Raw genomic sequence first — 457,437 nt, forward strand, 5'->3', positions numbered from 1 at the left:
ACTACGACTCGCTGCGCTGGGTCGGCGATTCGCTCGTGCTCAGACTGCGGGTCGCCCCGACCGATGCAGAGCTCGAGGAACTGAACGACCGCTTCGCCGGGATGCTGTCGAGCGGGCGAATCGAGCGGACTGCTCCGCGGTCACCCGAGGTCGCCGACGATGATCTGCTGCATCTTCCGCGTCTCGCCCTGCACCTCGACCAGCGTCAGGTCGGCAGTCTGTTCCGCCTCATCGGCGCGATCAACTCGTTGGAGTCCGCTCCCGCGCTGTGATTCCGCGCGCGAATGCGGCGAGATCGATCGAATGCCCGAGGATCCGCTCCGCCGCGCGGTGGCCTGAGTAGAAGGCCGCCCCCACGGTCGCCGGCTCGTCGCCCCAGGTCGCCTCGCCGGCGAAGTGCAGCACTCCGTCGACGGGCCCCGCGAGGTCGTCATGGTCGTGGTGAGACGACCCGAGTGCGAGATGCGAGTACGAACCGTTCGAGAACGCGTCGTGCCCCCAGCGGGTGACCCAGTGCGCGGTGGGCTCGCCGACGGCTTCAGGGTAGAGGGCGCGAAGAGCACCCACGGCATCCGCGACGATTTCGTCATCGGAGAGCTCCTGCATTCTGCGACCGAACGGACCTGCAGCGAATGTCAGCAATGTGGGAAGCCCGCTCACGGCTGACACGTCGTACCAGGAGTGCCAGTGCTCACCGGCCTCGCCGAGCGCCCGCAGGACATAGCTGTCCTCGTTCCAGAAACGTTCCGGGAACTGGATGAAGACCTTGTTGAACACCCCCATGCCCAGCCGCTCGATAGGCTCCGCGACCGTGTCGGGCAGAGGAGGAGCGAAGTCGATCGACCCCGACTTGAGCACTCCGAGCGGCACGGTGACCACAGCGCTCCGTGCGGAGAACTCCCCGTTCTCGGTCGACACCGTGACTCCGGCATCCGTGCGGGCGATGCGGGTGACCACGTGGCCCAGGCGGATGTCGAGTTCGGCGGCGATGCGCCGCGGGAGCTCGTCGTAACCCCGAGGGAAGATGACCTCGTCACCGTCGATGGCGTCCTCGTCGAGCCCGTGCGCGTCGAGGTCTCCGATCCATGCTCCGCACTGCTCTTCGACGCGGTGGCGGAAGAACTCCCGGATCTCGTCGATGCGCTCAGGATCGAAGCCGGTGCGGTCGAGCGCGCGTTCGGTGACATCGAGGTAGGTGTCACCGGGGGAGGACCGTTCGATCTCGTCGACCAGCAGACGATCCGCCTCCTCGACATCGGAGACCCACTGGGATGTGAGCGCAGCATCCATCGGCCTGCCGTCGCCGTCGAAGTTCTCGATCGGCCGCCCTCCGGCCTGGAAGCTGCCGACGGTGTATTCGAGCGTCGGGATTCCGAGCGCCTGCACGAGGTCCCACAGTGCGGAGCGCTCAATGCCGTGGACCCACGACGCGCCGAGATCGACGGGAAAGCCTGCGGTGCGATCGGTGTGCATGCGGCCGCCGACGCGATCCCTCGCCTCGAGGACGATGACGTCGGCTCCGGCGTCCGCGAGCATGCGGGCCGCCGTCACCCCGGACATCCCCGCCCCGATCACGATGGTGTCGTACGTCGTCACTGAGTCCTCCTGCACGCTCGGCACCGCATCGGTGCGGCCGTCGTCGTGGCGACGGCGGTGGGCACAGGGTATCGTGGTACGGATGTCGCGCGTGCACACCCGCGTGACGAGAGCTGAATAGGGAGTCGTCATGGATATCGAACTGAGTCTGCTGCGTGGGATCGAGAAGGAGAAGGCGATCCCCTTCGATGAGCTGGTCTCGATCATCGAACAGGCCATCCTGACCGCCTACTCCAAGCATGTCTCCGCAGACGGAGCGACTCCCGAGGGTGTCCGCGTCGATCTCGATCGTCGGACCGGGCACGTCGCCGTGCTGCAGGTCGTCAAGGACGAAGAGGGCGCGATCATCGGGGAAGAGGATGCCACGCCGGATGACTTCGGCCGGATCGCCGCTTTCGCCGCGAAGCAGGTCATCAGCCAGCGTCTGCGCGACATCGCGGACGACGTGGTGCTCGGTGATTTCAAGGACAAAGAAGGCGACATCGTCGCCGGCGTGATCCAGCAGGGACCGAATCCTCGCATGATCCACGTCGATCTCGGAGCGGTCGAGGCCATCCTTCCTCCTGAGGAGCAGGTGCCGGGCGAGGAGTACACCCACGGCTCGCGCCTCCGCGTGTACGTGACCAGCGTCGCGAAGGGCCTCAAAGGGCCGCAGATCACCGTGTCGCGCACGCACCCCGGTCTCGTCCGCAAGCTGTTCGCGCTCGAGGTGCCCGAGATCGCCGCAGGGCTCGTCGAGATCGTCTCGCTGGCCCGCGAGGCGGGTCACCGCACGAAGATCGCCGTCCGTGCGAACGACCCGGCGATCAACGCCAAGGGTGCGTGCATCGGTGAGATGGGGCGCCGTGTGCGCGCCGTCACCGAGGAGCTCTCCGGCGAGAAGATCGACATCGTCGATCACGATCCGGAGCTCGCCGCCTTCGTCGCGAACGCCCTCTCGCCCGCCAAGGTGACCAGCGCGTTCATCCTCGATGCGAACACCAGAGCGGTGCGAGCGCTGGTGCCCGACTATCAGCTGTCTCTCGCGATCGGCAAGGAGGGGCAGAACGCTCGTCTGGCTGCGAAACTCACCGGCGCGAAGATCGACATCCAGCCCGACAGCGTCCTCGACTGATCGCTCGTCACGTCCGACTCGCGCCCGTCGCGCGAGTCGGACGGGAACACAGGTGTAAGATGGAACCCGTTCGAACGTGCGTCGGCTGTCGCACGCGCGCTCCCCGCACCGCTCTTCTCAGAGTGGTGGCTCAGAACGACACCCTCATCATCGATGAGCGAAGCGTTCTGCCGGGGCGAGGCGCGTGGGTGCATCCGACACCGGAATGCATGGATGCCGCTCTGCGGCGCCGCGCTTTCGGCCGAGCACTTCGCGCATCCGGCAATCTGGATACGCGAATCATCGAACAATACCCACCAAGAAACAAAGGCTGAACGGCTATGGAAACAAAGTGAACGGCTCGAAATGAGACCCGTCCGCGACTAGTGGTCTGCCCTGTCTGGGTGGACCGACCCCAGACAGGAGAATTGTGGCTGGTAAACCACGCGTACACGAGATCGCCGCCGAACTCGGCGTCGACAGCAAGATCGCACTTGCAAAGCTCAAGGAACTCGGAGAGTTCGTCAAGAGCCCCTCTTCGACCATCGAACCTCCGGTGGCGCGCAAGCTTCGCGCTGCCATCGAGTCGGATGCCTCGCTGAAGGCATCCGCTGACGCGGCTCCCGCCGCGGCCAAGCCCGGTGCGGCAAAGCCCGGTGCTGCAAAGCCCGGCGCCGCGAAGACCGATGCGGCGACGCCCGGTGCTGCGAAGCCCGGTGCCGCGAAGACCGGTGGACCGACTCCCGGGCCCAAGCCCGGACCCAAGCCGGCCCCCGCGCCGGAAGAGCCCGTCGCCGCTCCGGCTCCCGAGGCTCCCGCCCCGGCCGCAGAGGCTCCGGCCGAGACCACTGCTTCGGCAGAGGCCGCGCCCGGATCCGCTGCACCGAAGTCGAACGACGGCGGCGCACCGAAGCCCGGCGCACCGCGTCCGGGCAACAACCCGTTCTCGTCGGCGCAGGGCATGGGCCAGCGTCCGGCAGGTCCGCGTCCCGGCAACAACCCGTTCGCCTCGGCGCAGGGCATGGGCCAGCGGCCGAGTCCGACTCCCGGCAACATCCCGCGTCCGCAGGCTCCGCGTCCCGGTGCCCCGCGTCCGGGTGCACCTCGTCCCGGTTCCCCCCGTCCCGGCGCTCCGCGCGGCGGTCAGGGCGGTCGTCCCGGTGGTGCACCGTTCCAGCAGCGTCCGGGCGGCCCCGGTCGTCCCGGCGGTGCCGGTGGACCCGGTGCCGGTCCCGGTGCTCGTCCCGGTGGTGGCTTCGCAGGTCGCCCGGGTGGCGGCGGCGGTCGCGGTCGTGGTCCTGGTGGAGGTACCGCAGGTGCCTTCGGCAAGGGCGGCGGCAAGAGCAAGCAGCGCAAGTCGCGGCGGGCGAAGCGGCAGGAGTTCGAGATGCGGAGCGCCCCGGTCGTCGGTGGCGTCAACGTCACCCGCGGTAACGGGGAGATCATCCGCATGCGCCGTGGTGCGTCGATCGCGGACTTCGCCGACAAGATCGAGACGCTGACCGGCTACACGGTGCAGCCCGGAACCCTCGTGACGATCCTCTTCAACCTCGGCGAGATGGCCACGGCCACCGAGTCGCTGGACGAGGCGACGTTCGAGGTGCTGGGTGAAGAGCTCGGCTACAAGATCCAGATGGTCTCGCCCGAGGACGAGGACAAGGAGCTCCTTGAGGGCTTCGGTCTCAACCTCGAGCAGGAGCTCGAGGAGGAGAGCGAGGACGACCTCGAGATCCGTCCTCCGGTGGTCACCGTCATGGGTCACGTCGACCACGGTAAGACCCGTCTGCTCGACGCGATCCGCCAGACCAACGTCATCGATGGTGAAGCCGGTGGCATCACGCAGCACATCGGTGCGTACCAGGTGTGGACGGAGCACGATGGCATCGAGCGTGCCATCACCTTCATCGACACCCCGGGTCACGAGGCGTTCACCGCCATGCGTGCTCGTGGAGCGCAGGTCACCGACCTCGCCATCCTGGTGGTCGCGGCCGACGACGGCATCATGCCGCAGACGGTCGAGGCGCTGAACCACGCCCAGGCGGCGAACGTGCCGATCGTGGTCGCGGTGAACAAGGTCGATAAGCCCGACGCCAACCCGGCCAAGGTTCGTCAGCAGCTCACCGAGTACGGTCTGGTCGCAGAGGAGTATGGCGGAGACGTCCTGTTCGTCGACGTCTCGGCTCGGGCGAACACCGGCATCCAGGAGCTCCTGGACGCCGTGCTGCTCACGGCCGACGCGGGGCTCGACCTCACGGCCAACCCGAACAAGGCCGCTCGCGGTGTCGCCATCGAGGCGAAGCTCGACAAGGGCCGCGGATCCATCGCCACGGTGCTCATCCAGTCCGGAACGCTTCGGATCGGTGACGCGATCGTCGCAGGAACGGCTTACGGTCGTGTGCGTGCGATGGCCGACGAGAACGGCGAGCAGGTCCTCGAGGCCTACCCGTCGCGTCCGGTGCAGGTGCAGGGTCTCAACTCGGTGCCGCGTGCAGGCGATGTCTTCATCGTCACCGAAGAAGACCGCATGGCCCGCCAGATCGCTGAGAAGCGTGAAGCAGTCGAGCGCAACGCCCAGCTGGCCAAGGCCCGCAAGCGCATCTCGCTCGAGGACTTCACCCGTGCTCTCGAGGAGGGCAAGGTCGAGTCGCTCAACCTCATCATCAAGGGTGACGTCTCCGGTGCCGTCGAGGCACTCGAGGAGTCGCTGCTCAAGATCGAGGTCGATGATTCGGTGCAGCTCCGCATCATCCACCGCGGCGTCGGTGCGATCACGGAGTCCGACGTCAACCTCGCGACGATCGACAACGCGATCATCGTGGGCTTCAACGTCCGCCCCGACACGAAGGCGCGCGAGCGCGCTCAGCGTGAAGGCGTGGACATCCGGTTCTACTCGGTGATCTACAACGCGATCGACGAGGTCGAGAGCTCGCTCAAGGGCATGCTCAAGCCGGAGTACGAAGAGGTCCAGTCGGGTGTCGCCGAGATCCGCGAGGTGTTCCGCTCCTCGAAGTTCGGCAACATCGCCGGTGTCATCGTGCGATCGGGAACGATCACGCGAAACGCCAAGGCTCGCGTCATCCGCGACGGTGTGGTCGTCGCGGACGGCCTCGCCATCGAGTCGCTGCGTCGCTTCAAGGACGACGTCACCGAGGTGCGTACGGACTACGAGGCCGGTATCGGCCTCGGCAAGTTCAATGACATCCAGATCGGTGACGAGATCGAGACGACAGAACTGATCGAGAAGCCTCGCGGCTGATCGAGTTCGATATCTTCGGGCGAGGGTGCGTCATGCATCCTCGCCCGAAGGGTACGTAGAGGGAGAGAACAATGGCTGGTGAACGACAGGCCCGTCTGGCTGATCGCATTCGAGTGATCCTTGCGGAGCGCCTCGAGAAGGGGCTTCGAGACCCGCGCCTCGGCTTCGTCACGATCACGGATGTCCGTGTCACGGGTGACCTGCAGCACGCCTCCGTCTTCTACACGGTGCTCGGCACCGAAGAGGAGCGTCTCTCCAGCGGTGAGGCGCTGACCTCCGCCACCGGAATGCTGCGCAGTGAGGTCGGGAAGCAGCTCAGCACTCGCCTCGTGCCGACGCTCGAGTTCATCCCCGACGCGCTGCCGGAGAACGCCGATCACATCTCGGCTCTCCTCCGCGAAGCGCAGCAGCGCGACGCCGATGTGGCGAAGCTCGCATCCTCCGCATCGCACGCGGGCGAGGCAGACCCGTACCTCCGCCAGGAAGACGACGACACGAAGTCCTGAATATCGGTGCCCTCGTCTGGGCGTCGCGGTGTCTTGCTAACCTCGGCTCCACGGGTGATCGCCCGTGGGGACTGGGGGGTTCGGCATCTTTCTTTCGCGCGCGCACGGGGCGACCTCGATCGCTCCGGCGGTCGTCGAGAAGATTCTCGACGACCTTCTCGAGCATGATCTGAGCTGCGCGCCGCATGTCGCGGCGCGACTCGCGGTCGAGCTGTCTGGAGACCCGCAGACGATCCTGGCGGTCGCTGCTCGTCTCGACGCTGATCAGCGCCGCGGGCTCAGGGCGCTTCCTTCGCCATTGCCGATGGTTCCATCGGTCGAAGCCCTATTCGCTCAGTTGGAGCTCGACGACCGAGATCGTGCGGTCCTCGTCGCCGTGTCGCTGAGGCTCGACGACAGGCTCGATCCCCTGGTCGATTTCGCGGGTCGATCCGCCGCAGAACTCGCCGGCGGTCCACTTGGTTCACTGCTCGACATCCATGCGGGTCGGGTTCGGCTCGCCGATCCCCGGCTGGCGATCTGGTTGCGCGCGACGACAACGTCTTCGATGGCTGCCGCGGTGCACTCGAGGCTGCACCGGCTCTTCGACGCCCGCGGCGAGAGGGTCGATGCCGACTGGCACGGTGCTCGTGCGGCGGTACACGGCGAACCGGTGACCGCCGGCGAGCTCACCCGAATCGCCAGAGAGCACTCGGAGGCCGGGCTGAGCGAGCGCGCCTTCCATCTCGCGGCGGAAGCCGCCGCGCACTCAAGCGGAATAGAGCGGGATGAGGCGACGCTCGTCGCCGGTGTCGCGGCGATCGCCGCAGGCTATGCGGTCGAGGCGGCGTGCCGACTGGGGAGTCTCTTTCCCGATGGTGACGAGCTCTATCGTCTGCAGGGTCTCGGTGGGCTGCTCGTCGCCGAGGCGCATCTCCGCGGTTCAGTGCCTGAGGTCGACACGAGCGTCGTCCAGCCGCGCATCGATGATGACGCCCACTGGTACTCGTGGGCGCGGGCTTCGGCCTTCGCTGCGATGCTGTGCGCCGAGCGGGGCGACCGCCGCGGGATGCGCTCGTGGCTCGAGGCGCTCAGAAGAGCGAGCGGGCGCGTCGACGCCGACAGCGAACTTCGAGACCCGGTGGTCGCGCTCGCCTGGCTCGTGATCGGCGACGGTGAGACGGACGACGTGCGCGGCACCGGTCCGCTCTCCGGGAGCATGCTCCTGGCACTGCGAGCGGCCGTCGAGGGAGACGTCGACAGGGCTCTCCGGCTCCTCGCTGCCGGGGACTCTGCGATCGGAGTCGAGGTCGATCCGTTCGTGGCGGGATTCGAGCTCAGCCCCCTTGTCGCGGCCTATCGGGGGATCGTCGAAGTGCTGCTGCTGATGTGGCGCGGAGACATCGGCGCGGCGCGCGACCGGATGCTTAGCGCCGCGCTCGAGCTGCCCGTCGCTGTGCCGTTCGCCGGACTCGGCGTCGTGATCGCCCGTCGCCTCGACCTGGCGGTTCTCGGTCACCTCGGGCCGTTCGCAAAGGCGCTGACTGCCGCGCTTCCCGCACCCTCTCGCATCGATCAGCTCGTGGATCGGGGCATCGAAGCATTCCTGGCGGGCAACTCGGCCGAGGCGGCGTCGTGCATGCGGCTCTGGAGAGACCGCGGCGCTCCGCAGCCGACGCTGTCTGTTCCCGGGCTCGAGGAGGCGATCGTCGTCACGCATGGCGCGTCGTGGCGTCCGCACCGGATCGAGCCACCCGAGATCGCGCTCGCTCAGCGGTTGCGTGTGCAGATCACCAGCTGCTCGGACGACGAATGGCGTGTCGAGCGTCCGCTCGTCGTCGCCGCTGCGCGGACGCTGACCTCGCCGTTCTCGCGCGGGAGAGTCGAGGCGATGATCGGTACCAGATCGCTGATCAAGGGCGACATCGCCATCGGAAGAGAGCATCTGTCGATGGCTCGTAACCTCCTCGAGGTCTCCGGTGCGACAGCGTGGGCGAGGGCGATTGCGGCGCGTCTCGATCGGGTGGAGGTCGCCGACGGCGCCGCCGTCGCCGGCGACCCGCTCTCATCGTGCCGCCGAGTCTGGGAATCGATGCTCACCGCTCGAGAGCTGGAGGTCGCGATGCTGGCTGTCGGCGGAGCCTCGAATCGCGACATCGCCGACTCGCTCCACGTGTCGGTGCGCACCGTGGAAGTCCATCTGGGCCGGGTCTTCGCGAAGCTCGAGGTCAGGACCCGCGTCGAGCTGACCGTGCTCGCGCATCGTATCGGCCAGTTCGTCTGACCGTCGCGGTCAGCGGGGGAGCGACAACATCTCGCCATCGGCCTCGGCGAGGCCGTCGACGATGAGAGAGTCGATCGCACGGTCGCGCTGAAGAGGATCAGGCCACTCGGCGAGCACGGAGTCGATCAGGACCGGCACAGGTGCAGCGGCACGCAGGATCCGCAGCACGGCGCCTCTCGCCTGGCGGTCGGAGCCCTCGAACGCCGCCTGGCGCCTTCTGGTGTCGCCGGTGTCCGGCCGCCCTGCGGCCACCCAGGCGCACACGTCGACCAGAGGGCAGATGTCGCAGCGCGGCGACCGGGCCGTGCACACGGTCGCGCCCAGCTCCATCGCTGCCGCGTTGAACACGGCGGATTCGACGACATCCGCGGGGAGCAACGAATCCATGAGCTCCAGATCGCGGCGAGAGGGCGGGCCCGGCTGGGCCTGGCCGAGGATCGCGCGTGCCATCACACGACGTGTGTTCGTGTCGACGACGGGGTGTCGGTCGCCGTAGGCGAAGACAGCCACGGCTCTCGCGGTGTAGTCACCGATCCCCGAGAGCTTCAGCAGGGCGTCCACATCATTGGGAACGATGCCCCCGTGACGCTCCGTGATCTCGACGGCGGCGCGATGCAGCCACAGTGCGCGGCGGGGATAGCCGAGGTTGGCCCATTGCTGCAGCACCTCGGAGGTCGAGGCGGCAGCCATCGCCGGGGGCGTGGGCCACCTGTCGAGCCACGCCTCGAGGTGCGGTATCACGCGGTTCACGGGGGTCTGCTGCAGCATGAACTCGCTGACCAGTGTGCCCCAGGCGCCGAAGTCCTCGTGGAAGCGCGGGCGCCTCCACGGCAGGTCGCGTGCTGCGTCCCGATACCAGTGCACAAGCGGCAGAGACACCTCAGCGGTGGCAGGCGATGTCGAAGGCACCTCGACAGCCTAGGCGAACCGGGATCCTGTTCGGGGGTCGAGGCCCGGCCCCCGCGCACGCCAGGGGACGTGCGTGGGAGAGTTCGGACGCATCGTAGGCTTGAGAGATGGTCTCGCCCGGCATCCTCCTCGTCGACAAACCAGCTGGACTGACCAGCCACGACGTCGTCGCACGCACCAGGCGCGCGCTCGGCACACGCAAGGTCGGGCACGCGGGAACCCTCGACCCGATGGCCACCGGTCTGCTCGTGATCGGCGTCGAAGGTGCGACTCGACTGCTCACCTATATCGTCGGAGCCGACAAGACCTACGAGGCCACGATCCGGCTCGGCCAGACGACGGACACGGATGACGCGGACGGCGAGATCCTCACGCATGCTTCTGCCGAGTCGTGGGATCCCGTGACCCCCGAGAGGGTGTCAGCCGAGATCGGAGCGCTCACCGGTGCGATCTCTCAGGTGCCGAGTTCGGTTTCTGCCATCAAGGTCGACGGACGCCGCGCGTACGACCGCGTGCGCGCAGGGGAAGAGGTCGTGCTGGCCGCACGCGATGTCACCGTCTCGCGGTTCGACGTCGTCGCCGAGCGGTCCGGTGCAGGGTTCCTGGATCTCGACGTCGTCGTCGACTGCTCTTCCGGCACCTACATCCGCTCGCTCGCTCGTGACCTTGGCGCCGGGCTCGGGGTGGGCGGTCATCTCACGGCGCTGCGGCGCTCGCGCGTCGGCGACTTCGATGTCGCGGATGCGGTGACGGTCGACGATGTCGTCGAGGAGGCGCTGCTGACCCCGGCCGCCGCGGCCGCGAGGGTCCTCGATCCGCTGTCGGTGTCGACCGAGGAGGCGAGAGACCTGCGTCACGGCAAGAGGCTCACGGGACAGGCCGATCGACTGACAGGCGCTCAGGCGGCCGCGATCGACCCGAACGGCATCTTCGTCGGCGTCGTCGAAAGGCGCGGCGCTGACCTCAAGAGCGCCATGAACATGCCGGAGGCTGCCGGATGATCCTCTGGCTGACCATCGCCCAGGTGGCGGTCGCGACCATGGTGGGCGTGTTCTGCGTCTCGCTCGGTCTTGCCGGCCGGCGCCCGAGCGATTACACCGTCGGAGCGCTCGCCCTCGTCGAGCTGCTCCTCGTCGTCCAGGTGGTGGTCGCGATCGTGGCGCCCCTGGCAGGAAACCCTCCGACGGGCGACCTGCTGGAGTACTGGGTCTATCTCGTCTCAGCGGTACTGCTGCCGGTGGGTGCCGTGCTGTGGGCGCTGATGGAGAGGAGCCGCTGGAGCACGGTGATCCTCGGTGTGGCCGCTCTCGCCGTCGCGATCATGGTGTGGCGCATGCACGTCATCTGGACCATCCAGGTGGCCTGAGCCGGTCGGGAGCGCATCCGAGTCTTCTCGCCCGGATCTAGAATGGAGGACGCTATGAGCACCTCCGTTCCCACCTCCCGCATGAGCGGCATCGGCCGTGTCCTCGTGATCGTCTATGCCGTGATGGCGCTGGCGGCGACCGGTCGAAGCTTCGTACAGATCTTCCGACAGTTCGACGAGGCGCCTCTCGCCTACTCCCTGTCAGCACTCGCGGCGGTCGTGTACATCCTGGCCACTCTGGCACTGGTTCTCGCGAGTCGACGCGGCTGGTACGCGGTGGCCTGGGTGGCGATCGTCTTCGAGCTCGCCGGAGTCCTGGCGGTCGGTGCGCTGAGCATCTTCTTCCCTGAGCTGTTCCCGCACGACACCGTCTGGTCGATGTTCGGGCGGGGGTACCTGTTCATCCCGCTCGTGCTGCCGGTCTTCGGCATCTGGTGGCTGCGCACCCACGGGCCGATCCGCGAAGCTCAGCCTGCTCTCCATGCCGAGGCCAACGCATGATCGTCTTTCGTGACCCGAGCGATGTGCCGGACGGCTTCGGCCCGTCAGCCGTGGCGATCGGCAAATTCGACGGCGTCCACGCCGGTCACCGAGCGGTGATCCGTCGCCTGAAGGAGATCGCGGCGCAGTCGGGAGTCCGCGCGGTCGCCGTCACGTTCGACCGCAACCCGCTCGCTGTGCTTCGGCCGGATCGCTGCCCCGAGAACGTGGTCACGGTCGAGCGCAAGCTGGAGCTGCTGGGCGAACTCGAGCTCGACGCCACCCTGCTTCTGACCTTCGACGAAGAACTCGCGGCGCGCAGCGCCGAGGACTTCGTGGCCAGCATCCTGACCGGTGCTCTGCATGTGTCCACCGTGCTCGTGGGCCGTGACTTCCGGTTCGGTCGGGGCGGAGCAGGAGACCCCGAGCTGCTCAGAGAACTCGGGCCGAGGTATGGATTCACGGTCGAGGTCGTTGACGACGTGTTCCTCGACGGGTCCGGCCGTCGTGTCTCTTCGACCTGGATCCGTGAACTGCTGATGGCCGGCGACGTCACCGCTGCCGCTCGCGTGCTCGATCGCAACGTCGACGTGCGCGGCGAGGTCGTTCACGGGCTCAAGCGTGGACGGGAACTCGGTTTCCCCACTGCGAATCTCTCGGCATCCGTCGACTCGTTCGTCCCTGCCGACGGTGTGTACGCCGGATGGCTCGTCGACCATGAGACGGGACTCAGGCATCGGGCAGCCATCTCGGTGGGCACCAACCCCACTTTCGACGACGTGCTCGAGCGCCAGGTCGAGGCGCACGTGATCGGCGAGACGGATCTCGACCTGTACGGTCACGATGTGACCGTCGAGTTCGTCGAGCGTCTGCGTGGCATGGTCGCATTCGAGGGGATCGAGAAGCTCAAGGCGCAGATGGCCACCGACGTGACGGATGCCGCGAGCGTGCTGTCGCGCCGCTCCAGCTGAACTCCGCTCGAACTCTGCGTGTCCTGATCTGCGTCGCTCAGGTCGCATGGCATAGAATGAGTCTCGGTGGTCCTTGAACCTCGCGCGTCATTCGCTCGTAGACGATCACCGGAAATACTGTTCGTACGGTCCTGGCTCACGCCACACGCGGACACCGAGAACGGCCGACGCATCCCACGGATGCTCCGGCCTTCACGCTCAGGAGGAGCATGCCGACCACGGCAACCGCCGCAACACGGCGCAAGAAGACGTCTCGTCGCGATGACGAGGCACCCCTCATCCCGATCCTCGCCCGCAAGGTGCGTGAGATCGAGGCGAAGTCGCAGCGAGGGAAGCTCGGGCCCACCAACCGGGTCAAGTTCCAGGTCATCGCGTTCCTGGTGCGCGAAGAGCGCGCGAGAGTCAAGGCCGATCCGGAGATCGCCGACGCCGCCCGTGCCGAGCTGCTCAAGCGGCTCGACGGCGTGGCCACGATCCTGGCGAAGACCGCGGCACGCGACACCTCGCTGATCCAGCTTCTCGAGGCCGATCAGGCGACCTCGCCGGTCGCGAAGCGCATGCGACGCGACTGGCTGCTCGAGTCCGGAGCCGAACTGGCACCCGAAGAGCTCATCATCGCCGACGTGGCGCCCGTCCAGACGCCGGTGGTGTCGGCCGGGATCGCAGAGCGCCAGGTGACGCCGCCGTCTGTCGAGGCGCGCCAGCTGGCGAACCCGTTCCTCGCTCCGGATCTCACCCCGCGCGCGACCACGACCCCGCGTCGACGCCTGGACGGATGGGAGCTCATGGGCCCCCTGTACAAGGCGTTCGAGACGGGAGCCGGGGGAGGAGCCGCGAGCATGGACCTGCCGCCGGCCCCTGAGTACGACCACCTCTCGCCCAAGGGGCTCGAGGTCATGGTGCACCAGTCGCGCTTCCTCGAAGCGGTGCGCGAAGGTCACCGGAGCTTCCTGCTCGCCGACGAACCGGGCTTGGGCAAGACCGCGCAGTCCGTGCTGGCCGCGTCCGTCGCCGGCGCCTATCCGCTGCTCGTCGTCGTGCCCAACGTCGTCAAGATGAACTGGGCGCGCGAGGTCGAGCGGTGGACTCCGCAGCGCAGGGCGACGGTGATCCAGGGAGATGGCGCCGACATCGACGCCTTCGCCGATGTGTTCATCGTGAACTACGAGATCCTCGACCGCCACATGTCGTGGCTCGCGTCGATCGGTCTTCGGGGCATGGTCGTCGACGAGGCGCACTTCATCAAGAACCTCAGCTCTCAGCGTTCGCAGAACGTGCTGTCGCTCGCGAACCGCGTGCGCGAGCGCACCCCCGGCGGCAAGCCCCTGATGCTCGCGCTCACGGGCACACCGCTGATCAACGACGTCGAGGACTTCGACGCGATCTGGCGCTTCCTCGGCTGGACCACGGGCGAGAAGCCGGGGCCGGAGCTGATGGAGAAGCTCGACGCGACCGGGTTCACGCCCGCCGACAAGGCGTTCTACCCGGAGGCTCGCGAGGCGGTGATCTCGATGGGGATCGTCCGGCGCAAGAAGAAGGACGTGGCAGCAGATCTGCCGGACAAGCTCATCGCCGACCTGCCCGTGCAGCTGGATGATGAGTTCGGCCGCGGAATCCGTCAGGCCGAGCGGGAGCTGGGCGAGCGGCTCGCTGCCCGATACCGGCGGATCATCGAGGCGCGGGGCGACCGCGGACTCGCACCGGGCGAGATCGATCAGGACATCGTGCGTCTGGTCGCTCAGAACGAGCTCGAGGAATCGAAGGCCGCGGGCACCGGCGGAGACAACGTCTTCACCATGGTGCGCCGAATCGGACAGGCTAAGGCGCACCTGGCGGCCGACTACGCCGCTCAGCTCCAGCGATCGGTGGGCAAGGTCGTGTTCTTCGCGAAGCACATCGACGTGATGGATCAGGCAGAGGCGCACTTCGCCGCTGCCGGCATCCGGTCGGTCTCGATCCGCGGCGACCAGACCTCGACCGTCCGCCAGCAGGCGATCGACGACTTCAACGGCGACCCCGCTGTGGGTATCGCGGTGTGCTCGTTGACCGCGGCCGGCGTCGGTCTGAACCTCCAGGCGGCCTCGAACGTGGTCCTGGCGGAGCTGTCGTGGACAGCCGCCGAGCAGACGCAGGCGATCGACCGCGTGCACCGCATCGGTCAGGATGAGCCGGTGACGGCCTGGCGGATCATCGCGGCACACACGATCGATGCGAAGATCGCAGAACTCATCGACCAGAAGCAGGGTCTCGCAGCGCGAGCGCTCGACGGCGAAGCCCTCGATGAGGCGGCTGCCGAGCCGGTGCAGCTCGGTGCCCTCATGCACCTGCTTCGGGAGGCGCTCGGGGCCGCGTGACACGCGCGTACTGCTAGGGAGATCGGCGTTAAGAACCTCGGTTCTTGACGCCGATCTCTCGTGTTGGCTGGGCTCCTCGCTCATATCCCGGGAATCGTCTCGATTCACCGGCAAGATCCCCGGTTTTCATCGTCCCGAATGGCGCCCGGTCGGGTCGGAGCGCTAGTGTCGATCGCAGGCACCGTCGCCTGTTCCCCTTCCCCTGAACCGTCTGAGGCAAGCATGAAGATCGGCATTCTGACGAGCGGCGGCGACTGCCCCGGACTCAACGCGGTCATCCGCGGCATCGTGCTCAAGGGCACCACCACTTACGACCTCGAGTTCGTCGGCATCCGCGACGGATGGCGAGGCGTGGTCGACGGCGACTTCTTCCCCCTCACCCGTCACGAGGTGAAGGGCCTGTCGAAGGTCGGCGGGACGATCCTGGGCACCAGTCGCACCAACCCCTACGAGGGTGAGCGCGGTGGCGCCGAGAACATCGCCAAGACCCTGTACGGGCACAAGATCGACGGCATCATCGCGATCGGCGGCGAGGGCACCCTCGCAGCAGCTGACCGCCTCGCCAAAGACGGCATCAACGTCATCGGTGTGCCGAAGACGATCGACAACGACCTTCGCGCGACGGACTACTCCTTCGGCTTCGACACGGCCGTCAACATCGCGACGGACGCGATGGACCGCCTGCGCACCACAGGAGACTCTCACCAGCGCTGCATGGTGGCCGAGGTGATGGGCCGTCACGTCGGCTGGATCGCGCTGCATGCGGGCATGGCAGCGGGCGCGCACGCCATCTGCATCCCCGAGGTTCCGATGTCGATCGACGACATCACAGCGCTCGTCTCCAGCGCGCATGACCGAGGTCGTGCGCCGCTCGTCGTCGTCTCCGAGGGGTTCAAGCTGCTCGGGATGGATGAGGCCTACAGCGACAAGGGCCTCGACGCCTTCAACCGACCTCGTCTCGGCGGCATCGGCGATCAGCTCGCTCCCGCGATCGAGCGGATCACGGGCATCGAGACCCGCGCGACGATCCTCGGGCACATCCAGCGCGGTGGATCCCCGTCCGCGTTCGACCGCGTGCTCGCCACCCGTCTCGGACTTCACGCGGCTGACGCGATCGTCGAGAAGGCATGGGGCCAGATGGTCGCGATGCAGGGCACCGACATCGTCCGTGTGCCGTTCGCAGAGGCGCTGGGAGAGCTGAACACGGTTCCCCGCAGTCGCTACGACGAGGCCGCGGCGCTCTTCGGCTGAGACCGGAACGGGCGGACGCCGTCGGCCTCCGCCCGTTCTCGGAACGCCTGAGCGCACCGGGCCGGCCTGGTCACTCGGAGGCGAGACCCACCGTGTCGAAGATCCAGGCGAGCTCGAAAGCGCGCTCCTTCCACGAGTTGTAGCGACCGCTGACACCGCCGTGACCGGCGACCATCTCGCACTTGAGCAGAGCGTCGGTCGCACCGGCGACACGCAGGGCGGCGATCCACTTCGCGGGCTCGACATAGAGGACTCTCGTGTCGTTGAGCGAGGTCACCGCGAGGATCCGCGGATAGTCCACCCCGTCACGGACGTTCTCGTACGGCGAGTACGACTTCATGTACTCGTAGACGTCGGCACCGTGCAGCGGGTCACCCCACTCGTCCCACTCGATCACCGTCAGGGGGAGCGAGGGATCGAGGATCGTCGTGAGTGCGTCGACGAAGGGCACTGCCGCCAGCACCCCTGCGAAGAGCTCGGGAGCGAGGTTCGTCACGGCTCCCATGAGCAGTCCACCGGCGCTTCCCCCCTCGGCGACGAGGCGATCAGGAGACGTGACGCCCTGCTCGATGAGGTGCTCCGCACACGCGACGAAGTCGGTGAAGGTGTTGCGCTTGTTCAGCAGCTTGCCGTCCTCGTACCATTGCCGGCCCATCTCACCGCCGCCGCGGACGTGCGCGACGGCGAAGACGATCCCTCGGTCGAGCTCTGAGAGCCGCGCGACCGAGAAGCCGGGATCGATCGAGTGCTCGTACGACCCGTAGCCGTAGAGGTGCACCGGTCGCACCTCGGAGCCCGGTTCGCCGAACGAGCGCTTCCAGACGAGCGAGATCGGCACTCGGGTGCCGTCGGATGCCGTGGCCCACTCGCGCTTCTGGCCGTAGTCGAGGGGGTCGTACCCGCCGAGCACCGTGACCTGCTTGCGCAGGTGGAGCTCGCGGGTCGCCAGGTCGAGCTCGTAGACGGTGCCCGGGGTCACGAAGGAGGTGTAGCCGAGTCGGAGGAAGGGCGAGTGCCACTCCGGGTTGCCGCTGACGCCCGCCGAGTACAGGGGCTCGTCGAAGACGATGTCGTCCACCGCGTCCGTCCCATAGTCGAGCAGCCCGACACGCTCGAGCCCCTCGCGGCGGTACTCCACCGTCGCGAAATCGCGGAACGCATCCATCCCGAGCAACCGGCGTCCCGGCTCATGTGCGAGCACCACACGACGATCTCCCTGCGGATCGGATGCCGATACCGACACGAGCTCGAAGTCCAGAGCGTCGTCGTTGTGCAGGATGTACAGGCGGTCCTCGCCGTCGACCACGGCGTGCTCGAGCGAGTACTCGACGCCCTCGCGACGAGGCCAGACGACCCGAGGCGCGACGGTCAGGTCGCCCGCGAGATCGACGAGGTACTCCTCGCTGGTGATGCTCGATCCGACGGCGATCACGAGGTACTTGCGGCTGCGGGTGATGCCGGCGCCGAGCCAGTACTTCTCGTCGGGTTCGTGGAAGAGCTTCACGTCGTCCGTGACCGGGGTGCCCAGGCGATGCAGCCAGAGCGTGTCAGGCCGCCATGCGTCATCACGTGTGGTGTAGAGGATCCCGGTGCCGTCGGGCGTGAAGAACGCGCCACCGGTGTCGGGGATCTCATCGGGCAGGGTCTCGCCGGTGACGAGATCGCGCACGTGCACCGTGTAGAGCTCATCGCCCTCGAAATCCGTTGCCCACAGGAGCTTCGTCGCATCGTCAGAGGTGTCGAACGCGCCGAGCGAGAAGAACTCGTGCCCCTCGGCCTCGATGTTGCCGTCGAGCAGCACGGTCTCGCCCGGCACCGCCACGCCCGGCTCCAGCACCGGGGGGGTCCAGTCGTGCTCGGCTGCGGCGGTCCGGCAGTGGATGCCGTACTGCGCGCCCTCCTCAGTGCGGCTGTAGTACCACCAGTTCCCGCGCCGCGTGGGCACGGAGAGGTCGGTCTCCTGCACGCGGCCCTTGATCTCCTGGAACAGCGTCTCGCGCAGATTCGCCAGGTGGGAGAGCACGTCCTCGGTGTGGGCGTTCTCGGCCTCGAGGTGTGCGATCACCTCACGGGAGTCTTTCTCACGGAGCCACTCATAGGGATCATCGAATGTGTCGCCGTGGTGCGTGCGGAGGGTCGAGCGGCGGTCTGCGATCGGGGCTTCAGTCACGAGTTCCACGCTAGCCCAGGTCGAGTTGACCGGTACCCGGGAGGGTGGGAGGATCTACCGGGGCCGGTTAACGGAAGTGAAACCCACGGTGAACTCTTCGTTCATCACGTCGATCCCGTCGACACCTCTCCTTTCTTCCTCAACGACCGAAAGCGAACGGTGGAAACCGCAGCCCTCATCGTCGTGCTCGTCATCGCACTGGCACTCTTCTTCGACTTCACCAACGGGTTTCACGACACGGCCAACGCGATGGCCACCCCCATCGCGACAGGCGCGCTGAAGCCCAAGACAGCCGTCCTTCTCGCAGCGGTGCTGAACCTCGTCGGTGCGTTCCTCTCGACCGAGGTCTCCAAGACCGTGTCGCACGGCATCATCCGAGAGGACACCATCCAGGGCGATGTGTTCCTCCCGATGATCTTCGCGGGTCTCATCGGCGCGATCACCTGGAACATGCTGACCTGGCTGCTGGGTCTGCCCTCGAGCTCGTCCCACGCGCTCTTCGGCGGCCTCATCGGTGCCACGCTGGTCGGGGTCGGGGTCGGCGGCATCGACTTCGGCATGGTGCTGTCGAAGATCATCCTCCCGGCGCTCATCGCCCCGCTGACGGCCGGCATCATCGCGTTCGCCGCGACGAAGCTCGCGTACTCGATCACCCGGCGCTACGACGGCAAGCCCGACGGACGAGACGGCTTCCGCTGGGGCCAGATCTTCACGTCGTCGCTGGTGGCGCTCGCGCACGGCACGAACGACGCGCAGAAGACGATGGGCGTGATCACCCTCGCGCTCATCACGGTCGGCTGGCAGAACAGCGAGCAGGCGGACCCGTACCTCTGGGTCATCATCGCCTGCGCGGTCACGATCGCCCTCGGCACGTATCTCGGCGGATGGCGGATCATCCGCACGCTGGGCAAGGGCCTGACCGAGGTCAAGCCCGCGCAGGGCTTCTCGGCGGAGAGTTCGACGGCTGCGACGATCCTCGCCTCCAGCGCTTTCGGATTCGCGCTCTCGACCACACAGGTCGCATCGGGATCCGTCATCGGCTCGGGCCTCGGTCGCCGCGGCTCGACGGTTCGCTGGCGGACCGCCGGTCGAATCGCCATCGGCTGGCTCCTGACGCTTCCGGCGGCGGGCGCTGTCGGTGCTCTCGCAGCCCTGCTGATCACGTGGCTCGGGCTCTGGGGCATCGCGATCGACACGGTACTCGCGCTCGCCGTGATCATCGGCCTGTTCCTCCGTTCCCGCAAGGATGCCGTCACTCATGCGAACGCGATGAGTGACGTGGCCGAGTCGGGGCTCGCGATCGAGCACCCCGACACGACGCCGCCGACGCGCCGGCAGCAGCGGATCATCGAGGCCAAGGCCGAGGCGAAGGCCCGCGCAGAGGCGCGTGAGAAGGCCAAGGCCAAGGCCAGGGCCGACTCGAAGGCGAAGGCTGCGGCGAAGGCGGCGAAGAAGGCACCGGACACCGGCGTCGCGACGAAGGTCGACAACCCGGAGAAGGCGAACAGCGAGGAGTCGAAGTGAGTGTCGCCATCGAATGGGATGCATTCCTCCAGGTGTTCGTCGCGGCGCTGCTCGGCGCCTGCGCCGTCGTGACCTTCTACGCGTTCGGGCTTCGGCTGCTGGTCCGCAGCGGACATGCGCCGGTCGTGAGTCCGGCGGAGTTCACCGACGCCATCACCGTGGTCTCTGAGAAGGAGCTCAAGCGGGCGGCGAAGCAGGCCGCCAAGGCGGCGAAGAAGAGTCCACTCACCGAGGGGCAGCGACGCATCGCGCTGTACGGCGCCTACGGGTGCTTCGCGCTGTGCGCGGTGGCCGTGGTGGCTGGCATCCTGATCATCGTCGTCGGGCACTGACCGCCGCGTCCGGCGCCCTCGGACTCAGCGCAGGAGGCCGGCTACGAGGTCGTCGACGATCTCGTCGGTGGACGTGTCGGGGTCGATCGGAGATGTCAGCCGATCGAGCAGAAGCCCGTCGATCGCGTAGTGGAACAGCGCGATCTCGCGTCGGCTGCCCGGAAGACCCGCTGCCGTGTTGAACGCGACATCCGCATCGAACCCGGCTCGCTGCCATGCACCCAGCAGTGCGGCGACCTCGGGCCGTCGGCTGCTCTCGAGCCTCAGCTCGAACAGCGCCAGCGTGACATCGCGGTCGTCCGTCAGACGACGCACGATGTCTCTGACGTAGTCGGCGAAGAGGGTCCTGCTCGGCTGCGCCGCTGAGCGGCGGGCAAGGTCATCGTCGCTGGGGGCGAGACGCTCGCCGATGCGCTCGACGAGACCCTCGATGAGCGCATCTCGGCTGCGGAAGTAGTTCGACGTGGTGCCCACCGGCACGCCGGCCACGAGGTCGACGGCGCGGTGTGTGAGTCCGCGCGAACCGTCCGTCGCCAGGACGATCAGCCCTGCATCCGCGATGTTCCGTCGCCTCGTCTCGTTCTTCGCCATCCGAGCACCCTATCGCGACTACTACAGCTGCCGTGGAGCCGTCATGGTCCGATGTCGCCGTGCGGCCTAGGCTGAGTTCATGCCAGCGCCTTCCGGCAGCGAGTTCGTCTTCGGTCGCCACGAGCCAGCGAGCCACGTCATCATCCACGTGAGCGACCCGCACTTCCTGGCGGACGGCGTGCGGCTCGGAGGACGCTACGACGTCGAGGAGAACTTCGCCCGTACTCTCGAGGCGATCAGTGCCGTGCATCCGCACCCGGCGGCGATCGTGATCACCGGCGATCTGGCGGATCTGGGGGAGCCGGATGCGTACAGGCGACTCCGTCTCGCAGTGGAGCCCGTCGCCGAGGAGCTGGGGACGGTCGTCGTATGGGTCGCGGGCAACCACGATGAGCGCCCGGCCCTCCGAGAGGGGCTGCTTGACCTGCCCCCGACCGAGGAGCCGGTGACGGGAGTGTGGGACCTCGACGGTCTCAGGCTGGTCGCGCTCGACACGAGCGTGCCGGGGTGGCACCACGGTGACCTGGATGCGGGTCAGCTCTCGTGGTTGGCAGAGGTCCTGAGCGAGCCGGCGCCGCACGGCACTCTGCTCGCGATGCACCACCCTCCGCTGCCGAGCCACCTGCCGCTCTTCGACATCCTCGAGCTGCGGCACCAGGATGAGCTGGCGGCGGTCATCCACGACACCGACGTGCGCGGCATCCTCGCGGGTCACCTGCACTACTCGTCGCACGGCACCTTCGCGGGCGTGCCCGTCAGTGTCTCTTCGGCGACCTGCTACACGATGAACGTCGCGCGCCCCGCCGCCGATGTGAACGGGATGGATGCCGCGCAGGCCTTCCAGATCGTGCATGTGCGTCCTGACACGATCACGCACACCGTGGTGCCCGTGACGGACGCACCGACCGGTGACCACTTCTCCATGGCATGGCTCGAGAAGATGGCGCGGCTCACCCCCGACGAGCGCCTCGAGGCGTTCTCGCGCAAACGCTGAACCGCCGTCGTATCCCTGGCGGCGCATGCACGCAGGCGTAGACTGGGAGCATCCCCCGCACCACACACTCGCCACTACCCACAAGGATGTGACATGGCTTCTGCCGCGCCTGCCCCCACCCGCACCGAGACCGACTCTCTCGGGAGCATGGAGATTCCCGCCGACGCGTACTGGGGGATCCACACTGCCCGCGCCGACGCGAACTTCCCGATCACGAAGCGTCCGATCTCGGTCTATCCCGACCTCGTCGTCGCGCTCGCGATGGTCAAGCAGGCCAGCGCCAGGGCGAACCGCGAGATCGGGGTCCTCGACCCCGAACGAGCCGATCTGATCGACCGAGCCGCTCAGCGTGTCATCGACGGGGAGTTCCACGACCAGTTCACCGTCGGGGTGATCCAGGGCGGCGCAGGCACCTCGACGAACATGAACGCCAACGAGGTCATCACCAACATCGCCCTCGAGCTCGCCGGGCGCGAGAAGGGCGACTACGCGTTCCTCTCGCCGATCGATCACACGAACCGCAGCCAGTCGACCAACGACGTCTACCCGACCGCCGTCAAGATCGGTCTGTCGCTGACGCTCCGGTCACTGCTCGAAGAGCTCGATCTGCTGCGTATCTCGTTCCTGCACAAGTCGCATGAGTTCCACGACGTGCTCAAGGTCGGACGCACGCAGCTGCAGGACGCCGTGCCGATGACTCTGGGCCAGGAGTTCCACGGCTTCGCCTCGACCCTCGGCTACGACCACACGCGCCTCACCGAGAACGCGTCGCTCATGTTCGAGATCAATATGGGCGCGACGGCCATCGGCACCGGCATCACGACCCACGTCGACTACGCGCCCGCGGTGCTGAAGCACCTGCGCGAGATCACCGAGCTCGATCTCGTCACGTCCGCCGACCTCGTCGAGGCGACCAGCGACACCGGCTCCTTCATGTCGTTCTCGTCGACGCTGAAGCGCAATGCGATGAAGCTGTCGAAGATCTGCAACGACCTGCGACTGCTGTCGTCGGGGCCGCAGGCAGGCTTCGGCGAGATCAACCTGCCTGCCATGCAGGCGGGTTCCAGCATCATGCCGGGCAAGGTGAACCCGGTGATCCCGGAGGTCGTCAACCAGGTGGCGTTCGCGGTCGCCGGTGCGGACATGACGGTGACGATGGCAGCCGAGGCGGGGCAACTGCAGCTCAACGCCTTCGAGCCCGTGATCGCTCACTCGATCTTCCAGTCGATCACCTGGATGCGCCAGGCGATGTGGACGCTGCGCGTCAACTGCGTCGATGGCATCACGGCGAACCGCGATCGTCTCGGAGCAATGGTCGGCGCCTCGGTCGGCGTCATCACGGCCCTCACGCCGTTCATCGGATACGCGGCCGCGGCCGCTCTGGCCAAGACCGCCCTCCTGACCAACCGGAATGTGGCCGACCTGGTCGTCGAGGCCGGATTGATGTCGCGTGAAGAGGTCATCAAGCAGCTGTCGCCCGCGCGTCTGTCCGGACTCGAGGCGATCACCGCTGCGATTCCGGTGATCTCGGCCGAGGATCTCATCGAGATCTGACCATGCAGAAGGGGCCCCGGCGCACGACGCCGGGGCCCCTTCTCGTATCCGCGTGCGCGGAATCCGGCTCAGTCGAGCACGCGACAGTGGGTGGTGAGCTCGCCGATCCCGTCGATGCCGACGGTCACGGTCGAACGATCGCGGAGGAAGATCTGCGGGTCTCGTGAGTATCCGGCTCCTCCGGGGCTGCCGGTGGAGATCAGCGTGCCGGGCAGCAGCGTCAGCGACTGCGAGAGGTGTGCGATGAGCTTCGCGACCGATCGGACCATCTGGTCGGTACTGGCATCCTGCACGGTCTGGCCGTCCACGACGGCCCAGATGTGCAGATCCTGAGGGTCGGCGACCTCGTCGGCCGTGACAGCGTACGGACCGGTCGGGGTGAACCCGTCGAAGGACTTGCACCGTGACCACTGCGCCTCGGAGAACTGCACGTTCCGAGCGGTGATGTCGTTGACGACCGTGTAGCCCCAGACGTGCGACAGGGCGTCGGCCTCTGCGACGTCTTTCGCAGGCGTGCCGATCAGCACGCCGAGCTCTGCCTCGTAGTCCACGGCCTCGCTCAGCGCTCGCGGCCACGACGTCGTCTGCTCGTGGCCCGTGAGCGAGTTGGGCCACAGGGTGAAGACGGTCGGAGCCGCGTCGGTCTTCAGACCGAGCTCGCTCGAGTGCGCGGCGTAGTTCAGGCCGACTGCGAGCACGGCGGGAGGAGCGATGACCGCTGACACGAACGCCCAGTCCTCGAGCGGATGCCGGGTGGCGGTGCTGCTCTCGACGGCGGCGCGAAGCGCGGTGAGCATCTGCTCGCCGCCCTCGATCAGCTGCTGAAGCGTCGCAGGGGGGTCGGGAAGGAGATCGGAGACGAGGATGGCATCGGCACCCTCCACCACTGCGAGATGCGCAGCAGGGGAGTCGGCACGACGCAGATGAGCGAACCGCATGCTCCTACGCTATCCGCTGCCCGGCTCGATTGCCTGGAGGAAGTCGCCAGACCCGGGGGAAGTTGCTTGTTCGCCATATGCTTTGGCTATGAGTTCCGGAGGACCGTCCCAGCCATCGCCGTATACGCCGCCGCCCGCGCAGCAGCCGCCGATGCATCCACAGCAGTACTCCGCTCAGCAGTATGCGCAGTCGAGCTATGCTCCGGCGCAGTTCTCCCAGCGCCCGGAATACGCGTCGTTGCTGGCCCAACCGACTCCGTATTCCCCGCCGGCCCCGGCCGCGCCTTCGCCTGCCCCTGGTCTTCCTGCTCTGCCCGCGGCACGACGAGGCGGCCGCGTCGCCCTGTTCTCGCTGTTCGGCTTCCTCGGTCTGCTGCTGCTCGGCCTCATCGCCTACTTCGGATTGTTCCTCGGCCCGCTCGCGTCGATCATCGGTCTCGTGCTCGCGCTCGTCCCGCTCACGATCGTCTTCTTGGTCGTACGGATGATCGATCGCTGGGAGCCCGAGCCCAAGACGCTCGTGTTCTTCGCGATCGCCTGGGGCGCCATCGCCGCCGTGGGGCTCACGCTTCTCGTCGACCTGGGGCTTACCGCCGTCGTGGGACTCAGGGGCGAGGTCGCCGGTGCTGTCATTCAGGCTCCCATCGTCGAGGAGTTCTGGAAGGGTTTCGGAGTCTTCCTGATCTTCCTCATCGCGCGTCGTTCTTTCGACGGACCGGTTGACGGAGTCGTCTACGGCGCGCTGGTCGGAGCCGGCTTCGCGTTCACTGAGAACATCCAGTACTTCGCGATCAGCCTCATCGAGGGCGGGGGCGAGCAGCTGACGGTGACCTTCATCCTGCGAGCGATCATGTCGCCGTTCGCGCACGCCATGTTCACGTCGCTCACCGGGCTCGCGATCGGTCTGGCCGCTCGACGGCATGCCTCCACGGGCGCGGTGCTCGGCTTCGGTCTTCTCGGCATGCTGGGCGCGATGGTGCTGCACGGTCTGTGGAACGGATCGTCCTTCGCGAACTTCTTCCTCCTCTACTTCGTCCTCCAGGTGCCGCTGTTCGTCGGATTCATCTTCGGCATCATCGCCCTGCGGCGGGAGGAGTCGCGCCTGACGAAGGCACGTCTCGGTGACTACGCCGCCGCCGGGTGGTTCACCCCCGAAGAGGTCACGATGCTGGCGACCCCGGCAGGGCGCAAGACCGGCCTCGCCTGGGCCTCGCAGCTGCGCGGCGATCGACGTCCGCTGATGCGCGAGTTCATCAAGGACGCCACGACGCTGGCATCCGTCCGGCAGAGGGCGATCACGGGTCGAGACCCGATGGCTCCGGCAGACGAGCAGGCCCTGCTCGCACGCACACGTGCCACGCGGGCCGCCCTGCTGGCGTACTGAGAGGAGCTCCGCCATGGCCGTCTTCATCCTCGTCCACGGAGCGGGAGACACGGCATGGTCATGGCATCGGCTCGCCGCCGTCCTGCGGAAGCGCGGCCACGAGGTCATCGCGCCCGACCTGCCGGGCGATGACGAGTCGCTCACTCTCGTCGACTACGCGGATGCGGTCGTGGATGCGGTCGGCGGACGACGAGGTGGGATCGTCGTCGGTCACTCGTTCGGCGGATTCACCGCGCCGATCGTCGCAGAGAAACTGACAGCCGACACCCTCGTGATGCTCGCGGCTATGATCCCCATGCCGGGGGAGTCGCCGAATGAGTGGTGGTCGAACACCGGATTCGCCGCCGCGGTGGAGGCGCAGGCTGCTCGCGACGGCGGTCTCACGGGAAACGACGATCCGTTCGTCGGCTTCTATCATGACGTGCCACGAGGGCTGGCCGAAGAGGCGATGAGCCGCGAGAGAGCGCATCCGTCCGCAGCCTCGATGGCTGCGCCCTGGCCGCTCACCGCCTGGCCGAGCGTGCCGACGAGGTTCGTCGTCTGCACGGAGGACAGGTTCTTCCCGTCAGCGCTCCTGCGAGAGCTCGCTCTCGGGCGCCTCGGTGTCGTCGCGGACGAGATCCGGGCCAGCCACTGCGTCGCGCTCAGCCGACCGGACGAGCTCGCGTCGATGCTCGTCGAGTACGCGGCCGAGGTGCATCGATCCTGACGCTGAGGATTCGCGATGAGCGCCCGTACCAAGACTCAGCGCCCGGTGCTGCGGCGATGCCTGCATGTCTACCGGGCGCTGAGTTGATCTGTAAACAGGGTGCACCCGGCGCGCGCGGGTGTCAAGGGTTTCGAGAGCGCAGGTGGGTGCTCGTCACCGTTTCGCCCTCAGCGGAGCGATCACGTTGACCGGTGGCCCACGGCTCGGGTTTGATGGAGAGCATGACTGATCGCACAAAGCCTGAGTTCGACGCCCCCACCGGCCCCGCTCCCGCGGAGCTCGTGATCCGCGACATCATCGAAGGAGACGGCGCCGAGGCCAAGCCGGGCGACACCGTGACCGTGCACTACGCCGGTGTCGAGTTCGAGTCGGGCGAGGAGTTCGACTCGTCCTGGGGTCGCGGCGAGACCATCCAGTTCCCGCTTCGCGGCCTGATCCAGGGGTGGCAGGACGGCATCCCGGGGATGAAGGAGGGCGGACGCCGTGAGCTCGTCATCCCGCCGCACCTCGCATACGGCCCTGTCGGCGGAGGTCACTTCCTCTCGGGCAAGACCCTCATCTTCATCATCGATCTCGTCGCCGTCGGCTGACCCGATCAACGCCGGAAGGCGCCGAGCCCTTCGTGGGCCCGGCGCCTTCTTCGTCGTGACGACGAGATTGCTCGTTCGGGGAATACATGCATGTGCATGTAAGTTGTAACGCGTGACGCCGTGAACACGGCCCCTCATCCGTTGCCGCGCAAAGCGGCTGATGTCTCCCGAGGAGAAACCATGACCAGCATCGACATTCCCGGCTACCGTCCCGGCACCTGGGTGCTCGACCCGTCGCACAGCGAGGTCACCTTCAGCGTGCGCCACATGATGATCTCGAAGGTGCGCGGCACCTTCGGCGTCAAGAGCGCGACCCTGATCGCCCCCGAGAACCCCCTCGAGGCCCGCGTCGAGGCGAGCGTCGACGTCACGTCGATCGACACGAAGGACGAGGGGCGCGACACGCACCTCCGCTCCGGCGACTTCTTCGACACCGAGAACTTCCCGACGATGGAGTTCGTGTCGACCGGTGCGCGCACCGAGGGCGGCGAGCTCTTCGTCGACGGTGACCTCACGATCCGCGGCATCACCAAGCCCGTCAGCTTCGAGCTCGACTTCGGTGGCTTCGGCTCCGACCCGTGGGGCAACTACAAGGCCGGCGCGTCGGCCAAGACGGTCATCAACCGCGAGGACTTCGGTCTGACGTGGAACGCAGCCCTCGAGACCGGCGGCGTGCTGGTCGGCAAGGACGTCACGATCAGCCTCGACCTGCAGGGCGCTCTGCAGCAGGACTGATCGTCCGATCTAGAGAACCCCGGGCCCGTCGGGCCCGGGGTTCTCTGCGTCACTCGATCGGGTCCATGCCTGGTAGACTCTTCAGGTTGCCGTTTGATCGGCCGCGGATAAAGAGAGCTCACGCATCAGGCGTCGGGCACCGCGCAACAAGCAGAGAGGGGATCGAATCTATGGCACTGGAAGCAGACGTCAAGAAGGCGATCATCGAAGAGTACGCGACGCACCCCGGTGACACCGGATCCCCCGAGGTGCAGGCCGCGATGCTGACGCAGCGCATCAAGGACCTCACCGAGCACCTGAAGGAGCACAAGCACGACCACCACTCGCGTCGTGGCCTGTTCCTGCTCGTGGGTCAGCGCCGTCGTCTGCTCGGCTACCTCCAGAGCGTCGACATCGAGCGTTACCGCTCGCTGATCGCACGCCTGGGCCTCCGCCGATAAGGCGAAGCGAGCCAGCGTACAATCGCGCAGAACATTCTTGAGAAGGCCGCCCCAGGTGTGGGGCGGCCTTCGTCATGTCCGGGGGTTGATCTTGTGCGCGCTTTCCAATAGGAAAGTAGTGAGCTTTCCTCATGGAAAGTGATCGGAGGTCAGACGATGGAGCAGAAGCCGGTGGCGGGGCAAGAAGCGCTCGCCCCGCCGAGCGCGGACATCGCCCAGAGCTATCTCGACGAGGCGGAAGCCGTGGTCCACCGCCGCGGGCATGTCGTCAACCGGCGGGCACTGGCGTGGCTGCAGGTCGCGAACGGCGTGATCACGGCCGTGTACCTCGTCGCGATGGCTGCGGCCCTCCGCGGCGACCGCGGCGTGGGGGGCGAGTCAGGTCATCGTCTTCAGCTTCCTCATGTGGGGTCAGCTGGCGAGCGGCATGGCGCAGCGCAGTGGGATGCAGTGGCGCGTGACGCGATCACGCTGGCTACTGCTGGTCTCCGGAGCCGTGCTGACGGTCGCAGCCCTCGTCGTGTTCGGCTTCGTCGTCTGGGACCCGGAGTTCCCGGCCTTCGGGATCTGGATCCCTGCCGCGCTCGTGCTCATTGGGTACGGCGGCTATGGGGTGGTGCAGCTCGCTCGGACGACCGGCGATGCACGCCCTCCGCGTGTGAATCCCGCCCCGCTTCCGCGCGGTGCGCGATGGGGAACGATCGGCATCGGCGTCGCCGTCGGTATGCTCGCGATGCTCGGGTCCTCCTCGGACGGGATGCTCACGAGTGCCCTGCTCCTGCTCGTCGTGCTGATGCTGTTCGTCTGGATCGTGGCCGCGCGCACGGAGATGGGCCTGCCCGCCGTCGGCGCCTCGTGGCGGTGGCCTCACCTCGTCGTGTTCGCCGCGTCGGCCTGCGCGCTCTCTCTGGTGGTGCTGGTCGACCGCCTTCCGGTGCTCACCGGCGTGCTCAGTGGATTGGGCATCATCGCGCTGTTCGTCGCCGTCTCGTCCGTCCCCGGGCGTGGTCTGCGTGACTGACAGGTCGGCGGCGCCGCATCCGCGCACTCGGCTCGACGACAACTTCGCATCGCCGATCCGCTTCTCACTCCTGGCATCACTCGGTGACGGCGTCGAGCTGGACTTCGCCACACTGCGCGAGATCCTCCAATGCGGTGACTCGCCGTTGAGCAAGGCCATCACGCACCTGCAGGCGGCGGGGTACGTCGTCGCTCGCAAGGGCAGTCTCGGCAGCCGTCCTCGCACCTGGGTCTACTCGACTGCGCACGGTCGTGCTGCCTTCGCCGGCCACCTTCAGGCGCTTCGCGAGATCGTCGCGCTCGGGGGTGGCCCGGCGTTGTGACCGGTGTCAGGCCTTCGTGACGACCAGGTCGGGGTGGTGGATCGCTGCGACGTCGGGGTGCGCACGCAGTCGGGACTTCATGGCGTTCTCCCCGTACGTGGCGTGGATCGGGTTGCTCGGGTCCTCGGTGATGCCGGTCGCCTCCGCAGCCAGATCGGCCGGAAGCTCGAGCAGCGGCAGCTGCTGGTCGAGCGCCGGGTTGAAGAAGAACGGGATCGAGATGCGTTCCTCCGGCGCCTTGGGCGAGATCACCCGGTGGTTGGTCGCCTTGAGATAGCCACCGGTCGCGTATTCCAGCAGTTCCCCGATGTTGACGACGAACGCGCCGGGAACGGGTGGAGCCGACACCCACTCGCCGTTGCGCTCCACCTGCAGCCCGCCCTTGCCCGGCTCGACCCAGAGCAGCGTGAGCACCCCGGAGTCCTTGTGGGCGCCGACGCCCTGCTGGGGCTCCGGCTCGTGGGTGCCCGGGTAACGGACGATCTTTATGAGCGTCGACGGGTCGCGGAAGGGCTCGTCGAAATACGACTCCTCCGCCCCGAGCGTCACGGCCCACGCGCGCAGCAGCTTGTGCGCGACCTCGGTCAGAGTGTCGTGCCATTCGGTGACGACCGCCTTGAGCTCGGGCTGGGCCGCCGGCCACAGGTTCGGGCCGGTGAGGCGGTTGAAGGCGGGTCCGCCCTCGATGGGTTCGCGCTCGGGGCCGATGTCGATCTGCTCGCGCCAGTCGATCTTGCCCTGCGTCCGCTCGCCGCCGACACGGGTGTATCCGCGGAAGTGGGGGCTGTTGACGTTCTCGATCGCGAGCTTCTCCTCTTCGGGCAGTGCGAAGAAATCGAGGGCGGCCCGGTGCAGGCGAGCTTCGAGCTCGGGGGAGACCCCCGTGCCCGTCAGATAGAAGAAACCCACATCGTGCGTCGCTGCACGCAGTTCGTCACGGAATCGGGCCGCGGCCTCCGGGCCGGCATCGAGCTGCGACAGGTCGAGGATGGGGAGCGAGAGATCAGCCATGCATCGAGCGTAAATCGGCCGAGAGGCGCGCGGTCGAGTGTTGCGTCGCATTACTCCCGCCGGCTCGCGCATGAGGTGACCCCGATCTGGTGCTAGTGTCTCCTGAGGTAAGGGACGCCTTGCCTAAGTACCCTCCAGAGAGTCTCCATTCGTGCTCGCAACGTTCCTGATCGGTCTTCGCGAAGGCCTCGAAGCCGCCCTCGTGGTCGGCATCCTCGTCGCCTACCTCCGTCGTCTCGGGCGCAGCGACGCCCTGCCGAGACTCTGGGCCGGCGTGGGGCTGGCGATCGCTCTTGCCCTCGGTATCGGTGCGGTGCTCACGTTCGGTGCTTACTCGCTGACGTTCGAGGCGCAGGAGCTCATCGGCGGGCTGCTATCGCTGCTCGCAGTCGGCATGGTCACCTGGATGATCTTCTGGATGCAGAAGGCCGGGCGCACCATGAAGGCGACGCTCGAAGGAGGGCTCGATCGTGCTCTGACGCACGGCGGCCTCTGGGCGCTGATCGCGATCGGCTTCGTCTCGGTGGCCAGGGAGGGGATCGAGACGACCCTCCTCCTGTGGTCGATGGTCCAGTCCTTCGGAGACGCCCCCTCGGCGCTGCTCGGGGCGCTGCTCGGGCTCCTCACAGCCGTCGTGATCGGATGGCTGCTCGCCCGCGGCGCCGTCAGGCTCGATCTGCGCCGGTTCTTCACCTGGACGAGCGGCTTCCTCGTGATCGTCGCCGCCGGGGTCCTCGCCTACGCGATCATGGACCTGCAGGAAGCAGGCGCCCTGCCCGGACCCTTCACTTCCGCGGCTCCCATCGACGCGCTCACCGGCGCCGTCGCGCTCGGTTGGGCGGCGTTCCCGTTCGGGTGGGCCTTCGACGTGACCGACGTCATCGCCCCGGACGGAGCATGGGCCACCATCCTCCAGGCGACCGTCGGCTTCATGCCGCGGATGACGTGGCTGCAGGTCACGGCATGGGCCGCCTATCTCGTCGTCGTCGGATTCTTCTTCGTCCGCGGGCTGCGCTCCCGCCGACCGAGCACGCCTCGCTCGACGTCCGCAGACCGCGACGTCTCGACCCCCACTCTCACTCAGCAAGGAGCAGCATGACCACCTCTCGCCGAATCCTCGGTGCTGTCGCGGCCGCCGGCGCGGCCGCACTCGTCCTCAGTGGCTGCGTCGCCAAGAGCGATGTCGCAGCAGGCGCCGCGTTCGACGTCTCATCGACCGACTCCGAATGCGCGGTCTCCGCGACGACTGCCGAGAGCGGCACGCTCACGTTCGATGTGACGAACGACAGCGGACAGACCTCGGAGTTCTACCTGCTCGCCGATGACGGACTGCGCATCGTGGGCGAGGTCGAGAACATCGCGCCGTCCGCCTCCCGCACACTCACCGTCGTGGCACAGCCGGGAAAGTACTTCACCCTGTGCAAGCCCGGGATGATCGGCGAGGGCGTCGGCAAGTCGGAGTTCACGGTGACCGGTGATCGAGTGGAGGTCGAAGGAGAGGACTCGGAGCAGAAGCAGCAGGCGGTCGACCTGTACGCGGCATTCGTGAAGGACCAGGTCGGACAGCTGGTCCCCTCCGTCGAAGAGTTCGTCGCCGCCTACGAGACGGGGGACGACGAGGCCGCTCGCACGCTCTTCCCGCAGACCCGGGCTTTCTACGAGCGCATCGAGCCTGTTGCGGAGGCACTCGGCACTCTCGACCCCCGGATCGACTACCGCGAGGTCGACGCTGTGGCAGAAGGACTCGACTGGACCGGCTTCCATCGCATCGAGAAGGACCTGTGGGTGCCGGCGGAGAATGCGCTCAACGCCGACGGCGAGACGCCCGCCTGGCAGGATTGGGCTCCCTCGACGACCGAGGAGCGTGCCGGCTACGGCGACCAGCTGCTCGCAGACGTGCAGGAGCTCTACGACTACGTGCACTCCGACGACTTCACCACGGCTCTGGACGACCAGGGGATCGGCGGAATCTCGAACGGTGCGATCGCGCTGCTCGACGAGGTCGCGACCGGCAAGATCTCCGGCGAAGAGGACTGGTGGTCCGGCACCGACCTCTACGACTTCGCGGCCAACGTCGAGGGCTCCAAGATGGCGTTCTCCCTCGTGCAGGACTTCGCCACCGCGCAGGGCGACGACGGCGCAGCGCTCGTGACCGAGATCGAGGACGGGTACGCGGCTCTCGAAGAGTCGCTGGCAGCCCACGGCTCTCTCGACGAGGGCTTCGTCGGTTACGCGGAGCTGACCGACGCCGACAAGCGTGAGTTCACCGATCTCATCAACGCGCTCGCCGAGCCGCTGTCGCAGCTCACCGGCACAGTCCTCGACTGATTCGAAACGGACGATCTCGCAGGTGAACGAACACTCGAAGGATGCTGCGGCTGCCGACTCCATGCCGGAGTCGGCGGCCGCAGCATCCCCTTCCACAGGCCTCAGTCGGCGCGGTCTCCTAGGCCTCGCGATCGGCGGGGGAGTCGCCTCTCTCGCGGTGGGGGTGGGTGGCGGACTGGCCGGTGGCGTGGCCCTCGGCCGCGCCAGGGCCGACGCGGACTCGCAGGTCGCCTACGAGTTCTTCGGCGCGCATCAGGCGGGAATCACCACTCCGGTGCAAGAGCATCTGCACTTCGCGTCTTTCGACATGATGCCGCGGACCGATCGTGACGACCTGATCACGCTGCTGCAGGACTGGACCTATGCGGCGTCGCGGATGACCAAGGGGCTCGAGGTGAGCGCGACGGGTGCCGTCGGAGGAGACGCCGAAGTGCCGCCGGATGACACCGGTGAAGCTCTCGGCCTCCCGGCCGCCGGTCTCACGATGACTTTCGGCTTCGGACCGAGTCTGTTCGAGTACGAGGACGGCGACCGCTACGGAATCGCCGCACGCCGTCCGCAGAGGCTCGAGCGACTGCCTGCCTTCCTGGGTGACGACCTCGACCCGCAGTCTTCGCACGGCGATCTCTGCATCCAGGCCTGTGCCGATGATCCGCAGGTGGCGGTGCACGCGATCCGCAACCTCAGTCGCATCGCCTTCGGACGCGCCCGGCTGCGCTGGTCGCAGCTCGGATTCGGCAAGACCTCCCGCACCACCTCCGCCCAGGCGACCCCGCGCAACCTGTTCGGATTCAAGGACGGCACGGCGAACATCCTCGCCGATGACGCCGCCGCCCTCGACGCGAACGTCTGGGTCGGGGCATCGGATCAGCCCGAATGGATGGCGGGAGGCTCGTATCTCGTAGCGCGGAAGATCGCGATGCTGATCGAGACCTGGGATCGTGTGCGACTCTCGGAGCAGAACACGATCGTGGGGCGCGACAAGGGCGAGGGGGCACCGCTGTCCGGCGGCGATGAGTTCACCGCACCGGACTTCGGCTCCTCGGCGATAGACCAGAGCGCACATGTGCGGCTCGCGCATCCGGACCAGAACGACGGCATCCGGATCCTCCGCCGCGGGTTCAACTACGTCAACGGCAACAATGATCTCGGCCGTCTCGACGCCGGACTCTTCTTCCTGTCTTACCAGCGCGATCCCGCGCAGTTCGTCTCGCTGCAGCGTCGGCTGTCGACCGACCGGATGAACGAGTACATCAGGCACGTCGGCTCGGGCATCTGGGCGGTCCCTGCCGGCGCGAAGCCAGGATCGTACGTCGGCGCCCAGCTCTTCGCCTGACCGCCGCGGAACGGGGTCAGGCGCTCAGCGTCTCCGCCACGAAAGCCGACATGGCGTCTGCACCGAAGTGGTCATCGGCGGTGATCGTCACGACCGCGTCGCCGCGGAAGATGAGCAGCTGCCCGTACGCGCCGTGCAGGCGCCAGGACGAACCGGGGCCGTCCCATCCCGCCAGCGCGTAGCGCTCGTATCCGGGGTTCTGGCCCGCCGTCACCCAGTCGGAGTGCATCGCGTCGATGACTTCGGGGGAGACGAGACGGCGCCCCTCCCATTCACCGCGATCGCGGATCAGGCGGCCGAGGCGTGCCATCTCCTCGGTGCGCAGTGCGATGCCGCTGCCGCCGACGATGCGGCCCTGCGGGCAGCGCTCCCACTCGACGTCTTCGATCCCGAGAGGCGCGAGCAGCCGCGGACGCAGGTAGTCGACGATGTCGCCGACCCGTGTCGCGAGCACGGCCATGGCCGTGTAGGTGCTGGCGTTCGAGTACTGGAAGACGAGTCCGCGCGACGGGCGCGACAGGAACTCGCGCGCGAGGTCGGGCCAGTCGGTCATCATCGTCTCCGACCACGGGAGATCGATGCCGCTCGACATCGACAGGAGGCGTCGGAGCGTAATCCGATCGACGCCGTCCCCGAGCGCGAGATCCGGGACGTACTCGGCCAGGGGCGCATCGAACGACACCAGGCCCTCGTCCACGGCGATTCCGGCCGCGAGGACGCACACGCCCTTCGCCACCGAGTGGATCTCCTCGCGGACGTCAGCGGTCCACCGGTGCTCAGCGACGTCGTCGCCCACCAGCACATGAAGCCCGTGGGCTCCGAACCCCGACGCGTCCGCGTGGTCCACCAGGAGGTCGCGGATCGTCTCGGCTGCGGTCACTCCTTCAGGCTAGCCGCTGCGTCCTGGCGCGGCCGACGCGACCCCGTCGGGTCGCTGCGGTGGCCCTCGCGCCGAGCGAGCTCTGGGTCTCGGAAGAGCCATCGCGGGCGGGGCTCGACCAGGGGACGGAAGAGCCAGCGCACGGGCTTCGTCGCGAGAGCGAGGGCCAGCACCACCGACAGCAGGGTCACGAGCGGCAGCCACAGCCACGTCGGGTCGAGATCGCGCAGTACGCCGGATTCGCGGAACGGGTAGAGCACGAACGAGTGCAGGAGGAACACGTACATCGTGTACTGACCGAACCTCGTCCACCAGTACGTGCCCCGGGGGATCAGGGCGAAGAACGCGGCGCTCAGGATCACCGCCAGCAGCATCAGCGCGATGCGCACCCCACCTGCCCACCACTGCTCGCCGCCGAGGTCCGCATACGCATCCTCGTAGAACAGCCAGTGGCGCAGGTCGACCTCCTTCCAGAGATCAATCCAGTGCCAGGCGGCGAAGCCGGCCGCGCCGAGCACGGCGACGCTGGCGACGCGGATCCACCACGGGCGGACGTCGAGCAGGCGGAAACGTGCGACGACATCGCGCTCGCGCAGCCACCATCCGAGAGCGAAGAAGGGCAGCAGGCCGAGCGTGCGCGACAGTGAGAACGTGCTGTCGACGTTGGGCAGGTAACCCACCCCGACCGAGATGATCACCGTCCACAGCAGGGGCCATCGGAGCAGTGCGAGATACGGGAGCACGAGGCGGAAGATGCCGAGTGCGAGCAGGAACCACAGCGTCCACGACGGCTTGGTGAAGTTCGGGTCGGCCTGCCCTTCGACCAGCCACTTGGTGAGGGTCCACAGGAACTCGAAGATGACGTAGGGGAGGAGGATGTCGGTGATCACGCGCGCCATCTGGACTCGCGTCGGTGACCCCGATTTCGAGAAGTATCCGGAGATGATGGCGAAGGCCGGCATGTGGAAGGCGTAGAGGGCCAGGTACGACGCGAGCGCGATGTCCGAGTCGTAGGTGAGGCGCTGGATCGCGTGCCCGAGGACCACCAGGACGATGCAGGCGTAGCGGGCGTTGTCCCAGAACGGGACGCGTTTGCGGGGCTTCGGGACCGAGCCGGTGGCGGGGTTCGTCGTGGCGGCTCCGTCGCTGTGCATCCTCTGAGGCTACTCGGGGAATAAAGTTGCTCGCATCGCGTTGACTCAGATACATTCAGATGAATAGAACCGGATGCACGGCACCCGATTCGGAGAAGACGGAGCAATCATGAGCGAGCAGGCAGGCGTCCCGGTGCAGTTCGGCATCATGTCGGTCAGCGACATCACCCGCGACCCGACCACCGGTGAGACGCCGAGCGAGCAGGAGCGGATTAAGGCGACGCTGGCGATCGCCAAGCACAGCGAAGAGGTCGGTCTCGACGTCTTCGCGATCGGCGAGCACCACAACCCTCCCTTCTGGTCGTCGAGTCCCACGACGTTCCTCGCCGCACTTGCGGCGCAGACGGAGCGTCTGATCGTCTCGACGTCGACCACTCTCATCACGACCAACGACCCCGTGCGCATCGCCGAGGAGTACTCGATGCTGCAGCACGTCTCCGACGGCCGCATGGACCTCATGCTCGGCCGCGGCAACACCGGGCCGGTCTACCCCTGGTTCGGTCAGGACATCAGGCAGGGTCTCCCGCTCGCGATCGAGAACTACGCCCTGCTGCACAAGCTGTGGCGTGAGGACGTCGTGAACTGGGAGGGCAAGTTCCGCACCCCGCTTCAGGGCTTCACCTCGACCCCGAGACCCCTTGACGGCGTCGCACCGTTCGTCTGGCACGGATCGATCCGCACACCGGAGATCGCGGAGCAGGCGGCCTACTACGGTGATGGCTTCTTCGCGAACAACATCTTCTGGCCCAAGGAGCACTACCAGCGGCTGATCGAGCTGTACCGTCAGCGGTACGCGCACTACGGTCACGGCACGCCCGAGCAGGCGATCGTCGGCCTCGGCGGGCAGGTCTTCATGGCGGCGAAGTCGCAGGACGCGGTGAACCAGTTCCGCCCGTACTTCGACAACGCCCCGGTGTACGGTCACGGACCGAGCATGGAGGACTTCACCGAGATGACTCCGCTGACGGTGGGGTCGCCTCAGCAGGTCATCGACCGCTACGCCGCGATGCGCGAGCACTACGGCGACTACCAGCGCCAGCTGTTCCTGATCGATCACGCGGGTCTGCCGCTGAAGACCGTGCTCGAGCAGCTCGACATCCTCGGATCCGAGGTCGTGCCGGTGCTCCGCAAGGAGATGGCGAAGGACCGCCCGGCCGGAGTGCCGGACGCTCCGACGCACGCGGCACGGGTGAAGGCGGAGTTCGGCGACGGTCCGACGCGTCAGGCCCGGCCGGGCGCAAACCGCGGCGACAACCTGACGGGCGACTCGCCCTACCAGGACTCTCCCGCTCCCGCGGGGGCAGCGTTCGGTCTCAGCCGGAAGGGAGCCTGAGATGACCACTCGTCGAATCGCCGTCGTGTCGGCGGGGCTCTCGAATCCGTCGTCCACCCGGATGCTCGCTGATCGTCTCGCGGCCGAGACCGTGAAGGCCCTGGCCGGTCGTGACATCGAGGCGAGCGTCGACGTGATCGAGCTGCGCGACTATGCGCACGACATCACGAACAACCTGCTCACCGGATTCGCGCCGCCCGCCCTCGAGACCGCGATCAACACCGTGGTCTCGGCGGACGCGCTCATCGCCGTCACGCCGATCTTCTCGACGAGCTACAACGGGCTCTTCAAGTCGTTCGTCGACGTGCTCGACCCGGACGCGCTCACGGGGAAGCCCGTGCTGATCGGAGCGAACGCCGGCACGGCTCGGCACTCCCTGGCGATCGACTACGCGATCCGACCGCTCTTCGCCTACCTGCATGCCGACGCGGTCTCGACCGGCGTCTTCGCCGCATCCAGCGATTGGGGCGGTGGGGGTGACGACGTCGCTCCTCTCGCGAAGCGCGTCGAGAAGGGCGCGCGCGAGCTGGCCGAGGCGATCGCGAAGCGTGAGGTGGCTGCGGCCGCCGACCCTTACGACCCCGCGACGTATCTCGGAGAGGGCCGCTCGTTCGGTCATATGCTCGGCGGTCTCGCCGGGGAGTAGATTCTGCGGCCCGGGAGACTGGCGCACGGTGGGCCATGAGGCCATCGACAATGTCCGTGGGGCATCGTACGGTGACGTCATGGCCCACCTGTCTGTGCTGGACGCTGCGCGACGCGCGCTGCGCGGAACCCTCCTTTTGCCGGGAGACGAGTCGTTCGACGACGCTTGTCGACCGTGGAACCTCGCGATCGAGCAGCATCCGGTCGGAGTCGCCGCTCCAGCCGACCTGGGCGATCTGCGCACGCTCGTCCACGCAGCGCGTGATGCGGGGGTCACGATCGCGGTGCAACCCACCGGACACGGTGCGTCCGGCGACCTCACCGGTGCCGTGATCCTGCGGATGGCGGCGTTCGACGAACTCGAGATCGACCTCGAAGCCGGAACAGCGCGAGTCGGCAGCGGTGTCCGCTGGGGTGCTGTCGTCGATGCGCTCGACGGCACCGGCTGGGTCGCGCCGGCCGGAACGAGCCCGGTCGTCAGCGTCGCGGGCTACACCCTCGGCGGCGGCCATTCGTGGTTCAGCCGCACCGCCGGGCTGGGGTCGGACAACCTCCGCGCTGTGTGGATGCTGCGCAGCGACGGCGAGCATGAGCGCGTCGACGACGACAGCGACCCCGATCTCATGTGGGCACTGCGGGGCGCCGGTGGGGTCATGGGCATCGTCACAGCCCTCGAGATCGACCTGGTGGCTGCACCCGCTGTGTGGGGTGCAGAGCTCGCGTTCGGTGCGGGGAATGCCGCGGCCGTGATGCGCGCGGTCCGAGACCTCGCCGTCGATGCGCCCTCCTCGCTGAACGTGTTCATGAACTCGATGCGGATGCCCGATGTCCCGCAGCTTCCGGAAGAGATCCGCGGTCGCAGCTTCTTCACGGTGCAGGCGCTGTCGACGAACGGCCCGGCCGAGCGGCTGGTGAGTGGATTGGGTCGGGTAGGCACCGTGCAGCGCGAGGTCACGGGTCCCACATCGCCCCGGCTCATCGCGGAGTCGAGCGGCGAGCCCACTGATCCGACGCCCGGACGCGGCGTATCGGCCGCGCTCTCATCGCTCGACGACGACACGATCGATGAGCTGATGCGGTTCCGAGCGCAGCCGGAGCAGTGGCCGATCATGGGGATCGACATCCGGATGCTCGGCGGGGCACTGGACGAGCCTAGACGGGCGGGTTTCGCATCTCTGCAGGGAGTCGACTGGCTGCTCCATGCGCTGGTTCCGGTGTTCCCGGGAGTCCCCGGCGAACCGGGAGACGCGAGCATGGCGGGGTTCGGAGAGGTTCTGGCGCGGGCGACGGCACCACACACCGTACCGACCTTCCTCGGGCCGGGGCAGACCCTCGAGCGCTGCGGCCGGACGGCAGCGGTCGACCGGCTTCGTCGTGCTCGCACGATCGCCGACCCTGAGGCTCTGCTCCACGAGGGGCGCCTCCCGCGCTGACCCGGAACGAACGGTGGGCCGCAGGCAGCAGCGCCGGGTCGGGAGCCTGGAACGGCATCCGACAGTGCAGGGTCAGACGGATCCGTCGGGGCGCCGGTTCCACTCGTACTCGGTCTCGGGGCGTCCGCGAGCGCCGTATCGCGCGCTGCGCAGGACGATTCCCGACGCAGCCAGATGTTCGAGGTATCGACGCACGGACACCCGCGACATCCCCAGTCTCTGGGCTGCCTCGCTCGCCGAGAGAGCCCCGGCTGTGCGGAGCTCGGCGGTGACCTTCTGCAGAGTCGCCCCCGAGAGCCCCTTCGGAACAGGGACGGCTCTCGTCGAGCGCCCGAGCAGCGCATCGATCTCTGCCTGGGTCGCTTCGCCGTCGGTGGATCTCGCCTTCTCTCGGTGTTCTCGGTACGCAGTGAGACGCTCGTCGAAGACCGCGAAGGAGAACGGCTTGACGAGATACTGATACACGCCGAGAGCGACCATCTGCCGCACGCTCTCGGCATCGCGGACACCGGTGATCGCGATCACATCGACCGACGCCGCACGGGCGCGGAGTGCGCGCAGCACGTCGATGCCCGACCCATCGGGCATGGTGATGTCGAGAAGGATGAGATCGAAGGGCTTGTCGCGCGGCTGCTCGAGCACGGCGCTCACCGCGGCGCGCGCTCGGGTGCATTCGCCCGCGACGATGAAGCCGTCGATTCTCTCGAGGTACGAGCGGTGGAGCTCCAGCGTCAGAGTGTCGTCATCGACGATCAGCGTGCGGATCACGGGGCTCGCCTCCTTCTCGTCGGTGGCAGGACGACACGGAACGTCGTCGGGTCGGCCTCGAGGTCGACCGTCCCGCCGACCCCGAGAACGACGGATTGCACGAGTGCGAGTCCGACCCCGCGCCCGTGCGAGCCGGCAGGCTTGGTCGAGAACCCGTGTGCGAAGATCCGCGTTCGGAGTTCGGGAGCGATTCCGGGCCCGCTGTCCGAGACGGCGAGCACGATGCCGCCGTCGGTCGAGGGCTCGAGCGTGACCTGGACCCATCGTTCGGCGCCGGCGGATGCGGCGTCCATGGCGTTGTCGATCAGGTTGCCGAGCACGGCCACGCTGTCGACCGGAGACAGCGGCGATTCGGGAGTGTCGGGATCGATCTGCAACCTCCAGTCGATGCCTCGTTCCTTCGCCTGCGAAGCCTTGCCGAGCAGAAGTGCGCCCACCGTCGGGTCGCCGGCCTGTCGTGCGGTGACCTGATCGACGAGCGATTGGCTCTGTCGCGAGGTCTCGGTCAGGATCCCGATCGCCTCCTCCGCGCGGCCCAGCTCGAGCAGTGCGACGGCCGTGTGCATGCGGTTGCCGTGCTCGTGCGTCTGCGCCCGCAGAGCATCGCCGAGCGTTCGCAGCGATTCGTAGGAAGACACGGCATCGCGCACCTGCCCCGGCGGAAGGTCGCCCGCGATGCGTCGCGTGAACCGGCGAGCGGCCCAGGCTCCGAGAGTGCCGAGAGCCACCAAGCCGACGGTGATCCCGAGCGACAGCGGGAGCCGGCGGATCAGGGTGTCGGAGATCGATTCCGTCGTCACCCCGGCTGACACCCAACCGACCAGATCGCCGTCGTCTGAGTCGACCGGAACGATCGTTCGCACTGAAGCACCGAGAGTGCCGGTGAAGACCTCGGTGAAGGTCCGAGCTGTGTCGGGGATCGTGCCGAGGTACTTCTCGCCGATCTGCTCGATGTCGGGGTGGGTCACCCTGATGCCGTCCGGCGTCATGATCGTCACGAAGTCGAGATCCGCGGCGGCGATCACATCGAGTGCATACGGCTCGAGGATCCGTGTGGCCGCGTCGACGTCGCCGGCGTCCAACGCCTCGGTCACCAGCGGTGACGCGGCCAGTGTCACGGCAGTCGCCGCGGTGACCCGCTCAGCCTCCGCGTGCGTGGCGCGCTGCGCATCGGAGACCAGGAAGACAGCCACCAGACCGCCGACGACGAGCGTCGCGATCAGGAGCACGACGAACACGCGTGAGGCGACGCTGCGTGCGGGTCTCATCGCGTCCTTCCGATCGTCGGTGATCGCGGAGCCGGCATATCGGTGGAGACCAATACGACCACAAATGGCGTCGCCGTGCGAAGTCCGCGACCGTGAGCTTACCGAAGGCGAGGGCGCCCGAGGGCATGAGACGAAGACGTTCATGATCAAGGAGGAAAACATGGCCATCACGACAGGGTTCTCGCTTCCCGGATTCCACTGGCGACGCGGCAAGCAGGCGTGGGACAGGCACACGTGGCTGTATGTCTCGGTGATCATCGCCGTCGTGCTCGGAGCGGCGGTCGGTCTCATCTGGCCCGAGGTCGGTCAGAGCCTCGAGCCGATCGGCATGGGCTTCGTGTCACTCATCAAGATGATGATCGCCCCGATCATCTTCTGCACGATCGTGGTGGGCGTCGGCTCGATCGCGAAGGCCGCGACCGTCGGCAAGATCGGCGGACTCGCGCTGCTCTACTTCATGGTGATGTCGACGTTCGCGCTGGCGATCGGTCTCGTGGTGGGCAACATCATCCACCCGGGTGCCGGGCTCGACATGGCCAACGCGAACTACGACACCACCGACACCGAAGCCAAGACCACGACCGAGTTCATCCTCGGGATCATCCCGACGACCTTCTTCTCCGCCTTCACCGGTGAGAGCGTGCTGCAGGTGCTCTTCATCGCGCTGCTGGTCGGCTTCGCGCTCCAGGGGCTGGGAGACAAGGGCGCCCCGATCATGGAGGCGGTCAAGAACCTCCAGAAGCTGGTGTTCCGCATCCTCGGCATGATCCTGTGGCTCGCGCCTCTCGGAGCCTTCGGAGCGATCGCGGCGGTGGTCGGAAAGACGGGCATCGCCGCCATCTGGAGCCTGGGCGTGCTCATGATCGCGTTCTACATCACCTGCATCCTGTTCATCGTGGTCGTGCTGGGGGCTCTGCTCTTCGCGGTGACGCGGGTGAACATCTTCAGCCTGGTCAAGTACCTCGCCCGCGAGTACCTGCTGATCGTCGGCACCTCGTCGTCGGAGTCCGCTCTTCCGCGCCTCATCGCCAAGATGGAGCACATCGGCGTCTCGAAGCCGGTCGTCGGGATCACGGTGCCCACCGGATACTCGTTCAACCTCGACGGCACGGCCATCTACCTGACCATGGCCTCGCTCTTCATCGCGACCGGCATGGGCCAGCCGATGACGATCGGCGAGCAGATCGGGCTGCTGGTGTTCATGATCATCGCGAGCAAGGGAGCCGCCGGTGTCACCGGCGCCGGACTCGCCACGCTCGCCGGTGGTCTGCAGGCGTACCGCCCAGACCTGGTCGACGGCGTCGGTGTGATCGTGGGCATCGACCGGTTCATGTCAGAGGGGCGCGCGCTGACCAACTTCACCGGCAACGCGGTCGCGACTCTGCTCATCGGCACCTGGACGCGTGAGATCGATCGCGAGCGTGTGCAGCAGGTGCTGAGCGGAGCCCTGCCGTTCGAAGAGTCGACGCTCGACGGCGTGGATGACCACGGGATGGCAGACGAGAGCAAGGCGGTCGACATCCAGGGTCTCAAGGAGTCGGCGCTCGACGAGATGGCCGCGAAAGAGGAGCGAGCGCGGGCTCGCGCAGTGCAGCACTGAGCAGCAGGCGGAAAAGAGGGATGCGGGAGCCGACGATCGTCGGCTCCCGCATCCGTGTGGTCAACCGCTCTTGCGTCGGAACTCGCGCCGCGTCTGCGGGGCGGGCGCGCCGTGGACGGCGGAGTCGCCATCCAGGTGGGCCTCGCCCTGCCGGTGGTGCGCGTTCTTCTTCTCGAGCGCTTCCTTGAACTTGCGCTTCATCTCCTCGCTGGAGGAGGCGCCTTCTTCGGTGCTCATGTTCGCCAGCCTAGGGCACGCCCCTGACCGCCGGGTGGATCACTTCCGGGCACGACGGGACACGAGGTCGATCACCGCGCCGAGCCCGACCGCCACGGCGACCGACACCAGCACAGCCACGACGGGCCCACCCGGCACGAGTGCGGCCACGACGGCGCCGACGGACGCCTGGTACCCGGCCCACCCGAGAGCCGCCACGGAGACCAGCAGCAGGTACCGGCCGGGGTGGATGCGCGAGGCGCCCGCGACGAGATTGATCGCCAGACGCGCGAACGGCACGAAACGTGCGGTGAAGAGCACCGTGGCGGTCCCACCATCCAGACGGCGCCGCGCCCAGTCGAGGGCCTGGCGCACACGCGGCGCACGCATCCATCGCCAGCGATCGGTGCCGACGGTGCGACCGATGAGATAGCAGGCGGTGTCTCCTGCCGCAGCCGCAGCTGCCGCGCACACGATCACCGCCCAGAGCGGGGGAGCACCGGTGGTCGACGCGATGGCACCGAGTGCGGTCACCGCGACCTCTCCCGGCACGACGACGAAGAACGCATCGCCGAACACGAGAACGCTCATGATAACGAGGGCCCATGGGCCGCTGAGCAGGTCGATCGGCACACCTCCACAGTGCTCGGCGCGGGTGAACGGGAACCAACGTCCGGATAGCCGGTGACCAGCGCTCCAGCATCCGGTGAACTTCTGGTGCCCAGGGCCGTTTCCCGCGTACCGCGTGTGCCGGTGGCAGCATCCTGGGGTTGTGAGAGTCGCGATCGTGACAGAGTCCTTCCTTCCGCACATGAACGGTGTCACCGGATCCGTACTGCAGATCCTCGGCCACCTCGAACGCGCAGGCCACGAAGCGCACGTGATCGCACCGGATGCGCTCGGCATGCCGGCACAGGTCCATGGCGCAGCCGTCGAACCCATGCCCAGCCTCGCGCTCCCCGGCTACCGCAACGTACGGGTGGGAACCTCGCCTGCGCGACAGGTCGCGGCATCGCTGCGTCGCTTCGCTCCGGATGTCGTGCATCTGGCCTCGCCCTTCGCCCTCGGCTGGCGAGGCGCGCTCGCCGCAGAGCAACTCGGCGTTGCCTCGGTCGCCGCGTACCAGACGGATGTCGCGGCATACACGCAGAGGTACCGCATCCCTGCGGCGACGGGCATCGCACAGTCGCACATCGCGCGGCTCCATCGGCGGGCGACCCTGACACTCGCACCGTCGGCTGATTCGGCGCAGCAGCTCGCCGCGCTCGGTGTCGATCGAGTGCGTCGGTGGGGGAGAGGCGTGGATGCCGACAGGTTCCAGTCGGCCCGACGCAGCGCGACGCTGCGCGCGGAGTGGGGCACCGAGGTCGTGATGATCGGCTATGTGGGTCGACTCGCCCCGGAGAAGCAGGTCGAGGACCTGGCTGTGCTGCAGACGATCCCCGGGACGCGTCTCGTGATCGTGGGCGACGGACCGACCAGGCCCAGGCTCGAAGCCCTGATGCCCGGCGCTCTCTTTCTCGGGCACCTCGAGGGCGACGCTCTCGCGGAAGCGATGGCATCGTTCGACGTGTTCGTGCACCCGGGGGAGAGCGAGACCTTCGGCCAGACTCTGCAGGAGGCGCACGCGAGCGGGGTGCCCGTCATCGCCACCGGACGCGGAGGGCCCCTCGGCCTCGTGCGCATGGGGATCGACGGGTGGCTCTATCGGCCCGGCGATCTAGACGATCTGCGCATGCGCGTCGCCGACCTCACCGGGGACGCGCGCAAACGCCGGGCGTTCGGTGCAGCAGGGCGCGAGGCAGTGCAGGGTCGCAGCTGGGCGACCACCTGCGATCAGCTCCTGGGACATTTCGACGAGGCACAAGAGCTCCGGGCTGTGGATGCCGGACTGCGCGCTCGCCGCCTCACCCGCCCAGAGCCCAGCGTTCCCGTCGCCGCGCGTCGCTGGCAACGATACGTGGCACTCGGAGACTCGCTCACCGAGGGGCTGTGCGACCCGGCCCCCGATGGCGCGCTGCGCGGATGGGCTGACCGACTCGCGCTCCTGCTCGCCGCCCGAGGAGGGCTGCACTATGCGAACCTCGCCATCAGGTCGAAGCGCGTACGCGACGTGTGCACCACGCAGCTTCCGCGAGCACTCGAGCTCCAACCGGATCTCGTGTCGATCCTCATCGGCGCCAACGACCTCGTCAAGCCCAACGTCGACATACCGGCGCTCGCCGCAGAGCTCGAGGGTGCCATCACTCGGCTCCGGAGCATCGGAGCGGATGTCCTCCTCGTCACACCGTTCCTTCCCCGTCGGCGCGCGGCCTCGATGTACACGAAGCGGTTCGCGGCGTTCGCCACGGCGCTCACAGGCATCGCGGCGCGCACGGGTGCGATCCTGATCGACACGGACCTGCATCCGTCGCTCCCCGACCGCCCGAACTGGGGTGAGGACCTCGTGCACCTGAGCAGTCGAGGCCACAGGTTCCTCGCGTACCGGGCGGGTGAGGTGCTCGCGGTGCCGCACGCCGACGCACTCGGAGCACTCGATGCGGCTCTGCACGAGAACGAGCCGATCGGGGCGGGGCTGTGGTGGCGGCGGCACGCACTGCCGTGGGTATGGCGACGACTGCACGGACGCACGGCGGGTGACGGGCGCGTCGCGAAGCATGACGACTACGTCTATCTCGGGCGATCGAGCGCCCCGCGCAACGTCAAGGTCGGCTGACTGCCGGGGCTGTCGCGGCGTGGCACGACAGCCGGAGCGCGGACATTGAATGGCCCGCTGATAGGCTGGACGTGGTCGGCGTGTGTCGACCGGACAATTTCATATCGACTCATGGAGCGATCGGCGGAGAGCTGGTCCCCTGTGGTGGGTTCCTCGGCGCGACGTCGGGTGGCTTTCTACTGGTGGCCAGCGCAGGTGAGATTCGCGGGAATGCCCGCGCGCCCATATCCGTCAGGATCCGCTCCTTCATGAATGCGCTCGCGCGTCACACGGACTCGCGAGTCTAAACAAAGAAGGAGAGACCTCTTGGAAGGTCCTGAAATCACCGCCACCGAGGCCGTTCTCGACAACGGCCGCTTCGGCACCCGCACCATCCGCTTCGAGACCGGCCGCCTCGCGCAGCAGGCTCAGGGCGCAGTCGCCGCGTACCTCGACGGCGAGACCATGCTCCTCTCGGCCACCAGCGCGGGCAAGCACCCCCGCGAGGGCTTCGACTTCTTCCCGCTGACGGTCGATGTCGAAGAGCGCTCGTACGCTGCAGGCAAGATCCCCGGCTCGTTCTTCCGTCGTGAGGGTCGTCCCTCCACCGAGGCGATCCTCGTCTGCCGTCTGATCGACCGTCCGCTGCGTCCGTCGTTCGTCGACGGTCTGCGCAACGAGGTCCAGGTCGTCATCACCGTGATGTCGATCGCTCCGGGCGAGTTCTACGACGCTCTCGCCATCAACGCCGCCTCCGCGTCGACGCAGATCTCGGGTCTTCCGTTCTCGGGTCCCGTCGCCGGTGTGCGCCTCGCGTTCATCCCCGGCCACGGCGAGCACGCCGACCAGTGGGTCGCGTTCCCGAACGCCGAGCAGGTCTCCGAGGCCGTGTTCGATCTGATCGTCGCCGGCCGTGTCGTCACCAAGGCCGATGGCACTGAAGACGTCGCGATCATGATGGTCGAGGCTGAGGCCACCGAGGGCAGCTGGAACCTGATCAAGGCCGGCGCCACCAAGCCCGACGAGACCATCGTCGCGCAGGGCCTCGAGGCATCGAAGCCGTTCATCGCTCAGCTCGTCAAGGCTCAGGCCGAGCTGGCATCGACCTCGTCGAAGGAGCCGGGCGTCTACCCGGTCTTCCCGGCATACAGCCAGGAGGTCTACGACTTCGTCGCCGGCCGCTCCTACGACGACCTCGTCGGCGTCTACCAGATCGCCGACAAGGTCGAGCGTCAGACGTCCGACGATGCGATCAAGGATCGCGTCAGGGCCGAGCTCATCGAGGCGACCGAGGCGGGCAACCTTCCGGCAGCCGCACCGCTCGAGTTCTCCGCGGCGTACAAGTCCGTCACGAAGAAGATCGTTCGCGGTCGCATCCTCACCGAGGGCGCACGCATCGACGGTCGTGGTCTGGCGGACATCCGTCCGCTCGACGCAGAGGTGCAGGTCATCCCGCGCGTGCACGGATCGGCGATCTTCCAGCGCGGCGAGACCCAGATCCTGGGTGTCACCACGCTGAACATGCTCAAGATGGAGCAGCAGATCGACTCGCTGTCGCCCGTCACGAGCAAGCGCTACATGCACCACTACAACTTCCCGCCGTACTCGACCGGTGAGACCGGCCGTGTCGGTTCGCCGAAGCGTCGCGAGATCGGGCACGGCTTCCTCGCCGAGCGCGCGCTCGTGCCGGTTCTGCCGAGCCGCGAGGAGTTCCCCTACGCGATCCGTCAGGTCTCCGAGGCGCTGAGCTCCAACGGCTCCACGTCGATGGGGTCCGTCTGCGCGTCGACCCTGTCGCTGCTGAACGCAGGTGTGCCGCTGCGTGCACCCGTCGCCGGCATCGCCATGGGTCTCGTCTCCGATGAGGTCGACGGTGAGACCCGCTACGCGGCGCTGACCGACATCCTCGGTGCGGAAGACGCTCTGGGCGACATGGACTTCAAGGTCGCGGGTACCGGTGAGTTCATCACCGCCATCCAGCTCGACACGAAGCTCGACGGCATCCCGACGTCGGTTCTCGCCGGTGCGCTGACGCAGGCCCGCGATGCTCGTCTGACGATCCTCAACGTCCTGAACGCCGCGATCGACGCGCCCGACGAGATGGCGCCGACCGCGCCTCGCGTCATCAGCGTGCAGATCCCGGTCGACAAGATCGGCGAGCTGATCGGCCCGAAGGGCAAGACGATCAACGCGATCCAGGACGAGACCGGTGCGCAGATCTCCATCGAGGAGGATGGCACCGTCTACATCGGCGCGACCGACGGCCCCTCGGCCGAAGCCGCCCGTGCCCAGGTCAACGCGATCGCCAACCCGACCAACCCGGAGATCGGCGAGCAGTTCCTCGGAACCGTCGTCAAGATCGCGACGTTCGGTGCGTTCGTCTCGCTGCTTCCTGGAAAGGACGGCCTGCTGCACGTCACCGAGGTGCGCAAGCTCGCCGGTGGTAAGCGTGTCGAGAACGTCGACGATGTGCTGTCGGTCGGTCAGAAGATCCTCGTGAAGATCACGAAGATCGACGACCGCGGCAAGCTCTCGCTCGAGCCCGTGCTCGATGACGCTCCTGCAGCGGACGCAGCATCTGGTGAAGAGGCCGCAGCCGAGTAATCGACTGCTCTTTCGACGGAGCCCGGGTCATCCTTCGCGGATGGCCCGGGCTTCGTCGTATCCGATGTGACCAAACCGTTATGCGAAGTTCTTGCGCCGTTCCCCGGATTGGTCAGCGAGTTCGCGGATCTCGCTTACTCTCGAAGTACGCACCGGGGGGTGCATTCGAGGCAGTGACGGAGGTCGGTACGCACCGGCCGACGGGGGTGAGGATATGCGGTTGTTCAGCGTAGGCGCAGGAGCGTCGGACGAGCGAGGGCAGCAGAGCACGGCAGAGCACCCGTCCGCGCCCATTCCCATCGTCGGTCCGGGAATAGGAGAGAGCATCCGCGTGCCTCTCGGCGAGACCGGGCTCGATACCTTTCCCTTGATGCTCGGTGCGGCCGAGTTCGGCTGGAACGTCGATCTCGAGACGAGCCACGGCATCCTCGATCGATACGTCGAGTTCGGCGGCAACGCGATCCACACTGCCGACGGCTTCTCCGGTGGCCGCAGTGAGCACATCATCGGCCAGTGGCTGCAGTCCAGAGGACGGCGTGATGGCGTCCTGTTGAGTGTGCGGATCGGAGCCCACGCCGACAACCCGGGTCTCGGCTCCGTCAATCTCGTGCGCGCGGTCGAGGGCTCGCTCACGCGTCTGGGCGTCGATCGCATCGACGTGCTGTATCTCGACGCGACGCTCGACCGGACGACGAACCTCGAAGACACGCTCGCGACCGTCGAGTGGATGATCGACGCGGGCAAGATCGGCGCCCTCGGAGCGTTCGGATTCGCACCGGAGCGGCTTGTCGAGGCACGCATCCTCGCGTCCGCCGGGTACCCGCGCGTCGAGGTGATCGATTCTCCGTACAACCTCATCCGTCGTCAGCCCTTCGAGGGAGATCTGCGTCTCGTCGCCGGCGCACAGAGTCTCGCCGTCACGCCGTCGCACGCTCTCGAGCACGGTTTCCTGTCGGGCAGACACCGCAGCAAGGCACTGACCTCGCACGGCGTGCGCGGAGAGCAGCTGCGCGGTCACCTGAACCGTCGTGGCACGAAGGTCCTGCGCGCTCTCGACCAGGTGGCGACCGAACTCGAGGTTCCGGTGGCGGCCGTGTCCATCGCCTGGCTTCTCGCGCAGCGCACCGTCGCGGCTCCGATCGTCAACACCTTCGCGACCGACCACGTCGACGAGCTGATGCAGGGCGCCGGCGTCACGCTTTCGCGCGCACAGGTCGCCGAACTCACGCGCGCCGGCAACTGAGCGTCGTAACGCCTGTGTCACAGACCTGGCATAGGGTGGAGTGAATCCCGGCGGACGCTGTCGATGAAGCGAGCGAGTTTGTGACGCATTACATATATCTGGTCAGACACGGTGAACATCAGGACGCCGAACACGGTCTCGCCGACGGCCCCCTGTCGCCGCGCGGCCAGCGTCAGGCCGAACTCATCGCTGACCGGCTCTCAGGACTCCCGCTCGACGCCGTCTGGCACTCGCCCCTCCTGCGTGCGAACGAGACGGCTCGGGCGATCGCGCAACGACTTCCGTCGGTCGACCCTGAGCCGACCGCGCTGCTCTTCGACTGCGTTCCCACGGGTATGACCGACGAGACCCCCGCGGCCTACGAGCCGTTCTTCGGGTCGGTCACCGAGGCCGAGCTCGACGCCGGCCGTGCCCAGATGTTCGACGCGGTCAACGAGTTCCTGGTGCGCAAGCCGGGTGACGTGCACGAGGTGCTCATCACCCACAACTTCGTGATCTCATGGTTCGTGCGAGAGGTCCTCGGCGCCCCGGAGTGGCGGTGGATGACTCTGAATCAGGCGCACTGCGGGCTGACCGTGATCGCGCAGAAGCAGGGGCGTCCGTGGACGCTGCTCACTCACAACGACACCGGGCATCTTCCGGTCGAGCTGCGCACGGGCATCCCCGACGCCATGCCGGTCTGATTCCCGATACCCCGGCCCGCCGCGGCGGTCAGGGCGCCGCCGAGAAATAGACTGAACGCATGACCACGCAGGTAGCACTCGTCGGCGGAACCGGGAAGCTCGGATCGATCATCGGTGCGGTGATCGATGGGCTCGAGGGCTTCGAGGTGAGTCGCGTGCTCACCTCTCGAAGCGACCTCGCGGAGCTCGACGGGGCGGATCTCGTGATCGACGCCACCACCCCTCAGGTGAGCGTCGACGTCGTCCGCGCGGCGGTGGAGCGTCGGATCAACGTCCTGGTGGCGACTTCCGGATGGTCCACGGAACGCATCGCTCTGGTGCGTCCACTCGTGGAGAACGCCGGAACCGGGGCCGTCTTCATCCCGAACTTCTCGCTGGGATCGGTACTCGGCTCGGCACTCGCTGCCGCGGCCGCGCCGTTCTTCGGATCGGTCGAGATCGTGGAGGCGCATCACGAGGCGAAGGTCGACTCTCCGAGTGGCACCGCGGTGCGCACCGCCGAACTCATCGCAGCGGCTCGAGCCGAGCAGGGGCCCGTCAGCGCTCCGCACGCCGACCAGCGCGCGCGGGGGCAGCAGGTGGGCAGCGTGCCGATCCATTCGCTCCGGCGCCCTGGCGTCATCGCGAAGCAGGAGGTCATCCTCTCGGGCCCGGGCGAATCCCTGACGTTCACTCACGACACGGTCGAGCCTGCGCTCGCATACGCTCCGGGCATCCGGTTGGCAGTCCCGTTCGCGGCGCAGGCGAACGGGGTCTTCGTGGGGCTGGAGAGCATGATCGACATCGGCATCCGCTCGTGATGTCGCGAATCGGCGTGGGCCTCATGGCTGCGGCGCTGCTGCTCTATCTGGCGGTCGCCGTCTGGCTGGCCGTGATGTTCTTCGCCGTCGGGACACCGGTGTCGATCGGCATGGGGGTCGCGTTGATCGTGCTCGCTCCGATCGGCGCCTGGGCGCTCATCCGCGAGATGCAGTTCGGGTTCGCCGCCGATCGGCTGGGTCGTGCGCTCGATGCCGAAGGTGGCATGCCCGAGGCGGAGTCCGAGCTCACCCCCAGTGGACGTATCGCGCGAGCGGACGCCGACCCGCTGATCGCGAGGTACGCGGGGGAAGCGGACGCCGCGCCGACGGACTGGCGTGCGCGGTACCGCCTCGGTGTGGTTCAGGATGCGGCGGGGCGCCGCAAGGACGCCCGCGCCAGCATCCGCCAGGCGATTCGCATCGCCCGCGGCTGATCGGACTCAGGCGAGGGTGGCCTCGAGCGTGATCTCGATGCCGGCGAGAGCCTGCGAGACCGGGCAGCCGGTCTTCGCCTCAGCAGCGATCCTCTGGAAGTCCTCGGGGGAGAGCCCGGGAACGACGGCGTTGACGTTCAGGTGGCTTCCGCTGATCCCGACTCCGGGCTTGAAAGTGACCGACGCGCTGGTGTTGACGCGCTCCGGCGGGGTGCCGTTCTCCGAGAGTGCGTGAGACAGCGCCATGCTGAAGCACGAGGCGTGAGCCGCAGCGATCAGCTCCTCGGGGGTCGTGGTCGTGTCGCTGCCCTCGCTGCGCGCCTTCCAGTTGATCGGGAAGGTTCCGAGCTTCGACGAGGAGAACGCGACCGTGCCCGAGCCCTCTGCCAGGGATCCGGTCCAGGTGGTGGTGGCTTCGCTGGTGACGGGCATTATTCCTCCGGTTCTCGCGTCGCGGGATGTGCGCTCGCGTGTGGAGCCAGCCTATCGACCGGTTGTGGCCGACGGAACCGCGCTCAGGCCGCGGATGGCCTCCGACCGAGGATGCCCGCACGCTGCAGCAGCAGGTAGATCTGGCAGCCGAGGCAGAACGAGAACGCGGCATTCAGGAAGGCCGCGATGAACGCAGCCGCGGTCGCGATGGGCAGCGCCCACGGCACGCCGGCGAGGTGCAGGGCGAGTCCGATCGTGACGACGAAGAGGCCCACACCCTGCGCGAAGCGAGGAGGGCGAGGGTCCTCCAGCTCGATGGGGGGTGCGAGTCGGGGCCGCACGAATCGGCGGAACACGACGCCCGAGGGTGCCGTCGCGGGGGAGAGCACGCTCCACAGGAATAGCAGAGCGATCACCACCGTGAGGAGGAAGCCTGGATCGAGCGCCCGCTGGCCCGGCGACGCGGCGACGATGGCCCATGTGTCGGAGCCGAAGCTCGCAGCTGCGAGCGGCTGATAGGCGAACCAGCCGAACGACCTCGCGGTCGAGATCCCGATGAGTCCGAGGAAGGTCGCCGCGAGCAGCAGCACGGTCGTGATCGTCGCCGCGAAGCGCGGACCGCGGGGGTCGATACCTGCGGGAGTGGTCATCTCTGCTCCAGTCGTTGCGTGCTCAGACGGCGGCGAGGGCTTCGGTGAGTGCGTGCCGGTGCGGCACGCCGTGGAATCGCGCTCGGACGGCGCCGGAGCCATCCACCACGAATGTCGTCGGGGTCTGCAGGACCCTGTATCGCGCCGAGAGCTCAGGGTTGTGCGTGAGGTCGACCTCGAGATGATGCAGGCCGTCGGAGTGTGCGACGTAGCTCGACAGCATCCTGCGGACCTGGGGGCAGCGCGCGCACATCTCGGTGCTGAACTGCACGAGCGTGGCGTGCGAGCCGAGCTGCGCCGCACCCGCATCGGCAGGATCGAACAGGAGGTGCCCACCTCCTCGACGCCGTCCGTCGAGAATCCGCAGCACGATCCCGACGGCGGCGGCGATCACGAGCAGCGCTCCGATCACGACGAGTGCGATTCCGGGCGACATGGATAGAGAATACGGGTGACTCGACTACCTCGAGGCCGATGTGTCGCATCGTGACGATCCGACTCTTCCGTCCTCGGGGCGGGTAGTCTGGCACACATGAGCGCAGCCGTCCCGACGCCGTATGAAGACCTTCTCCGAGACGTGCTGGAGTCGGGCACCCGCAAGTCGGATCGCACGGGCACCGGGACCACCAGCGTGTTCGGCAGACAGATCCGTTTCGATCTCTCCAAGGGCTTCCCGCTGATCACGACGAAGCGCGTGCACTTCAAGTCGATCGCGTACGAGCTCCTGTGGTTCCTCAGGGGCGACTCGAACGTGAAGTGGCTGCAGGACCACGGCGTCACGATCTGGGACGAGTGGGCCGACGCCTCCGGCGATCTGGGCCCCGTCTACGGAGTCCAGTGGCGCAGCTGGCCGACGCCCGACGGTGAGAGCATCGATCAGCTCGCGCAGGTGATCGAGCAGATCCGCCAGAATCCCGATTCCCGTCGACTCATCGTGTCAGCCTGGAACCCGGCGGACATCCCCGACATGGCCCTGGCGCCGTGCCACGCGCTCTTCCAGTTCTACGTCGCAGACGGCAAGCTCTCCTGCCAGCTCTACCAGCGCAGCGCCGATCTCTTCCTCGGGGTCCCGTTCAACATCGCGTCCTACGCCCTGCTCACACTGATGGTCGCGCAGCAGGTCGGACTCGAGCCCGGCGACTTCGTCTGGACGGGCGGCGACTGCCACATCTACGACAACCACCTCGAGCAGGTGAGAGAACAGCTGACTCGCGCCCCCTACCCGTACCCGACCCTGCGATTCGCTCGGAAGCCCGAGTCGATCCTCGACTACGGCTACGACGACTTCATCGTCGAGGACTACCAGCATCACGCTCCGATCCGGGCGGCGGTCGCGGTATGACCTGGGTCGGGCTGATCTGGGCTGAGGCCCATGGTGGCGTCATCGGAGCAGAGGGCGGCATGCCCTGGAACGTTCCCGAGGATCTCGCCCATTTCAAAGAAGTCACGCTGGGCGCCCCTGTGATCATGGGACGCAAGACCTGGGACTCGCTTCCTGAGCGTTTCCGTCCGCTCCCCGGGCGCGAGAACATCGTCATCACCCGCCAGCAGGACTGGTCCGCAGACGGGGCACGTCGCGCGGCGGCGGTGACGGATGCCGTGCGCGGCCACGACAAGGTCTGGATCATCGGGGGAGCTGAGATCTTCCGCCTCGTGATCGCCGACGCCGACCGTCTCGAGGTCACGGAGCTCGACATCGATGTCACCGGTGACGCCTACGCGCCGTCCAAAGCCGGGTGGCGCCTCGTCGACGAGGGGGAGTGGCAGACGTCGCGCTCCGGCATCCGCTACCGCTTCCTCGGATACGAGCGCTGATGCCCACCGCTCTGATCACGGGTGCGAGCGCCGGGCTCGGCGCCGAGTTCGCGCGCCAGCTCGCCCGACGCCGAGCCGACCTGATCCTCGTCGCGCGCTCTGAGGGCGACCTCGAGGCCGTGGCCGCCGAGTTGCGCAGCGAGCACGGCATCGCCGTCGAGGTGCTCCCCGCCGACCTGTCGGTCGACAGCGACGTCCAGCGCGTGGCCGACCGTCTCCGCGACACCTCCGATCCGGTGGATCTGCTCGTCAACAACGCCGGGTTCGGGCTGCCGCTCCAGTTCGCCGACAACGACATCGACGACGAGGTGCGCCACCTGCGTGTTCACGTCGAGGCGTCGATGCGCCTCATGCACGCTGCGCTGCAGTCGATGCGAGGCCGCGGCGGCCGCATCGTCAACGTCGCATCCGTCGCCGGGTTCATCTCGCGCTCGACGTATTCCGCGTGCAAGAGCTGGCTGATCGGCTTCAGTCGCTGGGCGAATGCGGAGTACTCCCGCGACCGCGTCACTGTCACCGCGGTGTGCCCCGGGTTCACGCACACTTCGTTCCACGAGCGGATGGGGCTGCGACCGGGGCACGAGGGTGTTCCCGAATTCATGTGGCTCGATGCGCGCGCAGTCGTTCGAGAAGGGCTTCGCGACGCGGCGCGCGGCAAGTCCGTCTCGATCCCGTCTCTGCGTTACAAGGCGATCGTCGCCGTCGCCGGCCTGCTGCCGAGTGGGCTGACCTCCGGCGTCGCACGGCGCGGCCGCGTCTGACGTCATCGGCCGCGGTGACTCCCGGCCCAGTGTGAGCCGGCGGACGTGTGCGCGTCAGCCGAACCTGCCGAGACGGATGCCGGCGTACGTGATGGCGGCGACGGTCTCGCCATCGGTGATCCGCCCGTCCGCGATCATCGAGAGCACCTCTGCGAGCGGCACCCACGAGACGGCGGCTATGCCCTCCTCAGCTTGTGCGTGCGCCGGGTCGTCGGCACGCGCCAGCCCCCGAGCGAGGAACACATGCTCCGGAGCGTCGGCGATGCCGTTCAACGCGTTCATGGTTCCGAGGTGCACCCACTCATCGGCCACGAAGCCGGTCTCCTCCAGCAGTTCGCGTCGAGCGGCCACGATCGCGTCTTCGCCGTCGCTGCCCCCGGCAGGGACCTCGATCGATCGACCGGTCGTGTAGCGCTCCAGCGTCACCAGACAGACGCGTTCCTCTTCGTCGATCGCGACCACGAAGACGGCCGCGTGGCGCATGGTCACGACGCCGTAGATCCCGTCTCCGCCGGGCCCGGTGATCCGGTCCTCCCTGACCTCGATCCAGGGATTCGAATACACCGTGGACGATTCATGCGTGACCCATGTCATGCAGACGAGCCTAGGCGCCTCCCTATGATCGACTGCATGGGCTGGCTCTTCGGCAGGAAGGGAGCGCGGTGACGTCATCCTCCATGCCCCGTCTGGGTGACGGGCATGCGAACCGATACGCTGGGGGCATGACGCACTCGGGCAACCCTTTCGGACAGGTTCTCGTCGCGCTCGTCACTCCGATGACGGCCGACGGTGAAGTCGATTGGCCCGCTGTCGAGAAGCACATCGATGACGTCATCACCGCCGGTGCTGACGGAATCGTCGTGACGGGAACGACCGGCGAGACCTCGACCCTGACGGACCCCGAGAAGCTCAAGCTCGTCGAGGTCGGGAAGTCCGTCTCCGCCGGCCGCGCGAAGATCATCACGGGCGGCGGATCCAACGAGACCGCGCACGCGATCGAGCTGTACAAGGCCAGCGAGAAGGCAGGCGCCGACGGCATCATGATCGTCACGCCCTATTACAACAAGCCGACGCAGGCCGGCATCCTGACCCACTTCCGGCTCGTGGCAGATGCCACCGACCTCCCGGTGATCCTCTACGACATCCCGGGACGCACGGGTGTGCCGATCAAGTACGAGACCATCCTCCGACTGGCCAAGCACCCGAACATCCTCGCCGTGAAGGACGCCAAGGGCGACTTCTCCGAGGTGAGCCGCGTCTTGAACCAGACCGACCTCATGTATTTCTCGGGTGACGACGCCAACGTGCTGCCGCACCTCGCGATCGGCGCGACCGGCTTGATCGGCGTGACCGCGAATGTCGCGTCGGCGCCGTACAGGACCATCATCGACGCCGTCAACCGCGGCGATCTCGCCACCGCGACCGCTGAGCACAAGCGGCTCGAGCCGCTGGTGCGCGCCGTCATGACGCACGTGCCCGGCACTGTCGCGGCGAAGTACATCCTGCACGGGCTCGGTCGCATCTCGAGCCCACGCGTACGTCTGCCGCTCGTCGGACCCGAAGAGTGGGAGGCCGCTCTCATCGAGGACGAGCTCGATCTCGTGAGGGACGTCCACGGCGCAGACTTCTCCAACTTCCGCCCCGACCGCAACGCGGCCGCGGGCGGTGCCCTGCCGAAGGTGCACGGCACAACCCGCTGACACCGGACGCGGTGAGCCGCGTCACAACGAACGAACGGGCGCGTCGAGCGTCCGACTGAGGAGACAGCATGTCCATCCCGCTCGCAGACCCCGCAGCACTCGAAGAAGGAACGCTCCGGGTCACCCCGCTCGGCGGCCTCGGCGAGATCGGTCGCAACATGACCATCTTCGAGTTCGACGGGAAGATCCTGATCGTCGACTGCGGCGTGCTCTTCCCCGAGGAGCACCAGCCGGGAGTCGACCTGATCCTGCCCGACTTCGAGCCGATCAAGGGCCGCCTCGACGACATCGTCGGCGTCGTCCTCACCCACGGGCACGAAGACCACATCGGTGCGGTCCCGTATCTCCTGCGTCTGAAGAGCGACATCCCCGTGATCGGTTCCGGCCTCACCCTCGCGCTCGTCGAGGCGAAGCTCAAGGAACACCGCATCAAGGCCTACACGCTCACCGTGAAGGAGGGACAGCGCGAGAAGGTCGGTCCCTTCGACCTCGAGTTCGTCGCGGTGAACCACTCGATCCCCGACGCCCTCGCGGTCGCGATCCGCACTCCCGCCGGCCTTGTGCTGGCGACCGGCGACTTCAAGATGGATCAGCTGCCGCTCGACGGACGCATCACGGATCTTCGTGCCTTCGCTCGTCTGGGCGAGGAGGGCGTAGACCTGTTCCTCGTCGACTCGACCAACGCCGACGTGCCGGGATTCACGCCCACCGAGCGCTCCATCGGGCCGGTGCTCGATCAGGTCATCGGCAAGGCTCCGAGGCGGGTCATCGTCGCGAGCTTCTCCAGCCATGTGCACCGCGTGCAGCAGGTCCTCGACGCCGCAGCGGCGCACGGGCGCCGGGTGGCCCTGCTCGGGCGCAGCATGTTGCGCAACATGACGATCGCCGAAGACCTGGGCTACCTGAAGGTGCCGAGCGGACTGCTGATCGACTACAAGAAGGCGCGAGACCTTCCCGACGACAAGATCGTCTACATGTCGACCGGTTCACAGGGCGAGCCCATGGCCGTCCTGAGTCGGATGGCGAACCTCGACCACGCGATCGAGCCCGGTGAGGGCGACACGGTGATCCTGGCCTCCAGCCTGATCCCCGGAAACGAGAACGCCGTCTACCGCGTGATCGACGGACTCACCAAGCTCGGCGCGAACGTCGTGCACAAGGCGAACGCCAAGGTGCACGTCTCGGGGCACGCCGCGGCCGGCGAGCTGATCTACTGCTACAACATCCTCAAGCCCAAGAACGTGCTTCCCGTGCATGGCGAGTACCGTCACCTGATCGCCAACGCCAAGCTGGCCCAGGACACGGGTATCGACGCCGAGCGCACCATCATCGCGTCGAACGGCACCGTCATCGATCTGAAGAACGGCGACGCACGCGTGGTCGGTCAGCTCGATCTCGGATTCGTGTACGTCGACGGCTCGACTGTCGGCGCGATCACCGATGCAGATCTCAAGGACCGTCGGATTCTGGCTGAAGAGGGTTTCGTCTCCGTGATCGTCGTGGTGGACGCCGCGACGGGTCGCATCATCTCAGGACCCGAGATCCACGCTCGCGGTATCGCTGAAGACGATTCCGTCTTCGACGACGTGACACCGAAGATCATCGCCGCGCTCAAGGAGGCGTCCGGCAACGGCGTGCGCGACACGCATGCGCTCTCGCAGGTGATCCGCCGCACGATCGGGCGCTGGGTCAACCAGAAGCTCCGTCGTCGTCCGATGATCGTTCCGCTCGTCATCGAAGCGTGATCGACGCCGCGCCGCTCGTGGGTTCACAGTCGACCGACACTCGGCTGTAACGCGAGCGGCGTACGCTCTCCTCATGCCGGACGACTTCTCGATCCGACCCGCCACACAGGCGGACGGGAGCTTCCTCGGCGACATGGTCGTCGAGGCCGCGAACTGGCGCTCGGGCGGAGCACGACCACGGCACGAGATCCTCACCGCCGTCGAGCATCGACGCTACGTCTCCGGATGGATGCGACCGGCGGATGCGGGCTTTCTCGCCGTCGATACGGACGGCCACCCGATCGGCGCAGCGTGGTATCGCCTGCTCGCGCCCGACGATGCGGGCTTCGGATTCGTCGGAACCGCGGTTCCAGAGCTCATTATCGGCGTGCAGCCGATCTGGCGTGCCCACGGTGTCGGACGGACCCTGCTCCGACGTCTCGTCGCCCACGCTCGCGAGCAAGGACACCCTCGGATCAGCCTCAGCGTCGAACGCGACAACTTCGCGCGCACGCTGTACCGATCAGAGGGCTTCGTGGTGACCGACGAAGGAACCGTGCGCGACACGATGGTGCATCGCGCGTCCTGATCCCTCGCTGCGCCGTGGTGGAAGACAGCGGAATGCCGCGTCATTACGGGCCTATGTCGGCCCCTGGACGTAACGTGAGAGCATGGCCAGGAGTACCACGAAGTCAGCGCGCGCGTCCGAGAGCGCCACGGCCCGCCCGAAGAGGCAGGCTGCTCCGAAGGCTCAGGCAGCGCCCAAGAAGTACATCGATGAGGTAGACAAGCCCCCGGTGGCGGTGCGGGCCTGGAACGGGCTCGCCCACGGTGTCGGCGGACTCTTCCGAGCATTCGGTCCCGAGACACTCGAGAAAGACGATCGGCGCGACGGCTTCCCGTTCCTGCTCGTGCTGTTGGCGATCGCCGGTGCGGTCAACGAATGGTTCTTCATCGGCAACGAGGTCGCGGCCAACATCAGCGCTTACTCCGCGGGAATGCTCGTAGGACGCGTTTCATTCATCCTTCCCCTGTTGCTTCTCGTTCTCGCAGGGTGGTTGTTCAGACATCCCGCATCCGTGCATGACAACGGACGGATCGGCTTCGGGTTCGGCCTGCTGTTGATCACGTTGTCCGGCTTCTGCCACGTCGCGGGCGGGCAGCCGCAGCCGCAGCCGCAGATCACAGCGCTGAGCGATGCCGGTGGTGTTTTTGGGTGGTTGATAGGAGAGCCGCTCTCGCTCCTCACGCAAGTCGGCGCGTACATCGTGCTGTCGATTCTCGCCGCACTCAGCGTCCTGATCCTGACCAAGACCCCGCCGAACCGCATCGGCCAGCGACTCGGAGATCTCTACGCGTGGATGTTCGACGCCGAGCGCCCGGAGAAGCCTGCGAAGGACGCGGCGCCGATCGACGAGGCAGACAAGGTCGACGACCCGGATGTCCTGCCGTGGTGGCGGCGCAACAAGACCGGCCGCGAGGAGGACCCCGACGAGGGCACTCTCGGATCCGACGACATCACCGCGCTGCTCACGACCTCGGAGCCGACTCCTGCATACGACCAGGCCGTGGTCGTGGAGAACGCCTCGGATGCCGCGACTGAGGTGCTGTCCGACGTGCGCTCGGTGACCGAGTCCTTGGCCGGGCAGCAGACCACCGCACTTCTCGATGACGAGTCCGACACGGGCGAGATGCCCGAGCTGCCGGGACTCGATGGCTTCGGAACCCCAGGGCCGGGGGCGCGGGGGCCTCAGGCGCCCGTGACTCCCTACGTGCTCCCCTCGCCGGGGCTTCTGGTCGAAGGCCCACCGCCGGTCATGCGTTCCGAAGCGACCGACAAGGTGATCGAGCAGATCACGAGTGTGCTGACGCAGTTCAAGGTCGATGCGAAGGTCACCGGATTCTCGCGCGGTCCGACGGTCACCCAGTACGAGGTGGAGGTCGGCCACGGTGTCAAGGTCGAGAAGATCCTCCAGCTGAGCAACAACTTCGCCTACGCGGTCGCATCCAACGACGTGCGGATCCTGTCGCCGATCCCGGGCAAGAGCGCGATCGGCATCGAGATCCCCAACGCCGACAAGGAGATGGTCGCTCTGGGCGACGTGCTCAGGTCTCCGGCAGCGCACAAGAGCACGCATCCGATGACCATCGGCGTCGGCAAGGACGTCGGTGGGAACATCGTCATCGCCAACCTCGCGAAGATGCCCCACCTGCTGGTCGCCGGTTCCACGGGATCGGGTAAGTCCAGCTTCGTCAACTCGATGATCACGAGCCTGCTCATGCGCGCTCGGCCGACGGACGTGCGAATGGTCCTGATCGACCCGAAGCGGGTGGAGCTGACGAGCTACGCGGGAGTTCCGCACCTGATCACCCCCATCATCACGAACCCCAAGAAGGCCGCCGAGGCGCTGCAGTGGGTCGTGAAGGAGATGGACATGCGGTACGACGACCTCGCGTCGTTCGGATTCCGCCACATCGACGACTTCAACAGGGCCGTCCGCGCTGGCGAAGTCGAGCTCCCGGTCGGCAGCGAGCGTGTTCTCAAACCGTACCCGTACCTCCTCGTGGTCGTCGATGAGCTCGCCGACCTGATGATGGTCGCCCCGCGAGATGTCGAGGACTCGATCGTCCGCATCACCCAACTCGCACGAGCTTCCGGAATCCACCTGGTGCTCGCCACCCAGCGCCCCAGCGTCGACGTCGTGACCGGTCTGATCAAGGCCAACGTGCCGTCGCGCCTCGCATTCGCCGTGACGAGCGTCACCGACAGCCGCGTGATCCTCGACAGCCCCGGCGCCGACAAGCTGATCGGCCAGGGTGACGCGCTGTTCTCGCCGATGGGATCGTCCAAGCCGTTCCGTCTGCAGGGTGCCTGGGTCGATGAGAAGGAGATCGACGCGGTCGTCAAGCACGTCACGCGTCAGGCTCGTCCCGACTATCGCGCCGATGTGCAGGAAGCACTGGAGCCGACGAAGAAGAAGGAGGTCGACGAGGACATCGGGGATGATCTCGAGCTCCTCCTCGCGGCGGCCGAACTCATCGTCTCGTCGCAGTTCGGCTCCACGTCGATGCTGCAGCGCAAGCTGCGCGTCGGCTTCGCCAAGGCGGGGCGCCTGATGGACCTCCTCGAGTCGCGCGAGATCGTCGGCCCCTCCGAAGGATCCAAGGCGCGTGACGTGCTGGCGACCGCCGAGCAGCTGCCCCAGGTCATGGCGAAGCTGCGAGGCGACGATGCGCCGCCGAAGCCGGCCGCTCCCACCCCGGCTGCGACCGCGGCCGGGGCACCGCACGACCCGGTAGAAGCCCAGTTCCAGGGCCTGCCCGTGGTCGAGGCTGATGACGACGGCGACGAAGACGCGTGGGGACTGACAGGACGAGACTGATGGCTATTCCACGGCAGCTTCCCAACGCGATCACAATCGCGCGCATCCCGCTCGCGGTGATCTTCTTCGTCCTGCTCCTGATGGGGGGAACGTACGGGCTCGATGACATCGTCATCCGATGGGTTGCGGCGATCCTCTTCGTCGTGGGCATATCCACCGACTGGGTCGACGGCTACCTCGCACGTCGCCACGACATCGTCACGGACTTCGGCAAGCTGTGGGACCCGATCGCCGACAAGCTGCTCACGGGGGCGGGCTTCATCGGCCTGGCCGTGCTCGGTGAGCTCAACTGGTGGGTCGTGATCGTGATCCTGATCCGCGAGTGGGGTATCACGATCCACCGCCTCATGGTCGCGAAGGAGCACGTCGTGGCAGCCGCGTGGATGGGCAAGGTCAAGACTGCGGTTCAGGCCGTGGCTCTTTCCTGGGCGCTGCTCCCGCTGCACGTGGTGATCGGACCCCAGCTGTGGGTGGTCGGGACCGCGATCCTGATGATCCTGGCGCTTATCCTCACGGTGGCGAGCGGGATCGACTACATCGTGGCGCAGGTGCGAGGGTCGCGGCAGCGGTCGTGACTTCCGCGTCGGAGGTGCTCGCCGCGCTGATCGAGCGTGGCTGGACTCTCGGCATCGCCGAGTCGCTGACAGGCGGTGCTCTCGCTGCTGAGTTCGTCTCGGTGCCAGGCGCATCGGCGTCGCTGCGGGGAGCGATCGTCGCCTACGCCACCCCGATCAAGCACACGCTGCTGGGGGTCGACGACGGGCTGCTCGATGCGCACGGGCCGGTGCACCCCGAGGTGGCGCTGCAGATGGCGGCCGGCGCGCGTCGCTCACTGCAGGTCTCCGGAATCCCCGCTGACGTCGGCGTCTCGACCACCGGGATCGCAGGACCGGACTCTCCCGATGGTCAGCCGGTCGGCACGGTGCACATCGCCGTCGTGACCCCGGATCACTCCGTGAGTGAGGCCTTCAGATTCGACGGCGATCGCGCACAGGTCCGCGCCCAGACGGTCGATGCGGCCGTTGCGATGCTCCTGCGGGTCCTCCGGGAATAGCCGGTGCGTGCGTTCCGTTATGTCCAATGTGCTCACACCGAAAGCACAGCGTGCGAAGGTAGATTTTGTGAAGGTCGGTAGGACTAGACTGGCGGTCTCCTCGAGGGAGACCTCGAGAAGGCGATCTGGGAGGAGGTTCCGATGATTCTTGTACGACAGGAAATCGGCGATGTGCTGAGGGACTTCCGCCTGCAGAAGGGGCGTACGCTCCGGCAGGTTGCAAGCAAGGCATCTGTGGCACTCGGCTATCTCAGCGAGGTCGAGCGGGGCCAGAAGGAGGCATCGAGCGAGATTCTCGCGTCGGTTGCTGATGCTCTGGATGTTCCCATCTCGATCATTATGCGAGAGGTGGGCGACCGCATCTCCGTTCTCGAGGGCATCCAGGTCTTCCCGGACGTCGTGCCGGATGACCTCGTGGCTTCCGTCGAGCCAGAGCTTTCGCTCCACTGAGCTTCGTATCCTCTTCATCCTCTGATGCGTCGCAGTGAGTTCCTCCGCGCAGTCGACGCGGAATTCGGTGGTCGAGGGTCGTCTCTCATCAGCGACCTCATTCTGACCCAGCTCGCCGGCCGTACTGCCGACCAGGCGTTGGATGCCGGTGTCCCGCCGCGTGACATCTGGCTGGCGCTGTGCGCCGAGACCGATGTGCCTCAGGAGCGACGGCACGGCGCTGGGCGACTCGAGCCGCGCAGGCGATGATTCCCTGACGCGTTCGACGCGCGTTCGACTAACGACACGCCGTGACGGCGTTTCGTCGAATATGTGTTCGAAACGGGCGTAGTCTTCTGCACAAGTGGTTCGGAGACGGTGTTCTCCCTGTTTCGCGGAGCTGACGACGCAATGTCCGAGGTGCCTCGTACGGTGAACAGCAAGCCGAAGAGCCATACGCCTTGTCGGAGAGTTCCGCCCAGCCGGGAGGACCGCGACAGCCTACAGGCGGCACCACGCGAGCATAAGGAGCACGTCATGCCATCACCCGCTGACCGCGAGAAGTCCCTCGAGACAGCACTCGCCCAGATCGACCGTCAGTTCGGAAAGGGCTCGGTCATGAGACTGGGCAGTGACGAGCGCGCGCCCGTCGCCGTCATCCCGACCGGCTCCATCGCTCTCGACGTCGCTCTCGGCGTCGGAGGCCTCCCGCGTGGACGAATCGTCGAGATCTACGGTCCCGAGTCCTCGGGTAAGACGACACTCACGCTGCACGCGATCGCGAACGCGCAGCGCGCCGGCGGAATCGCCGCCTTCATCGATGCCGAGCACGCGCTCGATCCCGACTACGCCGCGAAGCTCGGTGTCGACATCGACGCTCTTCTCGTCTCGCAGCCCGACACAGGTGAGCAGGCGCTCGAGATCGCTGACATGCTCGTCCGCTCCGGCGCGATCGATCTGATCGTCATCGACTCCGTCGCGGCTCTCGTGCCTCGGGCCGAGATCGAGGGTGAGATGGGCGACTCTCACGTGGGTCTGCAGGCTCGACTGATGTCGCAGGCACTGCGAAAGCTCACCGGTGGACTCAACCAGACGAACACCACGATGATCTTCATCAACCAGCTGCGCGAGAAGATCGGCGTCTTCTTCGGATCGCCCGAGACCACCGCGGGTGGAAAGGCGCTGAAGTTCTACGCGTCGGTCCGCATGGACATCCGCCGCATCGAGACGTTGAAGGACGGCACCGATGCAGTCGGAAACCGCACCAGGGTCAAGGTCGTGAAGAACAAGATGGCACCGCCGTTCAAGCAGGCGGAGTTCGACATCCTTTATGGCGTCGGCATCTCGCGTGAGGGAAGCCTGATCGACTTCGGTGTTGAGCACGGCATCGTGAAGAAGTCCGGATCGTGGTACACCTACGACGGCGACCAGCTGGGCCAGGGCAAGGAGAACGCGCGAACGTTCCTGCTCAAGAACCCCGATGTCGCACTCGCCATCGAGACGCAGATCAAGCAGAAGCTCGGCATCGGCGGCGCCACTGAGGCGCCCGCAGACGAGCTCGCCGAGCGCCGTCCGGCATGAGAATGATGGTCCGCGGTTGCGGAGCGACCGGAGTGAACCATGAGTGATGGCGGGGGCGGGCCTGAGCAGCTCGCCCCCATCATCCCTCTCTTCGGCCGTGACGACACACGTGAGAAGTCGGCCGACCGGGAAGCTCCGGAGGCCAGCGGTGCCACGACTCGTTCCGCAGCCGACATCGGGGGGTGGAAGTCGACAGAGGGCGACTCGGCCCGCGATTCGAATCCGGTCGCATCCCTCGACTCTCGTGGGCCCAGTGAACGGCATCCAGCACGCGGTGCAGCGGCTCGGTCCGCACCGCGATTGCGCGCATTGCAGTCGCAGGATGTCGGGTCAGGCGATGGCGTCGGCATCGACCCCTCTCGGTTGCGTGCCGACGCAGAGGAGCTCCTCGTCCGCAAGCTGCGGACTCGATCGCTCTCTCTGTCAGAGGCACGCATGGTGCTCAGGGGCTACGAGCAGAACGCCGAGCGGCTCGATGCGGGTGCGATCGACGACGTGATCGATGATTTCTGTCGACGGGGCTACCTCGACGACACACTTCTCGCCGGCCAGCTGGTGACGTCGGGAATCGAGCGCAAGGGGCAGGGTCGGGTCGCACTGTCGAGGGCGCTCTCGCAACGCGGCATTCCTCGCGACGTGATCGATGCAGCGCTCGACGACGTTCCCGACGATGACGCCGAGCGCGCACTCGAGTACGCGCGCTCGAAAGCACGAGCGATGTCTCGCCTCGACGGCGACACAGCGCTGCGACGTCTGGTCGGTCAGCTGTCTCGCCGTGGCTACAACGGCTCGATCGCGATGACGGCCGCGAAGTCGGCTCTCGCTGAGGCTTCTTTCGGCTCGTCGTCATCCGGGGTTCGATTCGTCGACTCGGACTGACGCTGAGGCGAGGGCGTCGAGCTCTCGCCTCAGCGGCAGTGTCGGAGAACCGCTCGTAGAATGGGGGGATCATGACTATCCCTCGCAGTGAGCCGACGATCATCGAGTCGTCGTCAGCAGCAATCGATCTTGACGGACGCCAGCGCTCCTACGAGGTCCGCACCTTCGGCTGCCAGATGAACGTCCACGATTCCGAACGCCTCTCGGGCTCTCTCGAGAGCGCAGGATATGTCCGCGCGACCGACGGCGCCGAAGCCGACGTGGTGATCATCAACACGTGCGCGGTGCGCGACAACGCGGCAGGAAAGCTCTACGGAACCCTCGGCCAGCTCGCTTCGGTGAAGCGTCGCAAAGACGGGATGCAGATCGCCGTCGGGGGCTGTCTGGCTCAGATGGACAAGCAGGCCGTGCTCGCCAAGGCACCCTGGGTAGACGTCGTCTTCGGCACGCACAACATGGGATCGCTTCCCGGCCTGCTCGAGCGGGCGCGACACAATGGCGATGCCGAGCTCGAGATCCTCGAGTCGCTCGAGGTGTTCCCGTCGACGCTTCCGACCAAACGCGATTCGGCGCACAGCGGTTGGGTCTCCATCTCCGTCGGATGCAACAACACCTGCACCTTCTGCATCGTTCCGAGCCTTCGTGGCAAGGAGAAGGACCGGCGCCCCGGCGACATCCTGAACGAGATCCGTCTGCTCGTCGAGGACGGCGCGATCGAGGTCACCCTGCTCGGACAGAACGTCAACTCCTACGGCGTGGAGTTCGGCGATCGGCAGGCGTTCGGCAAGCTGCTCCGCGCCGCGGGTGAGATCGACGGCCTCGAGCGGATCCGCTTCACGAGTCCTCACCCCGCCGCCTTCACCGACGACGTGATCGACGCGATGGCGGAGACCGCCAACGTGATGCCGCAGCTTCACATGCCGCTCCAGTCGGGCAGCGACCGGATCCTCAAGGCCATGCGCCGTTCCTACCGCAGCGAGAAGTTCCTCGGGATCCTCGATCGCGTCCGTGATCGTATTCCGCACGCCGCGATCACCACCGACATCATCGTCGGATTCCCGGGGGAGACGGAGGAGGACTTCGAAGACACGATGCGGGTGGTCGAGCAGGCACGGTTCTCGAGTGCGTTCACGTTCCAGTACTCGATCCGCGAGGGCACGCCGGCCGCGACCATGGAAGACCAGATCCCCAAGGCAGTGGTACAGGAGCGATACAACCGGCTCATGGCGCTTCAGGAGCGCATCTCCCTCGAGGAGAACCAGAAGCAGGTCGGGCGCGAGGTCGAGGTGCTCGTCTCGACAGGCGAAGGCAAGAAGGATGCCGAGACTCACAGGCTGACCGGACGAGCTGAGGACAACCGACTCGTGCACTTCGAGGTCACGTCCGGATCCGCTGTCCCACGCCCCGGCGATGTCGTCTCGGTGACGATCACCCATGCGGCGCCGTTCCACCTCCTCGCGGACGACCCGACGGGCTCCCCGCTGCGGATCCGACGCACACGCGGTGGCGATGCGTGGGACCGCGGGCAGGCTGAGTCGTGTGCCGTGCCAGCGCCGATCTCCGCCGACGGCACCCGTGTCGTATCTCTGGGCCTCCCGACGCTCCGCGTCGGCAGGTGACCGCTGCTCGAGGCATGACCGATCCGGCGTGGAGCGCCACAGACAGGATTCCGCGGCTCTGGGCGATCGTGGGTGCGACAGGCACGGGCAAGAGCGATCTCGCCCTCGATCTCGCTGAAGCGCTGCAGAGCCGAGGCAACGCCGCCGAGATCGTGAACGCCGATGCCATGCAGCTCTACCGCGGAATGGACATCGGCACGGCGAAACTCGCCCCGGCCGACCGTCGAGGGATTCCGCACCATCTGTTCGACGTGCGGGAGGTGCAGGAGGAGGCCGCTGTCGCCTGGTACCAGCCGCTGGCGCGCTCCGTGATCGCTGACATCCAGCAGCGCGGTGCCGACGCCATCCTCGTGGGCGGGTCGGGTCTGTACGTCTCCAGCGTGGTGTTCGACTTCGCCTTCCCGCCCCGCGACCCGGTGATCCGCGAGCGGCTCGAACGCGAGTTCGAAAGCGAGGGCATTGCGGGGCTGCTCGACCGGCTGCGGGCACTCGACCCCGCCACGGCGTCGCGTGTCGATCCCAAGAACGACAGGCGTGTGATCCGCGCGCTCGAAGTGCTCGAACAGGGCAGCGCGACGCACGGCGCTGCCCTGCCTGAACAGCCTGCGCTCTGGCAGGCCGACACTCGTCTGATCGGTCTGCATGTCGAACGCGGAGCGCTGGTCGAGCGGCTGGACGCCCGCGTCGTACGCATGTGGGAAGCGGGCCTGGTCGATGAGGTGCGGGACCTCCGGCGACAGGGACTCGAAGATGGCGCGACGGGGCAGCGCGCCATCGGCTACACCCAGGCTCTCGCGCAGATCGACGGCCGCCTCACCCAGGCCGAGGCGATCGCCGAGACGCAGGCGCTCACTCGGCGCTATGCCCGTCGTCAGGTGTCGTGGTTCAAACGGTATCCCGGACTCACGTGGTACGAACCACCCGTGGACGCTGCTTCGCTCGTCGACCCGTGAGGCCAGTCGCCCGCCGACGTCGGTGGCTGATGTCTGAGCCTGATGAGATGGTTGTTCCATGGCCACCCACTTCTACACAGCGAGCAGCATCGACGGCTTCATCGCGACTGACCAGCACTCGCTCGACTGGCTCCTCACACAGGACATCGACGAAGACGGCCCCATGTCCTACGCGTCGTTCGAGAAGACGATCGGCGCACTGGCGATGGGATCATCGACCTACGAATGGGTCATGCGCCACGAAGAAGGGCGCTGGGGTTACGAGCAGCCCACCTGGGTCTTCTCCCACCGATCGCTCGAGCTTCCGGCCGGCGCTGACATTCGCACTGCCGAGGGCGATGTGACCGCCGTGCACTCCGAGATGGTCGCCGCGGCCGACGGGAAGGATCTATGGGTCGTCGGCGGTGGTGACCTGGCCGGGCAGTTCGCCGATGCCGGTCTCCTCGACGAGGTGTGGGTGCAGTACGCGCCCGTGACACTCGGCTCCGGGGCACCGCTCCTGCCGAGGGCACTGGATCTCGAGCTTTTCGAGGTCGCTCGCAACCGCAACTTCATGTGCGGCCGCTACCGCGTGCAGCGTGGCTGAGTCGTCGGCTCCCGTGCGCTCGGGGGAGAACTGGGCGGTCCGGGCCTTCGATCCGTCAGACACTGACTCTGTGGTCGCGCTCTGGACCGAGGCGGGTCTCACACGGCCATGGAACGACCCCAGGCTCGACATCGAGCGCAAGCTCACGGTGCAGCCCGAGCTGTTCCTGGTCGTCGAGGAGCACCAAGCTCGGTCGACCCCGGCTCGGATCATCGGCACGGTGATGGCCGGTTACGACGGACACCGGGGCTGGCTCTATTACCTGGCCACCGCACGCTCGCACCGTCATCAGGGGATCGCCCGCTCTCTCGTGCGTGAGGCTGAGCGACTTCTTCTCGACATGGGCTGCCCGAAGGTGCAGCTCATGGTCAGAGAGGGCAACGAGGGGGCGTTGGGCTTCTACGACGACCTCGGGTACGAGCGATTCTCCGTGTCTAACACGGGCAGGCGTCTGATCGTCGACGCATAGCCGCGATCTCTACACTGGGTGGATGGTCGCATTCACCAAAGGACACGGCACAGGCAACGACTTCGTCATCATCGCCGACCCCGACGGCGCTCTCGAGCTGAGCGCTGAGCAGGTCGCCGTCCTCTGCGATCGGCATCGAGGTATCGGTGCCGACGGCATCCTTCGCGTCGTTCGCTCTGCGGCGATCGCAGACGGGCAGGCGGCACTCGAGGAGGAACCGGCCGCCGAGTGGTTCATGGACTATCGCAATGCGGATGGCTCCATCGCTGAGATGTGCGGCAACGGCATCCGGGTCTTCGCGCATTATCTCGTGCGCTCCGGCCTCGCCACGATCGAGCCCGGTTCCACGCTCCCGATCGGGACGCGTGCGGGCGTGCGCGACGTGACACGCAGCGAGACGGGTTACCAGGTGGACCTCGGTCTGTGGAAGCTCTCCGGCGATGACCCACTCGTCGCCGCAGACGGGCTACCCGTCACGAGACCCGGCCTGGGCATCGACGTGGGAAATCCGCATGTCGTGGTCGCTCTCGCCTCCGAGGCGGAGCTGTCGTCGCTCGAGCTGCACCGCGCGCCGGTTCTCGACCCCGCGCCGCCCGCGGGTGCGAACATCGAGTTCGTCGTCCCGGGGGAGCCGCTCGTGAAGGACGGAATCGGACACGTCTCGATGCGCGTCTCAGAGCGCGGCGTGGGGGAGACCCTCAGCTGCGGCACGGGTGTGGCGGCGACGGCTCTGGCTGTGCGCTACTGGGCCGGCGAGAAGGCACCCCACAACTGGCGCGTAGAGGTGCCGGGCGGCACGCTCGGCGTGCGCATGTTCCCCGCGGAGGACGGCGAGCACGTAGCCCTCTCCGGGCCTGCCCAGCTCGTCTTCAGCGGCGAGGTCGACCTGATCTGATGCGGGCGAGCGACCCGATCGACCTGGTCGTCTTCGACTGCGACGGGGTCCTCGTCGACAGCGAGAAACTGTCGATCGAGGTGGATCGCAGGGTTCTCGCGGATCTCGGGTGGTCTCTATCCCACGACGAGATTCTGCACCGGTTCGTCGGACGCTCTTCCGCGCATTTCCGCGCCGAGATCGAAGCTCATCTCGGACGGCTGCTTCCCGACGACTGGGAGGCTTCGTACCAGCCGTGGTACCTCGACGCATTCGCAGCTGAGCTGACGGCGGTGGCCGGGATCGAGACCGCGTTGGACGAGATCTCGACAATGACGTGCGTCGCCTCGAGCGGCTCTCATGCGAAGATCCGGAGGACGCTCGGGCAGACCGGACTCCTTCCGCGATTCGAAGGACGGATCTTCAGCGCCGACGACGTCGCGAACGGCAAGCCTGCTCCTGATCTCTTCCTGCGCGCAGCCGAGCGGCTCGGCGTCAGCCCCGAGCGCTGCGTGGTGGTCGAGGACAGTCGATTCGGAGTCCAGGCCGCCCGCGCCGCGGGCATGCGGGTTCTCGGCTACGCCGGCGGACTCACACCAGCCGACTGGCTGGAACGCGAAGGCGCCATCGTGTTCACGGACATGCGTGAACTCCCCGAGCTGGTGGGTCAGCGACGGATGCCGGTGTGACGGCTCAGACGAGCGTGATCGGCTCGGTGGGCGGGGTGCCGTGCTTGCGCACCTTCAGGACGCGGTAGCCCTTCGACGTCGCGGTCCGATGGACGCTGAAACCCGGGTGGAACGTCGCGGCGATCCACCGCTGCAGCGAATCCGCACCGAGGTTGCGCTGCACGACGAGCCAAGCGTCGCTGCGCTCGTCGAGCCGGGGGATCCACTTCTCGAGCAGTCCGTGAAGTTCGTTCTTGCCGACTCTGATCGGCGGATTCGAACGGATCGAGCGGAATGTGACATCGGCGGGAACATCCTCGGGCAGGGATGCGTTGACATTCTTCAGACCATGAGCTGCAGCGTTTCGCCGCACGAGGTCGAGGGATCGCTCATTCACGTCGACCGCCCACACGGTCGCATGAGGTGCGGCCATCGCCATCGACAGCGTGATGGGTCCCCACCCGCTTCCGAGGTCGAGAAGATGGCCTCCCGGCGGAACCGGAGGCATGTTTGCGAGAAGGACGGCTGTACCGGCATCCAGCCGATCCGGGCTGAAGACGCCGCCAGCAGTAGTGACGTCCAGCTCTCGGCCTGCGAGCGTCACACGGATCGATCGCAGGTTCTCGGGGCTTGCCGGGGCCGCGGTGAAGTAATGGTCGGACCCCATACCGTGAGCGTAGCGGACAGCGCGGGCTAAGGTTAAGGCTCGCAACAAAACCCAGAGATTAGGGACGGATGACGGAGACCACCACACACTCCACAGGTGACGAAGCAGTCGATCGCGTACTCGCGAATGCGGAGAAGCGGACGGAGGCACGTGTCTTCGGCGCCGCGCAGGCCCTGCAGGACCACTCCACGGCCCTGCACGGCTCTTCGGACGGCGACCAGTGGGACCTCGAGGATCGTCATGCGCTGCGGCGCGTGGGCGGTCTCTCCACCGAGCTCGAAGACGTCACAGAGGTCGAGTACCGCCAGCTTCGCCTCGAGAACGTGGTGCTGGTGGGCGTGTACCCGCAGGGTGCCCAGGACGATGCGGAGAATTCTCTCCGAGAGCTGGCGGCCCTTGCGGAAACCGCAGGCGCGGTCGTGCTCGACGGCGTTCTGCAGCGACGGCCGCATCCGGATGCCGCGACCTATATCGGCCGAGGCAAGGCTCAGGAGCTGAAGGGCATCGTCGCAGCCACCGGTGCCGACACCGTGATCGCCGACACCGAACTCGCGCCGAGCCAGCGACGTGCCCTCGAGGACGTCGTCAAGGTCAAGGTCATCGATCGCACCACCGTGATCCTCGACATCTTCAGTCAGCACGCCAAGAGCCGCGAGGGCAAGGCCCAGGTCGAACTGGCGCAGCTCGAGTACCTGCTGCCGCGTCTGCGCGGCTGGGGTGACTCGATGAGCCGCCAGGCGGGTGGCCAGGTCGGTGCCGGCGGTGCCGGTATGGGCTCGCGCGGACCCGGTGAGACGAAGATCGAGCTCGACCGTCGTCGCATCCGCACCAAGATGGCGCTTTTGCGGCGGCAGATCCGCGATTTCGGACCTGCGCGAGAGGCGAAGCGGGCCGAGCGCAAGCGCAACACGATCCCGTCCGTCGCGATCGCCGGCTACACCAACGCCGGCAAGTCCAGCCTTCTCAACGCTCTGACGAGTGCCGGAGTGCTGGTGGAGAACGCTCTGTTCGCGACGCTGGATGCGACGGTGCGCCGGTCGGAGACCTCAGACGGCCGCGTCTACACGCTGACAGACACCGTCGGTTTCGTTCGCAATCTTCCGCACCAGCTCGTTGAGGCGTTCCGTTCGACGCTCGAAGAGGTCGGTGAGGCAGACGTCGTGCTGCACGTGGTCGACGGATCGCACCCCGATCCCGCCGGTCAGCTGCAGACCGTGCGCGATGTGATGGGCGATGTCGGAGTCCGCGACATGCCGGAGATCGTCGTCTTCAACAAGGCGGACCTGATCGCCGACGATGAGCGTCTCGTGCTGCAGGGCCTCGAGCCCAGAGCGCATTTCGTCTCGTCGCGTTCGGGTGAGGGCATCGAGGAGCTTCGGGTAGCCATCGAAGAGGCGCTTCCGAAGCCCGCTGTCGAGGTTCACGCGGTGGTTCCTTATGATCGCGGTGATCTTGTCGCGGCGATCCACGAGACGGGGATGCTGCTGTCGGTGGATCACAGCGAGCAGGGGACTGTCGTGCACGCGCGGGTGTCGGAGCGGCTCGCCGCCGATCTCGCCCCTTTCGCCGTGCGCGGCTGACGGCCCGGGCTCAGCGAGCGAGGAAGCGCGCCTCGACGGTGGCGGAGATGACGATCTCGTCAGGTTCGTACTCCATCGATGCGCCGCCTGTGTCGGACTCCTGCAGCATGGCCCCGCGCACCTTCGCCATGCCGGAGAACGGCTGAACAGGTGTCGGTGCGATCAGCCCGACATCGGCGATCTCCACCGGCACGACGGTGCCGAGTCCGAGCGCTGTCGCGTACGCCTGCGCGCGCGTGACGGCCACTCCGACCGCTGCAGCCGCGACCTCGCGTTCGATCCGCGAGCTCGTCTCGGTCGTGAGATGCCAGTTGACCCACCCGACCTCGACTCCGTCCCACGGCGATACGTCCGACACCCAGAGCGAGAGCTCGGATGCCTCGGCGAAGGTCGCAGTCAGATCGATGCTTGCGTAGTACACGGGCGCGAGACGCTTGCCTTCGTTGTTCCAGGGGCGCTCGGCGCGCACGGAGAGGCGCTTGCTCGACCAATCGACGACGATGCCCGTGTCGCGCCTCGTCGTGATGCTCGCGCGCACGGGCTCGGTGAGACGCATGACGCGGTCGACCACCGAGGCACGCTCCGCACCCTCGGCACGTATGCTGACGCGGATGGTGGCGCGCTCGGGCGCGATCCGCGCCTCGTGTTCGCCCCGGACGGTGACGGTGACTTCGCTCATGTCGTGACTCTACGCCAGCGCGCTGACGAGGCGAGGAATGGCGTAGCCGCTGCGAACGTTGTAGTCTATGAGGCTCGGGGACTCCGGTTCCCGAAGTGAGAAATCAACAGTGTGACAGCGGCTCCTTCGAGAGAAGGACCACGGGGCTGATCGGTTTCGACAGCGCCTGTGAATCCACGAGAAGCGGGCCGAGGATGCAGAGTTATCTCGTAAACGCTCTCTGCAAAAAAATAGTTGCCGAAACCAAGCGCAACGACTTCGCCCTCGCTGCATAAGCGAGCCCGATAGTCCGTCAGGCCGTATGTGATTCCGATACGGATCCTGGCGTCATTTAGGAATCTTGCTGCGTGATGGCGTCTGGACGTCACGTGGGACTCTTCCCAGGCTGGGCTCGTCGACTTAGGTGTCTGTGACAAAGGTCGGAGCCGAGCAGAACGTCTTCACAGACTGCGCCCGGAGAAGGCGTGGAGACTCAGCGTTGGACGGGGGTTCGATTCCCCCCAGCTCCACCACGTCGCTGTCACAAGCAAGAAGGCCCGCCTCCCTGGTGAAAACTGGGGAGGCGGGCCTTTTTTGCGTTGTGGATAACTCGTCAGGCGGCGAGCCCCGGCCTGGAGCAGGTCGATCCGCGTTCGATGTTCAGCATGCTCTCGGGCGAACGTTCGATGCGCGGAGGTGGCCGTTCTCCGGCCGACGGGACGAGACTGGCTCTGAGCTCCGACGTCGTGGTGGGTTGGAAACGGTGCCCCGACCGGTCCTGGGGGACACCCATCGGGACACCTAACCGGCTTCGCTGGGGACTCCACCGGCTCCTGGCCATGTTTGTTGGCCACGGCAACCGTACGCTCAATGCACTGCTGTATCTAGTGGTCACGCGTGCGGATCCACGAGGCATCTGACATGGGGTGTCGGCTCGTGGCTATCGGGCGTACGATCGCGAACGAGAGCGTGTACCGGCCACGGTCTGGGGGCCGCGTCGGCGACGCTCCGGTCGAGGGGCTCTTCCTCATCGGGATCGCGATGATCCGAGCGAGAGTCCCTCCGCTGTATGGTCGCTCGGTCCGCGCCATCCGACGATCTGGGATGCCGAGGCCGTCGAACTCGGGCGGCATCTCTACCGAGGTCGTCGAGAAACCGGTGGCCACTGGGGAGACGGGCCTTTTTGTACCGGTAGCAGCGGTCGAACCATTCTTTCGCGGCAGCGTAGTTCGGGAAGTCGGTGCAGTTCGTTGTGTCGCGCAGTGGTTCCCCGGCGGCTGGGGCGGTCAGGGGACGGGGATGCCCGCGGCCGGCACGCGGAAGCTGTCGCCTTCGTGAAACCACACGCTGGACCATTTGGCGAGGACTGCATCTCGCTCGGCCGCGTCGGCGGTGTAGAAGTGGTGAGCGGCAGAGTTCGACCAGAACCGAGCCACGGGAACGGTGTCGGCCTGCGTGGAGTTCACCGGATACACGTAATAGGCGACCCCTTCGTCCTTCCAGATGTTCGGCCACTTGGCGATCACTGCGGCACGCTCGCTCGGGTCAGCGGTGTAGAAGTGCCCTGAGTACGTGCTGCTCCAGAATCTGTAGAGCGGGACGGTGCCTGCGACCTGGGTCTTGAACGCGGTGTATCGCTGGCCCTCATAGGTCCATACACCGGGCCAGCGGGCGATGATCTGATCGCGCTCCGCCAGATCAGTGGTGAAGAAGTGTCCCTGGTAGACGGGACTCCAGAACCGGTGCACGGCAACGGGCTCCGGCAGCGGCGGCGCGGAGGGGCGCCCCACAGTCGGAGCCGCGGGGAGCCAGGTGTCCCGAGGGCCGCAGCCTTCGAGGACCGTCTGGATGGCGATCTTCTCGGCGGGGTCGACGGACAGGTTCCAGCGCCATTTCACCGCGACCCACTCGGAGACGTAGGTGCACCGAATGGAACGGTAGGAGGGCAACCAGGACGCAGGATCTTTGTCGGCCTTCGCCGTGTTGACGGCCGCGGTGACCATGGTCAGTGCGCGGTCGTCATCGACGTCGTTGGAGTATCCCTGTCGCTGTTCATCTGTCCACGCCCACGCTCCGGACACCCATGCCTCTTTGAGGGCGACGAGGTGATCCATCTCCACTGCGGCGGGGTCGAGATGCGTGACATTGTCGTAGTAGGACAACCATTGACCCGCCGTGACGGTGCACACGCCGGTGACGGTCGCGGGGATGTCCGTCTCCTCGAGGAGAACCTCCTGACGGGTGCGGCAGCCGTCTCCGTCGAGATCTGCGCCTTCGAAGAACTGGTCGCGGTTGTACTTGACGGTGGAAGGAGCCTCGACACGCAATTGATCCAGAAGCGTGGCCACGGGTATCCATTCCGCCGACGTCGGGGGCGCTGCCAGCGCCACCGAAGGTGTGAGCGATCCTGCGACGATGGCGACGGTGACGAGAGCGACCCCGAGAACCCGATTGCGCATGCCACTCCCTGTGAATTCGGCTCCGCCGGTGGAGTCCCGCGCTCAGAATACACACAGAATATCGGCTGGCGGGTGAGTCCGCTCTGCGGCGCGTGCTTCTGAGGGCCGGCTCTCTGACTCTGAGCCCGCCGTCAGTCGCCGGTGAGTCGGTCGCGGGTGTCTTGCGCGGCGCGGAGGTCGTCTTCAGACTCTCGCACGCGCTGTGCAAGCGCTTCCTGTTCGGCCTCCGCCTTCTCGGCGTCGGCTCGTGCACGTTTCGCATCGCCCCGCGCCTTCGTCAGGTCTGCCTCGAGCTCCTGCTCGCGACGTGTGAGTTCGTCGACACGAAGCGAGGCATCGCGGAGCGTCCGATCTGCTGTGGCCGCTTCGCGCGCCACTCGGTCGTGCGCTTTCTCCGCTTCCCTGACAGCCCGCTCCGCATCCCGCCGCTCTCTGCGCGCTGTGACCTCGTCGAGAGGCTTGGCGGCGACCGCGGGGGCGTCGGGTGCGCCCCCGCCGACGATGCTGTCGGCGATGTCTGCGAACGTGCCGGCGGGTTCCAATTCCCGCACCAGCCGCGCGGAGGCGACGGCGGCGGCAGCAGTCGGATCGAAGAAGGCGGCGCTGATGGTCTGTTGAACCGCCTCTCTCGTCGACGCCGTGATGCGCTGTCCGCGTGCTTCGGCGAGTTCGACGGCATCCGCGGCAAGCCTGTTGGTGAGGGCGCGCCGGTCGCGCCCTAGCTGTGCGAGAGCCCGAGCATCCAGATCTGCCTGTGCTTCGCGCAGCTCTTCGGCGAGCTCCAGTGCCTCTGCGAGTCGGGAGGCGCGCTCGTGCGCGAAGACGTTCACCACCCAGGCGGCGACCGATGGCTTCTTCAGGCTGCGGATCCGAGCGGCGAGAGTCGGGTCGACGGTGTCGGCGGCGCAGGAGTCTCGTGCGGTCACGAAATCCGTCGGTGGCCCGGTGTAGAGCTGCACTGCGATGTCAGCGAGCTCGGAGTCCATGCGAGTGACGATACACCGCGCAAGATCTGCTCCCCGGGCCGCGCCGGGTGAGCATCGATCGCCGCCCCTCATCAGTATTCTGGTTGGCATGGCAACGCTGTTCTATGGCGCGTCCGACGTTGCGATCCACATCGAGGATCGAGCACTCGCGCATCTGAAGATCGTCATCGCGACCAAGCTCCGCCGACAGGAGAGCTTCACTCTGTCGTGGCGTCACCCCGAGGGAGAGCTCGGAGGGCGGTCCACCATCTGGATCCACCCGTCGATCCCGCTGCGCTTCACCTTCGACGAACCGGAGCAGCCTCAGCTGAACACGCGCTGGCTAGAAGATCTCATGCAGTCGGTGAACTCCACCGGCGGCATTCTCCTGGTGGACGAGGTGATCGACGCGCCCGTGCAGTGAGCACCCCGGACGCGGCCGGGTGAACCGCCGTCACCCGGCCCATTCGATCAGGACCAGACCCTGGCGCGTGTCGGCGAACTTCACCCATCCGTCGCCGAACAGATAGGTCATGCCGTATCCGTCTTCGTCGGTGCCCATGGCGAACTGCGGGTTCTCGGTGATGTAGATGCCGTCCGGGCCGTCTTCTCGGGTCCAGCCCTCTCCCAGCAGCGAGGACTGCGCCGCCGTGGCATCCTCCGCGCTGATCGTCGACCATCCGTAGAGCTGGCCATGGTCGGAGGCGATGCTGTAGTCGGCCCAGAAGCAGAGGAGGCCATCGGCCAACGTCACGCCGCCCACCACGAACTCCTTCTCCTCGAAGGACCACCCCTGATCGGTGAGCACCTTCACCGTGCCGGCCGACACGATCGTGTCGCAGGCGGGCTCTGCTGCGGGCGTGGGGGTCGGAGTGGTCGCGGGCTCGGCAGTGGCTGCGGGGGAGGGCTTCGGCGCGTCCGGTGTCGGAGACGCGGATACCTCCGGCGTCCCTGCGCAGGAGGTGAGCGCGACAGCGAGCAGCAGAGCGCCCAGTGCGGCGGAGGTGAAGCGGTTCATCGCGCGAGCCTTCATCAGTGGGTCAGTCGTGCAGGAGATCGAGGAAGGCCCCGTGGAGGACGCCGTTGGTGGCGAGTGTCGACAGATCCGAGATCGTCTCGGCGCCGTCGAACCCGGTCATGCGGCCGCCTGCCTCGCGAACGATCGGAACAGCAGCGGCGACGTCGTACTCCTTGACTCCGAACTCTGCGACCATGTCGATGCGCCCCTCGGCGAGGAGCATGTAGGCGTAGATGTCGCCGTACGCACGATCGCGCCACACGCGGTCGGCGAGCTTCAGAAGCTGGTCGGTGTGCCCGGACTCGGCCCACTGGCTGATGCTCTGGAAGCTGACGCTGGCGTCGTCGAGAGACGACACGGAGGATGCCCGGATGCGGCGCGGCTCGGCATCCGTCGCGGTCCAGGCTCCCGAGCCGGCAGCGGCCCACCAGCGGCGTCCGACGGCGGGCATGCTGACGACACCGACCTGCGGGACTCCGTCGACCGCGAGTGCGATCATGGTGCCCCAGAGCGGCACCCCGCGGAGGAAGTTGGCGGTGCCGTCGATCGGGTCGATGATCCACTGCCGGTGGGTGCTGCCCTCAGCGCCGAACTCTTCACCGAAGATGCCGTCATCGGGCCGCTCCGTCGCCAGAAGCGAGCGGATCGCCCGTTCGGTCGCGAGGTCGGCGTCTGTGACGTGCGAGCTGTCGGCCTTGGTCGATATCTCGAGGTCGGGGCTGTCGAATCGAGGGAGAGACTGCGCGTCGGCGGCATCGGCGAGTCGGAGAGCGAGTGCGAGGTCGCGAGAGAAGTCGTCGACGCGGGGGGAGGCGGTCACGACTCCAGGATAACCGCCCGGACAAGGGAGTCTGAGAGGGGTTGACTTGAGGCGACACGCGCGGCGAACGTGGAGGACCCGGCTCGATTTCGCCCGGCGGCGATCCGCTGGTAATGTAATTCCTCGGCCGGGGATTTCCCGGGCCACGCACCTCTAGCTCAATCGGCAGAGCAACTGACTCTTAATCAGTGGGTTCTCGGTTCAAGTCCGAGGGGGTGCACGGATCAGCCCTGATGACTCTCGCCAGTCATCGGGGCTTTTCTGCACCCACGGAGATGCCGAGGATCGGGCTCCCGGTGCGCTAGCGTGATGCAAACGCTAGGGAGATGGCCATGAGGAGACTGGTGAAGGTCTGCGCCGTCGTGGCGGTCGCGGCATTTCTCAGTCTGGGACTGACCGGCTGTTCTGCGGCGGAGAGGACGATCGACTACTCGACCTCGTCCGTCACCCTCGCGCCCGGAGAAGCCCTCGTGGTCGACTTCGGCGAGATCAATCCGACGGTCGGCGACGCGTGGGTGATCACGCGAGAGCCCGACCCGGCCGTGCTCGGTCCCGGTGATGAACGATCGCGCTACCTCGGCCAGGACGGCGAGACCGGCGCTCCGAGCGAGGTCTCCTATCGTTTCCCACCTGTCGGCGACGGGACCACGGTGATCCAGTTCGAGTACCAGTTCCGCGGGGCGGTGCCCGAAGACGCGGACGATCAGCAGACGGCCGAGATCACGGTGACCGTGAAATAGCGTTCGCTCAGTCGACCGCTATGACCTCTCCATCGGTGAGGTGCTGAAGAGTCTCGAAGGTGAGCGGCATCACCGTGTGCGGGTGCCCGGCTGCGGCCCAGATCTCACCATGCTCGCGAAGATCCTCGTCGATGTAGGTGCGCAGCCGCGTCGGATGCCCGACGGGGGCGACTCCGCCGATCGCCTGACCCGTGGCATCGCGAACGACGGATGCCGGTGCCATCGCGATCGCGGCTGAGCCGGTGCTGCGTGCCAGCACGTCGAGATCGACCCGGTGTCCACCGCTCGTCATCACGAGAACCGGAGCCCCGTCGGCGACGAACACGAGGCTGTTCGCGATCGCGGAGACATCGCAGCCGATCGCGGCGGCTGCTTCGGGGGCGGTCCGCGCCGAATCGGGCAGCATGCGGATCTCTGTTGTGACGCCGGCCTCGATGAGGTGCTGCTGCACGAGCCTGCTGCGCTCGGGGAGATCGTTCATGACCTCACGGTAGCGAACGCGGCAGGCTCGAGTCTCACGCGGCGTCGCCCAGCAGGATCGCCTCGGCGTCTTCGACGGTGGCGTCATCAGGCTCGTCGTCGATGTGCGCCAGGATCTTCCGCCCGAGGAAGATCGTCAGGGCAGCGACCAGTACTGCTGCGGCTGCGACGAGGTAGGGGACCGTCGCATCGAACGCGTGCCACAGGGCTGCCGCCAGGGGCGGGGCGATGGCCCCACCGAGGAATCGCACCGAGGAGTACGCCGACGACGCCACGGAGCGGGGGAGATCCGTCGCCTCCATGACGGCCTCCGTGAGCACGGTGTTCATCACGCCGAGCAGCAGTCCACCGATGACGATGCAGACCACGAGTGCGGTGGCCGACTCGACCAGGACCCCGGCGACGATCAGATCGACGGCGAGAAGCGGGAGAACCGTGAGAATGACTCGGGTGCGTGACATCCGGCGCATGAGCAGCGGCGCGACCCAGACGCTCGTGACCGCGAGCGCGATGCCCCAGCCGAAGAAGGTGAAGCCGATGCCCATCGCTCCGAAGCCCAGAGGGAACGGCGAGAAGGCGAGCAGGATGAAGAACCCGATGTTGTAGAAGAACGCCGCCGTGGCGAGCACCGCGAGGGCGGGGTTGCCGAGCGCCTTGAAAGGCGCGGAGAACGGCACAGGCGTGCGCTTCTCGCCCGGGCCGCGCAGCAGCACGAGGACCGCGAGGAACGCGATCGCCATCAGCACCACGACGCCGAAGAACGGTGCGCGCCAGCTCTGTTCGCCCAAGAGCCCGCCCAGGAGCGGCCCGATCGCGATGCCGAGACCGAGGGCCGCCTCGTACAGGATGATGGCCGCGGAGCTGCCGCCGGCGGCGGATCCGACGATGGTCGCCAGTGCGGTGGAGATGAACAGGGCGTTGCCGAGACCCCACCCTGCGCGGAAGCCGATGACCGCGTCGACGCTGCCGCTGAGCGCGCAGAAGAGGGCGAACAAGACGATCAGCGCCAGCCCGATCAGCAGTGTCATCTTCGCGCCGATGCGGCTCGAGATCCAGCTGGTGACGAGCATGGCCAGTCCGGTGACCGCGAGGTAGCTCGTGAACAGCAGTTCGGTCTGGAACGGGCTCGCCTGGAGCGACTCGGCGATCGCAGGGAGGATCGGATCGACCAGTCCGATGCCCATGAAGGCGACGACGCAGGCGAAGGCGACGGCCCAGACCTGGGCCGGTTGCTTCCACACTGAGGTGGCGGGGGTGTTCACTCTGTGGCTCCTGTCGAGTCGGTGGTGGTATGCGCTGCGAGGATCTGAGCGGCGCGCGTCAGGATGTCCCACTCGTCGGCATCGAGGTCGGCGAAGCGCGGTGCGAGAGTGTCGCGGAACTCTTCTCGCCACGCCTGCAGCGCACGTGAGCCTGCCCCTGTGATGGCGACGGCGATCGCGCGGGAGTCCCCAGCATCGGGGGAGCGGAGCACGAGTCCTTCGCGCTCGAGATTCCCGATCAGCCGCGTCATCCCGGGTTGGGTCGTGCGTGCCGCGGAAGCGAGCGCTCCGACCCTCTTCGGCCCCGATTGCTCGAGCAGGCTCAGCACTCGCCACTGGGCGGCAGGTGCGTCGTTGCCGGCATCCTGCGCGGCGATGCGGCCGAGCGCGTACCCCGAGAGCACGAGTGAGGGAATGACATCCTGGCGATTCATACCAGCAAGTATATACCGGATGGTATGTAACGACGTCGAGTCAACGCCGTGCGCCGGCGATCCGCGCAGAGAGCTGATGTGCGTGGGCCAGGAGCGTCCTGCCGAGGTCGCCGATCCGATCGGGTCCGAAGCGGAACCCGACGCCCGTCAGGCTCAGTGCCCACTCCGGCCGTCCGGCCCGATCGAAGACCGCTGCGCCGAGCCCCCAGCTGCCCTCGACGATGAGCCCCGGGTTCACCGCGTAGCCCCGCTCCTTGGTCTCCGCGAGGCGTGTGCGCAAGGGGCGGGCGCCGTGCGATCGGCCCCACGCGGTCTCCAGGTCAGGATGCCGTTCGAGGTAGGCGTCCACATCGTGGTCAGGCAGGAAGGCCAGGATGGCGAGGCCGGCACTTGCCACGCCGAGCGGGAACCGGACACCCTCGCTCAGCACGAACGACCGGATCGGGAACGACCCTTCCTCGCGGAGCAGGCACACCGTCTCGTCGGCCCTGCGCACGGAGAGGAAGGCGCTCTCCTCCGTCTTCACCGCCAGCGAGCGCACGATGTCCCGCGCGAGCGCGGTCACGTCGTAGCGAGCGGCGGCGACCGATCCCATGAGGAAGAGCTCCGGTCCCGGCATCCAGCGAGCACTGAACTCGTCTCGGTCGACCAGCCCTTCCGCACGCAGCGCGGACAGGAGCCGATGTGCGGTGGAACGAGAGAGTTCCGCGGAGCGGGCGAGATCCTGCAGTGACGCGCCGTCATGCCCGCTGGAGGTGACCAATCGGAGCAGTTTCGCGGCGCGAGCGATCGCCTGTGCTCCCGGAACGACAGCAGTGGATTCCATAATGTGGACGCTAAGCCCAGTTACGTCCACATCGCAAGAGCCGCCTTCCTTCCGAGGCCGCAGGAGCGGATGCTGAACAGGTACGTCATTCGAAGGAGCATGCGTGATCGACAAGCAATGGGCGAATCCCGCGGAGGCGGTTGCAGACATCCCAGACGGTGCCTCCCTCGCCGTCGGCGGGTTCGGACTGTCCGGCAACCCGATCGCGCTGATCGAGGCGCTGCTCGCGCAGGGCACGGCCGGACTCAGCATCGTGAGCAACAACTGCGGAGTCGACGACTGGGGGCTCGGCATCCTGCTCGCAGCGAGACGGATCCGCAAGATGACGTCCTCGTATGTCGGCGAGAACAAGGAGTTCGAGCGGCAGTTCCTCTCGGGCGAGCTCGAACTGGAGCTGACGCCGCAGGGAACGCTGGCCGAGAAGCTCCGCGCGGGAGGGTCGGGTATCGCTGCGTTCTTCACGCAGACGGGTGTCGGCACGCAGGTCGCGGAGGGCGGACTTCCGCGGCGCTACAACCCCGATGGCAGCGTCGCGGTGGGTTCCGACCCCAAGGACGTGCGCACATTCGAGACGTCGGCAGGGCCACGCGAATATGTGCTCGAGGAGGCGATCACCACCGACTTCGCCCTGGTGCACGCGCTGGCGGGCGACAGGCACGGGAACCTGATCTTCAACAAGGCTGCACGCAACTTCAATCCGCTCGCGGCGATGGCCGGACGGGTGTGCATCGCGCAGGTCGAACAGCTCGTCGAACCGGGCGAACTCGACCCGGACCGCGTCCATCTGCCGGGTGTGTTCGTGCACCGCGTGGTCGAGGTCGGCACCGAGATCCCGAAGCGCATCGAGCGCCGCACCGTCTCCGCGGAAGGAATCTGACATGGCGCTGACACGCGATGAGATGGCAGCACGCGCCGCCGCAGAGCTGCGGGACGGGTCTTACGTCAATCTCGGAATCGGGCTGCCGACGCTCGTGCCGAACCACGTGCCGGACGACGTCACCGTCGTGCTGCAGTCCGAGAACGGCATCCTGGGGGTCGGGCCGTATCCGCACGAGGACGCGGTCGACCCTGATCTGATCAACGCGGGCAAGGAGACGGTCACGGTTCTCGCCGGTGCTGCGTACTTCGACTCGGCGACGAGTTTCGGCATGATCCGAGGCGGAAAGATCGACGCCGCGATCCTCGGCGCCATGCAGGTGTCCGCGACCGGAGACCTCGCGAACTGGATGATCCCCGGAAAGATGGTGAAGGGCCCCGGTGGCGCGATGGATCTCGTGCACGGGGCTGCGCGTGTCATCGTCCTGATGGAGCACGTCGCGAAAGACGGATCGGCGAAAATCGTGAACGGCTGCTCGCTTCCCCTCACCGGGCGCGGCGTGGTCGACAGGATCATCACCGATCTGGCGGTCATCGACGTCACACCCGATGGCCTCGTCCTCGTCGAGCTCGCACCGGGCGTCACCGTGGAACAGGTCGAGGCGTCGACCGAACCGCCGCTCACCGTTTCGGCGCAGCTGCTCGACCGATGAACCCAGAGAACGGAGGGGCTGAGATGATCGCCCAGGACCACCCGAACGACCAGGATGTCGTCATCATCGCCGCCGCGCGCACGCCGCAGGGACGGCTCAAAGGCCAGCTGGCGAGCTTCACCGCTTCGCAGCTCGGTGCGTTCGCGATCAGGGGCGCGCTCGAACAGGGATCCGTCGATCCGTCTGAGGTGGATGCCGTGATCGTCGGCCAGGTCCTGGCGGCCGGGTCCGGCCAGAACGCCGCTCGACAGGCGGCGATCGGCGCGGGCATCGGCTGGGACGTTCCCGCACACTCCGTGAACAAGGTCTGCCTGTCGGGTCTCACCGCGATCATCGACGCGTCTCGGATGATCCGGACCGGGGACGCGGAGATCGTCGTCGCTGCCGGGATGGAGTCCATGACCAGGGCACCGCACCTGCTCATGGGTTCGCGCGACGGATGGACGTACGGCAGCGTCGAGGTGCTCGACCATATGGCGTACGACGGTCTCACGGACGCCTACGACAGAGAGAGCATGGGCGCGTCGACAGAGCGGCACAACGCCCGCTACGAATTGACCAGGCAAGCGCAGGACCAGGTGGCAGCCCTGTCGCACCAGCGCGCCTCGGCGGCTCAGGCGGCCGCCGTGTTCGATGACGAGATCGTGCCGGTGGCGGTTCCGCAGCGGCGGGGGGAGCCGGTGCTCGTCACCGCGGACGAGGGAATCAGACCTGACACCACCGTCGAATCGCTCGCGGGTCTTCGGGCCGCGTTCGCGGAAGGCGGCTCGATCACGGCGGGCAACTCGTCTCAGATCTCCGACGGGGCTTCAGCGGTGATCGTGACCACCCGTGGCATGGCGGAGGCCAAGGGATGGCCGGTGCTCGTCACGATCGGAGCGAGCGGCCAGACAGCGGGCCCGGACAATTCCCTGCAGGCCCAGCCTGCCCGCGCCATCGAGCAGGCCTGTCAGAAGCAGGGGATCGCACCGGCGGATCTCGACCTCGTCGAGATCAACGAGGCGTTCGGGGCCGTGGTCGCTCGATCGCAGGTCGAACTCGGTCTCAGCAGCGACATCGTCAACATCCACGGCGGTGGTATCGCGATAGGCCATCCGATCGGAGCATCCGGCACACGACTCGTCGTGCACGTCGCCCACGAACTCTCGCGCCGCGGTTCGGGTACCGCTGCCGTCGGGCTCTGCGGCGGCGGCGGTCAGGGTGAGGCGTTGATCCTCACACGCTGAGAAGTCAGAAGTCAGCGCTTGAGGGGCTTGATGCCCTTCGACTCCTTCTTGGCTTCCTTCTCGTGTTCTCTCTGCTGCTTCGCGTAGACGGGGGAGTCCGGCGAGACGGGGCGTCCCTGCTTCGCGCGCCGAGTGTCGATCACCGCGCCGATCGCGAGGGCCAGGCTGATGCCCCAGCTCACCCACGCGAGCGCGGATCGCCACGTGAGCCGCGTGTCGCGGGAGCCGCGGAGCAGGGTGGTTCCCGTCATGATCGCGCCAAGGAGTCCGGTTCCCGAGAGGTAGTTCATGCCCTCACGCTACCTTCCGACGGCCACGCGGCGCTCAGCCTTGACAATCGGGTGCGGATTCTGTCACGGGAAGGTGCGACGAGCGGCCGGCATCCAGGCGCGGTTCTGACGGGCGCGGTACACTGGGCGAGTCGCGGCTCGCCCGCGGCCGCAATCCGTGTATCTACCGGCCGCCGGCTTTCCGGCGGACAGCGGCGGCACCCGACCCCGCGTCTGCGGACGCGCGAGAGCCCATGACACACGCAACACCAACCCCTCAGAACCACGCCCCGACGTCGACGCCGGACTCACCAGGGCTGCTCCGCATCGCGGGCCTGCCGTACTTCATCATCGCGTTCATCGCCCGACTGCCGTTCGCGATGATGGTCGTCGGGGTCCTGACCGTCGTCGTGTCGGCGCGCGGCTCGCTCTCGCTCGGCGGACTCACCTCCGCAGCGGTCGGCCTGGGCACGGCGTGCTTCGGGCCCCTGCTGGGCGCCGCCGCAGATCGCTTCGGGCAGCGCATGGTGCTGCTGATCCTGGCGATCGCCAACGGGGCGATGCTGGTGCTCTTCACGGTCGTCGTCTACGCGGGTGGAGCCGACGCCCTCGTGCTGATCGCCGCCTTCGGCATCGGCGCGACGGCGCCGCAGGTCGCCCCCATGTCTCGCTCCAGGCTCGTCACGATGATCGCGGACCGGATGCCGGAGGCACTCCGCACCCGCACCGTCTCGGGCACCATGGCGTATGAGTCCGCTGCCGATGAGACCGTGTTCGTGTTCGGACCCTTCATCGTCGGCATCCTCGCGTCGGTCATCGCCCCCTGGGCCCCGCTGATCGGTGCGGCTGTGCTCACAGTCGTGTTCGTCGGCGCATTCGCCCTGCATCCGAGCGCGCGCATCGTGTCCGTGCACCGAGATGAAAACGGCAGAGCCCCGTCGGCGGTGTCGGAGCTCTTCAGCCCGCGTCTGCTGATCGTCGTCGTCGGCATCCTCGGAGTGGGGATGTTCTTCGGCACGATGCTCACAGCGCTCACCTCCTTCATGGCCGATCGAGGCGCCCCCGAGCAGGCCGGACTCCTCTACGGCGTCATGGGCGTCGGTTCGGCGATCCTCGCCCTCGGCGTCGCCTGGCTTCCGGTGCGGTTCTCGCTGCGCGCGCGTTGGCTGGTGTTCTCCGGCATCCTTCTCGGAGGCAGCCTGCTGTTGCTCCTCGTCGACTCGCCCGCGATGATGATGGTCGCCCTGGCCATCATGGGCATCGGAATCGGACCCACGTTGGTGACCCAGTACAGCTTCGGTGCCGCGCGCAGCCCGCTCGGACGCTCGGCCACGGTGATGACGATGCTCGGTTCGGGGATAGTCGTCGGTCAGTCCCTCGGCGCGGCGGTGGCAGGAGAGCTCGCCGAGAACGTGGGAACGGGCAGCGCCCTCGTCCTGCCGATCATCGCCGCGGCGATAGCGTTCACTGCAGGGCTTGTCAACTGGAGGCTGAGCGTCGCTCGACCTCGCGTAGCCTGAGGAACACCCCCACTGCATCGTCAGGAGCACTCACCCATGTCAGTCGCAGATTTCGTCGTCGTCGCCAACCGACTTCCCGTCGACCGGGTCGTGGGTCCTGACGGAGACGAGGAGTGGCGGACGTCTCCCGGCGGTCTGGTCGCAGCTCTCGAGCCGATGATGCGCAGCGCCCGCGGGGCCTGGGTCGGATGGCCGGGACAGCCCGACCTCGAGTTGGACCGATTCGAGATCAACGGCATCGACCTGATCCCCGTGCCGCTCAGCGCCGAAGAGGTCGCCGACTACTACGAGGGCTTCGCCAACGACACGATCTGGCCGCTGTACCACGACGTCATCGCGCCGCCGCAGTACCACCGCGAGTGGTGGGAGGCATACGTCAAGGTCAACCGCCGGTTCGCAGAGGCTGCTGCCGACGTCGTCGCCCCCGACGGCACGGTCTGGGTGCACGACTATCAGCTGCAGTTGGTGCCGCAGATGATCCGGGAGCTGAGACCGGACGTCACGATCGGCTATTTCCACCACATCCCGTTCCCGGCGCACGGCCTCTACGCCCAGCTGCCCTGGCGGGATCAGGTCCTCAAGGGGCTCCTCGGTGCCGATGTCATCGGATTCCAGCGTGCGCAGGACGCCACGTACTTCCTGACCGCGGTCCGCCGTCGCCTGCGCTACGAGGTCAAGGGCTCGGCAGTGGCGATCCCGACGGACGACGGAAGCACCCGCACTGCGGTCGCCCGGGCGTTCCCGATCTCCATCGACACGGCTCCGTATCTCGAGCTCGCGGCCCGCCCAGAGGTGCGGGCGCGTGCCGCTGAGATCAGGGAGAGTCTCGGCAACCCGAAGAAGATCCTGCTGGGCGTCGACCGGCTCGACTACACGAAGGGCATCCGCCACCGCATCAAGGCGTACGGCGAGCTCCTCGAAGACGGTCGGCTGAGCGTCGACGACGTCACGTTCGTGCAGGTCGCGAGTCCGAGCCGTGAGCGCGTCGATGCCTACGTGCACCTGCGAGACGAGATCGAGCTGGCCGTCGGGCGCATCAACGGCGATCACGACACCATGGGCCACACTGCGATCCGCTATCTGCACCAGGGGTATCCGCGAGAAGAGATGGTCGCGCTGTACCTCGCTGCCGACGTCATGCTCGTGACGGCCCTGCGCGACGGCATGAACCTCGTGGCGAAGGAGTACGTGGCGACTCGAGCTGACAACCGCGGCGTGCTCGTGCTGAGCGAGTTCACGGGTGCGGCCGATGAGCTGCGACAGGCGGTGCGGGTCAACCCGCACGACATCGCCGGGTTGAAGGACGCGATCATGACGGCGGTCGCCATGACGCCGGCCGAGCAGGGCAAGAGGATGCGGTCGCTGCGGCGCCGAGTGCTCGAGAACGACGTGAACGCCTGGTCGTCGTCGTTCCTCCGCGCGCTCGCAGACGTCCGCCGACGCTGATCCGCCGGGTCATACTGGGAGGACACCGCCTCGATTGGAGACTCTGTGACCCGTAACTGGACCCCCGGAGAAGCAGACCCGGCGCTGAGCGCCATCGCCGCCACGCCCAGACTGGTCGTCGCACTGGACTTCGACGGCACGGCGTCTCCGCTCGTCCCCGACCCGATGGCAGCCCGGGCGCTGCCTGAGGTCGCGACGCAGGTCGCTCGGCTCGCTGCCCTCCCTGACACGGTGGTCGCCTACGTCTCGGGCCGCAGCATGCACGACCTGAGGGTCATCACCGAGCACACGGACGATTCGCTGATCGCTCTGGCCGGTTCGCACGGTGCCCAGTACTGGTACCCGGGTGTCGGCGATGCCGCATCCGGCGGCGCCGAGTCCGCCGAGGGCTCCCGCGAGGAGCTGTGGGAGGCCGCGCGACCGATCATCGATCGCTACGAGGGTGCCGAGCTCGAACCGAAGACCTTCGGCATGGGGGTGCACACGCGCACCGCCACGCCCGAGGTCGAGAAGGCGGTCTTCTCCGAGATCGATGCCCTGGCGGCCGAGCGCTTCCCGCACTGGCGGCGGCGCGCCGGTCATCGCGTGCTGGAGTTCTCATCCCGGAACGAGGGGAAGGACGCCGCGATGGCCGCCCTTCGCGAGCATTTCGATGCGACGGCGATCCTCTTCGCCGGCGACGACGTCACGGACGAGGACGCGATGAGGGTGCTCGCCGGCGATGATCTGGGCGTGCGCGTGGGCCCGGGGGAGAGCGCCGCCGAGCTCCGTGTGGAGAACCCACAAGAGATCGCCCTGCTTCTGGAGGCGCTCGCGGACGAGCGCACCTCCCGGCGGGAATAGACTTCCGTCATGTCCTCGCATGATCCCTCCAGCAGCGCGCCCATCGACATCAAGCCCCGCAGCCGCGTCGTCACCGACGGCATCGAGGCGACGACCTCCCGAGGTATGCTCCGTGCCGTCGGCATGGGCGACGCCGACTGGGACAAGCCCCAGATCGGCATCGCGTCCAGCTGGAACGAGATCACGCCCTGCAACCTGAGCCTCGATCGTCTCGCGCAGGGCGCGAAAGAGGGCGTGCACTCGGGCGGCGGCTACCCGCTGCAGTTCGGCACGATCTCGGTGTCCGACGGAATCTCGATGGGCCACGAGGGCATGCACTTCTCGCTGGTGTCTCGCGAGGTCATCGCGGACTCGGTCGAGACCGTGATGATGGCCGAGCGTCTCGACGGGTCGGTGCTGCTCGCCGGCTGCGACAAGTCGATCCCCGGCATGCTCATGGCCAGCGCCCGACTCGACCTCTCTAGTGTCTTCCTCTACGCCGGCTCGATCGCACCCGGGTGGGTCAAGCTGTCGGACGGCACCGAGAAGGACGTCACCATCATCGACTCGTTCGAGGCCGTCGGCGCGTGCCGTGCGGGCCTCATGAGCGAAGAGGACCTCAAGCGCATCGAATGCGCGATCGCCCCCGGTGAAGGCGCCTGTGGAGGCATGTACACGGCGAACACCATGGCCTCGGTCGCCGAGGCGCTCGGCCTGAGCCTCCCCGGCTCGGCCGCCCCGCCCGCTGCCGACCGTCGCCGCGACTACTTCGCGCACCGCTCGGGCGAGGCCGTCGTGAACCTGCTCCGTCAGGGCATCACGACCCGCGACATCCTCACCAAGGAGGCGTTCGAGAACGCGATCGCCCTCGCGATGGCCCTCGGCGGCTCGACGAACGTCGTGCTGCACCTGCTCGCCATCGCACGCGAGGCCGAGATCGATCTGAGCCTGCACGACTTCAACCGCATCGGCGACAAGGTGCCGCACGTGGCCGACATGAAGCCGTTCGGCAAGTACGTCATGAACGACGTCGACCGTCACGGCGGCATCCCGGTGATCATGAAGGCGATGCTCGACGAGGGCCTGCTGCACGGCGACGCGCTCACCGTGACGGGCAAGACGCTCGCCGAGAACCTGGCTGACCTCGACCCCCAGCCGATCGACGGCGAGGTCATCCATACGTTCGACAACCCGATCCACGCGACCGGCGGCCTGACGATCCTGCACGGGTCGCTCGCCCCCGAGGGCGCGGTCGTGAAGACCGCAGGCTTCGACGCGGCCGTCTTCGAAGGGCCCGCTCGGGTGTTCGAGCGCGAGCGTGCGGCGATGGATGCCGTGGCGAACGGCGAGATCGAGGCCGGCACGGTCATCGTGATCCGTTACGAGGGTCCCAAGGGCGGACCGGGTATGCGCGAGATGCTCGCGATCACTGCGGCCATCAAGGGCGCGGGGCTCGGAAAAGATGTACTACTCTTGACTGACGGACGATTCTCAGGCGGCACAACCGGCCTGTGCATCGGCCACATAGCACCCGAAGCGGTGGACGCAGGTCCTATCGCCTTCGTGCGCGATGGTGATCTGATACGGGTCGATATCGCAGCTCGCTCTCTCGACCTACTCGTCGACGAGGCGGAGCTCGCCTCCCGCCGCTCTGGCTGGGAGCCGCTACCCCCGCGCTATACCCGTGGCGTTCTTGCCAAGTACTCGCGTCTCGTGCGGTCCGCCGCCGAGGGCGCGACGACCGGCTGATCCGCGTCGGCCCGGCTTCCCGCCTCCGACGTCGCCTACAGACCATCAGAAGGAGTGTCATGACTGCTGACACCGTCTCGGCTGTGCCGAGGCCGCCCGCGCCCAAATCCGCCGCACCGGAGATCTCCGGAGCAGAGGCCGTCGTCCGCACGCTCGAGCTCCTCGGCGTCAAGGACGTCTTCGGCCTTCCCGGCGGCGCGATCCTCCCCGTCTACGACCCGCTCATGGATGCGGCCGAGCTTCGGCACATCCTGGTGCGCCACGAGCAGGGAGCGGGCCACGCCGCCGAGGGCTATGCATCGTCGTCGGGCAAGGTCGGCGTCTGCATCGCGACCTCCGGCCCCGGTGCGACCAACCTCGTGACCGCGATCGCCGACGCCTACATGGACTCGGTGCCGCTGCTCGCGATCACCGGGCAGGTGTTCTCGACGCTGATGGGCACCGACGCATTCCAGGAGGCCGACATCGTCGGCATCACGATGCCGGTGACGAAGCACTCCTTCCTCGTGAAGGACGCATCCGAGATCCCCGGCGCCATCGCGGCGGCGTACGAGATCGCATCGACGGGCCGCCCCGGTCCGGTGCTCGTCGACATCACCAAGGACGCACAGCAGGCCATGGCGCCGTTCGTCTGGCCGCCCAAGTACGACCTGCCGGGATACCGCCCCGTGACGAAGGCCCACGGCAAGCAGATCCAGGCGGCCGCTGCGCTCCTGGCCGAGGCCAAGAAGCCGGTGCTCTACGTGGGCGGCGGAGTGATCCGCGGCCGCGCGTCGGCCGAGCTGCTCGCCCTGGCCGAGACGACCAACGCACCGGTCGTGACGACGCTGATGGCGCGCGGCGCGTTCCCCGACTCGCACCAGCAGCACCTGGGCATGCCCGGCATGCACGGCACCGTCCCGGCGGTGCTGGCGCTGCAAGAGGCCGACCTCATCGTGTCGCTCGGCGCGAGGTTCGACGACCGCGTGACCGGCAAGGCCGCGTTGTTCGCGCCGAACGCCAAGGTCGTGCACGTCGACATCGACCCCGCGGAGATCTCGAAGATCCGCACGGCTGACGTGCCGATCGTGGGTGACGTCCGCGACGTGCTGGTCGATCTCGAGTCCGCGTTCCGCACGGCCGTCAGCACGACGACTCCCGACACCGAGGAGTGGTGGTCGTACCTCGACGGCCTGCGTACCGAGTTCCCTCTCGGATACGCGCCGACGACCGACGGTCTGCTCGCGCCGCAGTACGTGATCCAGCGGATCGGCGAGCTGACCGGCCCTGAGGGCATCTACGCCGCAGGCGTGGGACAGCACCAGATGTGGGCTGCGCAGTTCATCAAGTACGAGCGGCCCAACGCGTGGCTGAACTCCGGGGGAGCGGGAACGATGGGCTACTCCGTCCCCGCCGCCATGGGCGCCAAGGTCGCCGAGCCCGACCGCGTCGTGTGGGCGATCGACGGCGACGGATGCTTCCAGATGACGAATCAGGAGCTCGCGACCTGCACGATCAACAACATCCCGATCAAGGTCGCGATCATCAACAACTCCTCGCTGGGCATGGTGCGCCAGTGGCAGACGCTGTTCTACGACGGCCGTCACTCGAACACCGATCTGAACACGGGACACGGTACTGTGCGCATCCCCGACTTCGTGAAGCTCGCCGAGGCCTACGGCTGCCTCGCGATCCGCGTCGAGAAGGAAGAGGAGGTGGATGCGGCGATCAAGCTCGCTCTCGAGACCAACGACCGCCCCGTCGTCATCGACTTCGTCGTCAGCGCCGACTCCATGGTCTGGCCGATGGTTCCCCAGGGCGTGAGCAACAGCTACGTCCAGTACGCCCGCGAGCACGCGCCCGCATTCGACGAGGAGGACTGACCATGTCGACTCACGTGCTGAGCCTCCTTGTGGAGAACACCCCCGGTCTGCTGACCCGTGTCGCAGGTCTGTTCGCGCGCCGCGGCTTCAACATCGACTCGCTCGCTGTGGGCGTGACCGAGGTGCCCGGCATCTCGCGCATCACCGTCGTCGTCGACCTCGAGGACCTGCCTCTCGAACAGGTGACCAAGCAGCTCAACAAGCTGATCAACGTCATCAAGATCGTGGAACTCGACTTCCCGACCTCGGTGCAGCGCGAGCACATGCTCGTCAAGGTGCGCACCGACAACGCGAACAGGTCGAATGTCATCGAGGTCGCCAACCTGTTCCGCGCCTCGGTCGTGGACTACGCGTCCGACGCGCTGGTGATCGAGGTCACCGGCGATCGGGGCAAGGTCGACGCCATGCTCCGCGCTCTCGAGCCGTTCGGCATCAAGGAGATCGCGCAGTCGGGTCTCCTCGCCATCGGCCGTGGCGGCAAGAGCATCACCGAGCGCGTCCTGCGCGGCTGATCAGACTTCACACACGTACACGAACACCAATCAAGGAGAAAACCAGTGAGCACCGAGATCTTCTACGACGCAGACGCTGATCTGTCGATCATCCAGGGCAAGAAGGTCGCCATCGTCGGCTACGGCTCGCAGGGTCACGCGCACGCGCAGAACCTTCGCGACTCGGGTGTCGAGGTCGCGATCGCGCTCAAGGAGGGCTCGAAGTCGGCGCCGAAGGCGGAGGAGGCCGGATTCGCGGTCAAGACCGTCGCCGAGGCGACTCAGTGGGCCGACCTCATCATGATCCTTGCGCCGGACCAGCACCAGCGCACGATCTACAGCGAGTCGATCGCCCCGAACCTCACCGAGGGCAAGACGCTCGCCTTCGCGCACGGCTTCAACATCCGCTTCGGCTACATCGACGCTCCTGAGGGCGTCGACGTGATCCTCGTCGCCCCGAAGGCGCCGGGTCACACCGTCCGTCGCGAGTTCGTCGCCGGCCGCGGCATTCCCGACATCATCGCCGTCGAGCGCGATGCATCGGGTAACGCCTGGGCGACCGCGCTGTCGTACGCGAAGGCCATCGGAGGCACGCGTGCCGGCGTCATCAAGACGACCTTCACCGAGGAGACCGAGACCGACCTGTTCGGCGAGCAGGCCGTGCTGTGCGGTGGCGTCAGCCACCTCGTGCAGGCAGGCTTCGAGACGCTCACCGAGGCGGGCTACCAGCCGCAGATCGCCTACTTCGAGGTGCTGCACGAGCTGAAGCTCATCGTCGACCTCATGTGGGAGGGCGGCATCGCCAAGCAGCGCTGGTCGGTCTCCGACACTGCCGAGTACGGCGACTACGTGTCGGGCCCCCGCGTCGTGACCCCCGAGGTCAAGGAGTCGATGAAGGCGATCCTCGCCGACATCCAGAGCGGCGCGTTCGCGAAGCGCTTCATCGACGACCAGGACAACGGCGGCGAGGAGTTCCTCGCGCTGCGGGCCAAGGAGGAGACGCACCCCATCGAGGCCACCGGCAAGGAGCTGCGCTCGCTCTTCGCATGGAAGCAGCAGGACGAAGACTACGTCGACGGCAGCGCCGCGCGCTGACGCTGATCTGACGTACGAACGAAGGGCCCGGTGCGATCCGCACCGGGCCCTTCGTCGTGCCGAGGGAGATCACTCCGCGGCGGGAGCATCCTCCACCACAGCGGGAGCGTCGTCACCGTTCGCCCACACCGGTGCGGGCAGCACGGTGTCGACCTGGCCGCCCTGGATCTCACGCAGTGCCGCCTCGATGTCGTCCGCGTTGAGCGGCACGGCGAGCCCGCAGGCGCGGAGCTCGGAGGCGAACTTGAGGGTGAGTCGGCTCTTGCCCGCTTCGACGGCTTCTGCCGTGGTGCCGGTGCGCTTCTCACTGCCCGTCTGGATGTCGGAGACCTCTTCGCACACGTGATAGACCGCACCGCCGTCGACCCAGACTACTTCGTCCTTGCCGAGCAGTTGGATCACCGCTGACTGGTCGGCGGTGTACTTCTCGACGGACGGCGGGTTGAAGTCCACCCCGATCACCGTGGCGAGCAGCGCGAGGACCACGCCGACGATCCCGGCGGTGGTCTTCTGGCCCTTGCTCATGTCCTTGTTGAGGAAGATGAGGATCACCAGGGGAAGGAACGCGACGATCGCGATGATCGCGCCGAGCTGGTTCTGCACGAAGAAACGCACCGTCTCGGACCTGCGCGCAGGGTCGAGACGGTTCGCCTTCTTCCACAGGATCGAGCCGGTGATGGCGAGGGCGGCGATCACGACGAGCAGCACGAGAAGCGTGACGAACGCCCACTGCGGGAACACCACCGTGACGCCCCGGTCTTCGAGCAGGCCGGTGTCCGGATCGCGGACCAGAGCGCCGTCCTCGCCGACGTACTCGCGCTGACGCAAGAGCCAGAAGATCGAGATCGCCTCGCCGATGATCGCGAGGGCCCACAGCACGGCCGCGATCCAGCGGAAGGTGGTCGCCTTCGACTTCGCAGCCGCGGTCGGTTTCCAGCCCGCGGCCGGCTCGTCGACCGGGCCGCTCGCCGCGGTCTGATCGACGTTCTTGTTCTGCTCTGCCACGGTGATCCCTCCCGGCGCGGGCCCCTGCGGCCCAGATGCCCCCGAGCATAGTGGACGTCGTGTCCTACGCTGGGGGCATGACTTCCGATTCCGACGACGCCCTGAGCTGGGACGGTGACGACGGTGTCCCGCCGAAGGCGCCCGCACCGAAGGGCTCAGACAGAGCGGTGTCCGCGCCCCGTGGCGAGGCCCCGGATGATGCGGCTCTGCCGGACGGATGGAATGCCGTCGGCCGGGGCAGCGAAGCAGTGGGGCGCGTCGACACCGACGGCACGGTAGCGATGCCCGCTGAGCAGGAGGCGTCACATCTGAGCACAGCGATGCTCCTGACGCTCGGGGTCGTCGGCGGCGTGTACCTGCTGTACAGCATCGGCTGGGTGGTCGGCGGACTGCGCCTCAAGCCGCTCGCCAATCTGATCGTCGACGATGCCATGTACGTGCCGTGGTTCGTGTTCGCAGTGGCGGCGCCCGCCCTGTGGTTCCTCACGGTGTGGGTGCTCACTCGGGCCAAGGCTGCTTGGATCCGTATCGGGCTGCTCCTGCTCGGAGTGGTGCTGCTCGTGCCGTGGCCCTTCGTCACGGTGGGGGTGATCGGATCATGACCGAGCAGCAGGCGGTCTCTCCCGCGCCCTCCGGTTCTCCTCGCTGGTTGAGCGCAGTCGTGCTCGGGCTCGCGGGGCTCTTCTATGCCTACGCGATCTGGAACGCCGTCGCGCACCTCATCTCGATGGCGCAGAACGGGCTCACCGGAATCGGCTGGGTGACGCTGCTCTTCGGCGTGGTCTTCCCCGCGATCGTGTTCGTCTTCGCGTACGCGATAGGTCGACGACGTCGTGCCGGCGAGCTGGTGCTGGTTCTGCTGGCCGGCCTTGGCGTCGTAGCGGTGTTCTGGCTGAGTCTGATCGGCTACAGCATCCTCAACATGTCGGATCTCGTGACGGCCGTGGCCTGATCCACGGCGTCACACGGCACGGAGCAGTAGGAGCGCTCGGGTACAGTTGAGGTGATCGCGCCCCCATGGTGTGCGGCGCATCGGCCCCCTGTCGCGCTGCCCCGAAGGATCCCTGTGCCGAAGCCCGTCGTGCTCATCGCCGAAGTTCTCTCTCCCGCCACGATCGAGGCCCTCGGCCCCGACTTCGACGTCCGCAACGTCGACGGCACCGATCGTGAGGCGCTCTTCGCCTCGCTCGCGGAGGCCGACGCGGTGCTGATCCGCTCGGCGACGCACATCGACGAAGAGGCTCTGACGCACGCGCCGAAGCTGAAGGTCGTCGCCCGCGCGGGCGTCGGACTCGACAACGTCGACATCAAGGCGGCCACCGCGGCCGGCGTCATGGTCGTCAACGCTCCGACGTCGAACATCATCTCGGCCGCCGAGCTCACGGTCGGACACATCCTCAGCCTCGCCCGTCGCATTCCCGCGGCCCACGCCTCGCTCGCCGCCGGCCAGTGGAAGCGCAGCTCGTTCACGGGTGCGGAACTCTTCGAGAAGACCGTCGGCATCGTGGGCCTCGGCCGCATCGGCGCTCTGGTCGCCGCCCGCCTCGCCGCGTTCGACATGCGCGTCGTCGCGTACGACCCCTACGTCACCTCGGCTCGTGCGCAGCAGCTCGGCGTGCAGCTCCTCTCGCTCGATGAGCTCGTCGCAGAGGCCGACTTCCTGACGATCCACATGCCCAAGACGCCCGAGACGACCGGCATGATCGGTGCCGAGCAGTTCAAGGCCATGAAGCCGACCGCCTTCGTCGTGAACGTCGCCCGCGGTGGCCTCCTCGACGAGGAAGCTCTTCACGCCGCACTGGTCGCCGGCGAGATCGCCGGCGCAGGACTCGATGTCTTCACCTCCGAGCCGCCCGCCGAGGGCGGAACCGCTCGTCCGCTGCTCGACCTCCCCAACGTCGTCGTGACCCCGCACCTGGGTGCCAGCACCGAGGAGGCGCAGGAGAAGGCCGGTGTCTCGGTCGCGCGCTCGGTGCGCCTCGCGCTCGGCGGTGACCTCGTTCCCGACGCGGTCAACGTCGCCGGGGGAGTCATCGACCCGTACGTGCGCCCCGGAATCTCGCTCGTCGAGAAGCTCGGCCAGATCTTCGCCGCCCTCGCCACGTCGCCTCTCACGAGCCTCGACGTCGAGGTGCACGGTGAGCTGAACGACTATGACGTCAGCGTGCTGAAGCTCGCGGCGCTCAAGGGCGTCTTCACGAACATCGTCAGCGAGACCGTCTCGTACGTCAACGCACCGCTGCTCGCCGACCAGCGCGGCATCGCGGTCCGCCTTCTCAAGGACGACGTGAGCGACGAGTACCGCAACGTGATCACTCTGAGCGGTGCACTCTCCGATGGCTCGCAGCTCTCGGTGTCCGGCACCCTCACCGGTCCGAAGCAGACAGAGAAGCTGGTCGCCATCAACGACCACGCGATCGAGCTGCCGATCGAGAAGCACCACGTCGTGATGCTCTACACCGACCGCCCCGGCATCGTCGCGGTCTACGGTCAGAAGTTCGGCGAGGCAGGAATCAACATCGCCGGCATGCAGATCTCGCGGCTCGGCGCGGGCGACCAGGCGCTGAGCGTGCTGACGCTGGACTCGCCGGTGTCCGACGAGCTGCTCGACGACGTGCGCGGATCCATCGACGCCGACCTTTTCCGTCAGATCGAGATCACCGAGATCTGATCGGCGGAAAACGGAGCATCCGAGAGCGGGTGGGACAGCCGAGCGGCTGCCCCACCCGCTCTCTTCGTACCGCCCGTTCTAGGGCGCGGTGGCGCGCAGCACGAGGGCGATCAGGTCCGAGAGCTCGTCGCTTCGGGGCACGAGTCGTTCCGGACCGTGCACATCGAGTGAGTTGTTGAAGTACAGGCCGTCGCTGAGCAGCATGATGAGGTTGAGGCTCGCGGCATCCCGCACATGGGGACGGATCGTGTCCTCCCACCGGTCTCTGTTGCGGCGCAGCGCCTCCGCGGCGGGGGCGGAGCCGCCCTGCGCGAGTCGAGTCGCGGCGATCAGGGCGCGGTCCAGTGCGTCATCCTCCATCACCGAGGTGCGCACGTAGTAGGCGATGGGGCCGTCCGCAGCCGAGGTCATCCGCTCGAGGTCGGTCGTCGTGAGCGTGTCGAGACGTTCGAGCAGGCCGGCTGCGAGGTCGTCCTTCGATCCGAAGTGGTAGAGCAGTCCGCCCTTCGACACACCTGCTGCTTTGGCGGTCGCATCGAGAGTGGCCGCACGTTCGCCCTCTTCGATGACGATCGACTCGAAGGCGTCGAGGACGCGTTCTCGGGCCAGCGGAGGTCGGGGCATCGGGGATCCTCTGTTCGTCTCGCATCACAGTATCGCGGGAGTGTGACGACTCTGTTACTATACCATCTGGACGGTTTAGTAACGGGCCGTCAGATGACTCTGAGAGGTGTTCCATGGTTCGGACTGCGTCGATTCCGACGACGGAGACGAATGCTCCCCGCGTCGGGCCCCGTGGCTGGGCGGCGCTCGTCGTGCTCATGCTGCCGGTCTTGCTGGTGTCGGTCGACAACACGGTGCTGAGCTTCGCGCTCCCGGAGATATCCATCGCGCTCGCTCCCACCGGGGCCGAGCAGCTGTGGATCATCGACGTCTACCCGCTCGTTCTCGCCGGTCTGCTCGTCACGATGGGAACGCTCGGCGATCGCTTCGGACGTCGCCGGATGCTGCTGATCGGCGCGACCGGCTTCGCCGTGGTGTCGGCTCTCGCAGCCTTCGCTCCGACAGCCGGTCTGTTGATCGCGGCCCGCGCGCTGCTCGGATTCTTCGGCGCCATGCTGATGCCCTCGACGCTGTCGCTGCTGCGCTCGATCTTCCAGAACCGTGACCAGCGACGACTCGCGATCGCTGTCTGGGCATCGGCATTCTCGGCAGGGGCGGCTCTCGGGCCGATCGTCGGCGGGTTCCTGCTGGAGCATTTCGCCTGGGGCTCGGTCTTCCTGATCGCCGTCCCCGTGCTCATCCCGTTGCTCATCGCCGCACCCCTGCTCGTCCCCGAGAGCCGTGACCCGAACCCGGGGCGCATCGACATCGTGAGCATCGTGCTGTCGATGGCTGCGATGATCCCCGTGGTCTACGCGATCAAGTCGCTGGCCGTGGATGGTCCGAGTCTCACGGCGGGTGCCTGGGCTCTTCTCGGCATCGCGATGGGATATCTGTTCGTGCGTCGTCAGCTGAGCGCCGAGGTTCCCATGCTCGACATGGCGCTCTTCCGGCGAGGGTCCTTCTCCGGGGCGATCCTGGTGAACCTTCTCAGCGTGGTCGCACTCGTGGGCTTCCTCTACTTCGTGTCGCAGCACCTCCAGCTGGTTCTCGGGCTATCCCCGATGACCGCGGGGGCGGCGCTCGTTCCCGGCATGATCGCCATGATCGTGGCCGGACTCTCGGTGGTGCCCATCTCACGTCGCGTACGTCCGCACGTGCTGGTGCCGGCCGGCCTCATCTTCTCGGTGGTCGGCTACTTGCTCGTGGCATTCACGACTGTCGACCACGGTGTCGCACCGCTCATCATCGCCTTCGTGGTGCTGGGCATCGGCATCGGGGCCGCAGAGACGATCTCGAACGAGCTCATCCTCTCGAGCGCTCCGGCCGAGAAGGCCGGTGCCGCGAGCGCCGTGTCGGAGACGGCGTACGAACTCGGGGCGGTGCTCGGCACAGCCGTGCTCGGCGGTCTCATCACCGCTTTCTACCGCGGCGCGCTCGTGGTCCCCGCCGGGATCCCCGCCGAGGCGGCTCACGCGGCGACGGAGACGCTCGCCGGGGCGTACACGGCGGCTCAGGACCTTCCCGGGCAGCTCGGAGATGCGCTGTGGGACGCAGCATCCGCGGCGTTCGGTTCTGGCGTCATGGTGACCTCGCTGATCGGAGCGGGGCTGGTCGTCCTCGCCGGAGCTATCGCGGCCGTCACACTGCGCAAGGCGCCCACGCACTGACCAGTACGCTGGGAGAACCGGCCCGCTCGGCATCCGCCCGAGTGCGGGTCGGTTCATCCCGATGCAAGGAGTGTCATGTCGCGTGTCGTGAAGCTGGCCGTCATCCCCGGTGACGGAATCGGCCCAGAGGTCGTCGCCGAGGCCGAGAAGGTCCTCGACGCTGTCACCGCGTCCAGCGATGTGACGTTCGATAAGACCCGCTTCTCTCTCGGCGCAGCCCGCTTCCTCGAGACGGGTGACACGCTGACCGATGACGACCTGCAGTCGATCGCCGGTCACGATGCGATCCTGCTCGGCGCCGTCGGCGGCACTCCCGGCGACCCCCGACTCAAGGACGCGAACATCGAGCGCGGTCTTCTGCTGAAGCTGCGGTTCACGCTGGACCACTACGTCAACCTGCGTCCGTCGAAGCTGTTCGCGGGTGCTGCGGGACCACTCGCCGACCCGGGCGCGATCGACTTCGTCGTCGTCCGTGAGGGCACCGAGGGCCCGTACGTCGGCAATGGCGGCGCCATCCGCAAGGGCACGCCGCACGAGGTCGCCAATGAGACCTCGGTGAACACGGCTTTCGGCGTCGAGCGCGTGGTCAGGTACGCGTTCGACCTCGCCGAGCGGCGCAGCAAGAAGGTCACGCTCGTCCACAAGACCAACGTGCTCGTGCACGCCGGCGCCATCTGGCAGCGCATCGTGAACGAGGTCTCCGTCGAGCATCCCGACGTCGCGGTCGACTACCTGCACGTCGATGCGGCGACGATCTTCCTCGTGACCGACCCCTCGCGCTTCGATGTGATCGTCACCGACAACCTGTTCGGCGACATCCTCACCGACCTCGCCGGCGCGGTCACCGGAGGCATCGGTCTGGCAGCCTCGGGCAACATCAACCCCGATGGGGTGTTCCCGTCGATGTTCGAGCCGGTGCACGGATCCGCTCCCGACATCTCCGGTCAGCAGAAGGCCGACCCCACTGCGGCCATTCTGTCTGTGTCGCTGCTGCTCGACCACCTCGGGCTCGCCGACGAGGCCGCTCGCGTGAGTGCCGCCGTCGAGTCCGACATCGCCACCCGCACGGGTGCGCGCACCACGGCGGAGATCGGCTCCGCAATCACTGCTCTGCTCTGAACGACAGGCGTAGGCTGAGACGGCGCGAGGATGCGCGCCGCACGAGGAATGGATGACGAGATGACGACCATCGATGCCGAGACCACCGTGGCTCCACTGGAGTTCGCTGTGACCAAGAACCTGGCCGCTGCGACGCCCGGTCGTGTCGCCGAGGTCCACGAGAACCCCGGCTTCGGCGTGGTCTTCACGGACCATATGGTCGACATCTGCTGGTCGGTCAAGGGCGGGTGGCATCGACCCCGCGTGCAGCCGTACGGCCCGATCCCGCTCGACCCCGCTGCCTCCGTGCTGCACTACGCGCAGGAGATCTTCGAGGGCATCAAGGCCTACCGTCACGCCGACGGGTCGATCCACACCTTCCGCCCCGACCGCAATGCCGCACGGCTTCAGGCCAGCGCACGTCGACTCGCGCTGCCAGAGCTGCCCACCGAGTACTTCATCCAGTCGCTGCGCGAGATCATCGCGGTCGACGGACGCTGGGTGCCGTCCGGCGCCGACCAGAGCCTCTACCTGCGCCCGTTCATGTTCGCCAAAGAGGCCTTCCTGGGCGTCCGCGCCGCTCAGAAGGTCGCGTACTACGTGATCGCGAGCCCCGCGGGGGCCTACTTCAGCGGCGGGGTGAAGCCCGTGCGCATCTGGCTCTCCGAGGACTACGCACGCGCCGGAAAGGGCGGCACGGGCAAGGCCAAGACGGGCGGCAACTACGCGTCGAGCCTGCTCGCCCAGAGCGAGGCATCGTCGAAGGGCTGCGACCAGGTCGTGTTCCTCAATGAGCAGCGCAATGTCGAGGAGCTCGGCGGCATGAACGTCGTCTTCGTCTTCAAGGACGGCCGGGTCGTGACGCCCGAGTCCGACAGCATCCTCGAGGGCATCACCCGTGACTCGCTGCTGCAGCTCGCCGAGGACCGCGGCTACACGGTCGAGAAGCGGCCGATCTCGATCGACGAGTGGCGCGAGGGCGTGGCATCCGGCGACATCGTCGAGGTCTTCGCGTGCGGCACGGCAGCAGTCGTGACGCCGATCGGCGCACTCGTCGGTGAAGGCTTCGATGAGCCGCAGCCGCTCGGCGAGCTCGCGCTGTCGCTCCGCGAGGAACTCACCGACATCCAGTACGGCCGTCGTGATGACAAGCACGGCTGGCTCCTGCGTCTCGACGCCTGATCGTCCGAAGAACTCCCCGAGACCCCGCTGTGCGACCTGCACAGCGGGGTCTCGTCGTCGTGCACTCTGGCTAGGCTGGTGGCATGAAGATCGCCCGATTCAGCCATGACGACGCCATCCTCTTCGGGATCGTCGACGACACCGACCTCGTCGTCCTCGCGGGCGATCCGCTCTTCGCCGGATACGAGCTCACCGGAGACCGAGTGCCGATCGCCGACGCCGTGATTCTCGCGCCGGTGATTCCTCGATCCAAGATCGTGTGCGTCGGCAAGAACTACCACGACCACGCCGCCGAGATGGGGGGAGTGGCACCGGAAGAGCCGCTGCTGTTCTTCAAGCCCAACACCGCCGTCATCGGCCCCGGCGACGCGATCGTGCGTCCCTCGATCTCCGAGCAGACCGAGTACGAGGGCGAGCTGGCAGTCGTGATCGGCCGGGTCGCGAAGAACGTGAAGGCTGCGGATGCTCTCGACCACGTGCTCGGCTACACGATCGCGAATGATGTCACCGCGCGTGACCTCCAGCGCAAGGACGGCCAGTGGGCTCGCGCGAAGGGCTTCGACACGTTCTGCCCTCTCGGCCCGACCATCAGCACGGAGTTCGACCCGTCGGTGGCGACGATCGAGACCCGCGTCAACGGCGAGGTCCGTCAGAAGGCGCCGCTCACCGACATGATCCACTCCGTCGAGGCGATCATCGAGCACGCATCCGCGGCATTCACACTGCTGCCGGGTGACGTCATCCTGACGGGCACGCCGGCTGGCGTGGGGGAGTTCGTCGCCGGCGACACCGTCGAGGTCGAGATCACCGGTCTGGGTATTCTGCGCAACACCGTGCGCGACGCCGTGCGCGCATCATGACCGTCGTCGCCCTCACGGCGGCACAGCAGGCGGCGGTGCAGCGGAGAACCGTGCTGGTTCTCTCGTCTGGACAGGTGCTCGGCGGAATCGCGTTCGGAGCGACAGTGTCGCTCGGTGCGCTGCTCGCCGCCGACATCTCCGGCAGCGACGCGTTGTCGGGACTCGCGACCGCATCGGTCACGCTCGGCGCCGCGCTGTGCGCGATCCCGCTGGCTCGCCTCGCCGCCAGGGTGGGGCGCCGCCGTGCACTGACACTCGGCAATCTGTTCGCGCTCGTGGGGATCGCGGTCGTGATCCTCGCGGCGTCGCTGCGGGTGTTCCCGCTGCTGCTGGTCGGCATCCTGATGATCGGAGCCGGCAACGCGGGTAATCTGCAGTCGCGATTCGCCGCCACTGATCTCGCCGCGCCGCAGCACAGAGGGCGCGACCTCTCGATCGTCGTGTGGGCGACCACCATCGGCGGAGTCGCGGGCCCTCTGCTGCTCGGACCGGGTGAGATCGTCGGCGCGGCGATCGGCATGCCGCCGCAGACCGGTTCCTACGTCTTCTCATTCGTCGCCCAATGCGCGGCTCTCATCCTCTACCTCGTGGCGCTGAGGCCCGACCCTCTGCTGGCCGCGCAGCAGCTTGCCTCAGCGGCTGCTGCGGGGGCCACAGGCAAGGTGATCGCAGACAGACCGGTGGTGGCTCGCTATGCGATGTTCGCGGTCGCCGGTTCGCACGTCGTGATGGCATCTGTCATGGCGATGACTCCGGTGCATCTCGCGCACATGGCGCACGGTGCGCACGGGATGGCGCCCACTCCGGCCGACGTCTCGGCTCTCGTCGGCATCACGATCGCCCTGCACGTCGGGGGCATGTACGCGCTGTCGCCGCTCTTCGGCGTTCTCGCTGACCGATGGGGTCGGCTGCGTGTTGTCCTGCTGGGGCAGGTGCTCCTCGGGGCCGCGCTGGCGTTCGCCGTGTTCGCGAACGATCGGGAGTGGGGCGTGATCGTGGCTCTGATCCTGTTGGGGCTCGGATGGAGCGCGGCGACGGTTGCGGGGGCCGCGCTGCTGACCGAGTCGAGTGCTCCCGAGATCCGCACGCGCAGGCAGGGACGCAGCGACTCGCTGATGAGCCTCTCGGCGGCTGCGGGCGCGGTGCTCGCCGGCGTGGTGCTCTCGAACTTCGACTATGCCGGACTGGGCGTAGCCGCGTCGGTCATCGTCGTCGTCATCGTCGCGCTCTCGCCTCTCGGACGCCCGAAGCGATGAAGGACTGGGCGGGCACGGGACGCGCGTACGCCGACTCGTATGCCTCGCTGTGCGTCGGGACCGCAGGCGCACTGCTCGGGATGCTCGGAGCCCCTGCGGGCCGCTCGCTGCTCGATGTCGGTTCCGGAACCGGTCTCCTCGCGGCGTCATTCGTCGATGCCGGTTGGGACGCGACCGGGTGCGAGCCCGAGCCGACGATGCGGGAAGTCGCACTGCAGGAGCACCCGGAGATCCGGGTGCGCGACGGGGCGCTGCCGTCGTTGCCGTTCGCGGACGCGGAGTTCGATGCGGTCGTGGCGAACTTCGTGCTGAATCACGTCGCCGACCCCCGGGCGTCGGCCGGCGAGCTCCTTCGCGTCTCTGCCGATCTGGTGGCGGCCACTATCTGGACGAGCTCGCCGAGCTGGCTCTGGCGAGAGGTGTGCGATCGAGCGGCTCTCATCCCGTCGGAAGGCGAGCGGCTTCCGCCGGAGAAGGACTTCGAGCGGACCGTCGACGGCTTTGCGAGAATGCTCGGCGATGCGGGCTGGACGAGCCCGCAGGTGTCGGAGATCACCTGGACGTGGTCGGCGGACGCGCCAGCGCTGTGGGCGTCCGCTGAAGGAGGCGTCGGGGGAGCCGGGCAGTTCTATCGTGCTCTCGACGACGCTGGTCGGCGTTCGTTCCGCGCGGCCTTCATATCCGTGTGCGACGAGCGATCGATCGCCGGGCGCCTGCCGCTCGTGCATTCTGCGGCGGTTGCCGTGGCGTCGCACCGCTGAGTCCCCTCCCTCACCCGAGTGCCCCGCGGTTCCTCGGCGCCGCGACCGCCTGTGTCGGCGCGGCACCGAGGAGCAGCTGCATCGCGGCGATCAGGTGTACCAGGTCGGCTCAGGCACCTCGTTGCGCAGCACGTAGTCGCCGACCTCACGTTTCTTGTACGCGATCGGGTCGTGCAGGCTGTGCGTGCGCAGGTTGCGCCAGAAGATGTCGAGGCCGACCGAGTTGGCCGAGGCTCGGGCACCCGTGAGCTCGTAGATCTTCGTGGCGACCTCCAGGCCGTCGTCGACGATGCGCAGCTTCCCCGCCGCGATGCGCACGGCGATCTCGCCACGTCGGCGTGCAGTGAGGTCTTCGCGAGGGGCGTGCAGCACCGCGCTGATCTCGGAGCCCACGGCATCCAGCAGTGCTTCATCCGCCCACAGCTTCGAGGCCAGTTCGCCATAGCCCTCGAGCAGGTACCACTCGTCCGTCGCGTGCTGCTTGTCGTCGCCGCCGTACGGCCACGGGCGGGTGGTCGATCGGGTGTAGGCGGATGCCGTCTCGAGTGCACCCTGTGCGATGCCGAGGTAGAAGTTGGCGAACACGAGCTGGATGGTCGGCACGTTCAGGGTGTTGTACGTCAGTGGCTGGAACACCCGGTCGACGAAGCCGGCTGCCGCTGTCCAGGGCACGCGCACGTCACGGATCTCCACGGACCCCGATTCGGTCAGTCGCTGGCCCAGGTTGTCCCAGTCGTTCCCGAAGACGATTCCCTCCTGAGCCGTGGGGACGATCGCGAAGATGTGCGTCTCGGTGCCTTCGAGTACGCCTTCGAGGACGGTCAGATCCGAGATCTGACCACCGGTGGAGAAGGACTTGCGGCCGGAGAACACCAGGTCGTCGCCGTCTTCGCGGACCACCAGATCGGAGTCGCGGGGGTTGACCGCGCCGCCGAAGACGAAGTCGTTCGCGGTGTACAGCTCCTCGACCGCGTCGATCTGCTCTTCGGTTCCGACGAGACGAGCCGCCCACGCCCAGAGGTAGTGGTAGCCGAGGACCTGTCCGATCGATCCGTCGCCGCGGGCCACCGCCCTGATCACGCGGTACGCGGTGTCCCAGCTCTCGCCGGCGCCGCCGTGGGCGCGAGGGCCGAGCAGGGTGACGAGACCCGAGTCCTTGAGCAGCTGCACCTCAGCTCGAGGCGTCGCGTTCGCGCGGTCCCTCTCGACGGCATCCACCGCGAGGATGTCGGCCACCTCCTCGGCGCGGTCGATCCATTCGCGGCTCGTCTGAGGTCTCGGCGCGCCGAGCCAGCGATCGCTGAGGCCTGTCGTCACTGCATCCGTGATTGTCACGTTGTCACCCTTCCGGTTGGTCGATGCGGCAACGATAGGAGCGCGATCGGTCTGAATGCGGGTTGTTACCCAGGGTGAGTGACTGTTACCCACGGTGACCCCTCTCCACCGGCCTGTTGTCGCGGGCGGATCGGGGAGGTCGACATGCGACCCGGCAACTAGAATCGAGGGGATATGGCTACCCCGCACCCCCTCACCACGACCGCCAGCGGAGCCGACGTACGCGTCCGCTTCTGCCCCTCGCCGACCGGACTGCCGCATGTCGGCATGGTCCGCACCGCACTCTTCAACTGGGCGTTCGCCCGCCACAACGGCGGGAAGATGGTGTTCCGCATCGAGGACACCGACGCCGCCCGAGACAGCGAGGAGAGCTTCCGCCAGCTCGTCGACGCGCTGACCTGGCTCAAGATCGACTGGGATGAGGGGGTCGAGGTCGGTGGTCCCCACGCTCCCTACCGTCAGTCCGAGCGCCACGACATCTACCACGGCGTGATCGACAAGCTCCTCGCATCGGGCGCACTGTACGAGAGCTTCTCGACTGCGGAAGAGATCGATGCTCGTAACGAGGCGGCCGGGCGGGCGAAGCAGCTCGGATACGACAACCACGATCGTCACCTCACGACCGAGCAGAAGGACGCCTTCCGTGCCGAAGGGCGCCAGCCCGCGCTCCGTCTGCGGGTGCCGGACGAGGACCTCACCTACGTCGACCTGATCCGCGGCGAGGTGACCTTCCCCGCAGGTTCGTTCCCCGACTTCGTGGTGGTGCGTCCGAACGGCATCCCGCTGTACACCTTCGTGAACCCGGTCGACGACGCGCTGATGGGCATCACGCACGTCCTGCGCGGAGAAGACCTGATGCCCTCGACGGCTCGCCAGCTCGCGCTCTACGCGGCACTGATCGATGCAGAGGTCACCACGTTCGTGCCCCGCTTCGCCCACATGCCCCTGGTGCTCGGCGAGACCGGCAACAAGAAGCTCTCCAAGCGCGACCCGCAGGCCGATCTGTTCCTGCATCGGGATCGCGGCTTCATCCACGAGGGGCTGCTGAACTACCTCGCGCTCCTCGGCTGGTCGATCGGCCACGACCGCGACGTGTTCACGCTCGACGAGTTCATCGAGGCATTCGACATCGTCGACGTGAATCCGAACCCGGCACGCTTCGATCAGAAGAAGGCCGAGTCGATCAACGGCGACCACATCCGCAAGCTCGGCGAGAAGGACTTCGCCGAGAGGACGATCCCGTACCTCGCTGCTGCGGGCCTCTTCGATGAGCCGACGCATGAGCAGCTCGTGCTCGCCTTCCGCGTCGCGCCGCTCGTGCAGGAGCGGGTGCAGCTGCTCGGCGATGTACCGGGCATGGTCGGGTTCCTCTTCACCGATGACGTCTCGTACGACGCCGATGCGCTCAAGGGGCTTCCCGCGAACGCCGCCGAGGTCCTCGACGCCTGCGTCGTCGCACTCGAGCCGGTGACCGAGTTCACGCCCGAGAAGATCCAGGATGCTCTCGCTGAGGCGCTGGTCGAGAATCTCGAGCTCAAGCCCCGTGTCGCCTACGGCCCTCCGCGCGTCGCGATCACCGGCCGTCGTATCTCGCCGCCGCTGTTCGAGTCCATGGAGCTCCTGGGCAAGGACGAGTCGCTGCGGCGGCTGCGGTCACTGTCGGCGTTCCTCGCCAACTGACGAGGGAGGCGGGTGGGGAGCAGCGCTTCGGCGCTCTCCTGCCCGTCGCCGTGGTCGCGCAGAGCAATGATCAGCGGGCGACGCGCCCGGACGGACCGAGGCGTTTTGGCATTCGGGCCGTGGCTCGGGTAGGCTTGACTCTCGGTGCGAGGCTCCGGTTTCGCCCTTGGGGTATGGTGTAATTGGCAACACGGCGGTTTCTGGTTCCGTTGTTCTTGGTTCGAGTCCAGGTACCCCAGCAAGACGAAAACCCCCGCTCAGGCGGGGGTTTCGTCGTTTCCGGTAGTGCGTCTACTCGCACTCGCCGATGAACTCGAGGTAGCACACCGCCTCGTGGGTGACTGCTGGCTCATAGTCTTCGTTCGATACCTGGCGGGTATCGATCTCGGGCGTCTGATGCAGACTTCCAGAGCTGCCGAGCGTTGCGACGTAATAGCCGTCACCGTCCAGCGCCTTCATCTCGTCTATCGCGGTGCTGTACTCCGCACACAGGAGGGTCGCGGCCTCGGTGAGTTCGACATCGACGCAGGCAGCCGTATAGGTCGCGACCATCAGGTTCGTGCAATCGGTCCAGTCCTGATTCACCGAGCACGGGTTCACGTCGTCCATCGTGACGTCGACGCGACCGGTCTCGTACTCTTCGCTGCGGAAGGTCTCCGGCTGTTCCGGCACATCGGTCTTCGTCCAGTGGCGTGCTGTGGCGAAGGCGAAGATCACGACGATCACCGCGATCAGCAGCAGCGCCCCGAGGACCGACAGGGCCACCCACAGCCCGACGCGCTTCTTGGTGCCGGGTCGGCCCTCCGGCGCGGATGCATAGCCCGGGTAGACGGGAGGACCGGCAGGGGCTCCGTCCTGCGCGGAGACGCCGGGAGCCGCTGCATATGCGGGCGGCGGCCCATCGTATGCGGGCGGCGGGGGAGTCGTCGGCTGCGTCGAAAGCCAGTACGCGTACCAGCTCTGTGCGGATGCTGGATCGTCGGCCACCTGCTGCGCTTCGAGGTCGGTGAGCTGCACTCCCAGCGCCGCCCGCAGATCTGCACTGATCAGGGACGTGCGGAACTCCTCGAATGACATGGCCATAGTCAAGAGGATGACAGACGTCGGTGTGTCCGACAATCCGATCCCTGAGCAGCAGTCGTACCCACTCGGCGCCGCCCGAAGGACCCGGCGTCGCCTAGCAGGTCGCCCGTGTCTCGCGCCATGCCCTTCAGTCCGCGCTTCTCGTCGGTCATCGTGATCGAGAAGCACCACCCATGCCACACGCGGCGTGACTGAGAGGACGAGAATGGCGCTCACGAGAGTCGTGCCCGGCGAGACGCCCGGAATCCGACGCGTACGATCCGGGTCCGGATTCAGATATGTCGACGCCGGCAACACCCCGGTCGCCGAGGCCGACCGGGAGCGCATCCGCGACCTCGCCATACCCCCGGCGTGGAAGGACGTGTGGATCGCCGCCGATCCGCTCGCGCACATCCAGGCAGTCGGAACCGACGATGCCGGACGACGCCAGTACCTCTACCACCCGCTCTGGCGCACGGGGAGGGATCAGCGCAAGTTCGCTCGAGCGCTCAAGCTCGCCGCCGCGCTGCCTGCGGCCAGGGCGAAGGTCACGCGCGCCATCGGGCAACCGGGTCTGACGCGAGAGCGAGCACTCGCGGTCTCCTTCCGCCTGCTCGATGACGCCGCTCTGCGCATCGGCTCCGAGCGCTACCTCGTGAAGCACGGCAGTCGGGGGCTCAGCACACTCCGTCGACGGGACGTGCGCATCGACGGCAGCGACGTGGCACTGAGCTTCCCCGCGAAGAGCAAGCAGCTCGCCGCGATCGAGATCACCGACGCCGCCCTCGCCGAGGCACTGTCGGAGTTCGCCGTCGGGTCGCCCAAGGCACCGCTGCTCGCGTACCGCAAAGGCCGCCGCCGGGTGCGCCTCACGTCGGGCGAGGTCAACGACTATCTTCGGCAGGTCGCCGGGGCATCGTTCACGGCGAAGGACTTCCGCACGCTGCACGGCACGATCCTCGCGGCGGACGCGCTCGCGCGGATCGGTCGACTCGAGACGAAGAACGAGCGGCGGCGTGCCGAGCGCCTCGCCGTGCAGGCCACGGCGTCAGCGCTCGGCAACACCCTCGCGGTGGCCAGAGGGAGCTACATCGACCCGCGTGTGTTCCGGCTCTACGCGCGCGGTCGCACTCTCGATCTCACGGTGTCGCCCGAGACGGCGATCCGCAAGCTCCTCGGGCGCTGAGAGCGATTCAGCTCTCTCGGGGATAGGTGTAGAAGCCCTCGCCCGTCGCCACGCCCAGCTTGCCCTTGTCGATGTACTGCTCTTTGAGCAGCTCGGCGAACCGCTGCTGCTTCTCGCCCCCAATGCGGGAGATGTTGTATGCAGTGGTGAGCCCGACGATGTCGTAGATCTCGAAAGGCCCGGCCGGGGCGCCGGTGCCGATCCGCCACGTTGCATCGATCGCCTCGGGTTCGGCGATCCCGTCGACGAGCAGCTCTGCTCCGGCCTGCAGGAAGGGCACGAGCAGCGAGTTCAGCAGGTACCCGGCCTTCTCCTTCTTGATCTGGATCGGGACCATGCCGATCTTCGTCGCGAACTCGACGACCTCGTCATAAACGGCGGGGTCGGTGGCGGGCGTTCCCATGACCTCCGCCGTGTTGTGCGACCAGATCTCGTTCGCGAAGTGCAGAGCGAGGAAGCGGTCGGGGCGTCCCGTCGACTCAGCGAGTGCGCTGGGAAGCAGGGTCGAGGAGTTCGTCGCGAAGATCGTCGACGCGGGTGCGGCGGCGGCGAGGGTGCGGTAGATGCCCTGCTTGAGCTCGAGGTTCTCCGGCACGGCCTCGATGATGAGGTCGGCAGAAGCTGCGGCCTCCGCGAGGTCGGACGTGAGGCGGATGCGGCCGATCGCGGCCTGTGTACCCCCGTCTGCGGCGTTCTCGACGCCGTCGGCGACGTAGCGCGCGGAAAGATTCTCGAATCGCTCGGCCGCGCGGTCGAGCGCAGGCTGATCGATGTCGTACGCGACGACGTCGAAACCGTGGAAGGCGGTCTGGAACGCGATCTGCGATCCGAGCACGCCGGTGCCGAGAACAGTGATGTTCTTCATTTCTCTTCTTCCTCTGATGGCCTCGTGGGCCGTGGTCAAGCCGGGTCGTCGCCTCTGTCGAAGCGCTGGAGGTCATGCGCGAAGCGCTCCACCTCGGCGTCCGTCCAGTGCGCGAGATGCGCGTCGATCACGCCCTGCAGCGACCGCATCGTGTTGCGGAAGGCCTCTTCGCCCTCGGCGGTCAGCTCGAGGGGACGGCCGCGCCCGGCGGCTGACGGCGTCTCCTGCACGAGGCCGAGAGACACGAGCGCCGAGAGCTGGCGCGACACGGTCGACCGGTTGAGGCGGAACATGTGGGCGATGTCCGTCGAACGGATCCCCGGCTCATCGGCGATCGCCATGACGATGGACTGATCAGTGATCGACAGCCTCGGCTCTTCCGCACGGGCGTCGACGAGGCCGCGGCGCGTGACGGCGACGAGGGATCGCAGGACGACGGCGCTGTCGCTGCGACGTCCGCGCGAATCCTCTTGCTGTTGCATAGTGCAACTCTACGCTCGTTGTGTTGTGTGACGCAACACAACGCGAGGACTTCTCCGAGGATCTCAGATGGAAGGATGGAGACATGGACACAGCCAATCTCTCGCGAGAGGAGACCGCGGCGCGATCCGCCGTCGTCTCCGTGCGCAGCATCCGCGTCGAACTCGACCTCACGGGTGCGCCCGAGCGGGCGCGCAGCGGGTTCCCCACGATCACGACACTGGAGTTCACCTCGACCGCGTCGTCGACCTGGCTGGACTTCGTCGGCGAGAGCGTCGAGAGAGTGGTCGTGAACGGGGTCGAGCGCGAGGTGGTCTACGACGGTGCGCGCATCGAACTGCACGACCTCGTCGACACCAACGTGGTGCGTGTCGAGGCGGTCGGAAGCTACAGTCGGTCGGGCGAGGGGCTGCACCGGTTCCACGACCCCGCCGACGACCGGACCTATCTCTACACGCAGTACGAACCGGCCGACTCTCGACGCGTGATGGCCTGTTTCGAGCAGCCGGACATCAAGGCGCCGTACACCTTCGTGGTGGATGCCCCTGCGGGCTGGGAGGTGCTCTCGAACCAGGTCGCGGCGACCGTCGATGCCGGAGTCGGGGTGCAGCGCGTGGAGTTCGCACCGACGCTCCCGATCTCGAGCTACATCACCTCCGTCGCGGCTGGGCCGTACGCCCGAGTCGAGGGGGACTGGGAGCGCGGTGATCAGCGCATCGCTCTCGGACTGTTCGTGCGGCAGTCGCTCTCGCAGTACCTGGAATCCGAGGAGATCCTCGAGATCACACGCCAGGGTCTCGACTTCTTCACCGATGCCTTCGCGTACCCCTATCCCTGGGGCAAGTACGACCAGATCTTCGTGCCCGAGTACAACCTCGGCGCGATGGAGAACCCGGGGCTCGTGACGTTCACCGAGTCGTACCTCTCAAGGGGTGCGGCCACCGACGCCCAGCGCGCTGCCCGCGCGAACACGATCCTGCATGAGATGGCGCACATGTGGTTCGGCGATCTCGTGACGATGAAGTGGTGGGACGACCTGTGGCTCAAGGAGTCCTTCGCCGACTACATGGGTTCGCACGCCTCAGCGGTGGCGACGCGCTTCCATGACGCGTGGGTCAAGTTCGCCGCCAACCGCAAGGCGTGGGCCTACCAGCAGGACCAGCTGCCGACGACGCACCCGATCGTCGCCGACATCACCGACCTCGAGGCGGCGAAGCTGAACTTCGACGGCATCACCTATGCCAAGGGTGCCGCGGTGCTGAAGCAGCTCGTGGCGTTCGTCGGCGATGACGCGTTCTTCGAAGGTGCCCGCAGATACTTCGCCGCGAATGCCTTCGGTAACACGACCCTCGACGACTTCCTCGTGCAGCTGAGTGCGGTCTCCGGCCGCGACATGACCGAGTGGTCGCAGGCCTGGCTGCAGACGACAGGGGTCTCGACGCTGCGCCTCGAGCGGGAGACCGACGGCAGCGCCGCACTCGTGCAGAGCGATCCTCGCCCGCATCGCCTGCGCATCGGTCTCTACCACCGCGTCGACGGGCGGGTGATCCGCCGCGACCAGCTCGCGCTCGACATCCACGAGGAGCGCACACCCGTCGACATTCCGGTCGCAGATCTCGTGCTTCTCAACGACGACGACCTCACCTATGCCAAGGTGCGACTCGACGACGCATCGCTGACGACGGTGCAGGAATCACTGTCCTCGATCGATGATCCCCTCGCGAGGGCCGTCGTCTGGTCGTCGCTCTGGAACGCCACGCGCGACGGAGAGCTGACGGTGGCGCGATACACCTCGATCGTGCGCGCGCATGCCCCGCACGAGTCGAACATCGGTCTTCTCGCCGGCATCCTCGCGAACACCCTCTTCGCGATCCGGAACTATGCGAGCGACCACGAGCGACAGGGTGAGCAGCGGGCGTGGGTGGAGACGGCGTGGGCTGCGCTGCAGGCATCCGATGTCGGCAGCGATGCGCAGCTCTCCTGGGCTCGCGCTCTCGCGTCGGCATCGGCTTTCGACGACGTGCGCGCAGCCGAGGTCGACGCGCTCCTGCACGGCGATGCCCCGGAAGGTCTCACGATCGACCCCGATCTGCGGTGGCAGCTGCTCACGTCTCTCGTCACGACGGGTCACGCGGGCGCCGATGACGTCGCGGCCCAGCTGGAGTCCGACGACACCGGTAGCGGTCGCACGGCTGCTCGCAGGGCACTCGCCTCGCAACCCGATCCCACGGTGAGAGCCGCAGCCTGGGACGCAGCCTGGAACGATGAAACGCTCAGCAATGACCATCTGGATGCCGTGATCGCGGGCTTCCGCGCAGGCGGGCGCCGTGATCTCATCGCGGGGTTCGACGCCGAGTACTTCGAGAGGATCGTCGACGCCTGGGGCGCACGGAGCATCGAGCTGGCTCAGCGCCTGGTCGTGGGACTGTTCCCCGCGTCGCCGACGCTCGACCTCGTGGATGCCTGGCTTGCCGACAACAGCGCAGCGCCCGCGGCGCTGCGCCGGATCGTCGTCGAGCAGCGTGATCACCTGGCCCGAGCGCTGCGCGTTCGGGCTGCGCAGAGCTAGCTAGCCCGCGTCGAGCTCGTCGGCGGTGCTCGCCCCCACGGCGAAGTACTCGGGTCGGTCGTCGCTCTGGGTCAGGAGAATCAGGGCGATGTACGCCGCCCACGCTCGCGCGCGGACCCAGGTGGCATCGTCGTACCGAGATCCGGTCGCACTGCGGAACGCCTCGCGACCTGAGGCGTCGAAGAGCATCCACGACGAGGCGAGATCGTAGGCGGGGTCACCGACCGTGACGTCGCCGAAGTCGATGAGTGCAGCGAGCGTGCCATCCTCCACCAGCATGTTGCCCGGGTGGAGATCGCCGTGGATCCAGACCTGCTCCGAGCCGACCGGTGCGGCGAGACCTGCGACCCAGGCGTCCCGCAGCGCCGTGCGGTGCCTGAACGCGTCGAGCCGTGGCCGTATCGCGTCGTCTCGAGTGCTCAGGGCGCGTCCTCGCACCGGGTTGCGCGGAGCATCCGCGGGGGCTGGGGTGTGCAGCGCCCTCAGGGCGTCGGCGAGTCGTGGTGCCCACGCCGCGTTGTCCGATCGGGAGGAGGCGAGCGCCGCCGTTCCGGAGATCCAGGGGACGACTGACCAGGGCCGCGGAAACAGCTCGGTCGATTCGCCGGAGATCAGCGGCACCGGGGTGCGGATGCCGATGGCCGCCAGTGCCGGACCGATCGCGCGGAGCGCGCGCTGCTCATTCGTGATGAGAGGCACGGCGAGCTCGCGTCGCGGCAGTCGCACGACCAGCTCCGATCCGAGCCTCCACATCGAGTTGTCCCAGCCGTCGGCGAACAGCCTGAGCGGCAGACCGGCGAGATCAGGGCTGGTTCGCCGGAGAAGGTCTCGCACGCCGCTCTCGTCGAGCGAGTACTCGGCGGAGGGGGAGTCCGCCACGGTCAGATGTCGAGCAAGTCGCCCGGTTCGAGGACCGAGAACTCTCCGCCGCCCTGCTCGGTCGCCCACTGCAGTCGCTGGCGGTGCATCGTCTTGCCTGCGACCGAGAGGGTCATGTCGTGAGTGCCGAAAGCCCGACGAGGGCGCACGGCGAGGACGTAGTCCATGGCCTCGCCGATCTTCAGCCAGGGTGCCCCGAGCGGAGCGGCGAGCGTGCCGACCTCGACCCCCTCTGGAACCGCGTAGGAGTCGCCGGGGTAGTAGAAGGCGTCGTTGACCAGTACGCCCACGTTCTCGACCGTGGGCAGCGACGAGTGGATCACCTCGTGCGTGCCACCGAAGAAGCGGAGCGTGAAGGCGCCGACCTCGACGGTCTCTCCCGGAGCGACCTCTGAGATGTCGTAGCCCTCAGCCGCACGGGCGACGCCGGCAGGAGCGTAGATCGGAGTGCCGGGGGCGGCGCGGAGGATCCGATCCAGGTGCTCGGGCGTCCAGTGGTCGGGGTGCTCGTGGGTGATCACGACGGCGACGAGACCTGAGAGATCGTTCAGGGGCGCGGTGAAGGAGCCGGGATCGATCAGGAGGATGTCATCGCCCTGCTGGATGCGAAGAGCGGCATGTTCGAATTTCGTGATGCGCATGAGGTGAGTCAACTCCTTCGCAGCCTCTCTGGCAAACCGCCGAGCCAGCGCGCCACGCCCGGGAATCGACGAGGGCTCGCCTCGATTTGGCGGCGCGAGAATCGTCATGGCATACTTGTTGAGTTGTCGCGGCACGGAAACGTTCCGCCAGACGGCCCCATCGTATAGCGGCCTAGTACGCTGCCCTCTCACGGCGGTAACGCGGGTTCGAATCCCGCTGGGGTCACAACAAGCGAAAGCCCTCGGTTCTCCGAGGGCTTTCGTCGTTTCCGATTGGTTCCTCTGTCCGGCTGGCCGTGCTCAGCGGCGAGCCGGACAGAGGTCAGCCCACGTTGGAGCTTGAGTTCGAGCTCGTGGTCGAGGCCGCGGCGCGACGGGAGCGGCGCGACCGACGGACGAACCACACGATCAGCACCACCACGCCGCCCAGAGCGAGCCACGGCAGGATGAACCCGACGGCGATCACCAGGGCGTTCATCGAGGCCACGAGGCCGTTCCAGCCGGCGAGGAGCCCGTCGGAGAACCCGGCAGGGTCGGCGGTGGTCGCGGCGGTGGTGCGAGTCAGCTGAACCGTGAGACTCGACATCGCGACCTGGTCCTCGAGCGATGCGAGCTGCTGCTCGTACGCCTCGAGCTGTCCCTGGCGTTCCGTGAGCGCGACCTCCGCCTCGATGAGCTCCGCGACGGTGCCCGTCTGAGACATCAGCTCGCTGAGTCGCTCGACAGATGCCCTGGTCGCGTCGATGCGAGCGCGCAGGTCGATGGCGGTCGAGGTCACATCCTGCTGCGAGATCGACGACGAGACCACATCTCCCGATTCGGCCAGTTCATCGATGACCGCGGGGAGGTCGGTCGAAGGCACTCGGATGCTGATCCAGCCGTAGCCCGGGTCCGCCGGTGCAGGCGCGGGGGCGGAGGTGTCGTCGACGGCGGCGCTTCTGCCGATCTCGGTGCTTTCGACGTAGCCGCCGCGCGACTCGGCGAGTGCACCGATCGTGTCGGCGGCGTCAGCGATGTCTTTCACCTCCACCGTCGCAGTGGCGGTCGCGATGATCTCGCGATCAGCCACTGCGGAATCACCGGCCATCGGCGCAGACTCGGCCGTATCCGTCGCAGTCGACGGTGCGCCCTGCTCGGCAGCGCCCGAGCGGGACTCCTCCGTGACGAGCATGTCTCCGCCCTCGGCCGTGCTCGTCGCCGAACCGCCGACCGCGGTGAGGATCGGGGGAGTGATGAGGACACCGATGACGAATGCGGCTGCGATCCCCGTGCCGGTCAGCCACCCACGCCGACGGCGTCGATCGCGTGCCGCGGCCGGCGCCTTACGTGGTCGTTCGGCGGCGATGTCGTCGAACACGGCTGTCTCGATGCGGGCCACTGCCGCATCGGTGAGCTCGGGCAGCTGCTCGGTGCTGGGCTTGTCGTTCATGCGTCGCTCGCTTCCTTCACGGCACCGCGTAGTCGGGTGCGGACTCGGGAGAGACGGTTCCGGACGATCGCATGGCTCACGCCGAGCTCCTCGGCAGCGGCCTGGTAGGCATAGCCTTCGGCGGCGCAGAGGCGGAAGATCGCGCGGTCGAGGTCGCTCAGTGTGCCGACCTCTGCGGCGATCCGCTCCGCGAGGTCTGCGGTGATCACCTGCTCCTCGACGCTGATCGTCGAGGGCAGAGCCTCATCCACCGCATCCGTCGTGTGGGCCTGGTCGCGCCTGCGCTGACGAAGGCGATTCGAGGCCTGGAAGCGGCAGATCGTCGCGAGCCACGGGAGGATCGAGTCTCCCTGCAGCTCGAACCCCGGCAGTTTCCGCCATGCCGTGACGAAGGTCTCCTGCGTCACGTCCTCGGCATCGGCGGGCGAGCCGAGCATGCCGTGCGCGATCCAGTAGACCGGGCGGACATATGAGCGGTACAGCTCACGGAAGGCGCTCTCGTCGCCTGCCGCGGCCTGCGCCGCCACTCTCTGATCACTCGTCTGCACTGGCATCCCGATTCCGTTCGGTGTCTCTCACCTGGGAAGTGTCGAAGGATGCCCCATCGTCTCAGATCAGTGTGCGGGCTGCGCGTGCGCCTTCGCGAGCGTCTGCTGAGACATGCGGTCGATCCAGGCGAGTGCGACTGCCGAGACGATGAACACCATGTGGATGACGACCTGCCAGAGCACGCCGATGGGGGTGTACTTCTCGCCGTCCGTGCTGATCCCGCTCTCGCTCATGCCACCGACCTCGATGAAGGTCTTGAGCAGGTGGATCGATGAGATTCCGATGATCGCCATCGCCAGCTTGACCTTGAGGACGTTGGCGTTCACGTGCGAGAGCCACTCGGGCTGGTCGGGGTGGCCGTCGACGTTGATGCGCGAGACGAACGTCTCATAGCCGCCGATGATCACCATGATGAGCAGGTTGGCGATCATCACGACATCGATCAGACCGAGCACGGCGAGCATGATCACCGCTTCGTCGAGGTGCGTGATGTCGTGGATGACGCCCTCGATGAGATGCCACAGCTCGACCATGAAGACGATCACGTAGACGAGCTGCGCGACGATCAGTCCGAGATACAGCGGGGCCTGCAGCCAGCGGCTGACGAAGATGAGGGATCCGATCGCCCGAGCCCAGGAATTCTGAGACCGAGGGGCGAGGGGAGGGATGCCGTTCGTGGCGGTGTCTGGGCGCGAGGTCGAGGTCACGTCGACTATTCCACCACGGCCCCGCCGCTCCGCTAACATTGCTGACGCGAGAGGGAGTATCCCGCAAGCGCACCCACCGTCATCACGAGCACCGTCATCGCTGCTCCGGTCGTGCGGCGCACTCTGTGCGTGGGAGAGACTTTCGGCGTTCTCCCTACCCTCCGAAAGGTGCTGTACGCCCTTGGAAATCCCCGTCTGGTTCGAGATCACCTCGATGATCGTCCTCACGATCATCCTGATCGGCGATCTGCTTCTGATCCGTCTCCGTCCCCACATCCCCTCGACCAAGGAGTCGACGCTGTGGGTCGTGTTCTACGTCGCCCTCGCGCTGCTCTTCGCGGTGTTCCTCGGGAGCGTGTCCGGTTGGCGCAACGCGGGCGACTTCATCACCGGCTGGGCACTCGAATACAGCCTGTCCATCGACAACCTGTTCGTCTTCGTGCTGATCATGGCTCAGTTCGCCGTGCCGCGACGCCTGCAGCAGCAGGTGCTGATGGTCGGCATCATCATCGCGCTCGTCCTGCGCGGCGCTTTCATCCTCGTCGGCGTGGCGATCGTCGAGAACTTCTCGCCGATCTTCTATGTCTTCGGAGCCTTCCTGATCTACACCGCGATCAAGCAGGCGATGCCTGAGGGCGAGCACGAAGACGATGTGAAGAAGGAGAACTTCATCGTGCGCCTGCTGCGGCGCCGGATCGACATCAGTGAGACGTACGACGGATCGAAGCTGCGCACGACCGTCGACGGCAAGCGCATGTGGACCCCGATGGTGATCGTCTTCATCACGATCGGTGTGACCGACCTGATCTTCGCGATCGACTCGATTCCCGCGATCTTCGAGATCACCACCAACGGGTTCCTCGTCTTCGCCGCGAACATCTTCGCGCTCATGGGGCTGCGTCAGCTCTACTTCCTGCTCGGCGACCTGCTCGACCGCCTGCGCTACCTGCATTACGGCATCGCCGTGATCCTCGGCTTCATCGGCATCAAACTGATCCTGCACGCACTGCACGAGAACGAGCTGCCCTTCATCAACGGCGGCGAGCACGTCGAGTGGGTGCCCGACATCGACAACATGGTGTCGCTGGGAGTCATCGTCGTGTCGATGACCGTCGCGACGGTCGCCAGCCTCATCGCGTCCTCACGCGAGAAGTCGGCGGCGAAGAAGGCGCTGAACGTCGAGTGATCGCAGCCCGCTCACTCGGCTGACCAGAGGAGCTCCGCTTCGAGGGTGAGATCGATGACCTGACCCAGCAGGGCGCCGAGTGAGTTGGACTGCAGCAGGGCGTACTGGTCGTACTCGCCCAGGGGCGCGATCGCGGCGAGCTGCCAGGCCGCGGCGAGCGGGTCGTCTGACAGCTCGGTGTCGGCATCCCACGGCGAGTCCACTCGCGCGAGGACCCGACGCACGATGGCCTCGGCTTCGGTGCGCAGGGGGGTGAGAGTGTCGTGCCACGTCAGCTGAGGCAGCTGCGTGACCTCTGCGCGGGGATAGGGCGCATCGTCGAGCCACTGATCGACCGTGAAGCGGGCCGTGCCGACTGCGAGCGTGTGCAGCACATCGGCGTCCGCCGCTACGCTCACCAGTCGGGCCATCGTGCCGAACCTGCTGCGCCGATCGCCGCCTCCCACCTCGTGACCGCGCTCGATGAGCACGACGCCGAACTGCGGGTCGTCGTCGTCGAGCAGATGCCCGATCATCGTGAGGTACCTCGGCTCGAAGACGCGGAGCGGAAGCGGGGTGTAGGGAAAGAGAACCGACCCGAGCGGGAACATCGGTATTTCAGCCATGACCACAGTCAACACCGCGCGACGTACAGTGAACAGATGCGCAGACCTCAGCCCATCGCCCCGTCGCCCGGACAGGAATCCGTGTGGGACTATCCGCGCCCACCGATGGTCGAGCAGGTGCCCGAGCGCATCACGATCCGTCTCGGCGGCGATGTCGTCGCCGATACGTGGGATGCCGTGCGGGTGCTCGAGACCAGTCACCCTCCGGTGTACTACCTGCCGATCGCCGACTTCATCGATGGCGCGCTCTCGAACGCCTCCGGCTCATCGTTCTGCGAGTTCAAGGGCTCAGCGCGCTATCTCGACGTGCGTGGCGGAGGCCTGGTGGCCGCGGGCGCGGCATGGAACTACCCGGATCCGTCGCCCGGTTTCGAGGTGCTGAGCACCCGGGTGGCCGTGTACGCGGGGCCGATGGACGAGTGCACCGTCGGCGATGAGGTCGTCGTGCCACAGCCTGGCGGGTTCTACGGCGGCTGGGTGACGTCGTCCGTCGTCGGCCCGTTCAAGGGCGTGCCGGGCTCCATGGGCTGGTGACACCGGCTTCACCCCACCCCGTCAGAACGCGCGCAGGTTGGCCTGCAGACCGCCGTCGACATACTCGCGTCGCAGGATGCCACGGCGCCGCAGCACAGGCACGAGCTCGTCGAGCGTGCGGTGCAGCGTCACGGGGTGGAAGTCGCCCCACAGCAGCACACCGTCGTTGCCCCATTCGCCGAGTTCCTCGATCAGGTCGGCGAACTCCTCGGCTGTCCCGACGAAGCCCGAGCGGTCGGCGATGCGTCCGGCGCGGGCGAGGGCGGTGAGATGGGCGCGCAGCGGAGCGTCCTTGCCGCGGTCGCCGATCAGACGCTGGATGCTGCCGCGCGAGACGTGCTCGCCGAAGATCGACACGTCGAGCGGTCGGTCGAGATCGAGCGACGTGAGGTCGGTCTCGAGATCACTGGACTGTTTGCGAGCGATCTGCACGAGGGCTGAGTCGTCGGGGTGCGCGGATGCAGCGACGATGCGGTCTGCTTCCTCCGCGGACGACGTGATCACGGGCTGGATCGCGAACAGGATCTTGATGTCGGCGGCCGAACGCCCGGAGGCGATCGCCGCGTCGTGGATCTTCGCGCGGTAGGCGCGCACGGATGCCTCGTCGAGCGGAGCGAGGGCGAGTTGGACGTCGGAGTTGGCGCCGGCGAATCCGAGGCCGCGCCCCGAGCCGCCGGGGGAGACGATCGCCGGCTCCCCATCGGTGAACGGCACGGCGTTCAGGGGGCCGTCGAACGCGAAGTGCTCGCCGCGGTGACGCACGGTGCTCAGCTTCGAGCCGTCCGCGAACACGTCGGTGTCCCGATCGCCGACCAATGCTCCGTCGCCCCAGCTGCGCCAGAGCGACCGGATGCCGGAGAGCCATTCCTCGGCCCGGTCGTAGGCGGCATCGTGTCCGAGCTGCGCCGCCGCGGAGAAGTGACGCGCGCTGCCCGTGTCGGTCACCACGTTGAGTCCGAGACGGTGGCCGCTGAGGTGCTGGAGGGTCGAGAACTGCCGCGCGGCCGTGTAGGGAAGGTACGCCGCCGGGTTCACGGTGGGCACGACTCCGAGGTGGCGTGTCGCCTGGAACAGATACGGAGCGAGAAGCAGCGGGTCGTGCTTGGGGCCTCCGAAAGCGTGGCGTACACGGAGGTCGATCGTGTCCGGGGAGCCGAGAGACGGCGCGTCCTCGATGATGACGAGGTCGAAGCCGGCCTGCTCGAGGGTCCGGGCCGCCTCCTGATAGATCTCGGGACGCGTCCAGTCGTAGTCCCAGTCCAGAGACGGATAGCCCCACCCCTGGGGGCCGAAACCGCGAGCGAGGAACCAGCCGAAGTGCTGGGGCCTGGTCATGCGACGGCCTCTCGCGCCGGCTCGAGCACCCGGTCGAGATCGGCGATGAGGTCGGACACGTCTTCGATGCCGACCGACAGTCGAAGTGTTCCCGGTTGGACGCCGAGGATGTCGCGCTCTTCCGGTGTCCTGTGCGAGTGGCTGGTGGTCGCGGGATGCAGCACCAGTGAGCGCACGTCGCCGATGTGGGTCATGTGCGTGAAGACCTCGACGCTCTCGACGAAGTCCCGCGCGGCGTCGATGCCTCCGCGGAGGGTGAACGTGAAGATCGAACCGTATCCGCCGTGCAGATACCGCTGCGCGAGGGCGTGATCGGGGTGGGTCTCGAGGCCCACGTGATCGACGCTCTCGACTGCATCGTGCGCCGCCAGCCAACGGGCCACCTCGAGCGCGTTGCGCGACTGTCGTTCGACCCGGAGGCCGAGGGTCTCGGCGCCCTGTCCGATCAGGAACGCGTTGAGAGGAGACGGCGAGGCGCCGAAACGGGGAGCCACCGATTCGCGGGCATAGGCGATCCGAGCGTTGCCGCCGTGTCGGGCGAAGACACTCGGGAAGCCCCCGCGCCCTGGGAGCACCAGATGAGGAGCATTGTGACCGGCCTTCTCGGCATCGAAGCGACCGTCATCGAGGATCACACCTCCGAGCACCGACCCGTGACCTGCGAGGAACTTCGATGCGGAGTGCACGACCATGGCGGCGCCGTGCTCGATCGGACGCAGCAGGAAGGGGGTCGCGAGTGTGTTGTCGACGATGAGGGGGATCGCGAACTCGTCCGCGACCGCGCTCACTGCGGCGATGTCGAGGATGTCGTTGCGCGCGTTCGCGATCGACTCCGCGAACAGTGCGCGCGTCGTGGGGCGGATCGCATCGCGCCACGCGTCCGGGTCTGCGATCTCGTCGATGAACGTCGTCTCGATGCCGAGGCGCGCGAGGTTGTCGAGCAGGAGTCCCCGGGTGCCCTCGTAGATGTGCGTCGATGACACGATGTGGTCTCCGGCGCCGGCTACGGTCAGCAAAGCCGTGACGACCGCGGCCTGACCGCTCGCGACGAGCACGGCCTCCGCGGCCGATTCGAGAGAGGCGAGCTGCCGTTCGACGGCGCTTACCGTCGGGTTGCCCGTCCGGGTGTAGCCGAAACCGGCGCCGGTGCCGAAGTGGTCGGCCGCGTGGTCGAAGTCGTCGAACTCGAAGCCCGCCGTCAGATAGATCGGTGTCGCCCTCGACGACGCAGCGCCCTGATTCCGGGCGGCGTGGACCGCTCTGGTGGCGAAGCCGGTCGTGTCGTCGGTCATGCGGATGCCTCTCGAAGGTGCGGGTGACAGTAGCGTGTCATGCGGCGACTCCGGTCGCTGAAGCGGTGGTAATCTGACGTCATGCGGATCGTGCTCCTCCTTAGCGGCCGCGACGAGACCTCGTTCTGAGCCCCTCCTCGTCGCGGAGTCCATCGTGGGCCGAACCGCCAGCTTCAGGAGAGACGCAATGAACATCCCCGCAGCAGACACTGCTCCCGCTCGTCCCAGGACCCTCGCCGAGAAGGTCTGGGACGACCACCTCGTCGTCAAGGGCGAGAACGGCGAGCCGGACCTCATCTACATCGACCTGCACCTGGTGCACGAGGTCACGAGCCCCCAGGCGTTCGACGGACTGCGAACGGAGGGTCGTCCGCTGCGCCGACTCGACCTGACGATCGCCACCGAAGACCACAACACGCCCACGTGGGACATCGACAAGCCCATCGCCGACCTCACGAGCCGCACCCAGATCGAGACGCTGCGCCGCAACGCTGCCGAGTTCGGCGTGCGTCTGCACTCTCTGGGTGATGCCGAGCAGGGCATCGTGCACGTCGTGGGTCCGCAGCTGGGACTCACGATGCCGGGCATCACGGTGGTCTGCGGCGACTCCCACACATCGACCCACGGTGCTTTCGGCGCCATGGCGTTCGGCATCGGCACGAGCGAGGTCGAGCACGTCATGGCGACGCAGACGCTCCCGCTCAAGCCCTTCAAGACGATGGCCATCACGGTCGAGGGGACACTGCGTCCCGGAGTCACCGCGAAGGACATCATCCTCGCCGTGATCGCGAAGATCACGACGGGTGGCGGTCAGGGGTACGTCCTGGAGTTCCGTGGCAGTGCGATCCGCGCGCTGTCCATGGAAGGCCGCATGACCATCTGCAACATGTCGATCGAGGCCGGCGCCCGCGCGGGCATGGTCGCTCCCGACGAGACGACCTTCGAGTACCTGAAGGGTCGTCCGCACGCGCCCAAGGGCCAGGATTGGGACGACGCCGTCGCCTATTGGCGCACGCTCCCGACCGACGAGGGCGCGACGTTCGACGCCGAGGTCTTCATCGACGCCGACGAACTCGAGCCCTTCGTGACGTGGGGCACCAACCCAGGTCAGGGCAGCTCGCTTTCGGCAGCAGTTCCCGACCCCGCTCAGATCGCCGACGCCAATGAGCGCGCCGCAGCGGAGCGCGCGCTCGAGTACATGGATCTGGTCCCCGGTACGCCGCTCAAGGACGTGCCGGTCGACGCGGTCTTCATGGGGTCGTGCACGAACAGCCGCATCGAGGACCTCCGCGCGTTCGCGTCGATCATCGAAGGCAAGAAGAAGGCCGACGGCGTCCGCGTCATGGTCGTGCCAGGATCGGCCCGCGTGCGGCTCGAGGCCGAGGCTGAAGGCCTCGACAAGATCATCAAGGACTTCGGCGCAGAGTGGCGTTTCGCCGGCTGCTCGATGTGCCTCGGAATGAACCCCGATCAGCTCGCTCCGGGCGAGCGGTGCGCATCGACGTCGAATCGCAACTTCGAGGGTCGGCAGGGCAAGGGCGGTCGCACGCACCTGGTGTCGCCGCTCGTCGCCGCGGCGACCGCGATCCGCGGCACGCTGTCGAGTCCCAGCGACCTGAACGAGATGGCGGAGGTCTGACCATGGAGAAGTTCATCACCCACACGGGAATCGCGGCTCCGTTGAAGCGCTCGAACGTCGACACCGACCAGATCATCCCGGCCGTGTTCCTCAAGCGCGTCACCAAGACCGGCTTCGAGGACGCGCTGTTCCACGGGTGGCGCCAGGACCCGGAGTTCGTGCTCAACCAGCCCGCTTTCCAGGGAGCGTCGGTGCTCGTCGCCGGACCGGATTTCGGCACCGGATCGAGCCGAGAGCACGCCGTGTGGGCACTGCGCGACTTCGGGTTCGCCGTCGTCCTGAGCCCGCGCTTCGCCGACATCTTCCGAGGCAACTCGGGCAAGCAGGGGCTCGTCGCCGCGACCATCTCCGAAGAGGATCTCGAGCGGATCTGGGCCGAGATCGACCGGAATCCCGGGGCATCCATCACCGTGGACCTCGAGGCGCGGGTGGCGTCGATCGGTGAGATCCAGGCTGACCTCGGGATCGACGATTACACTAGATGGCGGCTCCTCGAAGGGCTCGATGACATCGGGCTCACGCTGCGCAACGAAGACAAGATCGCGCAGTTCGAGGCCCGTCGCGAGTCGTGGCGGCCCCGGACCCTTCCCGTTCAGTGAACGGCGGGGCGGGGGAGCCGAGGGCGACCCCGCCCCGAATTCCGTTGAACGAAGTGAGGCTCCGAATGACGACACCTGTGCGCGACGCTCTTCCGGACGGAGTCCCCCCACTCACCGGAGACGTCCTCGCCATTCGTGGAGGGCGCCCGCTGCGCGGCCGCGTCGACGTCAAGGGCGCGAAGAACCTCGCGACCAAGGCGATGGTCGCCTCGCTCCTCGGAGAGACCGTCAGCGTGCTGCGCGACGTCCCCGCCATCAGCGATGTCGCCGTCGTGCGCTCGCTGCTCGAGGTGCACGGCGTCCGCGTGTCCGACGGCGATGAGCCGGGTGCTCTCGTCTTCGACCCGAGCGATGTCGAATCGGCGCACTTCGAAGAGATCGACGCCCACGCCGGCGCCTCCCGCATCCCGATCCTGTTCTGCGGACCCCTCCTGCACCGTCTCGGTCAGGCCTTCATCCCCGACCTCGGCGGATGCCGCATCGGCGACCGCCCGATCGACTTCCATCTGGACGCGCTCCGCAAGTTCGGCGCGATCGTCGAGAAGCTGCCGAGCGGTATCCGTCTCTCCACCGGCGGCACGCGTCTGCACGGGGCCAACATCCACCTCCCGTACCCGAGCGTCGGGGCCACCGAGCAGGTCCTCCTGACCGCCGTTCGCGCCGAGGGTACGACCGAGCTGCGCAACGCAGCCATCGAGCCCGAGATCATGGATCTGATCGCCGTGCTGCAGAAGATGGGCGCGATCATCTCGTACGAGCCGAACCGCGTCATCCTCATCGAGGGCGTCGAGACTCTGCGCGGCTACGACCACCGGTCGATCTTCGACCGCAACGAGGCGGCCTCCTGGGCATCCGCGGCGCTGGCCACCGACGGCGAGATCTTCGTCGGCGGAGCCAAGCAGCAGGAGATGCTCACCTTCCTCAACATCTTCCGCAAGGCGGGCGGCTGGTTCGACATCAAGGAAGACGGCATCCTCTTCCGCCGCGACGGCGAGCTCAAGCCCGTCGTCGTCGAGACCGACGTGCACCCCGGCTTCATGACCGACTGGCAGCAGCCGCTCGTGGTCGCGCTGACGCAGGCCAACGGCCGCTCGGTCGTGCACGAGACGGTCTATGAGAATCGTCTGGGCTTCACCGACGCGCTCGTCAAGATGGGGGCCGACATCGTCGTGCACCCCCGCGGACTGCAGGACGGGCCCCGCCGTGTTCCGCGCCGCGATCTCGAGCAGGCCGCGGTCATCACCGGCCCGACCCCGCTGCATGCCGCGGATATCGTCGTTCCCGACCTGCGCGGCGGGTACAGCCACGTCATCGCGGCTCTGACCGCCGAGGGCGAGTCGAGGGTGTCCGGGGTGGACATCCTCAGCCGTGGCTACGAGAAGTTCCTCGCCAAGCTCGACGCCGTGGGCGCCGACTTCGACGTCATCCGGTGACCCGGATGGGTTCCCGGTCACGCGAGACGACGCGGCCCAGTGTGTTCTGGCCGCTCGCGGCGATCGCCGTGCCGTTGATCTCCCTGCTGGCGAAGATGCGCATCACCGGCGCCGAGAAGCTCCCTCGTGAGGGGGCCTACGTCCTGGCTCCCAACCACTACTCGGAGTTCGATCCGCTCATCGTGGCACTCGCGGTGTGGCGGATCGGGCGCGCGCCCCGATTCATGGCCAAGGAGAGCCTGTTCAAGGTTCCCGTGCTCGGATGGATTCTGCGTCGCACGGGAATGATCCCGGTGGCTCGTTCGTCATCGGCATCGGCCGCGAAGCAGACGCTGAAGCAGTCGGCCGAACTGGTCGAGCACGGGCGCGGGGTGATCGTGTACCCCGAGGGCACTCTGACGCGCGATCCCGACATGTGGCCGATGCGCGGCAAGTCAGGCGCCGTGCGGCTGGCTCTGACCGACGGCCTCCCGTTGATCCCGATGGCCCAGTGGGGCACCCAGGAGATCATGGGGCGATACCAGAAGGGGCTGAGCCTGTGGCCGCTGCGCAAGCGCGTGGACGTGATCATCGGCGACCCGGTCGACGTGTCGGACCTGCGTGGCCGTGCGGGCGAGACCGCGGCACTGAATGAGGCCACAGAACGGCTGATGAACGCGATCACCGCGTTGCTCGAAGAGCTGCGCGGCGAGAAGGCGCCGGCTGAACGCTGGAACCCTGCCTCGCACGGACAGAAGGAGACGGGTCGCCTTGACTCCTAAGCGCAACACGCCAGCGGGCCCCCGAGTCGCCGTCATCGGCGCAGGCAGCTGGGGCACGACGTTCGGGAAGATCCTCGCCGACGGCGGTGCGCAGGTCACGATGTGGGCTCGTCGCGCCGAACTCGCGCACGAGATCGACGAGGCCAAGCGCAACTCGCGCTATCTGCCCGGCATCAACCTGCCGCGCACCATGGCGGCGACGCATGAGTTGGCGATCGCGCTGCGTGACGTCGACCAGGTGTACCTCTCGGTGCCGAGCCAGTCGCTGCGCGAGAACCTCAAGGCGCTGCGACCGTTGCTGTCCGACAACGACGCGAAGATCGTCAGCCTGATGAAGGGCGTCGAACGCACGACGGGGCTGAGGATGAGCCAGGTCATCGAGCAGGAGCTGCGGTGCGATCCCGACCGCATCGCCGTGGCTTCGGGGCCGAACCTCGCGCTCGAGATCGCCCGGGAGCAGCCGACGGCCGCCGTGATCTCCTCGCGCAGCCAGGAGACGGCCGAGGAGGTCGCTCGTGCGGCTCGTAACTCGTACTTCCGGACCTTCGTCAACACCGATGTGATCGGCACGGAGTTCGGGGGAGTGCTGAAGAACCTGATCGCGGTGGCGATCGGCATCGTCGACGGCGTCGGGTACGGCGAGAACACCAAGGCGTCGATCATCACGCGCGGACTCGTCGAGATGACCGACTTCGCGGTCGCGAACGGCGCGCACCCCGAGACGCTCCAGGGGCTCGCGGGTCTGGGAGACCTCATCGCGACGTGCCAGTCTCCGCTGAGCCGCAACAACACGGCCGGGCGCCTGCTCGGCCAGGGATACAGCTTCCAGGACGTCGTCAAGCAGATGCAGCAGACTGCCGAGGGCCTCGCGTCCGTCGCGCCGGTGCTGCAGCTCGCGCGCGAGTCCGAGGTGCACATGCCCATCGTCGAGCAGGTGAAGATGGTGCTCGACGGCAAGATGAACCCGCGCGACATCGCACCCCACCTGACGACGGACGACGACACCCCGCAGGGTGAGAGGACCAACCATGGACAAGCAGACGGTGGTGGTGCTCTTCGGAGGGCGCTCCAGCGAGCATTCGATCAGTTCCGCAACGGCGGGCGGAGTGCTGGGCGCGATTGATCGCGATCGCTATGCGGTGATCCCCGTCGGGATCACCCGCGAGGGGGCTTTCGTCCTCGAAGACGACGACCCGTCGAAGTTCCCGCTGGATGCAGCGCATCTGCCCGAGGTCGCCGACAACGGCACCAGGGTGCTGTGGCCCGAACCCGGCGGGGACCGGACGTTGCGCGTCGTGCGCCCGGATGGGACCAGCGAATCGCTCGGTCATGTCGACGTCGTGCTGCCGCTGCTGCATGGGCTGCATGGCGAGGATGGAGCCATCCAGGGTTTCTTCGAGGTCATCGACATGCCCTACGCGGGCTGCGGAATCCTTGATTCCGCGGTCTCGTTGGACAAGCACTTCACGAAGTTGGCACTCACGTCCGCGGGCATCGCGGTATCGCCGGGGATTACGGTGCGGAGGAACGAGTGGCAGGCCGATCCGGCGATCGTCCGCGATCGGATCGCCGAGCTGGGCGATGTGGTCTTCGTCAAGCCGGCGAGTGCCGGATCGAGCGTCGGCGTGTCGCGCGTCGACCACGGGGACGGCCTCGATGCCGCCATGGAGATCGCGTTCGCCGAAGACGGCAAGGTACTCGTCGAGACGCAGGTCGTCGGGCGTGAGATCGAGGTGGGCGTTCTGGCCGGGCGCCCCGGCGAGCGGGCACGCGCCTCACTGCCGGGCGAGGTCGTGCTCACCTCACGCAGCTTCTACGACTTCGAGGGCAAGTATCTCGGCGGTGACGGTGTAGAGATCGTGTGCCCCGCGGACGTCGACGATGTGTTGATCGAGCGGCTGCGCGAGACCGCAGTCCGAGTCTTCGAGGCGGTGGACGCCAAGGGCCTCGCCCGCGTCGACTTCTTCGTGACGCCCTCCGGAGAGCTCGTCGTCAACGAGCTCAACACGATGCCCGGATTCACGCCGATCTCGATGTTCCCGAAGTGCTGGGTGGCATCCGGACTCAGCTACGGCGACCTGATCTCCGAGCTGATCGAAGCGGGCCTGCGCCGCTGATCGGGAGGCGTCCGGTCAACCTTCGGCGGATCCCGCGTCAGGGGAATCCTCGGTGGGCACCCGGTCCGTGCACCGAGCCGTCGCCGGTTCGAGGCCGGACTGGATGCTCGTCGAGAGACTCTCGACAACCGTGCGGAAGTCGATCTCCTCGCCGCGGCGGATCATCACCTCGACGGCGGGATCGCGACCGTAGGTCACCAGACGCTGGCGCTCCTCCTCCTGGTCGAGCACGAGCCAGTCGACGCTTCCGATCGTGGTGCAGACTTCGGTCGACGGTGCCGGCGGCTCGACGCCGCAGCGCAGCACGACCGTCGGGTCACCCCAGGCACCGGTGGCTTGGGCATCGGTCCACACGCGGTCCAGATCGCCTACGGCGTCGGGGAGCAGGACGGAGACCTCCGCGCATGCCGGATTGTTCGCGTCGTCGGCCGGCTCCAGATGGATCGTGGTCGAGCATCCGGAAAGCGCCGCGACAAGGGCCAGAGACCCCGCGGTGACGGCGAGACGACGAGAACGGGGCATGCATCCAGGCTACCTTTGACTGCATGTCCTCCCGACCTCGCGACGATGATCCGACCCTCGCCGATCTTTCGGAGGGGGAGATCCTGCGGGCCATCCTGGCGAGGACTTCGCGGGCCAGTCACGCGATCATCGGACCCGGTGACGACGCGGCCGTGATCGCGACTCCGTCCGGATCCGTGGTCGCCACGACCGACACACTGGTGCACGGTCCTGACTTCCGGCTCGCGTGGTCGTCGGGGTATGACCTCGGGTGGAAGGCCGCGGCGGTGAACCTCGCCGACGTCGCCGCCATGGGTGCGCGCCCGACCGCGCTGCTCGTCGCGCTGGCGGTTCCACGCGATCTGCGGCTCTCCTTCGTCGAACAGCTCGCAGACGGATTGCGCGAGGCGTGCACGGCTCTCGCGCCCGGCTGCGCAGTCGTCGGTGGCGATCTCACCGTCTCCGACGTCCTCACCGTGGCTGTCACGGCCCTCGGCGATCTCGAGAGTCGGCCGCCCGTGACGCGCTCGGGTGCGCGGGTCGGCGATGTGGTCGCGGTGGCGGGGGAGCTCGGCCACGCCGCCCACGGACTCGCCGTGCTCTTCGGCAGGTTCCGCGATGGCGACACACCGATCGCTGTCGATCCGTCCGTGCTCGGACGGGGTGAGAGCGCGGCGCTGGCGGCGCAGCTGCGTCCGTCGCCGCCGATCGGCCTCGGACCGTTCGCCGCCACGGCCGGAGCCACCGCGATGATGGACATCTCGGACGGTCTCGCGCTCGATGCACGACGGATGGCGGCGGCCTCGGCCGTCACGATCGCCCTCGACAGCGCAGCCCTCGGAGACTCTCCGCAGCGTGCTCTCGCCGGCGGCGAGGATCACGCGCTGCTCGCCACCTTCCCTCCGGGGATGCTGCCGTCGGGCTTCCGCATCATCGGGGCTGTGATCCCGCAGGGCGACCACGGTCTACTGGTCGACGACGCCCCCGCCGACGTGAGCGGCTGGGACCCCTATCGAGACTGGGATTCGACCTCGGGCTGAGGCGTCTCGGACGCGAGAGCGGGCTCGGCCCACCAGAGAGCGGTGTCTCCGTACGCCTTCTCGCGGATCAGCTGCAGGCCGGCTGCCCGGAGATCGGGAGGTGTAGAGCGCCGCGCACGCTCGATGATCACGAGGGCATCGGGGGCGAGACTCGGTGCGAGTGCGATGAGGTCGGCGGTCATCGCGTCGTCGTCGAGGTCGTACGGCGGGTCTGAGAAGACGAGGTCGTACGGGCCGGAGGCGCGCTGCAGGAACGACCGGACCGTGCTCTGGTGCACCTTTGCGCCGGACGCGCCGGCCTTCGCGACGGCGGCGGCATTGCGGCGGACGACAGCCGCAGCATCTCGCCCGTGCTCGACGAGATCGGCGCTGGCCGCGCCGCGACTGAGCGTCTCCAATCCCAGCGCACCCGAGCCGGCGTAGAGATCGAGCACCCGGGCTCCGACGATCGCGTCGGCGGACTCCAGTGCTCCGAAGAGCGACTCCCGTACACGGTCGCTGGTGGGGCGCGTTCCTGCGTGGGGCACGTCGAGCCGCGCGCCGCGTGCCTTTCCGGCGATGATCCTCGTCACCCGTTCACGATACGACAGCTGCGGCGCACGTCGTGTCCGTGCGGCCTCCTAGACTCGGATCATGTCGCTCACGCTGGATTCGTCGCTGGAGGAGGCGCTGGGCACGACGCCGGCGAAGTCTCTCGATCGGGCGTTCAGCATGAAGACGGTCGGCGATCTCGTGTCGCACTATCCCCGGCGCTACGCCGACCCCGGCGAGCTGACGCCCATCCGCGAGCTTCCGCTCGGCGAGACCGTGACGATCGTCGCCGAGGTGCTGTCGTCGAGTGCCAGGGCGATGCGCAATCGACGGGGCGCGATGGTCGATGTCGTGATCGGCGACGGCATCGGCAAGATGTCGCTCACGTTCTTCGCGAAGAACCTCGGTGCGGCCAAGTGGCGGTCCGAGGACCTCGCAGTCGGTCGTCGCGGCGTCTTCTCGGGCAAGGTCGGCGAGTTCAACGGGATGACGCAGTTCGCGCATCCGGAGTACGAGCTCTTCGACGACGAGGATTCAGCCAGGCGGCGCGCGGACGCACGCGCAGCCGTGCTGATCCCGATCTACCCCGCGACGTCGACGCTGCAGACCTGGCAGATCGCGAAGTTCATCACCGGAGTGCTCGACGGTCTCGGTGACGTGCCCGAGCCTCTCGCTGCGGACGTCCGCAAGCGCGAGGAGCTGCTGACCGCGAGAGAGGCGCTCGAGCAGATCCATCGGCCGAATACCCGCAACGACATCGATCCTGCAGTCCGCACGCTGCGGATGCATGAGGCGCTCACCCTGCAGACCGCGCTCCTGCAGCAGCGCGACGCGGTGCGATCGCTCGCGGCCACGGCGCGAGCGGCGAAGCCCGGGGGGCTGCTCGAGCGGTTCGATGCCTCGCTGCCCTACGATCTCACGCCCGATCAGCAGACCGTCGGCGAGCAGGTCGCGAAAGACCTGGTCGGCTCCTGGCCGATGAACCGGCTCGTGCAGGGCGAGGTCGGCTCCGGCAAGACGCTCGTCGCCCTGCGTGCGATGCTCCAGGTCGCCGAGTCCGGTGGCCAGGCCGCGCTCATCGCACCGACCGAGGTCTTGGCGGGCCAGCATCTGCGGTCGATATCGAAGATGCTCGGACCCGAGCTTGCACCGCTCGTGATGCCCACGCTGCTCACCGGGCAGATGCCGGCCGCAGCGCGACGCAAGGCTGCGCTGCGCGTGGCCTCCGGACAAGCGCTGATCGTGGTCGGCACCCACGCGCTGCTCGGCGAGAAGACGACGTTCGCAGATCTCGGGCTCGTCGTGGTCGACGAGCAGCACCGATTCGGAGTCGAGCAGCGTGAGGCGCTCCGCGCCAAGGGGTCCAGTCCGCACGCGCTCGTCCTCACCGCCACACCCATCCCTCGCACCGTCGCGATGACGGTCTTCGGGGACCTCGACACCTCGGTGATCCGCACGATGCCGAAGGGGCGCGCGGGAATCGAGTCGTTCGTCGCCCCGCTCGCCGAGCATCCCGGGTGGTTCAACCGCGTGTGGGAGCGCGCTGCCGAGGAGATCGCCCAAGGGCGCCAGGTCTTCGCGGTGTGCGCCGCGATCGACACCACGAAGAAGACGGCCGAGGCGGGGGAGCCCGCTCTGCTCCAACCCGAGGGTGCCTCCGGTCCGCGCTGGGGCGTGGTGCAGCTCAACGAGGCGCTGGCGACGCACCCCAAGCTCGGTGGTCTCCGTCGAGCGGTGCTGCACGGACGCATGCCCTCGGACGAGAAGGACGCGGTCATGCAGGCCTTCGCCCGGGGCGAGATCGACCTGCTGCTCGCGACGACCGTCATCGAGGTCGGTGTCGACGTGCCCAACGCCTCGACCATGATCGTCCTCGACGCCGACCGCTTCGGCGTCTCCCAGCTGCATCAACTCAGGGGTCGCGTGGGCCGAGGCGGCGTGCCAGGGCTGTGTCTGCTCGTGACCGAGGCGGAAGCCGGTTCTGTGGCGCGCGAGCGGGTCGACGCGGTCGCAGCGACCCTCGACGGTTTCGCCCTCGCCGAGGTCGACCTCGAGCTGCGCGGCGAAGGCGACGTGCTCGGCGCCGCACAGGCAGGCGTACGGTCGTCGTTGAAGCTGCTGCGCGTGGTCAAGGACTCCGGTCTGATCGTCCGGGCGCGCGAACTCGCCGAGGCGATCCTCGCAGCCGACCCCGGTCTCGATGCGAACCCAGGGCTCAGATCCGCCATCGAACGACGGGTGAGCGACGACGACCGCGCGGCCCTGGCCAAGAACTGACCCGAGCACGCGTGCCCTAGGCTGGGGGCATGAGCAGCCGGATCGCCGTCGTCCCGGGTTCCTTCGACCCGCCGACCCTGGGCCACCTCGACGTCATCCGTCGGGCCGCCAAGCTGTACGACGAGCTGCATGTGCTCGTCGTTCACAACCCCGGCAAGGAGGCGATGCTGCCGATCGCGGCGCGGCTGTCGCTCATCGAGCAGTCCATCGCCGACGAGGGCATGGAAGGCAACGTCGTCGTCGGATCGTGGAGCATGGGTCTTCTGGTCGACTATGCACGTGATGTGGGCGCCGGCGTGCTGGTCAAGGGGATCCGCTCGCAGATCGACGTCGCCTACGAATCGCCGATGGCGATCGTCAACCGGCACCTCGCCGACATCGAGACGGTCTTCCTGCTGCCCGACCCGGCGCATGCTCTCGTGTCCAGCTCTCTCGTGCGACAGGTGGCGGGGCTCGGCGGCGATGTGTCGCCTTTCGTCCCTCGCGCGGTCGCCGATTTCCTCGACACCGGGTCTCGCGGGATCTGAAGCCGCGCCCCTGAGCGCCGCGCTCAGCCCGAAGCCAGCCTCCCGCCGCGTGTAGCCGGTACCATTGCTGGGTGCGTTCCCGAATGAGTGGTCCTTTCGTCCTCCCCGTCCGCGACATCGTCCGCAAGCCGGGAGAGATGCGCGAACATGAGTTCTCCGTGACCCTGAAGGACGCCTGGGGAGAGGGGATCGTGTCGTATGAGGCCGGTTCCGAACTCGACCTGGATGTGCGTCTGGAGTCGGTCCACGAGGGCATTCTGGTCTCGGGAATCGTCGATGGGGAGTACGCCGGAGTGTGCGGTCGCTGCCTCATCGACATCGCTCGGCCCGTCGAAGTCGAGTTCCAGGAGCTTTTCGCGTATCCTGGTGAGGAAGAAACTGACTTCGAGGTTCAAGACGACCACGTGGATCTTGAAACTCTAGTCAGGGATGCGGCCGTATTGGCGCTTCCATTTCAGCCGGTGTGTCAGCCGGATTGCCCCGGGCTCGACCCGAAGACGGGCGAGAGGCTGACAGCGAGCACCGACAAGGAGCAGGCGGCTCCCATCGATCCTCGGTGGAGCGCGCTCCAGAACATCACAGACCAAGACGGCACGGAAGAATCTCGTGCCGCCGAGAAAGAAGAGAGCTAGTCATGGCTGGTAACCCCCCGAAGCGCAAGGTATCCCGTTCGAACACCCGCTCGCGCCGCGCGCAGTGGAAGGCGGCGCCCATCGCTCTCGTCAAGACCGTCGAGAACGGCAAGACGGTCTACAGCCGTCCGCACCAGGCGAAGGTCGTCACCGACTCGCAGGGCACCGAGCTCTTCCTCGAGTACAAGGGTCGCAAGGTCGCCGACGTCTGAGTCGCGACTTCACTACTGTGACTGAAGTCCCTGGGGGGACGAGACCTCTCCCAGAGAAGCTCCGCGTCGATATCGACGCGGAGCTTCTGGAGTTGGCGCTCACCCATCGTTCGTATGCGTACGAGCATGGCGGCATCCCTCACAACGAACGTCTCGAGTTCCTCGGCGACTCCGTTCTCGGTCAGGCCGTCACGGTGATGCTCTTCACGACCCACCCTGGGCTCGATGAGGGCGAACTCGCCAAGCGGCGTGCGAGCGTCGTCTCGACGGTCGCACTCGCAGAGGTGGCCAGAGGCATCGATCTGGGCAGCCACCTGCTGCTGGGTCGAGGTGAAGAGCAGACCGGCGGACGCGATAAGGATTCGATCCTCGCCGACACGATGGAAGCCGTCATCGGCGCGACCTATCTGTCAGCGGGGCCCGACGCGGCCACCGACCTCGTGCTCCGTCTGACCGAGCCTCTCCTCGCCGACCCCGAGCGCTACGGCGCTGCCATGGACCCGAAGACCAGTCTTCAGGAGCTGGCGGCGCGCGTCGGTGCCACGCCGCCCCAGTATTCGGTGGAGGCCAGCGGCCCAGACCACGATCGCCGCTTCCTCGCGACCGTGAGCGTCGGCGATGTGGCGATGACCGGCAAGGGCAGCAGCAAGAAGACTGCAGAGATGGCGGCCGCGCTCAGCGCATGGCGCTTCCTCAACGAGCGTGCCTGAGCTTCCCGAAGTCGAGGTGGTGCGAGCAGGTCTCGCTCCGGCTGCGGTCGGTTCCGTCATCACGGGGGTGAGCGTGTTCGATGAGCGCGCTCTGACACGTCATGCCGCGGGTTCCTCCGACTTCGTCTCGCGTCTGGAAGGACGCACGTTCACCGCCGCCGAGCGACGAGGCAAGTTCCTCTGGCTTCCGCTCGACGCCGAGGATTCCGCATTGATCGCGCACCTCGGGATGAGCGGGCAGATGCTGCTCCGAACCCCGGATGCCGAGGCGGAGCGCCACGAGCGCATTCGCATCGGCATCGAGCATCCGCAGCACGGGGAGCTCGCGATCGTGTTCGCCGATCAGAGGACGTTCGGGTCGCTGGCCGTCGACCGTCTGGTGCCGGACGGGCCGACGATGATTCCCACCCAGGTCGTGCACATCGCGCGCGACCCACTCGACCCTCTCTTCGACGATGGCGTCCTCGCTCGCGCGCTCGTCAGACGGGGCAGCGCGATCAAGCGGGTGCTGCTCGACCAGCAGGTGATCAGTGGTGTGGGCAACATCTACGCCGATGAGGCGCTGTGGGCGGCGCGCATCCACCCCGAGACTCTCGCGAGTTCGCTGTCGACAACCGCGATCGGCCGCCTCCTCGCCGAGATCCGGGTGGTGCTCGCCAAGGCGCTGGCCGAGGGCGGCACGAGTTTCGATGCTCAGTACGTCAACGTGAACGGACAGGCCGGGTACTTCGCCCATTCCCTCAACGCGTACGGTCGAGGCGGTCAGCCGTGCCCTCGGTGCGGCACTCTGATCCGTCGACAGGCATTCATGAACCGATCGAGCCATTTCTGCCCCCGCTGCCAGCGTCGACGGTGAGGCTCAGGCGATCTCGAATGATCGCGCGAGCAGTGGCCGGGTCGCACGCGTGCTCACCCATACGATGCCGATTCCTGCCGCAAGCACGGCGCCGATCGTCAGCAACGACTCGGGGGCGGTGATCAGCGCGATCCCGAGCAGGGGGAACACGAGCACTGCTGCGCAGATGGCCGATCCGATCGCGGTGACGAGCAGCGGTGACATGATCGCGCGGCGACGCGCGTCGTCGACGGTGTCGAAGGGCATCCCGAGACGGTGCAGACTCTGGTGCAGTTCGCGCTGATCGAGCACGGAGGCGGCCTGATTCACCCCGACGGACGCTGCGACCATCAGGAAGGAGGCGACCAGCGTGATGACCAGACCGGTGCGCATGTCCACGGCGAGTGCCGCATCAGCAGTCGTCGCGTCGCCGCTGTTCATCACGTTCATCAGTGAGACGCCGGTCCCGGCGAACACGGCCATGAAGCTCGCCATCGCGATGCCGCTCACCTGACGCCATGCGGCCTTGGGTGAGTCCAACACCAGGCGGGCAGCGAGCAGCCGGTCGGCTCGCTCAGCCTTGCGCAGCTGACGCGATGCGGCGACCTTGAGGATCCACGGCCCGATCACGTTGAGCACGGCGAGCGCCACGGCGAACAGAGCAGCCAGCACGGTGATCGTCACCGCGAGCCCCGCGACGGACGGGAAGATCTTGACGAGGACGAAGACCAGAGCCAGCACCGAGATGCCGATGATCGCACGGAACCAGTGCACAGTCGAAGCGGTGGTCCGCAGGCGCACCCCGAGCGGTGAGACGATCACGCGTCGGAGACCCAGCACGGCGCTTCCGGCCGCCACGAGAAGGACTCCTGCCACGACCACGAGGATGCTGAGCGGAGAAAGCACGACGGCGTCGGCGCCGAGAGCCGTGCCACGGAAGGGGATGAGTCCGACGAGGGGAGCGGTCGCCAGATGGACGACGACGCCGGCGACGGCACCTGCGGCCGCGACGAGCACGGATTCGATCACGGTGGCGACGCTGACACCCATCGGAGTCACGCCGAGAAGGCGCAGGGTAGAGAGCCGCTCGTCGCGGCGGCGGGCAGAGAGTCGCGCAGACGCCCCGCCGAGGTTCATCAGGGGCACGACGAGGAGGACGAGAGCGATCGCCGCCAATGCCTGATAGATCGGGGCGTACTCGTCGGTCCAGGTCCAGAACGACTGCGCTCCACCCACGACGGTCAGCACGAGAGCGGCGACGACGCCGAAGGCGACCACGGGAAGCGCCAGGACGGCGTTCTCTCCCTTCGCCGGACGAAGGAGGAGGGCCAGAACGCGGGCGTTCATGCGGACACCGCCGACGATACGATCCGCCCGTCGCGAACCGCGACGATGCGCGAGCATCGAGCGGCGACGTCGGCGTCGTGCGTGACGACGAGGAGGGTGCGCCCCTGCCCGGTCGTCGACCAGAGCAGAGCGTTCATCACGTCCTGCGAGGTGTGCGAGTCGAGCGCCCCGGTCGGCTCGTCGGCGAACACGAGATCCGCACCGGTCGCCTGGGCCCGCGCGATCGCGACGCGTTGCGCCTGCCCGCCCGAGAGCTCCCCGATGCGGCGGTCCTCCATACCGGCGAGTCCCAGTGCGGCGAGCCAGGATGCCGCGTGGGCCGTGGCATCCGCTCTCTTCACACCGTTGATCATCGATGCGAGCGCCACGTTCTCGACGGCGGTGAGCTCAGGGATGAGGAGGCCCTGCTGGAAGACGAAGCCGAACTTCTCCCTGCGCAGCCGGGAACGCGCTGACTCGCCGAGCCCGGCGACCTCCACGGGGTGCCCGGTCGACGGCTGGAACGTCACCGTGCCGGAGTCCGGCGGGACGATGCCGGCGAGCACATGGAGGAGAGTCGTCTTGCCGGATCCGGAGGCACCCATGATCGCCACGGACTCGCCGCGGTGAATCGAGAGATCCACCCCGGCGAGTGCGCGAGTGCTGCCGTAGGCCTTGGTCAGGGAGCGTGCCTCGAGGACGGAGTCGTTCATGCTTCCAGCCTCGCGACCAGACCGGGAGTGCTGCATCGCCCAGGCGGATGATCCGCTCGCGCCCGCGTACACCGCTCGGATGATCTCGGTCAGATCCGCTTCTGCCACGCTCCGGCGTAGGAGACCGGCACGAACCCGATCGCCTCGTTGATGCTCAGCATCGGGCGGTTCTCCTCGGCGTTGAACGTGGAGACCGTCGGGGAGAGCGGCACGAGCTCTCGCCAGTGCAGGAGGTTCGCGCACTTGACGACGGTGCCCAGCCGATGCCCTCGATGCTCGCGCGACACCAGCGTGCCGAGCTGATGCGTGACCCCCGTCCGGTCCGCTCCGACGAGCAGCTCGTTGTATGCCACGATGTCCCCGCTCGGCACGTGCTGCACCGCGACGATCGACAGGGCCTGGCCGGCTCCGGTGAGCCGCCGTTCTCGGCGCACCACTCGCTCCGCGTCCCACTCCTCGGCGACGAAGTCCATCTCGCCGCTCGGCGCATCGGTCGACAGGCGAGCGAGGATCGCTGCATAGCCGTCCCGGAACTCGGGCGGCGTCGGAGCCATCCAATGGAGCACCCGATAGTCGTCTCCCGCGGCCGCCTGCGCAGATTCCAGAGCGGCGCGGAGCGCGGCGGGGTCCGACCGCAGATCGAACTCGCTGTTGCGTTCGACCTGTTCGAAGTCGTACCCGCGGGCTTCGAGCGCGTCTGACAGCGGGATCGCCGGGATTCGACCCCACCCCGTCCGCGGGGAGATCATCCGTTCGGACTCGATCGGCCGGTGCAGCGTCCAGATCTGCACCAGAGACCGACCATGGGCGCGAGCCTCCGACTCGGCGAGCGTCAGGAGGGCATCCTCGACACCGATTCCCCAGTGCTTCTCGGGCACGAGGAGGTCTGCCTCCGCCGCCGTCGCATCCGCCTCCTGGGCATACGCGACCGTGATCATGCCCACGATCTCGTCGCCGTTCCTGGCCACGAATCCGGTCTGCAGGGTGTCGGTGGAGTCCTGCCACGACGCGAGCAACTGAGCGGCGTCGGGTGCGATGTCGGGCAGACCCACCATCTCATCGCAGATCTGCCGGTTGAGCTGACCGTAGGCGCGGAAGTCCGCACCGTCCGCGGCGTCGAGCGCGTCAGGGACCATCAGTGGCTCGATGGTCAGTGTGGTGGTCGTCATGACAGTTCCTTCTTCCAGGCTCCTTCATACGCGATGGCCGTGAAGCCCATCGCCTCATTGATCGAGAGCATCGGCCGGTTCTCCTCGGCGTTGTAGGTGATCACGTCGCGGGATTCGGGCGCGACGCCCGTCCACGACAGGAGGGCGTCGCATTTCACGAGCTGTCCCAATCGGTGCCCGCGATGCTCTTTCAGCACGAGGGTGTCGTGCTGATGGGTGGTCGCGCGCAGATCCGGTCCGATGCGGAGCTCGGTGAACGCAGCCAGCTCGCCGGTTGCGACGTGCTGCGCGACCGTGACCTGGATGATCTGGCCCATCTCCGCCACGCGTCTCTCGGACTCGATCAGGCGCTCTGCATCCCAGACCTCCTCGTCCGTCTCGAGATCGGCAGACGGGGCATCGGTCGACATGCGCGACTTCAGCCAGGCGTAGCCCTCGACATGCTCGGCGGGCGTCGGCAGCATCCACCGGATCACGCGATAGTCCTGAGACGACGCGCGTGCGTCGTCGCGAAGCTCCTCGGCGCGACGAACCGTCTCGGCATTCACTTCGAGTCGACTCACCCGGTAGACCTGCTCGAGGCTGAACCCGTGGCGGATGAGGAATCGCGCGACGTGATCGTCTGGCACGCTGCCGAAGCCGGTCCGCGCCTCGAGCCGGGGACCCTCACTCGCCGGCTGCTCCGTCCAGTTCTGGATCACCGTGCGGTCGTGCAGTCTCGCGAAGGCTTCGACGTGTGGCAGGATCGCGGTACCGATTCCTCGACCCCAGACCCGTGGGTGGAGCTCGATCGCGGCGATGGCCACACGCGAGCCCTCCTCGTGCGGGATGTCGATGACCGTGCGTCCGACCATCTCTCCGTCGACGCGCACGGTCCACACCGCGGTCGTGCGCTCTTTGCGGGAGCGCAGGATCGGAAGCAGCGCCTCCGGCGTGAGGTCCTGTTCGGTGCGGCCGGTGAGTTCGCGATAGACGGCGTTGCGGACGCGGGCGAGCTCGCGGAACTCGGCCGCGTCGGCTGCATCCGCCCGTGCCGGCAGCACGAGCGGATGCAGCGACGCATCTGCGGTGAGCGGAATGCTCATGGTGATCTCCAGGTCAGCGCAGCTGACGCTGCAGGTCGTACGTGAGCAGGGCATACGTCTCGCCGTCGGTGCGGTTCCGCCGATCGAGATGCAGCGCGTCCGCCTCGAGGGCGGTGACGCGGCGCGCCGGGCGAGGGCGTTGAGCCCGCTGGAGCAGCCACAGGCCGATCCGGAGCGAGAGACGATCTGCCAGCGCCAGGCGCCGTAGCTCATCGGGTGCGGGGATGTGAAGGACCTGCTGGTCCTCGGTATCCGGAGGGTGGGGGATGCTGCGATACAGCGTGGTGTTCACGGTGATTCCTTCGAGATGGGTGGTGGTGTCCAGCGAGTGGGAGCGCGCGATCGCAGGGCGCCGTGAAGACGGCCGGCGGTGCGCGACGGGAGTCGAGAGCCCGGCACGCCGAAAGGCGATCGCCGAGGTCGGCGGAGATCCGTGATCCGTGGTGGATCAGAGGGTGGGGCGCGGAGACACGCGAGCGAGAAACCCCGTCATCGATCGGAGACCGATGGGTGATTCGGAGCAGAGTTCTCGGGCTGCGGTTCTACGAGAGCGCGCTTCTACGGACGCCGGCGGTTACCGAGTGCGCAAGGCGCGGCGCAAATGGCGCGGCGAGGCCAGTGGCCTGAGCAGTGAGCTGAGTGATCATCGGTAACCTCCTTTCGTGTGGCGATCCGGAGGTTACGGTAGCGAAACCCGGGCGTGTCCGTCAAGCATCTCCGGCGTGGTCCGGCGTGTCGCGCCTGATTCCGGTTCAGTTCGCCACCGCGCGGGATGCCCGTTCTGAGCCGTCATTCCGGTAGCGTATGGGCGTGATTCACCCCCGAAGCGCGGTACGCGCATGCATCTGAAGAGCCTGACCCTCAAGGGGTTCAAGTCCTTCGCGCAGCCGACCAGCTTCGTCTTCGAACCGGGCGTCACCTGCATCGTGGGTCCCAACGGATCGGGAAAGTCCAATGTGGTCGACGCCCTCGCCTGGGTCATGGGCGAGCAGGGAGCGAAGACTCTGCGTGGCGGCAAGATGGAGGACGTCATCTTCGCCGGCACCTCGACGAGAGGGCCGCTCGGTCGCGCCGAGGTTCAGCTCACGATCGACAACAGCGACGGCGCTCTGCCGATCGAGTTCACCGAGGTCACGATCAGCCGGACGCTGTTCCGCAACGGTGCCAGCGAGTACGCGATCAACGGCGAGAACTGCCGTCTGCTCGACCTTCAGGAGCTCCTCAGCGACTCCGGTCTCGGACGCGAGATGCACGTCATCGTGGGTCAAGGGCGACTGGACACGGTGCTTCAGGCATCGCCGGAGGATCGTCGAGGCTTCATCGAAGAGGCTGCCGGCATCCTCAAGCATCGGCGTCGCAAGGAGAAGACGCTCCGCAAGCTCGATGCGATGGAGACCAACCTCACGCGCCTGAGCGATCTCGCGGGCGAGATCCGACGCCAGCTGAAGCCGCTGGGCAGGCAGGCCGAGATCGCGCGTGAGGCTCAGACGATCGCCGCAGTCGTGCGTGATGCCAAGGCCCGGATCTTCGCGGACGACGTGGTGGCGCTGCGCACCGCGCTGGCCGATCACACACGCACCGAGCACGAGCGGCACACCGAACGGCTCGTGCTGTCGGATCAGGCAGAGGCGGTGCGGGGGAGCATCGCGCGCCTCGAGCAGGATCAGAACTCGGTCGCGGTCGATCGGGCGAGAAGCGTGGCATTCGGGCTCGAGCAGGTGCAGGAGCGGATGCGCGGGTTGTACACCCTCGCCAATCAGCGACTCGCGCTGCTCGGCTCGGAGGAGGACGATGCGGCGGTGACGACCGTCACGGTCACGCAGAGCACGATCGACGAGGCGAAGGACGAGATCACCGAGATCGCCGCAGGCCTCGGCGATGCCCAGGACGCGGCGACCGTGGCGAGCCGCGAGGTGGTGCACGCCCGGGCGGAGCTCGACACCCTCGACGTGGACATCGCCGAGCAGAGCGCGCTCGTGTCGGAGTACGACATGCGGCTCAGCTCACTGCGAGGAACGGCCGATGCGGCTGCGTCGGCTCTCGCCGCGGTGCGCGGTGCGGTGCTGCGACAGGAGAACGCGCTCGAGGCGGCGAATGCGCGCCGACGCGATGCAGCTGACGCCCTCGAGTCGATCGACGACACGGAGGCGCCGGAGGGCACGGCGGCGGAGCATTCCGCTGCATACGAGAGTGCGCAGCGTGCCGCCACAGCGGCCGAGGCCGAGCGGGAGGCGCTCCGCGAGCGTCTGCACGCGGCAGAGCGCGAAGTCGACGCGCTCACGGCCAAGGCGACAGCACTCGGAAGCGCGCTCGCGATCTCAGGAGGCGCCGCCGAGATCGTGAAGACGGGCGGCCCGGGCGTGCGCGGCCTCGTGGGCGACTCCGTGCAGGTCCGGAACGGGTTCGAGGCCGCGATCGCTGCCGTGCTGGGTCCGCTGGCCGAAGGCGTTCTCGTCGAGGGGACATCCGATGCATTCGAGCTGGCTCGTGACGCGTCGGACCAGCGCAGGGGAGTGGTGGACTTCGTCGTCTCAGACGCCGCTCATCCGTCGATCGAACTGCCCGCTCTGGAAGGGGTGACGCCGGCCGTCGACACGGTCACGGCTCCGGATGGCGTGCTCGGGATCCTGTCTCACGTCGTGATCGCCGACAGCCTCGACGCGGCGCGTAGTGCGAGAGCCGCGCTCGACGTCGCAGGCGACACGACCACGACGATCGTCACGACGGCCGGTGACGTGGTCACGGCGCAGACGCTTCGGACAGGATCCGGTGGCGAGCGATCCCGTCTCGAACTCGCCGCCGAACGTGACGCAGCGAACGAGCGCCTGGCGGAGGTGCAGGTCATCGTCGATTCGCTGCGTGAGGCTCGCGAAGACGCGAACGAGGCCGTGGAGACTTCCCGTCGCCAGGCGAAGGACGCGCTTCGAGCCTTGCGGGAGCACGATGCCGCTCTGGCCACCCATGCGGAACAGGTGAACCGCATCACCGTCACCCACGAGTCGGCGGTCGCCGAGTGCGAACGGCTCGAGGCGGGACTCGCACAGGCGCAGAGCGCCGTGCACGACGCGGAGGCGAAGGCCGAAGCGGCGAAGGCCGAACTGGACGCGGCGATCGCCGCCCCTCGGCCCGTGCTCGATGCCTCGGCGCGAGACGGTCTGCTCGAAGCACTCGAGATGGCCCGCGAGGGTGAAGTCCGAGCACGGCTGGAGATCGAGACCCTTCGTGAGCGTGTGCGTGCTGCGCAGGCACGCGTCGCCGGGCTCGAACGGCAACGCGAACAGGAGCGAGATGCCGCGGCCGAGGCTGCGCGCCGAGCGGTCATCCGCCGCGCGCAGCGCGACGCCGCATCCGGAGTGGTGCAGGAGCTTCCCCGAATCCTGGACTCGATCGATCGATCGGTCACCGAGGCGCGCGTCGCACTGGCCGAGGCCGAGGCCACACGATCGGCGCAGAACCAGGAGCTCACCGCACTTCGCGTGCAGGAGACATCCCTGCGGGAGAGGCTCGTCGGGCTCACTGAGAGCGTGCACGGCCTCGAGCTGCAGATCCACGAGAAGAAGCTGCACCTCAACAGTCTGCTCGAGCGCGTCGCCTCGGAGCTGGCGCTCGACGAAGATATTCTCATTGCGGAATATGGGCCGGACCAGCTCGTTCCCCGTGACCCCGGAGCCGCGCCCGCTGAAGACGACGGGCTCGACGACACGGCCATTCCGTTCGATCGGCGGATCCAGCAGCGCCGACTCGCCGAGGCCGAACGCAAGCTCGCTCAGCTCGGTCGAGTCAATCCGCTCGCGCTCGAGGAGTTCGCCGCGCTCGAGCAGCGTCACGCGTTCCTCACCGAGCAGCTCGCCGATCTGACGCAGACGCGTCAGGACCTGCTGACGATCATCGCCGACCTCGACGAGCGGATGCAGACGATTTTCGCGAGCGCATTCGAAGACACGAGGGTCGCGTTCGGTGAGGTCTTTCCGCTGCTGTTCCCCGGGGGGTCCGGAAGCATCTCACTCACGGATCCGGAGAACATGCTCACGACGGGCATCGAGGTCTCGGTACGTCCGGTGGGGAAGAAGATCGAGAGGTTGTCTCTGCTGTCCGGGGGTGAACGCTCCCTCGCCGCAGTCGCTCTGCTGGTCGCGATCTTCAAAGCCCGACCTAGCCCGTTCTACATCCTCGACGAGGTCGAGGCGGCACTCGACGACGCCAACCTCGGCCGCCTGCTCACCGTGTTCGAGCAGCTGCGCGAGAGCTCGCAGCTGCTCATCATCACCCATCAGAAGCGCACGATGGAGATCGCCGATGCGCTCTACGGGGTCTCGATGCGTCAGGACGGCGTGTCGGCTGTCGTCGGACAGCGCGTGGGCGATCGCGCGGCGGCCGGCTGACGGCGCTACCCGTAGGCTGGAGTCATGGCGGAGAAGTCGTGGTCCCTCACTCGCGCGCTGCGCGGGATGTTCGTCAAGCCCACTATCGATGAGACGACATGGGAGGACCTCGAGACGGCCCTCATAACGGCAGACTTCGGCCCCGACATCAGCGAGCGGGTCGTCGACGAGCTCCGCGAGAAGGTCGAGCGGTATCGCACGACCGATCCGCAGGATCTCCAGCGGATGCTGCGAGAGACGCTCGAGGAGCACTTCGCGAAGTTCGACACGACCCTGAAGCTCACCGAACGACCGGCGGTCGTGCTGGTCGTGGGCGTCAACGGTGTCGGCAAGACCACGACGATCGGCAAGTTCACCAAGTTCCTTCGCGGGTTCCAGCGCAGTGTGGTCGTCGGAGCAGCCGACACGTTCCGTGCGGCCGCCGTCGATCAGCTCGCCACCTGGGCGCAGCGTGGCGGAGCGGCGATCGTCCGCCCTCAGCAAGAGGGTCAGGATCCGGCATCCGTCGCCTACCAGACCGTCGAGTTCGCCCAGCGCGAGGGCATCGAGATCGCGATCATCGACACGGCCGGCCGACTGCATACCAAGGGCGGGCTGATGGACGAGCTCTCGAAGATCCGCAGGGTGATCGAGAAGCAGGCTCCCATCAGCGAGGTCCTTCTCGTCCTCGACGCCACCACGGGTCAGAACGGCGTGATGCAGGCGGAGGCGTTTCTCGAGCACGCAGGTGTCACCGGGCTCGTCCTGACCAAGCTCGACGGCTCGGCGAAGGGCGGCTTCGTCCTCGCTGTGCAGGAGCGCACAGGCATCCCCGTCAAGCTACTCGGCCAGGGCGAGGGTATCGACGATCTGACCGGTTTCACCCCCCATGTCTTCGTCAAGTCGCTCGTCGGCTGATCACAGGACTACCGCCGCGAGCACGAGGCTGGTTTCATAGCGTTATGGCGATCGAACACGACTACTTCGGCCTCCTGTCCTCCGGACCGGACGGATCGATCTTCTGGTCCGAGACAGTGGAGCTCGGTGACCAGAGCGTCACGGTCGATCTCACCGCGCCCGATCAGGACGATGTCTCAGCGGACGCGCTCGACATCGCGGCCTCGCTCATAGCGGGGCTCGAGAATGTCGACGATGTCGCCCGACGGGGCATGCTCGCTGAGGTCGATGATCGCACCAGCGAGGTCACCGAGTACATCCTGCAGCAGCAGGAGGCCTACGGCGATGAGCTCGAAGACGTCCTCGTCGACGTCAGCGGTGACGCCGCGGTCGACATCATCCGCTCGCTGCGCCTCATGAGCATGACGATCCTCGCCGACGAGCACGGCGGATCCGAGCCGTTCGCCGTGCTGGAGTATGCTCTCGACGCCACCACCACCGATGACGTGCTGCTCGTGAACCTCGGTTCGGACGGCAGCGTGCAGTCGGTGATGAGCGCCGACTGACGCTCATCACCTCGGTATTCGCTCAGACGGCCTGAGCGAACCCGAGATCCGCGCTCTCCGCGATGTGGGACAGGTGCGGGGGGATCTCGCGCCCTTTCGACACCATCGACTGCGCCCACAGTCGGCCCGCGCGGTATGACGAGCGCACGAGAGGTCCGGCGAGGACACCGAGGAATCCGATCCGCTCCGCCTCCTCCTTGAACTCGACGAACTCCGCAGGCTTGACCCATCGGGCGACGGGCAGATGGCGAGGGGACGGGCGCAGGTACTGCGTGATGGTGATGATGTCGCAGCCGGCGTCGTGCAGGTCGTTCAGCGCCTGTACGACCTCTTCCGGCTCCTCGCCCATGCCCAGGATCAGGTTGGACTTGGTGATGAGCCCGGCATCTCGCGCCTGGGCGATCACATCGAGCGAGCGCTCGTAGCGGAACGCCGGGCGGATGCGCTTGAAGATGCGCGGCACGGTCTCGACGTTGTGCGCGAAGACCTCGGGGCGGGCGTCGAAGATCTGACCGAGGAAGGCGGGATCGGCGTTGTGCTCGTTGGCGAGCAGCTCGACGCCGGTGTTCGGGTTGAGCTCATGGATCTTCCGCACGGTCTCGGCGTTCAGCCAGGCTCCGGTGTCGGGCAGATCGTCTCGTGCGACGCTGGTGACAGTCGCATAGCGGAGGTTCATGCGCACGACGCTCTCGGCGACGCGACGAGGCTCGTCGGTGTCGTAGGCGTCGGGCTTGCCCGTGTCGATCTGGCAGAAGTCGCACCGTCGAGTGCACTGCGATCCGCCGATGAGGAAGGTCGCCTCACGATCTTCCCAGCACTCGAAGATGTTGGGGCAGCCGGCTTCCTGACAGACGGTGTGGAGATCCTCGCTCTTGACCAGCGAGTGGAGCGCCGTGTACTCGGGGCCCATCTTCGCCTTCGTCTTGATCCACTCCGGCTTGCGTTCGATGGGAGTCTCGGCGTTGCGGATCTCGAGGCGGAGGAGCTTGCGTCCTTCGGGTGCGGCGGTCATGCTAGTGCTCCTGTGTGCTCGGCGGTCGAATATTCGGCGAGGAAGGCGGCGACCACCGAGTCGACGATGTCGACGGGGGAGACCTCGGCTCCGATCACCTCGCTCACGGTGGTGACACCGGCGTCGGTGATCCCGCACGGGATGATTCCGCGGAATCCTGCGAGGCTGTTGTCGCAGTTGATCGCGAAGCCGTGCATCGTCACGCCCTGCTGCACCCGCACGCCGATCGCCGCGACCTTGTCTTCGGACAGTGGGCGGCGAACCCACACCCCGCTGCGCCCCTCCACCTGGTATCCGTCGACGCCGAGTGGCCGGAGCACGTCGATCAGGATGCGCTCGAGCCGGCGCACGTGCGCGACGACATCCATCGGCTCGGGCAGTCGGACGATCGGGTAGCCCACCAGCTGCCCTGGCCCGTGCCAGGTGATCTTCCCACCGCGGTCGACATCGATCACCGGTGTGCCGTCCGTCGGGCGTTCCTGCGGTTCGGTCCGCTTGCCCGCGGTGTACACGGCTTCGTGCTCGAGGAGGATGAGCGAGTCAGGGCGGGTGCCATCGACCACGTCAGCGTGGATGCGACGCTGCAGTTCCCAACCCTGTGTGTAGGGAACGTAGTCCGGCGCGAGTCCGGGGGTGATGATGTCGAGCATGCGAGGTCGCTCTCACTCAATTGATGGATTGCGTCTAAGAATACTCCTCCCAGGCCTGGGGCGCGCGCGACAGCGACGCGCGGTAGCGTGTTGACATGAGCAGCACGAGTCGGGCGGGGCGGCCGAAGGCATCTTCGCGCGAGACTCTCGCCGAAGCCGCCTGTGAGCTCTTCCTCGAGCAGGGGTACGACGCCACCTCGGTCGCCGACATCACGCAGCGCGCCGGGGTGAGCCGCTCCAGCTTCTTCAACTACTTCTCATCGAAGAGCGACGTGCTCTGGTCGGGTCTCGACGAGCGCATCGGCCGTGCCATCGAGGACCTGGTCACCGTGCCGGAAGATCGCGACGGCACACACGTGAGGCGCATCCTCTCGGATCTCGTCGAGGACTTCGCGCCTGACAGCCTCGCGCTCGCGATGACGAACTCGTCGGCCATGGGCCTCGACGACGAACTCGAGCAGGATGCAGCGCTGCGCCAGGCCCGCCTCGCGGCGGCGCTGGCCGATCTCGCGCACCGCTCGGGTGTCGCCGCGCTCACCGCGGACATCGTCGCGGCGACCTGGGCCGCCGCCGTACTCGCTGCTGTGCGAGCGTGGGCGGAGGGTGGTGCCGGACGAGGATCCGTGGGTGACCGATTCGCCGACGCGGTGCAGGCGATCGGCCGAATGCCGTGGGTCTCGACGCACGAGTGAGCGGTGCCGGTCGAAGTGAGCCCACGGCGGGCCCCTGCTCCTGCGGGCTCTCCCTGATCACTCTCGCGGTCGGTGGTGCCGCGGACGCGGAGAACATCTCGGGATTCGCGTAAACTCGTTGTCACCATGGCTACCTTTGGCACGCTCTCCGATCGGCTCACCGAGACCTTCCGCAACCTTCGCACGAAGGGAAAGCTCACCGCGGCCGACGTCGACGGCACGGTGCGCGAGATCCGTCGCGCGCTGCTCGATGCCGACGTCGCGCTGGCGGTCGTCAAGGAGTTCACCGCGAAGGTCCGCGAGCGAGCCCTGGGCGATGAGGTCAGCAAGGCGCTGAACCCCGCGCAGCAGGTCGTGCAGATCGTCAACGAGGAGCTCGTGCAGATCCTCGGCGGCGAGCAGCGTCGTCTGCAGTTCGCCAAGACGGCGCCGACTGTCATCATGCTCGCCGGCCTCCAGGGCTCGGGTAAGACCACCTTCGCCGGCAAGCTCGCGAAGCAGCTCGAGAGCGAGGGGCACACGCCCCTTCTCGTCGCGGCCGACCTGCAGCGTCCGAACGCCGTCAACCAGCTCCAGGTCGTGGCCGAGCAGGCCGGTGCGACGGTCTACGCGCCTGAGCCCGGAAACGGCGTGGGCGACCCCGTCAAGGTGTCGCGCGACGGCGTCGAGCATGCACGCCGCCACCAGCATGATGTCGTCATCATCGACACCGCGGGACGTCTCGGTGTCGACGCGGAGCTCATGAAGCAGGCGTCGGACATCCGCAAGGCGACCGACCCCGACGAGGTCCTGTTCGTCATCGACGCCATGATCGGTCAGGACGCGGTCAATACGGCGCGCGCCTTCCAGGAGGGCGTGGACTTCACGGGTGTCGTCCTCTCGAAGCTCGACGGTGACGCCCGCGGTGGCGCCGCTCTCTCTGTCGCCTCCGTCACCGGACGCCCCATCATCTTCGCGTCGACCGGCGAGCGACTCGAAGACCTCGAGCCCTTCCACCCCGATCGCATGGCCAGTCGCATCCTCGACCTCGGCGACATCCTCACTCTCATCGAGCAGGCCCAGCAGGCCTTCGATGAGGAGGAGGCCGTCAAGATGGCCGAGAAGCTGGCGACCGAGCAGTTCACCCTCGAAGACTTCCTCGACCAGCTTCAGCAGATGAAGAAGATGGGCTCGATGAAGAAGATGCTGGGGATGCTTCCCGGCATGGGGCAGATGAAGCAGCAGCTCGAGGATTTCGACGAGCGCGAAATCGACCGCACAGAGGCGATCATCCGGTCCATGACACCGGGTGAGCGACGCAACCCGAAGGTGCTCAACGGTTCACGCCGTCTGCGTATCGCGCGTGGTTCGGGAATGACCGTCACGGACGTCAATCAGCTCGTCCAGCGCTTCGACCAGGCCGCCAAGATGATGAAGACCGTCGCGCGCGGTGGCACGCCGAACATCCCCGGAATGGGCTCCATGCCCGGAATGGGCAAGCCGGGTGCGTCTTCGAAGCGCGGCAAGAAGGGCAAGTCCTCGGGTGGATCCCGCTCGGGCAACCCTGCGAAGCGTGCGGCGGAGAACGCGGGACTCGCGCCCGCGGCGAACCCGACCGGATCGGGATTCGGTCTCGGCGGTGCCAAAGCGCCGAGCGAGGCCGACCTCGCCGAGATCCAGAAGCTCTTCGGCAAGAGCTGACGGCTCTTCACCGCTCAGCTGCGACGAGTGACCGGTCGGGTCGCTCGATGCGGTGGCGCGGTCGCGCGAGCGCAGCGGTCTGCCCGCCGACGAGCGCGACGAGCACGAGCGCGAGTCCGATCGCCTGCACGGCGCTGAATCGCTCCTCCGCGACGACGACGCCGAGGATCGTCGCGACGACGGGGGAGAGCAGGGCGAGCAGACCGGGCGCGATGACAGGCAGGCGCTGGATGCCGCTGAACCAGAGCGTGTACGCCAGCAGGCCCCCGACTGTGCCGAGCCAGATGTAGCCGAGTGCCGCGCCGCCGTCCGATGCGGGCGGGAATCCCTCGAAGACGAGAGTGAGCGGCAGGAGGAAGAGTCCGCCGGCGGTGAGCTGCCAGCCTGCATACGCGACCGGACCGACGCCGGAGGGGCGACCCCACCGCTTGGTGAGGATCATGCCGAGCGCTGTCGCGGTCACACCGCCGAGGGCGGCGATGATCCCGATCGTGTCGAGCTCTGCCGCGGGGCCGAGGACCACGAGTGCCACGCCGCCGGCACCGATCGCAGCTGCCGCAGCAGTCGCAGGGCGGATGAGATCTCTCAGCACGAGTGCGCCCATCCCGAGGATGATCAGGGGCTGCACGCCCGCAACCGCTGCGGCGACCCCGCCGGGCAGCCTCTCCGCGGCGAGGAAGAGCAGGGGGAAGAACGCCCCGATGTTCAGGATGCCGAGAGCCAGCGACTTCAGCCACCAGCCGCCGGAAGGCGGCGTGCGCCCGATGGCCAGGGCGATGAGGCCCGCGGGCAAAGACCGCAGCAGGCCAGCGAGGAGAGGGTGTCCTGCGGGCAGCAGCTCCGTCGTCACGAGGTAGGTCGTGCCCCAGGAGATCGGCGCCAGAGCCGTGAGGAGAAGAAGAATGACTCGGTTCATGTCTTCAGGCTGCTCCGCACGCAGGAATGAGTCCAACACATGGTTGTCACCGCATCCATGAACGGCGATCATGAAGGTATGGACCTGCAGCAGCTGAGATATGTCGTCGAGGTCGCGGCCTCGTCGAGTTTCACCCGTGCGGCCGAGCGCTGCTTCGTGACTCAGTCCGCGCTCAGCCATCAGATCGCGGCGCTGGAGCGCGAACTCGGGCAGCGCCTGTTCGTGCGTTCGAGTCGCAGCGTCAGGACGACGGAGGCGGGGGAGGCATTCCTCGCTCATGCGAAGACCGCGTTGGCCGCAGCGGATCACGCGCGCGAGGCCGCAGCAGCGGCTGCGGGCCGGGTCGTCGGCACACTTTGTCTCGGTGTGATCCCGACCGTCACCGCGGTCTCCGTTCCGCACGCGATCTCCCGATTCCGGCAGGCACACCCGGAGGCTCGGGTACAGCTCACGATGGGCAACAGCGACGCTCTGGCCGCCGCAGTGCGGCGCGGCGAGCTCGATGTCGCGATGCTGGGCCTGCGCGCGGATGTCGTCCCCAGCGGCGTCGCCTCCCGAGAGCTCGCGCGTGAGACCCTGGTCGCGGTCGTACCCTCGACTCATCGACTCGCAGGGCGTGCGGAACTCGCGCTGGAAGACCTCGCCGGAGAAGTGTTCGCGGACTTCCCCGCGGGCACGTCGGGGCGTGCGCAGAGCGATGCGGTGTTCGCGGTCTCCGGTATCCCGCGCGACGTGGCGTTCGAAGCGGACTCGGCGGAGCTCATTCTCGGGCTCGTGTCGGCCGGGCTCGCGGTCACTCTGTTGGCGCCGGGTATCGTCGCCGCGTCCTCGTCCGACACGGTCGCAGTGAAGATCGTCGGCGGACCGGTGCGCGTCGAGTACGTCGCCTGGGACCCGCGGGGGCCGAGGGCTGTCGCCTCCGCCTTCCTGGGCGTCATCGGATCGTTGACCGCTTGGCCTGACGACGAAGCGGGCCCGGAGGAATCCTCCGGGCCCGCCTTCTCAGAATCCTGAGATCACTTCACGTCTTCGTCGACCCAGTCCATCGACTTGCTGACGGCCTTGCGCCACAGACGCAGCTGACGGTCACGCTCGCCGTCTTCCATCGACGGCTCCCAGCGACGGTCTTCCTGCCAGTTGGCGGAAAGGTCGTCGAGACCGTTCCAGAAGCCGACTGCCAGACCCGCGGCGTACGCGGCACCCAGCGCGGTGGTCTCGGCGACGACCGGACGAACGACGGGCACACCGAGCACGTCGGCCTGGAACTGCATGAGCGCATCGTTCGCGACCATGCCTCCGTCGACCTTGAGCTCGGTGAGGTCGACACCGGCATCCGCGTTGACCGCGTCGAGAACGTCGCGGGTCTGGAACGCCACGGCCTCGAGCGCTGCGCGAGCGATGTGGTTCTTGTTCGCGTAGCGGGTGAGTCCGACGATCGCACCGCGGGCATCCGGACGCCAGTACGGCGCGAACAGGCCCGAGAACGCCGGAACGATGTACACGCCGCCGTTGTCGTCGACCTGCTTGGCGAGCTCTTCGACCTCGGGAGCGGAGCTGATGATCCCGAGCTGGTCTCGCAGCCACTGGATCAGCGAACCGGTGACGGCGATCGAGCCCTCGAGAGCGTAGTGGGTCGGTCCGTCGCCGAGCTTGTACCCGACGGTGGTCAGAAGCCCGTTCTTCGAGTGGACGATCTCCTCGCCCGTGTTGAAGATGAGGAAGCAGCCGGTGCCATAGGTGTTCTTGCTCTCACCCTGGTTGAAGGCGGCCTGGCCGAACGTCGCAGCCTGCTGATCGCCCAGGATGCCGGCGATCGGCGTCTCGCGCAGCAGGGAGGAGTCCTCCGCCGCACCGTAGACCTCGGAGGAGGAGCGGATCTCGGGCATCATCGAGCGCGGAACGCCGAACGCCTCGAGGATGTCGTCGCGCCACTCGAGCGTCTCGAGATCCATGAACATCGTGCGCGAGGCGTTGGTGACATCGGTCACGTGCACGCCGCCGTCCACACCACCGGTGAGGTTCCAGAGCACCCAGCTGTCGGTCGTGCCGAAGATGAGGTCGCCTGCCTCGGCCTTCTCGCGTGCACCCTCCACGTTCTCGAGGATCCAGGCGATCTTGGTGCCGGAGAAGTAGGTGGCGAGGGGGAGGCCCACGACGGGCTTGAAACGCTCGACGCCTCCGTCGGCCGCGAGGCGGTCGACGATCTCCTGCGTGCGGGTGTCCTGCCAGACGATGGCGTTGTAAGCGGCCTTGCCGGTCGTCTTGTCCCAGACCACCGCCGTCTCGCGCTGGTTGGTGATTCCGACCGCGGCGATGTCGTGGCGTGTCAGGTCGGCACGGCTCAGTGCGAGACCGATGACCTCCTGCACGTTGCGCCAGATCTCGGCGGGGTCATGCTCGACCCAGCCCGCCTTCGGGAGGATCTGCTCGTGCTCCTTCTGACCGGTCGCGACGATGCTGCCCTTCTTGTCGAAGATGATCGCGCGGCTGGAGGTGGTGCCCTGATCGATGGCGATGATGTAGTCGGCCATTGTGTTCTCCTTTGAAGTCAGGTTCGGGTTCAGGCGAGGTTGAGCAGAACGGGCGCGGCGACGGCGGCGAGGACACCACCGAGCAGCGGACCGACGACCGGGACCCACGAGTAGGACCAGTCGCTCGAACCCTTGCCCTTGATCGGGAGGATCGCGTGGGCGATACGGGGTCCGAGGTCACGTGCAGGGTTGATCGCGTAGCCGGTGGGGCCACCGAGGGAAGCGCCGATACCGACGACGACGAGTGCGACGGGCAGGGCGCTGAGCGGTCCGAGGCCTCCGGGCGTTCCGATGTCGGCGACGCCGTAGTCAGCGAATGCGAAGATCGCGAACACCAGGACGAAGGTGCCGATGACCTCGGTGACGAGGTTCCAGCCGTAGGAGCGGATCGCGGGGCCCGTCGAGAAGACGCCGAGCTTGTTGGCGGGGTCGGGCTCCTCGTCGAAGTGCTGCTTGTAGGCGAGCCAGGTGAGGATCGCACCGACGATCGCACCGAGCAGCTCCGCGCCGGTCGCCACTGCGAACTGCGTGAAGTCGATCTTGCCTCCGACCAGGAGACCGATTCCGACAGCCGGGTTGAGGATGGCGCCCGAGTAGGCGGAGACGAGGACACCCACGAAGACCGCGAGACCCCATCCCCAGTTGACCATCAGGAAGCCGCCGCCGAAGCCCTTGTTCTTGGCAAGAGCGACGTTGGCGACGACACCACATCCGAGGAGGATCAGCATTGCGGTGCCGACGAACTCCGAGAGGAAGTAGAGACCGAGATTGACTTCAGTCATGTCTTCATTGACCTTTCTTGAGTACCAGAGCCCCATAGCACTGGCACTTGTTGGGAGTTAAGCCGCGTGGAGGGCGGCGTTCGGATCTCTCGTCAGCCGCGTGCGCGGGACGAGATCTGGAGTCCATGTCGATCGTTCAGCATCGTACGCGTCTGATCGAGCTCGGCATCGTGGCGTGCACGATCCCAGTGGAGCAGAGGAGCCAGGGCTGCGGCAAGCTCTTCGAGCACATCCGCGTCGGCGTGGCCGGTGAATGCGATGCTGGTGCGTCGCATGACGACATCCTGCAGCCGCGCGACCATCTCGTTCTCGACCATCCAGGCGAGCTCCCGGGTCGAGAGGTCATCGCCGGCGAGGGGAGCGTCGTCACCCTGCTCGATGAACTCCCAGACCTGTGCTGCACGCGTTCCGTAGCGGGCGAGGAGGCGCTCTGCGCGGTCGCCGGCACCCGGGAGGTTCTCCTGGATCCAGATCCGACGAGCCTTCTCGGTGCGTGGGAAGTCGCGGCCTCCGCCGATGGCACGACCGGCGGTCGACACCGTCCGGGTGCGGCCGATCAGATTCAGCACGACATCGGAGAGGGACTCACCGAGCGCGCGGAACGTCGTCCACTTGCCGCCGACGAGGCTCACCAGGGGCGCAGCGCCCTTGTCGTCCACCTCGATGCGGTAGTCGCGGGAAACGAACCCGGGGGCCGTGTCCTCGTGGCGAGGAAGCGGACGGATGCCCGAGAAGTTGAAGACGATCTGCTCGCGCGTCACGTCGATCGTCGGGAACACGTGGTGGATCAGATCGAAGAAGTAGTCGATCTCCTCCTCTGTGCACACCGCGGCCTCGCGGGGATCCGCGTCAATGTCGGTCGTGCCGACGAGCACGCGACCCTTGAGGGGGTAGATCAGCACGATGCGTCCGTCGGAGTGCTCGAAGAAGATCTCGCGTCCACGCGTCGCCTCGAGAAGCTCGGGGTGATCGAGAACGATGTGCGAACCCTTGGTGCCGCCCATGAAGCGGGTGTCGTTGCCGAGCGCGTCGTTGGTGAGGTCGGTCCAGGGCCCCGACGCATTCACGACCACGTCTGCGGTGACCGAGAACTCGGTGCCGCTCTCGCGATCGCGGAGGACGATCTTCTTGCCGTCGCGGGCGATGGCCTCGACGTAGTTCAGTGCGACGGCGCCCGGGTGAGCCGCGCGTCCGTCCTGCAGCACGTCGAGCGCGAGACGCTCCGGGTCGTGCATGGAGGCGTCGTAGTAGGTGGCCGTGTACTTGATGTTCGGGTCGAGCGAGGGCAGCTCCGCGAGCGATCGCTTGCGACCGAGGAAGCGGTGACGCGGGACCATGCCGCCGTCGCGCGAGAACGTGTCGTAGATCGTGAGTCCGACCTTGATGAGGAACGCTCCGCGCTCCTGGGGCTTGCCGCTCTTGTGCGTGAGAAAGCGCAGGGGCGCGGACAGGATGCCCGAGAAGGTCGAGTAGATCGGGATCGTGGTCTCGAGCGGCTTCACATAGTGCGGCGCGATCTTGAGCAGACCGTTGCGCTCCTCGACGGATTCGCGGACGAGTCGGAACTCGCCGTTCTCGAGGTAGCGGATGCCGCCGTGGATCATGTGGCTCGAGGCCGCTGAGGCGCCGGAAGCGAAGTCTCCTCGTTCGACCAGCAGGACATCGACGCCCTGAAGCGCGAGGTCACGGAAAGCGGAGATCCCGTTGATACCGGCTCCGATGACAAGGACGCTGGTGCGTCCGGACTCGCGGACGGCGCGGACTTCGGCGCGTTCCGGTGATGAGTGTGTCGACTCGATCATCTTCGACCCTTCTCTGTACGTGCCCCCAGCTTCGACCCACGTGGCCACTGCGCGCAAGCCCGCTGCACATATGTGCAAAGATCGAGGCGAGGAGGTCCTCATGACCCAGTCTGACGCGGGATCCCGCGACTCGAAGCTGATCGCCGCGCTCACCGCAGCGCAGCTCTACTACATGCAGGACAAGACGATGGAGGTGATCGCGCAGGAGCTGAAGACCTCGCGATCATCCGTGTCACGTCTGCTCAGCTTCGCTCGCGAGAGCGGACTCGTCGACATCCGCATCAATTCTCCTCTGGAGAGACTGGGGATGCTCGAGCAGCGCATCAGAGACAGACACCGCCTCGTCGCGCATGTCGTCCCCATCCCCGAGATCGTCAGCGAGGTCGAACGGCTCGAGCGCGTGGCCCTGACGGCGGGACGACTGCTGTCGCAGTTCGTCGACTCCAACATGATCGTCGGGGTCGCGTGGGGATCGACGATCAGTGCGGTGAGCCGAGGTCTCACGCAGAAGGAGACGCACAACACGACCTTCGTCCAGTTGAATGGCGCGGGCAACACGCAGACGAGTGGCGTCGAGTATTCGAGTGACATCCTGCAGCGCTTCGGCAGCGCGTTCGGGGCGCAGGTGCAGCAGTTCCCGGTGCCGGCGTTCTTCGACGACCCCTCGACGCGCGAGGCCATGTGGCGTGAGCGGAGCACGCGGCGAGTGCTCGACCTGCAGTCGAAGATGGACATCGCGGTGTTCAGTCTCGGCTCTCCGGCCGCCGAGGTGCCCAGCCGCGTGTACGTCGGTGGGTATCTCGGCCGCGACGACTACCGGAGCCTGCGCGAAGATCACGCCATCGGCGACGTGGCGACGGTCTTCTTCCGCGCAGACGGCTCGTGGAGGGACATCCGCGTGAACGCGCGCGCGACCGGCCCCGGCCTCGACCGACTGCGACGGGTGCCGCGGCGCGTCTGCGTCGTCTCGGGAGTGCCGAAGCTCGCGAGCCTTCGCGCCGCGATCGCCGCCGAGCTGATCACCGACGTGGTTCTCGATGAGGGGCTGGCGCGGCGCCTCGTGGAGGACTAACCCCTACGGCTCGTCGGTCGATGATTCGGGGCCCGAACGGAACTCCCGGATCAGGTGCTGCACGACCGCACCGAGGTCGCCGCCCGTCGCGTTCGCGATCGTCAGCTGCCGCTCGTAGCTCGCGCCGTTCGTGAGTATCGTCTCGATGCTGCCGAACTCCCGCCCGCATCCGAGTTCGACCGCGACGGGTGCGAGGTCTTCGAGCACCTCGGACAGGTGTTCCCGCACGGGCCTCTGCGTTCCCGCCGAGTCCACGATCACGCGGGCGTCGAGGCCGTAGCGTGCTGCGCGCCACTTGTTCTCACGGTGGTACCAGGCCGGCATCTGCGCGAGAGTTCGACCCTCATCGATCTGCCGCGAGAGATGCTCCACCAGGACCTGCACGAGGGCGGCCACCGCTGCCAGTTCCGGCAGGGTCGAGAGGCCGTCGCAGGCGCGCACTTCGATGGTTCCCCATCGAGGAGCCGGCCGGATGTCCCAGCGCACCTCGGTGGCATCGGCCATCACGCCGGTGCGCACCATGTCGTCGAGGTAGGCCTCATACTCGGACCAGTCGTTCAGGGGCCAGGGGAGTCCGGCGGTGGGCAGCTGCTGAAAGACGAGGGCACGGTTGGACGCGTACCCGGTGCGCTCACCGGCCCAGAACGGACTCGACGCGGCAAGCGCCTGCAGATGCGGGAGATAGGCCGCGAGGGAATTGATGATGGGGATGACCTTGCGCTGGTTCTCGACGCCGATGTGCACGTGGATTCCCCAGATCATCATGTTGCGCCCCCACCATTGGGTGCGTTCGATCAGGGTGTGGTAGCGGGTCTTGTCGGTCACTTCCTGCTGATACCACTGCGCGAAGGGGTGACTGCCTGCGGAGAGAAGTTCGATGCCGGCCGGATCCGTCGCCGTGCGCACGGCCGAGATCGCATTGGCGATGTCGTCGACCGCGTGGCCCACCGAGTCACCGATGCCACTGGTGACCTCGATCGTGTTGGTGAGCAGTTCACCTGTGACCGTATGACGTTCGTCGGCGCTCTCGTGCTCGAGAGCCGACAGCAGCTCGGGGGCGCGGCCTACGAGATCACCGCTCACCGGATCGGCGAGCATGATCTCCCATTCGAGGCCTACGGTGGACCGGGCCGATGAGGCGAAATCGAGCTTCACGAGCACAGTCTGACATGCGGTGTCGTCGACATGGCAACCGCCGTGTCGCCCCGTTTCGCTCCTTGGCCGCGGATCTGGCAGAATAGAAGGTCGGACGACGTGCTCGACCCTCTATCCAGCACTCGTCCTCCCTATTTGAGCTTCCGCCGGGTGTGCACCCCACTCTCCAGGCGATCGGTTCGTTACCTTCCACACAATTCAGGAGAATCGTGGCTGTCAAGATTCGTCTCAAGCGCCTGGGCAAGATCCGTGCGCCGTACTACCGCATCGTCGTCGCCGACTCGAAGACCAAGCGCGATGGTCGCGTGATCGAGGAGATCGGCAAGTACCACCCCACCGAGGAGCCCTCGTTCATCGAGATCGACTCCGACCGTGCGCAGTACTGGCTCTCCGTCGGCGCACAGCCGACCGAGCAGGTCGCAGCGCTGCTGAAGATCACGGGCGACTGGGGCAAGTTCAAGGGCGACAAGGACGCGAAGTCCACGCTCAAGGTCAAGGAGCCCAAGGTTCCGTTCGAGATCGACGCGTCCAAGAAGTCCGTCGTGAAGCCCAAGGTCGAGAAGAAGACCGAGGCTCCCGCCAAGGCCGACGCGGAGGCCGCTGAGGCTCCCGCCGCCGACGCCGAGTAATTCGTCGTGCTCGCCGCCGCGCTCGAACACATCGTCAAGGGGATCGTCGATCACCCCGAGGATGTCCGAATCAACGCTTCCACCTCGCCGCGAGGCGATCTCCTCGAGGTGCGCGTGCACCCCGACGACCGTGGACGCGTGATCGGGCGCGGCGGCCGCACCGCGAAAGCACTGCGTACGCTCATCTCCGCTCTTGCAGACGGGCGTCGTGTCCGTGTCGATGTCGCGGATGACTGACGTGGTGTCGACAGACCGCAACCAGGGCAAGAATCAGCTGCGTGTCGGGCGCCTCGTCAAGGCCCACGGCCTCAAGGGCGCTCTCAAGCTGGAGCTCTACACCGACAACCCCGAGCGGCGTTTCACTCCGGGGGCCGAGTTCACGTTGCAGGTGCCTGAGGCATCTCCGTGGCATGGCAAGACGGTCGTCGTCCGCGAATACCGGGTGATGAACGGCAACCCCGTCGTGTTCTTCAAGGACGTCGACGATCGCGAGGGTGCAGAGACCCTCGTCCGGGCGATCCTCTGGATCGATCAGGACAACGACGAGGTCGAGGACAACGCGTGGTTCGACCACCAGCTCACAGGGCTCGACGTGGTCCGCGACGGAGTCGTGGTGGGCAAGGTCGCTCGGGTCGAGCATTTCCCGGCGCAGGATCTGCTCATCGTCAGGTCGGGCGAGCAGGACATCATGGTTCCGTTCGTCGAGGCGATCGTTCCGACGGTCGACCTCAGCGCCGGACGCGTCATCGTGACGCCGCCCACCGGGCTCTTCGAAGAGCTTCCCGACGCTTCCGAGGCGACGGAGGCGGGGGAGTCCTCGGACTCCGACGCCACCAGCTGAGCGCGGGTACGGTCTGCCCGTGCGCATCGACGTCCTCTCGATCTTCCCGTCGTACTTCGACGGCCTGACGCTCTCCCTGCTCGGCAAGGCGCAGAGCGCAGGCATCCTCGACCTGCGCGTCCGAGACCTCCGGGACTGGACCTCTGACCGTCACCGCACCGTGGACGACACCCCGTACGGGGGCGGAGCGGGGATGGTCATGAAGCCGGAGCCCTGGGGCCTCGCGCTCGACGATCTCGCGTCGTCGGATCTCTCCGGCGAGGGGCGGCCGCCGACGATCATCTTCCCCTCTCCCGCTGGCGAGGTCTTCACTCAGGCCACGGCTCGTGACCTCAGCACCCGCGATCACCTCATCTTCGGATGCGGTCGGTACGAGGGCATCGACGAGCGGGTCTTCGAATATGCGGCGTCGCTCGGAGAGGTACGACTCATCAGCCTCGGCGACTACGTCCTCAATGGCGGAGAAGTCGCGACCATGGCGATGATCGAGGCCATCGGTCGACTGATCCCGGGCGTCGTGGGCAATCCGGAGAGCCTGGTCGAGGAATCGCACGAAGACGGGCTTCTGGAGTACCCGTCCTACACGAAGCCGTCGGTGTGGCGAGAGCGGCCGGTGCCCGAGGTGCTGTTGAGCGGCAATCATGCCGTGATCGCCTCCTGGCGCCGCGATCAGCAGATCGAGCGGACGCGTCGCCGTCGCCCGGATCTGCTGCCGGACGACGAGAACTAGAGCATCCGCTCCGTTCCTCCGTCGATCTCGAACACGACGTCCTGCGGGTGCCTCAGCGACAACGCGGAGATGGCGTCCAATCCTCGGAGGTCTGCTCGCAGCAGTCGGCCGAGCATCTCGTGACTGACGAGCAGAGGAACACCCGTCGAAGCCCATCCGCACGATGACAGCGCCCGGCGGGCCCGTTCTCTCGCCTGGGCGTAGCTCTCACCTCCGGGAAAAGCCCAGCCGTAGCGGTTCGCCGCCCTGTCCTCACGCGCCCCGGGGTATCGCTGATCGATCTCATCCCAGGTCATGCCCGCCATCTCTCCGTGATCGAGCTCGGCGAGTTCCGCGATCTCGACGAGTTCTGCGCCGATCCGATCGGCGATGATCACCGCGGTCTGTCGTGCGCGGCCCAGCGGGCTGGAGCAGACGGTCGTGATGCCGCGACCGACGACCCGCTCGCCAATGCTCTGCGCCTGTCTGATGCCGTCCTCGGTCAGGGGCGAGTCGAGCTGTCCCTGCAGCCGGTGCTCCAGATTCCATCGGGTCTGCCCGTGCCGCACCAGGAACAGATGATCTGGCACGTGGCGGTCCTCCGGAATCATGCACTCAGGATGGCACAGCCTCGACGTTGCAGGACGGGCGATATCGCGGTCGCCTGATAGCGTCGCAGCATGGTCGACGAGGTGCTGGCGAAATCGTTCACTCTCACCGGTGCGGACTACGACCGCTACCGTCCGGGCTTTCCGCCGGCTGCAGCCGACATGGTGATGCCTCCCACCGTGCGCACGGCGCTCGACCTCGCTGCAGGCACGGGGAAGTTCACGGAACTGCTCGTGGGACGAGCACAGCGCGTCATCGCGGTCGAGCCCTCGGAGTCGATGCTCGAGATCCTGCGGTCGAAGCTCCCGGAGGTCGAGGCGTATCTCGGCAGCGCGGAGCGCATACCGGTGGAGTCCGGGGTCGCTGACATCGTGACGGTCGCGCAGGCTTTCCACTGGTTCGACGAGGACGCCGCGTGCGCGGAGATCTCGCGAGTGCTCAGACCGGGCGGAACGCTCGGCCTCGTCTGGAACCGGTTCGATCCGATGTGCGGGTGGGATAGAGCGGCTCACCGGATCGCGCACCCTGGGCTCGCGAGCGCGAGCGCGGACGCGGACGCGGACGCAGCCGTCGCCACGAGCACTGCGGCGGACGAGCTCCCCGGCTTCGACTTCGTGCGTCGCGAGCAGATCCACTCGACGGAGCGGATTCGACGCGCCGCGTACCTCGGTCGCTGGTCGACGGTCAGCACGTTCCTCGTCGCCGACGAGTTCGCACGCACCGAGATGTTCGACGCCATCGAGGCGGTGCTGGATTCGGATCCCGAAACACGCGACCGTGAAGAGTACGACCTGCCGATCGTTACGGATGTGTTCGTCTACCGCCGCACATGAGGGCCATGAGCGGGGCAGCCGGAGTCAGCGGACGCCGAGGAACGACCTGTCGGTGAGGATGACGGGGCCGTCCGCCGTCACCGCGACGGTGTGCTCTGAATGAGCGCCCCTGGATCCGTCGACGCTCCGAAGAGTCCAGCCATCCGGGTCGGTCACGAGTTCGTCTGTCGTCTCGAGTAGCCACGGCTCGAGGGCGAACACCAGGCCCTCGCGCAGCGGGAATCCGCGCCCGGCCCGACCGTCGTTGGGAACGTGCGGGTCGCCGTGCATGATGCGCCCCACACCGTGTCCGCCGAAATCGGTGTTGATCGAGTACCCCTCGCCGTGCGACACCGCGGCGATGGCGGCAGAGATGTCGCCGATTCGCTTGCCGACGACCGCTGCGTCGATCGCCGCCTCGAGTGCGCGCTCGGTCGTGTCGATGAGGCGAAGGTCTTCCTCGCGCGGGGTGCCCACGACGAACGAGAGGGCCGAGTCCGCCACCCAGCCGTCGACGGACACTGCGAAGTCCAGGGAGACCAGGTCGCCGTCACGGAGCGTGTAGTCATGGGGGAGCCCGTGGAGCACCGCGTCGTTGATCGACGTGCAGATCACTTTGCCGAACGGGCTGGCGCCGAAGGACGGGTGGTAGTCGATATAGCACGACTCCGCTCCGGCCTTGCGGATCATGTCGTGCGCTCGGCGATCGATCGACAGCAGATTCGTGCCGACCTTCGTCTCGTCGCGCAAGGTTGCCAGGGTCTCAGCCACGAAGCGACCGGCGGCGCGCATCTCGTCGATCTCGGCAGGGGTGCGCAGTTCGATCATCGGGTGTCCTCTCGTCCACTCCATTCTCCCCGATCTCCCGGATGCGGGCGTCCGCGCCGAGGCCGCGCGCTCACAGCGAACACCGGGACGACGCCGAGCACATCGTCGTACGATTTGAGACATGTGGTTGCGTCAGGCGTTCTTCCGGTGGCTGATTCCGGCCGCTTTCCTGCTGCCGCTCTGGCTGCTCGTGGGTTGGGGCGTCTTCCAGGGCGGGTGGGCGATTCTGTGGGTGCTGTTCATCGCCGTGCCCTCGGTCTTCATCGGTCAGCTGCTTCTCACGCTCCTGACTCGCTCCCGTCCGTCGGTGCGCGTCGAGCGGGCGGTCTCCTGGTGGGACGTCGCCGGTTTCACGCTCTGGCACGGGTTGACCATCGCGGTCGGATGCTTCATCGACGGCGCCTTCGGCTGGATGCTCGCGGCAGCGGTGGTGGTCGGCATCGGCCTGTTCTGGCTGCAGCTCTGGCAGCTGTGGAACGAGGCGAAGGGGAGCGGAGCTCGAATCCGCGAGACCATCGCGTGGTCCTCCGTGCCCGGCGTCGATGAGCCGGCGCCCGAGACCCGCGCGCACGAAGTCATCGTCGTCCGCGAGAAGGACTCTCGGGACTGACGACGCGGCGCACGGCGTTTTGGCCGTGTGAGGCATCCATGGCAGAATGAATGTTTGTGCCGTGACCGGTTCTGCCTCAGGGGAGCCCACGGACGCTTCGGCTCCGTTCAGCACACACCTCTTCTTGTTCCTACTTACATCATGCAACCGACCTGAGGCGAGTGCAGAGAGAGACGATCATGCAGATCCTCGACGCCGTCGACGCAGCATCGCTGCGTTCAGACGTTCCCGTCTTCAACCCCGGTGACACGGTCAACGTGCACGTGAACATCACCGAGGGCACCCGCTCGCGTATCCAGGTCTTCAAGGGCGTCGTCATCGGCCGCCAGGGCGATGGCGTTCGCGAGACCTTCACCGTTCGCAAGATCAGCTTCCAGGTGGGTGTCGAGCGTACGTTCCCGGTGCACTCCCCGGTGATCGACCACATCGAGGTCGTCACCCGCGGTGACGTGCGTCGCGCGAAGCTCTACTACCTCCGCCAGCTGCGGGGCAAGAAGGCGAAGATCAAGGAGAAGCGCGACAACTGACGCGCAGGTTCTCCACAGCACCCCGGGACACGATGTCCCGGGGTGCTGTGTTCTCCCCGGGGTGTGCAACCCTTGATGATGCCGTCTCCGTGCGGTGCGAGACTGTGAAGGAACCCTCATGACGACTGACTCCGCCGCCGCGTCCACTCCACCGACGAAGCGGCGTCGTGGGTTCCTCGTCTTCCTGCGAGACGTCCTCGTCATCGTCGTGATCGCGGCGCTTGTCTCCTTCGTCGTCAAGACCTTCGTCGTCCGCTCCTTCTACATTCCGTCGGCCTCGATGGAACGCACCCTGATGGTCAAAGACCGCATCCTCGTCGATGAGTTGACGCCCCGGTGGAACGACTACGAACGCGGCGATGTCGTCGTCTTCAAGGATCCGGGCGGGTGGCTCGACGGAGTGCCGCAGACTCCGGCGCAGCCGCCGCTCATCGAAGCGTTCGACTGGATGCTCAACGTCATCGGGATCTCGGCCACGGACTCTCAGGATCACCTCGTCAAACGGGTGATCGGATTGCCGGGCGACCACGTCGTCTGCTGCAACGCGCTCGGTCAGATCACGGTCAACGGCGCGCCCATCGACGAGCTCGGCTACCTGAACCTGCCGGACGGCGACACCGCTGCATCGAACGAACCCTTCGACGTGGTCGTGCCGGAGGGGTCCCTCTGGCTGCTGGGAGACAACCGGGACCGTTCGAGGGACTCGCGGGCGCACCAGGATCTTCCGAGTGGCGGATTCGTGCCGATCGAGAACGTCGTCGGCAAGGCGTTCTTCACCACATGGCCCTTCGACCGTATGGGCACGATCGACGGCCACCACGACAGCTTCAACGGCGTCCCGGATCCGGAATGACCGTCGTCGCTCCGAAGCTCACTCTGGAGCGCAGGCTGCTGACCGAGTGCGATCTGATCATCTCCCTCGATGAGGTCGGGCGCGGTGCGCTTGCCGGTCCGGTGGCGGTCGGAGCTGCCGTGATGGATGCGGCAGGCGCGCGCCGCCGCGTTCCCGAAGGGCTTCGGGATTCGAAGCTGGTCACCGAGAGACGTCGACCTGACGTCGCCGCGAGGGCCGCGGCATGGGTGCAGGCATCGGGAGTCGGCTGGGCGAGTGCGGCCGAGGTCGACGCGGTGGGCATCATGCGGGCGCTCGGGCTCGCGGCGTCGCGCGCCGTGCAGAGCGTGGTGGACTCGGGAGTGGACCTCGACGGAGCACTCGTGCTGCTCGACGGCAATCACGACTACGTCTCGCCCGTGCATCCGGTTCCTCTGCGCGTTCGGCCCGTCGTCAAGGGTGACCGTGACTGCGCGTCGGTTTCAGCGGCATCGGTGATCGCGAAGGTCGCCCGTGACACGTACATGGCCGAGCTCCACGAAGGTCACCCCGCGTATCAATGGGACAGGAACAAGGGATATGCGAGTCTCGAGCATCGCGATGCGATCAGGAGCGTGGGGCTCTCCCCGCACCACCGATCATCCTGGGCGATCGCGGATGTCCCGACGCTGTTCTGATATGTGGTCCGGAGGAGTTCCGGAATCCAGAACCGCCGAAGTCGAGAAGTTCAACGGGGCATCAGTGTAAAACACTGCCCGGAGTGTCGTCACATGCTAGAAAGGCCCTGTCTCGACGCAGTGATGCGTTGACGAAAGTGGGGGACGACATGAGAAGAAGAGGTCTGATCGGGACGATCGCTGCGCTAGCTTTGCTCGTCGGAGCTAGCGGCCTGCCATCAGCAAACGCCGATAATGGCGCCTCGGCTGCGTCCTCATTGCCCCAGGGCGCGGCAACGACCTCCGCACGGCCCGCTGGCGACGTGCTCCTTCCGCCCGACGACCTCGGTCAACGCCCCATGACTGAGGAGGAGATCATGGCGATGGATGAGGAGTCGTCACCCACCGGCCTGCCTGCCTGGTGGGTCGCCTTCGGCATGGCCGTCGACAAGGTGCGGGCCGAGTATCCCAAAGACTTCGGTGCCGCAGTTGTGAATCCAGATCAGCGCTCCGGCACCGTGTGGTTCGTCGGTGCCGTTCCCGAGGGCGTCAGCGAACGGTTCGAAAGCATCGGCGGTGTCGCGCTCCGGGGCGACTACGGTGTGCAAGAAGCCGTCTATCAACAGTTCGCGTCGGACCTCCATTTGGAGTTGATGGAACAACTCGGCGACCTATCGACGTTCAGCACGTACGCGGATGATGGGCGCCGTGTCATCGTCGTGGAGTACGGTCGCACCGCAAAGGGCGCTCCCGTGGCGGAGAGTACGGTACGCCAGATGGAGCAGATCACCGCTCTTCTCCCTGCCCCTGCCGGGTTCGTCATCGAGTTCGTACCCGTGGACGCGGCGCTCCTCCTGGCTCCCGAACTCTTCCATGGCGCACGCGAGCTCGCGAACGTTTGCACGGGTGCGTTCCCTGTAAGGCGTAAGGGAGGGAACGAGCTTGGCATCCTTACCGCTGCGCACTGTCCCGGAACCGGATCGTACGACGGCGCAGCCAACGCCTTCTACTCTCCCTACCCCTACTCGATCTCCACAGAAGCCGGATCTGGTGGAGGCGATTTCCGCTGGAACCACAGCAAGTACGGCTTGAGCGGTCGTACCTTCGTCGATCCTGACGAACCTCTTCGAGTTTTCAACAGCCGTTCCGGGGTCCAAAGCGGCGATTCCGTGTGCATGTACGGAAAGACGACGGGCCAGAAGAGGTGCGGGACCGTTGTTGCCTGTGGGGTGAACCAAACGACCACTGTGCCCGATACGGGTCAGCGGTACGACATTGGTGGACTATGCCGAGTGGGGACTTGGTTCACGGCTCCCGGAGACTCGGGAGGACCATGGTTCTTCGGGAATACGGCCTTGGGGATCCATTACGGACGCGCATGGGAAAACGGCCCTTCAGCCTTCAGCCTCGTAAACAATGCTCTGAACAACACGCGAGTCAACCTGGTGGTCGATTCCGCTGGGAACACGATCCCGTGACCGGACGGAGAGGTGACCGTGCGTAAAGAAGCCCGCTTTCGCAAGACGTGGGCAGCCGGGTCCCTTCTCCTCGTGCTCGGGCTGACCGCATGCACGGAGGTCACTCCCAGCCCGACCGAAACCGATCCTCCAGCGGCAACTCCCGCACAGTCGCCCGTGGCGTCGACTGCGACCGCGGACGTGCCTCTGGGCACGTGGAAAGCGCAGGACGAGAGCCACGTGTACTTGACGCTCGAGGAGGACGGCACATCGACAGGGTACGACGGATGCAACACCGTCGGGGACACGTGGATGGCAGAGCAGGACGGTGTGATGATCGTTCTCAGCAACGTGACCGAGGTGCTGTGTCCCGACAATGACACCTGGCTCCTCGATGCTCGAGCGGTCACGCGTGACGGGGACGAACTCATCGTTCTCGACGAATCGGGTACGACGATCGGACGCCTCCGCGGCGAGGAGTAGAGCCGCCGCGATCCCTTTAGGTGCGTGCGGTCCTGAGGTGCGCGCGCGCGGGCCGCGCCAGGGCCTCGTAGGATGGACACATCATGGATGAGGAAGCCTTCGACGACTATGACCGCGAGCTCGAGCTCGCGCTGTTCCGCGAGTATCGCGACGTCGTCGCACAGTTCCAGTACGTGGTCGAGACTGAACGGCGGTTCTACCTCGCCAATGAGGTGAATGTCGTACGCCGCGACACCGAGCACGACTTCTACTTCGAGATCTCGATGAGTGACGTCTGGGTGTGGGACATCTACCGTGCCGACCGCTTCGTGAAGGCCGTGCGGGTGCTGACGTTCAAGGACGTCAACGTCGAAGAACTGCAGCGCCGAGAGTTCGAACTGCCCCAGGAGCTGTCGCTCGACGGGGAGTGACCTCTTCTGCACGATTCGCGTTCCTGACCAGCTGTCCAGAGGTCCCGGAGGTTCGACTCTTCCGGTGCGCTGATCGGCGAGGCCGATCGACAGGCTGTCCTCATGGCAGCGAAAGACGAGCTCGGTAGATCCGGTGAAGAACAGGCGGTTCGGTACCTGACCGGTATCGGATATGAGGTGCTCGACCGCAACTGGCGTTGTGCGCAGGGTGAGATCGACATCGTCGCCTCCCGCGGCCGCCATCTGGCGGTCGTAGAGGTCAAGACGAGACGGACGATCGCTCACGGGCACCCCTTCGAAGCGGTGGACGCACGCAAGATCCGCCGGCTTTGGCAGCTGGCGCACGCGTGGGCCGCCGATCATCCCGACCTGTCCCATGGGCTCATGATCCGGATCGAGGCGATCGGGATCATCGGTGCGGATCCCGAGCACAGCACGCTCGAACACCTCGTGGACGTGTCGTGAAGACGGCCCGCACCTGGGCGGTCGCGCTCACCGGGGTCGATGGACACATGGTCGAGGTCGAAGCGGACATCTCGAATCAGACGCCCGACTTCAAGATCATCGGGCTGCCCGACAAGTCTCTCGGCGAAGCTGTCCAGCGGGTGCACAACGCGTGCAAGAACACCGCGCTCGATCTTCCGCGTCGTCGACTGACGGTGAACCTCTCACCCGCGAGCCTCCCCAAGCAGGGAGCGGGCTTCGACCTCAGCATCGCCGTCGCTGCGCTGGCAGCCGGGGGAGCGCTGTCCAGTCGGTCCATCGCGCGCGTGGTGCATCTCGGTGAGCTCGGGCTCGATGGTCGACTCCGGCCCGTTCCCGGAGTGCTGCCGTCGGTGTTCGCTGCCGCGCGCGCGGGGTTCGACACCGTGATCGTCCCCTGGGGGAATGAGGCGGAGGCGAGGCTCGTGCCAGGAATCGAGGTGCGTCCCGCGGCGAGCCTCTCGCAGGTGGCGGTGTGGCACGGCGCAGAGGTCGACGTGCTCGATGCAGATCCGGTCGCGGCCGCAGCGGTAGCTCGCGAGCGTCCCGAGGAGTTGGACCTCGCCGACGTCGTGGGGCAGGAGGACGCCGTGCGCGCACTGATCGTCGCCGCGGCGGGGGGACATCACATGCTGCTCAGCGGCCCGCCGGGGGCGGGAAAGACGATGCTCGCACGAAGGCTGCCTGGCATCCTTCCGAGTCTCACCGAAGACGAAGCGCTCGAGGTGGCGTCGATCCGTTCGCTGACGGGGGAGTCGGTGCAGGCTCTCGACGTGATGCCGCCGCTGGAGTCGCCGCACCACAGCGCATCCGTCGCCGCGCTCGTCGGAGGTGGAACGAGGTCCGTTCGCCCCGGGGCGATCTCTCGGGCGCATAGGGGCGTGCTCTTCCTCGACGAAGCGGCAGAGTTCTCGAGAGTGGCGCTCGACGCGCTGCGACAACCGCTCGAGTCGGGTGCGATCGAAGTGAGCCGATCGGGGATCACGGCTCGGTTTCCCGCGAAGTTCCAGCTCATCGTGGCGCTCAATCCCTGCCCGTGTGGCAACTACGGGGTGCGTGGCGCGGAGTGCGTGTGTCCGTCGTTGGCTATCCGGAGGTACTCGACGAGGCTCTCGGGTCCGCTGCGTGACCGTATAGATGTCGAGCTGCACGTCTCCCGGGTGTCCGCCTCTCAGGCGATGATCGGAGACCGCACCGGGGTGACGAGCGAAAGCGCTCGCGCGCGGGTCATCGAGGCGCGGGAGCGAGCTGTCGCTCGATGGCGGGGAACCCCATGGCTTCGCAACAGCGAAGTGCCCGGTGCTCGGCTGAGACAGCTCGATCTGCGGATCCCCGCTGATGCTCGGGCGCCGCTGGACCGGGCTCTCGAGCGGGGAACGCTCACACTGCGCGGCTACGACAGGGTGCTACGGCTGGCATGGACCATGGCCGATCTCGCCGGAGCCGACAGGCCGGGACGCGACGAAGTGGGCCAGGCGCTGTTTCTCAAGAGGGGATACGCATCATGATCGATTCGCTCACAGATGACGCCGGGGTCCGGGAGTCGCTCGAACAGGTCAGGTCCTCCGGAGACGCGGGGGAGGCGCTCGCGCGGGTGTCGTGGTCGGTCCTCACCGAGCCGGGCGATGGCGTGGCCGGGGCGCTGATCGGAGAGCTCGGTGCTTCGGACGCGCTCCGGTTCGCATTGGGCACCGGGAATGCGGCGGTCTCAGAAGTCAGCAGCCGGGCACTCGCCGACGGGCGGGCTCGGTGGAAGACCCGAGCCGACGCGCGCAGCGTGGTCGATGCGCTGCGCGGCGCCAGGGACGTGGGAGCCCGACTTCTGCTTCCGGGGGATGCGCACTGGCCGACTTCCCTCGACGACCTCGGGGTGCACGCGCCGACCGTGCTCTGGGTGCGCGGAGACCCGGAGCTACTGAGCGCGGCACCTCGAGTCGCGATCGTCGGCGCCCGGGCGGCAAGCGGATACGGCGAGATGCTCGCGGGCGACTTCGCGGGCGAGCTGGCCGCGGGCGGCGCAGTCGTCGTGTCCGGGGGAGCGTATGGCATCGACGGCGCAGGTCACCGCGCCGCACTCGGAGTCGGCGGAAAGACGATCGCCTTTCTCGCGGGCGGGGTCGATCGAGCGTACCCCCAGGGCCATCAGCAGCTTCTTCGGCGAATCGTCGAGACCGGCGCCGTGGTGAGCGAGGTCCCCTGCGGCACCGCGCCGACGAAGTGGCGATTCCTGTCGCGCAACAGACTCATCGCCGCGGTGAGCGACGCGACGGTGGTCGTGGAGGCAGGATGGCGAAGCGGATCGTTGAACACTGCCGGTCACGCAGCTGCACTGGGTCGACCGCTCGGCGCGGTGCCCGGGCCGGTGACATCCGCATCGTCGGCCGGCTGTCATCGGCTCCTGCGCGAGTACGACGCGCGGTGCGTCACAACGACTGCCGAGATACGCGAGCTCTGGGGTGACGGGCCGCCAGGTACGTCACCCGGTTCAGGGGCGGATCCCGACCGGTCTCGTCTACTCGATGCCATGAGCAGTCGCGATGCGCGAGCCGCTGTCGAGCTGTCTCGACGGTCGGGACTCGCACCTGAGCGAGTCACTGCGTTGCTCGGGCTGCTAGAGCTCAAGGGTGCGGTCCGACGAGTCGATGGGGGATGGCAGAGGGCGCGGGTTGGCGAGCGGCGCGGCTGACGTCTCGGCGATCGGGGTTCCTGCACACTTGATCCATGGAGTTCGCGGCGGCCGCACATGCCTTCACCGACCACCTTGCTCGGGTGCGTCGGCTCTCTCCCGCCACCGTTCGCGCCTACCGATCAGACTTCCGGGATCTCGCGGAGACAGTCGGTGAACTCGAGGTCGACCAGGTCACCCTGGAGACTCTCCGGGACTGGCTCTGGCGGGCGACTCAGCGCGGCGACGCGCGGTCGACGCTCGCGCGGAGAGCGGCGGCGGCACGTTCTTTCTTCAGCTGGGCGCATGAGCAGCAACTCGTCGATCACGATCCGAGCCTGCGCCTGGTCGCTCCCAAGCGGGGGCGCACCCTCCCCACCATCGCCTCTCAGGATGCGATGACGGCCCTGCTCGATGCGCAACGCCGAGCCGCCAGCGCCGGCGATCCGATAGCGCTCCGAGACCACGCGATTCTCGAACTGCTGTACGGTGCCGGCATCCGGGTCTCCGAGCTGTGCGGCCTCGATGTCGACGACCTCGACCTCGATCGAGGTACTGCGCGGGTGATGGGAAAGGGGGCGAAGGAGAGAGTGGTGCCTTTTGGGGTTCCTGCTCGCGAGGCCGCCGGCTCGTACCTGTCTCGCGGGCGACCCTCTCTCGCCGCCCGCACAGCGCTGTCGTCTCCCGCTCTGTTCCTCGGCAGTCGTGGTGCGCGGATCGGACCGCGCACGGTGTACTCACTTGTCGCCGAGGTGCTCGCGCCCTTCGTCGGCGAAGAGACTGTCGGCCCGCACGCGCTCAGGCACACGGCAGCGACTCATCTCCTGGACGGCGGAGCAGACCTGCGCGCGGTCCAGGAGATCCTGGGTCATGCCAGCCTCGGCACGACCCAGATCTACACTCACGTCTCCGCTGAGCGTCTCACTGCGACGTACCGTCTCGCACATCCCCGCGCGTGAGGCGCTGACGGAACGCGCGTCACGGCGCGTCGCAGCAGGGGAGCAGCACCGCTCGAGGCACTGGTCCGAAGAGCAGCATCGGGTTGATGTACGCACCATCCAGCCGAACTCCCAGATGCAGTGCGCCGAGCATCGCGTGACCGCCAGCCGCGACCGTGCCGATCTCGTCGCCGGCCGAGACGAGGTCGCCGGGGGCGAGTGTGGAGGACACCGGCTCGAACGTCGACACATAGCCGTCGGGATGCGCGATCGTGATCAGGGGCCTGTCGACGACGGTCCCTCGGAACGCGATCGCCCCATCGGCCGGTGCTCGGACGATCACCCCCTGCGCGCTCGCGAGGTCGATGCCTCGATGGCCGGCGCCGAACGCGTGTGCCGGAGCGCGATACGGTGACGCGATCGCGCGGGGCGCGTCGATCGGCCATCTCCAGACTGGGTGCGCCCGGCCGTCTGACGATGACGCTCCCGCGCTCGTCGGGATGGGCGGTGCGAGAGCGATGACGATCAGTAGGAGGAGGACGATCGTCGCGCGTGGGCGGGTGCTCATGAGGCAATGTTCCTTCGCATGTGCGAATGGCTGCGCGTTGCACTGACGCCTGCGCGGGGCGTGTGCAGAATGCACGAATCGGGCGCGATGTGCAGGGTGAGTGAGGCCCGCGCATCCTGTATGCTGGGGGAGCACCTCGATCTCGGGGTGACTACGCGTGCCCATAGCGACTTCAGTCGTGGCATCCACTCCCACAGGTCCTGTTTCCACTCAGGCGGGAGTGCGCCGGGCGCCAGGAAGTTCGATCATCCGATCGACTTGGCAACCTCAACGGCGCAGATCCGCGCCAGAACAAGGAGACGACCATGGCTGTGGTCACCATCCGCCAGCTGCTCGACAGCGGCGTGCACTTCGGACACCAGACTCGTCGGTGGAACCCGAAGGTCAAGCGCTTCATTCTCACCGAGCGCAGCGGCATCCACATCATCGACCTGCAGCAGTCGCTCGGGTACATCGACAAGGCCTACGACTTCGTCAAGGAGACCGTCGCGCACGGCGGCACGATCCTCTTCGTCGGTACCAAGAAGCAGGCGCAGGAGATCCTCGCCGAGCAGGCGACCCGCGTGGGCCAGCCCTACGTCAACCAGCGCTGGCTCGGTGGACTCCTCACGAACTTCCAGACGATCGCGAAGCGTCTCGCCCGCATGAAGGAGCTCGAGGAACTCGACTACGAGAACCCGTCCGCTTCGGGCTTCACGAAGAAGGAACTCCTTCTCAAGAAGCGCGAGCTCGACAAGCTGCACAAGTCGCTCGGTGGTATCCGCAACCTCACGAAGACGCCGTCCGCCCTCTGGGTCGTCGACGCCAAGCGTGAGCACCTCGCCATCGACGAGGCGAAGAAGCTCGGCATCCCGGTGATCGGCATCCTCGACACCAACGCCGACCCCGACGACTTCCAGTACCCGATCCCCGGCAACGACGACGCGATCCGCTCGGTCTCGCTGCTCACCCGCATCATCGCGGACGCCGCGGCAGAGGGCCTTCAGCAGAAGCACAACCCTGAGACGGGCGACGCTGAGCCGCTCGCCGACTGGGAGAAGGAGCTTCTCGAGACCCCCGCTGACGCCGCTTCCGAGGCCCCGGCCGAGGATGCAGCCGTCGAGGCTCCGTCCGAGGATGCAGCCGTTGAGGCTCCGGCCGCTGCTGAGGCTCCGGCTGAGGCAGACGAGGCTCCCGCAGCAGAGGCCACCGAGGCCCCCGCTGAGGCAGACGCCAAGTAATTCCGCGACCACCACACACATCACGAAGCAAGGAGCCACCACACATGGCCAACTTCACCATCGCCGATCTCAAGGCGCTCCGTGAGCAGCTCGGCACGGGAATGGTCGACACCAAGAAGGCGCTCGAGGAGGCTGACGGCAACGTCGAGAAGGCCACCGAGATCCTGCGTCTCAAGGGTGCCAAGGGCAACGCGAAGCGGGCTGACCGCTCGACCAGCGAGGGCCTCGTCGTCGCTCGCGAGCAGGACGGCGCAGTGACGCTGATCGAGCTCGCCTGCGAGACGGACTTCGTCGCAAAGAACGAGCGGTTCATCGCGCTGGCCGACAAGGTCGCCGACGCTGTCGCAGCCGTCAAAGCCGATTCGGTCGAGGCTGCTCTCGCCGCCCAGGCGGGCGACAAGAGCGTCGAACAGGTCATCTCGGAAGAGGCCGCGATCATCGGCGAGAAGGTCGAACTGCGCCGCGTGCGCACGATCTCCGGCGACAAGGTCGAGGTCTACCTGCACCGCACGAGCAAGGATCTGCCTCCGCAGATCGGTGTCGTCGTCGCCTACACGGGTGATGACGCCGAGACCGCTCGCAGCATCGCGCAGCACATCTCGTTCGCCAACCCGTCGTACCTCTCCCGCGAGGACGTGCCGTCCGACGCCGTGGAGAAGGAGCGCCAGATCGTGACCGAGATCTCTCGCAACGAGGGCAAGCCGGAGGCGGCGCTGCCCAAGATCGTCGAGGGCCGCGTCTCCGCGTTCATCAAGCAGGTCGCCCTGCTCGAGCAGGACTACGCGAAGGACAGCAAGCTGTCCGTCGCCCAGGTGGCGAAGGACGCCGGTATCACCGTGACGGACTTCGCGCGCTTCAAGGTCGGCGCGTAACACCGTCGAAGGGGTTCGGATCAACGCGATCCGAACCCCTTCTTCATGCCCAGAAGGCACTATCTTGAATCGGGACGAGAGGATCACCCCCATGACTGAACGCACAGGACGCCGTCGCGTCCTTCTGAAGCTCTCCGGTGAGGCGTTCGGCGCCGGCCAGCTCGGCGTCAACCCTGACATCGTCAGTCAGATCGCGCGCGACATCGCCGCCGCGGTCGACCGGGTCGAGGTCGCCATCGTCGTCGGCGGTGGCAACTTCTTCCGCGGAGCGGAGCTCAGCCAGCGCGGAATGGACCGTGGGCGAGCCGACTACATGGGAATGCTCGGCACGGTGATGAACGCTCTTGCTCTACAGGACTTCCTCGAGCAGGCGGGTGCGCCCACGCGTGTGCAGTCGGCCATCTCGATGACTCAGGTCGCGGAGCCGTACATCCCGCTCCGCGCCGAGCGGCACATGGAGAAGGGTCGTGTCGTCATCTTCGGCGCAGGCGCCGGCCTGCCGTACTTCTCCACAGACACTGTGGCCGCGCAGCGCGCCCTCGAGATCGGCGCGCAGGAAGTCCTCGTCGCCAAGAACGGCGTCGACGCGATCTACACCGCCGACCCCAACAAGCACGCCGATGCGGAGCGCATCGAGCGCGTCACGTATCGCGACGCCCTCCAGCGCGGACTCAAGGTGGTCGATTCCACGGCATTCAGTCTCTGCATGGACAACAACATGGATATGCGCGTGTTCGGTATGGAACCTGCCGGCAACGTCACGCGTGCGCTCCTGGGAGAGCCGATCGGCACTCTCGTCACCGCCTGAGCGCCTGACGGTGCTCACGGGCCGCGCCCGATAGAATTTCAGAACACCCCGACGATAGGAGTCACCGTGATCGCGGATGTCCTCGCTGAAACCACCTCCCGTATGGCACGAGCGGTCGAGGCCGCCAAGGAGGACTTCTCCACGGTGCGCACCGGTCGCGCCAACCCGCAGCTGTTCCAGAAGGTGCTCGTCGACTACTACGGCACGCCCACTCCGCTCGCTCAGCTCGCCTCGCTGGCGAACCAGGAGGCGCGTACGCTCATCATCACGCCCTACGACAAGACGGCGCTGAAGGGCATCGAGCAGGCGATTCGTGACATGCCGAACCTCGGCGCCAATCCCACGAACGACGGCAACCTCGTTCGCGTGACCATGCCGGAGCTCACGGCTGAACGTCGCAAGGAGTACGTCAAGCTCGTCAAGACCAAGGCCGAAGACGCCAAGGTGCACGTGCGCGGGATCCGTCGCAAGGCGAAGGACGAACTCGACGGCCTCAAGAACGAGCTCGGCGAAGACGAGATCGCTCGTGGCGAGAAGGAACTCGACGCCCTCACGCGCCAGCACGTCGACCTCATCGACGACGCACTCAAGCGCAAAGAGGCTGAGCTCCTCGAGGTATAGGCGGCATGTCCGACGAACCCACGGATGACGGCGCCGACAAGCCGCAGACGCGCCGCGAGGCGCGCGACTCGTCGACCTCGACCGGCGACGTCCCGCAGATCGACGGTGGCTTCGCGGCGTTCGACGCGACGAGCATCCCGCCCCGTCCTCCTCTGCCTGTCGACGACCGTACGATGACGGAGTCGCCTCTCGACACGGCTGAGCACAACGCGATCAGAGAGCAGTGGCGGGCGAAGCGTGACGAGTTCGGCACGCATGTCACGCATGCTCGCGGTCAGCTCGACCAGGCGAACGAGCGCATCAAGGAGCGCACCGGGCGCGATCTGATCCTCGCGACTCTGATCGGGCTCGCGTTCGGCGCCGTGCTGCTCGCTTCGCTGTTGTTCATCAAGGTCCTCTTCGTGCCGTTCGCGCTGGCTGCCGCATTGCTCGGCGTCTACGAGCTCTCGCTGGCGTTGCGCGCATCGGGTCGTCGGATAGACGTGATCCCGCAGTTCATCGCGGCGACACTGCTCGTGCTGTCCGCGTTCTTCCTCGACCTGTGGTTCGTCTGGGTCATGCTGTTCTTCGCCGTCGCTTTCGTGATCGTCTGGCGACTGGTCGCCCAGATGATCGCCAAGGACGGCAGGACCTACGGTGATGTGCTCACAGACGCCGTCATCGGCGGGTTCGTCCAGATCTACGTGCCGTTCCTCGCGGCGGTCGCACTGATCCTGCTCAAGCAGGAGGGCGGCCAATGGTGGGTGTTGAGCTTCATCGCGATCGCCGTCGTGGCCGATACCGGCGCGTACGCCGCCGGGCTGGCATTCGGGCGGCACCCCATGGCGCCGAAGATCAGTCCCAAGAAGACCTGGGAGGGATTCGGCGGAGCCGTGGTTGGGTCGATCACGGCCGGCGTGCTCCTCGCGATCTTCCTGCTCGAGCTGCCGTGGTGGACCGGCGTCATCTTCGGCGTCGCGATCCTCCTGTCCGCGACCCTGGGCGATCTCGGCGAGTCCATGCTCAAGCGTGATCTCGGGATCAAGGACATGAGCTCCTGGCTCCCGGGGCACGGTGGGCTCCTCGATCGACTCGACAGCATCCTGCCGTCGACGGTGCCCGCGCTGTGCCTGTATTTCCTCTTCTCCTCCTGGGTGGTGCTGTGATGGTCTCCGACGACGTACAGACAGCGGATGCTGCGGTGCAGCCTCCGCCCGCATTCTCGTTGACCACAGGACGGGTGCGCGGCTATCACCGAGCGGCCGTTGACACCTTCCTCGCGGCCGCCAGAGCCGCCTTCGAAGGAGACTCTGACGACCTCACCGCAGCCGACGTCCGTGTGGCGTCCTTCCCGCTCGTCAAGAACGGCTATGTCGTGGCTGAGGTCGATGCGGCGCTCGGACGAGTCGAGGATGCGATGGCGGCTCGCGCGCGCGACCGAGTCGTCCGTTCCCAGGGCGCGGGGGCGTGGGTCGAGCAGGCCCGTGATGAGGCCCAGGTGATCCTCGATCACCTCGCGCGTCCGAAGCGACAGCGTTTCGCACGCACGGGTGTCCTCACGTTCGGCTACCGGATCGATGAGGTCGATCATGTGGGCACCCGCATCGCGCGCTATCTGCGTGACGGCGAGCCCCTGACGGCTGAGCAGCTGCGCTCCGCGGCGTTCCGCATGCAGCGCGGGGGGTATCGAGAAGAACAGGTCGACGCGCTGCTCGATGCGACGGTCGACGTGATCCTGGCTGTTCGCTGAGCGTTCCGATGGCCGACTCGCGCCTCACCGGGTAGACTGCCACTCATCGTGAACTCCCGAAACGACATGACTCCTCATCGAAACGACGTCACGCCTGTGCCCGCATCGGCGACTCGTCCGGCGCGCAATGGCAGTCGCCGACGGGGCGTCGTGGGATTCTTCAGCGGCCTCGCGGTCGTCGGCTTCGCTGCGGCCATGGTGGCGCCGACCGGTGTCGCACTCGCCCAGCAGCCTGAAGCAGTCGGCCCGGAGTCGGCATACTCGGCGGCGCTCAGCGAGACGCAGAACCTCACTGTCACGGCGGAAGGTGCCGCGATCGCACCTGTTCAGCGTGGCACTTTCTCGGTCTATGTGACCCCCAAGCCGACGCCGACACCGACACCGACTACTGCCACTTCCGGCTCCTCAGGATCGTCGAACCCCGGCCCGAGTGGTCCTCTGTTCTACACCGGCGGGGGAGCCCCTGCCGAGTGGATGGCGGCAGCAGGCATCCCGGAGTCCGATTGGGGCTACGTCGACTACATCGTCTCTCGCGAGAGCGGGTGGAACCCGAACGCGACGAACAAGTCCTCTGGCGCGTGCGGTCTCGTCCAGGCATTGCCCTGCAGCAAGGTTCCCGGCAACGGCTACGATCCGGTCGACAACCTGCGCTGGGCGTCGGGATACGCCACGGGCCGGTACGGCAGCTGGGCCGGCGCTCACGCCTTCTGGACGAACAACCACTGGTGGTGAGCCGGCGTCATGGCCCGCTCTCGCAGACGCCGTCCGGCGCGCCCTGACACCGACGACTCGCTGGATCGCCTCTTGGCGTCTTGGAAGCGCACGGAGGTGCGTCGGGGCTCGGAGTGGACCGTGCAGCCGGTGTCTGCGGCGCAGGCTCTGAAGGAGTACATCTGCCCTGGATGCGGGCGCAGCGTCGTACCGGGAACCGCGCACCTCGTGGTCTGGCGCGCAGATGGGGTTCTCGGCGATGCTGCGGATCTCGCCGCCCGAAGGCACTGGCACACACACTGTTGGAGGATTGCATGAGCATGGAGATCCGCGGCCCGATCGAGCTGCCGGCGCGGCGTGAGGACATCGTCCTGGAGACCGCTGACGAGTTGACGCTCGTCGGTGAGCTGTCCATGCCGGAGTCTTCCGCACCGGTGGCCACGCTGGTCACGCTGCACCCGCTTCCGACGGCGGGCGGGTTCATGGACTCGCACATCATCCGCAAGGCCGCCGCACGGCTGCCTGCACTGGCGGACCTCGCAGTGCTGCGGTTCAACACCAGAGGCACCACGTCGTCGCGCGGTACCAGCGATGGGGCGTTCGACGGAGGAGCCGCAGAGCAGTTCGACGTCGCAGCGGCGATGGAGTTCGTGCGCGAGCGAGGTCTTCCGCGCCCGTGGCTCCTCGGCTGGTCGTTCGGCACCGAGCTCGCCCTCAAGTACGGGCGGGAGCACGACATCGAGGGCATCATCCTCCTTTCTCCTCCGCTCCACCGTGCGACCGATGCCGAGGTCGCGGCGTGGGCGGACTCCGACGTCGAAGTGGTCGTGCTCGTCCCCGAGCTCGACGACTACCTTCGCCCCGCCGAAGCACGCGAGCGCTTCGCTGCGATCCCTCATGCGAAGCTGATCGCCGTCGAGGGTGGCAAGCACCTCTGGGTGGGGGAGAGTCAGACGCGTCGCGTCCTCACCGAGATCGTCGCTGCGGTGAATCCGTCCGCTCTGCCTCTGCCGACCGAATGGCCCGCTGTCTAGAGCTCGTTCATCCGGGGGATCAGCACCTGTCGGTAGAGGATCAGGATGCTGGCGGCCACGGGGATCGCGATCAGCGCACCGAGCAGGCCCAGAAGACTGCCTCCTGCCAGCGCGGCGACGACGACGACCGCGCCTGGCACCGACACGGCACGACTCATGATCCTCGGGGAGATGATGTAAGCCTCGATCTGCATGTAGATGAGGTAGTAGATGGCTGCGGCGATCGCTGTCGCCGGCGAGCCGAGTCCGGGGATCAGGCACACGAGGACGATGATCGTCGACCCCGTGAGAGTGCCGACGAGTGGAATCAGCGAGAAGAAGAAGGCGACGACGGCGAGGACGGCGGGGAACGGTGCGTCGATGATCGTGAGGAAGATCATGCTCAGGACGCCGTTGATGACGCCCTGGGTGACCTGCCCCATGACGTAGTAGCCGACCGAGTCGGTGATCTGCTCGGCGAGGTCGATGAAGCGCTCGCGCTTCGACGCAGGGGCCAGCTGGTAGACCGCACGCTTGAGGGACGGCGTGGATGCGGTGAGGTAGATCGTGAGGATCAGGATGATGAACGCGCCGAACAGCCCGCTCACGACCGCACCGCCCGCCGCGAGTACGCTCTGACCGATCGACCCGCCGATCTGGGCGAGGTTCGTCTCGAGCCAGTTGGTGACGTAGGCGAAGACGTCATCGACCCTGAGGTTGGGGAATGTGTCGACCATCCACTGGCGCAGGTCGGCGAGGAAAGTGCCTCGCTGGACGATGGCAGTGATCTCGGCGATGAGTTGCGAGATCTGGTCGACGAGCACCGGGATGACGATCAGGATGATGCCCGCGAACACGCCGAGAACCGCGAGGATCGTGATGAGTACGGCGAGCCAGCGGGGGAGTCGCCTGCGTTCGAGGAACGAGACGAGCGGGTCGAGGCCCAGGCTGAGGAAGAGCGCCGTTCCTACGTAGAGCAGAACCGTCGAGAGGCTCTCCACGCTGCCGATCAGCAGGATGCCCAACCCCACGCCGAGCGTCGCGACGAGAGCGGTACGGAACGGGTTGTGGATCTTCATCGCTGCTCCTCGGAATGCCGGACTCTGCAAGCGTATCCACCGCACCGCGACTGTCCGCGACGACGTGCCGCACGCGACTGTGGCGTGGCCCTCGTGGGCAACACACAGCTGATTTCGCTAGTCTGAAATGTCGAGTGTTGCGACTCGGGCGTGGGTCCGGGCCGTGTGAGGAGACTATTCGTGCGTTTCGTATGGGCCGTCGTGGCCTTTGTGCTGGCTGCGGGACTGATCGCTGCGGGCATCGCGCAGCGAACCATCTTCATGGGTCCGTCGACCCAGGAGGTCTCGGTCGCCGTAGAAGAACCTGCCCCTTACGTGCTGTTGGACGGCGACGTCCTGCGCGAGCACCCTGGGTCTCAGACCCTGCTCGTGCGGGGTGAAGGTGACATCTTCGCGGCATACGGTCGGACGGCCGATATGCAAGCGTGGCTGGCCGACGCCTCGTACAACCACGTGACCGCCGGAAGCGACGGCGAGCTCGAGACGGAGCTGATTCCTGCCGGAGCCATCACCGACGGCGACGGCGCCACGGCGACCCCGGCACCTGCGGAGAGCCCTGCCCCGGCGGAGACTCCGGTTCCGTCCGAGACTCCGGCCGAGGACGGTGCGGCCGCAGAGGCAGGCCGCAATCCGGCCGGTTCCGATCTCTGGCTGGATTCGTTCACCGAGACCGACGCCCTCATCGTCGACAAGATGCAGCTCCCCGAAGGGGTCAGCCTGATCATCGCGTACGACGGCACCGCGGACGCTCCCGACGACATCACGATCTCATGGCCTCTCGACACGTCGACCCCGCTCGCGGGCCCGCTCATGGCGGCAGGCGCAGCGATGCTCCTCGTCGGGCTGGTTCTCTACGTCCTCGCCATCCGGCACCAGCGCCGCGGGCGCGGGCCCCGGCGAAAGGGTCCCGGCCCCCTCCCGGCGACCGAGCCGATCGATGTGGCTCAGCTGCCGCCATCCGAGCGCGCAGCGATCGAGAGCTCGGCCGCCGACGCACCTGATGACTCGGACTCGTCCGGTGCGCCCGCGAACGCTGCCGAAGCGGGCCAGGAAGCCTCGGATGACGCGGCCGGTGCGGACGCACCGGAACGCGATCGGAAGACGGAGAGGCGTGCGACGTCCACGGACCGCCGACGCCTGCTCGCATTGCCTGCGCTGGCTGTGACCGCGCTGCTCGCCACCGGTTGCTCGCCCGATTCCTGGCCGCAGTTCGGCGAGGGGACGCCGTCGCCGTCGCCCAGCGCGACAGTGATCGCCCCGGACAACCAGAAGCCCCCCGCGGTCACCGAGTCGCAGGCGAGGCGAATTCTGCAGGAGGTGTCGACGACGCTTGCAGACGCAGACGCGGCGATGGACATCGCTCTGGCCGGGACTCGTCTCGATGGTCCCGCGCTGACCGCTCGCACGACCGAGTACGCGCTTCGGACCGCTGTCCCGGAGACCCCGCTGCCTGCCGCGATCCCGACAGATGATGTCGAGGTCGTGCTCCCCGAAGCCACCGACCGCTGGCCGCGGACGGTGCTGCTGCTCTCGAAGAGTGCCGGCGACGACACCGTTCCGCCGGTGATCCTCACCATGACTCAGCAGGATCCGTGGTCGAACTACAAGGTGACGACCATGGCCGAGATGTCGGCCGATGCCGTCTTCCCCGAGGTGGCCGCGCCGTGGCTGGGCACCTCGCTCGTGCCGGACGATTCCGCGTTCCTCAGCCTCCCGCCGAGTGAACTCGCTGAGACGTTCGCAGACATCGTCGACACGGGAGAGACCAGCGCTTCGTACGGCCTCTTCGACGAGATCTCACAGAATCTCGCCCAGTCGATTCGCGACAGTCGCCAGGCTGTCGTGCAGAACCTCGCGGACAACGGTGCCGCCGAGACCTCCCAGACCGCGTTCGACATCATTCCCGCGGATTCCGCCCCGGTATCGATGGCCACGCTCGACAGCGGGGCGATCGTGGCTGTCTCGCTCGTCGACACGGAGTCGGTGACGCCGACGTCGGCGGACGCCGTGATCCGCTTCGGCGACAACGCGCAGGCCAAAGCCCTGACGGGTGTGACCGAATCTGCCAAGGGCGTGACGACCAAGTACGAATTCCAGTTGTTCTTCTCCGTTCCCGCACAGGGCTCGACGGAGCAGATACGACTCCTGGCTGTCCGACAGGACCTTCTCTCCGTCGAGGTGATCAAGTGACCGATATCTCTCCCGCCGCGCTCCGAGGAGCCGTCGACCTCTCTTCTCTGCGAAACCGCCCGACAGCACCGGCTGCGGCAGCACAGGGCCCCGCTGGCGCAGCCGGGGCCGTTGACATCGTGGTCGATGCGACGGACGAGTCGTTCGGCCAGATCCTCGAGCTCTCGCGCACAGTGCCGGTGGTCGTCGATCTCTGGGCGGAGTGGTGCGGCCCGTGCAAGCAGCTGAGCCCGATCATCGAGAAGGTGGCGCGCGAACTCGGCGGAAAGGTGCTCCTCGCCAAGGTCGATGTCGACGCGAACCCGCAGCTTGCTCAGGGCTTCCGCGCGCAGTCGATCCCGATGGTCGTCGCGCTCATCGCCGGTCAGCCGGTCCCGATGTTCACGGGGGCGGTTCCTGAGCAGCAGGTCAGGGACGTCTTCGCGCAGCTGCTCCAGCTCGCGGCCCAGAACGGTGTGACGGGCACGTTGAACATCGGCGAGGCGCCCGAGGGCCAGGAAGCCCCGGAGGAACCGCCGATGCCGCCGCTGCACGCCGAGGCCTTCGCTGCCATCGAGACGGGGGACTACGCCGCCGCGATCGTGGCGTACGAGAAGGCTCTCGCAGAGAATCCTCGCGACGAGGACGCTATCGCCGGTCTCGGGCAGGTTCGACTTCTCGACCGCGTCCAGAAGCTCGACCTGCAGGACGCACGGGCTGCCGCTGCGGCTGCGCCCCGGGATGTCCAGGCGCAGTTCGATGTCGCCGATCTCGACCTCGCCGGCGGCCACGTCGATGACGCGTTCGGAAGGCTGCTCGACCTGTTCGCGCAGCTGCCGTCGGACGAGCGGACGCCGGTTCGTGAGCGTATGATCGAGCTGTTCGGCCTGATCGGTGCCGCGGATCCTCGCGTCATCGCCGCCCGCAACAGGCTCTCCTCGCTGCTCTTCTGACCCGGTGCCACGGCTGACCAGCCCTGAGGGGCGGTCAGCCGTAGCCGGTCAGTCGCGACTGATCAGCCGTGGCTGATCGTGGGCACGTGAGGCTCACCCTCGTGACGCAACCAGATGGTGGACAGCGCGGGGATCGTGACGGAAGCCACCGCGGGCCCGCCCTCCTCTGAGTGAGCGACGACCATGCCGAGGTTGCCCGATCCGCGACCGCCGTACTCCGCGGCATCCGTGTTGAGGATCTCCTGCCATACGCCTGCGACAGGCAGAGCCAGGCGGTGGCCGCTGCGCTCGACGCCGGCGAAGTTGCTGATGACGACGATACGGCCGCCATGTGCATCACGGCGCTCGAACGCGATCACATTCGGGTCCCAGCTGGGAGCACCGAGACGCGCGAACGACGAGCCGTCGTTGTCTCGCTCCCAGAGCGGCGCCTGGGCGCGATAAGTACGATTGAGCTGCCCGACGAAACTCTGCAGCTGCGCATGCGACGGCTGCTCCAGCAGCCACCAGTCGAGCTCTCGGGATTCGGACCACTCCGCCAACTGCCCGAACTCCTGGCCCATGAAGAGCAGCTTCTTGCCAGGGTGACCCCACATGTAGGCGAGGTACGCGCGAACGTTCGCGAGCTTGTGCCAGTGGTCGCCGGGCATCTTCGCGAGCAGGCTGCCCTTGCCGTGCACGACCTCGTCGTGGCTGATCGGGAGCAGATAGTTCTCTCCGAACGCGTACACGAAGGAGAACGTCATCTCACCTTCGTGGTGCGAGCGGTACATCGGGTCGCGTTCGATGTACTGGAGGGAGTCGTTCATCCAGCCCATGTTCCACTTGAACCCGAACCCGAGTCCGGCGTGGTCGGTCGGTGCAGTGACGCCGGGGAAGCTCGTCGACTCCTCCGCGATCATCAGCACGCCGGGGTGCAGGCGATAGGCGGTCGCGTTGACCTCCTGCAGGAACCGGATGGCCTCGAGGTTCTCTCTGCCCCCGTGGATGTTCGGCTCCCACTCGCCTTCGTTGCGCGAATAGTCGAGGTACAGCATCGAGGCCACCGCGTCGACCCGAAGCCCGTCGACATGGAACTCGCTCAGCCAGAAGAGGGCGTTGGCGACCAGGAAGCCGCGCACCTCGGGGCGGCCGTAGTCGAAGATGAGGGTTCCCCAGTCCTGGTGCTCACCGCGCCGAGGGTCGGGGTGTTCGTACAACGGCTGTCCGTCGAACTTCGCGAGGGCGAAGGCGTCCTTGGGGAAGTGCCCGGGCACCCAGTCCATGATCACGCCGATCCCCGCTTGATGAAGGCGATCGATCAGGTAGCGCAGATCATCGGGGCTGCCGAACCGACTCGTCGCCGCGTAGTATCCGCTGACCTGATAGCCCCAGGAGCCACCGAAGGGGTGCTCTGCGAGCGGCATGAACTCGACGTGCGTGAAACCGGCTTCGGTGACATGGGCGATGAGCGGCTCTGCCGCCTCGCGGTAGCTCAGGCCTCCGCGCCAGGAGCCGAGGTGCACCTCGTAGACGGAAAGCGGCTGGGCGACCGCGTGGGTCGCTGCACGGCGGGTCATCCACGCACCGTCCGACCAGGCGTAGGTCGACTGCGTGATGACCGATGCTGTCTCGGGCGGGACCTGCGCGGCCTGAGCCATCGGGTCGGCCTTGAAGATCCACGAGCCTTCACGAGTGCGGATCTCGTACTTGTAGGTCGTCCCGATCGCGAGGTCAGGGATGAACAGCTCCCAGATGCCGCTCACGCCCATCGAGCGCATCGCGTGAGACTCGCCGTTCCACCCGTTGTGGTCGCCGACGACACGAACGGCGGTGGCGTTGGGAGCCCAGACCGCGAACGCGACGCCGCTCTCGCCGTCAGCGACGCGAGCGTGCGCGCCCAGCACCTGCCACAGGCGTTCATGGCGCCCCTCTGCGATTAGGTGCAAATCGACGTCGCCGAGGGTGGGCAGGTGGCGGTAGGGGTCGCCGCTGATCGTCTCGTCGTCGTCGCCGTAGGCGGTGGCGATCCGATACGGCACCGGCGGTCCGTCGTGCTGTGCCTCCCAGATGCCGTGCGCGACGTGCTCGAGGGCGAGTCGGCTCCCGTCTTCGAAGACGGCCTCGACCGATGAGGCGAGCGGACGGCGGGCACGGATCACCGTGACGGTGCGGTCGCTCGCGTCCGTGAACGGATGCGAGCCGAGCACGGCGTGCGGGTCGTGGTGCTCACCGGACGCCACTGCGGCCCAGCCCGGCGACGTTGCCGCATCTTCGACGTAGCTCATGATCGTCTCCTCACCTTCAGTATGTGCACCGGCTCGGCGAAGGCGTCGAGGCGCACGTAGTTGTGGTCGGCCCAGGTCCAGACGGCGCCGGTCAGCAGATCCTCCACCTCGAACTGCTCGCCCTGAGGCACGCCCCAGATCGTCGTGTCGAGATGGACGGTGGTCTCGCGGACGGAGTGCGGATCGACGTTGGCGATCACGAGGATCGTGTCGGACTCGCCGGTGCCGGTGAAGGCTGCATCGAGATGCTTGCTGTAGACGAGCACGGAGTCGTCATCGCTCCAGTGCACGGAGAGGTTGCGGAGTTGACGGAGAGCCGGGTGCGCGGTGCGGATCTCGTTCAGCCGGCGCAGCAGAGGGGCCAGCGAGTCGCCTGCAGCCTCTGCACCCTCCCAGTCACGGAATTTGAACTCGTACTTCTCGTTGTCGATGTTCTCCTCGGAACCGGGGCGCGCGACATTCTCGAAGAGTTCGTAGCCCGCGTACACGCCGTACACGGGAGCAGCGGTGGCCGCGATGCATGCGCGGATCCGGTATGCCGCGCGTCCGCCGAACTGCAGATACTCGGTGAGGATGTCATGCGTGTTCACGAAGAGGTTAGGGCGCATGTAGTCGCTGGTCTCGTGTGAGACGCTCGTCAGGAACTCCTCGAGTTCCGCCTTGGTGTTGCGCCAGGTGAAGTAGCTGTAGCTCTGCTGGAAACCGACGGCCGCCAGCGCGCGCATCACGGCAGGGCGCGTGAAGGCCTCCGCGAGGAAGATCACGTCGGGATCCTGAGCATTCACGGTGGCGATGAGCCATTCCCAGAACTGCAGCGGCTTCGTGTGCGGGTTGTCGACCCGGAAGATCTTCACGCCCTCGCGCACCCAGTGCTGCACGATGCGCAGCATCTCCTGGTAGATGCCGGCGGGGTCGTTGTCGAAGTTCAGGGGGTAGATGTCCTGGTACTTCTTCGGGGGGTTCTCCGCGTAGGCGATGGTGCCGTCGGGAAGGGTCGTGAACCACTCCGGGTGCTCATCGACCCAGGGGTGATCCGGAGACGCCTGCAGAGCGAGATCAAGAGCGACCTCCAGCCCCTGGCTCTTCGCGGCTCGCACGAAGGCGCGGAAGTCGGCTGGTTTGCCGAGCTCGGGGTGAATCGCGTCGTGACCGCCGTCGGCGGAGCCGATGGCATACGGCGAACCCGGGTCGCCTGGTTCGGTCGTCAGCGTGTTGTTCCGGCCCTTGCGGTTCGTCGTTCCGATCGGATGGATGGGCACCAGATAGATCACGTCGAATCCCATGGTGGCGACAGCAGGAAGGCGCTTGGCGGCCGTCCTGAACGTGCCGCTCTTGATCGTGCCGTCCTTGAGGCGCTTCGCGCCCTCGGATCGCGGGAAGAACTCGTACCAGGCCCCGACGCCTGCCGCAGTCCGCTCGACGAGCAGCGTGCGCGCCGCCGAGGTCGATCGCAGTGTCATGAGCGGCCGGTCACGGAAGAAGCCGGTGAGCTCTGCATCGGTCGCGGCAGCGGTGGTGAGCGCCGCATCGCCGCCGGCGAGCGCCGCGGCGATGTCGGTGAGACGTCTGCGCTGAGCTGCAGGGCGGTCCTTCTCGGCCGCTGCGCGCGTGAGCAGCTCGGCTCCGAGCGCCGCCATCACCGGCACGTCCACGCCGGCAGCGACCTTCACCTCGGCGGCGTGAGCCCAGGTCGCGAAGTCGTCGGAGAACGCCTCGAAGCGAAAGGTCCAGAGACCCTGCAGGTCGATCGCGACCTCGGCACCCCAGCGATCGCTTCCATCCAGGAACGGGGTCAGGCGGTGCAGGGTCTCGTCGCCCTCAGGTGAGGTCAACCGGAGCTGCACGCCGATCAGGTCGTGCCCCTCGCGGAAGGCGACCACGCTGAACGGAACCACCTCGCCGGCGAAGGCCTTGGGTGCGAAACCGCCCGGCACGGCCGGGGTACCACCGACCAGCGGAATGCGGGTCGCGACGAGCCCGTCGCCGTCCGAGACGGCACCCAACGGGCGCGACGGGATCTGTGCGGGGCTTCGGAGAGCCTTCGGACTGGTGCTGCTCATACGTGCGGCCACCCCCCGAATGTACCGCTCCCGAAGGCGAGCGGGTAGCTCGCAGAACGCACCGGCGCGCCGCCCGTCATTCCACGCGGAAGAGTCGCATGGAGGTGCCGGGGATGGGCAGGATGTCGCCCGGGGCGAACACCTCACCGCCGTCATCCGGGCGGTCGTCGGCACTCGACCACAGCGAGACGAAGCGCGTCGCCTCCTCGAGTTCTTCGGGGAGGCGCACGTCGATCGGCGACTCCGTGCCGTGCACGATGAGGAGGATCCGGTTGGCTTCCTCGCGATCGGGAGTCGAAGCAGCGACGTACTGGAGCGTCCGGTTCCCCGGGTCGGTCCACTGCTCGCTCTCCATCGTCTCGCCGTTCTGGTCGAACCAGTCCATGACGGAGGCGTTGGGGATGTGCTCGCCGAGTCGGGCATACCGGCTCGGACGCAGGGCAGGGTTCTCCGAACGGAGCTGGATGAGTCGAGCGACGTGCGCGCGGAGATCCTCCTGCCACGGCTCTTCATCCCATCCGAGCCAGGTCATCGACGAGTCCTGGGCGTAGGCGTTGTTGTTGCCGCGCTGGGTGCGTCCGACCTCATCGCCGGCGGTGAGCATCGGGATCCCCGCGGACAGTAGGAGGGTGCCGAGCAGATTGCGCATCGCCTTCCGACGGGCGGCGAGAATGGCCGGGTCGTCGGTCGGCCCCTCGATGCCGTGATTGAACGCGCGGTTCATGTCGGCGCCGTCGCGGTTCTGCTCGCCGTTGGCCTCGTTGTGCTTGACGTCGTACGACACGAGATCGTGCAGCGTGAATCCGTCGTGTGCCGTGACGAAGTTGATGCTCGCGAGCGGGCCCCGTTCGTCGGCGAAGGTGTTGGAGGAGCCTGCGAGACGCGTGGCGAAACCGCCGATGCCGACGGGAGCGGAGGCGCGGCGCGCGTAGTCGATGTCACTCAGCCAGAAGTTGCGCACGCGGTCGCGGTAGCGGTCGTTCCACTCCAGCCAGCCCTTGGGGAAGTTCCCCGTCTGCCAGCCACCCATGCCGACGTCCCACGGCTCCGCGATGAGTTTGGTCTCCTTGAGGATCGGATCGTTCGCGATCGCCGTGAGCAGCGGGTGATCCGGGGTGTAGGTGTGTGCGGCGTCGCGGGCGATGGCGGCGGCGAGGTCGAACCGGAATCCGTCGATCTGCATCTCCTGCGCCCAGTAGCGCAGCGAGTCGAGGACGAGTCGGGCGCCGGCGTCGGTCGAGGTGTCGAGCGTGTTGCCGCACCCCGTCGTGTCGATGTAGGCGCCGGACGCGTCCTGTCGGTAGTAGCTCGCGTTGTCGATCCCACGCAGACTCGAGCGAGGGCCTCCGAGTCCTTCCTCCGAGGTGTGGTTGTAGACGACGTCGAGGATGACCTCGAGTCCTGCCTCGTGGAGCAGGCGCACCATGCCCTTGAACTCGGCGAGAACGGCCTCAGGGCCGCCCTTGCGTGCGTCTTCCGACGCGTAGGCGTTGTGCGGCGTGAAGAAGTTGAGGGTGTTGTAGCCCCAGTAGTTCGTGAGGCCGCGCTCGAGCAACCGGGGCTCCGGCACGAACGCCTGAACGGGAAGCAGCTCGATCGAGGTGATGCCGAGAGAGTGGAAGTACTCGATCATGGCCGGGTGCGCGAGTCCGGCGTACGTGCCGTGCAGAGCGGGCGGCACATCGGGGTGGCGTTTGGTCAGCCCCTTCAGATGGCCTTCGTAGATCACTGTCCGGTCGAGCGGGATTCGCGGCTTGACGGAGTCGCCCCAGTCGAACCCGTCGACGATCACGACGGAGCGCCACTCCTCATAGCCGTCGCCCTGGGCGAGACCACGGGCATAGGGATCGAGCAGGAGGGTCTCGGGGTTGAACGTGTTCCCAGGGCCGTGCGGTCCGCCGACACGGATGGCGTATCGGGTGCCGGGTTGGAGCAGCTCTGTGGTCACTTCCCAGATACCCCCGGGAAGGCGTGCGAGGTCGACCTGATCGACCACCCAGTCGAGGTCGGTGGCATCGAAGACGACGAGCTCGATGGAGGACGCGTTCTGCGACCAGACGCGGAGGGTTCCGACGCCGTCGTGAAGGCGAACGCCGAGGTTGTCGAGTGCAGTACCGCCGGGCACGGTGATGTCTCGGATCGCGGGCATGAATACACCATAGGGGGCTGCGCTCGGGTGCCAGGACACCGCGCACTCAGTTCCATGTGCACCCCGGGCGATGAATATGGGGGAGAGTTGAAGGATGCAGCACTATCTCGATCACGCCGCGACGACCCCGCTGCGCCCCGAGGCGCGCGAGGCGTGGCTGGAGGCGAGCACGATGGTCGGCAATGCGTCGTCGACCCACGGCGCGGGGCAGGATGCTCGACGACTGCTCGAGGAAGCGCGTGAACGCTCTGCTGCTGTGCTCGACTGCGATCCCATCGAGGTCGTCTTCACCTCCGGCGGCACCGAGTCGATCAATCTCGCGTTGCAGGGTCTGTGGCAGGCACGCCAACCGGGGACGGACGCCATCGTGATGCCGGATGCCGAGCATCACGCCACCATGGACACCGTCGAGGCGCTGATCGGTGCGGGAGCGGTTCTGCGCGCTGTACCGGTATATCGCACGGCGGAGATCGATGCGGCAGAGTTCGCCGATCAGCTTCCGGGTGCGGCCCTGGCGACTGCGTTGGTCGCCAACAACGAGGCGGGAACGATCAATGACGCAGCGGAGCTGGCCTCGTCTGCCGCGGCGAGTCTCGTTCCCCTTCACTTCGATGCGGTGTCGGCGCTCGGCCACCTTCCGCTCTCCTTCCGAGCGCTGAGAGGCGATGCCCCGGATGCGGCCGGTCTGGTGGCGATGAGTGTCGCAGGACACAAGATCGGGGCGCCTGTCGGTGTCGGTGCATTGGTCGTCGCTCGCACCGCGCGGCTCTCCGCGCTTCTTCGCGGAGGCGCGCAGCAGCGAGGGCTCCGTGCCGGGACGCAGGACGTCGCGGGAGCAGCGGCGTTCGCCACAGCGCTCGAGCTCGCCGAGTCGGAGCGGGAGTCGGAATCGACTCGTCTGGCGGCTCTGCGCGACCGGCTGGTCGACGGGATTCTGAAACGAGTGCCGCAGGCAGAACTGCTGGGCGATGTCCCGCGGCGGCTTCCGGGCAACGCGCAGCTCCTGTTCCCCGGCGCGGTGGGGGAGAGCCTCTTGTTCCTGCTCGACATGGCGGGGATCGCTGCGTCGACCGGATCGGCGTGCCAGGCGGGAGTCGCAGAGCCGTCGCACGTGGTGATGGCCATGGGACGCAGCGAGCAGGATGCGCGCAGCGTCCTCCGGTTCTCGCTGGGACGCACGTCGACGGATGCTGACGTCGACGCGGTCCTCGCATCGATCGCCGACGCCTATGCGCGGGCTTCCGGCTCCGGTTCAGCCGCGCGCTCGTAGACTGGCACCATGAGGATTCTTGCGGCGATGAGTGGCGGAGTGGACTCTGCAGTCGCGGCCGCGCGTGCCGTGGAGGCGGGGCACGACGTCGTCGGTGTGCATCTCGCGCTGTCCCGCGCAGGCGGCACCCTGCGCACCGGAAGCAGAGGCTGCTGCACCATCGAGGATGCTCTCGACGCGCGCCGCGCAGCAGATCTCCTCGGCATCCCCTTCTACGTCTGGGATTTCTCCGAGCGGTTCCGCGAAGACGTGATCGCCGACTTCGTCTCGGAGTACCAGGCCGGCCGCACTCCCAACCCCTGCATGCGCTGCAACGAGAAGATCAAGTTCGCAGCCCTCCTCGAACGCGCGATCGAACTCGGCTTCGACGCGGTGTGCACGGGGCACTACGCCACCCTTGTTCCCACCGAGGCAGGCCTCGAGCTGCATCGTGCGGCCGACAATGCGAAGGATCAGTCGTACGTGCTCGGTGTGCTGACGGCCGAGCAGCTGGCGCACACCTACTTCCCCCTCGGCACGACACCCTCGAAGGCTGTCGTCCGGGCAGAGGCCGCGGAGCGCGGGTTGACGGTCGCGCATAAGCCCGACAGCCACGACATCTGCTTCATCCCCGACGGCGACACGCGCGGTTGGCTGGCCGAGAAGGTCGGCACAGCGACGGGTGAGATCGTCGACCGGGCGGGCGAGGTGGTGGGCTCGCACGAGGGTGCGCATGCGTTCACGGTGGGCCAGCGTCGTGGGCTCAAGCTCGGTGTTCCGGCGGCGGACGGCAAGCCGCGATTCGTCCTCGAAGTGCGTCCGGTGTCGAACACGGTGGTGGTCGGACCGAAGGAGGCGCTCGCGATCCGCGAGATCGCCGGTGAGCGGTTCAGCTGGGCGGGAGCAGCTCCCGTGGACTCCGAGTTCGACTGCGAGGTGCAGATCCGGGCTCATGCCGAACCCGAGTCCGCTCGGGCCTTCGTCTCCTCCGACGGCGTGCGCGTCGTGCCCGACGAGCCTCTGAACGGCGTCGCGCCGGGGCAGACGGCGGTCCTGTACGTCGGCACTCGCGTGCTCGGTCAGTTCACGATCGACCGCACGGTGTCTGCGGTACCGGTCGACGCGTAGCGCCTCCCTCGGGATGTCGGTGACCGCTCGTAGACTTGCGGGGTGCCGGAGAACATCTCGTTGGAAGACGCCCGTGTCGAAGCGGACGAGCTGACCACTCGCATCCTCGAAGCGAAGGACGCGTACTACGGGCGCGACACGTCGCTGGTCGATGACGCGACGTATGACGGCTGGATGCGCAGGCTCGAAGAGCTGGAACGCCTGCACCCCGAGCTCCAGGGGCAGGACTCGCCCACGCAGATGGTGGGCGCCGCCGAAGCGACGGGTCTCGCGACGATCGAGCACGCCGAGCGGATGCTGAGCCTCGACAATGTGTTCTCGATCGACGAGTTGAGGGAATGGGCTGCGAAGACGAGGGCCTCGGCAGGGCGTGACGTCGACTGGTTAACGGAGCTGAAGATCGACGGACTCGCGATCAATCTCCGCTACGAGAACGGCCGCCTGACGTCCGCCGCGACGCGAGGCGATGGGCGCGTCGGCGAGATCGTCACCGAGAACGCTCTGCGGCTGCCCGAGATACCGCTCGAGCTCTCGGGCACGGGGCATCCGGAGATCGTCGAGGTGCGCGGGGAGGTCTTCATCCCGGTCGCGGCATTCGAGCGCCTGAACGCGGCTCAAGCCGAGTTCCGCGAGCGTGCCTATGCCGATGCCCACGCGCGCTGGGAGGCGCGTTCCGGCGCGAAGAAGCCCTTCGACGAAGAGAAGGCCCGCACAGCGGCAGCGCGACGCTTCCCGTCGTTCGCCAACCCTCGCAACGCGGCGAGCGGCGGTCTGCGTCAGCAGATCGAGAAGAAGAACGGACTCGAGCTCGAGGCGGGCATGCTGCGCATCGAGTCGCTTGCCCTCTACGTGCACGGCATCGGCGCCTGGCCCGATCCGCCGGTCGCGGCGCAGAGCCAGGTGTACGAGCAGATCGCGAAATGGGGGCTTCCCACGAGCCCGCACACCAAGGTCTGCAGAAGCATCGACGAGGTCGTGGCGTTCGTCGAGCATTTCGGTGAGCACCGACACGACATCGAGCACGAGCTCGACGGCATCGTGATCAAGGTCGACGAGCTCTCGCTGCACGATGAGCTCGGCGCCACGAGCCGGGCTCCGCGGTGGGCGATCGCGTACAAGTACCCTCCGGAGGAGGTGCAGACGAAGCTCCTTGACATCGTCGTGTCGGTCGGTCGCACGGGCCGCGCCACTCCGTTCGCGGTGATGGCGCCCGCACAGGTCGCCGGATCAGTGGTGAGGCAGGCGACGCTCCACAACAAGGACGTCGTCAAGGCGAAGGGAGTCCTGATCGGCGACACCGTCGTGCTCCGCAAGGCAGGAGACGTGATCCCCGAGGTGCTGGGGCCGGTGGTCGAGAAACGCGACGGCACGGAGCGCGAGTTCGTGATGCCGGCCGAGTGCCCGGAGTGCGGGACGCCGCTGCGGTCCATGAAAGAGGGCGACATCGATCTGCGCTGCCCCAATGCGAGGTCCTGTCCAGCACAGGTGCGCGGTCGCGTCGAGCACATCGGATCGCGAGGTGCGCTCGACATCGAAGCCCTCGGAGAAGTCACCGCTGCCGCGCTCACCCAGCCGACATCGCCTGCTGTTCCGCCCCTCGAGACAGAGGCCGGTCTGTTCGCGCTGACACTCGACGAGATCGTACCGATCGAGCTGTTCGTGCGCGACGCGGAGACGGGGCTGCCGAAGGAGGATGAAGACGGTCTGGTCAAGACGAGGGCTCCATTCCGACGTAACCCGACCGCTGCTGAGAAGAAGTCCGGACTCGAAGGTCCACAGCCGTCGTCGCAGGCAGTGACTCTGCTCGCAGAGCTCGAGAAGGCGAAGACGAAGGATCTCTGGCGCCTTCTCGTCTCGCTCAACATCCGCCACGTCGGGCCGGTTGCGGCGAGAGCGCTGGCGCAGTGGTTCGGTTCGCTCGACGCGATTCGCGCGGCATCCCGCGATGAGCTCGCGGCAGTCGAAGGCGTCGGTGGCATCATCGCGGACTCCCTGCTCGCATGGTTCGATGTCGACTGGCACCAGGAGATCGTGCGACGGTGGACCGAAGCCGGCGTTCAGTGGTCCACGCCAGGGCACCCGGGCCCGGGCGCGGCAGTGGTCGAGGGCGGCGTGCTGGACGGGATCACCGTCGTCGCCACGGGCTCGCTCGACGGCTACACGCGTGACGGCGCGCAGGAGGCCATCATCAAAGCCGGTGGCAAGGCGGCATCGAGTGTCTCGAAGAAGACCGACTTCGTCGCCGCGGGGCCGGGCGCGGGGTCGAAGCTCGGCAAGGCCGAGGAACTGGGCATTCGGATCCTCGACGCCGCCCAGTTCCACGTGCTCGTGACCGAAGGACCGGACGCGCTGGGATGAAGCGCTACGGGCCCCTGATCGTGGTGCCGGGTGCTCTCGCGGTCGGCGACCCGGGCAGACATCATCTGCGTCTCACGCCAGACGCGCTTCTCTTCCGTGAGGGCGCGGAGAACCGCGGGATCGTGGCATGGGACCAGGTCGAGAAGATCCTGCTCGACGTGCCGACGACCCGCTTCCGCCTGCCCGGGCTCGTGGGCACTGTGCTGCTCGGAGCCCTGACCTTCATCGCCCTGTCTGATCTGGGCGTGGACCCGGATGATGGTGCCGTTGATGTGCAGATCGACGGGGAATCGACGACCGTGCCATTGAGTCGTCACCATGTCGGCGGGTACTGGGCTCCGACAGTAGACGGCGCCCACATGCTGCTGCAGCACCTCATCGACCACCCGGAGCAGCGATCGCTGCTCGCTCGACCGGAGTCGCTGCTCGATGTGGCCGCGCGCCTCGCACGCAGCGGGGCGTCAGGAACCTCAGGCTCCTGACGCGACTATGCGTCGGCGATGCGCTGGAGCAGCTTCGGCGATCCGGCGAACCCGAGCCTCTGATAGACCGGAACAGCGCGCTCGCTCGAGTGCACGGTGACCCGCGAGGCGCCGACGCTGAGAGCGTGGGCCGCCGCTGCGTCGACGAGCGCGGAGCCTACGCCGCCGCCACGATGCTCGGGCATCACGAAGACGCTCTGGATGTCTGCCGAGAGGCGGTTGCTCGCACCAGGGCTCGGCACGCGCGGGAGCAGCGCGACCCACGCGGCGCCGACTGGCGCGTCCTCCGTTCGGGCCACGAACGCGAAGTGCGTGTCCCTATGGGCTTCCCACCATGACGCCAGCGCTTCCGCGAACGAGTCGAACTCCGCCGTGTCGGCCTTGTCAGTGGTTCGGTCGATCCACTTCAAGCGCGCCAGGCCCCGGACGTCCGCGGGGCCGGCGCGCTCGATGTGCATGTGGCCGATCAGTCCTTGTGGCGCGGCTTGCGGAACGGCTTCTCGCCGCGGTCATCGGTGCGTGCCGGACGGTCATTGCGGTCGTATCGCGGACGCTCGTCGCGGCTGCCCGAGGAATCACGGGGTCCGTCGTTGCGTCGGGAGGCCGGGCCGCGGTCGGGCTTGATCTCGATCAGTCGACCCGAGATGCGGGTGTCCCTGAGCTTGTCGAGCACCGAGGAGTCGAGATTCGCGGGCAGTTCGACCACCGTGAAGTCCGGCCGGATGTTGATGGCGCCGAAGTCGTCGCGGCCGAGGCCGCCCTCGTTGGCGAGCGCGCCGACGATCTGACGCGGCTCGACGCGGTGACGCCGACCGACCTCGATGCGGTAAGGCTTGTAGTCGCCCCGTCCCCGGCGCTCGCGAGGCTCGCGGGTCTCCCGCTGGTCACGGGTGTTGCGTTCGCGCGGCGGACGGTTGTCGAACTCGACGGCCTTCGTCAGCGGGTCATCCGACGGGTCGAGCAGCAGCGGAGTGTCACCCTGTGCGACGACCGCGAGCGCCGCGGCCACATCGGCCTCCGGCACGTCGTGGTTGCGGACATAGTGGGCGATGATGTCGCGGAACTTCTCGATCCGCGGGCCATCGCCGAGCGCGGTCGTGATCGCGTCGTCGAATCGGGCGAGACGCGTGGTGTTGACGTCGTCCATGCTGGGCAGCTGCATCTGCGTCGGCTGCTGGCGGGTCGCCTTCTCGATCGACTTGAGCAGGTAACGCTCGCGCGGGGTGATGAAGCTGATCGCGTCGCCCTTGCGCCCGGCGCGGCCGGTGCGCCCGATGCGGTGCACGTACGACTCGGTGTCGGTGGGGATGTCGAAGTTGATGACGTGGCTGATGCGCTCGACATCGAGACCACGGGCGGCGACGTCCGTCGCGACGAGGATGTCGAGCTTGCCGTCCTTGAGCTGGTTGACGCTGCGCTCACGCTGCACCTGCGCGACGTCGCCGTTGATCGCGGCGGCCGAGTATCCGCGGGCGCGCAGCTTCTCGGCGAGGGTCTCGGTCTCGTTCTTGGTGCGGACGAACACGATCATGCCGTCGAAGTTCTCGACCTCGAGGATGCGGGTCAGCGCGTCGACCTTCTGGGCGTACGACACCACCAGATAACGCTGCGTGATGTTGGTGCCGGTCGCGGTCTTCGACTTGATGCTGATCTCTTCGGGATCGCGCAGGTACTTCTGTGCGAGGCGGCGGATCTGCGGGGGCATCGTGGCGGAGAACAGGGCGACCTGCTTCTCGACGGGCGTCTGCGCGAGGATCTGCTCGACGTCTTCAGCGAAGCCCATCTTCAGCATCTCATCGGCCTCGTCCAGCACCAGGTACTGCAGCTGGGAGAGGTCGAGAGTGCCCTTGGCGAGGTGGTCCATGATGCGGCCGGGCGTTCCGACGATCACGTGCACGCCGCGGCGCAGAGCAGAGAGCTGCACGCCGTAGGCCTGGCCGCCGTAGACCGGCAGCATGTGCACACCCTTCATCTTCGATGCGTACGACTCGAAGGCCTCGCAGACCTGCAGTGCGAGTTCGCGCGTCGGTGCGAGCACCAGCGCCTGAGGCGTCTTCTGCGAGACGTCGAGGCGCTCCAGCACGGGAAGCGCGAAGGCCGCGGTCTTCCCCGTTCCGGTCTGCGCCATGCCGACGACATCGCGGCCCGACAGGAGAGTCGGGATCGTCGCGGCCTGGATCGGGGAAGGGGTCTCGTAGCCGAGGTCGCGGATCGCCTTGAGGACGGGTCCGGTGATACCGAGTTCCTCGAATCCAGGGGTCTCGGGGGCGTCGGTGGGTACAGCGTCTTCAGGAGTCACTGACCAAGGGTAGCGCGTCCCCGGTTTCCACGCCTGTGAGGGCGCCCTCAGGACCCGGAGGTCAGCGCCAGGAGCTTCTCCTTCACCTGCCGCCGAAGGACTTTTCCGATCAGGGACTTCGGCAGTTCGTCCACGACGAAGACACGGCGGGGCACCTTGTAGGGGGTGAGGATGCTGCGCGCGTGCTCGCGGATCGCCTCCACGTCCACGTCCGCTCCCGCGTCGACGACGATCGCGGCGACGACCTCCTCGCCGGAGTGGTCGCTCGGCAGGCCCACCACCGCGGCATCCGAGACCTGAGGGTGCTGTCGCAGCGCGTTCTCCACCTCGGTCGGCGCGACGTTGAAGCCGCCGGTGATGATGAGCTCCTTGATGCGGTCGACGATTCTGATGAACCCCGCGTCGTCCACCGTCACGATGTCTCCGGTGCGGAACCAGTCATCGACGAAGACGGCCTCGGTCTCTTCCGGTTTGCCGTAGTACCCCGAGAACACCTGCGGACCGCGCACCAGGAGCTCGCCCGCCGCACCGGGTGCGACATCGACGGTCGGGTTCTCGGGATCGACCACGCGGCACTCGGTGCCGGGCAACGGAAGCCCGACGGTGCCGGGTACGCGGTTGTCCGCGACCGGATTCGCCATCAGGACGGGGGAGCACTCGCTGAGCCCGTAGCCTTCGACGAGGAAGCCATGAGTCGCAGCCTCGAACGGGACCACCAGCTCGTGCGGCAGCGCCATCGCACCGGAGATCGCGACCTCGATGCCGTCGAGCGACACGCCCTTGGCATTCGCCGCAGTGAGCAGCCGATCCGCGATCGGGGGCACGAGCGGAAGGAATGTCGCGGGGTGCTTCTTCATCACATCGAGCACGAGGTCCGGATCGAACTTCGGGAACAGCACGAGTCGTGCACCCATCGACATCGCGAAGGTCAGACACAGAGTGAGGCCGTAGGCGTGGAACATCGGCAGCACTGCATACACGACGCAGCCTTTGCCGCGCTGGATCGACGGCACCCAGGCCTGCGACTGGGCGGCGTTCGCGAGGAGGTTCCCGTGGGTGAGCGCCGCGCCCTTGGGGGTGCCCGTGGTGCCCGACGTGTACTGGATGATCGCCAGATCGCCGGTGGCCGGCTTCGGGTGCGTCGCCGGAATGGGTGACGACCGCACGAGTGAGTCCCAGGTCGCGGTGCCACGGACGCGCTCGGTGAGCGCTGCGCGTGACTCACGTGCTTTGGCCACCGGCAGTCGCAGCGCCACACGGGTCAGAAGGGGCATCGCCCGGGTGACGTCCACGGAGACGAGATTCGTCACCGCGAGATCAGCAGGGAAATCCTGCACCGTCGCGACGACCTTGTTCCAGACGATCGCGTGCTTCGCACCGTGGTCCTCGAACTGCTTCCGCAGCTCGCGCGGCGTGTAGAGCGGGTTGTGTTCGACCACCACCGCGCCCAGACGGAGCACGGCGTAGAACGCGACTATGTGCTGCGGACAGTTCGGCAGGACGATCGCCACCGGATCCCCGGCGCGCACTCCCAGGTCGCGCAGACCCTCGGCGGCGCGGTCGATCGCATCCTGCAGCTGTGCGTAGGTCGTCTCGCGGCCGAAGAACTGCAGCGCGGGGGCGTCCGGATAGTCACGAGCCGATGCTGCGACGATGTCGACCAGCGATCCCGAGACGGGGGCGAGGTCGTCGGGGACGCCGTCCGCGTAGCTGGCGATCCATGGGCGGGGAGGCTGGTACGAGCTCACCTGCCCAGCATAGGACCGGCCCCGCTCGACTGCGGGGAGACGACGGGCACGGCAACTAGACTTGGGGCGTGTCTGAAATCACCCCTGATCTTGTGCGCCATCTCGGCGTGCTCGCGCGCATCCAGCTCAACGACGACGAGGTGACCCGACTGACGGGCCAGCTCGATGCCATCGTCGACAACATCGCGAAGGTGTCGGAGGTCGCAAGCCCCGACGTCGCCGCGACGAGTCATCCGATCCCGCTGAGCAACGTCTACCGCCCCGATGTGGTGGGCGAGACGCTCACGCACGAACAGGTGCTCCAGAACGCGCCGGACCAGGCCGACGGCCGGTTCCGCGTCACCGCGATCCTGGGAGAAGAACAGTGAGCGACATCATCCGGATGACCGCAGCCGAGCTTGCGGACAAGCTCGCCAGTCGTGAGATCTCCAGCGTCGAGGCGACGCGCGCGCACCTCGACCGCATCGCCGCCGTCGACGGCGATGTCCACGCGTTCCTGCACGTGAACGAGGGCGCGCTCGATGCCGCAGCGGCCGTCGACGCCCGGCGGGCGGCGGGTGAGCAGCTCGGCCCCATCGCCGGTGTGCCGCTCGCGATCAAGGACGTGCTGGTCACCACCGACCAGCCGACCACGAGCGGTTCGCGGATCCTCGAGGGCTACCGCTCGCCGTACGATGCGACCGTCGTCGCTCGTTCGCGTGCCGCGGGACTCATCCCGCTCGGCAAGACCAACATGGATGAGTTCGCCATGGGGTCGTCCACCGAGCACTCCGCTTACGGACCCACCCGCAACCCCTGGGACCTCGAGCGCATCCCCGGAGGCTCCGGCGGTGGATCGGCTGCGGCTGTCGCCGCTTTCGAGGCTCCGCTGGCGCTCGGTTCCGACACCGGTGGATCCATCCGTCAGCCCGCGCACGTGACCGGCACGGTCGGCGTCAAGCCCACCTACGGCGGCGTCAGCCGCTACGGCGCGATCGCGCTCGCCTCCAGCCTCGACCAGGTCGGACCCGTGACGCGCACGGTGCTCGACGCAGGTCTGCTGCATGACGCGATCGGCGGTCACGACCCGAAGGACTCCACCTCCCTGCGCGACGAGTGGCCTTCGTTCGCGGATGCCGCTCGTGAGGGCGCACGCGGAGATGTGCTCAAGGGGCTCAAAGTCGGCGTGATCCGCGAGCTGCCCGACAGCGGCTTCCAGCCCGGCGTCGCTGACTCGTTCCGCAGCGCGCTCGCGCTGATGGAGGCTCAGGGTGCCGAGATCGTCGAGATCGGTGCACCCCACTTCGAGTACGGCGTGGCCGCGTATTACCTGATCCTCCCCGCCGAGGCGTCCAGCAACCTCGCGAAGTTCGACTCCGTGCGCTTCGGCCTGCGAGTCACCCCCGACGGCAACCCGACGGTCGAGGACGTCATGTCCGCGACGCGCGATGCCGGCTTCGGCGACGAGGTGAAGCGACGCATCATCCTCGGCACCTATGCCCTGTCGGCCGGATACTACGACGCCTACTACGGCAGCGCCCAGAAGGTCCGCACGCTCATCCAGCAGGACTTCGCGAACGCCTTCGCCGATGTCGACATCATCGCGACGCCATCGGCTCCGACGACCGCGTTCAAGATCGGCGAGAAGATCGACGATCCGCTGCAGATGTACCTCAACGACATCACGACGATCCCGGTGAACCTCGCCGGCGTCCCGGGGATCTCGATTCCCAGCGGCCTCGCGGCAGAGGACGGCCTGCCCGTCGGCATCCAGTTCATCGCGCCGGCGCGGGAGGACGCGCGACTCTACAAGGTAGGCGCAGCAGTCGAGACGCTTCTCGTCGATTCGTGGGGAGCACCGCTCCTCACGCGTGCACCCCAGCTCGTGGGAGGGACCCGCTGATGGCCACCGCCAAGCTCATGGACTTCGATAAGGCGCTGGAGCTGTTCGAGCCCGTTCTCGGGTTCGAGGTGCACGTCGAGCTGAACACCAACACGAAGATGTTCTCCGACGCGCCGAACCCGGCGAACGAGGCCTACCACGCGGCTGAGCCGAACACGCTGATCGCGCCGGTCGACCTCGGTCTGCCCGGTTCGCTGCCTGTCGTGAACGAGACCGCGATCCGCTCGTCGATCAGCCTCGGTCTCGCACTGGGCTGCTCGATCGCACCGTCGAGCCGCTTCGCGCGGAAGAACTACTTCTACCCGGACCTCGGCAAGAACTACCAGATCTCGCAGTACGACGAGCCGATCGCGTTCGAGGGCGAGGTCGAGGTCGAGCTCGAAGACGGAACCATCGTGCAGATCCCGATCGAGCGCGCGCACATGGAAGAGGACGCCGGCAAGCTCACCCACATGGGAGGCGCCACCGGACGCATCCAGGGCGCCGAGTACTCGCTCGTCGACTACAACCGCGCAGGCGTCCCGCTCGTCGAGATCGTCACGAAGGTCATCTTCGGCACCGAGCACCGCGCACCCGAGGTGGCCAAAGCCTACGTCGCGACCATTCGTGACATCGTCCGAAGCCTCGGGATCTCGGAGGCCCGCCTGGAGCGCGGCAACCTCCGCTGCGACGCCAACATCTCGCTGCGCCCCCGCGGCCAGGAGAAGCTCGGCACGCGCACCGAGACGAAGAACGTCAACTCGATGCGCTCGGTCGAGCGCGCCGTGCGCTACGAGATCCAGCGTCAGGCGCAGATCCTCGCCGACGGCGGCACTATCACGCAGGAGACCCGGCACTGGCACGAGGACACCGGCACGACCTCGCCCGGTCGTCCCAAGTCGGATGCCGATGACTACCGGTACTTCCCCGAGCCCGATCTGCTTCCCGTGGAGCCTGCTGCAGAGCTGATCGAAGAGCTCCGAGCGCAGCTGCCCGAACAGCCTGTGGCCCGTCGGCGCCGGCTGATGGCCGAGTGGGGTTTCACCGATCTGGAGTTCCAGGACGTGCGCAACGGCGGTCTGCTGGAGGTCGTCGAGGCGACGATCGCAGCCGGGGCGACCCCTGCCACTGCACGCAAGTGGTGGACGGGCGAGATCAGCCGACTCGCGAACACGCAGGAGAAGGACGCCACGGAGCTGATCTCCCCTGAGAACGTCGCGGCGCTGCAGAAGCTCGTCGACGCGGGGACTCTCACCGACAAGCTGGCTCGCCAGGTGCTCGAGGGAGTCATCGCCGGCGAGGGAACGCCGCAGGAGGTCGTCGACAGCCGCGGACTCGCTGTCGTCTCGGACGACGGCGCGCTGATCGCAGCCATCGACGAGGCCCTGGCAGCCCAGCCCGACGTGCTCGCCAAGATCAAGGACGGCAAGGTCCAAGCGGCTGGCGCCGTGATCGGCGCCGTGATGAAGGCGATGAAGGGCCAGGCGGACGCGGCCCGAGTCCGCGAACTCGTCCTCGAGCGCGCTGCGCAGTAACCGGATCCCCCGGACCTCATGTCTGTGGTCCGGGGGAGAATGGTCTCATGGGACACGGTGACGGCAGAGGGCGCATCGTGTCGTCTGCCGATGCCGACGACACCGGAACGAGCATCCTCCACGTCGACATGGACGCGTTCTATGCGGCGGTAGAGGTGCTCGACGATCCGAGTCTGAGCGGCCTTCCGCTGATCATCGGGTCTCCCGATGGCCGATCGGTCGTGTCCAGCGCCTCCTACGAAGCGCGCCGCTACGGCGTGCGTGCGGCGATGCCTGTGTCACAGGCGCTGCGCCTCTGCCCGTCAGCACGCATCGTTCCTCCGCACTTCCATCGATATCAGGCGGTCTCGCGTCAGGTGATGGCGATCTTCGAGTCGTTCACCCCAATGGTCGAGCCACTGTCGGTCGACGAGGCTTTTCTCGACGTGCGAGGTGTCCGGAGGCTCTGGGGCAGCCCTGCGCGCATCGCGCACCTCGTTCGAGAGCGCGTCAAAGACGAAGTGGGCATCACCTGCAGCGTCGGAGTCGCTGCGACGAAGCATGTGGCGAAGATGGCCTCGACGATCTCGAAGCCCGATGGGATGCTCGTCATCGCGGCAGCCGATACTCAGGACTTCTTGGATCCGCGGCCGGTGCGCGCCATGTGGGGCGTGGGGCCGAAGGCGGCCGAGGCGTTGGAGGGCCGAGGAATCCGCACGGTGCGCGATATCCGCACCTCGTCTCAGGCGATGCTCGACCGCGCAGTCGGCCCGGCGCTGAGCGCGCGTCTGGCGGAACTCGCTCGCGGGGAGGACCCCCGCACAGTCGAGACCGAGCGTGTGGAGAAGAGCGTCGGGCACGAGGAGACGTTCGAGACAGACATCTCCGACAGAACCTTCCTGAGAGCAGAGCTCCTGCGCCTCGCCGACCGAGTCGCAGCACGCCTGCGGAGAGCCGAATGGGAGACGTCGACGGTCGCGATCAAGATCAGGTTCGATGACTTCCGCACCCTCAGCCGCTCACAGACGCTCTCGGAACCCACCGCGGTCGGCCAGCGAATCGGCGAGGCCGCCCAGGCGCTCTTCGACCAGATCGAGCGAAGGGACCCCGTGCGTCTGGTCGGGGTGCGCGCTGAGAAGCTGCGGCCGGCCGGAGGCGGTGGCTTCGGCCTCTGGGATGACGACGAGGACTGGCGGCGGGTCGAGGGCGCGGTCGACGACGCCGTCGCACGATTCGGCACGGCCACGATCAGCCGCGCGAGACACATCGGTCGCAGCGACGGGCGTGGTGCCGCGCAGCATCCGCGGGCGCACGGGCTGGATTGACCCTTCTCGCGATCGATTCCTGGGCTAGCGTGGAGACATGCCCAACATTGCACTGGAACTCGGAAAGCAGGCCGCCTCGTTCGGCGTGAAGAGCGCGTACGGCGAGCCGCAGGATGTCGACGGCGTGAGCATCACTCCGGTGGCGTTCACTTACTCAGGCTTCGGCGGAGGAAGCGGTGACGGCGCCGAGGGCGGTGGCGGAGGCGGCGTGTCGGTGCCGGTCGGCGTCTACGTGCGCCGCGAGGAGGGACTCCGGTTCGAGCCCAACATCGTGACGCTGCTCGTCGTGGCTGTGCCGTTCGTCTGGGTGACCGGGCGCGCGTTCTCTCGCATCATCCGTGCCCTCAAGAAGTGACGACCCGGTCGCTGCCGCCCTCGAGCGCGCCGCGACTCTGATCGTCGACGACATCCACATGCTCGCGGCGGCGAACCCGGTCGTCCTGATCGACGGTCGCAGCGGGGCGGGGAAGACGACTCTCGCACGCATGCTCGTCGAGCGCTGGCCGATCGCGGGTCGGGTGCAGCTCGTCGCACTGGACTCGATCTATCCGGGATGGGACGGGCTCAGAGAGGGATCCGAGCGTGCACTGGACGGCATCCTCCGCCCGCACGGCCGAGGATATCTCGGCGAGTGGCGACGATGGGACTGGGAGAACGGCACCGAGGCTGAGACTCACGCGGTGGACCCTGCGCTCGGAGTGTTGATCGAGGGGAGTGGGATCCTCACGCCTGCGACCGCTGCGATCGCGGATGTCCGAGTCTGGGTCGAGTCCGCGGAGTCCGGTCGCAAGGCGCGAGCGCTGGCGCGCGATGGAGAGACGTACCGTCCTCACTGGGAACGCTGGGCGCAGCAGGAGGCCGATCACATCGTGCGCGATGATCCTCGTGCTCTCGCGACCAGGGTCATCGAGGTTCCGTAGCTCTAGAGGAGTTCGTCGGCGGCTTCGATGGTGAGCTCGAGTCGGTACCCGAGCCAGTCGTAGACTCCGAACCTCGGGTCGTCGGGATCGTGGTCATCATCGCTCTCGATGCCGAGGCGGTCGGCGATCACGAGCCGAAGCGCGGTGAGCGTGCGCATCCACGCGTCGATGTCCGACGCGGGTATGTCGAGGTCGTGCTCCGTGAAGGCGTCGCTCTGCGTCATCTCGCCGAGGTCACCGCGCATGCCTGCGAGTGCGCTGCGGACGATGTCCGCGTCCAGAGCGCGTCGATCGAGAAGGTCATCTCCTGTCGCATCGCGGAAGGCGCGCGAGGAGTCCTCGTCGTCGGGGTAGGGATCGGGAAGCAGCCGGGCGATCGCGGGATCGTCGATCTCGCGGTTCGCGCCGACGAGTTCGCGGAAGTCGTCGACCAGCTGCGCGAGCTGCGCGCCCTCGACCCGAGCCATGCGGATCCGTACCACCGGTTCGCTCATCTCGCGGCCTTTCGGACAGTCGCCCACAGGCCGTAGTCGTGCATCGCCTGGGCGTGCACCTCCATCGTCTCGCGCGGCCCCGTCGCCACGATGGCCTGGCCGTCGTGGTGGACCTGGCGCATGAGCACCGTCGCGCGCTCCAGCGAGTAACCGAAGTAGGTTCGGAACACTCGCACGACGTAGCTCATGAGGTTGACAGGGTCGTTCCACACGACGACCTCCCACGGTTCGAGCGGAGCTGCCGCGAGATCCACGAGCTCTTCGATATCGGGCGTCGCGAGGGGGCTCATGCCCACCCCAGCGTGTGGAGCTGCTCGTCGTCGATGCCGTAGAAGTGCGCGATCTCGTGCACCAGGGTCGTGTGTATCTCGTCGCGCAGCTCGTCGTCGGTCTCGCATGCAGCCAAGTGAGGCTCGCGGTAGACGACGATCCGGTCGGGGAGTTCGCCGGAGCCGTATTGCGTGCGTTCGGTCAGCGCCAGCCCGTCGTAGAGCCCGAGCAGGTCGAGGCTTCCGTCCTCAGGGCGGTCCTCGACGACGAACACCACATTCTCCAGCCCGTCGACCATCTCGTCGGGCAGCCGATCGAGCTCGTCGATCACTAGTTCTTCGAAGTTTGCGGCATCCATTTCCATCAGGTCCAGCCTATTGCCGGGTGGGGGAGCGTTGCCTCAATGCAGGAAGACGAGGAGACCAGCGACGGCGATGAAGAGGATCCCGAAGACGCTGTTGAGGGTCCGCTGCCCGCTTGCCGATCGTGTGAGCCGGCGGAACGGACGCGCGGCGGTCGCGAAGAATCCCCACATCACCACGATGTCGACGATGAGGACCGTGCCGATGAGAGTGAGGTACTGCGGGAGCTGCGGTTCATCCAGACGGATGAACTGCGGGATGAAGGCGAGAAAGAAGACGATCGCCTTCGGGTTGAGGAGGTTCACCCAGAACCCCCGCCTGATCATCGACCAGTGCCCCTCGTAGAGGTCGATGGTCGGCCCGTCGTCATCGGCGGGGAGCATCGGTCTCGTGAGGATGAGACGTATCCCGAGGAAGACCAGGTACGCCGCGCCGGCGTACCGGATCACGTTGAACAGCACCTCGGACTGCGACACGACGAGCCCCAGTCCCGCCGCGACGATGACGACGTGCACGATGAGAGCGAGCTGCTGTCCGAGGATTCCCCAGATCGAACGACGCCAGCCCTGGCTCAGGGCGTTCGACATCGTGTTGATGGCGCCGGCCCCCGGCGTGAAGCTGATCACCACGCAGGCGGTCAGAAGCGAGAACCACACTGCGAGCGACACTCCGCAATCCTACGGGTGGCTCACCCTGCCTCGATCACCGGCGTCAGGTCGAGTGCGCGAAGCGGACGGGAATTGAAGAAGGTCCGAGTCTTTCGACTCGGACCTTCTCTGTGTGGGGTGAGTAACGGGACTCGAACCCGCGACATCCGGCACCACAAGCCAGCGCTCTACCAGCTGAGCTATACCCACCATGTGCCGATCGTGATCGGCAACCAGACGAGTCTATTACATGTTCGGAGTGAACTCTGACACGGTGCGTGCGGCGATGTCGCGAGCATCATCACTCGAGGGTCCGGGCTCGTCGACGAAGACCGCCTCGCGGTAGTACCGCAGCTCGCGGATGGACTCGAGAATGTCGGCGAGGGCGCGGTGTCCGCCGTCTTTCGCGGGTGCCTGGAAGAAGACACGGGGGTACCACCGCCGCGACAGCTCTTTGATGCTCGAGACGTCGACGTTGCGATAGTGGAGCCACTGGTCGACCTGACTCATGTACTTGGCCAGGAACATCCGGTCTGTGCCGATGGTGTTGCCAGCGAGCGGAGCCTTGCGTTCGACGGGAGCGAACTGCTTGATGTACGCGAGGGTCTGCGCCTCGGCCTCCGCCAGAGATACACCGTGAGGGATCTCGGTGATCAGCCCTGACGTCTCGTGCATCTTGGTCACGAAGTCATTCATGTTCTCGAGGGCTGCGTCGCTCGGGCGGATCACGATCTGGAAGCCCGGGTCGACCGGACGGAGTTCGAAGTCGGTGACGACGACGGCGATCTCGACGAGTTCGTCGACGGCCAGATCGAGGCCGGTCATCTCGCAATCGATCCAGACGAGGCGGTCGTTTTCTGAGGCAGATACCATCTCGCCATCCTATCGACGGCTCTGACATCCGAGTTGGGCGCGGTACGGTAGATCTGTGCGCCTCCGTAGCTCAGGGGATAGAGCAGGAGCCTTCTAATCTCTTGGTCGCAGGTTCGAATCCTGCCGGGGGCACCATCACCTGAACCGGGCGGCGCGCTCATCCGTTGCGCAGTGCGGCGACCGCGTCATCTGCGCTCCAGAAGTCGCCGACGAGTCGGAACGATGCCGTCGCGAGGTGCAGGCGCTCCGCCCGGTAGCGAACCCCGAGCGGATCCGGGATGAGGCGCAGATGGCCGAGGACCCTCGCTCTCGCGTCTTGAACCCGCCACAGGTGGGCAGATGCGCGCACGAGGTGCTCCTTCTTGGTCGACAGCTGCGGTGTCGCGTAGGGGACCTCGGGTACGGACGTGATCAGGGTTGCAGACATCGAATCTCCTTTCATGGTTCGAACATATGACCGACCACCGACATTGCGCGCCAGGGGGAGGATGCCCGCGAACGCAGTTCTCCTGCACATCCGGGCGCAGATCCGGGTTGCTCAGGATGTCCGTGTTCCCGGCATCGTCGAGGAGTCGGCATGGCGCACTCTGAGGTGATCCGGACGCACGCTCCGGGCACAGAGGAGAGAACATGCATGACACAGTGACCATCGTCGGCAACGTCGCCACCGATCCGACTCAGGGGCGAACGACCAGTGGAATCCCCGTCACGAACTTCCGACTCGCGAGCACGCATCGACGATTCGACGGTGCGACGCAGACGTGGGTCGACGTGACGACGAACTGGTACTCGGTGGCGGCCTTCCGTCAGTTGGCGGAACACGCGAAGGTCTCGCTGCGGTCGGGTGACAGCGTGATCGTGACGGGCAGGATGAAGATCCGCGCCTGGGAGAACAACGGCAAGCAGGGCACGAGCGTCGACATCGACGCCGATGCGATCGGCCACGACCTCCGGTGGGGGACGACGGCGTATCGACGGAGTGCACGATCGGCCGTCGATGCCTCGCCCAGAAGCGCTGCTGCATCGGATCCGCACGACGACAGCGGGCAGCCTTCGCTCTCGGGTGACGACGTGGCGGACATCGACACGTCGTGGGCAGCGCGGGACGGCGGGCTCGCCGGTGCCGAAGACGACTTCGCGGATTCGTCTGCCGCAGGGACGCGGTCTCTCTGAGTCCCGCGACCGAACGACGCGGGCGCACATGGCACTCGGGAGCGCTCGGGCGCGTGCGGGGGAGGAGGCCCTTAGACTCAGTTCGTGCTTCGACGACCGGACTCCTCCGCATCGCGTGCGGCGATCGCGACCGGTGTCGCCACGACGCTGGTGCTGCTGTTGACCTCGTGCGGGCCGACCACTCCGCCCACGCCGGAGCCCACCGACGCCGGTGTGAGCCCCAGCCCGTCGGCGTCTCCGTCGGTTCCCGTGTACGTCGCAGACGGCAGTGCAGACGACAACCTGCCGCTCTTCGCGGCCGTGACCGGTAGCGTCTGGGCGTCCGACCAGCGGGCCTCAGGCCGCGCATACATCGACGCGTTGACGGTCGCCGGGTTCGACCGCGCAGCCATGCAGGTGACCCAGGACGTCACGACTGTAGGGAACCCTGTTGAGAGCCTGATGTTCGCCGTGCGCTGGGGAGACACCGAGTGCCTCATCGGTCAGGTGGGTCCGTCGACGGGCGAACCCGTCACGGTCGTGATGCCACAGCTGGCCGAGGGCCGTTGTCTCGTCGGGGCGACGCGAGCGATCGACTGGTGACACGCCGCGTCCCGGCCGCGGGTCGCGACTCCCTCACCCGTGTCTCAGAGGTCGCACCGGCGTTCGGTAGCGCCTGCCGCGATCGCCGGTAGGCTGGAGTGTCGATCTTCGACGCCAACAGAAGGAGCGGTTTTCGGTGGCTGAGTACATCTACTCGATGGTTCGTGCGCGCAAGGCGGTGGGCGACAAGCTCATCCTCGATGACGTCACGATGGCGTTCCTCCCCGGTGCCAAGATCGGCATGGTGGGTCCGAACGGCGCCGGTAAGTCGACGATCCTCAAGATCATGGCCGGGATGGACACGCCGTCGAACGGTGAGGCGAAGCTGTCTCCCGGTTTCTCGGTCGGAATCCTGATGCAGGAGCCCGAGCTCGACGAGACCAAGACGGTGATCGAGAACATCCAGGACGGCATTGCCATCAAGGCCAAGGTCGACCGGTTCAACGAGATCTCCATGCTGATGGCAGATCCCGATGCCGACTTCGACTCGCTTCTCGCCGAGATGGGCACCCTGCAGGAGGAGATCGACGCCGCAGACGGCTGGGACCTCGACTCGCAGCTCGAACAGGCCATGGATGCCCTGCGCACGCCGCCAGGCGACGCGGCGATCGCCCCGCTCTCCGGCGGTGAGAAGCGCCGCGTCGCGCTCGCGAAGCTTCTCCTGCAGAAGCCCGATCTGCTGCTGCTCGACGAGCCGACCAACCACCTCGACGCGGAGAGCGTGCTCTGGCTGGAGCAGCACCTTCAGGCCTACAAGGGTGCCGTCATCGCCATCACTCACGACCGGTACTTCCTCGACCACGTCGCCGAGTGGATCGCCGAGGTCGACCGTGGCCGCCTGATCGGCTACGAGGGCAACTACTCGACCTACCTGGAGAAGAAGGGCGAACGCCTCGAGATCCAGGGCAAGAAGGACGCGAAGCTCGCCAAGCGCCTCAAGGAGGAGCTGGAGTGGGTCAGGTCCAGCGCGAAGGGCCGTCAGACCAAGTCGAAGGCTCGACTCGCGCGGTACGAGGAGATGGCGACGGAGGCCGAGCGGACCAGGAAGCTGGACTTCGAGGAGATCTCGATTCCCGCCGGACCGCGCCTCGGAAGCATCGTGATCGATGCGAAGAAGCTTCAGAAGGGCTTCGACGGCCGGGTGCTCATCGATGGGCTCAGCTTCAACCTGCCGCCGAACGGGATCGTCGGGGTTATCGGACCCAACGGTGTCGGTAAGACGACCCTGTTCAAGACGATCGTGGGTCTGGAGCCTCTCGACGGCGGTGACCTCAAGATCGGCGAAACGGTCAAGATCAGCTACGTCGACCAGTCACGCTCGAACATCGACCCCGACAAGACGCTGTGGGAGGTCGTCTCCGACGGACTCGACGTCATCACCGTGGGCAAGACCGAGATCCCCTCGCGTGCGTACGTCTCTAAGTTCGGGTTCAAGGGTCCGGACCAGCAGAAGAAGGCAGGTGTGCTCTCCGGTGGTGAGCGCAACCGTCTGAACCTGGCCCTCACGCTCAAGGAGGGTGGCAACCTGCTTCTCCTCGACGAGCCCACCAACGACCTGGACGTCGAGACGCTCGGTTCGCTCGAGAACGCGCTTCTCGAGTTCCCCGGCTGCGCCGTGGTCATCACCCACGACCGGTGGTTCCTCGACCGCATCGCGACCCACATCCTCGCCTACGAGGGCACAGACGAGAAGCCCGCTCAGTGGTACTGGTTCGAGGGCAACTTCGAGGCTTACGAGGAGAACAAGATCCAGCGTCTCGGAGCCGACGCGGCCAAGCCGCACCGGTCGACGCACCGCAAGCTCACGCGCGACTGATCGCTCGATGTCCGACCTGACGCCGGGGCCCCGGCTGCACATCCCGATCCACCTCCGCTGGGGCGATCTGGACGCATTCAATCACGTCAACAACACCTCGATGCTGAAGCTTCTCGAGGAGGCGCGCGTGCGCGCGTTCTGGCGTGCGGGCCCCGGTGAGCAGGCGCCCTCGACGGCCGTGCTCGACTCAGGCATCGACGAGGGCACGCTGACGCTCATCGCCCGGCAGGAGATCGAGTACCTCGCTCCCGTGCCGTATCAGCGGCGACCGCTCGAAGTGCAGATGTGGTTCGGCAAGCTCGGCGGCTCCAGTGTCGAGGTCTGCTACGAGGTGCACAACGACCCCGCGGCCGAGCCTCGCACGATCTATGCGCGGTCGACCGCGATCATCGTGCTCGTGGACGCCAAGACGGGCCGGCCCACCCGTCTCACGCCCGAGATGCGCGACGCGTGGGAGCCGTACGTCGGCCCCTCCATCGAGTACGCCCACCGCTGACCTGCGGGCGTACGTCACGCCGGGGTCGGCACCCGGACCATGATCTCCTGTGCCACGGAGGCGACCAGGTCGCCCGCCTGCGTGTAGATGCGTCCCTGCGCGAGACCGCGGCCGCCGCGAGCGTTGGGCGATTCCTGCAGGTAGAGCAGCCACTCGTCGACGCGTGCAGGTCGGTGCCACCACATCGCATGGTCGAGACTCGCCACCTTCAACCCGGGAAGCCCCCAGTACACGCCATGGGCGCGCAGGATGGACTCCTGGATCGTCATATCGCTCAGATACGCGAGAGCCGCCCGGTGAATGCGCTGGTCGTCGGGAAGGGGCGCCTTCATGCGCATCCAGACGCCCTGTTGAGGCACGCGGGAATCGTCGCTCGGCAGGAACATCGGTGAGTCGATGTGGCGCACGTCAGCAGCTCGATCGCTGAGCATCCGAACCACGCCGGACGGCAGCCCGTCGACGCGCTGCTCGTCAGGCAGCAGAGAGTCCGGACCGGGAATTCCTTCGGGCATGGGAGCTGCGTGCTCGATGCCCGGATCGTCGTCCTGGAAGGAGGCGATCATGGAGAAGATCGGCACACCGTTCTGATACGCCTGCGAACGACGAGTGGAGAAAGACCGACCGTCGTGGATGCGGTCGACGGCGATCGTGATGCCCTGGCTCGCGTCTCCGGGCCGCAGAAAGTACCCGTGCATGGAATGCACTGCGCGATCCTCCGGGAGCGTCCGTTCCGCGGCGAGGAGGCTCTGCGCCAGCACCTGGCCACCGTAGATCCGCCCTGAGGGCATCGGGTGAGAAGAGCCGATGAAGATGTCCTCGGTGGTGCGGGCCTGAGTCGAATCGAGGTCCAGCACGTCGAGGAGCTGGTCGACGGTGCGAATCGCGTGGGCGTCGGCGGTCATGACTTCCTTTCCGCGACTGCGGATGCCGCTGGCGTTGCTAGTTTAGAGGGTGTGCCCCACCAGCTTCTTCTTGCAGACGCCGAGACCGCGAAGGACGTTCTGACCTTCCTCGGGCGAGCCACCCGCATCTCCGATGAAGGGGTCCGGCTGCAGGCCGCGCGAGGTGTTCTCGCGCTCACAGGAGCCGCTCTAGCGCCCCACGGTCTGTTCGATCAGACTCCGACAGTGCTGGCGATGCGCGTCGTGCAGGCAGACCCTGAGCTCGAATGCGATGTCGTCGTGTCGTCCCTCACGGCGACCGACGACGAGCGCGCGCTGACCCTGCCTGAGACGGGACTCTCACCCGCGTGGGCCGGCGTCGCCCCGCCCCGCGGCCAATGGCAGCCGACTTCGACCCTGGCAGCGTCCGTCATCGCTCGGCGCGCGCAGTGGGGGATCAGCGCCGTCGCGCGTGGCGCGACGCCCGGATCGGGGGAGGAAGCCGTCAGGGCCCTCCGCGCAGCCATCTGGGGTGAGCCCGACGACGATCTCGGTGGCCTGCCGCGCGGAGTCGCGTTCGCGGCCGACGCCTTCGGCTTCATCTCCGGCGAGGAGGACGTTCCGGTGATGCAGTCGGGCCGGTGGACTCGACTCGCTTTCCGGCGGGGTCACGTGCTCGCTCGCGGACCCGTAGCCACGGGGCTCACCGCGGTCAGAGGCACGGGCTCCACGCAGTAGCGGGAGCGCGAGCTCACCGAGCCGCGGCGCGCCCGGCCTGACGCCCCGAGAACAGGCACCCGCCGAGGAACGTGCCTTCGAGCGCCCGGTAGCCGTGCACGCCACCGCCTCCGAAGCCGCTCGCTTCACCTGCGGCATACAGACCCGGAATCGGCTCACCGTCGGCTCCGAGCGCGCGGCCGTCGAGGTCGGTGTTGATGCCGCCGAGAGATTTCCTCGTGAGCACGTGCAGCTTGACCGCGACAAGCGGACCCGCTGCGGGGTCCTGCAGCCGGTGCGGAGATGCGGTGCGGATCAGTTTGTCGCCGCGGTATCCGCGCATCGAACGCAGCATGCCGATCTGGGCGTCCTTCGTGAACTCGTTCTCCATCTCGAGGTCACGCGCCACGACCTCCCGTCGCACGTGATCGATGTCGAGGGATTCCCCGCCGGGGTGCCGCTGCATCTGCTCGAGCAGCGATTCGAGGTCGTTCTCGACGATGAAGTCGTCGCCCTCGTCGAGGAACGCCTGCACTGGCCCCGTCGGTCCCTTGGCGAGTCGGGACTTCACGAGGAGCCCGACATCCTTGCCGGTGAGATCGGGGTTCTGTTCGCTTCCGGAGAGGGCGAACTCCTTCTCGACGATCTTGCGAGAGGTGACGAACCACGAGTGGTCGTGGCCGGTGCTGCGGAGGTGGGCGAGTGTGCCCAACGTGTCGAAGCCCGGGAAGAGCGGCACGGGCAGTCTCTTGCCTGTCGCGTCCAGCCAGAGCGATGACGGGCCCGGGAGGATGCGGATGCCGTGCGACGGCCACACCGGATCCCAGTTCGTGATGCCCTCGACGTAGTGCCACATGCGGTCGCCGTTGATGAGACGCGCACCGGCCGACTCCGAGACGGCGTGCATCGATCCGTCCACGTATGCGGGCACCCCGGTCAGCATGTGCTCGGGAGGAACGCCGAGGCTGGCGGGCCATGCGGCGCGTACGAGGTCGTGATTTCCCCCGATGCCGCCAGACGAGACGATCGTGGCGCCGGCGTTGATCTCGAAGTCACCGATCGCGTGTCGCGACGACTCGACCCCGCGAGCGGCAGGACTCGACTCCAAGATCGCCCCGCGTGCGCCGGTGACCGCTCCGTCGGCGGTGATGAGCTCTGTCACGCGGTGGCGGGGGAGGATCGTGATCCGACCCTCGCGCTCGCCCTGCTCGACCGCGGCGGCGAACGGTGCGACGACGCCGGGTCCGGTGCCCCACGTGATGTGGAATCGAGGGACCGAGTTGCCGGGACCGAGTGCCCCGTAGCCTCCTCGTTCGGCCCAGCCCACCACCGGGAAGAAACCCACTCCGCGTTCGCGCAACCACGAACGCTTCTCTCCGGCGGCGAACTGCAGATAGGCCTCTGCCCATCGGCGCGGCCAGTGGTCCTCAGGGCGGTCGAACGAAGCGGTCCCGAACCAGTCCTGCGTGGCGAGGGCGAGCGAATCGCGAATGCCCATCCGCCTCTGCTCAGGGGAGTCGATGAGGAACAGGCCACCGAACGACCACCACGCCTGCCCGCCGAGGTTCGTGCGCGGTTCCTGGTCGACCAGGATCACACGGCGACCGGCCTCCAGTGCCTCACCCGCTGCGACGAGACCGGCGAGCCCCCATCCGATGACCAGTACGTCTGCAGACAGGGGCTTGTTCGTCATGTGCTCTCCGTTGATTCCTGACGTGATCGCGTCTCGAGCGTGGGGCGCCCGGCTGAGGGTGTGCCGATGCCGGACGGCTCGAATGTGTTCACCATGGCATACGCGGCGCGTTCGAGGTAGTCCCACAGCGTCGATTCGTGGAGTGGCGACAACTGCGCCTCGTCCAGGGCGGTTCGCATGTGTCGCAGCCACCGGTCACGAGCGTCGGGGTCGACGTGGAACGGCATATGACGCATACGCAGGCGTGGGTGCCCGCGCGTCTCTCCGTAGGTCGTGGGGCCGCCCCAGTACTGCTCGAGGAACATCAGCAGTCGCTCCTCGGCGGGGCCGAGATCCTCCTCGGGGTACATCGGCTTCAGGACCGGGTCGAGTGCGACCTCGCGGTAGAAGACCGACACGATCTTCGCGAAGGTGTCGCGACCGCCGACCTCGTCGTAGAACGTCACTTCTGGGAGCTCCCGTCATCGTTGGTCTTCTTGCGCCGCCAGATTCCACGATCCGGAATGACCGGAACGCCGGTGACGGCGTTCGGACGGGTCTTGGGGGGATTCGCGCCCCGCACCCGGCGCGCCCCGTCGAGGCCGGTGGGTACCACGGTCGTCATGCTCGGGAGCATGACATCGTTCTCGAGCATGGCCGATCGCAGGCGCTTGCGGAGCTCCTGGGCGACGTCGTCCTTGGCGTTGGCGCGAGCCTTGATGACGAGACGAACGACCAGGGCGTCGCCGTCGATCGACTCGAGACCCCACAGCTCGGGCTTCTCGATGATGCGGGTACGCCACTTCGGGTCTTTCGAAAGCGCGAGGGCGGTGTCGAGCATCGTCTTCTCGACCTTCTCGAGGTCGGAGTCGACCGGCACCCCAAGATCGATGATCGCCCGGGCCCAGCCCTGCGACATGTTTCCGATGCGAAGCACCTCGCCGTTGCGGACGTACCAGAGGGTGCCGTTCACGTCGCGCACCTGCGTGATGCGCACACTCACGTACTCCACCACACCCGAGGCGAGACCCAGATCCACGACGTCGCCGATTCCGATCTGATCCTCCGCCACGATGAACATGCCGTTGAGCACGTCCTTGACGATGTTCTGGGCTCCGAAACCGAGACCGGCGCCGACCGCCGCGGTGAGGAGTGTCAGAGACCCGAGCAGCGTCGGAGCCAGGTGGTTGACCACCAATACGATGGCGATCACCACCAGCATCACGTTGACGATGTTCTGCAGGATCGTCCCGAGGGTTCGCGTGCGCTGAACGAGGCGCATGTCGGCGAGAGGGGATCGCTCGAGCGCCTGCGTGTCGTCGACCGACGCCTTGTTCTTGGCGCTGTCGACGATGCGGTGCACGATCCTGCGGATGACCACGCGAAGGACGAGAGCGATCACGATGCAGCCGGCGATGATCGCGGCGACGCCGAGCGCCTGCAGGCCCACATCGCGGAGCACCGTGACGGCGTCCGTCCACCAGCCGGGGAGAGTGGTCTCCGCGGGGTCAGGGTTCGTTTCGAATGGCTGAATCATCCCCTCCAGAGTAGCGATCAGGCCTCTGCGCGGGCTGGATGCACCGCGCAGAGGCCTGATGGAAGAAACGGGCTCAGTCCTCCGCGTCGCGGGACTGCGCAGCGAGCGAGCGCTCGACGTCGGCGAGGTTCTCCAGCACGAGTCGGCGCAGCGCCGGCGCCGCGTCCTGGTTGGCGGACAGCCAGGCACGCGTCGCGTCGCGCAGTTCGACATCCGCGATGGCGGTGGGGAACAGGCCGACGATCAGATACTGGGCGATCTGGTAGCTGCGTGACTCCCAGATCGGCACCAGCATGTCGAAGTACGCGGGCACGAACTCGCGAAGCGCCTCGGCACCCGCCGGGTGCACGAAGCCGAGCGCGGCAGATCGCACGATCGTGTTCGGAGCGTCGTCACGCTCGATCAGCGATGCCCAGGCCGCCTTCTTCGAGGCGGAGTCGGGCAGTGCAGCGCGTGCCTGCGCGGCGAACTCGCCGCCCTTCGACGTGTTGTCCGATGAGAGCGCTGCGTCGATGGATGCAGCATCCGTCGCACCGATCGTGGCGAGTCCGACGAGCAGCTGCCAGCTGAGGTCCGCGTCGATCTCGAGACCCGGAAGCGTCTCCTCGCCGGAGCGCAGACGCCCGACGATACCTGCATGCTCGGGCGTCACGAGCGCGTTCGCGAAGGCCGTGACGAACTGCAGCTGGCTGTCGCTGCCTGACTCGGCTGCCTCGGCGAGCGCCCACAGTCCGTCTGCGACCTTCTGGCGGGCGGCGAGGCGAGCTTCCGGCGCGACGTAGAGCGTGGCGGCGCTGCGCAGCTGCGCGAGCGTGGTGCGGACCGTAGTCGACTCCGTCTCGCGGCCGATATTGCCCAACACCAGGTCTATGTAGTCGGAGGCCGCAGTCTCGGCGTCGCGGGTCTGATCCCATGCCGCGCCCCAGACGAGGGAGCGCGCGAGGGGGTCGCTGATGTCCGCGAGGTGGGCGATCGCGGTGGCGAGGGAGCGCTCGTCGAGTCGGATCTTCGCGTAGGCGAGGTCGTTGTCGTTGAGGAGCACGAGGTCGGGGCGCTTGAGGCCGTGCAGCTCGGGGACCTCCGTGCGGTCGCCGTCGACGTCGACCTCGGCGTAGTGCGAGCGTACGAGTGCCCCGTCCTGGAGGTTGTAGAAGCCGATGCCGAGCCGGTGGGGACGGATGGTCGGGTAGTCGGCCGGAGCGGTCTGCGTCACGGCGAATCGCGTGATCGTGCCGTCGGAGTCGTCGGCGATCACCGGCTCCAGCGTGTTCACGCCAGCGGTCTCGAGCCACTTCTTCGACCAGGTGCTCAGATCGCGCCCGCTGGTGGCCTCGAGCTCGACCAGGAGGTCGCTGAGCTCGGTGTTGCCCCAGGAGTGCTTCTGGAAGTACTGCGAGACACCGGCGAAGAACGCCTCGATGCCGACCCACGCGGCGAGCTGCTTGAGGACCGAGCCGCCCTTCGCGTAGGTGATGCCGTCGAAGTTCACCTGCACGTCTTCGAGGTCGTTGATCTCGGCGACGATGGGGTGGGTCGAAGGCAGCTGATCCTGGCGGTAGGCCCAGGTCTTCTCCATCGCGTTGAAGGTCGTCCACGCCTCGGTCCACTCGGTGGCCTCGGCGGTCGCGATCGTCGACGCCCACTCGGCGAACGACTCGTTCAACCACAGGTCGTTCCACCACTTCATGGTCACGAGATCGCCGAACCACATGTGCGCGAGCTCGTGCAGGATCGTGACGACGCGGCGCTCCTTGACGGCGTCGGTGACCTTGCTGCGGAACACGTAGGTCTCGGTGAAGGTGACCGCTCCCGCGTTCTCCATGGCACCGGCGTTGAACTCGGGGACGAAGAGCTGATCGTACTTCGCGAAGGGGTAGGGCACGCCGAACTTCGACTCGAAGTAGGCGAAGCCCTCGCGTGTCTTGTCGAAGATGTAGTCGGCGTCGAGGTGCTGCCACAGGCTCTTGCGGCCGTACACGCCGAGGGGGATCACGCGGCCGGAGGCGCTGGTGAGCTCGGAGAACGTCGCCTCGTAAGGGCCTGCGACCAGTGCAGTGATGTACGAGGAGATGCGAGGCGTGGGCTCGAAGCCCCAGGTCGCGACCGTGTCGTCGTCGTGGACGATGGGCTCGGGCGTGGGGGAGTTCGAGACGACCTTCCAGGATGCTGGCGCCGTCACCGTGAACTGGAAGGTGGCCTTCAGATCGGGCTGCTCGAACACGGCGAACACGCGACGCGAGTCGGGAACCTCGAACTGCGAATAGAGGTAGACCTCGCCGTCGACAGGATCGACGAAGCGGTGCAGTCCCTCGCCGGTGTTGGTGTACTCGCAGTCGGCATCGACGACGAGGACGTTCTCGGCCTGCAGGCCCGCCAGCGCGATGCGCGAGTCGGCGAAGACCTCATCGGGGTCGAGCTGCTCTCCGTTCAACGAGATCTCGCGCACGTCACGCGCGATCAGGTCGATGAAGGTGAGGCTCTCCGGCGTCGCGGTGAAGCGGACGACGCTGCGGGAGCCGAAGACCTCCGCACCCTTCGTCAGGTCGAGCGAGACTTCGTACGACTGGGTGTCGATGATGTCGCGGCGCTCCTGCGCTTCGATGCGGGTGAGGTTCTCTCCAGGCACAGCTGTACTCCCAGGGGTGAGGGGATGCTGCCGCAACCCAGCGCAGTTGGCGCCCACGGCAACCATGACAGCCTACGCCAGCACGGCGGCCTGACTCACGTTCAGGAGATGAAAGAATGGACGGGTGACCGCGATCGAGCCGAACACCGTCCTCTTTGCTTCCGATGCTGCTGCCTCCGGCGCGCCGTATATGACCACCCCGGTGGCCTATGACGGCATCCTGCTCGCCGGGTTCGGTGGCCCTGAAGGACAGGAGGACGTCATCCCGTTCCTCCGCAATGTCACGAGGGGCCGCGGCATCCCGGATGAGCGTCTCGAAGAGGTCGCGCACCACTACCGCCACTTCGGCGGTGTGAGCCCGATCAACGGACAGAACCGCATCCTCAAGGAGGCGCTCGAGGCCGAGCTCGCCCGCCGCGGCATCGATCTTCCGGTGTACTGGGGCAACCGCAACTGGAGCCCGTACCTCGAAGAGGTCGTCACCGAAGCCGCAGCCGACGGCAAGACGACGCTTCTCGCGTTCGCCACGAGCGCCTACAGCTCCTTCTCGAGCTGCCGGCAGTACCGCGAGGACTTCGCGCGAGTGCTGGAGGAGACGAAACTCGGCGAGACGGTGACGATCGACAAGATCCGTCCGTTCTATGACCACCCCGGGTTCGTCGAGTCGTTCGAGACCGGCGTTCGCGAGGCCGTGGAGACCTTCCTCGATCAGGGCATCGCCCCCGCCGAGATCCAGATCCTGTTCTCGACGCACAGCATCCCGACCGCGGATGCCGAGCGCTCGGGCGCGCGCGACATCGACTGGGGCGAGGGTGGTGCGTATGCGGCGCAGCATCTCGCCGTCGCCGCATGGGTGATGGATCGCGTCCGCGAGAGCATCCCCGCAGCGGCCGACGTCTCGTGGGAGCTGGTCTACCAGTCTCGTTCGGGCCCCGCCTCGCAGCCGTGGCTCGAGCCGGATGTGTGCGACGTCATCGGCGAGCTCCCCGAGCGCGGTCGGAAGGCCGTGGCCGTGGTGCCCGTCGGTTTCATGAGCGATCACATGGAGGTGCTCTGGGACCTCGACACCGAGGCCGCGGAAGCCGCAGAGGAGGCGGGGCTCGCCTTCACGCGCACTCCGACGCCCGGGGTCGCTCCGTCGTTCGTCAGCGGCATCGTCGACCTGATCATCGAGCGCCTGGAGGGTCGTCCCAACGAGGATCGCCCCCACGTGACGTCTCTGCCCGGTGCGTTCGACGTGTGCCGCCCCGGCTGCTGCGAGAACGTCCGGGCGGGATTCAAGCCGGCTGCTTCCGGCGTGGCCCCGTGAGCATCCGCTGACCCTCGTCGCTTCTAGGATGGATGCCATGCGCATCCATATCGCCACCGATCACGCCGGTCTCGACTTCTCGACGCAGCTGCAGGATCATCTGCGCGCCGCAGGTCACGAGGTCGTCGACCACGGACCGGTCGAGTACGACGCGCTCGACGACTACCCCGCGTTCTGCATCCGCGCCGCGCAGGCTGTCGTGGCCGATCAGGCGGCCGGGATCGAGACGCTGGGCGTGGTGTTCGGCGGCTCGGGCAACGGCGAGCAGATCGCCGCGAACAAGGTCGAGGGCGTCCGCGCCGCACTGGTGTGGAACACGTCGACCGCCGAGCTCGCCCGCGAGCACAACGATGCCAACGTGATCTCGATCGGTGCACGTCAGCACTCTTTCGACGAGGTCACCTCATTCATCGACACCTTCATCGCGACCCCGTTCTCGCACGACGAGCGTCACGTCCGCCGCATCGGTCAGATCGCGGACTTCGAGCGTGACGGCTCGCTGCTTCCGGATCCGCGGGCCTGACATGCCCGAGGGTCACTCCGTCCATCGCATCGCTCGCCAGTTCGACCGGAACTTCGTCGGCAAGACGATGTTCGCCTCGAGCCCACAGGGGCGATTCGCCGAGGGGGCGGCTGTTCTGAACGGACGCGAGGCGATCAGCGTGCAGGCGGTGGGGAAGCAGATGTTCCTCGAGGCCGAGGGCGATGTCTGGCTGCGAGTGCATCTCGGACTCTACGGCGCATGGGACTTCGCCGGTGACATCCTCGTCGACCCCACCATCGCATCGGCGAACGGCCGCATGGGGCAGACCAACCAGCGCGGCACGGTGGTCGACGAGGAGATCCTCGACGATGCGGGAGAGAACTCGCTCGCCTCCATCGGCGCGCCCCGACGCACCCGCGTGCATGTCCGCATGTCCGAGCAGACGAAGGGCCTCGCTGACGAGGGGTTCGAATGGCCGCCGCCGGTCGTCGGCCAGGTCCGGCTGCGTCTGATGACCGACATCACCGCCGCAGATCTGCGTGGTCCCACTGCCTGCGTTCTGCAGACTCCCGAGGAGATGCTCGCCAGCGTGGCGAAGCTCGGCCCCGATCCGCTCGTGGGGGATCCCGTGCAGAACGAGGAGCGCTTCGTCGAGGCGGTCCGCAAGAAGCAGACGGTGATCGCGCTCCTGCTCATGGATCAGGCTGTGGTGAGCGGCATCGGCAACGTGTACCGGGCCGAGATGCTGTTCCGGCAGCGATTGAACCCGCATACGCCCGGCCGCGAGGTTCCGGAAGACATCGTGCGAGCCCTGTGGCACGACTGGGTGCGTCTCCTCGCCATCGGTGTCGAGACCGGTCAGATGATGACGATGGACGACCTTTCGCCCGATGCGTACCGAGCCGCGATGGCGAGCCGCGACGACCGGCATTGGGTCTACCACCGCGCCGGTCTGCCGTGCCGCATCTGCGGCACCGAGATCGCTCTCGAAGAGATCGGCGCGCGCAAGCTGTACTGGTGCCCGCGCTGCCAGGCGTGACCCGTCGGCCATAGGCTGAGGGGATGCGTCAGAACCCCAGTTTCACGCTCGCTGATGTGGCCGAGATCCGTCGGATCGTCGAGGCCGATCCCTGGGCGACGATCGTGAGCCACGGTCCCGACGGCCTGGTCTCATCGCACTACGTCGTTCTCCTCGATGACGACCGCGACGACCTCACGGTCGTGGGCCATGTCGGGCGGCCCGACGATCTGATCCACGGCTTGGGGGAGAGGGAACTGCTCGTCGTCTTCCAAGGACCGCACGGCTACATCTCTCCCGGGTGGTACGGCGATGTGCAGTCGGTTCCGACCTGGAACTACACGGCCGTGCATCTGGCAGGGATTCCCGAGATCCTCAGCGACGAAGAGAACCTCGCCGTGCTCGACCGGCTGGTCGATCGCTTCGAAGGGCGGATGCCGGAGCCGCGGCGGATGTGGGAACGACCGAACGACCCCGCGTTCGTGACGCGGCTGGCCGGAGGGACGGTGGGCTTCAGGCTCACCCCGACCAGGGTCGTCGCCAAGCGCAAACTCAGTCAGAACAAGCCTGTGGAGACCGTGGAGACCGTCATCGCCGAACTCGAGGGCGATGGCCCGTACGCACAGCCCGCCCTCGCTGCCGAGATGCGTCGTGCTCAGCAGGCTCGCACGGGAGCGGTCCGGTGATCGGTGTCGGTGCACGGATAGGCACTGTCACGGGCGTTCGCGTGGCGGGCCCGGGGCGCGAGTTCCTCGTCGACGATGAGCCGGTCGACATCTTCATCGAAGACGGACGTATCGTCGACATCGCCCCCGTGGGCGCGCTGGCGTCGCGGGGAGAGGTGCTCGACGGGGGAGGCGCCTGGGCGGTACCCGGCCTCTGGGACAACCACGTGCACACGGTGCAGTGGGCCCTCGCGACGGAGCGCGTCACGCTCGGGAGCGCTGCGTCGGCGGCCGAGGCCGCAGCGATCATGGCTGCGGCGGCGCCCCTCCCAGACGGACGCAAGGTGGGCAGCGGCTTCCGCGACGCGATGTGGCCGGATCGCCCCACGCTCGCTCTGCTCGACAGCGTCACCGGAGAGGTGCCCACCTACCTCATCAATGCCGATGTGCACAGCACGTGGCTGAACTCGGCGGCGCTGCGGCTCGAGGGATTCGACGGCGACGACGGGATGCTGCGCGAGGAGGAGGCGTTCGAGATCTCCCGCCGCCTCAACGCGGTGGACCCTGATCGCGGCGACATCGCGGTACGCGCGGCCGGGGAGCGCGCCGCCTCTCGCGGGGTGACCGGCCTCGTGGACTTCGACATGGCCTGGAACGCAGACGCCTGGCCGCGGCGAGTGGCTGCGGGGTTCGCCGCGCACCGAGTCGAGTTCGCGATCTATCCCTTCGACCTCGAGCGCGCGATCCGTGCCGGTCTGCGGACAGGGGAGCCCCATGACCATCCCGGGGCTCCGGACGCGGGCCGCGGGCTGATCCACGTAGGTCCTCTGAAGATCATCAGCGACGGTTCGCTCGGTACGAGGACGGCCGCGTGCTCCCACTCCTATCCGGGCGACCCGGAGAACTTCGGCGTGCTCACCGTGCCCCCGGCGGACCTCACCGAGCTGTTGACCGTCGCCACCGGCTCGGGGTTGGCAGTCGCCGTCCACGCCATCGGCGACCGCGCGGTCACGGGAGCGCTCGACGCCTTCACCGTATCGGGGGCAGTGGGAACGATCGAGCATGCCCAGCTGGTGCGGCATGCGGATCTCGCCCGCTTCGCCCGGCTCGGCGTCGTCGCGAGCGTCCAGCCGCAGCACGCTCTGGATGACCGTGATCTGGTGGGGCACCACTGGGCGCGTCAGACCTCCATCGGCTACCCGCTCGGGGCGCTGCGCGACGCCGGAGTCGAGCTGCGCTTCGGCTCGGATGCGCCCGTTGCTCCGCTGGATCCGTGGCAGGGCATCTCCGCAGCAGTCACTCGCACGGACGACGAGCGGGAGCCGTGGCATCCGGAGGAACGGCTCACGCGGGAGCAGGCGCTGCAGGCGAGCGTGCGCACGTCGTTGCGACCGGGCGAGCCCGCCGATATCGCACTCTGCGGACTCGATCCGCTGGTCGCCTCGGGTAGCGATCTGCGGGGAATGCCCATCGTGGCCACGCTCCTGTCCGGGCGTCTCACACACGGCGCCTGACGACGGCATGCACGACGAAGGGCACCGGAGAATCCCGGTGCCCTTCGTCGTGAGTGGTGTCGTGGTTACGCAGCGATGTGCGACACGAGGAACCAGCGGTCCTTCTCGAGTCCGCGCATGATCTCGATCGCGACGTCCTGGCTCGTGAGGTCGACCTCGTCGAGTCCGTCGATCGCAGCCTTCACGTCGATGAGGATCGCGTCGATGTCGGAGATGACAGCGCGCACGAGCTCGTCGGACTGGGTGAAGCCGGCGGGAACCGAGGTCGCGCTGCCCTTTGCAGCCACGGCGCTGATGCGTGCGTCGATCGGGAGACCGAGGGCGACGATCCGCTCGGCGGCCGTGTCTGCGAAGTCACCGGCGTGCGCGACGATCGTGTCGAGGAGCTCGTGGACGCCGACGAAGTTGGCGCCGCGCACGTGCCAGTGCGCCTGCTTGCCATCGATCGTCAGTGCCTGGAGACCGAGCACGACGGGGGAGAGGAACTGAGCCGCTGCAGCTGCCACAGTCGGGTCGCTGGCGGTGGTGGAAACGGTCTGTACCTTGCTCATCTTGACTCCTCCGGAGTTGTCTCTTCGTGCCTGCTGATGACAACGCTACTCGTCTGAAAACATTCCGCAAGCAAGCGAAGGCTCGGCTTAGTGCCCCGGAATCATGCGGAAATCCGGCCTTGAGAGGATAGTCTCACCTCATGAGCATCGCAGTCGGAGCCTCTGTCCTCGCGCTCCCGGGAAAGACCCCGTCGGTGGCTGAAGGCGCCTTCATCGCCGAGGGTGCTCGCATCGTCGGTGATGTCTCACTGGCCGAGGGGGCGAGCGTCTGGTACAACGCCGTACTCCGGGGCGATTCGGAGTCCATCGTCATCGGTCCAGGCAGCAACGTGCAGGACAACGTCTCGGTCCACGTCGATGCGGCTCATCCCGTCATCGTGGGCGCGAAGGTGTCGATCGGCCACAACGCTGTCGTGCACGGATGCACGATCGGGGACGGCTCGCTCATCGGCATGGGGGCTGTCGTCCTCAGTGGCGCCGTCATCGGCGCCGGCTGCCTGATCGCCGGCGGAGCAGTGGTGCTCGGGGGAACCGAGGTGCCCGATGGCTCGCTGGTGGCCGGGGTCCCGGCGAAGGTACGCCGATCGCTCAGCGACGACGAGCGTGCGGATCTGATCGCGAACGCCGAGATCTATCTGAGGCACCTCGAGACGCACGCCGCCGCGACACCGATCTGACCGGTTTGGCCCGATAGGCTTGTCATCACGGGGCGGTGGCCAAGCTGGTTAAGGCAGTGGGCTCATAACCCAACGATCGTCGGTTCAAGTCCGACCCGCCCTACTCGATACTCTTCACGATCAGCGTGATTCCACGGGCTCAGGGAGGGTTCACACATTCGAGCGTTCTCCATCCGGTAGCAATCTGACCGTCATATGGCCAGCAGCTGCGGGCGGGACGTCCTCGTAGAAGGAAGTGCTGAGCGGGGCCCGCCTCACCGCGCATGTGGAGAGCGTGACCATTACTCTTCCCCTTGGCGCTCCGTCGAGGTCTCGTGGCGCTGTGAGCTCTCCTCTGTCGGGGCCCGCCGAGTTCATCGAGATTGAATGACGCAGTTCACGCGCGGGATGCACGGTATTGGGGCTTGCTCGGTGTGCCTGCGCGAGCTCAGTGCTGACTTGTCCGACCCGGCAGGTGAACTCCCCCGCTGCTCGAGGGTGGTCATGAACGAGCACATCGCGGTCTGCGAGCGGTCCGACGTCACTGATGAGGAGACAGGTCGGCTGGAAAACCCCGGCACGCTACCCTCACCCCGCACCACCACGTCATGGCGACTTGGTGAGCCGGGCGGGCGGCTGAGCTCTCCAGCGAACGTGCGATGTACATGAGCGAGTTCGGCGCTGGCCTGGGAGCGCCAGAAGGTCCCGCTATGTTCTTTGCTCAAGGTGGAGCCCGCTAGTCGTCCGTTCTTGATGCAGTTGCCGTCCAAGTACGCAACGGCTGGCTTTGATCACGAATGCGCTCCGCGAGTGCATGGAACCGATCTGAGCCTGCAGATTCAAGGTGCTTCGATAAGCGCGGGAACATCTTCGCCAGGCACCAAGTCGTCAACGCCGACGCCTTGAGCAACTCCCGACTCGTAGGGGAAGACGAGCACGGGTTCTTCGCTCGAGGTCGAGCGCTGGTTAGGCTCATCACCGGCGCGAAACTCGAACGCAAATCCCCCCGGATGGGTGACAGTGTAGACGGTCGTTCCCTCAGGTGCGCCACTCTTCAGCGACATTCCCACGAGCCCGTCTGGGGAAGTGATGTCGTTGACGTAGACCACCACCGGGGTTCCTACACCTACGTTTGTTTCGTATTCGAAGGCCTCGAGGTTGCCCGGTAGCGCGACGTAGATCGTATCGCTTCTCGGGTCCGTCAATTCGCCGGCAACTGTTCGACTGACATCGATTTTCATGAGAACGGGCGAGTAGGTGGGAGTGCCTTCTGGTGCGTTTGTGTCGAGTTCCCCCTGCGTGAATCCGGCTACTGTACCGATGACTCCCGCTTCCGAGAACTCAGTCATCTCGTCAACCTCCGCGACAGGTTCAACGTCAAAACCAGATACGTTCCAGTTCCCAATCAGGTCGTAAGCGGTCGGCACTGAAGCCGACGTCTCCACAGCTTGGGGTGAGGGCGATGTGCAACCTGCCAAAAGTATGCCGCAGAGTGCAACTCCGGACGCAGCGAAAGTACTCTTGATCATTGTTTTCGACATTGGGTCTCCCTGAAGAATTGTTCTAAATCGACTTAGCCGAAAACGGCGGTGTACACCCGGTTGATCGATGCGATCTCATCGGAGGAATATGTTGATCTGGTCGATGAACCACAGGAGGCGGCGATAGCCCCTGGTGCGCTATAGTGGCGCAGGCCCACGAAGTGGCCAATTTCATGGCAAAGGGTCTTGCGAAATTGGCTCCCGGTTCCGATGAGACTTGAGTGGATGATCATCGAGCCTTGATCGCAGGTTCCGCTTCCCCAATAGTGCATCGGCTTGGTGCATACTGCTGCTCCTCGGATTGTCGTTCCGCGGAGGTTGTATTCCGGAGAACCGTCAAGATATCCGCCGATATCCGTTTGCGTACCGCAAGTGGGTGCGTAGGTATCGACCAAGACGGTCACATCGTCCAGGTATGCCATCGCGGCGCCAAATTGGTTGCCTACGTAGGCAGGCCACCCATATGGCGTACACTAATCGAAGCTCTTGTCATCCCCGGCGCAGATCGCGTCGAGACCACTTTGGAAGTGGTAGCACTGCCCTCCAACCGACGCGGCCGTTGCAGGCACCGCAGTTATGTGGCCCCCAAAGGCTATCGCGAATATCGTCAGAAGAGCCGATGTGATTACCCTCAGTTTTCGAACGCGGCGGTTCGAGGCAATGTCTTTCCTTCGCTAGAGGGAGGCGTAACGCGACATGATTGTCGGGCCGACGATAGCCCGTTTCGGGACGAACGACCAGAGCGTGACGATATATAGCACGGCCTCATTCTCGCGATCGCTCTCCTGACCGGGGTCGGACCGCATAACACTTCTGCGCCAGCTTGCCCGAGTGTTCTGCTAGGCACGATGAAGCCGATGACGGAAGCCCGCGCTGGGAACCCTGCCTGTCTCAAGATCTGAGTCGCCCTGAGTTTCGTTCCTATTGGGCGTTGTGGGAAACGGGTGTTCTCAAGGCTATGTCGAGGCCAGCGCAGTAGTTTGCCTCGAACTCGGCGGGGGTGCGCATGTCGAGCTCATAACCCAACGATCGCGGGTTCAAGTCCCGCCCGCCCTACTCCCGTTCGTCGATTCGCCGAACTCAGATCTCGAATGCGGTCGGTTCAGAGATGCTGTCGCGAGTATGACCCCCGCCGTGATGCCGCCGATTCCGCCGAAGACCATGTCGCCGATCGTGTCCTGATACGTGACGAAGATCTCGTCGCTGAGGTAGGCCCAGCCCAGCCACTCGACCATCTCCCAGATCGCGCTGAGCGCGAGGGCCAAGAGCGGTGCGAGGACGAGGGGCGTTCGCGGCTTGGCATTGCGATCACGAGTCATCACGACGACGTCAGCCCTGGTGAGGATCAGCGCGGTGACGATGGCCAGAACACCCGTGCACACCAGGTGCAGGAGCAGATCCCATCCGGGGACCGTCCGATACAGGTCGAACACGTTGCTCCACGCGGCCACGAGCACGGTCGAGCACACCACCAGGTCGAACGACCCGCGCAGGCCCAGGACTCGTGGCAGCATCAGGGCCGGAAGAGCGAGCGCGGCGATGCCCGCATCCGTCGGGGTGAGCCAGATCAGCGCGAAGCCGACCCCGATGATCCCCAGAGCTCGCAGAATGTCGGCGGACCACTCGGTGAGGGTGCGGGGAGGTCGCAGAAAGTCTTCTTTCACGGTGTCTTCCCTTCCAGACTTACGAGCGCCTGCACTGCCAGGTGGTCCGAGGGTCTGATCCCGCCGAAGACGTGTGCGTTGATGGCGGCGGCGCGCACCTTCACGCCCCGGCTGACGAGCATCCAATCGACGCGCCGCCCTGTGAGCCGCGGTCGTCGATACCCGTTGAGCGTGCTCCACAGCGGAGTCAGTCGATCCTCTGCGGCGATCCAGGAATCGGTGAGCTGCGCGTGCGAGAGAAGCAGGCGTACGGCGCCTGAGCGGGGACCCGCGTTGAGATCGCCCATCACGATGGCCGGAAGCCCTCGCTTGCGGATCACGGCGGCGATCACCCCTGCCGATCGCCGCCGAGAACGCGACGACAGGTGGTCGAGATGGGCGTTGATGACGAGGAACCGGACGCCCGTCGCCCTGTCGGAGAACTCCGCCGTCACGAGGATGCGGGGGATGAGGTTGCCCCAGGACCGACTGCCCGGTTCGTCGGGACGCGCTGAGAGGGCCCGCTGCTCCCACCCATCCAGCTCCAGGCGTTCGGCGTCAAAGACGAGCGGAGTGCTCTCGCCCGCGTACGCGTGACCTCTTCCTCTGCCGACGAACCGATACGTGGGACCGAGCGCTTCGGCGACGACGCGCGTCGCACGGGGCAGCACCTCCTGCAGCCCGAGGATCGTCGGACGCTCCGAGTCGAGCATCTCGGCGACTGCCGGGGCGCGCACACTCCAGCGATCGCGCTTCGGACGCAAGGGCCCCTCCATGGCGCGGCGGATGTTGAAGGACATCACGTGCACGTCCGGCGTGACCGCCGGGCCGATCAACGGAGGGACGGTCATCGAGTCCTCCGCGATGCGGGGCCGCGCCGACGACGCCGGACCGCGAGGCGTGCCCACCGGACAGGGGGAAAGTCGCGCGGCCAGTGCACGAGCACGCTGCGGAAACCTCTGTGCACTCGTCGGCCGAACTGCCCTGCGGTGAGTGGTCTCATCGACATCCCCATCGACTCGCCGGGGAGCCGCGCGATGCGATGGTTCTCACCGAGGTGGAAGGCGAGGTCGAGGTCGTCATGGATGTGAGGATCGCCGCGATGGACGTCCGCACGCACCGCATGCCATGCCTCCCGGCGGAACGCGAGATTGGAGCCGAAGAGCGGTCGGTGACCGAGCGTGACACTCAAGAGGCTCGTGTAGGCCCCGAGATAGAGTCGAGCGAGCGGGAGGCGGAGCGCCGCTGGCCCGTCGGTGAACCGCGCGTGTCCGGTCACGGCCCCCGTGCGCTCGTCCTCTCCGAAGGTGGTGACGACGGCGGAGATCCAGTCGGGATCCGGTTCGCAGTCCGCGTCGAGTCTGAGGATCAGATCACCGCCCGCGGCGTCGTATCCGGTGGACGCTGCAGCGGAGATGCCCGGCTCGATGCAGGTGAGCACGCGCGCGCCCGATGCTCGCGCCACGGATGCCGACGCGTCGGAGGAGTCGTTGTCGACCACGATGATCTCGTCGGCTGGCGACTCCTGTGCGTGGAGGGCCCGCAGGCAGCGTGCCAGCAGCACGGCGTCATCCTTGACAGGGATGACCACGGAGGTCGTGGGGGAGCGGACGGATGGCTTCCGCGACTGGACGCTCCCGGCCCTCTCGGACTCGTGCTCTTCGGTGCGCTCTGTCATCGGAGCGATCATCTCATCGATCGATGAGGCCGGCGAAGGACTTGACACAGGTGGAGCACACCGTGAGCACCGCGCCCGGCTCAGCGACCGTCTGCAACCGGGACGTCGGGAGAAGGCTCGATCAGTTCGTCGACGAGCGTGATCCCGCCGCTCGAGTTGGCGGAGTGCGCGAGATCCTCGATCCATCGACGACTGAGCTCCGGTGCCTCGCTCTCGTCGAAGACGAACCGCAGGGGGATCGACGGATGCAGCCAGACCGTCGAGCGGCCTTCGGGATCACCCTCCGGGTGCTTCCACGTCAGTGTGAAGCTCTCGTTGCGACGCAGCTTCGTCGCAACGACGACCTTGAGGTGCGCGAGCGCGCGATCGTCGATATGGATCGGCTCCGAGGCGCCGTAATAGAGAGAACCCATATCTCGGAATATATTCGTCCGAGGGCGAGCCTTCGCACCGGCGGCCCGCGGCACGCGCTGGGCACGAACAATCTGTTCGCAAAGTGTCATCGGCGGTGCTTCGCGGCTGTCACCGAAGGAAGCACGCCGAAGCTGTCGCGATACGCGGCAGCGAACCGGGAAGGGTGAGAGAAACCCCATCGACGGGCCACCGCGGTGACCGTCGAGTAAGTGCCGGACTGCAGGTCGCGATGCGCGCCGTCCAGTCGCGCCCGTCGCAGCGACTCTGCCGGTGTCGTGTCGAGCGCCCGTCGGAAGGCGTACTGCAGTCCCCGTGTCGAGATGTGGACGGCTGCGGCGACGTCATCGACGGTGATCGGCCGGTGTGAGTTATCGGCGATGTAATCGAGGGCCCGGCGCACGGTGGCCGGAGCCGCTGTCGTCTGCGCCGGGAGATGGCGCTCGAGACGGCTCGTGGTCGCGAAGGCTGCGAGCGTCGTCGCCGCCGCATGTCGAGCCAACTCGCTGTCCAGGAGTTCGTGATCGTCCGTGCTGTCGTCGAAGGCTGCAGCGCTCGACTCGAGATAGGCGAACATGCGATCCCATGCTGCGGCCGCATGTGCGGAGCGAGGCGAGAGGTCCGCGACGCGGATGGCGAGGTCGTCGTCACCGCTGATCTGCCGGGCGAGGCGCGAGAGGGTGTCGCGCTCGAATACGAGTGCCGTGACTCGGGCACCCGCGTCCCACCGCGCATGCACTCGTGGCCCGTCGGAGATCCAGGGGCGGCTCGCATCGAGATGGCCGCGGTCGGAGAAGACCCGTGCATCCGGACCGTCCACTCGGCAGACCAGAATCTGGTCATGCGGTTCCGCTGTCGAGCGGACCTCGGCCGCCAGGTCGTAGCGGACCAGGCTCACACCCCCGAGATCCGCAGAGTGCCAATCGAAGAGGAACCGCTCGGGGTCGACGTCGTGCAGGACTGCGGACGGGACGAACTGCTTCCAGGTGCTCTCGACCCGGGAGACATCACTGGTTCGGAACCGCATCGCGAGGCACCTCCCCGAGAGTGCGGTGGGCGCGCACCGGCCAGGTGCCGTCGAGGCGCTCCTCCGGCTCGAGGCGACCGATCCGGATGAAGTACTCCGTGAGGCTCGCCGCCTGCGAACGGGCCCACCCGATCTGCCGCGTATGCAGCTCCTCGAGGGTCTCGGGAAGCACGAACTGACGCGCCAGCGCCTGCGCGACCCGGCCTGCGGCCACCGCATCGGCGGCGGCCTCGTGCGCATCCTCGAGTCTCACGGCGTAGAGAGCAGCGACCACTTCGAGCGTGCGCTTGCCCGGCCGGTACCGGTCGTACGCCTTGTCGATCACGAGAGGGTCGATGATCGGCGAGGGATTCTCGAGCGGCGTTATTCCGTGGCGATGCGCCTCATGCGCCAGGAGGGAGAAGTCGTACGCCGCGTTGTACGCGACGATCGGAACCCCTTGCGAGAGCAGCGATCGCAGGGCAGCGGTCACCTCTTCGACCACTTCGGCGCCCGGACGGCCGTGCCGCCGGGCATGCTCGGTGGTGACTCCATGCACGGCCGTGGCGCCCTCGGGGATCGGCACGCCAGGATCCGACAACCAGTCCCTGGCTGCGATCTCGCGCCCATCTGCATCGAGGAGCCCCACATGCGCGGTGACGACCCGGTCCTTCTCCACATCGACACCCGTGGTCTCGAGGTCGAACACGCCGACGCGAGTGATCCAGTGCGGGAGCGAGGGGGCCGGGGGCATGGTTTCACCGTAGATCCGGGCTCCGACATCCGCGCGGAGGCGCACGGAGAGCATGCATGCGTCGACTCTAGACTTGGTCCATGACCGTCCCCTCTCCCTACGCAGACCGCCTCAGCCGACTGCCCGTCGCGCGTCACGAGGTCGAGGTCCGCGGCGGAACGACCGTGTTCTGGGAGTACGGACCTGTCGACGCCGACGTGACGGTGGTCGCCGTGCACGGGTTCCGGGGCGAGCACCATGGTCTCGAGCCCGTCCTCGCCTTCCTTCCCGAGGTCCGGGTGATCTCTCCCGATCTCCCCGGTTTCGGCGAGACGGCCCCCGTCGCGGGCCGCACGTACGATCTCGACGAGTACGTCGCCTGGCTGAAGGAGTTCGCGGCGACGGCGGCTCCCGGAGCGGTGATCCTCGGACACTCCTTCGGATCGATCGTCGCCTCGGCCGCGGTCGCAGCGGGTCTCGAGACGCCGCGGCTGATCCTGATCAATCCGATCGGGGCGCCCGCACTCGAGGGCCCCAAGGGCATCATGACGCGCCTCGCTGTCCTGTACTACTCGCTCGGGGCGCGCCTGCCCGAGCGAGCGGGCACCGCGCTCCTGCGCAACCGTCTGATCGTCAGGGTCATGAGCATCACGATGGCCAAGACGTCGGACCCGCAGCTGCGACGGTTCATCCACGATCAGCACGACACCTACTTCTCGCGTTTCGCGGACCGCGACGTCCTCCGGGATGCGTTCGTGACGAGCGTGTCGCATGACGTGAGCGAGTTCGCCTCGTCGATCTCGACGCCCACGCTGCTCATCGCCGCCCAGCGGGACGACATCACCCCCATCGAGGTCGAGCGACAGCTCGCGACCCGCTTCGACGACGCCACGCTGGTCGAGATCGCCGAAGTCGGCCACCTGATCCACTACGAGACGCCGGCCGAGGCGGCCGGCGCCGTTCGTCGATTCCTCAGGATTCCCGTCGCGCGAGGCCGATGAGGCCGGCGACACGGAACGGGATCACCTCGCCCATCGCGAGAGAGGTCTCGGTGCGTTCGACACCTTCGATCGACAGGATGCGCGCGTCAGTGTCGAAGAGGTGCCTGGCGTCCCTGCACGCGACGCGCGCGAGCAGGTCGATCGACCCGCTGAGTCCGTGCGCCTGCACGACCTCGGGGATCCGGGCCAGCTCGTTGATGATGCGTGGGAGCTCTGTCTGACGCACCCCGATGCTCACGAACGCCTGAAGCGGGAACCCGAGCACATCGGTGGAGAACGATCGTTCGTACGACTGGAAGATCCCGGTCTGCTCGAGCCTCGCCATGCGTGCCTGAATGGTGTTGCGGGACAGCCCGAGATTCTCCGCGAGCGCGACGATCGTGACCCGGGGGTCATCGGCGAGGGCGGCGAGAAGTTCCAGATCAATGCGGTCAAGTCCGGCCATAGTGCCAAACGATAGCAGGGTGGGGGACGCCCAGATTTGGCAACATGCTCAAGCCGATCGCGGTTGCTTGAGCGAGGTGATGAGCGGACGTACGCTGAAGTCAACCGGCGATGAGGCCGGGGCCGAGCGTAGAACCCGTGACGACGGCCATGAATGAGGAGGACGATGATGTCACCGCAGATCACCCCGATCGCCGATACGGCACAGGATCTCGAACTCGCCGAGCGCGTCCTCTCACCGGAGGGCGAGCGGATCTCGAACCCGCTGCTCGATTCCTACGTCGCTGACGTCGACGCAGCACAGCTGCGGGCGCTGCATCGCGACATGGTCATCCTCCGTCGCATCGACGCGGAGGGCGTCGCTCTCCAGCGTCAGGGACAGCTCGGACTCTGGGCGCCGTGCCAGGGTCAGGAGGCGACCCAGATCGGCACAGCCAGGGCGCTCGCTTCGCAGGACTATGTCTTCCCGAGCTATCGGGAGACGGGGGTCATCTATGCGCGCGGCGCGAAGCCCGGCGACTTCGTCCGCATGTGGCGCGGCGAGGAGGGCGCGGGTCACGACTCCGCAGCGCTCCGGGTGGCTCCGCTGCAGATCATCATCGGAGCGCAGACGCTCCATGCCGTCGGCTACGCGCTCGGCATCCGTCATGAAGGCGCGGACGAAGTCGCGGTCACCTACTTCGGCGATGGCGCCACGAGCCAGGGCGACGTCAACGAGGCGATGATCTTCGCCTCCTCGTATCAGGCCCCGGTCGTCTTCGTCTGCCAGAACAACCACTGGGCGATCTCGGAGCCCGTGTCGGTGCAGTCGAAGTATCCGATCGCCGGGCGGGCGCCCGGCTTCGGCATCCCGAGCCTGCGGGTCGATGGCAACGACGTTCTCGCGTGCACGGCTGCGATGCGCTGGGCACTCGCGCACGCCCGAGCGGGAAAGGGCCCCGCCTACCTCGAAGCGGTCACGTACCGGATGGGCCCGCACACGACAGCCGACGATCCGACTCGCTACCGCAGGGACGACGAGCTCGAGGCATGGCGCCGTCGCGACCCCATCGCGCGCCTGGAAGCGCATCTGCTTTCGATCGGCGAGCTGAGTGACGAGCAGATCGCCGAGACTCAGAAGGCCGCCGACGTCGCGGCACGGGAGATGCGCGCCGAGTGCCTGAGCATGGTGACCCGCCCGCCGCTCGCCGTCTTCGACGGCGTGTATGCCGAGCCGCATGCCGGGCTCGACCGCCAGCGCGAAGAGTACGCCGCGTACCTCGCCTCCTTCGACGGGGAGGTGTGATGATGACGCAGATCACTCTCGGGAAGGCGCTCGGCGCCGGCCTCCGCCAGGCGATGCGCGACGACGACAAGGTCGTGCTGCTGGGCGAGGACATCGGCAGGCTGGGCGGCGTCTTCCGCATCACGGACGGACTCCTCGACGAGTTCGGTGCGAAGCGCGTGATCGACACGCCTCTCGCAGAGTCCGGCATCGTCGGAATGGCTGTCGGGTTGGCGTTCCGTGGCTACCGGCCCGTCGTCGAGATCCAGTTCGACGGGTTCGTGTACCCCGCGTTCGATCAGATCGTCGCCCAGGTCGCCAAGCTGCACTACCGCACGCAGGGTCGGGTACGGATGCCGATCACGATCCGCATTCCGTGGGCCGGCGGAATCGGCGCGGCCGAGCACCACTCGGAATCGCCCGAGGCGTACTTCGTGCACACGGCGGGACTCCGCGTGATCGCCGTGTCGAATCCCGAGGACGCGTACCGGAGTCTGCGTCAGGCCATCGCGTCGGACGACCCGGTGATCTTCTTCGAGCCGAAGCGGCTCTACCACCAGAAGGGCGAGGTCGACCTCGACGCCCCGCTGGCGGATGCTGCGCCCATGGGACTCGCACGTGTCGTACGAGCAGGCGACGACGCGACGCTCATCACCTACGGGGCGATGGTCACGACCGCGTTGCAGGCGGCCGAGGCCGCGGAGGACGAAGGCACCTCGCTGGAGGTCATCGACCTGCGCTCGCTGTCGCCCGTCGACTACGACACGGTCGCGACGTCGGTCCGCAAGACCGGACGGGTCGTCGTCGCCCACGAGGCGTCACGCGAGGCGGGCATGGCCGCCGAGGTGATCGCGAGCGTCACGGAGCGATGCTTCGAATACCTCGAGTCCGCTCCGCTGCGGGTGACCGGGCACGACGTTCCCTATCCGCCGGCGAAGCTCGAGAAGTACCACCTCCCCGACCTCGACCGCCTGCTGGATGCCGTCGATCGCGTCCTCGACCGTCCGAACAGCCTGACGGGAGCAGACGCATGAACGCGGAGTTCCGGCTGCCGGACCTCGGGGAGGGACTGACAGAGGCAGAGGTCGTCCAGTGGCTCGTCGCACCCGGCGACACGGTCACGCTGAACCAGACTCTGGCGGAGGTCGAAACCGCCAAGGCGATCGTCGAGCTGCCTTCTCCCTACGAAGGCGTGGTCGCCGCCCTGCACGCCGAGGCGGGTCAGACGATCGCGGTCGGGGCGCCCCTGATCGAGTTCGACGTGGAGGGGGCCGATGGGTCGCCCGCGGCGGACTCGGCCGGAGTCGATGGGCAGGAGAAGGCGCAGCCCAACCTCGTGGGATACGGGGCCGCCCCCGCGGCATCCGGGCGGCCCGCGCGGCGTGCCAGACGTGCGGCCGGAGCCAGAGCTTCGACCGACACGGCTGTGCTCGAGGCGGCACCGCATGACGCCTCGCCGACGGCGAGCGTCGAGATCGTCGTCGAACGGCCCCGGTCCACGCCGCCGGTGCGCGCGTACGCCAAGCGTCTCGGCGTCGATCTCACCCTGGTGGCCGCGTCGGTCGGAGATCGAGTGATCACGCGCGTCGACATCGACGACTACGTCGCTCGCACCGGCGTCACCGTCGAGCAGGCCGACTCCGAACCGCGACGCGCTGCGGTTCCGGACGACGCGACGGGGCTCCGGGAGTACTCGCGGGAGACCCGCATCCCCATCCGCGGGGTACGCAAGCACACCGCCGCGGCGATGGTCGAGAGTGCGTTCACAGCGCCGCACGTGACGGTCTTCCACACGGTCGATGTGACGGCGACCATGGACCTTCTCGAGTCGCTGCGCGGCGACCGGTCGCTGTCCGAACACCGGATCGGTCCGCTCGCCGTCGTGGCGAAGGCGGTGTGTCTCGCACTGACCCGCGCCCCCGGCCTGAACGCGCGGTGGGACGATTCCGCCGGGGAGATCGTGCAGTTCGGGTACGTCGATCTCGGAATCGCTGCAGCGACCGAACGGGGACTCATCGTGCCCCACATCCGCGACGCCGAGTCTCTGAGCCTCGTTCAGCTCGCGGATGCCCTGAAGTCTCTCGCCGCCACGGCACGTGAAGGCAGGACGTCTCCGGTGGAGCTGTCGGGTGGCACGTTCTCGATCTCGAACATCGGGGTGTTCGGGGTCGATGCGGGCACACCCATCCTCCCGCCTGGGCAATCGGGGATACTCGCGGTCGGTGCCGTCCGTCGTCGTCCGTGGGAGCACCGCGGCGAGATCGCCCTTCGCCACGTGATGACGCTCAGCCTCTCGTTCGACCATCGGATCGTCGACGGGGCGGAGGGCGCGAAATTCCTCAGGGACGTGGCCGACGTGCTGGAGGAACCAGGGCGGGCGATGCTCCTCAGGTAATCGCCCGGAGCGCCGATTCCGCCATCGCGGCGAGCACTGCCGCGGTGGCGGAGTGGTGTCTGGCTGCCGCCCGCGTGCTGTGCGGTGTCGAGTTGATCAACCCGAAGCACGCCTGCACCCGCAGGCGGAGCTCGTCGGCATCGGCGTCGACGAGTGGACTCAGCGTGTCGATCCAGAGCTCGATGTACGCGCGCTGCAGTCGTCGGACCGCGGCGTGATCCGGAGCTGCCAGGTGCACCACGTCTCGATCATGCACTCGGATCACGTCGGCGTTGCCGAGGGCGAATTCGACATGGAATTCGACGAGTGCGCGGATGCGCTCTTCGGGAGTGGACCCGTCGGACGCGACCCGGGTGCCGCCCGTGACGAGATCGTCGCTCACCTTTATCAGCACGGCACCGAGCAGCGCCTGCTTTCCTGCGAAGTGACGATAGACGGCCGGGCCCGATACGCCCACGGCGGCGCCGATGTCCTCGAGGCTCACTCCGTTGTACCCGCTCTCGGCGAAGAGCCGCGCCGCCTCTCTGAGGATCGCGTCCGACCGCTCTGCCTTCGCGCGATCTCGCGCAGTCGGGGGGCTTGTCATCTCAGTTAATCCTCGCTAACCTGATGTGATCGGTTAGTGAACACTAACCGAGAAAGCATCCAGTGCGCCAGAGCGATGACGCCGGCGCCGTGTGGTCGAGGAGGACGTCACGATGCCCGCAACCCAGCAGGCCCTCGCCGCCGAGCTGCACGAACGGCTCGCGGTCGCCTCCAGAGGCGGGCCCGAGGCGTCTCGCGAGAGGCACATCGCTCGGGGCAAGCTGCTTCCACGAGACCGTGTGACCAGGCTCCTCGACGAGGGCAGTCCCTTCGTCGAGATCGCGCCTCTGGCAGCAGACGGACTGTACGGGGGAGAAGCACCGGCCGCCGGAGTCATCGCCGGGATCGGTCTCGTGCACGGACGCCACGTGATGGTCGTCTGCAACGACGCCACCGTGAAGGGCGGAACGTACTACCCGCTCACGGTCAAGAAGCACCTGCGCGCGCAGGAGATCGCGCTCGAGAACCGACTGCCCTGCCTCTATCTGGTCGACTCGGGCGGCGCCTTCCTCCCCAGGCAGGACGAGGTGTTCCCCGATCGGGAGCACTTCGGCCGCATCTTCTTCAATCAGGCCAGGATGTCGGCCGAGGGCATCCCGCAGCTCGCTGCCGTGCTGGGCTCGTGCACGGCTGGCGGGGCCTACGTCCCTGCCATGAGCGATGAGACCGTGATCGTCCGTGACCAGGGCACGATCTTCCTCGGCGGCCCGCCGCTCGTCAAGGCGGCGATCGGCGAGGTCGTCTCAGCGGAAGAGCTCGGCGGCGGTGAACTGCACGCCCGACGCAGCGGCGTGGTCGACCACCTCGCCGAAGACGACGAGCACGCGCTGGAGATTCTGCGTGACATCGTCGCCACGCTGCCGGCGCCTCTCCACCCGGTGTGGGAGGTGCACGACACCCGTGAGCCCGCGGAGTCGGGATCGATCTACGACGTCGTCCCCGTCGACGTCAACGCCGCGTACGACGTGCACGACGTCATCACTCGGCTGGTCGACGACGACACCTTCCGCGAGTTCAAGGCGGAGTACGGCACGACCCTCGTCACCGGGTTCGCGCGGCTGCACGGGCATCCCGTCGGGATCGTCGCGAACAACGGCGTGCTGTTCAGCGAATCCGCGCTGAAGGGTGCGCATTTCATCGAGCTCTGCGATCAGCGAGGCATCCCCCTGGTCTTCCTGCAGAACATCTCGGGCTTCATGGTCGGGTCGGACGCAGAGGCAGGGGGCATAGCGAAGGACGGGGCCAAGATGGTCACCGCCGTCGCGAGCACACGTGTGCCCAAGCTCACGGTGATCATCGGCGGATCCTTCGGCGCCGGCAACTACTCGATGTGCGGGCGCGCATACTCGCCGAGATTCCTGTGGACCTGGCCGGCCAGTCGCATCTCGGTGATGGGCGGCGCTCAGGCAGCCTCCGTTCTCGGGACGGTCAAGGACGACCAGCTCTCGGCACGTGGACAGAGCTGGAGCTCCGAGGAGCGGGCGGCTTTCGAGCAGCCCATCCGTGAGCAATACGAGACCCAGGGCGAGCCGTACTACGCCACAGCCCGCCTGTGGGACGACGGAATCATCGATCCAGCCCAGACCCGCGACCTTCTGGGGCTCGCCCTCGACGTGGTCGCGCGAAGCCCCCTGCCCGATCCGCGCTTCGGCCTCTTCCGGATGTGACCGCCATGACGAACACCTCAGCCTCCCGTGACTTCGACACGGTGCTCGTCGCCAATCGCGGCGAGATCGCGCGGCGCATCATCCGCACGCTGCGCACTCTCGGCATCCGCAGCATCGCCGTCCACAGCGATGCGGATGCCGACGCACCCCATGTGCGCGAGGCCGACGAGGCTGTGCGGATCGGCCCGGCCGCGGTCGCCGAGTCGTACCTCGACATCGACGCCGTCATCGCGGCCGCGCGTGCGACGGGAGCGCAGGCCATCCACCCGGGCTACGGCTTCCTCTCGGAGAGCGTGGGGCTGGCGGAGGCCTGCGCAGAGAACGGCGTCGTGTTCATCGGACCTTCGATCGAGGCACTCCAGATCATGGGCGACAAGGCCAAGGCGCGCGATCATGTCGTCCGCTCCGGAGTCCCCGTGGTTCCCGGGTTCGATGCGAGAGGTCTGTCGGACGCGGAGATCGCCGAAGAGGCTGCCGCCGTCGGCTACCCGCTGCTCGTCAAACCGAGCGCGGGGGGCGGCGGCAAGGGGATGGAGGTCGTCGAGGCGCCGGCCGGCCTGAGCGCCGCATTGGCCTCCGCGCGGCGGGTCGCCCGTTCGGCGTTCGGTGACGACTCGCTGATCATGGAACGGCTCATCCGCCGCCCACGCCATATCGAGGTTCAGGTCTTCGGTGACACGCATGGCACGGTGATCGCCCTCGGCGAGCGCGAGTGCACACTCCAGCGCCGACACCAGAAGGTGATCGAAGAGGCTCCGTCCGCCGGCATCCCCGAGGCGACGAGGGACCGTCTTCTCGAGGCTGCGACGCAGGCCGCGGCGAGCGTCTCCTACGTGGGTGCCGGCACCGTCGAGTTCCTCATCGATGCGGATGCCCCGGATCAGGTCTTCTTCATAGAGATGAACACCCGTCTGCAGGTCGAGCACCCCGTCACGGAGGAGGTGACCGGGCTCGACCTCGTCGCTCTCCAGATCAGCATCGCTGCGGGAGGACGCCTCGACCCTGCACCCACGGTTCGCGGGCACGCGATCGAGGCGCGGGTATACGCGGAGTCGCCTGAGCGCGGGTTCCTTCCCTCGACCGGGCGCATTCTGCTCTTCGACCCGCCGCGGGGGGTGAGAGTCGACGCGGCGGTCGAGACCGGCAGCGAGGTGACGGGGTTCTACGACCCGATGATCGCCAAGGTGATCGCTTTCGCGGAGGACCGGAGTTCCGCCCTCCGCCTCCTCGACGAAGCTCTGAGCAGAACCGTCGTGCTGGGTGTCGACACGAACATCGCGTTCCTCCGGCTGCTCTGCCGCGATGAGCGTGTCATGGCCGGCGACCTCGACACCGGACTCATCGAGACGCTTCTGCCCCTCGAAGACGAGCCGCCGACGACGACGATGCTGGTGGCCGCGAGCCGCGCGGTCCTGCACGCCGAGGACACGGTCGGCGAGGCTAGGAGGGCTCGACGGGCGGGCCAGGTGTGGCAGGCACTCACCGAGCGCGACCGCCACGAGGTCTCGTTCCTGACCGACCGGGGCGAGGTGATCGTCGCTCCTGCAGCCGACGGACCTGCAGCTCGTGCGGCAGTCGCGACGGACGTCGACGGCGGCGTCTGGGTGAGCGAGGACGGACGCACGATGCGCCTGCGGCCCCTGGATCGTCGCGCCCGCATGCTGCACCGCCTGCAGGCGCGGGAGCGGCGCGAGACCGAGAGCGGTCCGGATGCTCGGGCCCCGATGCCGGGAAGCGTCGTGGCGGTGCACGTCCGAGACGGCGACCAGGTGACTGCCGGCACTCCTCTCGTCTCGATTGAGGCGATGAAGATGGAGCATCCGGTGCTGGCGCCCCACGACGGGACGGTGCGCCTGACGGTGGCCGTCGGCGATCAGGTACGACGCGATCAGCGGGTCGCACACATGACGACGGAGGAGAACTGAGCATGTTCGAACTGACCGATGAGGAGCGCGAGCTCGCCGCGATGGTGCGTGACTTCGCCGAGGCGGTCGTCGCACCGCAGTCCTACGAGGCGGATCGCACCCACACTCTCTCGATGGACGTCGTGGCGCAGATGGGTGATCTCGGGCTGTTCGGCCTTCCGTTCCCTGAGGAGTACGGCGGCCAGGGGGGCGACTACATGGCCCTCGGCATCGCGATCGAGGCCCTCGGGCGCGTCGACCAATCCATCGCGATCACGCTCGAGGCCGGAGTCAGCCTCGGGGCGATGCCCGTGTTCCGCTTCGGCAGCGAGGAGCAGAAGCGCGAGTATCTGCCCGATCTTCTCGCCGGTCGCGCTCTTGCGGGCTTCGGTCTCACCGAGCCCGAGGCAGGCAGCGATGCCGGAGCGACCCGCACGACCGCTCGTCTCGATGGGGATGAATGGGTCATCGACGGCTCGAAGCAGTTCATCACCAACTCGGGCACACCGATCACGCGCTTCGTCACCGTGACCGCCGTCACCGGCAACGAAGGGGGGCGCAAGCAGATCTCGACCATCATCGTCCCCAACGGCACCCCTGGCTTCACCGTCGAGGCCCCATACGACAAGGTCGGATGGAACGCATCCGACACGCATCCGCTCAGCTTCGCCGGTGCACGCGTACCCGTGGGCAACCTGCTGGGGGAGCAGGGGAGCGGCTTCCGCAACTTCCTCAGCATCCTCGATGAGGGACGCATCGCGATCGCCGCTCTCTCCACAGGTGCCGCGGAAGGATGTCTCGAAGCCGCCGTCGACTATGCGAAGAGCCGCACGATCTTCGGCAGTGCCCTCAGCACGCGACAGAACGCCCAGTTCACCCTCGCGCGCATGCGCGCCCGAGTGCATACGGCGCGACTCGCCTGGCACCATGCAGCGCGACTGCGCGACGCGGGACGACCGTTCGCCGAGCAGGCCGCGATCGCGAAGCTCGTGGCTGGAGAAGCCGCCATGGACAACGCCAGGGACGCGACGCAGATCTTCGGCGGCAACGGGTTCATGAACGAGTTCCCGGTCGCCCGTCACTACCGCGACTCGAAGATCCTCGAGATCGGTGAAGGCACCACCGAGGTGCAGCTGCTCGTGATCGCGCGGGCGCTGGGACTCGCCGGGTAGCGTGGCAGGCATGACCGTGAACGACATCGTCCAGCGGGGGCTCTACTTCGAGGAGTTCGTCACGGACGCGCGCTACCTGCATCGCCCTGGACGCACGGCGACCGAGGCCGACAACGTCCTCTTCACGACGCTCACCATGAACACCCAGGCGCTCCACCTCGATGCGGCCTTCGCCGACGCGCAGCGACCGTTCGGTGCGCGTCTGATCAACTCGATGTGGACGCTCTCGACGATGGTCGGCGCTTCTGTCGCGCAGCTGACCCAGGGCACCCTGGTGGCCCAGCTCGGGCTCGGTGAGATCGCGTTCCCGCACCCGCTGTTCGCCGGTGACACGCTGTACACCGAGAGCGTGATCGTCGAGAAGAGGCTGTCGACCTCGCGTCCTGGGCAGGGGATCGTGACCATCGCCCACACCGGACGCAATCAGGACGACACGGTCGTCGCGACCGCGACCCGAACCGTCCTCGTGCACTGCCTGCCGGAGGAGGGGCGATGACGTTCGACCTCGGTCCCGCGCTGCTGTTCTGCCCCGCCGACCGACCTGAGCGATTCCACGGAGCTCTCGAGAAGGCTGACGCGGTCATCCTCGACCTCGAGGACGCCGTGCTCCCCGAGGCGAAGGCCAGCGCCCGACAGAATCTCATCGATGCCGAGCTCGACCCCGATCGAGTGATCGTCCGGGTCAACGCACCGGGCTCCGACGCATTCACCGCCGATCTCGCGACCCTCGCCCAGACCGACTTCCGCACCGTCATGGTGGCGAAGACAGAGAGCGCGGAGAGCCTTGCCGCGTTCGACGAGAGGTTCTCACTGATCGCTCTGTGTGAGACGGCGAAGGGCGTCCACGCCGCAGATCGTATCGCCGCGCACTCTCAGGTCGTCGCGATGATGTGGGGCGCTGAGGATCTGGTGGCATCCCTCGGCGGCACATCGAGTCGCACGGCGAACGGCGGCTATCGCGATGTCGCGCGCTACGCGCGGTCGCGGGTGCTCCTGGAAGCGGGGGCACAGGGCAAGGGAGCCATCGACGCGGTGCACGTCGACATCGAGGATGTCGCCGGTCTCGAGTCCGAAGCGGTCGACGCTGCCGCATCGGGGTTCATCGCGACCGCGTGCATCCACCCGAGTCAGGTGGCGGCGATCCGCGCGGCGTACGCGCCTGATGAGGCCAGCGTCGAATGGGCTCACGGGGTGCTCGCGGCGGCCGAGAGCGAACGAGGAGTCTTCCGCTTCAGAGGACGCATGATCGACGAGCCCGTGCTGAGGCACGCCCGGTCGGTGCTCAACCGCGCTCGCTGATCAGAGCAGCTGAGCGGGCGCGCCGGTCAGACGAGCATTCCCTGGTCGATCAGGCGCAGCGAGCCGGGGGACGCCTCGAAACGATGGACGGAGCCGTTCGCAAGAACCTCGCCGACCCGAGGCAGCGTGCCACCGGAGACGTGGTCGATCAGCGATCGGATCACGCCGCCGTGCGTCACGACGATGACGGACTCCGCAAGCGGCGCCGAACGGCGGCGTGCATCGCGGGCGATCGCGTCGAGTGCCGCGAGCGCCCGGTCAGCGACTCCGTCCAGGGTCTCGGCCCCGGGGACCGGTGACTGCCAGTCGCCGTACTTCTCGATGTACTCGGAGACGAGCATCCCCTCACCCTCGCCGAACTCGCGCTCGCGCATATCGGGCACCAGCACGGGTGAGCCGAGTCCCAGGCTCTCGGAGATGATCTCGGCCGTCTCCCGCGCACGCTTCAGCGGGCTGGCGTAGATCGAGTGGTGCGTGACGCCCTCGAGGAGGTCTGCGGCGGTCCGTGCATCCGCGCGGCCCTTGTCGTTCAGAGGGATGTCGGTGGACCCCTGGATCCGGCGAGCCAGGTTCCAGTCGGTCTGGCCATGGCGGATGAGCGTGAGCAGAGTCATTCGAGGAGCTCCTGGATCGCGGGGAGCACATCGCTGGTGCCTGCGGCGATGGTGACATCGGCCCAGACATCCGCGCGCGTGGGCTCGCGGTTGATGATGATGAGGGGGATGCTGCGCCGTCGTGCGCGTTCGACGAGGCGCACCCCGGAGTTGACGACGAGGGAAGAGCCGGCGACGATCAGCGCGTCGCTGGCACGGAGCAGGGACTCGGCCGCCTTGAACCGGTCTTGAGGGATGTACTCGCCGAAGAACACGACGTCAGGCTTCAGCATCCCTCCGCACACCGTGCAGACGGGGACGATGAAGCCGTCGGTGGTCTCTGGGAGAACATCGCCGTCGGGGTTCAACGCCACGTTCTCGGGGACCGTGATCCATGGGTTGCGCTCTTCGATCTGCACGGCGATGTCTCGACGGTCGAATACCTGGCCGCACTTCAGGCAGAGCACCCTGCGCATCGTGCCATGGACTTCGATCACATGAGAGCTGCCTGCACGCAGATGCAGGCCGTCGACGTTCTGGGTGATGACACCGCTGACGTGGCCGGATGACTCCATCGCGGCGAGCGACAGGTGCCCCGGGTTCGGCTGGGCTCGGGCGAACGCGCGCCACCCCAGATGCCCCCCGACCCAGTAGCGTCGTCGCGCCGCGTCGTCGGCGAGGTACTTCTGGATGGTCATCGGATCGGTGCGGTTGCGGGATCCCTCGCCACGGTAGGCGGGGATTCCCGAGTCCGTGGAGATGCCGGCGCCGGTGAGCAATGCGATCTTGCGACCGCGCAGGAGTTCGGCGGTGCGAGCGATGGTGGCCGACAGTTCGACCGGACTCGATGCGCTCACAGGACCTCCCCGAGCGAGTCTACGACGTGCAGCGTGGCCGATGCTCCGCCGCCGACCGTGGAGGCGGCCTCGCGGGCGATGGCAGACTGGGGCTCGTGGAACTGCTGCGCGTGACCGATCCGGACGATCGACGACTCGATGACTACCGAGGACTCACCGACACCGCGCTCCGGACCGTGAAGGAACCGGCCGGCGGGCTGTACATCGCCGAATCGACCAAGGTGATCGCGCGGGCGGTCGCCGCGGGCCATCGTCCGCGTTCCGTGCTGGTGCAGGAGCGTCGGGTGGACGACATCAGGGCGATCGTCGGCGATCTCGACGTGCCGGTGTACGTCGTCCCTGACGAGGTGGCTGAATCGGTGACTGGCTTCGCCGTCCACCGGGGCACGATCGCATCGATGCATCGCCCGGAGCTGCCGACCGTGCGCGAGGTCATCGATGCCGCGAACCTTGTGCTGATCCTCGAGAACGTCGGCGATCACACCAACGTCGGTGCCGCGTTCCGTGCGGCCGCGGGCCTCGGAGCCGACGCCGTGCTGGTGTCGCCCGGGGGAGCGGACCCGCTGTATCGACGCAGCGTGCGCGTCAGCATGGGGACCGTGTTCCAGGTGCCGTGGACTCGCATCACGGATTGGGACTCGGCCGTGGCGGACCTCCATGCGGCGCGGTTCGACATCGCAGCTCTCGCTCTGAGCGATGACGCCGTGACGCTCGACGCGTACGTCGCGAATCGCCCCGAGCGTGTCGCCATCGTCATGGGGTCGGAGGGCGACGGACTCTCCCGTACAGCCCTCGACAAGGCCGACACGGTGGTGACGATCCCCATGTCCGGGGGTGTGGATTCCTTGAACGTGGCATCTGCCGCTGCGGTGACGCTGTGGGCACTCACGTCGCCCTGACCCGCTGACGACAGTCAGTCGGCCTTCGGGAAGACGATCGGGGATGGCTCGGGGCGCTTGGCCACGATGTGATCGCCCGACGACTGGTGGCGCAGGCGCCGCAGGACCCAGGGCACGAGGTGCTCCCGAGCCCAGCCGAGGTCCTCGGTGCGGGCCTCGCGCCAGGTGCGCAGCGGGATCGTCTCGGGCTGCATGGCCTCGAGATCGTTAGGCACGTTGAGCGCGCGCAGCGCCATGCGGGCGACCTCGTGGTGGCCCAGCGAGTTGTAGTGCAGGCGGTCGTCGTCGAAGAACCGCATGTCCTGCACGACTTTGAGTGCCCACTGGTCGGCGACGATGCAGTCGTGTCGCTCGGCGATCGCGCGCACGTTCTCGTTGTAGATGGCGACCTTGCCCCGGAAGGCCCGGAAGACCGGGGTGAAGGCCGTGTCGATTCCGGTGAAGAGCAGGACGGCGGCGCCCGTCGACGACAGACGTGCTACAGCGTCCTCGAGTTGGGCGGCGATCGCGTCGGGGTCGGTGCCCGGTCGGATCACGTCGTTGCCGCCGGCGCAGATAGAGACGAGGTCGGGATGCAGCGCCACGGCGGGCTCGATCTGATCGCGCACGATCTGGGCGATCAGCTTGCCGCGCACCGCGAGGTTCGCGTAGGCGAAGTCATCGACCTGGCGCGAGAGCACCTCGGCGACACGGTCGGCCCAGCCACGGTGGCTGCCGGGGCGGGAGGGATCGGGGTCGCCGATGCCCTCCGTGAACGAATCGCCGATCGCCACGAAACGTCGCCAAGGGTGCGGGGTCTCGTTGTCGAGCTCCGGGGTTCGGATCGAATCCTGGTCTGTCATCCAGCTCTCCTTCGCGAACGAGCGCGGCCGTGTGTGGCGGCCACGCAGTGACCGAGCCTACCCGGGTGCGAGGGGCCGGGCGAGACGCGCGCGGCAGAGCGCGCGAGCGTGCCGAGTGTCGGCGGCAGCGATTATCGTTGTCTCGATGCTCTCTCCGTCCTTTCCTCAGCGTGCCCCTTGGGGAACCGCAAACAAGCTGCGCGCCTGGCAGCAGGAGGCGCTCGAACAGTACTTCCAGGCCGATCAGCGCGACTTCCTCGTGGCGGCGACACCGGGTGCAGGAAAGACGACGTTCGCCCTCACCCTCGCTGTCGAGCTGATGCGCATGGGCGAGGTCAACCGGATCATCGTGGTCGCCCCGACCGAGCACCTCAAGACGCAATGGGCTGATGCCGCGGCTCGCGTGCACATCCGTCTCGATCCGCGATTCCGCAACAGTCACTGGGCGCCGGCGCGGCACTATCACGGTGCCGTGGTCACCTACGCGCAGGTGGCGGCGAAGTCCTCGGTGCATCGCCATCTGACCGAAGACGCCAAGACGCTCGTCGTCCTCGACGAGGTGCATCACGGTGGCGACGCGCTCAGCTGGGGCGACGCGATCCGCGATGCGTACGGACCGGCGAAGCGCCGACTGCTGCTCTCGGGCACCCCGTTCCGCAGCGACACCGCCCCGATCCCGTTCGTCGAGTACCACCCTGACGAGTCCGGTGCCCGCATCTCCCGCACCGACTACAACTACGGCTACGGGCGCGCACTGGCCGACGGCGTCGTCCGTCCCGTGCTCTTCCACATGTACGCGGGCAAGATGCGCTGGCGCACGAGCAGCGGAGACGAGCTCGAGACGCATCTCGGCCAGGACAACACGAAAGACGTCACGTCGCAGGCCTGGCGCACGGCGCTCGACCCCGAGGGCGAGTGGATGCCTGCGGTGCTCTCCGCCGCGGATCGTCGTCTGACCGAGATCAGGCACCACGTGCCCGATGCCGGGGGACTCGTGCTCGCGACAGACCAGACGGTCGCGCGCGCGTACGCCAAGATCCTGCACAGCATCACCGGTCAGCAGCCCACGATCGTCCTGTCCGATGACGCGACCGCCTCCGAGCGCATCGAGAAGTTCAGCAACAGCGAGGATCGCTGGATGGTGGCGGTGCGCATGGTGTCGGAGGGTGTCGATGTGCCGAGGCTCGCGGTCGGGGTCTACGCGACCTCCTCATCGACGCCGCTCTTCTTCGCCCAGGCGATCGGCCGCTTCGTGCGGGCGCGCCGCAGGGGAGAGGCGGCGAGTGTCTTCCTTCCTCAGGTTCCGGTGCTCATGGGGCTCGCGAACGAGATGGACAAACAGCGCGACCATGCGCTCGATCGTCAGTCGAAAGACGACGACGGGCTCGAGGACTCACTGCTCGAGTCGGCAAACCGCGAAGACGATGCGTCGGATGCTCTCACGCAGGAGTTCAGCTATCAAGCGCTCTCGTCGGTGGCGCACTTCGACCGGGTCGTGTTCGAAGGCCAGGAGTTCGGTCAGCTCGCCGAGCCGGGCACGCCCGAGGAGGAGGAATTCATCGGCTTCCCCGGTCTTCTCGAGCCCGAGCACGTGCACGAGCTGCTGATGCAGCGGCAGGCACGTCAGACGCGTCTGCGTGAGACGCGGGAGGCCGAGGCAGGGCCGACCGAGACGACCACGCTCCCGGCGCCGCTGCATCGCACGCTTCGCGAGCAGCGCCAGCTGTTGAACAGCCTCGTGGGCCTGTATGCCCGCCAGAAGGGCGAGCCGCACGGGGCGGTGCACGCGGAGCTGCGCAGGATCTGCGGTGGTCCGGCTGTCGCGCAGGCGACGGTCACACAGTTGCAATCGCGCATCGACGTGCTCCGCAAGCGCGTCCGCTCCTGAATCCGGCCCTCGGTTCGGACGCCCGAAAAGCTGGCAATCATGCTCCCGGTGCCGTCGCGACGGGAGCTCGAAGCTAGCGTTGAACGGTTGCCCCGATCTCGGGGACCGTCGATCAGGAGACTCTCATGACAGCCCCCGCTGCCGCCGACCCGACCGCCGCAGACCGTCGCCGCTGGGCACGCTATCTCGTCGAGGAACGCGCCGAAGGACACGTGTACCAGAAGCTCGCGAGCCGCCGCACGGGCGAGGAGCGCGAGATCCTGCTCAGCCTCGCCGATGCCGAGCGTCGCCACGAGCAGCACTGGCTCGACCTGCTGGGCGCTGAGCCCGCGCGGCTGCCGCGAGCGGGCATCCGTTCACGCCTGCTCGGCTGGATGGCCGGGCGTTTCGGATCCATCTTCGTCCTCGCGCTCGCGCAGAGCGCCGAAGCCAGATCTCCGTACGACTCCGAGCAGTACGCGACACCTGCGATGCGTGCCGACGAGAAGGTGCACTACGAGGTGGTCCGAGGGCTCGCTGCGCGCGGCCGACGCCGCCTGTCCGGTTCGTTCCGTGCGGCCGTCTTCGGCGCGAACGACGGCCTGGTGAGCAACCTCGCGCTCGTGCTCGGCATCGGTGCCACGGGCGTCAGCTCCGCGTTCGTGCTGTTCAGCGGGATCGCGGGTCTGCTCGCCGGTGCTCTGTCGATGGGCGCGGGGGAGTTCGTCTCGGTGCGCTCCCAGCGCGAGCTTCTGGCGTCCACGGAAGCGAACGAGGATGCCGCCGCATCCGCTGCGGACCTCGACATCGACGAGAACGAACTCGCACTGGTCTACAGGACGCGCGGAATCGGCCAACAGGAGGCGCTCGAGCGCGCACGACGGATAGTGGACGCCGCGCGTGCCGGAGTCGAGCGCACGACGACGGGGCCGATCCACATCCACACCGGAGACGACCACGAGATCGTCGGCAGCGACTGGACGGCGGCCATCTCGAGCTTCCTGCTCTTCGCGTCCGGCGCGATCATTCCCGTGCTCCCGTGGATCTTCGGACTGGAGGGGACCACTGCGGTGGTCGTCGCGCTCGTGCTGGTGGGTGTCGCTCTGCTGTCGACCGGAGCGATGGTCGGGATCCTGTCGGGCGGACCACCTCTGCGTCGCGCGCTGCGGCAGCTGGCGATCGGCTTCGGCGCCGCGGCTGTCACGTACGTGCTCGGGCTGGTGTTCGGCGTCGGAGCGCTCTGACGCCGGCGCCTGCCCGACGACACGGAGAGTTTGGGGTACGAAGAAGGCCTCGGATATCGAGTGGATATCCGAGGCCTGTCTGTGCGCGGAGGGGGACTTGAACCCCCACGCCCTTACGGGCACTACGACCTCAACGTAGCGCGTCTACCATTCCGCCACCCGCGCAGGTGTTGGATGTTCGTTGCCGAACGAAGATTTACATTAGCACGAGCTTCGAGCCTCTCAGAAACCGGCGGCGACGCCCGGGCGCGCCACGGCGCTTCGATAGCCTGGACCTCATGACTGACGTGGCTCTCCCCGAGGTGGTTCGCATCGCGAGCGACCTGATCCGATTCGACACCTCGAACTTCGGCGGAGGCAACGCGAAGGGCGAGCGCGAAGCCGCCGAGTACGTCGGCGCGTATCTGCAGGAGCTGGGCCTGGACGTCGAGTACTACGAGCCGATCCCGCGGCGCACGAATGTGATGGCGCGCGTGCCCGGTCGCGATCGGAGCAAGCCGGCCCTCGTCGTGCACGGACACCTCGACGTGGTCCCGGCCATGGCCGAGGACTGGAGCGTCGACCCGTTCGCAGGCATCGTGAAAGACGGCCTGCTCTGGGGGCGCGGAGCGGTCGACATGAAGAACATGAACGCGATGATCCTCACCGCTGTCGCAGACCTCCTGCGTGCGGGGGAGCAGCCGGAACGGGATCTGGTGCTCGCCTTCTTCGCCGACGAGGAGAACGGCGGCGTCGAGGGCTCGGCTCTCGTCGTGCAGAACCACCCGGAGTGGTTCGCGGGAGCGACCGAGGCCATCAGCGAGGTGGGCGGCTATTCGATCACGGTCGACGATCGCCGCGCCTACCTGCTGCAGGTGGGGGAGAAGGCGCTCATCTGGATCCGTCTCGTCGCGAGGGGGCGTGCCGGCCACGGAAGCCGTCTGCACGATGACAACGCCGTCACAAAGCTCTCCGAGGCCGTCGCGGCCCTCGGACGCACCCGGTGGCCCCTTCGGCTCACACCCACCACCGAGGCGCTGCTGCAGGGGCTCAGCGACCTCACCGGCCGCTCCGTCGACGACCCGGACGCCCTCGCGGCCGCCGCCGGCCCCGCTGAGGCGTTCCTCCGTTCGTCGTTCCGGACGACGACGAACCCGACGGCTCTCACCGCGGGGTACAAGCACAACGTGATCCCCGAACGTGCCGAAGCGCTGATCGACGTGCGCGTGATCCCGGGAACCGAGGACGAGGTGCTCGCCGAACTCCAGCAGATCGTCGGCGACGACGTCGAGATCCAGACGGTCGTGCGAGACATCGGTATGGAGACGCCGTTCGAGGGCGAACTCGTCGAGGCGATGGTGGCCAGCCTCGGCCGTCACGATCCCGGCGTCCCGGTCATCCCATACCTGCTGGGTGCGGGGACCGACAACAAGGCACTGGCCTATCTCGGCATCACCGGGTACGGGTTCGCGCCCTTGCGCCTTCCTGCCGACCTCGACTTCACAGGGATGTTCCACGGAGTCGATGAGCGAGTGCCCGTAGAATCGCTTGTCTTCGGTCAGCAGGTGCTGGCCGATCTGCTGCGCACGTATTGAGCGCTCTGCTCCACGTCAGCGCACCACGACTCAGAAAGCTCCTCCATGCACTTGTTCGAAGCGCTCATCCTCGGCATCGTCCAGGGATTGACCGAGTTCCTCCCGATCTCCTCCAGCGCGCATCTGCGCATCCTCGGCACCTTCCTGCCGTCCGGTGAGGACCCTGGCGCCGCGTTCACCGCGATCACCCAGATCGGCACGGAGGCGGCGGTCGTGGTGTTCTTCTGGCGCGACATCGTCCGTATCATCGCGCAGTGGTTCCGATCGCTGACGGGCAGGGTGCCGCGCACCGATCCGGATGCCCGGATGGGGTGGATGATCATCATCGGCAGCATCCCGATCGTGCTGCTCGGACTGCTCTTCCAGGATCAGATCGAGACGGTCTTCCGGTCGCTGTGGATCGTGGCGATCATGCTGATCGTGTTCGGCATCCTGCTCGGCATCGCCGACCACGTGGGCGCGAAGCGACGCAAGCTCGACCAGCTGACCTATCCGCACGGCATCGCCTACGGCTTCGCGCAGGCGCTCGCGCTGATCCCCGGTGTGTCGCGCTCAGGCGGCACCATCACGATGGGGCTGTTCCTCGGCTACGAGCGCGCGGCCGCCGCGCGCTACGCGTTCCTGCTGGCGATTCCCGCCGTGTTCGGCAGTGGCTTCTATCAGCTCTTCAAGAGCTGGGACGAGCCGTCGTTCTTCTCGTTCGGCGACACGCTGGCGGCGACCGGCATCGCCTTCGTCGTGGCGCTCGCGGTCATCGCGTTCTTCATGAACTACATCTCGAAGCGCAGTTTCCTGCCGTTCGTGATCTACCGCATCCTGCTGGGCACGGTGCTGCTGGTCCTGCTCGGGACCGGCGTCATCGCGGCATAGCAGCGCGACGCCCGGAGACCTCCGAGCTCAGCGCTTGTGGTCTCCGGGGCCGTCGCCGCGGCGCTTCAGGTAGCGCTCGAAGGCCTGGGCGATCGCATCGCCGGATGCATCGGGGGAGTCCCACGTGTCGCGGGTCTGCTCGAGCTGACGGATGTACTCCGTCATGTCCTCGTCATCGGCGGCTGCCGCGTCGATCGACGCCTCCCATGCAGCGGCCTCCGTGCGCAGGTGATCGCGCGAGATGTCGACTCCGGTCAGCTCCTCGAGCCGGTCGAGCAGTGCGAGGGTGACCTTCGGCGAAGGCGTGGCCGAGGCCACGTAGTGCGGCACGCTCGCCCACAGGCTCGCGGTCGGGATGCCGGCGCTCTCGGCGAAGTGCTCGATGACGCTGAGAATGCCGACGGGCCCCTCGTAGAGCGACCGCTCGAGGCCATGGGCCTCGCGGACCTGCTCGTTCTGGCTCGACGCGAAGATCGAGATCGGTCGCGTGTGGGGCACATCCGAGAGCATCGCGCCGAGGGTCACGAACCCCGTGATGTCGTCGCGGAGGGCGACGTCGATGAACTCCGCGGCGAAAGACTGCCAGGTGCGAGCGGGCTCGACTCCCGTCAGCACCCAGAACTCGGGACCTGGCCCTGGGTCGCGCGGACGCCACAGCCCGGCCTCCGGCCAGGTGAGCTGGCGGCGGCCATCGGCATCCATCTTCGTGGCCGGGCGGGTGTACTGATAGTCGAAGTACAGCTCCGGGTCGATGGAGTGCACGAGGTCGTAGTCGTTCGCGGAACGCAGCGCGGCGATCGCGCCGCTCGCGGCCTCACCCGCGTCGTTCCAGCCATCGAAGGCGACGATGACGATGCGTGAACCGAGGACATCCATCGTGGGCTCCCTTCGCCAGTTCCGGATCGGTATTCCTCCAGGCTAGTCCGACCGCGCGGGGACCGGGCGGAGCCACGGGTAACATGGTTCGGTGAGCAGACAGCCCCGCGCGATCCTCTGGGACATGGACGGAACCCTCGTCGACACCGAGCCGTATTGGATGGCGGCCGAGACGGCGCTGGTCGAATCCTTCGGGGGCACGTGGACCCATGCGGACGCCCTCCAGCTCGTCGGCAACGGCCTCATCGACAGCGCGATCATCCTGCAGAACGCCGGTGTCGACATGGACGCACAGGCGATCATCTCGCTCCTCACCGACGGAGTGCAGGACGCGCTGCGCACCCAGGGAGTGCCTTTCCGCCCCGGTGCACGCGAGCTGCTGCAGGATCTGAAGTCGGCGGGCATCCCGACCGGCCTCGTCACGATGTCGCTGCGTCGCATGGCCCTGAGCGTCGTCGAGCTGATCGAGTTCGAGGCCTTCGACATCGTCGTCGCCGGCGACGATGTGACCCATCCCAAGCCCCACCCTGAGCCGTACCTGCACGCAGCGTCGCTGCTCGAGATCGACATCGCCGACGCCGTGGTCATCGAGGACTCGCCGACAGGACTTCGCGCGGGCATCGCAGCCGGCGCCGTCGCTCTCGGTGTGCCGCACATCGTCTCCCTCGACGATGTCGGGGCACACGAGCTCTGGCCCAGCCTCGAGGGCCGCACGGCCGCCGATCTGATCGAACTCTTCGATCGCAAGACCTCCATGACGGGAGCCACCCGATGACCGACACCACCTCACAGCGGCCGAGCGGGCCGTTCCGCGAGGGCGATCGAGTGCAGCTGACCGGGCCCAAGGGACGGCTGCACACCGTGACCCTCCGTGAGGACGGCGAGCTGCACACCCATCAGGGAGTGCTCCGACACCGCGACCTCATCGGTCTGCCGGACGGTTCGGTGGCGGCCAACAGCTCCGGTCACGAGTACCTCGCGCTGCGGCCCCTGCTCCGCGACTTCGCGATGTCGATGCCGCGCGGCGCGGCGATCGTCTACCCGAAGGATGCGGCGCAGATCGTGATGCAGGCCGACATCTTCCCCGGCGCGGTCGTCGTCGAGGCGGGCGTCGGATCCGGTGCCCTCTCGCTCTCGCTGCTCCGCGCCATCGGTCCGGTCGGCCGCCTGGTGTCGTTCGAACGTCGTGAGGACTTCGCCCAGGTCGCACGTGGAAACGTCGAGACCTTCTTCGGCGAGACGCCCGACACCTGGAACGTGGTCGTCGGGGACCTCGCTGAGGCGCTTCCGGTCGAGTTCCCGGCAGGCACGGTCGATCGCGTCGTGCTCGACATGCTCGCGCCGTGGGAGTGCATGGACGTCGTCGCCGACGCACTCACCCCCGGGGGCGTCGTGCTCTGCTACGTAGCGACGGCCACCCAGCTCTCGCGGGTCGCCGAGTACATCCGCGGCACCGGGCTGTTCACCGACCCGGAGGCGTCCGAGACGATGGTGCGTGGGTGGCACGTCGAAGGACTCGCCGTCAGGCCGGATCACCGCATGGTCGCGCACACCGGCTTCCTTCTCACGGCGCGCCGCCTGGCTCCGGGGGCTGTGGCTCCCCAGGTCAAGCGAAGGGCGTCGAAAAGCAGCTACGGCGACGCGGATGTCGACGCGTGGACGCCCGGGGCGGTCGGCGACCGGGAGATCAACGACAAGAACCTCCGCAAGAGAGCCAGGGAGGCGGCGAAGGCCGCCGAAGGGGCGCGTCTCGCATCCGGTTCGCGCGAATCGGAGCCACCGACGGAATAGACTGGAGCGCGTGCGTAAAACGTCCGCCGTTCTGGCCACCCTCAGCCTCGCCGTCCTCACTCTGACCGGATGCGCGTCGGCGCCGTCGTTCGCCGGTGACGTCTGCGATCGTGCGGCCGCTTCGACCGCATCCGTTGCTGATTCGGTCACGGTCGAGGGCGACCTCGGCGCGGCTCCCGACGTCACTGTGTATGCCCCGGTCAAGGGCGACAAGACGTCCTTCACCGACGTGGTCACCGGAGAGGGGAACACCCTCACCTCGACTTCTCAGGGCATGGTGCTCGACATCGCCTTCTACGGCGGGGAGAGCGGCGACAAGCTCTACGAGTCCGAGTTCAATGGCGATCCGAGCCGGGTGCACAGCATCTCGTACTGGGCCGAGCGGTCCGCCGGCCTCGAAACGGTGCTCGAGTGCGCCACCGGCGGTAGCCGGATCGTCGCCGTGCTGACCCCTGAGGACTTCGGTGAGGCCAATGTCGAGGCCTTCGGACTCGCGAAGGACGAGAACGTCGTGGCGATCGTCGATCTGCAGGATGTCTATCTCGCACATGCGGAAGGCGCATCGCAGTTCAACGACGCCCGTGGCCTGCCGAGCGTGGTTCGCGCTCCCGACGGCACCCCGGGTGTGATCGTCCCCGACAGCGACGCTCCGTCGGAGGCGGTGACCGAGACGCTCATCAAGGGCGACGGCGCGAAGGTCGAGAAGGATTCGACGATCGTGACCAACATCATGGCCGTGGGCTGGGATGACAAGACCGTCACCTCAAGCAGCTGGGGTGCGGAGCCCAACATCGGTCCGGCAGCGCAAGAGCTCGTCGGCGCGACGGTCGGCTCGCAGCTCCTCGTCGTCGTGCCCGAGGCCGACGGAAACCCGGCGACCGCCATCGTGGTCGACGTCCTGGGCATCGTTCCCGTCCCGGAGCAGTGATGGCGGCCCGTATTCCCGCGGAAGAGCGTCTGACGAACCTCGTCGTGGCGCTCATGGCCACGGAGATCGGGCTCACCAAGCAGCAGATCCTCGACAACGTGTCGGGCTATCGTCAGCGGGCCGATGCAGGCGTGCGCTCCGATGCGCTCGAGAAGATGTTCGAGCGTGACAAGGACGAGCTCCGCACGCTCGGCGTGCCCGTCGAGACGATCGGCGACCAGGCCGATCCCAACGATCTCCGCGAAGCTCGCTATCGCATTCCCCAGGCGGAATACGATCTGCCCAACGACATCGAGTTCACCCCCGCCGAGCTCGCCGTGTTGCAACTGGCGGGCAGCGTGTGGAGTGCCGAGTCCGCGTCGGGCGACGCCAAGGCCGGTGTGCGCAAGATCCGGGCTCTCGGGATCGACGGCGACGAGCCGATCATCGGCTTCGCACCACGGATAACTGCTCGCGATGCAGCGTTCCCGCAGCTGCAGGACGCGATCGAGAAGAGCCGCGTCGTCGTCTTCGACTACCTGAAGCCCGGAGAGGATGCGCCGCGCCGCCGGAGCATCCGCCCGCTCGCCCTCGTCGACTACGAGGCGAGATGGCATGTCTTCGGTGTCGATGTGGACATCGAGGAGGACCGGATGTTCCTGCTCAGCAGAATCGTGGGCGACGTGAAGATCACTGCGAAGGCCTTCGCCCCCGCCCTCAGGGAGGGAGCGGGGGAGCGTGCTCTGAGCGGTCTCGAGCGTGTCGCCTCGCAGAACTCCGCACTGCTCGAGGTCACCCCGGGTACCGAGGCGTCACTGCGTCTGGGCCGACGCGCGACGCCGGCGGCGACGCAGGGGATTCTCGTTCCGTTCGTCGACCTGCACATCTTCGCCGACGAACTCGCCTCGTATGGCCCCGAGGTGCGCGTGGTCGAGCCTGTCGCGCTCCGCTCCGCCGTCGTCGATCGTCTGACCGCCGTCGTCGCGACCAACTCGGATGCAGGGGAGTCGTGATGAGCGCCCAGGTGAAGCCTCTTCTCGCCGCCGACCGTGTGCGCGTCTACCTGACGCTCGTGCCTTATCTGCTCGAGCACGGACAGGTGTCTCTTGCTGAGGCGGCGGCGGAGTTCGGGGTGACTCCCGCAGAGATGCGCCAGATGGTCGAGAAGCTCACCGTCATCGGGCTGCCCGGCGATTCCGGCTTCTGGCAGCAACCGCAGGAGATGTTCGACATCAACTGGGACCTCCTCGACGAAGAGGACGTCATCGAGATCACCAACGATGTCGCCCTGCGACGCGTCCCGCGCTTCACGGCCCGTGAGGCGGCCGCGTTGCTCGCCGGTCTGCAGATGGTGGCCGCCGTGCCGGCGGTCTCCGACTCGGGACTCGTCAGCGGTCTCATCTCGAAGCTCTCGCGCGGCGCGGCAGACGCTCCGGCAGAGGTCGTCGTCGCGCCGAGCGCCGTCGACGAGGTGCGCCGGGTCGTGTCGCAGGGGGTCCAGCACGGTGTCGCCGTATCGTTCACGTACCAGGCACCCGATGCCATGCCCACCACGCGCACCGTGGATCCGGTGCAGGTGCTGATCACCAACGCGCAGTGGTATCTGCAGGGGTGGTGCCACATGCGACAGGCCATGCGGACGTTCCATCTCGATCGGGTGAGCGACGCGCGTCTGACCGACATTCCGATCACCCATGCGGGCGACCACGTCCCGGAGGCGTTCACCGCCGTCGAGCACGAGGGCGAAGTGCGAGTGCGTGTGCCCGAACGGATGGCGCCTCTGCTCGGGGACTTCCTCACCGCAGACAACGCCGAGGTCAGCGACGGGATCGTCACCGTGCGGCTGCATCTGGCCGACCCCCGAGGAGTCAAGCGACTGGCAGCGAAGTTCGGCGGAGCCCTCGAGGTGGTGGACCCGGGCGTCGCCCGGACCGCCGCACGCGAGTGGGCGGCGGCAGGACTCGCGCTGTATCGCCGACCAGACGGCGACATCGCCGGTTAGACTGCTACTAAACGACGAAGGAGAATCATGGGCGCTTTCGGTTGGCCACATCTGCTGATCATCCTCGCCGTCATCCTGCTGCTCTTCGGTGCGGCGAAGCTGCCCGCGTTGGCGAAGAGCCTCGGACAGTCCGCCCGTGTGTTCAAGGGCGAGATGAAGGCGATGAAGAACGAGGACGCGACTGACGCCGCGGATCCGGCATCCCCGACCCCCGCGCCCTCGGTCGCGGACACCACGGTGACGGCTCGCGACACGGATCCGGGTCAGCCACCTCGATCCGCATAGTTCGTTGTCCGCTCTCGATTCCGCTGACCAGGTGACACCCGGTCGCGACAGGCGGATGTCTCTCGGCGCGCATCTGATCGAGCTTCGTCGGCGCCTGTTCATCGCCGCCGGCGCGCTCGTGGTCGGCATGATCATCGCGTTCATCATCACGGGACCCGTCATCGACCTCCTGTCGATTCCGATCGCCGCCATCGCCGAAGAAGAGGGCCGCGAGTACGTCGGACTCAACTTCACGACCGTGACCAGCGGATTCGATCTGCGCATGCGCATCGCCTTCGCGATCGGGCTGCTCATCTCCGCGCCGGTGTGGCTCTGGCAGGTCTGGGCGTTCGTGATGCCGGGGCTCACGAAGAAGGAGACCCAGTACACCTGGGGGTTCCTGGGGGCAGCCATCCCGCTGTTCTTCGGGGGATGCACCGTCGCATTCTTCGTGCTGCCGCACGTCATCGAGATCATGGCCTCGTTCGTCCCGACCGGCATGGCACAGTTCTTCGACTACGCCACGTACTACGACTTCGTCTTCAAGTTCCTGCTGGTGCTCGGCATCGCCTTCGTGCTCCCCGTCTTCCTCGTCGCACTCAACCTCGCGGGGATCGTCTCGGGCAAGGAGATCCTCAAGGGATGGCGCGTTGCCATTCTCGTGTGCACGATCTTCGCCGCCGTCACCACGCCTCCCGCCGATGTCTTCTCGATGCTGCTGCTGATGGGATCGATGATCGTTCTCTATTTCGCGGCGACCTTGATCTCGATGCTGTTCGATCGGCGCAAGCGCAAGGCCGATGCGGCCGCGGGCATCGAACCCCTGAGCGCATGAGCTCCCCGGCCGAACGATACGCCGCCGCTCGCGAAGCCGCGGGCCATCCGGCGACGGTCGCCTTCGCCGCGAGCCAGAAGTTCGCCCTCGACCCGTTCCAGATCGAGGGGTGCCACGCCCTCGAAGACGGGAACAGCGTGCTGGTCGCTGCCCCGACCGGAGCCGGCAAGACGATCGTCGGAGAGTTCGCGATCCACCTCGCGATGCAGACGCCACGTGACAAGGCCTTCTACACGACACCGATGAAGGCTCTCTCGAATCAGAAGTTCCGCGAGCTGGTCGACGTCTACGGCGCGGACGACGTGGGGCTGCTCACCGGTGACACGAACATCAACGGCAATGCCCGGATAGTCGTCATGACGACCGAGGTGCTGCGCAACATGATCTACGCCGACTCCGCGGCTCTGCGCGATCTCCGCTACGTGGTGATGGACGAGGTGCACTATCTCGCCGACCGCTTCCGCGGTGCCGTGTGGGAAGAGGTCATCATCCACCTGCCGCAGCAGGTGCGTCTGGTCTCGTTGAGCGCCACGGTGTCGAACGCCGAGGAATTCGGCGACTGGCTCGACACGGTGCGTGGCGACACCGAGGTGATCGTCTCGGAGATCCGCCCGGTGCCGCTCGAGCAGCACGTGCTCGTGCGCGACGATCTGCTCCCGCTCTTCGACGACCGCGCGGGGATCGCCACGGCGCTGGTGAACCAGGAGCTGATGCGAATCCGCTCCTCCACCGGTTCCAACTACGACAACAACCGCGAGGCGCAGTCGTACCGCAGCAACCGTCACGCGGGACGACAGGCGCAGCGCCCGCCTCGTGGAGGACGCCGTGCCGTGCGCTCGGCGAACGTGCACAGGATCGAGCGCATGGATCGCCCCGACGTGGTGCGGCTGCTCGAACAGGCGAATCTGCTGCCGGCGATCTTCTTCATCTTCAGCAGGGTCGGCTGTGACGCCGCGGTGCAACAGGTACGCAGGTCGGGTGTCCGCCTGACCTCGACCGAGGAACGCGCCGAGATCCGCGCGATCGTCGAAGACAGAACCCGGACCCTGCAGGACGAGGATCTCGGTGTTCTCGGGTACTGGGAGTGGCTGGAGAACCTCGAACGCGGCGTGGCCGCCCATCACGCCGGTCTCCTGCCCGCTTTCAAGGAGGTCGTCGAGGAGCTCTACAAGCGCAAGCTCGTGAAAGTCGTGTTCGCGACCGAGACCTTGGCGCTCGGCATCAACATGCCGGCGCGCACGGTCGTGCTCGAGAAGATGGAGAAGTTCAACGGTGAGGCCCGCGTGGCGATCACCTCGGGGGAGTACACCCAGCTCACCGGACGAGCAGGACGACGCGGGATCGACGTCGAGGGCCACGCGGTGGTGCAGTGGACCGAGGGGATGGATCCGCAGGCTGTCGCCGCGCTCGCGTCTCGACGCACGTATCCGCTCAACTCCAGCTTCCGGCCCACGTACAACATGGCCGTCAACCTGATCGACCTGTTCGGCAAACAGCGGGCTCGCGAGGTGCTCGAGTCGTCATTCGCTCAGTTCCAGGCCGATCGCGCGGTGGTCGGCCTCGCCCGGCAGGTGCGCGAGGCCGAGGAGTCTCTCGAGGGCTACAAGGCAGCGATGGTCTGCGACCACGGGGACTTCCTCGACTACGCCTCGATCCGCCGAGAGCTCAGCGACCTCGAGAAGAAGAACCGCCAGGACTCGAACGCGGCCCGGGCATCGCGAGACAAGCGCATGAAGCAGATCCAGAGCCTGCGCACCCGCATGCAGCGCCACGGCTGCCATCGCTGTCCCGATCGTGAGGCCCATGCCCGCTGGGCGGAGCGGTACTGGAAGCTCAAGAGGCAGAACGACCGCATCCGTCGTCAGATCGAGACGAGGACCGGCACGGTGGCTCGCGTGTTCGACCGGGTCGTCGAGGTGCTCGAGACGCTCGACTACATCCGCCGAGACGACCAGGACGAGACCACCCTCACCGAGGCCGGCCGCACGATGCGGCGGATCTACGGTGAGCGCGACCTGCTGGTCGCCGAGTCGCTGCGCCAGGGCCTCTGGAACGGCCTGGATGCGCCGTCGCTCGCCGCGATGGCCTGCTGCCTCGTCTACGAACCGCGCCGCGACGAGGCGAATTCGGGCGAACGCGATCTGCCGAGGGGCGCCTTCCGTGCGGCATACGAGAAGACCACCACGCTGTGGGCCGAGCTCGATGATCTGGAGAAGGACCACCATCTCCCGGGGTCCGAACCGTTGGCTGCCGGTCTCGCCGGAGCGATGCACTCCTGGGCACGCGGTGGGATGCTCGATCGGGTGCTGATCGACGCAGACATGGCCGCGGGCGACTTCGTGCGCTGGGCGAAGCAGACGATCGACCTGCTCGACCAGCTCTCGATCGTCGCGGAAGACGGCGCGCTCGCTCGAAACGCCCGCGTCGCTCTCGACGGCGTGCGCCGCGGCATCGTCGCCTACTCCTCGATGTGAGAACAGGACCCATGCCGGATACCCCAGCGCGACTGCGCCCTCTGCTGCCGCTGTCGCTCGCTCTGCCCGCCGCGGCACTGGCGGCGATCCTCATGGATCTGTCGTATCCGGACACCGCGGTGTGGGCGCTCGCGTTCCCGGCCACTGCCCTGTTGCTGGTCGCACTCATCGGACGCCGGGCCGGAGGCGCCCTGGCGGTGGGTCTGGTCTACGGAGTGATCTTCTTCGGGTTGCTCGTGTCATTCACGTCGCGTTACCTGGGGCCGCTGCCCTGGGCCGCACTGAGCGTCCTGGAAGGGGTTCTCACGGCCGCGGCCCTGATCCTGATCACGCTCGCGTATCGCTGGATCCCCAGGGCCTTCCCGAGTGTCTGGGCGCGCCTCCTGCTTCTTCCGGCCGTCGTGGCCGCGCTCTGGGTCGGGCGGGAGCTGTTCGTCGGCTCCTGGCCCTACGGAGGCTTCCCGTGGGCGCGTCTGGGCATGAGCCAGGCCGAGAGCCTGCTGGCGCACGTCGCGTCGTGGATCGGCGTGAGCGGACTCAGTTTCCTGATGGTGTTCTTCGTCGCCCTCGTCATCCAGGTGGTGCGCGAGCGCGTCTGGCGTCGCCCGGCGGCGCTGATCGCACCGGTCGTCGTGGCAGTCGCGCTGCTGCTCACACCGTTGTTCCCCACGACCGCCAGCGGATCCCTGCGCATCGCTGCTGTGCAGGGGAACGGTCCGAGCGGCTACTTCGACGAGCGCCAGCCGTACTCGCTCATCGACGCGCAGACGGATGCGACCGAGCCGCTCTACGGCGAGGATGTCGACCTCCTGGTGTGGCCAGAGGGATCGCTCGACTTCGACCCTTTCCAGTCCGACTCTCTCGAGAGACGGATGAGCGCGATCGCCTCACGCATCGGCGCGCCCTTGCTCGCCAACGCCGCCACGGAACGTGACGGCCTCTTCTACAACACCTCGCTGCTGTGGACGGAGGACGGCGCGACCGGACAGATCCACGACAAGCGCCATCCGGTGCCGTTCGGCGAGTACGTGCCGGATCGACCGTTCTTCAACGCGCTCGCTCCCGATCTGATCGGTCTCATCCAACGCGAATACACCCCGGGAACGAACCCGCCGATCGTCGAGGTCGACGGGGTCAGGGTCGGTCTGGCGATCTGCTTCGACGTGATCTATGACGACGTGATCAACGAGGGGATCGACGAGGGCGCCGAGGTGCTCGTCTTCCAGACCAACAATGCCGACTTCCGCGGAACCGATGAGAACCTGCAGCAGCTGGCCTTCGCGCGGATGCGCGCGATCGAGACCGGTCGCAGCGTGGTCAACATCTCGACGGTCGGAACGAGCCAGATCATTCGCCCGGACGGGTCGACCGTCTCGAGTCTGGATGCGGGAAAGGCCGGAGCGCTGCTCGAGGACGTCGAGCTGCGTTCCGGCCTGACCGCGGGAATGATCCTCGGCCCCTGGATTCAGCAGATTCTGCTGTGGGGCGGTGTGGGCGCGCTGGCCTTCGGGTGGTTGCGCGCCCGTCGGCGCTAGGCGCCGATCTTCTCGCGGGTCGGGTCTTCGCCTGCACCGCGGCGGGCGCGGATGAAGGCGAGTCGCTCTTCGAGAAGCTCTTCGAGCTCTGCACGGGTACGACGCTCAAGGAGCATGTCCCAGTGCGTGCGTGCCGCCTTCTCGTCGGTGGCGTCGAGCGTGACGGCCTGGCCGTCGACGTTCAGGCGGGCGTCCGCTCCGCAGGCACGGCATTCCCAGGTCTGAGGCGGCTCTGCGTCCGCCGAGAACATCAGGTTCGTGACATGGCCGCAGGTGTCACAGATGTAGGTGGTTTCACGGCGCTCCATGAAAACGACGCCCTCTTCGCTCTGTAGGCTCTGGGCGCCGAGTCGGATGCCGCGTAGGCTGCGATCTGCCATTGTGTGGTCCTCTCGTCGCTGTCAGGTATAACGCTCCAGCCTGTGCGCTTCATCCACGCAGGCGGATTCTCGGCGCGATTCACAGCGGAATCCCAGCGCCACAGCGTAAAGGCGGCGTGGCGCGATCAGCGGCCGATCGTGGCCAGCGCGAGGTCCGCACGGTCGGTGACGATCCCGTCGACACCGGCGTCGACCAGCCGTCGCATCGACTCGGCGTCGTTCACGGTCCACACGTGGACCTCGACGCCGCGTCGGTGCGCAGCGCGGAGAAGAGACGGCGTGACCACCGTGAGCACGCCGTGTCGCTCGGGGATCTGCAGCGCATCGATGTCGCGCAGGGTACGAGCGGGGGAGAGGCGAAGAGAGGAGAGGGCGCGGAGTGCAGCAATGGTGCGGCTGCCGCCGGAGGTCGCCGGGCGAAGCTCAGCGCCGGCCCGAAGGGCGGATGCGATGGTGGCTCGTCGGTTCGCGTCGGAGAAACTCGTGATCAGCACACGGTGCGTGTGGTCGACGAGGGTCGGGCCGAGGGGCTCGGCGGCCTCGGCGGTCTTCACATCGATGTTGAAGCGAGTCGAGGGGAATGCCGACAGTGCGTCAGCGACGGTGAGGAGCCCGCCGTGATCGGCGAAGATGAGCGCGAGTTCGCGAGTGCGGACGGTGCGTATCGGGCGCGGATCGCCGACGATTCGGTCGAGCGTCGAATCATGGAAGAGCACGACATCGCCGTCGGCCGTCACCTGACAGTCCGTCTCGATGTACTCGGCGCCGGCCGCGTGGGCCGCTGCGAAGGCTGCTGCCGAGTTCTCCCAGACACCGGAATCCCCGCCCGCCGTGGTGATCAGACCGCGGTGAGCGAGGACTCGGGGGTGTCGCGCCTTCTCGAAGTAGGGGTGCGTCACGCGCCCGGATAGTTCGTCGGAGGCTGCCCGGGCTTCGGAGTGAACGCGCTGCCGATTCCCTTGAGCGCCTCGGTCAGTTCGCTCGGGATGATCCAGAGCTTGTTCGACTGGCCCTCGCTGATCTTGGGGAGCATCTGCAGGTACTGGTACGCGAGCAGCTTGTCGTCCGGTGCGCCCTGGTGGATGGCGGTGAAGACGTTCTGGATCGCCTCGGCCTCACCCTGAGCGCGCAGGACTGCGGCCTGCTTGTCACCCTCTGCGCGGAGGATCTCAGCCTGCCGTGCGCCCTCGGCTTCGAGGATGGCCGACTGCTTGGTTCCCTCGGCTGTGAGGATGGCGGCGCGGCGGTCACGCTCGGCGCGCATCTGCTTCTCCATCGAATCCTGGATCGATATGGGAGGGTCGATCGCCTTGAGCTCCACACGGCCGACGCGGATGCCCCACTTGCCTGTCGCCTCGTCGAGCACGACGCGGAGCTGTCCGTTGATGTTGTCGCGGCTGGTCAGAGCCTCTTCGAGATTGAGGCCACCGACGACGTTTCGGAGGGTCGTCGTCGTGAGCTGCTCGACGGCGCCGAGGTAGTTCGCGATCTCGTACGTCGCCGCGCGGGCGTCGGTCACCTGGAAGTAGACCACGGTGTCGATCGAGACCACGAGGTTGTCCTCGGTGATCACAGGCTGCGGCGGGAACGAGACGACCTGCTCGCGCATGTCGATGAGGGGCCGCAGACGGTCGATGAAGGGCACCAGGATGTTGAGTCCGGGCATCAACGTCTTGTGATAGCGGCCCAGTCGCTCGACCACGCCGGCTGTGGCCTGGGGGATGATGCGGATGGATCGGGCCAGCGTGACCACCACGAAGATGATGATCGCGATGACGAGGATCCACCCGATCGCTGCGGGAATGAACGATGCATCGTCCATGAGGTTCTCCTAGTCGTTGACGGGACGGACGGTCGCGGTCGCGCCGTTGATCGCGATCACTGCGATCGGTGAGCCTTGGGGAATCGGCACGGCCCCCGCGGTGCGGGCAGTCCAGGTGTCGCCGTTGCTCAACTTCACCTGCCCGGAGATCTGAGTGACGTCCTGCAGGGCGGTGCCTCTGAGGTCGATGAGTGCGTCCACATTGGACTTCGTCGGGTCTTCGCCGCGATGCAGCCGTCTGATCAGCGGCGGGCGTAGGAACAGGATGAAGAGGCCGGCGGCTGCAGCCGCGATGAGCACCTGGACCCACACCGGGATGCCGACGAAATCGGTGACGAGTCCGACGACGCTGCCGAAGCTGAGCATCAGGAAGGTGAAGTCGAGAGTGAGCATCTCGATCACGAGGAAGATGGCGATCAGGATCAGCCACCCGATCCATGCCCATTGGTCGATGAACTGTACGAATGTCGCGAAGTTGTCCATGCGGCCTCCTTTGCGGTCAACCTATCACGCACCACGAGCCGTGGCCCGGCTCGACGGAGCCGGCTTGATAGTCTGAAAGAGCCGTGTCATCACGGCGATTCGCGCATCAGAGGAGTCACCGTGACCGACGTTCTTCCCGCAGGTTCTCTCGACGGCAAGGTCGCCCTTGTCACCGGCTCGTCTCGGGGGATCGGGGCCGACACCGTGCGCTACCTCGCTGAGGCAGGCGCCGACGTGGTCATCAACTTCCGCAACAAGGCCCCGCGCGCCGAGAAGCTCGCTGCACAGCTGCGCGAGCTCGGACGCCGCGTGCTCGTCGTGGGCGCTGACCTCACCGACCCCGCGTCCGTCGGCGAGATGTTCGATTCGGTGAAGGCCGAGTTCGGGCGCCTCGATGTGCTGGTTCTCAACGCATCGGGCGGCATGGAATCGGGCATGGCCGAGGACTACGCCCTGACCCTCAACCGTGACGCGCAGATCAACGTCCTCGATGCGGCCGTCGCCCTGCTCGGCGATGGCGCACGCGTCGTCTTCGTCACGAGCCACCAGGCTCATTTCATCCGCACCACGCCCACGATGCCGGAGTACGAGCCGGTCGCGCTGTCGAAGCGCGCGGGAGAGGATGCGCTCCGCGAGCGCATCCCCGGCCTCGCAGAGAAGGGCATCGGATTCACCGTCGTCTCCGGCGACATGATCGAGGGCACGATCACCGCGACGCTGCTCGAGCGCGCCAATCCCGGCGCGATCGCCGAGCGCCGTGAGTCCGCGGGCAAGCTCTACAACGTCTCCGAGTTCGCAGCAGAGGTCGCACGCGCGGCGGTCGACGAGGTTCCCGCCGACAACACCCGACTGGTCGGCGACGTCAGCGCCTTCGCGGCGGAGTGAATCTCTGAGAGCAACAGGAAGAGCCCCGTCCTGCCGGACGGGGCTCTTTGCTTCGTGTGCGGCGAGTCAGATCGCGGAGTCGGCCTTCGCCGAAGCCACGAACTCCTTCGCGTCCTTGCCGAGGGTGATCGCGCGGACGATCTGCACGATTCCGAGAACGACGAGCGAGATACCGAGCACCAGCCAGAGCACCGCCGCTGCGTACAGCGGGGAGAAGAGCACGACGATACCGGCGATGATGCTGAGCAGCGCGTAGAGGAGCGTCCAGACCCGCGAGCCGTCCTGTCCGAGGAGCGACAACGCCACCACTCCGTCGACGATCCAGCTGATGCCGATGAAGATGACGACGACGAGCGCGAGAGTAGCCGCGGCGACTCCCAGGTTCGCGAACGCGATCACGCCGGCGACGATGTAGACGAGACCCAGCACGATGTGGCCGACTCGGGCCCATCCGCCCTTGACCTTCGAGAAGATGCCGAGGCCGATGTAGACGAGACCTGCGATCACGAGGTAGGTGGCGAAGATGCCTGTGACGATCACGGCGGACTTGACAGGCCAGACGAGCAGGACGATACCGGCGATGAGGGCGATGGCGCCCGAGACGGCGAGAACGACGCGAATGGACTTGAACAGTGATTTCGCTTCGGTTGCGAGTGAATCAGACATGGTTGGGGACCCTTTCTGAGAAAACCCTGTGAGGGATGGTCACAGAGTAGCGCTGTCTGGGCCGAGATTGGGGGAGGACGATATCGATATGTCGCGGTCGTTCACACTCTGTTACAGGAGGTCATGGGAAAATCGTGAGGTGACCCCGGACGATGACGCGCGGCTCCGCGAGCTCGTCGTGATGCGTGGGGTGCGGGATCGCATCGATCGCGACTACGCGACACCTCTGGATGTGGAGGCTCTGGCCCGCGGCGCCCACATGTCCGCGGGGCATCTCAGCAGACGGTTCAAAGAGACCTACGGAGAGTCGCCGTACTCGTATCTGATGACGCGGCGGATCGAGCGGGCCATGGCGCTGCTGCGCCGCGGCGACCTCAGCGTCACCGAGGTGTGCTTCGAAGTGGGCTGCTCATCGCTGGGCACCTTCAGCACCCGCTTCACCGAGCTGGTCGGTGTCCCACCTCGCGTGTATCGTGAGCGCGCAGCGGATATCGACGGCATCCCCAACTTTCAGGTGAAGCACGTGATCAGACCGATCAGGAATCAAGAAGCGCCGCGCACGGGCGCGCACCTAACGTGAACCCCATGAACATCAGCATCCACTACGCATTCCTCCCGCACACCGACGCCGAGGCGGCTCTCGGCTTCTATCGTGACGCCCTCGGTTTCGAGGTGCGCAACGACGTCGGCTACGACGGCCTCCGATGGCTCACGGTCGGTCCGCAAGGACAACCCGAGACGTCGATCGTGCTGCACCCGCCTGCCACCGACCCTGGGATCACAGATGCCGAGCGTCAGACGATCCTCGAGCTCATCGCCAAAGGCAGCTATGGCGCGGTGACGCTCGCCAGCGACGATCTCGACGCCCTGTTCGAGCGGCTCGTCGACAGCGGCGCCGACGTGGTCCAAGAGCCCATGGACCAGCCGTACGGGGTGCGCGACTGCGCGTTCCGCGACCCCGCGGGCAATCTGCTCCGAATCAACCAGGCCGGCTGACCCGGTCCCTACTCGAGGAATCTCATGACGACGCACCCCGCTGACGGCCACGACATCATCCGCGTGCAGGGTGCGCGCGAGAACAACCTGAAAGAAGTGAGCGTCGACATCCCCAAGCGTCGTCTCACGGTGTTCACCGGCGTCTCGGGGTCGGGCAAGAGCTCGCTGGTCTTCGACACGATCGCCGCCGAGTCCCGGCGAATGATCGACGAGACCTACAGCGCGTTCGTGCAGGGGTTCATGCCCTCGGTGCCGCGCCCCGACGTCGACGTGCTCGAGGGGCTGACGACCTCGATCATCGTCGACCAGGAGCGACTCGGGGCCAACCCGCGTTCGACGGTCGGCACGGTCACCGATGCGAACGCGATGCTGCGGATCCTCTTCAGCAAGCTGGGTCAGCCCTACATCGGTGGTCCGACGGCCTTCTCCTTCAACATCCCGACCCAGAAGGCGAGCGGTGTGATGACCGGGCCGGGCGGCGAGAAGAAGATCGTCAAGGATGCCATCTATCTGGGAGGCATGTGCCCGCGGTGCGAGGGCAGGGGAGCGGTGTCCGATCTCGACCTCTCCCAGATCGTCGACGAGTCGAAGTCCCTCGACGAGGGGGCGATCATGGTCCCGGGGTACACCGCGGACGGCTGGATGGTGAAGGGCTTCTCCGCGTCGGGTTTCTATCCGGCAGACAAGCCGGTCGCCGAGTTCACCGAGAAGCAGCGCCAGCTCTTCCTCTACGGTGAGGTCACCAAGGTCAAGATCTCGGGCATCAACATGACCTACGAGGGGCTCATCCCCAAGATCACCAAGTCGATGCTCTCGAAGGACCTCGACGCCCTGCAGCCGCACATCCGCGCCTTCGTCGAGCGGGTGGCGACATTCGCGACGTGCCCCGAGTGCGACGGCACGCGTCTCACCGAGGGGGCGCGGTCATCGAAGATCGACGGGATCAGCATCGCCGATGCCTGCCGGATGCAGGTGACCGATCTCGCCGAGTGGGTGCGCGGTCTGGAGCTTCCGGGCGCAGCTCCGCTGCTCGAGGCCCTGCGTGCCAACCTCGACGCGTTCGTCACCCTCGGCCTGGGATACCTGAGCCTCGAGCGGCCCTCCGGAACGCTCTCCGGTGGGGAGGCGCAACGCATCAAGATGCTGCGCCATCTGGGGTCGTCTCTCACCGACGTCACCTATGTGTTCGACGAGCCGACCATCGGCCTCCACCCGCACGACATCCAGCGGATGAACACGCTGCTGCTTCGCCTGCGCGACAAGGGCAACACGGTGCTGGTCGTCGAGCACAAGCCCGAGACCATCGTGATCGGCGATCATGTGGTCGACCTCGGCCCCGGCGCGGGGAGCGCAGGAGGAGAGATCTGCTTCGAGGGGACCGTTGAAGGGCTGAAGGCCAGCGGCACGCGCACGGGCGATCATCTCGACGACAGAGCGGTGCTCAAAGAATCGGTGCGCAGCAGCACCGGTGCGATCGAGATCCGCGGCGCCACCGCCAACAACCTGCAGAACGTCGACGTCGACATCCCCACCGGAATTCTGACTGTCGTCACCGGCGTCGCCGGTTCGGGCAAGAGCTCGCTGATCCACGGATCGGTGTCGAAGCTCGAGGGCATCGTCGCGATCGACCAGGGGGCGATCAAGGGATCACGACGGAGCAACCCCGCCACCTATACCGGCATGCTCGAACCGATTCGCAAGGCGTTCGCCAAAGCCAACGGGGTCAAGCCCGCGTTGTTCAGCGCGAACTCCGAAGGAGCGTGCCCGACCTGCAAGGGCGCCGGCGTCATCATCACCGAGCTCGGGTTCATGGACACGATCGAGACGCCCTGCGAGGACTGCGGCGGCAAGCGGTTCCAGGCTGCCGTCCTCGAGTACAAGCTCGCGGGCAAGGACATCACCGAGGTGCTTGATCTGCCCGTCGCCGAGGCGAGGGTCTTCTTCTCCGAGGGTGAGGCGAAGCTTCCCGCTGCTGCCACCATCCTCGGGCGCCTCGAAGACGTGGGTCTGGGGTATCTCTCCCTCGGGCAGCCGCTGTCGACGTTGTCGGGCGGCGAGCGTCAGCGCATCAAGCTGGCGATCCAGATGGGGGAGAAGGGCGACACGTACGTCCTCGACGAACCGACCACGGGGCTCCACCTCGCCGATGTCCAGAACATCCTCGGTCTTCTGGATCGACTCGTCGAATCCGGCAAGACGGTCATCGTGATCGAGCACCACCAGGCGGTGATGGCCCATGCCGACTGGATCATCGACATCGGACCAGGCGCAGGACACGACGGGGGTCGAGTGGTTTTCGAGGGAAGTCCCGCGGATCTCGTCGCGGCCAAGCCGACTGTCACGGGCGAGCACTTGGCAGCCTACGTCGGCGCGTAGGGGAGGGGCCGCTCAGTCCTTGCGCGCGACGATCGTGAAGGTGCAGGGGATGAGATTACGTTCCGCCTCAGGCCAGGCATAGCCACGCGGCACCTCGACCATCCGCGGGCTGAACTGCCAGGGGAGTGTTCGTCCCTCATCGAAGTGAAGGAGGCGGAGGCCGGCTCTCAACAACGATCCGAGGACCTCCGAGAGGGGGTGCGGCCACTCGTACGTGCGCGGGTGCGCGACCTTGCCGTCTCCGGCGTAAGTCGACTCGTCGTCCCACCGCTGTGCGCGACCGTCTCCGAAGTACGGGTAGCGCGTCGTGAGGTCTGGCGCATCCTCGTCGAGAGCGAGTAACGCGGGATGACCATCGCGGATGAAGAACGTGCCACCCGAGCGCAGCAGAGCGACGATCTGAGTCGCCCAGCGGTCGAGATCCTCGAGCCAGCAGATCGTCCCGATGCTCGTGTAGACGACGTCGAAGTCGCCCGACACCGCGTTGCTCGCATCGAGGACGTCGGTGTGGACCCACGTGGCCGAGACCCCCGCGCGGTTCGCGAGCGCCTCTGCAGCCCGCAACGCCGGCTCCGAGAAATCCACGCCCGTCACGATCGCCCCGGCACGTGCCAACGAGATCGTGTCAGTGCCGATGTGGCACTGCAGATGGCAGAGGTCCAGCCCTGACAGAGTTCCACCACGCACGAAACGGCTGAGCACCGGCAGATCGTCGCTCACGACGTCGCTGAGGTGGTTTGGCTCGTCGAACGCGTCCAATCCGTATGCTGCCTCGTGCAAAGGGACTCGGTCGTTCCAGTTCTGCAGATTCGCGCTGCGTGCGGCTTCCCAGTCGATCTCGACGTTGCTTCCTTTCACGTGTTGAGCCTAGCGACTGCCTCGATCGTCCCGATTGCGCGACTGGCACACGCCCGTATGAACGCGTACTGAGTTCACGCCGACTCGTTCGACTCAGGCAGGAGCGCACGGGTCGGCAGCGCAAAGACCTCGGACGTAATTGTGCGATCGGTGGGAGCACCGGGGGTGGCTCTGATGGCTTGGAGCGTCCTGTCTAGACGCGACTGAGCGGTCGCCCACCTCGTGATCGATGTTTCAGAGCACAGCCGTGCTCACGCTTTCAGGGCGAATCTAAGCGTCACCGCGGGCGTGGTCGCGGGACCCAGACCAGGTCTCCTGGCGAGCAATGGAGCACGGTGCACAGCGAAACGAAGACAGCTCGGTCGATGCTATCCGGCGGGGCCTCGATCAGACGAGCCATCTGATTCGGGGTGACTCGTACTCGTTGGCCGTCCACTTCCAGTTCTGCCGCGTTGATGCTGCGGGCGAGCCCGGCTGCATCCTCGATATCATTCATGTCCATAAGTAGCTGGACATTCCAGCCCCAGCCGCCGCGCTGCGGCTCTGCGACGTTCAATGCCTTCTGTCTCCATATTGCTGGCGCGAAGCCCCGCGACGCAGTCGCGACCCTGGCCACGACTCGCATCGACTCACCACACCTTGTCTGCCGAACTCATTGCACCACGTCATACTCTGTGCCAGCCTCGTCAGCCTGAACTCTTCGCAGCTAGAGAAACGTGTTCGTGCGCTTCGTTTGCGTGCTCGGCATTGTCGTACATTCTCCCGTGGCTCGCATGATAGGTCGCGGAAGGATGCGATTTGAAGGAAAGTAGCTCCATTCTGGTGTGAAGCGTACGTTGGTCCGCGACGAGCACGTGTGGGCTGGTTCGTTCGAGCTTTACAAACCGGAACCCCGAGTGACGATTCTGCAATTGCTCGAGTCTGTAGACGGCATCCTCGTCACTGCTGATCCCGTCGAGATCGTAGTAAGCGATGGTTACGCGTGCACCTCGGCGAAGGTTGGCTTCCAAGAGCGCTACAGCTGCCTGATCAACTACTCCCGCGCTTATCCGCCCGGTGAGAATAGACACTCGTCGGTCCGTCCCCGTGAGTGATGCCCGTACCAAGGCTTGTTGATCCGTCGGTTCAAGCTGCTCGTATCTTGATGAGCTCGATGCGCCGACGATCGCCTCAACTTCACCTTGCGTCGGCACCTCGTTGTGGAGCACCCTCAGACGACTCAAGCGATCGGTCGCCAGCTTCTCGAACACCCGGGCGTGGATGGGGCTTTCTTCACCGTCGACGACCCACGCCACCTCCGGAACGGACTGAAAATCGTCCGCAAAGAGTAGCATTTTCGCCGGCAGATATCGGTGTTTGACAACGCTGGCTCGCAGAATAGCCAGTAGTTGCAAGTGTCGATGTCCGCGCTTCTCAACCTGGACTAGGTGTTCAAGATCCTGGAGGCGCAAATGTGACGTCTCGACATGTTCGTACCGGGACGCGGGGAGAATATGCATTGCTCGCTCCCGCGCCTGCGATTTTGTGATTAGATCTCGTTCGCGGTACTCGGTCACTCGCCACAACGTTCGGTCGAAACTCGCGGGCAACTCGAGGTCGATCGGAGAGATCGCGCGTAGGGTTAGCGTCGTCTGCTTGCCTTGAGCGGTCAGCCCCACCTTCCCCGTCGCGGAATGGTAACCGAGGTTGCCGACCGTGAGCTGATTGACCATGGCGCTGTCGAGTTGGGTCTTTGCGAGTCCCAGAAGAGCGGCGACCTCTTCGACGGAGCTCAGCCCTGCGTTAATTCCGCGAAGAAGGAACTCTTCGAGTAGCGGAAGATCCTTATCCTCCTGAGCTGCGACCAGAACGCGAAGAACGGTTACAGGCAGAGCGACGTCCTCGATCGCAATGAGCGTGCGACCCGGTCGTGCCTCCTGGAATCTCAGCACTAGGTCGCGATCGGTGAGGTACGTCATGCGGTCCTCAACTCACAAGTTTCGGGGTGCTCCCGGATGTATGAGAGCACCTTCTTCAGGCCGCCAGGTTTCGCGTCGCAGAACTCAGCGTCTCCCACGATCGTGAGGCCGAAGCGTGCGCGTGACAGTGCGACGTTGATTCGACGCCAGTAGGGTTCGCTTAGGAATCCGAGTTTGCCGGACTTATTGCTCCTCGTCACACTGAAGATCGCGAGGTCGCATTCGCGTCCCTGGACTGCGTCGACAGACTCGACTTCGACTCGAAGGTCTTTCAGTTCTGCCCCCGCCCGATCTAGCCTTCGTTTGAGTTCCTCGGTCTGGCTCCGATAGGGAGCGATGACAATGACGTGATAAGCACCGCGATCTGATCTAGGGATCAAACCACTGTCGATTGCACGCTGTAGAGACGTCAGACGCTCCGTAACAGCGTCCGCCTCGCAATTGTTCACGTAGCTTCCCGCTGAACGGGCGTCTCGTGTCTCGCGTCGATTGTTCAGTCGGGAAGTGTCGAGCCAGAGCACAGGTTTGCTCAGAAGGTCGTATCCGGCCGGCCCCTGCACATCCGCTGAGCGCAACCACCCATCGTAGAAGCAAGTTGAGATCATGTCCCCGATGGCCGGAACCATACGGTATTGCTCGGTCAGTCGAAACTGGTTGCTCGACGGGAGGTGTGATGAGAGGCGTTCGAAGAGAGTCTCGCGCACCTGTGAGGGCAGTAGGTCGGCTTCTCGCAGGATGCTCGGCTCACGCAAGAGATCTTCATCTAGGGGTGGAAGCTGATTGACGTCTCCGACCAGCACGATGCGGGAGGCGCGCACCATGGGAACCAACACCTCGGTGCTCGTTGACTTTGAGGCTTCATCTATGATGCAGAGATCGAAGTTCAGAGTTCTTGCTGACGGGTGTCCAATGAACCCGAGACAGGTCCCTGCGACGACAGAACTGTCTTCGAGAAGGATGGTCGCCATACGTCGATCGGCCGAGACCCTTTGAATCCACTCTGCTTGAAGTTTGAGGAGGTCAAGCAATCGTTTGGAGTCCTCCGACTGCTCCAGGATCATTTCGAGGGCAGCATCAATGTCGCCAACCGTTACAGCTTGCCCGAGTTCGATCGAGTCTCCAAGGGCGGACCGAGCATTCAGAAGCGAACTGTCTTCACGAGCAACTGCGTCGTCGTGTTGGCGCCTGAGCTCGTCGAGGCTGGGGGTCAGTTCCAGTCGGCTTGCAGTGGTGTCGTCCGCAAGCTGCGCGGCGCGCAGTTGCGACGCGGCTTTGTTCCGTGCCTGATGAGCGACTCGCCACGCTTGCAAATGCATAGCCGCACTCAGCTGTCCCGGATCCATGCCACCCGCGGACGACAGGGCAGCGAAAGCACCCTCTGCATTTCGGCGGACGTTCGCTGACCAGGCTTGTAACTGCAGATCGAGCCGTAGGCTCGACGAGGTCTCTGCGACGCGGTCGTCGTCCTCTCGAGCCATTCGGACAATCGATGCAACGCCGAGCTTTTGGATTCGCTCCAGGGCGTTGTCAATCGCGACGTGGGTTTGGCTCACGAGAAGAATTCGGGCTGAGGAGTTCCGGGCAAGCTCCTGAGCAACCAGTTCCGCGATCATGCGCGTCTTACCGGTACCAGGGGGACCCGTCACTAGCACACAGTCCTCGGTTCCTAGGCCAGCTCTCACGGAGGTTTGCTTGTCAACGTCGAGGGTGGTCGCCCAATCGATTTCACCGATCTCACGAGGAGGCCGCGCCTTCGATGGCTGTGCGAGGATGTCCGCCAGCGACGGCAGCACGGCTTCGCCACTCTCGAGACGCTGCAATGCATCCCTCTGTCGATCTATCGCAATCTGCGCGGGGCCAAGGTACGGCGTGAGCTTGCCGGATTGCGCAATGCTTCCCGAGTCATGCCAATTCCAACGGATGGACAGGGTGTTGGAACCTTGTTCCACGGCGGCTCCGCGTCCGCAGATTCGTCCGACCTCGTCCGTGTACTGCCACTCTGTCCCTCGGACGTCTAGGTCCAGCGGTTCGCTGAGCCCAAAAGCAGTCTCGGTATGCCCCCGTGCTTCGGAGCGTTCGAAGCGAATCGTGGGCATAACCCCAAGGCCGAGCACTTCGCGGGCAGTGAGCGTTCGCTGCCACACGGCTAACAGTTCACGTACCATGGCATCGCCACCGCTAGCTCGCCGCTCCGCTTCGGCTTCTCGATGCTCGCGGAGCCGCGCTAGCAGAGTGTTCTGGGTTTGTCGTGCCTCAAGGACGCTGAGTGGGGAGGCCAGCGACCAGTCAACAAAAGTGTCGGCGACCAGCGCAGCTTCGCGTTCGCGTTCGAGCGCCTCGTACTCTGTCTTCCGAGCAGATACCACTACGAGCTCTTGGGTGCTGACATCGAGTCGGACTAGGAGCCTGAGCGCCTCACCAAGAACGAGGAAGGAATTGAAGTCGTACCCGCCTTGCTGCGGGTCCCAGTAGGAACTGGCGTGGGTACGTCCTCTGAGGTCGTGTTCAATAATCGTCCGGGCGGCGGTGGAACTGCCGTCTGCGGTTACTGAAGCGATCGCCGATTTGGTCAGCTTTAGGGACACACGCAGCCTTTGCGTTTCGCCGACCTCGTCCGCCAAGACAAGGTCGAGCTGGCGCAGAAACTCCTTCCCACTCACTGGACGGTCGTTGGGCGAAAGTGCGATTGACCTTCGAATTAGGTCGTCCAGCGGAGGGGGGAGTTCCAGAGAGTCGAGCACCGGTTGAAGCTCATGAAACTCCGTCGCACGTGCGTCTTGATTGCAAAGGCCCTGAACAGCCAGCACGCCTAGCGAGAACACGTCGCGGACAAAGGGGAGCTCGGATTCACGTTCGGGCGGTGCATACAGGTGGCTCCGAAGCGATCCGACCGTCGCCGTTGTGTCGTCCCGTGTTCGATGCTGCTTCGCAATGCCGAAGTCTGCAAGCAGAGCAACGCCCTCGTCGTTCCAGAGAATGTTCCCCGGTTTGACGTCCCGGTGGGTGATCTGGTTGCTGTGAAGAAATGCGATCGCCCCAGCGACTGGACGCAAGACTCTGTCGCAGAAGTCGCGCCAGTCCCACGGCTGCGCGTCCGCGAGAAGATCGCTCAGCGTCTTGTCCACCCAATCAAAGACGAGATACGGCGTCGATGTTTCTTCTTCCACGCCGTGATCAACCAGAGTGATGATGTTGGGGTGCGCCGCCTGGTTCGCCTTGCGTAGAAGACCGACCTCCCGCTCCACCAGTTTTCGAAGCACGCCATCGGCTCCACCCGACACGAACTTAACCGCAACCGGCCTGCCGTCGCTTGTGATGATCGCTTTCCGGACGACGGCGGAGCCGCCGGACCGAGGTTTGTGGTTGTCAAGCAACAGATACCGACCAGCCAGAATTTCAGGTTCCGCCATCGCCCAATAGTCTCCGTCGTCAAGCCCCGAGGACACGGAGCGGCTGTGCTTACCCAAGACCGTAGCAGTGTGTCGTTCGTTTGCAGCCAAGTGATCCACATCCCTCCGGCCGCGGGGGCGAAATGGGACTTCATCAAAAAGTCTGCGAGGGGGACGACAACTGAGGAACAGCTGCCGAGATATCGCCGTGTCGCCGTTTTTGCGGCGTGCGTATACGGCGGCGACGACTCTCCCAGGCCAGTTGATCAAGAGCGAAGCACCGCCGCGCCGCTAAAGGCTCACGAGGGAGTCGATGCCTCACCGTCGATGGGACTAGAGAGCCGTTGCAGTCATCTCGTCGTCCGTCGATTGAGCTGGGGCTGTCGTTCTGGTTTCGTTGAACGGGTGATGAGTGCGTGCTGCGACTCGTCATGAACCCATAGCGTGGGCAGGGGACCACGTCGGTGGAACCGACGGCACTATCTCTCTGACGACTCTGAGCACGCCGCCCTAGCTGTCGAATCGCCAGACCGGGTACGGCCGCATTCGATCTAAGAGAAGGAAGTAGAGGTCACCCTGTTGCGCGAGTCGTCGAACCTGGCGCATGCCGATCAGCCAGAACGAGGCAACCTCGTCGTCGCTCCCTGAATCGATGACGGCTTCGGATCGCATTCGATACTTGTGGCGCAGACGTCGTCTGGCCTCATCACTTCCCCTCTCGCACGGGAGGCGGGTCCATTAGCCGCGCTTGCCTCGCTGAGTGACGTCTCAGTCGACCGGAACAGACCCGAGAATGTGTCGCCTTCGACTGGAGACCGGGGCTATCACTTTGAGGAGGTTCTGCTCTTCCTCACCCCAGCCGTCGTGGAGATCAGCCCACCGGTGCCGTCTTCTAGCAGGCGGACTAGGTGGCAACGAGATCTCAGGTCCACCCCATGTTGATCAGACGCTCGAACGCTGGGTACCCGCCTGGGGCAAACGCATCCGCCATCGGCACATTGCCCACGTCGGTCGAGGCTCGGATGTGGTCTGCTGCTGCGCCGGCCAATACGCGGGTGCCTTCGGCGAGGATGCCGTCGATGTAGCCCCGACCGCGATACTCAGGTAGCACGCCGATATAGGCGATGATCGGGTGATAGGCATTTCGCGCGGGGAAGCCGACCGCCTCTTCGCTCTCGTTCACGGCGACCCGCCACCATTCGCGAGGGCTCGAGTACTGCGCTCCTGGCGGACCACGCTGAACCATTGCCGTGTCGAATCACGCAGCGGTTTCTGAGTATCGCGATGCACGCACGAAGATGGCTAGCGAGATCGCTCGTGTCCGTGCTGCTTCCAGGGCATCTTCCGCACCCGAGGGCGGAGTCGTGAAGTGTTGTCCTGCCCAGACAGCCAGAGTAGCCACACCTCCTGAGGTTTCCCCTCAAGCAGGATTGCCCGCGTCGCCAGAGTGAGAGGGATCGCGAGGATTGCGCCGATTGGCCCCAAAACGAACGTCCAGAAGAACACCGAGAAGAAGCTTATGGTGAGGCTGAGCCCTACGGCGTCGCTTACGAACTTTGGTTGAACAAACACCTGCAGAGTCACATTCACGAAGCAGTAGATCACGACGACCGCGAGGAAGAGCTGCCATCCGCCAACTGCGAGCGCAAGCAGTGCGGGAGGCGCTAGTCCAATGACGAAACCGACAGTTGGAATGAAGTTTGTGACGAATGCGAGGACCGCCCATAGAACCGGCGCGGGAACTCCGAGCGACCACAGTGCGAGCCCGTCGATCGTCGCAACGATCGCTCCGAACACACTGTTAACGAGGTAGTACCGGCGAATAGCTGAATTCAGGTTGCTTATACGTTCAAGTCGCCCGGATGCCGCGGCGCCAAAGAGCTGGCGTGCCCGGCGGTACCGGCCAGCGTCCGCGGCAGCGACCACCACGTACGCACAGACAAGGAAGAGCGCGACTGCGGTGCCGCCGACTGACGCTCCGATCTCTCGTACGATGCTGACCGACGCCGCAAGATCGAGGGACGGTATCACTGATAGTTCTGGAGCAGCACCAGGGAAAGACATCACCCACTCATAGAGGGTCGGCGCAAGGTTGTCGAGTGCGCCTCCAGGGGCAAGGTCTTCGAACAGCTGAACCAGCTGACTCCCGGCGACCCAGAGCAGAGCGCCCGCCGCCGCAAGTACCCCGAACGCGACGACGACGATTGATACGGTGCCCAGCCACACCGTCCGTGACCGTGTGCGAGTGAGCACCGCGTCGCCTAGAGGAAGACACACAATGACGACAACTACCGCGACCGCGAGCGGTGCGATCAACCCGCGGGCGAGATGCAACCCCACAAGAATGATGACAGCGCACGCGAGAGTGACCAGGATATGGGAGTGGGCGGGGCGTTGTCTCCCTGACGAGCCACTCGAGGACGTGAGCATGCGGTCAGCGTAGTTCGCGCAGGCCGTCCAGCAGGGATCCGCGGGTGCAGTTCATCCATGGAGGGTGAGCCAGATGGCACCGGTGCGTAAATCACTGATCTGATCGCCGTGCGAGCAAGCGATCGGATAGCAGAGCGGAGTCGAGCGGTGGAACTCGGATGGACTTCGATGCAACTGCCCGCGTACTCGGGGCGCGTGCCCGGCCGTGCACGCCCGCAACACTCCCGCCGCTCGAACGTACGTCTTCGGTGCGCTGCTTCTCCTCTTGCGACCCGTCTCCGCTGGTCCTGCGAAGGCCTCACCCCGCCACGCTCAGATCTCTTCCGGCGCGGGTAGAGGCTTGGTCGCGGACTGACCTGTGACGGCATATGTGATGCCGCTCTCGGCGAGAATTTGCGAGATACGGCGCACAACATCCGATGACACAGCGTTCGCCTGCAACGGGTGGTGCCAGAACCGGACTTCGATGATGCTGCGCGTCGTCGACGCGTAGACGATGGTGGCCGTCGGAGGTTCGCGTGTGTGGACACCCGCAGCGGATCGAGTTGCCTCCACGATGAGGTCTGAGATCGATTGCAGTTGGATCTCATCGCTGAGCCGAGCGCGCACGACGACCTCGCTCCTGCGTGCGCCGTACCGAGAGTCATTGACGAGGACTTCACTCAGCAACGTCGCATTGGGAACGTGAATGGTGCGACCATCGGAAGTCTCCACCACCACCGACCTCCCGTTGAGCTCGCGCACGATCCCTTCGACCGGTTCGTCCAACACGCCGATAGTCAGCTGCTCGCCGATCTGAATAGGCCGGCGCGATTGTAGAAGAACACCAGCGGCGAAGTTGTCGGCGACGCCACGCAGAACCAGGATCAGCACCACAACCGCGACGGCGGTCATCGCAAGCAGTGGCTGCACGTTAGCGCCGAGGAACGCAAGGCCGATCCCGATTCCGCCGAGGAGAATGACATACTGCGTGAGGCGCGCGGCGAGTTGGGCTACAGAGTCCGAGATCCCCGGTGTCTTGACGGCAAGCTTTCTCACGCCACTGCGTGCGAACCGCGAGACCAGCCAGCCTGTCAGAACCGACAGAATCGCGAAGACGACCTGCCACGGGGTCACACCCCCTGGGAAGAGGTCCGTGAAGCTCATCGCAGCCGCCCGAGAGCATTCTCAGATCGGTCATAGGGCGTCATCTGCTCAGAATGCTCACCCGTCGCGCGCCACGCACGCGACGGTCACCCGGCTCGGGTGACCGCAAGAACGGCCGCTGATCGATCTCCCGAAGAATGATGAGATGACAGCGGACGACAATGCCCCCGTACCGAAGAGGAGGCGGGTTCTCGAGGTGATGACCGTCGTGACTCTCTCCATAACTGCGGTGCTCACCGCATGGTGCGGTTTCGAAGCCTCGAAATGGGGTGGCGAGATGTCGATCGCGTTCAGCCAGGCTTCCAGCGCACGCGTTCAAGCCGCTTCAGCGGAGGCGACCGCTCAGGCAGCTCGCCAGTACGACCTGACGATCTATGCGGAATGGATCATCGCTGAGCGCAACGGCGATCTTGACCTCATGAGTTTCATCGAGGAGCGGTTCACTGAGGAGTTCGCGATCGCGTTCACCGCGTGGCAAGACGGCGGCCGCACAGAACGGGGTCCGCTCGCTATGGCCGAGTATGTGCCCCCAGGGACCGCAGAAGCACAGGAGCTTTCGGAAAGGGCGGATTCCAAGTTCGAAGAGGCACTCATCAATAATCAGCGGGGAGACAACTACTCCCTCCTCACGGTCCTCTTCGCACTTGTCCTCTTCTTTGCAGCTCTCTCGCAAGCACAGCATCTGGCGTGGAGGCGACACACGTTCCTTGGACTTTCGGTCGCCCTCGGGGTCGTCGGAATCGTCATACTGGCGACATTCCCTGTCAAGATCTGAACCTCGTTCATCGCCTGATCGGGATGAACGGCTGTCGCCGACCCGCAACTCCGCGCCGATACTGTCTCACATGGACTCCACGACCGCACGCGCCGATACACTCGCCGTTGCCCGATCGAGCCTCAACACTGGCATGCGAGAGCGAGCGAGGGAGACGATCGGTCTTCAGACATCCGTCGTTGCGTTCCTCATAGTCGCAATCACAGCTCTGCCGGTCTTCGGCTTCGGCTCTGCGTCGATCGCCGGGCCGGGATCGGTGGGCCAGTACGCCGCAATCGCTTCCGGCGCCGCGGCGGCTGTCACCTTCATCGTGGGCCGCGTGATCGTTGCGCCAGCGCACGAGCGCAATGGCTCGGCCCTAGGACGGGCCATCGACCTGTCGGCCCTCACTCTCGCTCACGCGATAATCGCTCTCCTCGCCTGGACCTTGATCGCCGTGATCCTGAACGAAGGACTCGTCGGCGCGGTGGTCTTCCCTCTGCCCGTGTTGCTTCTCTCCGGAGCGGCAGCCGGACTCACCGCTTACGTGTCGTACTTCTCATCCACGCACCTCGACCTGCAGCTTTTTGCGACGGTGCTCGCCGTCTTCCTCGCGGTCGGAGTGTTGGCGAGCATGCTCACTGCGAGCGACCCGAACTGGTGGAAGGACAACCTCAGCGCGCTCGGCATGACCGACGATCTCTCGGCAAAGACATTCAATCTCACCTTGATCATTGCCGGTGTGATGGTCACCTCGCTCGCACGCTACGCCACGAGCGCGCTCCCGACGACGCAGGGCGGCGCTCGGGCTGTGCGTACTTGTCTCGTGCTCATCGGAGCGTTTCTCGCGTGCGTCGGCATCTTTCCGGTCGACCAGCACTTTGCATTGCACACCTCGGTGGCCTCGGGTATGGCTGTCTCCTTTGGCGTGCTCGTGATCTCCCTTCGATGGTGGTTGCCCGGTGTGTCGACCACCTTCCAGCTGCTGGGATACGTGTTTGTAGCAACGGTCGTGGTTTTGGCTGTGCTGTTCGCAGTCGGGTATTACACGCTCACTGCCGTCGAGTTGATCGTCGGTGTGATGGTCTTCGCATGGATCGTTCTTTTCATACGTGCGGCTGATGCACTTGCTCGAGATGCCCATGCTGCGGGGGCAGTTTAGGTATGCTCTTTTCCGCGAACAGTACGTCACATTGTGCCAATGTTCCGATATACCGGATTGAGCCCCAGGCCTTGATGGACCGACCATGACTCGCTAGCTTGGGGGCCATGACGGTCCCCAGACGTCTCACAGGAAACATTCCCCCAGCACGCTTTCGCTTGCCGGCACGAGGCACTGGCGCGCTTTTGCGAGAACGCGTGAGTGATGCGATCGAGAGAGCGTTGGCCGATCGAGCGGTCAGTGTGGTCAGCGCCCCGAGCGGATACGGAAAGACAACCGCCGTTGCCGACTGGGCCACCGCTCAGTCATCGCTCTCCTGGCTCCTTTTGAATTCACTCGATACTGATCCGTCCCATCTGAATCGAGGGGTGCTCGACGCTCTCGGCCGTGGGTACCGGCAGCTAGGGTTCGAGCTACCGTCTCTCGACGAGCGCGCTGATCCTGGTTATGTGTATGCGGCCCTCCGTGACACCATCGCCGACACCGGCGTCGAGATGCAGTTGGTCGTGGATGATGCACACCACGCGGGGGAGGGCTGGCGGCGTGGCCTTCTCGGAATGCTTGCGGACGAACCGCCAGAACACCTTCGAATGGTCCTTGTCGGCACGACTCTCCTGGACGTGACGATGTCACGGGAGCGGTTGCTCGATCCATCGCTCTTCGTCGGCGCGGATGAGTTGCGCTTCACCGAAGAAGAGATCGAGCGTCTCGCACAGGAAGCTGATCAGACCGTCGATTCGACCGCCCTCCTCCGAGAAACCCATGGTTGGCCGATCGCAGTCCGGATGGTCATGATCGGTGGGAACGAGCCGACGTCGGTTGCCACGACGGCAAAGACCTTCCTCGGGGACTACGTGCGTGACTACGTGCTGGCGGCCCTCGACCCCGATCTGGCGGCCTTCGTCCTCGCGACGACGATCTGCAAAGAGGTCACGGCAGATCTTGCCGCCGCGATCACGGGGTCATCGGATGCCGCGGAGTTGCTCGAGCGGTGCGTACGGCTGGGGCTTTTCGTCGATCGGTTCTCGACTCCGTCTGGCGTCGTTTTCCGCTGGCACGGTGCATTCGTTCGAACCTGCGCCGATATTCGACGCTCCGACCCGGATGGGACTGCGACCCGCCACCGTGCCGCGGCTGCGCACCTAGCCTCGACGGAACCTGTCAGGTCGATCGAGCACTCTCTTCGAGCCCACGATGCGAAGACAGCACGCGACACGCTCATGTCGCGGTGGGTGACACTTCTGATGAACGGAAGCGGTATCGAGGTGGAGTCAGCGGCATCGAGGCTCCTTCGCGAGAGTCCGGGAGACACCGACCTGCAGTTCGTTCTGGCGTGTGCGACTGATGTCGTCGGCGATCATCACCTCGCGAGCGAGATGATGAGTCGGGCGGAGAAGTCTGCCGCCTCCAGCGCGATCCAGTCGACGACCGCCGACATCGCTCGCCTGTTCGTCTGCGACGACCCTGGCAAGGTCTGCGGCGCAGTGACCAGACTTCGGCAGGTGACGACGACGGCCGCCTATAGCGGCTCCGAGCACTACGCAGCGATCAACATACTCCTGGGGTGGGCCGAACTCAGAAACCCCACCAACCCGGCACTGCCCGCGGAATACTTCGCCTCCGCCGCCCGCGAGGACGGAGAGGACTTCGACCCTTCGATCAGACAGCGCGCACTTGGCCACCTGGCGTTCGGTCTTACTTGGGCCGGACGTTTCGCCGATGCCGCGGAGACCTTGACGCAGATGAAGACCTCTGGATGGTCCAGCGTCGCGAGCGGTCGCACCTACGCGAACGCGAGCGGCAAAGCCGCTGCAGGGTATGTGGCGTATTGGGCGGGAGAGAGCGCGGCGTGCGCCCGAGAGTTCAGCGACGTTCTCAACATCAGCGGGCACGACCCGTCATTCGCCGCGGTCGCTCGAATGATGATTGCCTACGCTGCTGCGGAAGGCGCAGACGCGTCAGCGATTCGGCGAGCAGCGATCGGCATTCAAGAGATCCCCATCGAGACTCTCCATGGGGTTCCATGGCAGGTGTTTCGAGAGTCGTCCATAGCCATGCTCGAGGAGGCATCCGGGAACCTCGACAGAGCCGCGCGAATCGCCAGGAAGTACACGCAATGCCCGACTCTTCCGGTGGTCGTTGTCGCTCTGGCCGGGATACTGCGCCGAGCGGGCGAATACGGGGAAGCTCTTCGGATGCTTCGATCTCTGCACCTTTTCTCAGAAGTGTCCTATGTGAAGACCGCCACGCTCATGACCGCAGCCGTCATTCGTCGGCACGCTGGAGACCATTCGCTCGCTCACGAGCTCTGCGAGGCTGCGCTTGCCGTAGCGGCGAAAGAGAATGTGCGGCTCCTCTTCGCCCCTCGGGAGATCTCCGCGCGGAAGCTGCTGAGCGAACACATCCATGCCGGTTCACAGTTCGAGGACTTCATCAGCGCATGCCTTGCATCTGACGTCGCCGGCTCGCAGGTAGAGGCGCTGTCCGTTCGCGAACGCGATGTGTTCCGCCAGCTTCAGACGTCGCGGACACTGCCTGAGATAGCCGAGGTGCTCAACCTGTCGATCAACACTGTGAAGACGCACCAGCGGGCGATCTACCGCAAGCTCGGGGTCGCGTCTCGGCGCGATGCTGTACGCACCACCGTCTGAAGCTCTCAGAGACCCAGAGTCGGAGTTGCGGGCGTCCCTCCGAAACCTACGGGGACCGGGAGTCGCGAGCGGACTTCCAGACCGCGTTCGCATGGGATCCGGCGACCGGGTGCGTTGCGAGAACGTCTGCTCCTAGAGCCGCAAGTTCCCTCGAGAATCGCTCGACCCACGTGGGCTCGACCAGAACCAGCGCAGCGCGATCCCCGGGGGCAAGATCCGTACACAGCGAGCGTGCGTCGTCCACGCTGAGAAGGCCCGCAAGGCGAAGCCCGAGGCCGGCAAGGCGGAACATCTCGGCGTCGACCTCGACGTACTCGAAGCTACCGTCGCTCGCTCGTCGGACGACGAGGAAGTCCAGCAGGCGGAGCGTTCCGCTCTCCACCTGGCGAAGCAGCGCCTCGAGCACCGCAGGCCGAGGGCGGTCGCTGTCGACGTGGACGACGACGACAGATACGTCGCGCAGCCCGTCGTTCGTCACAGCGACCACCCTCTTGTGTTGTCAGCGGAGCGCGCGGGCCTTGATCGCTCCGAATTCCTCGCTCGTGATCGTCCCTGCCGCGAGGAGCTTCGATGCCTTCTCGATCTCGTCGCTGGGACTCGCGGTCGCCACGCTGCGGATGTAGGAATCCGCAGCGTTCTGGCTGTCGCGGACGGCAGAAGCGCTCCTCTCTGCCATGCCGTTACCCCGAGCGATCAAGTACACCAGTGCGGTGAGGAACGGCACGAAGACAAGGAAGAGCATCCAGATGGCCTTCAGCCAGCCATTCAGAGCATGGTCACGGAAGATGTCGGCGATGATGCCGAACAGAACCATCAAGTACGAGATGAATACGAACGCCCAGAAGAACCACCAGATGATGGCCCAGAAGCTTTCCCATATGGACACGGTCGACTCCTAACAGTTGAGTTGTGCTTGTGGCGATGGTGGCACTTCGACTTCTCCGGACGGTGCCACACCTCACCCGCATCGGGCGACCTTGCGCGTCGAAGCCCACTCACACTCCGGTGCTCACCAGAAAGAGGTGAGGGACCCCTGACGCGTGCACGACCGAGTCGATAGCGTTCCCAGGGTGAGACCAGTTCCGAAGTCCGAGTCGAGCACGCAGCAACGCGGGGGCACCGGTGTCTTCCGTGTGCTTCCTGCACACCCGATGCTGTCGGGGTTCAGCGTTGCCGTCGGGGTGCTGCTTGCTGTCGCCCTGGCTGCGACAGTGGCCGGGATCGCTACCGTACTCATCTCAATCTTCCTCGGGATGTTCCTCGCGCTGGGGCTGGATCCGGCGGTCCGCGCTCTTGAAAGGCGTGGCGTCTCACGAGGCGCCGGTATCGCGATCGTGGCAGCGATCTTCATCATCGTGGTGACGGTTATTCTCCTCGTCGTCGTACCTGCCACCGTCAGGCAGATCTCCGCGGTCGTCAATTCAGCGCCAGACACGATCGCCGCAATGCAGGCGAGCGATTGGTACGCCAGACTCGAAGCGTGGTTGGGAGTGGACCTTTCGCTGGCCCTCGCTGACGCAGTTCGCTCTCTCACGAGCGTCTCGTCGTTCCTTGCGATCTCGGGCGGAGTGCTCAGAGTGGGTTTCGGGATCCTCGGCGGGGTCTCCAGTTTCGTCGTCGTCGTCGTGTTGACTCTCTACTTCGTCTCATCGCTGGACAGCATCAAGACGGCACTGGCGGAGTTGATTCCGCTCTACCGGCGGGAACGGTTCTCGCGCCTGTTGGACGAGATCACGAGTTCCGTGGGCGGCGTGGTCGCAGGAGGCGTGACGTTGTCGCTCATCAATGCATCCGTCGTGCTCCTGCTGCAAGTGTTGCTCGGTTCGTCGATCCCTGTGGTCTTGGCCATCGCAGCCTTCTTCATCACGCTCGTCCCGATGATCGGTTCACTGGTCTTCCTCGTCGTCGGGGGAGTGGCGACCCTGTTCATCAGCCCCTTGGCTGCGCTGATCTTCGTCGTCGCGTACCTCGTGTACATCCAAGTCGAGGCATACGTCGTGACGCCGAGAGTCATGGGCCGCGCGGCGGCAGTCCCGGGCGTCCTCGTCATCATCGGGGCGATGGTGGGCGCAACGCTGATGGGGCTGTTGGGGGCCCTCGTCGCGATTCCGATCACCGCGTCGATTCTCATCGTCATCCGGCAGGTGTGGATACCCGCCCAGAACGCGAAGGCCGTCGCTGCGGACGAATGAGGCGGTCACCCCGCGCGGGTGAGCAAGGAATCGGCCGGAACGTGAGCGGTGCCACCATGAGTCTCAGTCGGCCTCTTGGCGACGGAGACTCGGAGGTGGAATCGTGCAACGGCCTTTTGTGGGAGTGACACGCCAAAACCTGCTGAGAGAGCTCTCTGCCGGTGTCACGTTGCTCGCGATCGCGATACCGCTCAACATCGGCTACGCGCAGATCGCGGGGCTCCCCGCAACGGCCGGCTTGTATGCCCTGGTGGTCCCCACGATCGTGTACGCGCTCGTCGTCTCCTCGCGTCAGGTCGTCGCGTCCCCGGACGCCGCAGCCGCAGCGCTCGTCGCGTCCTCGATCGGCGGACTGGCAGCGGCCGGATCGCAAGAGTACGCGACGATGGCTCTCGCTCAGGCGATCATCTGCGGTGTCATGTTCATACTCCTCGCCGCGTTCAAGCTCGGCTTCCTCGCGAACTTTCTTTCCAAGCCGATCCTGATCGGCTTCGTCGGCGGACTGGCACTCGACATCCTCGTCTCACAGGTCGCCAAGATGCTCGGCATCTCGATCAACTCCGGCGGAGAGTTCGTAGAGAAGATCGGCGACCTGATCGGTCAGCTAGGAACCACGAACGTCTGGGCGCTCGGAATCTCCGCGCTCTCTGTCGCTGTCCTATTGGTCGGCAAGAGATTGCTTGCAGTCGTGCCGTGGGCGCTGATCGTCATGGTCGCGGCGACACTCGCCGTGATGGCCGCGGGCCTGGCAGACAGAGGCGTCGCGGTTCTCGGGGAGGTGCCGGCTGGAGCGCCCACGCTGACCTGGCCGATGTTGGAATGGCAGACGTGGCTTCTGCTCATCCCGTCAGCCATGGCTCTAACGCTCGTGACGACAGCTGAGGGGTTGCTCGTATCGCGGTCTTACGGTGAGAAGCGGCACTACCGGACCGATCCGAATCGTGACCTGCTCGCATTCGGAGTAGCGAACCTCGCGGCCGGAGCGCAAGGCAGCTTTGCAGTCGGCTCGTCGACAAGTCGAACTGCGGCGATGGACCAGTCCGGTTCGCGAACACAGCTGCCGTCGCTCGTGCTCGCAGCAGGGACTCTCCTTCTACTGCTGTTCGGTACTGGGCTTCTTGAAGGGATCCCCTCGCCTGCGATCGGGGCTATCGTCGGAGTTGCGATTCTGCCGCTGCTCGGGGTCAAGGAGTTCGCAGATCTCTGGCGCAGGGACCGTTTCGAGTTCACGATCGGTGCGCTCTGTTTCCTCGTCACTCTCCTCGTCGGGTCGATTCCAGGCATTCTCACCGCGTTCGTCCTCGCTTTGATCAACATGGCGCGCCGTGCCTCGCGGCCGGCAATCGACGTACTCACCGCAGACGATGAGCCGTCGGCATCTCTCCTCGAAGGGTCCCCACGCGGAGGTTTCACCGCGCCGGGGGTGATTGTGGTCCGCATGGCGGCACCGCTCTTCTTCGCGAACGCCGATGTCTTCGCGACCGCCGTCCGTTCCGCTGTCGACGGGGCAGGTGCCGATGACGTGAAGCACGTGGTCATCGACATGGAGGCGGTGACAGATGCCGACGTCACCGCAGCGGAGTCCTTCGAAAGCCTCGCCGAATGGTTGGCGGCCAGACGCATATCGCTCTCTTTCAGTCGTCTTCGGCCCGCTGCGCGTCCTCGATTCGACAGGCTGGGAATTCTCGGAGACCACGCAATATACGACACGAACCGAGCGGCGGTAGCGGCGCTGGTCGATCATCGTCATCCGCCCGACAGTCGGCAACATAAGAAGGAAGGAACACCCACATGACCGGTTTTCGTTACGGCCCGGCCGAGTTCTATCTCGTCGGGTTCGAAGGAAGCGTTCCAGATCGGGGGACGTTCTCTGCGCTGAGGGAGCTCATCGACACCGGCATTGTCCGGCTGCTGGACTTCGTCGTGATCGCCAGGGATACGGACGGCGAGGTGGACATCCAAGCTCTCGACGAGCAGATCGATTCCGGGTTGTCAGACGTCGAGCTGATCGCGTCCGGGCTTGCAGGTGAGGAAGACATACTCACTCTCGCGGCGCACGTGCCGCCGGGTCGCTCGGCGGCCATCGCCGTGCTCGAACTCACGTACGCACGTGACCTCGCCGAGAAACTGAGCTCGTCCGGGGGAGAAGTCCTTCGAACAGAGAGGATCGCTGCACCCGTCGTGAACGCATTGATGGACCTTTTGGAAGAAGAAGAAGGAGACTGAGAAATGCCACTGAGGAGATTCGGCCGACCCGGATTGATCGGACTAGCCGCAAGGACAGCAGTCGTCGCCGGCACCGCGACAGCAGTCCAGGGTGCGGCCATGAAGAACCAACAGCGTCGAGCGGAAGGGCAATACGAACAGCAGCAATACGAAGCAGCTCAACAGCAGGCGCAGATCGATGCGGCCGCGCAACAGGCTGCCGCCCAGTACGCCCCGGCCACGGCCCCCGCGCCGGCAGCCGACGACATGATCGCCAAGCTCCAACAGCTCTCTTCGTTGCACGATTCTGGAGTCCTCTCGGACGCGGAGTTCGCGACTGCGAAGCAGAAGCTCCTGAGCTGAATCCCACCACAATGAACGACGTGATCGGGCAGCTTCTGCCGCTCGCCGTTGGCATCGCTGTAAGCCCGATACCGGTGATCGCCAGCATTCTGATGCTGATGTCGCCACGCGCGCGAACGACGAGCCTAGGATTCCTGCTTGGATGGATCCTGGGCATCGCGGTGGTCACTGCTCTCTTCACAGTTGCGTCCTCGATGTTGCCGGAGAGGGAGGATGACGGAGGCGCTCCGATCTTGGGGACGATCCAGCTCGTCCTCGGGGTGGTCCTCCTGTTGCTAGCGGTCCGGCAATGGAGAGGGCGTCCCCGCGACGCCACTACGGCATCCTTGCCGAATTGGATGAAGAGCATCGACCAGATGAAGTTCCTTCCCGCGCTCGGTCTCGGGCTCTTGCTCGCGGCAGTGAACCCGAAGAATCTCCTTCTGGGTGCGAGCGCCGGCGTGAGCCTCGGGTCGAGCGGAACCAGCGTCGAACAAACGATCGTTCTGGTCATACTCTTCACCATCGTGGCCGGCAGCACCGTCCTTGCTCCCGTCTTGGCATATCTGATCGCTGCCGACGCACTCCGGGTTCCATTGAACCGCCTACGCGAATGGCTCGAGGCTGAGAACGCAGTGATCATGACCGTGCTGCTTCTGATCCTCGGAACAGTCGTGCTTGCGAAAGGAATTGCCGCTTTCGGCTAGCACGAAAGAGAACGGAGGGACCCACGATGGATGGTGTCGTCGTGATCGGTGCGGCGTTGGTCGCATTGTCCTTGCTGATGGTGATCGCCGTCATCGTGACTGCAGTGACCATGCGTCGCCGACGTCGCCGCCGACCATGACCAGACCGCGACGTGGTGTGGACGTTGAGAGCGGATGGAGGGCGGGACGATGAGTGAACTGGACGATCTCCGATCGAGGGTGAGGGCGCTCGAGCAAGAGAACGCCTCCCTTCGAACACCGCGTCGACGGCCGATCTCGGTGCGTAGCGTCACGAGCGGCATCGTGCTGGTGCTCGCTCTGCTGATGTCACCCCTCGCCGCTGTCGGGACTTGGGCGCGTACGCAGCTTGTAGATACGGATCAGTTCGTCGCGACGTTCGCACCGTTGGCGGAAGATCCTCAGGTTCAGGATTTCATCGCGGACCAGGTGGTGGTCGCCATCGACGAACAGCTCGACGTGGAATCACTCGTCTCGGATGTCTTCGACGGGATACGAGGTCTTGATCTGGCTCCTCGCGCCGAGGCGGCGTTGGGGATTCTCGAGTTACCCGCTGCGCAGGGAATCAGCTCTCTGATCGACGGGGTTGTTCACGACCTGGTGGCGTCGGATCAGTTCGCCGCCGTGTGGACGGAATCTCTCCGCTTCACGCACGATCGAGCCGTGGCGGTGCTGCAGGACGATCCGGCTGTTGCCGTTCAGCTGGGGAGTGATGGTGTCATATCGGTCGACCTAGGAATTGTGATCGAGCGGGTGAAGGATGTCCTGACTGAGCGCGGCATCGGATTCGCGGACCTCATCCCCGTCATTGAGAAGTCGGTCCCGATCGCGCAGACGGATGCCTTGTTACTCGTTCGCACCGTCTATCAGATCGCTGTCGTCACCGGGTTCTGGCTTCCTTGGTTGGTGCTCACCCTCCTGATCGCAGGAATTCTCCTTGCGCGGCGCAGATCCCATGCGATCTTCTTGACGAGCACGTGCTTCGCCGTCATCTTCGGTCTCGTCGCGGCAGGAGTTGGTCTCGGACGCACACTGTTCATCAGCGGGGTCAGTCCCGCGATCCTGCCATCCGGAGCCGCTCGGGTCCTGTACGACCAGATCATCGAACTCCTTCAAGGGGCGGTAGTGGCGTTGGCATTCCTCGGAGTCATCGCCGCGGTATGGTCGTGGACGGTCGGCTCGAGCAATTCGGCTTCGACCGTGCGCATGGTGGCGGGCAGCACATTCGCGGCAGTGCGCGGGCTGTGGGAGCGCAAGGGGGTCGATACGGGCCGGCTCGGCATCGCGATCGAACGCTTCCGACAGCCGATCTTGTTGATCGGAGTCGCTGTCGGAGTGCTGATTCTCGTCGCCAGCAGGCCGGTGTCCGTGGGATCGGTCATCAGTGTAGTGCTGGGTTTGCTCGTGCTTCTGGTCCTTGTCGAGCTAATCAGGCGCCCGGAGACGCTGATCGTGGTCCCCGAGCCCACTAACCCGGCCGTTCGCCGCACGCCGGCTCCGTGACGCCTGAGGTCGAGCGGTGATCGAGACGATCTGGCGACTTGCCCCCGTCGCTCTGGGCGTGATGGCCAGTCCCGTCGCCGTCATGGCTCTCATCGGCATCCTTCTCTCGCGCGATGCCCGCCCCAACGGATCCGCCTACTTGATGGGATGGACATTGTGCTGCGGTGCGCTCTCGGCGATCAGCGTCGGGATCTTCACGGCCATGGACGCGACCGGCGCGTACCGTGAGGCCACGTGGGTGCCGATCGTACATTTCGTCGTCGGTCTTGTCTGCCTCGGTGGCGCCATTTGGACCTTCTCACGCGCGCGTAGAGTCATGGCTCACGTCGCCGCCGCGAACGTGCCCGGCGAAGAGGTACCGTCGCCGCCGAAGCTCCCGGGTCTCATACGTTCCGTGGAGTCCTATACCTCTCGACGTGCCTTCTTGCTCGGACTGGTGATATTTCTGAGCCCGATGAACATCGCGCTGGTGGCAGCGGCCGGGGTCGAGATCGCCCAGGCCGAGATGCCGCTATCACAGTCGATTCCCATGCTGCTCGGGTTCGTCGTGGCGGCTGCGGCACCGGTCGCCATCCCCGTTCTCTCGGTGCTGGCTCGAGGCGACCGCGCGGATCCGATGCTGGAGCGGTTGCGCTTATGGATGCTGCACCACAACGGGTATCTCAGTGCAGCGATCTTTGCTGCTGTGGGAGTTCTTCAGGTCTTCAAAGCGGCACAAGGGTGGTTGTGATGAGGTTCACGGCGGGATGGCGTCGCTATCGTCAGCGCTTCGGCACTCGGGCAACGATCGGGAAGGACCTCCGCGCGGGTGTCGTCCTCGGTGTGGAAAGTGTCCCCGACGGGCTTGCTGCCGGCCTCCTCGCAGGTGTGAATCCCGTGCTCGGGCTCAACGCATACATCGTCGGCACGTTGTTCGGAGCATTGGCGACGGGTTCCGTCTTCATGACGGTGCAAGCAACTGGCGCTATGGCGGTGATAATCGCCGATGTCCCGGAGATCCAGGGTACGAACGCCTCGGCTGCCGTCGCGACTTTGACGGTGATGGCAGGAATAGTGATGCTCGCCCTCGGTCTTGCGGGGCTGGGAAGCCTGATCCGATTCATCCCCGCGGCGGTGCTCATCGGGTTCGTGAACGCGGTGGCGGTGAACATCGTCTTGTCGCAACTTGCGAACCTCACCGGCTATGCGAGCGACGCCGACAATCGGTTGGCGCGGACATGGGACTCGGCGCTGAACTTCGGCCAAATGAGCTGGGAGTCGATCCTCGTCGGGAGCGCGACAGTGGCCGTCATCCTCGTCCTGGAGCGAACGCGGCTGGGCGCGCTCTCGATGGTGGTCGGAATAGTCGCTGGGTCGATCCTTGCCGTCTTACTCCCTCCGGCTAGCGTGGCCGTGATATCCGACGTCGCAGAAGTGACTCGTGCGCTCCCCGCGCTCTCCCTCCCGGATATCTCGATGGTGTTCGGGCTCTTGATCCCGGCGCTCTCGCTCGCCCTGGTCGGGCTCGTTCAGGGCGCCGCGATCTCCGGATCCATCCCGAACCCGGACGGCAAGTATCCGAATGCATCGGCAGACTTTCGTGGTCAAGGTATCGCCAACATCGCTTCGGGCGTCATGCAAGGCATTCCTGTCGGCGGCTCCATGTCAGCGACGGCGCTGTCGCGGGCAGCCGGCGCTCGCAGCGCGTCTGCCAACCTGATCGCCTGCGGCGTGATGCTCGCGAGCGTTCTCGCCTTCGCACCTCTCATCGGCTACACGGCGATGCCTGCTCTTGCCGGGCTCTTGATGGTCGTGGGGGTGCGAACCTTCAAGCTTCATCAGTTGATAATGGTCGCGAGAACCGGAGCCGTACCTGCCACCGTCTGCGCGGTCACATTCATTCTCACAGTGGTGATTCCGTTGCAGTACGCCGTGCTCGCCGGTGTCGGTCTCGCGGTCGTCCTGCACATCGCGCGTCAGTCGAACCGCGTGCGCGTGCGCAGGCTGCTCTTCGACGATACGAACTCAAGACCGATCGAGACAGCGGCACCGGCCGTTCTGACGCCCGGTGATGTGGTGGTCCTTACTGCCTACGGCAGCCTCTTCTTCGCCTCCTCGGCGTCCTTCCGCGACCAGCTTCCCGACCCGGGGCACTCGGCGCCAGGGGCCTACGTCGTGATCAGGCTTCGCGGTACCGATGAGCTCGGTGTCACATTCCTCACGATGCTGCGCGTATACGCGCGCGAGCTTGCCTCGGCCGACGCTCATCTCATGATCGCCGGCATCGGTGCGCGAGTGAGGCATCAGATGGAGATCACGGGCGTTGCCGAGGTGATCGGAACGCAGAACATCTTCGCGGCAGAACCGCGCGTCGGCGACGCCGTCGCTCGTGCTTTGGATGCCATCGACAGTCGTCGACGCGAGGATGAGAGCGACTAGGCGAAGCGGAGGCGTTCAACCCCGGCGCTGAGAGGACGCCCCGGACCACGCTGAGAGCACGTCACCCGGGCAGGGTGATGGTCGCCTACCCGGCTCCTGCGTCGTTGCCTACTCTGTCCCAGATACGGTCCGGTTCAGGGGGTATTCGATATGCAGCGGCGACGACGGTTCTTGGCGGGAGTGACCGTAATTGCGTTGGCAACGGCCTCCCTCCTTTTCGGAGCAGTACCTGCGTTCGCGGTCGCGGCGTTCTCGATCCAGAAGACGGCGGTCGAGGCTGGCCCGTTCGGGCCGGGTGACGCGGTGACCTATCAGATCACCGTCAACTGCTCATCGGTGAACGATCCGGGGTGCTTGAACACCGTTCTCAGCGACGAGCTGCCGCAACCCCTCCTGTTCGCGCCGGGCGCGAACCCGGTGACGGTGCAGATCAACCCGCCCGCCGGTCAGCCGGCCGGTGACTATGACCTGCAAGTGGACACAGAAGGAAACAGCTTCACCCTCACTCCCGGGGTCGATCTCGCGGCAGACCCTGTGGTCTGGCCCGCGGGATACAGCATGACCGTGACCGTCAACGCGATCGTGGATCCAGCAACAGACGGTACCTGGGACGGCGCGACGGTGACGAACACGGCCACGGCGGTCGCGGACAACGCGCCGGCGACGCCCGCCAGTGCCGACGTCGTGCTCGACGTCGATACGACGCTCGAGTCGAGCATCGACAAGACGGTCGCGCCGACCAGCACCCTGCCTGCGGTCGCCGGTGAGGCGGTCGATTGGACGATCACCCCGGGGAACGCGTCGAACCAGAACGTCGACACGATCGTCGTTCAAGACCCGATCGTGCCGCCGGGGGACTTCGACGGATACCTCGATGCGACGGGCTACGACATCACGCCGCCCGAGGGGACGGAGACCACGACGACTGAGTACTTCGTTGATGGGGCATGGACGACGACAGCGCCGGAGCCCATCAGCGAATCCGAAGGCATCAGAGTGACCTTCACCGGCACCTTCGCGCCGGGAGCAACGGGGGAGGTCGTCGTCAACACGGTCACGACTGATGCCGTCACCGAGATCCCGGATCAGACCGAGGTGAGCATCGACAACGACGCGTCGTCGACAGTCATCCGAGACGGAGAATCCAGCGACCCCACGACCGACACGGCTGGGGTCGTGATCGCCCAGCGTCTCCCTGACGTCTCGATCGAGAAGTCGTTCACCGACAGCAGTCTCGTCAGCGGTCAGAGCTCAACCGCCAGCATCGTCGCCACCGTAGGATCCCAGAACGTGCAGACGCTCACCGTCACCGAGCCGACCGAGGGCACCGCGACGTTCGCCGAGCAAGGAGTGCAGTTCGACGGATTCGGGGACGGTCTCGAGTGGCCGGTCGCCGCGACCTCTGCGGAGATCACGTATCAATACAGCGACTGCGCAGACAGCACGGCGTCGACGACCACGCCCGATACGCTCCCCGAGCCCACCGACGGCTGCACGGTCGACGGATTCATGATCGTGTACTCGGCCGAGGGCGACGGCATCGTCTCGGGCGCGTACGCGGCGATCCCCATGGACATCACGGCGCTGCCGACCGAAGAACCGGTGTCGAGCACCAACGCGGTCGACACCGCCGTCGTGAACACCGGCGGTCAGACCGGCATCGACGACGCTGTCGCACCCTTCACGATCGACCCCCTCACACTCGACACCTCTGTGACGAAGTCCATCACCCCCGCCACCGTCTGGGGGGTGCCAGGAACGGACGCCGACATCACCCTGTCGGGCAACGTCACCCCCGAATCGACGGCCGGGTCCGAGCGACTCGTCATCTCGGACCCGCAGTTTCCGCAGGTCGAGACCGCCTTCTGGGACTCGTTCACCGCCACGGAGATCACCGACACCGACATCCCGGCCTGCACCACTCTCACCGTTCGCTACTGGCAGGAACCCGCGGGGCCGTGGACCGACTTCCCGGGTGCGACCGAGGTTCCTGGCCCGGAGACCCTGTGGTCGTACGAGATCCCGACGGAGCTGCAGGACGACATCGGCGGCATCCAGCTCGAGTACCTCCCCCTCGACGATGTCGACTGCCCTGACCTGCTCGCTCCCGGATTCACCGTGGCCGCGCACATCGGCGTCGACGTGACCGAAGCGGTCGATGAGCCGCAGACCTTCACGAACACCGCGCAGTCACTCGTCGACAACCCGGATGCCGGTGGAGAGAAGACCGACGACGCCTCCGATCAGGTCGACGTGCTGCCCATCGATGGCGGCGACGGACCGGACTTCCTCGACAAGCAGTGGCTGCAGGACGACGTCCCGGCACTGTCGGCGGAGCAGCGGACGGCGCGTCTGCTGTGGTCGACCCAGGGGCTCGACCTCACCAGCATGACCCTCACTGACATCTCTGAAGAGGCCGACCCCACTGACACCGCGGCGTCAGTCTATGACGCGTGGAACCTCGCCGCGATCGACCCGATCACCGCGGCGACCGATCCGCTCATCGCGGGCGACATCATCTCGGAGGTGTCGCTGTATCTGGATGGCACGGGATGGACCGACATCACAGACGCGGCCTGCGCCGAAGGGTGCGAAGGCGAGTTCGGAGGCTACACGCTGAGCGCGGAACAGAGCGCCGATGCTCTCGCGGTGCGGATCGTGATCTCGGAGGGGACAGACGGGCAAGGCGTCGGATCGTCCTACGATCGACGTCCCGTGGACCTGGAGTTCCGGCTGCGCGACACGCTGCGCAGCGACCCCTCTCAGGCGGTGCTGGGCAACTTCCACGACTACACCTACAACACGGGCGAGCGGGGCCTCGTCGACAATGTGGCCAGCGCGCACGGTGTCAACGAGACCACCGGCGTCGACAGCGTCGACGGCGCGAACGACACGATCCTGATCATCGATCAGCCCATCAACGCCACGCTCACCAAGACCTTCGATCAAGACCAACTGGGTCTGCCCTCTCAGGACCCGCCAGCGGACCCGGCGGACTACCCGCTGATCAGCGCGACCCTCGTGGCGACGAACATCTCGGCCGCGCGGGTGTCCGGCATGGTGATCGAGGACCCGACCGCGGGTGAAGCGCTCGCGGACACCGTGTTCGACACCCTCGACCTGCACGACATCGACGCCATCGAGCGTCCGGCCGGCATCTCCGAGGCGGAGACGAGGGTCACCCTGACGCGTGGTGCGACCTCGACGGAGTACTCCTACACCGAAGCCGTCGACGAGCTGGATGCGACGGATCTCGCCGATGTCACGGGGATCTCCGTCGCGTTCCGCTCGGCGGATGGGACCCCGGCGATCCCCGCGAACGGAACCGGCAGCGTCTTGCTGACCTGGCAGTTGCGTGACGTGCTGAGGTCGGACCCCGCGCAACCGGTCACCGTGACCCCTGCCGGCGAATCAATTGTCAACGACGCCCAGGTGCAGCTCGAAAGCCCCGTCCTCGACGGCTGTGCCGACAATCAGTGCGGAACGGGCATCGCAGATGCCGGTGACGAGTTCGCCATCGTCGCCGCGAGCTACTCGATCGAGACCACCAAGACGATCACGCCCGAATCCGTCTACGAGGACGAATCGACCACCTACGTCACCGAACTAGGCGGTCGCCCCAACGGCACCGCGCGCACCACCTTCTTCGAGCTCACGGACAGCACGCCGACCTTCTGGAACACGATGGACTTCGCCGAAGCGGAGATCGCCGTGCCTGCCCCGGTGAACGAAGTCGCCATGGACGTGCTCATCGACGACGACGCGGGTCGAGACATCGAGTACGCCGAGGTCGCGGGTGCCATGGTCGCGACATGCAACGGCGCACCCGTGACCGACGCCGCACCGTGCTGGGTGACCGGCGACTGGGTCGCGTCTCCGGCCCCGTCCACCGTGCAGCTCGATCCGCCGGCTGGCATCGACGCCGAGACGATCGTCGGCGTGCGCTTCAGTGCACGTCAGGTCGACGCGAACGGCGTCGTCCAGCAGTGGGAGCGTCCTTTCAACCCGCAGCTCACGTTCTCGCTGACCACCGAGCGACGCGAGTTCCTGCGCAGTGACCCCGATGTTCTCGTCTCGACCACGCGGCCCGATCTCGAGCCCAATCCGGGCGAGACCGAGCTGGGTGTCATCAGCGACGACGTGCAGTCCTTCAGCACAGCCCAGTTCGGCCCGGATCAGGTCTTCGAGCAGCAGGGCGAGGCGGCCGACTCCACCGTCGTGCTGCATCGCCCGAACACGGTCGAGGTCACCAAGACGCGTGGCTCGTCTGCTCTCGTCAGCGCATCCGGCACGATCCCCTACGTCATCACCGCCACGAACACCGGGCAGTGGGACATGACGGGCTTCGAGATCGTGGACCAGATCGAGGCGGATGCCGAAGGCTCGCTCCTCGTCGAGCCCACCCCGACGGCGTACACGTTCGCGCTCAGCGGATCGGGAGCCCCGGCCGGCGACCCCGGCTTCAGCGCCACACTGGATGAGACCACCGGAACTCTCACGATCTCTGCGCCCGACGACTTCGCCTTCGAGGCCGGTTGGACCCTGACGGTCAACGCGCCGCTGCGGTTCCGCGACGATCTCACCCCCGACACGACCGTCAGCAACACGGTCACCGTCACGTCCGACCGTCTGTTCGAGACCTGCCAGGGCACGACGGTGGTCGACGGCGCCGATCTCACGCCCAAGGACCCGGAGTCGAACACCGCGAGCTGCTCCGCCGACACCGAGGTCACTCCGCTGGCCAGCGCGACGATCTCGGCGAAGAAGTACGTCAAGGGAGCGGCTGCAGGAGACCCGGCCACCACCGACGACGACCTCGGTGTGCTCAACGTCAGCGGTGACGCGGCGGCCTGCGATTCGACGCAGCCCGGCGTGGTCGACAACGGCTACTACTCGTTCCCCTGCGCTCCCGTCACCCGCCCGGGCGGGGAGGCGTCCTGGCGTGTCGACTTCACCAACAACGGCAACACCAGCGCCCGGGTGGTCGCGGCGGTCGACACCCTGCCGGTGGTCGGAGACCAAGGCGTCATCGTCGCTGCGGACCGCGGCTCCCAGTTCCCGGTGACGCTGTCGGGAACGCTCTCCGCCAACTTCGACTCCCTGCAGGACAGCGCCTACGCCTCGTACGGTGTGTACCTCTCGCCGGTCCAACTCAGCCAGTCCTGCAACGACAACGCGATCAAGGTGTTCACGGAGGATGCGGCGGCGGACCCTGCCTGTGACTTCCAATGGACGCTGGCGAGCGACACCACATCGGCCGAGACGCTGGCGGCCGCTCGCAGCATCCTGCTCGTGCTCGAGTACGACAATCCCGACGTGCTCTCGCCTGCTCCGGGTCTGCGCCCGGGAGAGACGCTGCGACTCGTCTATGAGACCCAGACGCCGTTCGTGCTCCCCGCAGCCTCCGCCGTGCCCTCGGGACTTCCTGTCGCGTACAACTCGTTCGCGACGGCATCCCGCTCGAACGCCACCGTCTCGCAGCCCGAGCGGGCCTCGCTCGTGGTCGAGCCGCAGAAGGTGGGCGTCGCTGCAGCCACGGGCCAGCTGCTCCTCGCCAAAGACGTGCAGGCGCCTGATTTCGCCACGGACATCGACCTGCCGGCGAGCTATCCGCTTCTGGTCACCTGCACATCGGGCGGTGAAGAGGTGACGTTGCTGCGTGCCGACGGCAGTGATGCGAGTCGACCCTCGGTCGACGCCGATGGCACCGTGCTGCAGTACAACAGCGAGACCGGGCCGGTGAACCTGCCGCTCTTCTCCACCTGCACCGTCGCCGAGGATCCGCTGATGCCCGGGGTGACCGTGACGGTGGATCCCGAAGACGGCGTGACCGCTGATCGGGACTGGAGCGAGGAGCCGTCAATCTGGGATCCCTACAGCGGCGAACCCGAGCAGTCGGCGATCACCGTGACCAACGAGTACGAGGTCGGTGGCTTCTCCGTCACGAAGAGCGTCGACAACGGCGGCGCGTCCGACGAGAACGGCGACCCCGTCGTCTACACCCGCACATATTCGTTCGAGGCGAGCTGCACTTACCTCGACCAGGAGGCGATCCCCGCTGCCGATCTGGAGTTCACCCTTCAGGATGGCGAGACCCGCACCTTCTCCGACCTGCCGGCAGGATCGGAGTGCGCGGTGACGGAGACCGACGACGGTGGTGCGGCACAGACCACCATCGTGCTCACGGAAGACGGAGAGGCCGGCGACGAGGAGGTCACCGACGAGGCGTCGTTCACGGTTCTTCCGTATGCCGAGGGATCTGCCGTGCTGACCGCTGTCGCCGTCGAGAACTCGTTCACCACCGGGGCCGTCGAGGTCACCAAGTCCGTCGCCGGAGCCGGGGGAGACCTCTGGGGCGACGCGACCTTCACCGTCGAGATGGTGTGCACACTCGAGGGCGTGAGCCCGAATACTGTGTACGTGAACTCGGCGACGCTCAGTCGAGACGACCCCACCTGGCTGGTCGAGGATCTTCCGACCGGTGCCGAGTGCACGGTGACGGAGACCGAAGACGGCGGCGCGAACTCGAGCACGGGGCCGGTCACGGTCGTCGTCGGCGATGACCCGGCGACGCCGGTCGACGCAGACATCACGAACACGTTCACGGTCGGCGCGCTCGAAGTGCAGAAGCAGTTGGAGGGCATGCCGGCGGCCGAGCTCGAGCCTGCGACGCAGGACGAGTACGAGATCAGCCTCGCCTGCACACGAGACGTCAACGGCGTCGCAGCGGACGTCGCGATCCCCGGCGGCTCGGCCCGGACCATCGTCGGTGCCGGCAGCGCCCTCTATCAGGGGCTTCCGACCGGAGCGGCCTGCACGGTCTCGGAGTCCGATGCAGGACACGCGACGACGACCACGATCAGCCCCACGCAGCCAGTCATCATCGGCGAAGGGGTGACACCGGTAGAGGTGTCGATCACGAACGATTTCGAGAACGGTTCGCTGTCGATCGAGAAGATCGTGAACGCCCCCGAGGGCTTCCCCGTGCCCGCCGAGTACACGGCGACGGTGACCTGCGACTGGTTCGGCACCGACGTGCCCCTGGCCGATGACGGTGTCGTCACGCTCGTCCCCGGGGCGGCGCCCGTCGTCATCCCCGACGTCCCTGTCGGCTCGGTGTGCGCCGTCGCAGAAGACGACGCCGGCCAGACGTCGACCGTCGTGTCTCCTGACCCGATCACCGTGTCGGAGGCAGACCAGGTGGTCGCGGTGACCGTGGAGAACTCCTACGAATGGGCGGCGCTCGAAGTCGGCAAGATCGTCGAATCCGACAGCCCCTTCGTGCCCACCGGTTTCGAGTTCGATGTCGTGTGCACCTTCGGTGGAGACGTCGTGGTGGACGACACGTTCACGCTCGACGCCGGGGAGAGCGAAGTGATCTCGCCGATCCCCGCGCGATCGGAATGCACCGTCACCGAGACCGACGACCGGGGTGCTGACGAGACGATCACCTCGGCCGAGGTCGACGGGGCCGACGGAGAACTCGCACCGCAGATCGACCAGGCGACCCGGACGGTGGTGATCCCCGAGCTGCAGCCCGGAAGCGAGACGAGCGTCAACACCGTGACGTACACAAACCTGTACGACGCCACAGCGCTGCTTCTCGTGAAGGAGTTCGACGGCGGCGGAGCCGAGCAGTTCGGGTACGACGAGACCTTCACGTTCACCGTCGTCTGTCAACTCGCCGGCGAGACGGTGCTCTCGGCCTCGGTGGAGCTGAGCGCGGAGAACGGCTGGACCTCGCCGATCACCGACGTGGTCCCCGGATCCGAGTGCACCGTCACCGAAGACCAGCTCAACGGGGCGGACGCCGTCGTGATCGAGCCCAACGACGGCGAGAACACCTCGGTCGGGATCGGCGTCGTTCCCGTGACGGGCGGCCTCGTCACGGTGACCGCGACGAACTGGTACCTCAGCGGCTCACTCGAGGTGACCAAGACCCTCGCAGGCGACGGAGCGGCGAAGTTCGGCACCGCCGCATACGAGCTGCGACTCACGTGCGTCCGTGACGGCGAGATCGTGGACATCCCCGACGGGGGAGTGCGCATCGTCAGCGCCGATTCGCCGACGGCTCTGTGGGAGGGGCTGCCGACCGCATCCGAATGCCGCCTCACCGAGGTCGATGACGGCGGAGCCAGTTCCACGGAGATTCTGAACTCCGCAGGCGAGGTCGTCGCAGGCGACGGCGAGAGCTACTCGTTCACGGTGCAGACGGATCCTTCGATCCTGAGCGTGGAGGACCAGCCGCAACCGGGACTCGAGGTGCGGAACACCTTCGATCTCGCGCAGGTCACGGTATCGAAGTCAGTCGAAGACGGCGGCGCGGTCGCGCAGGATGGCGAACCCGTCGTATACGGGCCCTTCGAAGTCACCCTCGAATGCGTCTGGGATGAGCAGCAGGTCGAGGCACTCGAGCCCATGACCAGAACGATCGCCGACGACGAGACGATCACCTGGACGGAACTCCCGCAGGGCGCCGAGTGCGCGGTCACGGAGACCGATTCGGCCGGCGCCGAGTACTCGACCCTGGTCGTGACGGAAGGCGGTCAGACGGGCGGGACGATCACGGGAACCACGGCGGAGCTCAGCCCGCTCCCCGACGTCGAGTCGCCGGAGCAGACATCGGTGGCGATCACCAACGTGTTCACCACCGGCGAGCTCACCATCGCGAAGATCGTCGACGGCTCCGGCGCCGCAGGCGTCACTCGGCAATTCCCGGTGCGGGTGACCTGCGTGCTCATCGACCCCTCGCATCCCGAACCCGGACTCGTCGTTCACGACTCGACGTATGGGATCGGCGGACAGAGCCGGTCAACGGCACAGATCGACTCTCTGCCCTCAGGAAGTGAGTGCGTGATCAGCGAGACCGACACCGGCGGAGCGACCGAGACCATAATAACGGTAGACGGTCAGGAGGTGCCGGGAGCGTTTACGACGGTCACGATCGCCGACCAGACCATCGGCATCGTCTTCACCAACACGTTCATCGCGCCTTTGCCCACCACCGGAATCGACGCTCGGGCAGCATCGCTCGCGATCGGCGTCGCAATCGCCGTACTCGGAGGCGGAGTGCTGCTGCTCATCTGGTCGCGACGACGTCGCCTCGGATGGCGGGCATCGCCCCTCACCTTCGAAGGGTGAGGCCCCGATTGCGCAGGCGATTCACCGCCGAGAAAGTGGATCAGACGACCCCGCGCGATGCACGGGGCGCGACCCTCAGGAGGCGACGATGGTGCACAACGGTGCGACGGACGCGATCAGGAAGCAGCAGCAATCACTGAAAGAGACACTGCCGTTTCACGACACGCGTGATTTCGAAGCGGCCGACCGTGGATTCCTCGGCACAATCACCCCTGCCGTTGTCCACGACGAGCAGGGCAACGTGGTGTGGGATGCGGACAGCTACGACTTCATCACTGGTGATGCTCCCGACACGGTCAACCCGAGCTTGTGGCGTCAGTCGAGGCTTGTCTCGAAGCACGGACTGTTCGAGGTCGTGGAAGGTGTCTATCAGGCGCGCGGGCTCGACCTCTCGAACGTGAGCTTCATCGAATCGGAAACCGGGGTGATCGTGATCGATCCGCTCATCTCGAAAGAAACCGCCAAAGCAGCCCTCGACCTGTACCGAGAGCACCGTGGAGAGCGGCCGGTGGTCGCGGTCGTCTTCACGCACAGCCACATCGACCACTTCGGCGGCGTCCTCGGAATCGTCTCGAAAGAAGAGGTCGAATCCGGCGCTGTGCAGATCATCGCACCCGAGGGAACGGTCGCGGAAGCAGTAGCCGAGAACGTCTACGCGGGAACGGCCATGGCCCGCCGCGCCGGATACATGTATGGCGCAGCGCTCGAGCGCGGTCCTGAGGGAGCAGTCGGGGCAGGTCTCGGACAGACCACGTCGACTGGAAGGCCGGGAATTATCCCGCCGACGGTCCAGATCGCTCGCACGGGCGAGACGCACACCGTGGATGGACTGGATATTGAGTTTCAGATGGCACCCGGCACTGAGGCGCCGGCCGAAATGCACTTCCTCTTCCCGAAGTACCGGGCCCTGTGCATGGCGGAGAACGCCACTCACACTCTGCACAACCTGTTGACTCTGCGTGGCGCTCTCGTTCGCGATCCGCATGTTTGGTCTGAGTACCTGACCGAGGCGATCGATCGCTACGGCGACAGCGCCGACGTCCTGTTCACCTCGCACCACTGGCCGACATGGGGCAATGCCGAGATCGTGGAGTTCCTCAGTCTCCAGCGGGACCTCTATGCCTACCTCCATGACCAGACACTCCGGATGCTCAACCAGGGCATGACGGGCGCCGAGATCGCCGAGGAGATCCAGCTACCTCCGATTCTTGAGAATTCTTGGCACGCGCGGGGCTACTACGGGAGTGTCAGCCACAATGTCAAGGCGATCTATCAGCGGTATATGGGTTGGTTCGACGGCAACCCAGCCCGGCTCTGGCCCCACCCGCCCAAATCCCTCAGCGAACGCTATGTGCAACTCGCCGGGGGACTCGATCGCATCACCGCTGCGGCCAGAGAGGCGTTCGACGCGGGAGACTTCCGCTGGGCAGCGACGCTGCTCGATCACGCGATCTTCACGGAGCCTGAGAATGCAGCTGTTCGAGAACTCTACGCTGCGACGCTCGAGCAGCTCGCGTACGGAGCCGAGAACGGCACGTGGCGGAACTTCTTCATGTCGGGAGCGACAGAACTGCGAACGGGCAATTTCGGAACGCCTACGACGACCAGCGCACCTGAGATCCTTGCGCAGCTGACCGCGGAGCAGCTGTTCGATTCCGTCGCCATCTCGGTGGATGGACCCCGCGCTTGGGATTTCGATCTCGCGCTCGACTTCACATTGACAGACGAGGGCCGAAACTTCCGCGTGACGCTCCGCAATGGAGTGCTGGTGTACCTCGAGAAGGCAGCAGAAGCGTCATCTGCGCACGCAACGCTCTCATTGACGAAGCCGCGTCTGCTCGCCCTCGTAGCAGGGGACACAGACGGGCCCGGGGTGGAGATCTCTGGCGATAAAACCACGTTTGGGACACTCGCGTCTGTTCTCACGGCGGGGGATCCGTCGTTCAACATCGTGACGCCTTGACTCGGGAGAGGGTTCGACCAGCAGCCGCTCGCGCTGTTGGCTGGGCCAGAGTACATAGGAGGGTGTGAGCCGAGGGGGCGCGCGAATCGCAGGTGACAGCGATGGCTCTGGTTCGCTCATGCCATTGCCGCGTCCGAAACGCTCCTATCGGTCACGTGCTCGGGCTGGCGTAGAGCGACTTGCATCGACTGCTGCTGGACCGTGCGGGCGACAGAAACTGAGCCACGCCGCGCAGGTGGGGTTTGCGCCGATAGCTTGATCGCTCGCCACGCACTAGATAGGCATGGCTCGAACTTTCCCCTGGGCGCGTTAACGACCTTGAGAAGCGGGCTTGGACGGCACCTGTACGTTTCCGCTTCTGCGGCGGGTTTGCAGCCGCCCCGCACCAAGGATTCCGTATAAGGGAGAACGCTTGAGACGCACCATGGCCCTCGGCCCCGCGGAGCGAACAACCGAGGAGTTTCGTTGACGATTCATTGAACGGGTTCTAATGTCGGCAGTATTGCGGGGCCGCATCTGGGATCAATCGAGGAGTGACCGATGAACGCAGGACACAAGGACGCCCAGCGTGACATCGCAGCGCGCGCGTACCATCGCCGCGCTGTCGAGGCGGCCGTGTGGGGCATACCGGTGGTGAACTACGAGCTGATGCGCTCCACGATGGATCCGGCCGGTGACGCCGGGTTCCTGTACTGGTCGACGCTGTTGGATTGGCGTAACCAGACGTTGACGCCGAACCCGGACCTCATCTACTACATGGCGTTCATGGATCCGGGTACGGACGGGCCCATCGTGCTGGATATTCCTGCGGGGACAGACGAACACGTTCTGAATGGCAGTGTCTGCAACGTCTGGCAGGTGCCCTTGGAGGACGTCGGTCGGTTCGGCGCGGACGCCGGCGCAGGTGCGCGCTATCTCATCGTTCCGCCTGGGTATGAGGACGAGGTTCCCAACGGATATACGGTGCTCCGGTCCGACACCAGGCGCGTGTATGCGCTCTTGCGTTCGGTGCTGCCGGAATCGACTCAGGAGTCGCTCACGGCCGGTCTGGAGTACTGCAATCGGATCCGCATCTACCCGTTGTCCGACGCCTCCGCTCCACCGGAGACGCCGCGACGTGACCTTGCCGGTCAGCTGGTTGACACCCGGATCACATACGACCTCCGCTTCTGGGAAGCGCTGGATCGTGTGGTCCAAGCGGAGCCGTGGCTGGACAGAGATCGCCCCTTCGCCGAGATGCTCGCGTTCCTTGGAATCCGACGGGGGGAGGTGTTCGCCCCGTCGCCGGAGCAGGTGTCGCTTCTGGAAGGTGCGGTGCAGGAAGCGCACGAGTTCCTCCGGCATGCGTATGAGAATGAGCCGCCGTTCACTGGCGGCAGCAACTGGTTCTTCCCGGCCGGAACGGACTTCGTCCGTGGCCAGGGCGACAACTTCTCCGATGGGGAGGTGTACCCGTACACCGACCGTGGCGTGATCTATCACATGGCCTTCATCGGCCTGAAGCGCCTCGGAATCGGACAGTTCTACCTCGTCGACGTGCGTGACGGCGACGGCGAGCTGTTCGATTCGTCGCGTGGGTACCGTCTCCGTGTGCCCGCCAACGTCCCTGTGTCGCAGTACTGGTCCGTGACGATGTACGACGGCGACGACCACACGTTCATCCGCGGTAACGACAAGTACTCGGTGTCGTCGCAGACCCCGGGACTCGCGGTAAATGACGACGGCACCGTCGACGTCTACTTCGGGCCGGACGCGGAAAGCGGGCGGGACGCCAACACGATCAGAACCGGTGCGTCAGCGTCATTCGAGCTGATGTTCCGCTTCTACGGCGTGGGCGCCGAGGTCATGCAGAAGCAGTGGTCGCTCCCTGATGTGGAGCGCTTGCACGACGGAGACAGGAGACAGGGATGAGTGCAGGAGAGAGCGTCGACATCCGGAGCGGATTGCCTGATTCGGTGCAGAGAGAACCGGAAGTCATGGCTTGATGCTCGTCGCGTAAGGCGATCACGTTTTGCAGGCGTCTGCGATCGCCGCGACAATCGAGTTCGGATCCCTCTTCAGGAGCAACCACTGCGCCGGGGTGACTAGCTCTAGCGCAGGGCTGCGAGTCGTCATGAATGCGTACACATGCTCAGCCGACCACGATTCTGGGAGTGCCCTCCCGAGCTCCGCGACGCCCTTGAGCACGCCGCAGAATCTGTCAAACTGCCACGCAGGATAACGACGTTTCCGGTTCACGACAAAGTAGTAGAGGGTGCCCTGCTGAGCGCGCCGCCGGACCTGGCGGGCGCCGATCATGAGAAAGTCAGCAGTTTCGTCGTCGCTCCACGAATCGATGACTGCCTCGAGTCGTAGCCGGTACTCGGGACGAAGCCGGAGTCTCGGTTCAGCCGGCGAGTCAACTGGAGGCGCGGTTACATTGCTGGTTGTGCTCGTTTCAGGGGCCGGCGTCTTTGTCGAAATGAACAGATCGCCTTCGGTCTGCAGCACAAATTCGATCATCGTGCGGAGGAGTGCGTCGACAAGTTTCCAATCACGCCCGGAATCTGCTGCCGCTTGCACGAGCCGTCTGAACGCCTCGAGAACTGAATCGAGCTCCTCCTGCGTGACTGCGTCGTGATCACCAGGAGTGCTCTCTCCCTTACGGCGCGAGGAGGGCTCACGCTCCTGTGGGCCGCTATTCACCCTCCACCTCCGAAGTCTCGAGAAACTCGGCGATCTGGTGTGGATCACTCCCTCGCATCAACCAGTCGACGGGAGAGACTGAGCCGCCATCGTCCGCGAGTTCGCGGCGCGGAGTCATCATGAACGAGTTGATCGTGGCCGGCGACCAATCCTTCGGAATGGCGGGGGCGACGATGCCGATTCCCGGTACCACAGCGAATCGTGGTCGCCCCGCGAACTGCCAGGACGGGTATCGCCACTCCGAGTCGCACTCGACAACGTGCAGATAGCCGCGACGAGTGAGTCTACGCAACGACGCTGGCGCGACGCGCAGTAGAGCGCGGGCTTCGACCGCGCTCAGGGAGTCCTCCGACGCGTCTGTCTCCGAGACTGAGCTCGCATCGCCTGACGCGTTGTCGCTCTCGCGGGGTCGCGCGTTGAGCGCGCGAGACTGCTCGCGAAAGCGCGGGCCAACTCTAAGACTACGCGTTACTTGCTTGTCGTAGCCGATGTATCCGCGCCGACGCCACTCGATCGCTACATGCCGACGGAAGTCGTTGCTTCGGCGACGCCGGTCCAACGCGTCCCAATCGGTAGGAAGGCGAGACGGAACTCCACCCGTATCGGGAAGTAAGTGCTCGAAAAGCTCTCGAAAGGTTGGTCCCTGTGCGTGGCGACGACGGTACTGAGCGATGAAGATCGCTGCCGCCAAAGCCCATTCGTCTGCTGGCTCCTCGCTAGTGAACTCTTCGAACGCGTAGCTCCACGCTGCGGGTGGGGGATAGCTCCCCCCTCGCCACCAAGCTGTCCAGGGCATGTTCGCCACGATCACCGTCACAATCGCGGTCGCACGCGTGGGGCCTGCCCTGCGGTGCGACCGCGGTGTCCGAAGGGCGGGCAGCACACGTGCAGAGTGGAACAGATCCGGTGGAAGTCGATTGTTTCGTATGGCCAACGAAATTATGGCATACGTGTAAGCCCATACCAGGCACTCATTATCGAAACGCTAGAACTGTGCACGATGAGGCCGAGGTCCGGAAATCAGATTGGGACGACTTCGCTCGTGAGTTCGCGGTACGGCTTCGTCAGGTCCGCCACGATGCAGGTCTCAGCCAGGAGGATGTCGCTCACCGCGCCAATCTGAGCAGATTCATCTATCGGCAGTACGAACAGGGCGAATCTCGTCGGGGGAGTCCGTCCAACCCCTCGCTTCGCGCTGTTCTGGCCATCGCACAGGTTTTCGAGATCCCGCTCGCCGACCTGCTTCCTGGTTCCATCCCGGATCTGCGACGTCGCTGACGCGCGGTAGGGGAGTCCCTCAAGGCAGTAGCGGGTCTAGAGGTCATGCACCCGGATACCCAACGTCGCGTCTTTCGCCAGACTTTTTACCACGCCAAGGTAGCGAGCGTAGGTCGCACCGGCGTCGCGCGCATGGTTCTCCAGAGTTGTCGCAGAGTACCCGAGAGCTTTCGCGACGATGACCATCGGGGCGAGCTTGGTCAGCTCATTCAGTGCGCCCAAGCGAGCCGCTCGCGCCTGAAGCATGACCTTTATCCTGTCACCGAGGTACCCGGGGTTCAGGGGCTTACCAGGTCTGTATCCGGGGAAGACCAGATCTCCCGAGGGGTGGGCTGCAGTCTGATTGTTCGTCGGATTCGCGTACAGCGTTCTCCATACCTCATCAAACGGCTCGGGGATCGTCATCGGCTCGCCACCGAACTCGATCACTACAGCGTCCTGGCGGACGATGACGTCTTCCCACTTCAACCGAACCAGATGCTCCAGCTGTTGGCCAAACACAAGAATCAACACCCCAGCAGCTCGATCTCGCGGATCCATCGATGAGGGATCCAGCAGTCGCTCACTGGCGCTCTGCTGCTCGAGAATGCCTAGCCGAGGCGCCGTACCTCGCTTATGCCTCGGCATCTTGAGGTCAGTCTCGACCAACCGGTTCTTCCGTGCCCAATTCAGGAACCTCTCGGCCAGCAGCCGGGTTGTAGGTCCTCCGCTCGCCCAAACATCGATGTCGTCCTGCGCTAGCCCGGCGAGGTCGAGGCCCTCGTCTGTGATCCAGTTCAGGAAGTCCACGGCGACTGTAAGGGTCTGCTTGCTGCGAAGAAACATTCCTCGCGTTACGGGTGCGTTCGCGTGCATCTTCCGCAAGTGATCCCACCGGATATATCGGTCAAGAACATTGCGGTGTTCGGAATTGGACAGCCTCGCGGGTAGATCACCCAGCCAGTCGTTGAAAGTGGCGAGATACGAGTCTCGCTGGGGGAGTGCTCCATGAACCACCAGGAGGCCACGAACGTGCTCGCGGGTTGGCGAGGAAGGCAGCTCGTCTATTTGCTCATGCGTGACGTGCTCCGTTGCGGCGAGGCGAGCCAGGAAGTCCTGTACATGAGCCTGCCTGATCCATGTCAACCCGCTGTTGGCTCGCTTCATCGATTTGAGAGCGTCGGCGAGCGGCACGAGCTGAGCCGAAATCTCGCCGGTGTCGGCGCTTGTGAGGGCCTCATCTACTAGAGCTCCTAGCGCGCACCTCCAGCACCGATTGTTGGAGTACAGCTCATCTTCTGCACCGCAAGAACGGCAGTCGACGTTCAACCTAATGCCGGAACATGTTCGGCACGTCGCCCCATCGACGCTCACGCCAGGCAGAATGCCCTCGTGGCCACATTGGGCGCATGTGCCGCGGGTCCGGAACGCCTTTCGCCGACACAAGTGGCAGACGCTTCCATCCGGCCAGCGATTGGCAAGTTGTCGGTGCTCGCCGCAGCGAGAACATGGTTCCGGGTACGCGGCCGGATCCTCGGGTGATCTAGGTCTGGCCATCATCATCCTCTACGAGACGGATACGGTGAGTCAGGGATGGGCCGCCTGCTGGAGAAGGCGGCTTTTCACCGGCTCGCGGAGCGGTTGCGGTTCGTGCTGCTTTCATCTCTACATATGGTTCGAAGAGATCGCCGACGCCGCATTCAAGGATGTCGCACAGTGCCGCGAGCGTTCGCCCAGTGAATTTCTCGGGGGTGCCCGTCACCAGTCTCCACACTTGCGACTCGGAGAGGTTGATTCCGCGTGCCTTCAACAGTGGCATCAGATCCGAACTCTTCCACAGGTTTCGTTGTGCCATGATCTGGCGGAGGTTCCAGTTATATCCAATGCGGCGCTGCTCGATCATCTGTGCCATCCCGGGGAGTACCTGACGTGAGTTGCGCGGCTCGCTTGGTCAGCATCCGCTGCACCTCTTTCTGACGGAAACTCGATGATACGTGAGTGTAGAGGCCAGTCGTCGACGCATTCTTGTGTCCGACTTGCACCTGCACAAATGCCGGATCGTACCCAGCTTCAAGTAGATGAGTGATGTATGAGTGACGCAGGCAGTGCAGTCCAAGGTTCTGCGGTAGTCCGGCCTCCTCCCGCAAACGACTGAAGGAGTTGCCGAAGGTGCTCAACCCCACCCGTGCTTGACGTTCACTTGGCCATAGTGCCGGACTGCCCTCTGACGTCGGGAACTCATTCCGCCGGCCGGGAGCGAGCCACGTCTTCATAAGAGGAACCGCCCACTCGAACTTCGGGACCGTCAAGACTGTCCGCCGCCGCGGGCCCGAACCTTCGGTTCCCTTGCCCCACCGAACAGTCAGCGCACCAAAGACCCCATAATCCGATATGTACGGGTTCGGCCCAAAGTCGGCTAGCTCCAGCATCGCCAACTCGCGTCTGCGCAGACCATATGCGTAGCAGAGCTTGAAGGCCATCGAGTCCCGCAACAGGCTGCGCCATCTCTTCGAACCTGCCGCTCGTTCGCGATCGACTAGGTCATCAATGTAGTCAAAGAGAATCTGCAGTTCGTCATGCGTGAGCGCACGATTCGACGTTGCCACGTCATCGTCAGCGGTATGGCGGGGAGAGTTCCACTCGAAGATGATCTGCGAGGGAACGTCTCCGAAGGTCGACTCGCAGTACTCAGCCCAGCCGTACGCCGGGTTGGTTACGAAGCTGCAGAACATTCCGATGGAGCCGCTGTACTGTCTGAGAGTACGTACTGACAACGGCTTCTCCGCCCGCCCACGAGCCTCGGCAAAGTACTGTTCGACGTCCGCCGGTCCCCATTGCCACGGGAACGCGCCAGCGTGCTGTTGGAATCTGCGTATCGTCGATACCTTTCCCTTGATGGTCTCCACGGTGAGCCCTCGAGCGAGCATCTGTGTCCGCCAACCTTCAACCATGCCTTCAAACACTCGTTCGTCAGCACGAAATAGCGAGATTGACGCGTCACGAAACTGTCGCGGTACGCGTCCTTTCATTTCTTCAGGCATCGGCCGACCTCACAGCCGCGGAAATCGCTGTGAAGTTGACGGAGGGGAGTGGCGCCAAAGATGATTCGCAGTATGCAATCCATCGGGTAGACGGCGTCGACAGATACTGCCAGAATCGCGTGAGATTGTGGATCTCAGCTTGTATCACGCGTGCCTGCAATCCGGTCGATCGAGCACTCTGGTAGATCTCAGTAATTGCACTCTGCGCCCAATGCCACGGGTACGTCTTCATGGTTCTGTGAACAGCGAGCGGTGTGCGGACTTGACGTGCGGCGGCCGATCTGTTGACCCCGGATCTCAGCGAGCTATGCCCCCAGCAATTGATCATTCCTTGGAAAACCGCCTGATCGGAGCGCGCCTTGGGGGTTGCCTCAGGGCTCACGCTGCGCGGAATCGTTGGAGAAGCGAACCAATCCATCTTGCATCCAATCGTAGAAACTTGCATCCAATGCAAGCAAACTACGCCCGACAGGCGTTTCAACGCAAGGAGATAGTGTTGACGAGTCAGATTGAAGCTAGAGCTTTTCCGCTCTGAACCGGGTTTTCTTGTTCATCTTCTGGCGTCCTGAGTTCTTGCATCCAATGCAACTCAGGCAGATCTAACGCCGATAATGCACATTATGTCAGACAGTAAGAGGATGATAGGCATGTTTTGCAGATAGTCCTCCCCGGTACGCGAGTAGTTCATTCCGACTATTTCCTCCTGAACTGGGATTTGATCGCGGGATCACACCTCGCGGGGTGAACGCCGCTGAGCGTCTTCACGGCCGAGGGATTCGCCGCTCGACCTGGCCTTTCGCGGCTATGCCTTGCATTCTTTGCAGTTTGTCTGCAATATTTGCAGACGTGAGGATGGACGCGTGAAGGACAAGCTGGGGCAGGTAACCTATCTTCCGACCGTGGTGTCTGCAGCCGATCCCGATGAGTTCCTCAGCGAAGTTCTAAACGGCTGGAAGCGTCAGCAGCTCGCGCAGAATTTCAGCCTCGAGACCGCCAAGCGGCGCACGCGGTCGGTGATGCGAATGGCCTCATTCGTGGGCAAACACCCGTGGCAGTGGCTACCGGCCGACGCTGATGACTTCTTCTCTCATCTGCGCGGCGTTGAGAACCTCTCACACAACACCGTCCGGGCCTACCAGACGGACGTCAAGTTGTTCCTCGAGTTTGCCGGATCGCCTGCCTACGACTGGAACGAGCGCTGCGGGCAGCTCTTCGGCACAGTCATTTCCCAAGTCATCACGGAGTACAACCGGTCGACTCACTCGGATGAAACAGGTGAGGCAACCAAACGCCCCTTCAGTACCCGAGAGCTGCAGGACTTCTTCGACCTGGCGGATCTCGAACCGGAGCGGATACTGAACTCCGGACGTAAGGGCGCTCTTGCCGCCTGGCGCGACGCGGTCATGTTCAAAACGATCTATGCCTGGGGTCTCCGGTTCAATGAAGCCCGTCACCTCATCCCGGCAGACTTCGCCCACCACATCAGGACCCCCGCGTTCGGCGAATGGGGCCTACTACGCGTTCGCCATGGAAAAGCGAAGAAGGGCTCAGCGCCCAAACAGCGCACGGTCCTGACAGTGTTCGACTGGTCAGTCGACGTGCTCGACCACTGGTCTCGGGTCGGCCTGCCGCGATTCGGCGGACACCGCGCCTCTCCCCTGTTCCCAACAGACAACGGAACCATGGTCGACAACGCCGCACTCCGCCGCAAATTCCACGGGCTTCTCGACGAACTAGGTTTCCCAGCGGGTCTCGACATTCATTCTCTTCGCAGGTCATACGCAACAAACCTGCAGACCGAGCTTGGTTTCGACGTGAGCTTCGTTCAAATGCAGTTGGGACACGAAAACGCGTCGACCACCGGAATCTATACCATCGCGTCGCCTGACTACCGATCTCGCGAACTCGGCAGAGTTCTGTCCACGACACTCGAGCGCAGCAGAGCTGTGTTCCCCTCCCCCAACACGAAGGAGTCCCGATGAGACGCGAAGTGGAGTATCACTGGCACGTTCGTGAACTGATGGCGCGGATGGGGATGCGCAACAGCCGCGACTTAGTCGAGCCGCTCCGGGATCGAGGGATCACCCTCTCAGAGTCACAGATCTACCGAATCGTCGCACAAGACCCCGAACGGATCGCATTCAAGGTTCTCGTCGCGCTCGCCGACATCTTCAGGGTTGAAGTCAACGATCTGGTCACCTACACCGCGACCGACGCTCGCGCCCAGCGCCCGAAGAAGGTCGCCGGGGCCGCTGCAGAGATCCCTCTCATCGAGGCATGCCGCCCGATTCGAGCTCGAATTACCAAAGCTGAGGACGATGATTGAGCCGCGGAAACGCGGCCGTCCGCGCAGCACCGGAACCCTTCTATGCGACCGATGTGAGAACTTCGTCCCGAAGATCCGTGTCCGCTGGCCCGACGGCGCAATCTGCGGCGCTTGCTTCACCGTCGCAGTCAACACTTACGGCGTTTGTGCTCACTGTGCCGGGGAACGAATGCTGCCGGGTCGCTCGCCGTCCGGTGAAGAGATCTGCCGGGAGTGCGCTGGCATTCACACAAACCTCACCTGCGACAGCTGCGGCAGAGAAGCCGAACGTCTCCGCCGCGGGCAATGCGCGCAATGCATAGTTACCGAAGACCTCACCTCAATTCTTAAGCCCAACATTCCCCCCGACCTCCGACTTCATCGTCTGATCCGGGAACTCGCCACGACAAGTCGACCGCGCAGCACAATCACCTGGATGCGCTTGCCTGCAGCGCAGCATCTTCTCGGCATGCTCGGAGACCGTTCGCTCAAACTGGACCACGCGGCCTTCGACGCTCTGCCGCCTTCGCCAGCCGTCGAGCATCTACGTGAGATGCTGACGCACCATCACATTCTCCCTGACCGCGGAGACATCCACCTTGCGCGGTTCCTCCCCTGGCTCGACATCAAACTCAGCAAGTTTCAGGACCGGCCGCATATTCATCAGCCCCTCGAACAGTTTGGGCGCTGGCACCACCTGCGAAGGCTCCGCGCCGACCCGGCACCTAAGAACATGGACTACGCAACGCGCACCGCGAAGCAGGAGATAACGGAAGCCGGCAAGTTCCTCGCCTGGCTAGACGAGGAGCAGCACACCAAGGTTGACGACCTCAAGCAGGAGCAAATCGACCTTTACTGGTCGGAAGGGCCTTCCACAAGGAAACATGTTAGAGCATTCCTTCAGCAACGGAAACTGACCGGACGAAACCGGCCACTCACAGCAAGAGCTCGGACAGCAGAGTCCAGCCCGATGGTCACCGCTCAAGAACGACTGGATGCAATCCGTCTGGTGATCGAGTCGAAGAACGTCATCCCCGGCACCCGATTGGCTGCCGTCATATTCCTGCTTTACGGCACGCCCATCGGCCGCATCGTCGCCCTGCCCGCGGACTCCATCAGGTCAACGCTCGACGGAATGACCATCAGCCTCGGAAGCCAACCAGCCCCTGTTCCTGAACTTCTCATCCCCCTTGTGAATGAGCACCTGAACAACGGCGCCCGCAGTCGCTCCATGAATAAGGACTCGCCCTGGCTCTTCCCCTCTACGAAATCTGGGCAACATATCAGCGCGAACACGCTGTGGAACCGTCTCAAGATCTTTAGCATCCAACCGCTGGCAACTCGCAACGCGACGCTCTTCGATCTGACGAAAGAACTCGACGCCGCCACCCTTGGAGCGCTGCTAGGGTACTCGACTCAGATCATGGCTGCCCATGCTGCTCGCAGCGGCAACATCATGGGCCACTACCCGGTTCTCAAGCTTGAGTAGCCAGTCGGGCTGTGAGCATGCACGAGGGTTAGCCACCCTCTATTGTGATTGAAATTGCGACGTATCCGAGCGCTTGTGTGGATGACCAAGGCTCGCCAGTTCTCTGATGACCATGGGTATCGACGGAGATAGGAGCGATCCGCCCGAGACACTCCCGCGTGTTGTCTAGCAAGGAGAAGCCCGGGTGCCCTCGCTTGGCCAACATCCACTTCTCGATGAAGTCGAATCAAGTACGAGTTCGGCTGCGCACCAGAATCGATGCGTCGCTCAGGTGAAACTCCGTTTCACTCCGCCGCGAGGGCTCGCCGCACGCAATACGCTCTTGCCATGGAGCTGAGATCCGAAACACAGGTCAACCCGGTAGCGGACGAGGTATCGGCCATCACTGCGGTAGTGCGCCCGATTCTCACGGGGATCTTGTGGGCGCTCAAGGGACAGGTCGTCGCAGAGGCTGGCGGACGAGACGGTCTCAAGCTCTTCATGCTTCCACGGCTCCGGAGACCAGGGGATGGAGACTGCGGCATCTGCTTCGAGTACGCGGTCCACGATGCGATGACGCGCTGCGACCCACCCGTGGTCGAGCGAGTCGCAGATGCGCTTGCCCTTTGCAACGTTTCTGGCGAGATGGTCGGCTCAATCCTGTTCGGCGCCGAGAAGACGGGCGCGCAGCAACTCATCGACACCGCGCTTGAGGAGTTGACAGAAGACTCCATCTTGATGTCCGGATCGCGGGGCCGGCCGGTGAAGCTCAAGGGACACGTGAATTCCATCGCAGCCGCATTTCGAAGCCAAGCGACTCGACAGGCCCTTCCGCAGAGCATCAGCGGGCTTTGGAAAGCGGATCTCTTTCTCGGTGCGCCCGACCTTGACAGGTGGGTCGGCACAACGGTCAAGATCAACGAAACCACGCTCGAGCCTGCGCGAGGCCTGCGCGTCGGGGTCGTTCCTACAAGACAGGGTGTGAGCGACGCCGTCCGAAAGGATGAATCACGCAACCTGATTGTCTGCCCTGTGCCGTACGACGGCTCTTTCATGGAGGTGTTCTATATGGCGTGGGAGGTCGTGCAAGCCGTCTTGGATGCAGACGTTCAGATGCCGCGCGAAGTGGCTCTCCCCCGCCCTGCGCAGCGCGAGGTGGCCCGGTATCTCGTCGATAGGCGCGGTTTTCCCGTGGTCGACGTGATCGAGGCATTGGAAGCGTTGTCTCAGCCGCAACTGCTCCTCACATCGGAATCAGTCGCTGAGGTCGCTACTACACGGTCGAGTTCGGATCAGTTGACGACGTCCACAATCATCGCACCACTCCCCTACCATCGCGGTTGAGGAGACCAGTTGGTCGTCGGCGAAGTCAACGACTTTAGCGGGTGCATCGGGCAACCAGCAGGAGCATCGAACAGTGGAGGCATCGCCGCGTTTTGCGGCGTTGAACGAAACAGTTGGAGCCGGGCTGCGCGTTTTTACCGGGTGGAAGACGGTCCAACCACGGCTCCAATCCGGGAGCCTCTACTACCGAAGAGTGAGATCCGGTGGACCCGACGGAACCAAGTCGCACAGCTCGACATCGAAGACCTGCGACAACGCCAGCAGAGTACGCAGGCTCGGATTGGCCGGTGCCCCAGACTGCGCTTCGCCCTTCTCGTAGCGTAGGTACGTCAGTCGAGACAGGCCCGCTCGATAGGCAACCGCCTCCTGGGAAAACCCTTTCGCTTCGCGCAAGCGGCGGATCTGTAGTCCCAGCGCCAAGGCGAAATCACGCCACGCGAGGTCCTCGCTCGTTGCTTGCCTACCCACATATCAAGCCTTCCGAGAAAGCTATGGGTCATGGTTTTGTCTATGTGACATAATTGGGCCTAGCCATACGAAACATTCACTTCATCGACAGACGCAACCGCGTCTCGACCTGCACGTGTGCCGCTGCGCGTCGGCTCCGGGTCGCCTCGATGCGTAGGTCCCGTTCAGGTCGACCCCGATTGTTGAGTAGCAGTGACTGATCCCCGACCGATCTGGTGGAGTGCCACGGAGGTCGATGCTCCCGACGCTTGGATTGCGGCGTTCGAAGCGCTCACCGATGAAGAACGCGCGGATGAACTGGGGCTTGCCGCCGCAATATTCATCGCGCGGGTACGGCGTCGCACCGGACGGGGGCCGACGTTCTCGGAGCTCTTCGCCAACCTGTTCCAGGACGAACCCTTGCACCCCGGATGGCCTCTAGGGCTGACCTACCCCGTTCGAGCGACGATTCACCATGCCTTCCGTCTGCACGTGGCGATCCAGTGGAAGCGAGGTGGCTGGATCAGCTGGGATCCGGGGGTGGAACGTAGCCTGCGCGTGGGTCCGACGTTTCGCGAGCGATCTCGGGCGCGACAGGCAGCGAGGGCACGATGAGAGCTCTCGAACAAGCGTCGTCTATAGCGTTGCCGGACCAGCGGGTCGCGGTATGCGGCGACTGGCACGGCAACGTGGGATGGGCACGCACGATTGCACGGGTGCTCCCCTACCTCGCATCCGACGTGAAGACACTACTGCACCTCGGCGACTGGGCGATGCCGGCGGCAGAGATGGACGAGGTCTTTGCCGAGACCGACATCGACCGCATCCTCGTCACCGTGGGCAACCATGAACAGTTCGACCAGATCACCCCGCTCCTCGACGCGCATCCCGGTCAAGCCGTACGGGTTTCGAGGCTCACCTGGTTCCTCCCGCGACCGGCGCGCTTGACCATCGGCGGCCGTCGGGTGCTGTCCCTGGGCGGAGCCGCATCCGTCGACCGTCAGTCGCGCATTGAAGGACTGACTTGGTTTCCGGATGAGGCTGTCTCCGATGAAAGCATTGCCGCAGCCATCGCAGGCGGCCCGGCAGACCTGATGCTCACACACGAGGGCCCCGCTGGCACGCCCGTCCGTCCGGTCCGCGAGATCCTGCGCACGAATCCTCACCGCTTCCCGAAAACCGCGCTGGAGGCGTCCGCGGCGTCGCGTGCTCGTATCGCCGAAGTGTGGGACGCGGTGCGCCCCGAGCTGCTCGCTCATGGGCACATGCATGTCGCAGCCGGAGGGAAGACCGAGGACGGCCGACGCGTCGCCAGCCTCGGGCGAGATGGACACGAGGGGAACCTCGCGATCCTCGACATGACCACGCTGAAGATGACGACGCCGAGTCTTGCCATCATTCGCGGCATGACTGAGCGAGCCGACATCGACCGCGACTGGCGGATCCGCAATGTTGCCGAGTCGCTACACGATGCAACGTTGGACGGGGTCAGACCCTCTCGCGAGGCCCTGCGGGACGCAAGAGACTACATTAACGGACGCCGCACACTCGAGGAACTCATCGAAGACGTCCGCCGGCGCCACACCCGAAATCCTGAGGAGAAGCCTTGACCGACGACGAGCCAAACCCCTGGGCCCGGATCGTTGGTCCCTGTCACACGGTGGCGAGTATGGCCCGCACCCTCGAGCGCACGGAGACCGAGGTCGTGGAAGCCGGAGGCGACCTACGGCTCCTCATGCTGCACACGTCCGACGACGTCTACCTGTTCCCATCGTTTCAGCTCCAGGATGGGAACATCGTCGAGGGGTTACAGGAGGTTCTCCGCGTCCTCGAGACCGGGACCGCGAGCAGATGGACGTGGGCGCAGTGGTTGAACGTCGCATTGCCCGAGGAGAACCCGCCTCGCAACATTACGCTCCTCTACGACGGGCAGCTTGAGGAGGCGCTGCGGGGCGCCCGTCACGTTGCCTGGTCCTGGAGTTCGTGAGCAAATCAGACCCTAGCGAAATGAGCGTTTCGCGCGGGCTATTCGCTAGCGCTGTCTCGGCTCCAGAATGGCACGGTGACGATTCGTAGCATCAGCCACCAGGAGTACAGCCCCACGACCGAACCGCGCATCGAATCTACAACGAGACCATGTGCAACATTGTGCCGAAGGTTCGCACCGAAACGGCCGGCGAACACAGTTCGCAGTTCGTAGATGAGGTCCGCCCCGAACACGTCGGCGGCTTCGGGCTTGTCGAGCAGCGCTGGCAGGGCGATCTCGTCGTCAATGCCATCGCGGTCGAGATGGGTGGTGAGAACCCCGGCACCTTTCAGGTGGTGCCGAACCAACGCTTCCATCCGAGGGACAAGGATGTGTACGGCAGCGTCGAGATCCATATTCCAACCGGCGTACAGTCCCGAGGCAAACAGTTGCTCCTGCCCGGACGGAACGATGGCAGAATCGAACGCCAGCTGAACGAAGTCGCTCTTACTCAACGAGTGCTCTGCTCGGGCTATGCGCAGCGCTGGGAGAATCTGACCCAGGACAGCGATACTACGGCGGGTGTGCGCGAGCTCTCCCATCTGGCGTTCGACAGCTTCCTCAGCCGTGGCCTTGTCCGCGACGCGCCCATCGTGCGTGAGGCTGGTGGTGGGGAGCATCAGCATGAGGGTGCTATCGAGAATCTGTTCCGCAAGTTCGCGTTCGGCGGCCTCCGTCGTCAGGCTCGCGACCTGCGCGAGACGGAGCAGTGCCTCGCCTGCACCGACGCCGGTCACAGCACGGCGGGCAGCTTCCGCATACTCGGCGAGCGACAGTTCCGGAGACGTGAATTCCGTCATCGCGTCAACGGCCTCTTCGCCAAGTTCTGCGATTCGAGAGCGTAGCTCCGCGATACGACGTTCGACGCTCAAGCGCTCTCGATGCTTCCGAGGGATTGAGCGCAGGACTTGAACCGCGGATTCGAGGAAGGAGGCCGCGACAAACGCGCTGCGGGCGGGCGCCTCAAGTCTCGCATCAGCCTCGGCCACCCACAGGTCCGCGACTTCCGCGGTGAGGTCTTGCTTCGAGTCGTCATTCTCCTCCCACAGCTGCAACTCTCGAATTAGGTTTCGTTCAAGGCCGTGTTCCCGCGCAGCGGTCGCATCTCGCCGCGCTGTGTTGATGTTGACTACCACTACGTCACGGTCGTCGGATGATGGTCGAGACACTCTGAGCAGCTCGCAGAGGGTAAGAAGTTCCCCGGGCGACGACGCACCTGCGTCGAGCGACGCGCGCGCGACCGCGCGCACGCGGGCTATCCGCTCTCCCTTATCCGAGCCTTGGAACCTCGTTGATAGCTCCAGTGCTCTGTGGAGGAAGTCATCCGCATTGCGCCAGTCGACGATGGATGCGAGCTCCAGGTACGCGTCAATGGCGACGTGCACATGTTCAATGCGCTCTTTCCCCTCGGTGAACTCCCACAGCACGTCATGCACTCGTGCAGTCACTGCGACGTTGGCGGTCTTCACCGATTTGAGGAGCGTGATCTCTTCGCGAGTGATGTGAGCTGTCGTGAAGGTGGAGGCACCGGCGAACTCACCGAGCGGCTGAAACCTTGCCCGATCTGCCCCATCCCGGGTGAGCATCATCGACGTCACCTTCGCCAGAATGCCGAACTCTGGTGAAGCGTCCGCGCGTTCGCGGAATCTGGTGAACAGTTCAAAGTAGTCGGTCGAGTCGCCGGCAACCGAGTCGACCGAGTTCGAGTTGTCGTCTGCCATGCGACCACACTATTGGCCGGCGCGAAACCACCGGCGGCGACTTGACTCGGTTCGAGACGCGCTGTCAGCGTTGCGCAGCGGTCGGATCCTGTCCCCCACCCGCGACTCCGAGGCTGAACCGTGACCGATGGCGGGTCGGACCCACGGGCTGAGATCGTCGGCCCCTAATACCGGCCGCCTCGAGGGAGCTGTCAGGGAGGCACGACACGATACGTGATCGTGGAGTTCGTGGCGACGAGGCTACGCCCCCTCAATTCAGCCCTTGAGGTCTCGTGCAGCCGAGCCGTCGCGAATCGTGCTGCGTGTCAGCCGAGTAGTTGCTTCGTTCGCATCGGCCCGCACACGCCGATCTAGAAGACCCCGTTAGCGACGTCCGCAGGTAACACCGTTACGGTCTCTATGCCTCAGGAGAGCGGGCTCGACGCGTAGCATGGTCCCGCCAGAAAATCGAAGCCCACCACAAGAGGTCAGCCGATGCCCGACCGGCCCAAACGTCACCATACCGTGCCTCAGTTCTACCTTGAACGTTTCTCGAACGACGGGATTCTTGCAGCGGTGAACGTGCAAACCGGCCGCCAACACGGCTTGAACAAGATCAACGCCTCAGCGGAAAGCAACTTCTACAAGGTCGCGGATCACCCTGAAGACGCGATGTACTTCGAACGTGCACTCGGTCAATCGGAGACGGCCGTGTCCGCGGTGTACCGAGACATCGAGGACGGTCGGTGGCCTCTGCCGCCGGATCGCCGGATGCTCATGGCGGATTTCCTCACGCTGCAGTTTCTCCGTGGTCAACCGCACCGCGCCCAGATCAGTTCGGTGATCGACGCGATCCTCGTGCGGTTACGAGAGGAGGACCCCGCGCGTTTCGCTGAGGTGATGGCGCTTCAGGGTGCTCCATCGCCTCAGATCGTCGGGGGACCTGTTCCAGATCAGGTCAGCGCAGCCGTCCATATCCATCAGATCACCACGCTTCTTCCGAAGTTGCGGCCGTTCATCGCGGGTCGCCCGTGGGTGCTGACTCGCTTCGACGAGCCGTCACTTTTCACATCCGATGAGCCCATCGTGCCGCTGTCCCAACCTGGCGTTGAGCAGACGGAAGGACTGGGAGTAGAGAACGCTTTCGCGCTGCTTCACCCGATCTCCCGCACCCTCGGCCTTGCGATGTATCGACCGAAACCGGGGGAAGTTCGAGGACTGGTCGACGCGGTGTTGGACGGCAAGTTCGACGACTTGAACGTTGATCCAGAAATGGCTGGGGTCTTCAATGCGACGACGGCGACCCACGCCCACAGGTTCCTCTTCGTACACCCAGATGACGTTCGATTCGTGCCGGAGGACATCGCTGGCCTCTCTGCACGAGGAGGTCGGATGACGGGTGCGCAGCTTCCCGCCGAGTTGTTCTCCCGCGAATAGCCACGCGACCGGGAAGTCCGCCGAACGAGCACGTTGGTGAAGCGACGCATCGCTTCACCAACGTGCGGTCAGTCAGCGAACCTCGTCTGGCACGTGCACGCCGAGGCGCCTGTTCCAAAGACTGGGGTTCTTGACTCGCGCTTCCGCGACGCGCTCGGTAGCGACGGCGACCACTGTCGTTGACTGTTGCTCGGTCGCAGCAGCGATGACGGTGCCTAGCGGGTCCACGGCGACACTGTGTCCGGCACTGATCGGACCGGTCTGGGAGACGGCCACGACGTAGCAGACGTTCTCGGTTGCCCGTGCCTGCGCGAGGACCCGCCATTGCGCTTCCTTTCCAGGGACCGCTGCCCATGCGGCCGGGATGACGATGACGTCCACCCCCGCGTCGGCGAGCAGACGTGCACTTTCCGGGAAGCGGATGTCGTAGCAGGTCATAAGCCCGATCTGCACGCCATCGAGGTCGAAGGAGAACGGCTGCCGGTCCGCTGGCACGGTGTAGTCGGACTCGCGGAATCCGAAAGCGTCATACAGGTGCGCCTTGCGGTAGACGCCGATGAGATCGCCGGCCGGTGAAACTACGACGGTGGTGTTCGCCACCCGGCCACGGGTGTCGTCGGTCCTTTCGGTCATGCCCGCGACGATTGTCACTCCGTGCTCTTGAGCGAGTGCCCGCAGTTCGGCGACGAAGGCGCCATCCAGTGGTTCCGCGGCGTCCAGCCATGGCTCGCCGGCAGTGGCTACGGTGAACATAGAGTTCTCGGGGAAGACGACGAGGTCAGCGGATCCTGCGGCATCCGCGACCGCTGCCCTGATTGCGGCGAGGTTGACGGACTTGTCGCTCCCGGCAGCGAACTGAGTGAAGGCGATACGCGCGTCAGCCACGGTAAGTCCCTCCTGCAGATCGAGTTCCCGGCGAAGTCATCACCCAAGAGCCCGTAGATCTCCTTCAGCGAGTGGCGGCAACGCCAGGCGGATACTTGCGAGGAGCCTCTGCTCCCAGCATGATGTTCTTCTCCGTAGTCGACGGTCGCTGACGGCTGCGGGCGAAATCGCCGAGCGAAGCCGAACGGCCGACGGCGAATCTCCTCTAAGAATCAGTCAGCCCTTCGACCTCATTGCCCCACCCTCAGCTCCGAAACACTTCACCGATGCGATAGCGTGCCGCTCATGTCTGATGCCCCGCTTTGGTTGCAGCTGCTAACTATCGGCCTCCCCGCCGCAGCGAGCATCATCGCCGCGATCTCAGCTGCGCGCTTCGCCTCGCGCGCCCGGCTGGCCGAGGGCAAGGCGGCGAGGCTCCTGGCGCTCGAGGAGCGAACTGCTCAACGCCGAGGGGAGGTCTACATACCGTTCGTCGAAGCGTTGGGCAACATGCTCGTCCCGTCCCGCCAGGCAGAGACTGTGGCCACGATGGAGCCCGTCATGCTCAACTTCCAGAACTTCGTCATGATCTGGGGATCCGACAGGGTCGCAACGGCCTTTTACAGGTTCCGCCGTGCTTCCACCACGAGCCCGCCTGCCCCAATCATCATGCGGCTTGCGGCCGACCTGCTTCTTGAAATCCGGCGCGACCTGGCGTGGCCCGAAAGCCAGATTTCCGCACTCGAGGTGATGGGCTCGCGCATCACCGACCTCGAGAAGGGCGGCGACCTAGAGCAATCCTTCACGATGCCGTTCGATGATCTCGTCAAGCGCGAGAGCTGGACTCCTCCCTGGTGACACCGGCGCTCACCAGAGCCGGCGCACGGTTCAGGCGACGTCCGTCGACAAATGTCGGCGTGTCAACGTGCGACGACAGATGCATCGTCGACCCATCGGGCGAGAACGCTGAACGCGGCGAGTTGTTCAAGCGCGGTCTGTTCGTGCAGTTCGCCCTCGTCGTGAGAGACGGGGTTGCGGATGCTCGCGTAGCAACCCTCGGCGAAGGCCATGATTCCGCGGCGAAAGCTGCGGGCCGTCTTGCCATCGTCGTCGCCGTGCGGGCGGAGCCGCGCGGCGCCCAACGTCGGCGCGTCGTTCGTGAACGCTTGTCGGAAAAGCTCAGTTTCAGCTACGTCACGGCGTCCGAGCTTCTGCTGTGCCCGGGCGTTGACACCGACCGACGCGGCGCGGACGGCCTCGCGGTAATGTCCCGACTGCCACAGCGAGCGCGCGGAATCCCAAACCCAGGGATGTAGCGCCGGCCCAATAAGCCGAGGGCCTGCCGCATCGTCAAGACGCTCGCGGAGTTCCTCACCCAGTCGCAGCTCGACAATCGCACGCTGTGCTGCGTCGCGAGTTGGGCGCAATACGTCGAGGCTCGTTGTCACGACACCAGGCCGCCAGCCGGGTGTCGCCAGATTCAGGATCTTTTCGGCGACGAGAGTTCGCTCAATGAGACCACCAGGACCACCCTGTGGATACTCCATGTCTCCGCGGTAGGTCGGCCGTTTGCCGCGCCCATGGTCGCTCAGGACCGTGGACGCGCGGATGAACGACTCCAGCTGCTCGATTGCCCACACCCTATCCATGCTGCTCAACCTACTCGAGCAGATGACTTCCGCGAACCCGACGCGTCACGCGTCACCACACCAAGCAACCCTGACGGCAGTGAGGCGCGCGGCTAGGACTTGTACAGGAGCCGGATAGTGGCACTCGGGTGCACAGCAACGAGAAACGACTCGTGACCGAAGGCTTGAACCGCTGATCTGGGACATCAGGGCATGCGAACCATAGGCGCGCCTGCTTCGGACTCTCGCGTGGACCGCGGCAGGGGTTATCGAGGCCGGAAGGCCGATCCCCGTCTTTGCCCCTAAGGCGAGAGATGGGGTAGACGTTCTACCCGGCCTTCGCGCTCTACGAGAACACTCATGCCAGGTGCTCCAATCCGCGACGCCAGATCCGCTGAGCCAATACCGCGCGCCCCACAGACTGCCATGGTGCGCAGACCCCCCGCGTCAGCGGATTCGCTTTACCGACAAGAACTCCTCACCATTCTTTTGCGGGAGTTGGTAAACATATCCGCGCTCTTCGAGACGTCGGAGGAATCTGCGGTGTGTCTTGTCGGCCGGGAACTTTGGCGAGTTCAGATTGAGATCAAATATCGCGGCGTACGGCTCACCCAGTTCACCAAGGATGTAGAAAGCCAGGTCCCAACTGTCCTCGTTGACATCCAGGAGCATGATTCTGAGGATGCGTACGGGCTCGGTCGTATGGCTAGCCAAGGCGGCAAGGTCGGTAGCAAGTACGCGGGACCCGTGTCTGTCAGCGAATGCGACTAGGGCGTCGGCGGCGGCACTCGTGTCTCCTCCAGTGGACTCGAATAGGAAGGTCACGTGCTGAAGCGCCTCTTGCTTGGTGCCGGTCGAGATCGCCCGGTTTGCGAGCAGCGCCGGAACGTCGCTGGTACTTACGAGTGGAACGGCGAGTTCCCACGCGCCCTCGGGGAACTGCTCGAGTAATGCTTCTCGCAGCTCCCATGGGCTCGAAGGCTTGACGATGCTTAGGAGCTCATTCGCGCTGACATACATCGCGCGGGTGAGGGCGGCCACCAGAGCCGCGGGAGCCTTGGCGATAACGGATATGTCTAGGGGTTCCTGGAGCTGGAAGGACCCGAGAATCTCGACGACAATCTTGGGCGGAAGCTCGTCGGAGTGTGCGGTTGCAAGCTCAACGATTCGGTTCGCCAGCCAGGAGCATTCTCCTGACGTCGCCGTAGCTGAGTCCACCCGACGCTCGTGAACGAGAAACTGCGCGACACTCACGGGGAGTCTGCCAGCGCTCGTAACTTCGGTGAGGTTGCGAACCGACGGTGCTGCTCGGAACGTGCTGAAGAGCGCGTCGACTACACGGGGCGGCAAGTCACGAACGTCATCTACGGCGACGTCTGCCGAGGCAAGCTCAGCGACCGCACGAAGACTCGCACGAGCGGACTCATTATCAGCAATCTGGTCATCGAGGCTAGTAAGCACATCCAACAGGCCGGCGGCGGCCTTGATGGAGAGGTCGACCTGGGAACCGTCTAGAGCCAAGTACTCGTCAAGCCGCTCGATAACTGCGTCGTAGAGAGGTCGGTTGGCATGCATCAGCCCGTCCAGTGCCAAGGATCCCAAAGGAGTCACATCGTTGAGGACCGCTAGGTTGTGCGACGTAAGCGCGAAACCCCTGAGCTGCAAGATGACGTCGCGTGCATCCATGGACAGCCGTTCGACGTCTTGAATTGTCACCCCCAGTCGCACCACGGCCGCGGCCGCGTTGGCGGCTACTTGCCCCGCTTCCCTCAGAACCTTGAACTCGTCCTGACGCTGAGCCGCGTAGACCCTAGCGGCAACCAAGTCGGAGTTCGAGAGTGTCGAGATCCGCACGACCCCGAGAGCTCGTCCAAATAGGTCCAAGCATTGGGCGGGTTCGAAAATCGCGGATCGCGCTAAGTAGTCGAGGATCGCCCCTGAACTCCGGGCCAACGCCAAGACCAACTCCCGCGACGCATCTGCACCGCCACTTTCGACCGCGTTGGAGAAGTACGCGTCGAGGAAGGTCTCATCCTCAGGTGTCATCTGGACGAGTTGCCTGACGACGCGATCCGCCGAGCTGTAACGATGGGCAAGGAGGTGGTCGAGGACGAAGACGTTGACCATCCCCCTTCTGGACAGGATGTCCTCGGTGTACTCCTGGAGTATCTGGTCGACGTCTGCGCCAGAAATCGACGCTCCGACAGTCCTCACTGGATTCTCCAGCACACCGTTCACGAAGCTTCGAGCGGTGACGCTGATGTGCTGGCCGGCGTACTCCGTGATAAGTAGGGCAAAGTCTCGCGTGAGCATGTTGCGAGATATAAGCCCTGGCACGAGCCCCTCTCCGAAGCGTTTATGGACATATCTGGCAAAGTTGTAACCGTCGAATGACGCGAAGCGGCTGTCTCCGCCCGAGTTGGCTGTGTAGGCATACTGGGCCATGTCGTAGAGCGATCTCCACGTCGCGTGTTCAAGAGCGGTCTGCTCTTCCCTGAGCTGCTCGCGTTCGAGCTCTATACCGTCAGAACTCGTCTGCCGCGCGAAGTTCAGGGACATCCCGCTGACAGCTTCCACGACCTCGACCGCCATGAGGCTCCCGTTCGAACCGACTCGCAGCGTTTCGCTGGCGATGTCGCGAAGCACATCTAGCGACGTTAGCTGCTCCTCGGTGAAGTAAACGCCGGTGTCGAAATTGCTGAGTGAAACGCCCAGGACCTGGCAGCGGGAAGCAAGCGTCTGCCCGAAGCGGGCAGCGTGTTCGCGAAGACGATCTGCTGTTGGTACCTCGAGCCGCGCCGTCACGGCCGCGAGATGCTCTGCGCGCAGCAGCGCCGCGAAGTCGCGGGCGTGATCGAGCTTGCTGGTCCCCAACCGAATCATCTCGAAGTCCGCGGGGTCAGCATTCTTGTATGCGATGAGAGCGAACAACCGGTCCGGATCGAGTTGGTCGAGCGACCTTCCCGGCCGGAGTAACCTCTCCCGGTAGATCTGGAACTCGTTGCGGATGTTGCGGAGTTGCCGTAGATCCGGAAAGTACTGCGCCACCGCCTGTCGCAGTTCGGAACTCACACCGTGCTCACCAAGACTTTCGAACTCCTTCGTCAGCGTTTCGCGCGCATTGCTGGGGGTCACGAACGGAACGACAGGAACGATGAGATCGAAGAACTTGGTGCGGACAAACGGGTCGGTGTCGGCCCCTTCCAGGGCACTGCTCGTGGGCACGGGAATCAGTGAATCCCGAACCGCATAGATGAACACTATGGGACCGTCAACCAACGGTCGGTGTTGACCTCGGTGCCCACCTCTCGACTCTCGCAAGCGGTCCAGAGCTGAGAAGACCAAGCGCGGTTTCAATTGCGCAGCGTTGTTGAGCAGGAGGTTGAGAGCGCGCAGGCTCGCGAAGATCTCAGTGCCTCCGAACCGGTCCATGTCCTCGAAGACGACCACTCGCTTCTTCGATAGTTGGAAGAAGTAGACGATCTCGTCCAGGTACTTATCGAAGTAAGTGACTTCTTCCTTGCTGATGGTGAGACCCGTCGGCCCTGCCTTGATGTCTCGTATGGACCACTGACCCGCCGTAAGAACGCGGAACGTGAACGCCAGTGCCGTGACGGCGATGAACGTCGCCGCAGACATTGCCAGGTCAAGCGTCAGCTGCCCGCCGCCGAGAAGAACCACGGCTACGGCCACTATCGTCTGCAGTGCAACGCCCACGACGCCGACACCGAGCGCCCATCCGATGGAGCGCACCCATCGGTCTTTCGACGCGCGCGGGAACTTGGAGGCTCGAGCACGAGCAGGATCCACGACGTACAGCAGTTGCTTGACGATCTCCTTCTGGAAGTCGCCCTCATCAGGTTCCGACGTGGCACCCGACGCAGGCAACGGAGAGAGCGCAACTTCCACGACCTGGCCGGGGAACCGGTCGACGATGCTGCGTAGGATGCTCGACTTGCCGGACCCATACGACCCGGCAAGCGCAACGTTCGATACCTCACCGCCTCGAATCGCCTGTTCCAGCGCGTCCGCGTAGGTGCCATGTCGATCTGCGTTGTAGTCAGGGGTCAGAGGGATGAGCGGACGCGCGCGCTCGCTCCCGCTCGAATCCGCGCTCGGCGCTTCGTTGACGTCCATTCGCTCCCGCTTTCTCTGCCGCGCGCGAAACGCGAATCGATGGATGAACCCTCTATTCATATCGAAGTCGCGACTTCTCTGCGCGCATCGCGAAGATCGTCACCGGTTGCTCGCGCAGCGAGAGCTCGCGGTCTGTCAGCGATTCAAGCGGTACCGCGCGTGCCGCCGCAAGGCTTTCACGGTGTTGGGCGCGCATGTCGTAATGCGCCGCCAGCCGCGTGCTTGACCCCATGCCGACTCCTCTCCCGGCCTTCGTTTAGCCGTAGCAACCTTCGAACACTTGTTCTATTCTTGATGTTATGCGGACGGCTGCCACTCACCCACCTGCCACCATATGGATGGTCCACGACATCCCCGCGCGGATGGTGTTCGCGGGGCGCCGATGGAAAGTCTCGGACACACCCACCCGGCTGCGCGACTCGATCTGGAGCGCGTCGCAATCGCGTCACCGCGGACTCTATGGATGGAGACTCCAAGCCACTGACGACGAAGGGTGCTCGTTCGTCTTCGACGTCTTCAAGGCCGAAGACGGCTGGCACGTGCATAGAAGTTACGACTGACCGCTACCGAACCAGAACCGGAACGCACGGCCACTCGCTAGTCACATACGCCAGCGACCTACGGCCGCTCCGGACTAAACCACCGAACCGACGCCAACCGAATGCAAACGAATGACCGATCCCCTGTTCTGGCTGCCTGACCACCAGCACCACGCGCTCTACACAGTCGCTCATGTCGATGCCACCATCGACAAGATGGCCGGCATTCTCGAGACCTACCTTCGAAGCCCCGGCCCGCTCGATCTGCGTTCGCGGTTGACTCCAACTCACGAGGAAGTCGTCCTCGCTGGCATCGCTCCGCTTCCCGAAGCGGTGCCCCGCCTCTTTGCGGACGCACTCAATCAGCTGCGGAATGCGATGGAGCACACGCTGGGAGCCGAGCTTCGGCATCGACTCACGCGGGAACTCACCCTCGACGAAGCTCGGGCAGTCGAAGTTCCATCTACCGGTTCAGAAGTTGCCTTCGACGCGTGGACTCGACACAAGCACCGCAAGTCGCACGAACTGTTGGCTCGCGGTAGCGAGCTTGGAGAGCGGCTTGCTCGCTTGCAGCCGTGGAATCGCCGCGACGTCGACATGCATCCGCTTCGCCGACTCGTCACACACACGAACGCCGCCAAGCACCAGGCGCCGACCGTCACGGCAGTGCGTGTGGGGAAGGTCATGCACGATTCCGCCCCTCGCGACGAGCCCACAGAAGCTCATGAACTTGGGGGGCGTCGGGTCAGTCATCGCTGCCGTACCCCGCGGCAAGGTTGAAGGGATCTCCGTTTGGCCGCAGGTCGCTGTCCGACGCCCTCACACCTCCGAACTCCGCGCCCTGATGTGGGAGCTACGAGAGATCGAAGAATGGGTCAGGCGAATCGCACTACCGATCCTGATTGCGGGTCGCGTGGATCTTCCGGAGCTGCGCCCACGTCTCGATGTCAGTGCAGGGTACGAATCCGCGAACGACGCATGGATGGTTGCGGGATCAGACTCAGCAGCGCTTCGCGCTAGCCAACGGCTGCAAGCGACCGCGCTTCGCGTGGACATTGCGCAGATGATGGTTGCTGAAGACGGTGAGGCGAGTCGCGAGGAGTACACACGTTGGCTTGCCGGCATTGGAGACGCGAGCGTTCTCGCGATGTTCCACCCCCTCGGAGAAGCGGCAAAGCGGCAAGACTTCGACGCCATCATGCGAATCATCGGAGGATGGCGAGCCGCAGCACGCGCGGCAACACCGGGCAGAACGAAGAGCGCTTGACTGCGGACTCCTGTCAGCCAGCCACCTCCGGTTTCGACCGCAGCCGCGCCCGAGGCGGTCGCGCGCCGTCAACGCTGCTCACTCACTTCAAAGGCCCACGATGGAGCGACGAACAGTCGCCCGCCCTCCTGGTGACTTCGACCCCTGAAGGACCTCAGCCTTCAACGCTCACGACCGCCGGCGGAATGAGGGCGAATAGTCCCCGAAGTGATACGCCGGATATCCAGTCGCGTCTGGATCGACCTCCCCTTCGCTTGTAGATCAGCGGTGTCGAAGCCAGTCATACTCCCATTGCTGTCACGACTAACCGGCGCCCGCAGCGGTGAAGACGCCTCCGAGTGCGCCCCGCACCGGAGTCAGGTGTCTGCGGGCTGCATCTGGCTGTTGAACATGTGTCCGCCTCGCTAGGTCACCATGGAGTGCCTCGCAGGTCGATGTCGCCCAGCGGCCACGGATCTGCGTCAACACCCGAGCCGGCCGCGAAGACGAGTATCGGCCCCGCTGAAGAGGTCACCGTTTCGTTCGCGTCGACCATCGACACATGACGCTCCACGGCATTCACCCGCGACCAACCGGTGCGCTCGTAGAACGAGGCGACCTCCTCACGGCACCCGAGGTAGCCGAAGTCGACTCGATCGTCGTCGCGCATCGCCTGCTGGGCGTGGGTCATCACACGCCGGCCGACGCCGTCGGATCGCCAGCCCGGATGAACCAGTACTCCCCCGGTTCCTGCGACCGCGACGTCCCGTGCGCCGACGCGTATGAGGCGCCGTTGAAAGCCGACGTGCGCGACCGCGATCGAGTCACGGAAGAGCACCGTGTGGACATCTGCCGGCGAATACCCGTATGGGCGGTCAGGGTTCCACTCTCCGTACTCCGCTCGGTACTCACGATCGAAGAGTTCTCTCAGCCCCGCCGATTGCGATTCGGACAGGGCATTATGCTCGACGACGGCGACGTGGTCCGTCATTCAGAGACCGCCGTGCGTCGGAGCGACGACGGTGGGCGTCGGATTCAGCGCCGTCACTGTCAGGATGTCCCGCCCGTGCTCGCTCGCGGCGCGATCATTGCCTGAGTCCACGAATCCGAGCTTCGTGAGCACGCGGCGTGAGGCGACATTCCATTCCCAGACGCTTGCCCACGCTCGCTCGTGCCCCGCTGAACCGGCCCACGTGAGAACGGCCGTGGCGGCCTCTGTCGCATACCCGCGATTGTGGGCGCTGCGCAGGAGTTCGAAGGCGATCTCCGGCTCGCCCTCTGCTCCGTTGCCCTCGAAGATGAGTCCGCAGTAGCCGTAGACCTCGCCGGTCGCGGCGTCCTCTACAGACAGCAGGTCGGAGCGCTCCCTTCCCTTGTTCGCGATGTCGGCCGCTATCTCGGAGACCGTGGGGCGGCCGTCAGCATCGAGCTTCCGGTGAGCCGGCACGCGCTCGTCGCGTTCGGTCCACAACCGGTGGAAGACCTCCGCATCCGTAACCGCCTGTGGCCGGAGGGTCAAACGGTCGGTGCGGAGCGTCGCCCCGCTCAGCGCGCCCCGCGCCCGGAGGTCGGCGTTCATACTCATGTCGCCGATCCGGCCTCGACGAGTTCGGCGAGAGCTGATGTGACCGAGCCCCAGCCCTCGAAGAAGCCGAGGCCTTCATGCAGATTCCGGGCAGCGGGATCGCCATGACGTAGGATCACGCGGTACGTCGTGCCCTCGGCATGTTCGTCGAGGGTGATCTCCGCCGTCATCGAGACGGGTTCCGGCTTCGCCGGACGCCAGGAGCTGTCGATGGCGTTGGTGAAGACCAATCGTCTCTCGGGCTCCACGACGAGGAAGATCCCATCCGTATGTGGGATGTACTCCCCCGCAGCCTCACGCATGCTGGTGACGAAATCGCCACCGGGTTGCACGTCCAGTCGATCGATCCGTGCCTGCATGGGGGCAGGAACCCACCACCGTGCGAGAAGCTCTGGGTCGGTCCAGGCCCGCCACACCGACGACGGTGATGCCCGGATCGTCCTCTCCAGGGTCAGGTCGAGTCGCGGGTCGAGTGCTGTGCTGGTCATCGATTCTCCTCCAGATCGGCCATCAGGGATTCGAGGCGGTCGGTGCGGTCATCCCAGATCCGCCGTTGCTCGTCGAGCCAGTGCCCCACGACCGCAAGACGGTCGCGATCAAGTGTGCAGGTGCGCACGCGCCCGGTTTTGGAAGTGCGGATGAGCCCGCTCTCCTCCAGAGCGCGGATGTGCTTCATGAATGACGGAAGCGTGATGGGGAAGGGCTGCGCGAGCTCGCCCACGCTCGCCGGGCCGCGACCGAGTGTGCGAACGACCTCGCGACGAGTCGGATCCGCAAGCGCGAGGAAGACTCCGTTCACGTCCTGATGGTTAGCCATGTAGAAAAGTATTCACCACGAGGATGGTAAGCGCAATGGCAAAGTGTTTGCGGGTCTCTCCATGCAAACGAGTCCCTCGCGTTCGTCCCACGACGCGACGCGCTTGAAACCACGAGATTCGTAGAGTCGGATCGCCGGTGCGCGCCACTCCCAGACCGACAGGCGTACCCGCCCGGACGTCAGCGTGAGGGCCGCATCCAACAACGCGGATCCGACTCCTCGCCCTCGGAGGTTCGGATCTGCCCAGAGGCGCTTGATCTCAGCCTCTCCCCCATCGATCCGAACGATCACCACCCCGACGGCCACCTGCTCGGTGATCGCGAGCAGGGTCGTGCAGTCCGCGTAGGCGGCGTTCGGATCCTCCAGCTCCCGCGCGTACCTCGTCGGCAGCGATGTCAGCGGTGCAGGCGATTCGGCCTGACCGTGCTCGAGCTTCTCCGTTTCGGTCTGGAGCAGATACGTGCCGACGAGCTCACTCACCGCGGTTGTATCGGCGTCATCCCAGGTCGATTCACGGACACGGATCGACAGACGGAGCTCGTCGTACGGTGGATGAGAATGAGGATGCGACGTCACTCCCTCATTCTGTCGTCACTGTGCAGCCCAGACTCCCAGCTCGTTGCCGCTCGGGTCGATGAAGTGCAGTCGTCGCCCACCCGGGAACTCGTAGGGCCCCTGGGTGACCGCGCCGCCTGCGTCGGCGATCGCCTGCTGCGTGGCGTCGAGATCGTCGGAGTACAGCAGCACGAGCGGCCCCCCGGGCGGACGCCCCTGGTCGGAGAGCAGCAGACCGCCGACCTCCGAGCCGTCTCCGGTCAGCGAGGCGATACCCGCGTAGGCGGGACCGTAGTCCACGAAGACCCAGCCGAACGCATCTCGATAGAAGCGCTTGGCTGTCTCGAGATCATTGACGACGAGCTCGACGTAGTTGATGGAGTGGTGCACGGGTAGGGGTGTCATGCGGCCACGGTATCGAGAGCATCGGACATCCGGCACCCCATGCTCGAGCCGTCCGTGCGTCGGGAGGTTCTCCCGCGAGGAGTACCGTGGGAGGAGTGCAACAGGTTCCCCGCTCCCCCGTGACCACCCCGGGATGGAGAGCCTGGCTCATCTGGGGCGTGGGTGTCGCCGCCTACGTTCTCGCCATCACCAATCGCACGTCGCTCGGCGCGGTCGGAGTAGAGGCCGCCGATCGATTCCAGGCGGATGCGTCGACCCTCGCCCTGTTCGCCGTGGTTCAGCTCGCCGTCTACGGCGGCATGCAGATACCCATCGGCATCCTGCTCGACCGCTTCGGCTCGCGCCCCATAATGACGATCGGCATGCTGCTCATGGCAGCCGGCCAGCTCACGATGGCCCTCTCCCCCGGCATCGGGATCGCGATCTTCGCCCGCATCCTGCTCGGTGCCGGCGACGCGGCGGTCTTCCCCGCCGTGCTCCGGCTGGTGGCCACGTGGTTCCCCGCGCAGCGAGGACCGATCATGGTGCAGTTCACCGGCATCATCGGTCAGGCGGGTCAGCTGATCGCTCTCGTCCCGCTCGCAGCGCTTCTGCACGCGACCACGTGGACGATCACTTTCGGCAGCATCGCGGGGCTCGGTGTCCTGTTCACGATCCTCGTCGCGCTGGTCATCCGCAACCACCCCGCCGAGCGTGGTGCTGATGTGACCGTCAACACCGACACAGGTGTGATTCGCGTAGTCACCTCGGCGATCGATACCGGCGTGGGCATCCGAGCGGCGTGGGCTCACCCCGGCACCCGACTCGCCTTCTGGTCGCACTTCACCACGCCGTTCGCCGGCACCGCATTCATCCTGCTCTGGGGAATGCCCTTCCTCACCGCGGCCCAGGGCCTCGACACTGCGCACGCGGCGGGCATCATCTCGGTGTACGTGGTCGCCGGAATGGCGCTCGGTCCCATCATCGGCGACCTCTCGCGCCGTCTGCCCAATCAGCGTTCGCTCGCACTCGTCCTGCCTGCCGTCGGGGTCCAGTTCGTCGCCTGGGTGGCCGTCATCGCTCTGCCCGGACCGGCTCCACTCTGGCTGCTCTACGTGTTGGCCGTCGCTCTCGCGACAGGAGGCCCGGCAAGCATGATCGCCTTCGACCACGCCAGGACCCACAACCCGTCGCACCGCCTGAGCACCGCGACCGGAGTGACCAACGCGGGTGGGTTCATCGCGGCTCTGATCGCGATCTTCCTCATCGGCCTCGCGCTCGACCTGCAGGGCGCGGGAACGCCGGAAACGTACTCGCTGGAGGCATTCCGTGTCGCGTTCCTCATGCCCATCCCGCTGTGGATCCTCGGCGTCACCTTCATCCTGATCGAGCGCAAGCGCACGCGCATCAGGATGGGCTTGGATCCCGAGAGGCGTCGCTGACTGCTTCTAGGATGAAGCTCATGCCCACGAGCTTCACCTTCTCGAACGACCCTGCCCTGATCGACCGTGGCCTGGTGCACCGCTGGCTGAGCGAGGAGTCGTACTGGGCGAAGGGCCGTAGTCGCGCGACTCAGGATGCCGCGATCGACGCGTCGCGCAACTACTCGATCCGCGACGAGGGCGATCGGCAGGTGGGGTACGCCCGGGTCGTGACCGACGGCGTGACCTTCGCGTGGCTGTGCGACGTGTTCGTCGTCGAGGAGGCCCGAGGGCACGGAGTCGGAAAGATGCTCGTCGAGGGTGTCCTGGAGGACCTTCGCGAATCATCGACGGTCAAGCGCATCATGCTCGCCACGAGCACCGCGAGCGGTCTCTACGCGCAGTACGGCTTCGCGCCGTCTGCCGATCCGAACCACTACATGGTGAAGCTGATCGACCGAGGATGATCTCAGCGGCCGGGTCGCCTCAACGGCGTCCAGCCGAAGGGCACGGGACCGTCGACGACCGCCCGCTCGCGATCGGCTCGCGCTGACCAGCCCTGCGCCTCATCGGGCGTGTCGAAGGCTCCTCTGGCGACTCGCAGGCCGACATCCTCATGATGCATCCGGGGCGCTCCCCCTCGCCGCACGGACGCCCGGACGCTCCACGTATCGTCGTCGAATCCCCCACCACGGAACACGCGGTACTCGCCATAGCGGGCCGGGTCCAGAAGATCCCAGCACCACTCCCACACGTTGCCGAGGGTGTCGAAGAGGCCGTGCAGGTTCGGCAGCTTGCCACCGACATCCTGCGGGGCCGAGACCGCATCGGCGCTCGTCCAGGCGGCATCGGCGAGAGGCGCGTAATGAGGACCGACTGAACCCGCCCTGCAGGCGTACTCCCACTCGGCCTCGGTGGGCAGTCGATAGCCGTCGCCCGTCGCATCCCAGCTGACGTCTTCGCCGTCGAACCGATAGACCGGGTCGAGCCCCTCCCACTCGGAGGCGGCATTGCAGAAATGGATCGCGCGCAACCAGCTCACATCGACTGCGGGTCGCCGCGGATGCCGTGACGCGATGGGGAGGATCTCTGCGAGCTGCTCTTCGGTGACCGGGAACACCCCGATCTCGAAGTCCTCGATGGCGACGGTCCGCTCGACCTTGCGACGCGCATCGTGGAGGGTGACCGAGCCGCCTGCGATGCGGCGCATCTCGATGTCGGTCACGCGTGCGGAACTCTCTCGACCCAGTCGGGGTACTTCGCCGCGCGTCCGTCACCGGACGAGGTGCGAGTGACGCGCCGTCTGACCCAGGGGCCCACGAATTCTCGGTAGTAGGCGAGGCCGGCCGGCCCGCCGGCGGTGAGAGCGGTCGGAGACCACCACGTCGACGGCGGCTCGAAACCCAGGCCGTGGAGCACCCGCGCGGCGACACGGTGGTGACCGGCGGCGTTCATGTGGAGTCGATCCTCGGACCAGTACTTTGCATCGGCGAGCTCTCGATCGGGCCAGTTCAGGGCACGCACGACGTCGTCGCGACCCTCGACGCGGCGCAGCACTGCGTCGGAGAGCAGGTCGCCGCGACGCTGCACGAGCGACCCCATCGGAAGCTGTCCACTCGGATTCGCACCGGAGAGAAGGATCAGTGTGACGCCCTCTTCGTCGCACCGGCGCAGTACTCGACTGAATGCGTCGGCGATGTGCTCGAGGTCGGTCCTCGGTCGGAGCATGTCGTTGCCGCCGCCGTTGAACGACAGATGCGTGGGACGCAGCGCGAGCGCGGGTTCGAGCTGCTGCTCGACGATCGGCCAAGCCAGCTTGCCGCGGATCGCGAGATTCGCGTAGCTGATCGAGTGGCCGGCGGCATCGGCCCAGCCCTGAGCCACGAGGTCGGCCCACCCTCGTTCACGGCCGTCGGGCAGAAGATCACCCACTCCCTCGGTGAAGGAATCTCCGATGGCCACATAACGTACTTCTGTCACCTCGACAGCCTATTCCCGCGCGCGGACACCGAGGCGATCACCGGTCGTCGAGAGCCATTCCACCGCGATCGACCAAGCCCCACGCCGCCGCTGCCGCAACGACGAAGCACGCGCCGAATACCGCGAACAGCACCGCTGCTCCCCCGGCGACGAGCACGACCGGCACGGCCAGCGGGGCGACGATCGACGCGATGCGTCCGACTCCCGCAGCCCAGCCCGCTCCTGTCCCCCGCAACGAGGTCGGATAGATCTCGGGGGTCACGGCGTACAACGCGCCCCAGGCGCCGAGATTGAAGAACGAGAGGGCCATGCCCGAGGCGATGATGGCGGCCTCGGTCGTCGATGTGCCGAAGAAGACGGCCGACACGGCCGAGCCCACGAGGAAGACCGACAGCGTCGTGCGCCTGCCCCACACCTCGATCAGCCACGCGGCGACAGCATAGCCCGGCAGTTGAGCGAGAGTGATGATGAGCGTGAAACCGAAGGACCGGACGAGATCGAATCCCGCATCGACCAGGATGCTGGGGATCCAGATGAATGCGCCGTAGTACGCGAAGTTCACGCAGAGCCAGACGATCCAGAGGCAGATGGTGCGCACCCGGAACTCCGCGTTCCACAGCGTGGTCAACCGAGCTCGCGTGGTGACGGCGATCGCGCGCGATGCCGGCTCTCTCCTGATCGCGGGCGCCGGCTCCACGCCCGCGTCCGCCTCGAAGGTCGCGACGATGCGGTCGGCCTCGGCGATGCGCCCGCGCGAGGCGAGCCATCGGGGCGACTCGGGTAGCCCCCACCGGATGACCAGTGCGTAGACCGCGGGGATCGCGCCGAGCGCGAACGCCCAGCGCCATCCGTCGTCGGATGCGGGGATCACGAAGAATCCGATCAGCGCGGCCGCCGTCCACCCCAGCGCCCAGAACGCTTCGAGAATGACGATCAGCCGGCCCCGGATGCGGGCGGGCGCGAACTCGCTGACGTACGTGGAAGCTACGGGAAGCTCGGCGCCGAGACCCAGCCCGACGAGGAAACGCAGCACGAGGAGGGCGGCGAGGCCGCTCACGAGCGCGCTTGCTCCCGTTGCGACGCCGTAGACGAGCAGGGTGAGTGCGAAGACCTGGCGTCGCCCGAGCCGATCGGCGAGCAGGCCGCCGAGGGTGGCGCCGATCGCCATGCCGATGAAGCCGACGGATGCGATCCATCCCGCATCCGTCTTCGTCAGGCCCCACTGCTGGGTGAGTGCCGCGAGAATGAACGAGATGAGCCCGACGTCCATCGCGTCCAGGGCCCAGCCGACCCCCGAGCCGGTGAGAAGCCGGAGGTGTCGGCGCGTGAACGGGAGCTCGTCGAGACGCCCGGCGATCGACGCCCGGCTCGGCAGCGCGGTGTTGGCCATTCCTTCATCGTAGAGGGGGGGTGCCGCGGTGCCGAGCTGTGCGTCAGTCGCGATCTGCGAGCAGCCGGTGCACTCGAGGGATGACCTCGGAGCCGTAGAGTTCGATGCTGCGCATCATCGCATCGTGTGACAGCGTGCCCGTGGCGTACTTCATGTCGAAGCGACCGAGCCCGAGCGTCGTGACGGTGTCGGCGATCTTGGCTGCGACCCGCTCGGGCGAGCCGACGTACAGGGCTCCGGCAGGACCCACGTCGTTCTGGAATCGAGCCCGGCTGTACGGAGGCCATCCCCGCTCGCGACCGATGGTGTTGTTCATCGCCTCGAACCCGGAGTATGCGGCCTCCCATGCTTCCTCATCGGTATCGGCGATGTGGCCCGGGGAGTGCACCGCGATGGGGTGGGAGGTCGTGCCGAACGACGCCACCGAGCGGTGGTACAGGTCGACGAACTGGCGGAAGCGCCCTGCGGGTCCGCCGATGATCGCGAGCATGAGGCCGAGTCCATGACGGGCGACGCGCACGACGGACTCAGGGCTGCCGCCCACCCCCACCCAGGTGCGCAGCCCGTTCTCCGTCTTGGGGAAGACATCGGCGTTCTCGAGCGACGCGCGCATCGACCCCGACCAGGTCACCGGCTGCTCCTTGAGAAGCTCGACGAAGAGCTCGAGCTTCTGCTCGAAGAGGGCGTCGTAGTCGCGAAGGTCGTAGCCGAAGAGTGGGAAGGACTCGATGAACGACCCTCGGCCGAGCACGACCTCAGCGCGTCCGTTCGAGAGGGCGTCGAGGGTGGCGAAGCGTTCGAACACGCGCACCGGGTCATCGGATGACAGCACCGTGACGGCAGTGCCGAGGCGGATGTTCTTCGTGCGACCGGCGATCGTGGCGAGCACCATCTCCGGCGCCGACACGGCGAACTCCGTGCGGTGGTGCTCCCCCACGCCGAAGAAGTCGACTCCGACGCTGTCGGCTCGCTCCGCCTGATCGACGATGTTGCGGATCGTCTGCGCCCCGGTGAGAAGCTCGCCGTCGTCGCCTCTCGTGATGTCGCCGAAGGTGTCCAGCCCGAACTCGATGCCCATGTCAGCCCTTTCTATTCAGCTGAATGAACAGCGGACGCGGTCGGCGCATTCCCTCAGCGCGTCAGGAGGGCGGTTCGGAGCGTGTCGAGCCCGACGCCGCCCATGTCCAGAGCCCGCTTGTGGAACTCCTTCACGTCGAAGTCCGCGCCTCGCTCAGCCTGGTACGCCTCGCGTACCTGCTCCCAGATGCGCTGGCCGACCTTGTAGGACGGCGCCTGTCCTGGCCAGCCGAGATAGCGGTTGACCTCGAACTGCACGAACTGGTCGGACATGTTCACGTTCTTGCGCATGAAGTCGAGCGCGTAGTCGGCGTCCCAGGTGCCTTCGCCATCGAGACGCGGCTTGCCGAGGTGCACCCCGATGTCGAGCACGACGCGGGCAGCACGCATCCGCTGTCCGTCGAGCATGCCCAACCGGTCAGCCGGGTCGTCGAGGTAGCCCAGCTGCTGCATCAGGCGCTCGGCGTACAGCGCCCAGCCCTCTGCATGGCCGGAGGTGCCGGCGAGCAGTCGTCGCCATGAGTTGAGCTCGGTGCGGTTGTAGACCGCCTGCGCGATCTGCAGGTGATGCCCAGGCACACCCTCGTGGTAGACCGTCGTCAGTTCGCGCCACGTGTCGAACTCGGTGACGCCCTCTGGAACCGACCACCACATGCGCCCAGGACGAGAGAAGTCGTCCGTCGGACCGGTGTAGTAGATGCCGCCCTCCTGCGTCGGCGCGATCATGCACTCAAGTGTGCGGATCGCCTCGGGGATGTCGAAGTGCGTGGCGCCGAGCTCTGCGACGGCGCGGTCGCTCGTCTCCTGCATCCACTTCTGGAGAGCGTCTGTTCCGACGAGCTTGCGGGCGGGGTCGGCCTCGAGGTGCGCGACGGCCTCTTCGACCGAGGCCCCGGGGAGGATCTCGTTCGCGATCGCGGTCTGCTCGGCGACCATGCGGGCGAGTTCTTCTCGGCCCCACTCGTAGGTCTCGTCGAGGTCGATGGTCGCTCCGAGGAAGCGGCGGGAGTTCAGTGCGTACAGCTCGCGACCGACGGCATCGATCTCCGTCGCGACGGGAGCGAGCTCGTCCGCCAGGAAGTTACGCAGTTCGTCGTACGCGACTCGAGCCGCAGCGGAGTTGTCGGCCAGAGTGCGAGCGAGCGACGCGGGGAGGTTGCCCTCCTGGGGAGCCGCATCCGCCACGAAAGCGGCGAAGAATCCGTCGTCGGCCGTGTAACGGTCGATCTGCGTCGCGACCTCGACGACCTGGCGACGAGCCGGAGTGACTCCGTCCGCGATGCCTGCACGGAGCGTCTCGGTGTATCCGCGGAGCGCATCGGGCACTGCAGCGAGACGGGTCGCGATCACAGACCAATCGTCTGCGGTCGCGGTGGGCATGAGGTCGAAAGCCGAGCGCACGTCCTGAGCGGCGGAGGCGATCACGTTGAGGTCACGCAGGTGCCACTTCGCGTCGTGCAGCTCGAGATCCAGGCTGAGCTCGGCGGAGAGGTCGGTCTTCGTGACCTCGTCGATCGCGTCGACCGGGTCGAGTGCCTGCAGCTTCGCGAGCGTCGATCGCGTTGCGTCCGCGATCTGCTCGTGCCCCTCAGGGCTCAGGTCGCCGAACCGGTCGTTGACCTCGTCTCGACCGATGTAGGTGCCCAGAGTCGGGGCGAGCACAGCAATGGTGTCGACCCATTCATCGGCGACTTTGTCGATGGCAGACGGAGTGCGGGGAGCTGAAGTCATCCCTCCAGCGTAGCCCCGCACCCCCGGCGCAGGATATCGGTGTGCCGCGTGGCCGAGCTCTGCGTCGTCGCCGTCACGACGCGTCGGCCAGCCTCAGTGTGCTGCCTCGTTCCAGTCGCGTCCGCGCCCGACCTGCACGTCGAGGGGCACGGTGAGATCCGCGGCGTCGCCCATACGCGCCCGCACGATCCGCTCCGCTGCCTCCCACTCCCCCGGCGCCACCTCGACGACGAGCTCGTCGTGAATCTGCAACAGTGCGCGCGACGCGAGACCCTCGGTGCGGAGGTCCTCGTGGATGTGCAGGAGCGCGATCTTCATGATGTCGGCCGCGCTTCCCTGAATCGGGGCGTTGAGCGCTGCGCGCTCGGCGTTCTCGCGAAGGACGCGGTTCGGGCTCGCAAGGTCGGGGAACGGGCGGCGCCGGCCGAAGATGGTCTCGGTGTAGCCGACCTCCTTGGCCTTCATGACGGATGCCCGAAGATAGTCGCGCACCGCTCCGAACCGTGCGAAGTACTCGACCATCAGCTGCTTCGCTTCGGACTGCTCGATGCGGAGCTGCTTCGACAGCCCGAATGCCGAGAGGCCGTAGACCAGGCCGTACGACATCGCCTTCACCTTCGTGCGCATCGCGGATGTCACTTCGCTCGGCTCGACGCCGAACACCCGTGCACCGACGAACCGATGCAGGTCCTCACCGCTGTTGAACGCCTCGATGAGTCCCTCGTCGCCGGAGAGATGCGCCATGATCCGCATCTCGATCTGCGAGTAGTCGGCGGTGAGCAGCGACTCGTAGCCTTCTCCCACCTGGAAGGCGCTGCGGATGCGACGGGATTCCTCGGTGCGCACCGGGATGTTCTGGAGGTTCGGATCAGTGCTCGACAGACGTCCGGTCTGGCTGCCCGTCTGCACGTACGTCGTGTGCACACGGTGATCGGCCTGGATGGCGGTGTCGAGCGACTCGATGATCTGACGGAGCTTGGTCGCCTCACGGTGCTGCAGCAGCAGTCCGAGGAACGGATGCGGGTGCGACTCCTGCAGATCGGCGAGCACAGCGGCATCCGTGGAGTACCCGGTCTTGGTCTTGCGGGTCTTGGGGAGCTGCAGGTCGTCGAACAGCACTTCTTGCAACTGCTTGGGAGACCCGAGATTGAACTCGCGACCGACGATGCCGAACGCCTCCTGGGCGAGACCCTCGGCGCGCGTCGCCAGCTCGCCCGAGAAGGTCGACAGCACGTCGTGCGAGACCGCGACTCCGGCGACCTCCATGTCGGCCAGCGTCAGCAGTGTCGGAAGCTCGATGTCGGTGAGTACGGCGGCGACGGACTCGGGGATGTCCTCGCGCAGCGCGGTCGCGACACGGAGCGCGAACCATGCCTCCTGGGAGGGAGTGGCGCCTTCAGTCTCAGGAACGAGCTGCGTCGGGTCTGCCTCTGGCAGCTTCTCACCGAGATAGCGCTCGACGAGGTCGCCGAGCGTCTTGTCGGGGAAGCTCGGACGCAGCAGCCATCCCGCGAGACTCGTGTCATAGGCCAGGCCGCTCAATCGCACACCCAGACGACGCAGAGCCTTCACCTGGGGCTTCGCGTCGTGGAGCACCTTCGGGCTCGCGGACTCGAGCCACGGCCGCAGGACTTCTACGACGTCGTCGTTCCAGTCGAGCTCACGGAGTTCCTCCCCGGACGCGGCACCGAGCCTCGTCGGAGCCCCACCCTGCACGACGAGCCGCACAGCGATGTCGTCTGTCTGCGCCTCGGCCCAGCTGACGAAATCCGCCGCGCTGACCTGGGTCGGCTCGGGCAGCACCACAGTCGTCGTCGGGTCGTCGGCGACCTCGCCCGCGCCGACGGCCTCGAACACACGAGGCAACAGGGTGCGGAACTCGAGACGGGCGAAGATGTCGCGCACGGCCTGCGCGTCGATCGGCGTGACGGCGAGGTCGTCGGGCGCGACAGGTAGCTCGACGTCGGTCAGCAGGCGATTGAGTCTGCGGTTGCGCCGCACGTCCTCGATGTGCTCGCGCAGGTTGCCGCCCACGACGCCCTTGATCTCTTCCGAGCGCTCGAGGAGATCGTCGAGCGACCCGAACTGCGTCAGCCACTTGACGGCGGTCTTCTCACCCACCTTGGGCACACCGGGCAGGTTGTCGCTGGTCTCGCCCACGAGGGCGGCGATGTCGGGGTACTGCTCGGGCCGCACACCGTAGCGTTCCTGCACCGTCGTGGGGTCGTACCTCTTGAGCTGTGAGACGCCCTGCACCGAGGGGTAGAGCAGCGTCACATCATCGGTGACGAGCTGGATGGTGTCGCGGTCTCCGGAGACCACGAGCACGTCGTAACCCTGCTCGGCCCCCTGTGCCGCGAGGGTCGCGAGGATGTCATCGGCTTCGACCCCCTCTTTCGTGAGCACCGGGATGGACATCGCGGCGAGACAGTCTTGCAGAAGGGGAATCTGCCCCTTGAACTCCTGCGGGGACTCGGAGCGCGTCGCCTTGTATTCGGGGTACACGTCGGTGCGGAACGAATGGCGCGAGGTGTCGAAAGCGATCGCCATGTGCGTCGGCTGCTCGGCCTTGATGAGGTTCACCAGCATGGACAGGAAGCCGTAGATGGCGTTCGTGTGCTGATTGTCTTTGGTCGTGAAGTTCTCGACCGGGAGGGCGAAGAATGCACGATAGGCGAGCGAATGGCCGTCGACGACCATGAGGGTAGGCTTTGCGGAGTCCGTCACCCTGTCAGCCTAACGAGGACGACAGACACCCGCTGAGGAGGAACCATGAGCGACACCGCGACCAGTGCAGGACTCGACTGGGCGACAGCCCGGGGAATGGGTGCGCTCGCTCAGAAGATGGGCATGGAGTTCCTCGAGTTCACTACCGAGCGCTGCGTCGCCACGCTTCCGGTGGAGGGCAACACACAGCCCGTCGGTCTCATGCACGGCGGCGCCTATGTGGTTCTCGGCGAGTCGCTGGGATCCATGGCCGCCAACCTGCACGCGGGCCCCGGGCGACTGGCTGTCGGTGTCGACATCAACGCGACGCACACCCGATCGGCGACGTCCGGCGTGGTGACCGGGGTGTGTACGCCCGTGCACCTCGGACGCAGCATCACGGTGCACGAGATCGTTGTCTCCGACGATCAGGGCCGCCGGTGCTCGACGATCCGGATCACCAACATGATCAAGGACGTTCCCGAGGCTCGCTGAGCGGCTCGTCCAGCAGCAGTTGGAACAGCAGGTGGTCCTGCCACTCCCCCGCGATCCGCAGATACTGCGGAGCGATGCCGATGCGCTCGAAGCCGTTGTCCGCGAGGACACGCTGTGAACCGGAGTTGTGCAGCAGGGTGGCTGCCTGCAGGCGGTGCAATCGCACCTCGTCCCGCGCATACGCGGCGACATGGTGCACCCCGCGGGATGCGAGACCGCGACGGAGACGAGTCCTGTCGATCCAGTAGCCCAGATCTGCGTTCCAGAACGCACCGCGGACGATGTTGTTGAGATTGATCCGTCCGCGGATCTCTCCATCGGACGACTCGATCACGAAGCGGATGTTCCGTCCGGCGGACGCCTCCAACACGCACTGCTCGGCGTGGAACTCCTGCCACTCCGGGGTGAAGAACCCCGGTGACCTGAGTGGCTCCCACGGTGCGAGATGCTCTCGGTTCGCCGAATACGCTCTCGCCAGTGCAGCGCCGTCGCCGATCTGCACAGGACGCAGCATGTGCTCGGCGTCGAGCCGCAGCAAAGGCTACTTCTTCGGAGCGAGCTGCTCGATGATCGCCTTGGCGACATCCTGCATCGTGAGGCGGCGATCCATCGACGCCTTCTGTATCCAGCGGAACGCCTCAGGCTCGGAGAGGCCCATCTTCTCGTTCAGCAGGCCCTTGGCCCGATCGACGAGCTTTCGGGTCTCGAAGCGCTCGACCATGTCGGCGACCTCGGCCTCGAGCGTGATGATCTGCTCGTGGCGGGCGAGGGCGATCTCGATCGCGGGCAGCAGGTCGTTCGGGGTGAAGGGCTTGACGACGTAGGCCAGTGCTCCGGCTTCGCTCGCGCGCTCGACGAGCTCCTTCTGGCTGAACGCCGTGAGCAGCACGACGGGTGCGATGTTGCCCTTGTGCAGCTTCTCGGCCGCGCTGATGCCGTCGAGCTGCGGCATCTTGACGTCCATGATGACGAGGTCGGGGCGCAGCTCGGTAGCGAGCGCCACAGCCGTCTCGCCGTCACCTGCCTCACCGACCACATCGAAGCCGTTGTCGCGGAGGATCTCGACGATGTCGAGACGGATCAGCGACTCGTCCTCGGCGACGACGACGCGTCGGGGTGCGGATGACGTGGGCTCTTCTGCTGCCTGTTCTTGCTCGGTCACAGACCCATCCTAGTGGAGACCGCCTATGAGGTCCCCCGACGGCGCGGCGGGTGCGGGTGAGCGCAGATCGCCTGCGCTAAAGTCGTAGACGCGACACACGAGCCGGCGTGGCGGAATGGCAGACGCGGAGCACTCAAAATGCTTTGTCCGAAAGGGCGTGTGGGTTCGAGTCCCACCGCCGGCACATCAGTTCAGATGCTGATCCATACCTGACCGTCGATCAGCAGATACCGGTCGAGGGCGGGACGCATCGACTCGAGGATCACCCGCTCCGCGACCGCAGGATGGTCGGCGGTGATGACGGTTCGAGGGACTGTGGCGCGGATGATCGCGTCGAGGTTCTCATCCGTCGCCTCGACGCCCACTCCGCCGACCAGCACCGGTTCGTACACCTGTCCGCCGTGCATCCGGTCGCCGTGCGGGCCCAGGACCGTGTCGCACGCTCTCGTCTGTGCCAGATAGACCGGAACACAGGCGATGGCCTCGTAGGTGCGGAAGCGACGCTTGAGGCGGTACCGGACGCCGAGGCTTCCCGGTTTCGCGGACAGCGGCGGCTTGTCATCGGTCTCCGGCGGCGCGCCGACCAGCGGGCGGGAGCGGTCACGTCGCTCGGCCACGGCGGGGTCGATGGTCAGGTCATCCATGGGTGTGGGTGCGGGCCCTCCGCCGTGCGGCAGGCCCGCGCCTGGACCAGAGTACAGGCCTGCACCTGAGAAGCTGCGCCGCCATGACACGTCGTCCGTCCGGCGCGACCTTCGACCCATCGCTCACCGCTCGGACAGCGCGGCGACCTCTGCGAGGACCCTGGGGTTCGCGAGAACCCGAAAGTGGCCTCCGGTCTCGAGACGCACGTTCTTCATCGCACCGCTGAGCTCACTGCCTTCGGGGATATGCGGGTCGAACTCCCCGTAGATCGACACGATCCGCTCGTTGACATCCCGGTGGTGCGCGAGCTGCATGATCGACGGATCCGAAGGCGAGAACGCTCGGAGGGACCGGACCGGCAGCATCCGCGCATAGCGGGAACCGCCGAAGGGCGTGGCCACCGCCACCATGGCGCGCACGCGGAAGCCTGAGGGACCCGCCATCGCCATCTTGCCGGCGAGGCCGCCTTTGCTGTGTGCGACGATGAGCGCATCGGTGAGCTGTGCCGCCTCGAGGAACTCGGTCATGAGCTGAGCCGATTCGACGACGGGCCGCCGGTTGTGCCGGAGCGAATCGAGGACATGCACGGGGTGGCCCCGGGCGTGCAGCGCCGCGATGAGAGGCTGCATGAACCGCCATGTCTCGTACACGCCGGGAAGGATCACGATCGGAGCCGCGGAGCCGGTCGCGAACGATCCGGCGTCGCTCCGATCGAAAGCGGCACGCAACTGCCAGTACACGGCGTAGGCGTAATCGGCGATCCACCAACCGGCTCGTCTCAGTGTGCGGATGGCGTCCGCCTCTCGCTCGCTTGCGTGACTGCCCACAGAGCCGAGAGATGACGGCCGTTGCGGCTCGCCACGACGGTGCGCCGAGGGAGAAGAGTCATCCGATCACGGTAGGTGCGGCGCGCACTCTCGCGCCAGCCGCTTGACAGGGCCAGGCGGGACATCGCCGAGTGGACGACGAAGGGGCGGAACAATCGTTCCGCCCCTTCGCTGTGCGACCTTGGTCAGATCGTCGCTTCCTTGTAGATCGGAGCGGCGCCGTTGACGGCGTCCCCGACCTTGTGGACGCGGATGTCGTTGGTCGAACCCACGATTCCAGGAGGGGAACCGGAGATCACGACGACCTTGTCCCCTTCGACGGCGAGACCGCTGCTGAGCAGGTAGTCGTCGACCTGCAGGTACATCAGGTCGGTGTGCTGCACCATGTCGACGAGCTTCGACTGGATGCCCCAGGTCAGGGCCATGCGACGGCGGATTCCGGGCTCGGGGGTGAAGGCGATCATCGGGATGCGCGAGCGCAGTCGCGACAGACGGCGTGCCGAGTCACCCGACTGTGTGAAGACGCAGAGGTACTTCGCCTCGACGAACTCGGCGACCTCGAGAGCGGCGAGCGTAATCGCGCCACCCTGGGTGCGCGGCTTGGTCGTGAGCGGCGCGATGCGCTCAAGTCCGTGCTCCTCGGTCGACTCGATGATGCGAGCCATCGTCTCGACGACGACGACCGGGTAGTCACCGACGCTGGTCTCGCCCGAGAGCATCACGGCGTCGGCTCCGTCGAGCACTGCGTTCGCGACGTCCGACGTCTCGGCGCGGGTGGGCACCGGGCTGTTGATCATCGACTCGAGCATCTGCGTCGCCACGATGACCGGCTTGGCCATGCGACGCGCCAGCTCGACGGCGCGCTTCTGCACGATCGGCACGGCCTCGAGAGGAAGTTCGACACCGAGGTCACCGCGGGCGACCATGATCGCGTCGAACGCGTCGACGATCTCTTCGAGCGCATCGACGGCCTGCGGCTTCTCGACCTTGGCGATGACGGGGACCTTGACGCCCTCTTCGGCCATGATCTCGTGGACGCGGCTGATGTCCTCCGCGTTGCGGACGAAGGACAGGGCGATGAGGTCGGCGCCGATGCGCAGGCCCCAGCGGAGGTCTTCCTCGTCCTTCTCGCTCAGTGCGGGCACGTTGACGGCGACACCAGGCAGGTTGATGCCCTTGTTGTTCGACACGGCTCCGGCGACGATCACGCGGGTCGTGACGGTGACGCCGTCGGTCTCGACGACCTCGACCCGCACCTTGCCGTCGTCGATGAGCAGGAAGTCTCCCGGCTTGACGTCGTTCGGGAGGCCCTTGAACGTGGTCCCGGAGATCTCCTTGTTGCCGATGATGTCTTCGGTCGTGATCTTGAAGATGTCACCCTTGGCGAGCTCGTAGGGGCCGGCCTCGAACTTGCCGAGCCGGATCTTGGGTCCCTGCAGGTCGACGAGGATGGCGACGGCGCGACCAGCGTCCTCGGCGGCCTTGCGGACGTTGGCGTAGTTGTTCTCGTGCACGGAGTAGTCACCGTGGCTGAGGTTCAGGCGCGCGACGTCCACGCCGGCGTCGATCAGTGCACGCACGGTTTCATAGGTGGAGGTGGCGGGGCCCAGGGTGGCGACGATTTTCGCGCGTCTCAACAGATTGCTCCAGGGTAGTGGGGGATGGAAATCAGGCGACGGTGCCGCGGCTCAGCCTACGCGGGCTGGAGACCGATAGCGACTTCATGCGGTCGCACAGGCTCGGGCAGAACGGTCGTGCCCATGAGGAATCGATCGACGTTGGCCGCGGCCGCACGACCTTCCGCGATCGCCCACACGATGAGGGACTGCCCGCGGCCGGCATCGCCGGCGACGAAGACACCGGGAACGGTCGACTCGTAGCTGTCATCGCGCCGGAAGGCGCCGCGGTCGGTGACCTGCGGAAGCGTGTCCTCGGTGTAGCCGTCCTGCTCCGGACCGGTGAAGCCCATCGCGATCAGCACGAGGTCTGCGGGGATCTCGCGCTCGGTGCCGCTCTTCGGCACGCGACGGCCGTCGATGTACTCGGTCTCGGCGACGCGCAGAGCACGGACTTCGCCGACGTCGTTGGAGAGGAACTCGACGGTCGAGGCGAGGAAGACGCGCTCACCGCCCTCCTCATGAGCAGACGAGACCTCGAAGAGCGTCGGCATCATCGGCCAGGGCTGGTGTCCCGGTCGTTCGGTTCCCGGCTGCTTGCCGATCGCGAGGTTCGTGACGCTGATCGCGCCCTGACGGTGTGCGGTTCCGATGCAGTCCGCACCCGTGTCGCCGCCGCCGATCACGATGACGTGCTTGCCCTCGGCGGTGATCTGCTCGGGAACCTTGTCGCCGGCGACCGCGTGGTTGGACTCGACGAGATACTCCATGGCGAAGTGCACTCCGTCGAGATCGCGACCCGGGATCGACAGGTCGCGGGGAATCGTGGATCCGGTGGCGATCACGACGGCGTCGTAGCGGGCGCGGAGGTCGGACCACGAGATGTCCTTGCCGATCTCCACTCCGGCACGGAACCTGGTTCCCTCCTCCTGCATCTGGCGAAGGCGCGACTCGAGCTGCCCCTTCTCCATCTTGAAGTCGGGGATGCCGTAGCGCAGCAGGCCGCCGATGCGGTCGTCGCGCTCGAAGACCGCGACGGTGTGACCCGCACGGGTGAGCTGCTGCGCGGCGGCGAGCCCAGCGGGCCCGGACCCCACGACCGCGACCGTCTTGCCGGTCAGACGAGCGGGAGGCTGCGGCTCGACCCAGCCCTTGGCGAAGGCCTCGTCGATGATCGAGACCTCGATCTGCTTGATCGTGACCGCGGGCTGGTTGATGCCGAGCACGCACGAGCTCTCGCACGGGGCCGGGCACAGACGACCCGTGAACTCCGGGAAGTTGTTGGTCGCGTGCAGGCGATCGATCGCCGCGCGCCCTTCTCCGCGCCAGGTGAGGTCGTTCCACTCGGGGATCAGGTTGCCCAGCGGGCAGCCCTGGTGACAGAACGGTACGCCGCAGTCCATGCAGCGCCCGGCCTGACGCTTGAGGACCGCTTGATCGCCGGCCTCATAGACCTCTTTCCAGTCCATGATGCGCACCGGCACAGGACGACGCTTCGGAAGCTCACGCTCAGTGACCTTCAGAAAACCTTTGGGATCAGCCACCGGTCACCTCCAGGATGCGGTTCCAGACGATGTCGCCGTCGGGGTCGATGCCCTCGGCGACTGCTTCCTCGCGCATGCTGCGCACTGCGGCGTAGTCCCGCGGAAGCACCTTCGTGAACTGGCCGGCGGTCTCATCGAACCGCGCCAGGATGTCGGAGCCGAGCGGCGAGGCCGTGCGCTCCACGTGTGCGACGATCAGGCTGCGCAGCACTTCGAGGTCGGCACGATCGAGCGGTTCGAGCCTGAGCTCTCCGCTGCCGAGCGACTGGGCGTTGATCTTGCCGCTGTCGAGCGAGTGGATGTAGGCCACTCCCCCGGACATGCCGGCACCGAGGTTGCGACCCGTCGAGCCGAGGATCACTGCGACCCCACCGGTCATGTACTCGAGCGCGTGGTCGCCCACTCCCTCGACGACCGCGGTCGCCCCGGAGTTGCGGACGAGGAATCTCTCGCCCACGACGCCGGAGAGGAACATCGTCCCCGCCGTCGCACCGTAACCGATGACGTTGCCCGCGATCACGTTCTCGTGAGGCTTGATGGTGGAACCACGCGCCGGACGGATCGAGATGTCGCCACCGGAGAGGCCCTTGCCGACGTAGTCGTTCGCGTCGCCTTCGAGACGGAGCACGATGCCCGAAGGGAGGAACGCTCCCAGCGACTGCCCCGCGGTGCCGCGCAGCGTGACGTCGATCGTGCCGCTGGGAAGCCCTGCAGCGCCGTGCCGCGACGTGACCTGGTGACCCAGCATCGTGCCGACCGCGCGCTCGGTGTTCGCGATGGTCAGCTCTACCACGACCGGCTCTCCGTTGAGGAGGGCGGGCTTCGCGATGTCGATGAGCTGCACATCGAAGTGCTTCTCGAGCTCGTGATCCTGAGTGCGGCGGTTGCGACGCGGCTCGCTCGCGGGGAACGCCGGGCCCTCGAGCACAGGGCTCAGGTCGAGACCCTCTGCCTTCCAGTGCTGCAGGGCGGCGTTCGCCTCGATGAGCTCGGCGCGGCCGACGATCTCGTCGATCGAGCGGAAGCCGAGCTCTGCGAGGATCTCACGGACCTCCTCGGCGATGAACTCCATGAAGTTCACGACGAATTCCGGCTTGCCCGTGAAGCGCTCGCGCAGCACCGGATTCTGCGTCGCGACGCCCACCGGGCAGGTGTCGAGGTGGCAGACCCGCATCATGATGCACCCGCTGACGACCAGCGGAGCAGTGGCGAAACCGAATTCCTCGGCTCCGAGCAGAGCGCCGATGATGACATCGCGTCCGGTCTTCAACTGGCCGTCGACCTGCACGACCACGCGGTCGCGCATGCCGTTGAGCATGAGCGTCTGCTGCGTCTCGGCGAGGCCGAGTTCCCAGGGCGTTCCTGCGTGCTTGAGGGAGTTCATCGGGCTCGCGCCCGTGCCTCCGTCGTGTCCGGACACCAGGATGACATCGCTGAGCGCCTTGGCGACTCCGGCCGACACCGCACCGATCCCCGACTGGCTGACGAGCTTGGTGTGGATACGCGCCTCGGGGTTGGCCCTCTTCAGGTCGAAGATGAGCTGCTTGAGGTCTTCGATCGAATAGATGTCGTGGTGCGGCGGCGGCGAGATGAGACCGACACCGGGCGTCCCGCCGCGCGTGCGGGCCACCCAGGGGTAGACCTTCTGCGGAGGCAGCTGACCGCCCTCGCCGGGCTTGGCGCCCTGGGCGAGCTTGATCTGGATGTCGTCGGCTTCGGTGAGGTACAGGCTCGTGACACCGAAGCGTCCTGAGGCGACCTGCTTGATCGCGCTGCGACGTTCGGGGTCGAGCAGACGATCGGTGTCCTCGCCGCCCTCACCGGTGTTCGACTTGCCGCCGAGACGGTTCATCGCGATCGCGAGCGTCTCGTGGGCCTCTTTGGAGATCGAGCCGTAACTCATGGCACCCGTCGAGAAGCGCTTCACGATCGCCGAGACCGGCTCGACCTCGTCGAGCGGCACGGGCTTGCGGGTGCCGGTGCGCAGCGTGAACATCCCGCGGAGCGTCTTGAGCTCCGCCGCCTGGTCGTCGACCATCTTCGTGTACTCGCGGAAGATGTCGTAGCGGCGTTCACGTGTCGCGTGCTGCAGCTTGAACACCGTCTCGGGGTTGAAGAGATGCGGCGAGCCGTCGCGGCGCCACTGATACTCGCCACCGGTCCAGAGTCGCTCGTGCGCACGAGCGGCCTCGTCTTCGGGATAGGCGTAGTCGTGACGCGCCTGGTTCTCGATGAAGATCTCTTGGATGCCGATTCCGCCGAGCTTCGACTCGGTGCGCGTGAAGTACTTGTCGATGAACTCCTCGCTCAGGCCGACGGCCTCGAAGACCTGGGCGCCGGCGTAGGACGACACGGTCGAGATGCCCATCTTCGACATGATCTTGAGCACGCCCTTGCCGAGCGCGTAGATCAGGTTGCGGACGGCCTTCTCGGGCGTGATGCCCGTGATGTAGCCGGTGCGCACGAGGTGCTCGACCGTCTCCATCGCGAGATACGGGTTGACTGCCGAAGCGCCGTAGCCGATCAGCGTCGCGACGTGGTGCACCTCGCGGACATCACCGGCCTCGACGATCAGACCGACCTTCATGCGGTTCTCACGGCGGATCAGGTGGTGATGGATCGCCGAGACCATGAGCAGCGACGGGATCGGGGTCAGATCCTTGTTCGAGTCGCGGTCAGACAGGATGACGAACTCGGCCCCCTGTTCGATGGCCTCGTCGACCTCGGCGCACATCTCGGTGAGACGCTTCTCGAGCGTGTTCGATCCTGCGTCGAAGTGGTACAGCCCCTTGATCGTCACGCTGGAGCGGTCGGGCAGAGCCTTGTCGATGTGCCGGATCTTCGCCAGCTCATCGTTGTCGATGACCGGGAAGTCGAGCGACACGGTGCGCGTGTGGTCCGGACCCCAGGTGAGCAGGTTGCTCTCGGGGCCGAGGCCCAGCTTGAGGCTCGTGACGACCTCTTCGCGGATCGAGTCGAGCGGCGGGTTGGTGACCTGCGCGAACTGCTGCGTGAAGTAGTCGAAGAGCAGACGCGGGCGCTTGCTCAGCACGGCGATCGGAGTGTCCGAACCCATGGCGCCGAGGGGCTCGACACCGGTCTGCCCCATCGGGGTCAGCAGCAGACGCACCTCTTCTTCGGTGTAGCCGAAGGTGCGCTGACGGCGGGTGATCGATGCCGGCGGGTGCACGATGTGCTCACGCTCGGGCAGCTCGGCGAGACGCACGGATCCGGCATCCAGCCACTCCTGCCACGGGTGCAGGGTCGCGAGGTCGTGCTTGATCTCCTCGTCTTCGATGATCCGCTGCTGCGAGGTGTCGACGAGGAACATCTTGCCCGGCTGCAGGCGTCCACGACGCTTGATCCGCTCGGGCTCGAAGGTGAGCACGCCGGTCTCCGAGCCGATGACGATCAGCCCGTCGGTCGTCTCGGTCCAGCGCCCGGGGCGCAGGCCATTGCGGTCGAGGGTCGCTCCGACCACGGTGCCGTCGGTGAAGATGAGGGCGGCCGGGCCGTCCCACGGCTCCATCTGGTTCGAGTGGTACTCGTAGAACGAGCGCAGCTCCGGCGAGATGTCGGACTGCTTCTCGTAGGCCTCGGGCACCATCATCATGATGGCGTGCGGCAGGCTGCGGCCCGTGAGGGTCAGCAGCTCGAGCACCTCGTCGAAGGATGCCGAATCGCTGGCGCCGTCGGTGCAGATCGGCAGCAGAGGCGCGACATCGCCGAGCAGCTCGGACTCGAGCTGTGACTGGCGCGCGCGCATCCAGTTGCGGTTCCCGCCGACGGTGTTGATCTCACCGTTGTGCGCGAGCATGCGAAGCGGCTGAGCGAGCGGCCACGACGGGAAGGTGTTCGTCGAGTAGCGCGAGTGCACGACCGCGAGCTCGGACATGAACCGCTCGTCCTGCAGGTCGGGGTAGAACGGCTCGAGCTGCAGCGTGGTGACCATGCCCTTGTAGCCGAGCGTGCGGGCGGACAGCGTCACGAAGTACGCGCCCAGCTCGTGTCCTGCGCGCTTGCGCAGGCGGTAGGCGACGCGGTCGAGGGCGATGCCGGTGAGCGGAGCGTCGGAGTGCGTCGCTCCCCCGGCGCTCACGAAGAGCTGCTCGAAGGCGGGGCGAGCCTCGTCGGCGAGCTTGCCGAGGTTGTCGTTGGCGGTCGGCACCTCGCGCCAGCCGAGGACGCGGAGACCTTCGGAGCGGGCGATCTTCTCGATGCCGGCCTTCTGCTGACGGCGCTCGCTGGAATCGCGCGGGAGGAATGCCAGACCCGCGGCGTACTCGCCGACCGGGGGCAGTTCGAAGTCGGTCACCGCTCGCAGGAACACGTCGGGCATCTGCGTCAGGATGCCCGCGCCGTCTCCGGTGCCGGCATCCGAGCCGATAGCACCGCGGTGCTCGAGGTTGCGCAGCGCTTCGAGTGCCAACGAGATGATGTCGTGGCCCGCTTCACCACGAAGCGTCGCGACCATGGCGAGGCCGCAGGCGTCCTTCTCGAACGCCGGGTTGTACATGCCCTGCTTCGGGGGGTAAGCGCCGGAAGCGCCGTAGGGAGGCTGAAAATACACCAGTACCGTCCTCAGATCTGCAGCTGACCCGGGGACGTCATTGGCCGGGTGGATGTGATGGGGTCCGCACGGACCGGTCGGCTATCGAGCGCCTTCGGTGTCCGTGGGAGCGGTGCTTGTGGCGCTGGCTCCTGCGGCGACTTCTTCGGACGGAGGCTCACTCACGTCCACGAAATCGGAGGGATTGTTCTGCGATTCTACATCAGCGTCGAGATCCTTCCGGCCGCGGCCGGGCTGGTACGGCGACGGCTCGAGTCCGGGGTGACGGCGCGACTGCACGATGAGGATCGCGAGACCCACGACGATGCCGATGATGGCGGCCCAGACGTTGCTGCGGAGCCCCAGGAGGATCTCGCTCGGATCGATGCGGATCGACTCCCAGACCACTCGGCCGGCGCTGTACCAGATGAGGTAGATCGCGAAGAGCTTGCCCCACTGGAATGCGGTCGCCTTGCGGCTGAGCCAGAGCAGCACGATCACTCCGAGGCCGTTCCAGAGCACCTCATAGAGGAAGGTCGGGTGGAACAGCGTGCCCTCGGGAAGCCCCGGAGGGAAGGCCGAGTTGTCAGAGGGGATCTCGAGACCCCACGGCAGGTCGGTGGGGAGCCCGAAGAGCTCGTTGTTGAACCAGTTGCCGAAACGGCCCATGGCCTGCGCCAGCAGGAGTCCCGGGGCCAGCGCGTCGGCGAAGGTCCAGAAGCGGATGCCGGTCCAGCGGCACCCGAGGTACGCGCCCACGGCACCGCCGATGAGTGCGCCGAAGATGGCGATGCCACCCTCCCAGATCGCCCAGACCGAACCGGGCTCGAACGGGTTCCAGGTGTTCCTGCCCTCGCCGAAGTAGAAGTTCGGGTGGGTGAGCACGTGGAAGATGCGCGCCCCGATGATCGCCAGCGGCACAGCGAGGATCGAGATGTCGATCACGACCCACGGCTCTGCCCCGCGCCTGGTGAGGCGGTGGTTGGTCAGCAGCGTGGCGGCGATGATGCCGGCGATGATGCAGAGCGCGTAGAAGTGGATCCGGAGCGGGCCGAGGTCGATGTAAGAGACCGAGGGGCTCGGGATGCTGGCGAGCACGCCGCTGAAAGTGCTGTGGAGCGCGAGGGACATGAGTGCGATTCTAGTTCTCGTGTACGGGGCTTGCCGACGACGTGCCGACCGCCAGGTTTCGGGTGACCTCTGCGAGGGCGGGGATGCCGCCGTCCCGGAGGGCGCGGACCAGCGCGGTGCCGACGATCGCGCCGTCCGCGTATTCGGAGACTCCGGCGATCTGCTCGGCGGTAGAGATTCCGATGCCGACGCACGCGCGGACATCTCCGTGCGCGCGCAGACGACCGACCAGGGTGCGCGCAGCCCGGTCGAGCTCGGTGCGCTCACCGGTGATGCCCATCGTCGAGACGGTGTAGACGAAGCCGGTCGAGGACTTCACGACCAGCTCGAGGCGTTCGTCCGACGAGGTGGGGGCGGCGAGGAAGACACGGTCGAGGCCGGTGCGCTCACTCGCGGCGATCCATTCCCCCGCGACCTCCGGGGTGATGTCGGGGGTGATGAGCCCGGCGCCGCCGGCGGCGAGCAGATCATCGGCATAACGATCGACGCCGTACTGGAACACGGGGTTCCAGTACGTCATGACCAGCACGGGCACGTCCGTCGCGGCGGTGATCGCGCGCACAGCCGTGAAGAGGTCCTTCATCTTGAACCCGTTCGCGAGTGCCGCGGTGGTCGCTTCCTGGATCACCGCACCGTCCATCACCGGGTCACTGTAGGGCGGGCCGAGCTCGATGATGTCGACGCCGTTCTCGGCGAGTGCGATGGCGGCCTGGATGCTGGTCTCGAGATCGGGGAACCCGACCGGCAGGTATCCGACGAAGGCGCTGCGACCGGCCTGATGGGCTGCGGCTATCGCCTGTTCCACGCGGCTCACAGTTCCGGCTCCCCCTTCGACGCGGCTGCCTCGGCGTCGCTCTCTTTCTCGACATCGTGAGCGAGTGCCTCGGCGTCGTAGAGGTCGAAGTACCGAGCAGCCGTGTCCATGTCCTTGTCTCCGCGGCCGGAGAGGCAGATGGCGAGCACGGCATCCGGTCCGAGGTCACGGCCGAGGCGGAGTGCGCCGGCGAGGGCGTGCGCGGACTCGATGGCCGGGATGATGCCCTCGGTGCGGCTCAGCAGACGCAGTGCCTGCATGGCCTCGTCGTCGGTCGCAGGAATGTACTCGGCGCGGCCGATGTCGGCGAGCCACGAGTGCTCGGGTCCGACGCCCGGATAGTCGAGACCCGCCGAGATCGAGTGCGACTCGACCGTCTGACCGTCTTCGTCCTGGAGCACGTAGGTTTTGGCGCCGTGCAGGATGCCGGGGCGACCACGTTCGATCGAAGCGGCATGCCGTGGGGTGTCGACGCCGTCACCGGCAGCCTCGACGCCGTAGAGCTTCACACCCTCGTCGTCGAGGAACGCATCGAACATGCCGATCGCGTTCGAGCCGCCTCCGACACAGGCGATGACCGCATCGGGCAGACGCCCTACCTCGTCGAGGAGCTGCTGTCGAGCCTCTTCGCCGATGATCTTCTGGAAGTCGCGGACCATCGCGGGGAACGGGTGCGGACCTGCGGCGGTGCCGAAGATGTAGTTGGTGGTCTCGACCGACGCGACCCAATCGCGATAGGCGTCGTTGATCGCATCCTTCAGGGTGCGGGATCCGGAGGTGACTGCGACGACCTCCGCGCCCAGCAGCCGCATCCGCGCGACGTTCAACGCCTGGCGTTCGGTGTCGACCTCACCCATGTAGATCGTGCACTCGAGGCCGAACAGAGCCGCGGCCGTCGCAGTGGCGACGCCGTGCTGGCCCGCTCCCGTCTCGGCGATCACGCGCTTCTTGCCGAGGCGCTTGGTCAGCAGCGCCTGACCGAGCACGTTGTTGATCTTGTGCGAGCCGGTGTGGTTGAGATCCTCACGCTTGAGGAAGACTCGCGCTCCGCCGGCGTGCTCGGCGAACCGGGCGACCTCGGTGAGCGGAGACGGGCGCCCGGCGTACGAGCTGAGCAGCGACGCGAGCTCTTCGCGGAAAGCCGGGTCGACGATCGCATCGGCGTACGCCGCGGAGAGCTCGTCGATCGCGGCGATCAGCGACTCGGGCATGTATCGCCCGCCGTATTCGCCGAACAGGGGACCATGCTGATCTCGCAGGCTCATCACGCCTCCAGGAAGCTCTTGAGTGTGGCGACCGGGTCGCCCGTGACGAGCGCCTCCCCGATCAGGACGACGTCAGCACCCGCGGAGCGGTAGTGCGTGACGTCTGCAGGGGTGAGGACCGCGGACTCGGCGATCTTGACCGCGGAATCCGGAATGCGATCGACGAGACGGCCGAACAGGTCACGGTCGAGCTCGAGTGTCGTCAGATCGCGGGCGTTGACACCGATCAGCGGTGCACCGAGGTCGATCGCGACCTCGAGCTCGTCGGCCGAGTGCGTCTCGACGAGCGGAGTCATGCCGAGCTCGGTGATGAAGCCGAACAGGTCACGGAGCACATGAGGCTCGAGCCCGGCGACGATCAGCAGCACGAGGTCGGCACCGGCCGCTCGTGCTTCGAGCACCTGGTATCGGTTCGCGATGAAGTCCTTGCGCAGCACAGGCAGCGACACGCGGGCCGTGACGGCCTCGAGATCGGCGAGGCTGCCGCCGAAGCGACGCTCCTCGGTGAGGACGCTGATCGCCGAGGCACCGCCCGTCTCATACAGCGAAGCCTGGAGTGCCGGGTCGGGGATATCGGCGAGAGCGCCGCGCGACGGGCTCGCGCGCTTCACCTCGGCGATGATCTTCACGCGCTCGGCGGGAGCGAGGAACACGAGCGCATCCTTGGCGGCGGGACGCGAGAGAGCATCGCGCTCGACGTCGGCGAGGGGCCGGGTCAGAGCGCGACGTTCAGCGTCTGCGACTGCGCCGGCCGTGAGGTCGGCGAGCACCATTAGTGCGCCTTCGGCGAGTACTTGGGGCCCTTCACGCCGTAACCGGCCTTCGAGAGCAGCCAGCCCACGAGCGCGCCGATCGGGACGATCGCGGCACCCACCCAGATCAGGGCGACCCACACGGGGCTGAACTCGGCGAGGCAGAACGCCAGCGTGCCGATCGTGAAGCCGGCGAGCATGATGATGACGCCCGTCCATGCGGCAGGCGAGTGTCCGTGGCCGGGGTCAGCGATCGGGTTGGTCATGGTCTCCTCCGGGGGACGACGTGCTGGTTCTGATCAAGTCTATCGGGGTCATCGTGTCGGGTCGGTTCCGCGCGACAGGTCGTCCCATGAATCGATCGCGTCGACAGGACCGGCGCTCGATTCGACATGTGCGGCGTCGGTGCGGTACCGGCGTCCTCCGCGCTTCCAGCGTCGCCAGGTGAGGAGCACGACAAGGGATGCCGCCAGCAGGATGACCCAGCCGATGAGCGTCATCACGGGCCAGGCCGAGAGCTCGATGCCGGCGACGACATCGGCGATCGCCGCGCTGCCTGCGAGCCCCGTGGTCTCCGTGACGGTGGGGCCGACAGCGCTCAGCGGCGCGGTCAGGAGCAGCTGCAGAGTCGTCCAGCCGAGGAAGAGCGAGGCTGCGGTGGCGAGCACGCCGAACACGAGCCGCATCACCGGGCCGACGATCGAGAGCGCGATGCCGAGCGCCAGGACCGCGAGGCTCAGCGGAGCGAGCAGCGGCAACGCCGACGAGCCGGGCACGAGGATCGCCTCCCCGGCATCGGCGCGTGCGACCGTGAGCCATGTCTGGGTCGACGAGATGATCCCGATCGCCCCCGAGAGAAGGAAGCCGGAGACGGCGATCGAGCGACCTCTCTGCACGAACGTCACGCGGCCGAGCTCCCCTCGACGGCACGGAGGTCCGTCGTGTCGAAGCAGGTGCGCGTGCCGGTGTGGCAGGCGGGGCCGGTCTGGTCGACTCGCAGCAGGATCGCGTCGCCGTCGCAGTCGAGTCTCGCCTCGTGCACCACCTGGATGTGCCCGGAGGTGTCTCCTTTACGCCAGTACTCCTGACGGGAGCGCGACCAGTACACCGCGCGGCCCGTGGTGAGGGTGCGGCGCAGCGCCTCGGCATCGACCCACGCGAGCATGAGGACCTCTGCCGTGTCCCACTGCTGCACGATCACCGGCGCGAGGCCGTCGTCGTTGAAGGCGACCTGGGCGATGCGCTCGTCGACATCGGTCATCGGACGATCACTCCCTCCGCGCGCAGCGCGTCCTTGACGTCTCCGACCGTAAGTGCACCGGTGTGGAACACGCTGGCTGCGAGCACCGCATCCGCTCCTGCCTTGATCGCCGGAGCGAAGTCGGAGGCCTTGCCGGCGCCGCCCGAGGCGATCACCGGCACAGACGCGGCCTCGCGCATGAGCTTCACCAGTTCGAGGTCGAAGCCGTCTCGCGTGCCGTCGGCGTCGATCGAGTTGACCAGCAGCTCTCCTGCCCCGCGCTCCGCGGCTTCACGCGCCCAGTCGAGCGCATCGAGGGTCGTCCGGGTGCGCCCGCCGTGGGTGGTGACGACGAAGCCGGAGGGAGTGCCGGTCGCCCGCTTGACGTCGAGCGACAGCACCAGCACCTGCGCACCGAAGCGGTCGGCGATCTCGCCGATCAGCTCAGGGCGGGCGATCGCGGCCGAGTTGACCCCGACCTTGTCGGCGCCGACCGAGAGCAGCCGCGCCACGTCGTCGACGCTGCGCACTCCCCCACCGACCGTCAGCGGCACGAACACCTGCTCAGCCGTGCGCTGCACGACGTCGTACGTCGTGGCGCGGGCGTCGACGGTCGCGGTGACGTCGAGGAAGGTGATCTCGTCTGCGCCCTGCGCCGCGTAGTGGCGTGCGAGCTCGACGGGGTCGCCCATGTCGCGCAGGTTCTCGAAGTTGACGCCCTTGACGACGCGGCCATCGGCGACATCGAGGCACGGGATGACACGACTCGCGAGTGTCATCAGAGCCTCGCGTTGTGGATCGCCGTGACGAGGATCGCGCGGGCGCCGAGCGCGTACAGCGCGTCCATGACGGGGTTGACTCGGGCGCGTGCCACCATCACTCGGACGGCGACCCACTCGGGGTCGCGCAGCGGCGAGACGGTGGGCGACTCGATGCCACCCGCGATCTTGACGGCATCGTCGAGGAGAGCCAGCGGCAGGTCGTAGTCGATCATCACGAACCGGCGAGCGACCATGACGCCGCGCAGGCGCCGCAGAAGCGTCTCAGAGCCCTCTGCATCATGCGGGCCGGCGATCAGCACGGCCTCGGACTGCAGGATCACAGGGCCGAAGACGTCGAGTCCCGCCTGACGCAGCGTCGTGCCGGTCTCTACGACATCGGCCACTGCATCCGCGACGCCGAGACGCACGGCCGACTCCACTGCGCCGTCGAGGGGCACGAGGTCGACCGCGATGCCGCGCTCGTCGAGGAACGCGTCGACGAGACCCGGGTACGACGTCGCGATACGCAGGCCGTCGAGCTCGGACACATCGGTGTAACGACCGGACGGCGCGGCGAAGCGGAAGGTCGACCCGGCGAAGCCGAGCGCCTCGATCTCGCGCGCACCGGGCATGCGGGCGTCGAGGAGCAGGTCGCGCCCCGTGATGCCGACGTCGATGGCACCGGAGCCGACGTAGGTCGCGATGTCCTTCGGGCGGAGGTAGAAGAACTCGACGTCGTTGTCGGCATCGACGACGTGGAGTGTCTTGGGATCACGACGACCGGCGTAGCCGGCCTCCGCGAGCATGTCGGCGGCCGTCTCGGAGAGAGAGCCCTTGTTGGGAACAGCAATGCGCAGCATGGGGTGCCTTCAGATCGAAGCGAGTGGGGCGGAGCGCTTCACAGATGTCGGTAGACGTCCTGCAGGCTCAGGCCCTTCGCGATCATCATCACCTGGACGTGGTAGAGCAGCTGCGAGATCTCCTCCGCAGCGGCCTCGTCGGATTCGTACTCGGATGCCATCCAGACTTCGGCGGCCTCCTCGACGATCTTCTTGCCGATCGTGTGCACGCCGCCGTCGAGCTCCGCGACCGTACCCGACCCCTCTGGACGGGTCTCGGCCTTGACGCTGAGCTCGGCGAACAGCTCGTCGAAAGTCTTCACGATTCCAGGCTAGCGGCTCTGGCGCGGTCTCTGAGCCGGGTGACGGCGGCCTCGACGTCGTCGGCGCCGTAGACCGCGGATCCTGCGACGAACGTGTCGGCGCCCGCGGCGGCCGCGGCCTCGATGGTCGCGTCCGAGATCCCGCCGTCGACCTGGAGCCAGACGTTCGATCCGCGGCGTCTGGCCTCATCGGCGAGAGCGCGCAGCTTGGGCATCGTCTCGGGCATGAACCCCTGCCCGCCGAACCCGGGTTCGACCGTCATCACGAGGATCTGGTCGAACTCCTCGAGCACGCTGTAGAGCCCCTCGGCGGGCGTGTCGGGTTTGATCGCGACGCCGGCCCTGGCCCCGATGCTGCGCAGCGTGCGGGCGAGCGAGATCGGATCCGCGGCCGCCTCGAGGTGGAAGGTCACGCTTGCGGCCCCCAGCTCGGCATAGGCGGGGGCCCAGCGCTCCGGCTCGGTGATCATCAGGTGAACGTCGAGCGGGATCGGACTTGTCGCCTGGATCCGTTCGACCATCTGCGGGCCGAACGTGAGGTTCGGCACGAAGTGGTTGTCCATCACGTCGACGTGTGCGAAGTCGGCGGTCGCGATCTTGGCGAGATCGCGCTGCATGTTCACGAAGTCGGCGGCCAGGATGCTGGGGTTGATGCGCGGTGCGCTGGGGAGGTCCACGTCTCTAGTCTCTCTCTTCGGAGTTCGCGTCGCCCTGCTCGGTGGCGCTGCGCTGGAGAAGCGCGAGGAACATGGCATCCGTGCCGTGGCGGTGCGGCCACAGCTGCACCCGCCCCGAACCGTCGTCGGCGAGGTCGATCGGTGACTCGGAGACGCCCTGGAGCACGGCACGCGCATCGATCTCGGTGATGTCGGTGCGGCCTCGGAGCACCTCCTGGACGACCCCCGTGGTCTCGGCGAGATGCGGCGAGCAGGTCACGTACGCGACGATCCCGCCGGGCGCGAGTGCGCCGAGCGCCGAGTTCAGGATTTCTACCTGAAGGGGCACGAGCTCGGCGACATCGGCAGGGGTCTTGCGCCAGCGCGCCTCGGGCCGCCGCCTGAGGGCGCCGAGGCCGGTGCACGGCGCATCGACGAGGATGCGATCGAATGCGCCGGGGTGGGTGGCGCCGAACGAGCGCCCGTCCTCCTCGTGCACCATGACCTCGCCCGGCACGCCGCGCAGGGCGTTGCGGACGAGACGTGCCCGTGTCGGGATGACCTCGTTGGCCTCGAGAGTGACGTCGTGCTCGCGGGCGATCGCCGCGAGCAGCGCGGTCTTGCCACCGGGGCCCGCACACAGATCGAGCCAGCGCTCACCCGAGGTGATCGGCGCGGCCGCCGTCAGCGCGAGTGCCACCAGCTGAGAACCCTCGTCCTGAACGCGGACCGTGCCGCCGGTCGCGGCGATCACACGATGCGGATCGCCGCCGGGCGATCCGTAGGCCGTCGGAGCGTACGGGCGCCGCGGCTCACCCGGCTCCGCGAGTCCGGGGAGCGCCACCAGCGTCACCTCCGGAGACGCGTTGTCTGCGTCGAGGAGCTCGTCGAGTTCGTCGGCTCGTCCCTCGGCGGCCAGAGCGCGTCGCAGCGCTCGGATGACCCAGACCGGGTGTGCGGAGCGGAGTGCGAGACGCTCGTCATCGGACCGCGCCGAGCTCTCGATGCGCTCCTCCCACTCCCCCGGTGTCTCGCGGGAGATCCGGCGCAGCACGGCGTTCGCGAAGCTCGATGCGCCTCGCCCCTGAGTCGAGGCGACCAGATTCACGGACTCGTTCACGGCTGCGTGAGACGCGACACGTGTGGCGAGCAGCTGATGCGTGGCGAGCCGCAGCGCATCGAGCACGGCGGGGTCGATCTCCTCCGCCGGACGATCGGCGGCCACGGCGATGATCGCATCGTAGGTGCCACGACGTCGGAGGGTCCCGTACGCGAGCTCCGTCGCGAGGGCGGCATCCTGCGGGTCGAGGCGCGCCTCGGCGATCGCCGGAGGCAGGGTCAGGTTGGCGTAGGCATCCGACTCGGACACCGCTCGCAGCACGTCGTAGGCCACCCGACGAGCAGGCTGCACCGTGCGCTGCGGCCCGCGAGGCTGGTCACCGTGCTGGCCCTGAGGCTGACCGCCCCGCGCCTGACCGCCGCGCTGCCCGGGCGGTCGACCCTGCGACCGGTTCTGTGAACCACCCGGACGACCGTCGCGACGCTTCGCGTCTCCCTGCCCGCTCATGCTCCGGCTCGCAGACCGTCGGTGTCGCGCTGGCCCCGCCACCAGTCGACCGCGTTCATGGCTCCCTTGCCCGCCGGTTGCACGCGCGTGACGGAGAGGGGCGTCGAGCCGGTGCCGATGAGGAGCGCCGTCTTCGTCGCGCCGATCTCTCCCGGCTCGAGGGCGGCGTCCTCACTCGACGGCGCGGCCTCGAGGATCTTCACGCGGAGCCCGTCGACGGTGGTGTGCGCTCCCGGCTCGGGAGTGACGCCGCGGAAGCGCGCGAACACCTGTGCGAGGGGCTGGCTCCAGTCGAGCAGACCGTCATCGAGCGTCAGCTTCGGCGCCAGGCTCGGCTCTCCGCGCTGCGGCACCGCGTGCGCAGTGCCGTCGGCGATGGCCTCGACCACCTCTGATGTCAGCTGCGCCCCGTCGATGGCAAGGGTCTCGAGGGCCGCGTCGGCTGTCGCCCCTGCGGCCACGTCGACGACGCGTGTGGCGAAGACGTCGCCTGCGTCGAGGGCGGGTACCAGCTGGAAGACGCTCGCTCCGAGCTGGGCGTCGCCGGCGATCAGTGCGCGCTGCACGGGAGCGGCGCCGCGCCACTGGGGCAGGAGCGAGAAGTGCAGGTTGATCCACCCCTTCACCGGAGTGGACAGCAGCGGCTCTCGCACGAGGCCGCCATATGCGACGATCACACCGAGCTCGGGCTGCAGTGCGGCGATCGCCGCGGTCGCCTCGTCATCGAGACGTGCCGCCTTGATGATCGGCAGACCGAGGTCGGCTGCTGCCTGAGCGACCGGCGACGGTGTCAGCACCCGCTTGCGGCCCAGGGGCGCATCGGGTCGCGTGACCACAGCCGCGATGTCGTGCTCGGCCGCGAGGCGGCGGAGTGTGGGAACGGCTGCCGACGGTGTGCCGGCGAAGACAAGGCGCATGAAGGTGCTCCGGAGGGAATGCGGTGTGTGGATCGGGTGGGATCGGATCGGTGCGGACTGATCAGAGCTCTGGGTCGAGGATATCGAGCCGAACCGAGAGCGTGCTCCGAGTCGACTTGCCCTTGCCTCGGCGATTGCTGACGGCTTCGGCGACGACGGCCGCACGCAGCGTCGCCGCGACCTTGGCTCCGGCGCCGTACTCGAATCGGACGAGCGCGCGCACGCGAGGCGGATAGTCGTCGGACTCGATGGGCACAGGGCCCAGGACGGCGTCAGACGGCAGGGCGAGCTCCTGGAGAGCGGCCAACGCACGGCCGACGGCCGCTGCGGACCCCTCGACCAGGGCGACGCGCGCGGCCGGAGGCATGTGCAGGGGCGCGCGCTCGGCCAGCTCAGCGCGTGCGTAGCCCGACTGGTTCCAGGTCGCGAGCGCTCGTGCGATCGTGCCGTCGACTCCGACGAGGTGGATGGGCGCGCCCGGAGCAGCGAGCGCGGCCGCGTTCGACCACCACCGCAGACACGCCTCACCGATGCGAAGATCCGGTGCCTGGAGCATCCGTGGACCGTCGAGCAGCACCACTGCGCGATAGCCCCCTTCGGCGAGCGGCTCGGCGCCGCGCGTCGCGACCACGAGCGCCGGCTTGTCGGCGACGTGCTCGACCGGGTGCGCGCTGTCGGCGACGATCACGCGGACGCCGGGGAACGCCTTGCCCAGCTCGTCGGCGGTGCGCTCGCTTCCCGACGACGCGAGACGCAGCTTGGTCGACGAACACGTCGGGCAGGCCCAGGCGCGCGCACCCCGGCCGCACCAGGCGCACACGGGCACGGCGCCGCGATGCTTGGCGCCCAGCGGCCCGCCGCAGTGCGCGCATCTGGCCGGAGCGCGACACTCCGCACACACGAGGGACGGCGCGAAACCGGGGCGCGAGACCTGCACGAGAACCGGGCCCTCGGCTGCGGCGTTGCGTGCCGAGAGGAACGCCGACGACGGCATCCGCTGCGCTGTCGGCGCATCCATCTCTTGCGGTGTGCTCAGGATCACCCTCGGCATCACCCGTCGTGCGGCCCGCACGTCCTGCAGGTATCCGTGCGCGACGAGGCGTTCGACGTCCGTCGTGCGGGTGTGGCCGACGAACAGCAGAGCCGAGTCCTCCTGCTCCTGGCGGAGCAGCGCGGCATCTCGGGCGTTGATGTAGGGCGCGAGCGGTTCGCCGAGCAGTGGATCGCCGTCGTCCCACACCGCGACGAGTCCGGCGCGCACCGGCGCGTACACGGCCGAGCGGTTGCCGACCACGATGCACGGAGCATCCTCGAGCGATCTGAGGAACGAGCGGTATCGATCGGGGTTCGTCTGCCGTGAGTCGTATCGCACGACGGCCTCGGGCGGAACGAGCGACCCGAGTGCGGCGAGCAGAAGATCGAGGTCCCGATGATCCGGCACGATCAGGATGCTGGAGCGTCCGGCTGCAAGCATCCGCGTCGCCGTCGAGGCCAGCAGAGCCGTCCAGCCCGGCTCGCCCCGGTGCTGCACCGGGATCGCCTCGACCGCGGCCCTGCCCGCGTCGTCGAGGACCTCCTCGAGGTGGTCGTACGTGGCGAGGAGCGAGGCGGCGTCGGCGACGGCCTCATCGGTCGGGACGGGCGCCGGTGCGTCCGCGGTCCAGGCCTTCTCGACCCGTACCTGACGCTTGGGGATGACGAGACGCAGCACGTCCGACGCCGACCCCGCCGCGCGGTCGGCTGCGCGACGGGCGAGCCGGTAAGTGCGTTCCGGAAGCACGGGCACCGGCGACACGACGCTCTCGACCTCGGAGAGAGGCCTGTCGGCGTCGTCCTCGGTATCGATCTCGACCACGTACCCGTCGATCACCCGACCGGCGGTGCGGAGCGGCACTCGCACGCGCACCCCGATCGGCACGTCTCCGAGCTCTGGCGGCAGCGCATAATCGAAGAGCCGGTCGAGCTGGGGAAGCGGCGAGTCCAGCAGAACGCGCGCGATGCGACGACTCTCGGCCGTCATGAGCGGATCGCCATCAGGCCCGCGCTCCGTCAGAGGCCTGCAGCGCGCCGCAGCTCTTCAGCGCGGTCGGTGCGCTCCCAGGTGAACTCCGGCAGCTCGCGGCCGAAATGACCGTAGGCGGCTGTCTGCGCATAGATCGGGCGCAGCAGATCGAGGTGCTCGATGATCGCCTGGGGACGGAGATCGAAGACCTCGTCGATCGCGCGGGTGATCGCCTCGTCCGACACCTTGCCGGTGCCGAAGGTCTCGACGTAGAGACCCACCGGGCGTGCGACGCCGATCGCGTATGCGACCTGGACCTCGAGACGGTCGGCGAGCCCTGCCGCGACAGCGTTCTTCGCGACCCAGCGGGTCGCATAGGCACCCGAACGGTCGACCTTCGACGGATCCTTGCCGCTGAACGCGCCGCCACCGTGGCGAGCGGCGCCGCCGTAGGTGTCGATGATGATCTTGCGTCCGGTGAGACCGGCGTCGCCCTTGGGTCCGCCGGTGACGAAGGGACCCGCCGGATTGATGTAGTAGGTGATGTCGTCGAGGTCGAGTCCTGTGGTCTCGAGGATCGGGTCGATCACGTGCTCGCGCACCTGCGCCTTGAGCTCGTCCTGCGAGATCTCGGGGTGATGCTGGGTCGACAGCACGACGGCGTCGACGGTCTTGGGCGTGAAGCCGTCGTACCCGAGCGTGACCTGCGTCTTGCCGTCGGGGCGAAGGAACGGCAGCGCGCCGGAGCGGCGGACCTCGGCGAGACGCTCGGCGATGCGGTGCGCGGTCCATGCGGCCATCGGCATCAGCTGGGGCGTCTCGTTCGTGGCGAAGCCGAACATGATGCCCTGGTCGCCTGCACCGAGTCCGTCGAGCGGATCGACGGATGAGCCGTCGCGGTGCTCCTGGGCGTTGTCGACGCCGTGGGCGATGTCGGTCGACTGCTCGCCCACCGAGATGCTCACGCCGCAGGAGTCCCCGTCGAAGCCGGTGTCGCTCGACGTGTAGCCGATGCGATTGACGACCTGTCGGACGATGGTCGGGATGTCGACGTACGCCTCGGTGCGGATCTCGCCGGCGACGTGCACGAGACCGGTGGTCACCAGCGTCTCGACCGCGACGCGTGAGCCGGGGTCTTTCGCGATGAGTCCGTCGAGGATGCTGTCCGAGATCTGGTCGCAGATCTTGTCTGGGTGCCCCTCGGTGACGGACTCGGACGTGAACAGACGCAGCGCGCTCATCAGGGCTCCAGAACGGAATCGGACAGCAGGAAGGGGGTGGCTCCCATGATGGACCGCACCGCCGACATCAGTCGGCGGTGCGGTCATCGGACGTCACTCGGCGTGACGGAGGCGGAGCTTGTCCTCGTTGATCTCGTGCAGAGCGATGGTCAGCGGCTTGTCCTCGACGGAGGAGTCGACGAGCGGACCGACGTTGTCGAACAGGTTGCCCTCGTGGAGGTCGGAGTAGTAGTCGTTGATCTGGCGCGCGCGCTTGGCGGCGTAGATGACGAGCTCGTACTTCGAGTCGACGCGGTCGAGCAGGTTGTCGATGGGGGGATCGATGATTCCGTTGGTGTGGTGTCCGGCCATGGTGGGACCTCCTGATCAGGCGACGGGATCGTCGCGAAGACTGTGCAACGGCGCGCGAAAACGCTCAGCGCGCAGAGCTTGAAGACAATTCTACGACCTCTGCGGCCGCAGCGGCGACGTCCTCGTTCACGATGAGGTGATCGAACTCGTTCTGTGCGGCGAGTTCCACCTTCGCGGTGCGCAGTCTGCGAGCACGTTCCTCGGCCCCCTCGGTGCCTCGACCGACCAGTCTCTGAACCAGTTCGTCCCAGGTCGGCGGCAGCAGGAAGATGAGCGTCGCGGCCGGCTCGGCCTTGCGCACCTGGCGGGCACCCTGCAGGTCGATCTCGAGCAGCACCGTCTTGCCTGCAGCCAGTGCGGCATCGATCGGGGCGCGGGGCGTTCCGTACCGCGACCTGTTGTGCACCACCGCGTACTCGAGAAGCTCGTCCTCGGCGATCAGCCGATCGAACTCCGCGTCGTCGACGAAGTAGTAGTGCACGCCGTCGATCTCGCCCGGGCGCGGCGCACGGGTCGTCGCCGAGACAGACAGATGGATCTCGGGGTTGTGCTCGCGGATATGGGCTGCGACCGTGCCCTTGCCCACCGCGGTCGGGCCGGCGAGCACCAGGAGGCGGCTTCGTGCGCCCCGCGGCTGCAGGAGCGGGAAGCGCGAGTCGAGCCACTGCGAGAGCGCCACCCGCTGCCTGACGCCGAGACCCCCCAGTCGCTTGACCGGCGAGATGTGCAGCTCCGCCAGGATCCGGTCGCGTTTTCCCGCACCGATGGCGGGGAGAGCGAGCAGGAAGTCCGTGATGCGCATCGAGCCCTCGACCGAGTCGGGGTCGGCAGTGGCCCGTTCGAGCACAGACTGGGGAGTCACGACTCGCGTCGTCAGATCGCGCTTGAGGGACGCACGGGCACGGCGCCGCTCGACCGCTTTGCGGGCGGCGGCGGCACGGTCGACCTCGGGGACGGGACGGGACTCAGCCACGGCCGACCTCCCTGTACTCTGCGACGCGTGCGTCGATGGCGGCGGCGAGACCGGCCGGTCCGGCCGAGAGGATGCTGCGGCTCTCGCTCGCGATGACCGCGGGGCTCATCGAGCCGAACCGACGGTGGAGGTCTGCCGGAGTCGCACCCTGCGTGCCGAAACCGGGAGCGAGGATGGGTGCCATCGGGGCGAATGCGGCGATGCCGGCATCCGTCCACTCCACGGTCGCTCCGATGACGAAGCCGAAGCTCCCCCACTGGCCTGTCTCCGTGTGCTCCGCGTTACGTGCCGAGACGACCGAGATGATGTCCGCTGACACGGCGCGGCCGGTCTCGGAGACCGAGCGCTGCAGTGTCTGCGCCTCGGGGTTGCTCGTGGCGGCGAGCACGAAGAGGCCCTTGTCGTGCTCCTCGGCGAGGGCGAAGGCGCCGTCGAGCGCACCGACCCCGAGGAACGGGTTCACGGTCAGGGCGTCGGCCTCGAGCGGAGATCCCGGCGTGAGCCACGCCGCAGCATACGCATCCATGGTCGAGCCGATGTCGCCGCGCTTCGCGTCCGCGATGACGACGAGTCCGGCCGCACGCGCAGCCGCGAGCACCTCCTCGAGGGCCGCGATACCCGCGGAGCCGAAGCGCTCGAAGAACGACACCTGCGGCTTCACGATCGCGGCACGGCCAGCGGCGGCCTCGACGGTGCGCAGCCCGAACTCGCGGACGCCGGAGGCGTCGTGACCGAGTCCCCAGTCCGTGAGCAGCGCCGCATGCGGGTCGATTCCCACGCACAGCGGGCCGTGCGCCGCGAGGGCGGCACGGACCCGTTCGCCGAAGCGTGCGCTCACAAAGCGGCCTTCCGGTCGAGTGCGTACTCCTGAAGGCTCTTCACCTGGAAGCCCTCGTGCGCTGCGTCCATGCCGCTCACCGCAGCGCCGAGCACCGCCATCGTGGTGAACAGCGCCTTGTCGGCCGCGACGGCGGCCGCGCGGATCTCGTAACCGTCAGCGCGCGCCGCGCCACCCGAAGGCGTGTTCACGACGATGTCGATCGACCCGTCGTTGATGAGGTCGACGATGTTGGTCGCGCCCGATTCCTGGGTCTCGCTGTACTTCTCGACCACGGTCACCGCGATGCCGTTGCGCGAGAGGATCTCGGCCGTGCCCTCGGTGGCCACGATCGTGAACCCGAGCTGCTGCAGACGGTGCGCCGGCAGGATCACCGCGCGCTTGTCGGAGTCGGCCACCGAGATGAACACGGTGCCGGAGGTCGGCATCCCGCCGTACGCGGCCGCCTGGCTCTTGGCGAATGCGGTCGGGAAGTCGCGGTCGATGCCCATGACCTCACCCGTCGAGCGCATCTCCGGGCCGAGGATCGAGTCGACGGTCTTGCCGTCGGCCGTGCGGAACCGCTTGAAGGGAAGCACCGCCTCCTTCACCGAGACAGGGGCGTCGAGCGGCACACGAGAGCCGTCCTGCTCGGGAAGCATGCCTTCGGCGCGGAGCTCCGCGATCGTCGAGCCGACCATGATGCGGCTCGCGGCCTTCGCCATCGGAATGCCCAGCGCCTTCGAGACGAACGGCACCGTGCGGCTCGCGCGCGGGTTCGCCTCGATGACGTAGAGCACGCCCGCGCTGATCGCGAACTGCACGTTCAGCAGTCCGCGCACGCCGACGCCCTCGGCGATCGCGAGGGTCGCCTCGCGCACCCGATCGATGTCGGTGCGGCCGAGCGAGACCGGCGGCAGAGTGCAGCTGGAGTCGCCCGAGTGGATGCCGGCCTCTTCGAGGTGCTCCATCACGCCGCCGATGTACAGGTCGGTGCCGTCGTACAGCGCGTCGACGTCGAGCTCGATCGCATCGTCGAGGAACCGGTCGACGAGCAGGGGCTTGCCATCCTCGATGATGACCTCGCCCGCGGTGCGCACGAAGTACTCGCGCAGCGACTCCGCGCTGTAGACGATCTCCATCCCCCGCCCGCCGAGCACGAAGCTCGGACGCACGAGCACGGGGTAGCCGATCTCGTCGGCCACGGCCACCGCGCCGTCAGCATCCACTGCGGTGCCGTGACGCGGCGCGATGAGACCGGCGGAGTCGAGCAGCTGTGAGAACAGCTCGCGCTCTTCGGCGATGTCGATGGCTGCGGGGCTCGTGCCGAGCACGGTGTAGCCCGCGGCCTCGATACCCTTCGCGAGACCCAGCGGCGTCTGGCCGCCGAGCTGGCAGACGACGCCGAGAATGGTGCCGCTGGCGGCTTCGGCGTCGAGCACCTCGAGCACGTCTTCGAGCGTCAGCGGCTCGAAGTACAGCCGATCCGACGTGTCGTAGTCGGTGGACACGGTCTCGGGGTTGCAGTTGACCATGATGGTCTCGAAGCCGGCATCCGAGAGCGCGAACGACGCGTGCACGCACGAGTAGTCGAACTCGACGCCCTGGCCGATGCGGTTGGGACCGGATCCGATGATCACGACCTTGGTGCGATCCGACGGGATGACCTCGGTCTCGAAGTCGTAGCTCGAGTAGTGATACGGCGTCAGAGCCGGGAACTCGCCGGCGCAGGTGTCGACCGTCTTGTACACCGGGCGGATGCCGAAGCCGTGGCGCACGCCGCGGATCTCGGCCTCGGCATCGCCGCGCAGCTGCGCGATCTGCGCGTCGGAGAAGCCGTGCTCCTTGGCATAGCGGAGCGTTGCCGGGTCGAGCTCGGGCGCCGTGCGCACGGTCTCGGCGACCTCGTTGATCAGCACGATCTGGTCGATGAACCACGGGTCGATCGCGGTCGCCTCGAACGCCTGCTCGACCGTCGCACCCTTGCGCAGCGCCTGCTGCAGGGTGATGATGCGACCGTCGGTCGGGACCTTCGAGATCTCGAGCAGCTCTTCGACCGAGCGCTCCTCGGCGCCCCAGTGGAAGCTGGAGCCGCGCTTCTCGAGCGAGCGGAGCGCCTTCTGCAGCGCGGTCGCGTAGTTGCGTCCGATCGCCATCGCCTCACCCACCGACTTCATGGTGGTCGTCAGCGTCGCATCGGCGGCCGGGAACTTCTCGAACGCGAACCGCGGCACCTTGACGACGACGTAGTCGAGCGTGGGCTCGAAGCTCGCCGGAGTGACCCCCGTGATGTCGTTCGGGATCTCGTCGAGGCGGTAGCCGAGCGCGAGCTTGGCCGCGAGCTTGGCGATCGGGAACCCGGTGGCCTTCGAGGCGAGGGCGCTCGAGCGCGAGACGCGCGGGTTCATCTCGATGACGATGATGCGGCCGTTGCTGGGGTCGACAGCGAACTGGATGTTGCAGCCACCGGTGTCGACGCCGACGGCCCGGATGATGTCGATGCCGATGTCGCGGAGCTTCTGGTACTCGCGGTCGGTGAGCGTCAGAGCCGGGGCGACGGTGATCGAGTCGCCCGTGTGCACGCCGACGGGGTCGACGTTCTCGATCGAGCAGACGACGACCGTGTTGTCGGCCGTGTCGCGCATGAGCTCGAGCTCGTACTCCTTCCAGCCGAGGATCGACTCCTCGAGCAGTACCTCGGTGGTCGGAGAATCGCGCAGACCGGCACCGCCGATGCGGCGCAGGTCCTCTTCGTCGTAGGCGAAGCCCGAGCCGAGACCGCCCATGGTGAAGGAGGGGCGCACGACGAGCGGGTAGCCCAGCTCGGCCGCGCCCTCGAGCAGGTCGTCCATCGTGTGCGCGATGATGCTGCGCGCGACGTCGGCCCCGGCGTCGAGCACGAGCTGCTTGAAGATCTGGCGGTCTTCGCCCTTGTTGATCGCCTCGAAGCTCGCGCCGATCAGCTCGACGTCATACTTCTCGAGGATCCCGTGGTTGTGCAGCTCGATCGCGGCGTTCAGGGCGGTCTGCCCGCCGAGGGTCGGAAGGATGGCGTCTGGACGCTCCTTCGCGATGATCGTCTCGATGACCTGCCACGTGATCGGCTCGATGTAGGTCGCATCGGCGAAGTCGGGGTCGGTCATGATCGTCGCCGGGTTGGAGTTGACCAGGATGACCCTGACGCCCTCTTCGCGCAGGACGCGGCACGCCTGGGTGCCGGAGTAGTCGAACTCGCAGGCCTGACCGATGACGATCGGGCCGGAGCCGATGACGAGAACGGAGTTGATGTCGTCGCGCTTGGGCATTACTTGGCGTCCTTCTTGCTGGCGATGACCATGTCACGGAACCGGTCGAAGAGATAGTTGGCGTCGTGCGGGCCGGCGGCGGCCTCCGGGTGGTACTGCACCGAGAACGCGGGGATGTCGAGGGCACGGAGGCCCTCCACGACGTTGTCGTTCAGACCGACGTGGCTGACCTCGACCTTGCCGTAGCCGTGTGGGCTGTCGAAGGAACCCTCCAGTGGCGCATCCACGGCGAATCCGTGGTTGTGAGCGGTGATCTCGACGCGCCCGGTCGACTTGTCGAGCACCGGCTGGTTGATTCCGCGGTGGCCGAACGGCAGCTTGTAGGTGCCGAGTCCTAGTGCCCTGCCGAGCAGCTGGTTTCCGAAGCAGATCCCGAAGAACGGGAGCCCGTCGTCGAGCACCGAGCGCAGCAGTTCGACGTGGTCCCCCGAGGCAGCGGGGTCGCCGGGGCCGTTCGAGTAGAAGACGGCGACGGGGTCGATCGAGCGGATGTCGTCGATTGTGACGTCCTGGGGCAGCACGTGCACCTCGAACCCGCGGGCCGCGAGGTTGTCGATCGTGGCCTGCTTGACTCCGAGGTCGAGGACGGCGAGGTTGCCTACCCGCTCCCCCATCGCCGTCGTCACCGTGGCGACGTCGACCGAGACCTGCGACGAGAGGTTCTGACCGGCCATCTGGGGCGCCTGGCGCACGAGGCGCAGCTGCTCTTCGGCATCGAGTTTCGCGGCGTCGCCCGAGAACACGCCACCGCGCATCGACCCGGCCGAGCGGATGTGACGGGTGATCGACCGGGTGTCGATTCCGCTGATGCCCACGATTCCGTCGCGTTCGAGGATCTCGTCGAGCGAGGCGTTGGCCCGCCAGTTCGAGACGACGCGCGAGGGGTCTCGGACGATGTAGCCGGCCACCCAGATACGACGAGACTCGCGGTCTTCGTCGTTCATGCCGGTGTTGCCGATGTGCGGTGCCGTCTGCAGGACGATCTGACCTGCGTACGAGGGATCGGTGAGCGTCTCCTGGTAGCCGGACATGCCGGTGGCGAAGACGACCTCGCCGAAGGTGGTGCCTCGCGCGCCGTATGCACGGCCCGTGTGGCGTGTCCCGTCTTCGAGGACGAGGACGGCGGGTTCGGGGAGGGCTGTCATGACGTTGCTCCTGTGTCGGGGGCGGCGGTGTCGTCCGTGGCCGGGACGAGGCGCTGCAGTTCTGAGATGAAGTTCTGGGGGTCGCCGTCGGTGAGACGCAGATACGAGTCGACGATCGTGTCGTCGTCCGCATTCCAGGCGACACGGACGAGTCCGCCGGGTTCCACGACGCGATCGATCGTCACCGTCGCACGGTCGACGCTCGCGAGACGCGAGGACGCGAGGAAGACCGTCGGCGCGCCGTCGAGGCAGAGTGCGAGCCCGCGGTCCGTGACGGCGACCTCGCCCCTGGCCCGGTACGCGAGCGGGTGCAGGGTCAGCCGCTCGAGCGGCTGGTCGTGCTTGGTCGTCGAGACGTACAGCACCGCGTGACGGTCGATCACTTCGGCGTGCTCGGGAACACCGAGGGGTGCCGCAAGACCCGAGTCGCGTCGGAGTCGTCGTCGCCAGGCGCTGAACATGGCGATCAGGACGAATACCGCCGCGGCGATGGTGATCGCGATGGCGATGTCGCGTGCGCTCATGCGTTCAGCTCCTCGACGACGTCTGCGCCGTCGACCGTCAGCACTCCGCGGTGCACCGTGAATTCGACGCGGCCGGGGAGGTCGCGACCGAGGTACGGCGAGTTGACGCTGCGACCGTGCAGATCCGACTCGCTGAAGACGCCGGCGACCGACGGATCGTAGAGCGTGATCTGCGCGGGAGCACCCGCCTCCAGAGGCAGTCCGTGTCCCGAGAGGCGTCCGATCCGGGCGGGCGCGGCGCTCATCACCCGAGCGACGTCCTCCCAGCCGATCAGGCCGGTCTGCACCATCGACTGGTGCACGACGCGCAGCGCGCTCTCGAGGCCGACCATGCCGTTCGCGGCAGCCTGCCATTCGCAGGACTTGTGCTCGCTCGGGTGCGGCGCGTGATCCGTCGCGACGATGTCGATGGTGCCGTCGGCGAGGCCTTCGCGCACAGCCATGACGTCTTCCTCGCGACGCAGCGGCGGATTGACCTTGTAGCGCGCGTCGTACCCGCGCACGAGTTCGTCGGTGAGAAGCAGGTGATGCGGGGTGACCTCGGCCGTGACGGCGATGCCGCGCTTCTTGGCCCAGCGGATGATGTCGACCGAGCCTGCTGTCGAGAGGTGGCAGACGTGCAGACGCGAGCCCACGTGCTCGGCGAGGAGCACATCGCGGGCGATGATCGACTCCTCGGCGACGGCGGGCCATCCGGCGAGTCCGAGCTCGGCCGAGACGGTGCCCTCGTTCATCTGGGCGCCCTCGGTGAGGCGGGGATCCTGCGCATGCTGCGCGATGACCCCGCCGAAGGACTTCACGTACTCGAGCGCACGACGCATGATCAGCGGGTCGAAGACGCAGAAGCCGTCGTCGCTGAAGACGCGCACCTGGGCGCGCGATGTCGCCATCGCACCGAGCTCGGCGAGCCGCTCGCCCTTCTGCCCCACGGTCACAGCGCCGATCGGCTGCACCGTCGCGTACCCGGCCGCTTCACCGAGCGCGAGCTCCTGTTCCACGACCCCGGCGGTGTCGGCCACCGGCGAGGTGTTGGGCATCGCGAAGACGGCCGTGAAGCCGCCGGCCGCTGCCGCCCTGGTGCCGGTGAGGATCGTCTCGGACGCTTCATAGCCGGGTTCGCGCAGATGCGTGTGCAGATCGACGAGCCCGGGAAGGGCCACCAGGCCGTCGGCGTCGATGACTCGCGCACCCGCACGGCTCAGTCCGTGGCCGATCTCGGTGATCAGACCGTTCTCCACGATGATGTCGGCGCGCTCGGCACCGAGAAGCTGTGCGTCGGTGATGACGAGGGTCTCGCTCACTGGTCTCCCCCTCGTTCGTCGTCTCGTTCTCCTGCAAGGAGCAGGTACAGCACCGCCATGCGGATGGACACCCCGTTCGTCACCTGTTCCAGCACGGTCGAGCGCGGGGAATCGGCGGCTTCGGAGGAGATCTCCAACCCTCGGTTCATGGGTCCGGGGTGCATGACAATGCTACCGTCCGGAAGGCCTGCAACACGCAGTGCGTCAAGACCCCAGCGCCTGGAATACTCCCGCTCAGTGGGGAAATACGCGGCGTTCATGCGCTCGAGCTGGATGCGGAGCATCATCACGGCGTCCGGCCCGTCCGCCAGGGCCTGGTCGAGGTCGTAGACGACCTTCGCGGGCCAGAGCGAGACGTTCTGCGGCACCAGCGTGGGCGGAGCCACGAGGGTGACCTCGGCGCCGAGCGTGGCGAGCAGCCAGACGTTCGATCGCGCGACCCGCGAGTGCAGCACGTCGCCGACGATCACGACCCGGATGCCGGCGAGATCGCGACCACGGCTGTCGGCTCCGAAGCGTCGCTTGCGGATCGTGAACGCGTCGAGCAGCGCCTGGGTCGGGTGCTCGTGCGTGCCGTCGCCCGCATTGACCACACCGGCCGAGATCCAGCCGCTGGTGGCGAGGGTCTGCGGCGCACCCGATGCGGGGTGGCGGATGACGACCGCATCCGCGCCCATCGCCTGCAGCGTCTGAGCGGTGTCCTTCAGGCTCTCGCCCTTCGAGACGCTCGACCCCTTGGCGGCGAAATTGATCACGTCGGCCGACAGGCGCTTCGCGGCGGCCTCGAAGGAGATGCGGGTGCGCGTCGAGTCCTCGAAGAAGAGATTGACGACGGTCTTGCCGCGGAGGGTCGGGAGCTTCTTGACCTCGCGAGACTGCGTGTCGGACATGTCCTCGGCGACGTCGAGGATGCGCAGAGCGGTCTCGCGATCGAGGGTGCGGGTGTCGAGGAGATGTCTCATGCTTCGATCGTCACCTCCTCGGCGCCGTCGTGCTCGGCCAGCCGCACGTTGACGCGCTCCTGACGGGAGGACGGGATGTTCTTCCCGACGAAGTCCGGCCGGATCGGCAGCTCGCGGTGGCCCCGGTCGACGAGGATCGCGAGGCGGACGATCGAGGGGCGACCGATCGACTGCAGCGCATCGAGCGCGGCGCGGATGCTGCGACCGGAGAAGAGCACGTCGTCGACCAGCACGACCGTCTTGCCGTCGATGCCGCCCGCGGGGATGTCGGTCGGACGAGGAGACCGCGTCGGCTGCTTCGCGAGATCATCGCGGAAGAGCGTGACGTCGAGGGCTCCCACCGGGACGGTGGTCTGTGCGATCTCGCCGATCACAGCGGACAGGCGGTGGGCGAGAGTGACTCCGCGGGTGGGAATGCCCAGCAGGACGAGGTTCTCAGCCCCTCGATTGGATTCGAGGATCTCGTGTGCGATGCGGGTCAGTGCCCGCGAGATATCGGCTTCGTGCAGCACGGTTCGTGCACTCATCGGCCGCTCCCTTCTCCGCCTCACAGGACGGTGTTAAAGGTTGCTTGATGCACCCAGTCTAGCGCGGCTCAGTGCCAGCCCAGCACCTCGCGGACAACCTCCTGAGAGAAGGGCGCGCCGTCGTCGGGCACTCCGCCGAGCGATTCGTGCGAGAGCATGGCCCCCTCTGCGCCGGCTGCCGCGGTGATCCCTTGGAGGGCCGCCCGGATGCGAGGGCCCGCGGCGCGGGCGTACTCCGCGTCACCCCGTCGGGAGACATGGGGGAAGACGACCAACTCGCCGACCCCCTTCGCCGCGTGACGCGCGGCGACCACGACGAGGGTGGGGGGAATGGAGGGCTGCAGCGCCCGAGGAAGGGGGAACGGCAGCTCGTCGGTCAGGAGACCTCGCCAGAACCCCCGGCGGGAGCGGGTCTCGTCGCCGATCTCGAGCGCGGTGGCAGTCCACTCCGAGTCCTGCGCACGCAGGCGCGCCTCGAGTCCATCGTCGCGTGGCTCGAATCCCGCCTCCTGCAGGAACTCCGTGCCGATGCGTACGAGACGTTCCGCATCTGACCGGACCACCCACCTCGCGCCGTGGAACGGACCGTCGAAAGCGAGCCGCGACGTCCTTGCATCACGACCTGCCCCCTGCGGGTGCGGGGATCGCGACACGTCAGCTGGCCTCGCTGAGCACGGCGTCGCTGACCTCATCGATCTTCGTGGAGCGGATGGGATGACCGCTCGTCGACAGGCAGCGGCCGGTCTTGAGGTCCCACTTCCAGTCGTGCATGCTGCAGGTCAGTATTCCGTCTTCGTCGACCTTGCCGGTCTTCGTCAGGTCGGCCCTCAGGTGCGGGCAGCGGCGCTGCACGACCCAGTCGCCGATCTCGGCATCCTCGGTCTGATCCGTCTGCTCCTGGTACCAGTTCTCGACGTACTCGATCCGGTCGACCGAGAGGCACTTGAGGAACGTCGTCAGGAACTCGTTGAACTTGCCGCTGCGTCCCACCTGGAACTGCATCGAGAGGAAGATCGAGTTCGACCAGTCGATCTCGTGATCGCGGATGTTCGTCGAGACGAGGTCAGCGGGGATCGTGTACCAGTAGATGCACTCCTCGCCCGCGTACTCGCGGACCTTCGCGCGAGGGAAGTCGACGACCATGTCGAGGTCACCGATCTTGAATCGCACACACCCGCCGACTCCGAGGCGGATGGTGCGCGACTTCTTCAGCAGCGGCTCCCACCAGGACTTCAGCTCCTCGAGCATCTCGGTGGCCGGCAGGACCTCCGCGCGTGAAGCCTGCTCGTCGAGGATCTCCTGCTGGCGCGACGCCCGCTGCTCTTCGAGGTAGTCCCACTTCTCGTCGAAGATGTGGGCGAGCTCCGCCTCGGTATAGAGCGACTGCTCGGTCGACACCTGACCGGCGTCGACGGTCACGACCGTGCCGGGTACGAAGAGGTGCCCGTCGTACTGGGGCGAGAGCTCCTTCATGTGGGCGAGGAACTGCTTCTGATCCGTGAAGATCGACTCTCCGTTGCGGCCGATCCCGTTGAAGTCGAAGAGGTCGTCGCGCAGGAACATGGGCGGCCCTGCCATCGGGAAGACGTGCGGAGCATCCACCTTGTCGATGTAGTACATCGCTCGCTTGTTCTGCGCGTCTCGCTTGAGCTTCGCGAAATTCTGCTTCGCGTCCATCGGCAGGTCATAGACCATCGGCCACCAGATCGCGCCCGAGACCTGCGTGAAGTACGCCTCAGGCTTTCCGAAGTGGAGCAGAGTGTCGAGGTCGAGGGGGTGCGAATCGTTCTGGTTGAGGACCGACGCGGTGCCGTCGTCGACGCTCAGTGACGAATCGCCGATCGGGCCGTCGCTCGGGGCGCGCAGCGGCGTGATCATGATCTTGAGGTCGCCGCGCTCGATGATCTTCCCCGCCGGCGCGTAGGTGATGTTCGTGTAGCCCAGTGCGCGGATGTCCTGCTCGAGGTCATCGATGGGGTACTCCGGCAGCAGCACCTCGATGTCCTTGCGGATGTAGCGCTCGAGCAGCGCCGGGTCGAAGTGGTCGCGGTGCCGGTGCGAGATGTAGAGGAAGTCGGCCTCGCGGCCGAAACGCTCCCAGTCGAGCCCGCGGTTGTCAGGGAAGGGGAACCACGAGCCGAAGAACGAGGGCCCGAGAACCGGGTCGCAGATGATGTTCCCGCCGACTGTCTCGATGAACATCCCGGCGTGGCCGAGTCCCGTGATCCGCATGCATTCCTCCTGAGGTGAACCGTTCGATTCTACCGACGGGGTCCTGGACGGATGCGGTGACCCGGCCGGAACAAATCAGGCGTCGTCGAACAGACCCTTGATGTCGTCGGCCGTGAGCGACTGCGCGAAGAGCTCGTCGTCGTCCATCACGGCGGTGAAGAGCCTGGCCTTGCGACGCTGCAGCTCGAGGACCTTCTCCTCGATAGTGCCGGTCGAGATCATCCGATACACGAACACCTGATTCGTCTGACCGATGCGGTGCGTGCGGTCGATCGCCTGCTCTTCGGCGGCCGGGTTCCACCAGGGATCGAGCAGGAAGACGTAGTCGGCCTCGGTCAGTGTGAGTCCGAATCCACCGGCCTTCAGGCTGATCAGGAACACCGGCTGCTCCCCCGCCTTGAACCCGTCGATCACCTGCTCTCTGCGCCTCGTCGATCCGTCGAGATGCGCATACGGGATGCCCGCGGCCTCGAGGCGGGCGGCCGCGAGATCGAGGAACGAGGTGAACTGGCTGAAGACGAGCGCGCGGTGCCCCTCGGCCTGCAGCTCGACCACGCGCTCGAGAAGCGTGTCGAGCTTGCTCGAGCCGATGTCTGCGTCGGCCTCGCCGACCAGCGCAGGTGCAAGGCTCAGCATGCGCAGCAGCGTGAGCGAGCGGAAGACGATGAAGCGGTTGCGATCGAGATCGTCGATGAGCCCCAGGACCTTCTGACGCTCGCGTTGCAGCACGACGTCGTAGAGGGCCCTGTGCTCGGGACTCATCTCGACCTCGAGCAGCTGCTCCTGCTTGGCAGGGAGATCTGGCGCCACGAGCTCCTTCGTCCGTCGCAGCATCAGGGGCCGGACGCGACGACGAAGCTGGGCGAGTCGCCGAGCGCGGTACTCGCCGCCCTCCTCGTTCTCGGGAACCTTCCCCTTCTCGATCGGCTGGATGTACCGGTCCTTGAACTTGCGGGCCGAAGGGAAGAGCCCCGGCGCGGCGAGCTTGAGAAGCGACCACAGCTCGGAGAGGCTGTTCTCCATCGGTGTGCCGGTCACCGCGTACGTGACGTCGGCACGGAACGTCGAGATGGCCCGGTGGAGTCTCGTCTTGGGGTTCTTGACGAACTGGGCCTCATCGAGGATCAGTCCGGCCCACTCGACCTCGCGGAATTCCTCTTCGTCGAGTCGTGCGACCGTGTACGAGCTGACCACGAGATCGCTCGATCGTGCCGCCGCTCTCAGCACGTCCGCGCGCTTTCCGCTCGTGCTGTCGACGATCGAGACGCGAAGACCAGGGGTGAATCGCGCGGCCTCCGACCGCCAGGTGCTCAGCACCGACGTGGGGGCGAGCACGAGGAACGGCCGCGTCTCGCCGGCATCCCTCGTGTGCTGCACGAACGTGAGAAGCTGCAGGGTCTTGCCGAGACCCATGTCGTCGGCGAGGATCCCTCCCAGCCGGTGACGCCACAGGAAGACCAGCCAGTCGAAGCCGGTCTTCTGATACGGGCGCAGGTCGGCCTGAACGCCTGCGGGAACGGGAGTCGGCGGCACACCGGTGGCCTGACGAAGTCCGTCAGCCGTGGCGCGCCAGCTCACAGCAGGCTCGGCCTCGTCTGCGAGATCTTCGAACTCCTCCCAGAGATCGGTCTGGTAGCGACTGATCCGCGGGCCCGTCTCCCATTCGTCGAGCTCGCCGGCTTCCTCGATGAGGTCTCGGAGACGATCCAGCGACGTGTGGTTGAGCGAGAAGTACCCGCCGTCGGAGAGGAGCAGCTTCTTGCGCCCCTTGCTCAGCGCCGTGAACAGCGGCCCGAAAGGGATCGTCCGGCCGTCGATCGTGACGAGGATGCCGAGATCGAACCAGTCGGAGTCCGTGGACTCGACGGTCGTGACCTTGACCTGCGGATCACCGGTCAACTCGCGGTACGCCTTGCGCTCTCCGCTGGATTCGACGCGGACTCCCACCGCCTCGAGTGCAGGAACCCCCTCCGCGACGAACGCCGCCGCGTCGATGTCGTGGAAGGAACCGCTCGGCCTGAAGCTGGTCGTGCGGAACTCCTGCCATGCGGCCTCGATGGCCGCCCTCTTGTCGGTCTCGACGGCGGCGTCGCGCACGGCTGCGTCGTTCCAGGCGAAAGGAACGCGCCCGAACTGCCCGTACGACCACTCGAAGGAGTAGCTCACGACATCGCCGCGCTCGTAGCTGACGGTCAACACGGGCTCGGGCTCGGGAACGTCCGGAAGCGCCACTGCCCCGACCGTCCGCACCGTGCTGCGCCTCGCGAGCAGCGGGTAGGCGTCGGCGATGAACGCCTGCTCATCGTCGGAGGGCACGACGATCGGGTCGGATGCCGCGAGCAGCGCGCGCGTCTGCTCGCTCAGCGCCACCTCGGCCAGGACGATCTCGATCCGCGCACCCAGGAGCCCGGCCGAGTACACCCCCGTGCGGCCGATCGGATGCACCTCCCGGTCGGGAACGTCGTGGTCGTCGATGCGCACATCGGCGGAGACCACCAGAGAGCCGTCGTCCGAACGAGTGATCCGGGTCGACACCTCTGCGCTGTCCGCGATGCGTACCGAGGCGCTCTTCTGGCTCGCGACGAGCGGAATGCCGAGCTCGGGGCCCGATCGGAGGTGTCTCCAGAGCAACGGCGACTCGACCTGGTCGAGGACGAGCCACTCGCCGGCGTTGCCGGAGAGCAGCGAATCCCGCGAGATGCTGAGCAGGTCTCCGAACCAGCGGTTCTGTTCGCGACCGAACTGCGACGCGTCGCGACGGACGGCGTCCCAGCCTGCGCCGCCCTGGATCCAGGCGCCGGTCTGCGCGCTGCGCATCATCGGTCGGATCGCCAGCAGCAGCTCACCCTGTGGGCGTGCCAGATCGCGTGCCGTCGCCGCGCGGACGGGACGCGGCCCCCAGTGGTTCTCGCTCCGGGACTCGCGGTGTCGCAGCTCGATTCCCAGCGCGAGGCGCTGCGGATGCCGGGCCACAGACGGGTCGAGCAGGCTGCGCCACGACGGTGCGGCACTGCTGCGAGGCGCGGCCGACTCCGGCTGGACTTCGGGCTGCCGCTGAAGGGCAGCAGCCTGCTGCGAGTACTCGTGCACGTTGGAGGCGAGCAGCGTGGCGACGACGTGTTTGCACCCGCTGCGCACCGGGCACGAGCAGCGGGTCGTCCGCGGGCGCCTCGTGCCGTTCGACGAGTGGAAGAGGATCTCGGTCACATACTGCGCGTCCGAGCTGCCGCGCACATGCCCCTCGATCTCGAGGAGATCCTCATGCCAGACCACGTCGAGCACGTTGCCCGCGCGGAAGTACGCGAGACCGCGTTGATAACCACCCGCATCGGTGATCTGCATGAGATCTCGAAGATCGACGTGCGGCGCGGGCATGACCCCATCCTTCCGGCGGCCTCCGACATCTCGGAGACCGCGTCCTGAGTCGTCGCTCAGGCCGCGCGAGACACGCGGGCGAGCACACCGTGCACGAACGCGCCCGAGTCGTCGGTGGAGAACTCCTTGGCGAGCTCGACCGCCTCATCGATGGCGACGGCCGTCGGCACCTCGGCGTTGAACAGGATCTCCCAGACGCCGATGCGCAGCAGCGCACGGTCGACCGCGGGCATCCGCTCGAGCTTCCAGTCGCGGCTGTGCGTCGTGATGAGCTCGTCGATCTCGTCACGGTGGTCGATGATGCCGTCCACGACCTCGCGGGCGTACAGCCAGGAGGCCTCGCGGGCGGGTTCGCTCGCGGCTCGCTTCGCCTCTGCGGCAAGAGCCACGGCGACCTCGTCGCCACGGACGTCGGCGGAGAACAGGATGTCGAGTGCGCGCTTGCGCGCCTTCGTACGGGCGCTCACGCCTTACTTCTCGCGACCGAGGTAGTCGCCGGTGCGCGTGTCGACCTTGACCTTGGTGCCGGTCTCGACGAACAGCGGCACCTGGATCTCGTAGCCGGTCTCGAGCGTCGCGGGCTTCGTGCCCGCCGAAGACCGGTCGCCCTGCACGCCGGGCTCGGAGTAGGTGATCTCCAGGATCACGGATGCCGGCAGATCGATGTACAGCGGGTTGCCGTTGTTGAGCGCGATCGTGACCTGCTGGTTCTCGAGCAGGAAGTTCTTCGCGTCGCCGACCGTCGCAGCGGGGACCGTGATCTGGTCGTAGTCGGTCTGGTCCATGAACACGTATCCGTCACCGTCCGTGTAGAGGTACGTGTAGTCACGGCGATCGACGTTCTCGATCTCGATCTTCGCGCCGGCGTTGAAGGTCTTGTCGACGACCTTGCCGCTCATGACGTTCTTGAGCTTGGTGCGGACGAACGCGCCGCCCTTGCCGGGCTTGACGTGCTGGAACTCGACGACGCTCCAGAGCTGCCGCTCGATGCTGAGGACGACGCCGTTCTTGATGTCTGCGGTAGATGCCATGAGCTGGACTTTCCGTTTCTAGAGTCTGGGGGCCGCTCGCGTCCGAGGTGGACTGGGGTGGGCCGAGAGTCGATTCTACGCGATGAGCGCTGCGAGCTGCCGCACAGCGCTCGCGTAGCCGTCGACGCCCTCGCCGATCACACGCACCGCCGCGACGTCGTGAAGGTAGGAATGGTGCCGGAAGTCCTCGCGCGCGTACACATCGGAGATGTGCACCTCGGCGAACGGCAGAGCGACGCCGGTCAGGGCGTCACGCAGCGACACGCTCGTGTGCGTGAGCCCGCCCGGGTTGATGATGATCGCGGCGCAGTCCTCCCTGGCGGCGTGGATGGCATCGATCAGCACCCCCTCGTGGTTGCTCTGCAGCGCCCTGATCTCGAAGCCCGCGGCCTCGGCAGCCGCAGCGGTGATCTTCTCGACATCGGCCAGCGTCGCGGTGCCGTAGACCTCTGGCTCGCGGCTGCCGAGCAGGTTGAGGTTCGGCCCGTTGACGAGCAGGATGCGGCGAGTCATTCGCCGATCTCCTGGTACGCGGCGAAGAGCAGTGACTCGTCCGGGGCCTGCAGCACCGTGGGCTTGGCGATGTCGTCGAGGAGGATGAATCGCAGCATGCCGCCACGGCTCTTCTTGTCGCGCTGCATCGTCGCAAGCAGCTGCGGCCATGCGCCGGCACGATATCCCGTCGGCAATCCGAGAGAGTCGAGGATCGTGCGGTGACGCTCGGCGGCGGAGTCCGACAGCCGCCCGGCGAGTCGCGACAGCTCGGCCGCGTACAGCATGCCGATCGATACCGCCGCCCCGTGGCGCCACCGGTAGCGCTCGGCGTGCTCGATCGCATGGCCGAGGGTGTGACCGTAGTTGAGGATCTCGCGCTGTCCGGCCTCGCGGAAGTCGTCGGAGACGACCTGTGCCTTCATGTCGATCGCGAGTTCGATCGCCCGGCGGAACTCGGGTGTCGTCGAATCGACGGCGCGCGCGGGGTCCGCCTCGATGATGTCGAGGATCTCGGGAGCCCAGATGAATCCGGCCTTCACGACCTCGGCGAAGCCCGCTGTCGCCTCGTTCGGGCTGAGGCTGGCGAGCTCGTCGAGGTCGCCGATCACCGCACGAGGCGCCCAGAAGGCGCCGACGAGGTTCTTGCCCTCGGCGGTGTTGATCCCGGTCTTGCCGCCCACCGATGCGTCGACGAGGCCGAGCACGGTGGTCGGCACCTGGACGAGCTGGACTCCCCGCAGCCAGGTCGCCGCGACGAAGCCGGCGAGATCGGTCACCGCGCCGCCGCCGTATCCGACCACAGCGTCCGAGCGGGTGAAGTCGGCCTGCCCCATGACCTGCCAGCAGAAGGCGGCTACCTCGACGCGCTTGCCCTGCTCGGCATCCGGCACCTCGGCGAGCAGAACCTCCCGCTGACCGTTCTCGACGTCGGCGAGCAGCCGATCCCGCAGCTCCGCCGCGCGGGCGGCGAGCGTGGGCGGGTGGACGACGAGCACCTTGCGCACTCCGGCGTCGAGGGCCGCTGACACCCGATCGAGGATGCCGCGTCCGATGGCGATGTCGTAGGGGTTCTCCCCCGTCACGCTGATGGTTGTCGTACTCATCCCAGTTCTCTCCTCCATGCCACGATGTCGTCGGCGATGCGCTGCATGGGGCGTCGCGACGTGTCGAACGTCACGGATGCCACCTCGTCATACCAGTCTCGACGTTCTTCGAAGATCTTCGTCCATCGCCCGACGGGGTCATCGCCCGCAAGCAGGGGGCGCCCGCCGCTGTGGATGCGATCGGCCACCGCCGCAGGAGTGACGGTCAGGAACACGACCGGGTGCACGAGCAGCAGCTTTCGGGTGCCCGCGTCGGTCACCGCCCCTCCACCGAGGGAGATCACGCCGCCCGCCTGCAGAGCCTCCGCGACCTCGGCGCGCTCGAGCGAGCGGAAATGCGCCTCTCCGTGCTCCTCGAAGATCGCAGGGATCGGGCCGTGCGCTGCGACGACCCGTTTGTCGGTGTCCACGAACGGCACGTTGAGCTTGCGTGCGACACGACGCCCGACGCTGGTCTTGCCGGCCGCCATCGGACCGACCAGCACCAGCGTCAGCGGATCAGTCGCGCTCGTCATGCGCGATGAGCGCCGCCTCGGACGCGGGCGTCGTGCGCAGCTCAGCAGGAATCGCCGCGAGGTAGCCGTCGAGGTTGCGGCGCGTCTCGCCGATGCTGTCGCCCCCGAACTTCTCTAGCACGGCGTTGGCGAGTTCGACGGCGACCATGGCTTCGGCCACGACCCCGGCAGCCGGTACGGCACACACGTCGGATCGCTGATGGTGTGCCGTGGCATCCTCGCCGGATGCGATGTCGATCGTTCGGAGTGCGTGTGGCACGGTGGCGATCGGCTTCATCCCCGCGCGCACACGGAGCACGGTTCCGGTCGACATGCCGCCCTCGGTGCCTCCCGCGCGGTCCGAGCCGCGAGAGATGCCCTCGGCGGTCGCGAACAGCTCGTCATGGGCGGCGGAACCGCGTCGGCGCGTGGTCTCGAAGCCGTCGCCGATTTCGACACCCTTGATCGCCTGGATGCTCATGAGGGCCTGTGCGAGACGCGCGTCGAGACGGCGATCCCAGTGAACGTGCGAGCCGAGCCCGGGCGGAAGACCGTAAGCGAGCACCTCGACGATTCCACCGAGGGTGTCGCCGTCCTTCTTCGCGTCATCGACCTCGGTCACCATGAGAGCGGAGGTCGCCGCGTCGAAGCAGCGCAACGGATCGGCGTCGAGCCGGTCGACGTCGTCGGGAGTCGGGAGTGCAGCGTCGTCCGGCACGCGGACCGGACCGATCGACAGCGTGTGGCTGACGAGGCGAATGCCCAGTTCGCCGAGGAACGAGCGAGCGATGGCACCGAGGGCGACTCTGGCCGCCGTCTCTCGTGCGCTGGCACGCTCGAGGATGGGGCGCGCCTCATCGAAGTCGTACTTCTGCATGCCGACGAGATCGGCGTGCCCCGGCCGCGGGCGGGTCAGCGGTGCGCTCCGGCCACGCGACTTGTCGGTCAGCTCGACGGGTTCGGGGTTCATGACCTCGATCCACTTCGGCCACTCCGTGTTGCCGATGCGCAGAGCGATGGGGCTGCCGAGGGTCTTGCCGTGACGGACGCCACCTGAGATCGTCAGCTCGTCCTGCTCGAACTTCATGCGCGAGCCGCGCCCATAGCCGAGCTTGCGACGTGCGAGATCGGCCTGGATCGCCTCGGAGGACACCGGGACGCCCGAGGGCAGACCCTCCATGACGGCAATGAGTTCTGGGCCGTGCGATTCGCCGGCAGTGAGCACGCGGAGCATTGGTCTAGTCTCCCACGCGTTTCGACTCGGATCGTGCCGCGTGACGACCGATGACTACAGAGCGGCCTTCATCGCGTCGACCACGGCCTCTTCCGAAGGAAGCGGAACACTCTGGTCACCGTGCACGAAGATCCGGACCTGGCGGACGGCCTGACGCAGCAGCATCCCCTCGCCGGAGACGGCTCGGCCGTCGGTCCACACGGATGCGAGCGCCGACGGCCACGGGGAGTAGGCGACATCGAACAGCACTCCCCCGCTCAGACTCAGGCGCGCAGCTGTCAGAGCGTCGAGAGCGGTGCCGCCGGGCAGCGTCGCCACGGTGAGGCCGACGTCCCCCGCGTCTGCATCGAACGGGGAGACGGAGACGGAGACGCCGAGCCGCTGTCCCAGGGCCACGAGGTCGACGGCGCGTTCGGGTCGGCGAGCACGCACATCGATCGAGCGGGCTCCTGCCTCGACGCACGCGACGAGAGCGGATGAAGCCGTTGCCCCGGCGCCGAGGATGCGAACGCTCTCGATGCCGAGCAGACCCTGCTCGCCCAGCGCGTCGACGATTCCGCCGACGTCCGTGTTGAAGCCGTGGATGCCGTCGGTCAGCAGCAGCGTGTTGGCAGCTCCTGTGAGGTTCGCGTAGCGATCGTGCGTGCTCGCGGCGCGGTGCGCCGTCTCTTTGAGGGGCATCGTGAGCGAGAGACCTCGCCACGATTCGTCGAGAGCACCCAGAGCGTCGGCGAACGCCCGCTCGTCGACCTGGCGGCGCGTGTACTCCCAGTCGAGGCCGAGCGCTGCATATGCCGCGTCGTGCAGCTGGGGGGACTTGGAGTGAGCGATCGGGTCTCCCCACACCGCGAGGCGCCGCCGGGTCATCCGGCCGAGCATCCCCCGTCTGGGTTCTCCTGGCACCATTGATCCCACTTCTCGACTCCCTGCAGGTGTTCCTCGTAGGTCTCCGAGAACTGGGTCTCTCCGGTGGCGAGGTTCGTCGTCACGAAGTAGATCCACGGCCCGTCAGCGGGGTGCATCGCGGCGTCGATCGCCGCGTAGCTCGGGCTGGCGATCGGCGTGACAGGCAGACCGGTGTGCACGTAGGTGTTCCACGGGTTGTCGTCTTCGAGGGCCTCGGCAGAGCTCGAGACGACGCCCTCGTGAAGCGAGCCGTAGCCGTACTGCGCCGTCGAGTCCATCTGCAGCTTCATGTCGATGTCGAGGCGGTTCTCGATCACGCGGGACACCTTGGGGAAGTCAGCAGTGAGGCCCTCGCGCTGGATGATCGAAGCGATCGTCAGCACGCGCTGCGCATCCTCTGCGGGCACCCCGGCATCTGTCAGCGCTTCGTTCGTGCGATCGACCATGCGTTGGATGACCTGCGTGGCGGTCACCTCCGGATCGAACGTGTAGACGGCCGGGAAGAGCCACCCCTCGAGGTTCTGCGCGGTCACACCGTAGGTCGCAGGATCCGCATCGACCGCCGCCTGGAGCTCCTCGATGGGCATCCCGAGAGACTCGGCCATGCCGGGCAGCGAGGATTCGATCGTCGCGCCCTCACCGACACTGGCGGAGTTCTCGCGCTTGTTCTCGGGGTTCTGAAGCGCCTCGAGAGCTGCTTCAGCCGTCATCTTCTCCTGCAGCGAATAGATGCCCGGATAGAAGGTGACGGCGATGTTCTCGGTGACCAGGTAGTCGTAGAAGACATCCTCCGTGCGGGTGACGCCGGCTTCGTAGAGGGCCGTCGACACCGGTGCGCCCGTGTCGCCCTCAGAGATCGTGACGAGCACCTCACCGGTGGCCAGCCCCGGCTCCCAGTCCTCGGGCTCGCCCCAGCCGAGGGCGTTGCTGATCTTGTCGCCGTAGGCGTTCCATGCCCAGACACCGGCGCCGACGATGCCGCCGATCACTGCGAGGACGATGACGAGGGCGACCAGGCACCCTGTGCGACGCTTCTTCTTCGCCGGCGGTCGAGTGCCGCTGGGCTCCTCCGGGTGTCCGTGGAAGAGGTCCTCGAGGCGGCCGCCTGCTGCGGAGCCACCGGCGGCGCCGATCGAGGCCGCGTCGCCCGTGGACTCGGCCGGCGTGGTGCCGGAGGCACGTTCTGCAGCGGTCCCCGCTTCCGCTGTCGGAATGGGTGCGGCCGAGGGCGGGTCGCCCGCGTCGCCCGTGGCGGCTGTCGGCATCGCGCGGGTCGTCACGTCCTCACCCGTCGATGTGTCCGCGGACTCGCGTTCCGGATCGCCGGACGACCTCACGGCTGCCGCTTCGCGAGCAGCTCTACGGGACCCGGGTGCGGGTGGTGTGTTGTCGACCGTCGGAATCTGCTGCGACGGGTCGGGAAGGTTCTCGAACAGGTCACCCAGGCGGGCGTCCGGATCGTGCTGGGGCGAAGCACTCTCACGTTCGGGCATTATCGGGGGGACTCCTCGTCGAGCGGAATCGTGGCACCGGTCGGGTTTCCGGTGCTCTTCTCCGTGTCGATCGCCTGCTGCAGCAGGACCACCGCGGCGATCTGATCAACAATGCTACGAGACTTCTTCTGTGATCTGCCCGAAGAACGCAACGCGGCGTGTGCCGTGACGGTGCTGAGCCGCTCGTCGACGAGCCGGACCGGAGTTCCGGTGCGAGCGTGCAGGGCGGCAGCGAACTCTCGGGAATCCGTCGTCGATGCCGTGTCAGCCCCCATCAGGTTGACGGGCAGTCCGACCACGAACTCGAGCACGTCGAAGTCCGCCGCGATCGCGGCGATCCGGTCGATCGCCTGATCATCCCGCTGCACGGTCTCGACGGGCACAGCGAGCATGCCGTCCGGATCGCATCGAGCGACGCCGACTCGCGCTCGCCCGACGTCGACGCCGATGCGCACGCCGCGGCGGAAGCCGCTCACGCTGACTGCAGCTCCTGCGTCACGGCCTCGAGGGCCGGCTGCAGGGCTGAGACATCTGTGCCACCGCCCTGAGCGACGTCGTCACGACCGCCACCGCCTCCTCCGAGCACCGAAGCCGCACGCTTCGCGAGCGCTCCGGCCTTGGCGCCAGCCGCACGCGCCGCGTCGTTCGTCGCGACGACCACCACCGGGCGACCGTTGACCGAGGCTCCGAGCGCCACGACCGCCGCGTCGGAACCCAGGCGGTCCCGGACACCGAGGACGAGCTCGCGCACATCGTCTGCCGAAGCCACCTCGCCGAGCGACTGCGCAGCGAGGCGGAAGGCGCCCACGCGGCTGGCCGCATCGGCGATGGCGGGAACACGCCCCGCGCGCTCCTTTGACTCGAACTGCGCGATGCGCTTCTCAGCAGCCTTGAGGCTCGCGGACAGATCGGCGATCCGCTCGGCGAGCTGGTCGCGCGGGGTCTTGAGCGAGGTCGTCAGCTGCGACACGAGCGCCCGCTCTGCCGCGAGCTCGCGGAACGCGTCCTGACCGACCAGCGCCTCGATGCGGCGGTTCGATGCGCCGACGGACGATTCGCCGACCACGCTCACGAGGCCGATCTCGGCGCTCGTGCTGACGTGGGTTCCCGCGCACAGCTCGCGCGACCACGGCCCTCCGATGTCGACCATGCGCACGACATCGCCGTACTTCTCGCCGAACAGAGCCATGGCTCCGGCGTCCTTCGCCTCGTCGAGCGTGACGATGCGGGTCGTGACCTCGAGAGCGTCGTTGACGGCCCGGTTGGTGATCTCCTCGATCTCGGCGCGCGTGTCGGCGGAGAGCGCCTGCGACCACGAGAAGTCGAATCGCATGTAGCCCGCACGGTTGAGCGAGCCGGCCTGCGTCGCGGTGGGCCCGAGCGTGTCGCGGAGCGCGGCGTGCACGAGGTGCGTCGCAGAGTGCGCCTGGCGCGCAGCACGGCGATTGGCCGCATCGACGATGGTCGTGGCCGCGTCGTCGATGGCGACGACTCCGCGAGTGACCTCGACGGTGTGACTGATGAGTCCGGGGACCGGGCGCTGCACGTCGAGCACCTCGAGTTCATACCCCGGGCCGACGATCACACCCTTGTCGGCGACCTGACCACCGGATTCGGCGTACAGCGTGGTCTCGGCGAGCACGACCTCGGCGATCTGCCCCTCCGCAGCGCTGCGAACCGTCTGACCGTCGACCAGGATCCCGAGGATTCGCGAGTCGACCTCGAGCTCGGAGTATCCGTCGAAGCCCGTCTCGCCCAGAGCGCGGAGATCGCGGTACACCGAGACATCCGCGAGCTGACGCTTGCGATTGCGCGCGTCTGCCTTTGCGCGCGAGCGCTGCTCCTGCATCAGGCTGTCGAAAGCCTCGCGGTCGACGGCCAGGCCCGCTTCCTCTGCGACCTCGAGAGTGAGATCGATCGGGAAGCCGTAGGTGTCGTGCAGCAGGAACGCCTCGGAGCCGCTCAGCGAGGCTCCGCCGCCCTTCTTCGTCTCATCCAGAGCGAGGTCGAGGATCGTCGACCCCGATGCCAGCGTGCGTCGGAAGGTCTCCTCCTCCGCGATCGCAGAGGCGGAGAGGGTCGACCACTCCTTCTCGAGCACGGGGTAGGCGGACTTCATCGCATCGCGTGAGGTGGCGAAGAGCTCGGGGAACACCGGCTCGTCGACACCGAGCAGGCGCATCGAGCGCACCGTGCGACGCATGAGGCGTCGGAGGATGTAGCCGCGACCCTCGTTGGACGGGCGGACGCCGTCTGACAGCAGCATGAGCGACGAGCGCACGTGGTCGGCGACCACGCGGAAGCGGACGTCATCTTCGTGCACGGCGCCGTAGCGGCGGCCCGAGAGTTCGACAGCGCGGTCGAGCACCGGACGCACCTGGTCGGTCTCGTACATGTTCTCGACGCCCTGCTTGAGGAACGCGACACGCTCGAGTCCCATGCCGGTGTCGATGTTCTTCTGGGGAAGCTCCCCCACGATGTCGAACTCGGTCTTGCCCCGGATGTTCTCGATGAAATCCTGCATGAACACGAGGTTCCAGATCTCCAGGAACCTCGAGTCGTCGACCGCCGGACCGCCGTCCTTGCCGTATGCGGGTCCTCGATCGAAGAAGATCTCGGAGTCAGGCCCACCGGGGCCGGGTTGGCCGGTGTTCCAGTAGTTGTCGGCGCGCCCCAGACGCTGGATGCGCTCGGGCTTGAGGCCGATGATGTCGCGCCAGATGGCCTCGGCCTCGTCATCCGTCTCGTACACGGTGACCCAGAGGTCCTTCTCGTCGAAGCCCAGGCCGCCATCGGCCTCAGAGCTCGTGAGCAGCTCCCACGCGTAGCGGATCGCGCCCTCTTTGAAGTAGTCGCCGAACGACCAGTTGCCCATCATCTGGAAGAAGGTGCCGTGACGTGCTGTCTTGCCGACCTCTTCGATGTCGTTGGTGCGGATGCATTTCTGCAGGTCGGCGATGCGCGGATGCGGTGCGGGCACGACTCCGGTGAGGTACGGGATCATCGGCACCATTCCGGCGACCGTGAACAGCAGCGACGGGTCGTCACTGACCAGCGAGGCCGAAGGGACGATGAGGTGGTCGTTCTTCTCGAAGAAGTCGAGATACCGCTCCGCGATCTCCGCAGTTTTCATAGGGGTGCCAGGTGTCCTTGCGTACAGGTGTGGAAGGGCGTGCCGACTGACGTGACGTCGCGGCGAGGGTGCCGTGACGGTCAGTCGCCAGCGGGGTCTGTGAGACGAGCCTGCTCCTCGCGGAAGGCGTCGCCGACGATTCCCGTGAACTCGTTGAAGCGGGCGTCGACCTCGGCGAGGATTTCATGACCGCGCGGGTCGTTGTTCATGAGATGCGCCGCGATGAAGCCGCCGATCACACCGATCAGGAACCACTGCACGTTCTTCATGTCGCCATCCTTGCCTCTGGCCCGCGTGGGCGCGGTGCTTCCATCGTATGCGGAAAGGACAGAAGGCGTCGGGTGACCCCGACGCCTTCTGCGGAAAAGCTGAACTCAGCGAGCTGCGTAGTACTCGACGACGAGCTGCACTTCACAGGTCACGGGGACCTCGGCGCGCTTCGGGCGACGAACCAGGCGAGCCTGGAGCTTGTCGAGCTCGACCTCGAGGTAGCCGGGAACGGGAGGCAGGACCTCGGCGTGACCGCCGGCTGCTGCGACCTGGAAGGGCTCGGTGCCCTCGCTCTTGGCCTTGACGTGGATGAGCTGACCCGGCTTCACGCGGAAGGACGGGCGGTCGACGAGCTGGCCGTCGACGAGGATGTGACGGTGCACGACGAGCTGACGAGCCTGTGCGGTGGTGCGGGCGAAGCCCGAACGCACGACGAGGGCATCGAGACGCATCTCGAGCAGCTCGACCAGGTTCTCACCGGTCAGGCCGTCCTGACGGCGAGCCTCGTTGAACGTGTTGCGCATCTGCTTCTCGCGGATGCCGTACTGCTCGCGCAGACGCTGCTTCTCACGCAGACGGACGGCGTAGTCGCTGTCAGCCTTGCGCTTGGTGCGGCCGTGCTCACCCGGAGCGTAGGGACGCTTCTCGAGGTAGCGGGCGGCCTTCGGGGTGAGCGGGATGCCGAGTGCGCGGCTGAGGCGCACCTTGCGGCGGTCCTGGGACTTCGTGGTCACGAAGTTATCCTTCCGATGACGTGGTCGCGTCTTTCACGACTCACGGACGTATCGTCCGCGTTCTGCCTTGGAGCGCACGCCGGGGCGCCAGCAAGGTGGGGTGTGAACGAGGAGATGCCCGAAAACACGGTTTCGAGCCGATCCAGTCTAACAGATCCGCGTCAGCGCCCGTCGAGGATGCGGCGGATGCGCTCGAGGCGAGCCGAGATGTCACGCTCGGCGCCCAGGTTCTTGGGCTCGTAGTACCGCTTGCCCCGCAGCTCGTCGGGCAGATACTGCTGCGGAAGGATGCCGAACTCGCTGTCGTGGGGGTAGACGTAGCCTCTACCGTGGCCGAGCCGCTTGGCACCCGGATAGTGCGCATCGCGCAGATGCAACGGCACCCGCCCGAAGCCTCCGGATCGGATGTCGGCGATCGCCTGGTCGATGCCCACATAGGCGGCGTTCGACTTGGCGGTCGTGGCGAGGTAGACGGTCGCCTCGGCGAGCGGTATCCGCCCCTCGGGCATGCCGATGAACGCGACCGCATCAGCGGCGGCCACTGCGATCGAGAGCGCCTGGGGGTCGGCGAGACCCACGTCCTCGGAAGCCGAGATCACCAGACGTCGTGCGATGAAACGGGGGTCCTCCCCCGCTTCGATCATCCTGGCGAGGTAGTGCAGCGCGGCGTCCGGGTCGGATCCTCGGATCGACTTGATGAACGCGCTGATGACGTCGTAGTGCTCGTCGCCCTGCCGGTCGTACCGCAGCAGCGCCTTGTCGACGGCCTGAGCGACGTCGTCGGCGGTCGCGGCCGGCACCGCGCCCTCATCGCCCTTCGACAGAGCGACGGCAGCGGCCGCCTCGAGTCCCGTGAGCGCACGTCGCGCATCGCCGGAAGCCAGTCGGATCAGGGCGGCGCGCGCATCATCGGCCAAGGTGACGGCGCCGTTGAGTCCGCGCGCATCGGTCACCGCCCGATCGACGAGCAGTCCGACGTCGTCGTCCGTCAGCGGCTGGAGGGTGAGGAGCAGCGACCGCGACATCAACGGCGAGATCACCGAGAACGAGGGGTTCTCGGTGGTCGCGGCGATCAGCAGAACCCATCCGTTCTCGACGCCGGGCAGCAGCGCGTCCTGTTGGGCCTTGGTGAATCGATGGATCTCGTCGAGGAACAGGATCGTGGTCTGGCCGTACAGGTCGCGCTGGGTGATGGCCTCCTGCATGACCTCGCGCACGTCCTTGACACCGGCGGTGATCGCCGAGAGCTCGACGAATCTGCGACCGGATGATCGTGCGATCGCCTGCGCGAGGGTGGTCTTGCCGGTTCCCGGCGGCCCCCACAGGATGATCGAGACCGCGCCCGGCGAGGTGGCAGCGGGGTCGGCCAGCGCGACGATCGGGGAGCCGGCGCGCAGCAGGTGCTTCTGACCGGCCACCTCATCGAGCGACACGGGGCGCATGCGCACGGCGAGGGGCGTCTGCCCGGAGAGCAGTGCGGCTGCGGAGGTCATCGCTCCAGGCTAACGCGGGGCACCGACACTTCGGGCGCGACAGCACAGCGCGATCGCGACGGTAGGCTCTCAGGCGACGTTGCACATTCACGTCCAGTAAGGGAGCACGCAATGGCCGGACGCGGGAAGAGCACGCAGCAGTCGCGCACCGAGGCGGAGCGCGCACGCCTGCACACCGCCCGCAAGACGTGGCACGAGGGGCAGATCCGACGCCGCGTCCGTGACAACGCGGTGGCTTCCGTCGTCGCCGCACTGGTCATCGCCGGCGCGATCGCCAGCCAGGTCGTGCTCGCGCAGACGAGGCCCCCGGAGCAACCCGCTCCCACGCCCACGGTCGAGCCGACAGTCGCACCGGTGCCGACGGAGACTCCGCTGCCCGAGCCTCTCCCGTCCGACGCTCCGACCGAATGACTCTCAGTCCCGTGTCGAGCGGGCGCCGTCCGCGCTGCCGCACTCGTATGGAACTCACCACCGCTGCTCCGCGCTCCGTCAGGTCTCGGTGACGGCGAGTCGGTAACCGCGCTTGACCACCGTGTGCACGAGCACCCTCTGCCCGAGCGCCTCACGGAGACGCGCCACCGCCGCCTCCACCGCATGCGGTGTGCGCTGTGGTCCGGGAAGCGCCGCTCCGAGCTCCGCCCTCGAGATGACGCGACCCCCTGCGGTGGCCAGAGCGTCGATCAGCGCGACGGCGGACCGCGAGAGCGGGACGAACACTCCGTCGACGACGACACCGCCGCTGCGGACCTCGACCAGTCCGGCATCCGTGGGGAGAGACGGTGCACCACCTCGCACGAAATGCTCGATCACCCGGTCGGCCGACGACGTGGGGTGTTCGTGCTCTGAGACGGCGGTCCGGAGCTCGGCGTCACGCAGCCTGTCCGCGACGCCGGCCCCGACGGATACGAGGAGCAGACGTCCCGAAGCGGCACGGCGTCGGACGCTCTCGAGCGCATCTGCCCGATCTGCTGCGTCGACCCAGGATCCCGCTGCCGACACGGAGACGATGATCACCGCGTCCACTTCGCCGCGAGCGGCGTGGATCGCGGCGGGGCCGAGCCCGTGCGCCGCGCCCGGGCTCGGAACGACCGCACGCCGAACTGTCGCTCCCCGACTGCTCAGCAGCACGTCGAGGTCGCCTGTGGAGCACTCGTCCGCGATGACGATCGCGCATCCCGCCAGCGTCGAATCGAGAGTTCGTGCGGGCGTCATGGCCGCGCCCTGCGCATCATCACGACCGACATCAGACAGCCTGGAGCGCACGCACTCGTGGTGATCCTGCGGCTGCAGGCGCGTTAGGCCGCAGTGGCCCCCTCGCCGTCGTGAGGAGGTCTCGCGGTGCACTCATCGCGCTGACATCGAGGATCCGGGCTGCCGCGACCTCCGCCATTGCGTAGCCGCGAGCGAGTGCTTCGGCCCGTCGGCCCTCGAAGCTCGCGACATCGCCGATCGCGAAGACACGCGGGTCGGAGGTCGTGCATCGTTCGTCGACCACGATGCCGCCCCGAGGGTCGACACCGATCGACGCGTTGCGGGCGAGCTCGTCCCGAGGGCGCACGCCGACTGCGAGAACGACCAGATCGACGGACTCGACGCCGTCCCCGAGTTCGACGGCACCCACGGCACCCGACGAGTCGCCGGCCAGACGCACGCCGTGCGACTCAGTGCGGACGGCAACGCCTCTCGCCTCGAGGAGACCTGCGAACGAAAAGCCTCGAGCCTCCGAGACCAGCGTCGCAGAGGTCGGGAGATCGGAGTGCTGCACGACGACGGGCGCGACATCCAGGAGCTGCAGAGCGCCGGCGGCCTCGATCGCGAGCGATCCGTCGCCGATGACAGCACCGCGGAGCGGACGACCGAGTTCATTCCTGCGGCGATACGCGAAGCGCTCGAGACGCTGCACGTCTTCGAGAGTGCGATAGCCGAAGCATCCGCGCAGGTCGGAGCCGGCGATGTCGACGCTCGCGGCATGCGAACCGGTCGCGAGCACGAGCGAGTCGTACCCGACGATCCGACGTGATCGCGTCATCACGGTCCGCGCGCCGGGGTCGATGCGAAGCACCCTGTCGTCTGCGATGAACCGCACGCGGAAGTCTTCGAAGACCGAGCGATCCAGCTCGAGAGCCTCGGGCGTCGCTCCGGAGAACAGCCCGGAGATACCCGTCCGGTCATAGGGGTGTCGAGCCTCGTCGCCGATCACGGTGACGTGGATCGGCGTCTCGGCGGTGCTGATCAGATTCTCGACGAATCGGTGCGCGACCATGCCGGCTCCGACCACCACGATCTCCGCGGGGGTGAGGACGGCCTCGCTCATACTGCTCCAATCGCCGGGGGACGTCGTGAAGGAGACGATAGGAGCACGATGTTTCTCGCATATGACGCGCGATGTTTCGCGCGTCGAACGATTCGCTCACAGATCGGTAACGGCCATTGTGAGCAATGGCGACCACATCGCAACCTCGCTCTCGTACTAGGCTGAAGCTCGTCCTTTCCGCCTCCCGCGGGCCCTACCGCGCAAGGAGAATCACCGTGTCTGCCACAGAGCCGTCGAAGCCGACTCCCCCCGTTCCCGCTCCCCCCGCCGCGCCCCTGCCGCGAAAGGTGCCGACGCCCGCTGCCGTCGCCCCGGCGGCCGCAGCTGCCGCAGCCGGCACCGCATCGTCCGACGCCGCGAAGTGGGGTCGCGTCGCCGATGACGGCACCGTCGAGGTTCGCGAGGGTGAGGAATGGCGCGTCGTCGGTCAGTACCCTGACGGCACCCCCGACGAAGCACTCGCCTACTTCGTGCGCAAGTACGACGACATCGCCTTCAAGGTGCGCACGCTCGAACAGCGTCACCAGGCCGGTGGCGCCTCGGCCGGTGACCTCGTCAAGCAGGCGGGCCACCTTCTCGCCGAGGCGACGGATGCGGCCGCCGTCGGCGACCTCGCCGGACTGCGTGAGCGACTGAACACTCTGACCTCCTCGCTCTCCGAGGCGACGGCTCAGGAGGCCCAGCAGGCGAAGGAACTGGTCGACAAGGCCATCGCAGAGCGCACGGCCCTCGTCGAGCGCGCCGAGGAGATCGCCGCCCGCGATCTGTCGAAGGTGCAGTGGAAGCAGGTGACCGCGGAACTCGGTGAGCTCTTCGATGCCTGGCAGGCACAGCAGCAGAACGGGCCGCGCCTGTCGAAGGGTGTCTCGCAGCAGCTCTGGAAGCGGTTCCGCGACGCACGCGGCACGGTCGACAAGGCGCGTCGCGCCTTCTACTCCGAGCTCGACGACACGCACAAGAGCGCCCGCGATGCGAAGACCCGCCTGGTCGAGCGCGCCGAGGCCCTCGCACCCCGCGGCGTCGACGGCATCCCGGCGTATCGCACCCTGCTCGACGAGTGGAAGGCTGCCGGCCGCGCCGGTCGCAAGGCCGACGATGCGCTGTGGGCGCGCTTCAAGGCGGCCGGTGACGCACTGTACTCGGCACGTGCCGAGCAGTCGGCTGCCGAAGAGGCGGACTCCGCTCCGAAGATCGAGGCTCGCCAGGCCCTGCTCGAAGAGGCGAAGGCCGTGGCCGACGAACCCAACATCAAGCGCGCCCGCGCGCTGCTCACCGGCATCCAGCGCCAGTGGGACGAGATCGGTCGCATCTTCCCCCGAGACAAGGAGCGCGCGCTTGACGATCGCCTGCGCGTGATCGAGCAGGCGCTCAAGGCCCGCGAAGAGGTCGACTGGAAGAAGAACAACCCCGAGACCAAGGCGCGCGCCAACGACATGAGCTCGCAGCTTCTCGAGGCCATCGAGAAGCTCGAAGCCGAGCTCGCCGCCGCAGAGAAGTCAGGCGACAAGAAGGCCGCCAAGGCTGCAGCCGATGCTCTCGAAGCGCGACGTACCTGGCTCAGCGCACTCGGCGGCTGACCTTCTCCACAGATCTCCGGAACGACTCGGATCGCGGGATGCTCCGCGCCAGACTGGCGTGATGCATCCCGCGTTCCTGTATCTGCCCGGTGACCGACTCACCGTCCCCGAGCTCAGCGCGGCGAGGCTCGACGGGCACGTGGTCGATCTCGGCGAGGGGTACATCCCGGCGGATCTCGTCGAGAGCCCGAGTGCCAGGGCGGCCGCGATCGCTTCTCTCGTACCCGTCGACACCGCGGCCTCAGGACCATCCGCAGCCTGGGTCCACGGGGCCGGAGACGGTCCACCGGCCCGCCACCACGTCCGGAGAGCAGTCAGTCATCGCATCCGCCCCGCACTGCCCTCTCGGGTGATCCTGCACGACACTGCGCTGCCTCGAGCGCACGTCGTGCTGATCGGCGGGGTGCCGGTCATGACGCCCGAGCGCACGATGGTCGATCTCGCCCTCGGCCTGCACCGCGACGAGTCGCTGCGGCGATGGATGCTGCTCCTGGCGCACGCCGAGCCGAGGCTCGTCCCGGCTGCGCTTGTCGCACTCGACACCATGATCCGCGTGCCGGGCAAGCGCGCCGGACGAGGTGCTCTCGAGAGGCTGCTCGTCAGGACGAGGTGACGCGGTAGACGTCGTACACCGCGTCGATCCGACGCACGGCGTTCAGCACGCGGTCGAGATGGACGGCATCGCCCATCTCGAAGACGAAACGGCTGATCGCGAGACGCTCGTCCGTGGTGCTGACCGTCGCCGACAGGATGTTGACGTGGTGCTCGCTCAGCACACGGGTGACATCCGAGAGGAGCCCCGAGCGGTCGAGAGCCTCGACCTGGATCTGCACTCGGAACACGCTCTTCGTCGTCGGCGCCCAGGACACCTCGACGAACCGGTCTTCATCGCTCTGGAGAGCCTTGACGTTCGGGCAGTCCGTGCGATGCACCGAGACGCCGCTGCCGCGGGTGACGAAGCCGACGATCGCATCGCCGGGCACGGGGGTGCAGCACTTCGCGACCTTGACCAGGATGTCGGATGCACCACGCACCAGCACCCCTGAATCGCCGGAGCGGGGCTCTCGCGAGGGCATGCTTCCGGGGAGGTCGATCGGACCGGTGGCGGGGTCGGTCGCTGCGACCAGCGCGGTGACCTTCTCGAGCACCGACTGCGTCGACACATGGCCCTCGCCCACAGCGGCGTACAGCGCGGAGACGTCTTCGTAGCGGAGCTGATGGGCGACCTCGGCGAACGAGTCCTGGCTCATCAGCCGCTGCAACGGCATGTTCTGGCGGCGCATCGCGCGGGCGATGGCCTCCTTGCCCTGCTCGATGGCCTCTTCGCGACGTTCCTTCGTGAACCAACCGCGGATCTTGTTGCGTGCTCGGGTGCTCTTGACGAAACCGAGCCAATCCTGGCTCGGGCCGGCATCGGGGTTCTTCGAGGTGAAGACCTCGACCACATCGCCGCTCTTGAGTTCGGACTCCAACGGCACGAGACGCCCGTTGACCTTCGACCCCATCGTGCGGTGGCCGATCTCAGTGTGCACGGCATACGCGAAGTCGACGGGAGTCGCGCCGGCCGGGAGCCCGACGACACGACCCTTGGGTGTGAAGACGTAGACCTCTTTGGCGCCGATCTCGAAGCGGAGGGAGTCGAGGAACTCCCCCGGGTCGGCCGTCTCGGCCTGCCAGTCCGAGATGTGCGCGAGCCAGGCCATATCGCTGTCCGAGGCACGGACTTCGGCCTTGCCGCCGTTCATCCGCTCCTTGTACATCCAGTGCGCGGCGACACCGTACTCCGCCTGCTGGTGCATCTCATGCGTGCGGATCTGGATCTCGACCGTGCGTCCGGACGGACCGATCACGGTGGTGTGCAGCGACTGATAGAGATTGAACTTCGGGGTTGCGATATAGTCCTTGAAGCGACCAGGAAGCGGGGTCCATCGAGCGTGGATCGCCCCGAGCACCGCGTAGCAGTCACGAACCGAGGCGACGAGCACCCGGATGCCGATCAGGTCGTAGATGTCGTCGAACTCGCGACCTCGCACCACCATCTTCTGGTACACCGAGTAGAGCTGCTTCGGGCGCCCGACGACCTTGCCGCGAATGCGCAGATCGCGCAGATCCTCGTCGATCTCCTCGACCACCTGAGCGAGGTACTTCTCGCGCTGCGGGGTACGCTGCGCGATGAGGTTGTGGATCTCGTTGTAGATCTTCGGATGCAGCACGGCGAACGAGAGGTCTTCGAGCTCCGACTTGATCGCTTGGATACCGAGGCGGTTGGCCAGAGGCGCGTAGATCTCGAGCGTCTCCTTCGCCTTCTTCGCGGCTTTCTCGGGCGGCACGAAGCCCCAGGTGCGGGCATTGTGCAGCCGGTCGGCGAGCTTGATCAGCAGCACGCGGATGTCCTTCGACATCGCGACGATCATCTTGCGGACGGTCTCGGCCTGCGCGCTCTCGCCGTACTTGACCTTGTCGAGCTTGGTGACGCCGTCGACGAGCATCGCGACCTCGTCGCCGAACTCGGCTGTGAGATCGGTGAGGGCGTAACCGGTGTCCTCGACGGTGTCGTGCAGCAGGGCCGCCGCGATCGCACGAGGGCCGAGGCCCATCTCGGCGAGGATCTGCGCGACGGCGAGCGGATGCGTGATGTACGGCTCACCGCTCTGACGCTGCTGCCCCGCGTGCTTGTCCTTCGCGACGGCGTAGGCGCGCTCGATGACCGCGAGATCGCCCTTGGGATGATTCGCACGCACCGTGCGGATCAGATTGTCGAGGTCGTTGATCCTGGGCGCGCGGGAGAAGATGCGGGGAACCAGTCGTCTCAGGCTGGATCCCTGCGACGCCGTCTGCGGTTCCGCCATCCGCTCACCTCCGAATCACAACAGCTTACGCGTGCTCTGCGGGGTGCGGCCCCGCTGAGCGGGGACTATCAGGCCTCTGCAGCGGCGAGGCTTCGCGCCTCGCGGATCTTCGCGTCTCGCGCAGCGATCTGCGGCTCGTTCTCGCGGAAGAACGAGTACAGCGGAGCCGCCACGAACAACGTCGAATACGTCGCAACGAGAATGCCGACGAAGATCGAGAGCGAGATGTCGGTCAGAGACTCCGCACCGAGCCAGAAGGCGCCGATGAAGAGCACCGCTCCGACGGGCAGAGCGGCCACGACCGAGGTGTTGATCGATCGGATGAGCGTCTGGTTCACCGCGAGGTTGACCGATTCGCCGAACGTCCGAGAGGAGTTCTCGCCGTCTTCGGTCGTATTCTCCCTGATCTTGTCGAACACCACCGTGGTGTCGTACAGCGAGTAGGCGAGGATCGTCAGGAATCCGATCACCGCCGGAGGCGAGATCTCGAAACCGGCAAGGGCGTAGACGCCGACAGTGATGACGAGCACGTCGAGAAGGCCGACGATCGCAGCGGCCGACATCTTCCAGGTGCGGAAGTAGATGGCGAGGATGAGGAAGGTCAGGGCGAGGAAGATCGCAAGGCCCCACAACGACTGCTTGGTGACGTTCTCGCCCCAGGCCGGGCCGATGAACGACGACGTCACACTGTCTGGTGCCACTCCGAACGCATCAGCCAGGGCGTTGGAGACCTGCTGGGTCTCGTCTGCGCCCATCTGGTCGGTCTGCACGCGGATGTCGCTGCCGTTGATGACGACGACCTTGGTCGCCGCACCCGGCACGACGGACTGCACGGCGTCGGTCGCGGTCTGCTGATCGGTGCTGTCGGGCGCCTGCACAGTGAACTGCGACCCACCGGTGAACTCGATGGAGAACTGGATCGGGCGGAAGAGGGGCACCAGCGCCGAGCCGACGACCAGCACGATCGCGATGATGAACCACAGGCGACGCTTGGCGACGAACGGGAAGGACGTCTTTCCCGTGTAGAGGTTGTTGCCGAACTCATTCATGGAAGCCATCAGGCGTCCCCCTCGCTTCCGGTGCGGCTGGATCTGTCACCGGCTAGTGCTTCGGCGCGCTTGCGCTCCGCGATGGTCTGACGGCGCTCGGCTTCACCCTTGGCCCTGGAGTTCTTCGCGCCTCGGCCCGCCGTCACGGTCGACACCTGACGGAACTGCGATCGGCTGCGGTACACGGCGCCCAACGATTCGGGATCGAGACCCGAGAGCTTGTGCCCGCCGCCGAAGAACTTCGTGCGGGCGAGCAGCTGCATGACCGGGTGGGTGAAGATCACGAAGATGAACACGTCGATGAGGGTCGTCAGCCCCAGCGTGAAGGCGAAGCCCTTCACCGTGGAGTCCGCGAGGATGTACAGCACGACGGCGGCAAGGATGTTGATGGACTTCGAGATGTAGATCGTGCGCTTGGCTCTGCCCCAGCCGTCCTCGACCGCCGAGGTGATCGACTTGCCGTCGCGGAGCTCGTCTCGGATTCTCTCGAAGTAGACGATGAACGAGTCGGCGGTGAAGCCGATCGAGACGATGAGGCCTGCGACACCGGCGAGCGACAGACGGAACCCGAGTCGCCACGCCAGGATGCAGATGATGACGTAGGTCAGCACCGCCATCACGGCGATGGATGCGATGATCACGGTTCCAAGCGCTCGATACACGATCAGCGAGTAGATGGCGACGAGAGCGAGACCGATGAGTCCCGCGATGAGGCCGATCTGGAGCTGCTGGGTACCCAGGGTCGCCGAGATCGTGTCGGAGCTCTGCACCTCGAAGCTCAGCGGCAGCGCGCCGAACTTCAGCTGGTCGGCCAGGGCGGTCGCCGACTCCTGAGTGAAGTCGCCCGAGATGCTGGGGCGACCGTCGAGGATCTGCCCGTTCATCCGCGGTGCGCTGATGACGGACCCGTCGAGGACGAAGGCGAACTGATCACGCGGCGAGAGCTCGGCCAGGCGGTTCTGGTTGAGACGAGTGCTGACCTCGCCGAACGCCTCGGCCCCATCGGCGTTCATCGTGAGCTGCACGTTCCATGCGCCGGACTGCGGATCGCGGCCCGCGGTGGCGTCGGTGATCGCGTCGCCGGTCAGCTCGGTCGGGCCGAGCAGGTACTTCGCCTGGCCGGTGGGATCGCACGCGACCAGAGGCTCGTCCTGGGGCGCGTTCGAAGGGTCATTCTCGGGGTTCGCGCAGTCGTAGGCCTGGAACTCCGCAGCCAGCCGGTCTGTCACCCACGCGAGGTCGCTCGCGTCGGTCGGCTCGACCGTCGGCGTCGCGTTCAGCGAGTCGTCCGGGGTCGGGTACGGCGTCTCGTTGCCGTCTTCACCGACGTACTGGTTCGTCCCGGCGGTGGTGGCGAGCACCGGACGGAACTCGAGCTGTGCGCTCGACTGGATGCGCGCACGCGTCTGCTCGTCGGCCACACCCGGGATCTGGACCACGATGTTGCGGCCACCCTCGGTGGTGATGTCGGCCTCGGCCACGCCCGACGCATCGACGCGCTGGCGGATGATCGACGCCGCCTGATCGAGCTGCTCCGACGAGGGTGCAGCTCCGTCTTCGGTCTCCGCACTCAGGACGATCTGCGTGCCGCCCTGCAGGTCGAGTGCGAGCTCAGGAGCCCACGAGCTCGCCGCCTCCCCGTTGCTGTCCTTGAAGACGTGGACACCGAGGGCGTTGATGCCGAAGAGGACGCCCGTCACCAGGAGCAGGCCCATGAGGACCCGCCAGGCATGACGGACCGGGGAAGAAGTGGCCACGTGTGATCAGCTTTCTAAGTTGCCGGAGTGCCGAAGTGGTGCAGCGCGAAGGCTACTTGTCGTCGGCGTCGCGCTCGAGACGGCGACGGGTCTCTTCGGTCGTCTCGATGCCAGGAGCGTCGTCGACGATGGGAGCCTCGTCGATCACGACGACCGAGTCGTCAGCATCCTCGACGACGGCGTCCTTGGGCTCAACGATGCGCAGGATCGCCTGGCTGTGCACCTCGATGACCGTGCCGGGCGCGATCTCGACGAGCGCGGGCGAGTCGAGGTCGTCATGGTCGTACGCCACGATCGTGCCGTAGATGCCGCCCTGCATGAGCACCTTGACGCCGGGAACGGTCTTGGAGGCCTTCTCCTCCTGCTCCGCCTTCATCTGCTTCTGGCGCTTGCGTCCGTTGACGAACATGAAGACGACGAGCACGGCGAGAAGGCCGAAGAGGAGGATTTCCATGGGCATGGTGGCGAAGGGCCTTTCTCAGGTGCGCGCACAAAAACGGGCGCGCAGTTCTATCGGGGGAAGTCTTCAGTGATTATAGGTCATCAAGACGAAGCGCCCCGTCGGGGTGCGCGATGCCGAGGTGGGCGTAGGCCTCCGGCATGGCCACTCGACCACGCGGTGTGCGGCCGAGGAATCCGATGCGCACGAGGTACGGCTCGACCACGCTCTCGACGGTCTCGGCCTCTTCGCCGACCGCGACCGCGAGCGTGCTGAGTCCGACAGGACCGCCGCGGAAGCGACGCACGAGTGCCTCGAGCACGGCTCGGTCGAGGCGGTCGAGGCCGATCGGGTCGACGTCGTAGAGTTCGAGCGCGGCCTGGACGCCGTGCAGCGAAGCCTCACCGCCGCCATGGACGAGCGCATAGTCGCGCACTCGTCGGAGCAGGCGGTTCGCGATTCGAGGTGTACCCCGCGATCTGCGCGCGATCTCAGAGAGCGAATCGTGGGGCAGATCGACGCGCAGCATCAGAGCGGAGCGAGCGATGACGCGCTCGAGCTCCGGCTCGTCGTAGAACTCGAGGTGGCCGGTGAAGCCGAAGCGGTCTCGCAGCGGGTTGGGGAGCAGGCCGGAGCGAGTGGTCGCGCCGACGAGCGTGAACGGGGCCAAATCGAGCGGGATGCTGGTCGCGCCCGCACCCTTGCCGACCATGATGTCGATGCGGAAGTCCTCCATCGCGAGGTACAGCATCTCCTCCGCCGAGCGTGCCATGCGATGGATCTCGTCGATGAACAGCACCTCACCCGGCACGAGACTCGAGAGCAGGGCGGCAAGGTCGCCCGCGTGCTGGATCGCCGGTCCGCTCGAGAGTCGCAGCGGGCGTTCGCTCTCGTGCGCCACGATCATCGCCAGCGTGGTCTTGCCGAGTCCTGGAGGACCCGCGAGCAGGATGTGGTCGGGTGGGCGGTTCTGGATGCGAGCGGCATCGAGCAGAAGCTGGAGCTGTCCACGCACCTTCTGCTGACCGACGAACTCACCCAGGCTCGTGGGGCGTAGAGCGCCCTCGATGGCGAGCTCCGTGTCGTCAGACGGCTCGGCAGCGTCGCGGACGTCAGACACGTGCAGGCCCCAGGAGAGCGAGGGTGCGGCGCAGCAGCGGCGCTACGGCCGCTCGCTCTGCCTCCGAAGCCTCGGCGGCCGTCTGCGCGGCGGCATCGGCGGCGACCTTCTCGGACCAGCCGAGACCCACGAGCGCAGCGGTGACCTGGCCGACGACATCGACCGGACCGGCCTTCGTCGGCTTCGACCCGGCGCCGACAGGGTGCACCTTGCCTGCGAGCTGGAGGACGATGAGCTTGGCCGTCTTCGGTCCGATCCCGGAGACACGTCGGAACGGCGCGTCGTCCTCACCGGTCACAGCCTCCGCGATCTGGTCGACGGTGAGGTGCGAGAGCACACCGAGCGCCGACTTCGGCCCGACGCCGGTCACGCTGATGAGCAGTCCGAAGATCTCGAGCTCGCTGCGATCGGCGAAGCCGAACAGGGACAACGAGTCTTCGCGGACGATCAGGCTCGTGTGCAACAGCAGCTTCTCGCCGACGGCCGCTGTGTGTGCCACATCGGCCGGAACGGCGACAGAGAATCCGACGCCGCCGACGTCGATGATGACCTGATCGGCGGTCGAGTGGAGGACAGCGCCGTGCAGCGAGGAGATCATCCGACCAGCCTACGCACCGGATCGTAGATATGTTCGAGCGACACGCTCCGCGTCAGCCCACGCCTTCTGCGCCGGCGTCAGCGCGTCCTGCCCTGGCGCGCCGACGGCTCCGCGTCGCCATGCGTGGCAGAGCGCGATCGCCAGGGCGTCTGCGGCATCGGGCGGTTGCGGAGGTGCGTCCAGGCGCAGGATGCGCGCGATCATCGCCTGCACCTGGCGCTTGTCGGCCGAGCCGTAGCCGGTCACGGCGGCCTTCACCTCGCTCGGAGTGTGCGTCGCCGCAGGAAGACCGGCCTCGGCCGCGAGCAGCAGTGCCACTCCGCTCGCCTGCGCGGTGCCCATGACGGTGTGGGTGTTCTGCTGTGCGAACACACGCTCGACCGCGACGGCATCCGGACGATGGGTCTCGATCACCTCGCGGATGCCGGCGGCGACCAGCGCGAGCCTCTCACCGATCGGCAGATCGGGCGCAGAGCGGATGACTCCGACGTGCACCAGCGTGCCACGACGGGCTCGATCCACGTCGACCACCCCGACGCCGCATCGAGTGAGACCCGGGTCGATGCCGAGCACGCGAAGCGAGGAGGAGGTCACTCCCCCAGGCTAAGCGTCGCGTCGAAGGGTGAGGCGTCGGCGCGCCTAGGCGTCGTCGTTCTCGAGCTCGGCCTGCACCTCGGCGGTGAGGTCGAAGTTCGTGAAGACGTTCTGGACGTCCTCGCTGTCTTCGAGCGCATCGATGAGGCGGAAGATCTTGCGCGCGGTGTCGGCGTCGATCTCGACCTTGAGGTTCGGAACGAACTCGACGTCGGCGGACTCGTAGTCGATTCCCGCCTCCTGAAGGGCGCTGCGCACGGTGACGAGATCGGTGGCCTCGGTGATGATCTCGAAGCCCTCGGCGTGCGGCTCGATCTCCTCTGCGCCCGCCTCGAGAGCGGCCATCATCACGTCGTCTTCGGTGGTGCCCTCGGAGCCGACCACGATGACGCCCTTGCGGCTGAAGTTGTAGGCCACGCTGCCGGGGTCTGCCAGCGTTCCGCCGTTGCGACTGAGGGCGGTGCGCACTTCGGCGGCCGCACGGTTCTTGTTGTCGGTCAGACACTCGATCATCATGGCGACGCCGTTGGGGCCGTATCCTTCATACATGATCGAGGTGTACTCGACGGCCTCGCCACCGATACCCGCCCCGCGCTTCACCGCGCGGTCGATGTTGTCCTTCGGGACCGAGGTCTTCTTCGCTTTCTGAACGGCGTCGAAGAGGGTGGGGTTGCCCTGCATATCGGCTCCGCCGAGCTTGGCGGCGACCTCGATGTTCTTGATGAGCTTGGCCCAGGACTTCGCGCGCCTGGAGTCGATGATGGCCTTCTTGTGCTTCGTGGTGGCCCACTTGGAATGCCCGGACATAATTCTCCGCTCGTCGTATCCGCCGTGGGCACTGCCCAGGGCGTCGTCCATTCTATCGAACCACGCCCCCGCTCCGTGGCTGCACAAGCGCCGACGGGCTCCGGTCGCCCACTCGTGGCGTCGATCCGCACGGCATCCCTCTGGTGTGAGGACAGCCGCGGGTGTAGTCCTGACTCATGGACCACAGTGTCGACGATGACAGGATCCGCGGATTGGACGCCGCTCACCGCGCGGCACTCGAGTTCCTCGGATCACTCGAGGAGAGACCGGTGTGGCCGCGCTCGACCCTCTCCGAGATGCTCGACGCGTTCGGCGGGCCTTTGCCTGCAGAGGGCATGGACGCGGAGGATGTCATCGACGAGATCGTCTCGCGCGCCGATCCGGGCCTCGTGGCGATTCCCGGCGGACGCTTCTTCGGGTTCGTGATCGGCGGCACACACCCCGCCGCTCTCGCCGCCGACTGGCTCGTATCGGCGTGGGACCAGAACTCGGGTTCAGCTCTGCTCACTCCGACCACCGTCGCATTGGAGCGTGTAGCCGGACGATGGATGCTCGACGTTCTCGGCCTACCCGAATCCGCGAGCGTCGGATTCGTCACGGGCGGTCAGATGGCGAACTTCACCTGCCTCGCGACCGCACGCAACGCCGTGCTCGCCCGAGCCGACTGGGACCTCAGCGAAAAGGGTCTTCGCGGGTCCCCTCCGCTCCGCTTCGTCGTGGGCGCCGACCGTCACGGATCGATCGATCGGGCAGCACGCTTCCTCGGGATCGGCCGCAGCGAGATCACCGTCGTCGAATCCGATGCACAGGGCCGCATGCGCCCGGATGAGCTGCGCAGAGCCCTCGCGGACGGCGCAGGACCGACCGTCGTCTGTCTTCAGGCCGGCGAAGTGCACACCGGCGCATTCGATGACTTCGCCTCACTCGTGCCGATCGCTCACGAACACGGCGCCTGGGTGCACATCGACGGGGCATTCGGGCTGTGGGCCGCGGCCTCCGAATCGCTGCGACCGCTCACGGCAGGCATGTCCGGTGCCGACTCCTGGGCGACCGATGCGCACAAGACCCTCAACGTGCCGTACGACTGCGGCATGGCGATCGTCCGCGACCCGGCCGACTCGATCGCCGCGTTCCGCACCGGGGGCGACTATCTCATCTACACGAGCCTGGATCCATGGGATGTCACCCCCGAGCTGTCACGTCGAGCGCGAGGTGTTCCCGCCTGGGCGGCGATGCGCAGCCTCGGGCGAGACGGCATCGCGCGTCTGCTCGACGGACTTCACGAGAACGCGGTGGCGATGGCCGAGGGGCTCGCCTCGATCGACGGCATCCGGATCCTCAACGAGGTGGACTACACGCAGGTCATGTTCCGGCTCGAACAGGACGATGCGACGCGGGCGTTGGGTGACGCCGTGCTCGCCGAGGGTACAGCCGCTCTGACCGGCGCCGAGTGGCGAGGTCGCGCAGCGCTGCGCTGCTCGATGTCGTCGTGGGCGACCACCCGAAACGACATCGACCGCACCGTCACCGCGATCCGGACTCTCGTGTCGGGCTGATTAGCCCCGCCCCGATCACTCGCCCCCGGTCGGGAGACCCACCTTCGGCCGGGCCCACGAGCGACCGCGGGTGTCCTTCAGGATGTCGTACTCCACATCGACGTGCGGTTCGATCGCGCTGTACTTGTCGTTCGGCGCACCGATCACGAGCTGGAACCCGAGACCCCGCCACGCGCCGATCGCACGCTTCGTGAAATGCGCGTCCGCCTTGATCAGTGCCTCGTCCATGAACACCGGCGCGTACCGCGGACGCTCCGCGCCCGCATCGCCGAGCTGATATCGCAGCGCCGCGCCCACGATGAACGCGACGAGCTCCTGCGACTCTCCACCCGACTTCTCGCCGATGTGATCGTAGAGCGCGACGTGCTCGCGCGTCGTGGCATGGATCCGCTCCGCACTCACCCGCACATGGTTGCGCACGTCGATGAGCTCGGCGAAGTCCGGCGCCGTCCGCCGCATCCGACCGATGAGGCGGCTCATCCTCCGGTAGACGCTCTCGCGATCGGCGTCCGTCTCGGCGGCGTCGATGAGGCTGCGCACCTCACGCAGCTCCTTGCGGAATCGCCTGCGCGCTTCCGACTGGTTCTCGCGTGGCGTGATCTGAAGGCGGTGTTCATCGTCGTAGAACGGCAGCTCCTCCATGATCCTGTTGATCGGGTCGATGCGGTTCTTGATCTCGCGCAGCGAGCGGCCGAGCGTCGAGTCCAGACTCGTCAGATCGTTTCCGGACAGCTTGAGAAGGCTGTCCCGCCACTCGGACTCCAGTTCGTGCAGGCCGTTGGTCTCCAGCGCATCGAGGATCCCCTCGAACTCGGCGACCGACTCGTCGGGGTCGGGCAGGATCGTGAGGGTGTCCCAGCGCTCGAGGAACCCGGTCATCAGGCGTCGCATCTGCTCGCGCTGATCCGCGTGCGCCGTGGCCGCCGACGTGCGGTCCTCGAGCAGCCTGGTCGCCGCGGTGCGCAATGCGGAGTCGAGGTGGGCGAGCCGTTCTGACGCGGTGACGCTGACAGCCGCGTCCGCACCGAGGAAGCGCGCGTCGAGGAACGAACGATGCCGCTCCTCGAGCGCGATCTCCGCCGCCTCGGCCGCATCGACGATCCTCTGACAGTCGTCGACCTGGTCGGTCACGTCCACCCAACGGTCCTGGGCGAGGGTCAGGTCGCCCCCGAGACGGGAGCTCTCGTCCCGCAGACGACTCGCCCGCTTCCTCAGCTCGTCAGCCTGAGAACGCAGTTCCGCGATCTTCGGGTTCTCGTCGGTGACCTCCGCCTCGACCGCGAGCCATCGTTCGCGCTCCGCCGAGACGGCCTCGACATCGATCTGCTCCCAGGTGAGGTCCTCGATCTTCGCATGTGCCTTCGCGGTGGCCTCGATGCGGTCGAGGGCCGACTCCGCTGACTCGGCCGCCGCGGCCGCCGCATCCCGTCGCATCTCGAGCTCGGCGATCTGCTCGTCGAGTTCCCGCAGACGGCGCGCGTTCGAGAACCCGAGCATGTTCGCGCGGCCATGCCCGCCGTGGGACCCCCGGTCTCCCTGCGACACCTGCCCGGTGAGCGTCAGAGCACGGGGATGCTGGGCGAGCTCGGCCGTCGAGTCGACGCACACGTACGCGAACCGCTCGCGGAGTCGCTGCTGAAGCCACCCGGTGAACGGCGTCGACCTGTGATCGAGACGGCCGGGAAGGGTTCGAGGGTCGGCCGTCCGAGACTCGGCGAGACCGGTGTGCACACCCTCGTAGGTGATCCGCTCCGCGGTGCGCACCGAGTCGATGGCGGTGCGGAACCGAGGGAGGTTAGAGACGTCGATCAGCAGCGTCCGCGCGAACCCGCCGAGTGCCAGATTGAACGCTTCCCGCCACGGCTCGAACTCGGTGCGCACCTCGATCAGCTCCCCGACGAAGGGCAGATCCGTCGGGGCGAGCCCGGCGGCCTGAGCGAGCAGGGCTCTCGACTCGTGCAGATGTGCGGGGATGCTCCCCCGCAGGTCTCGGGTGCGGTCGCGCTCGGCACGCACCTGCGCGAGCTCGGTCTCCACCGCTCTGCGTGCGGACTCGGCGTCGGCGAAGTCCGCGCGGGCGCCTCGGATCCCGGCCTGCGGCAGTTCCTGACCGACACGGGTGAGCAGGCTCTCGAACTGGGACGCGTCGTTCACCTCGGCGCCGAGCTCGCCGGCGACCGCGTCGAAACGCGCCCGCTCGCGCTGAACGTCTTCGAGGCGGCGCTCGACGCCCCGCAGCTCTCGCTGAGCGGTCTCGAGACGATCGCCTCCGGACTGTCGCAGGACATCGAGAAGCCCTTCGCGCTCGACCTCCGCGGCGGTGATGAGGGCGTTCTTCTCGCGCACGGCCAGCCGGAGCGCCTGGGTCCGGTCGCGCAGTTCCGTCTCCACCTCACGCAGCAGGTCGAGACGACGCTCGGCGCTCCACAGCGCCGCGAGCGAGGTCGGCTCAGAGAAGACACCGACCTCATCCACGACCCGCATCCGCTCCGAGGCCTCTTCGATCCGCTGCGAGATCCCGCGGATTGGCTCGAGAGCCGCCACCTGCTGCTTGGCGACCAGCATCCGCGTGCGAGTGCTCTCGAGCTCATCGAAGTGAGCGACCACCGCGTCCGCGGTCGTCATCGTCTCGGGCTCTTCGAGCACGAGCTTCTTGTACAGGTCGTCCACAGTGGTGATCTGCTGCCCCGCCTGGATGCGGGCGAGAAGACTGATCGCCTTCGCGCCGGAGCCGGCCGCGCCTATGCCGAGCACGGCGTGCAGCCGTGCCGAGAACTCGCGATCGGTCGCGACCGGATCCAACCCGACGGCGCGCACCGAAGTGTCGCTGAGGCGGTGAACCGCGGCGCGCTCGAGCTGCGTGAGGTCGAACGTGCCGTCGACCGTCGCTCGCAGCCTCGCCGTGTCCTCGAGCGTTCGGGCATCCGCAGGGATGTACCACCCGCGCACCGCCGTGAAGCGCGATCCGTCGTGGTCCAACCAGGTCATCGAGACGGCGCTCCACGTGTCCTCGCCGTCGCCGCGCAGCACACGGAGCTTCGTGCCCTCGTCGGTGCGGGACTCGTCGATCTTGCCGCGCCCGTACGACAGGATGTTCCGCTGCTCCTCCCCGCGCGGACGCCCGGTGACGCCACCGTTGGAGGCACCGTTGAACGGAGTGGTGTGCGGCATCATCAGGGCGATGTAGCCGTCCATGAGCGTGGACTTGCCCGAGCCCGATCCGCCGCACAGCAGGGTGGCATCCGGTGAGAACCGCACGCGGTGCGGCCCGCCGTCGTAACCGCCCCAGTTGATGAGCTGCAGCTCCTCGGCGACCCACTGCTGGCCGCGAGAGCTCGCGGGGATCATCCCGAAGAGCGTGTCCATCATCGTCATCGCGCCACCGCCGACTGGGCTCGCAGCCACTCCCGCAGCTCCTTGAGGGTCTCGGCACTGAGCACCACCTCGACGAGCGCGGTGATCCGATACCGTCCGCTGGTCTCCTCCTGCACGATGCCCTCTCTGTCCAGCCTGTCCAATGCGCTGCGAATCGCCCTCTGCTGCTTCGCGGTTCCCCCGTCGGCATCGGCGAAGTAGCTCAGGACGGTCTGCTCGACGTCCTCGATGTCGATCCGCACCGAGCCCTCGCCGGATGCGGACTCGCGCTGGTAGACGGTTCGCAGGTGCACCAGCACGAGCGTCTCGGCACGCGAATACGGCGAGTCCTTCAGCAGCACGGGCATCTCGACCTCGTCGGAGCGCAGCTGCTGTTTGTACGCGAACCCTCGTGCGTGATCGATGATCAGCCGCAGGTAGATGTCATTGAGCCGCGACTCGATCACGTGCTGGTGCTCGATCAGCAGCGTCCACTCGCGCCGGTTGCGCTCCATCGAGATGAAGCGGCGCTGGAGGAGGTGCACGAGCACACGCCTGATCTCCGGATCGAGCGTGCCGCGGTCACCCGGGAAGTGCGCCTCGAGGTCGTCCTCCATCGCGGTGGGGGCGATGAAACCCTCGTCAGCGACGGCCGTCGTGAGGTCGTCGTCACTCATCTGCATCCTCTTTCGTGCTGCGGGCGATCACGGTGCCGAAAGCGAAACGGCGAGTCGTCCCGTCAGGCCTCAGGGCTTCGACCGTCGAGATGCCATCGCCGTCCGTGAGGCCGTTCCGGTGCGCGATCTCGAGCAGTCCGAGGAGATCGACGGGGCGTCGAGCCGCGTCAGGAACCGCCCGGAACGCCTTGGCGAGATCGAACTCCGCACCGAGTCCGGCGACGTACTCCTCGAGCTCGGCGTACCTCGGACCACCCCAGGCACGCGTGTCGTGGTCGAGGAAGTCGACGTCGTCGGCATCCGTGAGCGGGGCGGGAGCTCGCGGCGGGCGGATGTCGCTGGTCGTCTGACGGAGATGCCCGAGGTCGACGAGCGGCATGCTGCGCACCGGATCGACGACCGTGGCCGGCTCTGACCAGCCGTGGAGCCCTGCGATGACGTCTCGCAGAAGGTCGTCGATCTGACGATCCCGCAGCGGATCGTGGGTCTTCACCTGACCGGTGATCACGTGCGAGGCACGGCGCTGAGCGGCCAGCACCTCTTCCACTCCCAGTTCGACGCGGCGGGCGATCGCATCGAGCTCGGCACGCTGCGAGCCGTCGAGCATGCGCGCGAAGGGCTGGTCGAGAAGCTCACGAAGCTGCTCGGTGAGGGCATCGATGCGCTCGGGGTCGCCGATCAGGCGCAGGGCTCCTGCGAAGGCACGCCCCTCCGGGGTCGACTGCATCACGTCCTGGGCGCGTTGGAGATACTCGCGCAGCACCTCGCTCGTCGGCCTCTCATCCCTCCGAAGGTGAGCGACGACATCGCGTTGCATGGCCCGGAGCGACTCAGCCACTCGGGTGAAATCGGCCGGCAGCTCACGCGCCAGATGAAGGACGTTCTCCGCTTCCTCGAGGAGTTCCTCGTCATCTACAGGCACCGCGTGACCGGATTCCTGGATTCGCGCGATCTCGGCGTCGATGATGTCGCGCTCCGCCTGCAGCCGGGAGAGGCGACGAACCGGATCGACCTCGGCGCTGACGGAGAGATGTTCCACGGCGTCGAGCAGGGTGCGCACCCGGGAGTTCGACACCCGCGTCCGCCCGCCGCCGGTGCGGCCAGATATCTCGAGCGCGGCGACGGCGTGCGCCGACAGACGATAGACCTCGACGTCGTCGTCGATCTGTTGGATCAGCCACCCCAGGCGCACCCAGCTGCGGCATACGTCGCGTCCGCTCCCCGACGGCAGCTTCCTGTCGTCCTCGTCGCGCCCCGCCGCGCGGAGCTCGTCGAGCACCTCGGCCATTTCGGCGTGCGCATCCGCTACCGCCACCGACGCCCGGTCAGCGTTGAACAGCAGGGTGAGCGACGCCACGACGAACGGGGCGAATCGACCGTGCAGAAGGTCGAGCGTCGGGGTGCTGAATGCGGTGATGGCGCGCGCGTACGCGGCCTCAGCCCTGGATCCAGTCACTCGAAAGAGAATAGTCCGACCTGGGACCCCGACTCGTCATGCGCAGGTGCATGGCGGGTCGCCCTGGATAGACGTCATCGACCGCTGCGGTCTCCGACACGCTCGAGGAACATCTCATGGAAGCGCGTCTCGCCGTCGACCTCGGGGTGGAAGCTGGTTCCGAGGAGCGCCCCGTGCCGCACTGCGACGATCCCACCGTCGGGCAGCGTCGCGAGCACCTCGACGTCGGGACCGACCCGCTCGACGATCGGAGCGCGGATGAATGTCGCGTGCACCGGGAGCTCCCCCAGCGCCGGAACGTCGAGCGGAATCTCGAAGGAATCCGTCTGTCGCCCGAAGGCATTGCGGCGCACCGCGATGTCCATGCCGCCGAACGACTGCTGGCCCTCAATGCCGTCGAGCACCTCGTCTGCGAGCAGGATCAACCCGGCGCACGTGCCGTACACCGGAAGCCCCGCGGCGATCGCGGCACGGATCGGCTCCTGCATCCCGAAGGTGCGAGAGAGCTTGTCGATCACGCTGGACTCGCCACCGGGGATCACGAGCCCGTCGACGACCGCGAGCTCTTCGGGGCGACGCACCAGCACCGTTTCGGCGCCGAGTCCGGCCAGCAGGGCGGCGTGCTCGCGCACATCGCCCTGCAACGCGAGCACCCCGACCCGTGGGCTACCAGCCACGCTCGGCCAGGCGGTGCGGTGCGGGGAGGTCGGAGACGTTGATGCCCACCATCGCCTCGCCGAGACCGCGTGAGACCTCAGCGATGACCTTCGCGTCATCGAAGAACGTGGTCGCCTTGACGATCGCCTTGGCGCGCTCTGCAGGGTTTCCCGACTTGAAGATGCCGGATCCGACGAACACGCCGTCGGCGCCGAGCTGCATCATCATCGCGGCATCTGCGGGCGTCGCGACACCGCCGGCGACGAACAGCACGACGGGCAGCTTGCCGGTCTCGGCGATCTCGGCCACGAGCTCGTAAGGTGCCTGCAGCTCCTTCGCAGCGACGAACAGCTCGTCCTTCGGCAGTGCGGTGAGCGCGGCGATCTCGCCGCGGATCTTGCGGATGTGCTTCATCGCCTCGGAGACATCGCCGGTGCCGGCCTCGCCCTTGGAACGGATCATGGCAGCACCCTCGTTGATCCGGCGGAGCGCCTCACCGAGGTTCGTGGCACCGCAGACGAACGGCACGTTGAAGCCCTGCTTGTCGATGTGGTTCACGTAGTCGGCGGGCGACAGCACCTCGGACTCGTCGATGTAGTCGACACCGAGCTCCTGCAGCACCTGCGCCTCGACGAAGTGGCCGATGCGCGCCTTGGCCATCACAGGAATCGAGACCGAAGCGATGATGCTGTCGATCATGTCGGGGTCGCTCATGCGCGAGACGCCACCCTGGGCACGGATGTCAGCGGGAACCCGCTCGAGGGCCATCACGGCGACAGCGCCGGCATCCTCGGCGATCTTCGCCTGGTCGGCGGTGACGACGTCCATGATCACCCCGCCCTTGAGCATCTCAGCGAGACCGCGCTTGACGCGCGAGGATCCGGTGGTGGTCTGTTCGGTCATGAGAGCTCCTGTCGGGGAAGCACGATGTGCATGGCTGTCGAAACGATGTCTCGTTTGATCTAGGCCAAACAGTAGCACTGTCCGGGACGACCTAGAATCGGACGTGAGGACTCATGAGCGACCAGATCACCGGAACGACCGCAGCGGACATCGCCGACAGCGTGCGAGGGCTGCGCGATCGCGGAGTCCTGCGCGCAGGGAGCCCTCTTCCACCTGTTCGTGAGCTCGCTGCGACGCTCGGTGTCAATCGCAACACCGCCGTCGCCGCCTACCGGCAGCTCGCCCAGGCGGGCATCGTCATCTCGCGCGGTCGCGCGGGCACCGTCATCACGGGTCTGGAGGCCGTCGCCCAGGAGGGCTACGCGTCCGACACGGTGCTGCGCGACGTCGGCACCGGCAACCCCGACCCCCGGCTGATCCCCGATCCGTCGCACGCGCTCGCCACGGTCGCCGGGCGACCCGTGCTCTATGGAGAACCCGTGATCGACCGTGGTCTCGAGCAGTGGGCGCAGCAGTGGATCACGAACGACATCGGACACCTCGACTTCCGCATCACCGTGACCAGCGGCGCAGTCGATGCGGTCGAGCGTCTTCTCGCGCAGGCCCTGATGCGCGATGACGCCGTCGCGCTCGAAGACCCCTGCTTCCTGGCCAGCATCCACACGGTGCGTCTCGGCGGATACCGCGCCGTGCCGGTGCCCGTCGACGACGAGGGCATGACCGTTCAGGGACTCCGCGACGCATTGGATGCCGGCATCCGCGCCGTGATCTGCACCCCGCGTGCCCAGAATCCGACCGGCGCGAGCCTCACAGCCACGCGCGCCGCCGAGCTGCGCGCCGTGCTCGTCGACCACCCCTATGTGCTGATCATCGAGGACGACCACTTCTCGATGCTGTCCCATCGGCCGTACGAGTCGCTGATCGGCCCGGAGCACCGACGGTTCGCCCTCGTGCGCTCGGTCTCGAAGTTCCTGGGACCCGACATGTGCCTCGCGATCGCCGCGACGGACGCGACCACGGCCGAGCGCCTCGCCATGCGGCTCAGCCCCGGCACCACCTGGGTCAGCCACCTGCTGCAGCGCCTCACTCTGACCCAGCTGACCGACGAATCGGTCGTCTCACGGATCGCCGAGGCCCGCGAGCATTACGCCGCGAGGAACACCGCGTTCGCCACCCGTCTGCGTGAGGAGGGACTCGACTCCCCCGCCACCGACGGACTCAGCCTGTGGGTGCAGCTTCCGAAACCGGCGAGGGTCGTCGCCGAACGACTGATGCGACGCGGATGGCTGGCGCGCACGGGAGACGATTTCGCCCTCGATGAGCGGGCCGAACCCTCACACCACCTGCGCCTCACCGTGCACGACCTGTCGGACGACGACGCGGAGACGCTCGTCGCCGACCTCGTCGCGGCCGTGCGATGATCACCCGCCGCGGGATCCTTCCCGCCCTCACTGAAAGGATCGGAGAATGAAGATCCTCTCCATCCAGTCCGCCGTCGCGTACGGCCATGTCGGAAACTCCGCCGCAGTCTTCCCGCTGCAGCGCATCGGCGTCGAGGTTCTCCCGGTCTACACGGTGAACTTCTCGAACCACACCGGCTACGGCGCCTGGCGCGGACCCCTGATCGATCCGAACGACGTGCGTGAGGTCATCACGGGCATCGAGGAGCGCGGCGTCTTCGGCGAGATCGACGCGGTGCTCAGCGGCTATCAGGGCGGCGAGGGCATCGGCGATGTGATCATCGATGCCGTCGCACGGGTCAAAGCGGCCAACCCCGAAGCCGTGTACGCGTGCGACCCGGTGATGGGCAACGCGAAGTCCGGATGCTTCGTCGCACCGGCCATCCCGATCCTCCTGCGCGAGAAGGTCGTGCCGGCCGCCGACATCATCACTCCGAACCAGTTCGAGCTCGGCTTCCTCACCGACACCGAGCCCGACACGCTCGAGTCCACTCTGGCCTCGGTCGACCTCGCGATGGCCATGGGACCGCGCACGGTGCTCGTCACGAGCGTCGAGCGCCCCGACCGCGAAGAGGGCACCATCGAGATGCTCGTCGCCGACCCGACCGGCGCCTGGATCGTGCAGACACCGCGTCTGCCGATGAAGGCCAACGGCTCGGGTGACGTGACCGCGGCCCTCTTCACGGCGCACTATGTCGCGACTGGCGACGCCAAGACGGCGCTCGAGCGCACGGCATCCAGCGTCTTCGATCTGCTCGCCGCGACCCTCGAGTCCGGTGCACGCGAACTGCAGCTCGTCGAGGCGCAGGAGTTCTACGCGAACCCGCGAATGCAGTTCACCGCACGACAGGTGCGCTGAACCGCATCAGCCCTTCGGCCACGCGTTCGCGACAGCCTCGCGGACCTCGCCGAGCAGCTGTGGCAGCGCCTTGGTCTTCGCGATGATCGGGAAGAAGTTGGCGTCCGACGTCCACCGCGGCACGATGTGCTGGTGCAGGTGGCCGTCGACGCCCGCTCCCGCGACGGCGCCCTGGTTCATACCGAGGTTGAAGCCGTCACAGCGCGACACCTCCCGGAGCACCCGCATGCCGATCTGGGTCAGCTCACCGATTTCCGCGACCTCTTCCGGCGTCGCCTGGTCGTAGGTCGCGATGTGGCGATACGGGCAGACCAGCATATGTCCCGAGTTGTAGGGGAACAGGTTGAGCAGCACGTAGGCCGTCTCTCCGCGTGCGACGATCAGCCGCTCGGCATCCGGGAACTTCGGAGCCTCGCAGAACGGGCACTCCTCGCGCAACGGCTCCGGCCCGGCCTGGATGTAGGCCATGCGGTGCGGGGTCCACAGACGCTGGAACTCGTCGGGGACGCCGGCGAACTCGCCGGCGTCCTCCCACGGCTCCGAGGGCGTCGTCACGCCAGGTCCCCTGCTGTCTGCACGAGCGTGTGCGCATCGATCGCGGCGCGGATGCGAGAGACGGCGTCGGTGATCGGCACGCCGTTCTCCTGCGTGCCGTCGCGGTAGCGGAACGAGACGGTGCCGGCATCGCGGTCCTTCTCCCCCGCGATCAGCAGCAGCGGAACCTTGCCGGTCGTGTGCGTGCGGATCTTCTTCTGCATCCGGTCGTCCGAGGAATCGAGCTCGGCGCGCACGCCCGAGTCACGCAGCGTGGTGATGATGTCGCCGAGGTAGTCGGAGAACTCGTCTGCGACGGGGATGCCGACGACCTGCACCGGCGACAGCCACACCGGGAAGTCCCCGGCGTAGTGCTCGAGCAGGATCGCGAAGAACCGCTCGATCGAGCCGAACAGCGCACGGTGGATCATGATCGGACGCTTCTTCTGGCCGTCCTTGTCCATGTACTCGAGCTCGAAGCGCTCAGGAAGGTTCGGGTCGACCTGCACCGTCGACAGCTGCCAGGTGCGGCCGATCGCATCGCGCGTCTTCAGGTCGATCTTGGGGCCGTAGAACGCAGCCTCGCCCGGCACCTCGGTGAGCTTCAGACCGGATGCCACGGCGACGCGCCGCAGAGCATCGGTCGAGGAGTCCCAGAACTCGTCGGATCCGATCCACTTCGACTTCTCGTCGTCCTTCATCGACAGCTCGAGCTCGAAGTCGGTCAGGCCGAAGTCGCGGAGCATCGACAGGATGAACTCGAGGACCTTGGAGACCTCGGCCTCGAGCTGATCGGGGGTCACGAAGAGGTGCGAGTCGTCCTGGGTGAAGCCGCGCACGCGAGTGAGACCGTGCAGCGCGCCGGACAGCTCGTTGCGGTACACGGTGCCGTTCTCGGCGAAGCGCAACGGCAGGTCGCGGTAGCTGCGTGCACGCTCCTTGTAGATCAGGATGTGCATCGGGCAGTTCATGGGCTTCAGGTAGTAGTCCTGACCCTGCTTGGTGATGTTGCCCTCGTCGTCGCGCTCCTCGTCCATGACGATCGGCGGGTACATGCCCTCCTTGTACGTGACGAGGTGGTTCGAGGTGAGGAAGAGGTCTTCCTTCGAGATGTGCGGGGTGTAGACGTAGGTGTAGCCGCCCTCGATGTGGCGCTTGCGCGCGTGCTGCTCCATCTCGCCGCGCACGATGCCGCCGCGGGGGTGCCAGACAGAGAGACCCGAGCCGATCTCCTCGGGGAACGAGAACAGATCGAGTTCCTTGCCCAGTCGGCGGTGGTCGCGCTTGGCGGCCTCCTCGAGGCGGTGCTGGTACTCGCGCAGCTCGTCCTTCGACGGCCATGCCGTGCCGTAGATGCGCTGCAGCTGCGGGTTCTTCTCGCTGCCTCGCCAGTAGGCGGCGGCGATGCGGGTGAGATCCCAGCCGTTGCCGATCATGCGCGTGTTGGGCAGGTGCGGCCCGCGACAGAGGTCCTTCCAGACGACCTCACCGTCGCGGGTCGTGTTGTCATAGATCGTGAGTTCGCCCTCACCGACCTCGACCGAGGCGCCCTCGGCCGCTTCCTTACCGCCCTTGAGGCCGATGAGCTCGAGCTTGAACGGCTCGTCGGCGAGCTCAGCTCGTGCCTCGTCGTCGGTGACGACGCGGCGCACGAAGCGCTGGCCCTCACGCACGATGCGCTGCATCTCCTTCGTGATGGCCTTGATGTCTTCGGGGGTGAACGGCGTCTCGACACCGAAGTCGTAGTAGAAGCCGTCGGTGATGGGCGGCCCGATGCCGAGGTTCGCCTGCGGGTTGATCCGCTGCACCGCCTGCGCGAGCACGTGCGCAGCCGAGTGGCGGAGGATGTTCAGCCCGTCGGGGCTGTCGATCGTCACCGGCTCGACCTCGTCGGCATCCGTCACTGTAGCGGCGAGATCCTTGAGGGTTCCGTTGACGCGCATCGCGACGACTGAACGGTCAGAGAACAGGGCGAAGCCGTCTTTCGGCTGGGCATTTTCAGGCACTGCACACTCCATCTGGTCTGGATCTAGGCTACTCGCATGCCCGGGGGCGATTGACCGCTACAGCGTCGCGTCCGACGCCGTGTTCGCCGCCGTCGGAGCGAGGATGATGATCGCGGCTCCGACCAGCGCGATCGCCGAGCCGACCCAGTCCCACACCGTCGGCTTGAAGCCGTCGACGATGATCCCCCAGGCCAGAGAGCCCGCGATGAAGACGCCGCCGTATGAGGCCAGCACGCGACCGAAGTTCGCGTCGGGTTGCAGCGCCGCGACGAACCCGTATGCGCCCAGGGCCATGACTCCGAGCACCGCGAACACCCAGCCCCTGTTCTCCTTGACGGCCTGCCAGATGAGCCAGGCCCCGCCGATCTCGGCGACGGCGGCGAGCACGAACAGGATGCTGATGCGCAGGACGGTCATGGTGTCCAGTGTGGCGCAGGGGGGTCAGGATGCGGCAGCACGCGCGACGTCATCAGACGGCATCCAAAGCCGTCGGGGTAGCGTGAGCAGATGATCAGAGCACTGGCGCGTTGGATCCTCGCACTCGCCCTCGGGGCGATCGGCATCGTCCATTTCGTGAGCACCCGTGGCTTCAGGGTCGTCGTGCCGGACTGGGCCACGAACGCCACGCGCCTCGATAAGGACGCGATCGTGATCGCCTCAGGAGCCGCTGAGGTCGCTCTCGCGGTCGGGCTGCTCGCCCTTCCGAAGGAGAGACGCCGCATAGGCGTCGCGACCGCCGCGTTCTTCGTCGCCGTGTTCCCCGGGAACGTGCACCAGTGGCGCACTCACCGGTCGACGCCGGGGCTCGACACCGAGGCTCGTCGTTTCGGACGCCTCTTCCTCCAGCCGCTCCTGGTGCTGTGGGCTCTGTGGTCGACCGCCGAGCTCGCTCCCGCGCGGAGGCGACCGGGGCGCCGTACCCGCTGACCTCCCAGGCGCGCAAGCCCGCCCACCAGTTCGATCACTCGGGCGAGAATGGAGCCATGCCCTCTCCTTCACTCGTCTGGCTCCGTGACGACCTTCGGCTCGCCGACAATCCGGCGCTGAGGGCGGCGATCGATCGCGGCGAGCCTCTGGTCGTGCTGTACGTCCTCGACGTGGAGTCCCCCGGCATCCGACCGCTGGGCGGTGCTGCGCGCTGGTGGCTGCACCATTCCCTCGCATCGTTGAGCGAACGAGTGCAGGAGCTGGGCGCATCGCTTGTCCTCCGGCGTGGTCCTGCCGAGCGCGTCGTGCGCGAGACGGTCACCGACACGGGAGCCACAGCCGTGTTCTGGAACCGGCGCTATGGCGGTGCTGAACGCGATATCGACACGAGCCTGAAGACGTCATTGCGCGCCGACGGACGCGAGGTGACGTCGTTCCAGGCATCGCTGCTGCACGAGCCGTGGACGGTGAAGACCGGCAGCGGCACCCACTTCTCGGTGTTCACCCCTTTCTGGCGCGCCTGCCTCGCGCTCCCCACGCCCCGAGCGCCGCTCCCCACGCCGCGAAGCCTCGACGGAGTCGCTCGCCCGCCGGCCTCAGATGACCTCGACGACTGGAACCTGCTGCCCACTCGTCCTGACTGGGCAGGAGGACTGCGCGAGACCTGGGAGCCTGGCGAGCTCGCAGCGCGCGCCCGGCTGCACTCCTTCCTGCACGACGACATCGGGTCGTACGACCGCGCCCGTGATGAGCCGTCGGCCGGTGCCACCTCTCTGCTCTCACCTCGCCTCCGCTGGGGCGAGCTCAGCCCTTTCACCGTCTGGCATGAGGCGGTCGACGCCGACGGCGCCGCAGGCTTCCTCTCGGAGCTCGGCTGGCGCGAGTTCGCCTGGCACACGACGTTCCACTCCCCCGACTTGGCGACCGTCAATCTGCGTCGTCAGTTCGATGCATTCCCGTGGCCGCCGCTCGATCCGGCGCAGCTCGACGCCTGGCAACACGGCGACACCGGCGTGCCTCTCGTGGATGCCGGAATGCGCGAACTCTGGCACACGGGCTTCATGCACAATCGGGTGCGCATGGTCACGGCGTCGTTCCTCGTGAAGAACCTGCTCATCGACTGGCGTCGCGGCGAGGAGTGGTTCTGGGACACGCTCGTCGACGCCGACGGCGCGAGCAACCCGTTCAACTGGCAGTGGGTGGCAGGATCGGGCGCTGACGCCGCGCCGTACTTCCGGGTCTTCAACCCGGAACTGCAGGCGAAGAAGTTCGACCCGCAAGCTCTGTACATTTCGCAGTGGGCATCGGATGCTCCAACAGAGCCGATCGTCGATCTCGCCGCCACGCGCAAAGCGGCGCTCGCCGCGTACGACGTCGTAAAGCGTTCGTCCCAGCCGACCTCATGATCGCGGTGTGAGCGGGTCGTTGGTGATTCGATACCCCGAGAGCACTCGGGGCGTACCGCACCGCTTCGCCGACTGACATGATTGCGAGGTGTCACGTCGTCGCCTCTCCATCGGTGTTCAGACCGCCCTCGCTCTGGCGATCCCGCTGGTGCTCTTCACCGGGTGCACAGCGGACCCCAGTGCCCGCGAGCCGGAGACGTCGGACGCCGCTCCTCCAATCGTGGCGACGGGAAACGCCGATGCGTGGGTGGTCGTGATCTTCGAGGACCGCCCCGAGAAGTTCGACGGCAATCTCATGGACGCTCTTCTGGAAACCGAGATGAAGGCCGATGAGGCCCTCGCAGAGGCGAACGCCGGGTGGATCGACGGCAATGATGTCGGCGCGTACGGCTACGAGCTGTACTTCGTCGGAGATGACGCGGAGTCGATGTGGGACGTTCTTGAACCGATCTTCAGTGATGCGCCCGTGGCATGGACACGGGTCGAGCTGCGGAGTGGGCTGGAGGACCTTGCCCCGACGCTCATCACCGCCGAGTAGCCGACCTCTCCGCCGACTCACCCATCGATGAGCTCCACAGACAACAAAAAACCCCCGGAAAACCGGGGGTTTCTCTGTGCGCGATACTGGGATCGAACCAGTGACCTCTTCCGTGTCAGGGAAGCGCGCTACCGCTGCGCCAATCGCGCCCATGTGGGCTATTCAGTTACTGAGGTGGCGACGGGATTCGAACCCGTGTAAACGGCTTTGCAGGCCGGTGCCTAGCCGCTCGGCCACGCCACCGTGTGGATTGACCCCACGTGCTGAAGGCCTTCCGAAGAAGGCCCCTGCACTTGAGCGGATGACGAGACTCGAACTCGCGACCCCAACCTTGGCAAGGTTGTGCGCTACCAACTGCGCTACATCCGCGTTGTTCCCGGTTGTTGTCCCGGGCACTTATGAAACATTAGCCGATGATCGGCGACTGTCAAAACTCAAACCGAATCTCGCGCGTGTCTCCCAGGGTGGTCAACTTCGCCTCCGACCGTCGGGTAGTATCGGTTGACGTACCCCAGAGGTATGGGCGATTGGCGCAGTTGGTAGCGCGCTTCCTTCACACGGAAGAGGTCATCGGTTCGAGTCCGGTATCGCCCACAGACCAAGCCCCGCGCAACTAAAGTTGTGCGGGGCTTTTCTCGTACGACAGAGCCGCTCCGCCGGGTCCGCATGCGGCCGTCGTCCTCCTTCCTCACGAAGACAGAGAGCTCACCATGACGTCCTCCTCACACGTTCCGGCTCGAGAGACACGGTCGAGCACGCTGTCGATCGTGGCGTTGGCGCTCGCCTTCGCCCTTCCCGTCATCGGGTTCATCCTGGGGTTGGTCGCCCGCGCGAAGTCGAGAGCATCCGGTTCTCCGACAGCGCTGGCCACCGCCGCCGCAGTGATCGGAGCGATTCTCAGCGCCGTATGGACCGTCGTGTTCATCCTGCTGTTCGGCTTCGGCGGCGGGCTGTTCGTGCAGAGCCAGCCCTCATCGTCCGCGTCACCTCAGTCACAGCCAGAGTCGTCGCAAACGGAATCCGGCGACGGCGACGCACTCGTCGTCAGAGTCACAGCCGAGCGCGTACTCGATTCCGAGACTCTCGACGCCGCCCGCACCGCGCTGACCTTCTACGGCGACAGCACAGGCGTCGAGGTCACCGAGGTGGTCGAGACGGATGCGGGCGACCTCACGTTGACCTTCGACTCAGCTGCCACGGGCGCGGATATCGACGCGTTCGAGCAAGCCATCTCCGTACCGGCCGCCGAGGGGTTCTACTCGGTCACCGCGGTGCACCCCGCAACCGGAGGCGCAGATCTCGGAGACGGCTCGACGACTCCCCCCTGCGAAGCCCTGCGGTTCGGCCCTCAGTCCGTTGAGGGAAGCGTGCTGGCCTGCGATGAAACCATGCAGGCTCAGTTGCTGCTCGCGCCGGCAGCAAGGCTCGTCGGCAACGCCATCGCCGACGTCGAGGTGAGCGGAGACGTGGTCGTCGTCACGCTGTCCGAGCCCGCAGCCGAAGAGTTCGTCGAGTGGACCAGGGAGGCGTCCGCCGAGACCGCGCCGGCGAATCAGATCGCGCTGGTCGACTTCATCGGCGTCATCACCGCTCCCACGGTCGCGGGAGAGCTCACCGGTGAATTCCAGATCTCGGGTCCGACTCTCGACGCCGAGCTCCTCGCCGCTCGCCTGCTGCTGCTCAGCCGCGGCGTCTCGTTCTCCACGCGCGCCGAGTGAAGATCCCCGCCGTGGTAACTTAGGGTGACCTAACCAAGATGGCGGAACGACAGGCGGGGAGATGATGCCGCTGGGCGACAATGGCCTCCAGGAGTCTGCAGTCTGGCGCATCGACACCAACTCCTTCGAACTCACTGGTCACGCCGAGTGGAGTTCTCACTCGCATCCGGATCAGCACGAACTGCTGTGGGGCGCACGCGGCACATTGACCGCCGAGACGGATGACGGATACTTCGCTGTGCCCGGCTCACTGGGGCTCTGGATCCCCGCCGGGACCAGTCACCGCGTGGCGGCCGCACCGGGAACCTCGTTTCGATGCACGTTCATAGACGCCGACATCACCGCCGTCGCCACCCGCACGACAGCGGTCGCCATTCCCGAAGTCGTGCGAGCCGTTCTCGATCGCCTCGAAGCCCCGCCATACCTCTCCGCCGCCCCGCGCATCCATGCCGAGGAGCTGGCTCTGAGCCTGCTCGAACCCGTCGAGGTGTCGACGATCGACCTCCCTCTCCCCCGCGACACGAGGACGCGACTCGTCGCCGAGGCCCTGCTCTCCGATCCTTCCGACGATCGTTCGCTCGAGGACTGGGGTCGTCACGTGGGCGCGAGCGCCCGCAATCTGTCGCGCCTCTTCGTGTCTGAGACCGGCATGAGCTTCTCCACCTGGCGCACCCGCGCGCGCATGCGGCGCGCCATCGAATGGCTCGCCGCCGACTACACCGTCGCACACGTCAGCCGACGAGCGGGCTACGCGACACCGAGCGCGTTCGTCCAGGCGTTTCGACGCGAGCTCGGACGCACTCCCGGCGAGTTCGCGACGGTGCGGAGCGACGCCGCAAAGAAGTCGGCCTGAGCACGACACCGGCTGGCACCTGGACGACACGAGGCCGATCCATACTTGGTAAGCCAAGCCTTAGCTAACTTCTTGGCGCCTCCCGAATCCACACTGGAAGACGATCCATGCGCTCCACGCCCCTCTCTCTCGTCGCGCTCGTCGCGACCGGCCTCCTGCTCACCTCCTGCGCCGGCTCGACCGCGGCCGGCTCCGCACAAGACGGCGAGACCGTCGAACTGACGACACCCGCAGGCGCCGACATCGAGATCCCCGCCGAACCTCAGTCGGCACTCGGCTTCTACACGACCGACCTCGACATCCTCATCACCCTCGGATTCGAGCTCGCCGACACCCAGCCGATCCGCGATGACTTCACAGCGTTCCCCGACTTCTTCCCCCAGGAGGAACTCGAAGGACTCGAGACGTTCGGCAACTTCCCCGAGTTCAATCTCGAGGCCGTGCTCGAGGCGGAGCCGGACTTCATCCTGAACGGTCTCGGCTACGAAGAGGACCTCGACGGCAAGCTGCAGAAGATCGCGCCCACCTACACGTACAACGCGTTCGACGGTGGCGACTGGCGGGATGTGGTCGCGCAGGCCGCTTCCGACCTCGGGCGCGAGGACCAGTGGCAGGCCTGGGTCGACCAGTACGAAGAGCGCGTCGCCGATATCAAGGCCCGTCTCGACGCTGCCGACATCCATCCTGTTGTCGCCGACGTCGGGTATTTCGAGGGCCACGTCACGACATCCTGCTACGGCGTGCCCTGCCTCGTGTTCGCCGACCTGGGCCTCGAGATGCACGAGCTCATGAACGCCACAGAAGAGGGCCTTCCTGCGAGCGACGACTATGCGAGGCTCAGCCCCGAGCAGGTCGGTCAGCTGGACGGCGTGGACATCGTCTTCACGGGCGCCGACGAAGACGGCACCGTCTGGATCGAAGACGACGCCGCGCTGCAGCAGAATCAGCTCTGGCAGGACCTGCCCTTCGTCGAGGGCGGCGCCTACCACCCGTACAACTACGAGATGATCTACGGCTCCCCCAGCGGCATGGACGCGTTCCTCACCGTGGTCGAGAAGGCGCTTCTCGGATGACCGTCAACCTGATCCACCGAATCGTCGTCGAGCGTGTTCGGCGCCTGAGTCCCGGCATGGTCCGCATCGTGTTCGGCGGCGATGGGCTCGACGGATTCGTCTCTACCGGAATCGGAGACGAGTACTTCCGCGTCTTCTTCCCCGCTGCGGGACAGCACGAGCCGAATCTCCCCTTCCCGACCGAGGACGGCTATTGGGACTTCGCCGAAGGCATCGAGCCTGCTCCGATGCGCACCTACACCGTGCGGGGATGGGATGCCGAGGTCGCCGAGCTGACGATCGACTTCGTCGTGCACGACGGCGGCGTCGCGGCCGCCTGGGCGCTGAACGCCCGACCGGGGGACGTCGTGGGAGTGAACACCCCGAAGGGGCTCTACGATCCGCCGGCCGAGATCGAGTGGCAGCTGCTGATCGCCGATGCCACCGGTCTTCCGGCGGCCGCGCGCCTCGCCGAGAACGCTCCGGCGGGCGTCCGCACCCGAGTCGTGCTCGAGGTCTCGTCCCCCGAGGATGAACTCGACTTCAGTGTGGCCGAGGGCGTCGAGCTGCACTGGGTGCACGGCGGCAACGGCCACGCACCCACGCGCATCGAGGAGATCCTCCGAGCGTCTGAGCTTCCAAGCGGTCCCGGCTACGTCTGGGTCGCCGGCGAGACGAAGGCGACCCGCGGGGTACGCAAGCATCTGCGCCACGAGCTCAAGCTGCCCGCGTCTGCCTACAAGGTGATCGGGTACTGGACGGAGAACGCCGAGGCGTGGCGGGAGCGCTACGACTCGCTCGATGAGGGCACCCACGCGCGTCTGATGGCGATGTGGGACGACGACACTCGCCCCGCAGAGGACATCGAGGAAGCGTACGAAGCCGAGCTCGAGAAGCTGGGCCTGTGACCGCCGCCTCATGACCGACGTTCTCACGGAGGAGCACGCGACCCAGGTCTCGGCCACGCGCCGGGGCCTGGTGATCGTCCTCCTCGCAATCGCACTGGCGATCGCCTGCATCGCCAGCATCTTCTTCGGTTCGCAGCGCATCGACGTCGAGCAGGTCTGGCTCGGGCTCATCACTGGTCAGGGTGATCCCGGCGCGATCGTCCAGGGCATGCGCATCCCGCGCACCCTCATCGGACTCGCCGTGGGCGCCGCGCTCGGCATCGCCGGTGCGCTGATCCAGGGGTTCACTCGCAACCCGCTCGCCGACCCCGGCATCCTCGGCGTGAACGCCGGCGCCAGCCTCGGCGTCACGATCGGGGTCGCATTCTTCGGACTCAGCGCGGCCAGCGGGTACATCTGGTTCTCGTTCGCCGGAGCCATCGTGGCGACCGTTCTCGTCTACCTCATCGGATCGGCGGGCCGCTCAGCACCGGATCCGCTGCGGATGACCCTCGCCGGCGTGGCCCTCGGCGCGGTGATGGGCGGTGTCGTGGCGGCGATCGGCCTGCTGAACCCCCGGGCCTTCGATGCGATCCGCACCTGGAACGCCGGATCACTGACCGCTCTCACTCCGGATGTCTACACCGTGATCCCGTTTCTGCTGGTCGGCCTCGTGCTCGCTTTCTGCCTCGCGCCCTCGCTGAACGCACTCGCGCTCGGCGACGACCTGGCGACCGCGCTCGGCTCGCGTGTCGTGCTCACCCGGGTGCTCTCGATCGTCGCCGTGACGCTGCTGTGCGGTGCGGCCACCGCCGCGGCCGGACCGATCGCCTTCGTCGGTCTGATGGTTCCGCACGCTGTGCGCTGGTTCGTCGGCCCGCACCAGGGGTGGGTCCTCCTCGGGACCCTGTTCGCGGCCCCGCTGCTGCTGCTCACGGCTGACGTGGTAGGTCGGTCGGTGCTCCGCAGCGGAGAGCTTCCGGTCTCGGTGATGACGGCGCTGATCGGTGCACCTGTGCTCATCGCGCTCGTGCGCCGGCGGAATGCGAGCGGGCTGTGACGGCTCTTCTGACGTCTCCGGTCACGGTCGACGCCGGTCGACGCGTCTTCACACCGCGCACCCCGGTGTTCTCCCGACGGATCGGTGTGCGGGCCACGATCGTGACCGCATCCGCTCTCCTGACCGCCGCAGCCGTCGGCATCTTCGCCCTGACTCTCGGCGATGTCGCGTTCTCACCCGGTGAGGTGCTGGTGACGCTGCTCGGCATGGGCGAGCCTCGGGCCGAACTCGTGATCGTCGAGTGGCGGCTGCCCCGCGTCCTGGCCGCTCTGGTGTTCGGCATCGCCCTGGGCGTCGGAGGCGCGATCTTCCAGTCGCTCACCCGCAACCCGCTGGGCAGCCCCGATGTCATCGGATTCGACGCCGGTGCCTACACAGGCGCGCTGATCGTGATCACGACGATGGGCGTCAGCGTCGCCTCGACGGCCGCTGCGGCCCTGGCGGGTGGCGCCACGACAGCTCTGCTCGTCTACCTCCTCGCGTTCCGACGAGGATTCACGGGCTTCCGGCTCATCATCGTCGGCATCGGCGTCGCCTCGATGCTGGCATCCGTCAACACCTGGATCATCCTCAACGCCGATCTCAGGATCGCGATGCTCGCGAGCGCGTGGGGCGCGGGATCCCTGAACGTCATCACCGCCGAGCAGGTCGCCATCGCGGCGTGCGTGATCGTCCCCATCGGTGTCGCCGTGGCGCTGCTCGCAGATCGGATGCACCTGCTCGAGCTCGGTGACGACACGGCATCCGCGCTCGGCGTCAGCACCGGCCGCACCCGACTGATGCTCATCGTCCTGGGGGTCTGCCTCACCGCAGCCGTCACGGCGATGGCGGGCCCGATCGCCTTCATCTCGCTCGCCGCACCGCAGATCGCTCGACGTCTGACCGGCTCCGCGAGCGTGACGCTCACGGGCTCCGCAGCCGTCGGAGCGCTTCTGCTGATCTCCAGCGACGTCCTGGCACAACGACTGTTCGCGCCCACTCAGATCCCCGTCGGCATCGTCACGGTGTGCCTCGGCGGGGTCTATCTGGTCTGGCTGCTCATCCAGGAAGCGAGAAGACGATGACCATCATCGACATCGACACTGACGCTGCGCGGCTGCGCGCGAATGACCTCACGATCGGCTACGACGGCCGCATCGTCTCAGAGCACCTCGGCGTCGACATCCCCGCAGGCGCCTTCACGGTCATCGTCGGGCCGAACGCCTGCGGCAAGTCGACGCTGCTGCGCGCCTTCGCCCGCCTGCTGAAACCGCGGACCGGGCAGGTGCTGCTCGACGGACGGGCGATCACCGATCTCCCCACCAAGGAGATCGCACGCCGTCTCGGCCTGCTACCGCAGACGTCGATAGCCCCCGACGGCATCCGGGTCTCCGACCTCGTCGCACGAGGCAGGCACCCGCACCAGACGATCCTGCGCCAGTGGTCTCATCGCGATCAGTCAGCTGTCGCGGCCGCTCTCGCGGCGACCGGGACGACCGAGCTCGCCGGGCGACTCGTCGACGAGCTGTCCGGTGGGCAGCGGCAGCGCGTCTGGGTGGCGGTGCTGCTCGCGCAGGAGTCGCCCACGATGCTGCTCGACGAGCCGACGACGTTCCTCGACATCGCGCACCAGTACGAGCTGCTTCGCCTGTTCCACGAGCTGCACACCGAGGGGCGCACGATCGTCGCTGTGCTTCACGATCTCAACCAGGCTGCGCGGTTCGCGGATCACATGATCATGATGCGCGACGGCCGGATCGTGGCATCCGGCGATCCGTCGTCGATCGTGACCTCGGAGCGCGTCGCGGAGGTCTTCGGGCTGGACTGCACCATCATCTCCGACCCGCACACGGGCACTCCCCTTGTCGTCCCCCGCTGAGGAGACCGCGACGCCGAGTTGTTAGCCTGGCGGCCAGCGTCACTTGGTGGGTGCCCCGTGGCCTCAAGAGGCGTCGCGGCGAGGTCTGAGGTCGGTGACCGCGGGTAGCGTGCGTAGTGTGTCGGTCATCCAGCTACCCAGCCCCTGCTCGCTCTGCGGCCATGCAGATGCAGTGCGCGTGGCTGCGGCTCTGATGTGTGCATGGTGCGGGTGGCGATACGGGGATTCGCCGGATCCTGATCTGCCGCGCCCCGTGATCGAGGTCGTCTACTACATCCGCTACGACCGCCGAGTGAAGATCGGAACCAGTCGACGCCCTCGTCAGCGGCTCGCCAGCATCCGTCACGAAGAGCTCCTGGCCTTCGAGCGTGGCGGTCGAGATGTCGAGCAGGCGAGGCATCGCGAGTTCGCCGAAGCCCGCGAGGGAGGCGAGTGGTTCACACTCACCCCGATTCTGTCCTCGCACATCGCGGGGCTTCGCGCTGAGGGTGAGCCGTGGCAGCTGTACGCACGCTGGGTGAGCTCGGCGCTGCAGAACTGAAGCCCCGCACGGGGCCGACGTTCCGTGCGGGGCTTCAGAGTACAGCGGGATCAGGCGCGCGCCGTGGCCTTGACGCTCGCAGGCTGCGGCTGCGAGAACAGTACGACGAGGATCACAGCGACACCCACGACCACGTGCGGGAGCCACACGTTGGGCGCCTCGGTCGAGAAGCCGAAGATCCACGGCGACAGCGCCAGGAACAGGCTCGCGACGATGTCGAAGACGAGGTGGACGGGCATCGGGATGAAGCCGAAGGGGCCCCATTCATACTTCGTGAACAGGCTGTAGACGATGAGGCCGACGCCGAGCACGATCGGGATGACCACGGCGGGACCGCCGACGCTCGCGAAGCCGAACAGCCACGGAGCAGCGATCAGCGCCACTCCGACGACGTAGTCGAGGATTCCATGGACCTTGGTGGGGATGAAACGCATGATGCCTCCTGTGGTGTCGTCGCGTGCTGCGACTCACAGATGGTTCGCAGCGGTCCGCGGAACGGATTGCAGGAGTCAGATGCTCAGGCGCTCGCCCAGCCGTACCGACGGGCCAGTGCCGACGCGACGCGACCGTAGCGAGAACGGTCGAGCACAGCCGCCTCGCGGCGCAGCCCGCTCTCGTGCACGCTGTAGAGCTGCTCGATGTCTACCCACGACTCGCGCCCTTGCGAATCCCAGTCTCCGGAACCGATCGACAGGTAGTCGCGATCGCCGTCGTGCGCCTTGCTCGTCATCCGCACCGCGTACACGCGATCCGCCGATTCGCGACCGATCACGAGCACCGGACGGTCTTTGCCTCGTCCGTCGTTCTCCTCGTACGGCACCCAGGTCCAGATGATCTCGCCCGCGTCCGGCGCACCATCCCGATCAGGCGCGTAGCCGATGGGGAGCTGCTCGATCCGGTCGGGGTCGATGCGCACCGTCTCCGTTCCCCGCAGAGAGCCTCTCGCGCCGGATGCCGCGGAGTGCACCTCGTCAGAGGTGCGTACACGCGAGACCGGGCGTCTCGGACGATTGCTCGTCCGAGACGCCCGGTCAGATCCCAGTGCTGTGAAGAGGATCTCCGCGAGTCTTGCCAGGATGCCGTTCGAGTTGCTCACACGGTCACCCTAACGGCAGTTCAGGCGTCGGCCAGCGCGTAGCCCTCCTCGCCGTGCACGACCTGGTCGACACCGGCGATCTCGTCTTCGCTGGTCACGCGGAAGCCGATCGTCTTCTCGATCGCGAAGCCGATGATGAAGGCGACGACGAAGGAGTAGATCAGCACACCGAGGGCTGCGATCGCCTGGACGGCGAGCTGACGGGCGTCGCCACCGACGAAGAGACCGGTCTCGGTTGCGAAGAAGCCGAGGTAGAGCGTTCCGATCAGGCCACCGACGAGATGGATGCCGACGACGTCGAGCGAGTCATCGAACCCGAGGCGGAACTTCATCTCCACCGCGAGTGCGCAGACGATACCGGCGACGGCACCGAGCAGCAGCGACCATCCGGGGGTGAGGTTGGCGCAGGCAGGGGTGATGGCGACGAGACCGGCGACGGCACCGGATGCTGCACCCACCGACGTGGGCTTTCCGTCCTTGATCTTCTCGATGAGGATCCATCCGAGGATCGCGGCCGCCGTGGCACCGAGGGTGTTCAGACCGATGAGCCCGACGCCGCCCATGTCCTCTGCGAGCCACTCAGCGCCGGCGTTGAAGCCGAACCAGCCGAACCACAGCAGCGCGGCACCCAGGAGGGTCAGCGGAACGTTGTGCGGCTTGAGGATGCCCTTCTGGAAGCCGATGCGCTTGCCGAGGACGATCGCGAGGGCGAGTGCGGCAGCACCCGCGTTGATGTGCACAGCGGTACCGCCGGCGTAGTCGATCACGCCGATGCCGCTGTCCTCGCCGAAGAGCGTCGTGCCGAGGTTCATGATCCAACCGCCGCCCCAGACCCATGCGGCGACCGGGAAGTAGCCGACCGTGGCGAAGACGCCGGCGAAGATCAGCCAGCTGCCGAACTTCGCGCGGTCGGCGATGGCGCCCGAGATGAGCGCGACGGTGATGATCGCGAAGGTCGCACCGTAGGCGACTCCGAGAAGTGCGACGTTCGAGCCCTCACCGGCCGCGAGGCTGGAGAGGCCGATGTCGGCGAAGGGGTTGCCTGCGAAAGCGGTGGGGCTGTCGACGGCACTCATCGAGAATCCGAAGAGGATCCAGAGCACCGCCACGAGACCGATCGAGCCGAAGCTCATCATCATCATGCTGACGACGCTCTTGGCCTTGACGAGACCGCCGTAGAAGAAGGCGACGCCTGGCGTCATGAGCAGTACGAGGGCGGTCGCGGTGATCGCCCAGGAGATGTTGCCTGGAGCATCCATAGTCAAACCTCACATTCGGGAAACTGAGAGCTTCAGTGTGAGGCCGCCCGATTTCCGGAATGCGTGAGGTTTGTTGCGGCGGCGTTACAGAGACGCCGCGTGTGTGAACATCGCGTTACGCGACACTGCGATCCGCGTGTGTAAGTGCATTGAGTCTGGAGATAGCACGCAGGTACTTCTTGCGGTATCCGCCGTTCAGCATCTCTTCCGCGAACACCTGATCGAGGCTCACACCGGTGGCGACGATCGGGATCTGCGCGTCGTACACGCGGTCGACGAAGGCGACGAAGCGCAGAGCCTCCGACTGGTCCGTCAGCACGTGCACGTCTTGCAGACCGACGAGGTCGAGTCCGGAGATCACGCGGAGGTACCGCGAAGGGTGCACGCGGGCGAGATGACGGATGACGTCGGCGAAGGAATCGTCGGAGGCGACCCCGTCCGCCGACCCGGCCTGCACCGCAGCGGAGTAGGTGGCCGCGTCGCTCACCACAGCGTGCCCGTCGAGCGCGCGCTGACGGAAGTCGACTCCGTCGATGCGGATCGTCTGGAAGCTGTCGGACATCGCGTGGATCTCACGGAGGAAGTCCTGAGCCGCGAAGCGCCCTTCACCCAGCGCGTTCGGCGGAGTGTTCGAGGTCGCAGCGAGCTTGGTGCCGGTCGGCACGAGTTCGCCGATGAGGCGCGTCATGACCATGGTGTCACCCGGGTCGTCGAGCTCGAACTCGTCGATGCACAGCAGATCGGCGCCCTTGAGCAGGTCGACGGTGTTCTTGTATCCGAGCGCGCCGACCAGAGCCGTGTACTCGATGAACGACCCGAAGTACTTCCTGCGCGCGGGCATCGCGTGATAGATCGACGCCAGCAGGTGGGTCTTTCCGACGCCGAACCCGCCGTCGAGGTAGACCCCCGGCTTGACCTCGGGCTCCTTCTTCGCACGGCTGAAGAAGCCGCCGCGCTTCGCCGGTGACCCGCCGCGCCCGGCGAAGCGGATCAGGGTCTCCTTGGCCTCTTCCTGCGAGGGGTAGGAGGGATCCGCCCGATAGCTGTCGAAGGTCGCGCCGTCGAACTGCGGCGGCGGCACGAGGCTCGCGAGCATCTCGGGACCGGTGACGGTGGGCTGGCGATCGGTCAGGTGCACGATGCCCGTGCGGGTGGGCGTGTCGGTCATCACGGTCCTGTGTCGGGTGCGCACCTGTGTCGAAGTCTTACGAATCGGGTGCAGGGCGCACGGCGTGGATCTATCGTCGAAGTATCGGCTCCACATTACGCCGTCAACACTGTGCACCACCCGCCGCTCACCGTCTGAGGAGATCCCTGTGGCCATCGAGTTCGACACCACTTCGTCCAAGTTCGCCGAGTACGCCGAACCCGGCCGGCTCGTCACCACCGAGTGGCTGGCCGAGCGCCTCGGCACACCAGGACTGGTCGTGGTCGAATCCGACGAGGACGTTCTGCTCTACGAGACCGGCCACATCCCGGGTGCCGTGAAGGTCGACTGGCACACCGAGCTCAACGATCCGGTCGTTCGCGACTACGTCGACGGCGAGGGGTTCGCGAAGCTGCTGAGCAGCAAGGGCATCTCCCGCGACGACACCGTCGTGATCTACGGAGACAAGAACAACTGGTGGGCCGCCTATGCGCTCTGGGTCTTGTCGCTGTTCGGTCACGAAGACGTGCGACTTCTCGACGGCGGTCGCGATCGCTGGATCGCGGAGGGCCGTGAGATCACCCGCGACGCACCTCAGATCACCCCGACGGAGTACCCGGTCGTCGAGCGCGACGACTCGGTCATCCGCGCCTACAAGCAGGACGTCCTCTCCCACATCGGCAGCCCTCTGATCGATGTGCGCTCCCCCGAGGAGTACAGCGGTGAGCGCACCACCGCGCCGGCATACCCCGACGAGGGCGCACTGCGCGCAGGGCACATCCCAACGGCCCAGAGCGTGCCGTGGGCCAAGGCGGTCGCAGAGGACGGCGGCTTCAAGTCGCGCTCCGAACTCGATGCGATCTACCGCGACGGCGCCGGTCTCGCAGACGGCGACGAGGTCGTCGCGTACTGCCGCATCGGTGAACGCTCCAGCCACACCTGGTTCGTGCTCAAGCACCTGCTCGGATTCGAGAACGTCCGCAACTACGACGGCTCGTGGACCGAGTGGGGCAGCGCGGTTCGGGTCCCGATCGTCACGGGATCGGAGCCCGGATCCCTGTGATCATGGAAGGATGGCAGGGATGAGCATGAGCGAACTCCCTGACACCCTCGCCGAGATCCGCGACGGATTCCTCGAGACCCCCGAGGCGGATCGCCTGCTGCTCCTGCTGGAGTACTCGGACGAGCTGCCCGCAGTCTCCGCAGAGGTCGCGAACCATCCGGAGATGTACGAACGCGTCGCGGAGTGCCAGTCCCCCGTCTACATCTACGTCGAGGTGAACGACGACGTGGTCACCATGCACGCGACGGCTCCGCCGGAGGCTCCGACCACGCGCGGATTCGCGAGCATCCTCGTGCAGGGCATCACCGGCCTCACCGCCGACCAGGTCCTGGCGATCCCCGACGACTACCCCCAGTCGATCGGGCTCACCAGAGCCGTGTCGCCCCTGCGGATCGGCGGAATGACCGGAATGCTCATGCGCGCCAAGAACCAGGTCAGGCAGAAGCGCTGAAGCCCTGGGCGGCGAGCCATCCTGTGATGGCGTCGCTCCACCCGGTCTGGTCGTAATTCCAGATCTTCGTGTGCCGCGCGCCGGAGAACGCTGGCATGGTGACGAGATCCGGGCGGGCCTCCTGCAGCGCGTGCGAAGCGTCGGCCGGCACGAATCCGTCGTCGTCGCTGTGCAGGATGAGCACGGGCACCTTGAGCTCTTCGGCTCGCGCGACCATGTCGAGGCTGTCGAACGGGATCGCGTTCTCCGCGCCGCTGAGCCGCGCCGTGAACGGAACGGACAGCGCGCCCATCGCCAGATCAGGCAGCGGCGCGCGCATTCCCGCCGCCCGCGCCTGGAAGCGCAGCACGCTGCGCCAGTCGATCACGGGCGACTCGAGGATCAATCCGGCGATGCGGTCGCGGTTGCCCGAGTTCAGGGCGGTCTGCATCGCGACGGCACCACCCATCGACCACCCCATCAGGATCACGCGCTCTGCCCCGTGGCGCAGGGCGAAAGACACTGCGGCGTCCACATCACGCCACTCTGAGGCCCCCAGCGCGTAGGCACCGCCTCTGCTGCGCGGGGCCTCGCCGTCGTTCCGGTAGGACACGACGAGGTTCGGGAAGCCGGCCGCATGCAGCACCGGGACTGCTCGGAGGCACTCGGCACGGGTGACGCCACGACCGTGCACCTGTATCACCCACGTCGACGACTCGCCGGGGAAGAGCCATGCCGGGCACGGCCCCGCCGGCGATCCGATGAGCACGTTCTGCCACGGCAGATGGAGCTCACTGGGTGTGGAGTAGTACCAGCCGCTGAACGCCGCAGTCCTGTCGACGCGAGCGCCGGGCTCGATCTGCGTGAGCAGCTTGCGCCGCACGGTCGTCGAGTCAGCGCTGAGCACAGCACCGAGCTTCACGTACCCGTAGGTGCCGGAGGTGAAGAGACCGTATCGCCCCGGCAGCTCGGTGTCTCGTGTCCGCGTGAGCTCGATCGTCTGCGCACCGGTGTCGACAGCGAGGATCTCGACGTCGGCCGGCCGTTTCTTCGGAATCACGACCCGGCGGGCCACGCTGAAGACGAGCAGGGCCAGCGCCGTCCCGAGAGCGAGCAGTGCAGGGACAAGGAGCGCAACGGCGTGCCTGAGACTCTTCATCGCTTCCTGACTCTAGCCTGTTGCCGTGACCGCTCACCCCGATGCCGGGACGATCTTCGACGCCGCCGTGGCCGAACTGCGCGATATCGCCTTCCGCGCAGACATCACCATCCGCGAGATACCCACGCCGCAAGGCCTCGCTCCGCACGCCCTCGCGCTCGCCGCCGATGTCCGCCCGGACGACGGCGGAGAGTCCGCATACGGCACCGGACGCTTCGTGCTGCTGCATGACCCGGACAATCCGGCGGCGTGGGACGGCGACTGGCGCATCGTGATCTTCGCCCAGGCGCCGCTGGAGACGGAGATCGGCACCGATCCCCTGCTCGCTGACGTCACCTGGTCGTGGCTCGTCGACGCGCTCGACTCCAGAGGCGCCGGCTATCACTCCGCGTCCGGCACGTCGACCAAGACGCTGTCGAAGGGGTTCGGTGGCCTCGCGGCCGAAGGGGACGGCGCCCAGATAGAGTTGAGGGCGTCCTGGACACCCGAGGGCCCCTTCACACCCCATGTCGAGGCCTGGGTCGAACTGGTCGGGATGCTGGCGGGTCTTCCGCCGGGTTCCGAGGGCATCGCCGTTATCGGCGCGCGAAAGGCAGCACGTGACTGAGTACTCCGTGATCTCCGACGTCTCGGAGTTCCATGCGGCATGCGCCGCACTGGCCGCAGGCACAGGTCCTGTCGCCGTCGACGTCGAGAGGGCATCCGGATTCCGCTACTCCCAGCGGGCGTATCTCGTGCAGGTCTTCCGCCGGGACGCGGGCGTCTTCCTCTTCGACCCTCCCCCGCTCGGCGACTTCAGCCCGCTGCAAGAGGCGATCGGCGATGTGCTCTGGGTCTTCCACGCAGCCAGCCAGGACCTCCCGTCGCTCCGCGAACTCGATCTGCTGCCTCACGAGATCTTCGACACCGAGCTCGCATCACGTCTGCTGGGTCACGAGCGCGTCGGTCTTGCTGCGGTCGTGGAGAACACGCTCGGCATCACCCTCAAGAAGGAGCATTCGGCGGCGGACTGGTCGACCAGACCGCTCCCTGCTGCCTGGCTCGAGTACGCGGCGCTCGACGTGCTGCATCTCATCGACGTCTACGAGGCGCTGAAGGCGGAGCTCGAGGAGCAGGGCAAGACCGAGTATGCGGCCGAGGAGTTCGCCGCCACGCTCACCCGGCTTCCCAAGCCTCCTCGCGAAGACCCCTGGCGTCGTCTGAGCGGCCTCCACCAGGTGCGCGGTGCCCGGAACCTGGCCGTCGCGCGCTCACTGTGGCAGGCCCGCGAGGCCTTCGCGCAGGATCAGGATGTCTCTCCGGGGCGTCTGGTGCCGGATCGCTCGCTGATCGCTGCGGTGCTCGCGAACCCGCAGAGCAAGCAGGCGCTCGCGGGCATCAAGGACTTCCAAGGTCGAGCGAGCCGCACGCAGCTCGATCGCTGGTGGCAGGCCATGGTCGACGGCCGCGCGACAGAGGAGCTGCCGCGCGAGCGGGTTCCGAGCGACACGCTGCCTCCGCCGCGGGCGTGGTCCGACCGCAATCCCGAGGCCGACGCTCGCCTCAAGGCCGCCCGCCCCGTCGTCGAGGCAACGGCTGAAGAGCTCGGGATGCCCACGGAGAACCTGCTCACCCCCGATCACCTCCGCCGGGTGGCGTGGGATGTACCGGGAACGACGCCAGAAGCCATCGGAGAAGCACTGGCGGAACTCGGTGCGCGCCCGTGGCAGATTGCACAGACCGCACAGAAGATCGCCGACGCCTTTGTAGAAGCCGCGCAAACCCCCGACGAGCCCCCGTCGGACGCTTCGTAGGTTCGATCCAACCGATTCCTCCGTGTTTCCGGCCCTCCATAGACTGAGGCCACCGCACAAACTTGGAGGCAGAGTGGCCGAAATATCGGACGTCTTCTTCGTCGATGGAGTGCGCACCCCCTTCGGGCGCGCCGGCGAAAAAGGCATGTACTGGAACACCCGCGCTGATGACCTCGCCGTCAAGGCGACCATCGGCCTCATGGAGCGGAACGCAGCCGTGCCGGCTGACCGCATCGACGACGTCGCCATCGCCGCGACCAGCCAGACCGGAGACCAGGGACTGACCCTCGGCCGCTCCGTGGCGATCCTCGCAGGGCTTCCGCAGACGGTGCCCGGACTCGCCGTCGAGCGCATGTGCGCCGGCGCGATGACCAGCGTCACGACCATGGGCGCGTCGATCGGCGTCGGCATGTACGACTTCGCTCTCGCCGGCGGTGTCGAGCACATGGGCCACCACCCGATCGGCGGCAACGCCGACCCCAACCCTCGCTTCGTCTCGGAGCGCATGGTCGACCCCGGTGCTCTCAACATGGGTGTCACGGCCGAGCGCATCTTCGACCGCTTCCCGCACCTCACCAAGGAGCGCTCCGACCGGTTCGGCATGCTCAGCCAGCACAAGGTGCAGGCGGCATACGACGCTGGAAAGATCCAGCCCGACCTCGTGTCGGTCGCGACCAAGGGCGCCGACGGCGCCTGGGGCCTCGCCACCGAAGATGAGGGGCGTCGTCCGCAGACCACGATGGAAGACCTCGCCGCGCTGAAGACACCCTTCCGTCCGCACGGTCGTGTGACGGCGGGGACCTCGTCGCCGCTGACCGACGGCGCGACGATGTCACTGCTCGCCGGGGGCGGAGCCGTGAAGGAGTTCGGCCTCGCGCCGAAGATGCGCATGGTGTCCTTCGCCTTCGCAGGTGTGCAGCCCGAGATCATGGGCATCGGTCCGATCCCGTCGACCGAGAAGGCCCTGAAGAAGGCCGGACTGACGATCGCCGACATCGGACTGTTCGAGCTGAACGAGGCCTTCGCGATCCAGGTCATCTCCCTGCTCGACCACTTCGGCATCGCCGACGACGACCCCCGCGTCAACCAATGGGGCGGCGCCATCGCCCTCGGCCACCCCCTCGCGGCATCCGGCGTGCGTCTGATGATCCAGCTCGCGGCGCAGTTCGCCGAGCGCCCCGACGTGCGCTACGGCCTGACGGCCATGTGCGTCGGTCTCGGACAGGGCGGCTCGGTCATCTGGGAGAACCCGCACTACGACGGCAAGAAGAGGAAGTAAGCCCGATGGCCCACTCGATTTCCGAGCAGTACGCGAACGTCGACTTCTCCCCCATCCAGGCTCTCACCGACGGCGAGGTGATCACGCAGTCCCCCGTGCGCGACATCCGTCTCGCATCCGGCAAGGTGCTCGCGCTGATCACCCTCGACAACGGACGCGACCACACGCGCCCGAACACCTTGGGCCCCGCCACGCTCACCGCCCTCGGCGAGACGCTCGACGGACTCGCCGCACGCGCGGCGGCCGGAGAGATCCAGGCCGTCGGCATCACCGGCAAGCAGTACATCCTCGCCGCCGGCGCCGACCTCTCCGACATCAGCAAGGTCGGCTCGCGTGACAACGCCCGACTGATCGCGCAGCTCGGGCACAAGGTGCTCGGCAAGCTGGGTGAGCTCGGCGTGCCGTCGTTCGCCTTCGTCAACGGCCTCGCGCTCGGCGGCGGTCTCGAGATCGCGCTGAACTCCAGCTACCGCACGGTCGACGCGTCCGCAGCCGCGATCGCGCTCCCCGAGGTCTTCCTCGGGATCATCCCCGGATGGGGCGGGGCCTACCTGCTGCCCAACCTGATCGGAATCGAGAACGCCCTCGAGGTCGTCATCTCGAACCCGCTCAAGCAGAACCGGATGCTGAAGCCGCAGCAGGCCTTCGATCTGGGCATCGTCGACGCGATCTTCCCCGCGGCCAACTACCTCGAGAACTCGCTCGCCTGGGCGGACGCCGTCCTCGGGGGCAAGAAGGTCGAGCGCAAGAACGAGCCGGGCAAGATCGAGCGTCTCACCAAGTGGCCGATCGCAATCAAGATGGCCCGCGGCATGCTCGAGTCGAAGATCGGCACTGTTCCGAAGTCTCCGTACGCCGCTCTCGACCTGCTCGACAAGGCGAAGAGCGGAACGAAGGCCGAGGGGTTCGCCCGCGAAGACGAGGCGCTCGCCGATCTCGTCACGGGTGATCAGTTCGCTGCCTCGATGTACGCCTTCGATCTCGTGCAGAAGCGCGCGAAGCGCCCGGTCGGAGCCCCCGACAAGGCGCTGGCCAAGAAGGTCACCAAGGTCGGCATCATCGGCGCCGGCCTCATGGCCAGCCAGTTCGCGCTGCTGTTCGTGCGCAAGCTGCAGGTGCCCGTGCTGATCACCGACCTCGACCAGGCGCGCGTCGACAAGGGCGTCGCCTACATCCATGAGGAGATCGGCAAGCTCGAGGCGAAGGGCCGCCTCGACGCGGACTCCGCCAACAAGCTCCGAGCACTCGTGACCGGCACCACGGACAAGAGCCTCTACGCCGACTGCGACTTCGTCATCGAGGCCGTCTTCGAAGAGGTCGGAGTCAAGCAGCAGGTGTTCGGCGAGATCGAGAAGGTCATCGCCGAAGACGCGATCCTCGCGACGAACACCTCGTCGCTGTCTGTCGAGGAGATCGGTGCGAAGCTCGCTCACCCCGAGCGTCTCGTCGGGTTCCACTTCTTCAACCCGGTAGCGGTCATGCCGCTGATCGAGATCGTGAAGACGCCCGGCACCTCCGAGGCCGCTCTCTCGACAGCCTTCGTGGTCGCCAAGAACCTCGGCAAGAACGCGGTGCTCACCGCCGACGCACCGGGCTTCGTCGTGAACCGTCTGCTCGCGAAGGTCATGGGCGAAGCAGCGCGTGCCGTCTACGAGGGCACGCCGATCACGGATGTCGAGAAGGCCTTCGCACCGCTCGGCCTGCCGATGGGTCCCTTCCAGCTGATCGACCTGGTCGGATGGAAGGTCGCCGCTCACGTGCAGGACACGATGGCGCATGCGTTCCCCGACCGCTTCTATGCGAACGAGAACTTCCACGCTCTCGCTGAGCTCGATGCGGTCGTCGAGAAGGACAAGGGCGGTCGCGTCACCGGCTGGACGAAGCAGGCCGAGAAGCTGCTGAAGCCGGCCGTCGGCAAGACGCCGGCATCGGCGGAGACGATCCTGAAGCGCGTGCAGGACGGCCTCGCGAGCGAGATCAAGCTGATGCTCGACGAGGGCGTCGTGCCCGAGGTCGAAGACATCGATCTGTGCCTGATCCTCGGCGCGGGCTGGCCGTTCATCGATGGCGGCGCATCGCCGTACCTCGACCGAGAGGGCGCGTCGCAGCGGGCCTTCGGTGGCGATTTCCACACCCCGCAGATCCGCGGCATCGAGAACCGCTGATCTGAACATCGGAGGGGGGTCGCCGTGCGGCGGCCCCCCTCCGTCGTGTCTACAGTGTCGGGCGCTCGTCGACCTCGCCGCAGCGTGGCCAGTGCGAGAGCGCTCGCTCAGCGAGCGCGGTGATCGTCAGCGACGGGTTCACCCCGGGGTTGGCCGGCACAGCGGCGCCATCGACCACGTGCAGTCCCGGATGCCCCCACACACGATGGTAGAGATCGACCACGCCGGTCTCGGGGGTGGATGAGATGACGGCACCGCCGAGGAAATGAGCAGTCAGCGGGATGCCGAAGACCTCGGGCCATGATCCCCTGGCCGCCGCCGGGACGCCACCCTCCTTCTCGACCCTCGCCGCGATCGTCGCGGCCGCGCGGTGCGCCTGCGGCAGGTGGCTCGGGTTCGGCTCGCCGTGCCCCTGCCTGCTCGTCATCACCAGCCGCCCGAGACGCCGACGCAGCGACAGCGTGAGCGAGTTGTCGGCGGTCTGCATCACGAGCGCGATGATGCCGCGTTCGCTCCAGCGTCGGAGCGACCCCAGACGCAGCTGACGGATCGGCGCACGCACGAGCTGACCCATCAGGCTCGCCAGTCTCCGTCCGAGACCCCAGTCGCCTGGCACCATGACCGACGCGAGCGCACCCATGAGATTCGATCCGGGCCCGTACCGCACATTCTCGACGTGCGTGTTCGCGTCGATGTGGAACGACGTGGTGATCGCGACTCCTCGGGCGAGTTCGAGAGAGACAGGAACCGCGACGGCCACGGCGCCGTCGAGAGCCTCCGAGTTGGTTCTGGTCAGGCGGCCGACAGCATCGGACACTCGAGGAAGCGCCCCGGCGCGTCTCATCCGATGCAGCAGCTGCTGCGTACCCCACGTCCCGGCGGCAAGCACCACCTGGCGGGCGCGGACGGTGCGACGGTCGCGACGGAACCATGCCCCGCTCCGCTCCGTCGTCACCGCGAAGCCACCGCCGGCAAGTTCGCGCACCTCAGTCACGGTGCGCAGCGCTTCTATCACGGCGCCGCGCTTCTCGGCCAGGGGAAGATAGTTCTTCATCAGTGTGTTCTTGGCGCCGACGCGGCATCCGACCATGCAGTTTCCGCAGAGCGTGCAGCCTGTGCGGTCAGGGCCCTCCCCACCGAAGAAGGGGTCGGGTGTGCGCTCGCCGGGCTTGCCGAACCAGACCCCGACCGGTGCGTGCCGGAACGTGCTGCCCACTCCGAGGTCGTCGGCTGCGCCTGCCATGATGCGCTCGACGGGGCCGGTGTGCGGATAGCGTTCGACCACTCCGAGCATCCGCTTCGCCGTCGCATAGTGCGGCGCGAGTTCGGTCTCCCAATCTGCGAGAGCACTCCACTGCGGGTCATCGAAGAACGCGCCGCTGGGCTGATACAGCGTATTGGCGTAGTTGAGAGAGCCCCCGCCCACCCCTGCTCCCGCGAGGATCATGACGTGCGGCAGCCGATGGATGCGCTGGATGCCGAAACAGCCGAGCTTCGGTGCCCACAGATAGCGGCGTATGTTCCAGTTGGTCTTCGGGAAGTCCGCGTCCTCGAAGCGACGACCGGCCTCGTACACACGGACGCGATAGCCCTTCTCCACCAGACGCAACGCGGCCACCGAGCCGCCGAACCCCGAGCCGATGATGACGACATCCTCGTCGAACGCACGACTGTGCTGGCGATCGCGCGAGGCGTCGCTCATCGCTGCACCTCCTGAGCTGCGGGCACGAGGATCGTCAGAGCAGAGCGGCGGATGCCGATGGTGCACTCGTCCTCAGCGATGCGCTCCCCGTCGGCGTAGACAACGAGCCCCGGAGCGCTGACCGTCACGGAACGAGCGTGGCGATGGGTCACCTCGGACCTCGTCAGATGCGCTCCTCGCAGCAGCAGGGGGAACAGCCGCAGCAGCCGGAGTCGTGTCAGCGGCGCGACCTGCACGATGTCCAGCAGCCCGTCGTCTGCTTCTGCCCCGACGCACAGGGGCATCCCCCCTCCGTAGCTCTCGGTGTTGCCCACCGCGACGAGTGTTCCCGGCGCCTGGATCGGCGGCTCGCCGTCGACCGACACAGTGAACTCCATCGGCCGGAGACGCACGAGCTCGACGACCAGGGCGAGGTAGTAGCGCAGCACGCCGTGCGGCCAGCGCAGCCGATTGGTGCGATCGCTGACCTTCGCATCGAATCCGAGGGCGGCGATCGTCAGGAACGAGTCGATCCGCCCCGCAGCACGGATCTCGCCGACATCGATCGCGCGCGGCACGCCAGTCAAGGCGAGCTCTGCCGCGGCGACCGGGTCGCGGCGGGGCAGACCGAGGGCCCGAGCGAGGTCGTTGCCGGTGCCCGCCGGCACCAGCACGACGGGGATGCCGGCCTCGCACACGGTGTCGAGGATGCCGGACAGCGTGCCGTCGCCTCCGACGACGACGAGCACCCGAGGGCTCTCAACGAGCGCCTGTGCCACCAGCATCCGGCCGGACGCCGCTGACTCTCCCGTGTACACCCGCACGTCCTGGCCCCGGGCGCGCAGATGAGCCAGGGCGGCCTCAGCCTCCTGCGCTCCGCGCCCCTTGCCTGCGAACGGATTCGACAGCAGCGCGATGTGCTCAGCCACGTCGGTCCGACCGCTCCGACGTGATGACGGCCCCGGGGTTGAGTATCCATGTCGGGTCGAGCTCTCGCTTGATCGCCGCCAGTATCCGCACCCCCGTGGCTCCGATCTCCTGCTCGAGCCATGGGGCATGATCGCGACCGACAGCGTGGTGATGGCTGATGGTGCCGCCCGCCGACATGATCGAATCGTTCACCTCGCGCTTGATTCCCGCCCACGCCTCGAGTGGGTCGGATCGGACGTTCGCGAGCACTGTGAAATACAAGGAGGCTCCGGTGGGATAGACGTGCGAGACATGGCACATCACATACGATCTGGCGCCGGCATCAGCGAATCCTTCGCGAAGAGTGGCCGTGACCTCTGCTCTGAGTCGCTGCAGGTTCGACCAGGTGGTCGCTGTCTCCAACGTCTCGCAGAACACCCCCGCATCCAGCAGGGAATCGCGCAGATACGGGCCGTCGAATCGACCGTCGAGCCACCCCTCCGCACCGCCCCCGCCGGATGACGCTCCGCCCGCCGCCGTCAGGATCTCTGACGTACGCGCTCGACGCTCGGCGATGCCCTCGCCCTCGTACACCGTGACGATGCTCGCACCTTTCGCGAGTGCCTTCCCGATCCGGCCCACCTGGGCGAGGCTGACCGCGGTCTCGGCCTCGTCGGAGAGACGGATGACGGTGGGGCCGCCACCGCTCTGGGCCACCTGCCGCAGACCGTCGACACCGTGCGAGAAGTCCGCGAAGCTCCACGCCTCGAGGACGCGTTCTCGTGGCACCGGATGGACGCGGACACAGACCTCGGTGATCACTCCGAAGATGCCCTCCGATCCGAGGAAGACCCTGATGAGATCGGGCCCGGCTGCGGAGCCCGGTGATCGACCGAGATCGACGTCTCCGGTCGGGGTCGCGACTCTCAGGCCGGTGACCATCGAATCGAACCGCCCGTGCCCTGCCGAGTTCTGACCCGACGAGCGCGCAGCGGCGAACCCGCCGATCGTGGCATACCGGAAGCTCTGCGGGTAGTGCCCGAGTTCGAAGCCCCGGGCAGCCAGCAGCGCCTCGGCATCCGGACCCGTGGTGCCGGCGGCGATCCGGGCTTCGCCGCTCACCTCATCGAGACGGATGAGGCCGGAGAGCCGCCGCAGATCCAGGCTGATCACCGCACGGTGCGCACCGCGCTCGGGGTCGAGAGCGCCGACCACACTCGTCCCTCCGCCGAACGGGATCGCCGCGATCCCCCGGTCAGCGCACAGCCGGAGCACGGTCACGACCTCGTCGTGGTTCGCGGGAAGAACGATCGCATCCGGAGCAGCTTGATGCCGCTTCCGCCGTCTGAGCAGGTCGGGTGTCGAGCGACCACCTGCATGGCGGATCCTCGACTCGTCCGTGGTGTCGATGTGCTCGGCTCCGACCACCGCCGCGAACTCCTGCACGTCGTCCCCGAGAAGCGACGATGGCTCGAGCTGCACATCGGCGAGGTCCACTGCCGTTGCGGGCTTCTGCACGCGTCCCAGCAACAACGGCAGAAGCATCCGCACCGCACGCGGCAGATCCGACGCCCGGGCCGGATCGCCCCAGCCGTTCCAGCGCATCTCCGACCGCACGGCGACCCTGCCGTTCTCTCGACTCATGCGTTACAGTGTGACATATCATGGAAGAACGTCAAGCGCTTATCGACGCAACAGACAGCCGTGCACCGGACTGGGATCCGACCCAATCCCGCATCCTCGACGCAGCCGACGGGCTGATCGCTCGCCGAGGTGTGCACGGCGTGACGATCGCGGAGCTCGCTCGGCGTGCCGGACACAGCCGGCCCACCATCTACCGCAGTTGGAGCGACGCCGACGATGTCGTGCGCGCAGCTCTCCTCCGCAGGGTCGCCGCGATCCTCGAGCACTTCCCGACTCACGCCACCACCCGACGCGAGCTCGTCGACGACGTTCTCCGCTTCTCCGGGCTCTTCCGCGCCGACGCCGTGTACGGGCGACTTCTCGCGGAAGAGCCCGAAGCATTCACCCGATACACATTGCAGCGGGTGGGATCGAGCCAGCGCCTGATTTTGGGCTGGCTGGCCACGGCGATCGGCGCCGCGCAGCGTGGCGGATCGGTCCGTGCCGGAGATCCTGGCGAGATCGCGGTCATGCTGCTGCTCATCGCCCAGTCGGCAGTGCTCTCGCACGGAACGGTCTCGGAGCTCCTCTCCGAGGAATCGTGGGAGCGCGAGCTGCGAGCCGCACTCGACGGGCTGCTCCGGCCATGACCTTGAACTCCCCCGACCTCAACGTCGCGCGTCGGGCCGCAGAACTGCGTCGCACCGGCGACGAGACGGTCGATATCCTCGTGATCGGCGGTGGTATCACCGGGGTCGGTGTCGCGCTCGACGCTGCAGCACGGGGTCTGAGCGTCACTCTTCTCGAGGCGGAGGACCTCGCGTTCGGCACCAGCCGGTTCAGCTCGAAACTCGTACACGGCGGGCTTCGCTACCTCGCCACCGGTGATGTCGCCACCGCGAAGGAGAGCGCCTTCGAGCGCCACCTGCTGATGACACGGATCGCGCCGCATCTCATCCGTCCGCTCGGCCAGCTGTTGCCCTTCACGAGCGAGGTGACAGCGCGCCAGCGCGCAGCCGGGGTCATCGGGATGGCGATGGGAGACCTGCTCCGAATGCACGCGCGTACGCCTCGTCGTTTCCTTCCCCCGCCGCGCCTCGTGTCGCCCCGCACGGCCCAGCGTCTCGTGCCTTCACTCGCCCACGCGGGGCTGCGGGGCGGGATGCTCTCATACGACGGTCAGCTCGTCGACGATGCCCGGCTGGTCGTGACGGTCGCCAGGACCGCAGCAGGTCTCGGGGCGCGCATCCTCACCCGGGTGCGCGCTCTCGAGCTGCGTCGCGACGGCGCGACAGCGGAGGATGTGCTGACAGGCGAGCGTGTCGACGTCCGGGCGCGGACGGTCGTGAATGCCACCGGTGTCTGGGCCGGGAGCCTCGATGAGTCGATCACGGTGCGTCCCAGCCGTGGGACACATATCGTGCTCGATGCGTCCGATCTCGGCGACCCGTCGTGCGCGCTGACGATTCCGCACGAGGGTTCGATCAGTCGTTACGTGTTCGCCCTGCCGCAGGAGCACGGACGGGTGATCGTCGGGCTCACCGACGAAGACTCTCCGGGGCCGGTGCCCCGCGTGCCCATGGCGACCGAGGGCGACATCGCCTTCCTGCTCACGAACCTCAACCGAGTGCTGTCCGCGCCGATCACGCGGGATCAGGTCCGCGGATCATTCGCGGGGCTGCGCCCGCTGGTCGACACCGGCGCGCCTTCGACGGCGGACATCTCCCGTCGCCATCTCGTCGCCGTCTCAGAGACGGGCTTCGTCAACGTGCTCGGCGGCAAGCTGACCACCTACCGGCGGATGGCCGAGGACGCCGTCGATCTCGCCGTGGATGTCGCGGGGCTCGACGCGGGCCCCAGCAGCACGGCGTCCTTGCGTCTCACCGACACTGCCGTCGCAATTGCGCTCGGCTGGGACCGCGGGCACGTGGCGCGCGCCACCATCGAGTTCGCCGTGCGTTCCGAGGGCGCGATGACCGCCGATGACGTGCTCGACCGACGCACGCGCGTCGGACTCGTCGACGAGGATCGGGAGCGCCAGCGGGCGGCCGTCGAATCCGTCGTCGCCGAGATCCTCTCGACGCTCTCCTGACGGCGCCGCACCACCGCAATAGGCGCCCCCGCATCCGCCTCACGGCAGACCGGGTAACGAGCGCGGAACAGCGCATGAACACCTTCGCGTGCGGGTCGAAGATGGCGAACTGCGTGCGTTCGAGAAGGCACAGTGGTGGCATGGACATGCTCCTCTCGATGCTGGGCGGCAAGGGAATGTCGGGTCTCTTCAAGACCGGCACGGCGATCCTCACGATCCTGCTGGTCGTGCCGGCGCTGTTGAAGATCTTCGTCGTCACGGTCGACGAGGGATGGGCGGCGATCCGCACGCGGAACGGAAAGCCGATCATCCGCAACCGACCGCAGCGTCGTCCCACGTCGCGCGGCGGTGCGGTGGGCGAGGTCGTCGTGCTCGACCCTGGGTCCCACGGAGCGTTCCCGCTGTTCTACTGGTACCGGCTCATCGATGTGCGCTGCCGCGCCACAGATCTGCCCGCGCGCGAGATGACCGGCGCGAACGGGCATCAGCACCGCGTGCATGCGTCGTTCGAGTGGCGTCCGATCCCGACCGGACGAGATCTCCGGGTCTTCGAACTCGACGTCGTCAACGTCAACGAGCGCGCCTCGAACATCGTCGGCGCGGCGCTGCGAGACGTCATCCGAGGACTCGACGGCGCGGAGCTGCCGCACAACGACGAGATCAACACCCGCGTGATCGCGGCCAGCGCCGAAGAGGTGCGCCGTGCGTGCGGAGTCGAGCTGGTGCGTGTGATGGTCACCGGCGACGCACTGACCGACGGCTATCTGCTCTCCACCGCACTCCGCGACTCCGACCGTGGAGCCCAGGCCGTCGCCGCCCTCCACGCACTCAACTGATCGCCGGGTTCGCAGCTTTCCCCGTGAGCGGCCGCCGCACTGCTTGTGACGTCGCTCAGCGTCGTTCGTGGAGCGGCAGGTCGATCGTGCCGTTCGCGCCGGCGTCCCGTGCGACCGGGATTCGCGTTCCGAGCACCTGAGAGACGACGTCCTGCGCGATCTTCGACGCGGTCAGGCCCGCGTCCGCGAGGATCTGGTCGCGCGACGCGTGATCGATGAACTCGTCGGGCAGCCCCAGCTCGTCGACGGCCGTGTCGATGCCCGCCTCGCGAAGCACCTGACGAACGCGAGTGCCGATGCCACCGACGCGGATGCCGTCTTCGAGGGTGATCACGAGACGATGCCGTGCGGCCATGCTCACGATCGAGGGCTGCACGGGGATCGCCCACCGAGGGTCGATCACCGTCGCGCCGATGCCCTGCGCGCGAAGCCGTTCGGCCACATCCATCGCGAGTGCCGCGAACGGGCCGATGGCGACCAGCAGGACATCCTCGGATTCTCCTCTGGCCAGCACGTCCACACCGTCGTGCAGCCGCTCGATCGCCGGCAGCTCGGGCGAGACATCGCCCTTGGGGAAGCGGATCACCGTGGGGGCGTCGTCCACCAGGACGGCCTCGTCGAGGGCCTCCGTCAGGCGCGCCGCGTCTCGCGGTGCCGCGATGCGGATGTGCGGGACGATCTGCAGCATCGCGAGGTCCCACATGCCGTGGTGGCTGGGTCCGTCGGGCCCGGTGACACCCGCACGGTCGAGGACGAAGGTGACGCCCGCGCGATGCAGCGCGACGTCCATGAGCACCTGGTCGAACGCGCGGTTCATGAAGGTCGCATACAGGGCTACGACGGGGTGCAGCCCGCCGAACGCGAGACCTGCGGCGGACGCCACAGCGTGCTGCTCCGCGATGCCCACATCGTAGACACGGTCGGGGAAGCGCTCGGCGAAGGGAGCCAGCCCCGTCGGACGCAGCATCGCTGCCGTCATGGCGATGACGTCATC

431 protein-coding genes, 12 tRNA genes and 1 other RNA gene (2 of these 444 running past the window's edge) are annotated in these 457,437 nt (G+C 66.6%); 238 read left to right on the plus strand and 206 right to left on the minus strand.

Annotated elements, in window-relative coordinates:
* Positions 1-272 carry the final stretch of a TIGR00730 family Rossman fold protein gene (locus FIV50_RS07015; RefSeq protein ID WP_140036811.1) on the plus strand. 769 nt of this gene lie to the left of the window's left edge, so the window shows 272 of its 1,041 coding nt (coding positions 770-1,041); its start codon lies beyond the left edge, outside the window; the stop codon is at positions 270-272.
* Here FIV50_RS07015 and FIV50_RS07020 read toward each other — a convergent pair.
* Positions 241-1,728, minus strand: a complete 1,488-nt coding sequence (locus tag FIV50_RS07020; protein WP_308810391.1) for a flavin monoamine oxidase family protein — start codon at positions 1,726-1,728, stop codon at positions 241-243. The two genes, FIV50_RS07015 and FIV50_RS07020, sit on opposite strands and share 32 nt — an antisense overlap.
* Here FIV50_RS07020 and nusA point away from each other — a divergent pair.
* From nusA to FIV50_RS07045, 5 genes are all read left to right on the plus strand, one after another.
* The gene (nusA, locus tag FIV50_RS07025) at positions 1,727-2,710 is read left to right on the plus strand and encodes a transcription termination factor NusA (protein ID WP_140036812.1); all 984 of its coding nucleotides are present in this window, start codon (positions 1,727-1,729) and stop codon (positions 2,708-2,710) included. The genes FIV50_RS07020 and nusA overlap by 2 nt on opposite strands.
* Before the next feature lie 59 nt (positions 2,711-2,769).
* Positions 2,770-3,024: a YlxR family protein gene (locus tag FIV50_RS07030; protein ID WP_140036813.1), complete on the plus strand. Its 255-nt coding sequence runs from the start codon at positions 2,770-2,772 to the stop codon at positions 3,022-3,024.
* 95 nt (positions 3,025-3,119) lie between these two features.
* Positions 3,120-5,945 carry a translation initiation factor IF-2 gene (gene infB / locus FIV50_RS07035; RefSeq protein WP_140036814.1) on the plus strand — a complete coding sequence of 942 codons (2,826 nt, stop codon included), beginning with the start codon at positions 3,120-3,122 and terminating at the stop codon, positions 5,943-5,945.
* 71 nt (positions 5,946-6,016) lie between these two features.
* Entirely contained in the window at positions 6,017-6,451 is a 435-nt protein-coding gene (rbfA, locus tag FIV50_RS07040; protein WP_140036815.1) for a 30S ribosome-binding factor RbfA, read from the plus strand.
* Positions 6,452-6,515: 64 nt separating this feature from the next.
* Positions 6,516-8,714 (plus strand): helix-turn-helix transcriptional regulator, encoded by a 2,199-nt coding sequence (locus FIV50_RS07045; RefSeq protein ID WP_140036816.1) that lies wholly within the window; start codon positions 6,516-6,518, stop codon positions 8,712-8,714.
* 9 nt (positions 8,715-8,723) lie between these two features.
* Here FIV50_RS07045 and FIV50_RS07050 read toward each other — a convergent pair whose 3' ends face one another.
* Complete coding sequence (locus FIV50_RS07050; protein ID WP_140036817.1) at positions 8,724-9,623, minus strand: A/G-specific adenine glycosylase; 900 nt, start codon at positions 9,621-9,623, stop codon at positions 8,724-8,726.
* Positions 9,624-9,730: 107 nt separating this feature from the next.
* Here FIV50_RS07050 and truB point away from each other — a divergent pair, with 107 nt between their 5' ends.
* The 6 genes from truB (at position 9,731) to FIV50_RS07080 (ending at position 16,045) form a co-directional block, all read left to right on the plus strand.
* On the plus strand, positions 9,731-10,624 hold the full coding sequence (gene truB / locus FIV50_RS07055) for a tRNA pseudouridine(55) synthase TruB (RefSeq protein ID WP_140036818.1): 894 nt from the start codon (positions 9,731-9,733) through the stop codon (positions 10,622-10,624).
* Entirely contained in the window at positions 10,621-10,989 is a 369-nt protein-coding gene (locus FIV50_RS07060) for a hypothetical protein (protein ID WP_140036819.1), read from the plus strand. The genes truB and FIV50_RS07060 overlap by 4 nt, the downstream gene beginning before the upstream one ends.
* 54 nt (positions 10,990-11,043) lie before the next feature.
* Positions 11,044-11,490, plus strand: coding sequence for a hypothetical protein (locus tag FIV50_RS07065; RefSeq protein WP_258184466.1), 447 nt, complete (start codon positions 11,044-11,046; stop codon positions 11,488-11,490).
* Positions 11,487-12,440, plus strand: a complete 954-nt coding sequence (locus tag FIV50_RS07070) for a bifunctional riboflavin kinase/FAD synthetase (protein WP_140036821.1) — start codon at positions 11,487-11,489, stop codon at positions 12,438-12,440. Before FIV50_RS07065 ends, FIV50_RS07070 begins: the two co-directional genes overlap by 4 nt.
* A 209-nt stretch (positions 12,441-12,649) precedes the next feature.
* Positions 12,650-14,794 (plus strand): DEAD/DEAH box helicase, encoded by a 2,145-nt coding sequence (locus FIV50_RS07075; protein WP_140036822.1) that lies wholly within the window; start codon positions 12,650-12,652, stop codon positions 14,792-14,794.
* A 222-nt stretch (positions 14,795-15,016) separates the two neighbouring features.
* Positions 15,017-16,045 carry an ATP-dependent 6-phosphofructokinase gene (locus tag FIV50_RS07080; protein ID WP_042541814.1) on the plus strand — a complete coding sequence of 343 codons (1,029 nt, stop codon included), beginning with the start codon at positions 15,017-15,019 and terminating at the stop codon, positions 16,043-16,045.
* Between the two features lie 70 nt (positions 16,046-16,115).
* Here the strand turns inward: FIV50_RS07080 and FIV50_RS07085 are convergent, their stop codons facing one another.
* Positions 16,116-18,215, minus strand: a complete 2,100-nt coding sequence (locus tag FIV50_RS07085; RefSeq protein ID WP_140036823.1) for a S9 family peptidase — start codon at positions 18,213-18,215, stop codon at positions 16,116-16,118.
* Between the two features lie 159 nt (positions 18,216-18,374).
* Here FIV50_RS07085 and FIV50_RS07090 point away from each other — a divergent pair, with 159 nt between their 5' ends.
* A complete protein-coding gene (locus FIV50_RS07090) occupies positions 18,375-19,739 on the plus strand; it encodes an inorganic phosphate transporter (protein WP_140036824.1) in 1,365 nt (454 codons plus the stop codon).
* Positions 19,736-20,071: a peptidase gene (locus FIV50_RS07095; RefSeq protein ID WP_140036825.1), complete on the plus strand. Its 336-nt coding sequence runs from the start codon at positions 19,736-19,738 to the stop codon at positions 20,069-20,071. Before FIV50_RS07090 ends, FIV50_RS07095 begins: the two co-directional genes overlap by 4 nt.
* A 24-nt stretch (positions 20,072-20,095) precedes the next feature.
* On the opposite strand, the gene FIV50_RS07100 is transcribed toward FIV50_RS07095, so the two are convergent.
* The gene (locus tag FIV50_RS07100; protein WP_140036826.1) at positions 20,096-20,662 is read right to left on the minus strand and encodes a TetR/AcrR family transcriptional regulator; all 567 of its coding nucleotides are present in this window, start codon (positions 20,660-20,662) and stop codon (positions 20,096-20,098) included.
* Positions 20,663-20,741: 79 nt separating this feature from the next.
* Here FIV50_RS07100 and FIV50_RS07105 point away from each other — a divergent pair, with 79 nt between their 5' ends.
* A complete protein-coding gene (locus FIV50_RS07105) occupies positions 20,742-21,656 on the plus strand; it encodes a metallophosphoesterase (RefSeq protein WP_140036827.1) in 915 nt (304 codons plus the stop codon).
* Between the two features lie 93 nt (positions 21,657-21,749).
* Positions 21,750-23,210 carry an aspartate ammonia-lyase gene (locus FIV50_RS07110; RefSeq protein WP_140036828.1) on the plus strand — a complete coding sequence of 487 codons (1,461 nt, stop codon included), beginning with the start codon at positions 21,750-21,752 and terminating at the stop codon, positions 23,208-23,210.
* A gap of 68 nt (positions 23,211-23,278) precedes the next feature.
* Here the strand turns inward: FIV50_RS07110 and FIV50_RS07115 are convergent, their stop codons facing one another.
* Positions 23,279-24,148, minus strand: coding sequence for a fumarylacetoacetate hydrolase family protein (locus FIV50_RS07115; protein ID WP_140036829.1), 870 nt, complete (start codon positions 24,146-24,148; stop codon positions 23,279-23,281).
* Positions 24,149-24,299: 151 nt separating this feature from the next.
* Here FIV50_RS07115 and FIV50_RS07120 point away from each other — a divergent pair, with 151 nt between their 5' ends.
* The 7 genes from FIV50_RS07120 (at position 24,300) to FIV50_RS07150 (ending at position 29,349) form a co-directional block, all read left to right on the plus strand.
* On the plus strand, positions 24,300-25,532 hold the full coding sequence (locus FIV50_RS07120) for a PrsW family intramembrane metalloprotease (protein ID WP_181164356.1): 1,233 nt from the start codon (positions 24,300-24,302) through the stop codon (positions 25,530-25,532).
* A 13-nt stretch (positions 25,533-25,545) separates the two neighbouring features.
* The gene (locus tag FIV50_RS07125; protein ID WP_140036830.1) at positions 25,546-26,241 is read left to right on the plus strand and encodes an alpha/beta hydrolase; all 696 of its coding nucleotides are present in this window, start codon (positions 25,546-25,548) and stop codon (positions 26,239-26,241) included.
* Between the two features lie 221 nt (positions 26,242-26,462).
* Entirely contained in the window at positions 26,463-26,831 is a 369-nt protein-coding gene (locus FIV50_RS07130; protein WP_053095804.1) for an FKBP-type peptidyl-prolyl cis-trans isomerase, read from the plus strand.
* 180 nt (positions 26,832-27,011) lie between these two features.
* Positions 27,012-27,566: a YceI family protein gene (locus tag FIV50_RS07135; protein WP_140036831.1), complete on the plus strand. Its 555-nt coding sequence runs from the start codon at positions 27,012-27,014 to the stop codon at positions 27,564-27,566.
* Between the two features lie 170 nt (positions 27,567-27,736).
* On the plus strand, positions 27,737-28,006 hold the full coding sequence (gene rpsO, locus FIV50_RS07140; protein ID WP_017203073.1) for a 30S ribosomal protein S15: 270 nt from the start codon (positions 27,737-27,739) through the stop codon (positions 28,004-28,006).
* Positions 28,007-28,433: 427 nt separating this feature from the next.
* Positions 28,434-29,027 carry a hypothetical protein gene (locus FIV50_RS07145; protein WP_258184468.1) on the plus strand — a complete coding sequence of 198 codons (594 nt, stop codon included), beginning with the start codon at positions 28,434-28,436 and terminating at the stop codon, positions 29,025-29,027.
* On the plus strand, positions 29,020-29,349 hold the full coding sequence (locus FIV50_RS07150) for a transcriptional regulator (RefSeq protein WP_140036832.1): 330 nt from the start codon (positions 29,020-29,022) through the stop codon (positions 29,347-29,349). The genes FIV50_RS07145 and FIV50_RS07150 overlap by 8 nt, the downstream gene beginning before the upstream one ends.
* Before the next feature lie 6 nt (positions 29,350-29,355).
* On the opposite strand, the gene FIV50_RS07155 is transcribed toward FIV50_RS07150, so the two are convergent.
* The gene (locus tag FIV50_RS07155) at positions 29,356-30,360 is read right to left on the minus strand and encodes an isopenicillin N synthase family dioxygenase (protein ID WP_140036833.1); all 1,005 of its coding nucleotides are present in this window, start codon (positions 30,358-30,360) and stop codon (positions 29,356-29,358) included.
* 151 nt (positions 30,361-30,511) lie between these two features.
* On the opposite strand from FIV50_RS07155, the gene efeU reads away from it, so the two are divergent.
* The 3 genes from efeU (at position 30,512) to efeB (ending at position 34,024) form a co-directional block, all read left to right on the plus strand.
* Positions 30,512-31,459 (plus strand): iron uptake transporter permease EfeU, encoded by a 948-nt coding sequence (gene efeU / locus FIV50_RS07160; protein ID WP_140036834.1) that lies wholly within the window; start codon positions 30,512-30,514, stop codon positions 31,457-31,459.
* A complete protein-coding gene (efeO, locus tag FIV50_RS07165) occupies positions 31,456-32,688 on the plus strand; it encodes an iron uptake system protein EfeO (RefSeq protein WP_140036835.1) in 1,233 nt (410 codons plus the stop codon). Before efeU ends, efeO begins: the two co-directional genes overlap by 4 nt.
* Positions 32,689-32,749: 61 nt before the next feature.
* On the plus strand, positions 32,750-34,024 hold the full coding sequence (efeB, locus tag FIV50_RS07170) for an iron uptake transporter deferrochelatase/peroxidase subunit (RefSeq protein WP_140038677.1): 1,275 nt from the start codon (positions 32,750-32,752) through the stop codon (positions 34,022-34,024).
* 16 nt (positions 34,025-34,040) lie between these two features.
* On the opposite strand, the gene FIV50_RS07175 is transcribed toward efeB, so the two are convergent.
* Positions 34,041-34,904: a serine hydrolase domain-containing protein gene (locus tag FIV50_RS07175; protein ID WP_140036836.1), complete on the minus strand. Its 864-nt coding sequence runs from the start codon at positions 34,902-34,904 to the stop codon at positions 34,041-34,043.
* Entirely contained in the window at positions 34,901-36,058 is a 1,158-nt protein-coding gene (locus FIV50_RS07180; protein ID WP_140036837.1) for an acyltransferase family protein, read from the minus strand. Before FIV50_RS07180 ends, FIV50_RS07175 begins: the two co-directional genes overlap by 4 nt.
* Positions 36,059-36,167: 109 nt before the next feature.
* On the opposite strand from FIV50_RS07180, the gene FIV50_RS07185 reads away from it, so the two are divergent.
* The 3 genes from FIV50_RS07185 to FIV50_RS07195 all read left to right on the plus strand — a co-directional run bounded on the left by FIV50_RS07185 (position 36,168) and on the right by FIV50_RS07195 (position 39,469).
* On the plus strand, positions 36,168-37,391 hold the full coding sequence (locus FIV50_RS07185; RefSeq protein ID WP_140036838.1) for an LLM class flavin-dependent oxidoreductase: 1,224 nt from the start codon (positions 36,168-36,170) through the stop codon (positions 37,389-37,391).
* Between the two features lies 1 nt (position 37,392).
* Positions 37,393-38,037, plus strand: a complete 645-nt coding sequence (locus FIV50_RS07190; RefSeq protein WP_140036839.1) for an FMN reductase — start codon at positions 37,393-37,395, stop codon at positions 38,035-38,037.
* Between the two features lie 79 nt (positions 38,038-38,116).
* The gene (locus tag FIV50_RS07195) at positions 38,117-39,469 is read left to right on the plus strand and encodes an FAD-binding oxidoreductase (RefSeq protein ID WP_140036840.1); all 1,353 of its coding nucleotides are present in this window, start codon (positions 38,117-38,119) and stop codon (positions 39,467-39,469) included.
* Between the two features lie 72 nt (positions 39,470-39,541).
* Here FIV50_RS07195 and FIV50_RS07200 read toward each other — a convergent pair whose 3' ends face one another.
* Positions 39,542-40,237 carry a response regulator gene (locus tag FIV50_RS07200; protein ID WP_140036841.1) on the minus strand — a complete coding sequence of 232 codons (696 nt, stop codon included), beginning with the start codon at positions 40,235-40,237 and terminating at the stop codon, positions 39,542-39,544.
* Entirely contained in the window at positions 40,234-41,505 is a 1,272-nt protein-coding gene (locus FIV50_RS07205; protein ID WP_140036842.1) for an ATP-binding protein, read from the minus strand. Before FIV50_RS07205 ends, FIV50_RS07200 begins: the two co-directional genes overlap by 4 nt.
* 160 nt (positions 41,506-41,665) lie before the next feature.
* On the opposite strand from FIV50_RS07205, the gene FIV50_RS07210 reads away from it, so the two are divergent.
* Positions 41,666-43,105, plus strand: coding sequence for a cation:dicarboxylate symporter family transporter (locus FIV50_RS07210; RefSeq protein ID WP_140036843.1), 1,440 nt, complete (start codon positions 41,666-41,668; stop codon positions 43,103-43,105).
* Between the two features lie 60 nt (positions 43,106-43,165).
* Here FIV50_RS07210 and FIV50_RS17650 read toward each other — a convergent pair whose 3' ends face one another.
* Together FIV50_RS17650 and FIV50_RS07215 are read right to left on the minus strand one after the other, a co-directional pair.
* A complete protein-coding gene (locus FIV50_RS17650) occupies positions 43,166-43,342 on the minus strand; it encodes a DUF5302 domain-containing protein (RefSeq protein ID WP_091232420.1) in 177 nt (58 codons plus the stop codon).
* Between the two features lie 39 nt (positions 43,343-43,381).
* On the minus strand, positions 43,382-43,912 hold the full coding sequence (locus FIV50_RS07215; protein WP_140036844.1) for a DedA family protein: 531 nt from the start codon (positions 43,910-43,912) through the stop codon (positions 43,382-43,384).
* 196 nt (positions 43,913-44,108) lie between these two features.
* Here FIV50_RS07215 and FIV50_RS07220 point away from each other — a divergent pair, with 196 nt between their 5' ends.
* The 6 genes from FIV50_RS07220 (at position 44,109) to FIV50_RS07245 (ending at position 51,780) form a co-directional block, all read left to right on the plus strand.
* Complete coding sequence (locus FIV50_RS07220; protein WP_258184469.1) at positions 44,109-46,037, plus strand: GDSL-type esterase/lipase family protein; 1,929 nt, start codon at positions 44,109-44,111, stop codon at positions 46,035-46,037.
* A 306-nt stretch (positions 46,038-46,343) separates the two neighbouring features.
* On the plus strand, positions 46,344-48,620 hold the full coding sequence (locus FIV50_RS07225) for a polyribonucleotide nucleotidyltransferase (protein WP_140036846.1): 2,277 nt from the start codon (positions 46,344-46,346) through the stop codon (positions 48,618-48,620).
* A gap of 214 nt (positions 48,621-48,834) precedes the next feature.
* Complete coding sequence (locus FIV50_RS07230) at positions 48,835-49,863, plus strand: aldo/keto reductase (RefSeq protein WP_140036847.1); 1,029 nt, start codon at positions 48,835-48,837, stop codon at positions 49,861-49,863.
* A gap of 80 nt (positions 49,864-49,943) precedes the next feature.
* Positions 49,944-50,546 carry a histidine phosphatase family protein gene (locus FIV50_RS07235; RefSeq protein ID WP_140036848.1) on the plus strand — a complete coding sequence of 201 codons (603 nt, stop codon included), beginning with the start codon at positions 49,944-49,946 and terminating at the stop codon, positions 50,544-50,546.
* 59 nt (positions 50,547-50,605) lie between these two features.
* Positions 50,606-51,346, plus strand: a complete 741-nt coding sequence (gene dapB / locus FIV50_RS07240) for a 4-hydroxy-tetrahydrodipicolinate reductase (RefSeq protein WP_140036849.1) — start codon at positions 50,606-50,608, stop codon at positions 51,344-51,346.
* Positions 51,346-51,780 carry a hypothetical protein gene (locus FIV50_RS07245; RefSeq protein ID WP_140036850.1) on the plus strand — a complete coding sequence of 145 codons (435 nt, stop codon included), beginning with the start codon at positions 51,346-51,348 and terminating at the stop codon, positions 51,778-51,780. Before dapB ends, FIV50_RS07245 begins: the two co-directional genes overlap by 1 nt.
* 6 nt (positions 51,781-51,786) lie before the next feature.
* Here FIV50_RS07245 and FIV50_RS07250 read toward each other — a convergent pair whose 3' ends face one another.
* The 3 genes from FIV50_RS07250 to FIV50_RS07260 form a co-directional block, all read right to left on the minus strand.
* Positions 51,787-52,212: an OsmC family peroxiredoxin gene (locus tag FIV50_RS07250; protein WP_140036851.1), complete on the minus strand. Its 426-nt coding sequence runs from the start codon at positions 52,210-52,212 to the stop codon at positions 51,787-51,789.
* An 83-nt stretch (positions 52,213-52,295) separates the two neighbouring features.
* Positions 52,296-52,862 (minus strand): DUF4395 domain-containing protein, encoded by a 567-nt coding sequence (locus FIV50_RS07255; RefSeq protein WP_140036852.1) that lies wholly within the window; start codon positions 52,860-52,862, stop codon positions 52,296-52,298.
* A 22-nt stretch (positions 52,863-52,884) separates the two neighbouring features.
* Positions 52,885-53,298: a thioredoxin family protein gene (locus FIV50_RS07260; protein ID WP_140036853.1), complete on the minus strand. Its 414-nt coding sequence runs from the start codon at positions 53,296-53,298 to the stop codon at positions 52,885-52,887.
* A 96-nt stretch (positions 53,299-53,394) separates the two neighbouring features.
* Between FIV50_RS07260 and FIV50_RS07265 the strand changes: the two genes are divergently transcribed.
* The 3 genes from FIV50_RS07265 to FIV50_RS07275 are packed head-to-tail and all read left to right on the plus strand — an operon-like array spanning position 53,395 to position 55,438.
* Positions 53,395-54,204 carry a thymidylate synthase gene (locus FIV50_RS07265; protein WP_140036854.1) on the plus strand — a complete coding sequence of 270 codons (810 nt, stop codon included), beginning with the start codon at positions 53,395-53,397 and terminating at the stop codon, positions 54,202-54,204.
* Entirely contained in the window at positions 54,201-54,677 is a 477-nt protein-coding gene (locus tag FIV50_RS07270; RefSeq protein ID WP_140036855.1) for a dihydrofolate reductase, read from the plus strand. Before FIV50_RS07265 ends, FIV50_RS07270 begins: the two co-directional genes overlap by 4 nt.
* Positions 54,677-55,438, plus strand: a complete 762-nt coding sequence (locus FIV50_RS07275) for an SDR family NAD(P)-dependent oxidoreductase (RefSeq protein WP_140036856.1) — start codon at positions 54,677-54,679, stop codon at positions 55,436-55,438. The genes FIV50_RS07270 and FIV50_RS07275 overlap by 1 nt, the downstream gene beginning before the upstream one ends.
* Positions 55,439-55,492: 54 nt before the next feature.
* On the opposite strand, the gene FIV50_RS07280 is transcribed toward FIV50_RS07275, so the two are convergent.
* The gene (locus FIV50_RS07280) at positions 55,493-56,032 is read right to left on the minus strand and encodes an NUDIX domain-containing protein (RefSeq protein ID WP_140036857.1); all 540 of its coding nucleotides are present in this window, start codon (positions 56,030-56,032) and stop codon (positions 55,493-55,495) included.
* A 128-nt stretch (positions 56,033-56,160) separates the two neighbouring features.
* Here FIV50_RS07280 and dapA point away from each other — a divergent pair, with 128 nt between their 5' ends.
* The 16 genes from dapA (at position 56,161) to FIV50_RS07360 (ending at position 71,378) form a co-directional block, all read left to right on the plus strand.
* A complete protein-coding gene (dapA, locus tag FIV50_RS07285; protein WP_140036858.1) occupies positions 56,161-57,138 on the plus strand; it encodes a 4-hydroxy-tetrahydrodipicolinate synthase in 978 nt (325 codons plus the stop codon).
* 68 nt (positions 57,139-57,206) lie between these two features.
* A complete protein-coding gene (locus tag FIV50_RS07290; protein WP_140036859.1) occupies positions 57,207-58,883 on the plus strand; it encodes a ribonuclease J in 1,677 nt (558 codons plus the stop codon).
* A 73-nt stretch (positions 58,884-58,956) separates the two neighbouring features.
* Positions 58,957-59,451 (plus strand): GNAT family N-acetyltransferase, encoded by a 495-nt coding sequence (locus tag FIV50_RS07295; RefSeq protein WP_140036860.1) that lies wholly within the window; start codon positions 58,957-58,959, stop codon positions 59,449-59,451.
* 82 nt (positions 59,452-59,533) lie between these two features.
* The gene (locus FIV50_RS07300; protein ID WP_140036861.1) at positions 59,534-62,245 is read left to right on the plus strand and encodes a DNA translocase FtsK; all 2,712 of its coding nucleotides are present in this window, start codon (positions 59,534-59,536) and stop codon (positions 62,243-62,245) included.
* Positions 62,245-62,820: a CDP-diacylglycerol--glycerol-3-phosphate 3-phosphatidyltransferase gene (gene pgsA / locus FIV50_RS07305; protein WP_140036862.1), complete on the plus strand. Its 576-nt coding sequence runs from the start codon at positions 62,245-62,247 to the stop codon at positions 62,818-62,820. Before FIV50_RS07300 ends, pgsA begins: the two co-directional genes overlap by 1 nt.
* On the plus strand, positions 62,817-63,299 hold the full coding sequence (locus tag FIV50_RS07310; protein ID WP_140036863.1) for a CinA family protein: 483 nt from the start codon (positions 62,817-62,819) through the stop codon (positions 63,297-63,299). Before pgsA ends, FIV50_RS07310 begins: the two co-directional genes overlap by 4 nt.
* 141 nt (positions 63,300-63,440) lie before the next feature.
* Positions 63,441-63,749: a helix-turn-helix domain-containing protein gene (locus FIV50_RS07315; protein ID WP_042541772.1), complete on the plus strand. Its 309-nt coding sequence runs from the start codon at positions 63,441-63,443 to the stop codon at positions 63,747-63,749.
* A gap of 24 nt (positions 63,750-63,773) precedes the next feature.
* A complete protein-coding gene (locus FIV50_RS07320; RefSeq protein ID WP_140036864.1) occupies positions 63,774-63,998 on the plus strand; it encodes a DUF3046 domain-containing protein in 225 nt (74 codons plus the stop codon).
* A 267-nt stretch (positions 63,999-64,265) separates the two neighbouring features.
* A complete protein-coding gene (gene recA / locus FIV50_RS07325) occupies positions 64,266-65,309 on the plus strand; it encodes a recombinase RecA (protein ID WP_140036865.1) in 1,044 nt (347 codons plus the stop codon).
* A gap of 39 nt (positions 65,310-65,348) precedes the next feature.
* Positions 65,349-66,188 (plus strand): regulatory protein RecX, encoded by an 840-nt coding sequence (locus tag FIV50_RS07330; protein WP_140036866.1) that lies wholly within the window; start codon positions 65,349-65,351, stop codon positions 66,186-66,188.
* A gap of 71 nt (positions 66,189-66,259) precedes the next feature.
* Positions 66,260-67,807, plus strand: a complete 1,548-nt coding sequence (gene miaB, locus FIV50_RS07335; RefSeq protein WP_140036867.1) for a tRNA (N6-isopentenyl adenosine(37)-C2)-methylthiotransferase MiaB — start codon at positions 66,260-66,262, stop codon at positions 67,805-67,807.
* Between the two features lie 14 nt (positions 67,808-67,821).
* The gene (miaA, locus tag FIV50_RS07340; RefSeq protein ID WP_140036868.1) at positions 67,822-68,760 is read left to right on the plus strand and encodes a tRNA (adenosine(37)-N6)-dimethylallyltransferase MiaA; all 939 of its coding nucleotides are present in this window, start codon (positions 67,822-67,824) and stop codon (positions 68,758-68,760) included.
* 58 nt (positions 68,761-68,818) lie between these two features.
* Entirely contained in the window at positions 68,819-69,346 is a 528-nt protein-coding gene (locus tag FIV50_RS07345; protein WP_140036869.1) for a dihydrofolate reductase family protein, read from the plus strand.
* Positions 69,347-69,359: 13 nt separating this feature from the next.
* On the plus strand, positions 69,360-69,815 hold the full coding sequence (locus FIV50_RS07350) for a GNAT family acetyltransferase (protein ID WP_140038678.1): 456 nt from the start codon (positions 69,360-69,362) through the stop codon (positions 69,813-69,815).
* A 22-nt stretch (positions 69,816-69,837) separates the two neighbouring features.
* Positions 69,838-70,710: a diaminopimelate epimerase gene (gene dapF / locus FIV50_RS07355; RefSeq protein WP_140036870.1), complete on the plus strand. Its 873-nt coding sequence runs from the start codon at positions 69,838-69,840 to the stop codon at positions 70,708-70,710.
* The gene (locus FIV50_RS07360) at positions 70,710-71,378 is read left to right on the plus strand and encodes an HAD family hydrolase (protein ID WP_140036871.1); all 669 of its coding nucleotides are present in this window, start codon (positions 70,710-70,712) and stop codon (positions 71,376-71,378) included. The genes dapF and FIV50_RS07360 overlap by 1 nt, the downstream gene beginning before the upstream one ends.
* A gap of 4 nt (positions 71,379-71,382) precedes the next feature.
* Here the strand turns inward: FIV50_RS07360 and FIV50_RS07365 are convergent, their stop codons facing one another.
* On the minus strand, positions 71,383-72,024 hold the full coding sequence (locus FIV50_RS07365) for a class I SAM-dependent methyltransferase (protein WP_140036872.1): 642 nt from the start codon (positions 72,022-72,024) through the stop codon (positions 71,383-71,385).
* A 68-nt stretch (positions 72,025-72,092) separates the two neighbouring features.
* Here FIV50_RS07365 and hflX point away from each other — a divergent pair, with 68 nt between their 5' ends.
* Complete coding sequence (gene hflX / locus FIV50_RS07370) at positions 72,093-73,604, plus strand: GTPase HflX (protein ID WP_140036873.1); 1,512 nt, start codon at positions 72,093-72,095, stop codon at positions 73,602-73,604.
* Between the two features lie 10 nt (positions 73,605-73,614).
* Here hflX and FIV50_RS07375 read toward each other — a convergent pair whose 3' ends face one another.
* Positions 73,615-74,283 carry an SIMPL domain-containing protein gene (locus FIV50_RS07375; RefSeq protein ID WP_140036874.1) on the minus strand — a complete coding sequence of 223 codons (669 nt, stop codon included), beginning with the start codon at positions 74,281-74,283 and terminating at the stop codon, positions 73,615-73,617.
* 142 nt (positions 74,284-74,425) lie between these two features.
* On the opposite strand from FIV50_RS07375, the gene ssrA reads away from it, so the two are divergent.
* Positions 74,426-74,795: a transfer-messenger RNA gene (ssrA, locus tag FIV50_RS07380) on the plus strand.
* A 753-nt stretch (positions 74,796-75,548) separates the two neighbouring features.
* On the opposite strand, the gene FIV50_RS07385 is transcribed toward ssrA, so the two are convergent.
* Together FIV50_RS07385 and FIV50_RS07390 are read right to left on the minus strand one after the other, a co-directional pair.
* On the minus strand, positions 75,549-76,721 hold the full coding sequence (locus FIV50_RS07385) for a GmrSD restriction endonuclease domain-containing protein (RefSeq protein ID WP_140036875.1): 1,173 nt from the start codon (positions 76,719-76,721) through the stop codon (positions 75,549-75,551).
* 131 nt (positions 76,722-76,852) lie between these two features.
* A complete protein-coding gene (locus FIV50_RS07390; protein WP_140036876.1) occupies positions 76,853-77,707 on the minus strand; it encodes a transposase in 855 nt (284 codons plus the stop codon).
* Positions 77,708-77,795: 88 nt separating this feature from the next.
* Here FIV50_RS07390 and FIV50_RS07395 point away from each other — a divergent pair, with 88 nt between their 5' ends.
* Entirely contained in the window at positions 77,796-78,110 is a 315-nt protein-coding gene (locus FIV50_RS07395; RefSeq protein ID WP_140036877.1) for a DUF7882 family protein, read from the plus strand.
* Between the two features lie 30 nt (positions 78,111-78,140).
* On the opposite strand, the gene FIV50_RS07400 is transcribed toward FIV50_RS07395, so the two are convergent.
* Together FIV50_RS07400 and hisN are read right to left on the minus strand one after the other, a co-directional pair.
* On the minus strand, positions 78,141-78,704 hold the full coding sequence (locus FIV50_RS07400) for a hypothetical protein (RefSeq protein WP_140036878.1): 564 nt from the start codon (positions 78,702-78,704) through the stop codon (positions 78,141-78,143).
* Positions 78,705-78,726: 22 nt separating this feature from the next.
* Entirely contained in the window at positions 78,727-79,524 is a 798-nt protein-coding gene (gene hisN / locus FIV50_RS07405) for a histidinol-phosphatase (protein WP_140036879.1), read from the minus strand.
* A 147-nt stretch (positions 79,525-79,671) separates the two neighbouring features.
* On the opposite strand from hisN, the gene FIV50_RS07410 reads away from it, so the two are divergent.
* Positions 79,672-79,744: transfer RNA gene (locus FIV50_RS07410), tRNA-Lys, on the plus strand.
* A gap of 112 nt (positions 79,745-79,856) precedes the next feature.
* The gene (locus FIV50_RS07415) at positions 79,857-80,264 is read left to right on the plus strand and encodes a hypothetical protein (RefSeq protein ID WP_181164357.1); all 408 of its coding nucleotides are present in this window, start codon (positions 79,857-79,859) and stop codon (positions 80,262-80,264) included.
* A gap of 7 nt (positions 80,265-80,271) precedes the next feature.
* Here FIV50_RS07415 and FIV50_RS07420 read toward each other — a convergent pair whose 3' ends face one another.
* The 4 genes from FIV50_RS07420 to FIV50_RS07435 are packed head-to-tail and all read right to left on the minus strand — an operon-like array spanning position 80,272 to position 83,266.
* On the minus strand, positions 80,272-80,745 hold the full coding sequence (locus tag FIV50_RS07420; RefSeq protein ID WP_140036881.1) for a YbaK/EbsC family protein: 474 nt from the start codon (positions 80,743-80,745) through the stop codon (positions 80,272-80,274).
* A 34-nt stretch (positions 80,746-80,779) separates the two neighbouring features.
* Positions 80,780-82,006: an MFS transporter gene (locus FIV50_RS07425; protein ID WP_140036882.1), complete on the minus strand. Its 1,227-nt coding sequence runs from the start codon at positions 82,004-82,006 to the stop codon at positions 80,780-80,782.
* A complete protein-coding gene (locus tag FIV50_RS07430) occupies positions 82,003-82,440 on the minus strand; it encodes a MarR family winged helix-turn-helix transcriptional regulator (protein ID WP_140036883.1) in 438 nt (145 codons plus the stop codon). The genes FIV50_RS07425 and FIV50_RS07430 overlap by 4 nt, the downstream gene beginning before the upstream one ends.
* 40 nt (positions 82,441-82,480) lie before the next feature.
* A complete protein-coding gene (locus FIV50_RS07435) occupies positions 82,481-83,266 on the minus strand; it encodes an IclR family transcriptional regulator (RefSeq protein ID WP_140036884.1) in 786 nt (261 codons plus the stop codon).
* Between the two features lie 103 nt (positions 83,267-83,369).
* Between FIV50_RS07435 and FIV50_RS07440 the strand changes: the two genes are divergently transcribed.
* The 3 genes from FIV50_RS07440 to FIV50_RS07450 are packed head-to-tail and all read left to right on the plus strand — an operon-like array spanning position 83,370 to position 86,021.
* Positions 83,370-84,143 (plus strand): CoA transferase subunit A, encoded by a 774-nt coding sequence (locus tag FIV50_RS07440; protein ID WP_140036885.1) that lies wholly within the window; start codon positions 83,370-83,372, stop codon positions 84,141-84,143.
* A 1-nt stretch (position 84,144) separates the two neighbouring features.
* Positions 84,145-84,795 carry a CoA transferase subunit B gene (locus FIV50_RS07445; protein ID WP_181164358.1) on the plus strand — a complete coding sequence of 217 codons (651 nt, stop codon included), beginning with the start codon at positions 84,145-84,147 and terminating at the stop codon, positions 84,793-84,795.
* A gap of 23 nt (positions 84,796-84,818) precedes the next feature.
* On the plus strand, positions 84,819-86,021 hold the full coding sequence (locus tag FIV50_RS07450) for an acetyl-CoA C-acetyltransferase (protein ID WP_140036886.1): 1,203 nt from the start codon (positions 84,819-84,821) through the stop codon (positions 86,019-86,021).
* 11 nt (positions 86,022-86,032) lie between these two features.
* Here the strand turns inward: FIV50_RS07450 and FIV50_RS07455 are convergent, their stop codons facing one another.
* A complete protein-coding gene (locus FIV50_RS07455; RefSeq protein WP_140036887.1) occupies positions 86,033-86,311 on the minus strand; it encodes a hypothetical protein in 279 nt (92 codons plus the stop codon).
* A gap of 233 nt (positions 86,312-86,544) precedes the next feature.
* Here FIV50_RS07455 and FIV50_RS07460 point away from each other — a divergent pair, with 233 nt between their 5' ends.
* The 7 genes from FIV50_RS07460 to ilvC are packed head-to-tail and all read left to right on the plus strand — an operon-like array spanning position 86,545 to position 95,275.
* On the plus strand, positions 86,545-87,810 hold the full coding sequence (locus FIV50_RS07460; RefSeq protein ID WP_140036888.1) for an MFS transporter: 1,266 nt from the start codon (positions 86,545-86,547) through the stop codon (positions 87,808-87,810).
* 36 nt (positions 87,811-87,846) lie between these two features.
* Complete coding sequence (locus FIV50_RS07465; RefSeq protein ID WP_140036889.1) at positions 87,847-89,256, plus strand: alpha,alpha-trehalose-phosphate synthase (UDP-forming); 1,410 nt, start codon at positions 87,847-87,849, stop codon at positions 89,254-89,256.
* Between the two features lie 45 nt (positions 89,257-89,301).
* Positions 89,302-90,099 (plus strand): trehalose-phosphatase, encoded by a 798-nt coding sequence (gene otsB, locus FIV50_RS07470; RefSeq protein WP_140036890.1) that lies wholly within the window; start codon positions 89,302-89,304, stop codon positions 90,097-90,099.
* A 9-nt stretch (positions 90,100-90,108) separates the two neighbouring features.
* Complete coding sequence (gene ilvD, locus FIV50_RS07475) at positions 90,109-91,827, plus strand: dihydroxy-acid dehydratase (protein WP_056416979.1); 1,719 nt, start codon at positions 90,109-90,111, stop codon at positions 91,825-91,827.
* Between the two features lie 59 nt (positions 91,828-91,886).
* A complete protein-coding gene (locus tag FIV50_RS07480) occupies positions 91,887-93,689 on the plus strand; it encodes an acetolactate synthase large subunit (RefSeq protein WP_140036891.1) in 1,803 nt (600 codons plus the stop codon).
* Between the two features lie 2 nt (positions 93,690-93,691).
* Positions 93,692-94,201, plus strand: coding sequence for an acetolactate synthase small subunit (ilvN, locus tag FIV50_RS07485; protein WP_042541743.1), 510 nt, complete (start codon positions 93,692-93,694; stop codon positions 94,199-94,201).
* Positions 94,202-94,246: 45 nt separating this feature from the next.
* Positions 94,247-95,275 carry a ketol-acid reductoisomerase gene (gene ilvC / locus FIV50_RS07490; protein WP_042541742.1) on the plus strand — a complete coding sequence of 343 codons (1,029 nt, stop codon included), beginning with the start codon at positions 94,247-94,249 and terminating at the stop codon, positions 95,273-95,275.
* A 69-nt stretch (positions 95,276-95,344) separates the two neighbouring features.
* On the opposite strand, the gene FIV50_RS07495 is transcribed toward ilvC, so the two are convergent.
* Positions 95,345-96,280 carry a hypothetical protein gene (locus FIV50_RS07495; RefSeq protein ID WP_140036892.1) on the minus strand — a complete coding sequence of 312 codons (936 nt, stop codon included), beginning with the start codon at positions 96,278-96,280 and terminating at the stop codon, positions 95,345-95,347.
* Positions 96,281-96,357: 77 nt separating this feature from the next.
* On the opposite strand from FIV50_RS07495, the gene FIV50_RS07500 reads away from it, so the two are divergent.
* The 3 genes from FIV50_RS07500 (at position 96,358) to serA (ending at position 98,951) form a co-directional block, all read left to right on the plus strand.
* Positions 96,358-96,882: a hypothetical protein gene (locus FIV50_RS07500; protein WP_140036893.1), complete on the plus strand. Its 525-nt coding sequence runs from the start codon at positions 96,358-96,360 to the stop codon at positions 96,880-96,882.
* A complete protein-coding gene (locus tag FIV50_RS07505; RefSeq protein WP_140036894.1) occupies positions 96,879-97,232 on the plus strand; it encodes a hypothetical protein in 354 nt (117 codons plus the stop codon). The genes FIV50_RS07500 and FIV50_RS07505 overlap by 4 nt, the downstream gene beginning before the upstream one ends.
* 114 nt (positions 97,233-97,346) lie before the next feature.
* Positions 97,347-98,951: a phosphoglycerate dehydrogenase gene (serA, locus tag FIV50_RS07510; protein ID WP_140036895.1), complete on the plus strand. Its 1,605-nt coding sequence runs from the start codon at positions 97,347-97,349 to the stop codon at positions 98,949-98,951.
* Between the two features lie 78 nt (positions 98,952-99,029).
* Here serA and FIV50_RS07515 read toward each other — a convergent pair whose 3' ends face one another.
* Positions 99,030-99,575, minus strand: a complete 546-nt coding sequence (locus FIV50_RS07515; protein WP_140036896.1) for a TetR/AcrR family transcriptional regulator — start codon at positions 99,573-99,575, stop codon at positions 99,030-99,032.
* A gap of 113 nt (positions 99,576-99,688) precedes the next feature.
* On the opposite strand from FIV50_RS07515, the gene FIV50_RS07520 reads away from it, so the two are divergent.
* The 6 genes from FIV50_RS07520 (at position 99,689) to FIV50_RS07545 (ending at position 106,381) form a co-directional block, all read left to right on the plus strand.
* Complete coding sequence (locus FIV50_RS07520; protein WP_140036897.1) at positions 99,689-101,224, plus strand: MFS transporter; 1,536 nt, start codon at positions 99,689-99,691, stop codon at positions 101,222-101,224.
* Positions 101,225-101,299: 75 nt separating this feature from the next.
* Complete coding sequence (locus FIV50_RS07525) at positions 101,300-102,343, plus strand: 3-isopropylmalate dehydrogenase (protein WP_140036898.1); 1,044 nt, start codon at positions 101,300-101,302, stop codon at positions 102,341-102,343.
* Positions 102,344-102,403: 60 nt separating this feature from the next.
* Positions 102,404-103,504 (plus strand): branched-chain amino acid aminotransferase, encoded by a 1,101-nt coding sequence (locus FIV50_RS07530; protein WP_140036899.1) that lies wholly within the window; start codon positions 102,404-102,406, stop codon positions 103,502-103,504.
* A gap of 83 nt (positions 103,505-103,587) precedes the next feature.
* A complete protein-coding gene (locus tag FIV50_RS07535; RefSeq protein WP_140036900.1) occupies positions 103,588-104,364 on the plus strand; it encodes a fumarylacetoacetate hydrolase family protein in 777 nt (258 codons plus the stop codon).
* On the plus strand, positions 104,361-105,620 hold the full coding sequence (locus FIV50_RS07540; protein WP_140036901.1) for an MFS transporter: 1,260 nt from the start codon (positions 104,361-104,363) through the stop codon (positions 105,618-105,620). Before FIV50_RS07535 ends, FIV50_RS07540 begins: the two co-directional genes overlap by 4 nt.
* On the plus strand, positions 105,617-106,381 hold the full coding sequence (locus FIV50_RS07545; protein ID WP_140036902.1) for a class I SAM-dependent methyltransferase: 765 nt from the start codon (positions 105,617-105,619) through the stop codon (positions 106,379-106,381). The genes FIV50_RS07540 and FIV50_RS07545 overlap by 4 nt, the downstream gene beginning before the upstream one ends.
* A 90-nt stretch (positions 106,382-106,471) precedes the next feature.
* On the opposite strand, the gene FIV50_RS07550 is transcribed toward FIV50_RS07545, so the two are convergent.
* On the minus strand, positions 106,472-107,716 hold the full coding sequence (locus tag FIV50_RS07550; RefSeq protein ID WP_258184470.1) for an acyl-CoA dehydrogenase family protein: 1,245 nt from the start codon (positions 107,714-107,716) through the stop codon (positions 106,472-106,474).
* A 174-nt stretch (positions 107,717-107,890) separates the two neighbouring features.
* On the opposite strand from FIV50_RS07550, the gene gltX reads away from it, so the two are divergent.
* The gene (gltX, locus tag FIV50_RS07555) at positions 107,891-109,396 is read left to right on the plus strand and encodes a glutamate--tRNA ligase (RefSeq protein ID WP_140036903.1); all 1,506 of its coding nucleotides are present in this window, start codon (positions 107,891-107,893) and stop codon (positions 109,394-109,396) included.
* 167 nt (positions 109,397-109,563) lie between these two features.
* A tRNA-Gln gene (locus tag FIV50_RS07560) sits at positions 109,564-109,635 on the plus strand.
* A gap of 52 nt (positions 109,636-109,687) precedes the next feature.
* Here the strand turns inward: FIV50_RS07560 and FIV50_RS07565 are convergent.
* Positions 109,688-110,479 carry a hypothetical protein gene (locus tag FIV50_RS07565; RefSeq protein ID WP_140036904.1) on the minus strand — a complete coding sequence of 264 codons (792 nt, stop codon included), beginning with the start codon at positions 110,477-110,479 and terminating at the stop codon, positions 109,688-109,690.
* A gap of 205 nt (positions 110,480-110,684) precedes the next feature.
* Here FIV50_RS07565 and FIV50_RS07570 point away from each other — a divergent pair, with 205 nt between their 5' ends.
* Positions 110,685-111,644, plus strand: a complete 960-nt coding sequence (locus tag FIV50_RS07570) for a DNA topoisomerase IB (protein WP_140036905.1) — start codon at positions 110,685-110,687, stop codon at positions 111,642-111,644.
* Between the two features lie 7 nt (positions 111,645-111,651).
* Here the strand turns inward: FIV50_RS07570 and FIV50_RS07575 are convergent, their stop codons facing one another.
* Both FIV50_RS07575 and FIV50_RS07580 read right to left on the minus strand, forming a co-directional pair.
* Positions 111,652-112,509: a 3-hydroxyacyl-CoA dehydrogenase gene (locus FIV50_RS07575; protein WP_140036906.1), complete on the minus strand. Its 858-nt coding sequence runs from the start codon at positions 112,507-112,509 to the stop codon at positions 111,652-111,654.
* Positions 112,510-112,544: 35 nt separating this feature from the next.
* On the minus strand, positions 112,545-112,991 hold the full coding sequence (locus FIV50_RS07580) for a MarR family winged helix-turn-helix transcriptional regulator (RefSeq protein WP_140036907.1): 447 nt from the start codon (positions 112,989-112,991) through the stop codon (positions 112,545-112,547).
* 83 nt (positions 112,992-113,074) lie between these two features.
* Between FIV50_RS07580 and pepN (FIV50_RS07585) the strand changes: the two genes are divergently transcribed.
* Positions 113,075-115,558 (plus strand): aminopeptidase N, encoded by a 2,484-nt coding sequence (pepN, locus tag FIV50_RS07585; RefSeq protein WP_140036908.1) that lies wholly within the window; start codon positions 113,075-113,077, stop codon positions 115,556-115,558.
* Here pepN (FIV50_RS07585) and FIV50_RS07590 read toward each other — a convergent pair whose 3' ends face one another.
* Both FIV50_RS07590 and FIV50_RS07595 read right to left on the minus strand, forming a co-directional pair.
* The gene (locus tag FIV50_RS07590) at positions 115,559-116,437 is read right to left on the minus strand and encodes an aminoglycoside phosphotransferase family protein (RefSeq protein WP_140036909.1); all 879 of its coding nucleotides are present in this window, start codon (positions 116,435-116,437) and stop codon (positions 115,559-115,561) included.
* A 2-nt stretch (positions 116,438-116,439) separates the two neighbouring features.
* Positions 116,440-117,078 (minus strand): MBL fold metallo-hydrolase, encoded by a 639-nt coding sequence (locus FIV50_RS07595; protein ID WP_140036910.1) that lies wholly within the window; start codon positions 117,076-117,078, stop codon positions 116,440-116,442.
* A gap of 153 nt (positions 117,079-117,231) precedes the next feature.
* Here FIV50_RS07595 and FIV50_RS07600 point away from each other — a divergent pair.
* A tRNA-Glu gene (locus tag FIV50_RS07600) sits at positions 117,232-117,304 on the plus strand.
* A 96-nt stretch (positions 117,305-117,400) separates the two neighbouring features.
* Here the strand turns inward: FIV50_RS07600 and FIV50_RS07605 are convergent.
* The 3 genes from FIV50_RS07605 to FIV50_RS07615 are packed head-to-tail and all read right to left on the minus strand — an operon-like array spanning position 117,401 to position 119,763.
* A complete protein-coding gene (locus tag FIV50_RS07605) occupies positions 117,401-118,507 on the minus strand; it encodes a DUF4349 domain-containing protein (protein ID WP_140036911.1) in 1,107 nt (368 codons plus the stop codon).
* Positions 118,504-119,061: an RNA polymerase sigma factor gene (locus tag FIV50_RS07610; protein WP_140036912.1), complete on the minus strand. Its 558-nt coding sequence runs from the start codon at positions 119,059-119,061 to the stop codon at positions 118,504-118,506. Before FIV50_RS07610 ends, FIV50_RS07605 begins: the two co-directional genes overlap by 4 nt.
* 60 nt (positions 119,062-119,121) lie before the next feature.
* A complete protein-coding gene (locus tag FIV50_RS07615; protein WP_258184472.1) occupies positions 119,122-119,763 on the minus strand; it encodes a TIGR00645 family protein in 642 nt (213 codons plus the stop codon).
* A gap of 181 nt (positions 119,764-119,944) precedes the next feature.
* Here FIV50_RS07615 and FIV50_RS07620 point away from each other — a divergent pair, with 181 nt between their 5' ends.
* Positions 119,945-120,949 carry a TerC/Alx family metal homeostasis membrane protein gene (locus FIV50_RS07620; protein WP_140036914.1) on the plus strand — a complete coding sequence of 335 codons (1,005 nt, stop codon included), beginning with the start codon at positions 119,945-119,947 and terminating at the stop codon, positions 120,947-120,949.
* 11 nt (positions 120,950-120,960) lie between these two features.
* Here the strand turns inward: FIV50_RS07620 and FIV50_RS07625 are convergent, their stop codons facing one another.
* Entirely contained in the window at positions 120,961-121,554 is a 594-nt protein-coding gene (locus FIV50_RS07625; RefSeq protein WP_140036915.1) for an LON peptidase substrate-binding domain-containing protein, read from the minus strand.
* Positions 121,555-121,590: 36 nt separating this feature from the next.
* On the opposite strand from FIV50_RS07625, the gene FIV50_RS07630 reads away from it, so the two are divergent.
* Positions 121,591-122,088 carry a DUF427 domain-containing protein gene (locus tag FIV50_RS07630; RefSeq protein WP_140036916.1) on the plus strand — a complete coding sequence of 166 codons (498 nt, stop codon included), beginning with the start codon at positions 121,591-121,593 and terminating at the stop codon, positions 122,086-122,088.
* A 21-nt stretch (positions 122,089-122,109) separates the two neighbouring features.
* On the opposite strand, the gene FIV50_RS07635 is transcribed toward FIV50_RS07630, so the two are convergent.
* A complete protein-coding gene (locus FIV50_RS07635) occupies positions 122,110-123,423 on the minus strand; it encodes an LLM class flavin-dependent oxidoreductase (RefSeq protein ID WP_140036917.1) in 1,314 nt (437 codons plus the stop codon).
* A complete protein-coding gene (locus FIV50_RS07640) occupies positions 123,420-124,715 on the minus strand; it encodes an O-acetylhomoserine aminocarboxypropyltransferase/cysteine synthase family protein (protein WP_140036918.1) in 1,296 nt (431 codons plus the stop codon). The genes FIV50_RS07635 and FIV50_RS07640 overlap by 4 nt, the downstream gene beginning before the upstream one ends.
* Positions 124,716-124,902: 187 nt before the next feature.
* Here FIV50_RS07640 and leuC point away from each other — a divergent pair, with 187 nt between their 5' ends.
* From leuC to FIV50_RS07670, 6 genes are all read left to right on the plus strand, one after another.
* Positions 124,903-126,354, plus strand: coding sequence for a 3-isopropylmalate dehydratase large subunit (leuC, locus tag FIV50_RS07645; RefSeq protein ID WP_140036919.1), 1,452 nt, complete (start codon positions 124,903-124,905; stop codon positions 126,352-126,354).
* Positions 126,355-126,356: 2 nt separating this feature from the next.
* Positions 126,357-126,953 carry a 3-isopropylmalate dehydratase small subunit gene (gene leuD, locus FIV50_RS07650; RefSeq protein WP_140036920.1) on the plus strand — a complete coding sequence of 199 codons (597 nt, stop codon included), beginning with the start codon at positions 126,357-126,359 and terminating at the stop codon, positions 126,951-126,953.
* A gap of 65 nt (positions 126,954-127,018) precedes the next feature.
* Entirely contained in the window at positions 127,019-128,386 is a 1,368-nt protein-coding gene (murA, locus tag FIV50_RS07655) for a UDP-N-acetylglucosamine 1-carboxyvinyltransferase (RefSeq protein WP_140036921.1), read from the plus strand.
* Positions 128,383-129,147 carry a lysophospholipid acyltransferase family protein gene (locus FIV50_RS07660; protein WP_140036922.1) on the plus strand — a complete coding sequence of 255 codons (765 nt, stop codon included), beginning with the start codon at positions 128,383-128,385 and terminating at the stop codon, positions 129,145-129,147. Before murA ends, FIV50_RS07660 begins: the two co-directional genes overlap by 4 nt.
* Positions 129,137-130,270 carry an NAD(P)H-dependent glycerol-3-phosphate dehydrogenase gene (locus tag FIV50_RS07665; RefSeq protein ID WP_140036923.1) on the plus strand — a complete coding sequence of 378 codons (1,134 nt, stop codon included), beginning with the start codon at positions 129,137-129,139 and terminating at the stop codon, positions 130,268-130,270. The genes FIV50_RS07660 and FIV50_RS07665 overlap by 11 nt, the downstream gene beginning before the upstream one ends.
* Positions 130,176-131,264 carry a D-alanine--D-alanine ligase family protein gene (locus FIV50_RS07670; protein WP_140036924.1) on the plus strand — a complete coding sequence of 363 codons (1,089 nt, stop codon included), beginning with the start codon at positions 130,176-130,178 and terminating at the stop codon, positions 131,262-131,264. The genes FIV50_RS07665 and FIV50_RS07670 overlap by 95 nt, the downstream gene beginning before the upstream one ends.
* Before the next feature lie 15 nt (positions 131,265-131,279).
* Here the strand turns inward: FIV50_RS07670 and FIV50_RS07675 are convergent, their stop codons facing one another.
* Positions 131,280-131,786 carry a DUF3515 family protein gene (locus FIV50_RS07675; RefSeq protein WP_140036925.1) on the minus strand — a complete coding sequence of 169 codons (507 nt, stop codon included), beginning with the start codon at positions 131,784-131,786 and terminating at the stop codon, positions 131,280-131,282.
* A 23-nt stretch (positions 131,787-131,809) separates the two neighbouring features.
* Between FIV50_RS07675 and thiL the strand changes: the two genes are divergently transcribed.
* Entirely contained in the window at positions 131,810-132,805 is a 996-nt protein-coding gene (gene thiL, locus FIV50_RS07680) for a thiamine-phosphate kinase (RefSeq protein ID WP_140036926.1), read from the plus strand.
* Here the strand turns inward: thiL and rsmD are convergent.
* Positions 132,775-133,377: a 16S rRNA (guanine(966)-N(2))-methyltransferase RsmD gene (gene rsmD / locus FIV50_RS07685; protein ID WP_140036927.1), complete on the minus strand. Its 603-nt coding sequence runs from the start codon at positions 133,375-133,377 to the stop codon at positions 132,775-132,777. The genes thiL and rsmD overlap by 31 nt on opposite strands.
* Before the next feature lie 61 nt (positions 133,378-133,438).
* On the opposite strand from rsmD, the gene FIV50_RS07690 reads away from it, so the two are divergent.
* From FIV50_RS07690 to mutM, 6 genes are all read left to right on the plus strand, one after another.
* Entirely contained in the window at positions 133,439-135,613 is a 2,175-nt protein-coding gene (locus FIV50_RS07690; RefSeq protein ID WP_181164360.1) for an ATP-dependent DNA helicase RecG, read from the plus strand.
* 29 nt (positions 135,614-135,642) lie between these two features.
* Positions 135,643-136,140: a pantetheine-phosphate adenylyltransferase gene (coaD, locus tag FIV50_RS07695; protein ID WP_140036929.1), complete on the plus strand. Its 498-nt coding sequence runs from the start codon at positions 135,643-135,645 to the stop codon at positions 136,138-136,140.
* A gap of 83 nt (positions 136,141-136,223) precedes the next feature.
* Positions 136,224-136,772, plus strand: a complete 549-nt coding sequence (locus FIV50_RS07700) for a YceD family protein (protein WP_140038681.1) — start codon at positions 136,224-136,226, stop codon at positions 136,770-136,772.
* Positions 136,773-136,774: 2 nt separating this feature from the next.
* The gene (gene rpmF / locus FIV50_RS07705) at positions 136,775-136,984 is read left to right on the plus strand and encodes a 50S ribosomal protein L32 (RefSeq protein ID WP_042541694.1); all 210 of its coding nucleotides are present in this window, start codon (positions 136,775-136,777) and stop codon (positions 136,982-136,984) included.
* A 17-nt stretch (positions 136,985-137,001) separates the two neighbouring features.
* Complete coding sequence (gene rnc, locus FIV50_RS07710; RefSeq protein ID WP_140036930.1) at positions 137,002-137,694, plus strand: ribonuclease III; 693 nt, start codon at positions 137,002-137,004, stop codon at positions 137,692-137,694.
* On the plus strand, positions 137,687-138,550 hold the full coding sequence (gene mutM / locus FIV50_RS07715) for a bifunctional DNA-formamidopyrimidine glycosylase/DNA-(apurinic or apyrimidinic site) lyase (RefSeq protein WP_140036931.1): 864 nt from the start codon (positions 137,687-137,689) through the stop codon (positions 138,548-138,550). Before rnc ends, mutM begins: the two co-directional genes overlap by 8 nt.
* 3 nt (positions 138,551-138,553) lie before the next feature.
* Here mutM and FIV50_RS07720 read toward each other — a convergent pair whose 3' ends face one another.
* The 5 genes from FIV50_RS07720 to FIV50_RS07740 form a co-directional block, all read right to left on the minus strand.
* A complete protein-coding gene (locus FIV50_RS07720; RefSeq protein WP_140036932.1) occupies positions 138,554-139,876 on the minus strand; it encodes an FtsX-like permease family protein in 1,323 nt (440 codons plus the stop codon).
* Positions 139,873-140,568, minus strand: a complete 696-nt coding sequence (locus FIV50_RS07725; RefSeq protein ID WP_140036933.1) for an ABC transporter ATP-binding protein — start codon at positions 140,566-140,568, stop codon at positions 139,873-139,875. The genes FIV50_RS07720 and FIV50_RS07725 overlap by 4 nt, the downstream gene beginning before the upstream one ends.
* A gap of 89 nt (positions 140,569-140,657) precedes the next feature.
* Positions 140,658-141,737, minus strand: coding sequence for a GNAT family N-acetyltransferase (locus tag FIV50_RS07730; RefSeq protein WP_140036934.1), 1,080 nt, complete (start codon positions 141,735-141,737; stop codon positions 140,658-140,660).
* Entirely contained in the window at positions 141,734-142,822 is a 1,089-nt protein-coding gene (locus tag FIV50_RS07735; RefSeq protein WP_140036935.1) for a GNAT family N-acetyltransferase, read from the minus strand. Before FIV50_RS07735 ends, FIV50_RS07730 begins: the two co-directional genes overlap by 4 nt.
* A gap of 13 nt (positions 142,823-142,835) precedes the next feature.
* Positions 142,836-143,114, minus strand: coding sequence for a hypothetical protein (locus FIV50_RS07740; RefSeq protein ID WP_140036936.1), 279 nt, complete (start codon positions 143,112-143,114; stop codon positions 142,836-142,838).
* Between the two features lie 547 nt (positions 143,115-143,661).
* Here FIV50_RS07740 and smc point away from each other — a divergent pair.
* The 3 genes from smc to FIV50_RS07755 are packed head-to-tail and all read left to right on the plus strand — an operon-like array spanning position 143,662 to position 148,646.
* A complete protein-coding gene (gene smc / locus FIV50_RS07745) occupies positions 143,662-147,204 on the plus strand; it encodes a chromosome segregation protein SMC (protein WP_140036937.1) in 3,543 nt (1,180 codons plus the stop codon).
* Between the two features lie 24 nt (positions 147,205-147,228).
* On the plus strand, positions 147,229-148,101 hold the full coding sequence (ftsY, locus tag FIV50_RS07750; protein WP_140036938.1) for a signal recognition particle-docking protein FtsY: 873 nt from the start codon (positions 147,229-147,231) through the stop codon (positions 148,099-148,101).
* A gap of 44 nt (positions 148,102-148,145) precedes the next feature.
* Positions 148,146-148,646: a DUF2004 domain-containing protein gene (locus FIV50_RS07755; protein WP_140036939.1), complete on the plus strand. Its 501-nt coding sequence runs from the start codon at positions 148,146-148,148 to the stop codon at positions 148,644-148,646.
* 22 nt (positions 148,647-148,668) lie between these two features.
* Here the strand turns inward: FIV50_RS07755 and lipA are convergent, their stop codons facing one another.
* Both lipA and lipB read right to left on the minus strand, forming a co-directional pair.
* On the minus strand, positions 148,669-149,658 hold the full coding sequence (lipA, locus tag FIV50_RS07760; RefSeq protein WP_140036940.1) for a lipoyl synthase: 990 nt from the start codon (positions 149,656-149,658) through the stop codon (positions 148,669-148,671).
* Positions 149,655-150,308 carry a lipoyl(octanoyl) transferase LipB gene (gene lipB, locus FIV50_RS07765; RefSeq protein WP_140036941.1) on the minus strand — a complete coding sequence of 218 codons (654 nt, stop codon included), beginning with the start codon at positions 150,306-150,308 and terminating at the stop codon, positions 149,655-149,657. Before lipB ends, lipA begins: the two co-directional genes overlap by 4 nt.
* A 95-nt stretch (positions 150,309-150,403) precedes the next feature.
* Here lipB and FIV50_RS07770 point away from each other — a divergent pair, with 95 nt between their 5' ends.
* Together FIV50_RS07770 and ffh are read left to right on the plus strand one after the other, a co-directional pair.
* Positions 150,404-151,000, plus strand: coding sequence for a TetR/AcrR family transcriptional regulator (locus tag FIV50_RS07770; RefSeq protein WP_140036942.1), 597 nt, complete (start codon positions 150,404-150,406; stop codon positions 150,998-151,000).
* Positions 151,001-151,126: 126 nt separating this feature from the next.
* Complete coding sequence (ffh, locus tag FIV50_RS07775; protein ID WP_140036943.1) at positions 151,127-152,680, plus strand: signal recognition particle protein; 1,554 nt, start codon at positions 151,127-151,129, stop codon at positions 152,678-152,680.
* A gap of 7 nt (positions 152,681-152,687) precedes the next feature.
* Here ffh and FIV50_RS07780 read toward each other — a convergent pair whose 3' ends face one another.
* On the minus strand, positions 152,688-153,596 hold the full coding sequence (locus FIV50_RS07780; protein ID WP_140036944.1) for an EamA family transporter: 909 nt from the start codon (positions 153,594-153,596) through the stop codon (positions 152,688-152,690).
* A gap of 39 nt (positions 153,597-153,635) precedes the next feature.
* Between FIV50_RS07780 and FIV50_RS07785 the strand changes: the two genes are divergently transcribed.
* Entirely contained in the window at positions 153,636-154,610 is a 975-nt protein-coding gene (locus tag FIV50_RS07785) for a LysR family transcriptional regulator (RefSeq protein ID WP_258184474.1), read from the plus strand.
* Positions 154,611-154,612: 2 nt separating this feature from the next.
* On the opposite strand, the gene glpK is transcribed toward FIV50_RS07785, so the two are convergent.
* From glpK to FIV50_RS07800, 3 genes are all read right to left on the minus strand, one after another.
* On the minus strand, positions 154,613-156,127 hold the full coding sequence (glpK, locus tag FIV50_RS07790; RefSeq protein ID WP_140036945.1) for a glycerol kinase GlpK: 1,515 nt from the start codon (positions 156,125-156,127) through the stop codon (positions 154,613-154,615).
* Positions 156,128-156,156: 29 nt separating this feature from the next.
* Positions 156,157-156,909: an MIP/aquaporin family protein gene (locus tag FIV50_RS07795; protein WP_140036946.1), complete on the minus strand. Its 753-nt coding sequence runs from the start codon at positions 156,907-156,909 to the stop codon at positions 156,157-156,159.
* A gap of 92 nt (positions 156,910-157,001) precedes the next feature.
* Entirely contained in the window at positions 157,002-158,711 is a 1,710-nt protein-coding gene (locus FIV50_RS07800; protein ID WP_140036947.1) for a glycerol-3-phosphate dehydrogenase/oxidase, read from the minus strand.
* 100 nt (positions 158,712-158,811) lie between these two features.
* Here FIV50_RS07800 and FIV50_RS07805 point away from each other — a divergent pair, with 100 nt between their 5' ends.
* Positions 158,812-159,783: a sugar-binding transcriptional regulator gene (locus tag FIV50_RS07805; protein ID WP_140036948.1), complete on the plus strand. Its 972-nt coding sequence runs from the start codon at positions 158,812-158,814 to the stop codon at positions 159,781-159,783.
* Positions 159,784-159,786: 3 nt separating this feature from the next.
* On the opposite strand, the gene FIV50_RS07810 is transcribed toward FIV50_RS07805, so the two are convergent.
* The gene (locus tag FIV50_RS07810; RefSeq protein WP_140036949.1) at positions 159,787-160,938 is read right to left on the minus strand and encodes a glutamate--cysteine ligase; all 1,152 of its coding nucleotides are present in this window, start codon (positions 160,936-160,938) and stop codon (positions 159,787-159,789) included.
* A 209-nt stretch (positions 160,939-161,147) separates the two neighbouring features.
* On the opposite strand from FIV50_RS07810, the gene rpsP reads away from it, so the two are divergent.
* Genes rpsP through trmD form a run of 4 tightly spaced genes read left to right on the plus strand, consistent with a single transcriptional unit; the run spans position 161,148 to position 163,138 of the window.
* A complete protein-coding gene (gene rpsP / locus FIV50_RS07815; protein WP_140036950.1) occupies positions 161,148-161,567 on the plus strand; it encodes a 30S ribosomal protein S16 in 420 nt (139 codons plus the stop codon).
* A 6-nt stretch (positions 161,568-161,573) separates the two neighbouring features.
* A complete protein-coding gene (locus tag FIV50_RS07820) occupies positions 161,574-161,804 on the plus strand; it encodes an RNA-binding protein (protein WP_042541671.1) in 231 nt (76 codons plus the stop codon).
* Positions 161,797-162,408, plus strand: coding sequence for a ribosome maturation factor RimM (gene rimM / locus FIV50_RS07825; RefSeq protein ID WP_140036951.1), 612 nt, complete (start codon positions 161,797-161,799; stop codon positions 162,406-162,408). The genes FIV50_RS07820 and rimM overlap by 8 nt, the downstream gene beginning before the upstream one ends.
* A gap of 19 nt (positions 162,409-162,427) precedes the next feature.
* On the plus strand, positions 162,428-163,138 hold the full coding sequence (gene trmD, locus FIV50_RS07830; RefSeq protein ID WP_140036952.1) for a tRNA (guanosine(37)-N1)-methyltransferase TrmD: 711 nt from the start codon (positions 162,428-162,430) through the stop codon (positions 163,136-163,138).
* Here the strand turns inward: trmD and FIV50_RS07835 are convergent.
* A complete protein-coding gene (locus tag FIV50_RS07835) occupies positions 163,135-163,707 on the minus strand; it encodes a histidine phosphatase family protein (RefSeq protein WP_140036953.1) in 573 nt (190 codons plus the stop codon). The genes trmD and FIV50_RS07835 overlap by 4 nt on opposite strands.
* A gap of 90 nt (positions 163,708-163,797) precedes the next feature.
* On the opposite strand from FIV50_RS07835, the gene FIV50_RS07840 reads away from it, so the two are divergent.
* Positions 163,798-164,559 carry a class I SAM-dependent methyltransferase gene (locus tag FIV50_RS07840; RefSeq protein ID WP_140036954.1) on the plus strand — a complete coding sequence of 254 codons (762 nt, stop codon included), beginning with the start codon at positions 163,798-163,800 and terminating at the stop codon, positions 164,557-164,559.
* Between the two features lie 24 nt (positions 164,560-164,583).
* On the opposite strand, the gene map is transcribed toward FIV50_RS07840, so the two are convergent.
* A complete protein-coding gene (gene map, locus FIV50_RS07845; RefSeq protein ID WP_140036955.1) occupies positions 164,584-165,366 on the minus strand; it encodes a type I methionyl aminopeptidase in 783 nt (260 codons plus the stop codon).
* 121 nt (positions 165,367-165,487) lie between these two features.
* Here map and FIV50_RS07850 point away from each other — a divergent pair, with 121 nt between their 5' ends.
* The 11 genes from FIV50_RS07850 to FIV50_RS07900 all read left to right on the plus strand — a co-directional run bounded on the left by FIV50_RS07850 (position 165,488) and on the right by FIV50_RS07900 (position 174,448).
* Positions 165,488-165,976 (plus strand): MFS transporter permease, encoded by a 489-nt coding sequence (locus FIV50_RS07850; protein ID WP_140036956.1) that lies wholly within the window; start codon positions 165,488-165,490, stop codon positions 165,974-165,976.
* 179 nt (positions 165,977-166,155) lie between these two features.
* On the plus strand, positions 166,156-166,503 hold the full coding sequence (gene rplS, locus FIV50_RS07855) for a 50S ribosomal protein L19 (RefSeq protein ID WP_042542128.1): 348 nt from the start codon (positions 166,156-166,158) through the stop codon (positions 166,501-166,503).
* A 118-nt stretch (positions 166,504-166,621) separates the two neighbouring features.
* The gene (lepB, locus tag FIV50_RS07860; RefSeq protein WP_140036957.1) at positions 166,622-167,356 is read left to right on the plus strand and encodes a signal peptidase I; all 735 of its coding nucleotides are present in this window, start codon (positions 166,622-166,624) and stop codon (positions 167,354-167,356) included.
* Entirely contained in the window at positions 167,353-168,012 is a 660-nt protein-coding gene (locus FIV50_RS07865) for a ribonuclease HII (protein ID WP_140036958.1), read from the plus strand. The genes lepB and FIV50_RS07865 overlap by 4 nt, the downstream gene beginning before the upstream one ends.
* 356 nt (positions 168,013-168,368) lie before the next feature.
* On the plus strand, positions 168,369-169,469 hold the full coding sequence (locus FIV50_RS07870; protein WP_140036959.1) for a S1 family peptidase: 1,101 nt from the start codon (positions 168,369-168,371) through the stop codon (positions 169,467-169,469).
* A 156-nt stretch (positions 169,470-169,625) separates the two neighbouring features.
* Positions 169,626-169,931: a hypothetical protein gene (locus FIV50_RS07875; protein ID WP_181164361.1), complete on the plus strand. Its 306-nt coding sequence runs from the start codon at positions 169,626-169,628 to the stop codon at positions 169,929-169,931.
* Between the two features lie 83 nt (positions 169,932-170,014).
* Positions 170,015-170,341: a DUF2469 family protein gene (locus FIV50_RS07880; protein WP_042541663.1), complete on the plus strand. Its 327-nt coding sequence runs from the start codon at positions 170,015-170,017 to the stop codon at positions 170,339-170,341.
* 102 nt (positions 170,342-170,443) lie between these two features.
* On the plus strand, positions 170,444-170,806 hold the full coding sequence (locus FIV50_RS07885; protein WP_140036961.1) for a YraN family protein: 363 nt from the start codon (positions 170,444-170,446) through the stop codon (positions 170,804-170,806).
* Positions 170,803-172,332: a YifB family Mg chelatase-like AAA ATPase gene (locus FIV50_RS07890; protein ID WP_140036962.1), complete on the plus strand. Its 1,530-nt coding sequence runs from the start codon at positions 170,803-170,805 to the stop codon at positions 172,330-172,332. The genes FIV50_RS07885 and FIV50_RS07890 overlap by 4 nt, the downstream gene beginning before the upstream one ends.
* Complete coding sequence (dprA, locus tag FIV50_RS07895) at positions 172,329-173,510, plus strand: DNA-processing protein DprA (protein WP_140036963.1); 1,182 nt, start codon at positions 172,329-172,331, stop codon at positions 173,508-173,510. Before FIV50_RS07890 ends, dprA begins: the two co-directional genes overlap by 4 nt.
* Positions 173,511-173,545: 35 nt before the next feature.
* The gene (locus FIV50_RS07900) at positions 173,546-174,448 is read left to right on the plus strand and encodes a tyrosine recombinase XerC (RefSeq protein WP_140036964.1); all 903 of its coding nucleotides are present in this window, start codon (positions 173,546-173,548) and stop codon (positions 174,446-174,448) included.
* A 19-nt stretch (positions 174,449-174,467) separates the two neighbouring features.
* Here the strand turns inward: FIV50_RS07900 and FIV50_RS07905 are convergent, their stop codons facing one another.
* On the minus strand, positions 174,468-174,995 hold the full coding sequence (locus FIV50_RS07905; RefSeq protein WP_140036965.1) for a M23 family metallopeptidase: 528 nt from the start codon (positions 174,993-174,995) through the stop codon (positions 174,468-174,470).
* A 305-nt stretch (positions 174,996-175,300) separates the two neighbouring features.
* Here FIV50_RS07905 and rpsB point away from each other — a divergent pair, with 305 nt between their 5' ends.
* The 9 genes from rpsB to FIV50_RS07950 all read left to right on the plus strand — a co-directional run bounded on the left by rpsB (position 175,301) and on the right by FIV50_RS07950 (position 181,990).
* Entirely contained in the window at positions 175,301-176,215 is a 915-nt protein-coding gene (gene rpsB / locus FIV50_RS07910; RefSeq protein ID WP_140036966.1) for a 30S ribosomal protein S2, read from the plus strand.
* 44 nt (positions 176,216-176,259) lie between these two features.
* Positions 176,260-177,087 carry a translation elongation factor Ts gene (tsf, locus tag FIV50_RS07915; RefSeq protein WP_140036967.1) on the plus strand — a complete coding sequence of 276 codons (828 nt, stop codon included), beginning with the start codon at positions 176,260-176,262 and terminating at the stop codon, positions 177,085-177,087.
* Positions 177,088-177,178: 91 nt separating this feature from the next.
* Complete coding sequence (gene pyrH, locus FIV50_RS07920) at positions 177,179-177,895, plus strand: UMP kinase (protein WP_042536766.1); 717 nt, start codon at positions 177,179-177,181, stop codon at positions 177,893-177,895.
* A gap of 66 nt (positions 177,896-177,961) precedes the next feature.
* Positions 177,962-178,516 (plus strand): ribosome recycling factor, encoded by a 555-nt coding sequence (frr, locus tag FIV50_RS07925; protein WP_140036968.1) that lies wholly within the window; start codon positions 177,962-177,964, stop codon positions 178,514-178,516.
* Between the two features lie 5 nt (positions 178,517-178,521).
* Positions 178,522-179,661, plus strand: a complete 1,140-nt coding sequence (locus tag FIV50_RS07930; RefSeq protein ID WP_181164362.1) for a phosphatidate cytidylyltransferase — start codon at positions 178,522-178,524, stop codon at positions 179,659-179,661.
* Positions 179,661-180,245: a DivIVA domain-containing protein gene (locus FIV50_RS07935; RefSeq protein WP_140036969.1), complete on the plus strand. Its 585-nt coding sequence runs from the start codon at positions 179,661-179,663 to the stop codon at positions 180,243-180,245. Before FIV50_RS07930 ends, FIV50_RS07935 begins: the two co-directional genes overlap by 1 nt.
* Positions 180,246-180,311: 66 nt before the next feature.
* Positions 180,312-180,977 (plus strand): transglycosylase SLT domain-containing protein, encoded by a 666-nt coding sequence (locus tag FIV50_RS07940; RefSeq protein ID WP_140036970.1) that lies wholly within the window; start codon positions 180,312-180,314, stop codon positions 180,975-180,977.
* A gap of 9 nt (positions 180,978-180,986) precedes the next feature.
* Positions 180,987-181,274 (plus strand): hypothetical protein, encoded by a 288-nt coding sequence (locus FIV50_RS17880; protein ID WP_140036971.1) that lies wholly within the window; start codon positions 180,987-180,989, stop codon positions 181,272-181,274.
* 2 nt (positions 181,275-181,276) lie between these two features.
* Positions 181,277-181,990 (plus strand): alpha/beta hydrolase, encoded by a 714-nt coding sequence (locus FIV50_RS07950; protein WP_140038684.1) that lies wholly within the window; start codon positions 181,277-181,279, stop codon positions 181,988-181,990.
* Here the strand turns inward: FIV50_RS07950 and FIV50_RS07955 are convergent.
* Positions 181,987-183,048 (minus strand): AI-2E family transporter, encoded by a 1,062-nt coding sequence (locus tag FIV50_RS07955; protein ID WP_140036972.1) that lies wholly within the window; start codon positions 183,046-183,048, stop codon positions 181,987-181,989. The two genes, FIV50_RS07950 and FIV50_RS07955, sit on opposite strands and share 4 nt — an antisense overlap.
* A 180-nt stretch (positions 183,049-183,228) precedes the next feature.
* Between FIV50_RS07955 and FIV50_RS07960 the strand changes: the two genes are divergently transcribed.
* Both FIV50_RS07960 and FIV50_RS07965 read left to right on the plus strand, forming a co-directional pair.
* Positions 183,229-185,238, plus strand: coding sequence for a glycosyl transferase (locus FIV50_RS07960; RefSeq protein ID WP_140036973.1), 2,010 nt, complete (start codon positions 183,229-183,231; stop codon positions 185,236-185,238).
* Entirely contained in the window at positions 185,235-186,170 is a 936-nt protein-coding gene (locus FIV50_RS07965) for a tetratricopeptide repeat protein (RefSeq protein WP_140036974.1), read from the plus strand. Before FIV50_RS07960 ends, FIV50_RS07965 begins: the two co-directional genes overlap by 4 nt.
* 62 nt (positions 186,171-186,232) lie before the next feature.
* On the opposite strand, the gene glgB is transcribed toward FIV50_RS07965, so the two are convergent.
* The 3 genes from glgB to glgX all read right to left on the minus strand — a co-directional run bounded on the left by glgB (position 186,233) and on the right by glgX (position 192,646).
* Positions 186,233-188,437 carry a 1,4-alpha-glucan branching protein GlgB gene (gene glgB / locus FIV50_RS07970; RefSeq protein WP_140036975.1) on the minus strand — a complete coding sequence of 735 codons (2,205 nt, stop codon included), beginning with the start codon at positions 188,435-188,437 and terminating at the stop codon, positions 186,233-186,235.
* Positions 188,434-190,497: an alpha-1,4-glucan--maltose-1-phosphate maltosyltransferase gene (locus tag FIV50_RS07975; protein ID WP_140036976.1), complete on the minus strand. Its 2,064-nt coding sequence runs from the start codon at positions 190,495-190,497 to the stop codon at positions 188,434-188,436. The genes glgB and FIV50_RS07975 overlap by 4 nt, the downstream gene beginning before the upstream one ends.
* A 76-nt stretch (positions 190,498-190,573) precedes the next feature.
* Complete coding sequence (glgX, locus tag FIV50_RS07980; protein WP_140036977.1) at positions 190,574-192,646, minus strand: glycogen debranching protein GlgX; 2,073 nt, start codon at positions 192,644-192,646, stop codon at positions 190,574-190,576.
* 94 nt (positions 192,647-192,740) lie between these two features.
* Here glgX and FIV50_RS07985 point away from each other — a divergent pair, with 94 nt between their 5' ends.
* Genes FIV50_RS07985 through FIV50_RS08000 form a run of 4 tightly spaced genes read left to right on the plus strand, consistent with a single transcriptional unit; the run spans position 192,741 to position 197,863 of the window.
* On the plus strand, positions 192,741-193,916 hold the full coding sequence (locus tag FIV50_RS07985; protein WP_140036978.1) for a cysteine desulfurase family protein: 1,176 nt from the start codon (positions 192,741-192,743) through the stop codon (positions 193,914-193,916).
* Between the two features lie 9 nt (positions 193,917-193,925).
* The gene (gene mnmA, locus FIV50_RS07990; RefSeq protein WP_140036979.1) at positions 193,926-195,023 is read left to right on the plus strand and encodes a tRNA 2-thiouridine(34) synthase MnmA; all 1,098 of its coding nucleotides are present in this window, start codon (positions 193,926-193,928) and stop codon (positions 195,021-195,023) included.
* Between the two features lie 42 nt (positions 195,024-195,065).
* Positions 195,066-197,381 carry an NAD-dependent DNA ligase LigA gene (ligA, locus tag FIV50_RS07995; RefSeq protein WP_140036980.1) on the plus strand — a complete coding sequence of 772 codons (2,316 nt, stop codon included), beginning with the start codon at positions 195,066-195,068 and terminating at the stop codon, positions 197,379-197,381.
* The gene (locus tag FIV50_RS08000) at positions 197,378-197,863 is read left to right on the plus strand and encodes a hypothetical protein (RefSeq protein WP_140036981.1); all 486 of its coding nucleotides are present in this window, start codon (positions 197,378-197,380) and stop codon (positions 197,861-197,863) included. The genes ligA and FIV50_RS08000 overlap by 4 nt, the downstream gene beginning before the upstream one ends.
* Before the next feature lie 5 nt (positions 197,864-197,868).
* On the opposite strand, the gene FIV50_RS08005 is transcribed toward FIV50_RS08000, so the two are convergent.
* The 3 genes from FIV50_RS08005 to FIV50_RS08015 are packed head-to-tail and all read right to left on the minus strand — an operon-like array spanning position 197,869 to position 201,910.
* Positions 197,869-198,321 carry a GNAT family N-acetyltransferase gene (locus FIV50_RS08005; protein ID WP_140036982.1) on the minus strand — a complete coding sequence of 151 codons (453 nt, stop codon included), beginning with the start codon at positions 198,319-198,321 and terminating at the stop codon, positions 197,869-197,871.
* A gap of 8 nt (positions 198,322-198,329) precedes the next feature.
* Entirely contained in the window at positions 198,330-200,162 is a 1,833-nt protein-coding gene (locus FIV50_RS08010) for a DEAD/DEAH box helicase (protein ID WP_140036983.1), read from the minus strand.
* A 47-nt stretch (positions 200,163-200,209) separates the two neighbouring features.
* A complete protein-coding gene (locus FIV50_RS08015) occupies positions 200,210-201,910 on the minus strand; it encodes a long-chain-fatty-acid--CoA ligase (protein WP_140036984.1) in 1,701 nt (566 codons plus the stop codon).
* A gap of 68 nt (positions 201,911-201,978) precedes the next feature.
* Here FIV50_RS08015 and gatC point away from each other — a divergent pair, with 68 nt between their 5' ends.
* From gatC to FIV50_RS08045, 6 genes are read left to right on the plus strand one after another with little or no spacing between them, the layout of a single operon-like run.
* Entirely contained in the window at positions 201,979-202,278 is a 300-nt protein-coding gene (gene gatC, locus FIV50_RS08020) for an Asp-tRNA(Asn)/Glu-tRNA(Gln) amidotransferase subunit GatC (RefSeq protein WP_042536743.1), read from the plus strand.
* Positions 202,275-203,792, plus strand: coding sequence for an Asp-tRNA(Asn)/Glu-tRNA(Gln) amidotransferase subunit GatA (gatA, locus tag FIV50_RS08025; RefSeq protein ID WP_140036985.1), 1,518 nt, complete (start codon positions 202,275-202,277; stop codon positions 203,790-203,792). Before gatC ends, gatA begins: the two co-directional genes overlap by 4 nt.
* A complete protein-coding gene (gene gatB / locus FIV50_RS08030) occupies positions 203,792-205,306 on the plus strand; it encodes an Asp-tRNA(Asn)/Glu-tRNA(Gln) amidotransferase subunit GatB (protein ID WP_140036986.1) in 1,515 nt (504 codons plus the stop codon). Before gatA ends, gatB begins: the two co-directional genes overlap by 1 nt.
* Before the next feature lie 47 nt (positions 205,307-205,353).
* Positions 205,354-206,610 carry a DNA polymerase IV gene (dinB, locus tag FIV50_RS08035; protein WP_140036987.1) on the plus strand — a complete coding sequence of 419 codons (1,257 nt, stop codon included), beginning with the start codon at positions 205,354-205,356 and terminating at the stop codon, positions 206,608-206,610.
* A gap of 37 nt (positions 206,611-206,647) precedes the next feature.
* On the plus strand, positions 206,648-206,965 hold the full coding sequence (locus tag FIV50_RS08040) for a hypothetical protein (RefSeq protein WP_140036988.1): 318 nt from the start codon (positions 206,648-206,650) through the stop codon (positions 206,963-206,965).
* On the plus strand, positions 206,949-207,530 hold the full coding sequence (locus tag FIV50_RS08045) for a hypothetical protein (RefSeq protein ID WP_140036989.1): 582 nt from the start codon (positions 206,949-206,951) through the stop codon (positions 207,528-207,530). Before FIV50_RS08040 ends, FIV50_RS08045 begins: the two co-directional genes overlap by 17 nt.
* Positions 207,531-207,532: 2 nt before the next feature.
* Here FIV50_RS08045 and FIV50_RS08050 read toward each other — a convergent pair whose 3' ends face one another.
* The 6 genes from FIV50_RS08050 to orn all read right to left on the minus strand — a co-directional run bounded on the left by FIV50_RS08050 (position 207,533) and on the right by orn (position 210,176).
* Positions 207,533-208,024 carry a DUF2017 family protein gene (locus tag FIV50_RS08050; RefSeq protein WP_140036990.1) on the minus strand — a complete coding sequence of 164 codons (492 nt, stop codon included), beginning with the start codon at positions 208,022-208,024 and terminating at the stop codon, positions 207,533-207,535.
* Positions 208,021-208,314 (minus strand): ATP-dependent Clp protease adapter ClpS, encoded by a 294-nt coding sequence (clpS, locus tag FIV50_RS08055; protein ID WP_140036991.1) that lies wholly within the window; start codon positions 208,312-208,314, stop codon positions 208,021-208,023. Before clpS ends, FIV50_RS08050 begins: the two co-directional genes overlap by 4 nt.
* Complete coding sequence (locus tag FIV50_RS08060) at positions 208,311-208,658, minus strand: metallopeptidase family protein (RefSeq protein ID WP_140036992.1); 348 nt, start codon at positions 208,656-208,658, stop codon at positions 208,311-208,313. The genes clpS and FIV50_RS08060 overlap by 4 nt, the downstream gene beginning before the upstream one ends.
* A 36-nt stretch (positions 208,659-208,694) precedes the next feature.
* Complete coding sequence (locus FIV50_RS08065; RefSeq protein WP_140036993.1) at positions 208,695-209,324, minus strand: LysE family transporter; 630 nt, start codon at positions 209,322-209,324, stop codon at positions 208,695-208,697.
* A gap of 113 nt (positions 209,325-209,437) precedes the next feature.
* A tRNA-His gene (locus FIV50_RS08070) sits at positions 209,438-209,513 on the minus strand.
* A gap of 36 nt (positions 209,514-209,549) precedes the next feature.
* A complete protein-coding gene (orn, locus tag FIV50_RS08075; RefSeq protein ID WP_140036994.1) occupies positions 209,550-210,176 on the minus strand; it encodes an oligoribonuclease in 627 nt (208 codons plus the stop codon).
* Between the two features lie 59 nt (positions 210,177-210,235).
* Between orn and FIV50_RS08080 the strand changes: the two genes are divergently transcribed.
* Positions 210,236-210,311: transfer RNA gene (locus FIV50_RS08080), tRNA-Arg, on the plus strand.
* 22 nt (positions 210,312-210,333) lie between these two features.
* Here FIV50_RS08080 and FIV50_RS08085 read toward each other — a convergent pair.
* A complete protein-coding gene (locus tag FIV50_RS08085) occupies positions 210,334-210,603 on the minus strand; it encodes a hypothetical protein (RefSeq protein WP_140036995.1) in 270 nt (89 codons plus the stop codon).
* A 203-nt stretch (positions 210,604-210,806) separates the two neighbouring features.
* On the opposite strand from FIV50_RS08085, the gene FIV50_RS08090 reads away from it, so the two are divergent.
* The 4 genes from FIV50_RS08090 (at position 210,807) to FIV50_RS08105 (ending at position 214,243) form a co-directional block, all read left to right on the plus strand.
* Positions 210,807-211,349 carry a single-stranded DNA-binding protein gene (locus FIV50_RS08090; protein ID WP_140036996.1) on the plus strand — a complete coding sequence of 181 codons (543 nt, stop codon included), beginning with the start codon at positions 210,807-210,809 and terminating at the stop codon, positions 211,347-211,349.
* Between the two features lie 84 nt (positions 211,350-211,433).
* Entirely contained in the window at positions 211,434-211,931 is a 498-nt protein-coding gene (locus tag FIV50_RS17655) for a DUF6993 domain-containing protein (protein WP_181164363.1), read from the plus strand.
* 136 nt (positions 211,932-212,067) lie between these two features.
* The gene (gene ettA, locus FIV50_RS08100) at positions 212,068-213,747 is read left to right on the plus strand and encodes an energy-dependent translational throttle protein EttA (protein ID WP_140036997.1); all 1,680 of its coding nucleotides are present in this window, start codon (positions 212,068-212,070) and stop codon (positions 213,745-213,747) included.
* A 7-nt stretch (positions 213,748-213,754) separates the two neighbouring features.
* A complete protein-coding gene (locus tag FIV50_RS08105; protein ID WP_140036998.1) occupies positions 213,755-214,243 on the plus strand; it encodes an acyl-CoA thioesterase in 489 nt (162 codons plus the stop codon).
* Between the two features lie 14 nt (positions 214,244-214,257).
* Here the strand turns inward: FIV50_RS08105 and FIV50_RS08110 are convergent, their stop codons facing one another.
* Positions 214,258-215,145 carry an acyl-CoA thioesterase gene (locus tag FIV50_RS08110; protein WP_140036999.1) on the minus strand — a complete coding sequence of 296 codons (888 nt, stop codon included), beginning with the start codon at positions 215,143-215,145 and terminating at the stop codon, positions 214,258-214,260.
* Between the two features lie 51 nt (positions 215,146-215,196).
* Between FIV50_RS08110 and FIV50_RS08115 the strand changes: the two genes are divergently transcribed.
* Positions 215,197-215,862 (plus strand): hypothetical protein, encoded by a 666-nt coding sequence (locus FIV50_RS08115; RefSeq protein WP_140037000.1) that lies wholly within the window; start codon positions 215,197-215,199, stop codon positions 215,860-215,862.
* Between the two features lie 13 nt (positions 215,863-215,875).
* Here FIV50_RS08115 and FIV50_RS08120 read toward each other — a convergent pair whose 3' ends face one another.
* The 4 genes from FIV50_RS08120 to pepN (FIV50_RS08135) form a co-directional block, all read right to left on the minus strand.
* Complete coding sequence (locus FIV50_RS08120) at positions 215,876-217,534, minus strand: FAD-binding dehydrogenase (protein ID WP_140037001.1); 1,659 nt, start codon at positions 217,532-217,534, stop codon at positions 215,876-215,878.
* The gene (locus tag FIV50_RS08125; protein WP_140037002.1) at positions 217,531-217,980 is read right to left on the minus strand and encodes a globin; all 450 of its coding nucleotides are present in this window, start codon (positions 217,978-217,980) and stop codon (positions 217,531-217,533) included. The genes FIV50_RS08120 and FIV50_RS08125 overlap by 4 nt, the downstream gene beginning before the upstream one ends.
* Positions 217,977-219,050, minus strand: a complete 1,074-nt coding sequence (locus FIV50_RS08130) for a mechanosensitive ion channel family protein (RefSeq protein ID WP_140037003.1) — start codon at positions 219,048-219,050, stop codon at positions 217,977-217,979. Before FIV50_RS08130 ends, FIV50_RS08125 begins: the two co-directional genes overlap by 4 nt.
* A 73-nt stretch (positions 219,051-219,123) precedes the next feature.
* A complete protein-coding gene (pepN, locus tag FIV50_RS08135) occupies positions 219,124-221,676 on the minus strand; it encodes an aminopeptidase N (RefSeq protein ID WP_140037004.1) in 2,553 nt (850 codons plus the stop codon).
* Positions 221,677-221,800: 124 nt separating this feature from the next.
* Between pepN (FIV50_RS08135) and FIV50_RS08140 the strand changes: the two genes are divergently transcribed.
* Genes FIV50_RS08140 through FIV50_RS08160 form a run of 5 tightly spaced genes read left to right on the plus strand, consistent with a single transcriptional unit; the run spans position 221,801 to position 226,666 of the window.
* Positions 221,801-222,985, plus strand: coding sequence for a ferrochelatase (locus FIV50_RS08140; RefSeq protein WP_258184477.1), 1,185 nt, complete (start codon positions 221,801-221,803; stop codon positions 222,983-222,985).
* A 37-nt stretch (positions 222,986-223,022) separates the two neighbouring features.
* Positions 223,023-223,508, plus strand: coding sequence for a ribose-5-phosphate isomerase (locus tag FIV50_RS08145; RefSeq protein ID WP_140037005.1), 486 nt, complete (start codon positions 223,023-223,025; stop codon positions 223,506-223,508).
* A gap of 1 nt (position 223,509) precedes the next feature.
* Positions 223,510-224,508 carry an Fpg/Nei family DNA glycosylase gene (locus tag FIV50_RS08150; RefSeq protein ID WP_140038687.1) on the plus strand — a complete coding sequence of 333 codons (999 nt, stop codon included), beginning with the start codon at positions 223,510-223,512 and terminating at the stop codon, positions 224,506-224,508.
* 23 nt (positions 224,509-224,531) lie between these two features.
* Complete coding sequence (locus FIV50_RS08155) at positions 224,532-225,173, plus strand: FMN-binding negative transcriptional regulator (RefSeq protein ID WP_140037006.1); 642 nt, start codon at positions 224,532-224,534, stop codon at positions 225,171-225,173.
* Between the two features lie 41 nt (positions 225,174-225,214).
* Positions 225,215-226,666, plus strand: a complete 1,452-nt coding sequence (locus tag FIV50_RS08160) for an amidohydrolase (protein ID WP_258184478.1) — start codon at positions 225,215-225,217, stop codon at positions 226,664-226,666.
* A gap of 65 nt (positions 226,667-226,731) precedes the next feature.
* On the opposite strand, the gene FIV50_RS08165 is transcribed toward FIV50_RS08160, so the two are convergent.
* Positions 226,732-227,217 (minus strand): Dps family protein, encoded by a 486-nt coding sequence (locus FIV50_RS08165; protein WP_042536706.1) that lies wholly within the window; start codon positions 227,215-227,217, stop codon positions 226,732-226,734.
* A gap of 140 nt (positions 227,218-227,357) precedes the next feature.
* Here FIV50_RS08165 and FIV50_RS08170 point away from each other — a divergent pair, with 140 nt between their 5' ends.
* Positions 227,358-227,894 (plus strand): gamma carbonic anhydrase family protein, encoded by a 537-nt coding sequence (locus tag FIV50_RS08170; RefSeq protein ID WP_140037008.1) that lies wholly within the window; start codon positions 227,358-227,360, stop codon positions 227,892-227,894.
* A gap of 29 nt (positions 227,895-227,923) precedes the next feature.
* Positions 227,924-227,997, plus strand: a tRNA-Ile gene (locus tag FIV50_RS08175).
* A 715-nt stretch (positions 227,998-228,712) separates the two neighbouring features.
* On the opposite strand, the gene FIV50_RS08180 is transcribed toward FIV50_RS08175, so the two are convergent.
* The 8 genes from FIV50_RS08180 to FIV50_RS08215 all read right to left on the minus strand — a co-directional run bounded on the left by FIV50_RS08180 (position 228,713) and on the right by FIV50_RS08215 (position 234,906).
* A complete protein-coding gene (locus FIV50_RS08180; RefSeq protein ID WP_140037009.1) occupies positions 228,713-229,222 on the minus strand; it encodes a hypothetical protein in 510 nt (169 codons plus the stop codon).
* Positions 229,223-229,446: 224 nt separating this feature from the next.
* Positions 229,447-229,836, minus strand: coding sequence for a matrixin family metalloprotease (locus FIV50_RS18020; RefSeq protein ID WP_140037010.1), 390 nt, complete (start codon positions 229,834-229,836; stop codon positions 229,447-229,449).
* Between the two features lie 615 nt (positions 229,837-230,451).
* A complete protein-coding gene (locus FIV50_RS08190; RefSeq protein ID WP_140037011.1) occupies positions 230,452-231,078 on the minus strand; it encodes a hypothetical protein in 627 nt (208 codons plus the stop codon).
* Positions 231,075-231,908 carry an endonuclease/exonuclease/phosphatase family protein gene (locus FIV50_RS08195; protein ID WP_140037012.1) on the minus strand — a complete coding sequence of 278 codons (834 nt, stop codon included), beginning with the start codon at positions 231,906-231,908 and terminating at the stop codon, positions 231,075-231,077. The genes FIV50_RS08190 and FIV50_RS08195 overlap by 4 nt, the downstream gene beginning before the upstream one ends.
* Complete coding sequence (locus FIV50_RS08200; RefSeq protein ID WP_140037013.1) at positions 231,905-232,735, minus strand: glycosyltransferase family 2 protein; 831 nt, start codon at positions 232,733-232,735, stop codon at positions 231,905-231,907. The genes FIV50_RS08195 and FIV50_RS08200 overlap by 4 nt, the downstream gene beginning before the upstream one ends.
* Before the next feature lie 80 nt (positions 232,736-232,815).
* Positions 232,816-233,148 carry a DUF7882 family protein gene (locus FIV50_RS08205; RefSeq protein ID WP_140037014.1) on the minus strand — a complete coding sequence of 111 codons (333 nt, stop codon included), beginning with the start codon at positions 233,146-233,148 and terminating at the stop codon, positions 232,816-232,818.
* Positions 233,149-233,234: 86 nt separating this feature from the next.
* Complete coding sequence (locus FIV50_RS08210; protein WP_140037015.1) at positions 233,235-234,173, minus strand: helix-turn-helix transcriptional regulator; 939 nt, start codon at positions 234,171-234,173, stop codon at positions 233,235-233,237.
* Entirely contained in the window at positions 234,154-234,906 is a 753-nt protein-coding gene (locus FIV50_RS08215) for an exonuclease domain-containing protein (RefSeq protein WP_258184479.1), read from the minus strand. Before FIV50_RS08215 ends, FIV50_RS08210 begins: the two co-directional genes overlap by 20 nt.
* A gap of 80 nt (positions 234,907-234,986) precedes the next feature.
* Here FIV50_RS08215 and FIV50_RS08220 point away from each other — a divergent pair, with 80 nt between their 5' ends.
* Positions 234,987-235,886, plus strand: a complete 900-nt coding sequence (locus FIV50_RS08220; protein WP_140037017.1) for an alpha/beta fold hydrolase — start codon at positions 234,987-234,989, stop codon at positions 235,884-235,886.
* On the opposite strand, the gene FIV50_RS08225 is transcribed toward FIV50_RS08220, so the two are convergent.
* A complete protein-coding gene (locus FIV50_RS08225; protein WP_042536698.1) occupies positions 235,858-236,331 on the minus strand; it encodes an Lrp/AsnC family transcriptional regulator in 474 nt (157 codons plus the stop codon). The two genes, FIV50_RS08220 and FIV50_RS08225, sit on opposite strands and share 29 nt — an antisense overlap.
* A 168-nt stretch (positions 236,332-236,499) precedes the next feature.
* On the opposite strand from FIV50_RS08225, the gene pdhA reads away from it, so the two are divergent.
* From pdhA to FIV50_RS08240, 3 genes are read left to right on the plus strand one after another with little or no spacing between them, the layout of a single operon-like run.
* Positions 236,500-237,615, plus strand: a complete 1,116-nt coding sequence (gene pdhA, locus FIV50_RS08230) for a pyruvate dehydrogenase (acetyl-transferring) E1 component subunit alpha (protein WP_140038688.1) — start codon at positions 236,500-236,502, stop codon at positions 237,613-237,615.
* A gap of 2 nt (positions 237,616-237,617) precedes the next feature.
* Positions 237,618-238,628: an alpha-ketoacid dehydrogenase subunit beta gene (locus FIV50_RS08235; protein WP_140037018.1), complete on the plus strand. Its 1,011-nt coding sequence runs from the start codon at positions 237,618-237,620 to the stop codon at positions 238,626-238,628.
* Complete coding sequence (locus tag FIV50_RS08240) at positions 238,625-239,989, plus strand: dihydrolipoamide acetyltransferase family protein (RefSeq protein WP_140037019.1); 1,365 nt, start codon at positions 238,625-238,627, stop codon at positions 239,987-239,989. Before FIV50_RS08235 ends, FIV50_RS08240 begins: the two co-directional genes overlap by 4 nt.
* On the opposite strand, the gene FIV50_RS08245 is transcribed toward FIV50_RS08240, so the two are convergent.
* Positions 239,982-240,575 carry a TetR/AcrR family transcriptional regulator gene (locus FIV50_RS08245; RefSeq protein WP_140037020.1) on the minus strand — a complete coding sequence of 198 codons (594 nt, stop codon included), beginning with the start codon at positions 240,573-240,575 and terminating at the stop codon, positions 239,982-239,984. The two genes, FIV50_RS08240 and FIV50_RS08245, sit on opposite strands and share 8 nt — an antisense overlap.
* 112 nt (positions 240,576-240,687) lie before the next feature.
* Between FIV50_RS08245 and FIV50_RS08250 the strand changes: the two genes are divergently transcribed.
* Genes FIV50_RS08250 through FIV50_RS08270 form a run of 5 tightly spaced genes read left to right on the plus strand, consistent with a single transcriptional unit; the run spans position 240,688 to position 246,616 of the window.
* Entirely contained in the window at positions 240,688-242,241 is a 1,554-nt protein-coding gene (locus FIV50_RS08250) for a carboxyl transferase domain-containing protein (protein WP_140037021.1), read from the plus strand.
* Between the two features lie 5 nt (positions 242,242-242,246).
* Positions 242,247-244,166, plus strand: coding sequence for an acetyl/propionyl/methylcrotonyl-CoA carboxylase subunit alpha (locus tag FIV50_RS08255; RefSeq protein WP_140037022.1), 1,920 nt, complete (start codon positions 242,247-242,249; stop codon positions 244,164-244,166).
* 2 nt (positions 244,167-244,168) lie between these two features.
* On the plus strand, positions 244,169-245,317 hold the full coding sequence (locus FIV50_RS08260; RefSeq protein WP_140037023.1) for an acyl-CoA dehydrogenase family protein: 1,149 nt from the start codon (positions 244,169-244,171) through the stop codon (positions 245,315-245,317).
* Between the two features lie 10 nt (positions 245,318-245,327).
* A complete protein-coding gene (locus FIV50_RS08265; RefSeq protein ID WP_140037024.1) occupies positions 245,328-245,813 on the plus strand; it encodes a MaoC family dehydratase in 486 nt (161 codons plus the stop codon).
* The gene (locus tag FIV50_RS08270; RefSeq protein WP_140037025.1) at positions 245,810-246,616 is read left to right on the plus strand and encodes an HpcH/HpaI aldolase/citrate lyase family protein; all 807 of its coding nucleotides are present in this window, start codon (positions 245,810-245,812) and stop codon (positions 246,614-246,616) included. The genes FIV50_RS08265 and FIV50_RS08270 overlap by 4 nt, the downstream gene beginning before the upstream one ends.
* Positions 246,617-246,642: 26 nt before the next feature.
* On the opposite strand, the gene FIV50_RS08275 is transcribed toward FIV50_RS08270, so the two are convergent.
* Together FIV50_RS08275 and FIV50_RS08280 are read right to left on the minus strand one after the other, a co-directional pair.
* A complete protein-coding gene (locus FIV50_RS08275) occupies positions 246,643-247,230 on the minus strand; it encodes a histidine phosphatase family protein (RefSeq protein ID WP_140037026.1) in 588 nt (195 codons plus the stop codon).
* Complete coding sequence (locus FIV50_RS08280; protein ID WP_140037027.1) at positions 247,227-248,066, minus strand: Sir2 family NAD-dependent protein deacetylase; 840 nt, start codon at positions 248,064-248,066, stop codon at positions 247,227-247,229. The genes FIV50_RS08275 and FIV50_RS08280 overlap by 4 nt, the downstream gene beginning before the upstream one ends.
* 95 nt (positions 248,067-248,161) lie before the next feature.
* Here FIV50_RS08280 and FIV50_RS08285 point away from each other — a divergent pair, with 95 nt between their 5' ends.
* Entirely contained in the window at positions 248,162-248,965 is an 804-nt protein-coding gene (locus FIV50_RS08285) for a TrmH family RNA methyltransferase (RefSeq protein ID WP_140038689.1), read from the plus strand.
* A 14-nt stretch (positions 248,966-248,979) separates the two neighbouring features.
* Here FIV50_RS08285 and FIV50_RS08290 read toward each other — a convergent pair whose 3' ends face one another.
* A complete protein-coding gene (locus FIV50_RS08290; protein ID WP_140037028.1) occupies positions 248,980-249,807 on the minus strand; it encodes an SGNH/GDSL hydrolase family protein in 828 nt (275 codons plus the stop codon).
* 145 nt (positions 249,808-249,952) lie between these two features.
* On the opposite strand from FIV50_RS08290, the gene FIV50_RS08295 reads away from it, so the two are divergent.
* Positions 249,953-251,695, plus strand: a complete 1,743-nt coding sequence (locus FIV50_RS08295; RefSeq protein ID WP_042536686.1) for a DEAD/DEAH box helicase — start codon at positions 249,953-249,955, stop codon at positions 251,693-251,695.
* 125 nt (positions 251,696-251,820) lie between these two features.
* Positions 251,821-252,918, plus strand: a complete 1,098-nt coding sequence (locus tag FIV50_RS08300) for a VIT1/CCC1 transporter family protein (RefSeq protein WP_140037029.1) — start codon at positions 251,821-251,823, stop codon at positions 252,916-252,918.
* 82 nt (positions 252,919-253,000) lie between these two features.
* Here FIV50_RS08300 and FIV50_RS08305 read toward each other — a convergent pair.
* Positions 253,001-253,083, minus strand: a tRNA-Leu gene (locus tag FIV50_RS08305).
* A 113-nt stretch (positions 253,084-253,196) separates the two neighbouring features.
* Between FIV50_RS08305 and FIV50_RS08310 the strand changes: the two genes are divergently transcribed.
* Together FIV50_RS08310 and FIV50_RS08315 are read left to right on the plus strand one after the other, a co-directional pair.
* Complete coding sequence (locus FIV50_RS08310) at positions 253,197-254,492, plus strand: M20/M25/M40 family metallo-hydrolase (RefSeq protein ID WP_140037030.1); 1,296 nt, start codon at positions 253,197-253,199, stop codon at positions 254,490-254,492.
* A 45-nt stretch (positions 254,493-254,537) separates the two neighbouring features.
* Positions 254,538-255,362 (plus strand): undecaprenyl-diphosphate phosphatase, encoded by an 825-nt coding sequence (locus FIV50_RS08315; protein ID WP_140037031.1) that lies wholly within the window; start codon positions 254,538-254,540, stop codon positions 255,360-255,362.
* A gap of 27 nt (positions 255,363-255,389) precedes the next feature.
* On the opposite strand, the gene FIV50_RS08320 is transcribed toward FIV50_RS08315, so the two are convergent.
* A complete protein-coding gene (locus FIV50_RS08320) occupies positions 255,390-256,238 on the minus strand; it encodes a PAC2 family protein (RefSeq protein ID WP_140037032.1) in 849 nt (282 codons plus the stop codon).
* A gap of 91 nt (positions 256,239-256,329) precedes the next feature.
* On the opposite strand from FIV50_RS08320, the gene FIV50_RS08325 reads away from it, so the two are divergent.
* From FIV50_RS08325 to lnt, 9 genes are read left to right on the plus strand one after another with little or no spacing between them, the layout of a single operon-like run.
* Positions 256,330-257,013 carry an HAD family hydrolase gene (locus tag FIV50_RS08325; protein WP_258184480.1) on the plus strand — a complete coding sequence of 228 codons (684 nt, stop codon included), beginning with the start codon at positions 256,330-256,332 and terminating at the stop codon, positions 257,011-257,013.
* Positions 257,010-258,029: a tRNA (adenine-N1)-methyltransferase gene (locus FIV50_RS08330; RefSeq protein WP_140037033.1), complete on the plus strand. Its 1,020-nt coding sequence runs from the start codon at positions 257,010-257,012 to the stop codon at positions 258,027-258,029. Before FIV50_RS08325 ends, FIV50_RS08330 begins: the two co-directional genes overlap by 4 nt.
* A 10-nt stretch (positions 258,030-258,039) precedes the next feature.
* A complete protein-coding gene (locus tag FIV50_RS08335; RefSeq protein WP_140037034.1) occupies positions 258,040-258,957 on the plus strand; it encodes a hypothetical protein in 918 nt (305 codons plus the stop codon).
* Positions 258,957-259,949, plus strand: a complete 993-nt coding sequence (locus FIV50_RS08340) for a helix-turn-helix transcriptional regulator (protein ID WP_140037035.1) — start codon at positions 258,957-258,959, stop codon at positions 259,947-259,949. The genes FIV50_RS08335 and FIV50_RS08340 overlap by 1 nt, the downstream gene beginning before the upstream one ends.
* Positions 259,949-260,938: a helix-turn-helix transcriptional regulator gene (locus FIV50_RS08345; RefSeq protein WP_140037036.1), complete on the plus strand. Its 990-nt coding sequence runs from the start codon at positions 259,949-259,951 to the stop codon at positions 260,936-260,938. Before FIV50_RS08340 ends, FIV50_RS08345 begins: the two co-directional genes overlap by 1 nt.
* A 27-nt stretch (positions 260,939-260,965) precedes the next feature.
* Positions 260,966-261,223 (plus strand): Sec-independent protein translocase subunit TatA, encoded by a 258-nt coding sequence (gene tatA, locus FIV50_RS08350; RefSeq protein WP_140037037.1) that lies wholly within the window; start codon positions 260,966-260,968, stop codon positions 261,221-261,223.
* Positions 261,224-261,278: 55 nt separating this feature from the next.
* Positions 261,279-262,037 (plus strand): twin-arginine translocase subunit TatC, encoded by a 759-nt coding sequence (gene tatC / locus FIV50_RS08355; RefSeq protein WP_140038691.1) that lies wholly within the window; start codon positions 261,279-261,281, stop codon positions 262,035-262,037.
* Complete coding sequence (locus tag FIV50_RS08360; protein ID WP_140037038.1) at positions 262,034-264,511, plus strand: DEAD/DEAH box helicase; 2,478 nt, start codon at positions 262,034-262,036, stop codon at positions 264,509-264,511. Before tatC ends, FIV50_RS08360 begins: the two co-directional genes overlap by 4 nt.
* 11 nt (positions 264,512-264,522) lie before the next feature.
* Positions 264,523-266,046 (plus strand): apolipoprotein N-acyltransferase, encoded by a 1,524-nt coding sequence (gene lnt / locus FIV50_RS08365; protein WP_140037039.1) that lies wholly within the window; start codon positions 264,523-264,525, stop codon positions 266,044-266,046.
* On the opposite strand, the gene FIV50_RS08370 is transcribed toward lnt, so the two are convergent.
* The 4 genes from FIV50_RS08370 to FIV50_RS08385 form a co-directional block, all read right to left on the minus strand.
* Complete coding sequence (locus tag FIV50_RS08370; RefSeq protein WP_042536672.1) at positions 266,043-266,426, minus strand: RNA polymerase-binding protein RbpA; 384 nt, start codon at positions 266,424-266,426, stop codon at positions 266,043-266,045. The two genes, lnt and FIV50_RS08370, sit on opposite strands and share 4 nt — an antisense overlap.
* A 125-nt stretch (positions 266,427-266,551) precedes the next feature.
* On the minus strand, positions 266,552-267,325 hold the full coding sequence (locus FIV50_RS08375) for a glycerophosphodiester phosphodiesterase family protein (RefSeq protein ID WP_140037040.1): 774 nt from the start codon (positions 267,323-267,325) through the stop codon (positions 266,552-266,554).
* A complete protein-coding gene (locus FIV50_RS08380; RefSeq protein ID WP_140037041.1) occupies positions 267,322-268,248 on the minus strand; it encodes an SPFH domain-containing protein in 927 nt (308 codons plus the stop codon). The genes FIV50_RS08375 and FIV50_RS08380 overlap by 4 nt, the downstream gene beginning before the upstream one ends.
* A 9-nt stretch (positions 268,249-268,257) precedes the next feature.
* Positions 268,258-268,731, minus strand: a complete 474-nt coding sequence (locus tag FIV50_RS08385) for an NfeD family protein (RefSeq protein ID WP_140037042.1) — start codon at positions 268,729-268,731, stop codon at positions 268,258-268,260.
* A 120-nt stretch (positions 268,732-268,851) separates the two neighbouring features.
* On the opposite strand from FIV50_RS08385, the gene FIV50_RS08390 reads away from it, so the two are divergent.
* Entirely contained in the window at positions 268,852-269,616 is a 765-nt protein-coding gene (locus FIV50_RS08390) for an SDR family oxidoreductase (protein WP_140037043.1), read from the plus strand.
* Between the two features lie 66 nt (positions 269,617-269,682).
* Here the strand turns inward: FIV50_RS08390 and FIV50_RS08395 are convergent, their stop codons facing one another.
* Positions 269,683-270,282 carry an HdeD family acid-resistance protein gene (locus FIV50_RS08395; protein WP_056376844.1) on the minus strand — a complete coding sequence of 200 codons (600 nt, stop codon included), beginning with the start codon at positions 270,280-270,282 and terminating at the stop codon, positions 269,683-269,685.
* A 181-nt stretch (positions 270,283-270,463) separates the two neighbouring features.
* Here FIV50_RS08395 and FIV50_RS08400 point away from each other — a divergent pair, with 181 nt between their 5' ends.
* Genes FIV50_RS08400 through FIV50_RS08410 form a run of 3 tightly spaced genes read left to right on the plus strand, consistent with a single transcriptional unit; the run spans position 270,464 to position 273,654 of the window.
* Positions 270,464-270,862, plus strand: coding sequence for a helix-turn-helix transcriptional regulator (locus FIV50_RS08400; RefSeq protein WP_258184488.1), 399 nt, complete (start codon positions 270,464-270,466; stop codon positions 270,860-270,862).
* A 5-nt stretch (positions 270,863-270,867) separates the two neighbouring features.
* Positions 270,868-271,278 (plus strand): VOC family protein, encoded by a 411-nt coding sequence (locus tag FIV50_RS08405; RefSeq protein WP_140037045.1) that lies wholly within the window; start codon positions 270,868-270,870, stop codon positions 271,276-271,278.
* Between the two features lie 24 nt (positions 271,279-271,302).
* Positions 271,303-273,654 (plus strand): ATP-binding cassette domain-containing protein, encoded by a 2,352-nt coding sequence (locus tag FIV50_RS08410; protein ID WP_140037046.1) that lies wholly within the window; start codon positions 271,303-271,305, stop codon positions 273,652-273,654.
* A gap of 12 nt (positions 273,655-273,666) precedes the next feature.
* On the opposite strand, the gene FIV50_RS08415 is transcribed toward FIV50_RS08410, so the two are convergent.
* The 7 genes from FIV50_RS08415 to FIV50_RS08445 form a co-directional block, all read right to left on the minus strand.
* Positions 273,667-274,512: a class I SAM-dependent methyltransferase gene (locus tag FIV50_RS08415; RefSeq protein ID WP_140037047.1), complete on the minus strand. Its 846-nt coding sequence runs from the start codon at positions 274,510-274,512 to the stop codon at positions 273,667-273,669.
* Positions 274,513-274,789: 277 nt separating this feature from the next.
* Entirely contained in the window at positions 274,790-275,068 is a 279-nt protein-coding gene (locus FIV50_RS08420) for a helix-turn-helix domain-containing protein (RefSeq protein ID WP_181164364.1), read from the minus strand.
* A gap of 130 nt (positions 275,069-275,198) precedes the next feature.
* The gene (locus tag FIV50_RS08425) at positions 275,199-276,470 is read right to left on the minus strand and encodes a hypothetical protein (RefSeq protein ID WP_140037049.1); all 1,272 of its coding nucleotides are present in this window, start codon (positions 276,468-276,470) and stop codon (positions 275,199-275,201) included.
* Positions 276,467-279,880 carry an AAA domain-containing protein gene (locus FIV50_RS08430; protein ID WP_140037050.1) on the minus strand — a complete coding sequence of 1,138 codons (3,414 nt, stop codon included), beginning with the start codon at positions 279,878-279,880 and terminating at the stop codon, positions 276,467-276,469. Before FIV50_RS08430 ends, FIV50_RS08425 begins: the two co-directional genes overlap by 4 nt.
* Positions 279,881-280,781: 901 nt before the next feature.
* On the minus strand, positions 280,782-281,042 hold the full coding sequence (locus tag FIV50_RS08435) for a hypothetical protein (RefSeq protein WP_219846271.1): 261 nt from the start codon (positions 281,040-281,042) through the stop codon (positions 280,782-280,784).
* A gap of 119 nt (positions 281,043-281,161) precedes the next feature.
* On the minus strand, positions 281,162-282,289 hold the full coding sequence (locus tag FIV50_RS08440) for an AI-2E family transporter (protein ID WP_140037051.1): 1,128 nt from the start codon (positions 282,287-282,289) through the stop codon (positions 281,162-281,164).
* Positions 282,290-282,601: 312 nt separating this feature from the next.
* A complete protein-coding gene (locus FIV50_RS08445; protein ID WP_140037052.1) occupies positions 282,602-283,435 on the minus strand; it encodes a mechanosensitive ion channel domain-containing protein in 834 nt (277 codons plus the stop codon).
* Positions 283,436-283,580: 145 nt separating this feature from the next.
* On the opposite strand from FIV50_RS08445, the gene FIV50_RS08450 reads away from it, so the two are divergent.
* From FIV50_RS08450 to FIV50_RS08460, 3 genes are all read left to right on the plus strand, one after another.
* Entirely contained in the window at positions 283,581-284,210 is a 630-nt protein-coding gene (locus FIV50_RS08450) for a hypothetical protein (protein ID WP_140037053.1), read from the plus strand.
* Positions 284,211-284,280: 70 nt separating this feature from the next.
* Positions 284,281-285,351 carry a DUF998 domain-containing protein gene (locus FIV50_RS08455; protein WP_140037054.1) on the plus strand — a complete coding sequence of 357 codons (1,071 nt, stop codon included), beginning with the start codon at positions 284,281-284,283 and terminating at the stop codon, positions 285,349-285,351.
* Positions 285,352-285,719: 368 nt separating this feature from the next.
* A complete protein-coding gene (locus FIV50_RS08460) occupies positions 285,720-288,002 on the plus strand; it encodes a helix-turn-helix transcriptional regulator (protein ID WP_258184483.1) in 2,283 nt (760 codons plus the stop codon).
* Positions 288,003-288,048: 46 nt separating this feature from the next.
* On the opposite strand, the gene FIV50_RS08465 is transcribed toward FIV50_RS08460, so the two are convergent.
* Positions 288,049-288,480: a DUF6325 family protein gene (locus FIV50_RS08465; RefSeq protein WP_140037056.1), complete on the minus strand. Its 432-nt coding sequence runs from the start codon at positions 288,478-288,480 to the stop codon at positions 288,049-288,051.
* A gap of 21 nt (positions 288,481-288,501) precedes the next feature.
* Positions 288,502-288,888: a PLDc N-terminal domain-containing protein gene (locus FIV50_RS08470; RefSeq protein WP_140037057.1), complete on the minus strand. Its 387-nt coding sequence runs from the start codon at positions 288,886-288,888 to the stop codon at positions 288,502-288,504.
* 184 nt (positions 288,889-289,072) lie between these two features.
* Here FIV50_RS08470 and FIV50_RS08475 point away from each other — a divergent pair, with 184 nt between their 5' ends.
* From FIV50_RS08475 to FIV50_RS08525, 11 genes are all read left to right on the plus strand, one after another.
* Complete coding sequence (locus tag FIV50_RS08475) at positions 289,073-290,194, plus strand: AI-2E family transporter (RefSeq protein WP_140037058.1); 1,122 nt, start codon at positions 289,073-289,075, stop codon at positions 290,192-290,194.
* Between the two features lie 124 nt (positions 290,195-290,318).
* A complete protein-coding gene (locus tag FIV50_RS08480; RefSeq protein ID WP_258184484.1) occupies positions 290,319-291,989 on the plus strand; it encodes a SulP family inorganic anion transporter in 1,671 nt (556 codons plus the stop codon).
* Complete coding sequence (locus FIV50_RS08485) at positions 291,986-292,420, plus strand: DUF6325 family protein (RefSeq protein ID WP_140037060.1); 435 nt, start codon at positions 291,986-291,988, stop codon at positions 292,418-292,420. The genes FIV50_RS08480 and FIV50_RS08485 overlap by 4 nt, the downstream gene beginning before the upstream one ends.
* A 99-nt stretch (positions 292,421-292,519) precedes the next feature.
* On the plus strand, positions 292,520-292,762 hold the full coding sequence (locus tag FIV50_RS08490; RefSeq protein ID WP_308810392.1) for an SHOCT domain-containing protein: 243 nt from the start codon (positions 292,520-292,522) through the stop codon (positions 292,760-292,762).
* 11 nt (positions 292,763-292,773) lie between these two features.
* Positions 292,774-293,448 carry a GAP family protein gene (locus FIV50_RS08495; RefSeq protein ID WP_140037062.1) on the plus strand — a complete coding sequence of 225 codons (675 nt, stop codon included), beginning with the start codon at positions 292,774-292,776 and terminating at the stop codon, positions 293,446-293,448.
* A gap of 189 nt (positions 293,449-293,637) precedes the next feature.
* Positions 293,638-294,969, plus strand: a complete 1,332-nt coding sequence (locus FIV50_RS08500; RefSeq protein WP_140037063.1) for a hypothetical protein — start codon at positions 293,638-293,640, stop codon at positions 294,967-294,969.
* A 16-nt stretch (positions 294,970-294,985) separates the two neighbouring features.
* Positions 294,986-295,699, plus strand: a complete 714-nt coding sequence (locus FIV50_RS08505; RefSeq protein ID WP_140037064.1) for a GAP family protein — start codon at positions 294,986-294,988, stop codon at positions 295,697-295,699.
* Positions 295,606-297,387 (plus strand): SulP family inorganic anion transporter, encoded by a 1,782-nt coding sequence (locus FIV50_RS08510; protein ID WP_219846272.1) that lies wholly within the window; start codon positions 295,606-295,608, stop codon positions 297,385-297,387. Before FIV50_RS08505 ends, FIV50_RS08510 begins: the two co-directional genes overlap by 94 nt.
* A gap of 195 nt (positions 297,388-297,582) precedes the next feature.
* Entirely contained in the window at positions 297,583-306,528 is an 8,946-nt protein-coding gene (locus FIV50_RS08515; RefSeq protein ID WP_140037065.1) for a DUF5979 domain-containing protein, read from the plus strand.
* Between the two features lie 88 nt (positions 306,529-306,616).
* Positions 306,617-308,491, plus strand: coding sequence for an alkyl/aryl-sulfatase (locus tag FIV50_RS08520; protein WP_140037066.1), 1,875 nt, complete (start codon positions 306,617-306,619; stop codon positions 308,489-308,491).
* A gap of 540 nt (positions 308,492-309,031) precedes the next feature.
* The gene (locus FIV50_RS08525) at positions 309,032-310,402 is read left to right on the plus strand and encodes a DUF1214 domain-containing protein (protein WP_140037067.1); all 1,371 of its coding nucleotides are present in this window, start codon (positions 309,032-309,034) and stop codon (positions 310,400-310,402) included.
* Between the two features lie 93 nt (positions 310,403-310,495).
* Here FIV50_RS08525 and FIV50_RS08530 read toward each other — a convergent pair whose 3' ends face one another.
* Positions 310,496-311,224: a hypothetical protein gene (locus FIV50_RS08530; RefSeq protein WP_140037068.1), complete on the minus strand. Its 729-nt coding sequence runs from the start codon at positions 311,222-311,224 to the stop codon at positions 310,496-310,498.
* A gap of 945 nt (positions 311,225-312,169) precedes the next feature.
* On the opposite strand from FIV50_RS08530, the gene FIV50_RS08535 reads away from it, so the two are divergent.
* Positions 312,170-312,454 carry a helix-turn-helix domain-containing protein gene (locus FIV50_RS08535; RefSeq protein WP_140037069.1) on the plus strand — a complete coding sequence of 95 codons (285 nt, stop codon included), beginning with the start codon at positions 312,170-312,172 and terminating at the stop codon, positions 312,452-312,454.
* 36 nt (positions 312,455-312,490) lie between these two features.
* Here the strand turns inward: FIV50_RS08535 and FIV50_RS08540 are convergent, their stop codons facing one another.
* The 3 genes from FIV50_RS08540 to FIV50_RS08550 all read right to left on the minus strand — a co-directional run bounded on the left by FIV50_RS08540 (position 312,491) and on the right by FIV50_RS08550 (position 315,474).
* Complete coding sequence (locus FIV50_RS08540; protein ID WP_258184485.1) at positions 312,491-313,627, minus strand: Fis family transcriptional regulator; 1,137 nt, start codon at positions 313,625-313,627, stop codon at positions 312,491-312,493.
* A gap of 349 nt (positions 313,628-313,976) precedes the next feature.
* Positions 313,977-314,336: a helix-turn-helix domain-containing protein gene (locus tag FIV50_RS08545; RefSeq protein WP_140037071.1), complete on the minus strand. Its 360-nt coding sequence runs from the start codon at positions 314,334-314,336 to the stop codon at positions 313,977-313,979.
* Complete coding sequence (locus FIV50_RS08550) at positions 314,308-315,474, minus strand: tyrosine-type recombinase/integrase (RefSeq protein ID WP_140037072.1); 1,167 nt, start codon at positions 315,472-315,474, stop codon at positions 314,308-314,310. Before FIV50_RS08550 ends, FIV50_RS08545 begins: the two co-directional genes overlap by 29 nt.
* Positions 315,475-316,334: 860 nt before the next feature.
* Here FIV50_RS08550 and FIV50_RS08555 point away from each other — a divergent pair.
* The 4 genes from FIV50_RS08555 to FIV50_RS08570 all read left to right on the plus strand — a co-directional run bounded on the left by FIV50_RS08555 (position 316,335) and on the right by FIV50_RS08570 (position 320,591).
* Positions 316,335-317,456, plus strand: coding sequence for a tyrosine-type recombinase/integrase (locus FIV50_RS08555; protein WP_140037073.1), 1,122 nt, complete (start codon positions 316,335-316,337; stop codon positions 317,454-317,456).
* Positions 317,453-317,800 (plus strand): helix-turn-helix domain-containing protein, encoded by a 348-nt coding sequence (locus tag FIV50_RS08560; protein ID WP_140037074.1) that lies wholly within the window; start codon positions 317,453-317,455, stop codon positions 317,798-317,800. The genes FIV50_RS08555 and FIV50_RS08560 overlap by 4 nt, the downstream gene beginning before the upstream one ends.
* A gap of 415 nt (positions 317,801-318,215) precedes the next feature.
* Positions 318,216-319,268 carry a hypothetical protein gene (locus FIV50_RS08565; protein ID WP_140037075.1) on the plus strand — a complete coding sequence of 351 codons (1,053 nt, stop codon included), beginning with the start codon at positions 318,216-318,218 and terminating at the stop codon, positions 319,266-319,268.
* A gap of 327 nt (positions 319,269-319,595) precedes the next feature.
* A complete protein-coding gene (locus FIV50_RS08570) occupies positions 319,596-320,591 on the plus strand; it encodes a hypothetical protein (protein ID WP_140037076.1) in 996 nt (331 codons plus the stop codon).
* Between the two features lie 183 nt (positions 320,592-320,774).
* On the opposite strand, the gene FIV50_RS08575 is transcribed toward FIV50_RS08570, so the two are convergent.
* Complete coding sequence (locus tag FIV50_RS08575; protein ID WP_140037077.1) at positions 320,775-321,059, minus strand: helix-turn-helix transcriptional regulator; 285 nt, start codon at positions 321,057-321,059, stop codon at positions 320,775-320,777.
* Positions 321,060-321,649: 590 nt separating this feature from the next.
* On the opposite strand from FIV50_RS08575, the gene FIV50_RS08585 reads away from it, so the two are divergent.
* Positions 321,650-322,648, plus strand: a complete 999-nt coding sequence (locus tag FIV50_RS08585; RefSeq protein WP_140037079.1) for a metallophosphoesterase — start codon at positions 321,650-321,652, stop codon at positions 322,646-322,648.
* Positions 322,645-323,025 (plus strand): hypothetical protein, encoded by a 381-nt coding sequence (locus tag FIV50_RS08590; protein ID WP_140037080.1) that lies wholly within the window; start codon positions 322,645-322,647, stop codon positions 323,023-323,025. Before FIV50_RS08585 ends, FIV50_RS08590 begins: the two co-directional genes overlap by 4 nt.
* Before the next feature lie 38 nt (positions 323,026-323,063).
* On the opposite strand, the gene FIV50_RS08595 is transcribed toward FIV50_RS08590, so the two are convergent.
* On the minus strand, positions 323,064-324,785 hold the full coding sequence (locus tag FIV50_RS08595) for a DUF4209 domain-containing protein (protein WP_140037081.1): 1,722 nt from the start codon (positions 324,783-324,785) through the stop codon (positions 323,064-323,066).
* 474 nt (positions 324,786-325,259) lie between these two features.
* Between FIV50_RS08595 and FIV50_RS08600 the strand changes: the two genes are divergently transcribed.
* Positions 325,260-326,201, plus strand: a complete 942-nt coding sequence (locus FIV50_RS08600) for a DUF4238 domain-containing protein (RefSeq protein ID WP_140037082.1) — start codon at positions 325,260-325,262, stop codon at positions 326,199-326,201.
* Between the two features lie 72 nt (positions 326,202-326,273).
* Here the strand turns inward: FIV50_RS08600 and FIV50_RS08605 are convergent, their stop codons facing one another.
* Positions 326,274-327,086 carry a carbon-nitrogen hydrolase family protein gene (locus FIV50_RS08605; RefSeq protein WP_140037083.1) on the minus strand — a complete coding sequence of 271 codons (813 nt, stop codon included), beginning with the start codon at positions 327,084-327,086 and terminating at the stop codon, positions 326,274-326,276.
* A gap of 285 nt (positions 327,087-327,371) precedes the next feature.
* Between FIV50_RS08605 and FIV50_RS08610 the strand changes: the two genes are divergently transcribed.
* Positions 327,372-327,923 carry a hypothetical protein gene (locus tag FIV50_RS08610; RefSeq protein WP_140037084.1) on the plus strand — a complete coding sequence of 184 codons (552 nt, stop codon included), beginning with the start codon at positions 327,372-327,374 and terminating at the stop codon, positions 327,921-327,923.
* A 62-nt stretch (positions 327,924-327,985) separates the two neighbouring features.
* Here FIV50_RS08610 and FIV50_RS08615 read toward each other — a convergent pair whose 3' ends face one another.
* The 3 genes from FIV50_RS08615 to FIV50_RS08625 all read right to left on the minus strand — a co-directional run bounded on the left by FIV50_RS08615 (position 327,986) and on the right by FIV50_RS08625 (position 333,062).
* Entirely contained in the window at positions 327,986-328,714 is a 729-nt protein-coding gene (locus FIV50_RS08615; RefSeq protein WP_140037085.1) for a TIGR02391 family protein, read from the minus strand.
* Between the two features lie 426 nt (positions 328,715-329,140).
* Positions 329,141-332,830, minus strand: coding sequence for a YobI family P-loop NTPase (locus FIV50_RS08620; protein ID WP_140037086.1), 3,690 nt, complete (start codon positions 332,828-332,830; stop codon positions 329,141-329,143).
* 52 nt (positions 332,831-332,882) lie between these two features.
* Positions 332,883-333,062, minus strand: coding sequence for a hypothetical protein (locus tag FIV50_RS08625; RefSeq protein WP_140037087.1), 180 nt, complete (start codon positions 333,060-333,062; stop codon positions 332,883-332,885).
* A gap of 439 nt (positions 333,063-333,501) precedes the next feature.
* Between FIV50_RS08625 and FIV50_RS08635 the strand changes: the two genes are divergently transcribed.
* Positions 333,502-334,149, plus strand: coding sequence for a hypothetical protein (locus FIV50_RS08635; RefSeq protein ID WP_140037089.1), 648 nt, complete (start codon positions 333,502-333,504; stop codon positions 334,147-334,149).
* A gap of 896 nt (positions 334,150-335,045) precedes the next feature.
* Here the strand turns inward: FIV50_RS08635 and FIV50_RS08640 are convergent.
* Genes FIV50_RS08640 through FIV50_RS08665 form a run of 6 tightly spaced genes read right to left on the minus strand, consistent with a single transcriptional unit; the run spans position 335,046 to position 337,977 of the window.
* Positions 335,046-335,606, minus strand: a complete 561-nt coding sequence (locus FIV50_RS08640; protein WP_140037090.1) for a GNAT family N-acetyltransferase — start codon at positions 335,604-335,606, stop codon at positions 335,046-335,048.
* Positions 335,607-336,200, minus strand: a complete 594-nt coding sequence (locus FIV50_RS08645; RefSeq protein ID WP_258184486.1) for a GNAT family N-acetyltransferase — start codon at positions 336,198-336,200, stop codon at positions 335,607-335,609.
* Entirely contained in the window at positions 336,197-336,688 is a 492-nt protein-coding gene (locus FIV50_RS08650) for an SRPBCC domain-containing protein (RefSeq protein WP_140037091.1), read from the minus strand. The genes FIV50_RS08645 and FIV50_RS08650 overlap by 4 nt, the downstream gene beginning before the upstream one ends.
* Complete coding sequence (locus FIV50_RS08655) at positions 336,685-337,017, minus strand: ArsR/SmtB family transcription factor (RefSeq protein WP_140037092.1); 333 nt, start codon at positions 337,015-337,017, stop codon at positions 336,685-336,687. The genes FIV50_RS08650 and FIV50_RS08655 overlap by 4 nt, the downstream gene beginning before the upstream one ends.
* A 12-nt stretch (positions 337,018-337,029) precedes the next feature.
* The gene (locus FIV50_RS08660; protein ID WP_219846211.1) at positions 337,030-337,593 is read right to left on the minus strand and encodes a GNAT family N-acetyltransferase; all 564 of its coding nucleotides are present in this window, start codon (positions 337,591-337,593) and stop codon (positions 337,030-337,032) included.
* A 15-nt stretch (positions 337,594-337,608) separates the two neighbouring features.
* Complete coding sequence (locus tag FIV50_RS08665) at positions 337,609-337,977, minus strand: VOC family protein (RefSeq protein WP_140037093.1); 369 nt, start codon at positions 337,975-337,977, stop codon at positions 337,609-337,611.
* A 95-nt stretch (positions 337,978-338,072) separates the two neighbouring features.
* On the opposite strand from FIV50_RS08665, the gene FIV50_RS08670 reads away from it, so the two are divergent.
* Both FIV50_RS08670 and FIV50_RS08675 read left to right on the plus strand, forming a co-directional pair.
* The gene (locus FIV50_RS08670; protein ID WP_140038695.1) at positions 338,073-339,398 is read left to right on the plus strand and encodes an MFS transporter; all 1,326 of its coding nucleotides are present in this window, start codon (positions 338,073-338,075) and stop codon (positions 339,396-339,398) included.
* A gap of 20 nt (positions 339,399-339,418) precedes the next feature.
* Positions 339,419-339,844 carry a GNAT family N-acetyltransferase gene (locus FIV50_RS08675; protein ID WP_219846212.1) on the plus strand — a complete coding sequence of 142 codons (426 nt, stop codon included), beginning with the start codon at positions 339,419-339,421 and terminating at the stop codon, positions 339,842-339,844.
* A 2-nt stretch (positions 339,845-339,846) separates the two neighbouring features.
* Here the strand turns inward: FIV50_RS08675 and FIV50_RS08680 are convergent, their stop codons facing one another.
* From FIV50_RS08680 to polA, 6 genes are all read right to left on the minus strand, one after another.
* Positions 339,847-340,587, minus strand: coding sequence for a formylglycine-generating enzyme family protein (locus FIV50_RS08680; protein WP_140038696.1), 741 nt, complete (start codon positions 340,585-340,587; stop codon positions 339,847-339,849).
* An 11-nt stretch (positions 340,588-340,598) separates the two neighbouring features.
* Positions 340,599-341,357 (minus strand): SGNH/GDSL hydrolase family protein, encoded by a 759-nt coding sequence (locus tag FIV50_RS08685; RefSeq protein WP_140037095.1) that lies wholly within the window; start codon positions 341,355-341,357, stop codon positions 340,599-340,601.
* A gap of 37 nt (positions 341,358-341,394) precedes the next feature.
* The gene (locus FIV50_RS08690) at positions 341,395-342,747 is read right to left on the minus strand and encodes an MFS transporter (protein ID WP_140037096.1); all 1,353 of its coding nucleotides are present in this window, start codon (positions 342,745-342,747) and stop codon (positions 341,395-341,397) included.
* A gap of 43 nt (positions 342,748-342,790) precedes the next feature.
* Entirely contained in the window at positions 342,791-343,825 is a 1,035-nt protein-coding gene (locus FIV50_RS08695; RefSeq protein ID WP_140037097.1) for an LLM class flavin-dependent oxidoreductase, read from the minus strand.
* 53 nt (positions 343,826-343,878) lie between these two features.
* Positions 343,879-345,555, minus strand: coding sequence for a DUF885 domain-containing protein (locus FIV50_RS08700; RefSeq protein WP_140037098.1), 1,677 nt, complete (start codon positions 345,553-345,555; stop codon positions 343,879-343,881).
* 93 nt (positions 345,556-345,648) lie between these two features.
* Complete coding sequence (gene polA / locus FIV50_RS08705; protein ID WP_181164182.1) at positions 345,649-348,282, minus strand: DNA polymerase I; 2,634 nt, start codon at positions 348,280-348,282, stop codon at positions 345,649-345,651.
* A gap of 45 nt (positions 348,283-348,327) precedes the next feature.
* Here polA and FIV50_RS08710 point away from each other — a divergent pair, with 45 nt between their 5' ends.
* A complete protein-coding gene (locus FIV50_RS08710) occupies positions 348,328-348,756 on the plus strand; it encodes a hotdog fold thioesterase (RefSeq protein ID WP_056376870.1) in 429 nt (142 codons plus the stop codon).
* Here the strand turns inward: FIV50_RS08710 and FIV50_RS08715 are convergent.
* Both FIV50_RS08715 and FIV50_RS08720 read right to left on the minus strand, forming a co-directional pair.
* Positions 348,731-349,294, minus strand: a complete 564-nt coding sequence (locus FIV50_RS08715; RefSeq protein WP_258184189.1) for a GNAT family N-acetyltransferase — start codon at positions 349,292-349,294, stop codon at positions 348,731-348,733. The two genes, FIV50_RS08710 and FIV50_RS08715, sit on opposite strands and share 26 nt — an antisense overlap.
* Positions 349,295-349,297: 3 nt before the next feature.
* Entirely contained in the window at positions 349,298-349,918 is a 621-nt protein-coding gene (locus FIV50_RS08720; RefSeq protein WP_140037099.1) for an ANTAR domain-containing response regulator, read from the minus strand.
* A gap of 101 nt (positions 349,919-350,019) precedes the next feature.
* On the opposite strand from FIV50_RS08720, the gene FIV50_RS08725 reads away from it, so the two are divergent.
* Positions 350,020-350,102 (plus strand) — tRNA-Leu (locus FIV50_RS08725).
* A gap of 7 nt (positions 350,103-350,109) precedes the next feature.
* Here FIV50_RS08725 and FIV50_RS08730 read toward each other — a convergent pair.
* The 45 genes from FIV50_RS08730 to FIV50_RS08950 all read right to left on the minus strand — a co-directional run bounded on the left by FIV50_RS08730 (position 350,110) and on the right by FIV50_RS08950 (position 400,505).
* Complete coding sequence (locus FIV50_RS08730) at positions 350,110-350,562, minus strand: hypothetical protein (protein ID WP_140037100.1); 453 nt, start codon at positions 350,560-350,562, stop codon at positions 350,110-350,112.
* A gap of 123 nt (positions 350,563-350,685) precedes the next feature.
* Entirely contained in the window at positions 350,686-351,390 is a 705-nt protein-coding gene (locus tag FIV50_RS08735; RefSeq protein WP_258184191.1) for an esterase/lipase family protein, read from the minus strand.
* Between the two features lie 185 nt (positions 351,391-351,575).
* The gene (gene pyk, locus FIV50_RS08740; protein WP_140037101.1) at positions 351,576-353,027 is read right to left on the minus strand and encodes a pyruvate kinase; all 1,452 of its coding nucleotides are present in this window, start codon (positions 353,025-353,027) and stop codon (positions 351,576-351,578) included.
* 56 nt (positions 353,028-353,083) lie between these two features.
* Positions 353,084-354,550, minus strand: coding sequence for a glutamate synthase subunit beta (locus FIV50_RS08745; RefSeq protein WP_140037102.1), 1,467 nt, complete (start codon positions 354,548-354,550; stop codon positions 353,084-353,086).
* Complete coding sequence (gene gltB, locus FIV50_RS08750) at positions 354,543-359,066, minus strand: glutamate synthase large subunit (RefSeq protein WP_140038700.1); 4,524 nt, start codon at positions 359,064-359,066, stop codon at positions 354,543-354,545. Before gltB ends, FIV50_RS08745 begins: the two co-directional genes overlap by 8 nt.
* A 135-nt stretch (positions 359,067-359,201) precedes the next feature.
* The gene (gene lgt, locus FIV50_RS08755) at positions 359,202-360,230 is read right to left on the minus strand and encodes a prolipoprotein diacylglyceryl transferase (protein WP_140037103.1); all 1,029 of its coding nucleotides are present in this window, start codon (positions 360,228-360,230) and stop codon (positions 359,202-359,204) included.
* A 10-nt stretch (positions 360,231-360,240) separates the two neighbouring features.
* Positions 360,241-361,044, minus strand: coding sequence for a tryptophan synthase subunit alpha (gene trpA, locus FIV50_RS08760; RefSeq protein ID WP_140037104.1), 804 nt, complete (start codon positions 361,042-361,044; stop codon positions 360,241-360,243).
* The gene (trpB, locus tag FIV50_RS08765; protein ID WP_140037105.1) at positions 361,041-362,309 is read right to left on the minus strand and encodes a tryptophan synthase subunit beta; all 1,269 of its coding nucleotides are present in this window, start codon (positions 362,307-362,309) and stop codon (positions 361,041-361,043) included. The genes trpA and trpB overlap by 4 nt, the downstream gene beginning before the upstream one ends.
* Positions 362,309-363,079, minus strand: coding sequence for an indole-3-glycerol phosphate synthase TrpC (gene trpC / locus FIV50_RS08770; protein WP_181164378.1), 771 nt, complete (start codon positions 363,077-363,079; stop codon positions 362,309-362,311). Before trpC ends, trpB begins: the two co-directional genes overlap by 1 nt.
* Before the next feature lie 2 nt (positions 363,080-363,081).
* Positions 363,082-363,327: an HGxxPAAW family protein gene (locus FIV50_RS08775; protein WP_140037107.1), complete on the minus strand. Its 246-nt coding sequence runs from the start codon at positions 363,325-363,327 to the stop codon at positions 363,082-363,084.
* 48 nt (positions 363,328-363,375) lie between these two features.
* A complete protein-coding gene (locus tag FIV50_RS08780; RefSeq protein ID WP_140037108.1) occupies positions 363,376-363,966 on the minus strand; it encodes a Trp biosynthesis-associated membrane protein in 591 nt (196 codons plus the stop codon).
* Positions 363,963-364,322: a phosphoribosyl-AMP cyclohydrolase gene (gene hisI / locus FIV50_RS08785; protein ID WP_140037109.1), complete on the minus strand. Its 360-nt coding sequence runs from the start codon at positions 364,320-364,322 to the stop codon at positions 363,963-363,965. Before hisI ends, FIV50_RS08780 begins: the two co-directional genes overlap by 4 nt.
* Complete coding sequence (gene hisF, locus FIV50_RS08790; RefSeq protein WP_140037110.1) at positions 364,319-365,080, minus strand: imidazole glycerol phosphate synthase subunit HisF; 762 nt, start codon at positions 365,078-365,080, stop codon at positions 364,319-364,321. Before hisF ends, hisI begins: the two co-directional genes overlap by 4 nt.
* Positions 365,080-365,922 (minus strand): ATP phosphoribosyltransferase, encoded by an 843-nt coding sequence (hisG, locus tag FIV50_RS08795; RefSeq protein ID WP_140037111.1) that lies wholly within the window; start codon positions 365,920-365,922, stop codon positions 365,080-365,082. Before hisG ends, hisF begins: the two co-directional genes overlap by 1 nt.
* Before the next feature lie 38 nt (positions 365,923-365,960).
* Complete coding sequence (locus FIV50_RS08800) at positions 365,961-366,224, minus strand: phosphoribosyl-ATP diphosphatase (RefSeq protein WP_042536637.1); 264 nt, start codon at positions 366,222-366,224, stop codon at positions 365,961-365,963.
* Entirely contained in the window at positions 366,221-366,901 is a 681-nt protein-coding gene (gene rpe / locus FIV50_RS08805; protein ID WP_258184192.1) for a ribulose-phosphate 3-epimerase, read from the minus strand. Before rpe ends, FIV50_RS08800 begins: the two co-directional genes overlap by 4 nt.
* Before the next feature lie 4 nt (positions 366,902-366,905).
* Complete coding sequence (locus tag FIV50_RS08810) at positions 366,906-368,447, minus strand: RsmB/NOP family class I SAM-dependent RNA methyltransferase (RefSeq protein ID WP_140037113.1); 1,542 nt, start codon at positions 368,445-368,447, stop codon at positions 366,906-366,908.
* The gene (gene fmt / locus FIV50_RS08815; protein WP_140037114.1) at positions 368,444-369,364 is read right to left on the minus strand and encodes a methionyl-tRNA formyltransferase; all 921 of its coding nucleotides are present in this window, start codon (positions 369,362-369,364) and stop codon (positions 368,444-368,446) included. The genes FIV50_RS08810 and fmt overlap by 4 nt, the downstream gene beginning before the upstream one ends.
* Positions 369,365-369,425: 61 nt before the next feature.
* Positions 369,426-371,384, minus strand: a complete 1,959-nt coding sequence (locus FIV50_RS08820; RefSeq protein WP_140037115.1) for a primosomal protein N' — start codon at positions 371,382-371,384, stop codon at positions 369,426-369,428.
* A gap of 29 nt (positions 371,385-371,413) precedes the next feature.
* Positions 371,414-372,607 (minus strand): methionine adenosyltransferase, encoded by a 1,194-nt coding sequence (metK, locus tag FIV50_RS08825; RefSeq protein ID WP_140037116.1) that lies wholly within the window; start codon positions 372,605-372,607, stop codon positions 371,414-371,416.
* 93 nt (positions 372,608-372,700) lie between these two features.
* Positions 372,701-372,958 (minus strand): DNA-directed RNA polymerase subunit omega, encoded by a 258-nt coding sequence (gene rpoZ, locus FIV50_RS08830; RefSeq protein ID WP_042536631.1) that lies wholly within the window; start codon positions 372,956-372,958, stop codon positions 372,701-372,703.
* 64 nt (positions 372,959-373,022) lie between these two features.
* Complete coding sequence (gene gmk, locus FIV50_RS08835) at positions 373,023-373,931, minus strand: guanylate kinase (RefSeq protein ID WP_140037117.1); 909 nt, start codon at positions 373,929-373,931, stop codon at positions 373,023-373,025.
* On the minus strand, positions 373,924-374,769 hold the full coding sequence (gene pyrF, locus FIV50_RS08840; RefSeq protein ID WP_140037118.1) for an orotidine-5'-phosphate decarboxylase: 846 nt from the start codon (positions 374,767-374,769) through the stop codon (positions 373,924-373,926). Before pyrF ends, gmk begins: the two co-directional genes overlap by 8 nt.
* Positions 374,766-378,053, minus strand: a complete 3,288-nt coding sequence (carB, locus tag FIV50_RS08845) for a carbamoyl-phosphate synthase large subunit (protein WP_140037119.1) — start codon at positions 378,051-378,053, stop codon at positions 374,766-374,768. The genes pyrF and carB overlap by 4 nt, the downstream gene beginning before the upstream one ends.
* Positions 378,053-379,198 (minus strand): glutamine-hydrolyzing carbamoyl-phosphate synthase small subunit, encoded by a 1,146-nt coding sequence (gene carA, locus FIV50_RS08850; RefSeq protein WP_140037120.1) that lies wholly within the window; start codon positions 379,196-379,198, stop codon positions 378,053-378,055. The genes carB and carA overlap by 1 nt, the downstream gene beginning before the upstream one ends.
* The gene (locus FIV50_RS08855) at positions 379,195-379,722 is read right to left on the minus strand and encodes a PH-like domain-containing protein (protein WP_140037121.1); all 528 of its coding nucleotides are present in this window, start codon (positions 379,720-379,722) and stop codon (positions 379,195-379,197) included. The genes carA and FIV50_RS08855 overlap by 4 nt, the downstream gene beginning before the upstream one ends.
* Positions 379,719-381,023: a dihydroorotase gene (locus FIV50_RS08860; RefSeq protein WP_140037122.1), complete on the minus strand. Its 1,305-nt coding sequence runs from the start codon at positions 381,021-381,023 to the stop codon at positions 379,719-379,721. The genes FIV50_RS08855 and FIV50_RS08860 overlap by 4 nt, the downstream gene beginning before the upstream one ends.
* Positions 381,020-381,985, minus strand: coding sequence for an aspartate carbamoyltransferase catalytic subunit (locus FIV50_RS08865; RefSeq protein ID WP_140037123.1), 966 nt, complete (start codon positions 381,983-381,985; stop codon positions 381,020-381,022). The genes FIV50_RS08860 and FIV50_RS08865 overlap by 4 nt, the downstream gene beginning before the upstream one ends.
* Positions 381,982-382,512: a bifunctional pyr operon transcriptional regulator/uracil phosphoribosyltransferase PyrR gene (gene pyrR / locus FIV50_RS08870; protein ID WP_140037124.1), complete on the minus strand. Its 531-nt coding sequence runs from the start codon at positions 382,510-382,512 to the stop codon at positions 381,982-381,984. The genes FIV50_RS08865 and pyrR overlap by 4 nt, the downstream gene beginning before the upstream one ends.
* 68 nt (positions 382,513-382,580) lie before the next feature.
* Positions 382,581-383,075, minus strand: coding sequence for a hypothetical protein (locus FIV50_RS08875; protein WP_140037125.1), 495 nt, complete (start codon positions 383,073-383,075; stop codon positions 382,581-382,583).
* 91 nt (positions 383,076-383,166) lie between these two features.
* Complete coding sequence (locus FIV50_RS08880; protein ID WP_140037126.1) at positions 383,167-384,744, minus strand: Rieske 2Fe-2S domain-containing protein; 1,578 nt, start codon at positions 384,742-384,744, stop codon at positions 383,167-383,169.
* 75 nt (positions 384,745-384,819) lie between these two features.
* Entirely contained in the window at positions 384,820-388,119 is a 3,300-nt protein-coding gene (locus FIV50_RS08885; protein WP_258184193.1) for a DEAD/DEAH box helicase, read from the minus strand.
* A 56-nt stretch (positions 388,120-388,175) separates the two neighbouring features.
* Positions 388,176-388,586 carry a transcription antitermination factor NusB gene (gene nusB, locus FIV50_RS08890; RefSeq protein ID WP_042536620.1) on the minus strand — a complete coding sequence of 137 codons (411 nt, stop codon included), beginning with the start codon at positions 388,584-388,586 and terminating at the stop codon, positions 388,176-388,178.
* 3 nt (positions 388,587-388,589) lie between these two features.
* Positions 388,590-389,150 carry an elongation factor P gene (gene efp / locus FIV50_RS08895; protein ID WP_140037127.1) on the minus strand — a complete coding sequence of 187 codons (561 nt, stop codon included), beginning with the start codon at positions 389,148-389,150 and terminating at the stop codon, positions 388,590-388,592.
* 75 nt (positions 389,151-389,225) lie between these two features.
* Positions 389,226-389,663 (minus strand): type II 3-dehydroquinate dehydratase, encoded by a 438-nt coding sequence (gene aroQ / locus FIV50_RS08900; RefSeq protein WP_140037128.1) that lies wholly within the window; start codon positions 389,661-389,663, stop codon positions 389,226-389,228.
* On the minus strand, positions 389,660-390,748 hold the full coding sequence (gene aroB / locus FIV50_RS08905; RefSeq protein WP_140037129.1) for a 3-dehydroquinate synthase: 1,089 nt from the start codon (positions 390,746-390,748) through the stop codon (positions 389,660-389,662). Before aroB ends, aroQ begins: the two co-directional genes overlap by 4 nt.
* A complete protein-coding gene (locus FIV50_RS08910) occupies positions 390,745-391,263 on the minus strand; it encodes a shikimate kinase (RefSeq protein ID WP_140037130.1) in 519 nt (172 codons plus the stop codon). The genes aroB and FIV50_RS08910 overlap by 4 nt, the downstream gene beginning before the upstream one ends.
* Entirely contained in the window at positions 391,247-392,476 is a 1,230-nt protein-coding gene (aroC, locus tag FIV50_RS08915) for a chorismate synthase (protein WP_140037131.1), read from the minus strand. Before aroC ends, FIV50_RS08910 begins: the two co-directional genes overlap by 17 nt.
* A gap of 54 nt (positions 392,477-392,530) precedes the next feature.
* The gene (locus FIV50_RS08920) at positions 392,531-393,343 is read right to left on the minus strand and encodes a shikimate dehydrogenase (protein WP_258184194.1); all 813 of its coding nucleotides are present in this window, start codon (positions 393,341-393,343) and stop codon (positions 392,531-392,533) included.
* Positions 393,340-394,875, minus strand: a complete 1,536-nt coding sequence (gene mltG / locus FIV50_RS08925; RefSeq protein WP_140037132.1) for an endolytic transglycosylase MltG — start codon at positions 394,873-394,875, stop codon at positions 393,340-393,342. Before mltG ends, FIV50_RS08920 begins: the two co-directional genes overlap by 4 nt.
* Entirely contained in the window at positions 394,875-395,351 is a 477-nt protein-coding gene (gene ruvX, locus FIV50_RS08930) for a Holliday junction resolvase RuvX (protein ID WP_140037133.1), read from the minus strand. The genes mltG and ruvX overlap by 1 nt, the downstream gene beginning before the upstream one ends.
* Positions 395,348-398,008: an alanine--tRNA ligase gene (gene alaS / locus FIV50_RS08935; protein WP_140037134.1), complete on the minus strand. Its 2,661-nt coding sequence runs from the start codon at positions 398,006-398,008 to the stop codon at positions 395,348-395,350. Before alaS ends, ruvX begins: the two co-directional genes overlap by 4 nt.
* Before the next feature lie 80 nt (positions 398,009-398,088).
* Positions 398,089-398,277: a hypothetical protein gene (locus FIV50_RS08940; RefSeq protein ID WP_140037135.1), complete on the minus strand. Its 189-nt coding sequence runs from the start codon at positions 398,275-398,277 to the stop codon at positions 398,089-398,091.
* Positions 398,278-398,382: 105 nt separating this feature from the next.
* Positions 398,383-399,012: a 30S ribosomal protein S4 gene (gene rpsD, locus FIV50_RS08945; RefSeq protein ID WP_052677824.1), complete on the minus strand. Its 630-nt coding sequence runs from the start codon at positions 399,010-399,012 to the stop codon at positions 398,383-398,385.
* Between the two features lie 161 nt (positions 399,013-399,173).
* On the minus strand, positions 399,174-400,505 hold the full coding sequence (locus FIV50_RS08950; protein ID WP_140037136.1) for a replication-associated recombination protein A: 1,332 nt from the start codon (positions 400,503-400,505) through the stop codon (positions 399,174-399,176).
* 111 nt (positions 400,506-400,616) lie between these two features.
* On the opposite strand from FIV50_RS08950, the gene FIV50_RS08955 reads away from it, so the two are divergent.
* Positions 400,617-400,916: a hypothetical protein gene (locus FIV50_RS08955; protein WP_140037137.1), complete on the plus strand. Its 300-nt coding sequence runs from the start codon at positions 400,617-400,619 to the stop codon at positions 400,914-400,916.
* Between the two features lie 78 nt (positions 400,917-400,994).
* On the opposite strand, the gene FIV50_RS08960 is transcribed toward FIV50_RS08955, so the two are convergent.
* Together FIV50_RS08960 and FIV50_RS08965 are read right to left on the minus strand one after the other, a co-directional pair.
* Positions 400,995-401,717 carry a winged helix-turn-helix domain-containing protein gene (locus FIV50_RS08960; protein WP_140037138.1) on the minus strand — a complete coding sequence of 241 codons (723 nt, stop codon included), beginning with the start codon at positions 401,715-401,717 and terminating at the stop codon, positions 400,995-400,997.
* Between the two features lie 31 nt (positions 401,718-401,748).
* Positions 401,749-402,819, minus strand: a complete 1,071-nt coding sequence (locus tag FIV50_RS08965; protein ID WP_140037139.1) for an NAD(P)/FAD-dependent oxidoreductase — start codon at positions 402,817-402,819, stop codon at positions 401,749-401,751.
* Between the two features lie 215 nt (positions 402,820-403,034).
* Here FIV50_RS08965 and FIV50_RS08970 point away from each other — a divergent pair, with 215 nt between their 5' ends.
* Both FIV50_RS08970 and FIV50_RS08975 read left to right on the plus strand, forming a co-directional pair.
* Complete coding sequence (locus tag FIV50_RS08970; RefSeq protein WP_140037140.1) at positions 403,035-404,396, plus strand: DUF349 domain-containing protein; 1,362 nt, start codon at positions 403,035-403,037, stop codon at positions 404,394-404,396.
* Between the two features lie 61 nt (positions 404,397-404,457).
* The gene (locus FIV50_RS08975; protein ID WP_181164183.1) at positions 404,458-405,009 is read left to right on the plus strand and encodes a type IV toxin-antitoxin system AbiEi family antitoxin; all 552 of its coding nucleotides are present in this window, start codon (positions 404,458-404,460) and stop codon (positions 405,007-405,009) included.
* Here FIV50_RS08975 and FIV50_RS08980 read toward each other — a convergent pair.
* The 8 genes from FIV50_RS08980 to FIV50_RS09015 all read right to left on the minus strand — a co-directional run bounded on the left by FIV50_RS08980 (position 404,996) and on the right by FIV50_RS09015 (position 413,609).
* Positions 404,996-407,245, minus strand: coding sequence for a RelA/SpoT family protein (locus FIV50_RS08980; protein WP_140037142.1), 2,250 nt, complete (start codon positions 407,243-407,245; stop codon positions 404,996-404,998). The two genes, FIV50_RS08975 and FIV50_RS08980, sit on opposite strands and share 14 nt — an antisense overlap.
* Positions 407,246-407,313: 68 nt before the next feature.
* Positions 407,314-408,303 carry a protein translocase subunit SecF gene (gene secF, locus FIV50_RS08985; RefSeq protein WP_140037143.1) on the minus strand — a complete coding sequence of 330 codons (990 nt, stop codon included), beginning with the start codon at positions 408,301-408,303 and terminating at the stop codon, positions 407,314-407,316.
* The gene (gene secD / locus FIV50_RS08990; protein ID WP_140037144.1) at positions 408,303-410,051 is read right to left on the minus strand and encodes a protein translocase subunit SecD; all 1,749 of its coding nucleotides are present in this window, start codon (positions 410,049-410,051) and stop codon (positions 408,303-408,305) included. The genes secF and secD overlap by 1 nt, the downstream gene beginning before the upstream one ends.
* A 52-nt stretch (positions 410,052-410,103) precedes the next feature.
* On the minus strand, positions 410,104-410,511 hold the full coding sequence (locus FIV50_RS08995; protein WP_308810368.1) for a preprotein translocase subunit YajC: 408 nt from the start codon (positions 410,509-410,511) through the stop codon (positions 410,104-410,106).
* Between the two features lie 73 nt (positions 410,512-410,584).
* Positions 410,585-411,610: a Holliday junction branch migration DNA helicase RuvB gene (gene ruvB / locus FIV50_RS09000; RefSeq protein WP_140037145.1), complete on the minus strand. Its 1,026-nt coding sequence runs from the start codon at positions 411,608-411,610 to the stop codon at positions 410,585-410,587.
* Positions 411,603-412,208: a Holliday junction branch migration protein RuvA gene (ruvA, locus tag FIV50_RS09005; protein WP_140037146.1), complete on the minus strand. Its 606-nt coding sequence runs from the start codon at positions 412,206-412,208 to the stop codon at positions 411,603-411,605. The genes ruvB and ruvA overlap by 8 nt, the downstream gene beginning before the upstream one ends.
* 9 nt (positions 412,209-412,217) lie before the next feature.
* On the minus strand, positions 412,218-412,802 hold the full coding sequence (ruvC, locus tag FIV50_RS09010) for a crossover junction endodeoxyribonuclease RuvC (RefSeq protein WP_140037147.1): 585 nt from the start codon (positions 412,800-412,802) through the stop codon (positions 412,218-412,220).
* Positions 412,803-412,847: 45 nt separating this feature from the next.
* Positions 412,848-413,609, minus strand: coding sequence for a YebC/PmpR family DNA-binding transcriptional regulator (locus FIV50_RS09015; RefSeq protein ID WP_140038704.1), 762 nt, complete (start codon positions 413,607-413,609; stop codon positions 412,848-412,850).
* Between the two features lie 176 nt (positions 413,610-413,785).
* On the opposite strand from FIV50_RS09015, the gene FIV50_RS09020 reads away from it, so the two are divergent.
* Positions 413,786-415,165, plus strand: coding sequence for a pyridoxal phosphate-dependent decarboxylase family protein (locus tag FIV50_RS09020; RefSeq protein WP_140037148.1), 1,380 nt, complete (start codon positions 413,786-413,788; stop codon positions 415,163-415,165).
* Between the two features lie 15 nt (positions 415,166-415,180).
* Here FIV50_RS09020 and FIV50_RS09025 read toward each other — a convergent pair whose 3' ends face one another.
* The 5 genes from FIV50_RS09025 to pdxS form a co-directional block, all read right to left on the minus strand.
* The gene (locus FIV50_RS09025) at positions 415,181-418,540 is read right to left on the minus strand and encodes an ATP-binding protein (protein ID WP_140038705.1); all 3,360 of its coding nucleotides are present in this window, start codon (positions 418,538-418,540) and stop codon (positions 415,181-415,183) included.
* Positions 418,537-419,196: a DUF4194 domain-containing protein gene (locus FIV50_RS09030; protein ID WP_140037149.1), complete on the minus strand. Its 660-nt coding sequence runs from the start codon at positions 419,194-419,196 to the stop codon at positions 418,537-418,539. The genes FIV50_RS09025 and FIV50_RS09030 overlap by 4 nt, the downstream gene beginning before the upstream one ends.
* Positions 419,189-420,652 carry a DUF3375 domain-containing protein gene (locus FIV50_RS09035; RefSeq protein WP_140037150.1) on the minus strand — a complete coding sequence of 488 codons (1,464 nt, stop codon included), beginning with the start codon at positions 420,650-420,652 and terminating at the stop codon, positions 419,189-419,191. The genes FIV50_RS09030 and FIV50_RS09035 overlap by 8 nt, the downstream gene beginning before the upstream one ends.
* Positions 420,653-420,726: 74 nt before the next feature.
* Entirely contained in the window at positions 420,727-421,329 is a 603-nt protein-coding gene (gene pdxT / locus FIV50_RS09040) for a pyridoxal 5'-phosphate synthase glutaminase subunit PdxT (RefSeq protein ID WP_258184195.1), read from the minus strand.
* A complete protein-coding gene (pdxS, locus tag FIV50_RS09045) occupies positions 421,319-422,212 on the minus strand; it encodes a pyridoxal 5'-phosphate synthase lyase subunit PdxS (protein WP_140037152.1) in 894 nt (297 codons plus the stop codon). Before pdxS ends, pdxT begins: the two co-directional genes overlap by 11 nt.
* Before the next feature lie 113 nt (positions 422,213-422,325).
* Between pdxS and FIV50_RS09050 the strand changes: the two genes are divergently transcribed.
* Together FIV50_RS09050 and pdxY are read left to right on the plus strand one after the other, a co-directional pair.
* Complete coding sequence (locus tag FIV50_RS09050) at positions 422,326-423,633, plus strand: aminotransferase class I/II-fold pyridoxal phosphate-dependent enzyme (RefSeq protein ID WP_140037153.1); 1,308 nt, start codon at positions 422,326-422,328, stop codon at positions 423,631-423,633.
* A 46-nt stretch (positions 423,634-423,679) separates the two neighbouring features.
* Positions 423,680-424,531: a pyridoxal kinase PdxY gene (gene pdxY, locus FIV50_RS09055; RefSeq protein WP_140037154.1), complete on the plus strand. Its 852-nt coding sequence runs from the start codon at positions 423,680-423,682 to the stop codon at positions 424,529-424,531.
* 6 nt (positions 424,532-424,537) lie between these two features.
* On the opposite strand, the gene FIV50_RS09060 is transcribed toward pdxY, so the two are convergent.
* The 3 genes from FIV50_RS09060 to FIV50_RS09070 form a co-directional block, all read right to left on the minus strand.
* A complete protein-coding gene (locus FIV50_RS09060) occupies positions 424,538-425,086 on the minus strand; it encodes an HIT family protein (protein WP_140037155.1) in 549 nt (182 codons plus the stop codon).
* Positions 425,083-427,008, minus strand: a complete 1,926-nt coding sequence (gene thrS, locus FIV50_RS09065; protein ID WP_258184489.1) for a threonine--tRNA ligase — start codon at positions 427,006-427,008, stop codon at positions 425,083-425,085. The genes FIV50_RS09060 and thrS overlap by 4 nt, the downstream gene beginning before the upstream one ends.
* A gap of 120 nt (positions 427,009-427,128) precedes the next feature.
* Entirely contained in the window at positions 427,129-427,488 is a 360-nt protein-coding gene (locus FIV50_RS09070) for a YnfA family protein (RefSeq protein ID WP_140037157.1), read from the minus strand.
* Positions 427,489-427,578: 90 nt separating this feature from the next.
* Between FIV50_RS09070 and FIV50_RS09075 the strand changes: the two genes are divergently transcribed.
* The 3 genes from FIV50_RS09075 to FIV50_RS09085 all read left to right on the plus strand — a co-directional run bounded on the left by FIV50_RS09075 (position 427,579) and on the right by FIV50_RS09085 (position 429,942).
* The gene (locus tag FIV50_RS09075) at positions 427,579-427,998 is read left to right on the plus strand and encodes a DoxX family protein (protein ID WP_140037158.1); all 420 of its coding nucleotides are present in this window, start codon (positions 427,579-427,581) and stop codon (positions 427,996-427,998) included.
* A gap of 56 nt (positions 427,999-428,054) precedes the next feature.
* Complete coding sequence (locus tag FIV50_RS09080; protein ID WP_140037159.1) at positions 428,055-429,404, plus strand: cryptochrome/photolyase family protein; 1,350 nt, start codon at positions 428,055-428,057, stop codon at positions 429,402-429,404.
* Positions 429,405-429,492: 88 nt separating this feature from the next.
* Entirely contained in the window at positions 429,493-429,942 is a 450-nt protein-coding gene (locus tag FIV50_RS09085) for a hypothetical protein (protein WP_140037160.1), read from the plus strand.
* A gap of 77 nt (positions 429,943-430,019) precedes the next feature.
* On the opposite strand, the gene FIV50_RS09090 is transcribed toward FIV50_RS09085, so the two are convergent.
* The 3 genes from FIV50_RS09090 to FIV50_RS09100 form a co-directional block, all read right to left on the minus strand.
* Positions 430,020-430,091, minus strand: a tRNA-Val gene (locus FIV50_RS09090).
* Positions 430,092-430,114: 23 nt separating this feature from the next.
* A tRNA-Cys gene (locus tag FIV50_RS09095) sits at positions 430,115-430,185 on the minus strand.
* Between the two features lie 53 nt (positions 430,186-430,238).
* Positions 430,239-430,311: transfer RNA gene (locus FIV50_RS09100), tRNA-Gly, on the minus strand.
* 152 nt (positions 430,312-430,463) lie between these two features.
* Here FIV50_RS09100 and FIV50_RS09105 point away from each other — a divergent pair.
* From FIV50_RS09105 to FIV50_RS09145, 9 genes are all read left to right on the plus strand, one after another.
* Positions 430,464-430,536: transfer RNA gene (locus FIV50_RS09105), tRNA-Val, on the plus strand.
* Positions 430,537-430,652: 116 nt separating this feature from the next.
* Entirely contained in the window at positions 430,653-431,660 is a 1,008-nt protein-coding gene (locus FIV50_RS09110; RefSeq protein ID WP_140037161.1) for a hypothetical protein, read from the plus strand.
* Positions 431,661-431,721: 61 nt separating this feature from the next.
* Positions 431,722-432,513: a helix-turn-helix transcriptional regulator gene (locus tag FIV50_RS09115; protein WP_140037162.1), complete on the plus strand. Its 792-nt coding sequence runs from the start codon at positions 431,722-431,724 to the stop codon at positions 432,511-432,513.
* A 107-nt stretch (positions 432,514-432,620) separates the two neighbouring features.
* A complete protein-coding gene (locus FIV50_RS09120) occupies positions 432,621-433,586 on the plus strand; it encodes an ABC transporter substrate-binding protein (RefSeq protein ID WP_140037163.1) in 966 nt (321 codons plus the stop codon).
* Positions 433,583-434,473: a siderophore-interacting protein gene (locus tag FIV50_RS09125; protein WP_140037164.1), complete on the plus strand. Its 891-nt coding sequence runs from the start codon at positions 433,583-433,585 to the stop codon at positions 434,471-434,473. The genes FIV50_RS09120 and FIV50_RS09125 overlap by 4 nt, the downstream gene beginning before the upstream one ends.
* A 10-nt stretch (positions 434,474-434,483) precedes the next feature.
* Positions 434,484-435,512: a FecCD family ABC transporter permease gene (locus FIV50_RS09130; protein ID WP_140037165.1), complete on the plus strand. Its 1,029-nt coding sequence runs from the start codon at positions 434,484-434,486 to the stop codon at positions 435,510-435,512.
* Positions 435,509-436,576: a FecCD family ABC transporter permease gene (locus tag FIV50_RS09135; protein ID WP_140037166.1), complete on the plus strand. Its 1,068-nt coding sequence runs from the start codon at positions 435,509-435,511 to the stop codon at positions 436,574-436,576. Before FIV50_RS09130 ends, FIV50_RS09135 begins: the two co-directional genes overlap by 4 nt.
* Complete coding sequence (locus FIV50_RS09140; RefSeq protein ID WP_140037167.1) at positions 436,573-437,370, plus strand: ABC transporter ATP-binding protein; 798 nt, start codon at positions 436,573-436,575, stop codon at positions 437,368-437,370. Before FIV50_RS09135 ends, FIV50_RS09140 begins: the two co-directional genes overlap by 4 nt.
* A gap of 253 nt (positions 437,371-437,623) precedes the next feature.
* Positions 437,624-437,911 carry a GIY-YIG nuclease family protein gene (locus FIV50_RS09145; RefSeq protein ID WP_258184196.1) on the plus strand — a complete coding sequence of 96 codons (288 nt, stop codon included), beginning with the start codon at positions 437,624-437,626 and terminating at the stop codon, positions 437,909-437,911.
* A gap of 50 nt (positions 437,912-437,961) precedes the next feature.
* Here the strand turns inward: FIV50_RS09145 and FIV50_RS09150 are convergent, their stop codons facing one another.
* From FIV50_RS09150 to zapE, 4 genes are all read right to left on the minus strand, one after another.
* The gene (locus FIV50_RS09150) at positions 437,962-438,345 is read right to left on the minus strand and encodes an SPW repeat domain-containing protein (RefSeq protein WP_140037168.1); all 384 of its coding nucleotides are present in this window, start codon (positions 438,343-438,345) and stop codon (positions 437,962-437,964) included.
* 83 nt (positions 438,346-438,428) lie between these two features.
* A complete protein-coding gene (locus tag FIV50_RS09155; protein WP_219846213.1) occupies positions 438,429-439,007 on the minus strand; it encodes a type II toxin-antitoxin system PemK/MazF family toxin in 579 nt (192 codons plus the stop codon).
* Between the two features lie 20 nt (positions 439,008-439,027).
* Positions 439,028-440,266, minus strand: coding sequence for an ammonium transporter (locus FIV50_RS09160; protein ID WP_140037169.1), 1,239 nt, complete (start codon positions 440,264-440,266; stop codon positions 439,028-439,030).
* A 115-nt stretch (positions 440,267-440,381) separates the two neighbouring features.
* The gene (gene zapE / locus FIV50_RS09165) at positions 440,382-441,434 is read right to left on the minus strand and encodes a cell division protein ZapE (RefSeq protein ID WP_140037170.1); all 1,053 of its coding nucleotides are present in this window, start codon (positions 441,432-441,434) and stop codon (positions 440,382-440,384) included.
* A gap of 148 nt (positions 441,435-441,582) precedes the next feature.
* Here zapE and FIV50_RS09170 point away from each other — a divergent pair, with 148 nt between their 5' ends.
* Together FIV50_RS09170 and FIV50_RS09175 are read left to right on the plus strand one after the other, a co-directional pair.
* A complete protein-coding gene (locus tag FIV50_RS09170) occupies positions 441,583-442,476 on the plus strand; it encodes a sulfurtransferase (protein WP_140037171.1) in 894 nt (297 codons plus the stop codon).
* Between the two features lie 19 nt (positions 442,477-442,495).
* Positions 442,496-442,927: a SufE family protein gene (locus FIV50_RS09175; RefSeq protein WP_181164184.1), complete on the plus strand. Its 432-nt coding sequence runs from the start codon at positions 442,496-442,498 to the stop codon at positions 442,925-442,927.
* Here FIV50_RS09175 and FIV50_RS09180 read toward each other — a convergent pair.
* A complete protein-coding gene (locus tag FIV50_RS09180; RefSeq protein WP_140037173.1) occupies positions 442,911-444,065 on the minus strand; it encodes an alpha/beta hydrolase in 1,155 nt (384 codons plus the stop codon). The genes FIV50_RS09175 and FIV50_RS09180 overlap by 17 nt on opposite strands.
* 25 nt (positions 444,066-444,090) lie before the next feature.
* Between FIV50_RS09180 and FIV50_RS09185 the strand changes: the two genes are divergently transcribed.
* From FIV50_RS09185 to FIV50_RS09200, 4 genes are all read left to right on the plus strand, one after another.
* Positions 444,091-444,672 carry a DUF3000 domain-containing protein gene (locus FIV50_RS09185; RefSeq protein ID WP_140037174.1) on the plus strand — a complete coding sequence of 194 codons (582 nt, stop codon included), beginning with the start codon at positions 444,091-444,093 and terminating at the stop codon, positions 444,670-444,672.
* The gene (locus FIV50_RS09190) at positions 444,665-445,858 is read left to right on the plus strand and encodes a ribonuclease D (RefSeq protein WP_140037175.1); all 1,194 of its coding nucleotides are present in this window, start codon (positions 444,665-444,667) and stop codon (positions 445,856-445,858) included. Before FIV50_RS09185 ends, FIV50_RS09190 begins: the two co-directional genes overlap by 8 nt.
* A 73-nt stretch (positions 445,859-445,931) precedes the next feature.
* Complete coding sequence (locus FIV50_RS09195; RefSeq protein ID WP_140037176.1) at positions 445,932-447,137, plus strand: thiolase family protein; 1,206 nt, start codon at positions 445,932-445,934, stop codon at positions 447,135-447,137.
* 5 nt (positions 447,138-447,142) lie between these two features.
* A complete protein-coding gene (locus FIV50_RS09200; RefSeq protein ID WP_140037177.1) occupies positions 447,143-449,302 on the plus strand; it encodes a 3-hydroxyacyl-CoA dehydrogenase NAD-binding domain-containing protein in 2,160 nt (719 codons plus the stop codon).
* 49 nt (positions 449,303-449,351) lie between these two features.
* Here the strand turns inward: FIV50_RS09200 and FIV50_RS09205 are convergent, their stop codons facing one another.
* From FIV50_RS09205 to FIV50_RS09215, 3 genes are read right to left on the minus strand one after another with little or no spacing between them, the layout of a single operon-like run.
* Positions 449,352-451,004, minus strand: a complete 1,653-nt coding sequence (locus FIV50_RS09205; protein WP_140037178.1) for a GMC oxidoreductase — start codon at positions 451,002-451,004, stop codon at positions 449,352-449,354.
* A complete protein-coding gene (locus FIV50_RS09210) occupies positions 451,001-451,912 on the minus strand; it encodes a YegS/Rv2252/BmrU family lipid kinase (RefSeq protein ID WP_140037179.1) in 912 nt (303 codons plus the stop codon). Before FIV50_RS09210 ends, FIV50_RS09205 begins: the two co-directional genes overlap by 4 nt.
* Entirely contained in the window at positions 451,905-453,536 is a 1,632-nt protein-coding gene (locus FIV50_RS09215; protein WP_258184197.1) for an FAD-binding oxidoreductase, read from the minus strand. Before FIV50_RS09215 ends, FIV50_RS09210 begins: the two co-directional genes overlap by 8 nt.
* A 20-nt stretch (positions 453,537-453,556) precedes the next feature.
* On the opposite strand from FIV50_RS09215, the gene FIV50_RS09220 reads away from it, so the two are divergent.
* The 3 genes from FIV50_RS09220 to FIV50_RS09230 all read left to right on the plus strand — a co-directional run bounded on the left by FIV50_RS09220 (position 453,557) and on the right by FIV50_RS09230 (position 456,443).
* Positions 453,557-454,165, plus strand: coding sequence for a TetR/AcrR family transcriptional regulator (locus FIV50_RS09220; protein ID WP_140037180.1), 609 nt, complete (start codon positions 453,557-453,559; stop codon positions 454,163-454,165).
* A complete protein-coding gene (locus FIV50_RS09225; protein WP_140037181.1) occupies positions 454,162-455,607 on the plus strand; it encodes a glycerol-3-phosphate dehydrogenase/oxidase in 1,446 nt (481 codons plus the stop codon). Before FIV50_RS09220 ends, FIV50_RS09225 begins: the two co-directional genes overlap by 4 nt.
* A 140-nt stretch (positions 455,608-455,747) precedes the next feature.
* Complete coding sequence (locus tag FIV50_RS09230) at positions 455,748-456,443, plus strand: SPFH domain-containing protein (RefSeq protein WP_140037182.1); 696 nt, start codon at positions 455,748-455,750, stop codon at positions 456,441-456,443.
* A 55-nt stretch (positions 456,444-456,498) separates the two neighbouring features.
* Here the strand turns inward: FIV50_RS09230 and dxs are convergent, their stop codons facing one another.
* A protein-coding gene (dxs, locus tag FIV50_RS09235; protein WP_140037183.1) for a 1-deoxy-D-xylulose-5-phosphate synthase crosses the window boundary here: on the minus strand, positions 456,499-457,437 show its end. It continues 1,002 nt past the right edge of the window; 939 of the gene's 1,941 nt are visible here — the last part of the coding sequence; its start codon lies beyond the right edge, outside the window — the gene reads right to left on this strand; the stop codon is at positions 456,499-456,501.

Source organism: Microbacterium foliorum, from assembly GCF_006385575.1.
GTDB lineage: Bacteria > Actinomycetota > Actinomycetes > Actinomycetales > Microbacteriaceae > Microbacterium > Microbacterium foliorum_B.

Excerpts from the sequence above, each read along its gene's own strand:
- nusA (WP_140036812.1), top strand. The coding sequence starts at position 1,727 with ATGGATATCGAACTGAGTCTGCTGCGTGGGATCGAGAAGGAGAAGGCG.
- FIV50_RS07020 (WP_308810391.1), bottom strand. The coding sequence starts at position 1,728 with ATGACGACTCCCTATTCAGCTCTCGTCACGCGGGTGTGCACGCGCGAC.
- FIV50_RS07030 (WP_140036813.1), top strand. The coding sequence starts at position 2,770 with ATGGAACCCGTTCGAACGTGCGTCGGCTGTCGCACGCGCGCTCCCCGC.
- rbfA (WP_140036815.1), top strand. The coding sequence starts at position 6,017 with ATGGCTGGTGAACGACAGGCCCGTCTGGCTGATCGCATTCGAGTGATC.
- truB (WP_140036818.1), top strand. The coding sequence starts at position 9,731 with ATGGTCTCGCCCGGCATCCTCCTCGTCGACAAACCAGCTGGACTGACC.
- FIV50_RS07060 (WP_140036819.1), top strand. The coding sequence starts at position 10,621 with ATGATCCTCTGGCTGACCATCGCCCAGGTGGCGGTCGCGACCATGGTG.
- FIV50_RS07065 (WP_258184466.1), top strand. The coding sequence starts at position 11,044 with ATGAGCACCTCCGTTCCCACCTCCCGCATGAGCGGCATCGGCCGTGTC.
- FIV50_RS07070 (WP_140036821.1), top strand. The coding sequence starts at position 11,487 with ATGATCGTCTTTCGTGACCCGAGCGATGTGCCGGACGGCTTCGGCCCG.
- FIV50_RS07075 (WP_140036822.1), top strand. The coding sequence starts at position 12,650 with ATGCCGACCACGGCAACCGCCGCAACACGGCGCAAGAAGACGTCTCGT.
- FIV50_RS07080 (WP_042541814.1), top strand. The coding sequence starts at position 15,017 with ATGAAGATCGGCATTCTGACGAGCGGCGGCGACTGCCCCGGACTCAAC.
- FIV50_RS07100 (WP_140036826.1), bottom strand. The coding sequence starts at position 20,662 with ATGGCGAAGAACGAGACGAGGCGACGGAACATCGCGGATGCAGGGCTG.
- FIV50_RS07105 (WP_140036827.1), top strand. The coding sequence starts at position 20,742 with ATGCCAGCGCCTTCCGGCAGCGAGTTCGTCTTCGGTCGCCACGAGCCA.
- FIV50_RS07110 (WP_140036828.1), top strand. The coding sequence starts at position 21,750 with ATGGCTTCTGCCGCGCCTGCCCCCACCCGCACCGAGACCGACTCTCTC.
- FIV50_RS07115 (WP_140036829.1), bottom strand. The coding sequence starts at position 24,148 with ATGCGGTTCGCTCATCTGCGTCGTGCCGACTCCCCTGCTGCGCATCTC.
- FIV50_RS07120 (WP_181164356.1), top strand. The coding sequence starts at position 24,300 with ATGCATCCACAGCAGTACTCCGCTCAGCAGTATGCGCAGTCGAGCTAT.
- FIV50_RS07125 (WP_140036830.1), top strand. The coding sequence starts at position 25,546 with ATGGCCGTCTTCATCCTCGTCCACGGAGCGGGAGACACGGCATGGTCA.
- FIV50_RS07130 (WP_053095804.1), top strand. The coding sequence starts at position 26,463 with ATGACTGATCGCACAAAGCCTGAGTTCGACGCCCCCACCGGCCCCGCT.
- FIV50_RS07135 (WP_140036831.1), top strand. The coding sequence starts at position 27,012 with ATGACCAGCATCGACATTCCCGGCTACCGTCCCGGCACCTGGGTGCTC.
- rpsO (WP_017203073.1), top strand. The coding sequence starts at position 27,737 with ATGGCACTGGAAGCAGACGTCAAGAAGGCGATCATCGAAGAGTACGCG.
- FIV50_RS07145 (WP_258184468.1), top strand. The coding sequence starts at position 28,434 with ATGGCGCAGCGCAGTGGGATGCAGTGGCGCGTGACGCGATCACGCTGG.
- FIV50_RS07155 (WP_140036833.1), bottom strand. The coding sequence starts at position 30,360 with ATGGCTGATCTCTCGCTCCCCATCCTCGACCTGTCGCAGCTCGATGCC.
- efeO (WP_140036835.1), top strand. The coding sequence starts at position 31,456 with ATGACCACCTCTCGCCGAATCCTCGGTGCTGTCGCGGCCGCCGGCGCG.
- efeB (WP_140038677.1), top strand. The coding sequence starts at position 32,750 with ATGCCGGAGTCGGCGGCCGCAGCATCCCCTTCCACAGGCCTCAGTCGG.
- FIV50_RS07180 (WP_140036837.1), bottom strand. The coding sequence starts at position 36,058 with ATGCACAGCGACGGAGCCGCCACGACGAACCCCGCCACCGGCTCGGTC.
- FIV50_RS07185 (WP_140036838.1), top strand. The coding sequence starts at position 36,168 with ATGAGCGAGCAGGCAGGCGTCCCGGTGCAGTTCGGCATCATGTCGGTC.
- FIV50_RS07190 (WP_140036839.1), top strand. The coding sequence starts at position 37,393 with ATGACCACTCGTCGAATCGCCGTCGTGTCGGCGGGGCTCTCGAATCCG.
- FIV50_RS07195 (WP_140036840.1), top strand. The coding sequence starts at position 38,117 with ATGGCCCACCTGTCTGTGCTGGACGCTGCGCGACGCGCGCTGCGCGGA.
- FIV50_RS07205 (WP_140036842.1), bottom strand. The coding sequence starts at position 41,505 with ATGAGACCCGCACGCAGCGTCGCCTCACGCGTGTTCGTCGTGCTCCTG.
- FIV50_RS07210 (WP_140036843.1), top strand. The coding sequence starts at position 41,666 with ATGGCCATCACGACAGGGTTCTCGCTTCCCGGATTCCACTGGCGACGC.
- FIV50_RS17650 (WP_091232420.1), bottom strand. The coding sequence starts at position 43,342 with ATGAGCACCGAAGAAGGCGCCTCCTCCAGCGAGGAGATGAAGCGCAAG.
- FIV50_RS07215 (WP_140036844.1), bottom strand. The coding sequence starts at position 43,912 with ATGAGCGTTCTCGTGTTCGGCGATGCGTTCTTCGTCGTCGTGCCGGGA.
- FIV50_RS07230 (WP_140036847.1), top strand. The coding sequence starts at position 48,835 with ATGCGGTTGTTCAGCGTAGGCGCAGGAGCGTCGGACGAGCGAGGGCAG.
- dapB (WP_140036849.1), top strand. The coding sequence starts at position 50,606 with ATGACCACGCAGGTAGCACTCGTCGGCGGAACCGGGAAGCTCGGATCG.
- FIV50_RS07245 (WP_140036850.1), top strand. The coding sequence starts at position 51,346 with ATGTCGCGAATCGGCGTGGGCCTCATGGCTGCGGCGCTGCTGCTCTAT.
- FIV50_RS07250 (WP_140036851.1), bottom strand. The coding sequence starts at position 52,212 with ATGCCCGTCACCAGCGAAGCCACCACCACCTGGACCGGATCCCTGGCA.
- FIV50_RS07255 (WP_140036852.1), bottom strand. The coding sequence starts at position 52,862 with ATGACCACTCCCGCAGGTATCGACCCCCGCGGTCCGCGCTTCGCGGCG.
- FIV50_RS07260 (WP_140036853.1), bottom strand. The coding sequence starts at position 53,298 with ATGTCGCCCGGAATCGCACTCGTCGTGATCGGAGCGCTGCTCGTGATC.
- FIV50_RS07265 (WP_140036854.1), top strand. The coding sequence starts at position 53,395 with ATGAGCGCAGCCGTCCCGACGCCGTATGAAGACCTTCTCCGAGACGTG.
- FIV50_RS07270 (WP_140036855.1), top strand. The coding sequence starts at position 54,201 with ATGACCTGGGTCGGGCTGATCTGGGCTGAGGCCCATGGTGGCGTCATC.
- FIV50_RS07275 (WP_140036856.1), top strand. The coding sequence starts at position 54,677 with ATGCCCACCGCTCTGATCACGGGTGCGAGCGCCGGGCTCGGCGCCGAG.
- FIV50_RS07280 (WP_140036857.1), bottom strand. The coding sequence starts at position 56,032 with ATGACATGGGTCACGCATGAATCGTCCACGGTGTATTCGAATCCCTGG.
- dapA (WP_140036858.1), top strand. The coding sequence starts at position 56,161 with ATGACGCACTCGGGCAACCCTTTCGGACAGGTTCTCGTCGCGCTCGTC.
- FIV50_RS07290 (WP_140036859.1), top strand. The coding sequence starts at position 57,207 with ATGTCCATCCCGCTCGCAGACCCCGCAGCACTCGAAGAAGGAACGCTC.
- FIV50_RS07295 (WP_140036860.1), top strand. The coding sequence starts at position 58,957 with ATGCCGGACGACTTCTCGATCCGACCCGCCACACAGGCGGACGGGAGC.
- FIV50_RS07300 (WP_140036861.1), top strand. The coding sequence starts at position 59,534 with ATGGCCAGGAGTACCACGAAGTCAGCGCGCGCGTCCGAGAGCGCCACG.
- pgsA (WP_140036862.1), top strand. The coding sequence starts at position 62,245 with ATGGCTATTCCACGGCAGCTTCCCAACGCGATCACAATCGCGCGCATC.
- FIV50_RS07315 (WP_042541772.1), top strand. The coding sequence starts at position 63,441 with ATGATTCTTGTACGACAGGAAATCGGCGATGTGCTGAGGGACTTCCGC.
- FIV50_RS07320 (WP_140036864.1), top strand. The coding sequence starts at position 63,774 with ATGCGTCGCAGTGAGTTCCTCCGCGCAGTCGACGCGGAATTCGGTGGT.
- recA (WP_140036865.1), top strand. The coding sequence starts at position 64,266 with ATGCCATCACCCGCTGACCGCGAGAAGTCCCTCGAGACAGCACTCGCC.
- FIV50_RS07330 (WP_140036866.1), top strand. The coding sequence starts at position 65,349 with ATGAGTGATGGCGGGGGCGGGCCTGAGCAGCTCGCCCCCATCATCCCT.
- miaB (WP_140036867.1), top strand. The coding sequence starts at position 66,260 with ATGACTATCCCTCGCAGTGAGCCGACGATCATCGAGTCGTCGTCAGCA.
- miaA (WP_140036868.1), top strand. The coding sequence starts at position 67,822 with ATGACCGATCCGGCGTGGAGCGCCACAGACAGGATTCCGCGGCTCTGG.
- FIV50_RS07345 (WP_140036869.1), top strand. The coding sequence starts at position 68,819 with ATGGCCACCCACTTCTACACAGCGAGCAGCATCGACGGCTTCATCGCG.
- dapF (WP_140036870.1), top strand. The coding sequence starts at position 69,838 with ATGGTCGCATTCACCAAAGGACACGGCACAGGCAACGACTTCGTCATC.
- FIV50_RS07360 (WP_140036871.1), top strand. The coding sequence starts at position 70,710 with ATGCGGGCGAGCGACCCGATCGACCTGGTCGTCTTCGACTGCGACGGG.
- FIV50_RS07365 (WP_140036872.1), bottom strand. The coding sequence starts at position 72,024 with ATGGGGTCCGACCATTACTTCACCGCGGCCCCGGCAAGCCCCGAGAAC.
- hflX (WP_140036873.1), top strand. The coding sequence starts at position 72,093 with ATGACGGAGACCACCACACACTCCACAGGTGACGAAGCAGTCGATCGC.
- FIV50_RS07375 (WP_140036874.1), bottom strand. The coding sequence starts at position 74,283 with ATGAGCGAAGTCACCGTCACCGTCCGGGGCGAACACGAGGCGCGGATC.
- FIV50_RS07385 (WP_140036875.1), bottom strand. The coding sequence starts at position 76,721 with ATGCGCAATCGGGTTCTCGGGGTCGCTCTCGTCACCGTCGCCATCGTC.
- FIV50_RS07390 (WP_140036876.1), bottom strand. The coding sequence starts at position 77,707 with ATGGACTCCGAGCTCGCTGACATCGCAGTGCAGCTCTACACCGGGCCA.
- FIV50_RS07395 (WP_140036877.1), top strand. The coding sequence starts at position 77,796 with ATGGCAACGCTGTTCTATGGCGCGTCCGACGTTGCGATCCACATCGAG.
- FIV50_RS07400 (WP_140036878.1), bottom strand. The coding sequence starts at position 78,704 with ATGAACCGCTTCACCTCCGCCGCACTGGGCGCTCTGCTGCTCGCTGTC.
- FIV50_RS07415 (WP_181164357.1), top strand. The coding sequence starts at position 79,857 with ATGAGGAGACTGGTGAAGGTCTGCGCCGTCGTGGCGGTCGCGGCATTT.
- FIV50_RS07420 (WP_140036881.1), bottom strand. The coding sequence starts at position 80,745 with ATGAACGATCTCCCCGAGCGCAGCAGGCTCGTGCAGCAGCACCTCATC.
- FIV50_RS07430 (WP_140036883.1), bottom strand. The coding sequence starts at position 82,440 with ATGAATCGCCAGGATGTCATTCCCTCACTCGTGCTCTCGGGGTACGCG.
- FIV50_RS07435 (WP_140036884.1), bottom strand. The coding sequence starts at position 83,266 with ATGGAATCCACTGCTGTCGTTCCGGGAGCACAGGCGATCGCTCGCGCC.
- FIV50_RS07445 (WP_181164358.1), top strand. The coding sequence starts at position 84,145 with ATGGCGCTGACACGCGATGAGATGGCAGCACGCGCCGCCGCAGAGCTG.
- FIV50_RS07450 (WP_140036886.1), top strand. The coding sequence starts at position 84,819 with ATGATCGCCCAGGACCACCCGAACGACCAGGATGTCGTCATCATCGCC.
- FIV50_RS07455 (WP_140036887.1), bottom strand. The coding sequence starts at position 86,311 with ATGAACTACCTCTCGGGAACCGGACTCCTTGGCGCGATCATGACGGGA.
- FIV50_RS07460 (WP_140036888.1), top strand. The coding sequence starts at position 86,545 with ATGACACACGCAACACCAACCCCTCAGAACCACGCCCCGACGTCGACG.
- FIV50_RS07465 (WP_140036889.1), top strand. The coding sequence starts at position 87,847 with ATGTCAGTCGCAGATTTCGTCGTCGTCGCCAACCGACTTCCCGTCGAC.
- ilvD (WP_056416979.1), top strand. The coding sequence starts at position 90,109 with ATGTCCTCGCATGATCCCTCCAGCAGCGCGCCCATCGACATCAAGCCC.
- FIV50_RS07480 (WP_140036891.1), top strand. The coding sequence starts at position 91,887 with ATGACTGCTGACACCGTCTCGGCTGTGCCGAGGCCGCCCGCGCCCAAA.
- ilvN (WP_042541743.1), top strand. The coding sequence starts at position 93,692 with ATGTCGACTCACGTGCTGAGCCTCCTTGTGGAGAACACCCCCGGTCTG.
- FIV50_RS07500 (WP_140036893.1), top strand. The coding sequence starts at position 96,358 with ATGACTTCCGATTCCGACGACGCCCTGAGCTGGGACGGTGACGACGGT.
- FIV50_RS07505 (WP_140036894.1), top strand. The coding sequence starts at position 96,879 with ATGACCGAGCAGCAGGCGGTCTCTCCCGCGCCCTCCGGTTCTCCTCGC.
- FIV50_RS07515 (WP_140036896.1), bottom strand. The coding sequence starts at position 99,575 with ATGCCCCGACCTCCGCTGGCCCGAGAACGCGTCCTCGACGCCTTCGAG.
- FIV50_RS07520 (WP_140036897.1), top strand. The coding sequence starts at position 99,689 with ATGGTTCGGACTGCGTCGATTCCGACGACGGAGACGAATGCTCCCCGC.
- FIV50_RS07525 (WP_140036898.1), top strand. The coding sequence starts at position 101,300 with ATGTCGCGTGTCGTGAAGCTGGCCGTCATCCCCGGTGACGGAATCGGC.
- FIV50_RS07530 (WP_140036899.1), top strand. The coding sequence starts at position 102,404 with ATGACGACCATCGATGCCGAGACCACCGTGGCTCCACTGGAGTTCGCT.
- FIV50_RS07535 (WP_140036900.1), top strand. The coding sequence starts at position 103,588 with ATGAAGATCGCCCGATTCAGCCATGACGACGCCATCCTCTTCGGGATC.
- FIV50_RS07540 (WP_140036901.1), top strand. The coding sequence starts at position 104,361 with ATGACCGTCGTCGCCCTCACGGCGGCACAGCAGGCGGCGGTGCAGCGG.
- FIV50_RS07545 (WP_140036902.1), top strand. The coding sequence starts at position 105,617 with ATGAAGGACTGGGCGGGCACGGGACGCGCGTACGCCGACTCGTATGCC.
- gltX (WP_140036903.1), top strand. The coding sequence starts at position 107,891 with ATGGCTACCCCGCACCCCCTCACCACGACCGCCAGCGGAGCCGACGTA.
- FIV50_RS07565 (WP_140036904.1), bottom strand. The coding sequence starts at position 110,479 with ATGGCCATGTCATTCGAGGAGTTCCGCACGTCCCTGATCAGTGCAGAT.
- FIV50_RS07570 (WP_140036905.1), top strand. The coding sequence starts at position 110,685 with ATGGCGCTCACGAGAGTCGTGCCCGGCGAGACGCCCGGAATCCGACGC.
- FIV50_RS07575 (WP_140036906.1), bottom strand. The coding sequence starts at position 112,509 with ATGAAGAACATCACTGTTCTCGGCACCGGCGTGCTCGGATCGCAGATC.
- FIV50_RS07580 (WP_140036907.1), bottom strand. The coding sequence starts at position 112,991 with ATGCAACAGCAAGAGGATTCGCGCGGACGTCGCAGCGACAGCGCCGTC.
- pepN (WP_140036908.1), top strand. The coding sequence starts at position 113,075 with ATGGACACAGCCAATCTCTCGCGAGAGGAGACCGCGGCGCGATCCGCC.
- FIV50_RS07595 (WP_140036910.1), bottom strand. The coding sequence starts at position 117,078 with ATGCGCATCACGAAATTCGAACATGCCGCTCTTCGCATCCAGCAGGGC.
- FIV50_RS07605 (WP_140036911.1), bottom strand. The coding sequence starts at position 118,507 with ATGAACGACAAGCCCAGCACCGAGCAGCTGCCCGAGCTCACCGATGCG.
- FIV50_RS07610 (WP_140036912.1), bottom strand. The coding sequence starts at position 119,061 with ATGCCAGTGCAGACGAGTGATCAGAGAGTGGCGGCGCAGGCCGCGGCA.
- FIV50_RS07625 (WP_140036915.1), bottom strand. The coding sequence starts at position 121,554 with ATGGCTGAAATACCGATGTTCCCGCTCGGGTCGGTTCTCTTTCCCTAC.
- FIV50_RS07630 (WP_140036916.1), top strand. The coding sequence starts at position 121,591 with ATGCGCAGACCTCAGCCCATCGCCCCGTCGCCCGGACAGGAATCCGTG.
- FIV50_RS07635 (WP_140036917.1), bottom strand. The coding sequence starts at position 123,423 with ATGACCAGGCCCCAGCACTTCGGCTGGTTCCTCGCTCGCGGTTTCGGC.
- FIV50_RS07640 (WP_140036918.1), bottom strand. The coding sequence starts at position 124,715 with ATGACCGACGACACGACCGGCTTCGCCACCAGAGCGGTCCACGCCGCC.
- leuC (WP_140036919.1), top strand. The coding sequence starts at position 124,903 with ATGAACATCCCCGCAGCAGACACTGCTCCCGCTCGTCCCAGGACCCTC.
- leuD (WP_140036920.1), top strand. The coding sequence starts at position 126,357 with ATGGAGAAGTTCATCACCCACACGGGAATCGCGGCTCCGTTGAAGCGC.
- murA (WP_140036921.1), top strand. The coding sequence starts at position 127,019 with ATGACGACACCTGTGCGCGACGCTCTTCCGGACGGAGTCCCCCCACTC.
- FIV50_RS07670 (WP_140036924.1), top strand. The coding sequence starts at position 130,176 with ATGGACAAGCAGACGGTGGTGGTGCTCTTCGGAGGGCGCTCCAGCGAG.
- FIV50_RS07675 (WP_140036925.1), bottom strand. The coding sequence starts at position 131,786 with ATGCCCCGTTCTCGTCGTCTCGCCGTCACCGCGGGGTCTCTGGCCCTT.
- thiL (WP_140036926.1), top strand. The coding sequence starts at position 131,810 with ATGTCCTCCCGACCTCGCGACGATGATCCGACCCTCGCCGATCTTTCG.
- FIV50_RS07690 (WP_181164360.1), top strand. The coding sequence starts at position 133,439 with ATGTCGCTCACGCTGGATTCGTCGCTGGAGGAGGCGCTGGGCACGACG.
- coaD (WP_140036929.1), top strand. The coding sequence starts at position 135,643 with ATGAGCAGCCGGATCGCCGTCGTCCCGGGTTCCTTCGACCCGCCGACC.
- FIV50_RS07700 (WP_140038681.1), top strand. The coding sequence starts at position 136,224 with ATGAGTGGTCCTTTCGTCCTCCCCGTCCGCGACATCGTCCGCAAGCCG.
- rpmF (WP_042541694.1), top strand. The coding sequence starts at position 136,775 with ATGGCTGGTAACCCCCCGAAGCGCAAGGTATCCCGTTCGAACACCCGC.
- FIV50_RS07720 (WP_140036932.1), bottom strand. The coding sequence starts at position 139,876 with ATGAACGCCCGCGTTCTGGCCCTCCTCCTTCGTCCGGCGAAGGGAGAG.
- FIV50_RS07725 (WP_140036933.1), bottom strand. The coding sequence starts at position 140,568 with ATGAACGACTCCGTCCTCGAGGCACGCTCCCTGACCAAGGCCTACGGC.
- FIV50_RS07730 (WP_140036934.1), bottom strand. The coding sequence starts at position 141,737 with ATGACGACCACCACACTGACCATCGAGCCACTGATGGTCCCTGACGCG.
- FIV50_RS07735 (WP_140036935.1), bottom strand. The coding sequence starts at position 142,822 with ATGAGCATTCCGCTCACCGCAGATGCGTCGCTGCATCCGCTCGTGCTG.
- smc (WP_140036937.1), top strand. The coding sequence starts at position 143,662 with ATGCATCTGAAGAGCCTGACCCTCAAGGGGTTCAAGTCCTTCGCGCAG.
- ftsY (WP_140036938.1), top strand. The coding sequence starts at position 147,229 with ATGGCGGAGAAGTCGTGGTCCCTCACTCGCGCGCTGCGCGGGATGTTC.
- FIV50_RS07755 (WP_140036939.1), top strand. The coding sequence starts at position 148,146 with ATGGCGATCGAACACGACTACTTCGGCCTCCTGTCCTCCGGACCGGAC.
- lipA (WP_140036940.1), bottom strand. The coding sequence starts at position 149,658 with ATGACCGCCGCACCCGAAGGACGCAAGCTCCTCCGCCTCGAGATCCGC.
- lipB (WP_140036941.1), bottom strand. The coding sequence starts at position 150,308 with ATGCTCGACATCATCACCCCCGGACTCGCGCCGGACTACGTTCCCTAC.
- FIV50_RS07770 (WP_140036942.1), top strand. The coding sequence starts at position 150,404 with ATGAGCAGCACGAGTCGGGCGGGGCGGCCGAAGGCATCTTCGCGCGAG.
- ffh (WP_140036943.1), top strand. The coding sequence starts at position 151,127 with ATGGCTACCTTTGGCACGCTCTCCGATCGGCTCACCGAGACCTTCCGC.
- FIV50_RS07780 (WP_140036944.1), bottom strand. The coding sequence starts at position 153,596 with ATGAACCGAGTCATTCTTCTTCTCCTCACGGCTCTGGCGCCGATCTCC.
- FIV50_RS07785 (WP_258184474.1), top strand. The coding sequence starts at position 153,636 with ATGGTTGTCACCGCATCCATGAACGGCGATCATGAAGGTATGGACCTG.
- glpK (WP_140036945.1), bottom strand. The coding sequence starts at position 156,127 with ATGGCCGACTACATCATCGCCATCGATCAGGGCACCACCTCCAGCCGC.
- FIV50_RS07795 (WP_140036946.1), bottom strand. The coding sequence starts at position 156,909 with ATGACTGAAGTCAATCTCGGTCTCTACTTCCTCTCGGAGTTCGTCGGC.
- FIV50_RS07800 (WP_140036947.1), bottom strand. The coding sequence starts at position 158,711 with ATGATCGAGTCGACACACTCATCACCGGAACGCGCCGAAGTCCGCGCC.
- FIV50_RS07805 (WP_140036948.1), top strand. The coding sequence starts at position 158,812 with ATGACCCAGTCTGACGCGGGATCCCGCGACTCGAAGCTGATCGCCGCG.
- rimM (WP_140036951.1), top strand. The coding sequence starts at position 161,797 with ATGACTGACGTGGTGTCGACAGACCGCAACCAGGGCAAGAATCAGCTG.
- FIV50_RS07840 (WP_140036954.1), top strand. The coding sequence starts at position 163,798 with ATGGTCGACGAGGTGCTGGCGAAATCGTTCACTCTCACCGGTGCGGAC.
- map (WP_140036955.1), bottom strand. The coding sequence starts at position 165,366 with ATGATCGAACTGCGCACCCCTGCCGAGATCGACGAGATGCGCGCCGCC.
- FIV50_RS07850 (WP_140036956.1), top strand. The coding sequence starts at position 165,488 with ATGTGGTTGCGTCAGGCGTTCTTCCGGTGGCTGATTCCGGCCGCTTTC.
- rplS (WP_042542128.1), top strand. The coding sequence starts at position 166,156 with ATGCAGATCCTCGACGCCGTCGACGCAGCATCGCTGCGTTCAGACGTT.
- lepB (WP_140036957.1), top strand. The coding sequence starts at position 166,622 with ATGACGACTGACTCCGCCGCCGCGTCCACTCCACCGACGAAGCGGCGT.
- FIV50_RS07865 (WP_140036958.1), top strand. The coding sequence starts at position 167,353 with ATGACCGTCGTCGCTCCGAAGCTCACTCTGGAGCGCAGGCTGCTGACC.
- FIV50_RS07870 (WP_140036959.1), top strand. The coding sequence starts at position 168,369 with ATGGCGATGGATGAGGAGTCGTCACCCACCGGCCTGCCTGCCTGGTGG.
- FIV50_RS07880 (WP_042541663.1), top strand. The coding sequence starts at position 170,015 with ATGGATGAGGAAGCCTTCGACGACTATGACCGCGAGCTCGAGCTCGCG.
- FIV50_RS07885 (WP_140036961.1), top strand. The coding sequence starts at position 170,444 with ATGGCAGCGAAAGACGAGCTCGGTAGATCCGGTGAAGAACAGGCGGTT.
- dprA (WP_140036963.1), top strand. The coding sequence starts at position 172,329 with ATGATCGATTCGCTCACAGATGACGCCGGGGTCCGGGAGTCGCTCGAA.
- FIV50_RS07900 (WP_140036964.1), top strand. The coding sequence starts at position 173,546 with ATGGAGTTCGCGGCGGCCGCACATGCCTTCACCGACCACCTTGCTCGG.
- FIV50_RS07905 (WP_140036965.1), bottom strand. The coding sequence starts at position 174,995 with ATGAGCACCCGCCCACGCGCGACGATCGTCCTCCTCCTACTGATCGTC.
- rpsB (WP_140036966.1), top strand. The coding sequence starts at position 175,301 with ATGGCTGTGGTCACCATCCGCCAGCTGCTCGACAGCGGCGTGCACTTC.
- tsf (WP_140036967.1), top strand. The coding sequence starts at position 176,260 with ATGGCCAACTTCACCATCGCCGATCTCAAGGCGCTCCGTGAGCAGCTC.
- pyrH (WP_042536766.1), top strand. The coding sequence starts at position 177,179 with ATGACTGAACGCACAGGACGCCGTCGCGTCCTTCTGAAGCTCTCCGGT.
- FIV50_RS07930 (WP_181164362.1), top strand. The coding sequence starts at position 178,522 with ATGTCCGACGAACCCACGGATGACGGCGCCGACAAGCCGCAGACGCGC.
- FIV50_RS07935 (WP_140036969.1), top strand. The coding sequence starts at position 179,661 with ATGGTCTCCGACGACGTACAGACAGCGGATGCTGCGGTGCAGCCTCCG.
- FIV50_RS07940 (WP_140036970.1), top strand. The coding sequence starts at position 180,312 with ATGACTCCTCATCGAAACGACGTCACGCCTGTGCCCGCATCGGCGACT.
- FIV50_RS17880 (WP_140036971.1), top strand. The coding sequence starts at position 180,987 with ATGGCCCGCTCTCGCAGACGCCGTCCGGCGCGCCCTGACACCGACGAC.
- FIV50_RS07950 (WP_140038684.1), top strand. The coding sequence starts at position 181,277 with ATGGAGATCCGCGGCCCGATCGAGCTGCCGGCGCGGCGTGAGGACATC.
- FIV50_RS07955 (WP_140036972.1), bottom strand. The coding sequence starts at position 183,048 with ATGAAGATCCACAACCCGTTCCGTACCGCTCTCGTCGCGACGCTCGGC.
- glgB (WP_140036975.1), bottom strand. The coding sequence starts at position 188,437 with ATGAGCTACGTCGAAGATGCGGCAACGTCGCCGGGCTGGGCCGCAGTG.
- FIV50_RS07975 (WP_140036976.1), bottom strand. The coding sequence starts at position 190,497 with ATGAGCAGCACCAGTCCGAAGGCTCTCCGAAGCCCCGCACAGATCCCG.
- glgX (WP_140036977.1), bottom strand. The coding sequence starts at position 192,646 with ATGCCCGCGATCCGAGACATCACCGTGCCCGGCGGTACTGCACTCGAC.
- FIV50_RS07985 (WP_140036978.1), top strand. The coding sequence starts at position 192,741 with ATGCAGCACTATCTCGATCACGCCGCGACGACCCCGCTGCGCCCCGAG.
- mnmA (WP_140036979.1), top strand. The coding sequence starts at position 193,926 with ATGAGGATTCTTGCGGCGATGAGTGGCGGAGTGGACTCTGCAGTCGCG.
- FIV50_RS08000 (WP_140036981.1), top strand. The coding sequence starts at position 197,378 with ATGAAGCGCTACGGGCCCCTGATCGTGGTGCCGGGTGCTCTCGCGGTC.
- FIV50_RS08005 (WP_140036982.1), bottom strand. The coding sequence starts at position 198,321 with ATGCACATCGAGCGCGCCGGCCCCGCGGACGTCCGGGGCCTGGCGCGC.
- gatB (WP_140036986.1), top strand. The coding sequence starts at position 203,792 with ATGGCCACCGCCAAGCTCATGGACTTCGATAAGGCGCTGGAGCTGTTC.
- dinB (WP_140036987.1), top strand. The coding sequence starts at position 205,354 with ATGGGACACGGTGACGGCAGAGGGCGCATCGTGTCGTCTGCCGATGCC.
- FIV50_RS08040 (WP_140036988.1), top strand. The coding sequence starts at position 206,648 with ATGCCCAACATTGCACTGGAACTCGGAAAGCAGGCCGCCTCGTTCGGC.
- FIV50_RS08050 (WP_140036990.1), bottom strand. The coding sequence starts at position 208,024 with ATGAGCGAACCGGTGGTACGGATCCGCATGGCTCGGGTCGAGGGCGCG.
- clpS (WP_140036991.1), bottom strand. The coding sequence starts at position 208,314 with ATGAGCCCCCTCGCGACGCCCGATATCGAAGAGCTCGTGGATCTCGCG.
- FIV50_RS08060 (WP_140036992.1), bottom strand. The coding sequence starts at position 208,658 with ATGGAAATGGATGCCGCAAACTTCGAAGAACTAGTGATCGACGAGCTC.
- orn (WP_140036994.1), bottom strand. The coding sequence starts at position 210,176 with ATGGTATCTGCCTCAGAAAACGACCGCCTCGTCTGGATCGATTGCGAG.
- FIV50_RS08085 (WP_140036995.1), bottom strand. The coding sequence starts at position 210,603 with ATGTCTGCAACCCTGATCACGTCCGTACCCGAGGTCCCCTACGCGACA.
- FIV50_RS08090 (WP_140036996.1), top strand. The coding sequence starts at position 210,807 with ATGCATGACACAGTGACCATCGTCGGCAACGTCGCCACCGATCCGACT.
- FIV50_RS08105 (WP_140036998.1), top strand. The coding sequence starts at position 213,755 with ATGTCCGACCTGACGCCGGGGCCCCGGCTGCACATCCCGATCCACCTC.
- FIV50_RS08110 (WP_140036999.1), bottom strand. The coding sequence starts at position 215,145 with ATGACCGCCGACGCCCACGCGATTCGCACCGTCGACCAGCTCCTCGAC.
- FIV50_RS08120 (WP_140037001.1), bottom strand. The coding sequence starts at position 217,534 with ATGACGAACAAGCCCCTGTCTGCAGACGTACTGGTCATCGGATGGGGG.
- FIV50_RS08130 (WP_140037003.1), bottom strand. The coding sequence starts at position 219,050 with ATGATTCAGCCATTCGAAACGAACCCTGACCCCGCGGAGACCACTCTC.
- FIV50_RS08145 (WP_140037005.1), top strand. The coding sequence starts at position 223,023 with ATGCGCATCCATATCGCCACCGATCACGCCGGTCTCGACTTCTCGACG.
- FIV50_RS08150 (WP_140038687.1), top strand. The coding sequence starts at position 223,510 with ATGCCCGAGGGTCACTCCGTCCATCGCATCGCTCGCCAGTTCGACCGG.
- FIV50_RS08155 (WP_140037006.1), top strand. The coding sequence starts at position 224,532 with ATGCGTCAGAACCCCAGTTTCACGCTCGCTGATGTGGCCGAGATCCGT.
- FIV50_RS08165 (WP_042536706.1), bottom strand. The coding sequence starts at position 227,217 with ATGAGCAAGGTACAGACCGTTTCCACCACCGCCAGCGACCCGACTGTG.
- FIV50_RS08170 (WP_140037008.1), top strand. The coding sequence starts at position 227,358 with ATGAGCATCGCAGTCGGAGCCTCTGTCCTCGCGCTCCCGGGAAAGACC.
- FIV50_RS08180 (WP_140037009.1), bottom strand. The coding sequence starts at position 229,222 with ATGACTGAGTTCTCGGAAGCGGGAGTCATCGGTACAGTAGCCGGATTC.
- FIV50_RS18020 (WP_140037010.1), bottom strand. The coding sequence starts at position 229,836 with ATGGCATACCTGGACGATGTGACCGTCTTGGTCGATACCTACGCACCC.
- FIV50_RS08195 (WP_140037012.1), bottom strand. The coding sequence starts at position 231,908 with ATGACCGTCCCTCCGTTGATCGGCCCGGCGGTCACGCCGGACGTGCAC.
- FIV50_RS08200 (WP_140037013.1), bottom strand. The coding sequence starts at position 232,735 with ATGACAGAGCGCACCGAAGAGCACGAGTCCGAGAGGGCCGGGAGCGTC.
- FIV50_RS08205 (WP_140037014.1), bottom strand. The coding sequence starts at position 233,148 with ATGGGTTCTCTCTATTACGGCGCCTCGGAGCCGATCCATATCGACGAT.
- FIV50_RS08210 (WP_140037015.1), bottom strand. The coding sequence starts at position 234,173 with ATGCGGTTCCGAACCAGTGATGTCTCCCGGGTCGAGAGCACCTGGAAG.
- FIV50_RS08215 (WP_258184479.1), bottom strand. The coding sequence starts at position 234,906 with ATGCCCCCGGCCCCCTCGCTCCCGCACTGGATCACTCGCGTCGGCGTG.
- FIV50_RS08220 (WP_140037017.1), top strand. The coding sequence starts at position 234,987 with ATGACCGTCCCCTCTCCCTACGCAGACCGCCTCAGCCGACTGCCCGTC.
- FIV50_RS08225 (WP_042536698.1), bottom strand. The coding sequence starts at position 236,331 with ATGGCCGGACTTGACCGCATTGATCTGGAACTTCTCGCCGCCCTCGCC.
- pdhA (WP_140038688.1), top strand. The coding sequence starts at position 236,500 with ATGTCACCGCAGATCACCCCGATCGCCGATACGGCACAGGATCTCGAA.
- FIV50_RS08235 (WP_140037018.1), top strand. The coding sequence starts at position 237,618 with ATGACGCAGATCACTCTCGGGAAGGCGCTCGGCGCCGGCCTCCGCCAG.
- FIV50_RS08240 (WP_140037019.1), top strand. The coding sequence starts at position 238,625 with ATGAACGCGGAGTTCCGGCTGCCGGACCTCGGGGAGGGACTGACAGAG.
- FIV50_RS08245 (WP_140037020.1), bottom strand. The coding sequence starts at position 240,575 with ATGACAAGCCCCCCGACTGCGCGAGATCGCGCGAAGGCAGAGCGGTCG.
- FIV50_RS08250 (WP_140037021.1), top strand. The coding sequence starts at position 240,688 with ATGCCCGCAACCCAGCAGGCCCTCGCCGCCGAGCTGCACGAACGGCTC.
- FIV50_RS08255 (WP_140037022.1), top strand. The coding sequence starts at position 242,247 with ATGACGAACACCTCAGCCTCCCGTGACTTCGACACGGTGCTCGTCGCC.
- FIV50_RS08260 (WP_140037023.1), top strand. The coding sequence starts at position 244,169 with ATGTTCGAACTGACCGATGAGGAGCGCGAGCTCGCCGCGATGGTGCGT.
- FIV50_RS08265 (WP_140037024.1), top strand. The coding sequence starts at position 245,328 with ATGACCGTGAACGACATCGTCCAGCGGGGGCTCTACTTCGAGGAGTTC.
- FIV50_RS08270 (WP_140037025.1), top strand. The coding sequence starts at position 245,810 with ATGACGTTCGACCTCGGTCCCGCGCTGCTGTTCTGCCCCGCCGACCGA.
- FIV50_RS08275 (WP_140037026.1), bottom strand. The coding sequence starts at position 247,230 with ATGACTCTGCTCACGCTCATCCGCCATGGCCAGACCGACTGGAACCTG.
- FIV50_RS08290 (WP_140037028.1), bottom strand. The coding sequence starts at position 249,807 with ATGACAGACCAGGATTCGATCCGAACCCCGGAGCTCGACAACGAGACC.
- FIV50_RS08295 (WP_042536686.1), top strand. The coding sequence starts at position 249,953 with ATGCTCTCTCCGTCCTTTCCTCAGCGTGCCCCTTGGGGAACCGCAAAC.
- FIV50_RS08300 (WP_140037029.1), top strand. The coding sequence starts at position 251,821 with ATGACAGCCCCCGCTGCCGCCGACCCGACCGCCGCAGACCGTCGCCGC.
- FIV50_RS08310 (WP_140037030.1), top strand. The coding sequence starts at position 253,197 with ATGACTGACGTGGCTCTCCCCGAGGTGGTTCGCATCGCGAGCGACCTG.
- FIV50_RS08315 (WP_140037031.1), top strand. The coding sequence starts at position 254,538 with ATGCACTTGTTCGAAGCGCTCATCCTCGGCATCGTCCAGGGATTGACC.
- FIV50_RS08320 (WP_140037032.1), bottom strand. The coding sequence starts at position 256,238 with ATGGATGTCCTCGGTTCACGCATCGTCATCGTCGCCTTCGATGGCTGG.
- FIV50_RS08330 (WP_140037033.1), top strand. The coding sequence starts at position 257,010 with ATGACCGACACCACCTCACAGCGGCCGAGCGGGCCGTTCCGCGAGGGC.
- FIV50_RS08340 (WP_140037035.1), top strand. The coding sequence starts at position 258,957 with ATGGCGGCCCGTATTCCCGCGGAAGAGCGTCTGACGAACCTCGTCGTG.
- FIV50_RS08345 (WP_140037036.1), top strand. The coding sequence starts at position 259,949 with ATGAGCGCCCAGGTGAAGCCTCTTCTCGCCGCCGACCGTGTGCGCGTC.
- tatA (WP_140037037.1), top strand. The coding sequence starts at position 260,966 with ATGGGCGCTTTCGGTTGGCCACATCTGCTGATCATCCTCGCCGTCATC.
- tatC (WP_140038691.1), top strand. The coding sequence starts at position 261,279 with ATGTCTCTCGGCGCGCATCTGATCGAGCTTCGTCGGCGCCTGTTCATC.
- FIV50_RS08360 (WP_140037038.1), top strand. The coding sequence starts at position 262,034 with ATGAGCTCCCCGGCCGAACGATACGCCGCCGCTCGCGAAGCCGCGGGC.
- lnt (WP_140037039.1), top strand. The coding sequence starts at position 264,523 with ATGCCGGATACCCCAGCGCGACTGCGCCCTCTGCTGCCGCTGTCGCTC.
- FIV50_RS08370 (WP_042536672.1), bottom strand. The coding sequence starts at position 266,426 with ATGGCAGATCGCAGCCTACGCGGCATCCGACTCGGCGCCCAGAGCCTA.
- FIV50_RS08380 (WP_140037041.1), bottom strand. The coding sequence starts at position 268,248 with ATGGACGATGCATCGTTCATTCCCGCAGCGATCGGGTGGATCCTCGTC.
- FIV50_RS08385 (WP_140037042.1), bottom strand. The coding sequence starts at position 268,731 with ATGGACAACTTCGCGACATTCGTACAGTTCATCGACCAATGGGCATGG.
- FIV50_RS08395 (WP_056376844.1), bottom strand. The coding sequence starts at position 270,282 with ATGTCTGATTCACTCGCAACCGAAGCGAAATCACTGTTCAAGTCCATT.
- FIV50_RS08400 (WP_258184488.1), top strand. The coding sequence starts at position 270,464 with ATGCGTGGGGTGCGGGATCGCATCGATCGCGACTACGCGACACCTCTG.
- FIV50_RS08405 (WP_140037045.1), top strand. The coding sequence starts at position 270,868 with ATGAACATCAGCATCCACTACGCATTCCTCCCGCACACCGACGCCGAG.
- FIV50_RS08410 (WP_140037046.1), top strand. The coding sequence starts at position 271,303 with ATGACGACGCACCCCGCTGACGGCCACGACATCATCCGCGTGCAGGGT.
- FIV50_RS08425 (WP_140037049.1), bottom strand. The coding sequence starts at position 276,470 with ATGACGTACCTCACCGATCGCGACCTAGTGCTGAGATTCCAGGAGGCA.
- FIV50_RS08430 (WP_140037050.1), bottom strand. The coding sequence starts at position 279,880 with ATGGCGGAACCTGAAATTCTGGCTGGTCGGTATCTGTTGCTTGACAAC.
- FIV50_RS08440 (WP_140037051.1), bottom strand. The coding sequence starts at position 282,289 with ATGCTCACGTCCTCGAGTGGCTCGTCAGGGAGACAACGCCCCGCCCAC.
- FIV50_RS08445 (WP_140037052.1), bottom strand. The coding sequence starts at position 283,435 with ATGAGCTTCACGGACCTCTTCCCAGGGGGTGTGACCCCGTGGCAGGTC.
- FIV50_RS08450 (WP_140037053.1), top strand. The coding sequence starts at position 283,581 with ATGACAGCGGACGACAATGCCCCCGTACCGAAGAGGAGGCGGGTTCTC.
- FIV50_RS08455 (WP_140037054.1), top strand. The coding sequence starts at position 284,281 with ATGGACTCCACGACCGCACGCGCCGATACACTCGCCGTTGCCCGATCG.
- FIV50_RS08485 (WP_140037060.1), top strand. The coding sequence starts at position 291,986 with ATGACCGGTTTTCGTTACGGCCCGGCCGAGTTCTATCTCGTCGGGTTC.
- FIV50_RS08490 (WP_308810392.1), top strand. The coding sequence starts at position 292,520 with ATGAAGAACCAACAGCGTCGAGCGGAAGGGCAATACGAACAGCAGCAA.
- FIV50_RS08495 (WP_140037062.1), top strand. The coding sequence starts at position 292,774 with ATGAACGACGTGATCGGGCAGCTTCTGCCGCTCGCCGTTGGCATCGCT.
- FIV50_RS08500 (WP_140037063.1), top strand. The coding sequence starts at position 293,638 with ATGAGTGAACTGGACGATCTCCGATCGAGGGTGAGGGCGCTCGAGCAA.
- FIV50_RS08510 (WP_219846272.1), top strand. The coding sequence starts at position 295,606 with ATGGATGCTGCACCACAACGGGTATCTCAGTGCAGCGATCTTTGCTGC.
- FIV50_RS08520 (WP_140037066.1), top strand. The coding sequence starts at position 306,617 with ATGGTGCACAACGGTGCGACGGACGCGATCAGGAAGCAGCAGCAATCA.
- FIV50_RS08525 (WP_140037067.1), top strand. The coding sequence starts at position 309,032 with ATGAACGCAGGACACAAGGACGCCCAGCGTGACATCGCAGCGCGCGCG.
- FIV50_RS08545 (WP_140037071.1), bottom strand. The coding sequence starts at position 314,336 with ATGATCGAGCAGCGCCGCATTGGATATAACTGGAACCTCCGCCAGATC.
- FIV50_RS08550 (WP_140037072.1), bottom strand. The coding sequence starts at position 315,474 with ATGCCTGAAGAAATGAAAGGACGCGTACCGCGACAGTTTCGTGACGCG.
- FIV50_RS08560 (WP_140037074.1), top strand. The coding sequence starts at position 317,453 with ATGAGACGCGAAGTGGAGTATCACTGGCACGTTCGTGAACTGATGGCG.
- FIV50_RS08565 (WP_140037075.1), top strand. The coding sequence starts at position 318,216 with ATGCGCTTGCCTGCAGCGCAGCATCTTCTCGGCATGCTCGGAGACCGT.
- FIV50_RS08570 (WP_140037076.1), top strand. The coding sequence starts at position 319,596 with ATGGAGCTGAGATCCGAAACACAGGTCAACCCGGTAGCGGACGAGGTA.
- FIV50_RS08585 (WP_140037079.1), top strand. The coding sequence starts at position 321,650 with ATGAGAGCTCTCGAACAAGCGTCGTCTATAGCGTTGCCGGACCAGCGG.
- FIV50_RS08595 (WP_140037081.1), bottom strand. The coding sequence starts at position 324,785 with ATGGCAGACGACAACTCGAACTCGGTCGACTCGGTTGCCGGCGACTCG.
- FIV50_RS08600 (WP_140037082.1), top strand. The coding sequence starts at position 325,260 with ATGCCCGACCGGCCCAAACGTCACCATACCGTGCCTCAGTTCTACCTT.
- FIV50_RS08610 (WP_140037084.1), top strand. The coding sequence starts at position 327,372 with ATGTCTGATGCCCCGCTTTGGTTGCAGCTGCTAACTATCGGCCTCCCC.
- FIV50_RS08615 (WP_140037085.1), bottom strand. The coding sequence starts at position 328,714 with ATGGATAGGGTGTGGGCAATCGAGCAGCTGGAGTCGTTCATCCGCGCG.
- FIV50_RS08620 (WP_140037086.1), bottom strand. The coding sequence starts at position 332,830 with ATGGACGTCAACGAAGCGCCGAGCGCGGATTCGAGCGGGAGCGAGCGC.
- FIV50_RS08625 (WP_140037087.1), bottom strand. The coding sequence starts at position 333,062 with ATGGGGTCAAGCACGCGGCTGGCGGCGCATTACGACATGCGCGCCCAA.
- FIV50_RS08635 (WP_140037089.1), top strand. The coding sequence starts at position 333,502 with ATGACCGATCCCCTGTTCTGGCTGCCTGACCACCAGCACCACGCGCTC.
- FIV50_RS08640 (WP_140037090.1), bottom strand. The coding sequence starts at position 335,606 with ATGACGGACCACGTCGCCGTCGTCGAGCATAATGCCCTGTCCGAATCG.
- FIV50_RS08645 (WP_258184486.1), bottom strand. The coding sequence starts at position 336,200 with ATGAGTATGAACGCCGACCTCCGGGCGCGGGGCGCGCTGAGCGGGGCG.
- FIV50_RS08650 (WP_140037091.1), bottom strand. The coding sequence starts at position 336,688 with ATGACCAGCACAGCACTCGACCCGCGACTCGACCTGACCCTGGAGAGG.
- FIV50_RS08655 (WP_140037092.1), bottom strand. The coding sequence starts at position 337,017 with ATGGCTAACCATCAGGACGTGAACGGAGTCTTCCTCGCGCTTGCGGAT.
- FIV50_RS08665 (WP_140037093.1), bottom strand. The coding sequence starts at position 337,977 with ATGACACCCCTACCCGTGCACCACTCCATCAACTACGTCGAGCTCGTC.
- FIV50_RS08675 (WP_219846212.1), top strand. The coding sequence starts at position 339,419 with ATGCCCACGAGCTTCACCTTCTCGAACGACCCTGCCCTGATCGACCGT.
- FIV50_RS08680 (WP_140038696.1), bottom strand. The coding sequence starts at position 340,587 with ATGCGCCGCATCGCAGGCGGCTCGGTCACCCTCCACGATGCGCGTCGC.
- FIV50_RS08690 (WP_140037096.1), bottom strand. The coding sequence starts at position 342,747 with ATGGCCAACACCGCGCTGCCGAGCCGGGCGTCGATCGCCGGGCGTCTC.
- FIV50_RS08695 (WP_140037097.1), bottom strand. The coding sequence starts at position 343,825 with ATGGGCATCGAGTTCGGGCTGGACACCTTCGGCGACATCACGAGAGGC.
- FIV50_RS08700 (WP_140037098.1), bottom strand. The coding sequence starts at position 345,555 with ATGACTTCAGCTCCCCGCACTCCGTCTGCCATCGACAAAGTCGCCGAT.
- FIV50_RS08710 (WP_056376870.1), top strand. The coding sequence starts at position 348,328 with ATGAGCGACACCGCGACCAGTGCAGGACTCGACTGGGCGACAGCCCGG.
- FIV50_RS08730 (WP_140037100.1), bottom strand. The coding sequence starts at position 350,562 with ATGGATGACCTGACCATCGACCCCGCCGTGGCCGAGCGACGTGACCGC.
- gltB (WP_140038700.1), bottom strand. The coding sequence starts at position 359,066 with ATGTACAACCCGGCGTTCGAGAAGGACGCCTGCGGCCTCGCCATGGTC.
- lgt (WP_140037103.1), bottom strand. The coding sequence starts at position 360,230 with ATGTCCCTCGCGCTCCACAGCACTTTCAGCGGCGTGCTCGCCAGCATC.
- trpB (WP_140037105.1), bottom strand. The coding sequence starts at position 362,309 with ATGAGCCTGCGAGATCAGCATGGTCCCCTGTTCGGCGAATACGGCGGG.
- FIV50_RS08775 (WP_140037107.1), bottom strand. The coding sequence starts at position 363,327 with ATGACCAACCCGATCGCTGACCCCGGCCACGGACACTCGCCTGCCGCA.
- hisI (WP_140037109.1), bottom strand. The coding sequence starts at position 364,322 with ATGACCGATGTCGACGAGCGCATCGCCCAGGTCGCCTTCAACGACGAC.
- hisF (WP_140037110.1), bottom strand. The coding sequence starts at position 365,080 with ATGACACTCGCGAGTCGTGTCATCCCGTGCCTCGATGTCGCCGATGGC.
- hisG (WP_140037111.1), bottom strand. The coding sequence starts at position 365,922 with ATGCTGCGCATTGCTGTTCCCAACAAGGGCTCTCTCTCCGAGACGGCC.
- FIV50_RS08810 (WP_140037113.1), bottom strand. The coding sequence starts at position 368,447 with ATGAGCGGGCAGGGAGACGCGAAGCGTCGCGACGGTCGTCCGGGTGGT.
- fmt (WP_140037114.1), bottom strand. The coding sequence starts at position 369,364 with ATGCGCCTTGTCTTCGCCGGCACACCGTCGGCAGCCGTTCCCACACTC.
- FIV50_RS08820 (WP_140037115.1), bottom strand. The coding sequence starts at position 371,384 with ATGACGGCCGAGAGTCGTCGCATCGCGCGCGTTCTGCTGGACTCGCCG.
- metK (WP_140037116.1), bottom strand. The coding sequence starts at position 372,607 with ATGAGCGCGCTGCGTCTGTTCACGTCCGAGTCCGTCACCGAGGGGCAC.
- rpoZ (WP_042536631.1), bottom strand. The coding sequence starts at position 372,958 with ATGGCCGGACACCACACCAACGGAATCATCGATCCCCCCATCGACAAC.
- carB (WP_140037119.1), bottom strand. The coding sequence starts at position 378,053 with ATGCCCAAGCGCGACGACATCAACTCCGTTCTCGTCATCGGCTCCGGC.
- carA (WP_140037120.1), bottom strand. The coding sequence starts at position 379,198 with ATGACAGCCCTCCCCGAACCCGCCGTCCTCGTCCTCGAAGACGGGACA.
- FIV50_RS08855 (WP_140037121.1), bottom strand. The coding sequence starts at position 379,722 with ATGAGCGCACGCGACATCGCCATCGCGATCACCATCGCCGCGGCGGTA.
- FIV50_RS08865 (WP_140037123.1), bottom strand. The coding sequence starts at position 381,985 with ATGAGACATCTCCTCGACACCCGCACCCTCGATCGCGAGACCGCTCTG.
- pyrR (WP_140037124.1), bottom strand. The coding sequence starts at position 382,512 with ATGAGTGCACGAACCGTGCTGCACGAAGCCGATATCTCGCGGGCACTG.
- FIV50_RS08880 (WP_140037126.1), bottom strand. The coding sequence starts at position 384,744 with ATGCGGATCACGGGACTCGGCCACGCCGGGATGTTCATCGAGACAGTC.
- FIV50_RS08885 (WP_258184193.1), bottom strand. The coding sequence starts at position 388,119 with ATGCCCGCGCCGCACGTCGATCTTCGAGATCTCATGCAGATCACCGAT.
- efp (WP_140037127.1), bottom strand. The coding sequence starts at position 389,150 with ATGGCATCTACCGCAGACATCAAGAACGGCGTCGTCCTCAGCATCGAG.
- aroQ (WP_140037128.1), bottom strand. The coding sequence starts at position 389,663 with ATGACTCGCCGCATCCTGCTCGTCAACGGGCCGAACCTCAACCTGCTC.
- aroB (WP_140037129.1), bottom strand. The coding sequence starts at position 390,748 with ATGAGTACGACAACCATCAGCGTGACGGGGGAGAACCCCTACGACATC.
- FIV50_RS08910 (WP_140037130.1), bottom strand. The coding sequence starts at position 391,263 with ATGACGAGCGCGACTGATCCGCTGACGCTGGTGCTGGTCGGTCCGATG.
- aroC (WP_140037131.1), bottom strand. The coding sequence starts at position 392,476 with ATGCTCCGCGTGCTCACTGCCGGCGAATCGCACGGCCCAGAACTCATT.
- FIV50_RS08920 (WP_258184194.1), bottom strand. The coding sequence starts at position 393,343 with ATGACCCGGCGGCGCCTCGCGGTGTGGGGAGACCCGATCGCTCACTCC.
- mltG (WP_140037132.1), bottom strand. The coding sequence starts at position 394,875 with ATGCCCGAACGTGAGAGTGCTTCGCCCCAGCACGATCCGGACGCCCGC.
- alaS (WP_140037134.1), bottom strand. The coding sequence starts at position 398,008 with ATGAAAACTGCGGAGATCGCGGAGCGGTATCTCGACTTCTTCGAGAAG.
- FIV50_RS08940 (WP_140037135.1), bottom strand. The coding sequence starts at position 398,277 with ATGAAGAACGTGCAGTGGTTCCTGATCGGTGTGATCGGCGGCTTCATC.
- FIV50_RS08950 (WP_140037136.1), bottom strand. The coding sequence starts at position 400,505 with ATGACCTCCGCAGCCGCACTGCTCTCCGGGCAGACGCCCCTCGCCGTG.
- FIV50_RS08955 (WP_140037137.1), top strand. The coding sequence starts at position 400,617 with ATGGCCGGACGCGGGAAGAGCACGCAGCAGTCGCGCACCGAGGCGGAG.
- FIV50_RS08960 (WP_140037138.1), bottom strand. The coding sequence starts at position 401,717 with ATGACGCCCGCACGAACTCTCGATTCGACGCTGGCGGGATGCGCGATC.
- FIV50_RS08965 (WP_140037139.1), bottom strand. The coding sequence starts at position 402,819 with ATGAGCGAGGCCGTCCTCACCCCCGCGGAGATCGTGGTGGTCGGAGCC.
- FIV50_RS08975 (WP_181164183.1), top strand. The coding sequence starts at position 404,458 with ATGCATCCCGCGTTCCTGTATCTGCCCGGTGACCGACTCACCGTCCCC.
- FIV50_RS08980 (WP_140037142.1), bottom strand. The coding sequence starts at position 407,245 with ATGGCGGAACCGCAGACGGCGTCGCAGGGATCCAGCCTGAGACGACTG.
- secF (WP_140037143.1), bottom strand. The coding sequence starts at position 408,303 with ATGGCTTCCATGAATGAGTTCGGCAACAACCTCTACACGGGAAAGACG.
- FIV50_RS08995 (WP_308810368.1), bottom strand. The coding sequence starts at position 410,511 with ATGCCCATGGAAATCCTCCTCTTCGGCCTTCTCGCCGTGCTCGTCGTC.
- ruvA (WP_140037146.1), bottom strand. The coding sequence starts at position 412,208 with ATGATCTCCTCGCTGCACGGCGCTGTCCTCCACTCGACCGCCGATCAG.
- FIV50_RS09015 (WP_140038704.1), bottom strand. The coding sequence starts at position 413,609 with ATGTCCGGGCATTCCAAGTGGGCCACCACGAAGCACAAGAAGGCCATC.
- FIV50_RS09020 (WP_140037148.1), top strand. The coding sequence starts at position 413,786 with ATGGACCACAGTGTCGACGATGACAGGATCCGCGGATTGGACGCCGCT.
- FIV50_RS09025 (WP_140038705.1), bottom strand. The coding sequence starts at position 418,540 with ATGACGATGATGGACACGCTCTTCGGGATGATCCCCGCGAGCTCTCGC.
- FIV50_RS09030 (WP_140037149.1), bottom strand. The coding sequence starts at position 419,196 with ATGAGTGACGACGACCTCACGACGGCCGTCGCTGACGAGGGTTTCATC.
- pdxS (WP_140037152.1), bottom strand. The coding sequence starts at position 422,212 with ATGACCGAACAGACCACCACCGGATCCTCGCGCGTCAAGCGCGGTCTC.
- FIV50_RS09050 (WP_140037153.1), top strand. The coding sequence starts at position 422,326 with ATGAGCGACCAGATCACCGGAACGACCGCAGCGGACATCGCCGACAGC.
- pdxY (WP_140037154.1), top strand. The coding sequence starts at position 423,680 with ATGAAGATCCTCTCCATCCAGTCCGCCGTCGCGTACGGCCATGTCGGA.
- thrS (WP_258184489.1), bottom strand. The coding sequence starts at position 427,008 with ATGCGCGTCAACGGAACCCTCAAGGATCTCGCCGCTACAGTGACGGAT.
- FIV50_RS09070 (WP_140037157.1), bottom strand. The coding sequence starts at position 427,488 with ATGACCGTCCTGCGCATCAGCATCCTGTTCGTGCTCGCCGCCGTCGCC.
- FIV50_RS09075 (WP_140037158.1), top strand. The coding sequence starts at position 427,579 with ATGATCAGAGCACTGGCGCGTTGGATCCTCGCACTCGCCCTCGGGGCG.
- FIV50_RS09080 (WP_140037159.1), top strand. The coding sequence starts at position 428,055 with ATGCCCTCTCCTTCACTCGTCTGGCTCCGTGACGACCTTCGGCTCGCC.
- FIV50_RS09110 (WP_140037161.1), top strand. The coding sequence starts at position 430,653 with ATGACGTCCTCCTCACACGTTCCGGCTCGAGAGACACGGTCGAGCACG.
- FIV50_RS09115 (WP_140037162.1), top strand. The coding sequence starts at position 431,722 with ATGATGCCGCTGGGCGACAATGGCCTCCAGGAGTCTGCAGTCTGGCGC.
- FIV50_RS09120 (WP_140037163.1), top strand. The coding sequence starts at position 432,621 with ATGCGCTCCACGCCCCTCTCTCTCGTCGCGCTCGTCGCGACCGGCCTC.
- FIV50_RS09125 (WP_140037164.1), top strand. The coding sequence starts at position 433,583 with ATGACCGTCAACCTGATCCACCGAATCGTCGTCGAGCGTGTTCGGCGC.
- FIV50_RS09130 (WP_140037165.1), top strand. The coding sequence starts at position 434,484 with ATGACCGACGTTCTCACGGAGGAGCACGCGACCCAGGTCTCGGCCACG.
- FIV50_RS09140 (WP_140037167.1), top strand. The coding sequence starts at position 436,573 with ATGACCATCATCGACATCGACACTGACGCTGCGCGGCTGCGCGCGAAT.
- FIV50_RS09150 (WP_140037168.1), bottom strand. The coding sequence starts at position 438,345 with ATGCGTTTCATCCCCACCAAGGTCCATGGAATCCTCGACTACGTCGTC.
- FIV50_RS09160 (WP_140037169.1), bottom strand. The coding sequence starts at position 440,266 with ATGGATGCTCCAGGCAACATCTCCTGGGCGATCACCGCGACCGCCCTC.
- zapE (WP_140037170.1), bottom strand. The coding sequence starts at position 441,434 with ATGACCGACACGCCCACCCGCACGGGCATCGTGCACCTGACCGATCGC.
- FIV50_RS09175 (WP_181164184.1), top strand. The coding sequence starts at position 442,496 with ATGAGCATGAGCGAACTCCCTGACACCCTCGCCGAGATCCGCGACGGA.
- FIV50_RS09180 (WP_140037173.1), bottom strand. The coding sequence starts at position 444,065 with ATGAAGAGTCTCAGGCACGCCGTTGCGCTCCTTGTCCCTGCACTGCTC.
- FIV50_RS09200 (WP_140037177.1), top strand. The coding sequence starts at position 447,143 with ATGGCCCACTCGATTTCCGAGCAGTACGCGAACGTCGACTTCTCCCCC.
- FIV50_RS09205 (WP_140037178.1), bottom strand. The coding sequence starts at position 451,004 with ATGAGCGACGCCTCGCGCGATCGCCAGCACAGTCGTGCGTTCGACGAG.
- FIV50_RS09215 (WP_258184197.1), bottom strand. The coding sequence starts at position 453,536 with ATGAGTCGAGAGAACGGCAGGGTCGCCGTGCGGTCGGAGATGCGCTGG.
- FIV50_RS09220 (WP_140037180.1), top strand. The coding sequence starts at position 453,557 with ATGGAAGAACGTCAAGCGCTTATCGACGCAACAGACAGCCGTGCACCG.
- FIV50_RS09225 (WP_140037181.1), top strand. The coding sequence starts at position 454,162 with ATGACCTTGAACTCCCCCGACCTCAACGTCGCGCGTCGGGCCGCAGAA.
- FIV50_RS09230 (WP_140037182.1), top strand. The coding sequence starts at position 455,748 with ATGGACATGCTCCTCTCGATGCTGGGCGGCAAGGGAATGTCGGGTCTC.